Raw genomic sequence first — 461,373 nt, 5'->3', positions numbered from 1 at the left:
AATGGTTATTCACACATTACTTTTATTATAATTCCATTACTAATCAGAGTAACGAACATCCTTCACCGTTACAGATTCAGTATTTTTCATGTAAACAGGATGCGGACATCCCGAAATATCATTGTTGATGATCCGAACACTCTTCGCGTCTTCAACCGATATAGCATGTTCATTTACCGCTTCAATAATATTATTCCGAATAAGAATATTATTGTTTAAAAAACCCGTCTTCTCTCTTATACCGGATACAGATATACTGATTCCGGATGAAGCTCCCTGAGTTCCTTGTGCATAACCACAACCGGAAATCCAGTTATTTTCAATCAACACATTCTCCACCGGACCACTTTCACGCCAACCAGCCTCAGCTCCTAATTGAATAGCCGTTCCAGTACTATTCTGTACTACATTTTTATTGATAAGAACATTCCTGCTTTTTATCAAAAATGCCCTTGCCAAGTGACTCTTCACTGTATTATTCGTAATCCGAACAGAGGGACGACGTGTAATATTTGTCATATAATAAAGATCCGGAGAACCGATAAGCCAGTCTTTATTCAATGTCACACTCACCCTCCAGTCTACAGTAGACGTATCTACCTGCTCCACTATAAAATGTTCTTTCTCCATCAAATTACTCCTATTCACAACCAACAAAGTATCACCAACGTCCGGATAATCCAATGATAAAGCATGAAGGTCTGCATTTTGTATTTTTATTTCTACAGATCTTTTTGTTTGGGGAACAATTGTATAATAATAATTATGAATATTTGTGCAATCGTCTCCCTGCCCTCCAAATTTACAATTTTCTATCACAATTTCTCCTTTACAACTAGTAAAATGTGTTGCATCCGTATTAGTTGAAATAATCATACCAGCTTCCGGAATCACTTGCAGATTCTCTAAAGTTATATTTTCCGACAGATGTCCGACAACTCCCATACCCGGCTGACTATGAATCTTAACTCCTTCAATATAAATATCAGACGATTCCTTTATCATAATTGCAGGACGATAATGCCCGGAATGACGCAATACACAGAAATCACCTGTAGAAGGTCTGAAATCAGTATAAATCCGGATCATGTCTTTCGAAAGCAACTCTTTTCCGGAAACTCTGCCACCAGTATATAATCTCTCTCTCATAGCATCCACATAATGAACTCTGCCTGTTACATCTTTATCCAAATAAAAATACCGTTCAGGATCGATCTGCATATCAAAGCTACCTTCATTCAATTTAGTTATCTTCCCCACCGTATTAGGCGGCCTCCGATAAACAATACTCAAACCTTTTATTGTTACCTCCCGGGCCTTATCTATCGAAACAACTTCATACCATCCCTCCAATAATAATATAGCACCTTCCGCTTCCACAACCAGATTCTCCGCTCCAAACAAATCCAATGCTTTCACATAAGGGGCATCCGGTTTAAATAAGCGACCTTGTACATTCTCTCCATATACTCCGCTTATAGCCTCTCGCTCAATCTGTAATGCCAGTGAATCCCTGAAATTATACAGACCTGGCGGAAAAAACAAGACGGTAGATTTATTATCCCTACAATATTCACAAGCTTTACGAATATTCTCCGAATCATCAAGCCCATCATCCGGTATTGCTCCAAAATCCAATACACTGATCCGTTGTCCTGACTCTGCATAACAATACAACCAAGAATGGAATAAGATGATAAATAAATATATTAATCTCTTCATTTTAACTCAATTTCTATTCTGTCAAATCATATTATAGATACAAAAAAGCACTCTTAAAGAATAATCGCTTAGCTTTATTCCAAAAGAGTGCTTCTTACATATGGTTACAGCTACTTAGTAAAACTTGTAATCACCAATCTCCATTGCTTTTTATTCTTATTATCGGCCGCAGTCACCTCATAGACCATATCTGATTGAGAAAAATCTCCAACTTTCCCCAATACCGGAGCAGAACCTACAGGCGCAATCGATGCTGCAGTTGAAATAGTTGCATATCCTATTAATTTGGATAAGGAAACCTGATTTCTTACTTCTTCCGTAAATGTTCCGGAAACTTTAGGCACTGTAATAGCACATTCAATAAGTCCTTCTGCCTGATTGATTTTCGTCTGTGCAGTCAATGTTTTTACTTGTAACTTCTCGCTAATACCCTCCTGTATAGTCCAGCGATATTCAAAATTGAATGCCGTTACTTCCGCCTCTGTATAAACAGGCAGATCATCATCTAATCCTGCCGTCAGACACGATGACAAACAGATACACAAGAAAGAGAGCAATACGTACTTAATTAATATCAGTTGTTTCATATTCAATAAATTCTAATATATTCATAATTATTCCCAACCCAGATTCTGATCATCCGACAACTTTTCATTCAGAATTGTTTCATTTTTGGGTATCGGTAAAAAGTATCTTCTGGTTGTAAATTTTCTATCATTAGACGGACCTACAACCGGAACCGGTATGATCTCAAAACTTTTGCCATCAGCCGCAATCTCTATTGCTGTCGGAGGTGTATTAAGTTCTTCAATTTCATCCAATCCGTCTTCTTTTCCCCAACGGAGTAAAGACCAATATCTATCTTCTTCCTGCACCAGTTCAACACGGCGTTCCTGTTTATAATATTTCCAGGCTTGATCAAAGGAAAGAGCTGTCGACAAAGCTGGTAACTTTCCATGAGTCATTCTAACCTTATTTATATATTCAATTGCTGTAGTTGTTTCCCCCAGTCTCAACAAAGCTTCCGCATAGTCTAGATACGAACGTCCCAGACGCAAATGAATCAAATGCCAGTCTGTCGGCACGCCAGCAATGACCGATTTATCCTGATAGAGGTTCTTAATATATAAATAACCTGTTTTTGTCATATGACGGTCTTTCTCCTTATTATTCAAATAATACAAGTTTCCACCAACACGTGTTGTAATGATTGAATTAAAATATTTGACTGAGTCGTAAGCTATCGTTGAATAAAAGCGGGCATCGCGGTTCCTATAGATTGCATTACTTACATAATCGACATTCGGTTTGAAATTCTTATAGTAAGATGTTTCATCCCATGTTTTAGCATTCCCGTCGGCATCAACCACCTCATAAGCGTCAACCAAATCCTGAGACGGAGATTTATCATGCCACCCCTCAAAGTTTTCCACAGGCCATACAGCAGCCACCTCTTCCGGTATTTTTCCAGCTCCCTGGTTAGGGACAATAGATTGCATCCATGTTCCTGACATCTTTGTCGTCTCTGATAAATAATAAGTGGCCAGAATCACCTCTTTCGAACTTAACCCGGTAGAATAATCATTGAACAGTTTTCCATAATCGCTTTCCAAAGAATAAATACCCAATGCAAACAAGTCTTCACACGCTTTTTTTGCTTGCTGATAATAGTCCCTTTTCTCATTAGAATCTGTTAAAAAAGCTGCTCCCTGCAAACAAACAGCTGCTTTTAAAGCATACGCTGCACCTTTTGTCAAAGCACCAGCAGATGCAGTCACCGGCAATCCTTCCGCAGCTTCAGTCAGATCATTAATAATAAAATCATAAGTTTCTTTTATCGTTTTCGAACGAGGAAACATAAGGTCGTCATCCGGAGTCAGTACGCGATCAACGATCATCAAGCGTCCAAACAATCTGGCACGAGTATAATAAACAATACTACGGAGCATTTTAGCCTGTGCGATCAGAGGTTCCTTATCCGCTTCTTTTATATCTTCGGAAGCAGTAACCTTCTCTATAATCAGATTGCACCGGCGGATTTCACCGAATTTGTTCCAACCATAATCATTGGCATTCGTCATCAACTCGCGAACTGTTCTGACAGCAGCGCTCATCTCTGTGTTGACAACTGAATTATCACTCCAGTCATCTGCATTCTCCGTCAGCAACTTGGATACATATAAAGTCCCGTTAATAAAAGTCTGTGCTCCTTCTGCAGATCTCCACACCTTATCTTCTGAAAATTTATCCAATGGAGATTTATCCAGATCATCTGCACATGAGGCAAACAAAAGAATAAAAGTCGATAAAATTGCTATATATTTCATATTTGTTTCTTTTTAAAATCCAACATTTAATGCAACTGAGAATGTCTGTTGAACAGGATATCCCTGTCCGCTACCATCCACAACTTCAGGATCGAAATAATCTTTCACACCAGAGATAGTAAAGAGATTGGTCCCCATTACCGATAATTTCAATTTACTAATCGCATTCACATTCCTCAACAATATATTCTTGAAATCGTATCCGAACTGCAGACTCTTCAAACGGAAATAACTTGCATTTTTAATCCAGAAATCAGAAGACTGCGTATTGTTCGAACTATTAATATTCTGATAAGAAGAAGCACGGGGATAAGCCGCATCCGCATTTTCCGGAGTCCAGAAATCCAGCTGATACTTATAATTCATCTCCATAGTATTACCACCTTTCATCAAACCGCTTAATTCAACATAACGCGGTCCTGTACCCTGAAATAGTCCATACAAGAAAAAGCCTTTGTAATCCAAATTGAAATCAAAGCCATAGTTAAATGACGGGAAGAACGGTTTACCGATTCTCACTTGGTCTTCCGAATCAATTTTACCATCACCATTTACATCAATATAAGCCAGATCACCCGGTTTCAATTCCGTAGCACTCAGGAAACGAGGATTATCAAGGACATCTGCTGCACTTTGATAGATACCACTTGACTGATACGCATTTCCATAATAATTCTTTTGATGGGTTGAACGCTTTTTAGGGTTTTTCAAAGTGGCTTCCGATTCACTTTCATTTACTTCCCACAACTCATCATAAGTCGTAAAATTGAAACCCAGATCATAATTCAAATGACCGACTTTATTCTTATATCTTACCATTGCTTCATAACCAGCCCGCCGATGGATACTATTCGATTTTACTTGTGGAAGATCTTTTCCCAATGTAGTTGTATAACGATTCTGAGGAGAGATCAAGTATCCTTTCGTCTTATAATAATAATAATCGAAAGTAAAATTCAAATGATTGTTCAGGAACGCCATATCAAAACCAATATCAAATACATCTTTTGTATACCAACTCAAAGCATTCGACACCAGATTCCCTTCTGTAAAACCTGGAACAAACTCACCTCCTACAACGGCAGATTGAGAGTTATATGAATAAGTAGGAATATAACCAAAACGAGCAACTCCGGTTTCCAACCCCACTTGTCCATAAGAAGCTCTGATTTTAAAGAAATCAATAATCTGCTTATCCTTCAATGTCTTCATAAAGCCTTCTTCCGAAACAACCCATGCAACAGCACCTGATGGGAAAAATCCCCAACGCTGATCTCTTGCGAAATTATCAGAACCATCATAACGGAAGTTTCCCTCCAACAGGTACTTATCAGCATAATTATATCTCAAACGTCCCACATACCCAATACGTGCTCCCTCCTGAGCCGTTCCGGTGTTCTGCTGTGTAGATGCGTCTCCGGCAAACAACTGGTCGAAATCATTTGAAATAAAGCCATTTCTCGATGCACTGAATTCTTCATTTGTCGTATTATAATAGCTATACACTCCCTGGACTTCGAGGAAGTGTCGATCAAAAGCACGACTATATTCCACACTAGCCTCCAATGTATTATTACGCCACCAGCTATTTGTCAGTGACATTTCAGATGGGGCAGCCTCCTTCAATACCCCGGAAGGAGAATATTGGGGAGCACTGGATTTAAAATACTTTTCATTATAATTAGAATAGCGGGAGTTAGCCAAAATTTTAAACTTTAACCCTTTATCCCAAGGTAACGTCCAGGTTGCATAAAGTTGTGTGTTTAATATATTATCCGAAACCCGGTCATATCCCGATTCTTTATCCAGCCAGGCCAATGGATGAACAGAGAAAGCACTGTAAGTCCCGTCAGGATTGTAAGCCACGTCTATTGGTTTGTTATACGCCAATAAGTTTCTCCAAATCTGTGACTGACCATATGGATTCGGATTTCTCTTTTCCAAAATTGCATCCAGATTCAGCCCCACTTCCAAACCGATATTATCAAAAGAGGAAGAAACATTACTTCTGATATTATAGCGTTTAAAAGTATTGTTATGGGACTGCTTAAATAAAGATTCCTGATTTAAATAACCCAGAGAAGTATAATATTTCACACCATTTTTAGATTTACCCGACATAGACAGGTTATGCCGCATCTGAGGTGCAAAATTATTGATTGCCATTTTCAGCCAGTCATTATCCGGATAATTAGCCGGATCAGAATGGTTCAACACTTTATTGACCACATCTTCCGAGTACATGGCATAAGCTCCACGACCATCATATTCAGCCGCTTTATTGGCTGCCGTTACATATTCAACAGCATTGACCCGGTCCGGAATAATGGTCGGTCTGCTCCAATCAAAACCTGCAGTATAATCAATATTGATCTTTTCACTATTTCCTCTCTTAGTAGTGACAAGAACGATACCGTTACCAGCCTGAGCACCATATACAGCTGTTGCACTCGCATCTTTCAATACTGATATTGATTCAATATCAGAAGAAGTCAAAGCATTAAAGTCCAATGGTTCACGAATAATACCATCAATGATATAAAGAGGAGTACCACCACCGCGGATAGAAATTGTAGGAACTGTTCCACCAGGTTCTCCTCCTGTTTGCTGAACAATTACACCGGCAGCACGTCCCTGCAACGCAGCAGATGTACTTGTATATGGCAGTTCGTCTATCTTATCTGTTTTTACACTAGTTACTGAACTTACCGTTTTTCTGGTTGATGTCGAGCCATAACCAACAACGATCACTTCATCCAATTGACTGTGGCTTTCTTTTAAAACGACCTGTATTGCAGATTGATTAGTCACAGCTATTTCTTTGGATTCATATCCTATATAAGAAATAACCAATGTTGCCTTTTCAGGAACTGTTATACTAAATTTACCATTGACATCAGTAATCCCTCCTAGTGTCGGATCATTCTTTACTATAATATTAGCACCAATGATTGGTTCTCCATTCTCATCAGTCACTATCCCGGTCACAATCCGTTCATTACTAACCAAAGCGAATAATCCACTTTTACTTAATACAATCTGACGATCGCTAATAGTATAATGTATATCTGTATTTTTCAGTATATTATTCAGAATATCCGAAATGCTACTTTCATTAACAGAAACATTCACTATTTGTCCCACGTTTACAACGTCTTTATTATACAAAAAGCGGAATTCTGTTTTTTCCTCTATCTTATTCAATACATCTTCAATAGAAACATTTTTCATTTTGAGCGTCAATGAAGTTGATTGAGAATAAGATACCGAGGCAAAAACTTGCGTTAGACTTAAAGCTATAAATAACAAGCATAATCTCATAACTCGAAAAATTTTAATGGCAAAACTTAGCCTTTCGATTTTTTTATCCGAAATGGAATTCATACATTTGTTTGTTTAGTTAGAAAAATAAGGTTGACTAAAAACTTTTTAACAGCTAAACAATCAAAGGAAAGGTCTCGCACACCTTTCCTTTTTATTTAAAGCTGCTTACTCATTGATCTTAATAATTGACTACTTCATAGGCATCAGATTTTTATAGTGAACAAATAATAATTATCTTTTCATACATAACTAAGACGTCTCAGCTGTTTTTTACCACAACTGAAAAGTCATTTTTTTTATTTAAAATCAGATTTTCTTTATTCGGAAGATAAAAAGGTGATATTTTTCATCACCTTTTTCTTTTATACACTTCTATTGTTTGCTTCTCATATGCATTATTCCGGTCCTTCACCCTCTTATTCTGCTTGAAATGCAGAGGAGCACTCATTTCAAGTAAACGCAATATTTCATCCAACGATTCATATTCAAAAGTAGCACGATAAGGTGCATTAGCTAAAGAAGGATCTTTTAATTCTATATTCACATTAAAAGTTAATCCCAGGCGCTTAAAGACATACGATAATGGGTCATCCCTGAATATCATCAGTCCGTCTCTCCAGGCATACCACTTATAAGGATCAGTCTTTGCAATAAGACATTGTTTCGTGAGATTATTAAAGGAAGCTCGTTCTCCCGGAACCATAGCAACAGGTGAAGAGTTTCCGAAAGCGACATCGATCTTTCCGTTAACCATAGTAACAGCAGTAATAGAATCACTTCCATAGGCCTCCACATTAAAAGCCGTACCGGTAGCCCGGAGAGTTATCTGATCGGTTTTTACGATAAAAGGATTTTCTTTATCCGAATGCACTTCAAAATATCCTTCGCCACTCAAGAAAACATCCCGCTCGCCTTTCCGGAAAGTTAAGGGATATTTCAGGGTACTTCCACCATTCAGCCAAACATTCGTTCCATCCGGCAGACGGACTTCAGAGAAAGTACCGTGAGGTGATTTCACTTCCTGATACTCTATCGCATCATACACCCCATTATCCTTCTCTAAAAATAAATAAGTACAGATGATCAACAAAGGGATGACAAGGACAGCAGCCATACGTTGCCAATAGATAATTAATGTACGGGCGATATTCCTCCTTGTGGTTGCGATATTTGCTAAAACTTTTTTCTCGGCTTCAAATACATTAATCTCAGAGGGGGTAAAAGCGGGGTGCATCACCTGCCATATATTACGCATTTCCTGATAATATCGGTCATTATCAGGAGATTGCTTCACCCAATCATCCAGTTTACGGCGTTCTTCTGCCGTTGCTTTACCGGATAGATAAGCTGTGATAATAGGTTGTATTTGATCTTTGTCTGTCATTTTTTCTCTTTTATAGTATTTAAGACGTCCGGGGAATCATTTCCCACATGGCTTATAACTTTTTTTAGGGAATACCTATTGAAAGCAATAGCATGAAGAACTCTTTCAAATGTTTCCGTAATAATTCCAAAGTCTTACTGACACGGACTTCAACTGTCCGCTCCGATACATTCAGTTTTTCTGCTATTTCCTTGTATTTCAACCCTTCAAAGCGATTCAACACAAAAGCTTCCCTATACAACTCCGGCACCTGTTCCAAGGCATGACGCAAATGGTCATGCAAATCTGAATACAAGACATAATTTTCCGTATCGTAAGAATCAAGTACTGTATTTTCATACTCCGTCTCATACTGACGGACAATTTCAAGATGACGAAATTCATCAAAACAACTGTTACGGACAGCCTTCAACAAATAAGATTTCAAAGAAGTTTCAATCTGTATGTTTTTCCTCTCGTTCCAGAGTTTTAAAAAGATTGATTGAACAATGTCTTCACAAGAATCTTTGTCTTTTATAAAATTCCCGCAGAACAATACAAGATCGGTATAATAGGTCTGAAACAATAATGAGAAAGCCTCTTTGCTGTCTTGCTTCAAAGCAGACAAAACAAAGTACTCTTGTTGTTTATCCAGTTTTCCCATATTGATTTCAAGCATTAACACTATTTCCTGGCAGCTAAATTAATTACATTTTTTCATTTTCAACCTATTTTATCATGCAAAACAACTGCAACCAACAAAGCCCCTACGACACAAGATCGCAGAGGCTGTTTTTTCTGTATTCCTTCCTCACGGGAGAAATTACAGTAAGAACTTTATTTTATTACTTAATATTAATAACCACTTGTTCGCCTGTCACAGGATAATTGATGGATAGTCTAGGCGTTGCATGCAACACCTAGACTCCAACTCGTGGAAATTTTAGAATTTATTTTTGATTATAAATTATCTTATTTTACGATTGCCTTAACAGCAGCTTCACCTTCAACAGCTACTACAACTACACCTGCAGGAACAGAGATTGTAGCTTCGCTAGAAGTGATTACAGTGCTAGCAATTGTCTGACCAAGAACATTGCTGATAGCAACAGTCTTACCTTCAGCACCCTTAATGATAACGGCACCGTTAGTTGCAACTACTGATACTTCAGAAGCGCTGATGCTTTCATTGTCTGTTGCCATATCGTCAGCAGCACCCTTTTCGATGTTGAAGATCAAAGCAGCATCACCACCAGTCTTAGCATCATCGAAAGAAGCATCCATAGCAGACAATACCAAGCAGTTATTCTGGTTCTTGATCCATGCTGCATTCTTCGGAGCTATAGGAGCTACAGCATTTGATTCGATCAAGAATGCGCGATCTTCTTCTACTTCGTTAGCAGCCTTAGTCGGGTCGATATAACGGAATGACCAAGTGTAGTTGTGATGTTTGTCTTCCTTAACAGTAGCTTTCATGTTAATAGAAGAGATCTTCTTAGCTTCAAGAGCTTTCTTAACATCATCCATGCTCAGATCTTTAGTTGCAACAGTTGCAAATGTATTGCCCAAGATATAGATTACGCTATCCTGTTCTACAGCATCTACAAAACCTACACGAACATATTTACCGAACTTGTAAAGTTGTTTTTCTGTAACAACTTGTGTATCTGTAGAGTCAGCGAAGCTAACCAACAGTTTGTAACGGTTGAAGCCTTCTACAGCCGGAGTTGCGTGGATACAATCTTCCGGTCCACATTCTTCGCCATCAGCATTCATGTGTTTGTGGTTAGTTGCATCACAAGGAATGTTTTCAGAACCTTCGTTTACAGTTTCGCTTACATAGATTAAGTATTGCGGTTTGATATTATACTGTGCAGATTTACCAATGTTGTACGGACGAACATTGAATGACAGACCAGCTTCAGCAATATTAGCAGCACCGATACCTAAGTAGCTCATACCTTCACGCTTGAAGTTTACGTTAGTTTCGTCCATCAAGTAGTCGTTTACGTATGCTTCTTTGAACTTCAAGAGCTTAGTTGCATCTTCATTACCTTCTACAGCGCCATCCAATTTAACATTGTTGAAACGACGATACAGAGGTTGGTCAGTTAAACCGATAGAGAAAGCAGATGTTCTAACTTCATTGATAACCTGCTGTTGCAACAGGGCAGTCAAACTCTGGTCAGCAACACCGGCTTTGAAGTTGAATGAACCATCTGCGTTCACATCTTCAGCATCTACAAATGCATAATAGCAAGTAGCATCCAATTGGTTGTTTTCTTTGAAGAAGAATTCGCTTGCAGCAACTTTATCTGTGATCACGAAGTTATTTTCTTCACCTAATGCGATAACAGCTTTTTTAGTGTGGATTGTATAAGACTCTCTCTTCAACTGAGCCAAACCTTTAATTCTCTTCTTAACGTCTGCTGTTACTTTATAACCATAATCAGCTGCTACGTTACCATTAACCGGTTTGATTTCGAAATAAGTAGGAGTATCCTGCAATACATTCAATTTGTTGCTACCAGCCACCTGAGCAATGTATTTTTCCATTGTGTAAGGGTTGAAGTAGTTGAATGCATAGTTAGTAATCATCAACTCATCCTCAGTCAGATATTTGTAACCAAGATGTTCATCTCCTAAGATATTTGCATCTGTAATCTTAGTAATAACTAAAGAGTCAGCAGCAAGATCTGCACAGAAATATTTAGAAGAACCGATAGCCTGAGTAAACTGATAAGTTCCATTCAAGCTTGCATATTCACGGTTTGCAACTTCCACCGGAGAAGTAGCAGCGAAATATTCAGATGTTTTAGTTTTCAGAACAACCCACTGGTAAGCCGGCATGTGGTCAACATTCTGTTCGTCAGCGTCAACGCTCACCCATTCTTCTTTTGCGCCATCGATATGAATCGGAGATGCGTAATATTTATTAGTCTTAGCATTGCGGATGAAATATACACCGTCTTCCAAAGATACTCTGTCTGTATCGCTTTCTTTACAAGAAGTGAAACCTAATACGATATCAGTTTCTTTCTTTTCACCAATTGTTACGACACGAATTTGATCTGCTTTTACCAAATCCTGAACTGTTACATAGTTGAAATCATCATCATTATCAGTGATAGATGTAGCAGCCGTAGCAGCCCAGCTACCAGCAGTCGGTTCTTTAATGATACTCTTTACCTGAATAACCAAAGAGTCATTTGTCGGGAAATAAGTGAACAAGAACTGACCATGTCCTTCCAAATCGCTATCTTTCAACTCATCCAGATCCTCCATATAATTAAATGCAAGGAACATAGAACCTGTTGTGTTGATGAAAGCAGTATCTACGAATAAAGCTTTATCATCAGCTTTTCTTGTAATATAAACAAAACCGTCTTCTGCATCAGCAGCTAAGAAAGATTCCTGGCTAAACGGATTTTTCAAACTTGTTTTGTTTGCATCCGGAGTAAATTTTAGCGTAACGCCAGCATCTGCCTTCTGGATACCCAGCTTAGTATTGATCTGAGTTGCATTCAAAGTTACAGAATCAGCTTCAACCAAAGAGAAAGAAGTAAAAGTTCCATCAACTACTTTACTTGCTAACTCCTTCTTTAAAGTTACTGTATTATCAGCACCAACGACAAAACCAACAACAGAGTCTGTTGTAAAATAAGAATACAAAGACTTGTTAGATTGCAATGTTTCATAAGTAGAAGAAAATGCCCAGCCACTGATTTCACCACCAACTTCAGGAGCAACAGTTGTTACTGTGGCACCAACTGCAAATTCTTCCATTGTAATGGCCAGCAACGCTTCAGCACCTTTGTTTACAAAGTCAAAATAAGGTGCTTTTCCCTTATTTTCTTCTGTAACAGTAACACACCACAAAGTACTCGCTACATTGTCTGCTTCAATAGAAGGAACAGCGACCAACTTTCCGTCAGCATTAACCGACAAAAACTGATCACGAGCAGTACCATCACCTACAACCAATTGATACAAACCACTATTGGTTCCTTCAACTAAAGAAGTAACGTTGTCTGCTGCAAAAACAGATGTTGCACCTAACAATGCTACACCTGCCAAAAGAGTAGAAAACTTTTTGTTCATAATTTAAAATTTAATATTAATACTAAAGTGTAATAAGTTCAATTCACAATTGAAACGCCTCGCTTTCTTAATAAATGGCGAGTTTAAACGTTCCTTTTTTCTCGTCAACAAAAGTAAGAATTAGTTTCATACCAACCATTCTTTTTAAGATATTTTTTATCTGTCTATATGCTTTCTTATCAATCGAATAGCAAACAATGTACAAAACAGGGCCTTTCACAAACGAAAGGAAAGCCCCCCAAAAAAAATGGCGAGATTAAAGGAACGTTTTATTTCGCCACGGCTTTTTCTCAATCGCCACTTTATTAATCAACCAATTACACTCTATTTTTTCACACATTTTTTACTCAATAATATTAATGTACGGGCGTACATTAATATATAACTATATAGCTTTTCTTTCAGCACTTTACAACACATACCCAATAATCCTACTAGAACTAAGAAAAAGTACCGAATAATTAATTCTTTATATCAGGAGATTTATTACCTTTGGTACGGACTTTTAAATACGGAAGGAACACATTACAGAAAAGTAAAGCATTCCTTACATATTTGTATTCCTAACCTTACATTTATGAAAAGAAATTGTTTCATAAATAAGATTAGGGAGAAAAATCCTTAATAGTCATGACGTTAAACCTTAAATATCAGGAGGAATATGAGTATTGAATACGACTTATTTGCCAATCCCCCCAGAAATGGGGAAGAGAAGCCCACGTTACATGCCAGAGCTATCAATATCCAGACCGTCAATACCAACGAACTGGCGCGGATGATCGAGAGCATGAGCACTTTCACGACAGCCGATATCAAAGGGGCAATCAAGGCAATCAGCGATCGGTTGTACTTCTGTCTCAGTAATAGCCAGAGCGTACATCTGGAAGGGATCGGCACGTTTTCAGTGACGCTGAGATGCAAGCAGCAGGTGGAAAACAAAAAAGATATACGCTCGGCATCCATTGAGTTTAAGAACGTGGAGTTTCGTGCTGATCCGGAGTTGAAGAAACGTTTCCGGGGCGTTCGTATCGAACGGCGGGAAGGGACCAGCGAGAAAAAAAACTACAATGCCGATATCCGGCAGAAACGTATCCTGTGGTATATAAAAAACTATGGGACAATCAACCTGACGGTTGCTGCCAGCCTGAACCAATGCACGCGGCAAAAGACTAAAAAAGATCTGGAACAGCTGCTTGAAGACAATCAGATACAAAAGAGCTGGTGCGGAAAACGAGCTTTCTACACCAGGCGTTCGCCCCAACAACCAACAGCCGGCCCGTTACCTAACGACCCTACGGAATAATATGGAACTATACACCACTATCAAAATACCCAAGCCTCCTTTCCGGTTTTCCTGGCAGGAACGCATCTTACTGCTCGGTTCCTGTTTTGCGGAAAATATCGGGGCGAAGCTGGCTGAGAACAAGTTCAATGTCGATATTAATCCGTTCGGAACACTGTATAATCCGGCATCCATCGCTGCCGCATTGCGAATGCTGCTGCATCCGGAGCGGTTTACAGCAAATGATTTATTCCGGCACGAAGGCGTATATCATAGTTTTACGCACCACAGCCGTTTCTCTTCCACCTCGGAAACAGAGTGCCTGGAAAAGATTAACGACAGATTGTTTGCCTCGGCACAAGAAATCAGGAAAACCGGATATATGGTGATCACACTGGGGACTGCCTATGTCTACCGGTTGAAAAGTTCCGGCCAGGTGATAGTAAACTGCCATAAGCTACCGGAGAAAATGTTTGACCGCTCGATGCTATCCGTGGCGGAGATTGTGTCGGAATGGAAGGAGTTGTTGCTCTCCTTATGGGAGCAATGCCCGGACCTGAAGATACTTTTCACCGTCAGTCCGATACGCCACTGGAAGGACGGGGCACATGGCAATCAACTCAGTAAGGCCACTTTGCTACTGGCAGCCGATACGCTCCAGATGGCCTATCCGGAACGGATCGCTTACTTCCCCGCCTACGAAATCATGATGGATGAGCTGCGCGATTACCGCTTCTATGCAACCGACATGCTGCATCCTTCGGAACTCGCTGTTGATTATATTTGGCAACGTTTTACAGAAAATTTCTTATCCGATGAAACGAAAGGCTTTCTTAAAGAATGGGCAGAGATCCAAAAGGCTATTAATCATCGCCCGTTTCAACCCGAAAGTGAAGCCTATAAACGCTTCATCTCGCAAACTTTGTTAAAGATGGAACGAATTAACGAGAAATTTCCTTCCTTTGATAGTACAAAAGAGATGGAAATAATAAAGTCTAAACTAATGTAAAGAATGGAATACTCAATAAAAGAAATCGTCAGAATTATCGGTGCGCAGGCAAATAACTTGCAGGATAGCACCATCAGCATTTTGCTGACTGACAGTCGCCGGCTTTCTTTTCCGGAACAAAGTCTCTTCTTTGCCCTTAAGACAAAGACCAACGACGGACACAGATATATAAAGGAACTCTACAAACTACGCGTCCGCAATTTTGTAGTGAGCGAAATGCTTCCGGAGTTCGAATCGCTCGGAGAAGCAAATTTCCTGGTGGTAAAAGATACGTTGAAAGCTCTTCAGAAACTGGCTACCCATCACCGGAAACAGTTCAATATCCCGGTGATCGGCATTACAGGCAGTAACGGGAAAACGATTGTAAAGGAGTTCCTTTATCAACTATTGCACAAGGAATTCAACATTGTCCGCTCGCCGCGCAGTTACAATTCACAGTTGGGCGTGCCGCTGTCCGTCTGGCAAATAAGCGACAAGAATACGCTGGGAATCTTTGAAGCCGGCATTTCCCAACCGGATGAGATGGAAAACCTGCGCCCGATCATTTCACCGACTATCGGTGTTATTACCAATATCGGAGAAGCACATCAGGAAAATTTCATTTCTACCACGCAGAAATGCCTGGAGAAACTGACTTTGTTCAATGAATGCGAAGCCATTATATATGACGGGGATGATGCGTTTATATCCAACTGTATCGAATCGGCCTGCCTTTCACATAAGGCGATTGCCTGGAGCCGGACAGACTCGGATGCACCGCTTTATATCGAAAAGATCGAAAAGAAAGAGAAAGAAACAGTCATCCTTTGCACACTGCTCGGGCTGACTCAGAAATACGTCATTCCTTTCACCGACGATGCTTCCATCGAAAATGTGATCCATTGCCTGGCAGTAATGCTTTATCTGAAGCCGACCAGCGTAAATGATGCAAATAAATTTGCCCGGTTGGAGCCTGTCGCCATGCGTCTGGACGTGAAGCAAGGCATCAACAATTGCATGCTGATCAACGACACATACAACTCTGATATCAACTCGCTGGATATCGCCCTCGACTTCCAGCAGAGCCGCCATGTGGACAAGAACCTGAAATGTACATTGATCCTCTCCGACATCCTGCAATCAGGTACGTTGCCCAAGTCGCTTTACAAAAAAGTTGCCGACCTAGTTCGCCGTAAAAACATCGACCGGATTATCGGTATCGGACGGGATCTGAAAGAATATGGCAGTGTATTCGATATCGAAAAGGAATTCTACCTCAGCACGGATGAGTTCCTCAAATCACCGACATTCAAGAAGTTCAAAGACGAACTGATCCTGATAAAAGGCTCACGCCACTTCCACTTCGAACGTATCTCCGAGTTACTGGAAAAGAAAGTGCATGAAACGATCCTCGAAGTAAACCTGGACGCGGTTGTGCACAACTTCAACTATTACCGTTCGAAGCTGAAACCGGAAACCAAGATGGTTTGTATGGTAAAAGCGTTCGGATACGGGGCAGGTTCATACGAACTGGCTAAAACGTTACAGGAACATCGTTGCGATTACCTGGCCGTTGCCGTTGCCGATGAAGGGGCGGAACTCCGTAAAGAGGGCATCTCAATCCCTATTATCGTAATGAATCCGGAATTCAGCAGTTTCAATGTCTTGTTTGAAAACAACCTGGAGCCGGAGATATATAGCTTCCGCCTGCTGGATGCCATGATAAAGGAAACGGAACGCCGGGGGATCACCTCCTACCCGATCCATATCAAGATAGACACAGGAATGCACCGTCTGGGATTCCAACCGGATGACGTCCCGGCGATCTGTGAACGGTTGAAAGAACAAAGCGGCGTAACAGCACGTTCTGTATTCTCCCATCTGGTGGGAAGCGACTCATCCATCTTCGATGATTTCACAAAGAAACAACTGGATACATTTACTCAGGCGGCTGCCGAACTGGAAAACGGCCTGGAATATAAAGTCATCAAACATATCCTGAACTCTGCCGGCATCGAACGTTTCACGGACTATCAGATGGATATGGTCCGTCTGGGAATCGGACTATACGGTGTAAGTGCTTCCGGCATAAAAGGCCTGCGCAATGTCAGCACCCTGCGCACCACCATCCTTCAGATACAACATGTCCCGGCTGGCGACTCCATCGGTTACAGCCGCCGTACTTATGTGGACCGTGATTCGCGCATCGCCATTATCCCGATCGGTTATGCCGACGGCCTGGACCGTCATTTCAGTAACCGGGGAGGCGAAGTCTCCATCAGTGGAAAACGCTGTCCGATCGTCGGAAATATCTGTATGGATGCCTGCATGATCGACGTGACCGACACAGACGCCCAGGAAGGCGACCCGGTCATCGTCTTCGGCGAAGAACTTCCAGTAAGCGAACTATCCGACAAACTGAAAACTATACCTTACGAGATACTGACCTCAGTTTCTCCACGGGTAAAAAGAGTTTATTACAGGGAATAATTTTCCGACAAATAACAGGAGGCCCGGATGCAGAAATATGCGTCCGGGCTTTTTCTTTTAAGGGTAGTTCTCCATAAGTTATGCAGCAAAGCCGGACATAAATTGTTTATCTTGCACATTTTATGTACTTTTGTGCCGTAAATAAATTAAATAAAGGTATGAGTCATAATTTATTGAAAGGTAAAAGAGGCATTATCTTCGGTGCGCTGAACGAAATGTCGATTGCCTGGAAAGTGGCAGAAAAGGCTGTGGAAGAAGGGGCAACTATTACATTAAGTAATACGCCGGTTGCCGTACGTATGGGTGAAGTCGACGCCCTGGCTAAAAAGCTGAACGCAGAAGTGCTGCCGGCAGATGCCACTAGTGTGGAAGATCTGGAAATGGTATTCTCAAAATCAGTAGAAATACTGGGAGGAAAAATAGATTTCGTATTGCACTCTATCGGCATGAGTCCGAACGTGCGCAAAAAACGTACATACGATGACCTGGATTACGATATGCTGGGAAAGACATTGGATATATCCGCCGTCTCTTTCCACAAGATGCTCCAGGTAGCCAAAAAGCAGGATGCTATCGCCGATTGCGGTTCGGTACTTGCTTTGTCGTATGTGGCAGCACAGCGTACTTTCTTCGGTTACAACGACATGGCGGATGCCAAGAGCCTGCTGGAATCGATTGCACGCAGCTTCGGTTATATTTACGGACGCGAAAAGGGAGTACGTATCAATACGATCTCTCAGTCGCCGACCCTGACAACAGCCGGTAGCGGAGTGAAAGGTATGGATCATCTGATGGATTTCTCCAATAAGATGAGTCCGCTGGGTAATGCATCGGCCGAAGAATGTGCAAACTATTGCATCGTAATGTTCTCTGACCTGACCCGCAAGGTTACTATGCAGAACCTTTTCCACGATGGTGGCTTCTCAAGCATGGGCATGAGCCTTCGCGCCATGAACCAGTACAGCAAAGGATTAGAAGAGTTTACCGACGAGAACGGAAATATTATTTACGGCTAACCAGCCGTAAATAGCTGACAGTTATGCTAATAAAAATATACCCCGAAAATCCCAATCCGAGGGAAATAGACAAGGTTATCGACGTCCTTCGCGACGGAGGCCTGGTCATTTACCCGACCGACACAGTATATGCGATCGGCTGTGATGCACTGAATGTCCGTGCAGTTGAAAAGATCTGCCAGATGAAAGGTATCAATCCTCAAAAGAGCAACCTTTCCATCATCTGTTACGATCTTTCCAATTTGAGCGAATATGCCAAAGTAAGCAACACGGCATTTAAGCTGATGAAGAAGAACCTGCCCGGTCCTTTCACCTTCATCCTGCCGACAAGCAGCGAATTGCCGAAAATATACAAAAACAGGAAAGAAGTCGGTATCCGTGTACCGGATAACAATATTATCCGGACCTTGGTAAAGGAGCTGGGAAACCCTATTCTGACCATGTCTGTCCATGATGACGATGACGTGATCGAATATTCGACCGATCCGGAGCTGATCCATGAAAAGTATGAAAATACGGTGGACATCGTTATCGACGGTGGCTACGGTGGTTTCGAAGCCTCAACGGTTGTAGATTGTACCACGGATGAGTTTGAGATTGTACGCCAAGGGAAAGGTATATTAGAATAAAGCAAAAAGGCTTCCTGCATTGAAACAGGAAGCCTTTTTCTATTTTAGCTATCTAACAGAATCTGCAATTTAGAAGTTCCCCACATTTGCTTTATCCCACCAGACACGAGTACCACCAATATCGCCGGTAAATTTTCCACTTGAGTTTTCCTGATTCAACAGATCAATACCTTTCTGTAATTCTGCATTATTTGTATTGATTTCAATTTCAGAATAAATCAGACGGCGAATTTGTTCATCCGTATCAATTGTTCCGTTACTGCTGTTAACACGAACCGGGAACAGTTTAGGATAACCTGTACGGCGATATTCAGCCCAGGCTTCTGTAGACAACGGGAAGTTTGCCAGCCATTTTTGCGTAATGATACGCTGCAGCTTTTCTTCATTGCTTGCACCATCATTCCATTTAACCGGCACTGTATTCATTGCTTTATAACTATTTTTAGAGTCAATCGGATCTACGAAGTCAATCTGCGTTGTAGTACCATTGATGTAATTCTCGATATCTTGTTCAGATATATCAACCGTTCCATTCACATAAGCCTTTTTGTATTTCAACTCATTATTAATAGAGATACGGATACCTTCTTCATACAGATCCTTGGCATTACCACCCATACTCCAACCACGCAAAGCTCCTTCTGCACGCAGGAAATAAGCTTCTGCCACCTTCATTACCGGGAACGGAGTAGCATAAGAACAAACGACACTTGAGAAACCACCCCATTTATTCGGCTTCGAAGGTAATTCACAACCCGCACGTATGCCCAGATACTTAGTATCTACAGCTATTTTAGATCCGTCTTCGGCAGCAATTTCCTGAGTATTCTTCGTTATATACAACGGTGTACGAGGGTCCTTATAACCTTCCATAATAGTTACCAAAGATGCATTGACACCACAATCTCCCCATTCGAACATACGGGTCAATTCATTACTTAAACCCTGATCAATCAGAATATCTTTATCGGCAGAGGTCAGAACGCCACCCTGATACGCTTCTTCCGCTTTCTGTTTTGCCAACGTCGGATTCGCTTTTACAATACGCATCGCAATACGCAGTTTGAACTGGTTAGCAACCTTTATCCATAAAGAGCGGTCACCTTTGCACCAATAATCAAACTGTTGCATGTCTGCTGCGGCTGAAGTTCCATTTTTGAAACCTTCTATTGCTTCATCCAGCAAAGTGAACATACTATTATAAACACTTTCCTGTGTATCATAAGCAAAAGCCACATCATTGCCATCCAATACAGACTGATAGGCAATAGGTCCGTAGGCATCTGTCGTCATCAGCATACCGTAAACCTGGACAACACGCATAACGGCAGCATAATCTTTGATACCCTTTTCATCACAGGCATTGATCAGACGGCGGGTATTATTGAAGATATGCAGATAAAAATTCTCATACATACCGCCACAGAAACCGCGGTTCAATTTATAATCGGCATTCCCGTTACCTCCAAAGTTGTGAGGGGTCATGAAATAACCGCCAAACAGATCAACACTCAGGTTTGTCCAAAACTGGAACATATTTTGCTGCGGAGCATATACATAAGTAATCGGTTCTATGAACTGAGCCTCAAACGGCATGTTATCCGGATCGACTTCATATTTATTGGTATTCAGTTCCTCAAAATTATCAGTACAACCGACAATCATCGTGCCGCAGGCAATAGTCAGGCCCAAAGCGGCTGCATATTTGAATAATATATTTAATTTCATAGATAATCAAGATTAGAAGTTTAATTTCAGATTAAGACCAACACTACGGGAAGAAGGCAACGCAAACATATCAACCCCTTGCCAACCGTTTCCGGTACCGGCAGATACATCCGGATCCATCGGAGCATCTTTGTAGAAGAAGAACAGGTTACGGGCAATCAAAGACGCATTCAGATTCTTTCCGATACCGAAAAGGTTACGGAACGTATATCCGAAAGACAACTCACGCAAACGGACATTCGTTGCATCGTAAACATACAACTCATTAGCATACTGCGAATTGAAGTTTGTTGCACCTACTACGGAATAGAATTTCTGAGGATCAAAAGTTACTCCTTCAAACACAACACTACCATTATCGCGGGCAGCACCAGAGCGTTCGGAAACACCCCAACCATCTAATGTTGCTTCGGTCATGGACATTACTTTACCACCCACCTTTGCATCGATCAGGAATGACAAAGTGAAATCTTTATAGTGGAATGTATTGGTCCAACCCATATTTACTTTAGCATTCATATCACCGACATATTTCAGATCCTGAATACCGTCACCACCCAACTGGGGAGCACCGTTTTCAGAAACAACAGGTTTACCGTTGTCATCTCTCTTGATCTGACGAACATACAAGTCACCATAATGGCCGCCTTCCTTCAGGATCACTTTTGCTCCGCCATAATCAGCCAGAGTCAAACCGTCAGGTAGTTCATCTACTAATTCCTTAATCTCATTCTCGTTATAAGCAAAGTTGAAGTTTGTACTCCAGCTAAAATGATCGGTAAACTGATTATGCCAACCCAAGCCAATTTCAAAACCCTGGTTCTGCACATTACCGGCATTTACATAACGGTTTCTCAGACCTGTTTCCCACGGAGCTGAGATTGAGAAGAACTGGTTCTTTGTATTTGTCTTATAATATGTAAGATTCACATCCAGGCGATTCTGAAAAAATGTTCCGTCAAAACCAACTTCCAGAGAATTTGTCTTTTCAGGTTTCAATGTTTTGAACGGTGCATTTTCGGGAGGCGTCAAAGCACCCTGGTCACCCAACTCATAACGCAGATTCGTCATAAAAATAGGAACGTCATTACCAACCATTGAGTAAGAAGCACGCAACTTAAACATATTAACATTCTTGCCAAAGTCAATAAACTTATCCAGTAAAGCACTGGCACCTACTGACGGATAGAAGAAAGAAACACCATCCGTATATGCCAAAGCAGAAGACCAGTCATTACGAGCAGTTACATCCAGGAACAAACCTTCCTTATAACCGAACTGAGCAGTCGCGAATACAGAATTCAAACGTTTTTCTTTCAATGATTCAGTCGTAGTCATCCGGTAATAGTTAGCCGGAGAGAAGATATTCGGATAATAAGCACTACCGGTCGGTTTGCCATCTACAACCGAGAACTTGGAGTCACCCCAACCGATCAAATCAACACTGGAACCAGTTGTTTTCGTAAAACTGCTACCAGCCGTTACTGATAAGGTATAAGTATCTTCCCAACTTTTATTATAGCTTGCCAGAATATCCCCATACATCTGTTCACTGAAAATACGGGAATCCTTCATGGTACCCATCTGGTTACGTCCGCCTGTACTGGAAGCATATTCATTATATATCCATTTCTCATCACCACGTTCGTAACGCAAACGGCCGGTAACGGAAAGACCTTCCATAATATCATATTTAACACTACCTCCGAATTCATAACGGTTACGGTTTGAAGTCGGTTTCTGACGGTTCACCATCCAGTAAGGGTTGGAGAATTGTTCCTGGGCAACATTCGTCCAGTTCTGGACATTTGCGTTCAAAGAAGGTTTATACACCTCGTAATTATTTTTGTAATGATCCCAGTCTTCTCCTCTCGGGAACAAATAAGCACCGGTAACCGGATTACCCAGAAAACCGGCTGCTGCCTGGTTTTCAATATCCTGATTATTATAGCGGGCACTTACATCAATATGAACTTTCTTCCATAGGTGGAAACCGACTTTAGCCAACAGGTTATGACTCATATAGGTATTTTTCGGTGTTACACCGTGAGAAGCTACATTCGCATAAGAAAAATAAGAAGAGATGTGTTCATTACCACCACTCAAAGCAATTGAATTGTTGGTAGTGAAACCAGTCTGATAGAAATCTTTCGCATAATTTGGAGCAGTAGTCGACAATTTGTCCCCCCAACTGAATGTACCCTCATTGCTCATTCCGTAAGAATTCTGGAACTTAGGCAACGAAGCAACTGTTTCCACTGTTGTATTGCTCGATACATCGATCGACACTTTACCCGACGATGCCGATTTAGTAGTAATCATAATTGCACCGTTGGCAGCCACAGCACCATACAAAGCCGCCGCAGAAGCACCTTTCAGTAAAGTTATCTGAGCAATATCGTCCGGATTGATCGTAGACATGGCATCACCACCATCACGACCTCCACCATAATTACTGTTTACCTGTGAATCAGACACATTCATCATCAAAGGTACCCCGTCTACCACAATCAACGGTTGGTTGCTACCATTAATAGATTTGTTACCACGAAACAGGATCTTGGAAGCACCACCCGCACCGGTAGAGTTCGGAGTGATCTGCAAACCGGCACTCTTACCCTGTAAAGAGTTGATCATGTTTACGTTCTTAATTTCATTCAAGTCTTTGCCGCCAACAGTCTGGGCTGCATATGACAACGTTTTCGATTCGCGTTTGATACCCATGGCAGTTACAACAACTTCGCCCAATTGTTCAGAATCGGAAACCATAGAAACATTAACAACAGAACGTCCGTTAACCGGTTCTTCCACTGTTTTCATACTCAAATAAGAAAATACCAGAATTGCATTTTCACCAACTTCCAGAGAATACTTTCCATCGAAATCAGTTACGGTTCCAATAGTCGTACCCTTTTGTAGAACATTTACGCCAGCAAGAGGCTCATTCAGTTCTTTGTCCATCACAACACCGCTTACTTTTCCTTGTGCCCACAGCACATTTGTACATATCCCAATGCAGAATAGTACCAACATAACAAAGCTCTTCCTCATAAAGTCAGATTGTTTAGGTGAATTAATAATGAAAATTTCCATAACACTTTATCCTAAAGTTAAATAACAGGTTTAACATTTACATACATACAGCCAAAACAAGAACTAAGTCCTACCAGAACTTATATAGCATTGCGTTTATCCGGTTGTAAATCTATTAAATTATAACCGAAATAAGCAATAATTGTTTGAATAAAGATTATTATTTTTGTTTATATTAACACAATAATGTCGCGTTTCCCAGCACACTCGCATCAGCATTAACATTTGTTTGTAGCAAATAGACAGAGTTCTGGTAGAACTCCGTAATAAAATATTTATTTGAAACCTTCATATTCCTATTGTCTTCCAAAATGCCTACCTTTGTAATTATTACATTATTAATATAGCAATATGAACTGGACCCAATTATTATCAGGTAAACGTTTCGGAATGGAAGAATATCATGAACGTAAACATGAACGTACGGACTTCCAGCGGGATTATGACCGTTTGATCTTCTCCTCCCCCTTCCGCAGATTACAGAACAAGACGCAGGTATTTCCTTTGCCGGGCAGTATCTTTGTCCACAATCGTCTGACACATAGCCTGGAAGTTTCCTGTGTAGGTCGTTCGTTAGGTAATAATGTAGCAAAGGGATTGATGCAAAAATATCCCGACGGAAGTATTAACTTTCCGGAAATAGGTTCCATTGTTTCCGCAGCCTGCTTGGCTCACGACATGGGTAACCCGCCATTCGGACATTCCGGAGAGAGAGCTATTTCCGCTTACTTCCTGGAAGGGAACGGCAGTTATCTGGAAGATGAAATTCGTTCTGCTGGTGGCCGTTGGGAAGACTTTCTTCATTTTGAAGGCAATGCCAATGCCATGCGCCTGCTTACCCATCAGTTTATCGGCCGGAGAAAAGGCGGATTTGCTTTAACTTACAGCACATTGGCCTCTATCGTCAAATATCCTTATGCATCGGTTCATTCAGGCAAAAAAGGGAAGTTCGGTTTTTTCCAGTCGGAAGAAGAAACCTATATGCGCATAGCTACCGAATTGGGAATAAACCACAATCCTGAAGACAAGAATAAATTTGTCCGTTACCCGCTGGTTTATCTGGTAGAAGCAGCCGACGATATCTGTTATCAGATCATGGATATAGAAGATGCCTGCAAACTACATATCCTTACGACAGAAGAAGCCATTCAACTATTGCTCAACTTTTTTGAAGGAGAACGACTGGACCATATCATCCGTGTCATGAAAATGGTGGACGATACGAACGAACAGATCGCCTATCTACGCTCCTGCATCATCGGACTACTGGTAGATGAATGTTCGCGTGTCTTCCTTGAAAATGAAGACGGAATACTTGACGGAACCTATAATACTCCTTTGATAGAGCAGATAGGAGAACAAGCCAAACAAGCCTATGCCACCTGTTCAAAAACGGCTTACAAAAAGATTTACCGCGCCAAAGAAGTACTCGACATAGAACTGGCCGGTTACCATATTTTCAGCCACCTGATCGACAGCCTGACAGAAGCTGTCATGAATCAGAGCCATGCATACAGTAAATTATTGTTACAGCGCATCCCGGAACAATATGACACGAATGCACCAACCACTTATGGCAAAATACAATGTGTACTTGATTATATCTCAGGAATGACGGATGTTTATGCACTCGACCTATACCGCAAGATCACAGGAATGAGCCTTCCGGCCGTTTAATACTCTTCCCTATATTTGCTTTCTTCTTTATCTTCCAGGATACTGAGATAGCTCTTATAGCGGGACTCGCTGATATAGTGATCTTCAAGCGCTTGCAAAACAGCACACCCCGGTTCATGACGATGGCTACAGTTATTGAACCGGCAATCTTCGGAGAATTTGAATATCTCCGGAAAATAGTGGGAGATTTCAGCAGTCTCCATCTCTATGGTACCAAACCCTTTGATTCCAGGGGTATCAATCAGGTAGCCTCCTTCCGGCAGCGGGATCATTTCAGAGAAAGTTGTCGTATGCATCCCTTTATTATGATATTCGGAGATATCGCCGGTCCGGAGATTAACGCCGGGAACTAACTTATTGATAATCGTTGATTTCCCAACTCCCGAATGACCGGATAAAAGAGTTATCTTATCTTTCAGTTCCGCTTTAAGCGCATCGAGACCTTCTTCCGTTTTAGCACATAGGGTAGAACAGGGATAACCGATCGTTGTGTACAAATTAATCAGGGCGTCGAGATATTCCTTATCTTCCCCTTTATAACGGTCGATTTTATTGAAAACCAACTTTACCGGCACACCATAAGCCTCAGCTGTGGCCAGAAAACGATCGATAAAAACAGTTGTAGTAATCGGATAATTGACAGTTACGATCAGCATGGCCTGATCGAGATTGGCCGCAATAATATGCGACTGTTTAGATAAGTTGGAAGCCCGCCGGATAATATAGTTCTTACGGTCTTCTATCCTGGTAATAAACGCCGTACCTTCATTATTGATATCGATATCAACCCGGTCACCGACAGAGACAGGATTTGTGCTGCGTATCTCCTTTAAACGGAAATTTCCTTTTACCTTACTTTCCACATCACGCCCGTCATCGGTACGTACGGTATACCAGCTACCTGTATTCTTTATTACCAGTCCCTTCATATTAATTAAAAATTAAAAATTGAAAATTGAGAATTGAACAAACTACCGGACGATACGCGTCAAAGTAATTTTCAATTCTCAATTCTCAATTTTCAATTATTTATACTGTCATTATTTCTTTTTCTTTAGCAGCGTAGAGGTCATCTACTTTCTTTATAAATTTATCGTGCACCTTCTGAACTTCCGCTTCCGCATCTTTTGCCACATCTTCAGGAGTTCCGTCGGCTTTCACACTTTTCTTTATTGCCTCGATCGCATCGCGACGCGCATTACGAACACTGATTTTTGCCGTTTCGGCTTCCTGTTTGGATTGTTTAGCCAACGTGCGACGGCGTTCTTCTGTCAGAGGAGGAATCCCCAGACGGATTATTTCACCGTTATTTTCAGGAGTGATACCTACTTCCGAGTTCATGATTGCCTTTTCAATCTCTTTGATAAGCGGCTTTTCCCACGGAGTAATGATAATCGTTTTTGCATCCGGTGTATTTACCGAAGCCACGTTAGTCAGAGGAACAAGACCTCCGTAATAAGGAACCTTCACTCCGTCAAGGATCTTCGGATTAGCCTTTCCGGCACGGATATGAGCCAACTGTTCGTCAAGATAATCGATTGCGAACGTCATTTTCTCTTCTGCTGACTTTACATACTGCTTGATATCTGCCATAACTGATTGATATTTTGTTTTCTGTTTTTTTCGATAAACAAAAGTAGTAAAGTTTTTGAACCTAGCAAACAAATTACTTTTTTAGCACTATAATTCAACTGAAAGCGTAGCATAAACTTGCGGCTCCGAAGAAATCGACAAAGCAATCCAGAAAGAAAATTTGTATCATATATTATGATACTAAGATATCATATATTATAAAAATAAAATATCATATATTATGATACAGTTATATTACAATATATGATATTCTCATTACCTCATAAGAGATGCTTTATCACTTAAGCTTCGGACAAAGTAACATCAGATAGAGAACGCCCACACTCAGCACAATCACCGCCCCCAACTGCGAAGCCATTGCATCCGACAGGAAGCCCATGAAAAGGGGAAAGACAGTACCTCCGAACAGCCCCATAATCATCAGCCCGGATATCTCGTTCTTACGCTGGGGCATGGACTGGATTGCCTGCGAAAAGATGATCGAGAACACGTTCGAATTTCCGAATCCAATCAACCCTATACATATATATATGATCTCTTTGCCGTGGAACAAAGACAATCCGACCATTGCCAGCGCCATCATTGCAACGCTGATGCCAAAGAATATCTTGGCCGACATGCGACTCAGAATAAAAGCACCCAGGAAACAACCGGCCGTACGGAAGATAAAATAAAGACTGGTGGCAAACGATGCATCATGTAATCCCATTCCCAAACGCTCCATCAGGATTTTCGGAGCTGTTGTATTCGTTCCGACATCAATGCCGACATGGCACATGATGCCGATAAAACACAACAGAATAAAAGGCTTACCCAGCAAGGCAAAGCATTCTCCGAATGTCGAAGGTTTCCCTTCCGGCTTCTCTTCGTCTATCTGCGTTGCTCCCAACAAAAGGATTGTAATAACTGCAACAACCATATAAACCGGGAAAAGTATCCGCCAGCCCAGGCCGAAAGAAGGAATCGCAGCCGTTGCTCCCCACATCGCGATATAAGGAGCCAGGAAAGAAGCGATAGCCTTTACAAACTGCCCAAAAGTCAGACTGCTGGCCAACTTATCCCCACTGATGATATTCGAGAGTAACGGATTCAAAGAAGTCTGCATCAAGGCATTACCGATACCCAGCAGAGAAAAGGAAATAAGCATCAGCATATAACCATCGCCAAAGATTGGGAGCAGCAAAGAGAAAAATGTAACGAACAGGCTGAGTAATACAGTCTTCTTCCGTCCGATCCGGTTCATCAGCATTCCGGTTGGAACAGAGAAAATCAGAAACCAGAAGAATACAAGTGACGGAAAGATATTCGCCTCCGAATCTGTCAGATTCAAATCGGCCTTCACATAGTTGGAAGCAATCCCCACCAGATCCACAAATCCCATAGCGAAAAACGCCAGCATGACCGGGATCAACTTTATATATAAACCTTTTTCTTTCATGATCATTCTTTATTCGGATAAGGAGGCCATGCCCCTTCCTGTGTACAAACGAAAGCGGCCGTTTCGACAGCAAGCTGATGGGCTTCACGCAGGGATTTCCCTGTTAATATAGAATAGACAAACGCCCCGGAAAAAGAATCGCCTGCTCCTACCGTATCGACAACCTGTACTTTAGGAGTCGGGATAGTGGACTGCTCATCCGGCGAATAAATCGAACTGAAAGCGCTTCCAGCTGTCAGAATCACATATCTGAGGTTATATTTCCTCAACATCTTACGGCACACTTCCTCGTCCGTACCTTCCAGATCACACATGCTGCGAAGCAATACCAGTTCCTCGTCATTCACCTTAAAGACATTTGCTTTATGCAACAACGTTTCAATCAGCTCTTTAGAGTAATACGATTGCCGGATATTGATATCGAAGAAGCGCAACGCATCTTCACGTGCATACGACAATAAAGACAGGATCGTTTCTCTTGACGCCTGCGAACGCAAAGCCAATGTGCCATAACAAATGGCATCCGCCCTCTTTACCAGGTCGATAGATTCCTGGGTTAGAGGAATATGGTCCCAGGCAACGCCTTCAATGATTGTGTAGGTCGGAATACCATCCTTCAGTTCCACCATCACACTTCCGGTCGGATATTCTACTGTTCCCAAGCTATTGGAGATATGGTTCTTTTCCAATTCCTGAACGATTTCCGTTCCCGACAAATCATTTCCTACTGCACTGACGGCATATCCCTCAGCTCCCATTTGTGTGGCGTGATATACAAAGTTGATCGGGGCACCTCCGGCACGCTTTCCGGTTGGCAGGACATCCCAAAGGAGTTCGCCGATACCGACTACTACAGGTTTATTCTTTTCCATGATATTTCAATTTTTAAAGTGCTAATTTATAAATATTCAACGAATTTACCCGGCAGGAACCATCCTTACTGTAAAAGTTCAGACAGTTGTAAGGTTCGTTCGGGAAAACAAGATTGGTCATAGCCACCTTTCCGCCATCGAGGAAGACTTCGACAGAACATTTATCTACAAAAATCCGAAGCGTATGTTCCTGTGCCGGAGATAACGGTCCCCAGGTCGCCAAAGCAAAATCGTCCACATAATTAATGGAGTTGGCGATACGGTTATCGTGCGCTTCCTTTTCATGCGGAACGCTATTCTTTCCAAAGTCCACGATACCGCTATGCACCCTGTCCATAACCAGCTTCTTCGCATTCTGGTCCAGATAAATATCCACATACTCACCTATCCCGTTCACCAGCTGAAAGCCTGCGATACTCGATTTACCGGTTGCTACATTCATATTTATCTCGAATGCGCCATCATTTCCGGCAAACAGCGTATCTATGCTGACAGCTTTATTCGCCTCAACCGTGAAAGCAGGAATCTCGCGTGTCTCTTTCCGGAGCGATTCCAGTTCCCTGACCGGATTCACTGCCATATACACCTCTTTCCCTTCGGAATACATAGTCAATTCGCGAGGCAAAGCATTGGCACTACGATACTGCTGCGTAGGAATAATATTCGCATACTGCCAATTGCTCATCCAGGGCACGGCAATGACACGGTCGCCGGTATTGGAAAAGCAGACTGTCGCATAATGGTCTTTTCCCCAGTCCATCCATTTGACTACTTCCGGTTTCGTATCGCAGACAAACTTTGTCCCGTCGAAATCCCCGATAAAATACTGCGTAGCCGACCCTCCGAACAAACAACCCGGATTGATATTGACAATCAGCGCCCATTTCTTGATATTCAAATCCCCGTTTACCGGCAGTTGCACCATATCCGGGCATTCGAACTGACTCGGCTGCACACCGTACCCGTCACCGAAAGCACTCATATACGTCCAGTCTTTTAAATCCCTGGAAGAATAAAACCGCATTTCCTTATCGGCCGACACAATCATCACCCACTTCTTTTCCGGAGCATACCAGAACACTTTCGGATCACGGAAATCTTTCAGGCCGTCGAACGGGGTAAGGACAGGGTTCTTTTCGTATTTGGTAAACGTACGCCCGTTATCGCTACTGTGAGCCATACATTGTATCTGTCCGTTCTTATCGCTGGCGGAAGTATAGAAGGAGACGATCGAACCGGCACCGTAACCGGCCGTATTATCCTTGTCCACAACGGAACTGCCGGAAAAGATATGCCCCATCGTATCACGGGCCAAAGCAACCGGAAGATGTTCCCAATGAACCAGGTCACGGCTTACGGAATGCCCCCAATGCATATTTCCCCATACCGAACCGTAAGGATTATACTGAAAGTAAAGATGATATTCGCCATCCTTATAAACCAGTCCGTTCGCATCATTCATCCAACCATACAACGGAGTATGGTGATAAAGAGGACGGAATTTATCACGGTTGGTCGTATCGAACGTGTCGGAGAGTTTCATCTCTTTCCAGCATACGGCATCCTTCGGCGTTTTGCGGATACGGACAACCGCCTCTTTTGCTCCGGCAGGCAGTTCGAAAGGGACGAAATAATCCGTTTCCTTTTTAGCCAGACGGATATCCATATCCGTATCCGCCGGATTCCCCGTCACAAGACACACCTGCCCTTCACCGGTATGTTCTTCCACCGGCAACAAGAGGTATTTGGCCGGATTCGTAATATGGACAAACGTTAGTGTATCGCCCTGCTGCTCCAAAGTAAATCCTTCTTTAGAGGCGGACTGGCAAGCGACCAGGCTTACTGATACGGCACAGCCCATCAGAAAATTCTTACTGTTATTCAAAATCGTTGCTTTCATATGATAATAGATTAATTGTTAAAATGTAATGTTTGCACTAAATTCTACGGTGAAGGGACGGATATAGCTGCCGGCCATCCACTGCCCGTTATGCTTGGAGGCATCCTCCTTCTTATCCAGTTCGGCTCCCGAAATACTGCCGCGTGCTCCGGTCTGGTTCAGGATATTCACGACTGTCGCTCCCAGGCTAAGATACTTATTTACTTTGTAATTAACACCTCCGAATGTTTCCCAACGACCATTAAAATAATAGGCATTGTTGATATTGGCATACGTCTTGCTGAAATAACGGGCGCTCAACCAAACCCGAAAGTCTTTATAGGTGTAACTCGGATCAATCTCCAGCAGGACTTTCGGTATTTCCGTCACGATATTGCCGGTAGCATTGATACCGGCATAGCTGCCGTCCGAAAAATTCACACCTGTTTCATACTTCTTATAGGTCGGATTCTGGTAAGTAAACAGGAAGTGCAGGTCGAAACCTCTGAACAACTTGGCAATCAGGTCAGTCGTCCACCCGATAGTTTTAATATCGTAGCTGAGCGGGGCTGCGTTGATATCTTTCGAGTTATTCGGATTAATCAGGTTCAGGGTAGAGTTGTTGTTCGTCTTTCCGATATAAGAGAACAAAGACGTCAGGCTCAACCAGTTATTATTATAATAGATACCGGCACGTCCCAACGGAATGGATACTTTCTCCACATTCGGCAATTCGGACGGGGCAAAACTGGAGATGGCAGGATGCTGCGTATTATAAGTGAAATCGCCTGTAAAACCAAACTGCCCGGTCAGCTTGTAAGTCAGGGCAAACGTATAGACCTGATTGAACCAGTTATAATCGAAATCCTGCGGAGCGACGGTTCCGGTCTGTCCGTTCTTATTATAAGCCGCACCCAAATGATAGTTAGGGAAACGTCCCAATACGCTGTCATTCCTCAGATAGACCGCTGCATTCTGGCCGTGCATCTTCTGATATTCGAAGCGGGCACCGTAGTAGACATTGATTTTGTCGTTGATATCCCAATCGTGGGTAAAATAAAGGGCCAGTTTATTTTCATACCCTTTGTAATATTCGGAAGCATTCTTGTTGAAGTCGTAGTAAACGCCATCGGTATAACCTTCTTTCATCAGCCGGCTCGGATATTCTTCCACTGTATGGTCGTACATGGTGGTATTGGAGGCATAATCAATCTTATAATGCCACTGGTTCAACCCGATACGCCAGGTTCCGTTTTTATATTCGCGCGACAGTTCGGAAGTCAGGAAGGTTTCATCTATATTACCGCGATTCAGACAAGACATGCGGCTTTGCACATAGCCTTCATAAGGAGTCAGATTGCCTTCCAGGTCTTTCAGGGAATAGCCGTCTTCCGAAGTCTTCTTTTCCAGCGACATCGGCGTCTGATAGACATAAGAGCCGAGCGCATGGTCGTATTTGGCATTCACAATCCATTTCAGTCCGTTGTCCCATTTATAAGCATGATGCAGGCTAATCTGGTTGCCTTTATTCAGGGAGGCATCATAGAGGTTAGTCTTCTTCAATTCACCGGAACGCATATCCATATAAACCATCTCGCCCGTTGTCGGCAGGTAAGAACTTGTGCCCAGTTTAAAACCGGGAATCTCCTTCACACTTCCGTCGCCCACATACATAAAAGGGGCATTGGTCGCGGCATTCGAGGGCCAGCGGCTGTTGCTGTAATGATAAATGACCGACAACTCACCGCGGTCCTGATGATAACGTTTGGTGATAGCAGCTTTATAAATCTGTGTACGGTCCTGATTGGAAGCAAAACGCAGCTTGAAAGTTCCCGGGTCGAAATCCTGATAAATACTTCCGCTGTAAAACCAACCTTTTCCGGCATTACCGCTGATATTCAGGTCGATTTGCTGCTTTCCGAAATGATTCGTATTATAATTCAGTCTGCCCCGGAACTTTTCCGTCCCGAGCTGGGTATGAGAGTTTACTGCATATCCGACAGTACCGGTTGTGATAGCCGTTTCCGAAATCTTCAATAACCCGACATGCCCCAGGCTACCGTCACCACGCCAATGGGTATTTACATTATGAGGATTGGAATTGTAGACGACTGGCAAACCATTTTCGAGGACATTAACATCACCACCGGGCAGTCCGATGGATATCTCGCGGGGACCATTCGCACTGGAGGCATTCAGCATCACATTGCGGCTGTTCGTTTCATTTGATTTTTCCTTATTCACCTGAACGGTATCTTTTACCGCTTCCTGTGCATATGTTGCGGCTGACAAAGTACAGCCGGCAATTAATAAAAGGAAAGACTTCTTCATGGTAATCATGGCAACTGTTTTCATATAGAATGTTTTAATGTTGTTCTTGCTAACAAGTTTTCGGGAGCAAATGTAGAGGCACTGAAAACAATCGGATATAACAAAACGAGCCAATCCTGTCACATTCGTCACATACCCTGAAATTCATTCCAATAGTATAATATCCGTCAGATAAATGCGACAAATGTGATAGGAAAAAGAAGTTGTTTTTTTGAGGTCTCCTCAAAGCCTCCTTTGAGAGCTCGTTGAAGCAGGCTTTGAGGGACTGTTAAAGCAGGCTTTGAGACGTCCTCACAGCCTCTTGTGACCGGCACTCACAAAATGTTGCCTATTCTGATGTATTCTGATACTCTTTCGGGGTTTGGTTATAAACGGCCTTAAAGCATTTGGCAAAATAGGCGGGAGACGAAAAGCCTGTGCGGTAAGCAATCTCGTTGATATTGTATTGCTTTTGTTTCAGAAGAACGGCAGCCTTCTTTAAACGGTAGTTACGGAGAAAATCGACCGGGCTGGTTCCGGTCAGGTCTTTTATCTTACGGTGGAGATGGCCGCGCGACAAACCGAGCGTATCACTCAACTTCTCCACATTAAATTCAGAATCGGTATATATCTCTTCAATCTGTGTCAGGAACCGGCGAAGGAACAGGTCATCCATATTCTCCACCTTCTCCGGTTGCGCCATCAGCATATTACTGCTTTGCAGCTTTTTCAGAAATGCTTCGCGCAACTTTTTTTGTTCATCGAGGATACGGATTATACGGAGTTTTACAAAGTTCACATGGAAAGGCTTCTGGATATAACCGTCCGCCCCGCCCGATATGCCATACATACGCTGACGTTCATCCGACAAGGCCGTCAACAGGATAACGGGAATATGGCTGATGGCGATATCCGTTTTTATATTGCGGCAAAGTTCGAAGCCATTCATTTCCGGCATCATCACATCGGATAAGACAAGCGATATTTCATTTTCCTCCTGAAGAAGATTCAAAGCGACCTTTCCATTGGTAGCGGTAAATACGCGGAAGTTCTCCGATAATTCCTTTTCCAGGAACGCACGGACCTCATCATCGTCTTCAACAACCAAAACGGAATAAGGATATGTCTGTGCCAACAACGTTTTCTCTTCGGAATCATCCAGGTTCGAAGCATCATACGCCAAATGGGAAACAGGCAGTTCCGTGATATATTCGCCGTTCAGCTGCGTCTTATCTTTCCGAAGGCAAACGGAGAAAACGGTTCGCTGTCCGGGGACACTTTCCACTGTTACCTCTCCGTTATGCATCTTTACATATTCATGGACCAGATGCAAACCGATACCTGTCCCCACCCGGCTGTTCTCCGAATAGAAACGGTTGAAGAGATAAGGCAGATTCTCCGGTTGGATACCCGAACCATTGTCTTCGACATGTATCGTCACCCATTCGTCCGACTCTTCCAGCGCTACCCCAATCTTTCCCCCTTCGGCCGTAAACTTAAATGCATTGGATAACAAATTCACCAACACCTTCTCAATCATATCCGCATCCATCCAGATACGGCAGTTCTTCATGTCCGAGGCAAAAGTATAGGTAATATTGCGCACCTTCGCCATACTATTGAAATATGACTTCACCTCACTGCTGAACGAAACGATTTCCGTCTCACGTATCTTCAGTTTCTCCTGCTTATTCTCCACCTTCCGGAAATCCAATAGTTGATTGATGACGCGGAGTAAACGCCCCGCATTCTTATGAATCAACTCCAGGTCTGAAAGGTAGGGGGAATCGTGCAATAAGTTAAGCAACCTGTCCAACGGCCCCAATATCAGTGTTAACGGAGTACGTACTTCGTGGGATATATTGGTAAAGAACTGGAGTTTGGAGGCTGTCACCTCTTCTATCTCCGCATTCAGGGATATCAGTTTACGGCGCTGTTCTTCCTCTTTCTTATTAATCTCACGCAGTTCGCGGTTTTTAAGCCGTATCTTACGGTTAATATAGAATACATAGACCGACAAAGAAATGAAGCCAACCATCAAAAGCGTGATAACACTCAATGAATCCCGGAGAAAATTAAAACGGTTCAGCAGTTCATCCATACGGCTCCGCTGTGTCTCGATACGTTGTTGATAATTGCTCAACCGTTCAGATTGAAGCAACAAGGTCTGGGCAGCCGATTTATCAACCAAACCGCTCAACAAAGGAATATATTTATCCACCTTCTCCCCTCTAAGCAACTGCATGGCGGTCCGTATCACCTGTTCACCGCCCGTTGGATAAAGGAAAGAGACATTAATCCGTCCATCCGCCACCGCTTCCAGTCCGGCATTGGCCACGGCATCCATCCCTATAATATGTAATTCCTTACCGCGCACCGGGTCTATTGCCTGAAAATGTTCACGGGCGGCAATAGCCATCATATCGTTATGAGCATAGACAAAGTCGATGGGTTGTGAAAAGTCTATCTCTTTCAGGCGTTTGGCTGCGACATCATACCGCCAGTCGCCTTCCACGGGGCGAAAGGTTAAATCCGTCCGTTCCTGCAAGGCATCCCGAAAACCATTGTGACGTTCCTGAGCGGGAGAAGAACCCATCATTCCCCAAATTTCAAGAATAGTGGCATGAGGCGGTAAATGTTTGGCAGCATATGTTCCGGCGGCAAAACCCAGATCATAATTATTCGCTCCGACAAAGGTGGTATACTGGTTCGTGTTTACTTTGCGGTCGGTGATAATCGTTGGGATGCCTGCACGGAATGCTTCTTCGGCCACATCTGTTATCGGCGCTGACTCGAAAGGTGAAATAATCAGGACATCGACCTTTTGTGCAATCAGTTCGCGTATCTGTTCGATTTGTCGGTCGTTATCATTATCGGCATCCTTAATAAGGACTTTAATACTATCATAATTGGATGCCTCAATCCCCACCTCCCGAATCATTTGCTGCCGCCAGGCATCATCCAGCATACATTGGGAAATTCCTATCACATATTTCTTTTCCCTATCGGCACGGTCGCAACCGGCAAGCAACAGGCATAAAAGGAATAATATGGATAGGAAGTGTTTCACATTTTTCTAATTATGTACCAACGTCCCAATATTCTCGCCGCTCATCACCTTCTTCAGATTCCCGTTGGTATCCATATCAAAGACAATGATAGGCAGATTGTTTTCTTTACACATGGTAGTCGCTGTCAGGTCCATCACTTTCAGGCCACGAGTGTATATTTCATCATAAGTAATATCTGAGAACTTAGTCGCAGTCGGGTCTTTTTCCGGATCGGCTGTGTAGATGCCATCCACACGTGTACCTTTCAGCATCACATCGGCTTCAATCTCGATACCTCTTAAAGAAGAACCTGTATCGGTTGTAAAGAACGGATTACCTGTTCCGCCGGACATAATCACCACATTACCCTGTTCCAGCAATTCGATGGCACGCCATTTATTATAAAACTCACCGATCGGCTCCATCCGGATAGCAGTCAACACCTTTGCCTTTACTCCCTGTGCAACCAGCGCAGAACTCAAGGCCAAACTATTGATTACCGTTGCCAGCATCCCCATCTGATCACCTTTCACCCGATCGAACCCTTTAGACGCCCCACTCAGACCACGGAAGATATTACCTCCGCCTATGACAATGCCGATTTGGACACCCATCTCTGCAATCTCCTTGATCTGTGCTGCATACTCATTCAAACGAACTTCGTCGATACCATATTGTTTACCTCCCATCAGCGACTCACCGCTTAACTTCAGGAGAATTCTCTTGTATTGTGCCATCTTTCTGTTTTTTGATTTTTAATTGTTCTTCTGCAAAAATACAGTATTTCGATTAGCAAACAATATCGGAAGTCAATTAATCCGGTTTTATTTAATAAAACTGTATAGCCTATGTAGCAACTCTGTAATGCCGTCCCCCTACTTTTGCTACCGAAATGAAACACACTTTATTCCTTATTTTGAAAAACACTAAGAAAACAACCAAACCTTCTTCCTAACTTTAGCATTCCCCTCCCCTTTCAGCGGAAAGAGACAGGGGAATGTTACTTTACAATTTCATATATCTTTTTCACTTTTAAAGCCTGAACAATACAGCCTGACGCACTGTTTCATAAACAAAGAGACATTAAACAAAAAGAATCATTTAAAAATTAAGCAGTTATGAAAAATGTATTGATTGGTATTGCTGCCGGTATCGCTATCGGCTATGTGCTTCGCAAAATGGAAGACGACGGTAAATTCAAATGTATCCACGACGACATGAGCGAACTGGCCGACAGAGCAAAAAAGAAAATCAAAGATGTAGTCGACAAAGGTGTTAACGAAGCCGAATATATCGGTGACCGTGTCGAACATATCACCGACAAAGTCAAGAAAGGGGCAACAAATTAATAGCTATTCAAGGATTATCGCTACAATATGTCACCAATTCTGTCAAACATAGCTTAAACAAGTGACAAAAAGACAGAATTAGGCATTAAATCCAACTGGCACAAAGTTTGCTTATTGATAGCTGAACGAAGGGTTCGGAAAGAGCCCGGAGTTCAGTAAATTATTGAATGTGTAACTTAAAAATAGGAGATTTAATTATGATGCCGATCAGAAAAAATCAAAATTGGTTACCGAGTATCTTCAATGATTTCTTCGATAACGACTGGATGGAAAAAGCTAATTCAACAGCACCTGCTATCAATGTAATTGAAAGCGAAAAAGATTATAAGATTGAATTGGCTGCCCCGGGAATGACAAAGGAAGATTTCAATGTCCGTATCGACGATGACAACTGCCTGGTTGTTTCAATGGAAAAGAAAAACGAGAATAAAGACGAAAAGCATAACGGACGTTATCTACGTCGCGAATTCTCATATTCTAAATTCCAGCAGACAATGATATTGCCGGATGATGTTGACAAAGAAAAGATCAGCGCTAAAGTAGAACATGGCGTATTGACCGTAGATGTTCCTAAAAAAGCGCCTGTAGAAACGGCCAAATTACAGAGAAACATTGAGATTAAATAAGTAACCTCATCATTAAATAATGATATCCCCCGACGGAATTTCCATCGGGGGATATTTTTTATCTGGCTTCTCTCTTCGCAGGGATACTGACAGATGAACTTTATTTTATTACTTTAGTATTAATACTACCACTTGTTCGCCCGTCGCAGGTTAATTGGCAAGTAGAGGTTGTGTCAAAACGCTGGCACAACCTTTTTTTATGCACAAAGCCCAGACTTTCACAAGCCCGGGCTTTGTTATTACCCAAAGTTTTTGTATCTTTAGGCATAAAGTTTTTCATTATGGCAAAGTTACATTTTCGTCCTTACATTCCCAACCAAACAGTTCTTTTTCCCGGAAGAATTGATGAAAACATAGCAGCGAACGATCCGGTTCGCATAGTTAATACTGTTGTTGATAATCTCAATCTTGACAATTTCAAGAAGCTTTATAAAGCAACCGGTCGTTGTCCTTATCATCCTAAAATGATGCTTAAGGTGATTATCTACGCCTACATGAACAATATCTATTCGTGCCGCAAAATAGAGAAGCTTCTCCTACGTGACATTCATTATATCTGGCTTTCCGGTAATGAACATCCGGATTTTATAACCATCAACCGTTTCCGTAATCGTGTAAAAGAAGAGATAAATAATGTATTCACGCAGTTGGTTCTTGTCCTTGTCGACAAAGGTTTCATCAGCCTTGACGTAGAGTATATTGACGGTACCAAGATTGAGTCCAGAGCCAACAAATATACTTTTGTCTGGCGCAAGACAGTCGAAAAGAACCGTACAAAGCTGATGGATAAGATCCGCATTCTCCTGGAGCAGGTGGATGAAGCCATAGCCCAAGAGAACTCCGCCAAAGACACACCCGTAGAGTTCACTCCCGCCATGCTCTCAGATATAGTGAATGAACTTAAAGAGGTGCTGGAACACCAGCCTGTAACAAAGGACAAGGAACAAAAGAAAGTCATCCGGGAAAAGAAGAAACAGGTCCGGGAACTTGAGGAGTACCGTGACAAGTTGATGGAATACGACAACCATCTTGACACTCTTGGAGAACGCAACTCCTATTCCAAGACCGATCCTGATGCCACCTTCATGCGCATGAAAGAGGACGCCATGAGAAACGGACAGACCAAGCCCGGATATAATCTGCAAATAGGTACCCAGAACCAATTCCTCATAGACTTCCGACTGTTTCCCAACCCAACCGATACACTGACCCTCATACCTTTCTTCCACTCCTTTGAGCAACGCTATAACCGCTTACCGACTGTCGGTGTGGCAGACTCCGGTTACGGCTCGGAAGAAAATTACCGGTTCATGCAAGATAATGGGATAGGAGCCTTTGTTAAGTACAACTACTTCCATAAAGAACAGCGTCCCCGTTATACCCCCAATCCATTCCATGCGGAGAGTCTCTATTACAATGCGGAAGAGGATTATTACGTTTGTCCTATGGGGCAGCACATGAACCGTATAGGAACCAGGCGTGACAAAACAGCTAGCGGATACATCACCGAAAGTGCCCGGTATAAAGCACAAAGATGTGAAGGGTGTCCTTTACGTGGCAGTTGCTTTAAAGCCCGGGGGAACCGTATTATAGAAGTCAACCACCGGTTAAACCAATACAAACGGCAGGCACGGGAAAGGTTACTCTCGAAAGAAGGCATCAGGCATAGGGGAAGGCGATGTATAGAACCGGAAGCAGTTTTTGGACAAATGAAACACAACATGGCATACAAAAGGTTCCGGCATGTGGGAGAAGACAAGGTTACAATGGACTTTGCCTTCTTTGCTATAGCTTTTAATATCAAAAAGATGTGTACAAAACTACTAAAAGCAGGAAAGAGAAGGAGTACACACACTATATTTATCTTTATCAGACCACGTGTGGCTCAACATACGACGAATATTAAGCCTTATTACCTAATTACTGAAAAAATAGTCGCATAGACAAAAAAAGAGGAACGACTATTTTTAAGATAAAAAAGGAGATGTGCCTTAGTTTTGACACATTTACCCGACCGCATGGTGGTAATTTTAGAATTATCTATTATTTTACGATTGCTTTTACAGCAGCTTCGCCTTCAACAGCCACAGTCACATAACCTGCCGGAGCAGAGATAGTAGCTTCACTGGAAGTGATTACTGTATTAGCAATAGTCTGTCCAAGAACATTGCTGATAACAACTTTCTTACCTTCAGCGCCTTTAACGATTACGGCTCCGTTAGTTGCAACTACTGATACTGTTGATGTAGCAATTGTTTCGTTATCTGTTGCCATATCATCTTCTGAACCTATCTCGATATTGAATACCAATGCATTATCACCACCGGTTCTTGCATTTTCAAATGTAGATGATTTTGAATCCGACAGAACCAAACAACCGTTCTGGCTCTTCAACCAAGCACCATTGATAGGAGCAACATCCAAATCGCTTGCTTCCTTGTCTGATTCAATCAGGAATGCAACATCCAAGTTTTCTACTGTTGCAGCAGCTGCCTTATCCGGATTGATGTAACGGAATGACCAAGTATAATTCTTGTGAGCATCTTTCTTCAATTCAGATTTCAAATCAATGATATAGTCAGCGTCAATTTTAGCAGCTTTGTAAGCAGCCTTAATTTTTGCCGTATCCAAATCAGCATTAGCCAGTTCTTCAAAACCATTTGTCAAAACATACAAGCTATCACCAATATGCATAGCATCCACAAAACCGACACGAGTATAGTCACCAAACTGATACAACTTATCTGCATCTTTAGCCTTCAGAGAATCTGCGAAACTTACCAGATATTTAGCTCTTGTAAAGCCAGGTTTTGCAGGAATAGCGTGAGGACAAGTCCATTCTGTAATACCGTTCAGGTGTTCGTGATCCAGTTCACAAGGTTTAGCCGGTTCTGCAATTTTTTCACTCTGACTCACATAGATGAAATACTGCGGTTTGATCTTTCCATTAGGAGCATTATCAATTGTCGCTGTATCAACCACAAATGACAAACCAGCTTTCGGATTAACTTTATCTTCTCTTTCGATACCCAAATAGCAAACTCCTTCATTTTTGAATTTCTCATTGTTTTCATCCATCAGATATTCACCACGATAATATTCTTTGAACTTCAGAAGCTTAGCTGCATCTTCCTGGCCTTCTACAGCACCATCTAATGCAGTATTGAAACGACGATACAGAGGAGCGTTATTTTCTACAATTGCAAATGCAGAAGTTCTTGTTTCTTCCAGCACATTATCTTTCAAGATTACGCTCAGATCTTCGTCAGCCGAACCAATCTTCGTTGAATCAGTTGCTGCGACATTGATGAATGCATAGTAAGGACGAGCTGCTTCTACAGATTCAGCTTTATAGAAATTATTTTCTTTCAGATAGAACTTCTTAGCTTTAGCTTCATCAGAAGTCATTTTGTATCTGCCCTCGCTATCTAATGTAATATAAAGATTACCCTTAGAAGTCTTCACATACGGAGTGTACATAACACGTTTCAACTGTTTCAAACCTGAAATTTTAGCTTTCAATGCATTATCCACAGTAATACCATAAGGAACTTCAGCTGTTTCTTTATTCATAAAGAATGACAATTCAGCATCTTTCACATACAGGATAGAATCCCCGTTCATACCGATGAATTTATCATCAGCATATGAATGCAGATAATTGAACTTGTAAGACATTACATCCAACACCTTGTTATCCAAGTTCAAATAACCTAATTTTTCATTACCTAATGCAGCAGCTGTTACAGGCTTGATATCCAGGGAGTCAATATTATGCAGACCACCTGCAACAAACTTGTAAGCACCACCTTCTTCCTGACGTAACTGAATGCTTTGTTTTACACCGGCAAATTCACGGTTAATAAGTGTTACAGTTGACAGCTCGGCAATTTCCGAAGTTTCTTCATGATCTTTTAAGATAACCCACTGGTAAGCCGGCATGTTCATCACTTCCTGCTCAGAAGCTTTTACAGTAACCCATTTCGGAGCATTAGCCCAAGCATTTACTCCATTATCTTTCTTCGTATTATAGATAGGAACAGCCAAATACTGGTCTTTATCATTCTTGATTACATAAACACCGTTATTTTCTGATGTACGGTTTGTTGTACCTTCACCCAAGAAAAAACGAACGTTTGCAGGAGATGTACCCAAAGTAATCTCATTAGAAGCTGTTAATTTATTCAAGATAACAGTTTTATCAGACTGTGACTGATCCCAAAGAGTAGCCTTGCCGTTCACAGTTGTTGCTGTAGCACCTGTTGAACCATTTTTCTTGTTATAACCTAATACTTCAATAGCAATACTATCTTGTGTCGGATAATAAGTAAATTTAAATTTGGAAGATGCGGCCAGACGACCAGGTTGAACATTCTTTATATATTTATTACCCTGCCATGTATCAGTGACCATCTTATCTGTTCCAAACTTAACAAAATCCTGATTGTTTACAGACAAACCATCGATATAAAAAGTATCTGCCAACAGATAAGTATCTTTATAAGGATCTGCATCATTGGCATCATCAATAACCTGTAACAAAAGTCCCCCCTCAGATACATTAAAATTACCATTCTCTACATACATCTTGAAATTATCTTCATCTGTAGCAGCAGCCTGAATATCCCATGCTCGGAAAGTATTATCTGTAAATTGATTACCTAATGTGCTATTTACTCCTTTTTTCAGTTCCGGAGTTGATCCTAACTTGAAAGAATCTCCTTCCGGATCGGTAGCTAATTTGGTATTCAAGTCTTTTGCACTCAGAGTTACAGCACCTGCAGTAATAGGAGCCAGTCTCAAATGACGACCTTCCCATTTATCTCTGCTGGCATGAGCTTTTACCAAATAAACATCTTCTGAACTAGTATAACCATTGCCAGTTGCATTAGGAGTAGCAGTTGCGCCTGTTACCAAAGTAACAACAGAGTCTTTTGCAAAATAAGAAATTAAACCGCTTGTTCCGAACGGAGAAGACTGAGTTTCTGTTGAACTTTTCCATTTCCAGGAAGAAGCAGCTCCGTTCATTTTCACAAAACCATCTGCTGCTGCATAAGTTTTAGTAGCATCATACAAAGGAGCATCACCAGGATTAACCATCAAAGGTATACCTGTTCCTTTATTTACAAATGTAAAATCAGGACCAGTAGCATTGTTGCTATAAGAATACTGAATAGACCACAGTGTTGAGTTTACATCTGTTACAGCAGTAACATCTTTCAGTTTCAGTGTGTAACCATTACCATCCGGTACCATAACAAGTACTTTGCCTGCAGTAGCGTCACCTAATTGATAAAACTTGTTAGTTTCAATCTTCGTTACATCCCTTGTACCTTGGCTGATTGTTGCAGCCTGAGTAGAAGAGAACAAAGTCGAAGCCATACAAGCAATCGCCAAAGTAGAAAACTTTTTGTTCATAATCTAAATTTTAATATTAATAATAATGTTAATGAAATAGTTCTTATCCAACCTTTTACGTCCTTAGTCAAAGTATAATGACTAGAAAAAACGATCCTTTAATCTAGCCAGTATTTATAGACTATTTGATATTCGTAATCGAAAGCATTAATTTTGTACATACTTTGTTATTCTCTTGATAAGAAAGGAGATAGTTATGCAAAATTTATTTGGAAAAGAGTTGTGGTTTCAAAAGTTATAATTAATTTTGTTGACGTATTTAAAGGATCGTTTTTTTTAGTCACTACTTATTTTATATATAATTCTTATATTTCAACAGCTGAACCATATGTATATTATATTTCTTTCATAAAGAAAGTATATTATATTAATGTACACATGTACATTAATATATAGTTTTCACCGATTCAGTGTCAAAACAAAGAAAAAGTTAATATAACACTATATATCAATATATTACAAGTGACGCTGAAATATTATTCGGCATCACCTATTTTTACATAGCAAAAATAAAGCTACTCTCTAATCTATCTCCTTTATACCGGCCTACAACAGTTAACCCATTATACTATAAGAACTAAGCCCTATTGTAGTAGACTTTAACCATCTTCTTTACTAGTATTAAATATGTAAGCATATAAGTACATAAATGTAAGATCATATCTACATATATGTAAGGCTTACCTTTCTTTTTAGAAAAGCATATATTTCATATTTAGAATAAGTATGAAAAGGGCTTAATTGTACTATACTATATCCTTAAATATAATAGTGTGGCGACTTAAGCATCAATGGAGCAATAAGTGACGCTATAAAACAACAATGGTGACGCTGAATAACACCTCAGCATCACCATCATAATTCACTCTTTTATACTGAATAAGCATCCGTAATATAGCCAGTGACGCCACATTTCCGGAAACTTTATTTGTAACTACTCTTTGGGTATGAACATACTGATCCCTATCGGATAATGATCGGAAAGATAATCGTTGTCCGGACCGTTATAAATCTGCGCATCTACACAATCAGGACGCAGGCTGTCGGTTACAAATATGAAATCGATTCGCTCCTGCTGGCGGCGTAAAGCCTCTCCTTTCGGTGAACTGGTCAATATACGGGTAGGATAAGAATAACGTTGGTTATCAGGGGTGAACATATAACAAATGTCATGCAATGAAGCTGCCATAAAAGTAGAAATCACAGCATAATTCTCCAGATGTTCATCCGTCCAGGAGGCATCGAAAGGGGAATGGGCATTCATGTCACCCATCAGCAGGCAATTGGTTAACTGATTTTTATTGATGTAATCGATAATATTATCGGCTTCCTTTTTGCGTTTTAACCGATCATGAGGATTCAGATGCGTCACCAGAAAATCCATATTCAGAACTTTGCAATGTAACAGGCCGTGGCCGTAACCGTCCATCTTTCTGTCGACAACCTTGATAGGCGTTTTCGAAGTGAGTCCGACCGGATAACCGTTTTCCTTTACAATTGCGGCATAAGGGTGACCGTAAGAAGCTGCCAGTTCTTTCAGTTTGGCCTCAGTGAAGCCGCAAAGTTCGTTCAAAGCCAGTACATCGGGGGATTGTTCTTTTACCCAGGCGGTAAAACGGGCGATACGATCCTTATCCGAACCGTTGCTGAAACCATCCATGATATTGTAGGAAATGATCTTTATCTTTTGACGGTCGGTGCGCCAGTCACGTTCATAGGAACTTGAAGTCTGAGCATTCAGACCGGAAATAAAGAATAATGCAAAAAAGAAAAGAATACATTTGTTATTAGATAACTGCTTCATTGTTATTTCTGATATTAGATTAATACTATGTTATTTAGAGAAGTGCCCCCCAAAGCGCTATTTTTAAGTGTTTACCACCGACACTTCCTTGAATGCATAGAGCCTCACTTCTCCGTTATCTGTTTTCAGAATCAGGTGTCCTGTGGGTTCTATTCCCAGGATACAAGCCTGGAAGACGCCTTGTTCATCCCGGTAAGGATGAAAGCCGTTACCGCGATACAGGGCTGCCATATAAGCACTCCGAATCTCTTCCTCCTTTTCCTGAAGCAGACTGAGATAGCGGTCGTAAAGACGTTTCAGGAAACTGTTCAGGATTTCCTCCCGGTCATATTCCCGACCCGTTATCTGTACCAGTGAAACAGGGTTCAAAGCATCACTCAGAAACTCCCGCTGGTTTATATTAATACCGATGCCTATCACGGAACAATACAGGGAATGCCCCGTCAAGTCGTTCTCAATCAGCATGCCGCATATCTTCTTGTCGCGCCAGTAAATGTCGTTCGGCCACTTCACCGTTATACCGTCCACATAAGCATCAAGCGTTTCCTTTACACTCAGTGCAGCTATCTGGGAGATTAAGAACTGGCGGTTGGCCGGAAGGAAATCCGGATACAGGATAATGCTAAACATCAGATTCTTTCCCGGTTCCGACTCCCAGGTGTTTCCGACCTGGCCTCGTCCGGCTGTCTGATATTCTGTAACAACGATACTCCCTTCCGGTAAGGGTTCTTTCCCTACCAGTCCGCGGAGATAATTATTTGTAGAGGTTGTTTCTTCGAGCCGGATAATACGCGGCTGTTCATTTTCTTCATTCATCGTATGCTTCTCTTATTTTCTTCGGTAGTTTGGCTATTACCTCACGATAGGAATGACGAATCCAGTGGCGGATATCGTCGTCGGACATGTCGCGTTCCAGATAAACTCCGTTCCAGTATTTCTTATTGAAATGATAAGCTCCTTCGACTGCTGCATAACGGTCGCGCAACTCTTCCGTATAATCCGGATTACATTTCAGAGCCAAATACGGTTCCTCTCCATCCAGAGGCAAAAGGGCAAACATCTTGTTCTCCACTTTAAAGACGAGTGAGACATCATCGAAAGGAAAACATTCGGTAACGTTTTTCAACGACAAACAATATTCACGGGCTTCTTCTATATTCATACGTTTTCTCAGTTTTCTATTTTATCGGGACGGAGCGTAGAAAGCATCGTCTATATGCTCGATCCGGAAACCATCCTTCTCTTTTACCAGGGTGATGATGTCGAAACGGACCGGCAAATCCAGGTTAAAATAACGGACATAGGCATCTGCCGCCGCTACAATACGCCTGATCTTTTTATTATCGACAGCTTCTTCGGGCGAAAGGAGATAATCTTCCGAGCGGGTTTTCACCTCTACGACAACCAGATCCTTCTCCTTGACGGCAACAATATCCAGTTCGTAATGATGCCATCTCCAGTTGGTATGCAAAATCGTGTAGCCCTGACGGATCAGATAATCGCGTGCCCTTGCTTCACCATCCCTGCCTAAATCGTTTTGTTCAGCCATCTTATTAATTTGCACAAATATACTGTTTTTCTTTTTTATTTGGGCTTCCACTTGTACATTTGCACAATATGGCATTAAAACGGAAATATTCACCACCCCAACCCAATCGCCCGAGGGTGCATAAGGTTACTTTTATGCTCAACGATGAAGAGCAGAAGGCTGTTGACCGCTATCTTGCCAGATATAATATCGAAAACAAATCCCGCTGGTACCGGGAAACAATCCTTTCACATATACTCAAGACACTGGAAGAGGATTATCCTACCCTCTTCAAAGAAACAGAAATGAGAAGATGAATCCATTTAACGACGAATATTTTATGAAACAGGCGTTGGTGGAAGCACGTGCTGCCGCCGACGAAGGAGAAGTGCCCGTAGGGGCCGTTGTTGTATGTAACAATCAGATTATTGCCCGAGCCCATAACCAGACGGAGCGGCTGAACGACCCGACCGCCCATGCGGAAATGCTAGCCATAACGGCAGCCGTAGGCGTACTGGGTGCCAAGTATCTGACTAATTGCAGTCTTTATGTAACGGTAGAACCCTGTATCATGTGTGCCGGCGCCATCGGATGGTCCCAACTCAGCACCATCGTATATGGGGCAAGCGACGAGAAAAGAGGCTTTCAGCAATATGCGCCGAAGGCTTTCCATCCCAAAGCGATAGTAAAAAAGGGAGTAATGGAGAAAGAGTGTGCGGAAGAGATGCAGAAATTCTTTAAGTCACGCAGATAACGGGCAGTTATTCATCCTCTTCGTAATAATACGAATAATCAATGCCTTTCATAAATAGTTCACGGTCATTAATCTTATCAGTCAAGGCGTTCTTCAGCAGATTCTTTAGCTTTACACTGTTTGTAGAACTTTGTACCATTGCGTTCAGATAATCCTTTTTATTGATCTGACTCCAGTCAACACACTTCTTCAATCGTTTTTTAAAGATCAAATCCAGCCAGATCCGAGTACTTCGGCCGTTACCTTCCATGAATGGATGGGCAATATTCATCTCAACATATTTATCGACAATTTCTTCAAACGTATTTTCGGGCATTTCTTCAATTTGCCTTAATGTATTCCCTAAGAAATGCGATACAGCGAACTGAAAACCGCCTTTCGAAATGTTCTTTTGTCTGATTTGCCCGGCAAAATCATATAACCCGCCAAAGAGATACGCATGAATTTGCTGTAAACTTTTCGTTGTTCCGATTTCTGCTTCGCTAATAAGATTGCTTTCAAAGAATGCATACGCTTTTTTCTTACTCTGTCCGTCAATACTGTTGTCGCTATAAGTAAACCAATCGAGAAACTTTACAGCTTTGTTATTGGGAAAATGTTTCGCTAAAGCAATAATACCGTCGTAATCAAGTACGTTTGAAAGTCGCATTTTGCCATCAGGTGACTTCAACTTCAACTGGGTAGTGTCACTACCCAGTTCATTACCTTCTTTCTTTAACTTGGCCTTAAGGTATTTCCAATAATTTCGTGTTTTAGTGTAGTCATCTTGACTCGTAAGAACTGCAACAATATCCAATACGGAAAACCACCATTTGTTGTTTTCTTCGTCCCAGATTGCACGGACCTCACGATCGTCAAAAAAACGGATTGATATTTTCGTGTTATTGATCAATAACTTCTTATTTTACTTCTTCGAAATCGACATATTCGCCTTCGTCCTTAGTAAAGATCTTTTTGCGATTGGCGGCCGCATAATCTTCCTCAGCGGTATTATGCGACTGACGTTGTCCACCGGAGTAACTACTTGTCTGACGACGCTGTTCCCCTTTCTTTGCATTGCTGCTTCCGCTACCAAACAACATATTCTTAAATGTACGCAGGATAGAGAAACCCATCAGGAAGACTAACAGGATGAAGAAGAAAAACATTACAAACAAAAACTTAAACATAATATTATTCGTTACTTAGTTGGTTTATAAGAGAAACACATAGACCAGACCTCTTGTTTACTGCCTTTTGTTAAAAATAGACAAGAGGATATAGAGAAGAATTGTTCCCGCTATACCAAGCATACCGAAAAAGGCAACGAACAGGACTGCGCAACCCACTAATATATAGCGTCTTTCATTACCTTTCCATGCAACCGTCTTGATCTTTAACGAGAACATAGGGATCTCAGACACAAGCAATAAGGAAGTAGCCAACGCCACCACCAGCGTAACCACTATAAATAAGACATTATTCGCCTGGCTCAAAGGAGACAATGAATATCCGACCGAAGCCCAGAATAACGCATGTGCCGGAACCGGCATTCCGATAAATGAAGTTGTCTGCCGCTCATCAATATTGAATTTGGCAAGACGCAAACCGGAGAAAGCAGGAATCACAAAAGCCAGATAAGGAATATAACGTCCTATCTCGCCTAAAGGAAGGCTTGCCTGTCCCAGCATCGAGAATACGATCATACCGGGTGCCACTCCGAAACTCACCATATCCGACAATGAGTCCAACTCTTTTCCCATCGGAGAATAAGCCTTCAGCAAACGGGCGGCAAAGCCGTCGAAAAAATCGAACACGGCAGCAATGATGATCCATATGGCAGCCCACAAATAATTATCCTGCAAAGCCATCACAGTGGCGATGCATCCTGATACAAGACTCAAACAAGTGATTGTATTGGGGATATGCTTTCTTATATTCATTCTTTCGTATATTTTCCGGATTCTATTCGCACGGGCATTTGCTTAACCGTGCAATCGGTGTCTGATTACCGGTCACCTTCTGATCCATCTCAATCAAGACTTCGGTTCCCACCGGCAAATAAACATCTACACGCGACCCGAATTTGATAAAACCCATCTGTTCATCCACGTGACATTTTTCTCCGACCTTGGCATACGTAACAATACGCCGGGCAAGTGCTCCCGCAATCTGGCGTGCCAGTACATCCACCCCGTTCTTGGTCGTGATAACAACGGCCGAACGTTCGTTTTCAGTACTGCTCTTCGGCAAATAGGCCGCCATGAACCGTCCGTTATTATGAGAGACATGTTTCACGGTGCCGTTTACCGGAAACCAGTTGGCATGTACGTTAAACACGGACATAAAGATAGATATCTGCAAACATTTCCGGTGAAGGATCTCGTTTTCCATCACTTCCTCGATTGCTACGATCGTACCGTCGGCAGGTGCAATCACCAGACCTTCAGAGTCGTAAGGAAAACGACGAAACGGACTGCGGAAGAAATTCAGGATCAGCAGGAAAAGAATAGTCGAAACTGTCGCAACGGAATAGAACAGCACTCCCTTACCTACGGTATGGTATAATGCGACATTTACGACAAATAAAACCGTAAATAACGTAAGTAGCAGGCCTGTTCCTTCTTTATGTACTTTCATCCTTCTTCTTAAACTGCGTTTTTATTACAATTTGCAAAAGTATTCATTTTTACGGAATAACAAAACAAATAAGATGACAAATCGGTTGACATATCCCCTGATCCCATGCCTGACACAGGATCGCAGAGACACCGACCGTATCCTCTATTTAGATTTGCCGGTTCTTCAGCGACCCCGTGTCAAGCACGGGGACAGGCTACAGCCTCTATTTCTCCCAGTTCCACATACCACAGGTAACCCTCTACCATTTCATATCCCATCTGCCGGATCAGTTTCATATAATTCTTCACCTGGTTATGATATCTCTTATCCTGAATTTCACCGAATTTATAGTCGATCACCACGACTTTATCTTCCGATATCATAACCCGGTCGGGACGTTTGGACAGTCCTTTTCCGAAAAGGATATCGACTTCATTCAGCACACGGGCCGTCCCGTCATACCAAGGATGCACTTCCGGCATTTCCAGCAATTCTTCCAGCCGGACAATCAGCGACTCTGCTTCATCCTTATTAATGACACCGGCCAAACGATAACTTTCGACGGCCGCGGAGATATCTTTTTGTGTCCGTATCTGGCTGAGCACCTCGTGCATCAGGGCACCGTGCTTACGGCGGGCATTATCAAAGAAAAAGCCTTTGCCATGCAGACGAAGCTGTAAACGGTCGTCGGGGGAAATAGAGTTAATACGAGCCATCGCGATCTCCTCGGGACTGTGTCCATCCTGCTTGGCTGCTGCGGGATGCCACCAACTACCCAGTTCAAAGATCCCTTCTTTCGTATCAAAAGAAGAAGGCAATGAAACAAGCGTGTCTCCTTCCCGGGTATCCTTCACTTCCAGATACAAGCCTGCCCATAAAGCATCGGCCATGGAAGATATCTTTTCGACTTCGCCGGTCTCTTCCTTTATCTTTTTCGGACGGGGAGCAAAAACGATCAGTTCGTCTTTGGAGCGGGTGAAAGCGACATATAATGTATTCAGATTATCAATGAAAGCATGCAACCGCTCACGGAAATAGTCTTCCGCAAAAATGGTATTTCCCAGCGACTGGCTATAGCGGACAGGAACCAGATGCAGCCGGTTGAACGGTTTGGTTTCCGGTTTACACCACAGGATAACCGGTTTGCTGGGCTTATGGTCTATTTCCCAGTCACCGAACGGAATAATGACGACCTTGAATCCGAGTCCTTTCGACTTATGGACGGTAAGGATACGGATAGCATTCTGCGCATCCGGGGTAGCGATTGTTTTACGATATCCTGTCTCATCCCACCATTTCAGGAAGCGGGTCAGATCGGCACTTTCTTTTTGGGTATACTCCGATACCATATCGAGAAACGCCTGAACGAAGACCTGTTCGTTATTCTGAAATTCTCCGGAGAAAAGACGGAAAAGTCCTTCTGATATTTCATACAGTGACTGGCGGGAAAGAGTCTGCAACTCCGATGCAATCTCCGGCGGAAAAGTCAGGCCGGAAACGGTTACGGAATATGCCTCCGAGAGATTCTCGTCCTTCGTCGCTCCCTGTAAAATCCGGTAAGAGTACAAGGCTGTCTGTTCATTGATTTTATCTTCCGGATTTCTCAGATACCGCAACAGGGCAACCATAAAACGAACAGCCGGCGATCCGCTGACAAACAGGGCGTCGTCGGAGATTATGTCGTAATGATAACGGTCGGAAGGGTTTGCCTCCTTATAGGAAAGCAGCTTTTCAGCCACCATCGCCCCTTCCATATTGGTACGGACCAAAATGGCGATATCCTTCAGGGCATAACCGTTATCCTGTAATTGTTCCACCACACCGGGCAGACGGTCCAGGGCTTCTTCTTTCCAGTCTTTCTCTTCATCACCGGCAAAAAATTCTATTTTGACATGGCCGTCTTTCTGTTTGAACGGCGGCGGAACCTGTTGATAACTTTTCGTATAAGCCGACATGATCTTTGTCAGATAGGCGGCACGCTGTTCTTCACTCAGCGAAGAGGTCAGCAGGCTTTCGTTATATACGCTTTGCAAGACACCGGGGATAGCGGTAAAGAACGTATTATTAAATTCAACGATATTCCGGCAGCTGCGCCAGTTTTCCTTCAATGTTTCTTCCCGAACTTCTTCCTGCGAGAAATCGGCTTGCACCTGTTCATCCAGCAATTTCCAGTCGGAGTTGCGGAAGCGGTAGATACTTTGTTTTACGTCTCCCACAATCAGATTGGCCCGGTCGTGTGCCAGGCTTTCTTCGATCAGCGGACGGAAGTTGTTCCATTGCATGCCGCTGGTGTCCTGAAATTCATCAATCATATAATGATCGACGTGCGTACCGGTCTTTTCATAGATGAACGGGGCATCGCTGCCTCCGATCACTTTATTCAGCAGCTCGGTCGTATCGGCAATCAGCATGACATTCTTTTCCTCCCGATAGGAGGCGATCTGGCGGGAAACGTCGGTCAGGATACCCAGCGTATAATAATAACGTACGATTTCACGAGCCGTATTATAAGCGGTCAGATTAGAGAACAGGGCGATGATACGTTTGATACAATCATTCAGACCGTCTTCAAAAACACAACCGATGACCTGACGCATTCCTATCGGAGTTGTTTTGGTAAAACAGCCTTCCAGATTATCGGCTAGGCCGATAAAGGTGGCTGTCGGCTCTTTCATCTCACCTTTCGCCAGACGGTCCAGCAGGGTAAGCGGAGAACGGCTTCCTCCCTTAAAATCGGTTGTACGGATGGCATATTTATTGAGTAAGGCAAGACCGCTCTCGCCCAATCGCTTCGCTTCGGCTTCTACCGAACGGATAATACCAAAGAGTTCATTTTTATAGTTTTCGAGTGCTTCCTTATCCTCGATATCTTTGGCCACTTCTTCACTGGATGCCTTGTAGCTTTCCTTAAAAACTTCACGGCTCAGGGACATGATATCTTTACGGAGGTTCCATTCGCCTCCATTCTCTATCTTATCTTCGGCGAAACGAATCAGCCAGCCTAACAGTTCCTTGCTTTCCGGCTTTTCAAGGTCAGCCAGCAGGTTATCGACAGCTGAAGTGAGCACCAGCTCCTGGTCCATTTCAATGCCATAGCCACCCTGCAAACCTATTTCACGGGTAAAAGCACGCATAGTCTGCTGGAAGAAACGGTCGATGGTACTGATATTGAATGCAGAATAATCGTGTAGGATATCGGTTAATATCTTTTTTGCCTGTTTACGGACTTGTTCCTCGGTCAGTGCATAGGTAGCCCGCAAAGATTCCACATAATCAGACTTACGACCGGAAGAGAGGTTGTAAAGTTCCTCCACAATACGGCTTTTCATCTCATCGGTAGCCTTATTGGTAAACGTCACCGCCAAAATACGGCGATAGGCTCCCGTCCCGCCAAACAGCAAGGTCAGGTATTCACCGGTCAGCTTATGGGTTTTTCCGGCTCCCGCCGAAGCTCTGTAAACAGTCAGCATAGTTTTAATTATTAATGAGAGGTTTTAATATTGAATCTCCTCAAATAATCCGGCTCTTTACATAGCCTTCCTTTTGGAGGATTTCGAGTACTTTCTGACGCAAATCGCCCTGTACGATGATTTCTCCGTCCTTAGCGGAACCGCCTACCCCGCATTTTACCTTCAGGAATTTACCTAAAGCCTCCATATCCTCTGTCGTACCACGGAATCCGGTCACCAATGTAACGGCTTTACCACCCCGGTTCCGCTTGTCCAGCGAGATACGCAATTGTTGTTTCTCTTTGGGAAGTGTATCTTCTTCTTCCTCATCCCCTGTATTATATTGAAAATCCGGATTGGTGGAATACATCACCCCTAAACGGTCTTTCCAGTCATTATTCTTCATAATTCATTACATTTTATTTGGTTCAAAACTACAAATTAACAGCGGGATAAGCAAAAGAACGGAGAATAATACATATCTTTGCTTGAAACAGACTGATTTTCATAACTATTTTAACTATCACACTAGTTCGTATGAAAAGACTTTTTTTCATATTATCCCTTATACTACTGATTGATCGTTCCATGTATGCCCTGCCGGACGATAAGGACGGTTATATTTTAGTTATCCATTCCATCAACTTTAACGAAGTATGGACGCAAGGTATTTACGAAGCAATCAATAAGACTTTTACCCAGGAACATATAACAGTGCTTGGCGAGGAGTTATCTATCCCTGCTATAAAAGATACGACAGATGTAAATGAGAAACTGGAAATATTACGTAATAAATACCCCACCCCTCCCAAAGTCGTTGTTTGCATAGGCGATCCGGCCTGGTTGCTGTGCCGTCCCCTTTTCGATAATGAATGGAAAAATGTACCTTCCATCATCTGCCATTCGCAGGAACTGGTCCCGATAAAAATAGAATATTTACTGAAAAGAGACCTGGAAACTATCGAACATATGGCTCTTACGGAAGATGAGATAAAAGGATACAATACAACCAGACTGATCCAGCCCCTTTTCGTAAAAGAGACCATTGAAACAATAAAGAAGCTACAGCCTGAACTGAAAAAAATAATCTTTATTTGCGACAACCGCTACATTAGTTTATATACCAAACAGGAGCTTTCAAAAACAATACAGGCAAATTATCCCGAGTTAAAACTGGAAGTGTTGTCCACTCCAGCCCTCTCTACCGAAAATCTGTTGGACAGCTTAAGTATATATGACCAGAAAGCAGGTATCATCTATTACTCCTGGTTTGTCTTCAAGAGTTCCAAAGAGAATCATTACCTGATCGATAACATGCAAAAGATGACCAACAGTTTTTCCCTGCCACCAGTCTATCTTCTGGCAGACCTGAACATCGAGAACGGCAATTTTGCCGGGGGACATTATATCTCGGAAAATGATTTCAGCGAATCTGTTATTACCACCGTCCGGTTAATATGGCAAGGAACTGCAGCCCGGGATATCCAAACCCATATCGGAGGGGAACCGCACACCTATCTCAATTACCAGCATCTGCTCAATCACGGCATCGAACCGTCCCGCTTTCCACCCAACGCCATTTATTACCAGCAGCCACCGACATTCTTTCAGAAATATAAAATACATCTGTTCAGTGCATTTGCAATCATTATCCTGCTGGCAACAATTGCCGTCCTGCGCTTCCGGCTTTATATCCAAAAACTGAAACAGGAAGACGAACGTCGCGAAAAGGAAAAAGCGGAAGAGGCTAACCGGCTGAAATCTGCGTTTCTGGCAAACATGAGCCACGAAATACGCACTCCGCTCAATGCCATCGTCGGCTTCTCCAACCTGATCGCCCATTCGGAAAGTCCAGAAGACACTGCCGAATTCTGTAATATCATCGAAACCAATAACGAGCTATTGCTCCAACTGGTCAACGACATACTGGATTTATCAAAGATAGAGGCCGGTCAATTGGATTTTACCTTCTCCAACATCAATGTTTCTTCGTTATTCACCACACTGGCACAGACATTCAAAAGCCGGACAAAAGAAGAAGTAACACTGGAATGTTCAACCCCCGTACATCCCTGTTTTATCTATTCGGAAAAGACACGCCTGACACAGGTCATAACCAATTTTCTGACCAATGCCTGCAAATTCACTTTCAGAGGAACTATAAGAATGGGATATGAAGAAATAGAAGGCGGCCTGCGTTTCTATGTTTCCGACACCGGCAAAGGTATTTCCAAAGAAAACCTTCCGCACGTGTTCGAACGTTTTGCCAAATTTGACAATTTCATACAAGGTACAGGACTGGGATTATCTATCTGCCTGACAATTGTAAAACGTCTGAACGGAGAGATCGGAGTCGAATCGGAAGAGGGGAAAGGAAGTACCTTCTGGTTCACCATCCCCTGCGAAGTTCATCATAAAGACATTGTCATTTCTGAATCAAGACAGTAGCATAAGCGGCTATCCCTTCCTGGCGTCCGGTGAAACCCAGCTTTTCTGTGGTAGTCGCTTTGATGGATATATCCTCTGCATCTACTCCCATCACTTCGGCCAATGTCTGCTTCATCGCCGGGATATGCGGATTCAATTTCGGTTTTTCAGCTGCGATCGTTGCATCTATATTACCCAACGTATAGCCGGCATCACGAAGCAACTCCATTGTTTCATAGAGTAAAACTTTACTGTCAATACCTTCATACTCTTCAGCCGTATCAGGGAAATGATAACCGATATCACGCATATTGGCAGCCCCCAGCAAAGCATCACAAATGGCATGTATCAACACATCCGCATCGCTATGCCCTTGCAACCCCATTGAATGTTCGATTCGAATCCCTCCTAACCATAACTCACGGTCAGCGACAAACGCATGCACATCATAGCCGAAACCAACCCGTATCTTCATAATTTTCAGTTCTTAATATTCAATCTTCAATTATCTGAACAGGTTCTTTATCCCGTCCATATCAAACGACAGTGTGAAACGGAGTGTCTGGTCCAACGGGTTACTCTGAACGGTACTTACCAGATAGGCTGCATCCAACTGGAATACACTCATGCGGAAACCGGCTCCGACTGAGAAATACTGACGGTTACCCTTATTGGCATTCTCATAAAAATAACCTCCACGAAGAAAAAACTGCTCGTTATAACTATACTCGGCACCGATCGAGACCATCACTTCCTGCAATTCACCTTTGAAACCGTCAGGCGAATCACCGAAAGATTTGAAGATACCGGAGATACCGGATACATTATTATATTCTTCTTTTTTCTTATCGTATTCGGCTTTCTCTTCATCCGTATACCCTTCCTGCAAATAAGGCAGACTCGGAACCAGATACTTACTCAAATCCAGATACAAACCGATCCGGTTATAATCATCGATCGGATACAGCAAACCGGTACCCAGACGAAGTGTTGTCGGAATAAATTCATTATGCTCTCCCCCGTCATAAGAGATTTTAGTACCAATATTAGACACATTGAAACCGAAACTCCACAAACATTCACTGTTACCCAGAATCACATATTTCTCCAGATAACCCGCAATATCCGCAGCAAAGGCATTACCGGGCACGCGGCTTTCATCAGCCGGGTCGGTTCCCATATCCGAACGGATATAACGCATGGCCACAGCCATCGAAAAAGATTCAGACAATTTACGGCTATAACTTACATCGAAAGCCATTTCATACGGACTAACGGAATAATTACCTGTCGACTCTCCGGTAATAGGATTATAGGGTACATCTCCCAACGAGAAATAACGCAAGGAAGCACCGACAGCCTGCAAATCGCTATCTCCGATTTTATAGTAACCGGACAGATTCGCCAAAGCCACGTCGTTTACCAACTTACGCAACCAGGGAGTATATGATAAAGAAACGCCTGCCTTACTATACATAAACGCATATTTAGCAGGGTTCCAATATTGAGAGTTTATATCGGGAGTAGTCGACGCCCCGTTATCACCCATACCACCACCACGTGCATCAGGTGCAATTGATAGCGAAGGCACTGCAGTATTAACCGGAGCAAACTTAGCCTTATCACCTTCGGCGTGCAATGCCGTAAAAGTTGCCAAAAGGCTAATTACAACTATAAGTGTACTGATTTTTAATTCTTTTATCATACTATATCTGTTAAAAACGCGGTAAATAAAATTTACCCTACCAACATATAAACTGATTTTATATTACTTTATTGTGCGAGGATTATTAATTTCTTTGCGTCTGTTGCCTCTTTGGAGCCACCCGAGCTGATCGCCGCACGATAAATATACACCCCGGGACGAAGGCGTCCTCCCCGGTTATTCGTCAGATCCCAGGTTACCGTATAGGACTTGAACAGTTCGGAAGCGCCGGTCTCCTGATGCTTCCATTGCAGACGTCCCATCATATCGTACACCATGATACCGACTGTCAGCTGGCTTTCCGGACGATTATGGAACAAATGGAACTCCACCTGTTCACGTGCCGGACTGGGCGATGCCGTCAACTCCAACAGATAAGGCTTCAATCCCTCGACTACCTCAAATTCAAATTCATATGTCGTCGAATTGTTCTGTATATCCCAGACTTTAAACTCTGCGATATGGATTCCCGGCGTTAAGGCAGGGATCAGGTATTTCGCGATCCCTTCTCCGTCACTTCCCGGAATCAGTTCATAATAACTGTTCAGATTAAAGCTGAACGAAGGATCGCCGTCGATAATCAGCATCATATCATGACCGATGCTGCTACCCGTTATATTCACGCCACTCTTATCCCAAAGACGCGCCACAAAGAACGGGGTTGTATTGACCTGGTCGCCACTGACGAATGTCGAATCGTTCAGGTATAAAGCACGGATTTCAGGACCATCATAATCGTCTTCCGCGTTATCATCGGTTCCCCCGACCCGATAATTCAGATAAGCACCCTGTGCCTCCAGATTATTGGTCTCATCCGATGCGTAGAGATTCATCTTACCGAACTCATTCGAATAAGAAATATCCTTCGGCACAGTAAACGTGAAACTGAACTTTCCGGCACGAACTGAATCATTGCCGATAAAAAGTATATTCGAATAATCTGTATATTTGAATTTCGTTCCGGTCTTATTATTATCCAATGTCTCATAAGATAGGCGGCTGTCCATGACGGTCGGGTTCAGCAGACCATTAAAGCCAGTTGCAATATTTCCTCCCGGATCCAATACTTCGCCTTCCACCGTTATCTTCTGCAATGCTTTAAAATCGACCGGTTCGTCCGTTACCGGATTCCCGTTTATAGCAGTCACCCGCATCCGGTACTCCGGATAAGCCAGCTTTAATGCGGGATCGCCGATCAAAGCGAACCCCAACTTATAACGGCTGGAACCCAATGCCTGTTTGGTCGCTTTCATCACCTCACCCAACGTTAGCCGACGTCCGTTCTTTTTCTCGAACAAGTTACGGATCAAGTTGTCATTAATAGAAAAGTTAGGACTGGAATAAGCCACACGAGTCGTAGTAAACAAACCGATACCACCACTTACCTTATTCAGAAACACCTGCTCGCCGGCGGAAGTAACCGGAGCATCAAAACGGCAGAAGTCACAAGTCGCCGTAATCCACACAGGCAGACGGGTATAAGTTGATTTCGTTATATCACTTTCTGTCAATACCTTTTCATCACTCCAGGATACGGTATTACCATGACCTGTATAATTGATCAGCAACAATCCGTTCTTAAGCTGTTTCTGAAGATTCGTCTTTACATCGGGATAGGTACTTAAACCTCCGGAAAAGTCCTTTTTATAAGAATCAAAATAAATCTTATTTACCATGAACTCCGGATGACTGGTATTTATATATTCGCCCAGATCATCAGCCTGTTGAGCATGCTGTATCATGTAACCGTCCGCATTACTTCCGTCATCTGCGACAAAGCAGACGTTATTCTTCCACGATCCGGTCTCTTTATTATCCATATAGTTGATAACCTTATCCACCATATCGGTCGCCTCGGTCAATGTCCGGACAGGGAAACGTCCGATACCGATATCCACTCTGGCTGACACTAACCCCTTTCCGTTATTGCTGTCATCCAGAAAACCGAAATAGTCATCTACCACATATGATTTATCATCCAAAGATTCCTCAGTCTGATAAGTCAGCAGCATATTGTTCTTTGCCACATTCTGCCAACTTGAAGTAATGAAGCGATTGTCAAATGCCCCGTCACCGAAAAGAAGCAGATATTTGGGAGCATCGGCCTCCGAAGTCTGCCGGTCATAAAACATCTTCATAAAACGACGGTAGGCTGTCGCATCCGGGGTTCCACTGGAAAATTCATTATAAATAGCATCCGGAGAAACGACCTGGACAGTCAACCCGTCGCGGGTACGATGTGCTTCGGCCAGACGTTCTGCCTGCGAAGCCAAACCTGACTGGACGATAATAACCATATCTGTCTGCGGCAAAGCATGCAAATCCTGATTCGCCACATCGCCTATCACTTCGGGGGACGGCAATGTCTGGTTTCGCTGCACCAGGGCAAATTCCCTCAACGTTCCTGCCGGAATAGAGAAAGACAATTCGCTTCCGCTCAATTCCGTTTCCATCCGTTTCGGGTTCAACTTATCGGTCACATCAAAGACCAACGTATTCGCATTCGCATTCTGAATAACGAAACGGGAAGCGTTATTTACCGAAGCCAGGCTACGGAAAAAAGTACAGGCGCCATAGGGTTGCAGTTCACGTTTCATCTGCAAACGGATAAAGTCCAGATGTACGTTCTTATGCCCTAATTGTCCGTATCTTACATTTACTTTTACATTTGTACTTTTGTCACCTTTCCAATCGACGACCTCATATACCGAACGTGCCATAGTATACGTTTCACTACCACCCGTACTGCTATAAGAGATACTCCTTTCCAACACTTTGTTTCCATCCACGCTCATGGTCACACTTCCGTTACCACTTGTCGGCTTGGCGATAAAACGCAACGTTACCTTACCGTCATCATTGGTTATACCGGTTATACCGTTAAATGAAAAATCCCTTGAAAGGGTCATATCCATCGCTTCTCCAAAAAGCTCACGTCCTGAATTATTGACGGAAACAAGGTCTTTTTCATGCAGAAGATAATCATCATAAGTTGTCACTTTCAAAGAAGCACCGGCAGCAGACGCCACAGATTCCATTTCTTTTGTACCCGTCGCATCCGTCAGGAAGTAATAACCGTAATTGGAATAGGGATTATTGGTATGAATAAAACTTCCCGTACTTTTATCATAATCCCATTTGATAACCCCGCAACCATAGAAAAGAAAGAAATCGTCGCCACGCCAGACCGGCACGGCAGGAACATCATCAATATAAGGAGTCGAGAAATCTTCATCCAACATACAACCACCATACCCATGTACGGAAACCTTGGCAGGATCAGAGAACCCCATTCCACGCAGGTCGGCATATGTCAGTTTATAAAATCCTCTGTCTTCAACCTGTACCTTCACCCATTTGCCGGACGACAATGCGGAACTGGCTGCATATTTGCTACCATCCGCCCAGGCAGAAGTAAAAAAGCAGATACTTATTATTAATGTATATAGTATTCGTAGCATAGTCATTCATTTCCCGTTATCTCACGTGGAAATCCAAAAGCTTCCGCTCGCCGATATAGCCCTGCAAATGATCATCGATCTTAACCGGCCCTACACCCACCGGCGTACCTGTAAAAATCAAATCTCCTATCTTCAGGGTAAAGAAACGGCTCACATAAGCGATAATCTTGTCTACCGGAAAAAGCATATCCGAGGTATTTCCCTCCTGTACTTTCTGACCGTTTATATCCAGATGGAACGGGATACGGTTGATATCCCCTACTCTGTCCAATGGCACAAACGCCCCGATAACAGCCGAATTATCAAATGCTTTACTGATCTCCCAGGGTGATCCTTTCGCACGCAACTCTCTTTGCAGATCACGGGCGGTAAAATCGATACCGACTGTTACTTCATTATAGTAACGATGCGCAAAACGTTCGGCGATGTTCTTACCCAGCCGGTCTATCTTCACGACAATCTCCGTTTCATAATGTATCTCCGATGAAAAATCGGGAATGAAAAACGGTTTTCCATCCTTCAACAGGGAGGAATCGGATTTCATAAAGATAGTAGGCTCCGATAATTCTAACGAATGATGCAGCTCTTTATTGTGTTCTGCATAATTCATTCCTACTGCTATAATCTTCATTTCAGTGATTAATTGAGTTCAAGCGATTAAACATGACAGCCAGATGGGCATACATGGAAGTGTTCTGTACCACAATATGTTCCGGGACACGGATACGGAACGGGGTAAAATTCCATAAGGCTTTGATTCCTCCGGCAATGATCTGTTCGGTCACCTCCTGCGCTTTATCGACAGGCACGGTAATAACACCGATCGTCGCCCCGAATTCTTTCTGCTTGGCAGGAAAATCATCCAAATGAAATACAGGAATGCCATTGACTACCGTTCCGGCCAGTTCCTTGCGGACATCAAATCCGGCAACGATCTCCAGACCGTACTGATTCAACCCGGTGTCCTGCAATAAAGCAGCTCCCAGGCTACCAACACCAAATAAAAAGGCCTTGTGCTGCGCGGTAAAACCTAAAAAATCCTCCAACACATCCACAAGGGCACAAATATCATAGCCTACCCTGGTTTTCCCCGAAATATTTACAAACGAAAGATCTTTCGCCACCTGGCTGGGATCTACATTAATTTCTTTAGCAATCTGGGTAGATGATACAAACGTCTCTCCCTTACCTTTCATCAGTTTCAGAAAAGCAAGATACCAGGGCAATCTCCGAAGCGTCGGCTCCGGAATTTTCCAGGCTTGTTTCAAGTCATCATTAGCCATTATTTTGTACTTTATTAATGTAGCTCACAAAAGTACAATTTTTTTCTTTCCTTTTTAGTTTATAGCCGATTTTATATGTTTGGACATTACCGCATCCAATGAGCCTACATAATAAAAAGGAACATTGATCAAACGAATTGATTTTCAGACACAAATATACTGATTTGTTTCAAAACATAGGCAAAGGCACTCGCTTTTTGTTTCAAAACATAGGCAAAACACTTCACTTTTTGTTCCAAAATATAGGCAAAAAGGCTGCATACTCCAAAACGGGAATGCAGCCTTTCGTATAAAGGGTAGATTTTCGTACTTAGATTCTTTCCAACGTAGCGACAATGAAGTCCCACACTTTTTGCACTGTCGCGATGTTCACCCTTTCATCCGGTGAGTGTGGGTGCTCCAGATCCGGACCGATAGAAATCATATCCATTGTAGGATAAGATTCCTGGATGATGCCGCATTCCAGTCCGGCATGCATGACCTTTACCGAAGGTTTCTTTCCGAACAATTCCTCGTATGTCTGCTGCATTACGTTCAGAATCGGAGAATTGATGTTCGGCTGCCATCCGCCATAAGAACCGCCGTATTCCACCTTAGCTCCTGCCAAAGCAAATATACTTTCCAGGCTTGAACAAACAGAGGCCTTACGGCTCTCCGATGAACTGCGGACCAATATCTTTATTTCAATCAATTCATTGGATGATTTGACGATGGCCAGGTTGGAAGAAGATTCCACCGTTCCGGGGAAATCACTCAACATGCTGATCACACCATTCTGGCAACCTTCGATCGCATTGATAATATCATCCTGAATCTCTTCCGGAATCAGTGTGCCGGGCAGATCAGTCATATCGGCAACAAAGCTGATATTATTCTCAATGCCTTTATATTCCTCCCGGAACATATCCTGATAATCGCTCACCAGCTCCCATAAAGCCTCCACATTATCACCGGGAATGGTAACAACGGCAAATGCCTCACGCGGAATCGCATTACGCAACGAACCGCCTTCGATAGACGACAGGCGAGCCCCATAGTCGCAAACGGCCTCTTTCAGGAAACGGAACATTAATTTATTGGCATTGGCACGTCCCAAATGGATATCCACACCCGAGTGACCGCCTTTCAATCCTGTCAGGCTCAGCTTTACAGCCACATCACCTTCAGGAATATAAGTATCTTCTTTAAACTGAATCGAAATATTCAGGTCTGCACCGCCGGCACAACCGACAAACAATTCGCCTTCTTCTTCCGAATCGCAGTTAATCAATGTTTCTCCTTTCAGGAAACCGGGCTTCAAACCGAAAGCGCCATCCATTCCTTCTTCTTCATCGATCGTGAAAAGAGCTTCTATCGGTCCGTGCTTGATAGTCGTATCAGAAAGCACTGCCATAGCCAACGAAGCACCGATGCCATTGTCGGCACCCAATGTCGTTTCACGGGCTGTTACCCAGTCGCCATCTATATAAGCATCAATCGGGTCAGTCAGAAAATCATGTTTCACAGAAGAATTTTTCTGGGGAACCATATCCAGGTGAGATTGCAGGATTACAGTTTTGCGGCCTTCCATTCCGGGAGTGGCCGGTTTACGGATCAGAACGTTTCCTGCTCCATCCCGCAAAGTTTCCAATCCCAATCCTTTTCCAAAAGCTTCTACAAAACGAGTGACTGCTTCCATGTGTCCTGTCGGACGGGGGATTTGTGTGAGGTCATAGAAATAACCCCAGACATGCTGCGGGGAAAGATTCTTGATTTCTGCTGACATAGACTTAATGTTTAATTTTAAAAACTCTTATTTTATACATATAGTATCTATTCTGAAACAACGGCGGGTGTCTCTTTGTTCGTAAGCGGCAGAGCCACAATGCCGAACAGACCGCACAACACCGTCCATACCGTCTGCACCGTATGAACCACCAGGGCAAAAGCGGCAGCATCATTTTCGTTGACACCAAAGCAGACCAGCGTAGCGATCACCATGAAATGCCAGGCACCTATTCCCGCCTGTACAGGGACGGCAACCCCGATGCTACTCATGGTAAAAGCAATCAGTCCGACCGTTATTCCCAGATCACGGGTAAAGTCGAATGCATAGAACGTTATATAGAAATAACAGAAATAGCCACCCCATATCATCAATGTCTGTGCCACGAAACGTCCTTTCTGCTTCAGCAGCCAGATGCTCTTCATTCCGTCCCATACATTCAGCAACAACGCCTTTGCTTTCTGCACCAGCGTAAAGTTACTCATATATTTGAAAACAAACCAAATTCCGACCACTAAAATTACTGCACCGACGTAAATCCATATCGAATCGAACATTTTCTGAAAGCCTTCCAGCAATGCAGGGTTCTTCGCAAAGAAGCTGACAAAGAAGTCGAAATTGAAAATAAAAATCAACAAAGTAATCGATCCCACTACAATTGTATCGCTCACACGGTCGATCAGCAAGGTTCCCAGCAACTTGGTAAACGGGATCTTATCATACTTGGTGATAATACCGCAACGCCAGACTTCGCCGACACGCGGCAGCACCATATTCACGGCATAGTTTCCCAGCACGGCATAAATGATATTACTCATTTTAAAGCGCTCGCCCAATGAGGAAATCAACAACCCCCAACGCAATCCGCGAACCACATTGGCAAACAGGCCGAACAGTAAAGAAACCAATATGATATCATATCTTACCCCCTCACGGATGACACGCCATATCTCGGTGACATCCATATGACTATATAAAAACCAAAGCAGCAAACAGCCAAAAGCTAAGGGTAAAAATATCTTGACAAACGTTTGTAGGATACTCTTAAAATTCATTCTACGTAGGATACTTTAAATTATTTGTTGTATTTTTGTGCACCCGCAAAGATAAGCATTATATTTTAATACGAACATTTTACACCAAAGAACTGGATGAGATTAGTTAAGCCAAAGAAAGCATTAGGACAGCATTTCCTGAAGGATTTACAAATCGCTCAGCGTATTGCCGATACGTTGTCGGACTACAAAGATTTACCGGTTCTGGAGATCGGTCCCGGCATGGGGGTGCTTACCCAATACCTGCTGGAAGCGGGCCATGACCTGACCGTGGTGGAACTGGATATGGAATCGGTAGATTACCTGGAACAAAACTTTCCGGCGCTCGAAGGGCGTATCCTGGCAGAAGATTTCCTGCGGCTGGACCTTTCCAAACTTTTCCCCGGCCAGTTCTGTGTGATCGGGAATTATCCTTATAATATTTCCAGCCAGATATTCTTTAAAGTCCTCGACTTTAAGGAACACGTGCCCTGCTGTTCGGGGATGATCCAGAAAGAAGTGGCCGAACGTCTGGCAGCCGGACCGGGCAGCAAGACCTACGGTATCCTCAGCGTCCTGTTGCAAGCCTGGTATACGGTAGAATATCTCTTTACTGTCAGTGAATTCGTATTCGACCCGCCTCCAAAAGTGAAAAGCGCAGTCATCCGCATGGTACGGAACGACCGGAAAGAGCTGGGATGCGACGAGAAATTATTCAAAACGGTAGTCAAGACCTCTTTCAACCAACGTCGTAAGACACTCCGGAACTCGATGAAACCACTGCTGGGAAAGGATTGTCCGGACTACGCGCTGCCGGTTTTCGACAAACGGCCCGAGCAGCTCTCGGTTGAACAGTTCGTCGAACTGACACTAATTGCAGACCGGTGGCTGAAGCAGACGGGGACTATACAGAAGGAATAAAAACGGGGTTACAAACAACATGACCTATGATTGAACTGACGAAAGACTATATCGACAACCTGAAAAGTATCATCGCAGAAAAAGATGATGCCAAAGCACAGGCTTTACTTCACGATTTATATCCGGCAGATATTGCCGAACTATACCAGGAGTTGAATCTTGGGGAAGCAATCTATCTGTATTTGCTGATGGACGGCGACAAAGCCGCCGATGTCCTGATGGAACTGGATGAAGAGGACCGCCATAAATTACTGAAAGAACTACCCAACGAACTGATCGCCAAACGCTTCGTCGACAATATGGAAACCGACGACGCGGTAGACCTCATGCGTGAGTTGGACGAAGATACACAGGAAGAGATCCTTTCGCACATTGAAGACGTCGAACAGGCCGGCGACATCGTCGACCTGCTGAAATATGATGAAGATACCGCCGGTGGTTTGATGGGTACGGAAATGATCGTGGTCAACGAGAACTGGAGTATGCCTCAATGTATCGATGAAATGCGCAAACAGGCGGAAGATATGGACGAAATCTATTATGTATATGTCATAGACGACGACGAACGGCTGAAAGGCGTACTTCCCCTACAGCGACTGATCACCAACCCGTCCGTCTCGAAGATCAAGCATGTCATGAAGAAAGAGCCGATCTCGGTCCGCGAAAGCGACAGTATCGAAGAGGTTGCCGAAACGATCGAAAAATATGACCTGGTAGCCTTGCCGGTAGTAGACAGTATCGGTCGTCTGGTCGGCCGCATCACCATCGACGACGTAATGGATGAAGTCCGCGAACAGCACGAACGTGATTACCAGTTGGCATCCGGTATCTCGCAGGACGTGGAAACTTCGGATAATGTATTTACACAGACGGCCGCCCGCCTCCCCTGGTTGCTGATCGGTATGATCGGCGGACTGGCAAACTCAGTTATCCTCGGGGGGTTCGAAGGTAATCTGGCGAGTAATCCCAAAATGGCCTTGTTTATTCCCCTGATCGGCGGAACGGGGGGGAATGTCGGCATACAGTCGTCCGCCATCGTGGTACAGGGTCTGGCCAACAACTCATTGAAACAGGATAACATTCTTCCGCAGATATTAAAGGAAGGGATTGTTTCGTTGATCAATGCCAGCATCATCAGTCTGGTCGTATTCGTATATAACTTCTTTATGCTGGGCGACAAAGGGATAACGGCTTCCGTCTCTCTGAGCTTGTTTGCCGTCGTTATGTTCGCCAGTATCTTCGGTACGCTTGTCCCGATGACGCTCGACCGCCTGAAGATCGATCCGGCATTGGCAACCGGACCATTTATCACCATCACGAACGACATTATCGGGATGATGATTTATATGTTCATCTCTTCCGCATTGACATAAGGGGCGGTTCGGTAAGGGCGGTTCGCGAACCGCCCCTACGGGGATCATCCTTGTTTCTTTCTTCCCAACAGGAACCCCAGCAGATCCATAATAAATTGCAGGATCGTTTTCACCTTGTTTGTCTTCTCGCTCATACACTGTCATTATTAAGATTATACACTATGGGAACCAGCGACTGTGCAATGCTCTCCAACATCTTGCAATAGGCCGCCCGGTTATCCCCGTTCACTTCACTGATATACCTGCTGTAAGCAATCTCACGGGCATACGCCCGGGGATAATGACTCACAGCTGCCGCCTGCTTATAGACCGTCGCTATCAGGCGGGCAAAATCCAGGAAACTGTTTTCAGGACTGTCGTAACGGCGAAACAGCAGACCGTCCGGTTTATCCAGATCAGTCTTGCCGCCATGCCAGTAAGCATTGGCTACACCATACCCCGTTAGTCCGAAAAAGTTATTGTAGCAGGTAGCCAGGGAACTCTCTCCCCAGCCGGTTTCGATAGCAGACTGAGCCAGGATCACTACCGGGTTCAATCCGTACAACTCACCCGCCATACGTGCGGCGGGGAGGTACTTACGGGTAAATGAATACTTATCCATACACAAAGGTTACAGAGATCATTCAATTTCAGGACGATCACTTCCACCGTCCGGTGTGGCAGGTTTCGATTCTTCGAGCTTGAAACGCTCGCTCTTGGCCGTCAGGATCAACTCACGCAACTTAGGACCGGGACGGAAGCGAAGGCGGGCGCGATACAACATATTCGAAGAGAACTCCTCAGCAGTCACACTCCCCGAACTGGTCTGCAACAGCTGGAAGGTACCCAGCTCGCCACACTGCACTACCTCCCCGCGGGCCAGGAACAGGAGCAGGAATTTGATCACACGGTCTATCACCACCTTCACATCACCGCTCGAAGCAGTGGAACTCTCTGCCACGATTTCGCACAACTCATCGAAGGAACACGTCCCCGTCGCCCGGGTCTGCGCATAGTAGAGTTTCTCTTTCCCCACCTCTACATTTTTACTAAGGTTCTTCCTCTGAACCAAATGAAACTGTAATGCCATACTTTATTCTTTTTAGTTGATTATTAATTACATATCAAAGATACGGCAAGCACCTACCCACTTTGTAGACAGCGGTGATGTGGTGTGACGAAACGACATTTTATTTCCGATAAATATTGTAGAACCGCATTGAAATAATTTGGCAAATCCATTGATTATTCGTATCTTAGATAGCACAAAAGCAATCTAACAATGAAACAAACAACCTTCGAAATACGAGCCTACGGAGTAGGTGAGCTGGCAGAGCTTTACAGCCCTCAAATGAGTCACAGAGGAGCGATTATGCAACTTTGGCGGTGGATCAATTATCATGGCGTACTGAAAGCGAAACTGCTTGAACTGGGCTTCCGTCCCGGCATACGAAGCTTTACGCCCCGCCAGGTAAAATGTATTGTCGAACATCTGGGAGAGCCTTGAAGAAAAAGATAAGTGCCGCAGCTGTTTTTACCGGCTGCCGCACCCATTTCCGGTGGCTGCCGCAGTAAAATAAAATAGCTGCGGCAGCCAATCTGTCCGGGGGGGCGGATGGGGGCAGCAAAAAGAGGGTTTTGAAAACTTTATAATAAGACGTTCCTTGTTCCTTCTACGATCAGATCGTAGAAGGAACAAGGAACACACTATACAGAAGTTTCCCAAAATGCCTTTTTGCCGCCCCCATCCGCCCCCGATCCTTAAAACGGAAGTGTTGGCTCAGGAGGTTCTTCCCCGTTATTATCCTCTCCGTCAGGCTGTTCCTCTCCATCTACCGGATCATACCCGAATCCCTTACGGCGGGCTTCTATCTGGTCATTCGTCAGTTCAATGACGGCAAAAAGACGCTTCCCATGTCTCTTTTGCGACTCAAAACCGGCACCTTTTAACACTTTTCCCAGTTGATTTACGCTCATTGTGGTCACGGAATAGCGTGTTCGTTCCGCTATTTTGGACATGATTTCACTGGTGGAGAGCAAAATATACGCCTCGAAACGCACCGGTTTACGAAAATACGTGAAAAGCAATTCCGCTTCGGGACTCGATTGCTGGAAAGGTTCGTTGTTCTCGTTTATCTCCGTAATATCCTGGTCGGCAAACCAATAACGGAACCCCTGTTTATAAAGCGCCAGCGCCTGAGCATAAATGGCGGTATGGTCTATCCCGGAAGTATAATCGATGCGGAGCGTTTCAAAACAAAGGAAACGGCGCGAACCGGTACGGTCGGTCAGTATCTGGCTGTCGTTCACCGTAGCGGCAAACGAAGCACGGCGCACGAACGTCTCCGCATTGCGGGCATACGGGCGGCGTTCAAGGATAGAGTCTTTCGTGATCAACGCCTTCAACTGGTTCAACTCCACGCGGCTCTGTCCCGACAGCTCATCGAGGATGATCAGGAAACAATCGCTCATCAGCAACGACGAGTCTTTTGCCGTAGGATCGAGATTGCCCGAATAGACATAGTTTCTAAGTGCGGGAGGCACCAGGTTACGCAACCAGGTAGTCTTGCCCAATCCCTGCGCTCCGCTCAGCAACAAGACCGTATGGTTTGCCTTTTGCTCGTTGATGGCACAGGCCACAACGGCCACCAGCCATTTCTTCAGGCACTTCCCCCAATATTCGGGGCAGGTGGTGTCGACAGTGGCGGCCAACTGCCCGATAGCGTCCGTCTTCCCGTCCCAGGCAGGCAGGTTTTCGAAGTAAGACCGGAATGGATTGTATTCGGGACTGAAATCGGAATGGATCACCGAACGCAGGTCAGACACACGGCAAAACACATCCGCTTTCTGCAAGGCACACCAGACTGAGTTTTCCCAATAATCGGTGACAGGCTGATAAGCATCGTGTTTCGTCAGGCTCCGATACTCCACTATACGCCGGACGATATTGCGGCGAAGCTTGAAACTTTTGTTTAGAAACTCCTGTATCTGAACGACAAAACTATCCCCACGATGCGAACGAAGCGCCGTTTTCCCCGCACCATGCTCCTCCGTATGCATATAAGCGCTATCCACAGCTTGCAGGCACTCTTCAGCCGGCAGGTCGGTAAAGGTTTTACAGGCATACTTCACAACTTCTTCTTTGGCCACTCCCAGACGGTTGCAGTTGGCGGCAAAGAGATGGACGTAATTGTTGCGATTGCCCTCGGCATAAGCATACTTTCGGGTTGTCTGCTTACGGGCGGAAGAAATCAGTTGCATGACATCTTTTCCGATAACGGCTTCTATCGCCGGCAGATCGCCGGGCAAAGTGCCCTCTCCTCTCAGCCAGGGTTCGAAACGGGGGGAGAGATAAAGTTGCGGATCGTACGAAACAATACAGAGACGCCCGGCATCGCTTCCCGAAGTATCGGCTTTAGTACCCAGCAGACGTTGATACCAGTCTTTCACCCGCTTGTAGATAGCCGGATGATTCTGAGGCACCAGTTCAAGTCCGACCACCGGGTAAACAATGACTTTGATGCCATGCCCGCGCGGACTGATCCAGCAGGCCACCGTATAGACAGCCTCACGCACCAGAGCGAGCAGGTGGGGTAAATCCTCTTTTTTCAAGTCATCAAAATCGAGGATAATCAATGGATTGTAGGCAGTCATATATTCTACAAGGCGTTGCCCGCGATAGGTCGCGGAAATTGTTATAGCCGGCAATGCTTTTTTCAGCATATCGGCCGCTTCGAGATCCCCCTTGTCCATACAGGCACGGATACGGTTAATAGACGTGGCATATTTGCCATTCCGGATATCAGAAAGGACGTCTATCAGGTTGACGTCGCCCATACAGGTTTTAAACCGGGCAAACACAGTTACTTTTATCATACCAGTTCGTTTAAAATTGAGGTTATTATTACTGCTTTCAAGGTCGGCAATTCTTTACAAAGGGGCCCGTTATTTTCTCTTTTATTATGATAAACACGGGCCCTGTAAATTCAAGCACTTATCCGGGGAGATCGTCATCCCGGTGATTGTCGAGATATTCCTGTACGACATTCGTCAGTCTGCCCAACGCCAGGTAGTCTTTCTCCGGATCATAGCGTATATGAAAGACCGAGTCGAGCGAACGGAGGAAGGGTTGCACATCGTGCCGTCCGTTCACCGTCCATTTGCGGCTCATCAGCAAAGGGCCGATCAGTTCCACGAAATCGGCCGTCAGTCCGTTGAAGACGATAGGTTCTTCCGCTATCATATCTTCTTCCCAAACGGCATGTTCCAGCAAGTGTGCCAGTTTGTTACATTGTTTTTTCACTTCCCGAAGTTCACCTTCGAGCTGCTCGCAGCGGAGCCTCAATTCTTGTGCCGCCTCTGTCAAAAGGCCGGCTTCCAGTTTTTTTTCATTTGGATTGTTTTTTTATTAGTGATTGACTGGTTGTTGGTTCAGAGTTTATCAGATTTGAACTATTTGTGTCTCTTTAATGGGGCTTTGCCCCATGCCGCAGGCTCTCTTTTGCCGTCAGTTTCAACTGACGGATAGATAATCTTTCCGGTTTTTCCGGATTCCTCTGTGGGTTTCAACCCCTTTCCGGATATTATATTATGAAAGGGGATAAATCCCACAGAAGAAGAGGCTTTGCCTCTTGTATTTAAAACCGTTGGTTGAAACCAACGGCAAAAGAGAGCCTGCGGCACGAGGCGAGCCTCGTTGAAAGTCGATACAATCTGTCCCCTTGCGATCCCGTGTCAAGCACGGGAACGGGATAGTTCAATTATTTCTAACAACGAAGCCCCGGAGGAAATCCCCCGGGGCTTGTTTTTGTCTGCCTTCGCTCTTCACAGAGATCGAACAGAAGAACTTTATTTCATTACTTTAGTATTAATATTGACCACTCGTTCGCCCTCACGGGGTAATTATCATTGTCCGAAAACAAGACACGCAGTCAAAATCTATTGATTATAAATAGTTTCTTATTTTACGATTGCTTTAACAGCAGCTTCGCCTTCGATAGCTACAGTTACATAACCTGCAGGAGCAGTGATTGTAACTTCGTCGGAAGTAAGAACTGTGTTGGCAATTGTCTGACCAAGTACGTTGCTGATAGTAACTTTCTTGCCCTGTGCACCCTTAACAATTACAGCACCATTAGTTGCTACTACGCTGATTGCAGAAGTACCGATAGTTTCGTTCTCTGTCGGAGTTGTAGCATTTTCAAAGTCAAATGTGAACGGAGTAGCCTGGTTGATACCTTCGTTGATTGCATCATCAGAACCTTCATGGTTACCGTTCTTGTTTGCTTTCTGAGCTAATACGGCAACACCGTCTTCTTCCTTCAACCAAGCAGCTGTTTCACCCTTGAATGCACCATAACCTGTTGCAGCTGTTTCGATATAGAACTGATTTTCTACAGCTGAACCGTCACCTTCGAAACCAACTCTTCTCAAAGCAAATGCAGCTTTGTTAGCATCGTCAGCCTTAGTTACATCAATTACAGCCAGGAATACTTCGTTATCCTTGAAATATTTCGGATTGATATATTTGTGACCATCCTGTTCGATAGCGATAACAGTCTTGCTGTCTTTCTTTTCCCATGCTTTCAAACCTAATGTATAGTCAGATTTCAGGATATACAGCTTATCTCCTTTATGGATTGCTTCTACAAATGCCAAACGAGTTTTGTTGTTATGTTTGAAGATGCTGGCATTCTGGAGCTTATTGATGTTTTCATACAGGTCAACTGAATCCTGCAAGTTGATCATGAAACGACCAGCCAGGTAACCATCATAAGATTCTTCGTGTCCGCAAGAAGGATTCAATCCGTGAGGAGCTTCGATATTACCGTCTTTACAGAATGTGTAAGCAGGTACGCTATCCGGATCAACAACAAACATATACAACGGTCTGTAATCATCTTTCTTTGCAAGGTCGATATATACAGACGGAGCTTCCGGAGTTACATTCTTCGGCTGAACACCTACGAAATTCATACCTTTACCTGCTGAGTAAACAGAACCAGCATCTTCATACAAGAATGCCTGATACGGTTCTTTCTGGATATTAGCAGGAACATAAACCTGTTCGTCAGCCAACTGTACATAGATATGACTCTTAACCGGTTTGATATCGAAGATTGTAGTAGTCGTTGTACCCATTGATGTGCACAGATCATCCACTTTCATTTCATTGCTGATCGGTTGACGACGTAATACCTGCAGAGCTTCACCTTTTGCATTTGTGAGGATCATTGCATAATAATGAGCGCCATTTGCATGTGCATCTTCTTTGAATGCAAACCAAGCCATTGTCAAAGAAGGATCGCTTGTAACATCTTCTTCGTATTTAGCTACAAACTTATGATTCTGATCCAATGCGATATACTTGTAATCGTTATCGATCTGGTTAGCATCTTTAATCTTCAGTCTGTAGATAGTCTTCGTCCAACCGTTTGCCGTAACAGATGTTGCGTTATCCAACTGGAATTCCAATTGTTCTTTAGCAATTGTCAATGTGTCATTTACATCTGCTGTCAGGAACATTTCATTGTTCAAACCATCAATCAGGTTGAATACGTAAGTTGTATCGGTAACTTGTTTGCCGCTCAGGTCCAGATAACCTCTTGTAGCATCTTTTACGTCATCGAAATAGATTGTATCGCCACAGTTCAGGAAGTTATAAGCTGCACCATGCTGGCTCAGACCTTCCAGATAATTTACATTAGCATCTTTTGTATGATCGATAAAGTAATATTTACCGGCAACAACATTACCTTCAGCATCTTTCACATTGTAAAGCTGACCTGTAAATGCTACATTTGCAAATTCGCGGTTAGTAATGCTTACGCGCGGAGTTTCATTGTCTTGAGGAGCAGTTCTGTTATCACATCCCAGTTGTTTAACCACCCACTGAGTTGCAGGCATATGATTGAAGTCCTGTTCGTTTTCTTTTACATCATAATACATATGTCCGGCAAAATCGGAAACGATATATGAACCGTCTACTCTCTTTTCACCCTGGCTAGCTGCTTTTGCTGTAGACAAACGAACAAAGTAAGTACCGTCCACTTTTGAAGCACGAGCCAAATAAGAGTAATCGTGATCGAAACCGATACGGATCAGCATATCAGCCTGCTTGTTAGTTACATAAGCCTTACCATTTCCTTTTGAATTAATAGCCAGACCAGCATTAGCGAATGCACCTCCCTGATAAGTACGGGCACGGCCAACTGTAGGAACGACAGAACCATCAGACAAATAAGCGATTGTGATTGCAACCGGTTCGTTTTCGGCTTTCTTTACACCTGTATTATCTGCAGCTGTCATAGCACCTGTACCGCGGGCTTTACCTTCGTTTACAGAGTTATAGAACTGCTTAGTTGTAGCACTTGCCAATGATGTTGCAGTCCATGCAGTACCTGCCTGGTATTCAGCTACAGACATAGAAGAAGCATTCCACGGTTCGATAACCAAGCTATCCTGAGTCGGGAAATAAGTGAACTTAAAGATAGAACGAGCATTATATGCAGTCAGTTTTGTATAATCAGGAGCCGGAGCATTCACCAATTTCAGGTTGGGGCTCTTTTCCGGATTCAACTTATTTGCTTCATAAGCTTCTGTTGATACCATCAATACAGAATCAGGTTCAGTAATTGCAGCCTTCTTTACTCGCAATGCGATATTGAAACCTGCATAATCGGAGATATTTACATTACCTTCCAATCCGGAATAATCATGTTCTTCCGCAACATATCCTTTTTCTCTTACGAAATAATCATAATCAGCAGCAAGTTCCACTTCGTCTTTTGTTCCTGAATTGAATACATCAAAGATTGCCTTATTCCAATTATCTCCGGCAACACTATTACCGTATTCCCATGAACCATCAGCATCGATCATGCTATTGATATCATTAGCAGAAAGAACTTTAGCACCAGCTACAACCGGTGTCAAAGCAATTACATTCTGGTCTGCCATGTTTACACCGGCATCTGCATCTGAATATTCAACAGCAACAACGTCACCAGATGCATTCTGAGCTAAAGCAATTACTTTTTTAGAATTCGTATCATGTACAAAAGCCCATAATTTCTGTGCATCAAATGTACCAGTTGTTTTTTCTGCGATATTATACCAAGTCCATCTGTCGATACAACCGTCTACTAATGTTTTCTCTACAGCACCTGAGATCTTTGAATCAGCAGTAAGAGTTCCTCCTGCAACAGCATTCTTATGATCAAATGTCAGAGGATAGCCTGTTTCTTTATTGATGAATCTGAAGTTAACACCGTTAGAAGCATCTTCCTGCACATCGATTTTCCACAATGAAGAGGTTAATTTTGCGCCTATTTCTTGTGTTTCGTCAATGCTTACTACCTTTAAATACAATTTACCAGTTTTATAATCTCTAGCCTGCACAAGAACCTTCGGAGTTCTGATATACGCATTTTCGCCAAGTACATCAGTCTCTGCATTTTCATTTACCACCAATTGGTAGTACTTGTTTGAATCAAATTTATTGATTTTAGTAACAGCAATCTGATCCAAGCTTGCTGCAGTTACATCTTGGGTGCGAAACGGTACTTCCCAATCACTCTTATTCGCATGCTGAGCACTTGCGACAGTAATTGATCCTACCAATAACGCTCCCGTCATCAAAGTAGAAAACTTTTTGTTCATAATCTTTCGTTTAATATTAATAATAGTGTTATTTAAAAAGTCTTTTAACCTCAGATCAGGAACGTTTCTAAGAGCAGATGACTAGAGAAAACGTTCCTTTTTTCTAGTCATTGTTTTTTGCCCATTTTGTCTTTGTGGTCAAAAGGATGATTTTCGTACTAGTTTTGCTATTCTGTTGATAAGAAAGGATATAGGAAAGGAAAAAATATTTTGAAAAAGATTGGAGGATTAAAAGAATGTAGTAACTTTGCTGGCGAGAAAAAAGGAACGTTAAAATTAGTCATTCACTTTTTATAATCCATCCCTTATTATTCAACAGTTTATCTATTATTTTCTCCTCTCTTCATATACATAAATATGTACCCACGCGCATTTCATAATACACTGTGTTCCAACACCTACTTTTTCAGTTTTTTGCCGAGAATTGTTAAAAGATAGGATTTAGCCTGTTTTAGGGGGAATAAGCGGGGGATTTTCATTCATACAAAAAAGGCTATCGTTTGAAACGACAGCCCCATCATTATTTTTAGAAAGGTTTTTACAGATTATTGATTTCTTCTCCAGGTTTATTCATATTCTTTTGATCCAAAGGCTACAGTATAAACATTTCTTCCAATACATCAATCAGGCTTTCTCTTTCATCTTCGTTCAATACACCTGCTTGCTTTCCTATCCTCAATTTATCGACAGTCCGAATCTGGTCGGTGGCTATCATACCCTCTTTTCCGTCTAAAGTACACTTCACCCGCCAAGGATAAGGAGTGAGTGTCGATGTCAAGGGAATAATTATAACCGTATTCAAATGGCGGTTCAACTCATCCGGTGATACGACAACTGCCGGCCTAATTTTATTAATCTCACTTCCTTTTGTCGGGTTAAAGTCGACCCAATAGATACCAAATCTTTCTACCATTCCAGTCCCTCCATCTTCTCATCCTCTAATATATCCGGCATAATCAGGTTATCATCTCCGGCTGCATGCATCTGTGATGCGGCAGCTTCCCAATTCCTACGTGGGACAGGCTTGATAATAATACTGTTGTTCCTATGTGTGATTGTTACCGGATCTTTAGCCGACAAATTCAAGCGCTTTAGAATACTAGCCGGTAATATAACGCCCATACTGTTTCCGATTTGTACGATATTTCTTTCCATACTACCACATGTTATAACATTTATACTACACAAATATAGTAATAAAGATATCTAGTTATAACATAACCCTGTTAAAGGTTGTTATCTAGCAGCCTCATTCAACAAGTATTTATGTTAAATTGCTATGTTGTAGAACACATTTCCTGCAAAGCTGTTATCTTTGCAGTGTCTATTTAAACAGTAAAGAGATATGCTAAAACAAGCATTTTACATTCTGTTCTTCTATTTTACCGGAGAGTTTATCAGCTCCTTTATCGACGGTTTCATTCCGGGAAGCGTGATCGGTATGATATTGTTATTCCTGGCATTGGTCTTTAAGCTGGTAAAGCCTGCCAACGTAAAAAAACTATCCACGATCCTCACTGAAAACATGGGGTTGTTCTTCCTTCCCGCAGGCGTCGGGCTTATGACGTCGCTGGGAGTCATATCACAATATTGGGCAGTTATTCTTACTGCCTCCGTGGTCAGTACAATCCTGGTGATAGCGAGTGTCGCACTTATCCAACAAAAACTCGGCAAGGAGGTCGGAAGCAATGAATAACCTCGCGCAATCGGAAGTATTTTCACTCACATTGGTGATCGGTACTTATATGGCGGCATTAGCTTTGTATAAGAAAACCCGTATCAGCCTGCTGCACCCGCTGTTGACATCTATCCTCGTTATTATTGCCGTACTGAAAATGATGGGAATCGAATATGAGTCTTTCCAGCGGGGAAGCCATCTGATCCATTTCTTGCTGGGACCATCGGTTGTCGCATTAGGATTTGTCTTATACGAACAGATGCAATACCTGAAAGGAAATGTGATCTCTATCCTCACCTCCGTATTCGTCGGAGCCATTATCGGCATCGTGAGCGTGATCGTGATCGGCGACCTGATGGGAGCCGACCAGGCATTGATCGCCACCCTCCAACCGAAATCCGTTACAACTCCTATCGCTATGGGTATTGCCGAAAAGGCCGGAGGAATGCCTTCGTTAACAGCCGTTATCGTTGTAGCAGTAGGTATATTCGGCAGTATTGTCGGCCCGTTCGTGATGAAAGTATTAGGTATTGAAAGCCGGATCGCCAAAGGGCTGGCATTGGGCGCATCATCACATGGACTGGGAACTTCCGTTGCCATACAGATCGGAGCTGTCGAAGGTGCACTGAGCGGACTGGCTATCGGCTTAATGGGAATTATGACCGCCATTCTGGTCCCGGTAATCAGTTTTATCATTTCCCTGTTTTAGGATAACACCTTCTTCTGTGCCTTCTGAAATCATATCAGACTGATTTGCAACCTATTTCTGAATAAAAACATAGGCATATATTGGTACTTTAAGAGGAAAACACTACTTTTGTACCCGAAAATGACCGAAGACAATTCAAAAAAACATTATAAATAAAAATATTCATATGATTAATTCACAAGACATTAAAAAAGGGACTTGTATACGTTTGGACGGTAAACTCTATTTCTGTGTAGACTTTCTTCACGTAAAACCGGGAAAAGGTAACACAATTATGCGTACTACATTGAAAGACGTAGTAAAAGGAGGCCAGATCGAACGCCGCTTCAATATCGGTGAAAAACTGGAAGATGTACGTGTAGAACGTCGTCCTTACCAATATACTTATGCAGAAGGCGAACATTACCACTTCATGAATCAGGAAACATTCGATGACGTAATCATCGACAAAGACTTGATTAACGGAGTAGATTTCATGATCGAAGGTCAGATTGTGGAAGTTGTTTCCGATGCATCTACAGATACTGTTCTTTTTGCTGACATGCCTACCAAAGTACAGTTGAAAGTAACTTATACCGAACCGGGTGTAAAAGGCGATACTGCTACAAACACATTGAAACCGGCTACCGTGGAATCTGGTGCAGAAGTTCGTGTTCCGTTATTCATCAATGAAGGCGAAATCATCGAAATCAACACAACAGACGGTTCTTACGTAGGACGTATCCGTGAATAATATTTATATATTGTAAGGGCGGTTTTATGAACTGCCCTTCTATTTTTTCTTATCCAAAACATATTGCTATGAAAATAAAAGAATGGGCAGCAGAAGACCGCCCGCGCGAAAAAATGTTACTCAAAGGTGTCGCCTCTCTCAGTGATGCCGAACTTTTAGCCATCCTCATTAGTTCGGGTAACAGCAATGAAACAGCCGTACAATTGTCGCAGCGTATCCTCAACACGGCAGACAATAATCTGAATGCATTGGCAAAACTGACAATCCGGGAACTGATCTCCGGCTTCAAAGGTATTGGTGAAGCGAAAGCGATCACAATATGCGCTGCACTCGAGCTCGGCAAACGCCGCAACCTGTCCGATCCGGTCCTGAGCCAGTCGATCCGAAGTAGCCACGACGCCTACTCTTTGTTTCACCCCTTGCTCTGCGATTTACCTCACGAAGAATTATGGATTGCCCTGACAAACCGGGCCGGAAAAGTGACCGGCAAAACCCGGATCAGCCAGGGAGGAACGGCCGAAACCTCCGCCGACCTGCGTATCATACTGAAAACGGCTATCAATGCACTGGCTGCCGGTATTATTCTCTGCCATAATCATCCTTCGGGAAACACTCACCCGAGTTCGCAGGATGACTCCCTGACCAAACGCCTGCATAAGGCCGCCGAATTACTTGAAATAAACTTATTAGACCATATTATCCTTGCCGACGGCAGCTACTTCAGCTATGCAGACGAAGGACGACTGGGGTTGTAAACATTTTATCTTTTCTATGGTTTACTATATAGAAGATATTAATGTATATTTGCATTCAAATTAAAAGAAGATGAACAACGAATTCCTCCAAACAGAAGAAGCGATTGTCGCCATGCTGAAAACGGTATATGATCCGGAAATACCGGTCAACGTATTCGATCTCGGCCTGATTTACAAAGTAGATATAGACGACGAAAAGAACGTCCGCATAGATATGACCCTGACGGCTCCGAATTGCCCGGCCGCCGATTTTATTCTGGAAGATGTCCGCATGAAAGTGGAATCGGTAGATGGGGTGAACAACGTGGAAGTCAACCTCGTATTCGAACCGGAATGGGATAAGGATATGATGTCGGAAGAAGCGAAACTCGAACTAGGTTTCCTATGAATACATCCCGGAAGAAAATATATTTTGCCTCGGACGCCCATCTGGGCGCCCGTTTTCATAAAGACCCGCTGGCCGTTGAGAAAAAGTTGGTGCGTTGGCTCGACAGCATCAAAGACGAAGCTATGGCAATCTATTTTCTGGGAGATATGTTCGACTACTGGTACGAATATAAATATGTAGTACCCAAAGGATTTACCCGTTTCCTCGGCAAGCTGGCCGAATTATCGGACAGCGGCATCGAAATCCATATTTTTATCGGTAACCACGACATCTGGATGTTCGATTACCTGCCCAATGAAATCGGTGCAGTGATCCATCGGGACGTATTGACGACCGATCTGCTGGGCAAGCGTTTCTTTCTTGGCCATGGCGACGAAGTGGACTACCGCAGCAAAGCCTTCCGCTTTATCCGTGCCCTTTTCCGTAACAAATTCTGCCAGTGGCTTTATGCCGGCATTCATCCCCGCTGGACTTTCGGTTTTGCCCTCGGTTGGTCACTGAGTAGCCGTAAAAGCGGACTGGAAAAAGAAAATGCACTCGAATATAAAGGTGAGTCAGCTGAATATCTGGTTCTATTCGCTAAAGACTATCTGAAAACACATCCGGATATCAATTTCTTTATTTTCGGCCATCGTCATATCATGCTCGACCTGATGCTTTCACGCTCCTCCCGCCTGCTGATCGCCGGCGACTGGATGACACTCTTTTCTTATATCGTATGGGATGGCGAGAATCTGTTCCTTGAACAGTTCGAAATAATTGAAGATTAAAAAAACTGCCCCAACCGGTGTCAGAGCAGTCTAAACACTAATCCTGTGTTTTGTAAGCTGTGAGGATTAGTTATTATTAACCGGATGCAAGTTACACAGTTTTCTCTAATTATAGACAAAAACAAGAGGATTATTTTTCCGAAGTCTTACCGGATAGCACAAAATCGCGTATCAGGCCAATGATTACCAACAAATAAAAAATAGTCATCGGTACTCCCAGATAATGAATCAATGTCTCGTTGAGCGAAGTACAAAGTGCATAAGAAAAGAAAGAGACAATAGGAATCCCCACTGCATAATAGAATTTCCGGGGGAAATACAACATATAAACAACAGCCAGCAAATCACCCGCATACATATATCGTTCATGCATTCCTGGCAAAATAAAAGGAAAAATCACAGCCGAAAGCAATGCCAACCGGACCAAATACTCGTTCGTCAAATTAACCGGACGTTTCCAGGCCAGATATCCACCTCCTATTAACGCGAACAAAAAAGTAAACAGTATTCCTATCCATTTTACCGGTTCGTAGTAATCATTGCTGATCCACATATAAATATTGGGAAACTGTAAAGAAAGTTCCTCATAATGCGAAGACTGTTTTATAAACACAGACAACAAATCCACCAACGGCCGACCGGCTATATAAGAAGGAAGAACCGATACCAGATAAACAGCAGGAATCAACAAAAAATAATACCATTTAATCCTGTTCCTCAGTAACAAAACAAAGAAAAAAGGAAAGAGAAGTACAGCCTGTAATTTAAAGGAAAAAGAAATCCCCAGAAACAAAACGGAAAGAAGCGAGCGCTTCTTCATCACAAAATAAATACTCCCCAACAGGAAAGAGACATAAATAGAGTCGCATTGAGCCCAGTAAGAACTATTAATCAGGACTGTCGGAAGAAGCGGCACCACGGCAAACGCACACCATCTCACCCAATTTTCCTTATATTTCTGATAAGCAATCGCTCCCACAAACCAGGCAGCCACATATTCAAAAAGAACAGACAACAATTTAATCCCCACTAAAGGAGCTACCCCAAGCTTAGCTATCAGTAATAAAAAATACAGATAAGCCGGTGTGTAATTAGCAAACGGATAACGGAAAGCCTCAAAATAACCGTTCGACTTGATAAATTCCACCCACGGCAGAAGGAAAAAAGTATAATCCCCCGGTTGAGGGTAAAAAGGAAGCATACATAATTTTACTACTATGCCGAACAAAATCAACAAAGCCAGAAACTTTTTGTTTCTGAAAAGAGAAAACAAAAAAGAGATAATTTTCTGCATAATAGTAGTCTTTAATGAAAAGACCGGAGAAAAGCTTTTACACCCTTCCTCGGTCTTTATCAATTACCAATATTTATTTACCTAATATATCCATTGTATCGGAAGCAATCATATACTCTTCGTCAGTCGGCACAACGATAATTGTTACCTTACTGTCCGGAGTGCTGATCACCATTTCTTCACCACGCATACCTTCGTTCTTTTCAACGTCGATCTTCATGCCCATGAATTCCATGTTTTCACATACAACACGACGAGTAGCCCATTGGTTTTCACCTACACCACCAGTCCATACCAGGATATCGCAACCACCCATAGCAGCAGCATATGCACCGATATATTTCTTGATGCGGTAGTTATAGATGTTCAATGCCATGATAGCGCGTTTATCTCCTTCGGCAACAGCAGCTTCGATTTCACGCATATCGGAAGAAATACCGGAAAGTCCCTGTACACCGCTCTGTTTGTTGATCAGATCGGACAAACCTTTGGCATCCAGTTTTTCCTTATCCATGATGAATGTAAGTGCGCCGGCATCTACATCACCACAACGGGTTCCCATCAGCAAACCTTCTACCGGAGTCAGTCCCATAGAAGAATCTATACTCTTACCGTTTTTAACAGCTGCGATAGAACCACCGTTACCTACGTGAGCCGTAATGATACGCTGTTCTTCATAAGGAACACCCAGGATATCGCAAGCACGTTTTGATACATAGCGATGACTGGTTCCGTGGAAGCCATAACGACGGATACCATATTTCTTATACAGAGAATAAGGCAGACCGTACATATAAGCATAATCCGGCATTGTCTGATGGAAAGCAGTGTCGAACACACCCACCTGACGGATTCCCGGGATCAATGCGCTCATGGCACGGATACCTTTCAGGTTTGGCGGGTTATGAAGCGGTGCCAGATCAATACACTCAACCATTTTACCGATCACTTCCGGAGTAATTTCCACACTACTGCTGAATGCTTCACCACCGTGTACCACACGATGACCTACAGCATCAATTTCGTTAAACGACTTGATACAGCCGTATTTATCGTCAGTCAGCACACTCAGGATGAACTCGATAGCTGCATTGTGTTCAGGCATTTCTTTTTCGAGAATCACTTTCTTGCCATCCGGCTGAGTGAATTTCAGGAAAGAACCCGGCAAACCCAGTTTCTCTACGCCGCCCTGTGCCAGTACTTCGTGTGTGTCCATATTGAACAGCTTGTACTTAACAGACGAGCTTCCGCAATTTAATACTAATATCTTCATATCTTTCTTGTTGTGTCTTTTTATTTTTTAGCAGCTTTTAAGCCGATAGACTGGTTGCTGGCGATAGCAACCATCTTATAAATATCATCTACTGAACAACCGCGTGACAGGTCGTTAACAGGAGCAGCCATACCCTGAAGGATCGGGCCTACAGCTTCTGCGTCACCCAGACGCTGAACCAGTTTATAAGCAATATTACCTACTTCCAGTGTCGGAAATACCAGTACGTTAGCCTTTCCTGCCACTTCGCTGCCCGGAGCCTTCAATGAAGCAACCGATTCTACCAAAGCTGCATCCGACTGCAATTCGCCGTCGATCTTCAGTTCCGGAGCCATTTCTTTCGCCAGACGGGTAGCCTCAACTACTTTGTCTACCATTTCGTGAGAAGCACTGCCTTTCGTAGAGAAGCTCAACATAGCCACACGCGGTTCAACACCTACGATATCGCGGGCTGTTGCTGCTGTTGCTACAGCGATACTTGCCAGTTCCGGAGCAGTAGGATTCGGCATTACGGCACAGTCGGCAAAAACCAAAAGACCTTCTTTACCGTATTCCGGTTTCTTTGTAAACATAAGGAATGCACCTGATACGCAACTCATGCCCGGAGCAGTCTTGATGATCTGCAAAGCAGGACGAAGCACGTTACCTGTCGTATTCTGCGCACCGGCAATTTCACCGTCGGCATCACCGGCCTTGATCATCAGGCAGGCAAGGAATAAAGGATCTTCTACCATAACGGCTGCCTTTTCAGGAGTCATACCTTTTTTCTGGCGCAATTGGAAAAGCAGGTCGGCGTAAGCGGCTTTCTTTTCATGATTTTTGGGGTCAACAATAGTAGCCTGTCCGATGTGGTTCAGACCGTAGTTTGCTGCCAAAGAAGAAATCTCGGCAGGATTTCCGATCAAAATGATGTCAGCAACTCCATCGGCCAATAAACGGTCGGCGGCTTTTAATGTTCTTTCTTCTGTTCCTTCGGGAAGAACAATGCGCTGCTTGTCAGCTTTAGCGCGTGCAATAATCTCTTGCATTAAATCCATAGCGGAAGATATTTTTATAGAATTTAGTAATTGCTACTGTTTGCGGGTACAAAAGTAGACAAAATGCAACATAGAGTTTGCAAAAAGTGCAAAAGAATTGCATCCCGACCTGCCACTTTCAGAACATTTAACAGTAATTCACTACTTCACGCTCTCCGGAAAGGATTTGCTGGAGTTCTTCGGCTGAGATATTGATCGCCAACTTGCCGTTATGAGCCACAGATATCTTGCCGCGTTCTTCCGATACGATAATAATCAAAGCATCCGTATCCAGCGACATTCCCAGTGCCGAACGATGACGCAAACCCAGGTCTTTCGGCAGATTGGCGTTCTGCGCAACCGGCAGGATACAGCCGGCCGCCTTGATCCTTCCGTCTGCTATGATCATGGCACCATCATGCAAAGGACTATTCTTAAAAAAGATATTTTCAATCAGACGGGCATTCACATCAGCATTGAACATTTCGCCGGTATGTTCATAAACCGACAGGTCCACATCTTGTTGGATAACGATCAGGGCACCGGTCTTTTTACGCGCCATATTCATACAGGCCAGAACCACCGGAGCGACAAACTTACCTTCACTCTCCTTATCCGCTCCTCTTTTTGAAAACAGTTTCCCCAGAAACTTCCAGCCGCGGTGCGAACCGAGGGCCAGCAGGAAACGCCTGATTTCATCCTGAAACAAAATAACCAGTACGACAAAACCGACACTGATAAACTTATCCAGTATGGCGCCCATCAAACGCATTTCCAACACCTGCGAAACCAGGATCCATACAACAATAAACGAAACGACCCCGCTAAAGATTGCCAGCGTGCCCGAACTTTTCATCAGTTTGTATGTCTGATAAAGGAAGAAGGCTACCAGCAGTACATCGATCAGGTCTTTTATTCCGAAATGCATCCACATAATTTAATTGAAAATTGAAAATTGAGAATTGAAAATTACGGATGAACGTGATCTTCGACTTTCAATTTGGTTATTATTTTAACTGTTTCTACAGCAGCTTTCACATCATGAACGCGGAGAATATCAGTGCCGTTCATTAGGGCAAAAGCATTCAGCACCGTAGTTCCGTTCAGGCTGTCGGCAGGCGTTCCTCCCAGGAAACGGTAGATCATACTTTTGCGGGATATACCGACTAAAAGGGGAAGATCGAACACGCCGAACTCCTGTAAACGATTCATCAAAAGGTAATTCTGATCGACCGTTTTACTGAAACCGAACCCTGGGTCAAGGATAATATCGTTTACCCCCAGCAAACGAAGTTCACGTACTTTCGATGCGAAATACAGCATGATCTCTTCCATCATATCCGTATAATCGGTATGCTGCTGCATTGTCTGGGGAGTTCCGCGCATATGCATCATAATATAAGGAACATTCAGTCCGGCAACAGTACCGAACATAGCCGGATCCAATTCGCCGCCCGATATATCGTTTATGATGGCAACACCATAATCCTCCACACATTTACGGGCCACATCAGCGCGAAATGTATCGACCGATACGACAGCCTCCGGATAATGTGCGTTCAATATCTTTAAGGCAAAAGCCAGCCGTTCCATCTCTTCTTCCGGCGAAACCTCCTCTGCATCGGAACGGGACGAATATCCGCCGATATCGATGATCTGACCGCCTTCCGACAATATAGCCTGTATGCGTTCTTCAATATCTGCTTCCGTTTGTTTACGGCTTCCGGCATAAAAAGAATCGGGGGTAACATTCAGAATCCCCATCACTACCGGGGTAGAGAGCGACATGAGTGTTCCCTTAATATTGAGCGTTTTATCTGACATTCCAATTTTATATTTCCAGCAAAGATACACGATTCTCACTGAAATCTTCCCTCTTCATTCCTCATTCTTCATTTAATTACTACTTTTGCTCTCCAATAATCAGCAAACGAAAGAAAGCTATGAGTATTTCAGAACTGTATGAATTATTTATACACCATCCGAAAATAACGACAGACAGTCGCAATTGTCCGCGTGGTTCTATCTTTTTCGCCCTGAAAGGGGAAAGATTTGACGGAAACCAATACGCAGAAAAAGCACTGGCTACAGGTTGCTCTTATGCCGTGATCGATAACCCGGACTATGTCACAGGCGAACGCACCATCCTGGTCGACAATGTATTGACAGCCTTACAACAGTTGGCTCACCGCCATCGTAAAGTATTAGGTATTCCCATTATCGGTATTACCGGAACAAATGGGAAAACGACCACCAAAGAATTACTGGCGGCCGTATTATCCACCAAGTTCAACCTGCTTTATACCGAAGGCAACCTGAACAATCATATCGGTGTTCCCCTGACCCTGCTTCGACTGACACACGATCATGAGATGGCAGTTATCGAAATGGGTGCCAGTCATCCGGGCGATATCAAAAAACTGGTAGAAATCGTTTTGCCGAACTACGGAATCATTACCAACGTCGGACGCGCCCACCTGGAAGGTTTCGGTTCCTTTGAGGGTGTAATAAAAACAAAAGGGGAATTGTATGACTATATCCGCCGCACAAAGGGAAAGATATTTATAAAGAAAGAAAATAAAGACCTCCAGGGGATCGCTAAAGGGATCGAACAAATCACTTACGGGGCAGACGATACTTCGTTCGCTTCAGGTCATGTGATCAGCTGTAGCCCGTTCCTCACTTTCGACTGGAAACAACAGGGGAAAATTCATACTGTAGATACGCATCTGATCGGGGCATATAATCTGGATAATGTGCTTGCCGCCGTCGCCATAGGCCGTTACTTTAAAATTCCGGCAGAACGCATCAGCCGCGCCATTGCCGCTTACGAGCCGACAAACAACCGGTCGCAGTTAAAAGAGACAGCAAGCAACACCTTACTGATCGATGCTTACAACGCAAACCCCAGCAGCATGAAAGTCGCGTTAGAGAACTTTACAGCCATGCCGGTATCCCCTAAAGCCGTCATTTTGGGTGACATGCGTGAACTGGGGCCGGCTAGCGACGAATTGCATGCCGAAGCGATAGAAGAAATCAAAGCCGGAAAATTCGATAAAGTATTCCTCTGCGGAGAACATTTCCAAAAAGCAGGCAAAGACTTTGACACCTATGCCACAACAGAGGAATTGATCGACGCATTAAAAGCCAACCCGTTAAAAGGATACCATATCCTGATCAAAGGTTCACACGGGATGGCATTGGAAAAGACAATAGAAGTTCTGTAATAACTGTCTGTCCTGTTTGCTTGCCGACAATTGTCGGCAGGCCTGCTCACAATTATCGACAGGTTTGCTCATAATTGTCGACAAGCCTGTCCATAATTATCGGTAGCCAATATGATCAAGTAGTTCCTTCCTCCTGATTATCCATAAACAATACCTTCTTCAGCTTCTGATACAGGAAAGACAATACGAGCAGGATAACTCCCAGCATGATAAATACAATGATCTTACCAACCGTCGGTAGTAACCACAGATCGACAACAGGAAAATCAATAAGATAATCTTAATTTAATGAACGCAACTAAGATACGGATTAATTTAAATTACAGGCTATCCATAATCCTTCTTTGTTTCTCAAAAAACAAAATACGCTGTTGTTCACCACTGACCGATATCATGGTAGAGGCTTTCAGCAATGACTGAAGCCAGTTACGGACAATCTCATAGGCCTTTTCGTCCTGCGAAACAACCGTATTCAAAATAAATGCCCGAATGATGCTGATCCGGAAATTCTGTGAATCCAAATAACTATAACTGGCATCAAAATTAATATTCGAAATATAAAACAAAACCGGATTACCAGTCTCATTATATACCCCACGGGTTGCCATTAATTCCATATTATCGAGGAAACGGAGTAAATCCTGTTTTAAAAGACGGACATTTTCAGTATCTATCAGATGGATACTGCGGCAATATAATATATCATTCACTATGTATTGAAAAATCAACGGATCCCAGATATAAGTAGTCTTCCCAATATGTTTCGATTCCGCCGCAGTTATCCGCTGAACCTCCAACAGTTTCTCCGAAGGTTCTATATCGCAGAAATGAACCGCCCTATCCGAATGGCCATACTGATTATACCATTTACAGAGATAAAAACGGGTTATATAATCGTAATCAAGTAAGAAAGTGGTAGGAAGCACGTTCATACACTCCACCCCGCAGGAAGACGGATCGGTGCCAGCTTCCCGCAACCGTTCGTTATACATTTCCCACATTTTAAAATCATCCTCTATCGGTTCCACATACTCCACCAGACTCAGCTGATAAGGACGACTCTTTGCCGCACATCCTCCGACCAGATTATCCAACGAGACCCCAAACTTATTGCAGATCGCAGCTATCTCTGCAAAAGAAAAAGCCACATCGCCCCTCATACGGCGGTACACAGCTTCTCTTTCTATACACAGTAAATCAACCAAAGCATTGGTCAGGGTCGCTTTATGTGGCATTTTCTCTCTGATCGCGCTGATAAACTTTTCGTAAATCAGGTCTTTACTCATAATAACAATTTTAATGATTGCCAGTAGACAAAAATAATAAAAATAAAGAACCATTCCTACCAATACTCATTTTTGACTACTTTTGTATATTTATAAACAATATAATAATATGCACGATCTTTGTTGTATAGGTCATATCACACTGGATAAAATTGTGACCCCTAAAAATACAGTACACATGGCGGGAGGAACCGCTTTTTACTTCTCCCATGCAATCAAACATTTCAACGACATCGATTATTCGTTGATCACGGCTTTAGCCGAATCGGAGATGAAAGAGGTTGATAAGTTACGATCGGAAGGAATCGATGTGGCGGTTATGCCCAGCAAACATTCCGTTTATTTCGAGAACATCTACGGAGAGAACCAGGATAACCGCACGCAGCGGGTTCTGGCGAAAGCAGACCCGTTCACAGTCGATTATCTGAAAGATATACAGGCCAAGATCATTCATCTGGGAAGTCTGCTAGCCGACGATTTCTCACTGGATGTCGTGAAGTACATGGCTGAAAAAGGACTCGTATCCGCCGACTCTCAAGGTTATCTGCGCGAAGTCCGTGATAAGAAAGTCTACGCTGTGGACTGGACAGAAAAGGAAGAAGCATTAAAATATATCCATTTCCTGAAAGCGAACGAGCACGAAATGGAAGTGCTCACAGGCCACGACGATGTTGTCGGTGCTGCATTGAAAATGTATGAATGGGGAGTAAAAGAAGTACTGATCACGTTGGGCAGCCTGGGCTCTGTTATATACGATGGAAAGACATTCCATAAAATACCGGCCTACAAACCCAGAGAAGTGGTTGATGCCACCGGCTGCGGCGACACTTATATGACCGGTTACCTGTATCAGCGTGCCAAAGGTGCTTCCATAGATGAAGCTGGCCGCTTTGCCGCCGCCATGTCCACCATCAAGATCGAAGCCTCCGGTCCCTTCAGCGGAAGCAAAGAAGATGTCATCCATTGCATGGAGACGGCGGAACAGAAGTTTCCGGAAATTTAGACGAGCCTGTAAAATTCCCCATATTTTTTTATTGTGTGGGGAATTTTCCCCAACTAGAAAGGGGAATAATCCCCATTGCAATGGGGAAAATAGAATTATCTAAACGCCTTGCTGAACGTGGTCATCAACAGAATACAAAGTCCCAGCAAGCCGACCACCATATAAGCATATTCCATATTGAAAGCCTGCGAGATAGCTCCGATCAGTAATGGTGCGACAAGCGAACCGATAAAACTGATACTTGATAGAATGGTAAGCGCAATCCCTACCGGTGTTTTTGACTTTGCCCCGACAAGGCTATAAATAGTTGGAACCATACTCGAAATTCCCAGTCCGACCAACATGAATCCGAATGAGTTGACAATCACCTTCAAGGCCATCGAATCAACTGTACTGCCCAATAAGGCAGAAGTAAAGAACCCGATAAAAATAAAAGCACCGGACAACTGCAACACCCGCTGCTTTCCCCATATCCGGTACGCATAATTAGCCAGGAAGCGACCGACAGTCATCATCACCATAAACACCAGAAAGCCTATCTGCAAAGATTTAGGTACCTGCAAAACCGATTCAAAATAGATACCGCTCCAGTCAAACATCGCACTCTCAACCACCAAAGCGAACAAACCGACCAGCCCCAACTTAATCAGCAACATCTCCGGTCTCTTTATATATTGCCATTTCTCCGACTTATCTTCTACAGCTTCCTCCTTCACTTCCGCTGTAGATACATCATCCTGTAAATACCTGCGGCTCACCATGGTAAGCAACAGTATCAATGCAGCGATCAACGTAAAATGCCAAAACGGAGTAACATCCGAAACGATCATGATAAAACCGATCAACGCCCCCAGACAGGCAGCCAGACTCCATCCCCCATGAAAAGAAGCCATGATCGTCCGCCCGTAAAGCCGCTCTATCCCGATCCCCTGTATATTCAACGATATATCACACAGATTCCAGAACACACCGAAACAAAACAGAAACACCCCAAGCATATAAATATTCAATGCCGTCCCAATCGCAAATAGAGAAAGGGCATATCCCATAATACTGATCTGCACCATAATACGACTTCCCAGCTTCGACACCAGATAACCCGCCAGCGGAATCGCCACAAACTTCCCCACCGGAATCATAAACAGCACAATCCCCCAATACAGGGCATCATTCACCGTAAAGATCTCCTTAATATCAGGAATACGACTTGCCCAACTTGAAAAGCAAAGCCCCTGAGCAAGAAAAAAGGAAAGAACCGCAAAACGTATATGTTCTTTCGAATAAGCTACATGGTTATTAGAATCCATTTCATCAGATATTTATTGAACAGACAAATATACTCATAAGAACAGGAAATAACAGAAAAAAAGGTATGTTTGTACAAAATCCGAAAGACATGAAAACCAGAATGCTAATTATTTTCCTGTTGTTTTTCTGCAAAACTTTACTTTCAGGACAAACTATTGCAGAACGAATAATGCCTCCCGAAGGATATGTCCGAACAGAGGTAGCAGCAAATTCTTTTGCTTCATATCTCCGTCGGCTACCTCTGCAACCGGAAGGAAGCAAAGTTTTGCTTTATAATGGAGAGACAAAGCGTAATCAGCTGCCTGCTTATGCCGTCGTCGACCTGGATATCGGGAAACGTGACCTTCAGCAGTGTGCCGATGCCGTTATCCGGTTGAGGGCAGAATATCTTTACGGACAGAAACAGTATGCAGCCATCCACTTCAATTTCACAAACGGATTCAATGCCGAATATACCAAATGGGCAAAAGGCAACCGTATCCGTGTGAACGGCAATACAGTGTCATGGTATCCATCCAAAGGCGAAGATTATTCCTATAAAACATTCCGTTCCTATCTGGATATGGTATTTTCCTATGCAGGAACAGCCTCCCTATCGAAAGAACTGGCTCCGGTCAACTACCTGGAGATGAAGATAGGTGACGTATTTATCCAGGGCGGTCACCCGGGGCATGCCGTTATTGTCGTCGATATGGCCGTTCACCCAAAGACAAAAAAGAAAGTATTCCTGCTGGCACAAAGTTATATGCCTGCCCAGCATATCCATATACTGACCAATCCGGTAAACAGGAAGAAATCCCCCTGGTACGAACTGAGCGACTCGGATGATGGAAAGGTCTACACCCCGGAATGGATCTTCAATAAAAAAGATCTGAAACAATTCAAATAAAAAAACGTTTCAAAAGTTACTACATATCAACGCCTTACATTTAAATATATTATTTTTCTCATTTATTATTCAATAAAGATGCAGCCTTTTTACAACTTCTACCATCTTATTAGTCGTACATAATTTATTAACACTAAAATAAAAGAAAAATGAAGAAGACGTTGAAATGGTCGCTTATGATGATGTTAGCAGTAGTTGGTTTAACTTTTGCTTCTTGCAGTGATGATGATGACACTCCAACAGTAGGAACTGTAGAAGATGTTAACGGCGAATTTACAGGGAAGATGACTTATGCAGAATCTAAGGCAGAGGCAGAAGCTGATCCTACTGCTACAGAATTAGAACTGAAAGTAGCAAATGATTCTATTCAGTTTGAGAAATTCCCTTATCAAGCATTAGTAGTAGCAATCTTGGGTAGTGAAGAAGCTGCAAAACCTATTATTACAGAGATTGGCGATTCTCTGAATTACAAAATAAACTATACAGCAACAATGAATACTGCAAAAGATTCAGTTGTCATGACATTAGATCCGAAGCCATTGAAAATCTCTATCGAAAAATTGAATATGGAAGTTGAAGTAATCATTGAAGCACCCAACAAGGCTTCTTATGCAATCAAAGATAAAAATCTGAAATTCGACATAAAAGCAGCCAACGTAAAAGTAGGTGGAACAGACTTCCCTGGTTGGACTCCGATGGACTTGTCTTTCGATATGAAGAAGAAATAAGACTAATTCTATCCAATATAAACGGAGGATGTTTCATTGAAAGCATTCTCCGTTTTTGTATTCCAACAACAGGTCCTATATAATATATGTATAGCGCGTCAAACTTTTCTCACCTTCTTTCCGCAACAGATTACTATCAACCGCCTCTTTTAAGTCCCTGCTGGCCGTAGCTGTTGATAACTCTTTAAAATATCTCAGATAGTCTTTACGGGTAAAAGAAGCATCTGCTATATAATCCTTAAACAAAGCAATTCTGTCACGCCCCGTAAGTGTTACATTCTGCGATTGCAGTAATTCTTCGAGCGACTCTTCTACTATTCTCAGCATAAATTCAACAAAGATAGTAGACTCCCCTTGTCTGTCAGCAACAGCCAAAATCCGATAATACTCTTCCTGATTTTCTTTAATGAGAGACTCTACCGGCAAATATTCAAACACCGGATTATACTTCATCAAAATAACACTTTGCCACAAACGTCCCATTCTTCCGTTTCCATCAAGAAACGGATGGATAAATTCAAACTCATAATGGAAAACACAACTCTTGACAAGCAATATTTCATCATCATTCTCCAAATAACCAAACAAGTCATTCAACAGCGATTTAACAAGAGTCCCTGAGGGAGCGACATGTGCCAGCTGTTTTCCTTTCATGATGCCAACTGATTTATTCCTCAGCCTCCCAGCGTTTTCTACCAGACCATCCATCAATATCCGGTGTGCCTCACATAAGGATTCTATGCTAAAAGGATCAAAAAGGCCAATATTTTCATAAACACGAATTGCATTTTTCACTTCGGTTATATCTTTTAATGGAGCTATTACACGTTTCTTTTCCAATAAAGCCGTAACCTGATCGAAAGTTAACGTATTTCCTTCAATAACAAGAGAAGAATGAATTGTGCGTATCCTGTTCCTTTTTCTTAGTTCAGTAGGAGGCCTATGCAAACGGGCAGCTTTAATTTCACCCAGTTTTTCTGAAATTGAAGCGACTTTAGCCAATATATAAGGTGTTATTTTATAAAGAGGTTTCATTGTGATAGTATCATTTGATAGTATCAAAGATAAGAAATATATTTATATAAACATAAAAAATCTCCTTCCGGTATGCGAATTAACATGTAACCGGAAGGAGATTCTTATATTCAACAATCTTTTCAGGATTGGTCTGCTACAATTTCTCTTTCAAATAATGCCCTGTATAAGACTCCGGGCACAAGGCCACCTCTTCCGGCGTTCCGGCACAAACCAGATAACCGCCGGCGTTACCTCCTTCCGGTCCTAAATCAATCAGGTAGTCAGCACATTTGATCACGTCCATGTTATGTTCAATGATCACTACCGTATGCCCTTTATCGATCAATGCATTAAATGCTTTCAGCAGGGTCTTTATATCATGGAAGTGCAAACCCGTAGTCGGTTCGTCGAATACGAACAAAGTCGGCTGCTGCTTTTCCTGCCCCAGGTAATAGGCCAACTTCACACGTTGGTTCTCACCGCCGGACAAAGTCGAAGAAGTCTGTCCCAGTTTGATATAACCCAGGCCGACATCCTGCAACGGCTTCAACCTTTTGACGATCTTCTTTTCCTGCGAACCGGTATGTGCTTCGAAGAACTCGATTGCCTGGTTGACAGTCATTTCCAGCATATCATAGATATTCACACCATGATATTCCACATCCAGCACATCCTGTTTGAAACGCTTTCCATGGCAGCTTTCGCATTCCAACGTGATATCCGCCATAAACTGCATTTCCACCGTGATACGGCCGTCCCCTTTACATTCTTCACAGCGTCCGCCTTCCTTATTAAAAGAGAAATAGGCAGACGTATATCCCAGCTGTTTCGCCAGTGGCTGTTCACCGAACAGTTTACGGATCTCGTCGTAAGCACCGATATAAGTCACCGGATTCGAACGCGAACTCTTACCGATCGAGTTCTGGTCGACAAACTCGATACCCTGTATCATCTTCATATCACCTTCCAGGCCGGAACAATCCACCATCAGCCGGGCCGCATCATCCAGATAATGCTTTACCCCTTCATAAAAGATATCCCGCACCAGCGAACTCTTTCCCGAACCGCTGACACCGGTAACAACCGTCATCACGTTCAACGGAAATTTCACATCTACCCCTTTCAGGTTATTCTTACGGGCCCCTTTCACCTCTATATAATTATTCCACAGGCGCCGGAAAGCGGGGACTTCAATCTTATCTTCACCGGTCAGATAACGGACCGTATAACTGTCGCTGCTGGTTTGCAGGTTATTCACATCCCCCTGGTAGACCACTTCGCCACCCAAACGTCCTGCCTTCGGACCTATATCTATAATATAATCGGCTGAACGGATAATATCCTCGTCATGTTCCACCACAACCACCGTATTACCCAACGCCTGTAACTGGCGCAACACCTTTATCAGCAAATCGGTATCTCGCGAATGCAACCCGATACTCGGCTCATCCAATATATATAAGGAACCGACCAGGCTGCTGCCCAACGAAGTCGCCAGGTTGATACGCTGGCTTTCACCACCCGACAACGAAGCCGAAAGACGGTCGAGCGTCAGATACCCCAACCCGACATCCAACAGGAACTGCAAGCGGTTCATAATCTCCGTCAACAAACGTTTTGCCACGGCCGCATCCGTTTCGTCCAGCACCAGGTTGTCAAAAAAGGCTTTTGCTTCCGTGATAGGCAATGCCACCAGTTCAGCTATATTCTTACCGCCTACTTTCACATAGAGCGCTTCCGGTTTCAGGCGGGCCCCTTTACAGGAAGGACAGGTCGTCTTTCCCCGATAGCGAGCCTGCATGACACGGTATTGTATTTTATAAAGATTCTCTTCCACAAACTTGAAAAAGTCGTCGATGCCGTGCAAGCCGCGGGCACCATGCCACAACAGGTCTTTTTCCTTCTGCGTCAGGTCGTAATACGGACGATGTATCGGGAAGTTGTATTTCTCGCTCTTGGCGATAAACTCCTTCAACCACTCTCCCATCACTTCGCCTTTCCAGCAGACTACCGCCCCCTGAAAGACCGACAAGCTCTTATCCGGCACCACCAGGTTCTCATCAATACCCAGCACTTTTCCGAATCCTTCACAGACCGGACAGGCTCCCAGCGGATTGTTAAAGCTGAACATCATATCGGTCGGTTCGATAAACGTGATACCGTCCGCTTCAAATTTCTTGGAATATTCTTTTACCACCGTCCCTTCGGCAGCATAGATACGGATAATACAGGTATCATGCCCTTCAAAGAACGCCGTTTCCGCCGAATCGGCCAGACGGCTTTTCAATGTCTTATCGTCCGAAACCGTCAAACGGTCGACCAGCAATTCAATAGTGGGAGAACCGAGCAATGCCTCATCCGCCAACACTTCCTGGATACGGTAAGCCGTGTCGTTGATTGACAAACGGGTATATCCTTCTTTCTGTAAAATCTCCAGCTGCTCCTTCATGCCGCGGCCTTCCGGTAGAACTACCGGGGCAAACACGGCAAAGCGGGTACCGGCCGGATATGCCAGAACCTCCTTCACGATGTCTTTCACCTGATGCTTTTTCACTTCCATCCCCGACACAGGCGAAATCGTCTTGCCTATCCGGGCATAAAGCAGCCGCAGGTATTCATATATTTCGGTAGATGTACCCACTGTCGAACGCGGATTGCGGGTATTCACCTTCTGCTCGATCGCAATAGCGGGCGGAATGCCTTTAATATAGTCGCACTCCGGCTTGCTCATACGCCCCAAAAACTGGCGGGCATAAGAAGAAAGACTCTCCACATAGCGGCGCTGTCCTTCGGCATATAACGTATCGAAAGCAAGGGAGGATTTTCCGCTGCCGGATAATCCGGTTATCACGACCAGTTTGTCGCGCGGGATCTCTACATCAATATTCTTCAGGTTATTAACACGAGCCCCTTTGATAAATATAGCATTATTTTCAGACATAAATCTTTTCCTAATAAGGATACAAAAATAGCAAAAAGAAACGAGAACCTGAATTTAGTACAGAGGTATTCGGGTTTGTTATTATTTATTATCTATTATCTTTGAACCGGATAAGAGACTTTCGCATATCTATCTGAATTACATTTTTTAATCTACGGAAACAGGATCGTTTTTTACCATTTTTTTAGCTCGGAAATAACTTCGATAATTACTGAATCCAGCATGAATAACAATCTCCATCAAAGATATTTTTTGCTTTCTTTGTACAGCCTCCGCCTGTAATCTTTCAACTTCCTTCAATCGGTAATTATTAATAAAACGATTGAAATTCATCTCATACTCTCTATTTATAAATGCTGATATATAAGTTCTGTTGGAGAAAAGATCCTTGGCCATGTCGGTTATTTTGAATTCCGGGTTTAGATAAGGTTTCTTATCCTCTAAATACTTCTCGACTCGCTCCCGCCCCAATTGCGCATAATTCCCCAACGCAGTCATTTCCTTTTCTTTGGCAGTAACAGGTTCGATAATCACATAATTCTCCGAAAGAATATTCAGGCACAGCACAATATGAGTAAAAACTGCCGGCAACGTTGTAAATATCCAAATAAACCCCAACTTATTGAATAGCCCGATACCCAATATCAATCCGGCTATCGGCAAGGTTTGCAGCAGGACCCTGAAAATAATGATAAAGGATAGCCAATCCAGCGACATCCGGTAAATATCAGCGGAATAATCAGTTACCTGACGTTTATAGGATTTTATGCGAAGCAAGCTCAATACAGAATATAAAATACTCAGCAAAATACAGACGATAAACGTAATGTCGACAATCGCGCTTGTCAGGCTTACTTCATTATCATAAATAGCAGTCCATCGTTGCTGGAACGGCACTATAAAGGCAATCACACAAATAGTTACAGTCAAACACGACGGAAGGATGAAATGGTATACTGGAAAACGCCTCTGCTCGCCTATTCCCGTAATAATATAGGTAATCAGGTACAGAAATATGGGAATAAAACTGAACGAGGAAAAGAAAACAGGTTGGTATGTTATAAAAGCGTCGCGGGCGACAGAATGCATAACCAGTCCACTCCAGTACAACATTATCAAACAGTATACAGTGATTATGCTGTAATGTATTTTCCGATTGATTGTATTGGAAGAACGAGTTATGTCGAGCGAAATCATGATTAAGCCGACCGCAGCGCTTACCACAGGTATTGAAAAAACTATTGCACGTCCGATATCTTGATTCATCCTTTTTTATTTATTGGTGATTCCTTGTCAGTCTGTTCTTTATATGTATTTTCCAATTGAATCGCACGCTGGAAATGCCTAGAGTCTTTGAACCCCGCCATGGTCATTACCTGATACGGATTTTTTTGTTCATTCGAAGGATGCGCTATCAGAGTCTGGTATTCCCTAATCCGACATTGGTTCAGGTAACGCCTGAAATTCACCCCATAAGTTTGATTGACAAAATTGGACATCACGGTACGGTTCACCCCCATCGCCTCGGCCATGTCAGTCAATTTGAAATCAGGATCGAGGAATGGTTTTTGTTGAGACAAATAGTTTTCGAACGCCGTCCTGTTCAATTGTCCGCGGGTGTCATCCGGCACAGGGTACTGTTTGGCGATCAAACCGTTGTTCCCGGTCTCATTTTCATTGCCTGAAAACAAATCAAAGGTCTTGTAAGAGAGATATTGCCTACGGATAACCTGATATGTAAGCAAGATTTCCTGAGCCATAATGCATAACGCGTTCAACCGAATAAGCCATTGACTTGCCCCGACCAACGAAGGCAAAAAAGCAATTAGAAATATAACGATGGAAAGTATAGAAAGCATGAAAAACATAATGAGCCAACGCGATGATTTAATACTGACATATTTTCGATCCGTATCGGCCATTTGAAGTACCGTCTGCCTATAATACCGCAGCAATAACAGGCCAGTCGGAACAATATAAGCTATTGCAGTGATAAACCGCAGTAAAGAACTGGATATAAAAAGCTCCGTATAGCGCTCAAATAACGACAGTCTGGTAAAAAGTCCTCCCTCGGGAGGTGACATCCAAGCTGTCGTTATCAGGATAATTGCCAATGTGGGTACCGGCCAAATGTAATTCAGTACGGGAAAGTTTCTCTTTTTCCCTAAATAGGCCAAGTAATAAACGATATTGTAAAACAATATGGGAATATAAATATACGACAGGGCAAAAGGAATATCGACCGGAAGGAATATCGGATCGTCAGAGAGCACATGCCATAAAGCAGATGACCACCATACGGCTATCAGGATACAATAAATGCTTACAACCCGCCTTAATTTCCTTTCGGCAAGATTGCGATAATTCCATATCAATAATAAAGTAAAGACCGAACATATGGCCGAACAAAATATCGGTAAAATATAGGTCATCAAGTTGCTGTATGTGACAAATGCTCCCATGTCAATCGAATTCAAATTATTTTTCTCGAGTGTGTGTTTCTGCTGGCTTTTTCCGATGCACTTAAATTGCTTAGGCAGACAGTCATAAACTCACTGACATTACGGTATACAAAGATAGCCTTTTTTACTGCACTTATTTGTATTACAACTGTTAATAATGACTCCGCGCACTTCTAAAATGAGTCAGACTTTGATGATTTGACATGCCCGTTACAAAATTGCAGCTTGTGTAAAATGGTCATTACGATTTTGCCGATATGATTTATACGTTTTGACACTATGCGATAACAAATACGCCGTTCCTTTGTGCAAAACAAAAATAAAGAAAGCGAGGTCACCGAAACTGACCTCTTGAGACTGTCTATGCAAGAACAGACTATAAAATTTACAACGGAATAATTAACTATAGCCATAAAATATGTACAATGGAATTATAAAACGAATATTGGTCCTGCTGGTAGTTGCCACCGCCGGCATGATGCAGGATACCAAAGCCCAGAACGTGGCTGTCAAGAGTAATGTTCTGGCAGATGCTTTCCTGAATCCGAATTTGGGAATAGAGATCAGACTCGCACCTAAATGGACTTTGGACGCTACGGGACAGTTCAACGCATGGACACTCTCGCACAACCGGCGCTGGAAACACTGGGCCGTTCAACCTGAGGTCAGATACTGGTTCTGCGACCACTTCTCAGGGCACTTCGTAGGTGCTCACATCCATGGCGGACAGTATAACATCGGAGGTTTTGACGGAAAAATCAACTTTCTCGGAACGGATGCCCGCAAGCTGAAAGATACCCGTTATCAGGGCTGGTTCGTCGGCGCAGGTATCGCTTACGGTTATACGTGGATACTGGGGCGGCATTGGAACCTTGAGGCGGAAATAGGCTTTGGTTATTCCTATACACGCTATGACCGCTTCCAGTGTGCCGGGTGCGGCAGAAAGTTAGAAACGGACAAGCCGCACCACTATGTGGGGCCGACGAAAGCGGCAATCAACCTTGTTTATGTATTTTAATCGTGTGCAAAGATGAAAAAGACAATATATATCCTATCAGCCCTTTTGGGCATGGTTACGGTAACGGAAGCACAAACTGCAATCGACTTGCGGAAACAGGACATCGTGGACGGTGTTTCCGTGGAGAATCTAAAAATAGAACGCAACGGCGGGTACATCGCCATAGACATGCTTTGGGATTTGTCAGGGCTTGACGTAGACGATAATCGTGCCGTACTTCTTACACCATGGCTAGTCAATGGCAACGACTCGCTCGACCTGCAACCGATAGGGGTTTACGGCAGGCGCCGTTACTACTTCTATGTACGCAATGGCGAAAGCATGCTATCGGGCAAGAATGAAAAGAGCTATAAGGCCTCGGAAAAACCCGATACCCTCAAATACCACCATATGGTACCATACGCCGAATGGATGAACGGAGCCGTGCTGTCGCTTCGTCGTGACGACTACGGGTGTTGCAACACGTTGTTGGCAGAGCGGAATGACACGCTCGGACGACACACCGAAGCGTTTTTCCCCGAACTGGTATATATACGTCCGCAAGGGCAGATCGAAAAACAGGATTCACTCGAAGGTTCGGCGTTCATCGACTTCCCGGTGAATCAAACAGTGATTTATCCGGATTATCGACACAACACCGCCGAACTTGGGAAAATACAGTCATCGATAGACTCCGTGCAAGGCGACATGGACATAACCATTACTTCGGTATGGCTGAAAGGTTACGCTTCACCCGAAAGTCCTTATGCACATAACAAAGAGTTGGCTATCGGACGTACGGCAGCATTGAAGAAATTCATACAACAACTCTACCAGTTTGAAGACGAGGTAATAACGACTGACTACGAACCGGAGGATTGGGTAGGATTGCGCCACTACGTGGAACAGTCAGACCTTGAACATCGCACAGAAATGATTGCTTTGATAGACGGCAATTTGGAACCGGATGCCAAAGAGCTGAAAATAAAACAGACCTATCCGGCGGAATATCGCTTCCTGTTACAGAACTGTTATCCGGCGTTGCGCCACACTGACTACCGCATAGTCTACACTATCCGCAGTTACAGCGACGTGGAGGATATAAGGCGAATCATACGTGAACGGCCGCAGAAACTGAACCTGAATGAGTTCTACCTCGTCGCACAGGAGTATGAACCCGGTACGGATGAGTTCACTGAAGTGTTCGAGACAGCGGTACGCATGTTCCCGGATGACACCATCGCCAACCTGAACGCCGCCAACGCTGCCATGCGCCGTGGCGACCTCACGGCCGCAAAGCGTTACCTTGCCAAAACGGACAATTCGCCCGAGGCTGTTTATGCCCGAGGTGCACTGGCCATCCGGCAAAAAGATTACAACAGTGCCCGACGTTACTTGAACGAGGCGAAATCTCTCGGATCAGAACAGGCCGGCATCACGCTTGAACAGCTTGAAAAAGGGAAACATTAAGGATAAACGAGATAATATATTATTAACAAAATTAGATTACAAACATTTATGAAGATGAATAAATTATTTTTAGGTATGTTCGTATGCATCGCATTGTGTGCATGCTCGAACGACGAATCAGGAATTATTCCGGATGATACACCGAATGCCTTCACAGGAGACGAGGCGTACATCAATATCCGCCTCGCTGATGCAGGTTCACTTACAAAGGCGCAAGAAGGTGGCTTTGAGTACGGAATAAACGAACAGTCTGTAAAAAACGCCTACTTCTACTTTTACGATGCAGACGGTGTATTCGTGACACAAGGTAATGCTTGGGGAGGTGGCAACGCCTCAACGACTGCCCCTGCCGGAAACATTGAATTTGTGAGCAACAACGTCGTTGTACTGAAAGGACTGGACAAAAAGACTATCCTAAATATATGGTAACAGTGCTCAACAAACCGACCAACTTCGTGTATGGAAAAACACTCGACGAAATGCAAACAGTGCTTGCAGACAATAACGCGGAAGGTATTTATTATCCGGAAACGACCAATAACGTCACAACCAATTACTTTACCATGAGCACTACGAGCTACACCGAAACCAATCGGACAAAATATTTCGTGACGGAAGTTAAAGAGGAAAATTTCTCTCTTGAACCGATAACAGATGTGAGTGCCATTAGCAATGCAGTGACTGTATATGTGGAGCGTCTGGCTGCCAAAGTAACCTTGAATGTATCCGATGAACTTCCAAAGGATGTAAATGGGCGTTATCCGATAAAAGTCACTGTAGCAGGCGAAGACAACCCAGCCGGAAGCGGTAATATCGCTTCGGAAGAGCTTTATGTGGAATTGCTTGGATGGAAATTGAACGCCACAGCGAAGAAATCGTACATGATTAAGAACATAGATGCAACTTGGACGGATAATGACTTGGGCTTTACATGGAACAGATGGACCGATCACCGCAGCCATTGGGGTAAGTCGTTCAACTACGGTTTGTCCGGCTATCCTGAAAATGCGGCGGGAGTTCCCGCCAATTCCACATATCTGAATTATGTCGATTTGGAAAGCGACTTAACCGCATTGGGAACCCCTGCCTATTGCGCCGAGAACACCAACACAAACACCATCGTGACTGGCAACTTTCCTTCTACCGTTACGAGTGTCCTGTTGAAAGCCAATATATGCGATGCAAGCGGCAATGCACTCGACCTCGTACGTTACAATGGTGTACTTTTCAAACAAGACTCCTTCCTCGAATATGTGCTCAACGTACTGAAGACGAAAAACCAACTGAACATGTGGTATGAAGACGGTCAAGACGATGGAGGTAATACAAAATATACACAGATTGGTAAAGAGTATGTGAAATTGGAGAATATGGGCGACGGAAAAGTAAAAGTGGTATTTACGAATGAGAATGAAACCTCATTATATACAGAGGACGGCGCCAACAGTTCGGATCAAATCATCGCCGCTCTTAACGAAAATCTGGCCGCTGCTTCAGCAGATGCCATCGCTTACAACGGTGGATCGATGTACTACAATATACCTATCGAACACCTCAACAATGGCGATGTCGCAAACGGGACTATTCCGGAAGCCAAATACGGTGTGGTGCGCAATCACCACTATGTAGTCACCATTGACAAATTGGAAAATATAGGCAAGGGGATTTTTGACGAAGACGAAAAAATCGTTCCCGGCGAAGATCCGGACGGTGACACTTATTACGTTGGCGCGAAAATCAATATCCTTTCCTGGAAGATTGTCAGCCAAAATGTGGAACTTTAATTTTTCTTGAAACAATCTTTATCTTATAAAACAACCATTCCATGAGGAATAAACCCCACATGGAATGGCTTTAGAAAAGCGCTTCCGCTCCGGCGCAAAGAGAGGACGGAACCGGAAAGGGCGCATCTGCCATTTCCCACCGAAAATGAAAATCCCCTGCGGTATTTTCCGCAGCATACATATATAAAATAAATAATATAAATCAAATGAATATACGATCTTACATAAGAAAAATAAACGTCAAGTCGATGGCGGTCATCGCTTGCACCTCGATGCTATATGCCTGCGACAGCTTAATCTATGACGATGAGGGCGACTGCTCGGTAAACTACCGTGTGAAATTCCGCTACGATTACAACATGAAGTTTGCCGACGCCTTTGCCCACGAAGTGAACGTAGTGACACTTTACCTGCTCGATGTCGACGGCAAGGTGGTTTGGCAACGTACCGAACAGGGAGAATCCCTTGCGGCTGATGATTATGCCATGACCATAGATGTAGAACCAGGCGAATACGAGCTGCTCGCTTGGTGTGGCACAACTGACAAAGGTTCTTTCTCAAGACCTGCAACAACCGTCGGCAGAGAACTGACCTGCACGCTTGACAGGCAATACGATGCCGGAAACAAGGCATTCGTCAACGAAGATCTCGACCGCTTATTCCATGGGCGACTGCCGGAACAGACGTTCGGTGAAACCGAAGGTACGTACACTTATACCGTACCATTGGTGAAAAACACCAACAACGTCCGAGTGGTGTTACAACACCTCTCGGGAGAGGCTGTGGACAAAGATAAGTTCGTCTTCACCATCACCGATACTAACGGAAGCATGGACTGGGACAACACATTGCTACCCGACGAGCCGGTGACTTTCTTCGCATGGCATACCGACGCCGGGGAAGCAGGCATAGACTCCCAGTCCGAAGAAATACAGACTGTGTCTCGCGCCATTTTCAGCGCAGCCATAGCCGAACTGACCATACCACGTCTTGTAAAAGGACAGAAAACACAGCTCACCGTGACCAACAAGGAAACAGGAAAACCAGTTTTCTCCATTCCTCTTATCGACTATGCCTTGCTTGTGAAAGGTTTCTATAACCGGGATATGGACGACCAGGAATATCTCGATAGGCAGGACGTATACGACATGGTGTTCTTCCTCGATAAAGGTGACCGTTGGCTCGATGCCTACATTTACATCAACTCTTGGAAGGTGGTGCTGCAAAACAGCGAATTATAATAAAAGGAATGCGAATGAAAAATGTGGTAAAACATATCATCACGGGGACTCTGATGCTCCTTGCGTTGTGGAGTACCTCGTGTAGCCATGAAACGGAAGTTTTCGGCATATCCGAAAAAGAAACAGCTCTCAGCATCGGCTTCAGATTGCCCACAAGAAGCCTGGAGACCGGTGAAGGCTATGAAGTTGGCGAAACCTATGAAAACTACATAGACATAGAGAACAACAACTACAGGATTTATTTCTTCACCTTCAACAATAAGCTCATCGCTCGTTTTGAGCCGGACGGTTTCGTAGTAACTGAAAAAAGCGATTACAGGGATTATAGTGTACTTGGCAAAGCACCCGCCGCTTTGGCCAATCACAAAAACTTCAAAATGGTCGTGCTTGCCAACTGGCCGCAATATGGCGACGATACGATGAAGACCGGAGAAACGTTGCTTTCGGATATCTGCAATGCCGATTGGGGGCAGTTCGATAGTTTTTCTTCTTTCGAGTTGAAACCGGAACGACTGATTCCTTTCTATGGTGTCCATGAATACAACAATATAGAGTTCAAGTCAGGAGAGGTTACATTGTTACCTGAGCCTGTCACTCTACTCCGTGCCGTGGCAAAGGTGGAGATAATCCTCAAGACAGATGACTATTTTGACTTATCGATCAGTGAGGTAAAGGTTCGCCGCTATAATAAAAAAGGATATTGTGCCCCCAAAGATATTTTTTCACAGGACGACTACGACCACGGTGGTGAGTGGAGCAGCGATTACGTTAGCGGCTTGCACCTCGTGAGAAATAGCAACGATACGGAAGAAAAAATACAAAATTTCCGCTTTGCAAGCCGGTGGGTTGGTACTGACGGAAATAAATATGAGAAATGGATTGCCTACCTGACCGAATACCAAAATATTGACGCAGGCGACAAATACGCGTGCATTGAAGTAAGGCTCGATGCCCAGACCGGTGAGGACGAACCGTATAAAGTCTATTTCGCAAATTACGATGAGAGTGGAAAGACAGATAATAAGGACAATACCAAGCGTTTCGACATCAACCGAAACATCCTCTACCGTTTCACCATCACCGTCCGCGACAACAGGCTCACCGTGAACGTGCAAGAATGGAAATATACTTATGATAATGAATATACTTTTGACTGATATGAAACATTACTTTTTAATCATACTTCTATTGGTAACCATCGTAATGGGAGGTTGCACAGAAGAACTGCAACTGGAGACAAGTGGAACAAACGGGGCAGGTCTTGATGAAGGTGAACTGACGGAAGCCGTATTGAATTTGTCCGTCAATACATTTGCCGTTGAAGCACAAGCAAAAACAAGGGCGTCTCTACCAAGCGACACACCAGAAAAAGAGACTTCGGAAGAAAAAGAGATACATAACATCTGGGTGTTCCAGTACGATGCGACAACCAAAGAACTGCTGATAAAGCCGCGTTACTATACCATCGCCGATCAGGCAATGTTACAAGACCTACCCGTATATCTGAAAGCCGGAGTTCCGTCCATTGTATATGTCGTAACCAACACGAGCTATGACAACTGGGCCAACGATGGCACGGATGCTTCATGGCAAAAGTTCAAAAAATTGGAACAACTGAAGAAACAGACCCTCCCTACCGCTTTCCCTTTACGATCGATAGATAAGGTATCGATACCAATGGACGAAGCAAGCGAAGATGTGGAAGTAACGACAGGTATTAAGGTCACAGTACCGGTTACACGTATGTATGCCAAACTCAAAGTAAAGGTAGAGATGCTGAAAGCAGAAATGAAACTCAACAACGTCAACGTAAGGCAAATTCCGAATATTTGCCGGGTAGAGACATTGGCCGGCGACGGAAATGGAGAGCCAATGGATGCGGTTCCATTTCCTGTCGGAACGACATTCAGTTCTATAGCCTTTGCCGCCTCGGATTTGGAAAAGAACGAAGATAAAGAATGGGCTGTTTTCTATCTCCCGGAAAACCTGCAAGGAGAAATAGATACCCAAGGCGGTAACAAGTCTGATGCAGCTCCTTCCAATGCACTAGTAGTAGATGTCACCACCGAAATCGGTGGTGAAAGGTATCTCTATGCAGCTTATCCCGGAGGAAACTCATTCAATAATTTTAATATACAACGTAATCAAGTTTACCGTATGACGGTGACTGTCACGGGAGAGAAAGGTCAAAACAATCCATCATCCAACTGTTTTGTTATAAAACCAAACGATTTCCTCTCTTTTGAGCCTTATTACCGTGTAGAGACAGGAGGCGGGTATAATTTTGCAGACTATTTAAACCCTCATGACGAAAATCTGAAAATAGCCCGTGTCGGCATTATCTGGCAAACCAAAGACTGCATCGGTGATAATACGAATGGAACGTTGGTACAACTCGGTGAGAACACAGGCGACATTCATCAGAAAATCTATGTTAGAACGCAAAAGAAAGGTAATGCCTTAATCGGTGCTTACAATAGCAAGGGAGACATTATATGGTCTTGGCACATCTGGGTTACAGACCATGAACCGGACAATCTCGGTAAAGCTGTCACTTATTACACATACGACTGGGACAATAATGGTATACATCCTGAGAAACCGCGTATTCAAGGCTATGCTGTCATGTCATGCAACCTCGGTGCATTGGCAGAGGATCAGAAAGGTATAGGAAGTGGTCTTCATAGGTATCCGGATGAAATGACGCAAGCCTTCGGCATGCTGTATCAATGGGGACGAAAGGACCCGTTCCCACCTTTACGCTATATTACAAATACACATCAGGATTATAACGACGAGCACACAGATCTGCATTATGACAACTCCAACCAAATTGAAGTACATAAGACATCCCTTACCGATGAAAACAAGCTGTTCCATTCGGTAATCGGAAGCACTCTGACCGGGGCTGTCAGACACGCCATCGCCAATCCTACTGTTTTTATCTGTGGAACGAACGATGCTTACCGAGGCGAAAGTTATACACAAACAAAGAGTAACTATTTTAATGATGGAGACTGGTGTCCAACAGGAGAAAGCGACAACAAACTTTGGGGTGGACTGGAACCCGCCTCCGATGGAATGAAGGCCTACACAATTAACCAGAATAATAATGTACATATATACGATAATTACGGAACAGAAAAATCCATTTTCGATCCCTGTCCCACAGGCTGGAGAGTAGCTTCGGGTGAATTGTGGCTCGAATTTACAAATACAGGACTTAATCCGGAATCTATGAGCGGTATCAATTATGACAACAAATATCCGAACGGATATGGAATAAACATGTATATGCAAAAATGGAAAGATGGTCCGACATCTTATTTCCCGACACAAGGGACACGTGTGGGCGATGGAGGAGGTTTTCGTACAAACAGTTGCGGGAACTACCATAATGCAACCACGGACACGGACAACCGAGTGAACATTTTACATATCCATATGGATTATAACCTGTTCCATATATTCGAATACCAATTCTATTTTTATTATGTAAAGTCAGTCGCAGGACCAATCCGTTGTGTACGCGATTCGAAATGAAACAGCCCTCTTCTACCTCCTGCGCTCAGTCTCACTTTTATTTATTATCTTTGCCGCAGGAAATGAAGAAAGTGTTACAATAATCTCAAACCAGACAATATTCATGAACAATCAGTATATCCGCCTGCTTCTGGCAGTGGTCCTTTGTGTAGTTACCTCCTGTTCGACTACACGCCAACTCCCTGTCCGCGAGACAGAAGGAAAAGACAAACGGGAATTCAGGGGAGCCTGGATACAGACAGCTTTTCAGGGAGAATATAAGGATATGACTCCCGCCCAGCTACGGAAAGATTTCGTGCGTAAGTTGAATTACCTGCAATCCTGCGGTATCAACGCCATCATCTTCCAGGTCCGTCCCGAAGCCGACGCTTTCTATAAATCGGACATCGAACCCTGGAGCCGTTTCTATACCGGACAACAGGGCGTCGCTCCGGCAGGCAATTTCGACGTGATGGAATTTCTGATCGACGAATGCCACAAACGGAATATGGAGTTCCATGCCTGGCTGAACCCTTACCGCGCCAGCACGGCAGGCAACACCCGTTTTGCCGATTCACATATTTATAACAAACATCCGGAATGGTTCGTTACCTATAATAAACAGATTCTGTTCGACCCGGGACTGCCCGAAAGCCGCCAGTTCATTAATAAGGTAGTACGCGACATTGTCAGCCGTTACGATGTGGACGCCATCCATATGGACGACTATTTCTACCCCTATCCGGCAGCCGGCATGCCTTTCCCCGACGATAAGAGTTTCCAGAAATACGGACTGAACAAAGGATACACCAATGCACAGCGCAGTGACTGGCGCCGGGAAAACGTGAACACGCTGATCCGCGAACTGAAACGGACCATCCTGCTCACCAAACCCTGGGTGCGCTTCGGCATCAGCCCGTTCGGTATCTACCGTAACAAGAAAAGCACACCCGACGGTTCCGGCAGCGACACCAACGGCCTGCAAAACTACGACGACCTCTATGCCGACATCCTCCACTGGGTGAAAGAAGGCTGGATAGATTACAACATGCCTCAGATATATTGGGAAATAGACCATCCGGCAGCCGACTATATCACCCTGATCCAATGGTGGAATAAGAACGCAACCCTCGAAGGTCCCCATCTCTATATCGGTCAGGACGTGGCACGCACCATGAAAGCCAGCCAACTGACCCGCAAAATGCGTTACGAACGCGCCCTGTCGAAAGTCAAAGGCAACTGCTTCTGGCCCGCCAACGAACTGCTATGGAATAATAAAGGTGTAGCCGACAGCCTGAAAAGGAACTACCACCGTTATCCGGCACTGATCCCGGCCTATACTCATATGCACAACCGGGCACCGCAGGAGGTGAAAAAACTGAAAAAAGAATGGACCGCCGACGGTTATATGCTGCACTGGAAGGCCGAACAAAGCCCGACAAACCCGGAGTTAGCCTCTTACTTTGTCGTTTACCGCTTCGAAGATAAAGAACCGATCGACCTCAGTAATCCGGCTAAAATCGTAAAAATCACCCGTAACACAAGATATTTAATGCCTTATGATAACGGAAAGAAAAAATATCGCTATATTGTGACCGCCGTAGACCGTTTTCATAACGAGAATACGGGAAAAAGTATAAAGGTAAAATTATAATGACCGTCTATGTTCTCTCCGGACCTTAGATACAGTAAATTTACGGATTGTGGCTCCTGTTCCGAATACAGGAGAAACATCTTTAAATATCGTTCCTATCCCAAAGGACTTATCATCCCACGGGAACGTTGTTTGCAGAATACATTGTATTTTCTGCTGAAAGGTTCCGTGCAGGTCAATAGCGAAGAACATCCCAATACCATTTTCAGTGCAGGGCAGTTCATCCTGCAACCGATCGGCTCGAAGGTCGAATTCAAGATCCTCGAAACCGCCGAATGTATCCTGTACCTGTTTGAACGCCCGATCAATATCTGCAACGAACGTTTCAACAAAGGGGCCAGCATAGCAGAGACCTCCCGTATCGAACCGATTGTAATGAATATGTGTCCGCCGTTGCAGTATTTCGTGGAAGGGGTACGGATGTACCTGAACGACGACCTACTGTGCGCCAGTTTCCTGAATGCCAAACGGACGGAGCTGGTCTACCTTCTCAATTGCTACTATACATTAAAGGAACTCGCCGCTTTCTACTCGCCGATCTACCGGTACAGCAAAAGTTTCCGTTACTTCGTCATGCAGAATTATATGAAGGCGAAAGATGTGGAAGCCTTCGCCCAGATGGGAGGCTACAGCACACCTACTTTCCGCCGCCTGTTTAAAGAGACATTCGGCGAACCCGCTTACCAGTGGATGCTGAAAAAGAAATGTGAAGACATCCAGAACGACTTAACCACTACCGAAATGTCTATTTCAGAGATCAGCTACAAATACGGTTTCGAATCGCTTTCCAACTTTTCCCACTTCTGTCGGACCAATTTCGGCATGTCTCCCCGTGCACTTCGCAATAAGAAAGACGAATAACCAGTAAAAATCAACAACTTTCGCAGTTTTTACAACTTATTGAATAGAAAAAGCAATTTTACGTCTGCTTTTTCCCGATACATTTGCGTCAGAAACAAGAAGAATTGACTTTCAACGCATATTAAATGATGATAAGAAGTGAACTAGGTTGCTCGTGCGGAATCGCAGTCTGTATATTAATGATCATTACATGTTTCATTAAATGCAGTTCGGAAGAAAAGCCAGAGCAGTCTTCCTACGGTTTCATCTGGTATTCGTTGAAATGGGAACAGGCCATAAGCGGCTATGAGAGTCCGAAGAAAGTTCGTTATTGCTTTTATCCTTTGGAAAAGGGTGCAATGATACAGATCGAGAGTGACACAAGCGGTCTGAAGTTCACACTGCCACCGGATACATACCGTTTACTGGTTTTCAATTGCGATGCCGACAACATCCAGTTCCGCAATATGAATTCATTTGAGACGGCAGAAGCATTTATCCCGGAGACGAAAGCGGCCGGGGGCACGACATCGGGACGCATTCCTTTATATGGAATAGCCATCAACAACCTGGAAGTGGAAGCCAACGACGGAGCAAATAATAAACGTGAGTTCAGTCCGGCTTCATTGATCCGCGAAGTAACGCTCGACATAAAAGTCGAGGGTATGGAGTATATAAAAGAATGCAAAGGGCAGCTGACAGGCGTACCTGCCGCTTTCAACCTGAGCAAACAAGAGATCGTACCGGACAAAACAACAACAGTTAACTTTGAAACAACAACTTCAGCGGAAGGTATAAAAACAAATGTATTGATATTAGGCACTCCCCCCAAACAAGGAACACCCCCACCTGCCCTCCCTAAAAACGAAGTACAGCTGGATTTCACCCTCAATGACGGAAGTACCACCACTTCCACCCTCGACCTGGGCAACTCGATCGGAGAAACGGAAGGAAACAAAGTAAATGTAGACGTATCCGTAACGGTAGAAAAAGACGCCTCCTTCACTGTCACAATCAACAAGTGGGAAGTCTCTGCCGGCGATGACATGATCATCGAATGAATTGAATGATAAGTAATAAGCAACGAATAAAACAACAACAATTAAATTTTTATAATTATGAAAACATTAGTATTAAGTATGATTTCAATTGCTGCAACAGTTGCAGCAATGACCGCTTGTACAAGCGAAGGTGACCCAATAGATAATATTGATAATGGACAACCGGTGGAGATACAGTTGAATGCAGGGATTGGGAGTATTACGACAAAAACTCCTATAACCAGCGATGATCAAGGTAAATTGTCCAGCGCTTTACCAGGTATCCAATTCGTAAAAGCAGCAGACATTGCAGAATCTCCTGCATGGGGAGATGTAAGTAAAGTTGCATCTACTGCAGAAATAAAAGCCGATGATATCTCAACAGGTAAAATCTCATTCAATACACCACTCTACTACAATGTCGATCCTACTCTCAAATCATGGTTAATTGGCTACTATCCAGTAGCGGAAGTAGAACCTGATGCTTCGACAAACAAAGGTAAATTACAATGGACAATAACAGGGAAAGAAGATATTTTATTATCAGCAGAAGTTTCAGGCAATAAAAGTAAAGACGAACAAATTAAATCCATAACATTCAATCACCAATTGCTCCAGATGCAATTTAAATTTGTTGCAGAGGATCCAGCAGCTATTGACACTTGGGGAAATGCCATTAGAAGCATTGCTATTAAAACAAAAGCTTCAGGTACACTTGCTAATTTACCATCCACTATAACATGTACATTATCATCTACTCCTTCATTAGCTTGGAGTAACCCAGCAGAACTAACAGCTTATGCAGTCACAGATGGAACATATAGCGACAATAAAATCACAGAAGCAAGTCCTATAACTCTAACTGAAACTGAAACTTTAGGTGGATACATAATGGTGCAACCTCTAACAGCAACAACTGATTATACTCTTGCAATTACGACAAACAAATCAACGGCAGAGGTTCCTATTACTTTAGGAGCTGCCCCTGCTGCAGGAAAAGCATATGAAATCATACTTACATTTAAAGCGAGTACTATAGCTACTACTGCAACCATTACAAAATGGGAAACAGTTACAGGAGGAACAGGAACGGTTCAATAATAGTAATATATACTGAAGACAAAATTAGAGTGTTTAAAAATATTTATATTGCATTACAAAACAATTATTACTTTTTTAAACACTCTCACTCTCTATTAATTTACTATCGTAGTATTACATGAAAAATTCATCTTCATACCTTTTGGCCCTCATTCTCATCCTAACCGGATGCAGCAATGAAATCGGGATAGAAGAGGAACCTCATCCGATAAACGAAGTTCCTGTTCCCATCCTGATTATGCCAAAAGGGATTGATGCTACAACTAAGGCATTAGTAGATGTATTCACAAATGATAATATTAATGAAATAGGTATTTACGGAACAAGTAGTACAAAAGTTATTTACAACGGAATCTCTCCCAGCCAGATAGGGAGCAATCAGGAATTAATCTTTACGAATCCATCATTGGTTTATCCGACAGATGGAAATTCAATCACTTTAGCCGGATATTATCCGCGCCAATCAAAAGGTACAGCCTATACAATCAATAATAACTCTTTAGAGTTCACATTGACCGGTGAAGAAGATTTAATGCATGCCGCTCCAATCAATGCCGGAAACAAAAAAACGCCGGAAGCTGTCAACCTAAACTTCACCCACAAACTAACTAATGTAAAATTCAACCTGGTAAACGGAACAGAAAATATATTGCCTGACGGAAATATATCCATTACAACCGATGCCCCCAATAGCGGAAGTCTGGATCTGTCGAATGGCATAGTAACAATCGACCAAACTTCCACAACAACATTCACATTATCGACCGACATCAATGCAAACACAATGGCTAGCAAAGAGACAATATCCGTAAACGGAAATCTATTGCTATTCCCTGAACTAGCCTACACCTTCAAACTAAAGATTGGCGATCAATCTTATAATATACAGATAGACACAACCAACTCACCAGCATGGGAAGAAGGCATTTCCTATCTGTTGACAATCACAATCAAGAAATTAAACACTCTAAAATCATTCACTAAATCGGACAACAAAGCCGAATCGTCATCCGATTCTTTCGTTCAAGGCAATATCATACAAATAAAATAATGACAAAATGAAAAATATAAAGTTATTACTCTCTGTTCTATTCTTTGCGACTTTCAGTTGCAACAATGATGGCGATGTTATAAAATCAACCGATGGTCAAGGGAGTATTATACGCTTTGGAGGTAATATTATTATGACGAAAGCAATTGTCGACAATACAGCTTTTCCCGACAACTCCCAGGTCGGGATATTGGGTTGGGGATATAATAAAAACAATTCCGGAGGAAATATGACTCTCCGCAAGGACCTCAACAACTCTCCCTACACCAAAACCACCGGTAGCAATGAATTTACCTGCGATACCCATGCCCATTACCCCATCAACCCCGACACCTTACTAAACTTTTACGCTTATTACCCTTACACCGAAGCAGCGACAGCCGCTCCGTTAAGTATCCCCTTTGACCTGAAGAAACAAGACGACATCATGTGGGCAACTCCCGTACTGGACCGAGATAAAACAACAAGTAATGAACCCGTCAACCTCTCTTTCAACCATATCCTTTCCGCCATTACGCTTAAATTCAAGAAAGCGGATGATATTAAGGAAGAGATGATCCTGCAAAGCATTTCGATGGAGGACTATCCGTCAACCATACAACTGAACATACAAACCGGCAAGCTAAGTGCCGCTCCCTCAACTACGCCTTATACACTTATCGACAACCTGAATAAAGAAATAACTCCGAATGAAGAGACAATCGTTACCAACTATCTTCTTTACCCGGTAGAGAAACCTGTTTTCATTGTCCGGATGAGTAACAAAGATTACCGCATCGAATCGACAAAAGCATTCGAAGGAGGAAAAAAACAAACCTACTCTTTCACCATACAAGCCCAGGACATCAGCATCTCAGGCAGTATCAATCCTTGGCTGGACGGTGGCACCAGCGATGAAACAGTTTATTTCTAAGCATCATTTTTTACACACTCCAGAGTCACCCAACAATAAAACTCCTGGAGTCCATGTATTTATCAGATATGAGCTATCCGATTATCGACCGGTTGTACCTGGCTCCCCTCTGGAGAGGGGGAAGGGGGTGAATTCTAAGTCCTCTCCAAACAATATCTATAAAATCTTACCCAAGTTTACGAACATTAACGTATCCTTGGGTAAGTTCGTATATAGACATAATTACTCTTCAGAAGTGTATAGCTACTTCCTAAACCTAAGATGTTTTCGAAATTAAGGGCCTTTTTATTATACGACTAATGTTACAAATGGAGTCTGTCTTCGTATCACAGCAAAAGACCTTGCTATGATTTTGGCTCTTACAGCATTGATTACAGATGCTTTATGTTTCCCCTCCGCTATTTTCCTTTTATAATATGCTTTCATCTGCGGATCCCAAGAGATGGCAGTAATAGCTGCCCGGGTAAGGTACACTTTTACTTCTTTGTTAGCCAATGGAGAAGTCTGCGTTTTTCCCCGTATGGAAATACCTGAAGTATGTTCAAAGGGAGCAACCCCGCAATAACAAGCAAACTTCCTTGGGTTGTCAAATCTTTGAAAATTGTTAGTAACACACAGTAATACAATGGCATTGATTATCCCTACACCTTTTATACTTCTTAATAACAAGTAGTTTGTGCAAAGAGAACAACTAGCGGCTATTAGTTGCTCCATAGCCTCTTCCACCTGCAGGATCTTTTCTTTTATCGACTTGAGCTGCTCTTCCAAAAAAGAAATGGAGTCTGTCACATCAGCCAACTTGGCCATCTGGGAGAATGTTTCCAATAACTTTATGCTTGATACTTTTTGCTTGACCAAATTGTCACGTATAATAATCCATCCCCGCAGTCTCACCAAGTCTTTGTCAGGCAATTTGTATAACTCTAGTTTTCGATAGTGTAATACCGCATAGTTCGCTATTCTTTTAGCGTCAATGCGGTCATTTTTGCCTCGTTGCAAGCCTATGGACTTCTTGATGGTCAACGGGCAAACCAAAGCTAGGGAAAAACCCATAGAGGCACTGGAAACAGATAACTCTGTGACATAACTTCCCATGTTTTCAGCACAGAACAAGAGTTTGGATAAAGAGAGATGATAACCTGCTATCCAATCTAATAAAGATTGGATCCCTTCTGAAGTGTTATCAAAAGACTTGTGAGACAACTCTTTTTCGTCCGCAGACATTAAGGATGCATCGAAAGTTTTTTTCCCTACATCAAGACCTACAAAATGAGAATAATTCATAACTTTGTATTTACAGTATTAAACATGAAGGAGAAACAGCTAATACATTTATTAGGTCGTGAGCCTACAATTCTAACTGGCTAGGTTCTCCAATTAAGAGAGTTGCAGTCTGATTCAGCCCATAGTCATTTAAGACTAGTGTCAAAGTTAGTTCACTGCAACTCTTCTTTTCAAATATACACTTATATTTTTATTGGGATATTTAATACTGCAAATGTAAATGTGTCATATCCTCACCTATAGAACTTGCCTTATCACAGCCATTTAGCCATTTCAGGTTTATTTGCCGTCTGCTTCAGCTGACGGTTTACAAGTTGTTTCTCTCTTTTGGCTTCAGCCACATTTCTCTTAGATAGAGACCTGTAAAAAATGTGACTAAAGTCCAGAGAAATAGATTATTTACCAATCCGTCAGCTAAAGCAGACGGCAAATAAACCTATAACAAAGTCTGTTTTTATTGACTGGCTTTAACACACCCCCTGCCCCCTCTCCAGAGGGGAGCCAGTTACAACCAGTCGCCATAACAACAAACTAAATAGCTCAATTATTTCTATATTGGAATTTCATAATAATGTTTCGTCAAATCCACTATCATACTATCACATTTTCACATAATACACATATAATCAATGTATTATTCTATGATAGTTCCCATTTTTAACTATCATAATACTGTCATAAAACTATCATTCGGACTATATTTTAACTAAACATACATTGTTCTAGGACCTAAAAGAGACTTTATAAATAGGGTATATCGCACTTATATATCGCTTTTCCTCCTATATGTTTTGGTAAAACATATAGACTAATCTCACAGGAATACATACTTTTTGTTCTCAAGATGCCCTTTTCAGCCTGTTTTACACCCGGATATTGACTATGCCCAGACCCGGGTCTCAATATTGTCTACACCCGGGTCTCGAACAACATAAGTAACTACTTCTCTGAAAATAAGTCATATACTTCAGTAAAATAAGAAGCATGTATTGGGTTTCAGGACAAGATAATGATAGTTGCATGATAGGTAAATGACAGTTGAAAACAGGAACTATCATAGAATAACATATTGATTATATGCATATTATATAAAATATGATAGTATGATAGTTCTTTTATATCTGTGATGGTTCTGAGAAACGCCTTGCATCTATTTAATAGCTGTGTTCATAAGTATCTGAGTCTATCCTCTCAAGATCTTCATTAAAACCCTGATGAATACAAAGATAAAAGGCCTCACCCGGAGAGTGAAGCCTTATTTCGTAAAACTTTTTCAGGAAAAACTATTTTTCCTGCCCCTGACGAATATACAAACGATCGGTCAAAACATTCGTATAAGTCTGAACCGGGATATCATCGTAATCTGTCAGTTCGCCGAGAAGGATCAACTCTGCATTCTCCATCCACGGACGGAAAGAAATCTCTTTTTTATAGTTTACCTCCTGCAACAAAGTAGGAGCACTATTCAATACAACATAAGCATCTCCGTCGGCCACCTGTTTACCTTGAAAAGCAATCGTGCGCTCATACATTTTATGTTTATTCGCCCCGTTGATACGGATGGGTGACAAACGAAGCAGGTAATTGTCCTTGCGCAAAACGGGAGTCAGTATCAATGTCTGATAACGTCCGACAGACAGGCCGCTCAATAAAATATCCATATCCAGTTTTAAAAGGTTACCTTCTACCTCTGCCTTATTCTGTTTGATATTAATCAGGCCGTTATAAGTAGTAGCCGGAGCTTCCGTCTGTGACTGTGCCTGAACCGGGAACAGCAGTGCGACCAGCAGAAAAATAAATATATAGACCGGAGTTTTCATCGTTCACTTATTTAATTATATATACAATACTGACACCGAGTTTAGTCGGTCCGAAATAGTTATTACGGTATTTATAAGCCGGTTCCTTATCCGCAGGGTAAGCCGACTTGTCATACTCAAAATGCAGGAAGCCGACTCCCGCCGAAAACTCGATGTTCCAATGCGGAGAAAGATACAACTGATATCCGTAAGAGATACCGCCGCCATAGGCATTGCCGTCGTAAGCAAAATCCTTTTTCATTACCGACATGAAATTCACATGAGACATATCGTAGTCCATATAAACGCCATGAACTCCGAAATAATGGCCGTTAAACTTTTCATGCAGCCAGTAACGGGCCTCGGGTTGCACCATCCAATGCTTCCACGACTTGTCGCTCGCAACATCCCAGCCATTATAATTGCCGGAGATATCCAGCGACCAGTGTCGGTTGAAAGCAACTTCGGCACCCAGGTTCACCGTTGCAGTTGCATCATACAAAATATTAGACTTGACTGCCACAGTCTGCGCTTTCGCTCCCCACCCGATACCGCACAACAACAGTGCGATGAATAATACTTTTTTCATATCAGTGTCTTTTCTCTACATGCTTTAAAATCTATTAGCACACAAAGATAGAAAAAAGAAATATAAAACATTAGAGACAACCAAATTATACGTAACTTTGTAATTTAAATAATAAGGCATGAGAATCAAATATATTATATATAGCGTTTTGTTCGCGCTATTACTGGGAAGTTGCAGTAAAGAAGACATCGAGATAAAAGGACCAGCCAAACGAACAGTACTTGCTTATATGATTGCCAGTACCAATCTTGGTAGCGATATACGTGCCAATATCAGACAAATGATGACAGTAGCCTCCAACAAAGCACTCAACGGAGGAAATCTGGTTGTATACTATTCGGAAAGCAAAAGCAGATCTTATTTGTTCCAGATAAAAGAAGACAAGAAAGGGAATATAGTAACAGACACCGTCCGTTTTTACGAAAACCAAAGTGCTATCCTGCCGGAAACCATGCACAAGATGATCAAGGAAACAACAGAATTGTTTCCAGCAGAAAGTTATGGTCTGGTATTATCCAGCCACGGCACATCGTGGTTGCCGGGTAATTTCAGTTCTTTACGTTCTTTCGGGGAAGAAGACGGCCAATATATGGAAATAACTGAAATGAACGAGGCGCTGGAAGGCTTTCATTTCGACTTCATGTTGTTTGATGCTTGTTATATGAGCGGCATTGAATGTGCTTATGAGTTGAAAGACAAAACGGATTATCTCCTGGGATCGCCGACCGAAGTCCTTGCCCGTGGATTTCCTTATGAAGATTTCCTGCCTGCCTTGTTTAAAGACAAAGCCGATCTGGAAGCTGTTACCAAAAGTTTTTATGAATACTACAGCAATAACGATTATGCTCCATACGGCACAGTATCTCTGATAAAGACAAGCGAATTGAACGAATTGGCACAAATTGTCAATGAGATATTAAAAGACAAAACAGAAGAGGATATTTATGCTCTTCCTTTGTCGAATATGCAGATTTTGGAATACCTGACTTACAGCAGTCCTCATATGCTTTATGATTTCGATGATTTTATCAAATATTTAGCAAGCGACGAACAGTATCAACGTTTTATCGCTTGTATGGAAAAAGCGGTCATCAGCAAATATGCAACACCTTATTCATACTATGCGGCATTATTGGGGGCAAGAAAAATCGAGCATTTCTCCGGCCTGTCGGTCTTCGTGCCCCAACCCTCTCTGACGAAGTTGTCAGACTGGTACAAGCAGCTTGCCTGGTATAAGGCGGTTTATTAACTAAAAAATAAAAGTAGCTGTGAAGGGACTATGGTTAAAGTCTCCTCATAGCTACTTTCATCATATTAGAGACTCGCAATATTATTCAACTTTTTGCGTATATCTTCCCAGGTTACCTTATTCTGCTTTTTCGAAGCTTCGATCATCTTCTTTTCATAAGCTAGTTTAGGTATTTCAACTTTGGCAAATTCGATCAACAACTCAGTACCTTTCACCACATTATTCCAATCTTCTTCACGCTCTTCCGGCGACATTGCTTCTATTCGCTTTTTATCTTCTTCTGAAAAAAGACGACGTTCTTCTTCATCCATATCCATAAAGCGCACGAAATCATCATACATTTTCTGTGTTGGAAACAAGTTCCGATATTCCGGATGTGAATTCAAATATTCTATATTATCCATAGATTATTCCTCCTTTTGTTTTAGTAAAGTATTATACCAATCTAAAATGACATCGATATTTTTCATAACCATGTCTTTCTCCTGACCTGAACGATTATTTATCAAGCTGGAATACCTCATAAATAGTCCTTTCAAAAGTTCTTTCTTTGCTTCAAATTCATCTTCTTTCATAGGCATTACATTATTTTGATTAATACTCTATGCCCATTGGAGATATTACAAAGGTAAAGCATCCAAACATCTTCAACAAACATAAAGCGATTTATTAATAAACTACTTATCCACATTCTTTTACCGGACAAGGAATACCTGTTTATATCTTTTTACTGTGCCGCTGGTATGATACAATTCGGCATAGAAGATATAAACACCTGTCTGTAGTTGCTTCCCGGACAGGGCATAACCGTCCCAAGTTAATTTTCCAGTCAAACCCAGCAATTCGTGATTAGCAATTTGTGCGACACGCTGACCGGCAATATTGAAGACAAAAGCACGGCAGTTATATCCCGGCTGGTCCAGATAATAGGATATAGTATAATGGCCGGCACTTTCATCCCACTGCGGTGTCTTGATGCCGGTCGGTTCATCCGGAGTATCCGGATCATCGGGCAGGGAAATATCCGATTGTGAATTAGGATAACCGGGAGTACCATAACCCACTGTAGCAGATGCAGAAGTCCAGTTCGAAGGCGATTGCGTTCCCGCATCGGGATCGATCCGTTCCAGAGAGACACCTTTCTGATCCTTTATTGAAGAGGCATGCCATTTGGAGGTATAGGAAACTTCATCTATCACCGTTCCGTCTTTGCTCCGGAACAGGACAAGCGTAGAAGAAGTATTCGCCAATATTGGAAGTTTAGGGACTTCAAACAGTGAAGACGGGGACTGGATTGTGTAAAAATCGGTAACGCCCTCCAGGTTCTTCGTCAACAACACATAACCATCCGCCTCGATTGTTGCAGTAACGGAGGATAACGGGTAACGGGTATTCAATGTTCCATCGGCTTTCCTGACCGCGACCGATAAACCTGATACCGGCAAGGCACGATCGGAACGGTTGTACAACTCGATATATTCGCTACCACCGGCAAAAGGGTTGGGAAGAAGTTCGTTAAAAACAAACTCTCCCGGTTCGACGGTAATATCCGGAAGAGACGGATCGTCGGGGGTATCCGGCTCGTCGGGGTCGTCAGGTGTAACAGGTTTATCCGGTTCATTGGGTTTTTCCTCACCTTTACCGGACGAGTTAACAGAGCCGGGAGTTCCGCCACGCGGATCGGAAGAGAGGTGCCAACCGGACGAAGAACGTTCCCAGGATTTGGCAGAGGTGGCTTTTTCATAAGTTACTTCATCGATGATAACACCGGATGGAGTCTTCAAGGCTAAATGTTGCCCGGCATCATTTAAAGCATAAAATTTTTCGATTGGTATAGCGACACCATCACCGCTGTAATCTATATTACTATTATATAACAAGGCATATTCATGAGGTGGTAATACAACATCAGGTAATATTTTACGTTTATTCCCATTCCAAAGTTCTAATTCGTTTAATGAAAATATACGATCTGTCAGATTATATAGTTCTACATATTCGAAGAAGGGACCGTCGCCAGGTTTAGCCATAATTTCATTAATGACAATTGCTTTTGAACCAGAAGGCTCCTCATCCCCCTCTCCTTCTTCCTCCACTGTTACTTTCTCTGAATAACCGCCAAGTGTATTTCCATTCTCATCCATTACGCCGGAATAGGAAATTGTATAAATCTCTCCTGTCTTCATTTCTGCCGGATAATGAGTATTTACAATCTTCCGACTTTCATCAGCATATACAATATGGTCAGCATTCCCTATGTTGGAAACAGAAAATGTAGCCTGCTCCGTTTTAACCGGAAGATCAAACACAAATTGCAAATCAGAGAGAGTCAAAGGTTCAATTGACAACAGTTTAGGCAAAGTGATATCGGGTTTTGAAGGATCGTCAGGTTCTTCAGCCGGATGCAAAGGCGTTTCCGTCAGCTCATGACGGACCAAAATATTATCAAAATAGAAAAACATGTTTTTAAGGGACTTAGCCTTGCAATAACAAATGATATTAAGACTACCGGAATCACGGATATCCTTCAAATTTTTATCATCCAACTCTCCTTCTTTTATATAATAATCTTCATCAGACATTCGAGTATAAAGAGTCCAACGGTTACATTCTTCCAAAACCAGCTTAATATGAACCATTCTCCCATCCATCCGACGAGAACCTTTAATCAATCGCTGCGCATTCCCTTTTGGAGGCCATTTATAAAAAGATACATTATCATCATTACTTCCAACTTGAATATAATACAATAAATCACTTGGTTTATCAGTTCTATATAAATAAATACATGCTTTATTAAAATTAGACGGTTTAAATGCTAATGTAATATCCATCTCCCACTCCATTGTCCGACCAAAAAGAATTGGTGTATGAAACGGATAATTACCGGTCAGACCAGAGCCGTCGAACGCCAATTGTCTCTCCTCATTAATTACATATCTACTAGAATCATCAATCCACGGATTATTCGAATCGATCTCCGGACCATCAAATGTTTCTGTAAACTGTGCGAATGCACAAACAGGAAGCAATACAAGGATAAAAAGAATAAATTGTTTCATAGTTATATAGTTTTGTTATAAAATTATCTATCTTTGCACGCTAATAGCTTACAACTATTATTGTGTTCGATTTTGGATGCGGTAAAGTTATAACAATTTTTTTATATTACAATTTAATTAGTGCTCAAAATGAAAGTAGCAATTGTTGGCGTGAGTGGTGCTGTAGGACAAGAGTTCCTGCGCGTGCTCGACGAAAGAAACTTCCCAATGGATGAGCTGGTGCTTTTTGGCTCATCTCGTAGTGCCGGACGTGTTTATACCTTCCGTGGTAAACAGTACACCGTTAAGGAGCTTAAGCATAACGACGACTTTAAGGGAATCGATGTTGCTTTTGTTTCGGCCGGTGGCGGTACATCTATCGAATTTGCAGAAACCATTACCAAACACGGTACTGTAATGATCGATAACTCCAGCGCATTCCGTATGGATAACGATGTGCCTTTGGTAGTTCCTGAAGTGAACCCGGAAGATGCACTGAATCGTCCGCGCGGTATCATTGCCAATCCGAACTGTACTACCATCCAGATGGTCGTTGCATTGAAGGCAATCGAAAAGGTATCGCACATTAAACGTGCACATGTATCAACTTATCAGGCAGCCAGCGGTGCGGGTGCAACAGCTATGGCCGAACTGATCAAGCAGTACGAACAACTGTTGAAGGGCGAAGAACCTACTGTAGAAAAATTCGCTTATCAGCTGGCCTACAACGTGATTCCTCATGTTGATGTGTTCACTGAAAACGGTTATACAAAAGAAGAAATGAAGATGTATAACGAAACACGCAAGATCATGCACTCCGATATCGAAGTAAGTGCTACTTGTGTTCGTGTTCCGGTTATGCGTGCCCATAGCGAAGCAACCTGGATTGAAACAGAACGTCCTATCAGCGTAGAAGAAGCACGCAAGGCTTTTGCTGAAGGCGAAGGAATCATCCTGCAGGACGATCCGGCAAACAAGGACTATCCGATGCCACTATTCGTTGCAGATAAAGAACCGGTTTACGTTGGCCGTATCCGCAAGGATATCAGCAACCCGAACGGTCTGACATTCTGGACTGTAAGCGACCAGATCAAGAAAGGCGCTGCCCTGAACGCTGTTCAGATTGCCGAATACCTGATCAAGGTGAAGAATATAGGATAATAATCTTACAATCTTTCTATATAGAAAGGGACGGTCTGTTGGAGATCGTCCCTTTCGTTTTTTATCATGTTTATCTTTCATGAACGATAAAACAAATGCTATTTTATCTTTTATAATCGACAAAATAGGACTACATTTGTCTTGTACAAAAGATAAAATAGCATGGAAAAGAATGTAATAAAGTCTCTAATCATTGAATATCAGCAATTCGTTGAGAAAATAACACTGATTGAACGAGATATTCATTTATCAGATCAGCTAAACTATGTATTTGTTGGTCTTCGTCGTGCAGGTAAATCTTATCTGATGTATCAACAAATACAACATTTGTTGAGAGAAGGACACTCAATAGAAGAAATTCTTTATTTCAATTTTGAAGATGATCGCCTGATAAACCTAAGCGTTGAAGATCTCGATCTTATAAAAGTTTGTTATGAAGAGCTTTATGCACATCGTCCTATCTTCTTTCTGGATGAAGTTCAGATTGTGACGCATTGGGAGAAGTTTGCCCGTCGGCTAACAGATCTGAAATATCGGGTGTATATTACCGGAAGCAACGCCAAAATGTTAAGCAGTGAGATTGCAACAACACTTGGCGGCAGGTTTATTATACAGAATGTATATCCTTTTTCATTTCGGGAATATCTAAAAGCCAATGACATAACTGTTGAACCAGCCTGGTATTTCAAAAACCGCACGGAAATAGTTCGTTCATTCTCTGATTATTTTTATTTTGGCGGATTACCGGAATTAGAATTGATAGAAGAGATAGAAAAGCGCCAATGGTTAAGCAATTTATTCAATAAGATATTTTTTGGTGATTTGATAACACGCTATTCTATCCGAAACGATTTAGCCATGAAAGTCCTGATCCGTAAGTTGGCGGAAAGCGTAAAACAACCCTCTTCATTCAACCGGTTGTCAAACATCGTTTCATCCACAGGAGTCAAAGTCACCACAGATACCGTTATCGATTATCTGGAGTTTTTGCAAGCAACATGGTTGATATTTTCTATTGAGAATTATGCCAGTAAATTAGTAGAGAAAGTATCCAATCAGAAATACTATTTCATCGACAATGGCCTGTTGAATCTATTTCTGATAGACCCGGAAACCTCACTGCTAGAAAATTTGGTAGCTATCAGCCTAAAAAAGAAATACGAAGAAGAACTTTACTTTTATCATCAGAACATTGAAGTCGACTTTTATATACCGACAAAGAATCTGGCTGTACAGGTATCATATAGCCTGAAAGAAGAGGCAACACGCAAACGCGAAATAACAGCGTTATTAAAAATAGCCAAAGTCATGGATGTTGACAAACTACTCATCATTACTCACGATGAAGAAGAAATGATTGTGGAAGACGGAAAAGAGATCGCTGTTGTTCCGATTTGGAAATGGCTACTTGAACAGGACAGTCTGTTGGAAAACAGGTAATGCCGACAGACGCCCGGAAGGAATGGATTAGCCTCCTGAACGAACCGACGAAGCCAAATGTAGAGTCAGCAAAATGCCAAAGTTTATTCATATCACATCTGTGATACAAAAGAAACTCAACTGTGATACAAACGGAATCCATCTGTGATATGAAAGGAACACAGATGTGATATGCATTAATCTGTGTTCCCAAAGTAGTTATCCGTATCTGTTCACCCCATTTTCCAGGTTTCCGTCACATTCCTTCAGCATAATAGCTTTCAGTTCTTCCGCTTTCTCCGGATATTTATCAATCACGTTCTTGCGCTCCTGCGGATCGTCAGACAAGTTGTACAACTCATAAACGCCTTGTTTCCTGTAATAACGGAGTTTCCAGCCATCGTTCATAACAATGCCCGGTCCGAGATTGGAGCCATATACGACATACCGTTTCGGATCTGTTTGCTTCCCATTCAGCAAAGTAGGCAGGAAAGAGATACCGTCTTTCTTTACCGGGAGCGAAACGTTTAGCAGATCAGCCATCGTAGACAGGAAGTCGTAATTGGAAACCAATTCCTTGCTTTTCACGCCGGCCGGTATCAATCCTTCACCGTAAAAGATCAGCGGGATATGTACGCCGCCATCCAGATTACTCCGTTTCAGTCCGGCCATACCGGCATTCCCGTTAAAAATATCGCCTGCCAGGTCGCTGTAATATTTATCTGTATAGTCATCAAACAATTGACCGGTTCGCAGGTTCTTATAAGGTTTTTCGCATCTTCCTTTCTGCGAATAATAAATCTCATGCCCGTTATCGGCAGCAAAGACTATAATCGTATTCTTATCCAACCCGAGATCACGAAGCTCATTCATAATTATCCCCACATGATCATCCAGCAACTTAATCATAGAAGCATATTCTTTTTCTATTGGTGTTAACTCAGGGTTGGCCGCCAACTCCGGATGAACGGCCGGAATAGCTACCGGACCATGCGGCAACTGGGTCGGATGAAACAGGAAAAAAGGTTTATCCTTATTCTCACGGATAAAAGACAGCATCTTATCCAGAAAAAGGTCCTGCGAATAAACAGCTTTACCATTTCTTTCCCATCGCTCCCGCAAAGTCTCATCTGTTTCATTTTCCGTACTCTTTCCACAGTTCGGATGAGTATTCCCGTCAATCGTTACAATCTCACCGTTGTCAAACAGAAACGGCGGATAAAAACCATGGCAACGTACATGATCGAGATAACCGTAATAATAATCCCACCCATGTTCCTTCATCTGTTTGCGGGTAGCCGTAAAACCCCATTCCAGCTTTCCGATCTCGGCGGTTACATAACCGGCTTTCTTAAATACCTGCGGAAGATAATAGTCGCCTTCCCCTAGAAGAATATCCCCATCGTCTATCTCTTTCTCAAGAGCCGGAATCAATGAGAGGTTATCAGTCGGAGGAATAAACTGCCCTCCCTTCGATATCATCCATTTATCCGGATGGCAATCGTGATAACCGGTCAGCAGAGAGGCTCTTGCCGGAGCCGACAACATACAACCGTATGCATTATCGAAAGAAGTCCCCCGGGTAACCATTGCATCAATATGAGGTGTCGTAAAATGCCGCTGACCATAAGCCGACAGCATACCTTTTCCCATATCGTCGGCATAGATATAGATAACATTAGGTTTAACCGGCTGCTGCGCCTGTACATAATCGGATATGGAAACGCCTGCCAGAGACAAAACCGCTACAAATGAAGAGGAGAGAGTTTTATTCATAAATCGATCTTTAAAGCTATAGTATTGCGCCAAAGATACAAATTTACCTGTTAACTTTCACTTCATAAGGCATATCAACCGAAGTTTTCCCTGCCAACAGATAAAGCTGTTTTCCGAGAGTAAACCGTATAATAACCGTGATTTTCCTGTTCTATTATTTAAGGTAAACAGAATGGATAAGAATTCTTTCATCAGAAATCTTACCCATTTCATATGCAATCAATGATGGAACAAACGTACCCCTGTAAACGCCATCGTTATGCCATATTTATCACAAGTATCGATCACATGGTCGTCACGGACGGAACCGCCTGCTTGTGCGATATATTCGACACCGCTTTTGTGAGCACGTTCGATGTTGTCACCGAAGGGGAAGAAAGCATCTGAGCCCAATGCTACCCCTTTCAGGGTGTCCAGCCAGGCACGTTTCTCTTCGCGAGTCAGCACTTCCGTTTTTTCGGTGAAGAACTGTTGCCAGATACCGTCAGCCAAAACATCTTCGTGGTCATCGCTGATATATACGTCGATTGTATTATCGCGGTCGGCACGACGGATCTTTTCGATCCAGGGCAGGTTCATTACTTTCGGATGCTGGCGGAGATACCAGATGTCGGCTTTGTTTCCGGCCAAACGGGTACAATGGATACGGCTCTGCTGACCGGCACCGATACCGATAGCCTGTCCGTCTTTTGTATAGCAGACAGAATTACTCTGCGTATATTTTAATGTAATAAGGGCAATGATAAGATCGCGTTTGGCAGCTTCGGAAAATTCCTTATTCTGAGTCGGGATATTTGTCAGCAGGCTTTCGTCTAGTTTAATCTCGTTACGTCCCTGTTCGAAAGTGATACCGAACACATCTTTATGTTCGATCGGAGCCGGCTTATAAGACGGATCGATCTTAATCACGTTATACGTTCCTTTTCGTTTGTTCTTCAGAATTTCTAAGGCTTCCGGGGTATAACCGGGAGCGATGATACCGTCGGAAACTTCACGGTTGATCAGGCGGGCAGTAGCTTCGTCGCAAGTATCGCTCAAAGCGATAAAATCGCCGTAAGAAGACATGCGGTCTGCACCACGGGCACGGGCATAAGCGGTTGCCAAAGGAGTAAGAGGCAGGTCGTCTACAAAATAAATTTTCTTCAGGGTATCGCTCATCTCGATTCCCACAGCGGCACCCGCCGGACTGACATGCTTAAAAGATGCGGCAGCCGGTAGTCCGGTAGCCTCTTTTAGTTCTTTCACCAATTGCCAGCTATTGAAAGCGTCCATGAAATTGATATATCCGGGACGGCCGTTCAATACCTCTATAGGCAATTCCCCCTGCTGCATAAAAATGCGCGACGGCTTCTGGTTGGGGTTACAGCCGTACTTCAGTTCTAAAGAGTTTTTGTTTTCTGTGCTCATATTGCTTGTTATATATGATTCTATCTCATCTCTGCCATTCCTTCTTCAAGGGTATGAGGAGTATAGCCTAATTCACGTTTTGCTTTTTCGATGCTCAGTCCGCTGAAACGGGGACGCGGAGTCGCTTCGTTCATTTCTTCGGTGGTGACCGGGATAATCAATGAACGGTCCAGCTTGAAATAATCGGCAACACGGTAAGCGATATCGGCTATCGAAAGGCATTCACCTCCACAAATATGCCAGGTACCGTTTAGAGAAACATGCATCAGTTTTTCTACTCCGATAGCGATATCCTCTACCCAAGTCGGTGTACGGTACTGATCGGAAACGACCCGTATCTGCTGACCAGCTTCCAGGCGGTTCTTTACCAGTTGCAAAATATTGCCATGTTGCCCCGGCAATGCTTTTCCGTAGACAACGACCACGCGGACATTCGCATAATTACTGCAATTGGCAGCCACGGCCAATTCTCCCTGATATTTCGACAGGCCATAATAATTCACCGGAGCCGGAATATCTTCCTCGATGTATAAAGAACGATTCTTTCCGTCAAAGACAAAATCGGTCGACAGATGAATAAAACGGCTACCTTCCTGTTCACAGCAACGCGCCATATTTTCAACGGCAAGTACATTGGCGGCATGCGCCTCTTCATGATGGGACTCACAATAATCGGGTACGGAAAGTGCGGAAGCATTTATCACGACATCAGGACGCATCTCCCCGATCAATCGCCCGATGGCCGGATGATCGTTGATATCCGCCTGAACGAAACGGGTATTACTCTCCGGCTGAATATCTTTATGCAGGGAGCATCCTGTCAGTTCATACCCACCACACAGGGACAGATGTTGCAAGATGCGTCTGCCTGTAAAGCCGTTTGCTCCAATTATCAGCGTTTTCATCAGAATGAATATATTAATACACCTAATATACGGTGATTGGTTACTGAATGGGTATCACGAATACGTCCGTCGGCAAGTGTACGGTCGCCATACCAGGCCAGAGACGGGCTGTACTCCACTCCTAGTTTCCAGTGAGGCAACACATACGACAGTTGCAAATTAGTGGTAAAGACCTGATCCACATCGAGTCCCACTCCATAAGTCGGTCCGACAATATCCTTGCCTGCCCCCAGGTTTTTCAAATACCCTACAAACAATCCGGGTTGCCATTTCTTGCCATACACCACGTTCAACCAGGTCATTGAATGACGGTAAGACGTATACTCCTGTTCGCCGGTACGTTTGTCTATACTGCTGACGCCATAACCACCCAGCATACAGAGATGAGCCAGATTCTCTCCCATAATCGTCTTTGCCGAAATCTTCCAGTTATCATCCGTATAACGGGCATGCGCCTCGACAGAAACGGAGGTAACACGCTCTTTTACCTTATAAGTCTTATCACCGACTTCGGATTTTATACGTGGTGCCAACGAAATAAGATCGGCACCAATACCCACCATCCAATTGTTGGTTTTATAATCGACACCGGCATAAAATTCCGGTACACAACTATTCTTTATATATTCCTCGCTCTTTCCGTTCGGTCCGGTAGACAGATACTGCAACTGCCAGATAGCCGCCCCCGTCAGGCTCCACCCCTGATTGGTATAACGATAGCGAAGCATCGGGTTACGGCTGAACGGCTGGAAAGGTGCTCCGGTGGAAAGGTTCAACATTTGTGGAAAGATATCACCGAATAATGGGTGCCAGGTCTGTCCGATCAGGACAGCCGATTTTCCCCAATCCAGATTTACATAGGCATGCCGCACACGAATCATGGCAAAGTTACTTCCCGAACCACGGAAATCCACTTCCAATTTAGCGGTTGTCTTAGCTTTGCCAACACTCGGTCCTGCCACATCAATCCCCAAGCGGGAATACAACAGGTAAAAGCTACCGTTTGCCGTAGCATTCAAATCATTACCATCTGCATCCGGAGAGATATCTTTCGGATAGAGATGAAACAAACCGTCTACTATCTCGGAATTGGCCCGGGAATTATAGAACAAGTCACCACGAACCTGTCCGTAAAACTTATACGAAAAATTCTTCTTCTGTGCATAACCGGACGTTACAGCTAACAATCCGGCCAATAAAAACATACCTAGTCTCGTTCTCATTTAAAAGCGTTCAAAGTTAGAAATAATACATAACCAATCCCAATATGCGGTGATTGGTTATGGCGTGAGTGTTTCCCACTTTACCGTTCTTCTGGTCGATCGTTCCATACCAGGCCGTTGCCGGAGAATATTCCAGTCCGATCTGCCAGTGAGGCAGATTATAAGAAAAATTCATATTTACCGTCAGCAACTGATCGATATCCAGTCCCATTCCGTAAACTGTTTTCGAGGCTGTCAGCTCATCATCCGTCCCCAGGTTCTTGGTGTATCCCAGGAATAGTCCCGTTTTCCATTTCGTGCCATAGGTGAAATTCGCCCAGGTTGTCGAATGACGGAAAGGAGTATATTCCTGCTCGCCGGTCTTCGGATCGACAGAACTAATGCCATAGCCGCCGATCAGGGCCGTCTGGTCCAGACAGGAAGCCATCAGGCTTTTGGCTGCAAAGGTATAATTACGGCCGGTATATTTCAAGTGAGCTTCGTATGAATATGTCGTCATACGCTCATTTACTTTATATACTTTGTCATTTATCTCAGAAGTCGTACGGGGTTTTAAAGAAATAAGGTGAATACCGGCTCCTGCCAGCCAGCCATTGCCGGACGTATAATCGGCTCCTACATAAAACTCCGGCACACAACTATTCTTTATATAATCTTCGCTCATCCCTTTCGGACCGCTCGACGTGTATTGCAACTGCCATATAGCCGAAGCGGTTAGTTTTACATTACCTGCCTTGTATTGATAACGAATCTGCGGACTGCGGTTGAAAGGTTGGAAAGGTGCGCCTGTCGACAGATTCAACATATCCGGAAATACGGAACCGAATAACGGATGCCAGGTATGACCGATCAATACATTACTCTTATCCCAATCCAACGCTACCCATGCCTGGCGGATACGCAACATAGTCGTACTTCCCGAAAAGCCGCCGAAGTCAGTCTCCAGACAAGCTGAAGTACGAGCCGAGCCGACATTCGGGCCGGTCACACTCAATCCCAGGCGGGAAGTGAACGTATAAAAACTACCGTTGGGAGTCGCATTCAAGTCTTTCCCGTCAGCATCCGGTTTTTCATCCAAAGGGAAAAGGTAGAAGTTTCCGTCTACCGGAGCCATATTTGCACGGGTGTTGTAGAACAGGTCACCACGTACAAAACCATAAAACTTGTAAGTGAAGTTTTTCTTCTGGGCAGTTGCGGAAAACAAAGTCAGCATACTTACCAATAGCAGAGCCAGCTTTTTCATCGTTGTCGTTTGTTATCTATTTGTCTAGTTTGAAGGCGCAAAGGTATATATTTTTGTTTATTCAATTTGAAGAACGAAATATTATTTGTTACTTTGCTTCCAAGTTGTAAGCCTGAAAGGCCAAAATGATTAATAATGTAAACTACATAAAGAATTATGAGTACTAAAAAGTTTTTATTGGAGGAGAAAGACATACCTACAGCCTGGTATAACATTGTGGCTGACATGAAGAACAAACCACTTCCTATTTTAAATCCGCAGACAAAGCAACCGTTGAAGGAAGAAGACTTGTATCCTTTATTTTCCAAAGGTGCTTCACACCAGGAAATGAACACGACAGATGCATGGATTGAAATACCGGAAGAAGTTCGCGAATTATATAAGGTATGGCGTCCGACTCCGCTGGTTCGTGCTTACGGACTGGAGAAGATGCTGGATACTCCTGCACATATCTACTTTAAGAACGAAAGCGTCAGCCCGATCGGTTCGCATAAACTGAACTCGGCTATCGCACAGGCTTACTACTGCAAACAGGAGGGTATTACCAATATCACTACGGAAACAGGTGCCGGACAATGGGGTGCCGCCCTATCCTATGCCGCCAAGGCTTTCGGCCTGGAACTGGCTGTATATATGGTAAAGGTCAGCTATCATCAGAAACCTTATCGCCGCTCTATCATGCAGACATTCGGTGCACAAGTGATCGCCTCTCCGAGTATGAGTACGAAAGCGGGACGTAAGATTCTGACCGACCATCCCAACTATCAGGGTAGCCTGGGTACAGCTATTTCGGAAGCGGTAGAACTGGCAATGCAAACTCCGAACTGCAAATATACATTAGGTAGCGTATTGAACCACGTCATGCTGCATCAGACTGTAATCGGCCTGGAAGCAGAAAAGCAGATGGAAATGGCCGGCGAATATCCGGACGTTGTAATCGGTTGCTTCGGTGGCGGTTCAAACTTCTCCGGTATTACATTCCCCTTCCTGCGCCATAAACTGACAGAAGGAAAAGATGTACGTGTTATTGCCGCCGAACCAGCTTCCTGCCCGAAATTGACACGCGGACAGTTCCAGTATGACTTCGGTGACGAAGCCGGCTACACACCGCTCATCCCGATGTTCACGTTAGGACATAATTTTGCCCCGGCAAATATCCACGCAGGTGGTCTACGTTACCACGGCGCCGGTTCTATTGTCAGCCAGTTGATGAAAGATGGTTTAATGAGCGCATACGATGTAAAACAGTTGGATACATTCCAGGCAGCCACCCTATTTGCCCAGGCGGAAGGTATCATTCCGGCTCCGGAATCATCACACGCTATTGCCGTTGCTATCCGCGAAGCATTGGAAGCGAAAGAAGAAGGTAAAGCCCGTACGATCCTGTTCAACCTGTCCGGTCACGGATTGATCGACATGGCTGCTTACGACCAGTATCTGGCCGGCGACCTGACAAACTACGAAGTAACAGATGAGGAAGTTGCTAACAATTTGTCAGAATTGGAAAAGATCATCAAATAAGAGGACTATTTACCAAAATAAAAGTGGCGCTAATAACAGGGACTCACGTCTTTTGTTATTCGCGCCACTTTCGTGTGTGTCTATGAATGTTTTAAAATAGGTATTATGAGAAAATTTCCTCATAATTGGTTGCCGGAACAAGCATTTTCTGTGTGTTCAGGCTATAATCTTTCTTCTTTTTGTCCCACATTCCGTATTCGGAAGTGATATTTCCGTCTTCATTATACTGATATGTAATCAGATAATAAGGATCCCATGTCTCTTTTGCCTGATTCCAGCGGTACGCTTTTTTCTCAGCGACTTTGCCGTTATCATTGTAGGCGAATTCATATTTCACCTGTTTGTTCAAAAGCCCTTTTTCCTGTAGGAATATTACTTTTGAAACGATCTTTCCGTTCTCTTCCTTCGTATCATACAGATAGTTTCTGGGAGAAGCGGCACTCATTGCCAGACCGCAAACGAACAAAACAACAAATGACAAAATTTCTTTTCTTAAAATTGAAGCTTTCATAAATATATTACTTATAAGATTTACTTTCAAATTGCGTGCAAATGAACACAGTTTTCGGGTAATAACCAAATATATTCTGACATATTGATAGCATAATAGCCTTATTTAACTATTTCAAACCACAACCCAACACATACAAAACAGCACAAAGCTTACAATTTATAAGAAAAACGATTTACAACATCAAAATAACATTGTTTTCAGTCTCTATTTTCTTAATAAGCCAAAAGAAAAAGCCAACTTACTTACGAATTGACACTAATAGTTTTTCTCATCATCAGCTGCATTATTCAGAACTAAATATACACTCACGATTGTTATTTAGAAATAAAAGAAGGATATTAGCATCCAAATTAAATCGGTATATCATGGAGAGAAATATTTTTAAACTGGAAAATGACCAATTGAAAGAGATTGCTCTTTCATTGCGACAGAAAGTAGAAGAAGGTCTGGCAAAAGACGGCCAGGAGATACAATGTATCCCGACATTCATCACCCCTAAAAGTACAAACATAAACGGTAAAGCCCTCGTTCTCGACCTGGGCGGTACGAATTACCGGGTGGCAACAGTCAACTTTAATAACGACAAACCGACTATCCATCCTGAAAACGGCTGGAAAAAAGATCTGTCAGTAATGAAAACTCCCGGCTTCACCCGTAACGAACTGTTCAAGGAACTGGCTGACCCTATCGGAGAGATCAAGCGGGAACAGGAAATGCCGATCGGTTATTGCTTCTCGTACGCAGCCGAATCGCTTCCCGACGGGGATGCCCGGTTGTTGCACTGGACAAAGGGAGTGCATATCAAAGAAATGCTCGGACAGCCGGTAGGGAAACCTCTGCTCGACTATCTGAATGACAGAAATACCCCCGGGTTTACAAGTATAAAGGTTCTTAATGATACAGTAGCCAGCCTGTTCGCCGGACTTACCGACAGTAGTTATGACGCCTATATCGGACTTATAGTCGGAACGGGAACCAATATGGCGACCTTTATTCCTGCCGAAAAGATTACAAAATTACCCTCTTCCGTACAGGCACACGGGCTAATCCCTGTCAATCTGGAATCAGGAAACTTCCATCCCCCTTATCTGACAACTGTCGACGACACGGTCGATGCCTGCTCCGACAGCCATGGCATGCAACGTTTTGAGAAAGCCGTCTCCGGCATGTATTTGGGAGAGATATTGAAATCGACCTTTCCGCTGGATGAATTCGAAGAAAAGTTTGATGCGCAGAAGCTGACGACTATCATGAATTATCCGGATATTCATAAAGATAAATATGTACAGGTTGCCCACTGGATATATAACCGTTCTGCACAATTGGTAGCTGCTTCGCTCGCAGGACTGGTCTCTTTATTAGTTTCTTATAATAAAGATATCAAAAAAGTATGCCTGGTAGCCGAAGGAAGTATGTTCTGGAGTATTAACAGGAAAGATAAAGATTACAATGTGCTCGTAATGGAAGAACTGGAAAAGTTACTGAATGAGCTTGGAATAGGCGATGTGAAAGTTCATGTGAACAAAATGAATAATGCGAATCTGATAGGGACGGCTATTGCGGCATTGTCTTGATAAGAAAACGAGGGTATATCAATCAGTTGAAATACCCTCGCTATTCTTTATACTCTTCCTAAAAATTCATCCACCGTATAATTCAGGAAATTATTAAACGGCAGTAACTCCTCGAATCGCTTTAAGGTCTGATCCATCCAGTCGTCCGCCATAAAGAACTCGTCCGGCAAGTTGGCCGCAAAACAGAAATCTTTATGCTTCATAATCTCGTCATATTTGAAATCGGTCGGATAACCGGCCGGCATACGCTTCAGAACCTCCCCTTCCATCACCGGGAAGGCTTCCTTAAAGGATGGCTTTTCAATGATACCGACAAACTCGTCGATGTGATCGTAAATATCCTGGCGAAGCATTTTCAATAATTTAGGCGGAGGACACCATACGCCACCGGACAGCATACAGGCACCCGGTTCGAGATGGATATAATATCCGCCCCGCTCGCTGGCACGTCCGCCCTGGGCCATATAAGCTGCAAAATGAACCTTATAAGGTGTCTTGTCCGGCGAGAAACGCAGATCGCGGTAGATGCGAAACTGGCAATCCTTCGATTCCAGGCCTGCTACCTGCGGATCGAACAGGGCAATCCGGTTGATTACTTCCTGCACTTCGTCGATAAATCCTTTGTGCAGGACATCGAAGCGGTCCTTGTTTGCCTGAAACCACTCCCGGTTGTTGTTTACGCTTAATTCCTTCAGGAATTGTATAATCTCTTTATTCATATTGTCTGTCTGTTTTACCCACAAAGATAGAGAATAATATCATTCATTCTTCCAGTTTCTGTCGGTACGGAAAGGAGCGACCGGCAAACCTTCCCTGCTGAACAGGTTGCCGATGGTCGCATCATCGAAACAATAGTGCACCACGACAGGCTTCTTCACTTTGGAAGAGGTTACAACGACCGTATTATCTTTGATCCGGACTTTGGCAGGCACAAAGACACCATCTTCGCCGGCTATCATGAACCCGGTAATTTCCTTATCTTTACACATCAAACCGTTACCGGCATGCAGGAAAGAGATGACAACTTTGTTCTTATCGATGGTCATACTTTCAAACAGAGGGCTTTCATATCCGGAATCGAGCCGGCCGTATATCTTGCCCAATGCCATATTCGCCAGACGTTGTCCTACACTTTGCTTATCGGTCGGATGGATATTCTTTACATCTGCCACACAATCTGAAACAGCGACCATCCCGGCCCCCGGAACCGTACGGGCCACCCATTCCTGATGCTCGCGAACCAAAGCAGCGCCATTATCGCCGGCATTATAGGTAAACGGTGCGATCTGCACCAGATAGAACGGAAAGTCTTTTTTGAAACTCTTACGCCAGCTCTCGACCATCGTTTTCAGCAGGATTCCATACGAATCCGGATGATCGCGGTTGGATTCGCCCTGATACCAGATAGCGCCGGCAAGGGCATAAGGCACGACCGGACTAATCATCTGATTATACAGTACACCCGGCTCTACGGGCCACCAGGGATATGTTTTATCGGGCATTACATCACGTATCCGGGGATTGTTCATTACCTGTTCTTCGGGGACCCATACCTCGGCCGGAGTACCTCCCCAGGCAGATACGATCAGGCCGACAGGGACATTCAGGTCTTTTTGCAAGTCACGTCCAAAGAAGTAAGCTATAGCGCTGGTACTCTTCATTCTGTCAGGGGTACAGGGTGCCCACGATGCTTCGCAATTATTCTGCGGGGTTGCAGCCCCGCGTTTGGGAATATGGAAGAAACGGATATTCGTATAATTGGCGGCGGCGACCTCTTCTTCGCTGTTGTCGATACCGTGCATCGGAGTCCATTCCATATTGGACTGGCCGCTACACAGCCATACTTCGCCCAGCATGACATCTTTCAGTTCGCGGGTACCATCGCCCAGGACCGATAAGGTATAAGGACCGCCCGCCCCGATCGTTTTCAGGGTGGTATCCCAGGTTCCGTCCGAACGGACGACAGTCGTTGCCGTATCCTGCGGAGCCCAGCTTCCGACAACTTTGATTGTAGCACTTGCAGATCCCCAGCCCCACACGGGCACTTCACTTTTCTGCTGTAACACCATATGGTCGGTAAAAACAGCCGGCAGACTAACCTGTGCCTGCATACCGACAATCAGAAGGGACAGACCGGCGGCTATCCCTGTAATTCGTGTAAGTTTCATGTATCTCTTTGTATTTGATTGATTAACGGATAACAAATGTACAACAAAAACTAGAACGAGAATCCCAGATTCAAATAAAATTGAAGGCTGGTGTTTTGATTGGACATGCTGAAAGTCGCGCTTAGCGGTCCCGCAATGCTGTTATACGCATATCCGAGACTTCCGCCCCACACGTTTTTCCCTTTCAGCAGGTGGAAGAAGTCATCATGATGAATCGCATAATTACCGATCAGGGAAATATAGTTATTCCCTGCAATACGCTGACGAAAATGCAAGCGGGCAACGGCTACTGAGTTGTCGAAGATCTCCATCCGGTTGATTCCGGCAAACGGCAGCTGCTGGGGCACATACCGTCCTTCCACCTCGCCCCCGACTGCATTCAGGAAAGGATAAGCCAGATTACCACCGATCAGTACGCGGCCATACAGAGAAGGCAGGATACTGAAATGGGAAGTAACAGGTATGACAGAAGTGAAATTCAGACCGACCGCAGAGAACGGTGCATGCCCGTTATAACTGACGAAATTGTCCGTATAAAAAGAATAGTCCGCTTTCAGGGAAACGCCTTTGGTCGGGAAATACCGCTTATCGAACGTCTCCAGATGTGCCATAGCGAAATAACTGATAAAACCTTCCGGCTTTACCTCGTATTGGTTATTATCACCGGTATAGAGAAAGGAATTATAATCATAATATTCATAACGCAATCCCAGCTTGAACTTAAAATTCAGCCAGTTCATATCCGAATAGCCGAACTCGGCAAAATGATGGGTATAGCTGGTATTGAATGTTTTATCGCCTTTCTTGTAGATATCCAGATCCTGGTAAGTGAACTGGTAGGCCAGGTTCAGGTTGCGCAAAGGATTCCTTTCGATGGCATAATCCAGGCGGGCAAACGAAGTCTTCCCCCCGACACGCCCGGTAAATCCCAGCTTCGAATGGTTGCGGGCCCGGTGATCGAAAGTGGCATTCACCAAGACGCCGATGACCTCTTCCGAATCGAAACGCACACCCAGGTTCACAGAGCTGACTGATTTTTTTTGTGCCGTCAGCACCAAATTCTGCTGTTGCTCGCCGGTCAGCATATAATCTACATTCGAATAGGCATTGGAGCCGATCAGCACAGACATGGCATGATGGAGTTCGTGCAACGTGATCCGGCTGTTTTCCCGCAAACCACTGATCTTCATCAACCACTTTTCGTCCCTCGGATCGGTACCGACAAAGGAGATCGTCCGGATATAGAAACTGTCGGTAGGCAGCGCGGGGTAAGATTTCCGGACATGTCCATGCTCTTCCGGACAGGAATCTTCCGCTATTCCTATTTTCTCTTTCAGTGCAATGATCTCATCCCAATGGGCATAGGCTTCCTGCTCTCCGCGACGGATCAGCGTATCGAGTGCAACCGTACTAAAGCTGGCGGCATTATAAGAGGTCATATTCGGGCGGAGCAACAGGTCGGTCTGCTCCTTATTACGTGCATATTTATCATGTCCGTGTAAGGCGATAATCTGCCCGATCACATCACCGGGACTGTTCAGCTTGTCAAGCGTCTTCAAATCACTGGTACCCAGGTCTACACCGATAATCACGTCGGCGCCCATCTCCCGGGCGACATCTACCGGGAAGTTATCGTTCAACCCGCCGTCTATCAGCACCATACTATCCAGTCGGACAGGGGTAAACACTGCCGGAATCGCCATACTGGCACGCATCGCCAGCGGCAGGCTGCCTTTACGGAACACATAATCCTTCCCATCGACTGCATCCACAGCGACACAGGCAAAAGGTATATTGAAGTTTCTGAAATCTACGGAATCATGATAACCGATCGTCAGGTTGGAAAAGAGGTTCATCAGGTTCTGTCCTTTTATCATCCCCTGGATGACACGGTCTTTCTTATCTTTCCCAAAAGGCAGGGAAAGAATGTATCGTTCGGAGTTTTCCTTTTCCGGAAAGGTAAGGCTGCTTCGTTTGATCCGGTCGCTGAGCAGCATGGTCCAGTCTTGCTCCAACACCATCGTATCTATTTCCGCCGGCGTATACCCGATGGCATATAAACCACCGACAATGGCGCCCATACTCGTACCCGCCACATAATCAATCGGAATACCGGCTTCCTCCAATACTTTCAACACCCCAATATGAGCTACACCTTTTGCACCCCCGCCGCCTAATACAACTCCAACCTTCTTCCGTTGAGCTGTCAGGGAAGGCAAAGCGACCAGTAACATCAGCAAAAAGCAAAGTAACTTTTTCATCTGCACACTATTTACGGCAAATGTAGTTCGTTTACGCTAAAGATGCAAACGAATCGGAGTTTACTGCATTTACTATACCAGATTCATAATTTATCATACGGGAGGAAACGCAATGAGATAAATAAAACACGAAGTAAGCAACAGACTCTCCGATAAATGTATTAAATTTGAAGCCTATTTCTCACCTTAAGAAGAAAAACTCATATGCAAAAATCAGCATTCTGTCTATTACTATGCTGCTTGACATTTCAAAGCTATGCGACAGTAGATTTACTGAAAGGCTATCAGTATGCCTCAGAACAAGCGCCGAAAGGGAACGAGTGGGAATCACCCGAGAACCTTGCGCTGAACAAAGAACAACCCCGTGCCTGGTTCTTCTCCTTCCAGAATCTGGAGAGTGCCCGGAAAGTATTACCGGAAAACAGTGCCTACTGGCAATCTCTGAACAGAGATTGGAAATTCAATTGGGCCCGTACGCCCGAAGAACGTCCGAAGGATTTCTATCAACCCTCCTTCGATGTATCAGGCTGGGACAATATCCCCGTGCCATCCAGTTGGAACATTGTCGGTCTTCAGAAAGACGGGACACAGAAGTATGGTACCCCTATTTACGTGAACCAACCGGTTATCTTCCAGCACAAAGTGGCTGTCGACGACTGGCGGGGAGGCGTGATGCGTACCCCACCGGAAAACTGGACGACCTTTAAAGACCGTAACGAAGTCGGCTCTTACCGTCGTGAGTTCACCATCCCGGAAGACTGGGACGGACGCAATGTATTTATCAGTTTCGACGGAGTAGATTCCTTTTTCTACTTATGGATTAACGGCCATTATGTAGGTTTTTCCAAAAACTCCCGTAATGCAGCCAATTTCAACATTACTCCTTATCTTCAAAAAGGAAAGAACATTGTGGCAGCCGAAGTGTATCGCAGTTCCGACGGCTCGTTCCTCGAAGCACAGGATATGTTCCGTCTACCGGGTATCTTCCGGACCGTTGCGCTCTATTCGACACCGAAAGTGCATTTCCGCGATTTGGTGGTGACACCCGATCTGGATGCAACATATACCGACGGTTCGCTGACCGTCAAGGCAGACATTCGTAACCTCGATAAAAAAGCAATCAAGAATTATAAAGTGTATTATTCGCTTTATGCCAATAAACTCTATTCAGACGAAAATACACTTGTCGATGGATTCTTATCGCCTGTCATCGAACGGATCAACCCGGATGAAACAACGGAGAACCTGATGACCATCAAAGTGAAAGCGCCCAATAAATGGTCGGCCGAACAGCCCTACCGCTATACACTGGTTGCCGAACTGAAAGATAAAAAGAATAAAACGATTGATATGGTTTCCACCACTGTAGGTTTCCGCAAGGTAGAAATCAAGGATACACCGGCATCTGAAGACGAGTTCGGACTGGCCGGACGTTACTATTACGTAAACGGCAAGACTGTCAAACTAAAAGGTGTGAACCGTCACGAAAGTAATCCGTCCGTAGGCCATGCCATCACACGCAAAATGATGGAAGACGAAGTGATGCTGATGAAACGCGCCAATATAAACCACGTTCGTAACTCACATTATCCGGATGATCCGTACTGGTATTACCTGTGTAACAAATATGGTCTTTATCTGGAAGATGAAGCCAATATCGAATCGCACGAATATTACTATGGCCAGGCCTCCCTGTCCCACCCGAAAGAATGGCGGGATGCACATGTGGCACGTGTCATGGAAATGGTAAACGCCCATATCAACCATCCGTCTATCGTGATCTGGTCGTTGGGGAATGAAGCCGGTCCGGGACACAACTTCGTAGAGGCCTACGATGCTTTAAAGAAAGCAGACCTGTCACGTCCCGTTCAGTACGAGCGCAACAATAAAATCGTAGATATGGGTTCCAACCAGTATCCGTCTATCTCTTGGGTGCGCGGTGCCGTGAAAGGCGATTATGACATCAAGTATCCGTTCCATATCTCAGAATATGCCCATTCGATGGGGAATGCCTGCGGTAACCTGGTTGATTACTGGGATGCAATGGAGTCGACCAACTTCTTCTGTGGTGGCGCCATCTGGGACTGGGTGGACCAGTCTCTTTACAACTATACCTCCGACGGCAAACGCTACCTGGCTTATGGCGGTGACTTCGGCGATACGCCCAACGACGGTCAATTCGTAATGAACGGTATCGTGTTCGGCGACCTGGAACCGAAACCGCAGTATTATGAAGTGAAAAAGGTATACCAGCATATCGGCGTCACAGAAGTCGATGCACAGAAAGGCCTTTTCGAGCTATTCAATAAATACTATTTCAACGATCTGTCCGATTACGATGTGAAATGGTCGCTTTATGAAAACGGCAAAGAAGTGGAAAGCGGCTCCCTGAATCCGGGTAAGGTTTCACCACGTAAACGTGTGCAGGTAGCCATTCCTTATACGTACAGCCAACTGAAAGCGGACAACGAATATTTCGTTAAAGTTCAGTTTCTGCTGAAAGAGGATAAACCCTGGGCCCCCAAAGGTTATGTAATGGCAGAAGAACAACTTCCAGTCAAAGCATCTGTGGGCAAACCTGCCATCAACGAAGTGGCAAATGCCTCAGCAGGAGAACTGTCTCTCAAAAAACAGTCGGACGCACGCTTCTCTACGATCAAAGGAGATAACTTCAATGTCACATTCGACAATGAAAGCGGTACGATCTATAATCTGAATTATGGTGGCGAAACAATCATTGCCGACGGTAACGGTCCGAAACTGGATGCTTTCCGTGCCTTCACGAACAACGATAACTGGTTCTACGGAAGCTGGTTCGAAAACGGCTTGCATAATCTGAAACATAAAGCTACCGCGTCCAAAGTGATCAAGCGGAAAGACGGTTCCATGGTATTGTTCTACACCGTAGAATCGCAGGCTCCCAATGCAGCCAAGATACTGGGCGGAACATCCAGCGGCAAGAACAAAGTGGAAGAACTGACCGATAAAGCCTTCGGCGAAGACGACTTCAAGTTCACGACCGACCAGGCATGGACCATCTACCGTGACGGTTCCATCGAACTGCAAGCCAGCATCACCTCCAACAATTCAAGTCTGGTACTGCCACGTTTAGGCTACCGGATGATCGTTCCTCAGCGTTATAAAAACTATACATACTACGGACGTGGTCCGGTTGAAAACTATGCCGATCGTAAAGCCGGACAGTTTATCGAACAATATAAATCGACCGTAGCCGACCAGTTCGTGAACTTCCCGAAACCGCAGGATATGGGTAATCACGAAGATGTGCGCTGGTGTGCACTGACCGACAAGGCCGGCAAGGGAGCTCTCTTTGTGGCAACCAACCGCCTTTCTACTTCTGCTTTGCAATATTCCGCACTCGATATGACATTGGCCGGACATCCTTATCAGTTACCGAAGGCCGGTGACACTTATCTGCATCTTGATCTTGCCGTTACAGGTTTGGGAGGTAACAGTTGCGGACAAGGTGGCCCATTGATTCATGACCGTGTATTTGCCGGACAGAACAATATCGGCTTTATCATCCGCCCGGCCACACAAGACCTGTCGGCTGCCGCACAGGTATCGGCCGCCGGTGAGATTCCTTTCTCCATCACCCGTTCCCGTGTAGGTATGGTTGAATTATCATCTATTGATAAGGATGCTGTCTTCTGCTACACGATCGGCAAAGAGAAAAAAGCGAAAGAATATACCGGAGCTATCCCGATGCGCGAAGGCGGAACAATCACTGCCTGGTTAAAGAACAATCCGGAGATCAAGTCGACAAAGACTTTCAATAAGTTGGAAAGCATCCAGACAGAGGTTATCTACGCCAGCAGCGAAGAGGTTGGCGAAGGCGATGCCAAACACCTGGTAGACGGCGATCCGAATACGATCTGGCACAGTATGTATTCTGTCACAGTAGCCAAATATCCACACTGGGTAGATCTGGATGCCGGCGAAGAGAAAGCATTCAAAGGCTTTATCTATATGCCTCGCAAAGACAGCAACAATGGTAATATCAAAGAATATTCCATCCAGGTCAGCTCCGATGGCAAGAATTGGGGTGAGCCTGTCTGCAAAGGCCAGTTCGCGAATAATCGGGACGAAAAGAAAGTCCTCTTCGACAAACCGGTAAAAGGACGTTACATCCGTTTCACCGCACTGAGTTCACAGAACGGACAGGATTTCGCAACGGGAGCGGAACTGACTATTTTAAGTGAATAAGAGATTTGTATCTTAGGATGTCTCTATAAGGGCGGGCTTTTGCCCGCCTTTTTTAATAATTGCCCTAGCAGCAATCAGCCTTACTGAATAAAGATTTGCCTCTATTTGGAAAATCAGGAAAAATCCTGTTTCTTTGTAAAAAGGTTATATCAATGAGTAACATAAGAGACAAAGTGGAATTTATAGCGGCTATGATTGATGCGTTTGCACAACGGAATAGCTTAAATAAGCAGCAAGCTTACCGTTATATCCGCCGTTTTCACGGGATTGACTTCCTGGAGCAGCACTATGAGGCTATCCATACGCTCGATTTTAAAGAAGCTCTTTCTTATCTGACACTTTATTGCCAACGCCAGGGAGGGGCTATCGCATGATACTTTACCATGGTTCCAATGTCATTATAGAAAATATAGATTTAACTCGCTCTAAACCTAACAAGGATTTTGGGAAAGGTTTCTATTTGTCTTCGGATGAAGAACAAGCTTTTCATATGGCCGCTCTTAAATCTGCTATTTTAGGTGGAGAACCGATAGTGACTCGTTACGAGTTTGATGAAACCTATCTTCACGGAACTGATCTATCAGTGAAAATATTCAGTTCATATACAGAGGAATGGGCGCAGTTTGTGTTTGCAAATAGAAATAGTAAAAATGGAAATGCCGTATTTCAATATGATATCGTTTATGGACCGATAGCAAATGATAAGGTTGGTTTACAGATCAAGAAATTAGAAGATAAATCTATTGATATACAAGAAATTCTCCATCGATTAAAATATATGAAAGGAATTACTTTCCAGTATTATTTCGGAACTGAAAAATCAATTCATTTACTAAGAAGATTATGACAGACTTTGATTATATGGTTGAATCGGTTACGGCAGACTTAGTTGTCTTACTGATGGAACGTTTGGGGATGGATTTACAAACCGCATTGGATACGGTTTATACATCGGATACCTTCGCTAAATTGTCCAACCCGGCTACGGAGTTGTATTATCAAAGTCCATATTATATTTACTCTTATCTCGAAACCGAAATAAGAACAGGCGTGATGGGATAAGGTATTATCTCGTCATAGTGAAGCCGGACAGGGGTCGGCTGTTCACTTAAACAAGTTATTAGTAGCGGAACAATAATAGTAATCAGTATTATTTTTTCATTGTAACGATTATCAAAACAGGGTTATCATCTTCTTTCAGGTTCTGTAAAGCTTTATGTTCCAACAAAGCAGGATCTTTTTTTGCCAGTTCCAGAATATCCGTTGCCTCCCACAGATTAATAACCACATCGTCCGTTGTCTGGATATTCGGATAAAAAGGTAACCGGCTATTCATATCATTTTTTATGTATCCGCCTTTTACATTATAACTACTTTTCCCTTTTTTATCGTATACGACCAGCTTGCGTCCTTTGATACGATCTTCAAATTTCCAGGGAGAATAAGGAACGAAAACCGAACGGGTGGTTTCCACCATATTAGGACGCCAGTAAGGAGCTGAGACTTCATTAAAGCGCTCCCAGTTTCCATCCAATACTTCAAACCGGTACTTATCGGGCAATCTATACTTTCCCATGTCAAGGATATAACGCGGTATAAGCTTATCCTTCTTTACAGTAAAAACGGTATCATTATAAAACTATTTCAGACAGGTGTTTCCGGCAAACTGATACAAGTATCTGTCATAAGGGTCTGTATTATAAAACGTCATTCCGCTCGGGACAGTAAACTGATCGTATTGCGGGAAAGTATTTATCTGTTCTCCTTTCATATTAGACAAAACAATCTTCTCTCTTTTCTTTCCGTTACCATTATATACATAAGAAACATACGTATCTTGCCCCAACAGTTCTAATTGCCACACCATCGGGAACCGGGCTTCCCTCAAAGATTTACCTTCCGACGAGAAAACCAGTACTTTTCCATTAGTTAATAAATGGATTTGCTTCTGTACTCTATCAACAGCGACATAGCGGATATTTGCATATTCACCGGGACCTTGCCCTTTACGGGAAACAGAGCAAACAAATTTACCGTCATCGGAAAATTGAAGCAGTCCCATATCACAAGGAATATAAATATCATGTCCGATCATCTGTATAGCACCTGCTTTCACTTTTGAGAGTAAACAATTCTTCGTTGTTTCCAACGGTACTATTTTCACATCCGCTGCAATCTGGCTCAAGACTAGTTCTTTCGTTGTATTTAAAGCTGTTTCAAACGGTATTTTAACAGGGGATACATCTTGTGCATCCATATCATAGTAACTACTTAAAAGCAGCAACATAAACAAAAATAAGTTTTTCTTTTTCATAATGCCCTTGATTTAAAGTCGTGATTCAATCTCTCTTCAAATAAACAATCATCAATACCGGATTATCATCCTCTTTGAGATTTTTCAGTTGTTCATATTCCAGGATAGAAGGATCATCTTCCGCCAACTCCATCACCTCGGGTGCTTCAAGATAATAAAGCAATACATCATCCGAAATGCGGGTCTCCGGATAGAAAGGTAAACTACCCTGCATATCATTTATGATACGATTGTTTTTCACCTTATAGCAAGCGCCTTTCTTCTTATCGTACATGGCCAGACGGGGTAACTCATCTTTGTTGGTAACATCCCAGGAGGTATAAGGGAGAAATACCCATTGAGACGTTTCATGGAAATCCGGTCGCAGATAGGCTTGTGCCGGTTCTGAATAGGCTTGCCAATTTCCTTCCAGAACTTCAAAACGCCTTTCTTTCGGTATCTTATACTTTCCCAAATCCAGGATATAGCGGGGTTCAAGCCGTTCCGGGGTAACCGTAAAGACCGTATCATTATAATACTCTTTACAACAGGCTTCTTCCCTGAAAGAATAGAGATAACGGTCGTAATACCCCCACAAATAATAATTCAACCCATTGGCAATCGTAAACTGATCATATTGAGGAAAAGTATTCAGTGTCTCTCCCTGCCGGTCAACCAGGACAAGCCGGTCTTTCTTCTGGCCGGTATTGTTATAAATGTAGCCGACGTATGCACTATCTCCCAACAAAGTAAACTGCCAACAGAAAGGTATTTTAGACTCTCCTACATAGTCACCGCCTATTGTATAGGTAAGAATCCTTCCGTTATCCATTATATAAATTTGTTTCAGCCTGTCGTTAGCCGCTATAAACCGGATTATGCTGTATTCTCCCGGTCCTTGTCCCCGCTTGACTACCGAACGGACAAACTTTCCGTCATCTGTAAACTGCAATAACCCTTCGCTACATGGAATAAACAGGTTATGATCTACCATCTGTATCATACCCTGAGATACTTTGGCAACCAGACATTCGGGCTTTGTTTCCAACGGCACGACCTTTACTTCCCTGGCAATTTCACTCAACCGGACTTCCTGTTCCGTATCAATGCCCTTGGCAAAGGAGATTGTTATCGGATATTCAGGCACTTCCGATATATTTTCAACCGGCTGATCACCGGACTTCTTTCCTCCGCATGAGAGCAACAAAAGGGAAAATCCCCCTAAAAGCAAGTGTTTGATAGTTTTCATATTTGTGTATTTTGTTATTTATCTTTCAATAGAATGACCTGTATTACTTGATTATCGTCTTCTCGCAGGTTCGTCAAGAGATCTTTCAGAGAACCTTTGGCATTTTCAGGCTTTACTTTCTCCAAAAGAACAGAAGCAGAGACAACACCGATCATCTTATTGTTTTTGACAAAACGTGGAAAGATAGGACAACCACCTTCCATATCATCGGTAAAACCATCCCATTCGGCTTTCGGGGAACGGACACGGCAAACAGTTTCTTTCCCTTTGTCATACCAGGCTAAACAGCGACCTTGTCCCTGTGCATACTCCACACCTATCGCATGGGTTATCTCAAAGACATTGAAGAAACTGAATTTCTTTTCAGCGGCTTTATTGGGAAGGTTGGTTCCCGTATTCGTTTTCTTGTCTATAGCGATGATAGCATCATCTTCACCCGATAATTTTTCATATTGCGAAAGATCCAGTTTATATGCCGGAATTCTTTTTTTCCCTTCCAAGCGAAAGATTGTCGTTTCTAAAGGATTTTTATAATAGGTATTTTCCTGATAATCATAAAGAATACCATAACTGAAGATAATCCCCGGATAACGGACTCCTTGTTCCGGTCTGAAATGGTAGCTATACAATTCCTTTCCTTTAGTATTGTACACGAACAATTCTTTGCCTCTTTTGTCCTTCGTATACAGGTACTCATTGGTTATCCCAAACAGATTTCCGGTTTTATCTCTATAAGTAGTCATCGATCCACGTTGAGTATTGATGTCATACAAATATTTACCCTCAAAAGAATAGACCAGCACCTTGCCTTTTCTAAAATCAGATATAAAAATCTGTTTTGCATCTTCATCATAAGTAACAGCCAGAATAGATTTCGCATATTCCCCCGGCCCCTCTCCTGCCTTTCCTATCTTACGAATAAATTTACCTTCCGGCGTAAACTGGAACAGATTAACAAAATCACAGACAAACAGATAGTCACCGGCAAAAGTCACATTCAAAATATCTTTATCCAGCAACGATTCCGCTGTCGTTTCCAACGGAATATATTTCACTCCGGAAGCGACCTCACTTAACTTTATTTCTTTCTGTTCATCTACTCCTTCGGCAAAAGCAATCTTCTTTTGCGCCATAGCCGGACAAAAAAACAAAGCAAGTAATAATATTCCTATAATTCTGACGTGTTTTCCCATATCTATTTTAGTTTAAAGGTTATATTTCATTTTCTGTCATTGGCATCCTCTATCGGCCGGTTTTTCCTTCGATATGGATGCCATTTGCCGAATCCCTTGCTGCTATCTCTTTTTTCTTATTTTTCTTTTCATATTCCTTCATGGCAGCTTTCATATCTTCACGACGTTTCCGTTCGAGGTCTGAAGGCTCTGGAAGTTGGTTGATAACGTTTTGTAAATCGGTCATGGTTAGTTTACTCTTTTTACCATCGGGAGCCAGCATTGTGAGTTCAGTAATATTACGGAAGAAAGCCTCCTGATATAAGTCTTCAAAGAAATAACGAAAGCCAAACAAGTTCTCTTTAGATTCTTTCCGCTTCATCATTTCAGTCATGTAAGTGTATTTACTGAAAAGGGTTTTCTGTAACAACTTCCTCATCCTTAAACATTTCCGACTCCCTTAGCCAGTAGTGCTTATTGATTTCATATAGTAAATTCAACTGTGTCGGATCTTTCTTCCATGCTTCATAATAGACTTTCTCCGCTTCATTGAAACGACCGTCCCGTTCGAGTGTACTTCCTCTGAAAGAGGCCAATAGATTGACATAAAACTTCTTTGGTTTCATACACTCTTCTGCCTGGTCAAATAATTGATAGGCACGTTTGCGGTCATAGGTTTTACCCAATGTAGCTCCGTACAACAAGACTGTTTCCACGTCTGTCGAATCTATTTCGTAAGCCAGCTCCAACGGTTCCACGGCATCTATTGCATGGCCGGACATATAGCGGGAGGCACCTGCATATTTCAGATTGATAAAAGACGAATCACCTTCCGCTAACAGGCCGCTGTAAACGGTATCCGCTTTCAAATAATTTTTAGTCATATACAAAGCCATTCCCTGGCTTTGCCGAATCGGCCGGTTATCGGGATTATAGTACAAGGCGGTATCACAGACCTGTAAAGCAGTTTTTCCATCTCCTTTCCATAATAATGAATTAATCAGGGAAGAGGCCACACGGATATTCTCCGGATTGATTTCCATAGCACGGGTATACAGTTCCAAAGCAATCAGCATATTCATACCGCCTTTTTTCATATGGCAATCCGCCAAACCGGCCAGAATAGTCGGATTATCACTCTCGTAGGATGCTAAAGTCCGGTAATGATCCATCGATTTATCATAATCACCCAACTGATAATAAAGACGTGCCAACTGATTATTGGCGTAAAAATTCAGACTATCCGATTCCAGCACTTTTCCATAGCAACGTTTGGCTTCCGTAATCTTACCATAATTAATTGCAGCACGGGCAAGTGCATTCAAAGCATCCACATTCGTTGTATCCATTGACAAACAATATTGAAAACAGGTATAGGCTTCCTTATACCGGAACATTCCCTCATAAGCCTGACCGATAGCCGACATAGTCGTATAACTGGCCGAATCGGCTGCCGTAAGACTGTCCGCCCGAGCCAACACTTCCGGGAATTGTTTTCTGTTCACCAACTCCTGTAAAGAAAGGTTTTGCGCCTGTGCAACAAAAGAAAGAATACTGAAAAAAAGGACAATAGTATATTTCATCATAAACTCTTTTAATTTTCCTATTTAGCTCTACTTAAAATGAACGACCATCAGGACCGGGTTGTCATCTTCTTTCAATCCTTTCAACTGCGGATGTTCCAGAATAGAGGAATCTTTATCAGCCTGTTCTAATATATCCGAAGGAGTCCATATACTTAACAACAAATTATCACCTATTGAAGTATAAGGTATAAAAGGTAATTTCCCTTCCAGATCATTCTTGATTATATTGCCGGCGACTTTAAAGCAAGCCTGAGTATTCTTCTCATATATAAGTATTTCTTCCAAGCGGCTTTTTTCTCCTGCCCAATGGCTATAAGGCATAAAAAGGAAAGAGTCCGTTTCCATCACATTGACGCGAAGATAAGAAGAGGCTATCTTTGTAAATTTATTTTGATCGCCTCTTTGATTTTCCCACCGGGCTTCCAGCGGCATGGCATATTTGCCCAACTGAATAACGTATCTGGGCTGTAATTCATTCTCCGTAACAGTATATAAGGTATCACAATAATAATCTTTAAAACATAAATGATTATCATAATGAAACAGATAGCGGTCATTACTTCCCATCATCATATATGTAACCCCTTTTTCTATTGTAAACAGATCATGTCGGGGAAAAACTTTTACCTTATCGCCGGCTTGATTGAACAAGAGAATGCGGTCCTTCATTTGTCCGGAACTATTATAGATGAATGAAGCCAAAATACTGTCATTCAATATCGCTGCATATCTCACTTCGGGTAGAGGTATACTCTTTAAGTAATCACCGGTTAATGAGTATACGTTCACTTTTCCATTATCCAACAAATAAATCAGTTCATTCTCGCGGTCAACATCTAAAGATAAGACAAGGCTATATTCACCGGGACCTTGTCCTTGACGACCGATTCGACGGACAAATTTACCCTTACCATCAAACATATAAACGCCCCGGCTACATGGAATAATATAATTACCGGCTATATATTGAATATACCCTCTATAATTGGATAACAAACAATCAGCTTTTGTTTCAAGCGGAATATACTCGACTTTTTCTGCTATCTGGCTTAGAGAAACTTCACGCTCATTCTCTATCCCCATCTCAAAAGGGACAGTTATCGGAAATTCGGTTCCATGTTGTTCTTCCTCTAAAACAACTGTCTTTTCAGTCGACTGCTTTCCTCCGCATGCGCCCAATAACATACAGGTTATGACTAAATTATAGATACTCCATTTATTCATAATCGGATTATTTTAAAGTTATTACCTGTATAACGGAATTGATATAATTAGTCTATCCGTACTTATTTAGTTATTCCGACTTTTGCTCTTCTTTCTTTTGACTGTCAAGATACTTTTGAGCAGCTTTCATTCCTGCTTTAAACGCTTCCGAGTTCTCGTCAAGAGGCTCCGATTTTGTACTTCCGACTCCGTTTTCTTTCCTCTTTTTAAACACTTCTTCCATCTGTTGATAATGTTTTCTTTCTACCTCCGGAAGTTGCGAGATATCCGGCAACCGGTCTATTATAGACTTTAAGTCTTCAGCCGATATCTTACTTTTCTTATTGTCCGGGGCAATCATCACCAGTTCTGTCTTATTCGTAAAGAAAGCATCTTCATACAGATATTGCAGTATAGAACGATAGCGCTGGAATCCCTGCATTTTCTTTCCGGTCAGAAAATATTCTCTCAGGAATGTAACCTTGGCAAACAAAGCCCTGCCCAAATCTTCTGCCGATTTATACTCCGGTCCCCAGTTGGAATACTCCCGTTCAATACGGAACAATAAGTCCAGCCGGTCCTTATTGGCAAGCCAGGCTTTATAAAGCAACCCTTCAGCTTCACGCTGACGCCCATCTTTGAACAAAGTCTCTGAACGGGAAGTCAACAACATATTCACCAATGCTTCATTCGGCTGCATCAACTTTTCTGCCTGATCGAACAACAGGAAGGCCCGTTTACGGTCATATGTTTTACCTAAAGCAGCACCCAACAACAGGTTCGTTTCTACATCCGTCGTATCTTTCCCATACGCCCATTCCAGCAGATCGATCGCATCCATGGCACGTCCGGCCAGATAACGCGAAGCACCCCCATATTTTAATGTAAGGAAAGAGGTATCGCCTTCTGCAAACAATTCTCCATATAACGTATCAGCCTGGGCATACTGTTTATTCATATAAAATCCCATAGCCTTACTGCGACGCAACGCATGATTTCCAGGATTATAAAACAACGCCGTATCACAAATGGATAATCCGTCCTGTATATTCGGACCTCCCATCCGGTATAGGCAATTCACCAAAGCACTGGCCAATCCGGCATTTTCACGGTTAACATTATAAGCCTGAAAATAGCAGATCGTAGCTGCCGGGATGGCATTCATTTTCATATAGCAATCAGCTATATTCCGGTAAATAACAGGATTTACCTTTGTCGTATCCTGATCGCGCAACACATTGAACTGCAACACGGCATTCTCATAATCGCCAATCTGGGAATACAGGCGGGCTAATTGATAATTAGCATAGAAATCGGTACTGTCGCTTTCGAGTACTTTCCGAAAACAATCCTGGGCTACGGAAGCTTTTCCCAGGTTCATAGCTACCCGGGCAACGGAACTTAAGGCATCGACATTCGTCGTATCCATTTGCAGACAATGCTGATAACACCGGTAAGCCTCATTATATTCCAATACACCTTCGTAAGCCTGGCCGATAGCCGACATAGTAACATAATCAGCAGAATCTGCCGGAGTAAGACTATCGGCCAGGGCGATCACTTCTGTGAACTTCTTTTTATTGAGTAGTTCCTGAAATGAAAGACTCTGTGCCTGCCCCATAAGGGACAGGACACTGAGAAGAAGCAAAACAGTATATTTGTGCATCATCTGCTCTATGTTTTAGTGATTACTGCAATGTGAAAGTAACAGGCATAGTATATTTTACACGAACCGCTTTTCCCCGTTGCGTACCGGGAGTCCATTTAGGCATTGCACTAACGATACGCAGCGCTTCCCTATCCAGAGAAGGATCAACACCACTAATCACTTCAGCATCTGTGACCGAACCATCCTGATTTATAATAAATGAACAAACGACCTTTCCCTGGATACCATTTTCCTGTGCAATGACCGGATATTGCAACGTCTTTGAAATAAATTCATTGATTGCTTTTTCACCGCCCGGGAACTGTGGCATCTTTTCCACTATTGCAAATACCTGGCCGGAAGTATCGGCTGATTTCTGTTCGCCATATCCTACAACAGTGATTCCATTATCACTCTCTCCAGCAGGAAGAGGTGTTGGTTTATTGTCCTCTTTTCCTTGCAAACGGAAAGTCACCGGCACCGTATACTTCACACTGACCTCTTTCCCCTTTTGCATACCCGGTTTCCATTTAGGCATCATGGATATTACCCTGGTAGCCTCCAGGTCCAGCAACGGATCAACCCCGCGAATGACCTCGATATTCCGGATTACTCCATCTTTACCCACCACAAACGAACAGGTTACACGTCCCTGAATACCATTTTGCTGAGCGATTACCGGATATTTAATACTCTTTGCCAAAAATTGCAGTAAGGCACCTTGTCCGCCCGGAAATTCAGGCATCACTTCCACGACTGTGAAAACCAGATCCGAGGGGTCTGTAGATATCTGAGGTGACATAGGAGGAGGGGGAGGAGCAGACTGCGATCCCTGTGCACTTCCATCCGAGTACAACTGTACTTTCAACTTACCCTGCACATCCTTCACTGCGACTTCTTTCGCCTTCATACCCGGGAAAGAGAAGCGGAGAACAGCATTCTTTGTCGTTTCCAGCACAAAATAACCTTCCGTATCCGTAATGGTACCAACATTAGTACCCTTTACAATCACATTCGCGCCGATAACCGGCCCGTTAAAATCGTCAATTACCTGACCTGACACTTTCACATCATCCTCCGAAAGCACACTTATTTCAGTCGCTTCCTTTACCCCGGCAACAGCTTCAGCTGCGATTTCTCCCGTGATACGGGCAACCGCCTCAATGTTGCTCAACAGCATCAAAAATGCTGCTAGAGGGATGAATATCAGATATTTTGTTCTTCCGATCCCGTGGGATCTCTTTTTGTTCATCATACTGATTCTGTTTTTTAGATGTAATACGTTAAAACTATTATATAATGTTGCTGCAGCCTGATAATGGTGGGCAAGGCCTAACAGATGGTACTGATAGCTCTTGCAGTCGTATCCGGATTGGATAACGGTATTGTCTGCCAGGTATTCCAGGTTATGACGCACTTCGCGTTTCAAAAGCCACGCAAAGGGATTCACCCAACATATGACGGTAATCAGCTCGCAAATCATCACATCTACCGAATGCCACTGGAAAACATGGGTACATTCGTGTGTAAGTATCTCATCTATTTCTTTCTCCGAATGGCTTTCCGGATGTATGAAGATCATTTTGAAGAATGAAAAAGGTCCGGCAGGCTTATCCAGCCGGTAGACTGGTACGCCGTGTATAACAGTCCGTCTACTCCGGTAAGCCAGCAGCAGGATACTGCTTAACTGAATAAAAAAACGGACAAATAAAAGAGCCATGACACCCCAGTACATATATGAACTTGCCGAAAGCAGGATTCCTTTCCAGTCTGTTTTAACAACGACCTCTGGGGTTACTGTCATCTCCGGCAATATAGCCGAGTAAATCTGTATCACCTCCGTCATCGGCTCCTGTTCCTTCACCCAGTCCTGAATATTCAACAATGGGTAAAGCAACGCCAAACCAAAGAAAGCAAGGAGGGAAGCCCTGCGCAACTTAAAGAATGTGTCCTTATAAAAGAGCAGACGGTAGAAGGCGTAAAAGAGTACAAAGGCTACATTCACCTTCAGAAAGTAGGCAAATTCCGGTGTCATGGTAATAAGGTGTTAAAAGGTTTATTCTTTTCCTTTTTCTATCAAATCGATGATGTCTTTCAAATCTTCTGCCGAAATCTTCTGATCTTTGGCAAAGAAAGAAACCATTTCTTTGTATGAATCTTCAAAGTAGTTACGAACAACACCGCTCATAAAGGTACGTTTATATTCACTCTCCGGGATCAGCGGAGTGTATTCATACGTATTTCCATAGCGTTTGTTCTTCACGTACTTCTTACGTTCCAGATTTTTTACAATAGAAGCAAGTGTTGTATAAGGCGGCCTCGGATCGTCATACTTAGCCAGTATATCTTTAACGAAACAAGGCCCAATCTGCCAAATCAAGCGCATTACTTCTTCTTCCTGCATTGTTAATTTTTCCATGATCCCTATTTATTTACGATTATATCGCAAATCTACGAAATTATCGTATATCTGCAAATAGAAACAAGTTAAGAAGTATTAAAGATTAATACAAACGATTTCCTTTCGGTTCCAATCAATGTATCCGATAAATCTCGTTTAAAACGAATCCTACACCCGTTTTAAACAAGATTTCGCCCGTTTTAAACGAAATATATCCTATTTTTCTGTTGAATGCCGATTCTCTTCTTTCCATTTATCCCGCATCTTCATCCGCTTAATTTGCAGATAGCGCAGCAGAAGAATGACGAAGAAGGATACTCCCATTACCGAGAAATACTGTACCCAGTCCGGATCGGGCTGTTTTCCGGGCCATCCCCATACACTCATCACAATCAGATAGATCACCAGAACGCCAGTTGTAATATTAATCTTCTTCATACGGCTTTTTTATTGTTTTGAACAGACAAAGATACAAGATAGTTTATTCTTTCATTGGGTCAGAACGCATTTGTGTTGGGCATGATAATGACCTGCCTCCACATTTATTATATAGAATCCTGCCGGTAAAGAAAGTGGAAGGGTTGAAGAACCCGGTGATACCGAATGGACAGACACCACACGTCCGGTAAAATCAGATACCCGCACAGTTCCAGTCGACGGCAAATCTGACAGATAAAGTATCTTTCCTTTCAAATAGCATTTCTTCTCTGTTCCTGAAAATGCAGAATTATGAACAGCCACTTCTTCCGGCTCTATAGCCGCTACAGAAAAAGGAAAACCTGTTTTCAGACGAACTGCATTTGTTGACAATGCAGCAGCCGTCAATTTAATCTCCGTATCTGCCGATGCTTTGACAAAGAAAGCCGAGAAAGGAGGAAGTACATACTCGCTGCCTATCGGATAGGACTCGTAGGTATTTCCATCATATATATAAATATTTCCATCCAGCGCCGGATTTGCTGATATCTGCGACAATGAGATAGGAGAAGGCAATGGATTTCCACAAAGATACCAACCCTCATGCGCTTTGTCCGTATTTCCGGCAGATGCCGCATAGACCGGAACAGATGCCGTTTTACCAAAACTTTCAGGAATATCGTTCCCTGCGGTTGAAAAGGTCAACGTATTATCGGATGCAGCTGCATCCAAAGCGACCAGATAACCTTTTCCTTTTTCAAAGACAAGACCATCGGATAGTTCCTCCGGGGAAAGCACCGTCCAGTTACCCGTCGCGTCATTGCTTTGGGCACGCTTCTTCCCGTCATAAACTTGCACGTACAGAAAATCACCTTTACCGGAAAAGGTTTTATCTTTCAACTGAAAACGTTTATCTATATCATTCAGATAGACATCAAAGGGGAAAGAGAGGAAATACCATTTACCTTTTTCCGGAAATGTATAACGGACTTCCAATTGCTTGTTAACCGTCAGTTTACCAGCCACTGTTAGTAAATTGTCAGTAGTTGTCAGCGCTCTGTCAGTGTTTGTCAGTGGATTGTCAGTGCTATAGAGAACAAGCTTATCCACGATGAAATGGCCTTTTTCTGTAATATGCAGACTACCGTTACCCAACAGGGCCTGCTCACACTGCACGGTAGAATTAATTTTTGCCTCACCACTGATCAGGGCACTTCGATGACGCAAGGGAGGAAGGTGAGACCAACGAACGGAATCATTCCAGTTGCCATTTCCGGAAAAAAGGGAATATTGGCGGATTGAGCCATAACTATACGCACTATCAATTTGAAAATACCCGTTTTTAGAACCATTGACAGGATCTGAAGCAGTCAGAGCTAAATAATAAGCATCATATCCTAACCTTCTGGAAAAATGTGACTGATTGGGATATTTGGGATCAGGACATAAAACACCTTTTCGCTTTGCTCCTAAAGTATTACTATATACGGCATATAAAGTATCCCCAGGGACTAAAGAATGAACCGTAATTCCCACAACTATATATACATTCTTATAACATGACAATAAATTTTTCTCAAAAATGACAGAGGAAGACAAGGGCATTTTCAACGTTTTCTGATCATTAGAAATGATAGCACCACCACCTAGAGTATAACTCCAATTATCATGCTCCGATGATGTGAACAACTGCCAGCGGAACGTATCCACCACCGACGGATTCGCACCACTTTCTACAAAACTGCTCCACGTTTCGGGATTTGTTACCTGTGCCTGAACAGACACCATACTTGTTAGAACCATAGTTCCGGCAAGAATATGCCGAAACATACGTAAATGTTTCTTTTTCATAGCTAAACTATTTTAGTCGTTATTGTGTTTGCAAATATAAAGAAATAATTGAAATGATTATCTTTGCCGCATGAAAGAATTTATTATATCAGAAGCACTGACAGAAAAAGCGGTGCTCGTTGGTTTGATTACCCCCGAGCAAAACGAACAGAAAGTTAAAGAATATCTGGACGAACTGGCATTTCTTGCCGATACGGCCGGAGCCGAAGCCGTCAAAAAGTTTTATCAGAAACTGGACTACCCGAATCCCGTCACATTCGTCGGTACCGGTAAATTACAGGAGATAAAAGAGTACGTGATCGAAAATGAAATCGGACTGGTTATTTTCGATGACGAACTCTCGCCTAAACAGCTTCGCAATATCGAAAAAGAACTTCAGGTGAAGATACTCGACCGCACCAGCCTGATCCTCGATATATTTGCCAGCCGTGCACAGACTGCCAACGCAAAGACACAGGTCGAACTGGCACAATACAAATATATGTTGCCTCGCCTGACTCGCCTGTGGACTCACCTGGAACGTCAGCGTGGTGGTGTCGGCATGCGTGGCCCGGGTGAAACCCAGCTGGAAACCGATAAGCGTATCATTCTGGATAAAATAGCCAAGTTGAAACGTGACCTGGTGGATATCGACAAGCAAAAGAGCGTGCAACGGAAAAACCGTGGCAAGATGGTCCGCGTCGCCCTGGTCGGATACACCAATGTCGGTAAATCAACATTGATGAACCAACTGAGCAAAAGCGATGTGTTTGCCGAAAACAAGCTGTTCGCCACACTCGACACGACAGTAAGAAAGGTAATCGTTGAAAACCTACCGTTCCTGTTGTCAGACACTGTTGGTTTTATCCGCAAATTGCCCACCGAACTGGTCGAATCGTTCAAGTCAACCCTCGACGAAGTGCGCGAAGCCGACCTGCTGGTTCATGTGGTAGATATCTCCCACCCGACTTTCGAAGAACAGATCGAAGTGGTGAACAAGACTCTGGCTGAAATCGACAAGACCGAAAAGCCGATGATCATGGTCTTCAACAAAATCGACGCATTCACCTTCGTCCCGAAAGACGAAGACGACCTGACTCCGCGGAAACGGGAAAATATCGACCTGGACGAGCTGAAACGCACCTGGATGAATAAGTTGCAGGATAACTGCATCTTTATCTCCGCCAAGGAACGTACCAACATAGATGCGTTGAAAGCATTATTATATGAACGGGTAAAACAGATACATATCACCCGTTTCCCATACAATGACTTTCTCTTCCAGCAATACGACGAAGAATAAAGCAATAGAAATACAAACAAGTTGACCAATGGAAAAAATCAGAAACCTACAACCCGAAGAGATTGCGGTATTGCAATCTCAGGGTTGTTATGCCGAAAACTGGGGACAGGTGCTAGTCCCTTTATCCTTCGAGACCAGATATATCCATCATGTACATTTCTCAGGCACAGTTATTTTAGGACATTTCGAGAAAGAGTTTACCCTCCCCGGCGGAATAAGAAAACATAGCGGACTCAGAAATACAACACTGCATAATTGCATGCTGGGCGATAATATCCTGATCGAGAACACCCACAATTACATTGCCAACTACCGTATCAAAGACAACTGTTATATAGAAAATGTCAACGTGATGGTCATGGAAGGAGAAAGTACGTTCGGCAACAACGTACAGGTTTCAGTGCTGAACGAGACCGGAGGCCGCGAAGTCCCCATCTACAATCAGCTTTCCGCCCCATTGGCTTATGTAATCGCACTTTACCGCCACCGTCCGATACTGATCGAACGGCTACAGGAAATGATTGCAGATTATACCAAAAGCATCACCTCCGACTACGGGACGATCGGAGAGAACGTAAAGATAATCAATGCCGGGACAATCCGCAATGTAAACATAGGCCAACATGCTACCATCGAAAACTGTACACGCCTGGAAAACGGGACTGTGAACAGTAATGAAGAAGCCCCTGTATATATCGGTGACAGCGTGATCGCCCAGGATTTTATCATCTCTTCAGGTGCGGTAATAGCCGATGCGGCAAAGATCATCCGTTGCTTCATCGGACAGGCCTGCCACGTGACACATAATTTTTCGGCACACGACTCCCTGCTGTTCAGCAACTGTTCTTTTGAAAACGGGGAGGCCTGTGCCATCTTCGCCGGACCGTTCACGGTATCCATGCACAAGAGCAGCCTCCTGATTGCCGGCATGTATTCGTTCCTGAACGCCGGAAGCGGTTCGAACCAAAGCAATCATATGTATAAGTTAGGCCCGATTCACCAAGGCATTGTCGAAAGAGGTTCCAAGACGACCAGCGACTCTTATATACTTTGGCCGGCACGTATCGGTGCTTTTTCATTAATCATGGGCCGACATCACCATCACAGTGACACGTCCGATATGCCTTTCTCCTATTTGATTGAAAAAGACGACGAGACTTATCTGGTGCCGGGCATCAATCTGCGAAGTGTCGGTACCATCCGTGACGCTCAGAAATGGCCGAGACGTGATAAACGAACCGACACGAACAAACTGGATATGATCAACTACAATCTGTTGAGTCCCTACACCATCCAGAAAATGATAAAAGCGGTCGGTATTCTAAAGAATCTACAAAGCCTTGTCGGCGAAACTTCCGAAATATATTACTATCAGAATGCCCGTATTAAAGGCTCTTCCTTACAGAATGCACTGAAACTATACGGAATGGCAATTAATAAATTTCTCGGTAATTCTCTGATAAAAAGACTGGAAGGCACACAGTTCCAGAACATAGAAGAAGTCCGCAAACAACTGACCCCAACCGCCCAAGAAGGAACCGGCGAATGGGTTGACCTGTCCGGACTGATCCTTCCGAAAGATCAATTAAACGGTTTGATAGAAGATATCGAGAGCCACCGGATAAATTCTTTGGAAAAGATTAATGCCTTCTTCCAATACCAACATAATTCATATTATGAAATAGAATGGACATGGGCTTATCAGAAAATAGAAGAATACTACGGAATCAAGCTAGGTGAGATCACCCCCGAAAAGATCATCGAACTGGTTGAAATCTGGAAATCGTCCGTCATCGGACTGGACGAAATGCTGTACAAAGATGCCCGCAAAGAGTTCTCCCTTACCTCAATGACAGGCTTCGGCGTAGACGGCACACGCAAAGAAAAAGAAGAGGACTTCGAAGTCGTACGCGGTGCTTTCGAACAAAACCCGTTCGTCACAGCCGTAAAAGAACATATCAGCACCAAACGGGCACTGGGAGATGAACTGATCGGAAGGATAGAAAAGCTAATATAATAGTAGTAAAAGTTCGTATCATATATTATGAGAATATAATCTCACATATTATGCGAATCAAATATCATATATTATACGAATCTATTCTCATAATATATGATACATCTCATTCCCGCCGACGGCTCCGGGGATGGTGTTCCAGTATTTCCTTCCTGAGAAACTGCCGGTCGATATGTGTATAAATCTCGGTAGTCGTTATCTTCTCATGTCCCAGCATCTCCTGGATGGCCCGCAGGTTGGCACCGCCTTCCAGCAAATGGGTCGCAAAAGAATGCCGGAACGTATGCGGACTGACATTTTTATGAACGCCTGCCATCTCCGTCTGCTGCTTGATAATATGAAAAACCATGATACGGGAAAGAGCCGTACCCCGGCGACTCAGGAATAAGATATCTTCGAATCCTTTTTTCACCACCATCAGATTACGATCCAGCAGATAATTCTTTATCTCCCGGATAGCCGTCTCAGAAATCGGAACCAGGCGTTGCTTGCTTCCTTTACCTTCCACCCTGATAAAACCTTCATCAAAATAAACATCCGAATAACGCAAAGAGATCAACTCGGAAACACGCAGGCCGCAGCTATACAACACCTCCAGCATAGCCCGATTGCGCTGCCCTTCCGGCAAAGAAAGGTCTATCGTATCCAATATATCATTTATCTCATTGACCGTCAACACTTCGGGTAGCTTCAATCCGATCTTGGGCGATTCCAACAATTCTGTCGGGTCGGCTGTTATATACTCGTCGAGTAAAAGAAAGCGGTAGAACGATTTTATACCGGATATGATGCGGGCCTGCGAACGCGGATGGATTCCTATATCACGTAACTGGGCTACGAACTGCTGTAAATCCTGATAAGAGATCGTTGCAAAGTCTTTCCCTTCACTTTCCACGAAGCGAATGAGTTTGTCCAGGTCAGTCAGGTAAGCTTCTATCGAATTGGCAGATAGAGACTTTTCCAGCCGGAGCCAGGTCTTATATTTGTCGATTATATTATTTCCTTGTTGCATTGTACACAGGCAATTATGTATGTATCAAATAAAATCATTACCTTTGCCGGATATTTTCAGCCCGTACCAGGTGGTGCAAAGGTAATAAAGTTACAGCAAATGAAGAAGATTCAGATTATTAACGGTCCTAATCTTAACCTGTTGGGCAAACGCGAGCCAACAGTATATGGTAATGCTTCTTTCGAAGGTTATCTGGACGAATTACGCGCCCGGTATCCCCAATGCGAAATTGCTTACTTTCAGAGTAATATAGAAGGCGAAATGATTGACAAAATCCATGAAACGGGTTTTGAATACGATGGGATTATAATGAATGCGGGAGCATATACACATACATCCATCGCATTGCACGACGCCATAAAAGCAGTGACTACCCCGGTTATAGAAGTACATATTTCAAATGTACATGCACGCGAATCATTCCGTCATGTATCGATGATCTCTGCTGCCTGCAAAGGGGTTATACTGGGATTCGGTCTGGATTCATACCGGCTGGCGCTCGAAGCGCTTATGCAGCAGCCAACTGCCAACGACTAAAAAGTAAATAATAGGTTATAATATTTAAGGTATATGTTAAAGCATACGAAGATTGTTGCTACAATTTCTGATCAACGTTGTGATGTGGAATTTGTCCGCTCACTGTACAATGCAGGAATGAATGTTGTGCGCCTGAATACGGCCCACATGATGGAAGAAGGTTTAAACCGTGTTGTTACAAATGTACGCGAAGTATCCGACCGCATCGGTATATTGATGGATACCAAAGGCCCGGAAGTACGTACCACTACGGCAAAAGAGCCAATACCTTTTACAACCGGCGACACCGTTAAGATAATCGGTGATCCGGAAAAAGAGACAACCCGTGATTGCATTTATGTTTCATACAAAAACTTTGTCGGCGACCTGACCATCGGCAGCGATGTCCTGATCGACGACGGCGACCTGGAACTGAAAGTCATCGAGAAACAGGATGATTATCTGCTCTGTGAAGTGCAGAACGACGCTACATTAGGAAGCCGCAAAAGCGTGAACGTCCCCGGTGTACGCATCAACCTCCCTTCACTGACAGAGAAAGACCGTAAAAATATTCTTTGGGCGATTGAAAACGAACTGGATTTCATTGCTCACTCTTTCGTAAGAAACAAACAGGATGTATTGGATATACAACAGATCCTGGACGAACATAAAAGTCCGATCAAGATCATTGCCAAGATCGAAAACCAGGAAGGTGTCGACAATATCGATGAAATCCTGGAAGTAGCTTACGGTATCATGATCGCCCGCGGTGACCTGGGTATCGAAGTTCCGGCCGAAAAGATTCCGGGAATCCAGCGTGTACTGATCCGCAAATGCGTGGAAGTGAAAAAGCCGGTGATCGTTGCGACCCAGATGCTTCACTCCATGATCAAGAATCCGCGCCCTACCCGTGCGGAAGTAACCGATATCGCCAACGCAATCTACTATCGTACAGACGCATTGATGCTTAGCGGTGAAACAGCTTACGGTAAATATCCGTTGGAAGCAGTCCAGACAATGACCAAAGTTGCCCGCGAAGCTGAAAAGACCAAGCTAGCTGCCAACGACATCCGCGTACCTATCGAAGGTAACGACCTGGACGTCACTTCATTCCTGGCAAAACAAGCGGTAAAATCCTCCAACAAACTACATGTAAAGGCAATCATCACCGACAGCCACACCGGCCGCACGGCCCGTTACCTGGCCGCTTTCCGTGGTACATCAACGGTATTTGCCATCTGCTATAACCCGCGTGTAACCCGCATGCTTTCTCTGTCATATGGCGTATGGGCCGTATATCAGCCGTGGGACGACAGCCGTCGCGGTTATTTCTACAGCGCACTGAACGAATTGATTAAGAGCGGACGTATCACCCGTAACGACATGGTTGCTTACCTGAGCGGTAGCTTCGGTGAAGGTGGCGGCACGACATTCCTCGAAATCAACAACGTTGGAAAAGTGTTGGATGCCGGAAGTAAATATTCACTCCCGACCTTTAAGGAATAAATAAAATAAAACAGGAAAAGGTGTCGCAAAAGTCGGTAAAACGCTTTTGCTACATCTTTTTTCGTATATTTGATGTAGTCTGAAGGTATTTAATTGACTACAAATAGATTAAAAGAAACTCGCATGAGAATGGGCAACGGATAAGAAATTGGTAAAGTGCTTTGATACACTATATTTCTCATGCTGTCAAACAACTCTTATTTGTTTGCAAATATAATATTATTGCAGGTAATAATCAAAAATAACGAGGTTTATTTTCATTTTTACCTGCTGATATTTGTTCCGGATTATCAGATGCGATATATTTGTAATTAGGATTCGTACCGTGTTCCAAGCGGTTCATAAGTAACGACTTGCGGAGTTTTGGCAACAAGGGGATGCGGCTCCGTTTTATAGAAATGACTTATGCAAACCGACTTATCCATTTACAACAGTCTTCGCCCTTCCTTTATAGAAGGCGTTCACGCCGTGAAGTTCAATGCTTTGTCGGCGGTCATATCGCGTTACCGGGATTATGCCCGCAGTTCCGAACAAATAAAAGCGTACTCGGGAGATTCTCTGCTGATGCGGGACATCGCCTCCTTGCTTGACGAAGCACCCCGTCCCATAACGAGGGAATACCAGGATTTCACCCCGTTCCTGCTTCTTCTGATGCTTTCGGAGGAATTTCATGTCGTCCATTACGTCGAGCGTCTTGTAACGTGGTATTTCGGCTACTGTTGTGTCGATGAACTGCGGACGGTTTGCACCATTCTGTCCGAGTGTTCCTACCCGCATCACGACACGCTGCGGCTGCGGTTCAAGAATTACCTGCGTGAAGCCCGTAAGACATTGGGTATGCCCGTTGAATGTAACGCTGCTGTCATGCTGAAAATGCTCGACGCCTCTTATGAACATCTCACTCCCGCCGATGTCGGGGAGTTCGAGGAGCTGTTGCACCTGGGGGACGATTACGAGTTCATCTCCCGTGTCAAATCGAATTATCTTGCCTCGGATAACGTCACGGAACTCGCCGGGGTTTGCGGGTATTCCAGCACGATTACCTTCCGCCGGCGTTTCCAGCGGGTTTTCGGCTGCTCGGCCTCCTCGTGGTTACGTCAGCGCCGTATCGAACGTATCGGGGAGTTGTTGCGGACGACACACTACACGTTGCAGGAAATAGCCTACATGTGCGGTTTCTCCGCCCAATCCCACTTTACGGACTTTTGCAAGCGGAATATGGGGAGCAATCCCACTTCCATCCGCCAGGAAGGTCGGATCTGACATTAAAATCGGCTCCGTGATAAAAAAACGAAGAGAAAGATAAAAATCGTAATCCGCCGGTTTTTCGATTCGCTAACTTTATACGCGAAAGTAACAAGACGGATTATGATTGCATTTATAGAAAAATTAAACAGCGAAGTCCTGCGGAGTATCGAACGTATCGAATCGCGGGATACCGACGTGTTGAAAAAGTCGCTTGAAGCGTCACGTGTCCTGGGAGAAGCGTTCGACCGTTTGAAACAATATATCATCGGCTACCGTTTTCAAAACGATGACGAGGAAATAAAGTTCTTCAAAGAAATCAAACCCCGTCTTTTTTGCCGTCTGATCTATTACCGCAAGCTCTACAATATCGAGATGAACCGTCCGGTAGGAAGTATCGAGGCACAACGGGAGTACCTGGACGCCCATGTTCGGGCCATCAACGCGTACACGCAGAAACGCCTCGACTTTATCCGCTATTTCCGCAGCGGCGCTACACACCTGGACAGCCTCTATTTCCTGCGCGGGCAGACCGACACGGAGCAATACCTGGAAACCTTCTACTATGAACTCGACCCGCAGTTTTCGACAAACGCGGATTTCAAGGTGGCGAAAATCCTGGCCAACGATATGTTGTCGGTTTATCTTATGGGCGAATTGGAATCACTGGAGAGCACGAACCTCCGGAACATGGTTCTGCCATTGCCTGACGTGCGTCCGACATGGCAGGACTCGAAGACGGATCTGACGGAACTTATTTACCTGCTCGACAGTAAAGGCTGTTTCGGCAATGTGCCACTCACGCAACTTGCCAGCTACATTTCCAACGCTTTCAACGTACACCTCGACATGAACCTTTCGAGGACATTCTGCGATATGAAAATCCGAAACAACCCGACACCGTGGCTTGACAAGGCGAAAGAGGCCCTGCTTAAACGTATGCAGACGTGGAAGCGAAACAAGAAAAACGGCAATTCCGAGTAGAACATGAACCGGTAAAGCACTCTATTTCTTATAGAAGCACTGATAATCAGCGTTGTATATAACAAAAGAACCGAGGTCGGTTTTCCCCCGTAACTCTCGAAAGGAACTTTCCCGAACGCCCGTATTTGCACCCGTATAAGGAGCCGATACGGGTGTTCCGTTGTAGCCCCGTCCGGATTAGAACACCGTTAAGCGTTGAATCACAGTATGCTATCGCATTTCTGCCAATAAAAATACCGAGTACGGGCCGCGGATTTCGGTAAAAAACACTGCCTTCTTCACCGCATGAACCGTTGAGAATCAGTTCACTGCAAATTATCAAAAAAAAGTCGTACCGACCTCGTTTTAAGCTGTCCATATAAGCCCGACCTTTGTAACAGACTAAAAAACAAAGGAGTATGAAAATCATAGTGATCGGTTCGCGAGCCTATAACGAGCTTGTCGGGCGTATAGAGAAAATAGAGGCTGCAATCGCCTCTCTCCCTGAAAAGGGGCGTGCATGGAATAAGGAGTATATAAACGACGAATGGATGGACGGCGAGCAGGTCTGCCGTTACCTGGGCATCAGCGGGCGTACCCTTCAACGCCTCCGCTCGGATCACGTGATCACCTATTCGGCCATCAACCGGAAGCTGTATTATTCCCTCACGGAAATCCGCCGTGTGCTGAAGGAGCGTTCCGTGCGGCGCAAAAACCGACCAAAGGAGTAGGCCATGTTTCTGGATAAGGAATATTTCGACGGATGGATGCAGCGGCTCTCGGAACGGCTGGAACGTATTGAGAAGCTGTGCGCGGGGGATGTGGAGCAACCGCTTTCCATCCTGCCTGACGGGGAGCGTCTTCTGGACAATTACGACCTGTGCCGTATGCTCAATATCAGCAAGCGCACACTCCAGCGTTACCGCACCTCGGGAGAGCTGCCTTACGAGATGATCTATCACAAGACCTTCTACCGGGAATCGGACGTCCTGCGGTTCATCGAGCGTAACTTCAGTAATTTCCGCAAGCTGAAAAAGGATCGTCCTGCCGGTTCCGGTTAGGCCCTGTCCCGAGAGTCCGGCGTCATGGAAAAACGCGGAGATACATGGAATAAGGCACGACAAGGCGGTACAACCGTTCGATATTTGCCGTAAAATCAGTATGTTTGCACTTGGAAGCCTATATAATAATGAACAATGAAAGAAACAGATAAAATATATCCTGCCGACAAAGGGGAGGAAGAGCTACTGCATAACGTGCGCCATATCTTGCAGGAAGCGCGCGCGAAGGTGATACATCATGTCAATTCGACCCTCGTGAGGGCTTACTGGCAGGTAGGGAAATATATAGTGGAGTACGAGCAGCAGGGAACCGGCCGTGCCGGATATGGCAAGGCTGTCATCAACACCCTTTCCAGGCGGCTCGTGGCGGAGTTCGGAAACGGGTTCACGGCCACCAACCTGCGGTACATGAGGCAGTTTTACCAGTGCTACCCGAAATATCACACGCTGTGTGATAAATTGAGCTGGTCGCATTGCCGCACGCTTCTCAAGGTGTCGGGCGATGCCGCCCGTGATTTTTACCTGCACGAGTGCGTCAAGGAAAACTGGAGTGTCCGGCAGCTCGACCGCCAAATCAACACGCTTTTCTATGACCGCCTGCTGGCCAGCCGAGACAAGAAAGCCGTGAAAGAGGAGATTTCCCGTACCGAACCCGGGCGTGTCGAACCCAAAGAGATCATCCGCGACCCGTATATCCTGGAGTTTCTCGGTATCCCCCAGGGAGAGCATTTTCTGGAAACCGATCTGGAGCAACTGCTCATCAGCCGCTTGCAGCGCTTGATGCTCGAACTCGGGAAAGGCTTCGCCTTCGTCGCGCGACAGAAGCGTATCTCCTTCGACGACAAGCATTTCTACATCGACCTGGTCTTTTACAATTACCTGGCCCGCTGTTTCGTTTTAATAGACCTTAAATCCGGGGAGCTGACCCATCAGGATTTGGGGCAGATGCAGATGTATGTCAATTACTACACCCGTGAGTTGATGAATCCCGGGGATAACCCTCCGGTGGGTATCGTCCTCTGCGCGGAGAAAAACGACGCGGTCGTCCGTTATACGCTGCCCGAAGATGAAAAGCAGGTCTTCGCCGCCCAGTACATGACCTATCTTCCCACGCAGGAGGAGCTGCAAACACTCTTGCAGGAAGTGTGACAACAACGCTCATGGGCATATGAAAAAAGCCGACGGAAATCTGTACTTCCGTCGGCTTTTCGCTTACATCTTAATCCCTTTCTTTGCGGGGCCGTTCTCCGGCGGGCTGCCCACGCCCGCGATCACGATGCGCCCCCCGGAGGCGTCGGCAATCTGCCGCAGCCGGGAAGGAATACGGGCCGCCGTGTTGTCTTCCTTCGGGAGCTCTTCCGCCGTGTCATGCCGTTCCCGGCACACGTCGTTATCCTCCTCCGCCTCCTTTCCCTCGCTCTCTTCTATCGGTTTGAGGCTTTGCTGTATCCTGCGGTCTATTTCCGTCAGGTCAGTTTTCAGGGCCGTCAGTTCGGGCTCCTTGCGCCAGGAACTTTCCACCACTTCCCGCAGGACGGGAATATCTTTCTCCAGTTCCTCGTTCTTTTTCCGGAATTTTTCCAGTGTCGGCTCGATGGTCGCGAGCGCGTGGATGAAGTTCATCGCCGCCAGTCGCGGGTCGGAGGCGATATTCCCGTAGTTATACTGGTATAGATAATCCCCTTCACCCCGGACATAAAAACGGTTCTGCACCAGGTCGAGCCCGTCTTTCCCGGTCGTTTCGCTCTGGACGAGCAGTTCGAACCCGTAGAGGCTCCCGATGGGTTCGAGCCTGTCGAGCGTGCGTGCCGTTTCGGCGATACGGTTGAGCTGTTTCCCGATGAGCTTGGGGTCGGAGGTTTCCAGCCCGTTCAGTTTCACGGGATTGCGGTACGAGCCGTCCTCGTTGAACTCGACGCGGGCCTTGAAGTGTTCCAGATCCTTGCCGATACGCCGTATCAGGTCGTTGTTCTTCTCTATCTTCTCCGTGATCTGCTCCAGCTTGTAGCGGCTCGATGATTTGCCGCGCACGAATGCCTGGCGTTCGCTTTCGAGCGTGGCGATCTTCTTCTCCAGGCGGGCCTTGTCCAGCAGGTCTGTATTTCCCGAGAGGACGGCTACATACTCGGAAAAATTCATGCCGCTTTTCTCGTCGATGGCCCCCTCGTCGATGGTACGGCTTCCCATGTTGTTGGTCTTGAGCTGGCGGATGAACAGTTGCTTGTTGTGCAACAGCCCGAACTTGTAGGCGTCGAGCGACTTCTCGACGGCGTATAATATCACGTCCACCTTGTTGTCGGCATGGAGTTTGGCGATCTCGTTCCCGGTGCGTATTCCCCGCCCGTCGCGCTGCTCCAGGTCGCTGGGACGCCAGGGGCAGTCCAGGTGGTGTATCGCCACGCAGCGTTTCTGCGCGTTCACTCCCGTCCCGAGCATCTCGGTCGATCCGAAGAGTACGCGGATTTTTCCGGCGTTCATACCGGCGATCATCTCCTTGCGCGCTTTTTCCGAGGTCGCCTCCTGGATGAACCGCACCTCGCTTTGGGGTATGCCGTAATCCTCCGCGAGTTTACGCCGTATCTCGGAATAGACGTTCCACCCCGCTCCGGGTTTGTAGGTTCCCAGGTCGGAGAATACGAACTGCGTACCTTTGTACGCCTCGAAACGGCGGTAGTAACCGGCAATCATACGGGCGCAGTGGCTCGCCTTGTTGTCCACGTGGTCGCTGTATAGTTCGGGGTCTATCATACGCATATCGAGCGACATCTTGCGGGCGTAGTCTGTGGCAATGAGCATTTTCGCCTTTTCCTCCCGCTCCGAGAGCGGTAGGCGGCCCAGGAGCGTGGCATCGCCCGATTTGGCGAACTGCACCAGCCGTTCTATGAACTCCGTCTGCTGGGGTGTCGGCGGGATATTGTGCAATATCTCGTTCTTTTGCGGTCGGTCGATCCCTATATCCTCCGCCGAGCGGTAATCTGTAATCTCGGAGTAGAACATGGCCAGTTCGGGAACCTTGATGAAATATCGGAACCGTTCTTTCTGCACGACCTCGTTGGTCACGGAAAACTCGTAGTCGATGGTTTTCTTGGCAAATATGGCCGCCCAGGCATCGAAGGTGCGGATATTCTGACGCTCCAGTTCCTTCGGGCGCAGGTACTTGAAAAGCAGGTACAGTTCCGTGAGCGAGTTGGAGATGGTCGTTCCCGAGAGGAACGTCGCCCCCAGGTCGCGGCCCGTGCGCTGCTGTATGGTACGCAGCGCGAAAAGCATGTTGAGCGCCCGCTGCGACCCCTCGGGATTTCCGAGGCCCGCCACCCGGTCATGCCGGGTCGTGAAAGTCAGGTTCTTGAATTTGTGGCTCTCGTCCACGTAGAGGTGGTCGATACCCATGAGGCGGAAGTCCACGGCGTCGTCCTTGCGTGTTTCCAGCGCGTGCGCCACCTTCTGCAACTTGGCTTCCAGGTTGGCCTTGCGTTTCTGACACCCTTTCATCATGGCGCGGGAAACGTCCCTGCCTTGTGCTTTGAGCACTTCGAGGTTCTCCTCCACACAGTCCAGCTCGGCCTGCAATATCTCCTGCTGTATCTCCGGGGACTGGGGTATCATGCCGAACTGTTCGTGCGAGAGGATCACGACGTCCCAGTCGTTGTTGCGTATCTCCCGGAAGATGCGCTCACGCTTCCGGGGCGTGAAATCCTCCTTGCCCGGGTAGAGGACTTTGGCCATCGGGTAAGCGGTGCAGAACGTCCGGGCTATTTCATGGATGTTGGCTTTCAGCCCGATAATCATGGGTTTATTGGCCAGCCCGAGGCGTTTCTTCTCGTAGGCCCCGCAGCACATGATAAGGGTCTTTCCGCCGCCCACCTCGTGGTCGATTATCCCGCCGCCGAGCAGTTTGTCCATCCATATCGCGTCCTTCTGGCTGTCATACAGTTTGTCGATTCCCAGCCCCTTGAGGTCGAGGTCGGGGAATTCCTGGTGCGTCCCGTCGTACTTCGGGCGCACGTAACAGTTGAAAGTACGGTTATAGAGGTCTGTCAGGCGGTCTTTGAAGTCGGACGACTGCTCGCGCAGCCATTCGGGGAAAGCACCCCGGATCTCGTCTATCTTGCTGTTGGCGAGCTGTATGGCCTCCCCGTCACGCACTTTGACCTCCCGCCGTTCTCCGTCCACCCATTTGAGGACGGTCTTGGTGATGTCGGGCGAAGTGTTTTGCAGGGCGTGTTTCAAAAGGTGCAGGCCGTTGTACTTACGGGTCTGCGCGCTGACGGCATACTGCTCCGTGATCTTCACGTTCGTCGCTTCCGCCTTCACGCCGTACTCGTCTAGGTTGGAGGCGAAGGTGATCTTCACCTCCGTATCGAAGAGCGAGGAGGCGAAACGCTCGTAAACACCTTTTGGAATCCACCGTTCGCCCAGGTTGAAATCCAGGTCGTCGAAAGCGATGGGTTTGGGCGTCGCCTCGCGCAGAGCCTCCAGCGATTCCCGGGCCGGGGCGTGGTCGGGATTCTCCCGCAGGAACGCCTCGATCCGTTCGGCTTTCCCGATGACATTGCCGGCGATGAACTTGTCGGCAACCTCGTAGCCGTCCGTTTCCGGGTTGTAATAGATACGTCCTTTCAGTTCCCCGAGTATTCCCTCCACGGTAGTTCCCGTGAGCGAGGCCATGTAGTGCGGTTCCACCCGGCCGTACTTGTTCAGGCTGGCCACAAGGGCCTCCGAAGCGTCGTCGGCGTGCGTGATCTCATCGGGATTGAAGGCCACGGGACGCTCGAAGATGTCGGCTTTGCGTGCCTTGCCGTCGATGTAACGCTCCAGCGACAGAATCTCCGTCCCCCGCGCGTCCATCTTGATCAGGTCGAGGTTGCGTTTGTCATTGAGCCGTCCGAAGCGTTCGGTGAAATTGTCGTAAAGCCGGTTGAGCATCTCCCGCAGGGCGGGGTTCGCCGTCAGCGTTTCCGCCTCGTTGTTATAAAGGTGGTAATAGGCATCGCGTATCTCGATATACATGGAGGCTTTCGTCCGTTGTGCAGGCGTGAGTTCCAGCGGGTGGAACATGGGTTGCAGGGATTCAGTCTCCCGCAGGTAGCCGACCCGGTTTTGTCCGTCCGTGACGAGTGTTCCCTCGCGGAAATAGGGGGCGACCTCCCCCTCGAACGGTCGGGGTTTCATATCCGCCTCCCGTATCTGCGGCATTTCTTTACCGGGTTCTTCCTCCTCTGGATTGTCCGGCGTGTCGAACAGGCCGCCCGTTCTCGGCGTACCGGCGGCTTGTTTCCGTTTGCCTTTCGGGGCTTCCGTCGGGGGGCGTACCGCCTGCCGTTCCCGCTGTTCCGGGGTTTCCTGCTGCCGGGCGCTTTGTCGGCGCAATTCCGCCCTCCGTTCCGGGGTAAGCGACATCATCATCTCGTAAAAGCCGTTGATCGGCGGGTTGTCCTCCCAGTTCAGGGAGGCATACAAGTCTTCGGGATCACGCTCCGGTGGCGTCGTTTTCGGCATTTCGCTCTTCTGTTCCTCCGGAGAGGAGGCCGGGGCGAATAATGAGGGTTGTCGGGGCGTCTTCCGCTTTGCTCCCCGGCGGCTGTTCCTTTTCTTGGATATACCGAGTTCTGCCTGCCGCCGCTCCTCGGCGCTGAAGCCGAACAGATCGTAGAGCGTCAGCAACGGTTCCTGCTGCACATTTACCGGTTCGGCAGCTTGGGTGGCAGGTACGGGAGCCGCCGTTTCCACCGTGTCGAAAAGCGACCCGGCGAAGCCCTCCCGCGGTTTCGGTTCCGTTATTCCGCCCACGTGCTGCACGGGAGTATCTGCCATGCCGAAATCTTCGGGTTTCGGCGGGTGCTGCTCCCACAAGCGATTCTCCCGCTCTTTCGACCAGGCCCCGAAGTCGGCCAGATCCTCCCCGGTCGGTTCTCCGGCGGGTGTGGCAGCAGAATCCGGTAACACTTGTCCGGGTTTGTTTTCGATTCGGGTAATCTCCCCGGTTTCGGTATCGACATGGTAGCCCTGTGCCGCCATTTCGGCGACGACGCGGCGTTTTTCCTCCTCTTCCCGCTGCTGCTGAAGGTTACGGGCATCGGCGATAATCTCCTTGACGATTTCTCCGGCAAGGCGGGGCTCGTGTCTTTCGGCACGCTGGCGTTCCGCCTGACGGGGACGGGACAATTCCCGCTCCGGTGTACCGGGTGTCTGTTCCGGAGCATGTTCCAGGCAATAACTCTCGTTGAAATGCCGGTTGAAATCCTCCGAGAGCATACGCCGCATCTCCCGGTCGATGCCGTCCACGCCCTCCGCGTGGGTGAACTCCATCGCCGGTTTGCCGTAGGGGTCTTTGCCTACTTTGGCCTCGGTATGGATCACCCTGTCGAACGACTGGAAAAGGTTGTTTATCCGGATGCCGTTCGACAGCTTGCGGGATTCGATGAAATCCCGCTGCCGTTCGGACAGTTCCCCCGTGGCGGCTTTCTTTTGCAGGATAACCAGGTCGCTGCCGACCTCCGTCCCCGCGTGTTCTGTAAAGAGGTTGTTCGGCAGCCGGATGGCCGATACGGGCTCGCAGCGGTTCATCAGCCACTCGCGCACGGGGCGTCCCTGCTCGGCGTTCAATACTCCCTGCGAGGTGATGAATGCCACCAGGCCGCCCTCGCGTACCATATCGACGGACTTCATGAAAAAATAGTTGTGCAGCGCCCGTGTGCCTTGCCGCCGCACGGGGTCGGTATGGGTGGAGAAGAACGGGTCGAAGAGCGCCACGTCCCCGAAAGGGATGTTGCTCACGGCCACGTCGTAGTAACCGGCGTATTTGGGTTCGATGCGCTCGAATCCCTGTACCCGCACCCGTTTTTCGGGGTGCAGGTGCTTCAGGATCAACCCCGTGGCGGGGTCTTTCTCGAAGCAGGTGATCTCCGCATAGGGGGCGTGGAAATCCACGGCACTGACGAAAACCCCCGTTCCCGCACTGGGGTCAAGAATACGTTTGGGGACGATCCGCGTGTCCCATATCGCCTCCACGATGGCGTCTGCCACTTTCGGGGGCGTGTAAAAAGCCGTCAGGACGGAGTTCTTGATCCCGTCCATGTAGCGCTTGTATTCCCGTTCGTCGGGGGTGTTCGCCCTGATGACCTCGTGCAACTCGGCCACGAGCGTTGCCATGCCGTCCTTGTCCGGTTTCCCGGTGGGGTTTTCCAGCACTTCCTTGATGGCGCCGAAGCCGCTGTATGCGCCGAGTGTCCTTTCTTCTTCGGGAGTCGGCGCCCGCCGTTCCCTGTCGAGCGTGAAGGCCGTCTTCAGCGCGTCGATATTCTGGCGGAGGTGGGTTTTCTTATTGAATGCCATCTTCGAGAAGTATTTGGACGGTTCCCGTCAGTTCGGTATAGAACAGTTCGTAGTCGGGCGTGTCGGCGAAGTCGTCCGTGAGGTCGTACTTCTCCAGCACCCCGCGGCAGAGGGGCAGCAGGCGTAGAGCCGCCTGCCGGGCGGTATCCTCGGGAATCTCCGCCTCGAATTCCCTCCAGAGGATGTTTACCAGCGTGTTGTAGGGTGAAAAGTGCAGTCCGCGGCAGAGTTCCTCGCGGGCAATTTCTTCGGCCTCGATGTGGTTGCAGCCCGAACGGATCGCCTCGCTGTACGCTTGGGCGGCGCTGTCGGCCCGCTCGGCGATGAACTCACTTTCGGCGATGAGTTCCGGGTGGCTGTCCTTGAGGTAGGATAGTAACGAAAGTCCGTAATAGGACAATTCCCCCGTGGGGGTATGGTGTTGCTTGTCTGGCATGATAAGAATTTTTAGTGGTCGTTGATAATCGGGGAAGAGAAAGGCGCCCCGGGTTCCCACCCGAAGCGCCGACCACTGAAAAAATCCTTATCAAACAAGCGTATCTCGTTATGACAGGTCTTTTCCAGTGGCAAAGGTAACGATTATTTCCGTTTGTTCCTCTTTCCCTGCCTGGGAGTATCGCGCGGTTCGAAAACGAACGAGGTCTTGAACTGGTCATCGAGCGTGAGGGCCGCGTCGAACGTTCCGCCGCCGTTTTTGACGAATCCCCGGATCGTGCCGGTTTTGCCTTTGGTCAGCAGTTCCGCGAGCTGCTTGTCGGTCAGCTCCTTGCGGCCCACGGTTCTCCATACGGTCAGGCCGCAATCGGGATTCTGACACTTGGCGAGTTTGGGATAGAACACCACGGGCCTGCCGCAACGCGGGCAGGCTGTGTCACTCTCCGCGCCGTCGATTCTTGCTTCCAGCAGTTCTTTGGCGATTTGCGAGGTGAAGACCTCGATACCGCGATGGAACGTCGGGGCGTCCATCTCCCCGGTGGCGATCTTCGAGAGGGCCAGTTCCCAGCCGCCCGTCATGGCGACATCGGCAATCTTCTTGTCCCTGACCACGGCATACACGGCCAGTCCCTTGTCCGTGGGTACAAGCGACTTTTTCTCTCGCCTGACATACTCGCGGGCAAAGAGCGTTTCGATGATGGCGGCACGGGTGGCGGGCGTGCCGATGCCGGCATCTTTCATCGCCTCGCGTTCGGCCTCGTCGGACAGTTCGCGTCCGGCGGTTTCCATCGCCGCCAGCAGGCTCGATTCCGTGTGAAGGGGGCGCGGCCGGGTCTGTTTCTGTTCCGTGCCGCATCCTTTGACGGGCAGCTCGTCGCCTTGCACGATGTCGGGAAGGAGGGTCATGTCCTCCTCTTTCTCTTCGACAGGTTCATTCAGGACGGCCCGCCAGCCCGTCTCGACCATGATACTGCCGCGGGCCGTGAAATCATGTCCCGCGCTTTGCAGGGTAAGGAAAGTGTTTTCTTTCACGCAGGCCCCGGAAAAGGTTTCGAGCATCCGCCCCGCGACCATCTCATAGACGATGCGGTGGTCGGCATCCAGTTCGGAGGGGAGGTTCTCGGTGGGAAGCAGCGCGTGGTGGTCGGCGATCTTTTCGTTGTCCACGCTTCGGCGGGAGAGAGATGCGGTATCCATCCTGCCCGCGTATTCCGCGAAACGGGGATAGCGTGTCATGTTCCCGATGAGTGCCGGAATCTCCTCGGCCACATCTTCCGATATATAGCGTGAGCCGGTACGGGGATAAGTGATGAACTTCTTCTCGTAAAGCGACTGGGCGATGTCGAGCGTTTTTTCTGCCGAAAAACCATACCGGCTGTTGGCCTCTTTTTGGAGTGTCGTCAGGTCGTACAAGAGAGGCGGCTGTTCCCTGGCCTCCTTGCGCTCCACGTTCACGACGCGTACCGTTCGGACGCCGATAACCTCGGCGCGGGCTGCTTCCGCCTTCTCCCTGCCGTCGAATTTCTCCGTGGAGAGGACGGTGAACTCCGTGCCCTCCTTTGCCGTGGAGAGCTTCAGCCGGAAATAGGTGGCGGGCTTGAACGCCTTGTTCTCCAGGTAACGGGAGCAGATGATCGCCAGCGTGGGGGTCTGCACCCGTCCGAGCGACCAGACGCCCCGCCCGGCAGCCACGGCAAGCGCTTGCGAGGCGTTGATACCGACGATCCAGTCGGCTTCGCTGCGGGCTTTGGCCGAGAGGTAAAGGTTGTCGTATTCGTTGCCGGGGCGGAGGTGTTGTAACCCCTCGCGGATGGCCCGGTCGGTCAGGCTGCTGATCCATAACCGCACGAAAGGGGTGCGGCATTCCAGGTAAGAGTAGATGTAGCGGAAGATCAGCTCCCCTTCACGCCCCGCGTCGGTCGCGACGATGATGCGCTCGGCCATGCCGAACAATTCCCGGAGAATACCGAGCTGCTTCACGACACCCGGGTCGGCCTTATACTCTTTACCCTCCCGAACCTGCCGGGGCAGGAGGATGAACGATGATGGCAGGATAGGCAGGTTTTCCCGGCGGAAACCCGCGATGCCGTACTGTTGGGGCATTGCCAGCCCGACCAGGTGGCCGAAGGCCCAGGTTACGGCGTAGCCGTTTCCCTCGATAAAACCGTCTTTACGGTTCGTGGCTCCCACGATGGCGGCGATCTCACGCGCCACCGAGGGCTTTTCTGCGATAATTACTTGCATGATGATTCGGATTTTTCAGTGGTTGTTTTCTTGTAGTTCTTCTTCTTTCTCTTTTTCCGGACGGGCGATCAGCCGGCGGTCGTAATAGACATGGTTGCCGTTCCCGTCGTAATACTGCCGTCCGTCGTCCGCCTCCTCCGGGGGGCTGCGTTTACCCGGCCGGAGGTACAAGGCGGCCAGCGCCGCGATCAGGAGCGGCATGGCTCCGGCCTGCATGTAGAACCATTTCATACGTTATACCTTGACACCTTTGGAGTTGCTCTTTTTGCTGCTGCGGTAATTTTTCTTCTGCGTCGGGGTGGCTTCCTGCTGTCCCTGCTTGAGCGGCTCTTTCACACCTTTGACCGCTTCGACGGTCTTGCCCTCGGAATTGACGGCGACCTGGGTACGGCTTTCAACGGCGGGTTTGACCTCCGCTCCCTGCCGTTTCGCACGGTCGGGATTCCAGCGGAAGAAGTCCATCTTGTTACGCTCGAAGTTGGGCTTGACCCAGGCGTTGAACGGCTCACCCTGCCCGTCCTTGACCATGCCCTTGATGTAGAAAGCCTTGACATCCGCCCGCTTGGAGGGATCATTCACCGCTTCCGTCCACTGGTCATAAGCCTCTTTGGGCACGGAGGCTTTGAGGATTGTCCGGTGAATCGTGAGCGTGGGCTGTCGTTCGGAGGCCGTAGTTTCCTGCCGTCCGTTTTTCTCGGCGGCCTTCTGACGGTAAATCTCCTTGTTCTCCTGGGCGTAGCGGTTGCGATCCAAACCGTCGTAGGTAAAGGAATAGTTACGTTCGGCCGCGTCGATTTGGATATAGGCATCCCGCTTATAACCCGCGCGGGTGGTATATCCTTCGAGCAACACCTTGCCGCCGCCGTAGAAATCCATCTGCTTGCCTTCCGAGAGGTCGGCCTCCTTGATGCGGGCACGTTTTTCGAGTAACGAAACGGGCATGGGTTCCAGCGTGTTCGTCCATTTGTCTATCGACACGTAGCAGGGCGTGAGCTTGCCCGGCTCCAGCTCCAGGTCGATCACTTTCCCGGCGTGGCGGGTGTTCATCAGGTTCGTTTTCGCCTCCTCGTCGAGCAGCACCCCGTGGAAGGGGGCGTCGAGGTCGGGTCGTTCCTGCCAGTAATGCGGCACGACGCGCAGCGAGCCGTCCGCCTGCTCTTCGAGCGACACGCGCCCTTTGGTGGAAACACGCATCCCGTTCTCCAGTTCGGGGTTCATCTCCACCAGCCCGTTGGATTTATGTCCGTAAGACATGGCTTTCAGGTGCGGCTCGATGTCCTCCATGCGGATACCTTTCTTCTCCATATCCGCCAGGTCTATCTTCGTGACGTCCAGCGGCTCGAACTGCCGCTGCTCCTGCGTCTGGAGCCGTTCGGAGGGGTCGATACGGTAATTTTCCAGAATCTCCGGGTCGAAGTCGATGCGGATAAGTTTGTTCAGGGCATTCTCCGTCATGACGAAGATACCCGTGTGGACGGGGTTCTGGGCCTGTTCCATGAACTTTTTGAAGAAGGCTTCGAGGGCTGAATCCTGCGTGTTCACGTTCAGCAGGCTCGCCACGTTCTGATCCGTGGGGTCGGCGGTCTGGATATTGCCGTCCTGATCCACGCCGGTAACGGCTTGTAGTCGTCCGTCGTCGGCATTCTGAACGAGCATGACTTGTTTAGCGTCGTTCTTTACGTTTTCGTCCATAATTACGAGTGTTTTTAGTTAGCACCAATAGCGATGCGGGAACGAAAGTAAGGGGAACCGGCTGAACGTAAAAGAGTTGGAAAGGCTATGGAAGCATCGGGCACAGAAGTGGCCGCTTGTGGCGCAGGGCAGAGGAAATCGGAGAAACGGAGTGCCGGGAAGGACGGATTTGGCAGAGGGTATTTTCGTGGCTCCTCACCTTATTTGTCAGGTAGTCGGGATCTATTGTTAAATGTCAATAAAGCGCATGGATAACCCGTGTTTTTTTATAAATTTGCGAAAACGGGTTTCAATATCCGACAAAACGTGAGGCATGGAAATATATACCCCAAAAACCAAGATCAAACTTTCTCCGGTGATAAGAAACGGGAGAGAATTTGTCGAAGTGACTTTCGGTAATGACAATGACATCCGCTTGTCGCTGTCGAAGGAAGAAAACGTACTGCTTGTCGGCGGCAGGGCTTATCTGCCGGCAGAAGATTTCGTGCTTGCCGAGTTCTTCGACCGCTATGTAAAAATGGCGTTTATAGACTATTCTGCCATCAAGGAAACCGCACCCCGTAAAGAGGAAGACAAACGGCCGCCACTGCCGGAAGGCTATCTGGAAAAACTTCAGCAAGTGCGTTACAGTGACCATACCGTAAGGGTATATACCTCCTATTTCCGCGATTTCCAACAGCATTTCGAGGGGCGTAAGATTGAAACGGTTACTCCCGGCGAGATAAACGACTACCTGCTGTATCTCATCCACGAGAAAAACATATCCTCCTGCCAGCAAAACCAGCGTATCAACGCCATCAAGTTCTATTACGAGAAAGTTCTCGGTCAGGAACGGCGGTGTTACAAGGTGAACCGTGCCAAACGGGAGAAGACGCTGCCCGACGTGTTGAGCAAGGAGGAAATAAAGAAAATACTCGACGTGACGGTGACAGACCTGCGTTTCTTCTGTATGTTCTCCATACTCTATTCCGCAGGGTTGCGCATCAGCGAACTGCTGGAACTGAAACCCGGCGACATCAACGAATCCCGCTCCCTGATACGGGTGCGGCAGGGTAAAGGGAAAAAAGACCGCTACACCCTGCTGTCAAGACCGTTGATGAAAAAGCTGACGGAATATAACAGACTATACAAACCGAAAGTGTGGCTTTTTGAACACAGACCGGGAGAACCTTTCACCGAGAGTATCGTGTCGAAACGGCTGAAGGCAGCGGCCCGGGAAGCGGGAATCACGAAACGGATTTATCCGCACCTGCTGCGCCATTCGTTCGCCACTCACCTGCTGGAGCAGGGAACCGACATCAAGATAGTGAAAGAGCTTATGGGACATAACAATATCAAGACGACAGAAAGGTATGTCCACATAGCCGACACTTTCAAAAGCAATATCAAAAGCCCGTTGGACGATCTGTTGATGGAGGAAGACGAGGTCTGATACTTAAAGAAAATAACAGCCAAATCGGCTGATAGTATAACATTATTCTTCAAAAGAATTGGATATGAATAAAGGAAATACCATAGAAGATTTTTTTTGTAAGCAATTCATTAAGTCTGGTTATCAAGACCGTTTCTTTTTTGAACTGTCATCAAACAAAAAAAGAGTAAAAGCTATTAGTCGAATTTGTCATAATATGATGGATATTATAAATGAGAATAAGATTGTCGAGGTCTATAATTCTACGGATTTAATCCATTTGACAGATAGACTTCGTGAATTATCTAAAGAGAAAGAAGGATATTGCATCGGTTTTTTTGAGCTGGATCAAAAATGGGCAGATATATCAGAGGCTATAAATGCAGGAATACAGTCGAATTTTGGCTTTGCCATAATATTGTCTGATGGAATTGCTTGTATATGTGAAGAAACCGGTATAACCAATAGAAGAGCTGTAATATTACACTCCATATCCAAATTGAAAGAATAACAAGCGGCTCAACCTCCCCTTAAAGGTCGGTTAGCTGCCAAACATTATAATAAATAAAAATCAAAGCATTATGGCAAAATATGAGTTGGGGGCAATTTATAAAATTAATGGTCGAAATGGTGAATTATATTATGTAAGACTTTTGACAAACGAATGTTATGGCGTTTTTTCATCATTAGAAGGCGAACTGAATGAAGAGACATTTGCCCAAACCCATTATCGTCTCTATTTTAGCTGTAACTCTTTTCCTATAAAACGAGGTATATGGGGAAAAGTCGTATCATCTCCAGACAGTACAGATATTGCACGGTGGCAACGCCCTCAATATTTAGCTAATTTTGCTAATTTCAACATGAAATTATTTCTTGATCAATGCAGAGTTTTTCATGAAGATGGGAACCTTTATCAATGTGAAAGTAAAGAGGAGTTTATTAGATTAGTAAAATCTGGTAAGATTTTATTTTGTTTTAATACTTATAAAATTATACCAGACTTTCTAATGAGGTATTACAAGGATTTCCCCAATAGCTATATTGTAAATAAAGATTTTATCCATAGTGGAACTTTAGAATACCAAAAAGAACAAACAAATGTATTAAAAGAATTAGGCTTTGATATTGGAAACTTATTATAACAAGCGGCTGAACATTCCTATAAAGGTTAGTTAGCCACCAAACATTATTCTTCAAAAGAATTGGATATGAATAAAGGAAATACCATAGAAGATTTTTTTTGTAAGCAATTCATTAAGTCTGGTTATCAAGACCGTTTCTTTTTTGAACTGTCATCAAACAAAAAAAGAGTAAAAGCTATTAGTCGAATTTGTCATAATATGATGGATATTATAAATGAGAATAAGATTGTCGAGGTCTATAATTCTACGGATTTAATCCATTTGACAGATAGACTTCGTGAATTATCTAAAGAGAAAGAAGGATATTGCATCGGTTTTTTTGAGCTGGATCAAAAATGGGCAGATATATCAGAGGCTATAAATGCAGGAATACAGTCGAATTTTGGCTTTGCCATAATATTGTCTGATGGAATTGCTTGTATATGTGAAGAAACCGGTATAACCAATAGAAGAGCTGTAATATTACACTCCATATCCAAATTGAAAGAATAACAAGCGGCTCAACCTCCCCTTAAAGGTCGGTTAGCTGCCAAACATTACCCACAAAAGAATAAAGAAAATGGAAACAGGAAAAGAATTGTTTGAATCAATAATGAACTCTTGCCCCAGAAAGAAGGTGGTGAGTTTGTGTAAGAAATTAATAAAGAAATGTTCTTTTAATAGTGGCGAGGATGCCCGAAATTTATGCAGCCTTGGCTATCGTCTTTTCATATATGGACATATTGATGAAGCTCTCGCAGTTTCTCGCTATACGCATAATGTTCCTTTTCCGGGTAGAGGAGTGTTTAACGTCTGGACTTTTATACTATGCCTATGGGGACTTGAGGTGTTTATCCTAAAAGCGCAAGGAAAATATGAAGAAGCTGATGTAAGAATAAAATCAATCGATCATATTCATGCACAACCGCTTGCTGACGAAAGCGCAGAAAAAAGTAGAAAAGACGCAGACGAATTGTATCTTACGTTTACTTATCCTGATGTATTGCGCCGTAAGAATATTGAAGAAGATTCACATTACGCTAATGAATGTCGTTTTACAGCCCTTTTCAAAATGATAGGATATGGCGCAACAGGGTTATATCCAAATCTATCAGCACATTGGGAAGAATTACAGCAGGACATAAATAACTATGTTTCCATTCTCTCAAAAGAAAAATGAATTACGAACTATATTAAAAAATGCGGAAAAAGAGTAATAATATCGGAGAATGGTTCCTACTAAGGTCTGTTGGAGACGAATCCGTCGATATACTCTTTATCGTGCGCGACAACAGCAAAAGCCTGCCTGATGAGCTTGTTTGCGACAGCGATCATAGCGAGTTTTCCCGATTTTCCGTTTTGCCTGAGCCTCGTATAGGTCTCTTTGCATTGGGCATTGAACCTACTGGCAGGCCAAGCGGCGATATAGAGAAGTCCTCTAGTGTATGCGTCTCCGTTTCGGTTGATATGCCCTTTGATGTTTACCGAAGTTCCGGACTGTTCGTAAGTGGGACAAATTCCGAGATACCGGGACACCTGCTTGGCATTTTGGAAGTAGGTAAAGCCTCCAGTAGTGATGATGAGCGCCGTGGCAAGCGTTATGCCTATCCCTTTGATGGTCGTCAGCAGCGCGAGTTGTCGGCTGAACTCCACTTCGACAAGATCCGTGAGTTCCGCCTGGAGCCTGTCACGCTTCTTTTCAAGGAACTTGATAGTTTCGTCTACGGTATGAGTTGCACCTTTGTCCGGGACAGGCAGACATGCAAGAGAGCCACGAAGGTTCGACATGGCGGTAATCTGCTTAGTAAGTTGGCGAATGACGGTTCTTTTCTGTCGGAGCCGCAGGATGGCCTCTCCCTGTACCTTGAAAGGACGCGGGTTCATCTTCTCTCCGTACAAGGTAATGAGTCGTGCATCGCTCTTATCGGTCTTGACCGTAGAGAGCAAGGCTTTGGCGAAGTTCTTTACCTTCAGCGGATTCTCCATGCTGACAGTAATTCCGGCGACATTGAGCATATACAGCAGCAAGGCGCTGTAATTCCCTGTCGCCTCCATAACACAGTGGATACTGCCGTCTTTGGGGAGAGTCCCGATAAACTGTCTGATACCAGCGGTCGTGTTGTTAAAAGTACGGATCTCCCCGCCTTTGTCGGAGGAGTAAGCTACCACGAATGTAGCCTTGCTCACGTCGATTCCAATGTACCTCATGGCCGTTCATTTTTTGGTTTTAACGACATCGCTTACATCTTGGTCCTTCATTGCGAATACGGGCTCAGACACCTTACGAACTATCCGGATTCTGATGTAAAGAGTATGGGGTCAGAACATAATTCCCGGTTTAGAAAACCAATGAGAGATCGGACTTATTCCATACTCTGATGTCTTAACTATTCAAATTTAATTAACTATTTGAATCAGTAGTTGAAAATAAGGTATAAAAATGCGATGGCTACCTTTCCCATCGTATGAATTAGCAGTCCGCAAGTAGAGCGGCACTTTGAAGCTCTTTGAATATTTGTTTTTTCGTTCAGCCAACTGAATAGCGCTTCAATGGGTTCCCTGACAGATGAAACGGCTTGAGAATAAATGTCATCAGCGGCCTTGCTTCTCTGCTTCTCTTCTTCAGGAGCCCCTTTGATTGACTTGACGGGAGCGTAGAACTCATTGGCCTTATCGCGTCTTTCCTGCTCCCAGTAGTCATTGCTTCGGTATATCTTGTCAGCGAAGATCTTCTTGTTGAAAAGATCCGGCATGCATTCGCTCTGGAAGACCTTCAGGTCATTCTCGGAGGCAGGAGAGAGCGCTATCTGGCACGGATGAGGAAGATGCCCTTTCCTGCGATATCCTACCATGTGAAGCTTTAGTCCATGATAGTACAGGTTCTTGGTGGAACAGTATCCTTTGTCAGCGATATCTCTGGCGACCTTGCCTGTACGGTTTCTTCCGCAGCATGTGATTATCGGCATCGAGTCAACAATCACGGTATCATCCTGACAGTCAGAAGGCCTGAACATCCTTAATAACTGCGAGGACAGTTCCCTAACAGCACCGGCCATCCTGTTGAGACGGTAATTGAATGTCTGATAGGACACCAGGTTCGGGAACCAGTCGCGCAAGTACTCTTTAGCGAAGTTGTGAATATCCTTGATGAGGGTGTACTTCTGCTCATGACCGACAAAGAAATAAATCGTGAGGATTTCCTCGTCGGAGAACAACGGTTTCGAATTATTGCTGTATCTTTGGCAATGGTATTTGAGGCTTTGTTCGTACATATCGCAGATATACATATAGATTTTTATTAGTCTATACTCTTTGTCCTTGGGAATCATAACAAGCAAAAAATAGGGGTATTTTTTACTTTAAATTACTGATTTTCAAGGATTTTACAAGTATTTCCATCCCTTAATTTTCAAATATTTACAACTAATTCCGAGGCTTAAATGACCTCGGTTAAACTTATAAATCACAGCAGTTCAACTGCTGATTGGAATTAACTAATTACAAATATACAATGTGGGTAACAAGTGGCTTAACCTCCCCTGAAAAGGTCGGTTAGCCACCAAACATTAGCAACTTTACAAACTAAAAAGAATATGAGTGACCAAATAATTTTTGATGTTGACGGACTTATAGAAGCTCAAATCCGTCAGAGAGATAAAGACTACGCAAAAGTCTGTTGTCAGAACTTATTAAACTACGCATACGGAAAGGGGCTTTTGTGTGATAATCCATGTGATAATGAAGGAAACCTAATCATGCCTTCAATTATTAAGGAAAGTTCTTTAACAGAAATTGGTAAACATATTTTTGTTGAATTGCTATTTAAGTGGTTTGCATACACAGATAATGAAAGTGGAAAAATTGACAGAAAAAATAACATCAAAATGTTAGAGAAGTATTACAATCAACTTTTACAAAAGATTGATAGAAAATAGGTTGCTAACAAACAGATGAAACATTGAAGGCGGTTTATCTGCCGGACATTACTAACAAGGAAAAAATAATATGTGTCAATACAAATCAATATGCAATCCTATAATAGAGCTTACAACACTTTTACAGAGTTGTGGCTTCACAATAGAAAAACAAGAACTTAAAGATTGGCATTTCAATGAGTTTGAGATTGTGATGAAAGGAAAGAAATTACAACTTCCAATGATAGATATAGAAGGTATAGAACAACATAGCGACAATATATATTGTTGCAAATGTCATTGGTCTGTTGTAAAACTAATAATGAATTGACACAATAAAATGTTAGTAACAAGCGGCTTAACCTCCCCTGAAAGGTCGGTTAGCCACCAAACATTATCGTTTAATATGGTAAGTAGAAAAGAAACAGTAAAAAGTTGTTGTGTGAATATACTTGATGATGTAAAAAGAATATTAGCGCAACCTTTTGAATGTAGGAAGACTTCTCTTCCTGATGGTGCATTACATAATGTACAAAAAGAATTGGAAAATATGATTAATGCGATTGATAAAGATATTTACTCGTTTACACCAAGTTATGGCAAATATCTAATAGATTGTTGGCTTGGAGATGAATTAGTAGATAAACTTCTTGATGTTTCTTGTCAATATGAAAAACTAATTAAGTTGAAATAAACGATAGCATACGGATTAATCTTCCAAAGGTCGATTATCCAACAAACATTATCGGTCTAAAAATTAAAATATGGATAGTAAACTTCAATTATTCGCTAAAGTGTTATTAAAAGAACACTATGATGAATTTTTAGAAATGATTCAGTTGTTCAATATAGATAAGAGAACCTTTGTCCTTCAACATAGGAAAATGTTTGAAAAGGGATGGTACGATACAAGCTCTGAAGACAATGAATTTAGTGAAGTAGATATTATGCTTTGTTTTGCTATAGTTTCTCACAGAATGGCAGTTATTGATTGGAGTGGTGAAGAATATTCAGGGCAGGTTAAGCGTTCCATTACGATGATGTTAAAGAATTATGGGATAGAACGTTTCTTATGGAACACTAAAAAGTTTGAGGATTCTTTGGATTGGGACAAAATTCGCCGAGGTGACTATTTGCCTTTGTTGTTCCAAGCTATGAACAAGCAACTTAACAGAGGCGGTTATTCCATTGTGTTTTGTGATACAAAATCGGATTGTTTTCGTTATGCAATATTACCAACTGCCGAGTTTGTGCAATTTGAGAATACGGAATTAGATGATTATCTGACAATCATTAGTCCTAAGATTTACAATATATATCTTGCAGACAAGGGAAATGAATTGCCTAAAATTATGCTGTACTTAAAAAAGAAATTTTCTGTTCCACTAAGTGAAATCAAGGAATTTTGTTCAAGAGATAAAATTTTACTTGGAATAGGGAACTCTATAATTGTGGATGAATATCGAAAAGAAATTGAACAACTTGGAGGCAAGATTGAAACAGAAGAAATAGACCGATAACAAACAGCAAACCGATTGAATAAGCGGAACGCTGCCGAACATTAGCAACCCCAAAAAGATGAAAATGATTGGAGAAACTATAAGAACTGAATTTGAAGCATTGAAAAATGACTTTGAAACCATAAGGCAACAAATAGAAGACGATGTTGTCAGGACTGAGTTGTATAAGGGCGAGTTTTATGAACTTACTCCATATTCCTATCAGCGTAATGGTTGCAAACAAGGAAAACCTGTAAAGCGTCCTGATACAATAAAAAGCACCAAAAATCTTTGTATCTACGGATTTAATAACCAAAATCAAATCGTAGAAGTTAAGGTTGGTTGTTCTATTGAAAATCAGTTTTATCACACTTTCCTGTATTATACAGACAATCTTGTGAAAAGTATTCTATACGATAATGGAAAACATTTGATGAATGTATGCCATTACTTTTTTGAGGGCGGAAAGCTGAAACGGTCACAGTTATGTGGTAGGTATGGTTGCCGTGAAGAGAATTATATCTATAAAGAAAATGCTTTGACACATATTGAAGTCAAACAATATGATATTGAGGGTAATAGTGGTAATGATTTAATTCATATATTCCAATATCAAGACGATGGGGCTTTAGAAAGTATTACCAAATCATTTCCAAATGGATATTCTGAAATAATCTATAAAACGAAAAGAGGTTGCTAACAAGCGGCTTAACTACCCCTGAAAGGTCGGTTAGCCACCAAACATTAATATTAAAAGGAAACACTATGATACCTGATAAATTGAAAGATGATTTTAATTCATTGAGAAATATGTTTGATGAATTGAAAAGAGAAATTGATAAGAATGTTGTAAGGGAAGAGAATTACAAAGGTGAGTTCTACGAAATATCCCCTTATTCTTATCAAAGAAACAGGTTTAAGCAAGGGAAAATAGTTGGAAATGTAACTTCTCTCAAAACAACTAATAACCTATTTACTTATTATTTCGATGTAAAAAATCAAATTATAGAAATCCGAGAGGGCTTGGAACTTAAAAATCAATTCTATTACACCTTTTTCATTTATGAAAAGGAACTCATGAAAACTATTGCATATGATAATAGCAAACGTATTGTGAATGTCCGATATTATCTATATGGAAGTAATGGTAAAATAGAGAAAATGTATTCAAAGGGTTCTCGTGGAAGTAGAGAAGAAACATATTTTTATGAAAATGACCGCCTACAAAAAATAGTTATAAGACAATTTGATAGAAATGATATTGAACAGGATACGTTACAACATTCATTTGATTATAAGTCTAATGGAGAATTAAAATCTATTATTCTTTCGACAGAATTATATTCTGAAACAATCTATCAGGAAACATAAATTTAATATTAACAAGCCGGGATAACGGACTAACGCCGTTCCCCGTCAAACCATTATCAATTACAGTACGACAATATGAACTTTTACTTAATAGGTAGTTTAGAAGGATTTAACGATTTACGTTTTCCAAATGTGGAAGATTGGCAAAATTGTATGGGACATGCTGAAGGTTTACTAAAGCAGTGGAATCCTCCTGAGATGGAATATATATGGAAAAAAAGTAATAGACATAAACATTTTGATTTATCACAATTTTGTAATCCTCTATTAACTATTAGCGACAAAGCATTAAGTATTTTAGAAAATATTCTTATCAAAAATGGAGAAATTCTTGATATAAAGTCGCCAAAAGGTTTTTATTTTTTTCATTGTACCAATATAATAGATGCTTTGATTGAAAAAGAATCAGATATAGTGTGGTTAGATAAAGAAAGAGGATGGGTGAGTTGTATAAATAAATTTGTGTTGGATAAAAATAAAATCCAAGAGCAAACTATTTTCAGACTTCCGAATGTAAATTGTCGCTATACTTTTTATGGGGAGGAATTTAAGAACCTTGTATTGAAACATCATCTTCAAGGAATACATTTTGATAGATACGAAACTATTATTATAAAATGAATGATTGTTTTAAAGTTTGTAGTTAAAGTATTGATAACACGCACATCAATCACTTAAACAGTGATTATCTGCATCCTATTAAACATTAGAAAATGAGAACACCAATCATAATCCTGTTATTTGTAATCCTGCTTGCCGCAAGCTGCGGAGAGCCTCCCATGCCGCCGTCGGACGAGGAAATGATACGCCATTTCACCACGCACGAGGTGGCGTTCCGTAAGGTGTACGAAATCATGGCAGAGAGTTCAGAAGGTAGTTTTCACTACCCGCCGCTTTCTCCGGAAGAGGTCATTATACTTGATTCAACAGAACAAAGCGATACATTCCATAAAACGAATGACGAACAAGACATTCCGGTATATGGACTGTTGAAGCCGGAGCGAATCCTACTCGACTCCTTGTTATCAGAGATTGGATGCGGTTTTATCCTTGTTGATCGCAGGGAATGGGGAACGGCAGATTCGGTATATGTGAGCCTTGTTATGCCGTACTACTCCCACGGCATCGTGGATGCGGGAACGTCCAAGAGTTTCGTTTACGATCCCGGATTGAGAAGCCGTCGGAATATCCGTATCACCGAATATGGCGACCTGAACGAGATCTACCGCAGGACGTACAACGACACCACGCTTTACAAACCCATCAAGGGAAACTGGTACATCGAGTTAGACCATTCGATATAACGGCCCGGAGTTCGTATCAAAGCTTGTTTCACTTTTTGTCAAGAAGATACATCATAAAGCAGATAATGGCTATCGCAAGGAAAAATAACAGAACCGCAAGGAGTTCGTTAAACCTGCACTTGGCATAGTGAGACATCACTGCTTTGCCTCGCCATTTGTAAATCCTGCTGACGAGCGACATAACGGCAAATGTGACAATGCTAAAAACGACACATGGCAACAATGCCGACACACCTGGAAAAAGCCGGATAGTAACAGTCATCATAGGGAATATCAAAAGAGCGAAGATATAAATCGAGAGCATCATTTCGCCATCGACCCTGCCTGTTCGTCTTGCTTGTTCCAATTTCTCCCCCATCCACCAGAGGTAGTCCCAGAGATAGAACCGTTGCTTATTCTCCTGCCGTTTCATCATGCCCAATGTATAAATCCGAGGTGGAACATCAGCGCTACATTTGCCACGATCAGGGCGATAGCGATAAGAACTATTTTGGCGAGCTTCCTGCCGGGATGTTTCATCTTCCCGTAATGTTCACGGAGCGCTTCACGCCGTCCGGCTGTATAGCGTAGCTTGCAGAATAAATCGGGAAGAAAGCAGAGAGGAATCACTATGGCCAAACCAATCATCCAGCCGAAAAGGCGCAATATCGGCGGAACCCCAAGCGGTATGAGTAGGACGAAGAGCCAGCACCAAAACAGTAGCATACGTCCGTTGAGATTGGTACGCTCCCTTTCGTGCCATATCTCGGCTACATACCACATATAGTCGATGAAGCAGATCCGGTATTTGCGATTGTCCTTTTCCATACCGTTATCTCCATACAAAGAAACCAACCAATATAAGTATAATCAGAACGCTGACCAACACAATCTGAACCCTGCGGCGTGTTTCAGGCTTGCAATCGTCAAATAACCACAGTTTGCTGTTAAACTGCCAATGACACGCCCATTTCCAACGGAACAGCAACCCTGCAAGCCATAGGGCAAGCAACCCGACACCAAACAGCAACCCGTATTTCGGGTGAGCCTGCAACCACTCGAAAAACGCTTCCGCCTTGCTGTTCATTGCTTCGTATATATCGGTAACTGTCATACTTATAATTAAAAGGATTCCGAACACAAAAATAATGTTTTCTGTTCACATAATCACTACTTTATGCTCCAAAACACCGGCTGTGCGGTTATAAAACCAAGAAACAGCCCCCGTTAAGGTAACGGAGGGTGTTTGCGGGGGTGTTTGTGTTCATTTAGTTCTGTTCCGGCAGGAGCTTGCAAAGCACCGGGTCGTTCTTGATACGTTCCAGTTCCTCGGCGACGATGCGGCCGGCCTCTGCCTTGATACGTTCGTAGTTTTCCTGCACGACCTGTTTCATGTGATCCGTCCCGTTCTCGTCCGTGAAATCGGTAATTTGTGGTATCTTCTTGTACCGGGCCGTTTCCGCTTTCACTTTTTCGTTGTCCACGACAATCTCGCAGTGGAAAATCTTCTGCTCGATACGTTCGTCGAAATTGTCCGCCACGGCCCCGACGAACATTCCCTGCGTGAGCGTCGAGATCTTCGAGGCCGGGATCAGGCTGTCCAGCTGCGTGGATATGGATGTCGATTTGTCGCTGCGGCTCAACGTCATGCTCTGCCGCTTCTGCAATACCTTACCGAACCGTTCCGAGAGTGTCTTGGCCGTTTCACCTACGACCTGCCCGGAGAAGATGTTGCCCACCGTGTTCATCACGACGGCGGCCTCCTTGTCCCCGTAGTCCCTCTTCAACTGTGAAAAATCCTGGAAGCACAGCAGCACGGCGACCTTGTTGCTTCTGGCCGTGGCGATCAGGTTGTCGAGTCCCTTGAAGTAGATTGTCGGCAACTCGTCGATGATGATGCCCGATTTGAGCTGGCCTTTCTTATTTATGAGCTTGACAATCCGGGAATTATACAATCCCAAAGCCGCTCCGTAAATGTTTTGCCTGTCGGGATTGTTCCCCACGCAGAGTATCTTGGGATCGTCCGGGTTGTTGATGTCGAGCGTGAAATCGTCGCCCGACATGACCCAATATAGCTGGGGCGAAATCATGCGGGAAAGCGGAATTTTGGCCGATGCTATCTGGCCCTGGAGCTGGTCTTGAGCGCCTCCGAGCCAGGCATCCATAAAGGGGCTGAGGTAGTTTTCGAGTTCCGGGTAGGATGTCAGAATCGGGAAAATATCCTCGTACCGCTTGTTCAGGAACTCGATGGCGTGCGGGAAGGTACAATACCGCCCGTTGTCGTAGATGCGCAGGAACCAGATCACGGCCGCAAAAAGGATAATGGGGCTTTCCACAAAAAAATCGCCCTGCTTCTGCACCCAGCTTCGGTTCAGGTTGAGCATGATGGTATAGGCGCTCTCGTAGGCGTCCGAAATATCGGTCATGAAGTCCGGGTGAATGGGGTTACAGCGGTGCGAGCGGCGCGGGTCGTCGAAATTTATGACGTAGAAAGTCGGGATTTTCTTGTAACCTTTCTGGTGATTCAGCAGGTGGTTGTAAGCGATTTCCGAAAGATCGGGAAACTTGTAGTCATAGATGTATTGGGTATAGCCCTTTTCGATTTGCTGTTTAATGAACTGGTTTACAACACAATAACTCTTCCCGCTGCCCGGGCTTCCCATGCAGATGCAAGCCCTTTGCGGGTTTACGACATTGGCGAACCCGTTGTTCCACTGTTTGTTATAGTAAAATTTCGTCGGCAGATTTATGGAGTACTCGTTCTCGATCAGGCGTGTTTCCTGCTGGAATGATTCGTTCTCGTTGTTGAAAGGGTCATCCATGAGATTGTTCTTCAGCAGGCGGGACATCCACACGCCGCCCATCAAGAGGCAGATATACCCGGCCGATAGGGTCAGTATGTAGAAAGCCGCGTTCGCCATCGCCGTCAGCGGCAAGTCCAGCAGCCACCAGTTGAAGAAGAACAGCACGCCTCCCGTGGCCAGCGATGCCGTGATTTTCCGCCAGGTAATTTTCTCCTCTTTTACTCCTTTTGTCCCGAGGCATGAAAGGGCGAGGAACACGACGGCGAAAAGTTTCGTCCATAGTATATTCCGGAACAGCCCCGCGGTGCGGTCGAAGTTCAGCAGAATCCTATCGACCACGCCGATATTGATTCCCCATTCCCGTATCTGCCCGTAACAGAACCAGTAGATGTTGATAACCACGAACAAGATACTCAATGCCCGCATGAAATCCATTGTTTTTGCAAGACCCCGAAGGTCGTCTTCCTGTTGCATAACCGTAAAATTTAATAAATGAATGATAATTGAGATGTTATACTTTCCTCCGTCGTGAGGTATTCCGCTTCCGTTGCCCGTCCCGTCCGGCAGGCGCTTGTTTCGGGGACAAGTCCCTCGTGTTTTCCCCGGGATTCCGTTTCCCGCCGAAGCGCAGCTCGAAGGCGTTGGCCGAGTATGCCTTTCCCAGCCGTGATCCGTTCACGACCGTCCGTGTTTCGTGGTCAATGAACGTCACTCCCACGATGCGGCCGTTTTCGTTGCGTCGTATGTAGAGATCCACCCGGGCTCCCCGCAGGCGTTCGCGCAGTTCTTCCTCCGTGGGTTCTCCCCGAAGCGCTTTATCGACCCGGCCACGGATTTGCCTCCTCGTGTCGTCCTTCCCGAACCGTTCGGCGTTGCGCTCCATGTGCCGTTCCAGCCCGTCATACCCGACCTCTTTACCGAACAGTGAGGATTTGAGCGGCGCGGCCACTGCCTTGTCCCCGTTCTCGTCCAGCAGCGTGTAGAGCAATCCCCGGTAGGGGGTTCCGTTCCGCTCTCCCCGGACTTCCTCTATACCTATATTATATAAGGACAACAATGCCCGGAACTCGCCGAGGGTCTGGAAGCGGTATGTCGCCACGGCCGGTTTTATTACCGCTGCCACCTGGCGTTTCAGGTCGCCCCGCGTGTAATCGGCGGGGACGATCCCTTGCCCTTTCTCCCGCCTTCTCCCTTTGGCGGGATGCAGTCCGTACTCCCGTTCCAGTTCCTCGGTAACGGCCACGCTGCGTTCGTTGCGCCTGCTGTCGTTTATCTTGCGCCCGTCCTGGGCCACCTGCACCGACACGATATGGATATGCTCCCGTCCGATGTCGGTATGCTTGAATACGATATAAGGTTGTCCTCCCCAGCCCATGCGCTCCATGTAGGCCCCGGCTATCTCCGCGAGTTGCCCGTCGTCGAGGCGGTCTTCGGGAGCCGGGTTGAGCGACACGTGCACGACGGGTTTTTCCGTCCGGTAGTGCGAGGGCATCCAGCGCAGGAGGTCTTCTGCCGTCGCGGCCACGTTGAAGCGCCCATCCGCCGGCTCCCTCACGATGTGGGTCAGCAGCACCTTCCCGTCGCCCCGATCGACTTTCTCCTGGTTGTACGCCAGCGCGCCGTACACGTCTTTTCCGGTGGTGATATTGGCTACCATCGCTGTTTGAACTCTTCGGAGAGCGACACGACCTGCTGCCCGACGGCCGCCAGTTCACGTGTCGCTCTCTCCAGTTTATAGAGCAGCGCGAGTGTTTTCTTCTCGGAAAAATGCGCGTGCAGCTCCTTCACCACCTGGTTGTAATTCGTTCCCACGGCACGGAATTGGGCGTGGAAAGCGGTCAGCTTCGCCACGTATTCGAGCGTTCCCCGGTCGGTCTTTACCACCCGGAACGCCTCGTTGAACACTCTCGCTTTGATAAAAGCGGCTTTGGACAATAGCCCGGACTGCTCGTAAAGGTCGAGGAAACGGGCATGTTCCACGGCTGAAAAGTTTACCGAAAAGCGGTAAACGGCCGGGTCGTTTTTCGCGGGTCGTCCCCCTTTGCCCCCTCGGGGCTTTCTGTTCTTTTCCATCGCATCGAAATTTTAAGGAGAGGCCAGGGCCCCACCGGTTCCTGAAAATTCCGATCCCTTCGCGGCTTGCCGCCCTTCTGAAAAGCACCGACTCCGGAGGTGCTTTCTCCCCCTTGCGGGCAAGCTGTTTTCTGCTGCAAAACGAGAATCGTGCAGCAGAAAACACAGCTTGCTATTTGCCCTTTGCAAATACCTTCTGCCCGCTCGCGGACAGAACATTGAAAGAGCCGCCGTAAAACGGGGCAAGGACGGCTTCATTAGCGTCGGGATCGTTCACGAGGCAAAGATACCGACCTATTCAATCGCTTGTACTACAAGTGATTACGCCACTTGCGTCCACTTTGATGCCACACGCGGCCATAGCGGAAAAAGAGCATACAACCCGTGTTTTTAAGGGTTTACTTTGCACGTGAGAACGGATACGGGCAATGACACATCCTCCTGTCCGCACACGTGCGGACGGATGCAGAAAACACCGTGTGCAGAGGAAAAAGCGGGTCTTTGTCCGGATAAGCAAATGCGGTTGCGCATGAGTATAAAATCGGACACGCGCCCATGCACCGGCATACCGGCGTAACAGCCTGCCAGCGCACCAGCATATATGCGTGCCGGCATACCTGCATAAAATCTCATGCCGTCACTTGCCCGGATACGTGAAGAGATGAACGATTACCCGATTGTATAACTAAAAACGCATGGAACAATGAAAGAGAAAACGAAATTCGTGGCCTTCTCCACCCAGAAAGGCGGAGCGGGTAAAACCACCCTCACGGTGCTGGCAGCTTCTTACCTGCACTATGTAAAGGGTTTCAATGTCGCGGTCATCGACTGCGATTATCCCCAACACTCCATCGTGGAGATGCGGGAACGTGACCTGAAGCTTGCCCTCGAAGACGAACATTACAAGAGGTTAGCTTACGAACAATTCACCCGGCTTCAAAAGAAAGCCTATCCCGTCGTGGAAAGCAACACGAAAGAGGCGTTGGCCGATGCCGACTACCTCCTGCCGCAAGGTGATTTCGATTATGTGTTCTTCGACCTTCCCGGTACGATCAATAACGAGGATCTGATTCATTCCCTGGCCGGAATGGATTATCTCGTCGCCCCGATCAGTGCCGACCGGGTTGTCATGGAAAGCACCCTGAATTACGCGGTTGTGGTAAAAGAGCATATCATGGGCCGCGAGAAGTCCCGGATGAAAGGGCTGTATATGCTATGGAACATGGTGGACGGACGTGAAAAAACAGAGTTATATCAGGTTTACGAGGCGGTAATGAAAGAGCTGGATCTTCCTGTTCTGAAGACCTTCCTGCCTGACACCAAGCGTTTTCGTCGTGAGCAGAACGCCAGCCGTCGCTCTGTCTTCCGCTCCACGCTCTTCCCGGCAGACCGTTCTTTGATCCGGGGCAGCAACCTGGATAAACTCGTGGATGAATTGATCGAACTGTTAAAGTAGGATCTCATGAGCGGAAAAGAACATGACGACGGTTTGGACGCTTCCTTCATCATCAGCCAGGCCAAAAGCCGAAACCGGCCATTACATCCTTACACGCCGGAAAAAGAGGAGGAGGCATCGGCTCTATCGGAACCGTCCGGCGAGGCCGCCTCCTCGTCGGCTACGAAAGAGGAGGGACGCCGCCGAAGAGGGAAAGGCCAGGATTACGAGCGTCTTTTTATCCGGAACGCCCCCTCCAATACCCGAAGCGGCAAAACGGTGTATATCCGCAAGGAGTTTCACGAGCGTATAACCCGGATAGTGCAGGTTATCGGTAAGAACGAACTCTCGCTGTATAGCTACCTGGACAATGTGCTGGAGCAGCATTTCGCGACCTATCAGGAGGAAATTTCGGAACTCTACAAGAAACGGAACTCCGATATTTTTTAGTTATGAACCCAATATTTACAACCCATTAAAAACAATCCATCATGTCAGACAAAGCAATTATTTTATCTGTTATCCTGGCGGCCGTCCTTTGCGTCGCCGTGCCCTTCATCTTCCGCGTGTGCCGCTACCGGCGCAGGATGAAAACCCTTATCGTCCCCGACGGCCCTTCGGGGGAGGTCGCCGTGGGGACTGTCCCCACCCCCGAGGCCGAGTACCTGGCCCGTTACATCTGCCTGCTGCGGCTGCCTTTCGCCGGTAACAAGCACGTGAAGATACGTCCGTCGTATCACGAGCGTATCCGCGAGATCACCCGTGTCATCGGTCGTGGCGACGTGACGATCACGGCCTACGTGGACAAGGTTCTCAAGGCGCACCTGGACGATAACCGGGAAACCATCGAGCGGCTTTTCGAGGAGCGTGAGGCCGTGGCCTCCCGGCAACCCAAAGCGGAGGAGCGATGAACGGGGCGTTGTGGCTGCTGCCCCTCTTTGCCGTGGGGTATGCCTTGTGGGCGTTTTTCCGCCTGCGGCGGATGGAACGTAACGAACCGGCAGACGGGATCGTTGCCGAAGACACGCCCTGCCGGCAGGAGATCATCGGCAGGAGCCGCTTTGTCCTCGACTTGCGCCACTCCCGGCCACAAGCTGCCGTAGAATCTGAAACTGAAAAAGTTACGGAAAAAGCCGATATATTTGTGCCCACGAATGTACCCGAACACCCCCGGCAGATTCCGCCGGAAGACCTGGATGAAGTGTTCGGTGTCGCTCCCGAGGGGGAGCCTAACGAACCTCTGGAAATCGACTTTCCGCTGTACGATGAATCTTTCCCGGATGCGGACGCGGAGGAGCCGGATTATGACGAGGATGAAGACGACACCGAAGAGCTGCCCCTTTTGGGCCGCTCGCTTGCCCAGGGGGTTAGTTTTGAACAGATGGGCGAAGCCTACCGCCACGTGGTACACGATCCACCTTCAACAGACGAGCAAAGGGAGGAAACGGGACGTGTCCTCCTGGGCCTGAAACAGACCGACATGTTCGAGGTCATCGTTTCGGGCTGCCCCGACGGGAACGACAGGGTAAAATCCCTGATCGACACCTACCTCTCGGCTTTTCACCGGCGTATGTCCGAGAGGTCTGCGGAAAGCCCATCTCCGCAGGGTTCGGTTCCCACGGGTTTCGACGTCCGTGAGTTTGTTTAACCCCATAATGACATCACGATGAAAGAAAAAGACTACGGGTAGCGCGTGAGGCTATCCTCGAACCACTGAAAAAAAACGAATCAAGAAGTTTAACCCGGTGCGGGGCCTATCCATCCCCGCGCCACAATTCAAACATTATCGAGTTATGAGAAAGAACAAGATTCTTCTTCCGGCGGCATTTCTCTTTGCCGCCATCTCCTCCGCTTTCGCGCAGGGCAACGGCATCGCCGGCATTACGGAGGCTACCAACATGGTAACCAGCTACTTCGACCCCGGCACGAAACTCGTGTACGCTGTGGGGGCTGTGGTCGGCCTTATCGGGGGCATCAAGGTCTATAACAAGTTTTCGAGCGGCGACCCCGACACGTCGAAGACCGCCGCGAGCTGGTTCGGCGCGTGTATTTTCCTGATTGTCGCCGCGACGATCCTACGCTCTTTCTTCTTGTAGTCCAACCTGTCATGCAAATAATTATGGAATATGGAATCAACAAGGGAATCGGCAAGAGCGTGGAGTTCCGGGGCCTGAAGGCGCAGTACCTCTTCATCTTCGCGGGCGGCCTGCTGGCCGTCTTCGTGGTGTTCGTCATCCTCTACATGGCAGGGGTCGATCAGTGGGTATGTATCGCTTTCGGCGTTGCGGCGGCTTCGGTGCTGGTCTGGCTTACCTTCCGCCTGAACACCCGTTACGGGGAACACGGGCTGATGAAGCTGCTCGCCGCGCGCCGGCATCCCCGCTACCTGCTCAACCGCAAGTCCCTGCGCCGGTTGCTGAAAAGAAAGGGGGGCCGCGTATGAGAAACCTCTTGAAAGCCACCACGCTGGAAAGCAAGTTCCCGCTCCTGGCCGTGGAAGGCGGTTGTATCATCAGCAAGGACGCGGACATAACGGTCGTCTATCGGGTCGAACTCCCGGAGCTGTTCACCGTCACGTCCGCCGAGTACGAGGCGATCCACGCCGCCTGGTGCAAGGCCCTGAAGGTCTTGCCCGAATACAGCGTGGTACACAAGCAGGACTGGTTCATCCGCGAGCGTTACCGCCCGGCCACGGGCGAGGGGGACATGAGTTTCCTCTCCCGCAGTTACGAGCGGCATTTCAACGAGCGTCCGTTCCTGACCCACGCCTGCTTCCTCTACCTGACGAAAACGACGAGGGAGCGTATGCACATGCGTTCAGACTTCTCGACCCTCTGCCGGGGCAACATCATTCCCAAAGAGGTAAACCGGGAATCGGCGACAAAATTCCTGGAGGCGGCGGAACAGTTCGAGCGTATTCTGAACGATTCGGGTTTCTTGGCCCTTGTCCGCCTCACGGGGGACGAGATCACGGGTACGGCGGATTGTCCGGGCCTGCTGGAGCGGTACTTTTCCCTCTCGCTCTCGGAGACGACTTCTCTTCAGGACATCGAGCTGGGGGCCGAGGTTCTGCGCGTGGGCAACAAACGGGTGTGCCTGCACACGCTCTCGGACACGGAAGACCTGCCGGGGCGCGTGGGTACGGACACCCGTTACGAGCGTCTTTCCACCGACCGTTCGGACTGCCTGCTCTCGTTCGCGGCCCCCGTGGGGCTTCTGCTTTCCTGCGACCACCTTTACAACCAGTACGTGTTCCTGGAAGACAGCGACGAAAACCTGCGTATGTTCGAGAAACGTGCGCGTAACATGCAGTCCCTTTCCCGCTACTCCCGCGGGAACCAGATAAACAAGGAGTGGATCGACCAGTATCTCAACGAGGCGCACTCGTTCGGTCTTCAATCCGTCCGGGCCCATTTCAACGTGCTGGCCTGGTCGGACGACGTGCAGGAGCTCCGGCATATCCGCAATGATGTGGGCAGCCAGCTCGCTCTGATGGAGTGCCGCCCGCGCCACAACACCGTGGATGCCGCCACGCTCTACTGGGCGGGTATGCCGGGTAATGCGGGGGATTTCCCCGCCGAGGAATCGTTCTACACGTTCATCGAGCCCGCGGTCTGTTTCTTCACGGAGGAAACCAACTATAAATCCTCGTCCAGTCCTTTCGGCATCAAGCTGTGCGACCGCATAAGCGGCAGGCCCCTGCACCTGGACATCTCGGACGAACCGATGAAAAAAGGGATCATTACCAACAGGAATAAATTCGTGTTAGGCGGCTCGGGGTCAGGCAAGTCATTCTTTATGAATCATTTAGTCCGCCAATACTGGGAGCAGGGCACGCATGTCGTGCTGGTGGATACCGGTAACAGCTACCAGGGTCTTTGCGAGCTGATCCGGCGTAAGACCAAAGGTGAGGACGGCGTGTATTTTACCTATACCGAGGAACATCCCATCAGTTTCAACCCGTTCTACACCGACGACTACTATTTCGACGTGGAGAAGAAGGACAGCATCAAGACGCTGCTGCTGACACTCTGGAAAACCGAGGACGACAAGATCACGAAGACCGAGAGCGGCGAGCTGGGCAGTGCCGTGAACGCCTATATCGAGCGTATCCGCGCCGACCGGAATATCGTGCCGTGTTTTGACAGTTTCTACGAGTACCTGCGGGACGACTACCGCCGCGAGCTGGAGGAGCGGGAGATCCGGGTCAGCCGCGAGGATTTCAACATCGACAACATGCTCATCACCCTGCGGCAGTATTATAAGGGCGGACGCTACGACTTCCTTCTGAACTCCCGGGCCAACATCGACCTGCTCTCGAAGCGCTTCGTGGTCTTCGAGGTGGATTCCATCAAGGAAAACAAGGAGCTTTTTCCCGTGGTCACCATCATCATCATGGAGGCTTTCATAAACAAGATGAGACGGCTCAAGGGGGTACGCAAACAGCTCATCGTCGAGGAGGCCTGGAAGGCGCTCTCTACGGCCAATATGGCTGAATATCTGCGTTATATGTATAAAACCGTCCGCAAATACTACGGTGAGGCCATCGTTGTGACGCAGGAGGTCGAGGACATCATTTCCAGCCCGGTGGTCAAGGAGGCGATCATCAACAACTCGGACTGCAAGATCCTGCTCGACCAGCGCAAGTTCATGAACCGTTTCGACGCGATTCAGTCCTTGTTGGGGCTGACCGACAAGGAGAAGGCGCAGATTCTCTCGATCAACCAGTCCAACGACCCTTCCCGTAAATACAAGGAGGTCTGGATCGGTCTGGGCGGCGTTCAGTCGGCGGTCTATGCCACGGAGGTCAGCGTCCCGGAGTACCTGGCCTACACGACCGAGGAAACGGAGAAAGTGGAGGTACAGCGGCTTGCCGGGGAGCTGGGCGGTGATATGGAACTGGCGATCAGGCAGCTCGCCGAGGGCAAACGTTAAAGGGAGGGCAGGCCATGTATCGCAAGTGTATCGGATCAGACCCCACGGCGGCGCGTTTGGACTTCGCGCTGTACGAGGTGGCGGGCGAGTGGGAAAGCCGCTCGGGTTCTCCCCGGGTTCGCATCTACCGCAACCCGGGACGCCGGGGCGGCGGTTTTTACGTGGAGGTGTCCTACAAGGACGGGACACGCTTCTCCCGTCCCGTGAGGAAGTATTGGGGAGGTATCCGTTACTTCGACCTCTACGGGTATGTCGCCCTGGCCTACGATGCGGGGCGCGAGGTGCTCCAGCTCTCCGCCTACGGGGATTATTACCGGGCGTCGGAATGACCGCCCAAGTATTCACGAATTAAATAATGAAAAGGATGAAACGATTGATTTTAACGCTGTTCGTGGGGCTTCTTTGCTTCACGTACCAGGCAAAAGCGCAGTGGACGGTCATCGACCCGTCGAACCTCGTTCAGAACATCAAGAGCGCGGTTCAAAGCTCGACCACGGCGACCAACATGGTCAAGTCGCTGCAAGAGAGTATCAAGATTTATAACCAGAGCAAGGCTTACTACGACGCCCTCAAATCGGTGCATAACATCATCAAGGATGCCCGGAAGGTGAAGCTGACACTCGAAATGGTCAGCGAGATCACGGAAATCTACACCTCGGGATTCAACCGTATGGTTTCAGACCCGAACTTCACGGTGGACGAGCTGGCGGCGATCTCGGCGGGTTACGCCCGGCTGCTGGAGGAGGGCGGCGCGCTGGTGACGGAACTCAAGACGGTCATAACCGGCGGCAACGGCCTCTCGCTCTCGGACAAGGAGCGGATGGACGTGGTGGATCAGGTTTACACGAAGATGCTGGAGTACCGCAACCTCACGCGCTATTACACGCGCAAGACCATCTCCGTGTCCTTCATCCGCAGCCGCGAAAAGGGCGACGCGCACCGGGTGCTGGCACTTTACGGGAACCCGAACGACAGATATTGGTAACCTGAAAACGGAGGCAGTCATGGATTTCGACAATTTACACCAGGTTCTCCGGAACCTGTATCAGGAGATGATGCCGCTATGCGGCGACATGATCGGGGTGGCGAAAGGTATCGCCGGCCTGGGTGCGCTCTTTTACGTGGCTTACCGGGTATGGAAGGCACTGGCCAATGCGGAGCCTATCGACGTGTTCCCGCTCCTGCGGCCTTTCGCCATCGGCTTGTGCGTGATGTTCTTTCCCACCGTGGTTCTGGGGACGATCAACGCCGTGATGTCGCCCGTGGTGCAGGGCACGCACGCCATACTGGAGGGGCAGACATTGGATTTGCAGGCATACCAGCAACAGAAGGACGATTTGGAAGCCGAGGCCCGCAGGCGCGAGGGCAAGGCTTGGTTAGTGGACGACGAGGTGTATGAACAACGGCTTGCGGATATGGGTATCACGGATTTGGGCGAGATTATCAGCATGTGGGCCGAACGCACGTGGTACGACATCAAGGCCGGTTTCCGGCAGCTTGTCCGGGACTTCTTCGAGTTGTTGTTCAACGCCGCGGGGCTTACTATCGACACGCTGCGGACATTCTTTTTAGTCGTGCTGTCGATTCTGGGGCCCTTGTCGTTCGCCCTCTCCATTTACGACGGCTTTCACTCGACGCTCGCGAGCTGGATTTCCCGCTATATCAGCGTGTACCTTTGGCTTCCCATCGCCGACCTGTTCTCCGCGGTGCTGGCCAAGATCCAGACGTTGATGCTCCAGGCGGACGTCCTGGCCCTGCAAGACCCCAACTACATTCCCGACAGCGGCAGCGGTGTCTATATTATCTTTTTGATTATAGGTATCATAGGCTATTTCACGATCCCCACCGTTGCCGAGTGGGTGATCCAGTCGGGCGGAGCCGGCGGGGCTATGGGCGGTATCAACAAGGCCGGGGCATTCGCCACGGGTGTCGCTGGCGGTATCGCCGGCAACATGATCGGCCGCACGTTCGGGCGTCGCGGCGGTGGCGGTTCCTCCTCCGGTAACGGCGGCGTTGGCGGCCCGGCTTCGGGCAGTGCCCCCAACGGGCGCAACCTGGCAACACAAGGTAACAATAATCATTCATAACAATTTGGACAATGGAATTCAAGTCATTAAAAAACATCGAAACAAGTTTCAGGCAGATTCGGCTTTTCGGTATCGTGTTCCTCTGCCTGTGCGCGCTGGTATCCGTGTTCAGCGTGGTCGCGAGCTTCCGTTTCGCCGAAAAGCAGCGCGAGAAGATCTACGTCCTGGACGGGGGCAAGTCGCTGATGCTGGCGCTCTCGCAGGATTTGAGCCAGAACCGCCCCGTGGAGGCGCGCGAACATATCCGGCGTTTTCACGAGTTGTTCTTCACCCTCTCGCCCGACCGTGCGGCCATCGAGAGCAACATCAACCGCGCGCTGTTCCTGGTCGATAAGAGCGCCTTCGCCTATTACCAGGACATGCAGGAGAAAGGTTACTACAACCGTGTGGTGTCGGGGAACATCAGCCAGCGTATCGAGGTGGACTCCGTGGTGTGCGACTTCAACGCCTATCCCTACCGGGCCATGACCTATGCCCGGCAAATGATTGTCCGCGAGAGCAACATCACCGAGCGTTCGCTGGTCACGCGCTGCGAGCTGATCAACTCGGGGCGTTCGGACAATAACCCGCAGGGTTTCATCATGGAGAAATTCGAGATTCTGGAGAACCGCGATTTACGTACATTAAAAAGATAAGGTTATGGCAAAGAAGAGAATAAAGGCTTTCGGGGAGTGGGTCGAAGACCACCTGCGCCGCGCTTGCGGGGCGCTCTCGCCCGATAAGCGGATTATCGTGATCCTCACGCTGCTCTTGTTCTTTTCCGTCTTGTCGCTCTACTTTACCGTGTCTTCCATCTACCGCTTCGGCAAGGGAGCCGGGGAACGGATGCAGATACGGCATATCGAGCGGCTGGAGCTGGAATTAAGACAACGGCAGGAGGCCGACAGTGTAAAACATCTAAAAGATTTCAATTATGACGACGAACGAAAAACAGAATAAACAGCCGGAGGCGGGGAAAAAGGAACTCACGCCCCGGCAGATACAGATGCGGAAGAAGATGGTGGTCTTCCCGCTCTTTTTCCTGGCCTTTGCCGGGTGCATGTGGCTGATCTTCTCCCCCGGCGAAAAAGAACGGGAGGAGCCTTCGGCGGGTTTCAACACGGAGCTGCCGACCCCGGAATCGGAGGGTATCCTCTCGGACAAGCGTGATGCCTACGTGCAGGAGGAGATGCGGCGCAGGGAGCGGGAAAAGATGCGCTCCTTGCAGGATTTCGCGTTCGGGATGGAGGACGAGGAGGAAGAGCCCGTCATGCCCGCTGCCGTGCCGGATAAGTCTTCCGGCCCTGCCGGCGGTTCGTCGGGAGCTTTCCGGACTTCCCGTGCCGCCTATGCCGACATCAACCGCCAGTTAGGCAGTTTCTACGAGGACACCGCCGGTGAAACGGGGGAAGAGCGCGAGATGCAGGCCCGCATCGAGGAACTGGAACGCCGCCTGGAAGAACAGCAGGCGCAGAAAACGGCCCAGGAGGAGCAGGTGGCGCTGCTGGAGAAGTCCTACGAGATCGCCGCCCGCTACATGAATGGCGGTCAAGCCCCTGAAGCCCCGCGTCAGAAAGCCTCCGTTTCCGGCAAGGCTTCCGTGCAGCCCGTGCGCCAGGTGCGCCGTAACATCGTGTCGCTGCTCGCCGCCCCGCTGCCCGATTCGGTCTTCGCCCGTGAGTTCGTCAAGCCCCGGAACTGGGGTTTCAACACGGTGGGGAGCGACCTTCGCGAGCCCGAGCGCAACAGTATCCGTGCCGCCGTGCAGCAAACCGTGACGCTCACCGATGGCGGGGAGGTTACTTTCCGGCTGCTGGAACCGATGATGGCGGGAGAGCTGCTCATCCCCTCGGGTACGCCCGTAACGGGGGCGGCGAGGATCAACGGCGAACGGCTGACGGTCAAGGTCAGCGCTGTCCAGCACGGCGGGGCGGTCGTTCCGGTCGATCTGTCGGTCTATGACACGAACGGCAACGAGGGTATTCCCGTGCCGGGGTCGGAAGAACTCAATGCCGTGAAGGAGATCGCCGCCAATATGGGTGCGGGCATGGGCAGCAGTATCACGATCACGGACGATGCCGGTTCGCAACTGCTCTCCGACCTGGGGCGCAGCGCCATCCAGGGCGTGTCGCAATACGTGAGCAAGAAGATGCGCTCGGTCAAGGTCACGCTCAAGGCCGGTTACAGCGTCCTGCTGCTCCCGCCCCTTCAATAAGGGTACAAACGACGTACTTCCGTACACCACTGAAAAAATCCATTTTTATCAACAATCAAAAAATTATCGAGTATGAAAAAGATTCTTCTGGCACTCGCTTTTATCGGGTGCATGTTCGCTGCCCACGCGCAGGAAAAGCCCTCCACGGGCGATTTGTACGACGGTCTTACCCGTCCGCTGACCTTCAACCGGGTTATCCCGCCCTACGCGCTGGAGGTGACGTTCAGCAAGACCGTTCATGTGATTTTCCCCTCGGCCATCCGTTACGTCGATCTGGGGTCTTCGGATCTTCTGGCGGCGAAAGCCGACGGCACGGAAAACGTGCTGCGTGTAAAGGCGGCCCTGCGTGATTTCTCGCGCGAGAGCAACCTTTCGGTCATTACCGAGGACGGGGCCTATTACAGCTTCAATGTCAAGTATGCCGACGAGCCGGTGAAACTGTCGGTCGAGATGGCGGACTTCCTGCATGGCGGGGAGGCGGTAAACCGCCCCAATAATGCGCTGGACATCTATTTGCAGGAGTTGGGATGCGAATCTCCGCTGCTGGTCAAACTGATCATGCAGTCCATTTACAAGAATGACCGCCGCGAGATCAAGCATATCGGTTGCAAGCGTTTCGGGGTACAATACCTCCTCAAAGGTATCTACGTGCATAACGACCTGCTTTATTTCCACCTCCAACTGAAAAACTCCTCCAACGTGCCTTTCAACGTGGACTACCTGACGTTCAAGATTACGGACAAGAAGGTGGCCAAACGCACGGCCATCCAGGAGCAGGTCGTATGGCCCGTGCGGGCGTACAACAACGTGCAGGTCATCGGCGGCAAGCGTACCGAGCGCATGGTCTTCACGCTCCCGAAGTTCACGCTGGCCGACGACAAGCAGCTGGTCGTGGAACTGCACGAGCAGCAGGGCGGGCGACACCAGACTTTCACGGTGGAGAATGCCGACCTGGTGCGCGCACGTGTTATCAACGAGTTAAAGGTAAAGTGATATGAAACGGGCGATATTCATTCTCACGCTGGGGTTATGCCTCCTCCTTTCGGACGGGGCGCACGCCCAGCGTGCCCTGCCCGCCATGCGCGGGCTGGAAATACGGGGAGGCATGACCGACGGCTTCTATACCCGGGACAGCCGCAGCGAAACGGGCTACTGGTTCGGGCTGGCCATGAGCCGCTACGCGAAGAATGCCGACAAGTGGGTGTTCGGCGCGGAGTTCCTGAACCGTTATTACCCCTACAAGTCGGAACGTATCCCTGTGGCGCAGTTCACTGCCGAGGGCGGTTACTATTACAAGTTCCTCGCCGACCCGTCCAGGACTTTTTTCTTCTACCTCGGCGGCTCGGCGCTGGCCGGTTACGAGAGTGTGAACCGGGGCGAAAGGCGGCTCTATGACGGCTCTACGCTCCGCCACCGCGACCGTTTCCTCTATGGCGGGGCCGTCACGCTGGAGGTCGATGCGTACCTGACCGACAGGATTATCCTCTCGCTGACGGGGCGTGAGCGTATCCTATGGGGCACTACAACGGGACATTTCCACGCGCAGTTCGGCCTGGGCGTGAAATTCATAATCCATTAAACTTGCAAGCGACATGAAAAAGATGAAAAAGATATTGGCCCTGGCGGTCTGGATCGCCGCCCTGGGTCTTTTATGCGCATCCTGCGACAACGGGCTGGATATACAGCAGGCGTACACGTTCTCTCTGGAAACGATGCCCGTTCAGAAGCGAATCTCCGTTGGTGAAACCGCTGAAATCCGCTGCACGCTCGTGCGGGAGGGGAGATATGACGGCGCGCGTTACACGATCCGCTATTTCCAGCCCGACGGGCGCGGTGAGTTGAGGATGGACGACGGTACGGTGTTCCTGCCCAACGACCGCTATCCGCTCGACCGTGAGGTGTTCCGCCTCTATTACACATCGCGCAGCGATGACCAGCAGACCATCGACGTCTATGTCGAGGACAACACGGGTCAGGTCGTGAAGACCTCCTTCACGTTCCAGAGCGAGAACGGGACGGAGGAAACGGAACGATAACGGAATATGTCTAACCAAGAGAAGCGCCCGTCACCCGGGCGCTTTCCATAAATACTGAAAACCATGACAGAGCAAGAGAGAATAGATATAGCCTATCTCGATACGGGGGTGTACGAGAACCCGTGGCGCGAGAACCTTTTCGAGACGCTGCCCGAGGATCGGAAAACGGCGGAAGTCTGCCGTTTCGCCATCAAGAAATCGGCTTTCAACATCGAGTTCGTTCCCGAAGCGATGAAAACGCCGGAACTTTGTCTTGCCGCGGCCGGCCACCGGGGCGAAACACTGAAATTCGTCCCTGACCGTCTGAAGACACCGAAAATGTGCCGTGCCGCCGTCGATAGCAACAGCTACGCGCTGTATTACGTTCCGGAGGGGTTGAAGCCCCCCGAACTGTGCATGACGGCCGTGAAGCGCAACGGTCTGGTGCTGGAGGCCGTCCCCGGGGAATTGAGGACGCCGCAAATATGCCGTGCGGCGTTGAAAGCGGTGGACAGTGCCGATTACAAGATACTCCCTTACATTCCGTATCCCGATATATGCCTGGAAGGGCTGAAAAAATTCGGGATGTCGTTCGTGGACAAGTTCGAGATTTTCGCCTCCATTGCCCCGGAGGTCATGACCGGGGAACTGGCCCTTCACGGCGTGGGGATGGACGCGTCCTGCCTTTCGCTCGTGCCGGTGGAACTGCGCACGGAGGCAGTCTGCCTGCGTGCCGTCAGCGGGGACGGCATCCTGCTCCATGAAGTGCCGGAGGAATTACGCACGGAACGGGTCTGCGAGGCCGCCGTGTCCTCGAACTACCTGGCACTGGAGTACGTTCCGAAACATCTGAAAACCGACCGTCTGTGCGGGATGGCGCTGGAGCGCGATCCCCTGGCCATCCGCTTTTTCAACCCCGAACAGCTCACGCCGGAGGTCTGCAACCGGGCGTTGGCCCGTACCGACGACCTGCGTGTCCTCCGCTATATCCCCTTCGAGGAGATACACCTGAAAGTGTTGGGGTTCTATTGCACGAATTACGATAAGACCTTCGATTTTTTGGAGAACATGAACCCCTGGTTCCTCACGCCGAGGGTGGCCCGGGAAATTTTCGCCCTGGAGCCGGAGCTGTTCTACAACCTTCCCGACCACGCCAAGAACGAGGAGATGTGCCGCCGGGCCGTCTGGCACGACGGGAGCTACCTGCAATATGTCCCCGAGAAGTGGAAAACGCCGGAGTTGTGCATGGAGGCCATACGGCGCAGTCCCTATGCCATCGCCCACCTGCCCGAGAGCATGAAAAGCCCGGATCTATACATGAGCCTAGTGCGGGAGAACCCGCAAAACCTGAAAGGCGTCCCCCGCGAAGCCCGGACGCCGGAGATGAGCCGGGAGGCTTTCGAGCGTACCTACGGGAAGGACAAAACCGATTTCTCGGTTATCAGCGCGTTGAGCGACCCCGCCCTGGTCTTGCAGGTGTTCCGCGAGCAGGACGACCCGCAGCAGATACACCGGTTGATGAGTGTCCTGCACCTGAACCGCCGGCTTGTAACGGAGGAGGTGGCGTTGGAGGCCGTTCGCAAGGATGCGGGGGTGCTGTACGACATTCCCCAGAGGGCCATCACGCCGCTCGTGGCCGATACGGCCGTGCGGGGCGACCCGAGGATGATCCAGTGGGTTCCGAGGGAGCTTCGCACGGCGGATCTGTGCCTCTATGCCGAGGCCGCCCATCCCGAGTTGCGGGTTTACGTTCCCGACGAAATAGCAAAGGGACGTAATATCTACTCGTTCCACCGTCAGGTGGACGCGAAATTGCGGCAGCCGCTCGAATACGAACAATACAAGACCCTCTACTCGGGCGGCGCGGTGCGTGTGAACAACGTGTGGACGTCGGTTGCGGGTGAGATTGACTGCTGCGAGGTGCGTTACGACCGTAAGACGGAGAAACTCAAACTGCGGATCGTCGAACCGCCCAGGGAGAAGAAGGCGCAGCCGAAGGTCGCGCCCCGCAAACCCGCCCGGGGGCCGAAATTGTAGGACGGCGGGTAGTTCTTTGGCAGGAAGGTTGTTAAAAATCGCACGTGTTGTCGCCGATACCCGAATGAAATCGTTATATTTGCAATCGAATCCTCCGGCGGCGTGCCGCCGGGCGATTTACATACGGAAGGAACACATTATGGTGGGGCATTGAAAACAGCCAAATTTTAATCCGCTCGCAAAATAATGGGTAGTTCTCTTCTTCATCGTCGTGTCTATATGCGTCAAGCGTATGCGATAGCGGCGTGGGGAGAAATTATCTATCGAGTGGATGGGTGCTTGGCTGTACCTCAATGCCGGTATTTAACGTATTCTCACGCCTTTTTCGTATGGTATTTGTCTGAACCTAAAGAAAAGCGATATGGAAACGAAATCGACAAATGAGGTAAAGGGTGATTACGACCGGGTATCGGCGAGTGAATGCCTGGGGTCGCTAATCGAGTTGCACGGGATTGTCATGGAAGACGATCTGTTCGTCATTCCCGATGCGGATGGCACGGCAGTATTATACAATGACGGGAAGATACGTTTTGACGAGATCGCCGACATCGAGGTCGGCTCGGTGTTTGTGGGCATCCTGCTCCGCAACGGCTATCTGTTCTACCTTTCCCGTACCGAACCGCTCAAGACGTGCATATACACGCATGGCGGGTGGGGTTCAATCTCTGAAATTTCTCCCCGTGGCATTGCCGGACATATCGGGCGTGAACTGCACGGGAAGCTGGGCGACCATACGGCGGTCGATTGACGGGAAACAAAAAAATCGGACGGTTGTGTACTGCACCCCAAAAGTTGGACACTTTTGGGGTGTTTTTTATGAAATATAATTATGAGATTCGTTTAAAGGCCGTAAAACTGGTACTCGAAGGCGGACTTTCGGTTAGGGAAGCCGGATGTCACTTGGGCTGTGGCCGCTCGCAAGTTCACTTGTGGGTAACATTATTCGAGCGCCATGGCCTTGCCGGCCTTAAGCTGCGCCACGGTAGCTACAGTGCAGAATTTAAGTTGTCAGTTTTGAAGCATATGCACCAAAATCATCTATCTTTGCTGGAGACAGCAGTGCATTTCGGCATTCCGGGCCCTTTTGTTATTCGTCAATGGGAGCGGCTCTATCAAAACCAAGGTGCTGAAGGCCTGCGGCGTAAACCGCAAAGAAGGAGGCCGGCCATGAGTAAATCGAAGACTAAAAAAGTCAAACTCAAAACGACTCCGCACGAAGAGTTGCTTAAGGAACTGGAGTATCTTCGTGCCGAGAATGCTTACTTAAAAAAATTGCAGGCCTTAGTCGAGGAGCGCATTGTCCGCGAGAGCGGGAAAGAGCCCAAGCCATCGAAGGACTAAGGCCGCAGTGCCGGCTTTCAGTATTGCTCAAAGCCGCAGGGATGGCGCGAAGCACATTTTATTATCACTTCAGAAAATCAAAACAACCCGATAAATATGCTCGCGAAAAAGAGAGTATTATAAGGTTATATCACGAACATAAGGGGCGTTATGGTTATCGGCGCATTACCGTTGAAATGAATAAGATCGGATATGCGATAAATCACAAAACCGTACTTAAGCTGATGAATATTTGCGGGATAAAAAGTCAGGTCAGGCTCCGTAAATACTGTTCATACAAAGGACAGATCGGACGGATAGCGCCCAATCTTCTGCAACGCGACTTTGCAGCCGAAAAACCGAATCAGAAGTGGGTTACTGACCTTACGGAATTTTCGGTTTGCGGCGTAAAGTTATATCTATCGCCGATTATGGACTTATATAACCGGGAGATTATTAGCTATAAAATAGCTGAACGCCCTAACTTTATGCAGATCATGAAGATGCTGGACGATGCGTTTGCCAGAATACCGGATTCTCCGGGTATTGTCTTGCATTCCGACCAGGGCTGGCAGTATCAGATGAAGCAGTATCAGCTCCGTTTAAGACAGAAAGGTATTACACAGAGCATGTCGCGCAAGGGTAACTGTCTGGATAACGCTGCTATGGAAAGTTTCTTTGGATTATTGAAGTCCGAATTATTATATTTGCAAAAATTCTCATCCATAGACCATTTCCGAAAAGAATTGGAAGAATATATCGACTACTACAATAACAAGCGGATAAAGAAATACTTAAACAACATGAGCCCGGTACAATACCGAACTCATGCCATCTAAACAAATACTAATCCGTCCAATATTTGGGGTGCACTTCATTGTCGTCCGATTTTTTTCGCGTCGTATTTTCACGGCCGTTGCCTGCCGTGTTCCCGTTTCCGCCTTTGCAGGGCGAGCAGTTGCCGCAACATGTAGGCATGGTTTTCCCCCACGGTATGCCCCGAGGGCATCAGGTAGGGACTTGCGAGGCACTCCCGGCATTGGCGTACCGCCTCTTTTAAGTCGGTAACGGTTATTTCCGCTCCCGTGATGTCTTTAATCTTTGTTTCCATTCTTGTCCTGTTTTTTTGGTTCGTACCAACTGTCCCGGTAATTTTCTCCCACGAGCGAGAAAATTCCGCTCATGCCGCTTTCAGCGGCGAAATTTTTGGCTTCCCATATACCGGAAAACTCTCCCAGCAGCCGGTAGCCGATGAATAATTTGTACTTGCGCATGATTTTATCGTTTTTCCAGGTTGATAATCGGTGTGTTCTTTTGCAGCCATTCCTTCACGCTGTCCATGTTGTATTCGGATGTGATAACCGCCGTTCGGTCGTCGATTTCGGTGAAGCGCGTAGTTTCATACCCGTCGATCCACTGCTTCAGCGTGGCAACGCCCCACACCTGCGGGTCGTCGAACATGGTGTTGAGCCGCCCGATACCCTCGCCGAAGGTTACGAGCAGCGTTTCATAGGAGATTTCCTTGTTTACTTCATTCGTTTTCATATTCTCGCTTTTTACGGGCGGCTTTTGCCGCCCCGAAATTTTTTAATCAGACAAGTTCCACTCTAACCCTGCTCATGTTCGCCCAGAACACGCCGTTGCAGTAGTAGGCGTAGCCGTTATGCCAGTTGCTCCTGCGGCGTATCACGTCCTGCTCGGGTGGTCGTATCTCGATACTCGTGGTGTAGATGTTGTGTCCCACGGTAATGACGAGGTTGCACCTTCGCCATATCTCGGAATGGGTTTTGAACCCGTTTTTCCCCTCGACGAGCGCAAGGGCCGTCTTGACTGCTTCCCGAACTTCCCAATCCCACTCCCCGAAGGGTTTGAGCGGGCGTGCCATGTAGCTTTTATAGATGATTTTCATTGTTATATTTTTTTTTGTAGGGCGGCTTTCGCCGCCCCGATTTTATAATTCGACAATCCTTTCCACTCTGCCGTACAACATGGAGCGTATGCTCGTCTTGTCCACGCCCTTGTATTCCGTGTAATGCCCGTACTGCTTTACCACGAATGTTTTCAGTACATCGACAAAGTTGAAACGATACCCTAAAAGCGGAATGGAGTCCTTGAAATAGGTGTTATGGTTTACCTCACGGGTAATCCAGTCTTTCTCCTCACGGGTGAGCGTTCCCCCGTCATTGAGCCGTTTGCGTAATATGTACGCTTTTGAGCCTGCAAGGCTTTCGAGTGCGGGAACGTCCCACGACACGAATTTATATGCTATTTGGTTCATTCTATTTTGTTTTTGCGGGCGGCTTTCGCCGCCCCGATTTTTATGCTGTCATTCGTTTCCGTATAAGGGACATGTTCCCCTTCATCAGTTTCAGTATTTGCCCGTGGTATGGGGTATTCTTGTTACACACGCCACGGCTCTGCACGACCTCCATGCGTTTTAGGGACACCTCTATCGTTTCGATACGTTTGCCGTCGATTGTGGCCGAGAGTATGAGCGAGTCGGCTTTCAGATAGTATTCGTTGGTAAACACGCAATGGTGCATGGCCTCGCCCTCCTGCCGTATGGCTTCAACGCTGTCCAATACCTTGATGCAGATTTCCCCGTCGGAAAACTCCACTCCGAAAAACCGCCCTTTGGCTTCGACAAACGAGGCTTCCTGTTCCAACGCCTTGCGCCGTTCCTCCTGCCGCCGTTCCATTTGCATGTGCCGCCGTTTTTTTGCCATGTAGAGGTCATGCGCTGCGGGCAGGTCTGCGGGACACACGAAATGGGCGTTATGCAGGTCTTTCCCGAAAAATCGCAGCAGGTCGATGTAGTCGCACCATTCCGTCGGTTTCCCGATAGCGTACCCGTTACGGATGGCGATACGGATGGCCGGCCAATAGTCTGCGATATTGCGGGAGGAACGGGCGAAAAATCGCACGAGTGCCGTTTGTCCCGCTTTAAGCAGCGTTTCGGCCTTGTTCTCCGAGAGCAGCAGGTGGATAAGGTCGAAAGGGGTTACATCGGGGAGTTGTTTACCGTAGCCGCTTCGGCGCAGTTCGGGGATAAGCCGTTGTCGGGGATAGATGCGTGTGGGCGTGATGTTGTATTTCCCGTCGTTCTCCGCCCGCAGTTCCAATGCGCTCGACCAACTCCACCCGTGAACGAAGAAGCCCATCGGGCGCAGCCGTGCGAAGGTTGCGGAGCGTCCGTCGGGGGCAATCCACCGCTGTACGGCTTCGATATGGGTGTAAACGGGCGTCTGTCCCACTTTCGCCCAACACTCGATATAGACGAAGCGCAGGACTTGAAAACCCTTGCAGCGGGTTACGATGCACAAATACTCGTAATCGTTGAACTTGCGGCGCAGGGTGGTTTCCACTTTCAGCGGGGTGTGGCAGTGCGGACACTCGCACCCTAACAGATTGTCCGTGAGTTCTCCGTTTTCGCTCTGCCACGTGTGGCCGCACTCGGTGCAGGTGATAAGTCCTTTCGGCGTGCGGCGTCCGATATGCTCGATGCAGTTCTTGTACCCCCATTCGATTTGTGCGGGGGTAAGCGGCGGCAGGTGTTTACTTGCCGCCACAACGCTCTGTTGGAATTTTGTTCTCGGTTTCATAACTAAAATAGACTGGGCATTAGTTTGTTATCTTCGATTTTCTTGGGTTTGGACTTGGCTTTCGCCAACTTGGCGTAGGCTTCGCTCTCGGCCTTCCGTATGGCGTTCCGCCGTGCCTCGGCTTTTTCCTCCTCGGTCAGTTCAACGGTGTGATTGACCACTACCTTGCAACTGACGGGTTTGCCGATGTCGATGTCCTCCTCGTCGTAATAGTGGAGTGCCATAGAGTATATTTCCTCGTCGGCAAACCCGTTGCAACCGCTCTGCCGTACTTGGTTGATGATGAAAGTGCAGCAATCGTCAATGTTCTTTTTCGGGTTGGCGTATCGGGGTGCGAAAAGTTCGTCCTCCCGTGCCCGTGCGTCGAGATAGTTCTGTATCGTCAGTTTGAAATAATCTGTTCCTTGTGCCATGATTTTTTGGTATTGTGGGGCGGCGAGCCGCCCCGTGTTCAACATTTATTCGTCCTTTCCGAGAAGCCGCCGCACCTCGTCCTCTTTGGTCTTTTGGAAAATCCATCCCGCTCTCTTCTGCCCGTCATGCGTCAGCCGTGCGTTGAAGCGTCCCCCGAGTGCGTGAAGGGCGTCCTTGACGGGCTTGGTGTCCCCGAATACGGCTATCGCCTTCTCGGAATAGTCCACGATGATAAACCCGCCTTGCACGCTCGTTTCAGTGCGTTCCGCCCGTTTTTCGTCTTTCGGCTCGGGCAGACATATATTCTCCTCGTTTCCTGCGATATATGCCAGCCTGTCGATGTACCCTTCACGTGTGTAGTGGGTCAGTTTGCAGACACTCCACCCGTATTTCGGACTTTTGCCGAGCGTGAAAACGGGATAGCGGTGTTCGTTCTTGGGGTCGTATTCGGAGAGGTGCGCCGTTTGCGGGAAATTGGCCGCCGCCTTTCTCAACTCCCCGAAGCCGTTGCGGGAGGTGGCCGAAAAGCCGAGAATGACGGTACGCACGCTTCGGGTGGTCGAACACTCGTAAGAGGGGTCAGTGTATTCCGTTTCGTTGAGTTCGGCGATGATTACGCCCTGCACCCCTTCGGGCATGATGCGGCGTAACCTCTGCGCTCCTATTTCCGCTATGCGGTCATGCTCGGCTTTCTCTTTGGCGGCGGCGATGGCTTGCGCCGTGGCTTGCTCTTCCGCCTGCCCCACGAGCAAAGCCACCTCGAAAGCGTCCATGAACTCGGGGTTCACGTCGTCGTAGTACCTGCCGATACCGAATGTTTGCGAGAGGGGTCGCAGAATGTCCGTTTGGCTGATTTCCTTTGTTTCGGTATCGACCATGTGGTACACGTAGCCACGGGCGGTGTGTTCCACCTTGTAAACGACGTAACGCTTTCTGCTCGCACCCGCACCGATACCGATGATTACCTGGTTTTCCTTGACTACCTGCACCCGTGTGTCCGTGGTAGTCGCTCCGAATAATGAAATGTACTTTGTCATACCTGTAATAATTTAGAAGATGTGAGTGAATAGGAAATAGAAAAAGCCGGTTAGAGCCACGAGAGAAACAAGGCAGGAGAAAATGCCCCGCAGGATGTCATAACAGAACGTGAAGCCCAAAACGACCCAAATAAAGTCGATACCCCACACGTGGAAGCCCAAAGCCACCGCCCCGACCTTTACCGCCAACCCGACCTTTGCCTTTATGCCAAGTGGAAGGTTGGAGGATTTCTGTTTCCATTTATTTTTCTCTTCGTTTCTCATAACCTTTGACTTTTTTTTTATGCCGTAGCGGAGCCGGTATGGATGGAATCTGTTTCGGTAGCATCAAAAGGTGTCGGGGATAGCTGCTGCAAGATTTTGTCGGAAAATACGCTCGCCCGCAGGGAAAGAGGAAGATTTTGCGGCAAACCGCCCCGCGGCCCGATCTTGCAGCAGCGTGAGCCCCGTAACTACCTTTGCTACTGACAACAGATTTCCATACCGCGCTCCGCGGCATGAAAAAAAGAGAGGAAAAGGTTATGGGAGAGAAACGGGGAGAAAACGATATGCCGTGAACGCTCGCGAAAGTCGGTTCACGGCTCACCCTGCATGGAATGATAAATCGCCCGCGAACATTTCCTTTCACGGGCGATTGGCGTATCGGAGCGTGCCGATCCCGTATCGGCGGAGGATCGTTTCCGCCGGACGTGGCGCCACTCGCTGCCACTTTTAAGACGGATACGTCCATATACCACTGGCTGATAACAAGATACTGTTCATTTGTGTACTTTTGGGCATCCGGGAAACAAAAAATGAAACAGAACATGGAAATAATAAGTATGGACGTGAAGGCTTTCGACGCGCTGGCAGGGCACGTGGAAGCCATTGAAAGAAAAGCCGAGGCGTTATGCCGCAGGCAGGAGGACGTGAGTTTGAAAAAATGGCTGGACAACCAGGATGTCTGTGACGTGCTGGGGATATCGAAACGTACCCTGCAAACCTACCGGGAGAAAGGGTTGCTGCCTTTCAGCCGCATCCGTCACAAAATCTTCTACAAACCGGAAGATGTCGGGAAACTGCTGCAATCGTCGCACTATCCTAATACCGCCGCGTTATGAGCCATTATTTCATCGACAAGCACGATCCGCGTGTGGCGGATCTCTTCCGGCGTTTGGAAAAGGCCGGCAAGGCACTGGATAAACTGGAATCCTCCGGAGGCCGGACACTCAAGGGAGAGCGGTTCGTCACCGACGAGGAATTGTCCCGGCTGCTGAAAATCAGCAGGCGTACATTGCAGGAATACCGCACGGCGCGGATCATTCCCTATTATTTGATTCAGGGCAAGGTACTATACATGGAATCCGAGATACAGAAATTTCTGGAAGATTCCCGGAAGAAATGTATCGGGGGACAGGAATGGGTATAAAAGAAGAACGGCCATCACGGCCGTTCTTCTTTTTCAGTTCAATATCGTGTTCATGCCGGGGAGCTGCCAGACGACGGCGGTCGTCGTGGCCCTTCGGACAAGCCACCGTCGGAAGGCTTCGGCATTCCCGGATTTTAAGCGGAAAGCCAGCGCGGCGATCATTTCGAGCGAATACAGCTCGACAATACCGCCGTCACGGTTGCGCTCCCGGCGGTAAACCCGCTCCTCACGGAGTATGCCGCTTTTGAGTATGGAGCGGATGTTGCTCCCCACGGCAGGAACGAAGACTCCGAACAGGTCGGCAATCTGGTGGCGCGTGAGCCATACACGGTTCTCCGGCGTGTGGATTTCCACCCGCCCGTTTTCAATGCTGATAGGTTCTCTTGTCGTCATAGTCATACAAATTTATCAATTTTTGTTATACTGTTCAACCGTTTACCGTTATAATATCTGCCGTTTCCGGTTCGTCCTCCTCGTAGAGATTTATTTTCCGGCCTTTGGTCTGTTCTTTCAGACGTTTCATGTCCTCGTCCACCTTGCGGTCGGTCACTTTGGCGTAAATCTGCGTGGTGGAAATGCTCTTGTGTCCCATCATGCGGCTGACAGTTTCGATAGGCACACCCAGCGAGAGCGTGATATGTGTCCCGAAATTGTGCCTCGCCTTGTGAAAGGTCATGTCGAAGCCGTATGTCCGTCCCAGTTCTCTGGTGAGCTTGATGAGATACCCCCGGCAATAGAGGTTGAAAATCCTGTCGCTTTTACGCTCGTGGCGGTATTTCTCGATGATCTGCAACGGCACGTTCAGCAGGCGGATGGCCGAGGGCGTTTCGGTCTTCTGGCGCCGGATGTGTATCCAGTACGTTCCGTCGTCCGACTGCGTGATGTCTTTTTCGGACAAGCGTTTCAGGTCGGCGTAGGACAACCCCGTGAAGGTAGCGAAGAGAAACCAGTCCCGCACCCGCTGGAGGTTGGGTTTACCGACGGGAGTTTCCATCAGTTTTTTGAGGTCTTCGAGTTTCAAATGGCGGCTCTTGCGCCGGGGCAGTTCCGGGTGCAGCTTCCCGTAAGGGTCGCGCCGGAGTGTACCCTGACTGACAGCCCGCTTGGTCATTTTTTTCAACCGGTAAAGATGCTCGTGTACTGTCTTGGGTTTCATTTCACGATCTGTACGCAGGAATATTTCAAAATCATCGTAGAACTCCCGGTCAAGGCTCCGCAACGCTACATCCTCCTTTTCCTTCCTTTTTTTCACGAAGGAGGCTAAAATATTATAGGAGTTCTCGTAACTTTCATAAGTTTCTTCCTTGCGATCCACGCCGACACGCTTGCGGAACTCCTCGTTATGCTCGCGGAACAAGGCAAGGAGGGTGAACGGTTTCTGCCCGATTCCTTCCACGGCGTTTTTGACCAGCTCGGCCGTCACGAAACCGAGGCTTTTACGAATATGACGGTAATGTCCGGTGATTTTTTCGGTCAGTTTCTCTATTGCCTGGTTTACCGTTCGGGCGTTCTCGCTTCGTCCGTTCGCCCTTTTGGTTTCCGGATTCCAAAGCGATGGATCGACAAACGCGTTGATATTGATCGGGGCCGACTTGGCGTCGATGCTTACCTTGCATAACAATTTACATGTTCCGTCCTTGCGGACTTTCGTGCGGTTGATGTAGAACAGCAGGGAGAACGTGCTGCGGCGTTTTATCTCTTTATTATTCGTTTCCATAATCGTTGTGAATTTGATTGTCAATGATAGATTAAATAGCTACGGAGAAGCGGCCGGCAATCTTTTCCTCTAAAGACCGGGTATCCATGTCGATCTTGTCATCGGTCACTTTGGCGTAAATCTGCGTCGTGGAAATGCGGCTATGCCCCAGCATTTTACTGACGGTTTCAAGCGGGACACCATGCGAAAGCGTGATCTCGGTGGCGTAGGTATGGCGTCCGCAGTGAAAGACGAGTTTCCGTTCAATTCCACAAATGGCGGCAATACGTTTCAGTGTCCGGTTGAGTTCGTTGTTGCTGTACATCGGCAGCAGTTTTCCTTCCGGGGCCATATCCCGGTACTTGTCGAGGATGAGCAACGGTATGTCGAGCAACGGCACTTCATAGTCGATTTTCGTCTTCTTGCGGGCGGTCTTGATCCATACCTCACCGTCCTCGGCCACTTCCAGATCCTCCGTCGTCAGGCGGCACATGTCCCCGTAAGGGATACCCGTGTAGCAGGAGAAGAGGAACAGGTCGCGGATATGGTAGAGTTTCGGGTCGTGCAGGGGTGTGGTCATCAGCCGTTGTAACTCTGCGGCGGTAAGGTATTTCTGTTCCCGCTCGGGATGTTCGGCTTCATACCCCGCGAACGGGTCGGCAGTGATAATCCCTTCCGCGATGGCTTCCCCGACAATCGTGTTCAACCGTGTGACAAGCAACACGATAGTTCCCAGGGCAAAGCGGCGCTCCGTGCGTAGGTAGAGGTCATAGTTGTCGATGAATGAACGGTTCAGGGCCGTGAAAGGAACATCCGACAACTTGTATTTCTCCTGGATGAAAGCAGCCACACAGTTACAAGCATAGCGGTAAGATTGTGCTGTTCCCTTTTCCCGGTTCACGCCGACACGTTTTTCGAAATGTTCGATGAACGTCCGGAAATAACCCAACAGGGTTTCCTGCCCGAAAGCCGTCCCCAACAACAGATTCCTTATTTCTTCAGCCGTTACATTCTCACGGGTGGCTGACAGTTCGTCATAAATGGAAATGGCTGAAGCTCGCAAATCGTCCAGTTGCCGGTTGATTTCCCGCGCGGCGTTACTTTTACCCGTGGCACGTCCGGATGCCCACAGTGCAGCGGGTACGGACATTTTCGCACTAAAAGCCGCTTCTGAAAATTTGCCGACAACAAGTTTCGCCATGACCGGGCAATGTCCCTCGTCATTCATTTCGCTCTTTTTGAGGTAGAACGTAACCGTTACATCCGTCTGTTTCATAACTCTATTTTTTTATGTTGCAAAATTACTTGATATATAGCTATTTACAGTTATGAAAATTATAGCGGAACAAAGAATAAAACCCCGGATGCCGGTAACATAACCTGTATTTCCATGAAAAACGGAAAAAAACGGTTATCTTTACGGGCAAAATATAGGGTTCTTTGCATGGTGAACGGTAAAACCGCAGGTGGTCAAGCGTTATTTTGCCGGATTATCCGGGGCTAAAAAAGGCAACGGATAAGTAGCAAATCTTTCTCTTAACCTTTCATTATCCTGCATTTTAGCGATTTGGAAAGGTATAGAAGAATTTGGCTTAACTCTCCTCAATACCAAACACTTACTTTATTTATCCAAATTTTGCCGTTTTTTTGCGAGTTCTTCGTATATTTGAAGCATAAACATTCTTTACTTAAATGACATTAGACGAATACATTCTCGATCACAGCGACGAAGAAGGCGCATTGTTATCCGCGTTAAACCGCGATGCCAATGTCAATCTCTTGCGTCCCCGTATGCTGTCCGGTCATCTGCAAGGACGGATACTGAAAATGTTTTGTCGCATGCTTCGTCCCCGCCGTGTATTGGAAATAGGGACCTACACCGGTTACGCCACGCTCTGCCTGGCCGAAGGAACCGAAAACGATGCCTTGATCCATACACTCGAGATCAATGATGAAATGGAAGATTTCATCATGAAATATCTCTCACGCTCTCCCCTGAAAGATAAAATAAAGCTGCATATAGGCGATGCGATGAAAATCATACCGGAACTGGACGAAACATTCGACCTGGTATTTATCGATGCCGACAAACGCTTGTATTCCGACTATTACGATCTGGTATTTCCCAAAGTGCGTCCGGGAGGCCTGATTCTGGCCGATAACACCCTGTGGGATGGTAAAGTTTTGGAAAAACCTCACCCGTCAGATAAACAAACCATCGGGATACTTAGTTTTAATGATAAAATAAAAGAAGACCCCCGGGTGGAGAAAGTGATCCTTCCGCTTCGCGACGGTCTGACAATGATATGGAAAAAATAAATTGATAACGATATGGAAAGTACAAGACTGAACAAGATAGGTCGTCTGATCCAGAAAGAATTGGGCGATATTTTCCAGAAACAGACCCAGGGAATGCCGGGTATATTGATTTCTGTAAGTGCGGTACGCGTCAGCCCCGACCTGGGCGTTGCCAAAGCATACCTGAGCATCTTCCCTTCCGAAAAAGGGAAAGAGTTACTGGAATCGATCCGTGCAAATACCAAAGCGATCCGTTTCGATTTGGGCAAACGCATAGGAAAACAGGTCCGCATCATCCCGGAACTGAGTTTCTTCATTGACGATTCGCTGGATTATATTGAAAATATAGACAAACTGTTACAGAAATAAGAGAATCAAGCGTTGAACCTTTCGTTTTATATAGCCCGGCGGTACCTCTTTTCGAAGAAATCCCACAATGCCATCAATATTATTTCGATGGTATGTGTCTGCGGTGTAGTCATTGCTACCACCGCAGTTGTTTGTGCACTGTCGGTCTATAACGGGTTCAATGACCTGGTAGCAGATATGTTCAGCAGTTTCGACCCGGAGTTGAAGATTTCTCCCCGTACCGGGAAAGTATTCGACCCGACAACTGCCGAATTCCAACAGGTAAAACAATTACCTGATATAGCCTATTTCGGAGAAGTTCTTCAGGATAATGCATTGATACGCTATCACGACCGCCAGGACGTGGCAATAATCAAAGGGGTGGACGACAACTTCAGCCATCTGACCCAGATAGACAGCGTACTGATAGACGGCAGCTTCATCCTGAAAGACGAAGTAACCGATTATGCCATTCTCGGAGTCGGACTGTCATCCAAACTGGGAGCCAAACCAGGATTCGCTTCTCCGCTGGAGATTTATGTCCCCAAACGGAATGAAAAAGTCAACTTATCCAACCCGGCTTCTTCATTCAGTCAGGAATATGCCTATATAGGCGGAGTCTTTATGATTAACCAGCAGGTATACGACGAAGGATACATGATACTCCCCCTTTCACTGGTACGTGAGTTATATAAATACGACAAGGAAGTAACCTCCATCGAACTGAAAATTGCTGACGGAGCCAATATCTCTTCAGTCAAAAAACAGCTCAAATCCATCCTGGGTGACCGGTTTATCATACAAGACCGTTACGAACAACAGGAAGCGTCCTTCAAAATGATGCAAGTAGAAAAATGGATCACTTATCTGATACTTTCATTTATCCTGACAATCGCCTTGTTCAACGTAGTCGGTTCGCTGTCTATGCTGATGATAGAAAAGAAAGATGACGTACATACCCTTCGGAATATGGGGGCTGACAATAAACTTATCCGTCGTATCTTTCTATTTGAAGGCTGGATGATCTCCGGATTCGGAGCTCTGATAGGGGTTGTGATCGGTCTGGCATTGTGCTTTTTACAACGACAATTCGGATTGATTAAATTAGGACAAACAGCAGGTGCTTTTATTATCGACGCATATCCGGTGCGGGTGATGCTCACTGATGTCCTGATTGCATTTATTACGGTAGCGGCCATTGGATTCATGGCCGCCTGGTATCCCGTACATTATCTGGGAAAGAAATGGTTTAATTAAATTCTTTCCCGTATTTTATCTGTGCATCTGCCACAAACTGCTTGATACGCTGTTCGTCATCTTTTTTGCAGATAAGCAATACATTTCCCGATTCAGCCACGATGCAATCTTCAACGCCCTGAATCACAGCCAGTCTTTTTGAATTACCTACGGCAATTACATTTCCTGAACTTTCATAAAGCAATGCATTACTATTCTTCAATACAGCATTATTATTTTCATCTTTCGGAGCCAAATCAAACAAGGACCCCCAGGTACCCAAGTCTGCCCAACCGAAATCAGTACATAACATATACACATTATCCGCCTTCTCCATAATACCGTAGTCAATGGAAATCTTCAGGCAATAAGGGAAGTTCTCATGTATAAACTCACGTTCGTTTTCCGTATTGAACTTATCCTTACCCAGGTCAAACCGAACGGCAATATCCGGAAGATATTTGGCAAAAGCTTCCAGAATTGTATTTACGTTCCATACAAACAGACCTGAATTCCAGAAAAACTCACCGCTTTCATAAAAGACTTTTGCCAATTCCAGATTCGGTTTCTCCGTAAAAGTCTTCACCTTGGTAAATTCTCCCAGCATGGAATCGCTGCTCTGGATATAACCATAACCTGTTTCAGGACGACTCGGTTTGATACCCAACGTAACCAATGCATTATTGTTCTTTACAAAATCCAATCCTTTCTGAACGTCTTTCAGAAATATATCTTCTTTCAGGATCAGATGATCGGAAGGGGCAACAACAATATTGGCATTCGGATTACATGCTCTTATATGGTAAGCAGCGTAAGCAATACAAGGAGCTGTATTTCTACGTGCCGGTTCCAGCAGGATCTGGTCTTCTTTCAATTCGGGCAACTGTTCTTTAATCAAGTCGGCGTAAGCTTCGTTAGTAACGATAAAAATATTTTCTACCGGGATGATTTTGGAAAAACGATCGAAAGTCATTTGCAACAGGGAACGTCCGGTCCCGAAAAAATCTAAGAATTGTTTTGGATAACTTTCTCTGCTAAAAGGCCAGAAGCGACTGCCAATCCCTCCACCCATGATAACGCAATAATTATCTTTCATGATACACAGGTTGTTTTTTAATTATACTCTTACAAAGTTAACGAAATAATCCGGTATTTATTCTCCTATCTTATATTATTCCCCGAAAGCTATAGATAATTTGAAAAAAAATCGCTGAACGCTTGCACAAATAAAAAATATGCGTACCTTTGCAACGCATTAGCAAAAAAGCAAATGCCCAGATGGCGGAATTGGTAGACGCGCTGGTCTCAAACACCAGTGGATTCACTTCCATGCCGGTTCGATCCCGGCTCTGGGTACACTACTTTAAATTAAGTTCCTGATTATCTATAGATAGTCAGGACTTTTTATTTTAGTGCGGAATGAATTACGGAACGTTTGATACTTATTAACTTCGGTATAGAGCTAAATTGACTACATCACTTATCAAATGCTAATACGTATATCTGTTTTTCCGAATCATCGCCAAATGCTTCTTCTTCAAAACTCCCAAACTTATGGATAATCTCAAATCCAACCCCTTCCAGATAGGAGTCTAATTCTTGAGGAAAAAACAATCTCATATCCAGATTTTGAATTGAATGAAACTCACCATTTATATAGTAATGCCATTCTATGCGATTAATTTGAGTTGCGTTTTCATAACGCATTGTCTGCTTTATCAAGACTTCCCTCCCATCATCAGTTGTATATGCTGCAATTTCCTGTTGTTCCTTTTCACCTTCAACAATATATTGAATATTAGGGTTAAAGCAATCTAACAGAAATAAACCTCCGTCTTTAAGATGATTTTTAACGACATTAAATACCTCAAATAAATCTTCATTTTTATATAAATGATGAATTGAATTAAATGGAATAAAAATAAAGTCAAATTTTTCATGCAAATCTAACGTTCTAATATCCGCTTTAATGAAATTAATCTCTACTCCTGCTTCAGAAGCTTTTGCCTTTGCTTGTTCAAGCATGGATGAAGTGTAATCGACTCCACAAATATTGTATCCATCCTTTGCAATTGGAAGCGTAAGTCTGCCTGTTCCACAACAAAGTTCAAGTATTTTAGCATCCCTATTTTTCGGCAGCCACTTTTTGTAAAACTGCAAATCGGATAGGAAGGTATTTAATCCATCATAAATACTTGCGTCATAAATCAAATCGCCCACCTTGTAATCTGTATTCATTCTGTTCTTTAAATTATATTTTTTGTGTATGGCCTCAGGTTAGTCTGTTTCCAATAAGACAAAATTAATATCTTTTTCTCTTCATGACATTAACCTTGCAAGTAATAAGTTCCATAACAAATCACAGCAATATCAAAAAGATAAAAAATTCCAGTTATCTGATAGGTAGATTTGGAAAGTTCCCATGATTTTATTTGATTATCAAAATGATATTTTATGTATATGGAGGATAAGCTATACAGTGGGGTGGAATGTCGATTCATTTTTATGGAATTCTCGCGAGGTTTCCTCTGCTGTCTTTGTTCTGATTTATGTCATATTTTTAGCGTAATGATATGTATTGCTTATGTTTTTGGACAATATACTGCATGCATATCTATTATTATTGGTATTTTGACATTTATCGCTTACCTGGATAAATGGTTGTTCTGGAAACAAAAAGCGCTTTAAAACATATAATTTCCTCTCTTAAAAGTACCGATTGACATCTTGCACCACTATGAATTAACATATATTTGCAATAGATTTCTACTACAATAAAAAGACATCTCGTTTAAAATGAAAAAAATCTCGTTTTAAACGAAGTTCATATTTGTTTATAGCAAAATAAAAAGTTGATATAAAACGCCCATCACGTTAATAAATGTATATACACCTCTTCCAGAATGACTGATTGAAAAATAAGCACGTTCTTATTCAGTGACATTTTCTATCATAATGTTTGCATATATCTTATTCGTCTGTCTTTTTGTCGTTTCATAAAACAAATTACAATTATAGAAAACCATTCTCTTTTCTTTTAAAAAAGCTTTGACATCGATCGCACATAATACACTTATCAGCCGCTAAAAAAATATTAAAGACTTCTGTTGTGCTTCTTTCAGGCCAATATTGATATTTACACTTTATCACTTATTCATAGTGCTAAAAACATTTTGAACATCTTTTTGTGTCTATTCCAAGATATTTTCGGGAATTGCTGGTGTGGTATTAAGTATTCCCACTATCGTATAATTTGTATCATCTATCGTGGTTTTTAAAATTGGTTCTTCTATACCCACACTTCTGCTGAGAGTTTCATGTACAAGAGCTTTCCAATCCACACCTAAACAAACTTGTATCATATTGATGACAATATTGCTACTTGTTTCTCCGTCAAGAAGTTCAAATCTCAGACTGTGAGGAGTGTGTGCTATAGCTGCATCAGTAAAATTCCCATTTATGTCCGAAGCATAATTTAATGTTAAATAAGGTATACCATACGTATTTGATGAGTTACCTATACCATATTCTATCTTGACTGAGAATTCGTATGTTCCTTTTGCTATCAGAGTATTAGTGGCTCCTGTTCCAGAACCTGTGTTTCGGAAGAAATAACAATCTTTTGCTTCATTATTTATCAAATAGACTAATGTTCCCTGTGAAAGTGCCGGATGATTGCTATTTTTTATCGCATAAGCTAAATAAGAGTCTGTTACTTTTATTTTCAATCCAACCTCCTCATTAACAATATTGTCTTTTATGGTAACGGTGGTTTCTCCTTTTTGTTTCGGGATGATAACTAAATTTCCCATATCTATCGAACTTGACAAATCCACAGACACATCCAAGATCTCTGTTTTTTCAACAGTTACAGAATAATTCCTGTTGCCACCTCTAATGGATATAGATTGTTTTCCTAATAATGGAACCTCGTAATACTCTTTTTCAAACGATAGAGCGTATATTTCTTTTTTCTCATCATCATCACTTCCGCAACTACCAAATCCCATAGCCGAAAAAAATAGCAACAGTATTTTGAACAAAGTCTTTATATTCATGTTTTCTTTATGAATTTAGTCTATAGATTACAAATATACTTATTTCCTGAGATCTAGAAAGTAATATACTTTTTATTGAGAAGGATTTCAAGTGCTGTGCCCGGCAAAGCTGCTTTTTACTCATCCCTCAACGCTCTAACCGGGTTTCCGGAGGCTGCCTTGAAGCTATGCCAACTGACAGTTAATAACGTTATACCGACAACAATTAATAGAGACATAATATATGTCCAGACGCTAAAACTCGCCCGATAAACAAAGCTTTGCATCCATTGATTAAGCAACCACCAGGTCACAGGTACTGCAATTACAAAAGCTATCCCGATCCAAATAATAAACTGGCGGTCGAGTAACTTTATAATCTGCCACGTAGTTGATCCGTTCACCTTTCGGATTCCGATCTCTTTTGTACGTTGTTCGATAGCGTACAGCGTCATACCGAAAAGTCCGAAACACATAAGCAGGATACTGATAACCGAATACATCATCAACAAATCGGACAATTCGAAAAGTTTCTTGTTATTACCCAAAACTTTATCATACAAGCTCTCATGTTCAAGGTAATTCCCAGGATAAAGCTGATCCCATTCCTTATAAATTTGTTTGATAACCGAAGCATTTCCGGGAGCTATGCGGACTTTTAAATCAGTTCCATCCCTGGCAAAACCAATAATACCTTTATCGACAGGAGTTTCAAGGCTATTAGGAATATATAGCTTAAAATAATCTTCAACAACCCCGGCAATAACATGATCATCACCAAAAGGAGGACGGTCCTTCAACCGGGGTTCGTATTCTTTTATAAGACTCCCGACAGGCAGTTCTCCATCCGGAAACAGGCTCTGAGCCCAGGTACGGTTCAGATAAACCGGATGCGGATACCTTTCTATCGCTTCTTTCCAGGGCAGACCTTTCAATAGCTTATAGCCCATAACTTCCATTATTTCTTCATCACCATCCTCTGAAGTATAAGATTCATATGTACCATCCGGCGAAAACTCACCGAGAGGCCATTCATATATGGGATTACTTAATGCCACCGCCTGTATGCCCGAAAGAGAACCGATATTTTCTTTAAGTCGTAACATAGATGTCTTGTTATCTCCGACTGAAAAAATATAAATACCTTTATAATTTTCTGCTTTATCATATAAAAGTGAGATTTGCCGCCGTACGGAAATATTACCGATTATCAGAATAAATGAAATAACGAACTGAACGATAGCCAGCGAGGTAATGATACGCCCTTTTGCTTTTCCCCGGTAGAAATTGTTATACATGGAAATCGACATTTTCGGCAAACGCCGGCTCATATACAAAGCAGGAATACACGCCAATAAAAGAATAAACCCGAATGTAACCGGCAGCATCTGACTACTATACAGAAAATTAACCGGAACCTGAATAGACATGATACGATTCATTATCCCCAGCAGGTCGAATTGTATCAGTTGTGCAATCAGGAAACCGAAACCAACAGTCATAAATGTATCAGCAAATAATTGCATGCTCAATTGTCCGCTTCCTGCCCCCATCAGTTTCTGTATATGCAGGGAGTATAACTGTTTAAATACACGTGAAAAGCTTAGATTAACATAATTGAAACAAGCTATGACCAATATCAGAATAGCTGAAAAAAGAGCAATAAACAGTAATGTCGTATTTGGTTTCTTCAACGATGACGGGAGCGTTACCGTATCAAAACAAGCCTGTTGAATAGTGAGGAGTTCATTCTCAAAATCCTGACCATCACTTCTCTGAAGAGCCAAACGCCCTGTTTTAGCCTGTAAGTCGGGAACGGAGACATTCTTTTTCAGCAGAAAGAAGTTTAATCCGGAAGAGGGATCGCCAAAGAATAAAGCATCAAAGCCGAAAGCAGCCTGGCTATTATTTTTTACCACAGCAGAAACAGTAAAAGTCAATAACCCTTTTTCATCCCCGAAATCACCAGGGCCGAATAGTATCTGAACCGTTTGTCCTATCGGGTCACTCTCTCCGAACAAACGTTTAGAAAAAGATTCTGTCAGGACTATCCGATCCGGTCCCACCTGGGTATCCGCAAAACTCCCCCTTACAATTTCCTGAGGAAAGAATGAAAGAAAAGTACTATCCGACTCTATTACTTTTATCTCTTTGAAGAAATTCTCTCCGGCTTTACAATAGGTAACCATGAAATAAGGATGCACCCGGCACGCCTTATCCAATTCCGGGACACGTTCAAGTAACAAGGAAGTGATATCCCATGAGACCGTATTGAAAGCAGTCATTCCTGCCCCCGAAATCGTTTGTTTAACCACAACCATCCTATCCTTGTTCGGATTCTCCTGTTCTATATTATATTCATGGATAACAAAAGCAGCCAATAAGTTGGTACAGGCGATACCTACTGCCAAGCTGAGGATAGAGATTACAGTAAATGTTTTATTACGCAACCAACTCCGAAATATAAGTTTGAATGATATGTTCCCCATAATATTTCTATTTTGGGCCAAAACTAATCAGTCTCTGTCTGCCTGACAACAAAAATAGCATTCCTTTGTAACAACAAAATAAAATCGTCTAAATTTTAGACAATTCAGGGAAGTGGCTGCCCATAAATCAGAGGTTCAGTCGAAAGCTGAGTATTTTGAATGTATCGTGTTGGTTTAAATTGTACTTTTGCAATATAAGGATATCTTAAATTATTTTCATGAACTATAAAGCACAAATAGATACTGTCCTTCATTATATAAACTCACAAATACAGAAAGATTGGTCAGCAGAAGCGGACAATGCTTTCAATAATGCAACATCTATTGCCCAACTGGCAGATATTGCTTGTTTGTCTAAACGTAATTTTCAGTTGATGTTCAAATCTTATATGAAGGAAACAGTAAAACAATATGTGAATCGGCTTCGGACTGAATACGGATTGTATCTACTGAAGAAAAACGTCCTTTCCCAAAAAGAAATTGCCGAACACATCGGATGGGCAAACGAGACTGCTTTTTATAATGCATTCAAAAAGAAGTTTACACAATCTCCGGCAAAATATAAAGTCGAAAAGTTTGAGAAACTGCATACTACCGATATTGAGTGTTATCAAATAGATTATACTCTCATAGAACTACCCGAAACACCAATTATCTTTTTCCTTTATCAAGGAAGTTATGTTGATTATATTTCTGAACTCTTTGAAGAAGACAGCTGGAACAAACTCTATGAATATGCCGAACAGAATCATCTACTCCCCTCAAAAGAAGAGTATTGGGGTATCTGCTATGACGATTGTGACATAACAGCAGATGAAAAGTGTAGATTCTATGCCGGATTAACTGTTAACGATTTACCCCCAATAAAAATAACCGATGAGATAAAAACGATGTATTTACCTAAAACCAATTATGCCGTTTATACACATAAGGGCCCTTATGATAAACTTGAATCTTTCTATAACGCCATTTTACAGCAAATACCTAAAGGATATGATTTAAGCGAAGGTTTAATTTTAGAACGGTATCTAAACAGTATAGCAGAAACTTCGGTGGAGGAACTGCTAACCGAAGTTCTGCTACCAGTTATCCCAAACTTACTCTAATGAAAAATTCCACAAAAGATTATTTTTTTCTTCAAAGTCAGAAGTCACCTTATACCTTCGTTGCTTTTTTACCCCCAATTTTCTTTGCTCTATTATCTCTGCAGAAGTATTCTGTAAAACAATTTCATTAGCAGAATCGTCTTCTCCCACCATCTTATCATGATCCTCAGCTTTCAATCCCATTATCTTCAAGACAGTATTAGGGCTCCCGTTTTTTGCTCCAACAATATTGAAATCAGAATCCCACACACTTCTAATTAGAAAACTTACAGGAACACCTTCATGACCAACAACTATATCAAACCGAGTATATGTATCATCTACATTACTAGAACTTAAATAGATACGAAATCCTTTTTTGTTTTGAACTTCTGTTTGTTCCTTGTATTTAGATGTTTTATAAATAAAATTAGTTCTATACCAATCATGAGCATCATCTCCGATTCCACCATAATATATCTCCAACATTCTAATAATATACTTATGGTTTCGGATACATAAAGTTGAGCCTAACAGAGATTGAGCCAATGCTTCAACCGCCTGTATTGAAACTTTTTTAGCATTAACATCACCTATAAAGTTTCCATTCTCATCTATAAGATTTTTTATTTCATCAAAATAACAAGTCATAATTTCATTTTTTAGTTATTAATTCAAAGTACTAACAAAAATACCTCTTCACTAAGAGTTATGCCCAAATATACACATGTTGCTTTAGAAATCAACAATTTATTCAAAAAAAACTACACAATTATAATATCCTGTATCCTGAAAGATACCGAAGCTAACTTTCAGGATTATTCCTCCGCTTCATTTCTTTAAGTATCTTCTTTTGATTTTTAGTAATTTTACTTGTTCCATTTATCCAACGCTGAAGCTTTACTCCAATCCAGAATAAACCTACAAACACTAATATGAAAATAATTAACTCTTTCATGTCTTCACTTTTTACAAGGTTATACATTCGTTTTCACAGACTTTCATTTTTATATTCCACGTAATACAATTAAGTACCCCACCATCTAATGCAATTTCATTGGAATTTATGGGAATTACCTCACAATGAGGAAATAAATCTTTCGTATAATCAAGTGCTATTTCATCCATATTTAAACCAAATTGAGGGAACAGTATATAATCTTCAAGCTGCATAAAGTTGATATAAATTCCTTTAGCAGTACAATCTCCATCATCGTTCTTTTCATCTACGAATTCTGCAGGAAACGGGATAATATTTAAATTTGTATTTTCCAGTGCTTTATTCATCTTAGCTTGCCAACTCTTACTTTCACTGGAATAATCAGCAACCAATAAGTCTGTATCGTTCATAAATCAGACCATTCCATCTGCATGTCCTGTCATTTCATACGGAGCTTGAGGTATAAAATAAACATTCCCCACACCAAGTTCTTTTTTAATTATGTTTTTAATCGCATCTTTATTGAACTTTGGATTGTCTTTCAAGACCTTTTCTGTAAGAATAACACAAGTACCAGATTTCACAATATTACCTCCATCAATAACTAAATCAATCTTTTTAGCATTCATCTTCTGATTGACTCTAACTTCGGAGGGGATTGTCAATTTAGAGATATATTTTGGTGAAAGATAATAATCGGGAAAATAATCAAATTGAACAAAGTCATTTATATCCGTTTGAACGGGCATATAGTCCCTACACCAAATATCACGGGTATACTCTATGAAACTATATCCGTTTCTTTTATTAACGAACTGAAATATACAAAGTTGGTTTCTTTATCTGTAATCATATTATCTAGTTTTATAATACAAAATTAGACAGACCGAAAAAAGAAAAGCTACTCAAAAGTGCAAAAGCTAATCACTTCCCGTATCTTTAATATCGGTTTGATAGAAATCATCTAAACTTTAGACAATTCCGGAATGTGATTGCCAATAAACCATACGTTCAACTAAAACTTGAGTACTTTGCATTTACCTTGTCGGTTTAAATTGTACTTTTGTGACAAAGGATATGTTGAATCGCAGATTACATCGGATCATTATCGGAGGAATAACAGGAATCGTGTTATTCTCACTCATAGGTGCCTGGCTTTTAATCAGCCGGACTTCCCTATTCTTTGCTTTTATCTGCATCTGTATGATCATAGCTTTGGCTATTATGCTGATAAGGAAAATGGACAAGACAAACCGCCAGCTAGAAAGTTTCTTCAGCGCAATCAATAACAACGATTTCAACGCCCACTTCACAGAAAAAGGGGACGATAAATTCCTGAACGGGTTATTCCGGGTGATGAACCGGATTATCACACAATTTGAAAACAATCATACCGAATTAGAGGAACGGCGATTCTATTACGAGAGTATCATTCGGGTATTGACACATGAAATCAGAAACTCCATTACACCGATAGCCTCTTTGTCAGCCGACCTGATTAAATATAATAATGAATACGGAAAAGAAGGAACAATTGACGGACTGCAAACCATTAACCAGCAGGTGCAGCAGCTGAATATTTTCCTGAATGCCTATCACCGGTTAACACACCTGCCTGACCCGGTCAAAGCAAAAGTTCAAATCAGTTCTTTGTTCGACAAGCTTGAACGGTTATTGAGTTCGGAACAAGGCAGTGAGAATATCCGTTATATTTCACCGGAAAACATAGAAATCTTACTGGATCAAAACTTAATAACACTGGCACTCATTAATCTTATCCGCAACGCCTTACAGGCCACCGCAAATAACCCAGAGCCACAAATCAGGGTTGAGTCAGGAAAAGAAGCTACCTTTTCATTCATACAAGTAACTGATAACGGGGAAGGCATTCCGGAAAACCGACTGGAAGATATCTTCACTCCCTTTTATTCCACCAAAAAAGAAGGAAGCGGAATAGGACTGCCACTATCCCGCCGCATTATGCAACTCCACGGCGGAGAACTTATTGTGACCTCAGAGCCGGGAGAAGGAACAGTGTTCCGCATGACATTCCCCGGCTTTTGAGACCTGTCAAAATCATACTAAACCTTTAAATTGACTAAAAAGACCTAGTTACATTTGGATAGCAGAATGTTATTCGTAGTTTTGCGAACAACAAACAGTAAAGGAATAATGAAAACAAAACAATATACAAAAGAACAAGAGCAGATTGCCCGTTTTGCTAAAGCGATAGGACATCCGGCACGGATGGCTATTCTTAATTTTTTAGCCAAACAGGACAGTTGTTTTTTTGGGACATCCACGAAGAACTACCAATTGCTAAAGCTACTGTTTCACAACACTTAAAAGAATTAAAAGATGCCGGATTAATCCAGGGAGAAATAGAAACTCCTAAAGTCAGGTATTGTATCAACCGGGAAAATTGGGAACTTGCCCGCAATTTATTTGCTGCTTTATGGAATAATTGTAATTCTACGAATACATCGTGCTGTGAATAACAGCACCTTTTTTTGAGAATATTGTTCGTGTTTTTACGAACTAATACTAATAGATTTAATTTAACATAGAGAGAATATGAAAGAGAATCAGGATTTAAAAGAATTGGTAAAACAGCGTTATAACGAACTAGCATTAGATTCCGATACGCTAAAAGGTTGCTGCTGCGGCAAATCCCCGGCAACCCCATCAAAGAAAGTATTCACTATAATGAGTGAAGACTATAAAAACCTAAAGGGATATGAACCCGATGCTGACTTAGGAGTTGGATGTGGATTACCCACCCAATATGCCAACATCAAAAAGGGGGACACCGTTATCGATTTGGGTTCAGGAGCAGGAAATGATTGTTTTATAGCCCGCTCGGAGGTTGGTGAAAGCGGCAAAGTCATCGGCATTGATTTTGCTCCTCAAATGATAGCTAAAGCACGAGCCAATGCACTCAAGCGGGGATATACGAATATTGAATTTTTAGAAGGAGATATTGAAAATATGCCTTTACGGGACAATACAGCAGATGTGATTGTCAGCAACTGTGTATTAAACCTGCTTCCTCAAAAAAATATTATTTTCAAAGAAATCTACCGTGTATTAAAACCGGGCGGACATTTTTGCATCTCTGATGTCGTACTGAATGGGATATTCCCCAAAGAGTTTACCGACAATGCTGCTATGTATGCAGGCTGTATCGCTAGTGCCATTCAAAAAGAAGACTATTTAGCAGAGATAGAAAAAGTGAATTTCACAAATATCCGTGTGGAAAGGACTAAGACAGTAATTATCCCCGATGAAGTACTATATGAACATTTGGATGAAAATACAATTCAGAAATATAAATCAGGAAATGTCGGAATCTACTCAATTACGGTAACAGGAGAGAAACAATAGATAATCTAATAGTTTTAACCTTATATAGATAACGGTTATCAGAGTTAATCAAATCTCTCTCTAGCTGTTATCTACAAAGGTTAAAATGACCATTCTTAAATATAAATTGTAGTCATTCAACTCTCTTTATCTTCTGTTTTCTTCAACAAATAAAAGCAACTTGTACTAAAGAAGTTTCTCAGATACGGAATGGAAGAAAGAACTCTACCCAGCTTTCGCGGTGATAATCCGAACTTAACCTCATAATGCGGATTTATAAAAAATAATTGCTGGTCAACAATCTGATAACCCGCCTGTTTTACAAGATTCCGGAACATTTCAATGGTACATTTCGTTTCTTTAATACTCAGCAACTCCTTTATTGTATCTTCTTCTTCACCGCCTGTATCCAGTATCCATTTATATAAAACCCGTGGAAGCAAATGTATGAAAGGAAGATGCGAAACAACCCTGCCCCGTGCTATCTGCTGATGTCCGCCAAACGGCATCTGCCAGGCAGGGAAGGCGATAAAGATCACACCACCAGCCGACAGATAACGTTTCATACCGGACAGGAATTGAGATTTATCATTGATATGTTCAATCACATCGTGTATCAGGATAAGCGGAAAATGCTTTTCCAGGTCTTTTAATCGGAAAATATCAGATGCGATAAAGGTCCCTTTCTGATTTCTTCGGGCGAAGAATGTTCGAGCCTGCTCTATTCGTAAAGTGGCAATATCCACTCCGACTATTTCACAACCTGACTCGGCAAAAGGGAGCAGATTACCTCCTTCGCCACATCCTACTTCCAAAACTTTCTCCGGAAGGTCACCCACTATTTGCTTTATATATGGAATATAATATTTCCGAGTCGTTTGTGCCTGTTCTTCAAAATAACGGTCACGGTTGATATGTCGTTCCTGCATCTCTTTCCTGTTTTTAAATATCTATAAGTATGATATTCTTTCAGGCAAAAGACTGCGTGGTTAAATCATTTTATTGAAACTTATTGTTTTTCCCTACCAACTGAAACGTAAGCCGACAGGAACCGTGAATGTCACCGGGTGCTCTTTCCGGATAGTACGCAACCCGCTTCCGTCAGGAATATAATAATTGACAGTAGGCTCTATATAGAGACTGATGCGGGGAGTGAAATGATATTGTACACCTGTACTGGCATTAATCGACCATTGTAGAGGTACATTCAACGACTGACAGCCCATACTCATAGGTATGCTGTCCGTAATATGAGAAGTTTGAAGCGTCCCTTTTAACGGAATATCAAGTTGCATACCCACTGTCGAGTAAAGCGAGAAATTCCTGAAATTACCCCAGCGATAAGAGACACGGAAAGGGATTCCTAGATAATGGATTTTTTGTGTTTCCTGAATACGGAAATCATTACCTGTGGTAAAGTCGGATTTCAGGAAAGTATATTGCAAGCCCGTTTCAAGGCTCCAGCGTTCGTTTAATTTTTTATTTGCCGAAAGCCCAATGGTAACAGGGGAATAGTGGTGTTGACTTTCTACAATATCTCCCTGATTGTTTTTTGCGATATTCATTATCGTAACTGAATCGCCCAAAGTACCTTCCTGATAACGGGCATTCAGGTAAGTGTAATAATCCTCCCAGGTGCTTACCTGCTGAGGAAGATCAGCCCCTACTCCACTGTCAGAATGGGGAGTAGCAATCAGTTTGTATATATTCTGAGCTAGTTGCGGACCTAACGAACCTGCCAGCATAAACTTCCACGCTCCTGCTTTCTTTTTACGTTGCACGGAGACAAAACTTCCTTCCGGACACAAACCGGAGATAGTCGCACTTGGCAAATCAGAAATAAACAACGGCTTATCAACAGGTGGCACACTTATCGTAATATTCCCGGCAGGTAAGATAGGCGGAACTTTTCCTGCATCCGCCAGCGGTGGCGCACTAATCAGTTCTGGTAATTGTGAACGTTCTCCCGTACCGGAACGAACCTCCTGTTCCTGTGAATCGGTCTGCTTGTCTTCCTCCCTTTTTTCAGCTTTCGGTTGACGTACCGCTATCTTAGGCTGATGGCTTTGTTGTTTCTTTTTCCAGGGCAGATAATTGTAGAATAGCGGGATAAGAAGCAGCAGCAACATTATAATAACCAGGCGACAATCGACAATCATCTTTTTCAGCAACGCTTTCGCACGATGCAATTGCGAAGATGATGAGTGAGGAGCTATATGCAACAAGTCACCTATCTCTTTATGAGGCAACCCTTCAAGCACCGCCAGCTTGAACACCTTCGAATAACCTTCGGGAAGCCCTTCCACCAATTCCATCAACTGGTCATACGATACCAAATCAGCCATGAAAGGACTTTCCGCAGGTTCATCTTCTTCAGACACATCAGACAGAGGAATGGTATTAACCATATTGTTTTGACTGAGATAATGAAGTGCGATATTCTTCATCACGACTCCCATCCAGCTTTCCAGCCTCTCAGGATTACGCAATGAGCCGATGGAAGTAAAGATAACAATGAAACCGTCATGCAGCAGGTCTTGTGCAATTTGTCTGTCGGGCACATAACGAAGGCATATCTTCATCATCTTTCCCGAATAAGTTTTATAAAGCTGGTTTAATGCCTGCTCATCACCTTTTTTGCACAAATCTACGAAGTCCTCTCTGTCCATGTCCCACAACATCATATAACTATGATGCGCTAATATGGAAAAGACTGCATGGAGTCTATGCTTTTAACACTATAATTTTGATACCTTTGTACACTCTGACTAAAACAGCAGAGCCACAAGAAGATAATCATGAGAAAATTCATCACACTCATTATATCCGGATTAATCTTTATTTCCTGTTGTCCTATATCATACGGACAAGAAGTAAGTATTTCTGAAAACCTCAAAATAATAAAGTTAACAGAACATACTTACCTGCATACGAGCAAGGACAATAATGGTATTATATTTATTAATAAAGGAGAGGCTATCATTGTTTCCACACCGGAAACAGAGATAGAAACCAAAAATCTTATTAATTGGGTTAAAAACCAAAAACTAGAAATAATAGGATATGTTATAGACCGGTGGCATCCCGATGCTATGGGTGGAATCAATGCAGTAAATAGTTACGGCATAAAAACATTTGCAAATGAACTCACCCGAAAGATATGTAAAGAGAAAAATTTACCTGTTCCTCAAACAGGGTTCAATCCAAAGTTGGAGCTAACCGTTGGTGGAGAGAAAGTTATCGCACATTACCTGGGAGCAGCACATACTGAAGATGGCATTGTCGTATGGATCCCTAAAGATAAGGTCTTATTTGGGGGGAATGAAGTGAGAAGTATCGGAGGTTGGTATGGCAATATAGGTGATGCTAATCTAAAAGAATGGTCAAATACAATACTAAAAGTGAAAGAAAATTACGGAACCGCAAAGATCGTAATTCCCGGGCACGGAAAATATGGAGGTATCGAGTTACTTGATTATACAATTAATATATACAAACCTAGTAAATGGGGGCATATTTTAAAAACAAACCAAATACAAGCACAACCTGTATTCAATGATTATGATGATATATTTGAAGTTGCACAATCAGATTCCATCGTAGGGAATAAACGCTATTTAAAGAATGCCGTCGTTTTTGTCAATCACAGTAAAAAATACCTGAAAGTGACCTCTCCGGAGATTATACATAGTGTAGATGATAAAATGATTTTTTCAGATTCCGGTTACCTACAAATATTCAACAAAGAAACAAATGAGTTGATTGAAGAATTGTATTATAAGCAACTCTATGTAAATTTGAGAGAGGATGAAGTTGAATGGACAATTATAATAAAAGAAGCAATAAGATGAGAACAATATATTTACTCCTGATTTTTACTTTTTATATCTGCGGGTATATCAACTCACAGTCAAAGTCCAGAGCAGACTATGATTACCTGGTATACTTACCTAAAGATTATTCCAGGCAAACCAGAAATTATCCTCTTGTAATCTATCTTCATGGAGGATCGCATAAAGGGAATGATTTAAACAAATTGAAGGAGTACGGATTGCCTTATTTAGTGGATCAGGGTAATGATTTCGATTTTATTATTGTATCGCCCCAATGTCCCGATAATAAATATTGGTCTTCGGATAATTGGTTTGAACCGTTATATGAAAAAATAATAGCAAAATATAGGATCAATCCCGATAAAGTATACCTCACCGGAATAAGTATGGGAGGATACGGTACATATATCGTTGCAATGGATCATCCTGATAAGTTTGCAGCAATAGTACCCTTATGTGGAGGTTGTAATGACAGCGATACAACTCGTATATGTAATCTCAAAAATATTCCAATATGGGCGTTTCATGGAACTGCCGATAATTTGATACCTATCACAGAAACAGAACGAATTGTAAACACATTAGATAAATGTGAAGGAAAAATTAAGTTTACAAAATTAGAAGGTGAAGGACATGGCATACAGTATCTTTACGAAAAGCATCCTCAAATATATGAATGGATGCTTAAGCAAAGTCGATCCAATAATCCGCAAAAACAAACGTCAGGCGTTAACTAAAGATTCTGCTTGTAATTCCATTACAGCCTCCATCGCCTGCCCAGCTTTCTCCTTCTGAATAAATATATGGTCGTGATAATAAGCCGCTACAACATTAGCACTGATATCTTTTGATGCTAGTTTTGTGGCTATGGCAGCGGTTAATCCCACGGCATTGAGACTTGAATGAACTGTGAGTGATATTAATTTATAGACAGTATCAAAACGGATACCGTTCGATGACGCATCATCTGTTGTAATAATTAATGTCAATCCCTCTTTTTCCCGAAAAGTACCAATCAGGGTTAAATCCGTTATTGCCTCCATAGAGAGGGGATTATCAAACGTACAGAATACAAATTCCCTACTATCTAATTCCGGTTTCATAGAAGACAATAATATCTTCAAATCCTCAATTCCTGCCATAAGTTTATTCATTAGTTTATAGTATACTCACAACAAATATAATACTCTTACGGAAAGAAACATGAGAAAGATACTCAAATAGATGGATGTTAAAGCAAATTCGTTAAAGTAATACAAAAACGCGTTGAATACTATGTACCGAACAGACGAATATGTATTTTCGTACCCAAATTCAGCTGTACATTATTGCATGGCATTTACGCAACATACGATTTATACTGTCAAAGCACGGGCAATCTGTATCATCATGTTATTCCTGGTGTTACTCGATGTATTCGGATACGTTGTGCCCAATTATGATACACATACAGCAGACCAGACGGAAATTTCCAACCAAGCGGAAGATACCGATGAGCCGGGTAATACGGACGAACTGTTTTACCGCAACGGGAGCCGTCCCGTTCATCCCCTGATTCCGGTTTGTTCCGTACCGCTTCCCGACCTGTTCACACAGCTGGTTCATATCGATTACTATATACCCGTTAACAACAGGCCTGCCCCACGGCAGATACATTCCTTGTTCTGTACGTTCCTTATTTAGTACACAGCCATATTCTTTCACCGGACGAAAGCATAATATCATATATTATAAGACTGCTGTATCATATATTATGATACTCCGTTCGCATATATTATAATATTCTTGTATCATATATTATGATACTACCACCGTATGCAAACTCTCCGGCCCCGCCCATAAGACATTTAAATAATAAACTAAAACAGTATCATTTTCATGAACGAAATAATAATAATCATTTCACTTATCCTATTGAACGGCATATTTGCCATGTCTGAAATCGCATTAATCTCCGCCCGCAAATCGAGCCTGAACACTGACGCAAAGAAAGGCAGTAAAGCGGCCAAACTGGCCCTAAAACTGGCAAATGAGCCGGATCGTTTCCTCTCGACCATTCAAATCGGCATCACACTGATCGGTATCCTGACCGGTATCTATTCCGGTGCAGCTTTGACGGACGACTTCTCGGTTATCCTGAAGAATTGGGGAGTATCCCCTCTTTACGCATCCCTCATTGCCCAGGGGTTGATTGTTGTAGCCGTCACTTACCTGACCTTAATATTCGGCGAACTTGTTCCTAAAAGAATCGGTTTGAGTATTGCAGAAAAAGCTTCCAAAGTTGTTGCCCGCCCGATGTATATCTTATCGCTGGCAGCCGCCCCGTTTGTATGGCTGCTGTCGAAAAGCACTTCCTGCATGTTCAATCTGCTGGGCATAAAGGACTCGGATAATAAGGTGACGGAAGAAGAAATCAAATCGATCGTACAGGAAGGAAAGGAAGGCGGAGAAGTACAGGAAGTAGAGCAGGACATCGTCGAACGTGTTTTCATCCTGGGCGACCTGAAGGTCAGTTCCATTATGACACAGCGGAATGATATCATCTGGCTGGACCTGGATATGGATAAGAAGCAAGTGAAAAAGACTATCGAACAGGACTTATATGAAATGTATCCGGTGACCGGTAAGAAAAAGGGAGACGTGGAAGGGGTCATCTTTCTGAAAGACCTGGTTCTCCATCTGGATACACCTGATTTCAATCTGGAATGTATCGTCCGCCCGGCTTTCTATTTCCATGAGAACATGAGTGTATATAAAGTGCTTGAAGAAATGAAAGAACAGGGAATAAGCCGCGCTCTTATATGCGATGAATTCGGTATGTGCCAGGGAATTATAACACTCAGGGATATTCTGGAAGCCTTGTTAGGCACCATCAACGATACGCAGAAGGAACCGGAGATTATCCAACGGAGCAACAACGACGGCTGGTTGGTCGACGGACAGTGTTCTTTTTATGATTTCCTATCTTATTTCGATAAAGAAGATTTATATGAAAGATGTAACTATCATACGGTAGGAGGATTATTGCTGGAACAGTTGGGACATATCCCCCAATCCGGGGAACAAGCCGAATGGAACAACTTCCGCTTCGAAATTGTTGATATGGATGGAGCCAGAATAGATAAAATACTGGTTCAGGTACCCAACGATAATAATGCATAAAATACCCTATGGACTTTTCAGATCTGATCCAATGGTGCCTGGAACACCTCAGCTACTGGGTGATTTTAATCCTCATGATACTTGAAAACTCGCTGGTCCCGCTACCATCCGAGTTGATTGTCACACCTGCCGCCTACAAGGCGGCAAACGGTGAGATGAATATTTTCCTCGTGATACTTTTCACAACCTTGGGAGCGCTCATCGGGGCGTTAATCAATTACCATCTCGCCCTCTTCGTCGGCAGGCCCATCGTCTATAAATTTGCCGACAGCCGTTTCGGCCATCTGCTCGGCATAAACCGGCAAAAGATAGAGTATGTGGAGGCATTCTTCCTGAAACACGGCAAGATATCGACTTTCTTCGGAAGGTTAATACCGGCCGTGCGACAGTTCATTTCCATCCCTGCCGGACTGGCACGAATGCGGCTTCCCGCCTTCATCCTGTTCACAACACTCGGTTCGGCCATCTGGAACAGTATCCTGGTGCTGCTCGGATATTATCTGGCACAGATACTACCGGAAGACCGGTTGCTGGAAGAACTGGAGAGATACAGCAGGGAAATAAGCTATGTTTTTGTGGCATTGGTAACACTCGCCCTCATTACCTGGTATCTGAAAAGGAAACTAAAAGCATGTCGATAAAACCCTCGCTACACGTAAAGAAAAATATACGGCCGAAGCACGGGAGAACTTCTCCGGGAATATTTTCGTCCCTGAGGATATGGAGATAATCAAATTATAAAACCGGCAACGATCATTTATTCAAAAGTCCCGCCCTGTTCAGCCACTTACCGACTGACGGGGCTTCGTATTTTCTCATTTTATCCAGCAGGTCTTCTATATTGTCGCTGACCAGAAGCATTTCCCTGTTTTCTTTTCGGAGGAATCCTCTGTCGACCATTGTATCGACCAATGCCAGAAGGGCATCATAGAATCCGTCTACGTTCAAAAGAGCTACAGGTTTCCGGTGAAGACCTAACTGGGCCCAGGTCAGCATCTCAAAAAATTCTTCGAGTGTACCGAAACCTCCCGGAAGGGCAATGACACCATCAGAGAGTTCATTCATTTTCGCTTTCCTCTGATGCATGGTATCGACCATCACAAGTTCCGTCAGATTCAAATTGGCAATCTCCACTTTCTTCAAAAAAGCAGGTAAGACCCCGATGGCTTTGCCTCCATTTTCCATGACTCCGTTGGCAACAGTACCCATCAATCCCACATTGGCCCCGCCATAAACCAATTCAATGTTTTGAACGGCCAACGTCTTTCCCAATTCGTAAGCCTGTTCTTCAAATATCCGCTCTGTCCCACGGCTTGAACCGCAAAAGACGGCGATTCTCCTGATTACTTTCTTCTCTGCATCACTATTTTGTAACATACGTATATATTTCGTTTGTATCTGTTTATCCGGTCATCGAACAACTTACAAAGATAAACTTTTTCCGGCAGCCTTTTCTATAGTTAATGTAACCAGGAACTATTCCTCTGCTCTACAACTAAACGAAATACTATTAAGCGAATGATCCGTATAATCGGACAAACTGAATTCAACGGGATAAATACAGTCTTTCTCCTTTAAAATAGCCTCTTTATAGGCATTTACGACATCCAAACCACCTTTTTGGGTCTGTACATTCTTGTCTTTATCAAAATAGACATAGCAAACATCTACCGCAGAAAGGATATTCGTTTCTTCCTGAGACAGAGATTCACCGGCTATTACTTTATTTATCGCCAATCGGACATCACGCGAATCTATATCCGACTCTACGACCAACAATCCTATCCTACCATAACTCACAGAAGCGACATATGAAACGCCTCTCCCTTTATCAACCTCCTTCAACTCTTCTTTTATAAGTTTTTCAGGACGATCCATGTCCAGCGTGAAAAGGATTTGTTTGAATGAATAAATCAGTCCGTACTTTCTTGGCATTTCTTTCTCTAAAAAAGAAACACCCGACACAGCCTCATCCAGCTTTACTCCCAGATTAATCATACCTGCCATGTATAACTGTTTATGGCTATAGAAATCAAACGTCCCATTGTCTATCTCAAAAGAGACATTCTGATCAGACATATTTTCCATGATTTGCCGGGCAAATGTATCCTGCTCTTTCTGAGAAGGAACATAAGTCTTTACAACTTCTTCAACAGCAGCAGATGTCGAAATGGTTATGGGATTGAATGTATATCCGGTAAATTCAGGGATATTAATATTTGATTGGGCATTATGACTCACAAGATTACCCAAATAAATTTTATCCTGAATAGCGGGATTTATGAACATACTGTTAGTCCATGCATTGCACCAACTCAGATCGCCCGTAAATTCCAGTTGTTTAAAAGAAAAAATAGGCAATCCCGGGGATATAGCGATATCACGAAGACCTGACTGATTGACTTCCAAAACCCTTTGTCCGAACTCTCCTGAAAACACGACCTTAGCCTGTCTCCCGTCAGGGCTGCGATTCTCTGCTATGTTAATGGTTATTTCTGTTGATTCATCTCCGGAGGAAGGGGTAATGGAGATCCATTTAGGAACAATATATACTTCCCACGGTCTATTGGTGGTTAACTTTATAGTTTGTGTTCCTGCAAAACAACCCACATCCATGGGGTTTCTACTAAACTCAAGAAAAGGATCCACCTCCTTCAAACCCAATTGTTCCACTTCCAACGTCTCCGTTGCTTTTCCATGGGAAAATTGCAGAGAAGCCTTTCTTCGTTCAACCCCTTTATTTTCTGCCACCTTGATAGTTACCATGCCATAACCATCGCCCGATGTAGGACTGGCCGAGATCCAATCCGGAATATCCTGAATCTCCCACAGACCATTCGCCATAAGATCTATGCACTCTTCCCCTCCTTCCTGATTTATTAAGAGAGAAGTTGTATACAATTCGAGCGTATCTTTTTCTCTTTCCAGCTTACTACAGGAAATGGATATTGTCAGTAGGAAAAGATTGATTATTAAAAATAGAAACGGTCTGTTATTCATTGTTCCAAGAATTTATACATCACATAGATAAACAGGCGGCAAGTTATAAAAATATTTTGAGAAACATGATCTGACAGTAAAATATCAACAAATTATAACCTTTTCCATCAAAATCATAGAAAGGCCTCCCATTTTTTCTTTCGAAACGATATGGTAACCTACTTTTTCATACAAATGTAAGGTATTGGGCGTTTCCTCTCCGGTAAACAACACTAATTTACGGCAAGCCGGAAAATACTTTTCAATTTCATACATCAGGGCCTTACCGATTCCCTGATTCTGATATCCGGGATGCACAATCAATTTACCGACATGGCAAACATCATTGCTATCTACATACCCCCGGACCAATATTGCAATCCACGGGTATGGTCGTTGTGCCCATGGGACAAAGCGATTACAGAGACCTGTGCCAGGTCTATCCCCAACGCCTTTGCATTACGGATGTAAACATCCGAATAACCGGTATCGAGCAACAAACCGGTTTCACCGTCTTCTATATAATAACAGACTGCCGGCTCCCCCAGATAATACTGATCTATATATGTATTATTATCTACCAATACCGTTAGTTTCATAAATTTCTCAATTAAAAATTATAAAAGGCCTTATATCTCTCCCCGGCCTCTTCCAATGATTCTTTATTTAAATCCGGACATTCGATGAAGAAGGATGTTTCAAACGAAATTCCACCTTTCTTTTTTACTTTTTTCCAGTTACCGACAATCTGCCCGTTATATAAAATGACCGGATAAAATATTCCGAAATTATTAAAGGCCTTCGGATGGTGTTCTTTATCCATCGCAGCGGTACGATCTTTGTAACTGATAAGATATTCATCAAAAGGAGGCATAAAATGTAATACATTGCTAGCCCTGAACTTTTTGTCCCACAGCTGATGGAGAAACAATTCCTGCGAGGCAAATTTCTCTTTATTCAATTCACCGTCGATTGCAGCAATTGCCTGACGTGCCTCTGCCACAGGTAAGCCCGACCACCAGACAAAATCACTCAGGCTGGCCGGCGAATGGCTTCTGAAATATTTTCTCGCAAGCAAAGCCAATGCTTCCTCCTTATGTAATTCTTTAACCTTAGGAGCACGTTCTTCCAATAGAGCATAGGTCGCCTTTTCTTTTCTATCTGCTCCGCTGCATATAATACCTTCCTGTTCTGCCCGTGTGAAAAGATAACCTAATTTAGGAGAATCAGGCATAATACCAGCCTTCACAATCTCATCTTCCAATTCTTGTTTTGTAAGATGGTTATTACCCTCCAATACCTTTTGAAACAAATCATTCGCTTTGGTGTAGGTACTTTCAGGAATATCCACTCCGTTACCTTTAGCAAAGGAGTTGCACGCTGCTATGATCCGTTGCGACGATAACTTCAGCATCCAACGGATATCTTCCGCTGCTACCAGATGCCAGGTGGGACGCATCACATGAGTCCGCAGAATATTTCCCCGCTGATACGCATCGTTAATAGTCTGTAATGTAGCTGATTTCAGCCGTATTCCCAGCGCCCACTTAACCATTCTATACTCCTGTGCCTGGACAGCTCCCATCCAGGAAACCAAATCCTTGGGATCTTTAAATTCCGGACGAACTAATTGCTGACTTCGCAAACGGATATCGGTGAGCATCTTACTCATATTTTTTGAAGTTATACTTATTACGCAATAGCTGTTGCTCATCCGCATCCAACGATATGAAATAAGCTTTCCAACCCGGACAATAATCAATGTGCCAACGCCAGAAACGACCTAATAACGACCGTGGATTTTTTTCAAATTTCGCCCGTATCGGGCATTTGCTGCAATTGTGTCCCATGATATTTTATTGATTAATATTTCTACAAATATAATTATTGTTTTCAGAATTGCACTTTTAATCTGTTTATCCTGTTTGTTTTCCTAATTCTTTCTATTTTTGTGACCAGTATTCTTCGGGGCAGGGCGTAACTCCCTACCGGCGGTGACAGTCCGCGACTCCTCTGCAAAACAGAGGACTGACCTGGTGGAAATCCGGGACCGACAGTTAAAGTCTGGATGAGAGAAGAAGACAATAACGATAGTACGACAATTCTACCGGCATAGTCATTATGCAGGAAAAATGTTGTATATAGTATTCCCTCCTGCCCTGTAGCAATATGTTAACGATTTAACAACTACTTAAATTACAGGGTTTGAAAATGAAAACGATCAAAGATTTCGGTGTTGACTACAAAGAACGTGTAGAAAAGGCGATCAGCTGTTTACAGGCAGGAAAAGGTATTCTGCTGGTCGATGACGAGAACAGGGAAAACGAAGGAGATATTATCTATTCCGCAGAAAAGATGACAGTAAAAGACATGGCTTTGATGATCCGTGAATGCAGCGGCATCGTATGCCTGTGCCTCACTTCCGAAAAATGCAGATCACTCGGTTTGCATCAGATGGTAGACGACAACACCAGTAAGAACCAGACAGCATTCACCATCTCGATAGAAGCCAAAGAAGGGGTAACCACCGGAGTCTCGGCTGCCGACAGGATACAAACGATAAAAACGGCAATTGCCCTAGGTGCCAAACCGGAGGACTTATCCCATCCGGGACATGTTTTCCCCTTGCAAGCCAGAGATAACGGCGTTTTAGAACGAAGGGGCCACACCGAAGGAAGCGTAGACCTGGTGAAACTCGCCGGTCTGGGAGACACAGCCGTTTTATGCGAACTGACAAATGAAGACGGGACAATGGCACGCATGCCGGAAATCATTAATTTTGCAAAAAAACACGGGATGACAGTCGTCTCAGTCGACGACATATGCCGATTCAGGACAGAGGCTTAGTTTCGCAAAACAGCAAGGACCTTCACAAGCCCTTGCTGTCACCATCAATTATGTTGAATACCTCAATCTTCTGTAATAACAGAAAATTCAGCAATTCCAACACGTTTAGCATTATCCACTATTCGTGTTGCCTTAAAGATTAATTTTTGACCTTTCACAGGCTCGAAACGTATTTCCTGTTCTATCGGATTGTTTTTGATATTCGAAAATTCACCGGAAGCAACTATTTTACCATCTACCAGTAGCTGATAATTGGAGATATGACCACTCGCATCACGCCCTTGATTCGGAGTATAAACAAAACCTTTGATCACATGCGGTTCAGCCAGTTCAATCGCCAACTCATTTTTACCTTCCGGCAGATAATAAGTCGAATAACCGTTCCCGTCAAAGAGCAAAGACGTACGATCATCGACAGGGTTTACAACTTTATAATCAGTAGCCGGAAGATCGAAATATCGCATGCCGACCGGTCCCGTTTTACCCGATTGAGGATCGCAAGTAATGGCTTTTACGGTTCCTTTTGTATCCCATATAAACGGTGTCTCATATTTTGCAGATTGGGCAGTCGGTTCCGTTCCATCCGTCGTATAATAAATATCGGCACCTTCACTTTCTGTTCCGATGCGTACTTCGTTTTTGGCATTACGCATAATATAGGGTTGTTCTAACAATGGAGGGGCCAGGAAAGCCTCCACATTATTGATACACAACGGACCTTTCGATTCTGTAAAACTTATACAGAGGGCATCCGCCGGAGTTGTTTTAAAACGAACGATACGTTTATACCCGATCGTCGAAAGCGTATCGGCAGTTTCAACAGGCATCCATTTCCCGTCTTTCTCTACTTCCAACGTAAAAGCACAAACACGTTGCCCCAACGGGATATATTCCTGTATCAGCACCCGGTTCAGAGATGTTCCGGCAGGTAACGGGAATGTCAACGTCCCGGTTGTCACGCCATCAGAGGTAGCCCAATAAGAATCCCAGTTACCATCTGTTACATTGCCAGCTTTATACGTTCCACCACGGGTTTCACTGGCTCTCGGTTTGATATCTTTCAGTAAATTATCTTTCAAGTCTGCCGTGATGGTGTGAAACCAGTCGACAGCGCGTGCCGAATCGACCGGATGAATCTGTCCGCTCAAAGCGACCGGGAAATTCAACAGGAAATTGGCATTATGCCCGACACTGCGATAATAAAGATCCACCAGATTAGGAACGGTACGAACCTGATGGTCTTCGCGATGATGATAAAACCATCCCGGACGAATAGAGACATCGCATTCTCCCGGCAGCCATTTATCACCGTCTTTCATTCCCCACTGGGCCTGGCTGTAATGTTCTTCTTTATCGTATGAATAAGGAGCCCAGTTCGTTTCGCCCGCCCAGCCCGACTCATTACCGATCCAGCGGATATCCGGAACGGTTCCACCAAAGATCATGGCATCCGGATGCTTGGATTTAATCATTTCGCGGGCCGTCTCATAGCCGTAATATGCTTTCGGGTTAATAGAACGGCTTTCGTCGGCACCGCCGTACCATCCGTTTCCGCCATTCGCCCCATCGAACCAGAATTCGAACAGCGGACCATAATTGGAAATCAATTCGTTGATCTGTTCATGATAAGTTTTCTGATAACCTTCCCGTCCGTACTCGGCATTATGGCGATCCCAGGGAGAGAGATAAAGGCCGAATTTCAGCCCGTATTTCTTACAGGCATCCGACAGTTCACGGACCATATCGCCTTTTCCATCTTTATAGGGAGAATTTGAAATATTATAATCGACCGTTTTTGTAGGCCACAGACAGAAACCGTCATGATGTTTGGCCGTCAGTATCACCCCTTTCAGTCCGGCCGCCTTAATGACACGCACCCACTGTTCGCAATCCAGATCGGTCGGATTGAATGTTCCGGCAGGCGTATTCCCATATCCCCATTCCAGATCATTGAACGTATTCAGTCCGAAATGTACAAAAGCATAATTTTCCATTTTCTGCCAGGCAACTTGTTCCGGAGTCGGAACAGGCAAAATAGGAGCTGGTGGTTCCGCGTCTTTACAAGACAAGAATGTACAAGCACAAAGGCCAACAATTAATATATTACTTGCATTCATAGTATTTTCATGATTTAAAAGAGACAAAAAGGGACTGCATGATACAGCCCCTTTCACTATTATTTATCCCATCCCGGATTTTGAGGAAGCAAATTCGGATTTCGCTGTAGTTCTGCTGTAGGAATCGGACGTAAATATAAACGATCATCCCACGTACGGCTCTTTCCGGTTTCATAAGAATAATCTTCATTCGTATAATTAGGATATACGATTGCATATTTACCATCTTTTTCAGGTTGGCGCTTACCCACATACGTTTTTATGTTATCACAAATCTTTCGGCTTTCCACCGCATCAGGTCATCCCAACGACGTCCTTCACCGGCCAGTTCAACACGGCGTTCACGACGGATTTCCTGCAACAGCGGGGAAAGTTCGTATCCCCACTTGGTCCAGTTCGGATCGGTAAAACCAACATTTGTTGTCAAATGAGGCATACCAACACGGTCACGCAGCACATTAATCGTTTTATCAAGATCTGCCTGTGAGATTGTACCCAATTCAGCTTTAGCCTCAGCGTTTATCAACAAAGTTTCAGCATAACGATAAGCTATTCCATCGTACGTATTATTATTCGCTTCAAATGCTTTATCAGTCGGAATAAAATATTTGATAGACTTATAACCGGTATAACAATATTGATCGATAAACTTAGATTCCTCTGTTATAAACGTACTGTCATTTGTCAACACGGTTACACGAGTCGGGAAATCCCAAGTCAGAACAGTTTGTTTCAAACGGGGATCCCTGTCTGCCGTTTCGTTACGCATATTGTCATCTCCTTTATAATAAGAGCTTAACGAGATAGGCTTTCCATCCTTACACAAATAGCCTTCCATGAAATCCTTGGAAAAACCGGTATTAGCTTCCCATAAAGTACGGCTCATGCCATGTTTTCTTTTTCCATCCAGAAAAGTTACCGGAAGAATTGCTTCTTTAAGACTAGATTTATCTTCTATTACGAACATTTCATAATAATCTTTTTCCGGTTTTCCCGTATTATAAATTTCATACCGCCCGCTGTTAATAATTGCATCGGTTTCGTCGGCTGCTAACTTCAAAAGACGTTCAGCCTTGTCCTGCCATCCCAGCTCGGTATGATATCTGTAATAAGTAGCTTCATGCAAACAAGTCCTGGCTTTTAAATGACGGGCAACATCTTTACCGATACGCCCGGCAGCCGGTTTTTCGGGTAACCATTGAATGGCAAAATCAAAGTCTTCTATGATTTTATCCATTATCTCATACCGTTTGAGTTTCGCATCATACAATTCCGGAGAATCAGTGCCCAGTTCTTTATCAACCCAGGGAAGATCACCAAAAGTTCTCATCAATCCGGCATATTGCAGAGCCCTGAAAAATCGATTTTCACCCACATATTTATTTATATCCGCTTCAGAACCGACCACTGTCTTATAATGTGTCATAAAATAATTAGTCAGACGAATCGGTTCCCATGCACCTTTACTCCAGTTACACCAGGAAGATGCTTCAGGTGTAGGTGTGGTATACTGTCCCCAGAAATACTGGCTTATACCGTTAGGTACCTGGTCGTCACTTTCCCCATCAGCAATAGAGGTCACGCCACTAGGCAGCCAACTATAAAAATTGTTCACATAAGCTTCCAAGTCACTCGGTGTATTCCAGAACGTTTTATCATTGATACTCTGCGGAGAACGTTCCAGAAATGAGTCGTTACACGCCGTTAATGAGAGCACGGCTGCCACTCCGATATATACTATTATTTGTTTCATAATCCTTTATTTTTAGAAAGTTAGATTTAAACCGAAAGAGCAAGCGCGTTGCATCGGATACTTATAGGGGTCATCCAATTCCGGATCGAATCCTTCAGGAGTATTTGAAATGGTAAAGAGATTTTCTCCTGTAAAATAAACACGTAATTTTTCAATAGAAAACTTCGATGTAAATTCTTTCGGCAACGTATAACCGATACTCAAAGATTTCAAACGACAATAAGCTGCATTCAACAAATAACGAGTCTGGTTCTGCCCTATAGCCGAACCGCCATTAAAACGGGGAACGGGGAATAAAGCACCTGTATTGTCTTTTGACCAATAATCCGTATTATAACCGGAAGGAACATTCCATTCACTGGAATAACCATTACGGAAAGGTAATCCCGGCATCATTATATCGCGCTTAGCCACCCCTTGGAAGAATACGGAGAAGTCCACGCCTTTCCAGTCTGCTCCCAAGTTAATACCATAATGGAAACGTGGAGTCGAGTTACCGATTATCTTTTTATCACCCGGATTATCAACAGTGTTGTCACCCCAATCGATCACTCCGTTGCCATCCAGATCTGCAAAACGAATATCCCCCGGTATCAACTGAATACCACCGGATACTTTATCCTGAGTAGGTGCACCGGCTATTTCCTCCGGACTCTGGAACAATCCCGCTGTTTCATATCCCCAGATCTCACCTTGTTTTTGACCTACATAAGAGTTGCTGAGGCTCCTTTCTATATTGTCAAACTTTGTTACTTCACTCTGATAATCAGATAAGTTAAAACCAACATTATAATGTATGCCATTAGGTAACTGATCATTCCAGCTTATTTCGAATTCCCAACCTTTCGTCAGTGACTCTGCTGCATTTTCCAAAGGTTCGTTGGCACCTAGAACACCCGGTAAGATTTTTCCAGCCGAAAGAATATCAGACGTACGTCTCTGATAATAGTCGAACGCACCCTTCAAGCGGCTATTTACCATGTTGAAATCAAGACCGATATTCCATTGGGTAACGGTTTCCCAGGTAATAGACTGGCTCACCAGACCGCCCGGTCCAACAGCCTGCGGCTGGTTGCTCCCCATAATCCAACCGATCTGTCCGGTTCCATAATTGGATAAGTAAGCATACCATCCGTTATCCAATGCCTGGTTACCCAAACTACCATAGGAACCTCTTAACTTCAATTCATCAAAGAAACTATTGGTCATACTTTTAAACCAGGCTTCTTCCGACAATTTCCATCCCACAGAAAAAGAGGGATTAAAAGCGGAACGGTCATGTTTCGGGAATTTGGAAGAAAGGTCATAACGCCCGTTAAATTCCATCAAATAGCGATCGGCAAATGTATAGTTCACACGGAAGAAACCGCTACGGGTAGCCCAGGAATCCTCGCCATTACTCACATATTTTTCTCCGGTAGCAGCATTCATCGAAGGTATATCATTCGCAATCAGAGCTTCGCGACTGGCACTAAAACTACGTGTATGTTTACTTTCCTGGTTATAACCGAGCATCACTTTAAAATAATGCTGTCCCAGTGTCTTTTCATAATCTCCGAAGAAATTGAATGCATTATACGTATCATTCTTTTGCGATTCGGCTACAGAGTTCGGATTTGTCCAGGTAAATATCTGAAGGAATTGTCCGTCCGCACCGTATTCATTAAATGATTTCATATGGAATTTATTATGCTCGGCATAATAATTAAACGTATAATCCATATTCACATTCATACCTTCGATCGGCGTTAATTTCAATGCAACCGTATTCCAGAAGTCATTCTTATCCGTCTTACGGCCACCATTTGAAAGAACTGCCGGGAAATTGGTAAAATTACCCTGACCGGCCCAATTCCCATCCGGATGCTTCACCGGCATGATCGGACGCGTATCGCCTCCCATAAAGTTATCGCCATGCGTCTTGTCCTGATTCAACCCCGACAAACTCGTACGGTTATAAGTTGTCTTCATTGATAAATGCAACCAGTCATTAACATCATAATTAATGTTATTCATGATATTAAACTTCTTGAAATCTTCATTTCCGTATTTCAATAAAGAGCCTTGATTCAGATATCCCAGAGAGGTATAATAAGTAGCTTTTTTTGTACCGCCACTGATATTCACACCATAATTTTGTACCGGATAAGTCTTTTTATACATCTCTTCCATCCAGTCTGTATTACCACAATAGGAATAACGGGTACCGTTTTTACTTAAATTCGGATTTGAAGAAACATAAACAGGAGAATTATTGACAGGATCATTATAATATGCCTGAACATGTTCCATAAATTCTTCATCAAACTCTGAATAAAGCGCACGCCCGGAGGTGTTATATTCTGCCGTATTCATCCAGTTCACCCACTCCATAGAATTCATATAAGTAGGACGGGTAGTCGGACCGTTAAAAGAAACGGATGCATCAAAAGAAACCTGCGTTGGCTGATCTTTGCGGCCTCCTTTAGTCGTGATAAGTACAACACCGTAAGCGGCACGTGTACCGTAAATAGCAGCAGAAGCGGCATCCTTCAATACAGAAACTGATTTTACGTCCTGAGGATTAATCAAGTTCGGATCCATTTCCACACCATCCACCAAGACCAACGGGCTACTACCGCTTAATGCCGTCGTACCACGAATGTTGAAAGAAGAACCTGTACCCGGGCGGCCACTGGTCGTCACATTCAAATTAGGAATGGCCCCCTGCAAACCTTGTCCCAGGTTGACGATAGGACGATCTTCGAGGACCTTACTATCTATTGCAGACACGGCACCGGTCAAATTGGCTTTTTTCACAGTAGCATAACCAACCACCACCACTTCATCCAAGGCTTTGGAATCTTCTTTCAGTACAATCTTCAAGGCTGTTTGTCCCGTGTAGGTGATTTCCTGCGTAACAAACCCAATGTAGGAGACCTGAATGACATCACCCTTTTTCACATTTTCCAATGTAAAGTTACCATCCATATCGGTAACATTTCCATTTGTAGTTCCTTTCACTAGTACAGTAGCTCCGGTAATAGGACCTAAGGCATCTTCTACCACACCACTAACTTTCCCGCTTTGCTGGGAAACGCTAACACTTTGCTTTTCAGGTGCAATCTCAGCAAAAGCACCAACAGGAACAACTAAGGCCCCCGATAGCAAAATTAGACTTACTAACTTAGTTTTTTTCAGCATAAAGTTATAATTTAAAGAATACATCTTTTATAAAAAGAGCGACAGTCGTACAGGTAAGTAGAAATATTCACTCTCCGGCAATAGAACTGGACGCACTTTTCATAGTCATTTGCTTGTCATTATTTATATAAGTTCTGAAAGAACTCTGTCAGCCCATTCTCGTATTTCCATTCAAAAACTGGTTTTTATTTCAGTGAGTAAAAAATAGTAAGATGTAGTATGAAATTTCTTACTCTTTTATAGTGATTTTTACGCACACATCAATCTTATTTGTTAAAATTGAATTAGAATACAACATTTTTACATAATTATATCATGATTAAATAAATATTTCAATATATTTGCAAAGGAAAAACAGAGTTCTTTCAGAACTTAAATCATCTTACAACTATCACACCAATTCATATAAACAGAGATAATCAAGGTTTCTTCGCATAGGCCAACAGGTTACGCCAGATAAGGTCATTCTTCCCTCTAAAAATTTTCAATATATAAATTTCAAACATAATTAACGGTTACATATTATCTATTTCACTTTAATGCGATACGTTTTTTGAGAAAATATTAATAACAACAACGCTCGCAATAATCAATCCTACCCCCAGATTACCCTATGGTAGTTTCAAAAGATAATATAGATTGACTAGTAGATGTCAGTCATCATTCGGGATGTATTACGACAAGTATATAATAAATGAATCCCCATACCCTCTTTTTCAATTTGATGCATTTAGCATCAATAATCTATTATATTGATCCATTTATAAACATTTTCATATCAGCCACATTACGCAAGACAACCAAAGCAGAGGGACTTGCTATACAATATTTAACACTTAATTCATCAAAGCCAAATTCAAATCACCGTTTTAAATAAATTGCAAGTTCGTTTAAAACGAGATTTTTTTCATTTTAAATGAATTGGAGATTTATTTAAGAGAAAATTTTTGTTAAATTCGGTCGAAGAGACCTCTTTTCAGAGTCTTTTTACCCTCAAAACACATGTTTTACAGCAGATTATTTTTCCAGACGGAGACAAATATCGTATCAGATTCAAACAACACATTCACACAGATAGTTCATATTCAATATCAAAATCCAACAATATTAGCACAATGCAGACCAAAAGACAGGCGCAACAAACAAAAACCGACATAAAGATATACAAACATTGCTCATAAGAGCAATAAAAAAGGACATGCTTGAGTAAGGACACATACAGTCCACTGGCAACAGGGTTAATTTGACATTTTGACAAACAACATTTACCCTATAAATCAATAAACGGAAATTTACGGGCTTTCTCCATTAGCTCATATGAAAGTCGCCCGGCATCTTCTGTCTACGAATTCCATGCTTACTTCCCTCCGATTTTGATCTATGTGAAGAATGATTTTACTTTAATTCGTTACCTTTGCGGCAAATAACAGACTTTTACCATGATAAGCCCATTGACATCGCTCCGTTTTTTATTTGCATTAATGGTTTTCGGAGCACATATTTACACTATCGATCCCTATTTCGACCATTTGTTCTATAAAGAAGGATTTGTGGGTGTAAACTTCTTTTTTATTCTTAGCGGATTCATTATCGCTTATACCTATCGCGACAGGCTTCTTGAACAAAAGTCTACATTGCGGGAATTTTGGGTGGCTCGTATCGCACGCATCTATCCGCTCCATTTACTGACACTTGGCATATCGGTTTGTGTGGGTGGATATATATCGGGGGATCTTATTGACTGGATCAAACATTTTGTTGCCAATCTATTTCTTCTCCAACCGTTTATACCTGCTGCCGATTATTTCTTTTCATTCAACAGCCCGTCATGGAGTTTGGGATGCGAACAATTATTTTATTTCCTGTTTCCTTTTATTATCGGATGCCTGGGCAAAAAGAACCGGATTCTTTACCTTGTCGGGGTTCTGGTTATCGCAATCCCAATAGCTATGTACTTCACAATGGATCAAGATATAAAAGCGATATGGTATGTAAATCCGCTTACCCGTTTACCGGATTTTCTGATCGGAATGCTATTGTTCCACCTGTATGATAAATTCAAACAGAAAGAATGGACTTATAAACAGGCTTCGGTCTACGAAACAGCCGTTGTCCTGCTTTTCCTTCTTTTTTATCTGCCTGCGGGAGAATATATTCCCAAAGTATTTCGTTATTCCTGTTACTACTGGTTGCCTATCAGTCTGTTGCTGTATGTTTTTGCACATCAGAAAGGATATATATCACGTCTTTTATCCAATAAATATCTTGTTATTGGAGGTGAAATCAGTTTCAGTTTTTACCTGATACATCTCTTCATAATAGAAGGATATAACTGGATAATCCGTAGCTACGATCTCCATATCCCGTATCAACTGGGGATACCCGTCATATTAATTATCGTGACCGGACTAAGCCTGCTGTCATATTACTATTTTGAAAAGCCGGCAAACAAATTGGTAAAGAATTTATTAAACAAAAAATAATAATCGACATGCAACAAACTCCAACTTCCAAAATTCCCCGTATCGAGGTGGTAGATGCTTTACGAGGCTTTGCCGTTCTGGCAATTATTCTGGTTCATAACCTGGAACATTTTATCTTTCCGGTATATCCGGATGCGGCCAGCCAACCAGAATGGCTGAACATTCTGAATGAAGGCGTCTTCAGCGTCACCTTCTCGCTGTTTGCCGGGAAAGCATACGCTATTTTTGCTTTATTATTCGGCTTTACATTTTATATCCAATATACCAACCAACAGAAAAAAGGGAAAGACTTCGGTTACCGTTTCCTCTGGCGATTGCTTCTGCTGGTAGGTTTTGCCACATTGAATGCCGCCTTCTTCCCGGCAGGTGATGTGTTACTGTTGTTCTGCGTAGTGGGAATATTCCTTTTTCTGGTACGTAAATGGAGTGATAAAGCGGTCCTTATCACGGCAATCATTCTTTTATTGCAGCCTGTCGAATGGTTCCATTATATCGCCAGCCTGTTCAATCCTGAATATACGCTGCCGAATCTGGGCGTCGGAGAGATGTACGGCGAAGTAGCCGCTTACACCAAAGAAGGTGATTTTTGGAAATTCATCCTCGGCAACGTGACACTCGGACAAAAGGCCAGCCTGTTCTGGGCAATCGGTGCCGGTCGCTTCCTGCAAACAGCCGGCCTGTTCATGCTCGGATTGCTTATCGGCAGAAAACAATTATTTGTTACTTCCGACACGAATACCCGCTTCTGGGTAAAAGCCCTGATCATTTCTGCGATTGTATTCGGTCCGCTCTACCAGTTGAAGGTCATGTTATACGATAACAGTGATGCGGATATGATCAAAAATACGGTAGGTGTAATTCTGGATATGTGGCAAAAGTTTGCCTTCACAGTTGTACTGGTTGCCTCTTTCGTTTTATTATATCAGAAAGATTCATTCAAGAAACTGACTACCTCATTACGTTTCTACGGAAAGATGAGTTTGACAAACTATATCTCCCAATCCATAATGGGAGCAATCATCTATTTCCCGTTCGGTTTATACCTGGCTCCTTATTGCGGATATACCGTCAGTCTGCTGATCGGTTTCATCCTGTTCCTGTTGCAGGTAAGTTTCTGTAAATGGTGGCTGAAAGGACATAAACAAGGCCCGCTGGAAAGCCTATGGCACAAACTGACCTGGATCAATTCAAAATAAACGAAACCGAGATCAGTTTTAACTAAGATTTAAAAATAAATACTTTCAAAGAACCAAAATAATATAAAGGGAGGTCGGAGCAGATAGCCGGTCTCCCATTGGGATAGGATTAAAGGTAACAAAAGAAGAAGCATTTCTATTGAATAAATCTGGCAAGTAAAGATAGGAAAGTCGGATTTATGTATATCTTTATCGTCGATATAACCATATATGAAAAGCGAATCTGAGATATATTCTTTTAATCAGTTGTATGCTGATTACAAAAGTCGTTTTGTCCATTTTGCCAATACATACGTCAGTGATAGTATGATAGCAGAAGATATTGCGATCGAAAGCTTGATGTATTATTGGGAAAATAGAAGAAATCTTGCACCCGATTCAAATATACAAGCTTACATCCTGACCACTATCAAACATAAATGTCTGAATTATTTACAGCGCTTACGTATGCAGGAAGAAATAGTCGAATATCTAAAGGATTGCGATACCTGGGAATTAAACCTACGTATTGCTACTCTGGAAGCCTGTGATCCGGAAAAACTGTTTTCCGACGAATTGCAAACTCTTGTAGACAAAGCATTAGAAACATTACCGGAACAGACACGCGATATCTTTATCCGTAGCCGTTACAACAACCAAAGCCATAAGGATATTGCAGAAGCCCTGGGTGTTTCGACAAAAACTGTAGAATTTCATATAACCAAGGCCCTTAAAGTCCTGCGCGTCGCCTTAAAGGACTATTTCCCATTATTGGCATTCATTCCTAAATTATTTTATTGATTATTTACCAGCCCTTTTACGAGTCCATTTTTTAACCCTGAAATTTTTTTTCAAAAAAGTCACATTTTTCGTTAGGGATATTCCTGGCTTATTTGCTTTATAGATAGAAACGAAAAAAATGGAAAAAGATACATTATACAAATTCTTTGACGGCAAAGCTTCTCAAGAAGAGAAAAAAGCAGTCCGTGCCTGGTTGGAAGCCACTCCACAAAACGAGAAAAGGCTTTTCAGGGAACGCGAATTTTTCGATGCGATGATCCTGTCAGGCAAAACGCGGACAGCCACCTCAAAGAAAAAATCCCGCCCATTCTATCTGGCTATTATGCAGGAAGCCATGAAGGTTGTTGCTATCTTTGCCATTGTCATTACTTGCGGAATCTATTTCTATCAATCGGAAATCAGGAAGATTAGCCAAAGTATAAGTACAATCACCGTACCAGCTGGCCAACGTGTAAACCTGGCTTTGCCGGATGGCACAAGCGTTTGGTTAAATGCTCGTTCCAAAATGAGTTATCCTGCTGCTTTTACAGGTGATAAGCGAGAAATAACTCTGGATGGGGAAGCCTATTTTGAGGTTAGCCATAATACAGAAAAACCGTTTGTTGTACAGACTTCAAAATGTAATGTGGAAGTGTTGGGCACGAAATTCAATGTCGAGGCATATAGCGATTCGGAAGACTTCAATGCTGCGTTGATGGAAGGATCGGTGAAGGTTATAAATAATAAAAATCCATCGGGAACAGTCCTGCTGTCTCCTAATTATATGGCTTCTTTAAAGAATGGCAAATTGTCTGCTTCCCCAATATCGGACTTTGATATCTTTCGTTGGAAAGAAGGACTAATCTGCTTTCGTAATATGAATTTTGAACAACTGATGTTACGTTTTGAGAAATGTTATGGAATACGGATCGTTGTAGAGAACAAGAACCTTATTAAATATGTATGTAGTGGTAAATTTCGTATTTCAGATGGGATAGATAACGCGTTACGTATTTTGCAGAAAGATGCGAAATATTCTTTTGAACGGAACAAAGACGAGTCCGTCATTTATATTAAATGATGTCTAACTTTAAATAGATTGCCTATGATAGCTTAGTTAACCTTTTCATAAAAATGCCGACCAGTGTCCCCACACTCATCGGCATTCTACTAACACAATTATTTAAACTGTATTAATAATTTTGATATACAAAGATATGAATAAAGAATCTTTGCCGGATATTCTTTTGATTAAAAGATTCCGACGTAAACAATTTTTTAGAATCATGAAAATAACCACTCTATTATTATTCATGTTCATCTTTTGTCTTCATGCAGAAAATTCTAACTCACAGAATATCAGTGTGACGATTCAAGAGAATGATGCCAGACTTGAAAATGTCTTAAATGAAATCGAGAAACAAACTGACTACTTATTCATATATAATAAGTACGTGAACGTTAATCGGAAAGTATCAATAGATCTTAACAAATCTTCTTTGGAAGAAGCTCTCAAAAACTTGTTTGACGGAACAAATGTAAAATATTCGTTTGATGGTTCGTACATATTACTTACCCCAAAAAATGATGCGCCAAACAAGACTATATTATCGAACGCACAGCAAAAGGATCTTATTTCAGGTAAGGTTACAGATAATCACGGCGAAACAATTGTAGGAGCAAATGTTGTTGTCAAAGGAAGTACATCCGTAGGGACCATTACCGATATCAATGGGAATTTTTCCATACAAGTACCTGATAAAGCAGTTTTGATAGTATCGTATATCGGCTATTTATCGCAGGAGGTAGAAATAAAGGGCCAACGTCCTATACGTGTTGTTTTAACAGAAGACACACAAGCCTTGGAAGAAGTGGTCGTAATTGGTTATGGGACGGCAAAACGCCGTGACTTAACAGGTGCCATAGCAAGCGTAAAAGCAGAAAAAATGGAAGTGGAAGCACCTCGTGATATTACCGACCTTATGCGTGGAACAGCTGCAGGTTTGAATGTCGGAATGTCTACTTCGGCAAAAGGCGACTTAACACCTCAAATCCGTGGTGTAAATACATTAACTGCCGGATCAAGTCCAACGATTGTTGTGGACGGAGTTATTTATTATGGTTCTTTGTCCGACATAAATACAAATGATGTTGTGAGCATTGATGTTTTGAAAGATGCAAGTTCTGCTGCCGTGTATGGTTCACAGGCAGCTAATGGCGTTATTGTTATCACAACTAAAAAAGGCAAAGGAAAATCTGATGGCTCCGCTACTGTTACATTCAATGCTAATGTAGGGTTTGTCCAATCTGCAAATCAAATGCCAATATTGGATGGCAAAAAATATTTAAAGTACAGACAGGATTATCAAATGGGAAATAGTTCAAGTGATTACCTGACGAAATTTCCAGAGATTTATACTAATCCTTTCGAGTTGAATGGTACAGGTGTCAATCCTTTGGATTGGTATAATTATAATCAAAAAACACCGGTGTCTTCTGTCTCAGATGAGGATCTGACACGCGCATGGCTTTCCAGGTTGCAACTTTACACTCCTGAAATAGATAATTATTTAGCAGGAATAGAGACAAACTGGGCAGATCTTGTTCTTCACAAAGGTTTGCAACAAGATTATACAGTCAGTGTTTCCAACCGGACGGATAAAGTAAATTATCACTGGTCACTGGGCTATGTGGACCGGGATGGTATCATCGTAGGAGACAATTATAAGAATCTTCGCACCCGCTTGAATCTTGATTCTAAAATAACAAACTTTTTAACAATAGGGATGAATGCGAATTTTGCTATCCGGGATGAAAGTTCACAGCCTGCAGACTGGAAAGCAATGGCAAAAAATTCACCCTACGCATCCAACAATTTAGATGATCCCGAAAGTTTGTATCGCTATTATGTAGCAGGAGATAATTCAACTACGAATCCTTTGTATGCACGTGAATACAGAGACCAAAGTCAAAAGTATTATTCATTGAATGCCAACTTATATGCAAAGGTTCAATTACCTTTTGGCATCGAATATCAGTTGAATTATACACCTTATTTACAATGGTATCATAAATTCTACCATCAGTACGCGGACAGCGAGGTGGAAACTAAAGGGGGAACCTCCGAACGTCAGCATGATATTAAGTCCCATTGGACCGTTGATAATATTTTGCGATGGAAAAAAGAATTCAATAAGACACACAATTTAGAATTAACATTGTTGGCTAATGCAGAGAAAAAGGAAACCTGGTCAACGATTGCTGCAACATATGGTTTTAACCCAAGCGATGTTTTAGGATATCATAATTTATCATCAGGATTAAACCCTACAAACCAAAGCTCCGATACCTATTGGACCGGAGATGCCCTAATGGCACGTGTTTTTTATTCTTTTCAAAATAAATATATGCTGACGGCTTCAGTCCGTCGAGACGGTTATTCTGCATTCGGCATCAATAATAAGCGAGCTACTTTCCCCTCTGTTGCATTAGGCTATGTCTTTACATCAGAGAAATTTATGGAAAATACAAATCATTGGCTAAATTATGGTAAACTGCGTTTTTCCTGGGGGCAAAATGGCAATCGTGATATTGGACAATATGCCGCATTATCAAATATGAAGACAAACCCTCTGACTTATATCGGACCGGACGGAACCGTTTATACTTCCACGTATATTTACGTGAATACAATGGCTAATAACAATTTGCGCTGGGAACGGACTGAATCCTACAATTTAGGGTTGGATTTTTCTTTATTCAATGATATTATCGGTGGTTCATTGGAAGTTTACTCCGGTACAACAAAAGATTTGCTTGTAGAACGTTCTTTGCCTAGCATTACAGGTTTCTCAAATGTTACTGCAAATCTGGGAAAATTGAGAAATAAAGGATTAGAACTGACCTTGAATGCAAATATTTTCAGAGAGGCTAATTTTGAATGGTCTGCATCTTCTACATTTTCTATGAACAGAAGAAAGATTGTTGCACTTTATGGAGATAAAGAGAATGTATCGGACGAAAATGGCAATATAATTGGCCAAAAAGAATCGGATGACCCGACAAACGGATGGTTTATCGGTCAGGATCCCGACCGTATATGGGCGTATGACCGTATAGGAGTATGGCAATTAGGAGAAGAAGAAGCTGCTGCTGTTTATGGCTGTAAACCGGGTGACTTTAAATACAAAGATCAAAATGGAGATGGCGTTATGAACACGGAAGATAAGGTTTTCCAAGGATATAAGACACCTCGCTATCGTTGGTCAATGAGAAATGATTTTACAATACGTAAAAATTTTACAGTATCTTTTACGATGTACTCTTATTTTGGTCATTATGGCGCTTTCGATGAAGCCGCAAATTATAACAGTGGTGCACCTTACAAATTCTCATCTTATGATATGCCACGTTGGACAAAAGACAACCCGACTAATGATTACGCAAGAATCAGTTCTTATAATGCAGGAACAAACTGGGTGAAAAAATCTTTTTTGCGTTTGGACAATATTTCTGTTTCGTATAATGTTCCTAAGACTTTCTTACAGAAGTTTGCCATTCAAAACATGAGATTTACCGTCACTGCCCGTAACGTTGCAGTTTGGTCTCCTCATTGGACATTCTGGGATCCGGAAAATGGCAGTTTGTCTCCGAGATCGTTCAATTTAGGTATAAACTTTACTTTATAACTTCAAATATAACACATCATGAAAATTAATAGATATAAAACAAGGCTCTTGGTTTGTGCCATGATTTCCTTTTTGGGATGCAATGACGGTTGGTTGGAAACAAAACCGTTATCAATTTATACACCGGAAAATTCATATATTGATGCTGCTGGTTTTGAATCTGCTTTAGGAGCATGTATGCGGAATATTGTCAGTGAATTTTATGGTGACGGAGCACCTATTGTAACTGAAATGATACAATCAGATATCTGTGTAGACGGAACAACGAATAAGACCGGACCACAACAAGACATGGACCAGGCTCTTCTTCCCAGTGCAAAATTGACAGGAATAGACTATACGCAGGTCGGATGGTTTTGGACTTACACTTACAATGTCGTTAAATACTGTAATACTGTAATTTCGCGCATAGATGATATTGAATGGCAAAAACCGGAAGACCGTAATCATGTGTTAGGTTCTGCTTTTTTTCACCGGGCTTATCGTTACTACAGAGCTGTACACCAATTTGGGGATGTTCCTTTCTTAGAAGAAGAACTTACAGAACCTAAAACGGATTTTTATTCGAGTGACAGATGGAGTATTTTAGAACGCTTATATTCGGATATGGAGTTCGCTTATAAATGGGTACGGACCGGAGCAGAACGGGGAAAAGTAAATAAAGATGCCTGCGGCGTTCTACTGATGAAAATATGTATGAGTCTAGGGAAATTTGACCGGGCCATTGAAATCGGTAATGAGATTACTGCCAATCATCCGCTAATGACAGAACGTTTTACATCGAACAAGAATAAGGCACGAACTAACTTAATGCATGATTTGCATAGCGTAGAAGCCAAATTAGACATGAGTAATACGGAAGGGATCTTTTATACGTCTTCTTATCCGGATATAGATGGTTCTGTCCGTATTTATACGATGAGATGCGGAGTTCCTTCCTGGAATACGGGAGGTCAGGGAACTGTAACTCCGGATGGAAAAACTGGTACAGCTTGGAATGTGTCGACTATAGCAGATGATGTACGGGAAGATCCGGATCTGGATATTAATCGTGTGTACGGACGTGGTACAGGAAAAGCGAGACCGACCAATTATTTCCAATATGAAATTTGGGGTGAAAAAGAAAAAAATGATTTAAGAGGAGTTTATAATCGCGATAGCTGGAGGCGAACAGAAGATTTGAAATACAACAATCCGGATTTAAAAAAATCAGGAAACTCCTGGTACAGGAAAAATTTACAGAAAAATGCGAATATCAGTGTAAACGATTCCATCATGTGTTGGTTTCAATGGCCTCACTATAAATTGTTTGTTCCGGAAAAGGAAACGGTTACACAGTGGTATGGAGGTGAGACTCCCTGGTATATCTATCGATCTGCAGAAGTATATTTAATGCTGGGAGAATGCTATTACTGGAAAGACCAAAAGGCTCAGGCAGCAAATATGTTAAACATAGTACGTGCTCGTGCTGGTGCCGAGCCATTGACGGCTGCCGATATTAATATAGGAGAAATATTGAACGAACGTGCCAGAGAGTTGTATTATGAAGAATTACGCCATGTCGAGTTAGTGCGCATAGCATATACTTATGCAAAATTTGGTAAAACATGCGAAGTTTTTAACCGTACATATTCATTGGAAAATCTTTCTGGCCCCGGAGGAATAGGTGCTAATATAAAGGAATCAGGAGTTAATTTCTGGTGGGACTGGGTTATGGCTAAAAATAATTTTTACAGAGAACGTGTAACCACTTCATGGTACACATATCAAATAAGCGTTCATCATATTTTATGGCCAATTCCTGAAGAAGCGATCGTGTCGAATGTAAACGGAGTGATCAATCAGAATATTGGATATCCCGGAGCAGAGAAAAATGTCGCTTTGTTAACCGTCGATCCTGTATCCCCTCAAACAGAAGGTTATTAATAATCCGGTATAGAGATGAAGATCAAATACATATTACTAATCGTAAATCTACTAAGCTTTTGTTTTAATAGTTTAGGGCAACAGTTTGTGAATTTGGATGCGAAAGCTACCGAAGCAACCTTTATTTACACAAAAGCGAACGGATATAAAGGGATATGGTATAGGAATCAGCTTTCCAATAACGAGTATATATATAAATACAGTGGAGGAATGGCTGTATATCCTGCTAATCACAGACCTTTTGCGATATATTCTCTAGAAGCAGAAAAAAGTTTTTTCTGCTTCGGAGGAACTGATAGGGATAATATTTCTTTGTTACATAATGTGTCGTATTTTGATCACAAAACAAAAATGCTGGCAAATCCGACAACAATATTAAACAAAGAGACAACGGACGCTCACGATAATCCGGTCATTTCAATGGATGAACAGGGATATATCTGGATATTTTCAACCTCTCACGGCGTTACCAGACCATCGTATATCCATAAAAGCAGAAAACCTTATGACATAGAAACCTTCGATTTAATCCAGGCTACGGAAAAGGTGAATGGCAAAGATGTTCCATTTAATAACTTTTCATATATGCAGATATGGTATATAAAAGGGAAAGGCTTTTTAGGATTGTTCACAAAATATAAAGGCGGGGTTGGTGATCGTGTGATCGGATATAATACAAGTCGGGATGGTATAAAATGGAATGAATGGAAAGTTATTGCCCATATAGATAAAGGGCACTATCAAATATCAGCAGAAAAAGACGGAAAAATAGGAGTAGCATTCGATTTTCATCCCGCAGGAAAAGGATTGAATTATAGAACAAATCTATACTATATAGAGACTGATGATTTTGGTAAGAGTTGGCATTTGGCAAATGGGGAAAAAATTCAGTTACCATTTGATCAGATTCAAAATCCAGCTTTGATAAAAGACTATACAATTCTGAAGAAAAACTGTTATATCCTTGATATAGCATTTGATAAACGAAATCGCCCGATGGTTCTCACTATTTCCAGTAAGGGATACCAACCCGGTCCGGAAAATGATCCTCGAAGCTGGGAGTTTTTCCATTATGACGGAAATAAATGGAATAACACGGAACTTACAACATCTGATAGTAATTACGATATGGGATCTGTCTATTCAGATAATGACTTGATCCGGATAATTGCACCGACAGAAAAAGGACCTCAGGTATATAATCCAGGAGGAGAAATAGCTGTTTGGGAAAGTGATGATAACGGGATCAGTTGGAAATTGAAACGGCAATTGACAGTTGGAAGCACGAAAAACCATACTTACGTAAGAAGTCCTAAAAACTGCCATCCGGATTTCTATGCTATCTGGGCAGACGGGCATGGAAGGCAGCCTTCCCAATCAGATCTTCACTTCTGTGATAAGAATGGGCGTGTTTTTAAGATGCCACGCGATTTTAATACAAATGCTATCAACCCTATAGAAGTAAATATAGACTTAACCTCTTTTCCAGAAGGGTTTTCTCCTCAGGAAGTAGGTAACAAGTTGAGCAAACATTTTATTTCCAGCCCACATTTTCTTCATGGCAAAAAATGGATTCATTATGCTGAAGTATGTACCTGGTTAGGGGCATTACGTTATGCACAAGTGGCCGCAGACAATGAATTGCTCAATATGTTGAAAAAACGTTTCGACCGTTTACTTTCAACAGAGAAATTCTACCTACCCCCTAAAAACCATGTAGATTTGAACATGTTTGGGTGTTTACCTCTGGAATTCTACCGAGTTACTGATAATAAGGATTATTACGATCTCGGACTATCTTATGCTGATACACAATGGGAGCTGCCTCCGGAAGCGAAAGACGAAGAAAAAGCCTGGACACAAAAAGGATATTCCTGGCAAACTCGTCTTTGGATCGACGATATGTTTATGATCACTATTTTGCAAAATCAGGCATATCGCGTAACCGGTGACGAAAAATATATAAATCGTGCTGCAAAAGAGATGGTCTATTATCTGAATGAATTACAGCGTACTAATGGTCTGTTCTATCATGCTCCTGATATCCCGTATTTTTGGTCACGCGGAAATGGATGGGTAGCAGCCGGCATGACCGAGCTACTAAAAGTTTTACCGGAAAATAATCCGGATAGAAAACGGATATTTGACGGATACGTAAATATGATGAGTACTTTGAAAAAATATCAAAGAAGAGACGGAATGTGGAATCAGTTGATCGACCAGGCCGATTGCTGGGCTGAGACTTCCGGATCAGCGATGTTCATTTATGCAATTATTACAGGCATTAAAAAAGGATGGTTGGATCGAACCGAATATACACCGATCGCCCGCAAAGCATGGTTAGCGCTAGTTCCTTACATTAATGGCGAAGGAGATGTTACGGAAGTTTGTGTGGGAACTAATAAGAAAAATGATAAACAGTATTATTATGATCGTCCCCGTGCAATTGGTGATTATCATGGCCAGGCTCCTTATTTATGGTGTGCCGCTGCTCTTCTGGAAAAATAACTGTTTTCAGTATTTAATTAAACATATTAATACATTATTAAGATGAAAAAGATATTATTGTTTCTCTTTTTATTCGTTTTTTATTCTCTTTCTGCACAGAAGAAAGGTGAATATAATAACTATAAAATAGACGGATATCGACCCATATGGTTCGATTTAGGGCAAAAGTCCGAATATGGTTCTAAATACTCCGGTGGTTTGGGAACCTACACAGTCAAACATAATCCTATGGCAATATATTCTCCTGAGACAAACAAAACATTTTTTGTTTTCGGAGGAACGATCGATAAAAAAGAAAGATATTTGCTTTGCATGATAGGTTGTTATGATCATACAACCGGGAAAGTGTGTAAGCCAACGGTCGTATATGATAAGCAGGGAGTAGATGACCCACACGACAATCCTGCCCTTTTGATTGATAAGGAAGGGTATTTGTGGGTCTATATCGCCGGCAGGGGAAACCATCGTCCCGGATTTATATATAAAAGTCTGAAGCCTTACGACGTTTCTAAATTCGAATCGACCGGCTTTGAAGACATAATGGCTTATCCCCAACCCCGACTGGTTGAAAATAAAGGACATTTCATGTTTTGTACCCGTTATGACGGCGTACGAAGATTGTTCTACAGGACTTCACCGGATGGATTAAACTGGAGTGACTACCATCAGATCGCATCCATTATTCCGGAAGGTGAAAGCAAGTCCGGCCATTATCAGATTACAGGTCAATATGGGAACAAGTTAGTAACGACCTTTAATCGTCATAAAAACGGAGATTGCGATACCCGTACAAATATGTATTATTTAGAAACTACAGATTTCGGAAAGACCTGGACTTTAGCAGATGGTACACCAATTAAATTGCCGATAGTAGATAAAGATAGTCCTTGCCGGGTTATAGATGCCGAATCAAAGGGGCAAAATCTTTATATTAAAGATGTCAATTTTGATAAGAAAGGAAATGCAATTGTATTATACCTGACCAGTTATGGTCATTTGCCCGGTCCTAAGCATGGTCCCCGTGAATGGTTTGTCGCTCACTGGACCGGGAAAGAATGGGTACAATATCCAATCACAACATCAACCCATAATTATGATTCCGGAAGTCTTTACGTAGAAGGAAATCTTTGGAGAGTCATTGCTCCGACCGCAGCAGGCCCTCAACACTGGGGTACAGGGGGAGAAGTAGAATCCTGGATAAGTACAAATGCAGGGAAAACCTGGAAAAAGGAACATATATATACGAAAAACAGCCCGCGTAATCATTCTTATATGCGTCGTCCGGTAAATGCAACAGACCCGTTCTATACATATTGGGCAGATGGGAATCCTGATTGTCTGAGTATATCGAATTTTTATTTCGCCGATTCAAAAGGAAATGTTTTTCGTTTACCTTACAATATGAAAGAGGAATGGGAAAGACCTGAACATGTCGATTATACCTCTAATCTCTCGCCACAGGATTTTCAAAACTATGCGTATCTTTTTGAAAATAATTATATCAAGAAGATGATGGTCAAAACAACAGACTGGCAATTGGCACACCCCCGGCACGGACAAACGGACTGGACAAACGGTGCTTTTTATGCAGGGGTATATGCAGCATGGGAAACAACAGGCTCTAAAAAAATATATAATGCAATGATGGCAGTGGGAAATGATTCTACTCACTGGAAACCAGGTAAACGTTGGTTCCATGCCGATGATATCGCAATCAGCCAAATGTACATTGATTTATATCGCAAGGAAAAACGTCCTGAAATGTTAAATGCGACTATTGAGGCACTGGATCGTTTCTTAAAAGAACCTTATCCTACTTCCGGGAAAAAAGATATCATAAAATGGTGGTGGTGCGATGCATTATTTATGGCACCTCCTACTTTAATTAAATTGGGAATTGTCACGAATAATAACTCATATCTGGAATATAATGATAAATGCTTCAAAGAATGTTATGACCTACTGTACAATAAGAAAGAACATCTCTTTGCTCGTGATCTGGGATATGTCGTAAAAGGAAATAAAGAAGACAGAGTTGAAGCCAATGGCAAATTAATATTTTGGGGACGCGGTAATGGCTGGGTTATGGGAGGTCTGGTCCGGATTTTACAGGAATTACCGGCCAATTACCCGCAGAGAAGTTTTTATGAACAATTATTTAAGGAAATGGCAATTCGTATTGTCTCCTTACAACAGGCTGACGGTTTATGGAGGGCAAGCCTTCTTGATCCGGAATCTTATCCGGGAGGAGAGGTCAGCGGTTCCGGATTTTTGTGCTATGCTTTGGCGTGGGGTGTTAATAATGGTCTGTTAAAAGAAGAGTTGTACATAAATGCCGCTAAAAAAGCATGGATTGGACTGAATAAATGTGTAAATGAAGAAGGACGGGTTGGCTGGGTACAACCTATCGGTGCAGACCCCAGGAAAAACTTTTCAGCGGATAGCTGGGAAGTCTATGGCACAGGAGCTTTCTTATTGGCAGGAAGTGAAGTAATACATTTACCTAAATAAAGAATTTCACTTCTTAGCAGAAATGAGCTATCCTGTCGTCAACCTCACTTGGTTATTACAGGCTCATTTGTGGAATACAATAATTCTATTAAACTAAAGGAAAAAAGTTGTTTTTGAGGTTGTGTCAAAACGCTGGCACAACCTTTTTTTATGCACAAAGCCCAGACTTTCACAAGCCCGGGCTTTGTTATTACCCAAAGTTTTTGTATCTTTAGGCATAAAGTTTTTCATTATGGCAAAGTTACATTTTCGTCCTTACATTCCCAACCAAACAGTTCTTTTTCCCGGAAGAATTGATGAAAACATAGCAGCGAACGATCCGGTTCGCATAGTTAATACTGTTGTTGATAATCTCAATCTTGACAATTTCAAGAAGCTTTATAAAGCAACCGGTCGTTGTCCTTATCATCCTAAAATGATGCTTAAGGTGATTATCTACGCCTACATGAACAATATCTATTCGTGCCGCAAAATAGAGAAGCTTCTCCTACGTGACATTCATTATATCTGGCTTTCCGGTAATGAACATCCGGATTTTATAACCATCAACCGTTTCCGTAATCGTGTAAAAGAAGAGATAAATAATGTATTCACGCAGTTGGTTCTTGTCCTTGTCGACAAAGGTTTCATCAGCCTTGACGTAGAGTATATTGACGGTACCAAGATTGAGTCCAGAGCCAACAAATATACTTTTGTCTGGCGCAAGACAGTCGAAAAGAACCGTACAAAGCTGATGGATAAGATCCGCATTCTCCTGGAGCAGGTGGATGAAGCCATAGCCCAAGAGAACTCCGCCAAAGACACACCCGTAGAGTTCACTCCCGCCATGCTCTCAGATATAGTGAATGAACTTAAAGAGGTGCTGGAACACCAGCCTGTAACAAAGGACAAGGAACAAAAGAAAGTCATCCGGGAAAAGAAGAAACAGGTCCGGGAACTTGAGGAGTACCGTGACAAGTTGATGGAATACGACAACCATCTTGACACTCTTGGAGAACGCAACTCCTATTCCAAGACCGATCCTGATGCCACCTTCATGCGCATGAAAGAGGACGCCATGAGAAACGGACAGACCAAGCCCGGATATAATCTGCAAATAGGTACCCAGAACCAATTCCTCATAGACTTCCGACTGTTTCCCAACCCAACCGATACACTGACCCTCATACCTTTCTTCCACTCCTTTGAGCAACGCTATAACCGCTTACCGACTGTCGGTGTGGCAGACTCCGGTTACGGCTCGGAAGAAAATTACCGGTTCATGCAAGATAATGGGATAGGAGCCTTTGTTAAGTACAACTACTTCCATAAAGAACAGCGTCCCCGTTATACCCCCAATCCATTCCATGCGGAGAGTCTCTATTACAATGCGGAAGAGGATTATTACGTTTGTCCTATGGGGCAGCACATGAACCGTATAGGAACCAGGCGTGACAAAACAGCTAGCGGATACATCACCGAAAGTGCCCGGTATAAAGCACAAAGATGTGAAGGGTGTCCTTTACGTGGCAGTTGCTTTAAAGCCCGGGGGAACCGTATTATAGAAGTCAACCACCGGTTAAACCAATACAAACGGCAGGCACGGGAAAGGTTACTCTCGAAAGAAGGCATCAGGCATAGGGGAAGGCGATGTATAGAACCGGAAGCAGTTTTTGGACAAATGAAACACAACATGGCATACAAAAGGTTCCGGCATGTGGGAGAAGACAAGGTTACAATGGACTTTGCCTTCTTTGCTATAGCTTTTAATATCAAAAAGATGTGTACAAAACTACTAAAAGCAGGAAAGAGAAGGAGTACACACACTATATTTATCTTTATCAGACCACGTGTGGCTCAACATACGACGAATATTAAGCCTTATTACCTAATTACTGAAAAAATAGTCGCATAGACAAAAAAAGAGGAACGACTATTTTTAAGATAAAAAAGGAGATGTGCCTTAGTTTTGACACATTTACAAAAATATTTATGAGGGCCTCGAAAACATTTATGACGCCCTCGTGAACAAAAATCTACCTGTTCATCTCATACAATAATTCAATTATTTCTTTTCATTCAATAACTTTTCCAGTAAAGCAACCTTTTCTTTTTCATTACCCATCATCCGTTCATATAAGGATGTATTCTCTTTGGTCAGTTCGATGATTTTTTCAACAGGATGAATTATTCTGTTATCATTACTCAAATCCGAAATCGATTAATGATTGACAACATAAACAAGATATACCCGTTTTTATTCCATTTTATACAAATGTTTTCGCACACACATATTAGGAAATTAAATATAAACTACTACTTTTGCACTGGAATATAAAAGTTTATGCCATGGATAAAAAAGTAATCACCTTTGGAGAGATAATGCTCAGACTGGCCACACCAGATTATCTCCGTTTCAATCAGACAAATCAATTGAATGCTACCTTCGGAGGTGGCGAAGCTAACGTTGCCGTATCGCTGGCAAATTATGGGATCGACACAGAGTTCGTAACCCGTTTGCCGAAAAATGATATTGCTCGTGCCTGTGTTATGGATTTACGTAAATATGATGTCGGAACCTCCCACATCGTTTACGGAGGCGACCGTCTGGGTATCTACTTCCTGGAAACAGGAGCCGTAGCCCGTGCCAGCAAAGTTGTTTACGACCGTGCCCATTCTTCTATTGCTGAAATAGAAGCAGGAATGATCAACTGGGAAGAAGTGCTGAAAGATGCCTCCTGGTTCCACTGGACCGGTATCACTCCGGCTATCTCACAAGGTGCTGCCGACGCTTGTCTGGAAGCTATCCAGGCTGCCAATAAACTGGGTGTACCTGTATCCTGCGACCTGAATTATCGTAAAAACCTCTGGAAATACGGCAAAAAGGCTTCTGAAGTAATGCCTGAACTGGTTGCCGGTTGCGATGTGATTCTGGGAAATGAAGAAGATGCAGAGAAAGTATTCGGTATCAAACCGGAGGGCTTCGACGTTGCACAGACTGAAGGCCAGGTAAATGCAGCTGAATTCGAATCGGTTTGCACACAATTGATGGAAAAATTCCCACGTGCAAAGAAAGTAATCATCACTTTGCGTGGTTCTATCAATGCCAATCATAATACATGGGGCGGTGTTCTGTATGCCGACGGTAAATTATATCAGTCACGCCGTTACGATATTACTCATATCGTCGACCGCGTTGGTGGCGGCGACTCTTTCATGGGGGGCCTGATCTACGGTTTGCTGACTTATACTACAGACGACCAGAAAGCACTCGACTTCGCTGTCGCTGCTTCCTGCCTGAAGCACACCATCTACGGTGACTTCAACCAGGTAACTGTCGACGAAGTGGAAAAACTGATGGAAGGCGACGGATCGGGAAGAGTGTCGAGGTAATTGAAAATTGAGAATTGAAAATTAAAGAGAAAGATGGCTAGATTTAGTAAAATGCAGGTATTGGATGCGATGATCAGCACCGGGATGGTACCTGTTTATTATAATAAAGATATAGAAACGGCTAAACAAGTATTAAAGGCTTGTTATGATGGCGGAGTACGTGCATTTGAATTTACCAATCGCGGAGACTTCGCCCATGAAGTATTTGCCGAACTGGTAAAATATGCTGCGGTAGAATGTCCTGAAATGGTTTTAGGTATCGGTTCTATCGTCGATCCGGCTACGGCTGCCCTGTTCCTGCAACTGGGTGCCAACTTCGTTGTCGGCCCGTTGTTCAATCCGGAAATTGCGAAGGTATGTAACCGCCGCCTGGTTCCTTACACACCGGGATGCGGATCTGTTTCGGAAATAGGATTTGCACAGGAAGTGGGATGTGATTTGTGTAAAGTATTCCCGGCCGGGAATGTGGGTGGTCCTTCTTTTGTCAAGAATATCAAAGCACCGATGCCATGGTCTATGATTATGGCTACAGGAGCGGTCGAACCGACAGAAGAGAACTTGTCGGCCTGGTTCAAGGCTGGCGTTACTTGTGTAGGAATGGGTTCCAACCTGTTCCCTAAAGAAGCCATTGCAGCCAAAGACTGGAATGCCATCACTGCTCTTTGCAGCAACGCATTAAGCATCATCAAAAAATACCGTTGATATATGAAACCTTTTCTTGATTCAGATTTCCTGCTACAGACAGAGACAGCCCAAAAACTGTATCACGAACATGCAGCAAAGATGCCGATCATTGACTATCATTGTCACCTGATCCCGCAGCAGATAGCCGACAACTACCAGTTTGCCGACCTGACAGAGATTTGGTTGGGCGGAGACCATTACAAATGGCGTGCCATGCGTGCAAACGGTGTTCCCGAAGAGTATATCACCGGCGACAAACCGACATTCGAGAAATTCCAGAAATGGGCGGATACCTTGCAACATGCTATGCGCAACCCGCTTTACCACTGGACTCACCTGGAACTGAGCCGCATATTCGGTGTCGACAAGGTGTTGAATCCTTCAACTGCACGTGAAATATACGACGAATGTACCGCCAAACTGCAAACCCCGGAATTTCGTGCGCAGGCCATCATGGAACGCATGAATGTGGAAGTTGTTTGTACGACTGACGATCCGGTCGATTCATTGGAATACCATAAAGCGATCCGTAACACATCGTTGAAGACGAAAGTTCTTCCTACCTGGCGTCCGGACAAGGCGATGGCTATCGAAAATGTAGCTGTTTACAATGAATACCTGACCAAGCTGGAAGCTGCTTCCGGCATGTCGATCCTTTCATTCAAAGACTTGTTAGCGGCTTTACAGAAACGTCATGACTTCTTTGAATCTGTCGGTTGCCGCGTATCGGATCATGGTTTGAGTACATTCTACGCAACTCCTTATACCAATGCCGAGATAGAAGCTATCTTCATGAAAGCCCGAATGAATAAGGCATTGACCGGCGAAGAGATCGACAAGTTCCGCTCTGCCATGTTGTATGAACTGGCTGTTATGGATGCCCGCAGCAACTGGGCACAACAATTCCATATCGGTCCGACACGTAACAACAATGCCCGCATGTTCAAAAAGCTGGGTCCGGATACCGGATACGATGCTATCGGCGACCTGGAAGTGGCAGAACCGATGGTTCGTTTCCTCAGCCGTCTGGAAGAAGAAGGAGCATTAACTAAAACGATATTCTACAACCTGAACCCGAAAGACAGTGCCGTAATGATGACTACGGCTTACAGCTTCAACGACGGTTCGCTGCCGGGCAAAATGCAGTATGGCGCCGGCTGGTGGTTCCTGGATCAGATCCATGGCATGGAAGACCAGATGAACACGCTGTCCGATCTGGGCCTGCTGAGCCGTTTTGTCGGAATGCTGACCGATTCACGCAGTTTCCTGTCTTATCCGCGTCACGAATACTTCCGCCGTATCCTTTGCAATATGCTGGGTAAAGAAGTGGAAAACGGCGAATTGCCTGTTTCTGAAATTCCTTTCATCGGTAAGATGGTAGAGGATATCAGTTATAAGAATGCGAAAGAATATTTTGGATTTTAATAAAAAAGAAGTACGCCAATCGAATTTTCTTTTGGCGTACTTCACTAATCTAGTACTATGAAAAACGATCACTTGCCATAAATATACACTTCTGCAATGTTAGTAAAAGGTTCACGGTTACTATCCGGCAAGAGAATCTTCATGTAACGGCCCCGGTTTGTATCTATTGATGCGGGAACAGGCAATTCCAAACTATCACCATCACCGAACACTCCAGTTACCAACTGAATCCAATCTGTAGCGTTGGCATCCGGACTATTTCCTATATAAATTTCAACACTTTTCGTATCGGTGGTACCAGGACGGCGATAAACTTCTATTTTCGACATTTCTTTCGATGATTCCATATCTATCACAGCCCAATGCGGCAGAGGTGTATTTCCATCCGTATAATTGGAATGCCACCAGGTATCCAGTTTGTCATCAATGATCGCATCTTTCCCACCGCCGTCACTAGCAGTTTCGTCGGAAACGGTTACCGTCCATCCGCTACGATCGAACTTGTATTCGGCAGGGAAAGCCTCATCATACTTACTCCATGCCGTATAAAAAGTATCGATTGACTCTTCTTCCGGAATAAATAAAGAACGGAACTCAAACTCTTCACCCGCCTTGGCATCCGGACAGAATGTCGTATATTCTGCCGACGACATCCGGATAATACTTTCCGTACCATCATTTTTTACGTATCTGACTTCATTGGCTAATAAGCCTTCTGCAGCAGAATACCATTCCACCGAACCGCCTTTGTCCGTAAGTGAAATATCCTTTATACGACGGTCCATTAGGGAAACCTGATAATTCTCACCATAGGAAGTTCCAAAATCTGTTACAGACAAAGAACGATGGTCGAAATTATCCACCAGTTGTACTGTGAATGTATATGACTTCTCTTCCATGTTATCCAATACGACCTCGATGCTGTCATAGCTTGAATTAAAGGATACCGGAATAAGCAATGAATCCAATCCGTCGTTCCAATACAGATTTACCGATTTCACATTTGGAGAATTATATGTCCTGCAAAAAAACAGAATACGCTCTTTTCCCGCAATAAACGCAATTGAATCCGGTTTAGGAGCATAAATGATCTCTCCGCCTTCAATATACTCTTTATGCACATCCATAAAATCTTCACAGGAAGTAATCAGGAGAGTGCATGCTATAAATACTAATAAACTATATATTCTTTTCATGGTTTATATATTCTTTTTTAATTTATACTATTCAACCACTTCCCCATACAGATCCACCTCTGCCGGATGAGTAAAGGCAGAACCACCCCAGGTACTCAATATCTTAAGACGGATATAGCGTATCGGTTCCTGTGACAATTCAAAAGCAAATTCATATCCTTCTTCAGCAGCCGTAATATCTTCATCCGTCACTGTTCCGCTCGGAGATCCGGAAGGTTTGACAACCAGACAATCCATCACTTTTTCCCATTCACTCCAGTCACCGCTCTGCGAAGGTGTTCCCGTCCCTTTGAACACATACACCTCGAAATCCAACGGATTTCCCCAGTTATAATACGAATCGGAATATTTACGCTGGAACATCACAACACGGCTGGGTTTCGCAATACATCCCAGATCGATGGTAAATGCGGCAGGCATGGAATTGGATGCCGAATGGCCGAAAGTATCATGGTCGTCGTCGATCAGATAGCTGTCCATCCCCTCCCAATTGGTAAAGCTGGCATCAGAACCCAATTTCATAACGACCATTTTCTTTTTATTCAGTTTTTCTTCGAAAAGCGGTGTTATCTGACCTTCCGAAGGGAAAATAGTATCGGAAGCGTTGTCAAAGTTATCCCGCATGATCATCCCGAAATAACGAGGCTCGGCTTTATAGCCGCGCAAACTATAACGGTTCGAATCAGCTTCCGAAGTCATAATACGCATAGTCTGCATTTGCCCCAGCGAATCCTGTGCAAGAAACTCCATCGTCAAGGGAGCTTTGTCTTCATTCCGCCAGTTATATTGGGCACCGCCAAAATCCTGTACGATCGATATTGTCTTGATGGCTTTACTCAAAGAAGACTCCAATGGAGTAAAAGTCACTTCCACAGGATCCGACAATTCCTGAGCACGATTGATCACATAAATATTCGCTTTATTCGGGATAGTATCGTTATATCCTTCTATTTTGATCTTGTTCTCATAAAAAGAAGCAACTCTTTCCGTCTCTTTTCCATTCGTAAGCGTATAAACGGCTTTTACAGCCAGGATATCTTCCGAATTGGGAATGCGGTAGGAAACGACGGCACCACCGGCTATCGGTTCCACATTTACATCGGTCACCACTCCGGGTTTTCCCAGACTTCCGGTTATAGGTTCCAGTGTCTTTTCCGAACAAGAGCAAAGCAATAGAACCGAAGTCAGTATACTGAAATAATATTTCGTTTTCATAATTCTGTATTACATTATTAATTACCACCCCGGATTCTGTACCAATTGCGGATTATTCACAATATCAGACTCTGGTATCGGGGCAAAATAGTTTTTATAAGTAAATGACTGCGTATAGACCGTAGTCAAAGTATAATAATCCACGACCTCTTTGGCATTGACATTCCAACCCTGTATCAGACGGTTCTGCTCTTTCTGGGCTGTTTTCCAGCGGCGGCTGTCCCAATAATAAACACCTTCACAAGCCAGTTCGATTTTACGCTCACGCTGAATGATCTCACGCATGCCGACTTTCGTAGACGGTTTATTAGCCTGATTCGAATATTTCTGCCAGCTTTCCACCACTCCTTTCAAACCGGCACGTTCACGTACCATGTCCACATACTTATAAACTTCCGCGTCGGGAGCATCTTTCGATTCATTCAAAGCTTCGGCGCATAGTAAGAGAAGGTCGGCAAAACGCATATCCGGAAAAGCATAGTTTTCCCAGCTGATATCATTGGCATTACGGAAACTGGAATTGATCGAAACCAACTTTTTGGGCCAATAACCTGTCGCATTATAATTACCCGGATTGGCTACCGAAGAAAATTCACCGAACCGATTTTTGGGATATAGACATTCCGCATCGTCATCCGGTACGTTCTTATATGAGTTCCCATACCATTTACCACGGTCAAAACCTAATGTCGAATAAAAACGAGGCTCACGGTCAAAATTCATAGCGGCAGTCTGCTCACCTTTCTGAATATAATATTTATGATCCTCGTCTCCGGTCCGCACATTGAAGCGATTCGAATAATCATATTCTTTGTCTTCCTCAATAGGAACACCATTTTTAGAATAAAACTGTTCGACCGTCGCCATCGACACACTCATACGTGTTCCATAGTTTAAAGAGGTTGCCTGCTCCAGATAACAGATGCATTCTCCCTGCAAACCACTATTTACCGGATAAGAAGAATTTCCCCATACCAACTCACAATTCCAGCGGTCACTTACAGAACCACGCAATGTCTGTACCAATTGAGTTTCATCCGAAAGAGTTTTAGTAGCAATATAATCGGAAATCTGGTACAGACGGATACCAGCACTCTCACAAATATCGACAGCCTCTTTACAAGCCTCCGCAGCCTTTTGCCAACGTGTTTCATCATACGTCTGATTAAAGAACGGTTCCCCGTTATAATTACGGAAACTGTTATAATCCGTATTCCCGTTAAACAACGGGCTGGCCCAATAGACTAAAACTTTTGCTTTCAACATATAAGCTGCCGGACGGGCAAAACGGCCTAATTCACTAGTCTGGTTTTCAATCACCAAAGGAAGCGGATCGCCTTCTATTACTTCATCCAATAATTCCAGGATATAGGCAAAGCAATCATCGACTTTTTCACGATATACCCTGACACCTTGTGTTGATTCGTTCACCGGTATATTTTCACGCAAAGGACAGATAGGGCCGTAATAGGTCAGCAAGTAAAAGTGCATATAGGCTTTAATCAGTTTAACTTCTGCAATCATACGCTTAATTTCGTACTGGTTCAGATCTTTTACACCAACAATTCCTTCCATAAAAGTATTACACTCACGAATACCTGCATACAAAGAACGGATCATGCTACCTGTACCACCCCAATAATTGATCAAAGCACTGGTAGGACTATCGGTTCCCAGCCCGAATTTCATACCACCGGAAGTACTCCCTTCTTTATTAAAGATCATCTCTAACGATCCGAATATCCCCGGATTCTCATTCCATCCGGCCGACTTTGGCATTCCCCAATAACAGGTAGCCAGATATTGTTCAGCTGTATACCGGTCTGAAAAGGCATTATCCAATGTCGGAACATTGTCCGGAACAACATCCAGATAATTACAGGAGGCTATTGAAAAAGCCGTACATATATATATTAAATATTGATATATCGATTTCATATTTTCCGTTTTATTAAATTAGAATCCTAAATTAAGTCCCACATTGATCACACGTTGAACAGGATAACCTAATCCGTTACCTGCCATTTCAGGATCCCATAGTTTAAATTTGCTCCAACAAAGCAAATTAGTTCCACTCACATAAAAACGTAAGTTCTGAACCTTGAACTTCTTCACCAAATTTTTGGGTACAGTATAACCTATTTCCACAGATTTCAATCGAAGAAAAGTAGCATCCTGCATAAACCAGGTACTTGTCTGATTGTTATTTTCAACTGACTGATTTGCCAAACGAGGCCAGAAAGCATAAGGATTCCTGTTATTTTCCGACCAATAGCTATTAGCTATCACATCCAGCACTGCATTTTGTCCCAGCAAACCATCTTCACCATTCTCTCCGGCATCTCCATCTAAAAACGGAGTGATCTTTTTAAGATCCAGCCAGAAAGACTGGCGCCCCGATCCCTGAAAAAAGAAAGAGGCATCGAGTCCTTTGTAACCTACTGACAGACCGAAACCATAATTAATCTCCGGGGTTGTCGGATAACCGATAGGAACTTTATCCAATTCCGAAATTTTACCGTCACCGTTTACATCACGATATTTAATATCACCCGCCATATATTCACCGAATTGGGTAGGAGAATTTTTTACTTCTTCTTCATCAACAAACAAACGTTCTGCTATATATCCCCATGTCTGTCCCAACGATTTGCCAACTTTCGACAACCAAGGAGTTTCACTGTAATCCGGTTCTTCCCATTCCACAGCCTCGCTCGTTGCATACGTAAACGTTCCGCGTCCTGTGATCCATAAATCTTTATTGAAACTCTTCTCATAGTTCAGTTCCATATCCACACCTTTACCTTTCGCCTTTCCTAAATTAGCCTTTACATCAGGAATGATCCCCATTGTATTCGGGATTATACGGTTCAGCAAAATATTTTCCCGCCGTTCTGTGAAATATTCAACATTGGCTGAAAGCCCAAATACCGTACGCATTTCTGCTCCCACATTCAATTTATAGGATTTTTCCCATCCAATCTCATCATTGGCATAACGGTCTACAATAATTCCCCCCGGATTGTAATTCAATTGAGTACCCCAATTCACATTCCGGTCACTGCTATTCAATGTTACTTGCGACAGATAATAGAACCGGTCATTACCATCTCCAATCTGATCCTGGCCTGTCAAACCGTAAGAGGCCTTAAACTTAAACTGGTCAAACACTGTCGTCAGAGGTTCGAAAAAGCTTTCTTTTGAGAGCATCCAGCCACCGGCTACAGAAGGAAAGAATCCCCAACGATTATTTTTGGAAAAACGTTCCGAACCATTATATCCAAAAACGAACTCACCGAAATAACGCCCGTCATAATTATAGGCTGCACGTCCGGCTAACCCCATATTACGCCCGGGTAAAGACAATTGAAGATTATCGGCTATACCCGTCTTTTTACTTTGCATTGTATAAACTAACAAAGCATTTACCCCATGTTTGTCAAAATTACGGGTGTATTCTGCTGCTCCTTCCAGATAAAAATTCGTATTTACATATCTATTTCCCGGATTATAATTAATCCATTCCGTACCGGTAGCCGGATTCAAACGATTCAGTTTATAAGTATTATTCTGAAGATTATAAGATGATATATTATAAAAGAAAGGAGAATAAGCACGGTCTACCGAATATTCAGAATAACGGTCTATATTGATCTTTGCACGGATAGCAAGTCCTTCGGTCAACATATCCAACTTCTGCTTACCTTCGAATTGAACCAGCATCGTATTCTTACTATAATCATTATACCCCTTCAATGCCTGTGCATACGGGTTTACATAATTACCGGCACCATAGTTACCGAATAAGATATGCTTGGAATATGCGTACTGTTCATCCGGTTCATAATAAGGTTTGAATAATACGGGATTGGCCATCATCACTTCCTTGTACATAAAAGAACCGCCGCCGATAGGTCCTGTATATTCATCAAACGTTCCGCTCATACGCAATACCAACTCCGTTGTTTTTGTCAGGTTGATATTGATATTCGAACGGATCGAATATTTCATCAGGCTGATATTAGAATTAAAATTATTTCTTTTATCGACTTTCATGTTACCATTGTCTTTCGAGACATTGGCAGCCACATAATAACGGGCAACCGTTCCACCACCGCTAAGGCTCAGATTGGCACGCTGGTTGGAGATCACATCGTTGAACATGGTATCATACCAGTCCGTTGTCGGGAAAATATTCGGATATAATCCACGTTCGGTCATCGTTATTTTTTCTTCCGAATACAAAGCCAATCCCAGTGGGTCACGGGTTTTAATCGCTTCATTCTGCATCCGCATATAAGTAACAGGATCGGTCTGGCTGATTTTTTTGGTCGGAGATGAGAAAGAGTTTTCCACACGGGCGTTAATGGTTACTTTTCCTTCTCTACCTTCTTTCGTTGTAACAGAGATTACGCCATTCGCTCCGCGTGCACCGTATAATGCCGTAGCCGTAGCATCTTTCATGATCGAAAAACTGGCAATATCATCTGTATTCAAACGTGCCAGGTCATCCGTACTCAATTCAATACCGTCGATCAGGATAAGCGGATCTTTCTTTGCCTCAGCACCAAAAGTCGTAATACCACGGATAAAGAAACTGGCGTTATCCTGTCCCGGCTCACCACTTGTTTGATAAGAGATCAATCCGGCAACACGACCGGCAAAAGCCGTTGTCAGGTTACTGCTCGGGATTTTTAACTCCGTCGGTTTCACAGTCGTAATGGCGGATACCACACTTTCTTTTTTCTGTTTGGCGAAAGCGACTACGGTTACTTCTTCCAACTCATCCGTTTTTGCTTCCATTACAATATTCAGGAATTTCTGTCCGGTATACTTTATTTCCTTAGTTTCCATACCGATATACGAAACAACCAGGGTACTATCATCAAACTCAAAGTTACCATCCATATCGGCAATAACCCCTTTCGTACTACCTTTTATCTGCACCGTAGCACCAGGTAAAGGATCTCCTCCCGTATCCGAGATTTTACCTTTGAATTTCGACGATTGTTGAACTTTGGCTACCACGGGAAATACTTCAGCCCGAAGGTCTCGACAGGGTAGTCCCACAACTGTTAATAAAAATGCCGGTAATATCCATCCATATGAATATTTTCCAGGCTTCGTGCTTTGAATCTTCTGAGGCTGACAGCATTGACCGCTACACCTCTTTCGCAATCTAATCATTACACTTGCTAATTTAAGGTTAATAAACAAAAACAGGTCTAAGAATTATTTAATATGAACAGTCATTTTATCATCATAGTTCTTGGAGAACTATGGCTATACGATAAGTTGCTATGTATTACATACATAGGCAAATTAATTGATAAATAAGGACACTAATAGAAAAGATTGATAAATTACAAGAAGACTCAAATTGGTTAAATATAGTTATATTACCATCTTAGGTTTTGTATTTATTTCCATTTTTATATAATTTTGTTTTCACAATGTGATATAGTCTTTAAATGAAATAGTTCTCCAAGAACTAATATCCGGAAAAATATTCTTTACCTTACCAATATCCTCTCCAATAGTAACTAGATAAGAACAAAAGAAGATCATTTCTATCCGATATTTACAATAAATCTATTCAGCATTCACCGAAAGACCATCTACTGTCTACCAAAAGTACGAAATCATCCGACAAATATGCTCTAATGGGTATGTAAAACAATTTCTGAATCTTTCCATACGAAATCGAACACGCCATAATGAACATAAAAAATAGATTTGCAGCAGATAAAAACGTAAATTAATAAACAACAAACATTATGAACAGAATACAATTTCAACAAAGATTACTCGGATTACAGGATCACATGATGAATTTCGCTATCAAGCTAACAGCAAACAGGGATGACGCTCTGGATCTGTTGCAAGATACTACACTGAAAGTGTTGGACAATCAGGAAAAATTTGTAGACAATGTTAATTTTACAGGTTGGGTTATGACCGTAATGCGCAATCTTTTCATTAATAACTATCATAAGATTGTACGTGAACAGACTGTAGTAGATCAAAATACTGATTTGTACAACTTAAACATAACCAATGACTCCATCTCAGGTTCTCCAGACAAGGTTTATCAAATTCAGGAGATCACAAAAGCTGTTGCAGAATTGAACGATGAAGTAAAAATCCCATTTTCCTTATTTTTAAATGGATATAAATATCATGAAATTGCAGAACAACTAAATCTCCCTTTGGGGACAGTAAAAAGCCGTATTTTTTTCGCACGCAAAGAATTACAGCAAAAGCTGAAAGACTACCAATATGCATAAGAAAAACTGTTTTGTCATGGCAGACTCGAGCCATGACAAAGCTCATCACCTCTTACGTGCTGCCGCCTCTTTCGCTTTTTGCGCTTCGCGGCGGGCTTTTTCTTTTGCTTTCAGTGTTTCTTTATACTTTTTTTCCTTCTGTTTGCGCTCTTTTTCCTTTTGTTTGAGCCTTTCCTTGTATTCGCGCTCTTTTTGTTTGCGAAGTTCTTCACGGGCTTTCTGCTTCGCTTTACGGTCGGCTTCGGCCTGTTTCAACTTGTTCTTACGATCCTGTTCAAGTTGCTTTTCACGGTCGGCTTTCGCTTTCAGAAGGGCTTTCTCTTCTTCTTCCTGTTTCTTCAACAGGTCAGCACGTTCCTTGGCTTTCTGCTCCTGCAATTCTTTCTCGGCTTTCTGTTGTGCTTCGAATGCCTTGCGGTCAGCTTCCTTACGGGCTTCTTCGGCTGCGGCTTCGCGTTTGCGGATTGCTTCTATTTCTTTTAATGTAAGCTCTTTCCGTTCTTCCGGTGCCTGCACGGCAGGGACAGTATCCTGAGGAGAAGCAACCGCAACAGTATCAGAAACAGCCGGCTGTACGGAAACCGTATCGACAGGAGCTTCAATTGCCGGAACATTGGCAACAGTATCCGGGACAGATATCTCCGGAATGACAGTATCTTTCGGAGCAACCTGTTCTACTGGTTTTTCAGCTTCTTCTTTCTTTTCTTCCTCGGCTTCTTTTCTACGTACCGACTTGATTTCTTTTGCCGGGGATTCATCTTCCGGTTGAACTGCTTCGCCCGGTTGATCTTCGCCCGGAAGTTCTGCTTCAGTTTCAGCTTCGGCTTCTTTCACTTTTTCTTCTTCCACCAGCATACGATTCTTCCAACGTGTTGCCAATTCCGGGGCTTTACCGCCAAAGTTTTCTTCAAAGAAGTTGATATATTCTTCCAGTGTCTTACCTCGCATCAATGTCTCGTAATTGTCCTCGGAGATCGGAAGGATAGCAACATTTTTATCCAGAGCCTGAGCGTAACCATCTTTACCATAAATCATTTTATAGTATTGCAGGATTTCTTCAATACCTGTAAAGCCGATGATGTTCAGCATTGACATCGGGCCTGCTTCTTCAAAAGCCAAATCAAACTCCTTCACCATAAAGTTGGCAAAGTTGTAAGCTGCCACGGCAAACAGCAACTGGTTTTTATCCACACTTCCGGTCGGATACATCAGGATCATACGGTAAGGAGTATTCGGCTCGGCAGTAAATGTACGAGCAGAGTCGGCTGCCGACAAAGAACCGTCTTCACCCAGACCAAAACGCAGGTTCCAGGTCATACCGGTCACGCTGCCTTGCATCAAGGTACGGCCGCGAAGGATACCTTTCAGCATCTCACCTGCCAGTTCCGTCACATCGGCTGTCGGATATTTCTCTACTAACGCTTTCAGGGCCGTTTTGAAACCTTCGGCATCACCGGCTTGTACATAAGTCAACGCATCCAGGAACATAAATTTCGGCATCAGGGTTGCCAACGGATATTTAACACTGACATCGCGGAAATTCCGACGCACGGTAACGGTATCGCTTGCCAGATAACTATTATAGGTCTGTTGATAGATCGAATCCTGTACGGAATCCATCATACGTATATTATATTCATAATTCGGGTCAGAGATGGCAATCGTATAATCCTCATTCGGGAAGGCATTGATCATCTTCGTCTTGTACTCGGCAGCCAAAGAGGTATTACCCGTACGGAGCGCCATCAGATAGACCTGGTAATAACTCTCCAAGCGGTGCGAATTATCCGGAAAACGACGTTCCAGTTCTTCAAAAGCCTCGATCGACAAAGGCAAATCCTCCAGTTTATCTTTATAGATCATCGCCATATTATACAATCCGTCCTCAATAATTATATTCGAGGCATCCACATCTTCCTGCGTGAAAGGTAACTGCTGCAAATAATATTCGCGTGATTTCGGGTCATCGGCAGCAACCTCCGGCAAACCGGCCTCCAGCGAATCGGCCGGCAAAGGCTGACCGTCCGGTCCGACGGCTCCGGCTGTTGTCTCCGCCAGTTCACCCTCTTCCAGAGCATCTTCGTTGAAGGTCGACATTTCTTTTTTACGCCGACGCCAGTTATCTTCCAGTGTACGACGTCCCCACTTGCGTTGGAACTGTGCCTTACCCTGCGATACGGTCGAAGGATTATAGAAGTAAAAAGAAGTCCCACCCGATGCAGTCGGGAGAACGATACCGCCAGTTTCCGTTCCGGGACGGTTTATACCCGTTCCTTTGGCAGCCTGGTCAGCCAGATAAGCCTCTTTCTCAGCCAAAGCCTTGGCCTCTTCTTCTTCTTTCTTTACCTGTTCTATGATCTTGTCGATGACAGCCAAACGTTCCGTCTCCGGCATTTTTGCCAGGGTCTGTAAGCTATCCTGCAAATGGACAGCTTCCACATGTACGACCAGCTCGTCCAGGACTGCCGAAAGTTTCGACACACGCTTAAAGTCTTTGTATTCTTTCTGGATACCGGACAATGCGCCACTGAAACAGGGCTGAGCCTTTACATAATCACGCATGGTGAAATAGATATCGCCCAGTTTGATCTGGCAGATAGCTTTCTCCAGTCCGTTCTGTGTGCTCTTTTCGATACCCAATTCATAATTCTTTATGGCATTTGCCGTATCTTCCCGGTTCAGGTAAACATTTCCGAGGGCATAATAAACCTGATCCAGATAATCCTTATTCTTATCGCTCTTCGCCATGCGTTGAAGCATCTTGACTACCTTCTGATAGTTAGCGCCTGAGAACACTTCCGTCTGACGGATACGGGCTGCAAATTCAAGTTCATAGGGAGGACTGGCTTTGGCTACTTCGTTGAACATTTTATAGGCAAGGCCGTCCTGTTCCTGCGCAGCATAGATTTGCCCCAGCAGGTATTTCATACGGGTACGCTGAAGTTTGCTTTTTTCCGATTTGATTGCCGTCTTAAAATAAGGGATAGCTTCTTCATACTGTTTGCTCTTGACCAGATAATCGGCATAAACAGCGGCATACTGATTCAGGTTCTTGCGGGGTATTCCATTAGTATTCAGCTTACCCAAAATATCTTCGGACTCATAGAACCAATCCATTTCCGAATAACAACGGGCCTGCCACAAACGGGCTTCGGCCACTACTTCCTCGTCATGGGAATAATGGCGGGCAATATAAGAAAAAGTGGCAGAGGCTTGCAAGAAATCAGCATTATAGAACTGTCCCTGCCCGATCAGCAGCCAACATTTCTTCAGGAAAGGGTTATATTCTTCCTGTTCCTGCAAAGCACGTTGTTTGGGATCGTTACGCCAACCCGGTTTCTTTGCCGGCTTGGCTTTGATGGAATGAAGTTTTATGGCTTTATTGCCTTTCTCGATGGCGCGGTCGAAGGGACCGCCGGTTTCCTTTTTATCTTTCGGCTGTGCACTGATCGGATACATGTGGATCATTTCGGAATAACTTTCCTTGTAGCCTGTCTCCATAGATTTCAGGGCTTCATCAAAAGAAGTCTTTCCGTTATAATAGATATTGTATCTGGATGTAAAGGAATGGTAGAACCGGCTTGCTTTGGTGTTTTTCTTCGTACTGCACGACCAAAGCAAGAGAACTACGAATATCGAAATTATATAGTAAAAACCTTTCTTCACGTATTATGTGCACTCTTTATCATATAATAAACTGAGAAGAGCCTGTTTTATTGCCTCTTCGTAAAGAATAATACTCCTTTCAGGATCAAAAAGACCAGCACCAGCACCAGGATGATAAAAGCTCCCGACGGTACATTCAGGAAATAAGACAGAACCAGCCCCACCACACAACTTAGAAAGCCAAGGACAATACTCCCCCAAATGATCTTCTTAAAGTCGGAAGTGAACAGATTCACTGTAATTTGCGGCAAAGTCAGCAAACTCATCAGCAACATAATACCGACCAGGCGTATGGAAAGGACAATAGTCAGGGCAATAAAGAACATCATCATATATTCGATCCACTTTACATGGATATGCTGCGTCTTGGCAAAGTCGCTATCGAAAGCGACATAGACTATCTCCCGCAGATAGAGGGAAAAGACTGCGATCAGTACCACCGCTAAAGCAGCTATCCAGATAATATCGGACAAGGAGATCGTCAGGATATTACCGAACAAATAGGCAGACAGATTGGGAGCATAACCGGGAGTAAGAAATATGAAAATCACTCCGAGCGCCATTCCAAGCGCCCAAACACCGGCAATTGCCGAATCTTCACGCACATCCTGTGTCTTACTCGCCCATTCCACCCCGAAAGCGGAAAGAACGGAAAAGACCATTGCCATCAAGATCGGGTTTGTACCCAGATAAAAGCCAAGCCCCAAACCACCGAAAGAGGCATGAGTTATACCGCCACTGATAAACACCAGACGGCGTGCGACAACGTATGTCCCGACAATACCACAGGTGATGGCTGTTAACAAGCTGCCCAGCAAAGCATGTTGAAAAAAAGTATATTGTAATAGATCCATATTCATTCCATATGATGGTTCGTCTTATTTGTGCAATCTTATCCTTATATCCGATACGAGGTACAGAAAGTTTCACTATAAAGAAACAACTGTTTCACCATATAGAAACAAGTGTTTCATTAGGTAGAAACAATCTTTATGTCAAACACTGGTTGACGTTCTCTACCGTTTAATGTATTCTTCTCTCACCGACAATAAGAAATGCTTCATCCTTCAGTGCATCCGGCAGGTTCACGCCACGAAGTTGCAGGCTACGGAGCCACCCGGCCACCTCTTCCGACTGCAGGGTATAAAGTACCTCGCGGAACTCATCGACGGCATCCTCTTCATACTCATCTCCCTCCAGCCCCCGGAAACGATCCAGTTCCTCGTCATCATAATATTCAATCTTTTTGCTGACGGCAGCCAACAGACTGTCACGCTCACAAGTCTCATGCTGGCCACAGCATTCTTCGGGAATTTCACGCGCTTCAGGTATCTCGCTGATCTCCCCGCGTTCCAGCATCTGCTGTAATTTTTTATTCCTGAAATAACCGGCTATGGCAGCAATAACGCCAAGCACGATAATACCAATGATAATGTACCACATGTTAATTTTCAATTAAAGCAAATCCTGCTTTGCGCAAGTCTTCCCAATAGGCAGGATAACTCTTTGTCACCACTTCTGGATCAGCCACTTTAAGACCTTTCGGCAATACCAGCGCAGCCGGGGCAAATGCCATTGCCATCCGATGGTCTTCATATGTGGCAATAATCGGATCAGCTTCCGGTTCGCAACGTTCCCCATTCCATTCCAGAATACTGTCGTTGCTGTCGGTCAACAGATAGCCGAGTTTACGAAGTTCCGTTTTCAAAGCTTCGATACGGTCGGTTTCTTTTATCTTCAGCGATTGCAATCCGGTGAAGCGGAAGGGGATATTTAGTAACACGCAGGTGACAACAAATGTTTGCGCCAAATCGGGTTCGTTGACAAAATTGTAGATCAACTTTTTTGTCACATTTCCGTTATATTTCAGCACGACGCCCCGGTCTGTAAAGGCCGTACCAACACCCAGTTGAGCAAATAGTTTTGCTCCGGCGGCATCTCCTTGCAGGCTGTTCTTAAAAAGGCCCAGCAGTTCTATTTCGGCATTTTTCGACAAAGCCATGATTGCATACCAGTAAGAAGCGGCACTCCAATCCGACTCCACGGTAAAACGGATCGGTTTATATTCCTGGGGAAGAATCTTGATGGTTTGTCCGTTCCAGGTAGCTTTCACCCCAAACTGTTCCATCAATTGTAACGTCAGATTGATATAAGGACGGGAGATGATATTTCCTTCCAGATGTAATGTCAATCCCTTTTCCATCAAAGGAGCGATCATTAACAAAGCTGAAATATATTGTGAACTGACACCTCCTGCCAGAGAGATCTCGCCTCCTTGCAACGCACTTCCAAAGATACGCAAAGGGGGATAACCTTCCTTCTCCATATATTCGATACGGGCGCCCAACGAGTTCAATGCATCGACCAGCAGTTTGATCGGGCGATTCTTCATCCGCTCCGTTCCGGTGATCGTCCATTCACCGATAATCTTGGAAAGGAATGCCGTCAGGAAGCGCATCGCCGTCCCAGCAGCTTTTATATCGAAATCACAGCTGTTAGAATTTAATGCCTTAACCATCACTTCCGTATCATCGCAGTCGGAAAGGTTCTGTATATCATACGGACTATAACTTAGTGCATTCAATATCAAAGCACGGTTACTAATGCTCTTGGAAGCAGGAAGTTGCACAGAAGCCCGAAGTCTTTCTTTCGGGGCCTTTATCAGATATTTCATTGCTTTTGTCTGTTCGTTTTAAACTGATGACAAAAGTACGGAAATTTCCGGATAGTTAGGTGGTATTTTCATGAATAGGATTATTCACTTATTATACATTTGACTCCGCCCCCCAAAAAGAAAGTGTTGCAAACCCTTCTCCCATCCCGACGGACAAGGCAGTTATTTTGCAACACTTTCATCATACATTCAGAGAAAGATCACTCGATCTCCGGACGGTCTTCACCGCCTCCTTCTTCAGGAGTTGTCTCGGGTGCGCCATTCAATTCCATCCAAAAGATGTTGTCGCTGATAAGCGAGCGGTTCATCGTCTTACTACCGCTGTTTTTCGTGGCTTCAGGAATGAAACGGACACGAACGCCAGCTATTTGCGAAACACTCACCTTGTCTGCCGATTCGACCCCGTTACCTCCCGCAGTAAGGGTGTAATAGAAAGTGCCCAGCCCGTCAAGCTTTACGGTACGTCCTTGTGACATGTAATCAGCCAGCACGCCTGCCAGTTCCATGAGAACAGCATAGGTGTCGGCACGGCTCACAGTCGATATCTGTGCCAAACGGTCAGATACCTCTTTTGTTGTCACGGGTTTACCGACAGTAACGGACTTCGGATACCACTTCCCATTAATCTTCTGTTGAATTTTTTTGAAAAAAGCCATACAGTTCAGATTTAAGTTATTTCTGATGCCTCCCCAAAAGGGAAAATGACTGGTGACGGACCTGGCATGGTCTAGTGACGGACCTGACGCCCTCAGGTGACGGACCTAACATAGCTCGATGCCGGACATTTGTTATTTCCCTCCGGAAAGTATCAAAGTAATTCCATATGTCGGAGTTCCCGCGCCATCTCCGGCTTAGCGTGTCGTGTTAGGATGAAGGATGACCTTTCCTTTTAATTCTAACGACGAATATGAATCGTCATTTCACAGAGTTCTGTACAAGTTTACCTTTGATTCCAAAGTCATCTATGACTAACATACCATTTCCCTGTTTAACAATGACAATATAAAAATCTGTACAGTCCGGTGTTGTAAAACAAACATTACACTTCCCAGTCCGATTCAAGTCATAAGAGAATATTTGTTCTCCTGTTAATAATGATTTACCAACCACTTTATAAACATTCCTATTATCGACTTTATAATTAAACTCAATTTCATAATTTTGTTTCGGAGCAAAACAAATCATTGCAGGAGACGTACGATACACTTCTCCGTTTTTTTCACGCCACGTAATTAGTGACCACTCTCCATGAATCGTATTATCCGTATAAACATCATGTCTCTGTGACAAATGCGTTGTAAAAGCACCTGGTTGACAAGGAATAAAAGGTCCCCATCCTTCATCAACATGTTCGAAGTCTTCAAAATAGTTAAATCCAGCCTTTTCAGCATGTAAGCACTCAACCAAACGGACATCATCAAACCAAACAGCGACTGTATCGTTAGCTGCCATTCCCCCCTTCAAAGACAAAATAATATCATTTCTATTCGCCGGTAAACGGAATGGCACCTTCAATCGTTGCCAGGTTGTCCTAAATCGATCCGTATTATCCGTATAATTTTTAACTTTACTTTCTGAAATAGGAACTTGTTCATTTAGCTCTTTGCCGCTCTGTACCACCAGTATAGCATTTTTTTCACCAATAACATTCACCCAAACAGAAGCAATATACTCTTTTCCTGGTGTAAGTCCGTTTATTATCTGGCTTACACCAGCAGGTTCTTTCCCTTTTATTTCAAGATAGGCCTGCCCATAATCCGTTTCTTTAACTGCAAGTAACGCACTATCTCCCTGCACTTTCCAATTTTCAAAAGACCGGCTGTCAAAACCTGTATCTTTCACTAGACCACCTTCACTCCAAAGCATTTCAGGCAACTGTTTCATTTCCTGTTTATAAAGAACGTACCCTTTGTCTGGTTGAGCCTCTATTTCAACGAGTCCTCCACGAACAGTCAGCGATTCTATAAATCTACGCCCCTTACCACCCAACTCATACAAGTAAACAGTACTTTGCTCCTTCCATGAAAATGGTAATTGCCAGATTGTTTTTCCACCACGCACATTATAATGATAAATCTTTTCTTCCGTAACAGGGTTCCAGGGGATAAATACACAATCTCCCGACATAATTGTCAGTTCTCCTCTTTTGATAACAGTACCTGTCTTTTTATCACCGACAGCGACCAGGTTGCCTTCCAGGACTGCCCGAGCCGTATCCAGTTGTAGTACCGGATAATGCATCAGATAACGATAGGGTAATTGTTTGATAAAAAAATTACGAATTACGCCATTAAAGTCTCGTCCTTTCTGCCACCCCATAAAACCGATTTCCGCCCCCCGGCTGTATCCGCCAAGCAAAGCCGGATGAGCAGCATAACCGTCCCGATACTGGTGATGGATAAAACGGTGTATCAGGCTTTTCGAGCTTGGGTTATAATGAATCCAAGTTGCTTCTTTGTCGAATACATCCGGGTCTTCTGTCCAGGTTGCCCAACCGTTGCGGGTGAATAAACGGGCTGTCTCGTGTGCCAACCAACGATGTTCGCGGTAGGTATCGATATAAATAAAGACAGATCGGGTATATCTTCTTTCAATTGGTTTAAGCGTTGTTCGAATGTCCCGGCAAGCACATCCGCTTCTTTATTGATAAAATAAGACTGGTCGAGCCAGCTCCAGGCAGGCATATCCGTTACGATCCGGTCATTGAAAGCCTTTGCTTCGGGATAGGATTCGCTGTGGTTGATGTGAACGCCGATATGTGCGTTATATTTCCGGGCTTCTTTTGCCAGAAAGGCCAAATCCTTTTTCCCTCCTGCCCGCTCGTTATAATTGCCGGCATAATCGGGATGAGCACTGTCGTGTCCTTCGCTCTGATATCCTTTCAGTTCGAGCATTTGCCCGAACCCGTCGGTTGCCAGATAGAACTTTTTAATGTTATCCAGCTGACGCAGGAAAGGATATTGGGCACAACTGGCAAAATTCATTGTAATGGTGGCATACGAATTATGAAGCATATCGACGCCGAATGGTTTAGGATATATCTCCTGAAGTGCAATCGCTCCGTCTTGCCAGTCGACTCTGTTATCCAAGTTACGGTCATTGGCCAGTATCACTTTGATGTAAGGTAAGGGCAGTATTTTTCCGTCATATCCGCGGTAAATCCATTCGTTTCCCCATATCCCTGTGACGATCGAATCGGCGATTTGTACGGATCGGTACAGAAACTGGCGGTTGTTATAGATAGAATTGCTTTCAAGCGTGGCTGCCAGCTTATCGGTGTTTAATAATAATATGGAGCCGTATTGCGAAGTACTGTCGGCAGCCTTGTCTTTTAAAGGATAAAATGTGTCGGAACGGACATTGTTGGCAATCGACAAGCAACCATCCGGAGATGCGTTGGATATAGATACTAAATTGTGGTCGGGAAAAGCCAACGTTCTAACCTTAAAGTCACCCTTTTCTTTTATATCTGTTACGGATAATTGCAGGACATTGTCTTTTACTTCGCAACAGACTTGAAGGTCTACTGCTATTTCTTTAATCTTCAAGGTATAAAGAACCCGGTTTGCTTCCGTCTTTCCAGTCACAGAAGGCCGGTAAGTATCGCCATTGATTGTTATCGTTTTTACGTCGAACGGCTGTCCGCCCAATTGCGAATGATCTTTTTTCCAGATATAGGACCGAACAGAAGGAAAGTCTTTATTCAACAGGACATCCATGCAGGAGGAAGATAATGTATAGTAGCTTTTCTTCTTAGCTGGAACGTTTGCGACTTCCTCTACCGTGCGACAAACCACATTCGATATCTGAACGTTTCCTTTATCGTGCACCCGGAAACCGATCTGTCCGGCAGACAAAGAAAGCTCAGGTATATATTGATGGACGATCTGTTCTCCATCTACATAGACTGTCAGGGTGCGGCCTATGCAATTAACTTTAATATGCCGCCGGTGGTGTGCATACAATTTGGATATATCGTGAGCGATCTCTTTCTTGCCTTTCGGTGTGCCTATGTACCAACGGGCAAAACCCAGATTGTCAGTAGCTTTGTCGCATCCAACATACACCCAATCGTTTTCATTTACATAACGGAACAACATTCCGACTTGTGCGTATGAGTTCTGAGGGATCAGATCAAACTCTACCGTGCTGTTGACAGCGGAAAAATCTTTTATCAATACCAGACTATCCGTTTTTGCGTTCAGCCGATAGACATGCGAAGAAGCTCTCTCCTCACTGCCGGAAGACGAAGATGCTAAAGAAACTGCGGAGATGAGACATACAGCCGCGATCGTAATAATTTTATTCATTGACAATAAGTTTTATATTCAATTATACCTAGTACAAATCATTTATTGACATCAGGAATCAGCCGGCACTCGGCATGAACGGGGGAGCCGGTGTAACGACCCGTCCTGACCTTCATGCGAAGCTGATAACAGTTGTTTGACAACTTATTTACATTATTCCCTTCTAAAGGAATAGATGTTTCTATCAGAATCTCCTGAAGCTCAGTGTTCATTAACCCGTCGGTAACGGATACAGATACCCTATCATCTATATACTCAACCAGCAGAGCACAGGGAGACGACACTTTCAAATATCCCCTGGAGCTTTTTATTCTTGCTCCTTCTTTATAAAAGACGGCACCTATCTTATTTCCGTTATAGCTTTCTGCTGCCTGAACCTGTCGGGTATTTGATAATACGCGTGGCATTTGATCGGCAGCGGCCTCATTGCATGCTACGGTATAAGCGTAAGATGCATCTTTCGGACTTCTTCCATGATTGATATATATATGGAATATATCTTCCTCCGTTTCTGGCAACTTGTTGGCAACACTCATCGATTGCCAATGTGTCTTCTTCTTTTCATGTTTTATGAGGACTTCTCCTTTAGTATGTTTTTCCAATACTTTATAATAAAATCCGTTATTCAGTACAGTACTTCCTTTTCTAAAATCGGATGCCAGCTCTGTTTGATCTATTGTTGTAACAATATCACCTTCTTGCTCCGGCATTTTATTTTCTATGCCACATCCCATTGCCAGGAAGAGGTCGTCGAACATAAAATAGCTTTTATAGGCTTTGATACCAAATGCCGAGGGGTTAGGATCGCTATAGGGTGAGATCGTATCGTGCGGCCAACCTACATCTCTCTTCTCGAATATAAAGCCTCCGGCAAAAGAATTACCTCCGCTGGTTGCTCCGGCGGCAAACGGATGCTTACTGTTGTAGCCTTTCCAGTTTTCTATCGGCACTAAGGGTTTCGGTGAGAGGCGGGATGTTGTTCCTGGCCAGGCACGCAAATTGAAGGCGCCCATTACTCTTCGATGTTCATAGCCGTCTCTGGAAAAGAGGGTGGTTCCGTCGCAGGTAAAGATATTGAATGCAGCCGCCATTGTGTTGGCACTTTCGAGGCCACTTACACGGTTGGATGCCATGTTAACCAGCATATAGTATTGGTCAGTCTTCTTTATTATATCGTCATTGTTGAAGAAATAGCGGGAGCCGGAATAGTATTGGTTCCATTTCCCGGGCATGTCGATCCGGAAACGCCGGGCATTGTCGAGAAATAGGCTAAACTCTTCTTTTACTTCGGGCGTTAAGAGGTCGGGATATTGTTCTAACAGCATCTCTATTATCCTGGCAGAAGGAATCAGACGGCGGTAATCGGCAGACCGACCGTTCTTTTGTGCGGTAAAGGGATGGACCAGCCGGTTCATATTACCTCGGTCCACTACCGGGGGGACATATCCTTTATAATAGTAATAGGATGATCCGCGTAGATAATCTTTCAGTACGTCTATCTGTTCCTGTTTTACTTCGAGTGGCAGCGGGTAGCGGCACTCTTTCATTATTTTGAGGATACGAAGCGATCCTCTTGTCCCGTCGATCGGGTATCCCCATACGAGGCATTGCCTTCCATGCCCCCAGCCAGCTCCGTCGGCGGTGATTCCTTCCTGCCAGAAATCATCCTGAATAGTTGCCTGCGATACGGAGGACAGAGATCTGACTGCGATCTCTCCCACTACATCTGCCATTTCGGGTGATGATAGCTGCGCTGCCGTTTCCAGCAACGGGCGATAATCCGTTGCATTTCCTCCGACCCACCAGACATGTTTCCTGAAACGCTCCACGTCTATTACATCTTTGTCGGTTTCATCCATGCGTGCAGGTACGGTCCAGCATTGCAGGGATAGTTTGCCCAGTATTTTATTTCCTTCGATGAACAAGGAGTCCCGGACTTGTCCGTTTTCAATACAGGTCATCAGATTAAATAAGGAATAGTAGGTTTGATAGGATATAGTAGGTATCGCGAAACAAGAGGCATGCCACCTGGAGGCAACGTTCAGCCGATCTGTCTCCAATTTCCCGTAATGCCGTATCGCTTCAAAGAGGGTTCGCACCTGCGTGTCGGAGGCAGACATTTCTTTATTTCCATAACACGCGGCAATCGCCCTGATACGCCCCAGGGCCTGAAGGGTCAGGGATGATATGAAAGGTTGTTTATCTTCTTGAGCGGCATAACGGTTTTGCGTAATTGTTTTTTCTTTGGGTATCAGGTCGGTAAATTGTCCCTTTTCATTCAGAAGAGCGGTATACTTTTTTACTGAATCTTCCAATATGCGTGTCTCCTTATTCCGCTTTTCGGCATAAAAGAGGCAGATATTGTGCAGAGCTTCCTGCTTGGTGGCGGGTTGTGCTCCTGCTAAAAAACAACTCAGAAAGAGTAATCCTACTATATATATTTTCATTATTATCCTGTATATGTTATATAACTCAATCAATTAAATAGGCCGGTATGCCTTAGATGCTACAAGGGTGTGACGAAAGCCGCTTCTCCTCATGGCTAGCATGGGAGGGGTAGTTTCGGCACACCCTATTTGTACGTTCCAGAGAATCACTTTATCGAAATAAAGAGATCATCGGGTAAGAAAGTGCGATCACTCGATTACCGGGTGGTCGCCTTCATCAGGACCAGGAGTTTCTTCGACTTTGCCGTTCCACTCCATCCAGAAGATGTTGTCGCTGACAAGTGTGCGGTTCATCGACCGGCTACCACTATTCTTCGTAGCTTCGGGGATGAAACGAACGCGAACGCCGGTGATCTGCGATGCATTCACCTTGTCGGCCGAGTCGACTCCGTTGCCACTTGCTGTGATAGTGTAGTAGAAGGTACCTAAACTATCGATCTTTACACTGCGCCCTTGTGCCATATAGTCGGCTAATACGCCAGCCAGATCCATAAGAACAGCGTAGACATCGGCACGGCTCACGGTAGATATCTGTGCCAAACGATCGGCGACCTCTTTCGTAGTCACGGGTTTGCCAACGGTAACTGCCGCGGATACCACTTGTTACTCATCCTCTTGAAAAATCGCTTAAAAAATGCCATACTAGTGTTTTTTTAAGTATATCCATTATATCCTGTCTGAAAATGTAGTTCAGAGATACCGACCTCACCTACCTAGTAGGTCGTCTTTATCTCCATAAATCAAATACATTTAGATCCAGAAAACATCAGATTTATTATTACCGGAGTTCCCGCACCATCTCCTGCTTATCGTGTCGTGTTTAGAATAAAGGATGACCTTTCCTTTTGCTTGTATTCATTCCAGTAGATATGATCTGTTCAATAGCCAGTTATTAGCTATATCATTTTAAAGTCAGAAGAAGATAATTCTACTCTCTTATTAGAAGAAAAATCAATCACCTTTACTGCATCTTTATACCGTATTGATACTGAGCCTTTCCCTTTAACAGAGCGAATCACAGCTTTAGTCAGCTTTCCATCGGTCCACTGCATGTCAACTTCATATCCTCCCCGGGCACGGAGGCCGGTTACTTTACCTTTCGGGTAAACGGCTGGCAAGGCTGGCAACAGACTGATTTCACCGGCATGGCTTTGCAATAACATTTCGGCAATAGTAGCCGTAATCCCGAGGTTACCGTCTATTTCCCAAAACTTAGTAAACTTGCAGGTAAAATTAGGATAGAGCGCCATAGCAAAATGACGGTTGATTACTTTCATCGCACTGTCTCCCTCTTCAAAACGAGCCCAATACATAGAAGGGAACACTCCTGTCCAACTGCCGCTATTATACGACATTCCCGGTTGCCTGTTTATAATTGTTTTCTTGAATGCCTCAGCCAATTCGGGAGTACCTCGCAGAGTGATCAAATTGCCGGCAGCGAATCCCCAGCCGTGCCCCACCTGTCCGTTATGGGGGTAAGCCGGTTTCCAGTCATCATTCCATTCCTGTAATTCTCCCGTGCTCGGACTAATCCGCATAGGCGGCAGCTTTGTATATACTTCTTTTATCTCTGCAATAGCTGGATCATTAGAGTCGATAATTTCGGCCGCCTTCATGGTGTTTTGCATGAGCGAACGGATAATCTGCATATCCTGTGCCGATCCCATGCAAGCCCAGCCTTTAAAACCGGCAGGATCGATATAACTGTTTTCAAACGATTCCGAAGGATTAGTTACTAAATAACCATCTTTATCCGGTTGTAGGCAATCTACATAAAATAGAGAAGCATCCCTCAAAAGGTCAAAGTTTTCATTCAGAAAATCCTTATCTTGCGTAAATTGATAATGTTCCCAGATATGATGACATAGCCACGCACCACCAATCTGAAATATAGCCCATAGCCCTGAGCCGCCTACCGGCCAGGTTGTACGCCAGAGATCAATATTATGATGGGCCATCCAGCCACGTGAATTGTATAGGTTACGAGCCGTTTTAGCCCCATCGATAGACGATTCGCGTATCAGGTCAAACAGCGGCTGATGTAATTCCGAAAGGTTTACTACCTCTGCCGGCCAGTAATTGATTTGTGTATTGCAATTAATGGTCCAATTGGAGCTCCATCCCGGTTGTAAAGCATCGTTCCAAATGCCCTGCAAGTTAGCCGGCTGTGATCCTGGACGCGACGACGAGATCAGCAGATAACGCCCGAACTGGAAATACAGCCCTGCAAACGAGAAGTCTTGTTGTTTAGCATAGTTCCGAATCCTTTCATTGATCGGCGAAGATGCTTGTTCTTCATATCCCAAATCTATACTCACCCGCCCGAATAAGGCGGAATAATCGTTAACATGAGCTTTCAGTAATTTGGAGAATGATTTTCCCTTTATCTTTTTCGTATAATCCCGGCATAGCCTCTTTTCATCTTTCCCCTCTTTATAAGGGTCTTTGTCGAAGCCGTTAAAGCTGGTTGCTGCAACAAAACAAATTGTTACTTCATCGGCACCGGAAACCTTCAGCTTATTATCTGCCGCTCCAACCTTTCCTCCTTTGTTATCAACCACCAACCGGCCTTGAAATCTCATGCCATGTCCTTCTTGATAGGTAGGTAGGGAAAACCCGTTATACTCGGGATTCACATTTTGAGGGGCTTGTCCATCAATAATGACCTGCTGAGCGGCTTCATCTATCCTTACCGTATGATTAACCTTACTGCTTAATGTTGCATCAAAGGTTATACTCCTGGGCTTCTCTGATTTAATGCGCATCACAATCGTCTGGTCAGGATAAGAAGCAAATATTTCCCTGACAAAACCAACTCCTCCTTGTCTGTAGGAAACAGTGACTATTCCACGGTTCATATCCAGTTCCCGGTGATAGTCTGTAAAATCGCCTGACGGAAAATCCAATACAATGTCGGTCAATGGCATATAACTTTGATTGTTAGGTCCCAGCATCTTCGAGTTTATCAGCTTTTGCGCTTCGCTATGTTTTTGATCTATAAGCAACTGGCGAATCTCGGGAAGATATTGGGCTGCCCCGGGGTTTTGCACATTACGCGGTTCTCCCGACCAGAACGTATCGTCATTCGTCTGTATCCGTTCCTGTTTTATTCCACCCCATACCATACCTCCTAACCGGCCATTACCGATTGGAATGGCTTCGTTCCAGTTTTCAGCTGGCTTATTCATGTGGAAGATCGATGTATGAGGAACAGTTTTCGGCTTTCCTGAAAAAGCTACAGCAGAAGAGGTAAACATCAACAATAGGATACCGCCAATAAGTTTATTCATATTCAATGTTTATATTTATTTTCGTCATTACAAATAATAATATAAAGGAAGAGAATGATTAAAAGAGTTTTTTGTAACACTCTCTTCCTTCATCATTTAGAAAGCTGATAGATTATAAACTATCTCCCAAAAGCATAAACTTCAGAAATAGCTACATAAGGAGGATTATAACTTTCTTCCATTATCATTTTTATATATCTGGCCTTTTGTGGTTTTGTGAAATCAAAAATTGAACTCTTATCTGTTTTCAGACAATGCATCGTTCCTATTTCAACAAAAGACTCATCATCCTCATTCGTTTCAGCAACCAAAATTCGGGCAGATTTAAACGTCATACGAGCAGGATCTTGAAATACCTGTAACTGGTATAAATCAAATTCCTCTGCCATATCGATTACGATAGTATGAGGGAAAGGAGCTGGGGGTGAAGGAGTCCATTTACTATGCCAAAGAGAGTTAACATTTCCATCTAGAATATTCGTTATAGGATAAGTATCTTCTTTCTGAGATGAAACAAAAGGAATTGTCCAGTTTCCCCTGTTTATCTTTTCTACTAATGGGAATCGGCCTTTGTCTTCAACTTCAAAAATATCAATCGCGTTCTCTTCTGGTTTATAGTAACTCTTTATAGTAAAATCTCCTCCAAAAGTATAATTATCTATTGTTATAGATGTAACATCAGGTTCTACTCTTACAGTATTATCTTTTCCATTATTATCAGTATATAGCACTTCTGAATAATAACAGTTATCTACAGAACCGATAGTCAATGTAGCAACATTGTTTTCAATATCGACACTACGTGCCGAACGTGGTATTAATGATGAAATGTATTTATCACCATATACTTTTCCGATTACCTCCTGTGGAATGGAAGGAAATCCCTTTTCCCCCATTTGAATCAGATCAAAAACATATTCCCCTTCATTTTCAAAAGGTAACTCTACACTTGCATATCCATTAATCAAACTTTCTTTATCTATCGGATAAATAAGAGAATCTGCCCCCATATTCCAGAAGATCTTACAACTTTCAATGCGAACATCCTTACCGACTTTCCAGGTCAGTTTTACACGGTACAACCCACCGTCACATGTTACCGAATCAGGTCTCCCGATATAATTAATTTCACCTCTATCGAGATATTCTTCGATTATATCATTCATTCCAGAACAAGACGCTAAGGTTACAAATGAAACCAGCATTATAATGTTAACAATATATTTCATAACCATTTATTGATTTTATATTTACTTTTTATCGCTTCCCCAGAAAGTGATTTCACGGTAATTAACTTCCAGACCACCGCTCCATGTTTCATACTGTTCAAACCGCAGATAACGTACAGGAGGAAGTCCCAAATCAAACACAAACTCATGTCCGGCAAGCGCTACTTCCTTATCCTCGTTAGTAATTTGATCTCCAATTCCAGAGGGTTTGATTATTTCAAATTCGCCCATTAAAACCCAATCTTTATGATAATTATCTCCATCAAAATAGTCAAGAGTCATATTGGCCGGATCAATATGATCTGTTCCATAGATTTTCCACTTTTTAGGACTATAATGTCTATATTCATAATCGAGTCGCTGATAAACCTTATATCGACTTAACTTAGATGAAGCCCCCAAATCTATTGTATATCTGATAGGAGCCGGTTTTCCTGCGTTACCACCTATTGTAGACCATCCAAGATTATCTAATTTATCATCAAATAAACGCCTAAAAGCCCAACTATCATTTATTTCAGAGACGTTATCGCCAGGCAGTTTCCCTTGTTTGAATTTCGTTTTATCTAATTGTATTTCATATAATGGAGTAAATTTCGCAAGTACTGTATCAGAATAGTTATCCCATTTATCACGAAAACAAACCCCAAACGTCCTTTCAGTATCATCAAAACCTCTTAATGAATAGAGCCCGTTTTCCTGTTTAGTATAGAGAATTTCTGCTGTCTCCATTTCTCCCGTAAGAAAGTCCTCTGCAAGCAAATAAACCGCAAGTTCTGTACCCGATTCGTTTTCCCATTTTAATTGTACACCACCGAAATCTTCTCTCATAGACACACTTTCGGTTACTGCAATAACTGGTGGTGTTAATGGGGTGAACGATACTTTTATTGGGGCCGATTTCACAAAACTTCGAGTCACCGTATACAGATCGACTGTTTGTAACTCTGTATTACCGAATCCTTCTAATTTCAATTCATTCGAATAAATTGACACTTCGGTATTTACGGGCTTGCCGTTCAAAGTATACTCGGCTCTTACACTCAGCAAATCCGCATCATCCGGCAAATCATAAGAAATGATCGCACCACCGGGAATCGGAACTATCGTTGGATTTTTTATACTTTGAGGTTGATTATCATTTGTAGGAGGTTGTCCGACAAATGACTCGCTACAACTTATCATAATCAGTTGTAACAACAATAAATAAACTATCTTTTTCATAATATATCCATTATTTATATACAAATGTTTTACCATCCATAGTTTTGAATCAGGTTACTATTCACATTAAGCGACGATTTTTTTATCGGGAAGAAGTAATCCTTTGTTGCGAAAATCGGATAAGCAAGAACCGTTTCTTTATAATACTCATCTTCTGTTTCCCCATTGACATTCCAGCCCCTGATCGGGCGATTGCGATAATCATCAGCCTCACACCAGCGAAGGATATCCCAGTGGGTTTCCCCTTCAAATGCAAGTTCTATCAAACGTTCCTGATGAATGATCGCCCGACGCCCTTGCTGAGTGTTGATTTTTCCTGAATTAGTTGAATATTTACTCCAACTAGCTTCTACTCCTTCCAAACCGGAACGTTCTCTAACAGGGTCAATCCACTGGAAAATTTCTGATTTTTCAGCACCAGCCTCATTCAATGCTTCTGCATACATCAGATAAATATCTGCCAAACGTATAATCGGAAAAGAATAACGTTTCCTGGAAAAAGAGCTATTACTAACCACAGATTCCGGATTAACTAACTTCTTTGGTGTATATCCGGTAAGAGAATAACAATCTGTACCTAACTGACCACCGATTTGCTTCCGTTTCATTTGACCATAGGTAATTGAAGAACTATTATCGTCGACAACACCATTACCCCAAATGATACAACCGTCAAAAATAAGCGAAGCATAATAGCGATATTCACGATCAATATTCAATTTTGCAGTAGTATAACCTTCCTTTAATAAATACTTTTCGCTATCTCCAGCAACTTCCGTTTTATAACGATTATCATACCGTCCATTTTCCAGCCATTGTTTATCTTCTGAAATCGGAACTCCCCGCCGGGTATAAAAACGTTCTACAACATCTAAAGTTGGAGCAATTGTTGCAATAACTGTATTATTACTAGCCTCACTACTTCTGGTTCTAATCATACACGCTCCTTGTATAGGACTGTCACTTATGGTCGTTCCCCATATTATTTCAGGATTCCATTTTTCCGTTATAGCATAACGCAAATTCAACTTATAACGAGTTATATCAGATACCGGAAGAAAACCTTGATAAGTATAGAGTTTATGACCAGCTTCATGCGCACAGTCAATTGCATCCTTACAAGCTTTAGCAGCTTCATCCCAACGATTTTCATCATATTCCGGGAACAGACAAACTCCACGATTGTCTACTAAATTCTTATAGCGGTCATTTCCATTGAATAACGGACTTGCCATCGTCATCTTTACCTTTGCTTTCAGAGCCAAAGCCATCGGTTTAGTAATCCGTCCCATTTCCTCAATTTCATTTGTAATGACTTCCGGTAAATCTCCAGATGCTTCGTCAAGCAATTCACAGATATAATCAGCGACTTCATTTACGGGCTCCCGATATACTTTCACTTGTTCTGGAGTTGACGAAACAGGAAGATTGGTTTTAATAACAGGAATCGGTCCATACATGCGAAATAAAAAGAAATGATAAAAAGCTTTCAAGAACTTAGCTTCTGCTGTCCAACGACGGTTTTCATACTCTTCCAGATCAACTACTTTATGTATATTTTCCAGAAAAATATTACAGTCACGTATAGCAATAAATAAGTTTTTTCCACCTTTGTCTCCATCCCAATAATTCAGTAGAGGTGTGTTTGAGTTCTGTAATCCGCGAGCAACATCGAAAGCCGTATGATCTTTCCCAAACCAATAATTATCCCCAGACAATACCATCCAGGATTCGCCACTCATCAGGGAGACATTGTTACCACGCGATAACTGATCTACCGGCATATAAGAATAACAGGTAAAAAGATAAGTTTCTGCACTATTCCGATCACTGAAAGCATGATCTATAGTTGGCATATTATCAGGAATAACATCCAAATAGTCACTACATGCCGTCAATAGTAGGAATAAACTACAAACAATTACATTATATATTGATTTCATCTTATTATAAATTAGAGGTTTATATTTATACCAATATTAAATACCCGTTGAATAGGATAACCTAATCCATTTCCAGCCATTTCAATATCCCACATCTTGAAGCTACTCAGGCAAAATAAATTCGTACCACTTAAATAAAGCCGTAAGACATCCAACCCGACTTTATCTGTCCATTTCTTTGGCAATGTGTATCCTAATTCTACCGATTTGAGACGCAAAAAAGAACCGTCACGCATAAACCAGGTACTCGTCTGCGTATTATTGTCAATTATTCTGTCCGATAAACGAGGCCAAAACGCATGGGCATTTCTATTACTTTCCGACCAATAACTATCAGCTATTGCCTGAAGCAAAGCCGTTTGACCACCTTTATCATCAACAACAAACGGAGAAATTGTTTTTGGATCAATCCAAAATGACGATCGGGCAGACCCTTGAAAAAAGGCAGAAAAGTCCAAACCTTTATAGCCTAAAGAAAAACCAAATCCATATATGATTTCGGGATTAGTAGGATAACCTATAGGAACTTCATCATCCTCATCTATAATCCCGTCTTGATTGATATCCTTGTATTTAATATCACCAGCCATATACTCTCCAAACTGTTGTTTTGGCGAATTTCGTACATCTTCTTCATCAACAAATAATCGCTCGGCAATATATCCGTATTTCTGAGATATTTTATTGCCAGTCCATTTACGCCAGGGAGTATTTGTATAATCCGGTTCTTCATAAAGATCTAGTTTACTCGTTGCATAAGTAAAATTTCCGCGCACTGACAACCAAAAATCTTTATTGAATGACTGAGAATAATCCACTGACATATCATATCCCATAGCCGAACTTTTACCTACATTAGAACTTGGACTTGCCTGCAATCCCATAGTAGAAGGAATAAAGACTCGTTCCTGCAAAATATTTTTACGTTTCTCTCTAAAGAAATCACCTTGAATCTCCAACTTGTCAAATAGGCTAATTTCAAAACCATAATTCTGTTTGTAAGCAGTTTCCCAAGTGATAAAAGGATCTTCATAACGTGATATCGACACTCCCGGACGGTTGTATCCGAAATCAGTACCAAAATTATATCCTCTGCCGCTATCATTCAACTTGACATTTGATAAGAAGAAGAAGCGGTCTTCCTCTTTTCCTATCTCATCGTTACCAACCATACCATACGTCGCTTTCAACTTAAGTTTAGTGATATATTTTTTCAACGGTTCAAAAAAACTTTCATTGGAAATCATATACCCAACTCCTCCCGACGGGAAAAAACCATAACGTTCTTTCTTACTAAAACGTTCCGAACCGTTATAACCGAAATTAAATTCTGCAAAATACTTGCTGTCGTATGCATAAGTAGCACGGCCAGCTAATCCAACATTCCTATAGGGCAACGAAGCCTGAAGTGACCCGGCATTACTAATACGCGATTCACGGGTCGTAAACACCATTAAACCACTAACATTATGAACATCAGAAAATTCGTTATTATATTGAAGGGCACCTTCAAAGTAAGTTGTACTACTGATCTTTTTCGTTCCTTCACTATAAGAAAGCCATTCTGAACCTTTTAGCGGATTCAATGTTTGAAGTATGTATTCATCCTTTGCTTGATCATAACCGGCAAGTTCATAATAGAAGGGATTATAAGAACGTGACAATTCAGATGTGGAATAGCGCGAAGTATTAAACAAAACCCTGGCTGACAATCCTTTAATCAAGAAACTAAAATCTTGTTTCAATTCTAACTGAGCAAGAATCTGGGTAGTGGAATTTTCCTTGTACCCTTTGACCATATCAGCATACGGGTTAATATATTTTCCACCATCAGCATTACCAAAAAGGATGTGTTGAGTGAATATATTTCCTTTATCCGGAGTATAAAATGCAGGAAATAACACTGGGTTTGTTTTCATAATTTTATTATATACTCCTGATCCACCTTCAAGCGGACCGGAATAATCATCAAATGTTCCATGCATGCGCACAATCATTTCTGTAGTTTTAGTCAAATCAATATTTACATTTGAACGTAACAGGTATTTTTTCAAATCAATATTATTGTTGAAATTATTACGTTTATCCATTCGTAAATTACCATTATCCTGGCTGAAAGAAGCAGCAACATAGTATCTAGCCACTTTTCCTCCACCACTAATATTGATATTTGCACGATGATTTATCGTATTATCTTTCATCAACAAATTATACCAATCTGTTGCGGGATAAACATTAGGATTACCAATCCCTGTCATGGCAATTTTCTTGTTAGAGTAAGGTAATACCCCCAAGGGATCTCGCGTTCTTACCGCTTCATTATGTAAAAGCATGTAATCCAATGGATTTACCAACTCCACTCTCTCGGCGGGAGTAGACAATGAAGTTTCATAGCGGAATGAAAGTTTAGCCTTACCTTCTTTACCTTCTTTTGTTGTAACTAAAATAACACCATTTGCACCTCGAGCACCATACAGAGCTGTGGCATTTGCATCTTTCATAATAGAAAAACTGGCAATATCATCAACATTCAACCGAGCTAAATCCTGTGAGGTAAATTCTACTCCATCAATCAGAATAAGAGGATCTGCTTTCCCAGTCCCAAAGGTTGTCACCCCGCGCACAAAAAAGTCTGCATTATCCTGACCTGGTTCTCCACTTCGTTGATAAGAGATGATTCCGGACATTCTTCCAGCCAAAGCTGTTGTCAAATTACTACTAGGCACTTTCAGATCTGAAGGTTTTACCGTTGTAATAGAAGCTAATACACTTTCCTTTTTCTGCTTAGCAAACGCAACAACAGTCACTTCCTCTAATTCGTCTGTTTTCTCTTTTAATGTAATAAACAACTGCTTTTTATTAGCTACCGCTACTTCTTGGTCTTGCATGCCCAGATAAGTAAATATCAATATATCAGCATCTTTAACATCGATGGAGAAAGTTCCATCGATGTCAGTTGTTACACCACGTGGCGTACCTTTCACCTGGATAGCAACGCCTGGCAAAGGTTCCCCTAGTTCATCCATTACTTTACCGGTGATCTTTTTTTGCTGCTGAGCAGCAGAAAGTGTGATAGCTGTTTTTTCTTCTCCGCTCTTTTTAGTTATATAGATCTGCTTATCAACAATATTATAAGTATTGTCGGTTCCTTCAAACAGTTTGTCTAATATTTTATCGACTGTTTGTTGCTTTACATTGATTTTAACTCGTTTGTTAGCATCTACCACTCCTTCATAATAGAAAATGACGAATTCACTGTTTCGTTCAATCTCTTTGAAGACTTCTTTCAGAGTTTTATTGGTAAGATTTAAGGAAATCTGAGTCTTTTGTGAATAGGCTGGTTTTGCTGAAAAATCAACTGCCCAACAAGATGCCGCCATCAGACATGCGACTATAACACATTTTAATCTTCTGAATTCACGTATTCTAACGTTATTTATTCGTTTGTTTTCCATACATTTGTATTGATTTTTGATTTAACTGGAAAGAATTCTGCTAAAATTCTTTCTTTTAAATTTACGACCGGATAATACCCACTATTATCCGGTTTTGTTTTTCAATGCTTATTTATGTCATAATCTTTTATTTTTTTAAGGTTTAACATTAACTGATATATACTCACTCTCTATTGTAAAATTGACCGGCATGGTCGACTCAAGCCCTGTCAATACTTTTACCATATCGTCACCCAGATTCAGCGAGCCGGAGCAACGTAATGCTCCTACTTCGGGATCATAGGTAATTATTTTGCCATAATAATTGGACAGCTTATCCAGAACAATGGAGAATTGTTCATTATCAAATGTGTAATATCCGTCTTTCCAGGAAATATAGTTTTCTACATTTACTTTCTTTATATCGGTAGTTCCTTTTTCGTAAGTCAGCCGATCGGAAGGCTTCAAAACGGATTCGACACGGTTGTCTGTGCGTACATTTACTTTTCCTGAAACAAGAACCACAGAAACATCCTGACCGGCTTCATAAGCCGAAACATTAAATTTCGTTCCTAATACGCGGATATCCATTTTCTTGGATTTAACGGTAAACGGACGTTTCTTATTCGGGCTAACTTCAATATAGATTTCGCCATCTACATATATTTCGCGTTTCGTATCTTCAAAAGTAACCGGATAGACAACCCGGGTGTTTGCATTCACCCATATTCGTGAACCGTCGGCCAATTCCAAGAAGGAACGTTTCGCGACCGGTACGATGAGTTGGTTGTAAATGGGGTCATTTTTTTTATTCACTGTAGCGGTATTTTGGGAAGTTTCCACCTTTTGTGTGTTAATATGTAATTCGCCTTGCTTGCTATATTGCAAACGTGGATCTTCTTCCTCTATAGTCACTTTTTTCTCATCGGCTAGAATCAACTGGACAGTTTCTACCGGATGTGCGGGTTTTTGTACTTTCTCGATTGCAGTCAGGTTGTCATTCGCATAAAAACCGGTATAATAATATCCTCCCACTGCTAATAACAAAGCTGCCACAGCCGCCACTGAGGAATACCAATATCTGAAGAATCGTTTTTTATTATTAGTCTGGCAAATCTCTTTCCAAAGCAAGTCTTTGTCATCAGACGAGAAAGCCCGCTTACGATAAGGAATGGAAAGGAGGATGCCACTCGCAATCATAACTTCTTTAGCAAGAGCTTCATTTTCTTTCTTCAGTTCTTCCCAAAAAGATTGCGATTCAGGTGTAGGACTGGAAAATGATTTCAGAAAGAAGTCATCTTCCAAAAGCTCTTCTGCGGAATAATTTGTATAATCTTTTTCTTGCATTCAAATTGTATTAAATAGGTTTCCCTATAATGAATACAATCGAGCAGAAAAATTATACTCAACAAAAACATTCTTTTTTACACAAAAAGAAAAAAATAATAATTAATGGCAATGACTCCCTTATTCTTTTTAGAGAGCGCTGGATAGTATTTTGCACCGACTGGTAATTCATTCCCGTAAGAACAGCTATTTCTTCTATGGACAATTCTTCTATGTAGCTATAATAGATTATTTCCCGTTGCCGATCGGTCAGCAGGCTAAGCACTGTGCGTATAGTTTTCTGCATTTCGTCCTGATTTAACGCTGTTGTCACTTGGTCTTCGGCACCAGGGTCAATGTATTCATTATCCTCCAGGTCGATTTTATCAAAAAAGAGTTCTCTCTTTAATAGATTGTACAAACGATTTTTCAGGCAAGTAAACAAATAGAATTTGATATTGGCTTCTGCCTTCAAATGTTGTCTATCACTATGCAATTTCACAAAAACATCATGGATCGCATCCTTAACAAGATTCCCATCTGTGGTGAACTGAATACCATACCGAAACAATACATCTGCATATTTCCTGTATATAATCTCGAAACAGGCATCATTACCGTTTATGAAATTCATCCAAAGATCATTATCCGATGTTTTATGATTTTCTAATAGCATATTTTCTTTTCTCCTCTTTCTTCTTCTCTAAATGAGTTCTTAATTGTATAAAAACTTTTGAATCCAATAATCCCCTGACTGGATAATAAATAAAAAGAGGCGTGAGGACTGTTGATATATCTAACATTGAGGCCTTCGACTGCCCTAACCATTGATATAAACAACAGCTCACACCCTTTTATTTTGAATATTCCTATATGTAAAAACACAGGGATACAACAAAAACAAGCATGTGAGCGTTCGCTGTCTACTATCCAAGGTTATGAAAGTGTCGAAGTTCCAATGTTAGGATAATATCATAAAAACGCTTCTCGTAATTAATCCAATCATTTTATGACAGAATTTTACCAAAGATTGGATTACAAAAGTAGATAGAAGACTTTGGTTTCACAAATTATAATATACTTTTTTTCACCTATTACAATGAAGATGAAAGTCAATGTATCTGATTCCGATCAAAAAAAGAAAGTGTTGCAAGCACTTCTCCCGTCCCAACGGACAAAGCAGTTACTTTGCAACACTTTCATCATACATTCAAGGAAAGATCACTCGATCTCCGGACGGTCTTCACCGCCTCCTTCTTCAGGAGTTGTCTCGGGTGCGCCGTTCAATTCCATCCAAAAGATGTTGTTGCTGATAAGCGAACGGTTCATCGTCTTACTACCGCTGTTTTTCGTGGCTTCAGGAATGAAACGAACACGTACACCGGTGATCTGCGATGCATTCACCTTATCTGCCGAGTCAGCTCCATTGCCGTTAGAGGTACAGGTGTAGTAGAAAGTACCCAGACCATCGATCTTCACGCTGCGTCCCTGTGCCATATAATCGGCCAAAACGCCTGCCAGATCCGTCAAGACAGCATAGACGTCAGCACGACTCACGGTAGAAATCTGCGACAGGCAATCGGCTACCTCTTTCGTCGTTACGGGTTTGCCCACGGTAACTGCCTGCGGATGCCACTTGCCACCCATTTTTTTAAGAACCTTTTTAAAGAATGCCATAATTGAACATTTTTAAAAGCCTCCCCTTACTCTCTGCACATACAACAAGTCTGAGGATCGGTATAGCGACCTATAAGAAGTCACCATGTCACCTATAAGAAGTCACGATGCCACCTAAGATTAGTGGCATTACCGCCCTACAGAACTGTTCCAATACATCAAGTAACGGGATAAATCTGATTACCGGAGTTCCCACGCCATCTCCGACTTAGCGTGTCGTGTTTAAATTCAGTCATTTTGTATTTCGTATTTACTTTTTATTACAGGAGCTTCCATAACTGCTTTCCGAAGGTTATAGGGATTAATATTTACTTTTCCTTTTACCAATTCGGGAACATTATAAGAAGTCAGACAATAAATATAAAAGTCTGGGTTCTCCTGAGGCAAAAGAAACGGTTTGGAAGCCTTCCCGGCATCATTGATTTGTGTAAACCAAGGGTACGTATAATATCCGTCATTCCGACGACTACTAAATACCACCCATCCACCCACAGACGACCAGGAATGAAAACTATCCACATCCTCCGAGTTTATCTCGTCTAGCGTCCTATGTGTCTTATTTTTTAAATCATATAAAGCCAAATCAGATGATTTATGATAATTGGAAAACGAACCGTATTCCACCTCCGTATAAAGCAAAAAACGTCCGCAGGGAGAGACTCTCGGATGTAACATACTTTTATTAATCCGGGAAGCTGACACTAATGTATCCACCGTTTCCCCAAATTCCATTTTATCCGCATCAAAACGAATCGCACAAAGAGATAATTTTAAATCACTCTTATATTTAGGAACCTGAACAGCTTTACCCCCGCAATAAATCAAGGTTCTACCATCGGGCGTAAACACAGGATAATTATTATGCAATGAATCTGCAAATAGTTCCGGAATTGTATAACTTTTCTTGTCTTTCAAATCATATACTATCACATCCGACCCCAAGTCAAAGACCTCTATGGGAGTCTTCCCTTCATAAAAAATTTGTCGCGTCTGACTAACAGAAAAAGCAATGTAGTTGCCCGACGGATGCCAAAAAGGATATCCGGCGGCCTGTGACATTTCTCCCGCCTGAGTATTCACTTTCTCTATTTCTCCATGTCGGATAAAATAAGTCCCCGGATTTTTCTGACGTGAATGAAACAGCATCTGATCCGGATCATTCTGACAAAAAGAATGGCAGTTTATACAGCCGGTTTCCGATTTCATATTATCGATTAAAACTTCATCATTAAAGTTTGTCAAATTCCGCTGGTTAATCGACATAGTATTAGTAGTTGTATACCCTGGTTCTATTTTTCGATAAACCAGTACCGGATCAATTGGAGCAATCGACACCTCCCAGTCAAACGGAACGTATTGATATGTCTTTCCATCCCATTCGGCTTTCAATGTCACCGATATATGACCTCCTTTAGCCTTTTCAAGCCATTGTTTCCACTTCTTTTCCGGGAAAATAATCTTTTCTTCTCCTGTAAGTACCCAACTCTCGTCAGAAAACCGCAACACAGCCTCAACTCGCTCAGGGCGACCAGTCACTTTAAAGTTCAACGGGGCAATATTGTAGGGTATGACAATATCGGTATAATCGGGAAACAACTGGGGTTTCTGCGACAGTTCCTCAGTTATATCCTTGGATACGGATTGACACGAAATGCATACCCATACCAATAAACAGAAATAACAATACCTATTTATGAACATCGACAGATTCATAAAAATAAAAGTAACTGGATTTATAATCATTATTCATTACCAAATAACCGGATATCGTATTTAGCGGACGTTTTCCCTGAGTACAATACTCTTTGAAACGCGCCAATACGCCTTCATCATAGTTTATCTTTAATTTCCGGTCTTCACTGATTTTATTCCCTCGCTCATAGATTAAAATTCCTTCCTGACACAGGATCGGGATTTCCGAGTTCGGAGAAAAATCCAATTTATAGCGGACCATCCTAGCCACCCAATCAACCTTTTTCTCCAGTAATGCCAAATTCCAAGCATATTCCAAAGCCAATGTTTCAAATGGTAATTGGATAGCTAGGTTTGTTATATTTTCTAATGGCCTGTTCATGCCTATTTGGAAACCATATGAAGGAAGCATCTTCCGGAAACGAATGATCCAATCGACCTGTTCCAGATCTGGATCATGTTTCATCCGGTTCAACAAATCGACAGCCCAGCGATTATACATCACCGTTTTTTTCAATATACGCAGAAGTTTTATTGCCAAATCATTTTCCCGATAAATCAAATGGATCATCGCCAAGCGTTTAAGATGATAAGGGTTCACCCCCGTATCCAACATCGACATGGCTTCAGTCGAGAACACCTGACTAGCCCGAAAACAACCTAAGTTCCAATAGATATCGCTCAAACGAGTTTTCGAAACATACGATTGCTCACCCGCTGAAACCAATGACTTCGAATAAGGGAATCCATCCCGAAACAAGGCATTACTCAATTGTCCGGTTTGTGCCAATGCCATATAATAATAATTCAAGGTTCTAGAGTTCAGTTTTTCGGCATCACATATACTACCCAGCAATTTATTCCAATCACCTTGTTGCATTAGGTAAAACAATTTCATCTCAAACTCCCTGGTACGGTCGGTATTCACATGACAAGCATATACGGCCAACAGAAGATAACCGGAGGCAACAAAGAGATAACCGCGTGAACAACGTAATAAAAAGATACAACCGACAAAAGAAGTCATATAAATCAGATACCAAGGATACCAATCCAATTCCCATTCAGCAACAAACACTTCTTCCATCGGGAAACAATATTGGAGCAATAAAGTCGTGAACAATGCTGAAAAGGCAAAAAGAGAACAAAGAGAGATCAGGTAAGAATAATTTCTCATTCCTTTCAGATACTCATAAACAAATATATACAAACAAGCTACAAACGCTGCTTCTTTACAAATATACCAAAGAATACAAGCAAGGCAATAACTGAACAAAACACGTATGCGCTTATCGGATAGTCCGATATAAAGACGGCAACAGATAAAAGAAATCAATAAAGTTAGATCTTTCGACAAGGGATAATCGGAGAAACTATGTAGAGACCAAACAAATGTCGTCGAATATAAAAAAGATAAAAGAATGCGGTAACGAGATTCTGTAAAAGGTTTTAACAACATATTTATCAGAAGTCCCAAGAGAAAAGCCAGACTTATCAAGACTCCGATTCCGAAATACCTAATCACATAAAATTGTACCAGAAAAGAGGCTAGATAATCTACAATTCCTTGTATCCGAGGAAGAAAAGAGGTGAAAAAATCAGTTGTTGCTAAAAAATAACCAACCTGTCCAGATAAAATAATCCGGTAAGATTGGGTATAAAAGAGATATGTTACCATACCTACGAATAGAAACAGGACAAATAATATGTCCACAACCTTCCTGTTCATAATGAATTCACTTTAGAAGAAAGGAGGGTATGTTGTACCCCAACACACCTCTCCTTACATTCAACATGTTTATCTACAAGTTATAAAGACTACTTATTCAGGAAAATCCCTTGAATCTTCTTTCGTATTAAAGCTATCCGGTGAATTAGCCGCCGGCTTATATATTGTATAATACGTAAATGAAGATCCGCTTTGGACATTCTGAATGATATCTTCCAAGACCGTAGCCAATACCTCACGAACCTGCTGCTGACCGGTTGCATCGGTATAAGTCAACACACATTTCTCCGCACCATCATTTGCCGCGCCCCAGGTTATCAATATATTACCATCTTCCGTCTTCGAAATGTTTTCAATATGACGGTTAGGTAAGGTATTCCGATAATCTTCACCGCAAGCTCTACCTGTTGCTTCAAACGGAAGTGAACGATTTCCATATTTATCAAAACTGACGATTTGGAACAAGTATTCCCGTTCCGGCAGATTTTCAATCATAAGAGAGAATTCACCAACTTGTCCGCCGACATTGAAATCAATGGAATCCGTATAAGCATTCCAATAAATACGAAGCTTCTCAATACGTTGGGCATTAATAAATAATTCCATCTTAACACGACCGTTACCCGGACCGACAGATGCACTATCCACTTTCGCCGCATAAATAGTTTCGCCTTCTTCCAGAAAACCAATATGTAAAGCGTCCATATCATCACAAGACGTAGAAAATACCCCAACACAAAAAATCAGGAGGGGAATAATATATTTTACTATCATATTTCTATACATTTAATAATAACCTTACTTATCCTCACCAACCTGTCCATAGACCTCTATTTCAGACATATGGAAAAAGTCACCATTAGACCAAGTTTGCAAAGCATGCAAACGGAGATAACGAACCTTAGGTTTACTTGGGTCACAAACGAACTCTTCACCCGCTTCGGCCCATTGCCTGTCTTCATCGGATATCTGCCCTAATGGTAATCCGGAAGGCTTAGTACTCTTACAATCCATCATCAAAGTCCAGACCGAAGGATCATTCAAATTTTCAGCATCTGAGGTTCCCCAGATTTCAAAATGTTCCAAATTTCCATGTTTATAAATCCAGTCACCCAAACGTTGCCATACTTTGATACGGCTGATCTTCCCAGTCACACCTAAATCGAATGTAATCCATTGCGGCCAAACACCTGACCCATTAGCTGTATGAAATCCGTTACCGTCACTTTTCGTCCCATCAAACAAGTTTGCGAGAACCCATCCCCAAGCCGAAGGTTGGTCGCCTTCAATAGACATACCTGTGATTTTTGTTCGATCAAATTGTTCCTCAAACAGAGGTGAGATGGTCGTTTCCAAAGCTTCACTTACATTTCCCCAACGATCCTGTATATAAATCTTAAAATCTTTCGGATCAGTATCCATTCCACGAGTCGCGGCACTACCTTCTACCACCGTACTATAGTAAGCATCGATCCGGTTGAACTCATTGTTATTATCTTTTTGTTCCAAAATAACAGAAATTTCAGATCGCCCGGGATTATCCCAATAGGCATGTACACCACCAAAGTCGGCAATCAACTTTAAAGTACGTCCGATCGTAACAACAGGAGCCTCCAGTGGCTTCACGGTCACTTTTACAGGTGACGATTCATTCAGACTACGATCTATTGCTACCAGTTCCACGATACGTTCATCTTCCGTGCCGAAACCCTCGATCTTAAGAGTATCCACAAATAAGGAAGCTTTCACTTCACTTGAAACACCTGATTTCAATTCATAATTAGCTTTTACACAAAGCAGATCTTCATCGTCCGGCAAAGTATATTTCAAAATAGCACCACCCGGAATATTAGTAACTTCTACATTGCTGACAGGTTGCGGAGCGACAGAATCTGTTTTAACAAACGTACGTTCCTCTTCCGAACATGCAATCAGAAGCAAAACGGAAAGTATATATAATAAATTCTTTTTCATTGTCCCATTTATTATGATTACTAATTACCAACTTACCAATCAAAATTCTGAACCAGATTCGAATTTATCGAAATCTCTTTTTCATTGATCGGCCAGAAATAATCTCTTACTGAAAACTCAACAGGAGTCTGGGCCACTGAAGTCACTGTGTAGAAGAGATCTTGAGTATCTCCCTGAATGACATTCCATCCTTTTGGCTGTTCATTAAGATCCTGAATTCTCTTCCAGCGTCTGAGATCCCAGAAATGTTGTCCCTCAAAAACCAATTCGATTTCACGTTCATGCTGTATAATTTCCCGTAAGCCTTCTTTGGTTGCAACTTTAGAAAGAGAAATGGAATATTTAGTCCAGGAAGCCTGAACTCCTTCCAAACCGGCGCGTTCACGAATCATATCTACATATTTATATACTTCACCGCTCGGACCGCTATATTCATTCAGTGCTTCAGCATACAACAAATACAGATCTGCCATACGCATGATCGGGAATGGATAATACTCTATACTATAATCGTTCGCCGTCATAGCATCTTTAAAACTATGCATTTTCTTAGCTCCGTATCCTGTAACAGAGAATGCCTCGGAAGCAGAAGCAACTCCTGAATATTCTTTCGCACAAAATTCGCAATGTTTTACATTGTCCGGAAACTTATTATAACCGTTACCGAAATAGATACCTCGGTCAAAACCTATATTTGCATAGAATCGGGGTTCACGATTATAATGTAGATTAACAGTCTTCTGCCCCTCCTTTACATAATACTTTTCAGCACCGGAAGAGACTTCCGGACGAATTTCGTAACGTTGGCTATACCAGTTGTTCTGTACCCAGTCTCTATCTTCATTGATAGGTACGCCATGGGATGAATAGAATTTTTCAACCGTATTCAATGTTGGGGCCCACTCGGTACGAACTACTGTTCCCATTTCTGCACCAACACGCAAAACACGGGATTGACATCGTTGAACAAATGAATATTGGTCATTATTAGTACTCCCCCAAATCAGTTCACAATTCCAACGATCACAAATAGCCTGACGTAAAGTGGTTTGCAATTTGAAGGTATCGTTCTGCGTACTCAACAGTGGATCTACACTCGTATAAAGCCGTTTATTCTGTGCATGAGCCATATCAATCGCCTCCAAACAAGCATCTGCTGCTTTTTTCCATTTTTCAGGATCATACGTTTGAGGGAATAATTGTACTCCGCGATTATCGACCAAAGAGGCATAATCCGTATTTCCATTAAACAATGGACTTGCAGCATATGCCAGAACTCTAGCTTTCATTGCTTTAGCCACCAGATTATATACTCGTCCGGCTTCAGTGCCTTCCACCAAGTCGTCATTAGAAGGAAGACCTGCAGCCGCTTCATCCAGCAGATTTACTATATAATCAACAACATTATCTACCGGTTCACGATATACTTTTACCTCTTCCGGAGTAGCCGATACCGGCAGATTGACATCCATAATAGGTATAGGACCATACATTCGGAACAAATAAAAATGATAATAGGCTTTCAGGAATTTTACTTCTGCTATCCAACGGTCACGTTCATACGAAGGTAAATCTGTTACTTTATCCACATTCTCAAGAAATATATTACAGTCACGAATACCATCCCACAAAGCCGGAATGACAAAGGAATCCCCTGATTTAGCTCCGCTCCAGAAGTTCATATAAGGATCATTCACTTTCTGCATGCCACGAGCTATATAACGCCCGGCAGAATTAATATAAGAATGGCACCAAACTTCATCTGTAGCAGCAATCGCCGGGTCCCACGAGAAATCGCCATGCCTCGGGCGATAGCTATAACAAGTATATAAATACTTTTCACATGCTGTACGATTACGGAATGCATAATCAATTGTCGCCATATTATCCGGAACAATATCCAAATAATTACAAGAGATACATTCCAGTAATACGATACAGAACAGTAAGCTTTTTAATAATATATTTTTCATCATCTTATTTACATTTTAGAATGACAACTGAACTCCGGCATTAAATACTCTCTGGATAGGATATCCCAAACCATTTCCACCCATTTCCGGATCCCACAATTTAAATTTAGAGAAAGTCAGCAAGTTGGTTCCGCTTAAATAGAAACGTAAATCACTTATATGGGCTTTATCAATAATATGCTTCGGAATACGATAACCGAATTCCAATGATTTCAATCGCAAAAATCCGCCATTCTGCATAAACCATGTAGATTTCTTATTGTTATTTTCAACTACGGATGTAGACAGACGCGGCCACAATGCTTGTGTATTACGATCAGCTTCCGACCAATGGCTATCGGCATACGCTTGCAACAATGCACTTTGGTTTCCAATAAATGGGGAAGTTTTTTCTACATCAATCCAAAACGATTCCCTTGCCAATCCTTGGAAGAAACAAGAAAGGTCAAAATCTTTATATCCCATAGAAAAACCAAAACCGTACACAATTTCAGGACTGGTAGGATAACCGATAGCTGCCTGATCTAAATCCGTTATTTTCCCGTCACCGTTCAAATCCTTATATTTAATATCTCCAGCCATATAATTACCAAACTGAACCGGAGAGTTGCGGATATCTTCTTCATCAATGAATAAGCGTTCAGCAACATAGCCATATTCTTGAGCCAACGAATGACCGATACGTGATTTCCAAGGCGTACTACTATAATCTGGTTCTTCATATACTAAAAACTCACTAGTTGCATACGTGAAATTAGCACGCCCCGTAATCCATAAATCTTTATTGATCGAGTGATTATAATCAAGCGACATATCAATACCATGGCTCTTTGCTTCTCCAACATTTGCTCTCAAACTACTTTGAAGCCCCATCGTCTCCGGTATGGCAGCACGATCCATCAAAATATTCCAACGCTTTTCCGTGAAATAATCTGCCTGGATTTCAATTTTGTCAAATAAGCCTAATTCAATACCATAATTGGCCTTACGTGCAATTTCCCAAGTGATGTCTTCATTCGGATAACGACTAATGGAAATTCCGCTCAACCCACGCCCCCCTCTATTACCTAACGTACCGAAAGATGAGCCCAGATATGAGTTATTCATATTCACATTAGATAAATAGAAGAAGCGGTCGTCTTCACTACCGATTGCATCATTACCAACTAAACCATAAGTTGCTTTCAATTTTAACTTGGTCACTGTCTTTTTCAAAGCCTCAGGGAAAAAATTTTCATTGGAAATGAACCAACCTAAACCTCCGGAAGGAAAGAAACCAAAACGTTCTTTTTTTGCAAAACGTTCAGAACCGTTATACCCAAAGTTAAATTCAGCGAAATAACGTCCGTCGTAAGCATAAGTATAACGTCCTGCCAAACTGATATTTCGTGAAGGTAATGACTTTTGTAGGTCACTTTCATTTCCATTCTTCGATTCCCTCATCGTGAAAACCAACAAGCCGCCAACATTATGTTTTTCATGGAAAATACGATTCCAGTTCAATGCACTTTCAAAATAAAGAGCAGAATTAACCTTTTTTTCTCCCGGCACATAATTCAAATATTCCGTGCCGCTCTGTTCATTCAATATATTCAGTTTGTAAGTATCTGAGGCCTTGTCGTACATACCTGCTGAATAATAAAAAGGATTATAAGCACGTTTTACTTCAAAGTATGAATAACGACTCGTATTAAACAATCCCCTCAAAGAAAGACCTTCGGTTATGAAATCCAATTTTTGCTCCAATTCAAACTGGGCAAACATATTGGAAGTCGAATATTCTTTATACCCTTTTACCATCTCTGCATACGGATTCATATATTGTGCCTTATCTGCATTACCAAATAAAACATGTTGAGTATATTTATTCGCTTCATCAGGCAAATAATAGGGCGGAAACAACGCCGGATTGGCATTCATCACTTTCTTATACAAATCATCTCCGCCATCCAACGGACCACTATAATCGTCAAAAGTACCCTGCAAACGAACCTTTGCTGTTGTTGTAGGTGTTACTTTAATATTTACGTTGGAACGTAAAATATAACGATTCAAATTGACATTATTATTAAAGTTACTTACACCGTCTACTTTCTGATTTCCTTTATCTGAGTTATAAGTTCCTGTGATATAATAACTTGCAACTTTACCACCACCACTTAAGTTGAAATTCAAGCGACGACTATGAGCCTGTTTTTTAAACATAATATCATACCAATCATTAGCCGGGTAAACATACGGATTTCCTCCGGCAATCGTATTATCGATTTTCTGTTGTGAATACATAGTTGCTCCCAGTGGGTCACGTGTTTTAATGGCCTCATTGTGCAGCTTCATATATGTTACCGCATCTGCCAAATCAACCATACTTGTAGGGGTTGTGATAGACTCTTCATAACGGACATTCAGTCTGGCTTTTCCTTCAACACCTTCTTTCGTTGTAACCAAAATAACGCCATTTGCTCCACGCGAACCATACAGGGCTGTTGCTGCAGCATCTTTCATAATATTAAAACTGGCAATGTCATCTGGCTGGATTTTTGACAAATCTGAAGAAGATATTTCATTATTATCCAACAATACCAATGGATCTTTTTTATAACCGAATGTTGTTACACCGCGAACGAAGAATTCTGCATTGTCTTGTCCAGGTTCTCCACTTCTCTGATAAGCAATCAAGCCGGAAATACGACCAGCCAAAGATGTTGTCAAGTTACTACTGGGAACTTTTAAATCAGTAGGTTTAACGGAAGTAATAGAAGAAATAACCGATTCTTTTTTCTGCTTGGCAAAAGCAACAACAGTAACCTCTTCCAATTCGTCAACTTTAGGTTTCAATGTAACATTCAGTTCTTTTTTACCTATAACAGGAATTGTTTGCGTTTCCATTCCTAAATAAGTAAAGACCAATTTGTCTGATTCTTTTACTTCTATAGAATATGTCCCATCAACATCGGTAGTTACCCCCCTCGGCGTTCCTACAACCTGAATAGCAACTCCAGGCAAAGGTTCACCTAAATCATCTGTCACTACTCCACTGATTTTTTTCTGTTGTTGCATTGGAGCAGGAATAAGAGCCATTCCTGCTTTTTTGACTTTATTATCTGTAATAGTAGATTTTTCATCAGCTCCAGTGGCAAAAGCCGAATCTGCCAAAACAAATAAAAATGTCGTAAAAACGAATATAGGAAGGGATCTTTTAGCTACCATCCCTATTTCAATTCTTTTTTTATTCATAATAATTACTTAGTTTAAGAGTTTTAACCAGTTTTACATTTGGTTTAATCTTACGTGAACCGAATAATTGTGTAAACATTATCCGTTTTTAGCATACTGTCCTTTTCTTTATATCATAGGCATTAAATTTAGGTTTACAAATTCTTTTATATTCATTAATACTATAGCTATATCTCATCCACCTTCAATTCGTATTGAGATTAGAGATAAGGTCAAACAAAAGTTAATCCAAATATCAAACGACTATTCATAAGTCTAAACCATAAAAATCATCACCTTTGCAATCTATTATTGCATACTTATAAAAAAAGTCTCTGAACCATAGTCTTTGTAGAACTATGGTTCAGAGACAATAATTATTTCGAGATAATCAGTAAATTGCGTCAAAAATATGCAGACAAAACTCAACAAACGTTTTGTTAAAGGTTAAAACTTCACCTTTTACCCCTCTATTATTAGTTTAATATCGGATTTTGCAAAAAAAAGAACGGATTTTTTAAACGATTTTATCGGATGTTTTTCTATTTTTGCAAAAAGATACGTAGTTCTACAAAAACTATGATCATTATTTAACTAATCATCAATCCCTGCCTATATATATTGAATCACATTTTATTCTTTAACAGACGGAGGAAACAGTGCTTTCGTTATTTTCCGACGTACAAGTCAAACAGAAAGTACACCCCCAAAAAGCATTGTTTTTTTTTATATTTTCACATCATCAACTTCATTTATTATTAAACTCTTTCACCGCATCAAACATCGCGATAATATTCTCCGGCGGAACATCCGGAAGTATATTGTGCACGGTATTAAAGACAAAACCACTTCCGGACGACATGATCTCCAGACGCTCCAGGACTTGTTCACGAACTTGAGCCGGTGTGCCGTTGTTCAGTGTGCCGACGGTTTCTACACCACCGCCCCAGAAAGTACAATCCTGTCCGAACTCTTTTTTCAGAAATTCGGGAGACATATCTACGGCATTGGTTTGTACCGGGTTGAAAACTTCAATTCCTGCCTCGATCATATGGGGCATCAATGAAGAGATAGAACCGCAGGAATGGATAAAGGTATGCATCTGACTATGAGATTTTACATAATCACATAACTGTTTATGACGGGGTTTGAAAAGGGTTTTATAAGTATCCGGATCCATGAACGGACCGGTTGTCATCCCGAGATCATCCCCGAAGCGGATAATGTCAACTATATCGCCGACCGAAGCACAGACCTTTTCAAGTGTTGCCAGGTGACGTTCCAGTAACTCATCCAATACACGTTCCACCTGATCCGGATCACAAAGCAGGTCCATCAAGAAATTATCCATCCGGCGCAGGAATGTTCCCCATTCAAAAAGATTGCAACCGCAAACGATCATCAACGCTTTATCCGTTGTCTCCCGCAAATGCAAGGCATTTGTTCTCAACTGTTCCCAAAAACCGTCATCAGCAGCATGATCCCAGGGACTGTGCACATAACGCGACCACAGGACACGTCCCATCTCTTCATCCAGACCGTCGTAACTATCAGGATAGCCATCCACGTAAGGGAAATAGGACTGGTCGAAGAATGTGGCACCTTTCGGCATCATTGCTAACAGGCGTTTACCATCGGTATCATAACAATGCCAGGAACCGTTGGGTTGTTCTACAGGATTAAACCAGGCGGGATACAGGGCTTTATCGCCATTAGCCAGTATTGTCTCCTGCCAGTCGGACGGACTCACATTAAACGTACGGCCGATATCGAGGACATCAATACCGAACTGATCGATAATCGACAGATCCGGCTGTGCCAGTTGCTGTACCACATCGTAAATCTGAACCGGGAGGTCGGTACGCCCCAGATATTTTAATAAATTGGAATAGGCAATTGCCGAAATACCCGAACTGGGAGTTGCTCCCATATCGACCGGAACACGGTCAGGCTCTTTATGAGCTATAGCTGATAAAACACGTTCTCTTGAAGTCATAATTTTCAATTCTCAATTTTCAATTTTCAATCATCCTCACTCTCCGCCACTCATTCCTATAATGAAAGAGGCAGCAACCAATACGACCAGTCCGGCATACATCCATGCTTTTGTCTTTGTATCCGTAGCCTTCCATTCGCCCCGGTACAATCCCCAAAGGGTAGCAAAGACAATGGTCAGCGACATCAATATCCCCCAGGCCGTAAACGAAAACTCTCCCATCCGGCTTTTCCCCATACCGTAAAAGATAAAGTTGACAAACCAAAGAAAACCCGCCAATCCGCAATACAGATAGTTGCTTGAAACAGCGATATCCTTTGTCTTTACAAAGACTTTCAGGTTATTATTCTTTTTCGACAGGAACAAGCACCAAATCGCAGTCGCCCAAAAAGAACCACCGAACAATACGAAAAAGACAGGTAACGTCTGGAATAGCGGATCGATACCCGAAGCGACCAAAGCAGATGAAATCCCCGTACCCTGTTCTATACCCAGGGCTTGCGAAGCACCGGTTATTCCGACAAAGAAAACCAGCACCAGTCCTTTTCCGAAATTAAGTTCCGGGTTCGCTTCCGGTCCGGCACCTTTATCTTTCCGGTAACCGGCATATCCACTCAAAGCAATACCGACTGCGGCAATCAGCAAACCGGCTATCAACATAGTCCCCCCGGATTGTTGCAAGAGAATATTCAAACGCCCGTCGATAGCCGGAGGAATGATCGTTCCCAGTATCATCATCAATCCCAAAGAAAGCGAGAAGCCTAACGAAAGCCCCAGATAACGCAGGGAAAGTCCGAAGGTAAGATTACAAATACCGTAGATGATCCCCAGTAAAAAGATCCATCCCAACGTCTGTGCCGGGACACCGGACAGCACATTCATAAAGCCCGGACAAAAAACATAGCATGCCACCAACGGCACGATCACATAAGCAAACAAACTATATATCAGCCAATAGTTTTCCCACGCCCAGTTACGGGCCTTTCCAAAAGGGATCGAGAAACTTCCCGACGAAAATGCTCCGATAGCTATCAGCCCAATTCCGAATAATAATTCAAATGTCATAACTCTTAATGTTTTTTTCTTCTAATATTCCGATACGCACAAGAGGCACTGTTACAGATATCACAGCCATAAGGTCGCTTTCTGACCTCATCCCCTATTCCTATAATTCCGCTAACCGATTTGATCGGCTGCATCAGACAAGATTCATTGATAGTAATCCCGGTCGGGTGGTCGCCGATATAGGCAAACAGATCGCGCTGCCCTGACAGTGCCCATTCGCAATAGCCCGGACTGTAACGGTTCGTGATCTTCTTTCCCTGTTCTGTCATATCTTCTTCCAAATACTGCTGCACTTTATCCATTGCATTTTCAACGGTCGCCGAGCCGATCGACTCGACAACGAATGCCTCCAGAAAATCACCGTTCTGCTGATAAGCTTGTGACAACCCGGTAAAAATTTTCCCTGCCGTACAAAGAAATAAAGCTATCCGGCCGGATCCTTTCATATAACCGCTAATCTTACGCCCTGTATGCAAATACCCTGCAGAACAAGCGACTATTCCTTCTCTCATATTTACTTCCGGACAATCCAGTACGCGGTATCCGCCGATAATCTCTTTCGAATCTTTCAATTCGTCAAAGGTTTTCTCCACAATCTCCGAGACGAGTGCATAACTCTCTGAATCCGGGATTTGGAGGTACTCCATCAATACCGGTATTTCCGGACGAACCTCTTCAAACGAAAATGTGTATGACCGGAACATCATTTCCCTGTATTAAAATCGGCTATTGCCTGATAGAAGGCTTTGATATTTGCATCCGGGACCAAAGGCGGCATATCACAACCGGAAGAGATAACAAAGTTTTTATACTGCGATGTCTTTGACAACAAATCAGCAGTAATCCGGTACACCTCTTCCGATGTGGCCTGTTTCAGAATGCCGACAGGGTCGATGTTTCCCATCACGATGAGGTCTGACGGGCATTGTTCCAGCGTCTCAACCATATTTACGGCATTTCCGAAATGTAAAGCTGCAGCGCCGGAATCAATCATTGCCTGGGTACATTGTCCTTTATTTCCGCAATTATGTAAGATCACAGCAAAGTTCTCATCCTGTACCGCCTCCACTATCTGCCGGACATAAACGGTCGAATATTCCTGACAGTCTTCATTGGAAAGTAATCCGGCAGCCGGTTCGGCCATGATCACACCTGTTGCGCCGATCGCTTTCAGCTCCCGGCAATAAGCTGTAATATAAGCTGTACATTTATCCAACAGCGTTTTTACCACATCCGGTTCGATATAAATACCGACCATAATCTCAGACATATCATAGAGTCTTCCCGCTAATGAGAAAGGACCGATACAGCCGGACAGGACAGGTTTGTCTTTTATGTTTTCCACTGCCAGGCGGTTCGCTTTCAGATATTCCGGCATCCGGCCTGCAGACAAAGAAGGGACCTGCAGGCTATTCACGGTTTCTTCGTCATACACCAGACGCCCGGTAACACTGGGTACCTCGTGTTCCGGCATACTGATCGCACAACCAAAAGCCTCCGCCTCGACAGTCAAATCCATAATGACGGTACAAGCCGTTGTAGGATAGGTTTCCGTCACCTGTTTGATTGCCTGATAATGAACCTCGCCGTCCGTAACGGCATCGATCACTTTTTTCCCGATCGCTTCAATTCCGGGATGGGTCATGATAGGGATAGCGATCCGCTTGTCGCTATCCTGTAATTGCTCGATAAACTTATTCATACGCTATCAGGCTACGATTGATTCCAACCAGTTGATATTATCCTGCGGATCACGGGCATAAGCATCCGCCCCGATCTTTTGAGCAAATTCCGCATTCAACGGTGCGCCACCGACAACCACTTTAGTTTCGGGATATTTTGCACGTATAGTGGCGATCATCGGTTGCATATTACTCATGGTAGTAGTCAGCAAGGCAGACATACCGCAGACAGCTCCGGGATGTTCGTCCAATGCCTGGATATATTTCTCGGCCGGCACATCCGTCCCCAGGTCGATCACTTCCCAACCGGAGCCTTCCACCATCATGCCTGTCAGGTTCTTGCCGATATCGTGCAAGTCCCCCATAACGGTACCGATAACAAATACACCTTTCCGTTTGATCTCGCCATTCTGAAAAAAAGGTTTCAGGTGCTTCATGGCACTGTTCATCGCTTTAGCCGATAACAACATTTGAGGTACGAATATCTTCCCTTCCGTAAACTTATTGCCAACCCGGTTCATTGCCGGGATCAGGGCGTCATTCAGTACGGATTGAGGAGATAAGCCGTTCTCCAATGCTGCCCGGGTCAATTCGTCAGCACCCGGTTGTCCTTTCATTGCCGGTGGATAGGGCGATGCAAGACTGATCTTGCCGAATTCCACGCATTCGCCAAGTTTAATAATAATGTCGTTCATGTTCAATAATATTTAAAGCCTATTCTATTTATATGCTATTCAGTCTGTATGGAAAACCTCTTCCATAGCAGCCCACCATTCGCCGGGAGCACGGTTCTCTACCGGTTGCTGGCAAGGGTCGGTGAGCTTCCACCATTCCTGTGTGGTCGGATCGGCAGCCATTCGCTGCATATCCTTTTCATAATCATTTCCGATATATTCATAATAACTATACAGCATTCCGTCTTTGTAATAAATGGAGTAATTGCGGATATTACACTCACTGATCATAGCCAGCACCGCCGGCCATACAGCAGCATGCAATTTCTTATATTCCTCCAGTTTTTCAGGCTTTACGCCGATAACACTTCCATAACGTTTCATATTTTTCTGTTTATTAGATTAAGTATGAGCAAAAATAGCAGAAGTAAAAGAGTTGAAGTTTTCATTTTGCGTGGTTCTTTTGACTGTTTCCGAGATTTGAAGAATTACTTAGTTCATAAAGGACTAAGTCACTTTATATCTAACAGAGAAATTATATGGAAGACGGACGATCTGAATTGGTCATAAAATATCTGCAAGGGCAACTGGATACACAGGATATAAATGATTTTTACACCTGGGTGAATGAGAATGTCGAAAATAAAAAGGTATTCTTTGAAATCAAAGCGGTCTATGATGCCTGCTATACCAATAGAATGCAGAATGATATGGAAGGAAGTTGGGATCGCCTTCTGAAGAAGAGAAAGGTGTTTTATCCACGTAAGAAAAGCAGATGGCTGCAATTGGGTAATTATGCAGCAGTCTCTTTTATAACAGTATGTCTTACCTCTTTATTTCTGACTTTCAATAAGGATGAAGACAAAATAGCGACCCGATATATCGGTGGGGACGGTTTGGATGCTGATGTCGTCGAATTACCGGATGGAACACAGGTTTGTCTGGGATCGAAGACTGTCTTTCATTATGAAAATGATTATGGTCGAAAAGAGAGAACCGTCTACCTGGAAGGTGAAGCTTATTTTGAAGTAGCAAAAGATAAAGACAAACCCTTTATCGTAAAGACAAAGGAACAGAATATCGAAGCCCTGGGAACAAAATTCAATGTTACAGCTTACGCTTCCGACTCACTGCTCACTACAACCCTGCTGGAAGGAGCCGTTCGTCTGAAGACAGAGAATATTCTACATCAAACCATACTGAAACCTAATCAGCAGTTTATTTACAACCGGAATACACATGCTGGTGATGTCAGGAATGTGGATGCCAAACAGTTCACATCCTGGACTACCGGTTATTATTATTTTCCGGAACAAAGCCTGGAAGCCATACTTTACCGGCTAAGTCATGTTTATGGAGTACAATTTACCGTCACGTCCGAAGCTCTGAACAAACGAACTTTTACCGGAACTTTTTACCGGGGACAAAGTATAAAAGATATCATGGAAATCGTCAATCTTTCTATTCCAATCAAATATAGGATTGACGACCGTCATATAACCGTTTCTGAAATATAAATAATAGCTAATCTTAAAAATGTATTAATATGAGCGAGTAAAGAGGTAAAAAAGAAAAGAAGAGAAAATCTTGCCGGATTCTCTCTTCTAAAACGTGTGATTCAATTAAACTCCCATTGCCGTGGGATTATGTTTAATCTTAAAACATTCAAAAGTATGAATAATCAACGTATAGTTGTTTCTGTAAATCTGAAAAGAACTATAAAAATTATGAAATTAACCGTGTTAATGCTAACCGTTTGCTTGTCGCAAATGGTCGCCGCAACTTATGCGCAAACAACAAAACTAAATGTTTCCGCCAAAGAGGAGACATTAGAAAATGTGTTAAAACAAATAGAAAAACAATCAGAGTTCTTGTTTTTCTATAATCTGGAAGAGGTCAATAAAAATGAAAAGATCTCGATCAGAAAAAAGAATGCCAATATCCAGGACGTTTTGGATGCCATTGCCACCAAAACAGGCCTGAGATATACGATCAAAGACCGTCACATTGTGCTGACTACAGAACATGTTTCAAATGCTGCTATTTCACAACAATCACAGAAGGTAACAGGTGTTGTCAGTGATCTTATGGGACCGGTTGCCGGAGCCAATGTGATTCAGAAAGGAACAACCAATGGCACGACTACCGATCTCGACGGTAAATTCTCTATCGAAGTACCAGCCAATGCAACATTGCAGATTTCTTTTATCGGCTATATTTCACAGGATATTGCCGTAAAAGGACAGAGTGTTATTAATGTAACATTGAAAGAAGATTCACAGGCGCTGGAAGAAGTTGTCGTTGTCGGTTACGGTACGATGAAGAAGAAAGACCTGACTGGCGCTGTTGCTTCTGTTAAAATGGACGATGCCCCCGTCGGTACGGTTTCAACCATCAGTCATGCGCTAGCTGGTAAGGCTGCCGGTTTGCAGGTAAGTACGATCAGTGCACAGCCGGGAGGTCAGTCTACTTTCCGTATCCGCGGTGCTGCCTCTTCAGACAAGGCTGGGAATGATCCGCTGATCATTATCGATGGTTTTCCAGTGAGCGATCCGGGATCATTGGACAGCGGAAACCAATATAAGGATGGAAATAAGGATAATATCCTGTCTTCAATTAACCCGAACGATATAGAATCTATCGAAGTACTGAAGGATGCAAGTTCTACTGCTATTTATGGTGCACGTGCCGGTAACGGTGTGATTATCGTAACGACGAAACGAGGTAAAAGTGGTGCGGCAAAAGTACAGTATTCCGGTTCTGCATCTGTTCAGGATATTTCAAAGTCTTATGAAATGTTGGATGCTTCAGGCTTTATGCAAGCGACAAACGATTACAGAAAAGAGCTTTGGCTGCGTACGAATGGCGTGGGCATTTATGGTGGTAAATCCGAATCAGAAGTGGCTTCACCTTTTGTTCCGGATTATACTGCTGAACAAATTGCCAATCCTGCATATAACACAAATTGGTTTGACGAAATCTCCCGATTGGGATTCCAAACTTCACATAATTTATCCATTACCGGCGGTAATGAGAATACGAAATATCTGGTTTCCGGTAACTATTTCAAACAAGACGGTGTAATTAAAAATAATGCCATGGAGCGTTATTCTGCACGTGTAAATCTGGATCAGAAACTGAGTAAATATGTAAAGATGGGAGTAAACCTGAATGTATCCCGTAACCAATATGATAATATTCCTCTGGGAAATGGGCAGAATGAAAATGCAGGTATCCTGGTTTCGGCCGCTCAGTTTAATCCAACATTGCCTGTACGCGATGAAAACGGTGAATACTCAATGAATCAGGACGCCTCTTTCCTTCCCAACCCAGTTTCTTTATTGGATATTACAGATAAGACAACTAAAGAAAGATTACTAGGTACGGTTTTCTTTGAAGTTCGTCCGATTCAGGATTTATTGTTGAAAGCTAATTTCGGTATCGACCGTAACTATCAGAAACGTAAACAATACATGCCTACAACAACGTTGTATGGAGCAAGAGAAAATGGTTCGGGTTATATAGCACAGGCTGATAACTCAGACTATCTGATGGAATTAACAGCTAACTATACTAAACAATTTGGTGATCATAATTTAAATGCATTGGTTGGTCATTCTTACCAGTTGTTTGATTATGAATTTCTGTCAGGAAAGAGCAATGACTTCATTACAGATGGTTTCTTATATAATAATCTGGGAGCAGGCAATGCAAAACGTCCGACTGTAGGTTCAAGTGCAACAAAATCACGCATGGCCTCATTTTTTGGTCGCGTGAACTATTCATTCAAAGATCGTTATTTATTGACTGCCACTCTTCGTGCGGATGGTTCCTCTAACTTTGCAGACGGAAACCGCTGGGGGTATTTTCCTTCTGTTGCTGCCGGATGGAGATTTACGGAAGAAGAATTCCTGAAGTCTTTGACAAATATCTTATCAAACGGTAAATTACGTTTGAGCTATGGTGAAACAGGTAATGCCAATGTGGGTGACAAAGCATATAGCTACTATAAAGTGGGTAATAATAATTTCTTTGGCGGTAGTGCAGTTAATGGTGTTTACCTGGATCAGATGGGTAACAATGAACTTACCTGGGAAACGACACGTGAATGGAACCTTGGTCTGGATTTAGGTTTTCTGAACGGTCGTATTAATGTAACAGCTGAATATTTCCACAAAGTAATATCAGACCTGTTAAACGAACGGACTCTGTTATCTTACAACGAAGTGAATAAAATTATAGCTAACGTAGGTAAAACTCAAAGCCAGGGTTTTGAATTTACACTCAATACTACCAATATCCGTAACAATAATTTTGAATGGACTTCCGATCTGACATTCTCTTTATACCGGGACAAATGGAAAGAACGCGATCCGAACTGGAAGCCGAGTGCATACAGCGAATACAACGGTTATATCCGTTCTTATGCCGGTTATCTGTCAGATGGCCTGGTACAACCGGGTGAAAAGATCGACCACATGCCAGGAGCTCTTCCCGGACAAGTAAAAATTAAAGATATCAACGGATATGTTTACAATGAAGACGGTTCGATTAAAGTTGATGAACACGGTATTCCAATGAAGACCGGTAAACCTGACGGCAAACTGGATGATGCTGATAAAGTGATTTATGGTTCTGCCGACCCTGGGTATCTGTTTGGTTTTAACAATACATTTCGTTATAAAAACTTTGATCTGAATGTTTATTTCTACGGACAATTTGATAAATTATCAGCCGGTAGCTATAAGAAAACCTGGATTAGTAATAACGTCAATGACTTACGCCGTGGTTACAACCAACCGGTTTCAGTAGGCGATATTTGGAGTTCAACGAATCCTAACGGCACATTGCCTGGTTATTTCCAAACTGAAAGCGCTTACGGAACGGGGGATTATTATTACGAAAAGACCTGGTTTATCCGTTGTCGCAATATTACGTTAGGCTATAATATACCGATCAAGACCAGCAAGCACATCTTATCTAATGTCCGCGTATATTTTGATGTGAACAACCCGTTTGTTATCACGCCGTATACAGGACTTGACCCGGAAACTGACATTTCAAGTTCAGAAAGTACTCCTTCAAGTCTGCAATGGGCTTATCCGAATGTCCGTACTTACAGCTTTGGTTTGGATATTACATTCTAATTTATTAATCAATAAAAGAAGATATAAGATCATGAAGAAATTATTATATACATTAATGTGCTGCTGCTGTACATTAATCTCATGTACTGATCTGGAGCCGGAAAGATATGATGCCATCAACCCCGGATTTTTCCCAAAAACAGAGAAAGATGCGGAAGCATTGATCACAGGCGGAGTTTACGCCCCTTTTCGTTGCGATAACTATAGTGGTATCTTCAACGTGGCAACCGGTGTACAGATTATCGGAGATATGTCGACCGATCTGGCTGTTTGTTGTTGGGTGAATGATGCATGGATTCCTTTGACCAGTCACAACTGGACACCCAATCACCAGTATTCGACAATAAACTACACCAATTATGCCAAATATCTGGGGACAATGACATTGACGCTTGAACGCATTTCCGGTGTGGAAATGGCAGATAATGTGAAAGCACGTATGAATGCCGAAATCCATATGGGACGTGGTTGGCTAGCCTTCCTCTTATATGATTTCTATGGTCCCATGCCAATACCTACACTTGAACAGCTAAATAACCCGTTGGCAGAAGAGATCATTCCCCGGGCAAGCCAGGAAGAAATGACAACATTTATCGAAACAGAATTAAAATCAGCACTGGAAGGCCTTCCTACCCGCGCTTCTGCATTCGGACGTTTTGATAAAGGTCTAGCATATACAGTCCTGATGAAATTCTACATGCACGAAAAGAACTGGGCAAAAGCTGTTGAATGTGGTCGTGAGTTGATGAAAGCCGACTACGGATACGGATTAATGGATTCCTACCAGTCTATTTTCACCCTGGAAAACGAACAGAATAAAGAAATCATCTTTGCCTGCACCGAAGAAAGAGGTACCCAACTGGAATTATGGCACGACCATTGCCTGCCGGGCAACTATCCCTGTAAGAACAATTCTATCCAGCGTTGGGACGGCTTCAAGGTTCCCTGGCCTTTCTATCGCACATTTGACAAGAACGATGATCGTCTATCCGTATTGGTTGGCGAATATATGGGTAACGACGGCGTATTATTCAATGAAGAATCTGATATTATAAAACATGGTAATACCTATTCAGGCGCGGTTCCTGTGAAATATGGCGAAGATCCGGAATCAACAGGTGATGGCAGCCAGATCGATTGGATCGTTTATCGCTACGCAGATGTGCTGACTTTGCTTTCAGAAGCAATCGTCCGCCAGGGAAATTCGGTAACACAAGAAGCTGTCGATTTGTTAAATCAAATACGTGTACGAGCTAAATTGTCTCCATATACTATGGGAGACATAAAAGGCGTCGATGATTTTCTGGATAAGATGCTTCAGGAACGCGGTCACGAATTTTGGTGGGAAGGAAATCGCCGTGCAGACCTGATTCGACATGGTAAATTCATCCAGAACGCGATCGACCGTGGTTCAACGACGACGAAACCCGAATTTGTTCTCTTCCCGTTGCCACAGGCTGTCATCAACGAGGGGAAAGGAATTATTATCCAGAACCCCGGATATTAATTCGTTCCTCCAAATAAAAAAACTATATTTGCATTTTTAAGAAAAGGCCGCTTTTAACTGCGGCCTTTTTTCTCTAATAAAACTAAATATCATGAAACACTTGTTTTACACATTTCTCTCCGGTTTACTTTTTATAAGTAATATACTACCTTCCAATGCTCAGGACTATCCTCCCAACCCGTTGGAAAAAGAAGGATACCGCTTAATTTTCCATGATGAATTTGATGGTAAAGAAATTAATACCGATAAATGGATTCCGGAGTATTTGCCGTCATGGCCTAAAGACAGATCCGTTTGTACCCCGACTTATGAAATGAAGAATGGTATTATCAGACTTATCATTGACAAGAACTCAAAGAATGAATTTGATAACGGTATGTATATTTCCGGTTTCATGAGTGCCAGTCGTACCGGGCTGCATCATTATGACCCAAAGAAAAAAGCACTTCACCAGATAAAAACCGAAGCAACTCAGATCAATCAGTACGGATATTACGAAATGCGTGCCAAGATGCAGGATGGCGGAGGTGTTCATTGTGCCTGGTGGCTCATCGGTTTCGAAGACGATCCGAATCAAAGTTGTGAAATCGATATATTCGAAATACTGGGAACTGATGTCAATCGCATTTGGGCAACAGTACATAGCTGGAAAGATTCTACCATTCAATATCATACGGAACATCCGTGGTTTGCCAATAAAAAATTGGCAGAAGAATTCCATATATATGGCTTCGACTGGACACCGGAAGGTGTCACTGTTTATGTCGATGGCATACAGGTTATGAAACATAAAGCAGCGATTACCTATCCGCTCATCCAAATCATTTCTTTTTATGATAACCGGAAAGCCAAAGATGGTTGGACAGGTACTTATGATCCAACCATTCCCTATCCTAAAAGTTTTGATATCGACTACATTCGTATGTACAAAAAAATACCGGAAGGATACAAGAGCATTCCGGAGAATGATTTGTGCATTACCTCTATCGAACCTGCCTGTTTACAAGTTGCCGAAGGGAAAGCTACTTTACGGAATATTGACGGGCACATTACCCGCGAATTGTTATATACACCTTCGTTTGTCAATGTACATTATAATGACGGTACTACAACTCAACAATTTGTGGAATGGGAACCTTTAAATAAGGAAGCCTTTGAAAAAGTTCAAAAAGAAGGAACTGTTATTGTAGATGGCCAGATCAAAGGATTACCGGAGTCATTATTGAAAGGGCAAAAAGCTACGTTAATCATCACTATCAAATAAGATTAATTCTATGAAAATAATTCATCTCTTATGTTTACTATTCATCGCGGTGATAGCCAAAGCTGCATCACCCGTCGAGGCTTTGTTGGAACGCATTGACAAAGGAGCTTCCGGTAAATTCATTATCGAACAGATCAAATCCCCGGTCGATTTTTTCGAACTGGATCAGAAAGGAAACAAAGTCGTCATCCGTGGAAATAACCCGGTAAATATAGCGGTAGGATTAAACTGGTATCTGAAATATCATGCCGGAATCCATCTTTCCTGGAATGGCATGCAAGCCAAGCTTCCGGAAGTTTTACCAGCTGTCGTCCGAAAGGAACGTCATGAAACAGATATGAAATATCGCTACGATTTCAATTATTGCACCTATTCATATACCATGGCTTTCTGGGATTGGGAACGTTGGGAAAAGGAAATCGACTGGATGGCTCTGCATGGAATCAACCTGCCGCTTGCCATGGTCGGGACGGACGGCGTCTGGTATAATGTACTTAAAAAGTTAGGATACAATAAAGACGAAATCAACGAGTTTATTGCCGGCCCCGGTTTTCAGGCCTGGTGGCTGATGAATAATCTGGAAGGCTGGGGTGGACCGAATCCCGACAGCTGGTACAAACAGCAGATCACCCTGCAACAGCGTATTGTAAAACGGATGCGCGAATACGGCATTGAACCCGTCTTCCCCGGTTATTCGGGAATGGTTCCTCACAATGCAAAAGAAAAACTGGGACTGAATGTTTCCGACCCCGGACTATGGTGTGGTTACCACCGCCCTGCATTCCTGCAACCGACAGATCCCCGCTTCCAGGAAATAGCCTCCCTGTATTATAAAGAGCTGAACAAACTCTACGGCAAAGCTAACTTCTACAGCATGGATCCCTTCCATGAAGGTGGAAGCGTAGCCGGAGTAGACTTGGATGCCGCGGGAAAAGCAATTATGCAGGCTATGAAGAAAAACAATCCGAAAGCCGTATGGGTGGCACAAGCTTGGCAGGCAAATCCACGCTCTCAAATGATTGAGAATCTGAAAGCCGACGATATGATTGTTCTCGACCTGTTTTCCGAAAGCCGCCCGCAATGGGGTGATCCCGAATCTACCTGGCATCGCAAAGACGGTTTCGGCCAGCACGACTGGATTTATTGCATGTTGCTGAACTACGGCGGCAATGTAGGTCTGCACGGCAAGATGGCGCACGTGATCGACGAATACTATAAAGCCAAAGAAAGCTCTTTCGGCAAAACATTGCGTGGTGTAGGAATGACAATGGAAGGAAGCGAAAATAATCCGGTCATGTTCGAACTGTTGACGGAACTCCCCTGGCGCCCGGTACATTTCGATAAAAATGAGTGGCTTAAAAACTACACGGTAGCCCGTTACGGAAAAGCGAACCCAACCGTGCAGGAGGCCTGGATTCTCCTAAGCAATTCCATTTATAATTGTCCGCCGGAAAATACGCAACAGGGTACTCACGAATCTATTTTCTGTGCCCGCCCTTCCGATCATCCTTATCTGGTATCGAGTTGGTCTGAAATGAGTGACTATTACAATCCGGATGACGTTATTCGTGCCGCAGCCATGATGGTTTCCGTAGCTGACCAGTTTACAGGTAATAATAATTTTGAATACGATCTGGTAGACATCGTCCGCCAGGCCATTGCCGAAAAAGGTCGTTTGGTGGAAAAAGTAGTGGAAGCCTCCTTTGCCTCCGGTGATAAACAGCTTTACAATACAGCTGCCAACCGTTTTCTGCAACTTCTCCTGTTACAGGATGAGTTGCTGGGAACCCGTCCAGAATTTAAAGTCGGAAATTGGATCGCCCGGGCCCGCTCTCTCGGAAATACCCCGGAAGAAAAAGACCTGTATGAATGGAATGCCCGTGTACAGATCACGACTTGGGGGAACCGCAATGCTGCCGATAAAGGCGGTTTGCGTGATTATGCCCATAAAGGATGGAACGGTATCCTGAAAGACTTCTATTACATGAGATGGAAAACATGGTTCGACTATCAGAACGAATTACTGGATGGCAAAAAGCCGACTGCAATCGATTTCTACGCATTGGAAGAACCCTGGACAAAATTGACGGATTCTTATTCATCCGAACCGGAGGGTGATTGTATTTCGACTGTAAAACGTATATTCAAAGAAGTATTTAACTAGAAATATATTTTGAGAAAAATCCCCGGGAACTATATTAATTCTCGGGGATCTGTTTTTATTTAATCTTTTCAAACCAGGGTAACCTTTCCAGCGGAACTTCTATCTCTATCGTTTTAGGGCCACGGAACTTTTTACCGGTATCGTCTTTCCATTGCCCTTTGGGCAACATTACTTTGCGTTTATGTCCTTTTGTCACGATGGGAGCTACTAAATATTTATCACCCAGCATGAACTGATCTTTGCAGTCGATAAATCCCTGATGTGGGAAAGCATATTCCATATGGCGGAGAATTGGTTCACCGGTCTCTGCAGAATGACGAGCCTGTTCCAAAATGTAACCACCCATTTTCTCATGCAAATGAGCGTAATCACGGCAAATAGCCAGGTGTTTTTCATCCAGGATACGCCAGGGCGCAACGGAGAACTGCATCATCGGCATCAGTGTATGTACCTGACAGGAACGAACAATCAACTCCTGGTCCAGCTTTGTCTGGTCTACTCCCAGGAAAGAACCGAACTGGCCTCCGCCGATCATGTCAGGGCAAGCATAAGCGTACCCTAATAATCCGGCAGCAATCATATCAGGAATCAGGAGTCCTACTGCATTCCAGGAATAATCCTTATCTCCCAGACGTTGTACTAAAGCCTGTCCACCCATTTTCCAACCGGCACGGTATTCATTGAACGGAAAGTCCAACCCGATTTTGGCCCAGTATTCACACATATCCACGGAGGTTGCAGCCTTGTCATAGAATTCTAAAGTCGGATCATTATAATGACCGATGTCACCGGCATCAAACTTAAATCCGTCTACTCCATATTGTTCCTGCATATTGCGCAATTGTTTTTTCAAATGCTCCGCGGCAGCAGGATTACTTAAATCATAACAAGCACTATAACCGTTCCACCAGGGGATAATTGCAGCTTGTTTAGTCCCTTTCTTTTTGATCAAATAGCCTTTTTGTTGTAATTCCCTGAACTCAGGACTGTCAGGGCTTACAAACGGACAAATCCATAGCATGATGCGGAATCCGTCTTTATGTAACCGATCGATCATTCCTTTCGGATCGGGGAAACGCTCCGGTTTGAAATCAAAATTACCGTAATATTTCTGCCAGTTGTCGTCTACCATGAAAACACCGACCGGAAAATTATTCTTCATTATGTTATCAGCATATTTCAATATATCTTCCTGATTCTGATTGTACATCAGTTCAATCCAGGTATTGTATTGAGGCATGGAAAAAAATAATGAATCCGGTAACTGTCCGGAAGGAGGAAAATGTTTTGTAGAGGCTGCCATATAAGCATCTTTCAACGTATTTCCAGCCAATATCGGTTCCAGGCTTTCATAATCTGAAAAGATTTGCAGATTTCCATTCTCTAGTTTGAAAGAGAAAGGCTTGTTACTCCAGATATATCTTCCTTCAGAAGATAAAAGAAGAGGAACATTCTGATTATTCAGATTTTCAGAAGCAAGATCGAATAAGCGGATATCGTCTTTAAAAGGCATCTGGGACCCGAGGGCAACTATGCCTCCCCACCATTTTTCACCTTTTAAGGATGTGATTTTTGATTCGTATTTACTTTCTGCCCAGCATGATAATGTAAAAAATGCTGCCAGAAAAAATAGAAGAAGTGTTTTCCTTGAATGCATAGCGTTATTATTAAAAGTTTTATTCGAATACTTCTACAAAGATACATTTTACGGTTGGAATATAGTCCTTTTCCGATTTTGCAGAATAAAAATTATTATGAAAGAATATTTGTGTATCATAACGAAAAAGAGAGGTATTCAGCGTATGTGAACAATATTTACTATGATAAAATAAAAAAATCTTTATGCAGTATTATTGATTTCTAACAATACTGCACAAAGATCTTATAGAATCAATAGTTACTGATAAGCGTACTATCAATAACCCGGATTCTGGATAACAGTACCCTTACTTTCATTAATAATGGACTGGGGTAACGGCATCAGGTTCATGTAATCCTGAGCGGTTACAGATCCTCTGTATTTACGGGCGTATTCAATGTATTTACCATGACGGATCAAGTCTGTACGGCGGGCACCTTCAAACCATAGTTCATGACCACGTTCTTCCAGTACTTTTTCCAGAAAATCATCGACACCTTTGATATCGGAGAGATTATAGGTAGAAATACCAGCACGCGAACGTACCATATTTAATAAGCTGACAGCTTCTTGCGTCACAGCATTACTATTACGGACAATAGCCTCCGATAATAAAGTAATTACATCTGCATAACGATATACGATCCAGTCTATCTGGCTTTCTTCACCGGTTGCTGCAGGGTCTTCTCCGTATTTAACCGGCATCGCTCCTGTTTGTAATACAGTACCCGGATTTTCTTTATTATAAAGTTTACCATCTGTCCCAACAAATTCACCGACCAACACTTCTAATCGTTTATCGTTTTTATCGAATGTTTCATAAAAGTCCCATAAAACGCGATAACCACCCCATTTCTGGATGCTTTCATTCTTTGTCGGATACTGACTGGAGAGAACATGAGCCTGCCAAAGTTGCTGATTTACACTGCTGCTACAGATCGCAGCCCAGATCGTTTCAATATTTCCTTCATTTTCCAAAGTGAAAATATCCTTGTAATTATTCATCAGTCCATATCCATATTCCGGTTTCATCAATTCCCGTCCGCATTCTTCTGCTTTTGCCCAGTTATTTTCATGCATATACAGTTTCATTAATACTGTATAAGCCAGACCTCTGGTAAAACGTCCGTAGTTGCTATCAGATGATTTGTAAGTTGCAGGTAACACCTCTATCGCTGCTTTCAGATCATTCTCAATGAATGCGACCATATCTTCTTTGGATACGCGGGATATAATTATTTCCCCTAACGGATTATTCAACTGTTCCAATGTCGGTATCTGAATGGGACCATAAAAATCGTATAATATATAAGCTAACCATCCCCGACCACAGAGGACTTCAGCCTCTAATCGTTTTTTAGCTTCATCTTTCATTTCGATATTTGATATACGATCTAGAGCTAATGTCATTTTCCCAATATAGTTGATATAATCTTTATAGATTTTTGTTGGGCAGTCGGATGATGGAGTAAAATTTACTTCCAATAAATCAGGCCAGTAAACATCATTCCACTGACAATAACCTATATCAGTCGTCATTTCTCCAATAACATGAATGCCACCGTTAGCTGCTGTGAAAAGACCGCTATACCAACTTGAACGAAAGGGGGCGTAAGCGGCAGCTGTAACTAATGCATTGGCATCATTTTCGTTAACGGGGAAGATATTCGGATTAATCACATCATACATTTCTGATTCCAGATTTGTACAAGAGGGTAAAAATGCGGTTGTTGTCAACGACAAGGATAATATATATAGTAACTTGTTCATATTATACTCAATTTAGATTTTAATTAAAATGTTATATCTAATCCAAGGCTGAAACTCCTAACGTTCGGATAAGCCCATACGGAATTGTCTGTTTCCAGGTCAAGCCCTTTGTAGGGAGTAATTGTGAACGGATTATTGATATCTGCATACACACGGATATTAGATAAAACTTTCTTTGACTGTTTCATCGGTATCGTATATCCTAAAGTAATGTTACGGCAACGGATGAACCAACTTTTTTCAAGATAGTAGTCACCAATCTTACCCGTACTTGTGCTTCCTGCAGAAACCGGACTCTTATCCTGAAAGTATCCCGGACGAGTTGCCGAAGTATTATCGTGAGACCATACATCTTTAGATGAAACAGGCATATTGTACCCCCGGTACATATTTACAATACCTGTCATACCATCAGCTCCGGTTAACCACAAGTCTTTATAAGAACCTATATTCCATAGGGCAAACTGTCCGTAGAAATAGATATTGAAATCAAAATTCTTATAACGTAACGTATTGTTGAATCCTATCATATATCCAGGATCTTTACTGCCATAAATAACCATATCTGCTTCATCAATCTTCCCATCAGGTTTACCACTTTTTACCGGAATACCGTATTTATCAACTTTTAGTGTACCGTCTTCATTATATACATAACCATCCAAATCCTTGATCTTTACCTGACCAGGTACTGAGCCTGCCATCCAGTCTACAGTTTCTCCTTCCTGGATTAAGCCATCGGACATGTATCCGAAATAGTAACGGATCGGTGCATCGTACTGTGAATAAGCTGCCGGTTTCCATGACGCATCACGAGTTTTCCATTTATCACGATAAAAAGAGAATGTAAAATCCGAATTCCAACTAAAATCTTTTGTATCAATATTCTTGGTATTAATTGTCAATTCAAATCCTTGACTTTGCGTTTCACCTATATTAGCGGCAATTTTGCTTACTTCATTATAAGATAATAATGTGCGTTCGCTCAGCAGATCTGATACGACTTTATGATAGTATTCAGCCGTTACATTCAAACGGTTATTGAAGAAACCTAAATCCAAACCGACATTCCATTCAGTAGTAGTTTCCCATTTCAGGTCAGGATTACCCATTTGGTCCAGATAAACACCGACTGACTCAGTTCCTCCAAATTCATTATTATTGCCGGTTTTGTAATAGGAAATCGCCTTATTACCAATATTGGAATTACCGGTCTGACCATAGCTCAGACGTAATTTACCATTCGATAGTACGTTTGTTAACGGACGCATAAATTCTTCTTCAGTAAATCTCCAACCTAAAGCAACAGATGGGAAATAACCCCAACGGTTATTTTGGGCAAAGTTGGAAGCCCCATCGGCACGTAATGTGGCTGTCAGTAAGTAACGATCTTTGAAAGAATAATTTACGCGACCGAAGAAAGACGCCATTTCATCTTTGGATGCAGAAGAACCAACACTAGGCTTCGGATAAGCTCCTGCTCCCAGATTATTGTATAAGAAACCGTCAATAAGAAACTGACTGTTTCCTGCTGATAAAGATTCATCAGTGAAACGCTGAAAAGAATAACCGACTAGTGCATTCAAATTGTGATTACCAAATTGTTTTGCATAGTTGGCAGTTAATTCTAACAGATAATCTGATTTATCATACTGGGCAATATCTGCTTGCCCGTCTTTTTTAGCTCCATAAAGAGTTGTTTTAGGCAAATACACCTTGTGTTTCTGATAATTACGATCAATGCCAAGATTCGCTTTTAAAGTCAAATCTTTGATAGGCTTTACTTCTATAAAAGAAGTAGCCAGTAATCTTTCCTTGGTCGTTTTGTCTGTTATGTCAAGTAATGAAACCGGATTCGGTAAAAATGCAGCTTCGTCATTTAAAATATATTCGCCGTTTTCATCTCTAATGCCTAGAATTGGATTAAACTGAGCTGCAGCCACCATGATACTGGCATTTTCATTTTGTCCGGAACCTAATGGGACATTGTTCATCTGATTTCTTGACAATGTCAGATTTACACCGACTTTTACATATTTGCTGATTACCTGTTCCAGATTCATGCGACCTGTATAACGTTCCATATCATTATTCTTCACTACTCCGTTTTGCTTGAAGAAGTTACCGGATATTAAATACTTTGTCATATCAGTTCCACCATTAATTGAAATATTATGTTGGGTCTGAAAACCTGTACGGGTAATTTCATCAAACCAATTTGTATCATTTGTTGGATTACTAATCTGAGCATCTGTATAACGTGGGGTATAAGTAGAAGAGGCTTCCGATTCATTTTTTCCTCCATAAATACCTATTTTATTATCCTTCATCCATTGTTCGTATTGATAGCAATTAGACTGGATCATAAAATCTTTTGCATCCAGCATATCGTAAGAATTAGCGAGGGTTTGAACACTGGCTGTTCCTGAATATGTAACAGTGGGAGCACCGGTCTTACCTTTTTTAGTAGTTATAATGATTACACCGTTACCTGCACGTGCACCATAAATAGCGGTAGAGCTTGCATCCTTCAATACTTCGATAGACTCGATATCATTCGGATTTATAGAAGCCAGGATATTATCGGTTGTTCCGCTTGAATATTTTCCTGTTTTGATTTTATCCTCATTAGGAGTACTTATGGGAAAACCATCGATAATAATCAACGGATCATTACTTGCATTAACAGAGGCAGCACCGCGAATACGGAAATTTGTACCTCCACTAGGTTGTGCACTTACAGCGCTCACCTGCAAACCGGCAGCTTTTCCGGCCAGGGCATGGCTGATAGTCGAAACAGTTCCCACCGGTGCGTCATCCATTTTGACAGAAGCAACAGCACCTGTCAGGTCTTTTTTCTTCATCGTGCCATAACCGACGACAACAACCTCCTCCAGTGCTTGTGTATCTTCTTTCAATAATACATCAATTATACTTTTACCCTTTACTGCTATATCTTGTTGGATATATCCTATAAAAGATATTTGCAATACGGCATTTTCCGGAACCTCGATCGAATAATTACCGTTTACATCGGTAGTTGTTCCGTTGGTTGTCCCTTTTTGGATAATGTTTGCTCCTGCAATCGGTCCAAAAGTATCATTCACTGTACCGGTTATTTTGCGGTTTTGTTGTATTATGCCTGTTACAGGTGATGATATTTCTGTCGTTAATACTATATGGCGATCTTTAATGGTATATTTCAAACCTGTTTTAGTGGCGATAGCATCCAGAACATCCTGGATATTTGCATTTTTCTTTGTAATAGAGATTTTCTCATTTTTGTTTATCTCTTCCAGATTATAGAAAAACAGGAATTCAGACTGTTTTTCTATTTGTTTCAGTACATATTCCAGTGTCTCATTTTTAATAGAAAGACTCAATTTGGTGGTTTGTGCATAAGTTGCTGCTACCATTTGTGATAGACAAACAATAAGCATTAACACGGTTAGCTTCATAATTTTAATAGTTCTTTTCAGGTTTACAGAAACAACTATACGTTGATAATTCATACTTTTGATTGTTTTAAGATTAAACACATTTTCCACGGCAATGGAAGTTTAATTGAATCACATACTTTAGAAAAGAATATCCGGCAAGATATTTTTTCCCTTCTTTTTTAATTACTTACGTTATCCACTCATACTATTGAATTTAAAAGTTAACTACTCTTATAACTTATCTTTCCGAAATCGTCACATGATGGTCGTCAATCTTATATTTGACCGGAATAGATAAATTTATTATTTCCATAATATCTTTAATACTCTGTCCCCGATAGAAAGTTCCGGTGAAAGTACGCTTATTCAATGTCTTAGAACTTACAGCAAACTCTACACCATAAACGTGACTAAGACGATCTAAAATTGCTTTTAGACTTTGTTCATGAAAATAATAATAACCGGAAGTCCACGATACAAATTGCCGGGCATCCACTTTTCGAAGGATAGCAGATTCTGTATTCCGGTTATATACAAACTGCTGGTTGGATTCCAATATCGTTTGTTTAGCAATATGCATTGTTGTCAGACGAACTGATCCTTCCAGCAACGTAGTGATTGTCATAGAATCCATTGGATAAGCCATTACATTGAACTTGGTTCCAAGGGCTTCGATATCCTGTTCTTTTGTCTTTACAATAAAAGGTTTATTCTTTTGTTTGGCGACTTCAAAATATGCCTCACCTTCCAGATATACAATACGTTTATCTTTTTCAAAATTCTTATCATAATGGAAAGTCGTTTTTGAGCCAAGACTAACATGTGTACCATCTGGTAACTCTATTACATCTGCCTCCAGGCCGTCACCTCCTATATACTTAGAATATAAAGTCTTGTCGTCATCACGGATAAATAAAAAGAAAACAGAACTAATCGCCACAGCTATCAGGGCCACCGCTGCATAGCTACTTATTTGGTACCAAAGATTGAACCGGCGAGTTTGTGAATTTTTCTTTTTATTAAGCAAACGCTGCCAGCTGGAAGCCGTATCCAGCGGTTTTCCTAAAAACAGACCGGCATCATACATTGCTTTGATTTCAAAGAATGTCTCTTTGTTGGAGGCACTCTCATTCACCCAATCGTAAAAAAGGTCTGTTTCTTCTTTGGAAAGATTACCTTGCAAGTAACCTATAACTAACTCTGTATAATCATGTTCCATACTATTCCCCTGTAATTCGTCGTCTTTAGTGACTTAGTCCTTTATGAACTTATAACGAATGGGACATGAAAAGTACTCACACGAAAACAAACTTTTTTTAAAATAAAAAAATGCCCCCTTTTAAATCAAGGTAAAAAGATAAAAGAATAAATGAGAACAGTGCTTACGGAGGTAAAGCAAGGAACGATACAATTGGTTCTCTACCGTACGGACAGATAAACCCAGCTGTTCAGCGATCTCAGCAGCTTTCATTCCTTTCAGATAAGAGAGACGGAATATTTCCTGGCTTCGTTCTGGTAATTCCGCCACTTTCTTCATTAGAAGCTCTAACAAATCTTTCCGCATGAAAAGTTCGTCGGACGATTCGAAATAATCCAATTCTTCCAATTTTAGCTGTACAGCACGGTGGTCAAGTATCTCCTGCTCCATGTTAGAACGACGCAGATGGTCGATGCAGGCATTACGCACAGCTACAAAAAGAATCCTTTTCAAATCGTCATCAGGAAGAAGGAAAACCTGCTTATCCCATAATTTCAGGAAAACATCATGCACAATATCCTCTGCAAAGAATCCGGAGACAAACTTGCCCGCAAAACGAAGCAACATAGGCGCATATTCCATATATATGCGCTGATAACAATTTGTCGTCTGATCTTTTACTTCCATTTTGCAAACTTATTAAAAATCTCGGAAAACGCCCTGTCCCAACTCTATTTTAACGCTATACCCTTTATAAAACACCTATATGCATCTGCCGAAAAAATTATTGAATCCTCCAATCTGTACACTAATCGGGGCAATAGCAACCATCCATCAAAATATTCAACTACAGGAATTAAAATTCAAAGGCAGCAAGCAACTAAAAGATAAAATATCTGTTAAAGCCCCCATAGTAAACAATAAAATAGGATAAAAACAGAATAATACCATACCCAAACAAGCTGTTTATAACTACTAAAACCTATCTTTAGCCTTATAAATTAACGAAAGGATAACATTTAAAACATTCCGATATGAAAAAACAAACAGTCATCCTATTCTTACTTCTGGGTCTCAGCCATACAGCATTCGCCCAACGCGTCATTGAAAACCCTGCTTATGAATTTAAAAGCACAGGTATCAATACAATCACTCAAATAGAGCGAAACAAAGAAAACACACGAGTACAAGTACATTGCGAATTTATTCCCCACTGGTGGATTTCTTTCGACAGTACTACTTATATCAAAGATGCGGATACCGGAAAGAAATATTTTCCGATCGGAATCGAAGGAACCGAGTTCGGTAAAAAAACATTTATGCCTGATTCCGGCGACTCCACATTTGTCCTGATCTTTCCTCCTTTCGATAAAAAAATGAAGAAATTCGATTATATCGAATCAGATACGGGAGAAGGTTCAATCTTCGGAATCTCACTGAAAAAAACAAAAGATCAGAAGAAGAAACCGGTGGAAGAAAGCATATACGGGACATGGGAAGATATGGAAAAGCAGCTGGCAGCAGAAGCTGATCCGTCGACCGGTTACGGAACCGACTTCTTCCGGAAAGACACAGCCCATTTACGCGGTTTTCTAAAAGGATACGATCCCAGAGCCGGCTTCAGTACCGGCATGATTTATACTGGTAACGAACTAACCCGCGAAGACTATCCGACTGTCATACAAATCCATCCTGACGGACGTTTCGAGGCTGACTTTCTTTTAAATCATCCCTGGGAAGGTTATATCTCTTTCAAAAGGACTTCCATTCCATTTTATATCGAACCGGGAGAAACCTTATTTATTTCTCTCGACTGGGAAGACTTCCTGATGGCAGACCGATATCGCGATCGCCGGTATGAGTTTAAAAACATAGATTTCAAAGGAGCCTCAGCCGGAATAAACAAAGAACTTAACAAGTTTAAAGTGAATACTTTCAATTATCGGAATTTCGAAAAGCAACTAAAAACCCTTGCCCCGGCGGAATTTAAACAACAGCAATTGAACGCTTTGAAAGAGGCTGATAACTCACTGGCAGAAAAGCTGAAACAAAATGCTGTTTCAATCAAAGGCCAGCAATTACTGAAAAATAAAATACTTCTATCATTTTACGGAGCTTTGTTTGACTATGTTATGACACGAAGGTATTACGCCTCTCAGGACTCTACCAATGAAATCCTGAAACAACCGATTCCGAATGATTATTATAACTTCCTTCCGAAGATAAATAGTAACGACAAAAGTTTACTTGTCTCGAATATGTTCAGTTCTTTCATCAACCGTTATGAATATATGGGACCTTTCAACAACGCAGATATGACATTCACCCCCGAGAATAAGCTTGAAATGTTTAGCAAGGGATGGTTACGCAAAGATTCTGTCTTACGGAATGAATTGCAAGTCACGCCCGGTCTGCTGTTTGAGATTGCAAAAACCCGTTCGCTGAATTATGCACTAGAGATGCTTACACCCAAAGAAGGACATTTGCTGGCTGAAGAAATAAACAACAGTATCTCAGAGCCTTTCCTGAAAGAAGAAACGATGCGTATGTATGCCAAGAAATTTCCGGAAGGAGAAAAACAAGCCTATAAACTTCCGGAAGGGAAGGCCACGGATATTTTCCGTAAAATGACAGACCCGCACAAAGGAAAATTCGTTTTAGTCGACTTTTGGGCTACTACCTGCGGACCTTGTATTTACGGCATTAAACATATGCAGCCACTAAGAGACAAATATAAAGGAAGTCCGGACCTCGCCTTTGTCTATATTACAGATACAGGCGGTTCTCCGGAAGAGTCTTACAATAAATTTATTTCGGAAAATGATATGGGTGACAACCTGTTCCGTTTGCCGGAAGATGAATACAACTATCTGCGTCAACTATTCAAATTCAATGGCATACCTCGTTATGTCATGCTGGATCGGGATGGGAATGTGGTCGACGATAATTTCCCCGGACACAACGCAGAGTATGAAATACAACAACTATTCCCAGATAAAAAGTAACCATCTCAAAAGAGTTCATCCTCATTGAATATACCTGTTAAGAGGGTTTATCAGAGGTACTATTTATCAGAGATAGATAATGCAAATCTTATCAGATATGAATTTGCCCTTTCCCCATGCCTATGGGGATTTTTCCCCACAAGCATGGGGAATACGCCCCACCAGTATGGGGAAAATTCCCCACGCTAATAAAAACGTGGGGAATTTCTTACAGGAAAAATAGAGGAGAATATTCTATTTTAAATCAACTTGACAGAGATACCTTATTTTTCAATATCCAACCGTAATCACATGAACAGAAGGACTATCCAGCACAACAGTGGTTGTCGTTCCTGTTTCTGCATTAAAACAACGGATTGTATCTTTCTCCGTATTCTGTACGGTTACTTTCCAACTGTTACCTTCTTTGTTTATGCTTAAAATATCCGTCGTATTACTACCGGGATTAATCGCTAAACCGTTAGCGCAATGAACAGTTTCGATATGATAACGTCTGACATCAACAGGGAATTTCTTTCCGTTATAAACGAAGGTTGCCGTATGTTGCTGTTCAGCACTTTGCCAGTCGGTGTTCAACAAATAAATTGTGCGATGGTCTTTGTTATCCCAAACTGTGAAACCTACAGACGGAGCAGATTCAATCCAACCGAAGGGAAGTTCCTTGTTCACGGTTTCCGTAGCTAACTCACGCATTGTTTCTTCATACTGGCTTCTCAAAGACGATTCTGCCGGATAAGCAGCCTGCGGGAAGTAGATGATCTTTCCTGATCCGAACGGGATAACGGTCTTTCCATTCAAAGACTTGTAGTTATCGCCCAACATTTCACGGATAACCGCATCGTTAGTCGGGAACTTTGCCGGCTGGTCAGGTTGAAATTCGGCATTCAGATGGGCGGCCGTCAGGACAAGCGTTCCGCCGTCAAATACATAGTTGCGGATGCGGAGGAAATCGCTTTCATCGAAACTGTTCCAGCCAAGGAATACCATTGCCTTATATTTATTCATCACATCTTGCGGAGCCTCGATAGGCAGAATGTCGATAGTCCCGTAAGGCGTAGAGGTGAACCAACCGTTAGGACCGCAACCATCCACGATATTATTGGGATAGAAGACTTTCAGGAGGTCAAAACTTTCCGTAGCCTTATTAAATTGCCATTTGTCGCCCTTCTGTGACCATAAGCTGCCGCGACCGAACGATTTCCAGGCATCATTCCTTCCCTGGATAACAGCAACGTTACTTTTCAATTCGCCGCGACGGGTATGTGTTTCTATGAAATCCAGCACACGATGCTGTGCATATAAATGCTCTTTGCCCGATTGGGAATAACGGTCGTTGGCATATTCATCCAGCCACAAGGCTTCTTCCGTATTCATATGGGAAGAACCGTGCATATAGGCTACGGCAAGCGACATATACAAACGTAAAGAATGTTTCGGGTCGGTAAAAGGTCCTGAACCCCATTGCATAGCATGCAACGTTCCGTAATCCCGTTTGCTGTAAGCACGTGAAGCACCGCGCAACGAAGACAGGATAATTTCTTCAGGGCCGTACATCTGCTCGGCTCCCAGCCAGTTATAGCCAGCCTGATACAAATAACGGAACAACGTGGAAGGACCTGTATGGCGGCTACTTTCTCCTTTTGAGTAACGGAAATTCTCAACCAGCTTGCGGGCACCGTCGGCCATATCCTTGACACCATACGGGTCATAATGGATAAAGGTTCCGTGGTCAGTATAAATCGGGCGATGTTTAGCAAAAATACCGCCGTAAGGACGGTTACGGGCAGCCATATCCGAGAAGACTCCTTGATACAGGAAATGTTGCCAGTAATAATAACCGCCGTCATTTTCGTGCGCCTGTTTTCCGCGGAACATCGGGGAAGCCAATGTTTCCAAATCCGGGTTGATACGTTTACCGGCCAATGTACGGCCTTCTACCTGCCAGGCATAAGGAACCCGAAGCTTATTCAGCAAACCGGTATAATGACGGATAACTTCGGGACGGGCAACGCGGAAACCGCTCCACTGATAGGAAGGACGGAACTGATACCAGTTTCCGACCCGCTGGGAGATATACCATTTAAAGAAATAATCATAAGGCGCATATTCCTTATCTATATAAATCTCATCCCCGGAAGAAATGTAAACCTCATCCGGTTCCTTTTCTATTATCTGACGAATTGTTACTTCCGCTTTACGGCTTCCGTCATCAAAAATCATCGGAACGGCGGAAGCATAATTGCCGGCACGGAACTCAATCACGTGCAAACCTGTTTCTTTTAATACCACTTCCTGAGACGCCGGGATAACAGAAGACGGAGCCTGTACCTTCAAACGGACATCCGGCTTATTCGTTTCTACCAGTACACCGAAAGCCGCTCCGACAGAAACATATTCAGGCACGGAAACAACTTCAAAATCACGGGCACTCTCTTCGATAATCTCCAGCGAACGGAGTTCATAAGAATACGCTGCACGGTTATCCTCTTTGAGCAAAGTCAGTTTCAAATCACCGTTACCCCGCACGGATGCAGGCAGAAGGATATAAAAGTCCGCTATATCAGAGGCTCTGTCGAAAATATTTCCTTCGTAAACAGTCGTACCGTTGAAATCCAGTTTCCAACGTGGCCAGCTGCGGGTAGAAAGGTTACAACCGGTCCAGTAGTTATAATCGTCTGTCTTATCGGCAAACTTAGCAAAAGGTATGGAGCAGACCTGTTTCTTGTTCTGCACCAATCTGGGTGCCTCCACCCAGCACTCGCCACTGAAATGAGTTCCCCCGATACGTAAAAAGGCACATGCGACGTTATCAGGAAGCACGAATGTTTGCGTTACTTGTTGATATTTGCCGGAGCCTGCGGGTACCGGGAAATAAAGCAACGAATCCGGGCAGTCGTAAATATCGTCTTTATAGCGTCCGGGCTTTTTATAAAACAATTCTATCTGTACACCAAAGTCACCACCCGCAGAAACGGACAGGTCCTGACGTTTCACAACCGGCAAGGTCACCGTCAGTTCACCGGGTTTCAGCAAGTCACCCGAAATACGGTAATAGGCATGCCGCTCGAAGTTATTATCTTCTCCTTTAAAATACAAGGAATACTTATCTTTCTTCACATGGACGGAATCCAGATTGTCGTCGATATAAAATTCCGACCGCCTGAACATTTCCTCTCCCCTTTTTTCAAAAGGAGCCGGCATTTTTACTCCGCCGACAACACGAAGGAGTCTACGTACAGGATAGGCTTCCTGTTTAAACGAAACTGTTTCGGAAACACTGCTTCCGGAAGTTAACAAATGAACCTTTTCACCACCGGAAGGTGTGAAAATCACCGTTCTGTTCTCAGTCTGCACACCATCGGCAAAGAGATAGGAGACGGATAAAAGCTGGCAAATCAGAAGATAAAAGACTTTTTTCATAACTAATACTCAGAGATGTCTGTTAATAAATCAGGTCAAATGTACGACTAATTTCCATTGGTTTTATGTACTTTTGCCTTTTCATTGAATGAATAGAAAGAAAATGATCGTTATCAGAGATACGGATTTATTAAAAGGGAAAAGACTGGTTGCTACTATCGGTTTCTTCGACGGAGTTCATCTGGGACATCGGTTCCTGATCAATGAACTGAAGGAAGTCGCGAAGACGAAAGGCCTGCCTTCGGCCGTTATTACCTTTCCGGAGCATCCGCGTGCCGTATTGCATTCGGATTATCAGCCCAAATTACTTAATTCATTTGAGGAAAAACTGGAACAACTGGCTACTACCGGCATAGATTACTGCATCGTTCTCGACTTCACGGTGGAGCTATCCCGCCTGACAGCACAGGAATTTATCAGTTCCATACTGGCGGAGAAATTACATATAGCCGCTTTACTGATCGGTTACGACCATCGTTTCGGCCATGACCGGAAAGACGGTTTTGAGCAATATGTTGTTTATGGCGGAGCCTGCGGGATGGAGGTAATCAAAGCATCGCCTTACGACGAAGGACGTACGGCTGTAAGTTCTTCCGAGATCAGGAAATTATTGACAGACGGTGATGTGGAAGATGCCGCCCGGTTACTCATCTACCCTTATCAGCTGCGGGGAACGATTGTAAACGGTTATAAAGTCGGCCGCAAACTGGGATTTCCAACAGCCAATATACAGGTGGACGAACCTTTTAAAATTGTACCGGGGATCGGGGTTTATGCAGTCTGGGTCTATCTGAAAGGAGAGAAATATAAAGGGATGCTCTACATCGGCGACCGTCCTACGCTTCAGAATGGCGACAATATTACACTGGAAGTGAATATACTGGACTTCTCCGGAGATATCTATAATAATGAAATAACTGTTGCGTTTATATATTATGTACGGGGGGATGTCAAATTTAATTCCCTGGAAGAACTGATAGAACAACTCGGACATGACAGGGAGACGGTGGACAGGCTATTGACGGAATGTAACACACCCCCTGCCCCCTCTCAAGAGGGGAGTTGAGATACAACGGGTAACTAAACTCAATACACTGAATAGATGGAACTTTACTACGAAGCAATAGATACTTTGAAAGGGATGATCAGCCGTCCCTCCTTCAGCCGGGATGAAGCGGCTGTAGCCGACTTCTTACAACAGACATGGCAAGCTGCGGGACATACGGTACACCGTAAAGGGAATAATCTATGGATTGTTTCTCCCGGTTTCGACCTGAATAAACCGACGCTGTTGCTGAACTCACATATCGACACCGTAAAACCGGCCTCCGGCTGGACGAAAGACCCTTTCAATCCCGAAGAGAGCGAAGATGAAAAGTTATACGGCCTGGGCAGCAATGACGCCGGGGCAAGCGTAGTCTCCCTGTATTCGGCTTTCACACTACTGACCGGAAAAGAACAGGCTTATAATCTGATTTTCCTGGCATCCTGCGAGGAAGAAGTATCAGGAAAGAACGGATTGGAAAGTGCACTGGCAGACCTCCCGCCCATCGCTTTTGCCATCGTCGGCGAACCGACCGGCATGCAGCCAGCCGTTGCCGAAAAAGGATTGATGGTACTTGATTGCGTAGCAATGGGAAAAGCCGGTCATGCTGCCCGTAATGAAGGAATCAATGCTATCACATTGGCAATAAAAGATATTGAATGGTTCAACACCTACCAGTTCCCTGAAAAGAGCGACTTCCTGGGACCGGTAAAAATGAGCGTTACAATTATCCATGCCGGCACACAACATAACGTTGTTCCCGACCGCTGCGAATTCACGGTCGATATACGTACAAATGAATTTTACCCCAATGAAAAACTGTTCGAGCTGATCAAAGAGCAAGTGAAATGTGAGGTAAAAGCACGCAGTTTCCGTTTGAACTCAACCCGTACGGAACTGGATCACCCATTTGTACAAAGAGCCATCATGATGGGAAAAGAACCGTTCGGTTCGCCTACGCTCAGCGACCAGGCACTCATGCCGTTCCCTTCCGTCAAGATAGGCCCGGGAAACTCCGCCCGTTCGCATGCGGCAGACGAGTATATCGGCCTGATGGAGATCAGGGAGGCGATAGATACGTATGTCCGTTTACTGGATGGATTGAAATTATAATCGTATGTTGAAAAAAATACTGGGGACAATTGGAACACGCTATCTGATTGCCTATCTTAATCTGATGCTCATTTTCATTAATGCCAAAGCATTGGGTGTGGAAGGGGTTGGCCTGGTGGGTATCATCCTGGCTTCAATAAATATAGCCGTTGTATTCAATGGGGTACTTTCAGGCAATACGATCGTATATTTTATGAACCGTTATTCCATACATACTATTTTGTTCCCGGCTTATGCATGGCCTCTGATAGGATCCGGATTAGCGTGCGCCTCCATGTTACTGTTCGGACTATTTCCAAAAGAGTACCTGACAGATATATATGTGCTGTCATTGATCTCCTCTTTTATTACAACCAACGCCCGCTTTCTGCTGGGCAAAGACAGGATTACAGGATTTAATCTGACTTATATGCTGCAAGGCGGATTATTGTTCTTCATCCTTTTATACTTTTATTATATAGCAGGAAAACAAGAAGTTTCATCCTATATTTACGGATTATACATCACTTACGGCATTGCTTTCATCGGCAGTCTGATATTACTTTTTCCCTTTCTGACCAAAAGAGAAAATAAGCCTACAAACAAACCGTTTATCGCAATCCTAAAAGAAATGTTTACCTATGGACTTTGGGGTAGTGCCGACAATATAGCCGAAGTACTGACCACCCGGCTAAACTATTTCCTGATCCAGCGGTTTGCCGGACTGGGTAGTGTCGGATTACTCGATGCCGGGACAAAAATATCGGAAAGCGTCTGGCACATCAGTCGGAGTGTCAGTTTCATCGAATACAGCAGCGTAGCACAAACGACCAATGCAGGAGAACAAAAAAGGACTACATTAAAACTATTCAAACTTACCTTCTGTGCAATTACATCTGCAACCATCTGTATTCTGTTTATACCGGAATGGGTTTACACCGATTACCTGTTCAGCCCCGAATTTACCGGCATGCGAAAAATTATATTCGGCTTGTCCATCGGAATTATTGCATTAGGGTGCAACAGCATACTCAGCCATTACTTCATTGGAAGCGGGAAAATACGTTATAGTGCAGTCAGTTCATGCGTCGGACTTACAACTTTATTCATAGCAGGTCACATACTGATACCTGTTTACGGTGTCGTCGGCTCAGCCATCAGTACCAGTATTGCGTTCTGTGCCATGTTGATATTCTCAGTTACAGTATTCTGCCGCCAAAACCAAACCAGGCTAAGCGAATTCATTCCCGATAAAGAAGATTTTCGGGAACTGATAAAACGGATACGGGAAAAACTCGAAACAAAATAAAAGGGCGGCATACAGATACTCTCTGCATACCACCCGCTTTTCTATTATAATTCAATCTGTTTTCTTAATACCGGAAACTTCCTCCCCCCAGGAACTCGCGTAAAAGCGAAGTGCCGGGCAGGCCGACGTCCGGAATATAATTAAAGTAACGGAGGAAACGCAACAGGCGGTAGGCTTCTGCGTTTTCCTCATCGCTCTCACGTACTTCGGCCAGGATCGGTTCGGCAAATTTGCGTAAAGCCGCCAACTCATACAGCATGGCGCTGTTAAACATAGCGTCCGCATTTTCCTGGTAAGGGAAAATCCATTTGTCCTCTCCCCGGCGCACACTCGGCCAGCGGGCAATCGTGTCTTTGGCCGAATAACCGCGGAAACGGTAATCACGGATGATACGACGCAACAGACGGTTATCGGTAGTCGGTATCCAGTTATGGTTATCCAAAGAGATGGATGTCAGAACGGAAACATACACCCGGTATTTATATTTATCCTCTATCATGGATGTCAGTTCCGGATTCAATGCATGGATACCTTCAATCACCAGGACTGAATTTTCACGCATCTTCAGTTTCTTACCTTTATAGATACGTTTACCCGAACCAAAATCAAAAGTAGGCACTTCTATTTCTTTCCCCGCCAACAAATCCTTCATCTCGCTGTTAAAATAAGGCAGATCGAGGGCATAAAGCGACTCGAAATCATAATCGCCCGTCTCGTCTTTCGGCGTATCTTCCCGGTTGAGGAAATAATCATCGAGCGAAATAGCCACAGGATGGATCAGATTCGTTATCAACTGGACTTCCAAACGCTTGCAGAAAGTTGTCTTTCCGGAAGACGAAGGTCCCGAGATCAGAACAATACGGACACCATCTTCATATCTCTTCGCAATCTCTTCCGCAATCTTAGCAACCTGTTTTTCCTGCATTGCTTCCGAAACCATTATAATTTCGGAAGTATGCCCCTTCTCGATAGCCCGGTTCAGGTCGCCCACATTATTCAAATCCAATGTGCGCTGCAAAGTCAGATGCTCTTTATAAGCCTCGAACATCTTATCCTGCGTGATAGCCGGCTCCAGTTCCAGCGGATTACTTCTCTTCGGTATCTGAAGCAACACCCCGTCGAAATACGGAACGATATCGAACAACTGGATATAACCGGTGGAAGGCGTCAGACAGCCATAAAAGAAATTGATATAGCCATCCAGTTCATAATACGAAGTGTAAGGCATCCCGGCAGTCTCGATCAGACGCGCCTTGTCATTCATTCCCCGTTCACGGAAAAGGACAGCCGCATCCACCGTCCGGACTGTTTTATGCAGGAAAGGCATATCGGCATCGATAATTTCACGCATACGCTTCTTGATCTTGTCGATTGTTTCAAGATCGATCTTTTTGCCATTATGGATTACACAGTAGTAACCTTTCGATATCGGATGTTCCAAATTTAATGTTGCGGAAGGCAACACATCATTGACCGCCTTTGAGAAAATATGACAAAGGGAACGGACATACGTACGCAACCCGGAAAGCTGAGTATAATCCACAAACTCAACATCTTTCGGATGCCAGCAATGGAAATTCAGGCCTTCCACCTTGTTATTCACTTTTGCATTCATCGGGCGGTAACGCAGAGGCGCCCCCATCATCGTATAAATATCCAATAAAGAGGAGCCGATTGGTACCTCTTTATAAGTATTGTTATTTTTGCAATAAATTGTGATTGTTTCAGACATATTATATCAGTTATTATTTGTAGTTTTGCTGCCTAAAGTTAGGAATATTAATCGGATATACTTCCAGGTATAACTATTTTTTGATGGATAATACAATTTTTACCGTACTTAAACTGCTCGGTTCGCTGGCTCTTTTGATGTATGGAATGAAAGTTATGAGTGAAGGTCTCCAGAAGTTAACAGGAGACCGTCTACGTAATATCCTGGGCGCCATGACTACAAATCGGTTTACCGGATTGCTCACGGGAGCATTCGTTACAGCCGCTGTCCAGTCATCCACCGCTACCACCGTTATGACCGTTAGTTTCGTAAACGCCGGTCTTCTTACCTTGACACAAGCTATATCCGTTATTATGGGAGCCAACATAGGGACGACAGTCACTGCGTGGATTATGTCTGTCTTCGGTTTCCAGTTTAATATGTCCAATGTCATTTATCCCCTGTTTGCATTATCCCTCCCCTTAATATTCTCTAAAAAAAGCGGACGCAAGTCATTCGGTGAATTCGTTTTCGGGTTCGCTTTTATGTTTTTAGGACTAACGACTTTGCGGGAGAATGCGATGCACATGGACCTGGAACACAACCAGGTACTCCTGTCTTTTATCGCATCCTGCAAGGAATGGGGAATGTTTTCCGTACTGTTGTTCCTGCTGATCGGAGGCATTATAACAATGGCGGTACAGTCGTCAGCGGCCGTTATGGCTATTACATTAATATTATGTTCAAGCGGCGTATTAGACCTGTATCTGGGTATTGCGCTGGTGATGGGAGAGAACATCGGAACGACGGTAACCTCCAATATCGCGGCTCTCACCGGTAATGCACAAGCACGAAGGGCGGCATTTGCCCATTTCATATTCAACTTTTTCGGGATTATCTGGGTGCTCTGCATCTTCCACCCGTTTATCGACGCCGTAACGAATCTTGTCAATTACCTTGCTCCCAATACGCCCAAAGACATTGCAATCACCTATATGTTGTCGGCATTCCATACCGCATTTAACATTTGCAACGTACTGATATTAATATGGTTCATTAAACCGATTGAACGATTGGTTTGTTTAGTGATCAAATCAAAGCCGGAAGACGAAGAGTACCGCCTGCGTTACATCACAGGAGGTTTGCTTTCTACCGCTGAATTGTCTATTCTGCAAGCGAATAAGGAGATATCCCTTTTTGCCGAACGGACAACACGCATGTTCAGCATGGTAAAAGATGTGTTTTACGAGAAGGACGAGGACACCTTCATGAAAACGTATAACCGGATTGAAAAATACGAGAACATCAGCGACCATATGGAGATAGAGATAGCCAACTATCTTACCCTCGTTGCAGAAGGCCGCCTGAGTTCGGAAAGTAAAGAAGAAATCCGTATCATGCTACGTGCCGTATCGGAAATAGAAAGTATTGCCGACTCCTGTAACAATCTGGCTCGTACCATCAAACACAGGAATGAAGGGAAGTCTGTCTTTACCGACAAACAGAACCACAGCATAGACAAGATTTTCGAACTGGTGACTAAATCGTTGTATCAAATGAACTCGATACTGAAAAAGCCGGAATTGTCGCACGACGACATCAACCCGTCTTACAATATCGAAAACGAAATAAACAATTATCGCAACCTGTTGAAACAACATAATGTAGAAGATATCAATAATAAGGAATACCAGTATCAGGACGGGGTATATTATATGGATATCGTCAGCGAAGCTGAAAAGCTGGGAGATTATGTCCTGAATGTTGTACAGGCTGTTATAGAGAAGAAAATATAAGTATGCATACATTCATTTTAATCGGATATTTATCCACTTAAATTTACATAAATGGACTATTCTTTTTTTGATTTTCTTACGCTTGTAGGAGCATTAGGTATGTTCCTATACGGAATGAAAGTAATGAGTGAAGGTCTGCAAAAAGTCGCAGGAGACAAGTTACGCAGCATTCTCTCGGTAATGACGACTAACCGATTTACAGGTGTTCTGACCGGGATTCTGATCACAGCACTCATTCAGTCATCAAGTGCCACTACCGTGATGGTTGTCAGTTTCGTTAATGCGGGACTTCTGACGCTAACCCAGTCAATCAGTGTCATCATGGGAGCCAACGTCGGTACGACGGTTACGGCATGGATCATCTCCCTCTTCGGATTTAAAGTCGACATCAGTGTCTTCTCCCTGCCGCTCATCGGATTATGTATTCCGCTGATATTTTCCGGCAAGAGTAAACGAAAATCATGGGGTGAATTTTTAATGGGTTTTGCTTTCCTCTTCATGGGGCTATCCTATCTGAAATCTTCAGTGCCCGACTTGCAAAGCAATCCTCAAATCCTTTCTTTCTTACAAGATTATACCTCTTTGGGATATCCTTCCCTCCTTATATTCCTCCTTTTAGGAACCATTCTTACAGTTATCGTTCAATCATCCAGTGCTACCGTTGCCATCACATTGATTATGTGTACGCAGGGATGGATTCCTTTCGAGATGGCGGCAGCCATGGTACTGGGAGAAAATATCGGAACAACCATTACAGCGAATATTGCGGCTATTTCGGCGAACGTTTCGGCCCGGCGTGCTGCAATCGCCCACCTGATGTTTAACGTATTCGGGGTATGTTGGGTGATGGCACTGTTCTATCCGTTCACCAGCATGATCACCTGGATCGTTACAAACTATGGCCCGGGCGACCCGAACGAGATGACACAGTTCCTGAGCACACTCGATCCGAAGACGATCTCCCTGATCACTTCCAGCGCGCAGATCACAGACCCGCACCTGCTCGCTTTGCAAAAGCAATTACTCACATTACAGGTATCCGTTTCCTACGGCCTTTCCCTGTTCCATACCGTATTCAATATAACAAACGTTTGTATCATGATCTGGTTCGTGAAGTTCTACGTATATGTTTGTTCAGCCCTGATCAAACCGAAGAACGTAAGCGACGAAGAAGAGTTCCAGTTGAAATATATTCCTTCCGGCATGCTCTCCACTTCCGAGTTATCATTGATGCAGGCAAAGAAAGAGATTGCCGTATTCGGAGAACGTACACAACGTATGTTCGGCATGGTTAAAGACCTGTTCTATGAGAAGAACGAAGACAACTTCCTGAAGATATACAGTCGCATCGAAAAGTACGAGAACATCAGTGACCGTATGGAAATCGAGATTGCCAACTATCTGACATTCGTTGCTGAAGGACGCCTGAGTTCTGAAGGTAAGGAAGAAATCCGTATCATGTTGCGTACCGTGACGGAAATAGAAAGTATCGCCGACTCGTGCAACAACCTGGCACGTGGTATCAGACGCCGCAACGAAGGCAAATCCGAGTTTACCGACGAGCAGAACCACAACATCGACCAGATGTTCGCCCTGCTTGAAAAGGCCCTGACCCGGATGAATGAAATCCTCCACATGCAGGAAGTCGTTCACGACGATATCAACCAGTCTTACAACATTGAAAACGAGATCAACAATTATCGCAATCAGTTGAAGATACACAATATGGAAGATGTCAACAATAAGAAATACCAGTATCAGGACGGTGTTTATTATATGGACCTTGTCGGTGAATCCGAAAAGCTGGGCGACTATGTATTAAATGTAGTACAGGCCGTTATCGAAAAGAAAATATAACCATAAACTTTTATGGTTACCAAGTAAAAGCTCTTTCCGTTTATCCGGAAAGGGCTTTTTCATTATCCGATAGTCCCGGAGAGAAAACTACCTTATTCTTCATAGTATCATATATTATGATACAACATTCTCATAATATATGCGATTATAATATCATAATATATGATACATCAAATTCCTTATAGAGTAATCCCATACAGGTCAGGAGAGAAGTAAACAGGGAGAGTGGCAAAGAGAAGGAAAGGTCTATAAACAATTAAAGCCTGTCTCACGACAAGCCCTAACCAACTTTGTTAACCTTAAATCTAATACTATTATGAAAAAACCACAATGCAAAGATAAGGCTGTAGCAAGCCTTTGTCAAGTCTTTTACAGACAATATATGTTAAGCTATCCGGGCATTGTAGCTAAAAATTGTTTTAGAACACAAAACTTTATACAATACAGACAAAAACTGCTAATTTTAACAGTTAAAAGGAGCATTTTCCACCCTTTTAGCACCCTGCAAAACTTATAGCATATCTACTATCCGCCGCTGCTCTTCAAAAAAGACGATACGGTCTTTCTCTCCGCTACGGGAGATCAGGGTAGAAGTACGGATCAGGGATTGCATCCACTGCTTCATCCGTTGGAATATAGCTTCGTCAGGAGATGTCGCGTCGTTCAGTGTGAAAGATTTAAGCATCGTCAGATGGCAATGTTGCGTTTCCACATAACTGTAACTGGTTTCAAAGTTAACACTGCTGACAAAAAAGTGGATATTCTTGCCTTCCTTCCAGAAACCTCTGGCAGCCAAAGTCTCCAGGTCATCAATAAAGATCATCAGTTCCTTCTTCAGGATATTTATCTCCTCCCGGGTAATCAGGTAGATGCTGGCAAAATATTTAATATCATTCACCAGGTACAGGAATGTCATGCTATCCATTATATGGTACGCATTGGCAGCCTGGCAAACCTCCGTTACAATCTCGCTGTTAATCAGTTGCAGCCGGACAGGCGGTTCAATCTGGCTGTACCGGGCAGGCATAACATTCCCACATTGATAAATCCATTTGAACAGGTAAAACCGATAAATATGCCTGTAGCCTAACACCAACGACTGAGGAAGAATATTCAACGCCCCGCCCACTTCTGAATTCGGATCATCCTTGAGATACCTCAACTCATTCACAAAGTTTTCGAGCATCTCATAATCTTCTTCGCTCGGATTCAGGAAGTTTACCTTTTTCATCTGGAACGGCCTGCTCTTACCCGAAGAACTGCCAATGATATGATCCAACGAAATATCCAGCTTGGCAGCAATGGTAGCAATTTCGAAGATGGTAAAAGGGACATCGCCTCTCAACCGACGATAAACGGCTTCCTTTTCCAGCATCAGAAGATCGGCCAACTTATTTGTCAGTACGCCTCGGCCCGGAAACTTGTCTTTAATAGCCGTTACAAGATTTTCATATAACAGGTCATTTTTCATACACAATCGTTTTTCAAATTTGGTCTTAGTTCCCGGCGTCTGTCCTAAAAAACACGTTCTGTTTCCGACAAATATATGCAAAAACTTTTGATTATGTAGCTCTTATACCTGTTTCCTTTCTTTCTTTTTTATTCACAAGGCAGTGTAAACCAGAACCTTGAACCCACACCAGGCGTTGAATCCACACCGATCTCACCGCGTAAGGCATTGACGATCGTTTTACAAATAGACAAGCCTAAACCAGTACCTTGCTTGAAAGAATCGACTTTGGTAAACCGTTCGAAAATCGTTTCGATATGCCTGGCTGAAATACCGATACCGGTGTCGCTGACTTCAAACAAGACATGATCCTCTTCCACACGATAGGAAAGAGTGATAGCTCCTTGTTCGGTAAACTTGATTGCATTCGACAGTAAGTTGGAGACCACTTGCGTAACTCGCTTGGGGTCGGTATGGAGTATTTTGTCCGGCAAAGCATTCAGGTCGCACCGCATGGAGACGCCTTCCTGAACTTTCAGGGAATGTACCTTATATTGTTCTGCACATATTTCCTTTATATTGACATCTGCCAGCGAATAATCCATCATTCCCGATTCGATCTTTGAGAAATCGAGGATATCGGTGACCAGACGAAGAAGCAGGTCGCAATTTGTATTGATAATCTTCACATATTCATCCTTTCCCTCTTCATCATCCATTTCAGCAATGATACCGGAGAAACCGACAATGGCATTCAAAGGCGTACGGATCTCATGGCTCATATTGGCCAGAAACGTAGATTTCAGCATATCTGCCTCACGGGCCTTTTGCATTTCCAGTTCATTCTTACGCGATTCGTCACGGGCCTGCTGCAAATTCTCTTCCAACTGTTTCTCTCCCGTTATGTCCGTTATATAACAAACAACTTTGCAGGGATGCCCGTCTTTATTGATTTTGTGTGCCTGGGCATTTATACGAATCCAGGTGGGAACTGTCCGGACAAACATTTTACATACAAAACTACAATTATCAGTCTCTCCGCGGATAACCTGCAAAAGAGGTCCCATATCATTCCCGGGGATAGAACTGAATTGCCCCAAATCCCACAACTCCTGAATAGACAGATAATTATGTGTCTTCAGATAATTGAACAAAGGATTTGAACTGGAATGGTCATTCAACACAGGGTCTATATACAGTTCATCCTCCTCCACACTATACTCACCGACTATTGAACGGCCGGACAACAGAACGGCTTTCAAAATAGCCAGGTTGTTACGGGTCTGTTCCGCTTTAAGTTGCATATCCGTGTTATCTGAAATGATTAGCAGGTATCCGACCAGCCCGAACTCCGGATCATTCAGTCCTATTCCCTTTATCTGAAGATATTTGACCTGGTCTACGAATGCCGATGGATAATAGCTGGTATTCTGTATGATACTAAAATCATAGACGAATGGAAAACTAAACGCCCGTCCGCTCTTTATCCCCTTCAGTATTTTCTCCGGAATAGCCGGGTTCCTGAAAAGATTAATGCCTAAAAGATCTTTGCGGGCAGAGCCGAAAATACGGGCATCAGCCTCATTGAGATCGATCAGGTAACCTTCGGAGTCATATAGTTCCACCCCGATAGGCAAATTATTGAAGAACTGTTTAAATTTGATGCTGAGTTCCGCCAAATGTTTCCTCGATTCTTCCAGGCTGGCTTGTGTCTCCCGACGTTCGATGATCAGGGAAAAGATACTTGCTATAATATGTAAGTCTTCGATTTCCGTAGCAGTCCAGAAACGTTGTACACGAACAGAATCAAAACCAATAAACCCCTGTATTTTATTATGGAAAGAAAGCGGAATAATAAGCATGGATTTCAGGTGCTGCAACTCAAACAGCTTTTTATCCGTTTCCGCTTCCGGAGGCAGGTCGCTCATGCTGCACATGACGATATCACGTCCGTCCTTCACTGTTTCCATGATCCAGGGGATAGTCTCGTCCGTCAGTTCCGAATGGTTCTCTTTGGGGACTTCCACCCATTCGCTCATCACTTCGTAAGGGAAATAGGCTGTCCGCCCGTCTTTTTCAAAAATAGCTACATATCCCCAGTCTGCATTGAAAAAGTTCAGGAGCAAACTCATGGCCTTCTCTATCGGCTGGCGTTCTTCATTAAACAGCAATACAAGTACCTCGGAAATAATACGCTTGATATTGGAAGCTTCAGCAAAAGAACTGCCGGTATCGGCCTTCCGTTCATTGTCACGTGCTTCTAATAATAGTATCAGTTCCTCTTTGGATAATCGGTTATATTTGTTCTTTGTTAGTGTTGACATCATATGGTAATTCTTTATAAACGCAAAAATATTGAATAGTTTTGATTTTTAAGGCATTTCAAGGAACTAATTCACGTCGAGACATGTTAATATTCACCGGAAATCGCCCGGAAGGCCGTTTCTTTAGAACAATTATGCTTTTAATCATAAGCGTGTTCAGCGTAAAAAGTTATATTTGCATGTTCTAATGTAGACGATTTTAAATATGTTGAAGCAACAGTTACAACAAAAGTTACAGCAAAAGCTATCTCCGCAGCAGATCCAGTTAATACGGCTTCTGGAACTTCCCGCTATCGAGCTGGAAGAACGAATCAAGCACGAACTGGAGGATAATCCTGCCCTGGAGGAAGGAAAGGATATTGCGGACGACTTTGAACGGACTGACGACGAGGGTGTTGATGATATAACTACAAACGAAACAGATACAGACCTCTCACTCGGAGACTATATGAGTGAAGACGATATCCCGGATTACAAGCTCCGCGAGATAAGCGAGAAAACCGACCGCAAGGAAGATATTCCTTTTTCCGTAAGCCAGTCATTGAACGAATATCTGCTGCAACAGCTCGGATTGCGTGACCTGCCGGAAAAGGAAATGAAGATTGCCGAATATATTATCGGAAATATAGACGACGACGGTTACTTGCGTCGCGAACTCTCCGCCATTGCCGACGACCTGGTTTTCCAGGCCGGACAAGACGTTAACGAGAAAGAAATAGAAGAGGTGCTCACCATCATACAGGATTTCGACCCCGCCGGAGTCGGAGCCCGCAACCTACAGGAATGTTTATTGCTCCAACTCGACCGTAAAGAGTCGACGCCCGGAGTAAAGATGGCTATCCATATCCTCACGGAATATTTCGAGGAATTTACCCGCAAGCACTACGACAAGATCATGCGCGGCCTCAACATCAGCGAAGGCACGCTGAAAAAGGCTATTCACGAAATAATCGCCCTCGATCCTAAACCTTGCAGCAGCTGGGGTGGTTCTATGGAAGCAGCCATGAGCCAGGTCATTCCGGATTTCCTGGTCGAGGCGGTGAACGGCGAATTGATCCTGAGTATGAACAACCGGGATATTCCGGATCTGAAGATCAGCCGTGAATATGCGGAAATGTTTCAGGACTACACCGGCAATAAGGCCAACCAGACTTCCAAAATGCGTGAAGCAGTGCAGTTCGTAAAACAAAAGCTGGATTCCGCACAATGGTTTATCGACGCTATCAAACAGCGCCAGGAAACATTACAGCGTACGATGGAAGCCATCATCCTCCTGCAACGGGACTTTTTCCTGACGGGAGACGATGCGACCCTGCGCCCGATGATACTGAAAGACGTGGCCGAACGTGCGGGATACGACATATCGACCATTTCGAGGGTTAGCAACAGTAAATACGTGCAAACCAATTTCGGCATCTACCCTCTGAAGTTCTTCTTCTCCGAATCGATGCAAACCGACAGCGGCGAGGAAATATCCACCCGTGAGGTGAAGAAGATAATGAAAGAACACATAGACAGCGAGGATAAACGCAAACCGCTCACAGACGAGGAACTCACCACGATCCTCAAAGAGAAAGGTTATGTGATCGCCCGCCGCACAGTGGCCAAATACCGGGAACAACTAGACATTCCGGTTGCAAGGCTCAGAAAAGAAATATAAATTTGAAGCGTTATGAGATTGTTTTCAAATATAATATCCGGCATGTTCCACCCGTTACTAATGATAACGTATGGAGTCATTCTGGCATTGTCATTCACATACCTGGCGATCTACCCGCCCACCATGAAGTTGTTTCTGGTTGGCGGAGCCTTCCTGTCGACAGCCGTCGTTCCGGGAATTTTCATCTTTCTGATGGTTAAGAACGGGGCCGCCGGCGACCTGGAACTGACAGACCGCAAAGAACGGGTAGTTCCCTACCTGATCATCATCACCTCCATCATGGTCTGTATATTTTATATGTACAAGATGATGATCCCGTTCTGGTTCCTCTCGTTGCTGATGGGGGCCTGCGTAGCATTGCTCTTTTCCCTGTGCATTAACTTCTTCTGGAAGATCAGTGCCCATGCGCTGGGCATCGGAGGACTTCTCGGAGGAATCATGGGTGTTGCGCGCATCCACCTGATAAATCCTTACTGGGGATTCATTATCATACTGCTGGCAGCCGGGCTGGTCGGTACTTCACGTATCTTTTTAAAACGGCATACTCCTATGCAGGTATATGCCGGCTTTTGTCTCGGTTTTATATGTACCTTTGTAGCCTCATTATTGAGTTATATCTATTTATTCATCTAATAAAAACACTAAAGTTATGAACTTTCCTGCTGATTTAAAGTACACAAAAGATCACGAATGGATTCGTGTAGACGGCGAAGTTGCCTATATCGGTATCACTGACTATGCTCAGAGCGAATTAGGCGAAATCGTTTTTGTAGACATCACCACTGAAGGCGAAGTCGTTGCCAAAGAAGAAGTTTTCGGTACAATCGAAGCTGTAAAAACTGTTTCCGACCTGTTCATGCCGGTTAGCGGAGAAGTGATCCAGGCAAACTCCGAACTGGAAGACAAACCTGAACTGGTAAACGAAGATGTTTACGGAAACGGATGGTTGATCAAGATTTCCATGTCTGACCCTTCTGAACTGGACGACCTGCTGTCGGCTGCCGAATACGAACAACTGATCGCAAAATAAATGACACCGGTAGTAAGTATTATCATGGGCAGCACTTCAGACCTGCCCGTAATGGAAAAAGCAGCCAAGTTGCTGGACGAAATGGAGATTCCTTTCGAAATGCACGCCTTGTCTGCCCACCGTACTCCGGCTGAAGTGGAAGCCTTTGCCAAAGGAGCCAAAGACCGTGGTATTAAAGTTATTATCGCCGCAGCCGGTATGGCTGCACACCTGTGTGGCGTGATTGCATCCATGACTACCGTTCCGGTAATCGGTGTGCCTATCAACTCTACACTCGACGGTATGGACGCCCTGCTGGCTATCGTACAGATGCCTCCGGGAATTCCTGTTGCCACTGTCGGTATCAACGGAGCATTAAACGCCGGAATCCTGGCAGTCCAGATGCTTGCCGTAGGAGACGAACAACTCCAGGGCAAGCTGGCCGATTACAAGGAAAATCTGAAGAAAAAGATCGTAAAAGCCAACGAAGAGTTAGCTCAGGTATCTTTTAAATACAAAACTAATTAATCAGATTGTTGGAACATAGCCTGTTTTTAGCGACTGAAAGGTAACTTTTCCCCTCTTGAGAGCGGGCAGGGGGTGTGTTAAAGCCAGTAAATAAGGCGAAAAGATAACACACCCCTTATCTCCTCTCAAGAGGGGAAACAGATACCACCGGACGCTCCGGCCATGTTCCCCAAAACAAACTAGTAAATGGATTATTTTAATTACAGTCGCCGTAAATCATCTGTTGTCAATATAGGAAACACCCCGTTGGGGGGCGAGAACCCGATACGTATCCAATCCATGGCCAATGTATCCACCATGGACACCGAAGCCTCTGTCCGCCAGGCCATCCGCATGATCGAAGCCGGAGCCGAATATGTGCGTTTCACCGCACAGGGAGAACGCGAAGCCCGCAACCTGGGAGAGATCCGGAAAGAACTGAATGCCCAGGGATATACCACCCCACTCGTTGCCGACATACATTTCAACCCCAGAGCGGCCGATGCCGCCGCCGAAGTGGTGGAAAAAGTACGTATCAACCCCGGTAACTATGTTGACAAAATAAAAACATTTGACCTTCTGGAATACACCGACGAAGAATATGCCGCCGAATTGCAGAAGATACGCGACCGTTTTGTCCCTTTCCTCGACATTTGTAAAAAACACGGAACCGCCATCCGCATTGGCGTAAATCATGGTTCACTGTCCGACCGTATCATGAGCCGGTATGGTGATACCCCTGAAGGAATGGTTGCCTCCTGCATGGAATTTCTGCGTATCTGCCGGGACGAGAATTTCGCGGACGTGGTAATCTCCATCAAAGCATCCAACACGGTTGTCATGGTCCGCACCGTACGTCTGCTCGTCCGTACCATGGAGGCAGAAGACATGCACTACCCGCTCCACCTGGGAGTGACCGAAGCCGGTGACGGTGAAGACGGCCGCATCAAAAGTGCTGTCGGTATCGGCGCCCTGCTGACCGACGGAATAGGCGATACCATCCGCGTATCCCTCAGCGAAGACCCGGAAGCAGAAATACCGGTTGCCCGCAAACTGGTAAACTACATACTGGAACTCCGGGAGCACAGGCCGATTACCGCCCAGGCAGTTCCCGGATACGACCCGGTAACAGTCACACGCCGCATCAGCCGGGTAACGGAAGGCATCGGAGGCAATTTCCCTCCCGTCGTCATCTCCGACCGTAGCAACGGCGACTTCGAATTCGATTACTCTTCCCTGCCCGATTACATATACATCGGCAAAGAAGACCCGGACAATCTTCCCGACAACTTTCGCATGCTGGTAGATGCCCATTTCTGGAAAGAACGTCCGAATGCCTACCCTTACTTCATCGCTTCCGAAATAGAGGAGATGAAAGAATACAACTCTCCGCTGAAATTCATCCGCCTGACATACAATGACCTGACGGACAAGACGCTGGAGATACTGAAACAGGATAAAACAGCCGTGGCAGTCCTGAGCACCCACCACCGCAACGGTGTCGGATCGCAACGTGCAGCCATGCACAAATTACTGGCAGCGGGCTGCGATATCCCCGTCATCCTTCACCGCGACTATCACGAACCGGACAAGGAAGCCCTGCAACTCAAAGCGGCAGCCGACTTCGGGACCTTGCTGCTCGATGGTTTCGGCGACGGTATCATGCTACATAATAACGATGAATGCGAAGCCCTGGTCACCGACAGTTACATGTTCGGCATCCTCCAGGCAACCCGTTCGCGCATCAGCAAAACAGAATATATCTCCTGCCCGAGTTGCGGACGTACGCTCTATGACCTGCAAACGACGATTGCCCGCATCAAAGAAGCCACTTCCCACCTGAAAGGATTGAAGATCGGCATCATGGGCTGTATCGTAAACGGTCCCGGCGAAATGGCTGATGCCGACTACGGTTATGTAGGTGCGGGACGCGGGCAGATCAGCCTCTACAAAGGCAAAGAATGCGTGCTGAAAAACATCCCCGAAGAAGATGCAGTAGAACGTTTAGTTCAGTTAATAAAAGAGAACGGTGACTGGCAGAACTGATATTTGTACTATCTTCGTCCCTCAAAATCAAGATATAATATGGAAGTAAAGATAATTAATAAATCACATCACCCGCTGCCTGCCTATGCAACAGAATTGTCGGCAGGTATGGATATCCGTGCAAACCTGACAGAACCCGTAGTGCTGAAACCATTGGAACGCAAGCTGATCCCGACCGGATTATATATTGCCCTGCCCGAAGGTTACGAAGCACAGATGCGCCCCCGCAGCGGCCTGGCATTGAAACACGGTATCACTCTGTTGAATACGCCGGGTACGATCGATGCGGATTACCGGGGTGAGATCGGAATCATTCTAGTCAACCTTTCTTCCGAACCGTTCACCGTGAACGACGGGGAGCGTATCTGCCAGATGGTAATCGCCACCTACAGCCAGATCGACTGGAAGCCGGTAGAGGTACTGGACGATACGGAACGGGGAGCCGGAGGTTTCGGACATACAGGCAAGAAATAGACCCTCCTTTTGACGGTGATCGTCAAAGGGCGTTGACGGAGGTCGTCACCCCTCGTTGACGGAAGCCGTCAGTTACCGTTGACGACTACCGTAACAAATCAGATTAAAATAAGAACATAGAATAAGATATATGTTGAAACAACTAATATACGGGATACTTTTTTCACTTCTCCTGCTGACGGGAACCAACCCCTTGCATGCAGAAGAGACCCGGAAAGACACTCCCACCAAGGCAAAAGAATTAAGTGAAGCCGAACAACGGAAATTCGACTATTTCTTCTTCGAAGGGCTGAACCTGAAAACAGCCGGAAAGTTCGATGCGGCTTTCGACGCTTTCAACCATTGCATGGCCATCGACTCGACGGCATCTCCTGTACTGTACGAACTTTCATCGTTCTATGTGCAGATGAACCGGCCGGAAAAGGCGGTCGAGATGTTACAGCGTGCCGTAGCCAACAGCACGGACAACTTCACCTACCGGATGGCACTGGCTACTATCAGCCGCAACCTGGGCATGTACGGAGAAGCAGCCGAGGAATATGAGAAACTGGTAAAAGCCTTTCCCGGAAAACCGGAACTGAACTATTACCTGGCAGAAGCACTGACACAGGAAGGCGAAACCGGCAAGGCTATCGACGCCTACAACGCCCTCGAATCGTCCATCGGCATGAACGAGGCACTCTCCATGCAGAAATACAAGCTCTACAACCAGCTGGAACAATCGGATGCCGCTTTCAACGAAATAGAAAAGCTGGCTATCAAATATCCGATGGAAGCCCGCTACCAAATCATCCTGGGTGACCTTCACCTGGAAAAGAACGACACGATAAAGGCGCGTGCCTACTACCAGAAAGCCCATGAGATCGACCCGGGTAACCCTTACTACATCGTCTCTATGGCCAACTACTACGAAGCGACCGGCAACAAGGATGCCGCCGAAACGCAGATACGCAACGCCCTGATCAATGAAAAACTGGACGTAGACACCAAAGTCGCTATCCTCTCCCGTTATATCCTGAAGTTGCAACAGACGAAGAAAGGGACAGACAGCGCCAACGCCTTGTTCCAGACATTGCTCGAACAACATCCGGAAGACACCGACCTGAAACAGATGTACGGCAGCCTGCTGATCGCCCAGGGGAAAACAGACGAGGCCCGTTTCCAGTTCCAGCTTATCACAGAGATGGAGCCCGAAAACGCTGCCGCCTGGCAACAACTGCTGAATATGTCGCTGAAAGCCGAAGATATTCCCGAAGTGATCCGTATCTGTACCAAATGCCAGGAACTGTTCCCGGATGCCCCCGAATATTATTTCTATCTGGGTATCGCTTATTACCAGCAGGAGAAATACCAGGAAGCCCTGAACACCTACTATGCAGGTATCAACATCATCCCGACGGATAATCCCCGGCTTAAATCCGATTTCTACGGACAGATCGGCGACATCTACTATCAGATGAAACAAATGGACCAGACATACAAGGCTTACGACGAAGCACTGAAATACAACGACAACAACATCGTTGTCCTCAACAACTACGCGTATTTCCTTTCCCTGGATAAAAAAGACCTGAAAAAGGCGGAACGCATGAGCGCCCAGTGCATCAAGCTCGAACCGGACAATGCGACCTATCTGGACACATACGCATGGATATTCTTCGTACAGGGCAACTACACCCTGGCCAAGATCTACATCGAAAGCGCCCTGGAGAAAGACACGACGAAAAGTTCGGAACTGGTAGACCATTACGGCGACATCCTGTATATGATAGGAGACAAGGACAAAGCCGTAGAACAATGGAAAAAGGCCCGCGAAATGGGTAAAGAAAGCGAAATACTCGACCGCAAGATCATAGAAGGCAAATATATCGAAGAGGAGGAAGCAAAATGAAAAGGATGACAACTCTTGTCCCCGCGATCCCGTGTCAGGCACGGGAACGGGTAAGTTTAGCTTTTATCTTATTGATCATCCTGTTCTTGTCCGGCTGTAAAACATCAAAGAAAGTCGGGACGGTAGCCTCCGGCAGCGCCAAGGCACACAACGAGTTTTTCGAATCCATGGAAGAACATTCTTTTCAGTTCAATACGATGACGGCACGCCTGAATGCAGAACTGAAAACGGCCAAAAACAACATGAGTTCGCGTGTCGACCTGAAGATGGTCAGGGACAGCGCCTTCCAGCTATCCGTACAGCCATTCCTGGGGATCGAAGTTTTCCGCGCCGAATTTACCGTCGACAGCATAAAGGTAGTAGACCGCATGAACAAACGGTATGTCGCCGAACGTTATGCCGACCTGAAAGGCCAGACACCGATCGAATTTAACTTTTATAACCTCCAGGCACTGTTCACCAACCATATCTTCCTGCCCGGCAAACAGGAGATAGACCCCAAACAGTACAAACGTTTCAAACTGAACCAGGAAGGTTCGACTGCCGAGATCAAGGTCAAAGACACGATGGGACTGCTTTACACCTTCTTTGCCGACGGCGAAGAGAAGTTGCTTTCCACCTATATCACCGACCCGTCCGAGCAATATGCCCTGCAATGGGACTATTCCGATTTCCGCGTGGCGGAAGGACAGCCTTTCCCGATGCTGATGGACGTACAGGTCCTGGCAAACGGTTCGTCGCAGGGAGGCATCGCTTTCCGTTTCTCCCGCATCCAGACGAATGTTCCGGTTAATCTGGACTTTTCCATTCCGGCTAAGTATAAACGTATTACCTTTGCACAAATCATAAAATCAATCAGTAACAGCCAGCAATAAAAATGAAGTACATTTGGTTTGTCATATTCACGTTATCTGCCCTGACCGCCTTCGGACAGAAGTCCGCCCGGGTGAGACAGCTTGAAGAACAGCGAAAAAAAGCGCTAGCCGAGGTCGAAATGACAAACCAATTACTGCAAGAGACAACGCAAACAGCCCAGAACACCCTCAACCGGCTGAATCTGCTCTCCCAGCAGATCCTTTCCCGTAAAAAGGTGATCAGCCTGCTCAACCAGGAACTAGGCGAACTGGATAACCAGATAACCGCTTCCCGCCGTGAGATCAATAAGCTGGAAAAAGAACTGGACGGTAAACGTGAGAACTACGGCAAGTCTATGCAAAGCATGTACAAACGCCGCAGTTCGCAGGATAAACTGCTCTTTATCCTCTCCGCCGATAATTTCGCACAATCCATGCGCCGTATGCGTTACCTGCGTGAATATGCCGACTGGCAGAAGCTCCAGGCCACCGAGATCATCGACAAACAAACCGAGATCACCCTCAAACAAAAAGAACTGGAAAAGACACGTTCCGAAAAGAACGCATTGCTGGGAACCCGCGAACAGGAGAGCCAAAAGCTCCAGACCGAGGAAAGCAGCCAGAAAGCCGAAGTGCAGCAACTCAACAAAAAACAAAAGCAACTGAAAGAAGAACTCCGGAAGAAGCAGCAGCAAGCCAATGCCCTGAACCGTCAGATCGAAAAGCAGATTGCCGAAGAGATAGCCCGTGCCGAAGCCGAAGCTAAGGCCGCCCGCGAACGTGAACGCCGTGCCCGCGAAAAAGCCAAAGCAGAAGGAAAAGAGCCAGTCAAAGAGCCCGTACAGGAAGAACGCGTAGCCGATACCAAAGGCGGTTATGCCATGACACGCGCCGAAAAGAAACTGTCCGACGACTTCGCCGGCAACCGTGGCCGCCTGCCCTTCCCGGTAGCCGGACGTTATACGATCGTCGGAACCTTCGGCGAACAACAGCATCAGGAACTGAAATACGTACGCACCAACAACAGCGGTATCGACATTCAGACAAATCCCGGAGCCGAAGCCCGTGCCGTCTTCAATGGCGAGGTAACCCGTGTATTCGTAGTGCCCGGCTACAATAACTCCGTCATCATACGTCATGGTAATTACCTGACCGTCTACAGCAACCTGAGCCAGGTATATGTAAAGGCAGGCGATAAAGTCAGCACCCGTCAGACTATCGGAAAGATATTCACCGATACGGAGAGTGGCAATGCCACCATCCTTCATTTCCAGCTTTGGAAAGAAAAGACCAAGCTGAACCCTACTCCGTGGCTGGACTGAGCAGTTGACTAAAAAAAGTTTCCTACCTTTGCCACTGACTTTAAAAAAAAATGACAATGTATTTGACACTCTTTCTTACTTTCCTGAAAATTGGTGTGGGAACGATAGGCGGTGGCTATGCAATGCTACCCTTGATACAACGGGAGGTAGTAGACCGCGGCTGGCTGTCGAAAGAAGATTTCATCGACCTTTTCTCCGTTGCCCAGTCGTTACCGGGTATCTTCGCTGTAAACATCTCCATCTTTGTCGGTTACAAGTTGAAAAAAAGTATGGGAAGTGTAGTTTGCGCACTCGGGACAATCCTGCCGTCTTTCCTGATTATCCTGCTGATCGCCACGTTTTTCACCCGCGTGCAGGACAATGAATGGGTTGAAAAGATATTCAAAGGCTTACGTCCCGCCGTCGTGGCGCTGATCGCCGTGCCTTGTATCACTACGGCACGTTCCATCAAACTGAGTTATCTCACGATGCTTATCCCCGTTGCAGCCGCGTTGCTGATCTGGATAGGAGGCGTTTCGCCGGTATGGATCATCCTGGTTGCCATTGCAGGCGGGTTGGTATATGGTTTAAAGATAAAGAAAAATTGATATGATCTGGTTACAGTTACTTTACGTTTACCTGAAGATCGGGATCTTCGGTTTCGGTGGCGGATATGCCATGCTCTCACTGATACAGGCAGATGTAGTAGACCGCTACAAATGGATATCTCTGCAAGAGTTCACGGACATTGTCGCAATCTCTCAGATGACACCCGGTCCGATCGGGATCAACAGTGCGACTTATATCGGCTATACGGCCATACATAATGCCGGATATTCGCCATTTATGGCAGTCCTCGGTTCCTGTCTGACCACATTTGCCGTATGTTTGCCGTCGTTCATACTGGTACTGGTCATCTCCTACTTTTTTGCCAAGTTCAAGAACAACAAATATGTCGTTGCCGCCTTTACGGGCTTACGTCCGGCCACAGTCGGACTGATCGCCGCCGCCGCACTCATGTTGATGAACAAAGAGAACTTCATCGACTACAAAAGTTTCCTGATCTTCGGTGCCGCCTTCATCCTTACCTGGAAGTTCAAGGTCCATCCGATACTGATGATTGCATTGGCCGGGGTTGCGGGGTTGATATTGTATTGGTAATTATGAGAAGTCCAATTGCATGGCCGTATGCTTTAATTTATCGGAGATATCGAGCAATGCAGACTTTAAAATATTAATTTCTTCCGGCTTCAAACTAACCCTGCGCCCACGAACCTTGTTTTCGTGCAATCTCTGTGAGAGCCATCCGCGCGACTTACCAAAATAAGTTTTAGATATCTCTGATAGGGAAATGAAAGGTGAAACATTTTGGACTTGTTTAAGAATAAAAAGTTCCTGCAATTCCTCTACTGCATTTTCACCTGCTTTAATTGCATCTTCAACACGTCGCTTATGGATATCTGCAGGTTCTTGCGCAAACTGTTCTTGCTTTTCAGCCATAAATTTATCCCGGTCTGCTTCATTTAATTTCTCATATGTCAGGAAATCTTCCTGCATCTCTTTGGTGGGAAATATTTTTTTGATCAAATCTTCATTCATATTATTATGATATTTACTCCGTAAAGGAGTGTCGTTTCACTTCTTTAAATTTCTCAGCCGGATTATTTCTTCCAGCAACATATCCAGTTTTATTTGTTGTTCTCTCTCCGAAAGTCCAAGAGCCTTATAATACTTCAGGAGATAAGGTATCAACTCTTCGTTTAGATATCGGATCTGTTCGTCAATTTCTTCATTTGTCATTGTATAATTTTTTATAGTTAATGTTTTGTTCTTTCAGACACTGCAAAGCTACATATACAATTGTATACGCAAATACTTTAGAACTTTTCTTCAGTGATCCTCCACTGTTTCCCTATTTCATACGAAAGCCCCGACAGGAAATTCTGCCGGGGCTTTGTTTTTTATCTATGTTCTCTCTTCGCAGGGGTACTGATAGATGAACTTTATTTTATTACTTTAGTATTAATACGGCTACTTGTTCGCCCGTCGCGGGGTAATTGGTTGGAGTATAGACGCTGCAAGCAACGCCTATACCTTACAACCGCGTAGCGGTAATTTTAGAATTAATTTCTTTATTTCTTATTTTACAATTGCTTTAACAGCAGCTTCGCCTTCGATAGCTACAGTTACATAACCTGCAGGAGCAGCGATTGTAGCTTCATCAGAAGAAAGAACTGTGCTGGCAATTGTCTGACCAAGAACGTTGCTGATAGTAACCTTCTTGCCCTGTGCACCCTTAACGATAACTTGACCTTCCACAGTTGTTACGCTTACAGAAGAAACTTCTACCTTTTCGTTATCGACAGCACCTCCGCCAACAGCGTTAGAGAATGTTTCACCTTCGCCGGCTTTTACCACAACAGGAATTGTGTTAATTACAGCCAGTTCACCCCAAGATGCGTTGTCAAAACGAGCTTCAATCTTATAACCATCTGCATAATCAGTATCTTCTATCTTCTTGAATGCGAAGTTGAAGTTATCCAACTGTGTTTTAGTAGCTTCTTTCTTATCAGCACCCAGTAACATTTTGTCGCCGATGTGGATAGCCGGAGTCATAGCTAAACGAGCAAAATCATTGTAAGAATACATTTTCTTACCTTCTTTCGTACCGTTCTTCAATGTATCAGTTGCAACATACAGGTAGTTAGCCTGGATAGAATCATCGGCCATTTCTACACGATTCTGGCTGATATAATAAGCCGGACGGAAATTGTTTTCACGATCAACAAAAGCAGTATCCAACTTGAATCCTACAGACAAAGTATCTTCTTTTGCTCCCAGTTCGTTCAGGTCGCGAGTTGCCAACATACCGTCTTTTACGCTCAACAGGATATTCTTCAATGCGCTTTCGAAGCTAATGCTAACGATAGGAACTTCATAACCATTTGCATCCTGCATGTTCCAATATTTAGGAGCATTTACGTTCATCAGGTTGAATGTATAGTTGTTAGGAGCATTCATCGGAGTAAGCAAGATGTAACCATCCTGGTTTACAGTGAATACTTTTACAGCAGCAGCGTCATTCTTTGCGATGTCATCCTTACCCCATACTACCATATACTGATCGGCAGATGTTGCTTTCAGTTCGATTGTGTTTGTTGTAACCTTGGTTGACAATACAATGCGATCATTCTTTTCAGTCAGGTACAGCGGAGTTTCGCCATCTGTATCCATGACAACCAACTGATAAGTTGTAGCAGACAAGCTATTGTCTGTCAGTTTGCGTTCTACGCCAGCTTTGCCATTCAAAGCAACCAGTTTCAATGCTTTTTCTGCATCAGTTGCATCAGCCATCAATACAGAGTCGGCATTCATATATACATAGAAGTCTGTCGGCTGGTTCAGGGCTTTCATCTTCAGAGAGAAAGTACCGATTTCCATTACTTCCGGAGTATAATGCTTGTAACCTACGTGAGCAGCATCGCCTGTAATAGTTACTTTTTCAACACGGATTGTATCCTTGCTTGTGTTTGTATACAGACCTTCCTGTCCTTCTACATCATACAGTTTGCAGATAACTGAATCTTTGTATTCGCGGTTTACTAATTTGTAAACGCCATTTTCTACAGTTACATTCCATTGAGTAGACGGAACAAAGTCTGATGCAGAACGAGCAACCATTGCACTTGCCAAAGATTTCTGACCTGCTCCACCTTGTTTGTAAGAAACAGCAGCCAAATCCTTTTTATTAAGATCAGTTGTTGCATTGAAGATCTTGTAAATACCAGCTTCCAATGTAGCAACAGCAGGTTCAGCAAAGACAATTGTAGCATTTTTGCGAAGAGTAGCATCGTCATCCATCTTTTCAGTCGTTTCAACCGATACTTCTTTGCGATAGTTACCGCTTGTTCCTAAAGTACGGATTACAACTTCAGCATAGGCTGTAGCAGGATCGATCGTTCCATCAGCGCTATTCCATGTATAACCGCCATCTTTATATTTTTCTGAATAAGCAGCCTTATCTGGATCATCAAATGCAAATGTTTTAATAATCAGCTCATCTGCTTTCGGATTATCCAATCTCTGAGACACTTTGAAAGAAGCAGTGTATGGGAAACCAAAGATCTTGCTTGCGTCTTTTTCCAGCTTATAACCCAGGTGTTTGTCAGCTTCAGCAATATAAGTTGTATCTACAGCGATATACTTGCCTTCAGCATTCTGAAGAGTTACATAATCGTCTGTGCTTTTCTCCGGAGCAGTGACAGTTACAGCAGCCAGCTTAGTTGCGAAGTCTGCGAAATTAGCCTGTACAGCAGTAGCACAAGTTGTTTTAACATCATCAATAGCTTTAGCAGCCTTATCTGCAGCTTTGTAAGCAGCTAAAGCCTTAAAGTCATCACCTGTTTTTTCCTGATTGACAACAACCAAACTAGCCAAATTAGCATTCAGCGTAGCTACATTTGTTTTAACAGAATACAATTGTGTATTAGTAGCAGCAGCCACACCTTCGAAAGCCTCATATAAAGCCTTAGAAGTAGGTTCTACTGTAGCATCGCCTTTCTTTGCTTTTACCATTGCTTCTGCTTTAGTAATCATAGCTTCGATATCTGTAGTTGCAGCAAGCAATACATTAGCAGCACCGGTAGCATCCTTGAACAATGCATCTTTTTTAGTTGTATAGTCTTTAGCAGCCGTTACTTTTTCACCATCTTCTCCTGCTTTTGCAGCGATCCAGCCATTTACAACAGCCAGATATTCATCGTATGCTTTCTTGTAAGCATCGATCTTTTCGATAGCCAGGTAAATTCCGGTAGCAGCAGTTTCAGGAGTTTTAACTGCAGCTTTACCGATTGCAGTTGATAAAGCTTCATAATTTTCAAACTTCGCACCTGTTTCCAAGATAGGACTAGCCTTAGCCGTCATCCAACTTGTAAACGGATTATCAAGTGTTGTTTCAATAGCAGCACCTTTAGCATCCAGGAAAGTCAACTTAAAGGCATCGTTTCCTAATGCATTCAAGTCTGCAACAGATAATGGAACTAAATCAGCAGCAGATGTCAATATAAATTCAGTTGCAGATGTATTAGCTTCATCTTTCTTTACACGAACAACATCTCCAGTACCAACAGCCAAATAATAAACAGAATCCTTTTTCGTAAGGTCTGCAGCAGGAATGTTTGAGAAAAGTTTTACCTTTTTATTTGCATCTACTGCAGAAGGAGCAAAAGTAGCATCGTCTACTTTCAAAGGAGTTGTTTTATCTGCGGCAAACGCAGCGATACCAGCACCCAGATAAGCTGCAGCATCTTTCTTGCCAGTTACACCGGTAGTAGAGATCGACAAAGTCGTGCCTAACACACGGTTTGTAAACACATAGTTTGTTCCTTCTGCCTTAACAGACCACAATGATTTTTTATAAGCGTCCAAATCTTTGTCAAGGTCAGCAGTTGCAACAACAACCAAAGAATCTTTTCCATCTTTACTTGCATAGGTCAACGCTTTGCTGCTATTAACCAGCTGATAATATCTCTCTCCGTTAGGCACCACATCTTTCGCCATAACAGAAGACGACATACTACCGACTACCAGTGCGGTAGCCAAAAGTGTAGAAATCTTTTTGTTCATAAATCTAAATTTTAATATTAATAATAATGTATATGAAATAGCTCTTCTTTCTATTCTATTACCTCTCGTCAAGCAAAATGACTAGAGAAAACGATCCTTTTTTCTAGTCATACTTTTGGAGCCATTTTGACTTCATGATAAAAAAGAAGGATTTCGTACTAATTTTGCTATTGAGTTGATAAGAAAGAATATAGGTGAGGAAAAAATAATCAGAAAAGAGTTGTTGGTTAAAAAGGAATTAGTAATTTTGCTGGCGAGAAAAAAGGATCGTTTTTTCTAGTCATACCAATTAGTTACTATCTTTTATATTTCAAAGCATACATAAATTTCACCTTTCAAGAATATCCCATCCGGTGCCTATCCGTCAAAAATGGCTGCCTACCCGTCAGAACCCCGATGCCTACTCGTTTTCAGGCCAGTTACTACCCGTTGGGAGAAAAGGGGGTTTTGGGAAAGTGATTGTTAACTACAGTTAATTGCGTCAAAAGCCTCAAAAATTCCCTAAGGTATTATCGGTACGGTAATCTCCCGGCCTTTGGTCGTTTTATGAAAATAACCGGCTCCTAATGAAATGATTAACCCGTTTTTCTCAGCCGAAGTCAATAAGCGGTCGACCGAAGATTTGCTAAGAAGGAGGACATGTCCCGCGTCACGAATCTCCGCACGCTTGAATTTTAGCGGCATCTCGGCAAAGATTTTCTGCGAAGTGAATGGCATTTTATAACGCAGCTCCTTTTTATTCCTCTTCAGGGAAGTGCTCACCACATAGGTGTGTTGTAAACAGATCGTACCGATATGGAAAGCCACTTCAAAATCATCGTCACGGATCACCCAATCTTTTTCCTCACTCAGTGCCTCCCCTTTGCGAATCGCCGTGAGCACCATACCAATACGAAAGATAGCCAACCGGTAACGCAACACGGCGGAAGCCACATCTTCATGTCCGAACACACGTACATTATTATATTCTTGTTTGAAATAACGGTTCAGCCGTTTACGCTGCGTATCACTGAAATGAACCCAGGTAGGATGCTTGTCCAGGTGCACGCCGATATCCAGTACCCGTTCCGCCAGGCTATCGAAATAATGGGCCGCCGCCGGAGTGTCATCTTCCGATGTAAGCGGACGGTATTCACCGTGCCCGGCAATCTTATAGACCATCAAACGGCTGAACAAACCGCTTTCCGCCGAAGGGACCAGGCGACGGAACATCTCCGGCGTACCCGTCAGCAACATGCTCAGCAACGGATAAGAAGCCAGCAGGGAACCGTTCGTCTTGGTGGAATTGCCGATCCGTTCGTGATGGGCCGCCTGGTTCAGCAGATAACCATAGTTACCATACTCCTGAAACAGTGTATTGGTCACCGCCTCCATCTCGGTTTCAAACAGGCAGGAAGCATAATGGCTGTTCGTTTCCAGTTGCTCGATCATCCGCGCCAGCGAGGTATAACCGGAGATATTCAGGTTCATCTGTTTCACCGGTTCCGGATTTTCGGGAGCCAGTCCGGCCGGTTTCTTTCCTCCCGAACGCAGCAGTAACTTCTGATACAATTCATACTCTTCCTTTTTCTTCAAATATTCTTTCACCTCGCAACGTGAATTGTCGTACACATAGCGTTGCCACGAAGCGATCAGCTTAAAAAGGGAGGCGACACAGCCCTTCCCGCTTCCGGATTCGCCGATCACTACTCCGTAAAAAGGAGCCTGATACTCTTTCCGCGCAAAGGAACCCTGCACATGGGGCGTTACGCTGCTCAACATGGCCAGCGACGACAACAAAAGGACGCTTCGCTCGGTATCATCGCGGGCATACGTCAGAATGTCCCGGATAAGGGACGGTAACGATTGGAAAAACTCTTCCCGGAAAGGAGGAAGAAGGGTTACATCCGGTTCTATATCAACGCCTTCGTTCTCAAATTCGTCCGTTTCTTCGCTATCGGGACGATCAGGTAAACTTTTGGGGCTTTTGAGTTTTTGATGCGGTTTCCGGTGCTCGGGAGGGCAATAAGGGTTGCTTCCGTGGGACGAACGATAACGGGTATAGATATCCGAAACGATACCGGCAACCTCTTTTTCCGTAAAACCCGGTTCCACGTAGCAGCTCAGGCATTCTCTTTTCACTTCGGACTCTTCGAATCCGGCAGCGTTCAAGGCCCCCGAAAGTTTCATGACAAACGTATGGCGATTGCCGGAAGAGAAAGAATTGTCGGTCTCAAACTTATCCATGTAATTGCCCAGCGCTCCGTCGGAAGACGGGATGGCTGAAGCCGTAACATGTTTCTGCGATGCCGGCGGAGCTTCCACCTTGACAGGAACGACTTCGGACTTTTCCTTATAAAAAGCAGTAGGGTCATAGCTGACAAAGCATCCCCTGTTAGGATCTTTCCCGCAGTAATCGACCATGATGCCGGGCAGGTCGTTTTCCAACTTGCGACAGACGGCTTCGAAAGCCGGCAAATGAAGATCGAGGTCACTGTCCACCAATACGAAAAGTTTATCGCCTTTGCCCGAAGCACTGATATGCCCGGCTTTGACATAAGGTAACCCCTCTGCCCGGCGGAGAATATCTTCTGCCGAAGTCGGCACTCCGTCGATATCGACAATGATACAACGGCTGTAGTGCACCAGGTGTTCGCGTTTTCGTCCCCCTTTCATGATTCCTCCGGCAACAAGCAGCGGAAGTTTCTTTTTACGCTTATCCCCTTCTTCCGTATGCCCGGCAAGATATTCGGCACGGAGGCGAGTGATAGCGGAGGCATACTTTTTACTTCTAATCTGGTCGATGTACTGGTCTAAAGTTGTTATTTGCAGATCGTTGACGTTGAATGCAGAAGCAAAGAAAGTACATTCAACGGTTTGGTTTAATTCCATGTTCATAATACTAAGTGTTTAGGGCGGACAGGATGCCGCGATGATTATTGGCAACAGATCGTAAAAGGTCTGTGCATTAAGGCTCTCCCAGATGGTCAATCAATACCGCCACTTGCTTGGGTGTGTAAAGTTTCTGGAATTTCACCCATCCGGCAGCTTCCAGTTTCGCTTTCAGCCCGCGCGAAGTGCGTATCCATTCCCACATACGTTGATAGGCAACCATCGGTGTACGACCCGGAAAATACAATTGGGCGAATTCGGTCACTCCATACACTCTTTTGTAATTTGTTTTTTCGCAATACATTTCTTTCATAAGTCTTAAATTTTAAGCGTTGTTCAATGGTATAAATATAGTAAATAATACAATAAGACGCAAGAAAAAAGAGATATTTATCACCACCGATTAAACCTTTTTTTATTCCGTTTGTCTATATCTCGATTGAGTTGTGTATATTTACATGCCTATTGATAAGTTTTAAAGTAGATACCATTGAAAATATGACGAAGAGAGTGAAGTGGGGCGTTACCGCCGCAATCTTCCTGATGATTGCAGGAATGATTGTTTATCCACAGGTTAAGAACCAGTTGACAGCATCAGGCAAGGATTCCGTTGTAGTTCCCGCACCAGGTACAGGCGTACGGAAGCAAGTGCTGAACATTAACGCCGAAGTGTTGAAATTCCAATCACTGACCGACAAAGTAATCAGTACTGGCAGTATCATTCCCGACGAAGAAGTAGACTTATCCTTCGAATCGTCCGGAAAAGTGGTGAACATCTATTTCAGCGAAGGAACGCATGTGAAAGCCGGCGACCTGCTGGCCAAGATCAACGATAAACCCTTACAGGCACAGCTCAGGAAGCTGGAGGCCCAGATCCCGTTGGCAAAAGACAGGGTATACCGCCAGCGCACCTTGCTGGAAAAAGATGCGGTCAGCCAGGAGGCCTACGAACAGGTAACGACTGAGTATGAAAAGCTGATGGCCGACATCGACCTGGTAAAAGCCAATATCCTGCAAACCGAACTGCGCGCTCCCTTCGACGGGATCATCGGTCTGCGCTCGGTCAGCGAAGGGGCCTATGTCTCTCCGACGACCGTCATTACCAAGCTGACTAAAATATCTCCGTTAAAGATTGAATTTTCCATTCCCGAAAGATATGCAAACGATGTGAAGAACGGAACGATGATCGTCTTCCGCCTGGAAGATTCGAACGGTATCATGCGCGACTACAACGCGAAAGTATATGCCGTCGAAAGTAAAATGGATATGACGACCCGTACCCTGAAGGTGCGCGCCACGTATCCCAATACGAACGAAAGCATTTTCCCCGGCCGTTACACTTCCGTAGAGATCACCAAGCGTGAGATCAAGGATGCGCTGGCTATCCCGAGCGAAGCGCTGATTCCGGAAATGGGCAAGAACGTTGTTTACCTGTATAAAGACGGAGTAGCCGAACCCGCTGAAATAGAGATCGGCCTGCGTACGGAAAGCCAGGTACAGGTACTTAAAGGCATACAGCCGGGCGACACCCTGATCACTTCGGGCGTGATGCAGCTACGCACCGGCATGCAAGTAACAATTGATAATCTGTATTAAATTCCCCTATGGCAAATATATCGGAAACCAGTATAAACAGGCCGGTACTTTCGACGGTAATGATGCTTGTCATCCTGCTGTTCGGTATGATCGGCTACAAGTTCCTGGGGGTTCGCGAGTTCCCCAGTGTGGACCAGCCCATTATCTCGGTCAACGTATCCTATCCGGGAGCGAATGCCGAGGTTATCATGAACCAGATCACGGAGCCGTTGGAGCAGAATATCAACGGTATACCGGGTATCCGTTCGCTGAGCAGTGTCAGTAGCCAGGGTAGCAGCCGTATCACCGTCGAATTTGAACTGTCGGTGGATATGGAAACGGCTGCCAACGACGTGCGCGACAAGGTGTCGCGTGCACAACGTTATCTGCCGCGCGACTGCGACCCTCCTACCGTATCGAAGGCCGACGCCGATGCTACCCCTATCATGCAGATCGGCGTACAGAGCAACAGGCGTTCGCTGATGGAACTGAGTGAAATCGCCGAACTGACGGTGAAAGAACGTTTGCAGACAATCTCCAATGTGAGTGGTGTGGATATCTGGGGACAAAAACGTTACTCCATGCGCCTGTGGCTCGACCCGATCAAGATGGCGGGTTACGGGGTCACTCCTTTGGACGTGAAAAACGCGGTAGATGCGGAAAACGTGGAGCTGCCCTCCGGTAGTATCGAAGGAAATACGATCGACCTGTCTATCCGTACACTGGGACTGATGCATACGGCAAAAGAGTTTGACGACTTGATTGTCAAGGAAGACGGAAACAATATCGTCCGCTTTAAAGATGTCGGGCGGGCGGAATTGGCACCGGAAGACTTACGCAGTATCCTGCGTAAGAACGGCGAACCGATGGTTATCTGCGTAATCGTTCCCCAGCCGGGAGCGAATCATATCGAGATAGCCGACGAGGCCTACAACCGTATCGAACAGTTAAAGAAAGACCTTCCCGAAGATGTGTCGATAGAAATGATCTACGACAATACCCGTTTTATCCGCGCCTCCATCTACGAGGTGGAAGAGACGATTTATGTGGCGCTGGCGCTGGTTGTGTTGATCATCTTCCTGTTCCTGCGCGACTGGCGTGTTACGCTGGTGCCCTGCGTGGTGATCCCGGTATCCTTGGTCGGTGCCTTCTTCGTGATGTATATCTCCGGCTTCTCCATCAACGTATTGACCATGTTGGCAGTCGTGCTCTCGGTCGGCCTGGTGGTAGACGACGCTATCGTGGTGGCCGAGAATATATATGTCCGCATCGAACAAGGGATGAATCCGAAAGAGGCGGGTATCGAAGGTTCGAAGGAAATCTTTTTTGCGGTAATCTCAACGACCGTTACGCTGGTATCCGTATTCCTTCCTATCGTATTTATGGAGGGGATGACCGGCCGGTTGTTCAAGGAGTTCAGTATTGTGATTGCCGGTTCTGTGACGATCTCTTCGTTTGTCGCCCTGACCTTCACGCCGATGCTTGCCACCAAATTACTGCGCAAGCGGGAAAAGAAAAACTGGCTGTATGTAAAGACCGAACCTTTCTTTGAAGGGTTGAATACTATTTATTCCCGGTCGCTCAATTATTTCCTGAGCCATAAATGGTGGGCTATCCCGATCGTGGTTGTCATGTTCGGTTCGATCGGATATTTCTGGAAAACGATCCGTTCCGAATTGTCACCGCTGGAAGACCGCTCTTCCATCTCCATCAATATGCGTGCCCAGGAGGGGGCCACCTTCGAGTTCATCCGCGATTATTCCGATCGGATAGCCGAACTGGCCGATTCCATAGCACCCGAACGCAAGTTCCTGACGAACCGTGCTTCCAGCAGTAATGCCAATATCAGTGTAATTCTGCCGGACATCAAAGAACGCGAACGCTCACAGATGGAAATAGCCGAAAAACTATCGGCTGCCGTGAGAAAAGAGACTCAGGCACGCGCATTCGTTCAACAGCAGTCCACCTTCGGAGGACGCCGCGGAGGCATGCCGGTGCAGTATGTACTACAAGCTCCCAGCCTGGAAAAACTGGCGGAACACTTGCCTACCTTCATGCAAAAGGTCAACGAAAGCCCTATATTCCAGATGGCGGACGTGAACCTGAAATTCACCAAGCCGGAAACGCGCATCGAGATCGACCGCGACAAGGCTTCTTCGCTGGGCGTCAGTACCCGCAACATAGCCCAGACATTGCAGTATGCACTGAGCGGGCAGCGCATGGGGTATTTCTATATGAACGGTAAACAATATCAGATATTAGGCGAAATCAACCGCCAGCAGCGTAACACGCCGCTCGACCTGAAGTCGATTTACGTACGCAGCGACAACGGTTCGATGATCCAGCTGGACAATATGGTGTCATTGCTTGAAGACGTGGCACCGCCCCAGCTATACCGTTATAACCGTTTCGTTTCGGCGACGGTATCCAGCGGTCTGAACAAAGGCTATACCATCGGTGACGGCCTGGACGAAATGGACCGTATTGCGGCTGAGACGCTCGACGGCAGTTTCCGTACCGCCCTTTCCGGCGAGTCGAAGGAATTCCGTGAGAGTTCTTCCAGTCTGATGTTCGCCATGATCCTGGCGTTGCTGATGATCTATCTGGTGCTCGCCGCCCAGTTCGAGAGTTTCAAAGATCCGCTGGTGGTGATGTTCACCGTGCCGCTGGCTATTGCAGGGGCCTTGATGTTTATGAGTTATTCGGGTATCACGATGAATATATTCAGCCAGATCGGTATCATCATGCTGATCGGTCTGGTGGCGAAGAACGGTATCCTGATCGTGGAGTTTGCCAACCAGCGTCAGGAGGCGGGATTGAGTATGGCCGAAGCGATCCGTTCGGCATCCACACAACGTCTGCGTCCGATCCTGATGACCAGTGTGTCTACGATCCTCGGATTGGTTCCGCTGGTATATGCCAGTGGCGAAGGGGCACAGGGACGTATTGCGATGGGTGTTGCCGTTGTCGGCGGTATGTTGGTTTCAACCTTCCTGACCTTGTTCATCGTCCCCGCCATGTATAGTTTTATATCAACAGACAGAGCAAAAAAGATATGAGAAGAATCCTGATAACGATACTGGCTGTTTCTGCGGCTTTAGGTGCAAAAGCGCAGGAGGTGTACAGCCTGAAACAATGCATCGAAACCGGATTGGAACGGAATTATTCCATCCGTATCATACGTAACGAGCAACTGATCAGCGATAATAACGCCACACAAGGCAACGCCGGTTATCTGCCTACAATAGATTTAAGCGGCGGATTCAGTGGTACGGTCAACAATAACCGTAACAAACTATCTGACGGTACGACCGAAAGGGAAAACGGTGTGAACAGTGAAACGGGGAATATCGGATTGAACGTAAACTGGACGGTATTCGACGGTTTCGGCATCCAGGCCGAATACGCCCGCCTGAAAGAACTGAAAAAAATGGGTGAACTGGATACCCGCCTGACGATAGAAGATTTTGTCGCTACGCTTTCCGGCGAATATTATAATATGATCCGCCAGTATATCCGTCTGCGCAACCTGCGTTCTTCCCTGGACCTTTCCCGTGAACGTGTCCGCATCGCAGAAGAACGCTACCATATCGGTTCCGGTTCGCGAATGGACCTGCAACAGGCGCAGGTCGACTTCAACGCCGATAGTTCAAACGTGCTGAACCAGTTGGAGGTCGTCCACACCTCCCGTATCCGGCTGAACGAGCTGATGGCATTGGATAATATCGACGAACAGATCGCCTTAAAAGATTCGGTGATACGCCCGAACATATTCCTGGACGAAGTAGATCTCTGGCAAAGCACGCTGGCTTCGAACGCCTCCCTGCTGATCGCCCAGAAGAATCAGACACTCTCCGAGCTGGATTACAAGAAAGTAAAAAGCCGCGATTACCCGTATGTGAAGCTGAATGCCGGCTATGGCTACACAGCCAACTGGTACGAAGTGGGAGCAACCGACCTGCAACAGCGCCTAGGATTAAATTACGGACTGACTGTCGGATTAAACCTGTTCGACGGTTTCAACCGCCGCCGCGAACGGCGCAACGCCCGCATCCAGATAGAAAACAGCCAGCTGAAAAAGCAGGAACTGGAACTGGGCCTCCGTGCCGATATGAGTAATCTGTGGATGGCTTACCGGAACAACCTCGACCTGTGGAGCCTGGAAAAGGAAAACGTAATTGTCGCCCTCGAAAACCATCGCATCGCAATAGACCGTTACAAACTGGGTGAGTTATCCGGCATCGAATTGCGTGAAGCCCAGATCAGCTTGCTGGAAGCCGAAGAACGGCAATCCATCGCCGAATATTCGACCAAACTCTGCGAAATCTCCCTCCTCCAACTGAGCGGCCAGATATTAACGTATGTGGCACCGGAACCGGAGAAAGCGAGTTTCTAAAAACAGCTAAGTTATGAAGCGTAATATTTGGCTACTGCTTTTAATCCACCTGTTTGCTGTTACCGCACTTCAGGCGCAAGAAGTCATTCGGCTAGGGATCATCGGGCTGGACACCTCTCATTCCGAAGCCTTTATCAAACTGATAAACGGAGAAGCTCCTGCCCCCGATTATGCCGGCTTTAAAATAGTAGCAGCTTATCCATATGGCTCCAAGACCATCGAAGCAAGCTATAACCGCATACCGAAGTACACGGAAACAGCCAAACAGCATGGAGTACAGATCACATCGTCCGTTGCAGAACTTCTAAAACAAACAGATTGCATATTATTGGAAACAAACGACGGCACCCTTCATCTCGAACAGGCTACAGAAGTCATAAAAAGCGGCAAGCCTCTCTTCATAGACAAACCGGTTGCAGCCAGGCTTTCCGATGTTCTGGCTATTTATAAACTGGCTGAAGAAAAAAAGGTGCCTCTATTTTCATCTTCGGCATTACGCTTCTCTTCCCGGAATCAGGAACTAAGGGCAGGCAAAGGTCCGGAAGGGAAAGTTCTCGGCGCCGACTGTTATTCTCCCTGTACAAACGAACCCTCACATGCAGGATTCTTTTGGTACGGCATTCATGGCGTAGAGATATTATACACTCTGATGGGAACAGGATGTCAATCGGTCTCCTGCACTTCTAATGATGATTCCGACCTGGCTGTCGGACTATGGGAAGACGGACGTATAGGGACCTTCCGCGGATTGAGAAATAGTGCCCATACATACGGTGGTACAGCCTTCTGCGAAAAGAATGTCGTACCCGCCGGAGGATATGAAGGTTACGAAGGATTATTGAAATCCATCCTTGCTTTCTTCCGGACAGGCATCACTCCTGTCAGCAAAGAAGAAACGATCGAAATATACACATTTATGGAATCAGCGAATGAAAGCATCCGTCAGGGAGGAAAACCTGTAAAAACAAAAGAGGTATATGAAAAGCATTCTATGGATGCTAAATATTGCCAATAAACAAGAATATCTTACTTTTGTGTGACAAATACAAAAGAGAAATGCAGATTATACCCAAAGCTAATACCCTACGGAAAAGTGTACTTTTATACCGGGGCATCCGTTATCGTAAAGGATACGGTGTCCATTCTCCGTTCGTCTTCAACCTGATCACCAAGGTTATAGAAGAACATTGCTCGTACTATAGCTTTTATGATATAGAACTGATCCGGAAACAGTTACTTTTCCGGGACAATATTATAACCTATCCGGACAGGCAGCAGAAAGGAAAGCTGCGTCGCCGTACGGTCGGTGAAATAGTGAAACGCGAAGCAATCAAGCCCAAGCATGGTGCCCTGCTCTTCCGCCTGGCGAACTATTTCAAGTCGCAAAACATTCTCCAGCTGGGACCGTCGATGGGGTTATCCACCCTGTATCTGACCTCCTACGCCCCCGGATTGAGATGTATTGCCCTCGAGAATATCCCGGAGTTCGCTTCCATCGCCCGAATCGCTTTCGAAAAGGCTGCCCGCAACCCGGTCGACCTGCGGACGGGAACCTATAAAGAACTGCTTCCACAGGCACTGGAAGAGATGAAGCAGGTGGATTTTGTATTTTTTAATACATTATATGAACAACAAAACAACGTTTGGTTGTTTAATGAATGCAGTAAACATGTTCACGACGGTTCAGTCTTTGTTTTTGAGGGAATCAAAGCAAGCCGTAAAATGAGAGAGTTTTGGAAGGAGATATGTTCGCATCCCGAAGTAACGGTGACTATCGACCTCTATTCGATGGGGATCGTATTCTTCAACAAGAAATTACATAAACGCGACTATATTGTCTACTTCTGACGGTGATGCTGTAAGGGCGGTACTGTAGGGGCGGTTCGCGAAGCGCCTACCAACGACACTATATTTAGAATATTGAATAAAAAAAGAAGTATATGAAGAAAAGCCTTATTTATACCGGTGGCGGCGACAAAGGGAAAACCTCCCTTGTAGGAGGCCAGCGGGTATCGAAAGCGCACCAGCGCATAGAAAGTTACGGAACCATCGATGAACTGAATTCATTCATCGGGCTGCTTATCACAGCCCTGGACGATCAGGCCGACATCGATTTCCTCTCTTTCATACAGCATAAACTGTTCACTATCGGTTCTTACCTGGCAACCGACCAGGAAACAACCGAACTGAAGATCGAGAGCAAGGTAACCCCCGAAAGCATCGAACGTATCGAACGGGAGATCGACCGCCTGGACAGCGAACTGCCGCAGATGAAAAACTTCATCCTGCCCGGAGGAAGCCGTTCCGCTTCGCTGGCGCATGTCTGCCGTACCGTCTGCCGCCGTGCAGAACGCCAGATATACCGTTTGGCCGAAACAAATCCCGTCGAAGAGCCTGTACTTATTTTCGTCAACAGATTGTCTGATTATCTGTTTGTTTTGGCCCGTAAGGAGTGTATTAGGAATAATGGTAAAGAAATTATTTGGGATTATACTTGCATCTAAGAAATATTGTTTTATTTTTGCGGGAAATTTGAGAACCTGACTGTCTTCGGGCAGTTGTTAATACTAGATAACTATGTATTGGACATTAGAGTTAGCTTCGAAGTTGGAAGACGCGCCCTGGCCTGCAACCAAGGATGAATTGATTGACTATGCACAACGTTCTGGTGCGCCGTTAGAAGTAATAGAGAATTTGCAGGAAATGGAAGATGAAGGTGAGATTTATGAATGCATGGAAGATATCTGGCCTGACTATCCAAGTAAAGAAGACTTCTTCTTCAATGAAGAGGAATATTGATGTGCTTTAAAATAAAGTATTGAAATAAAGGCGAGGTAGCGGGCTTGCAGAAGTCCCCTGCCTCGTTTGTTTTTTGCGGTCCATACAATTTATACCTGTTTGCCGCGTTATTGTAGGGGATGAAACATCTTTCACCCCGTTAGTTATAGTTTAGATGAAGAGAGTCTTCCTGTTTATTATCGCATTGATTACCTGCACGATGAGCGTGCGGGGTCAGATTGATATGCAGTTAAGCCAATACTTCCTGGGACTGGGATATTACAACCCCGCCTATGCCGGAACGACGGGAGATCTGAATATGCTCGGATTGTTCCGCCAACAGTGGATCGGCATGCCCGGAGCCAGTACCTCTTTCTTTGTTATCGCCGATATGCCCTTCAAATTAGGCAGTACGAACAATGGAGTCGGACTGGTTGTAAACACGGAAAGTATCGGATTATTCCAGTATACAAAAGTAGGGGCCCAGTATGCCTATAAGCAAAAATTATTCGGAGGAACTTTAAGTATCGGGTTGCAGGCAGGCATATTCAATGTCGGCTTTGACGGGACAAAGATATATATCCCGGCAGATAATGACTATCACACTCCTGTAGATTCAGACCCCGCTTTGCCCTCAACAGCTGTGCAGGCAATGGCGATCGACCTGAATGCCGGTATTTATTATTCCCACAAACATTTCTATGCCGGTTTCGGAGCCACTCACCTGACAGCGCCCGAAATGGCATTGGGTGAAACGACTAATTATTATATCCCTATGGGATTAAATTTAGTAGGCGGATACAATATTCAGCTCAGGAACCCGTTGTATGAATTACAGCCCTCTGTATTCCTGAAAACAGACATGCAGAGTTTCCAGGCGGACATTACCGCCCGAATGGTATATAATAAAATGTTTAACGGAGGTCTTTCCTGGCGTATAAACGAGTCGGTAGTAGTATTATTGGGAGCCACATTCGGCAGATTTCAGGTTGGATATGCTTACGATTTCCCTACCACGGCCATGTTAAAAGGGAGTTCCGGTAGCCACGAAGTGTTGGTGCGCTACCAGTTGAAGTTGAAGAAGACAAAAACAGGAAAGAACAGACACAAAAGTGTACGTATATTATAGTATATGAAAAAAGTATTATTAGTACTTATGGCAGTAGCCTTGCTTACCTCATGTGGTAAATCCCTTTCCGGAGCGGGAGGAGAAGTTACCGGGGTAAGATCTGTGGCTTTTAACGAACCTTCGCCCTACGGCATGGTTCTGATCAAAAGAGGTTCGTTCGAAATGGGACCGGCAGACAAAGACTCCTTATGGGGAATTAACCCTGAAACAAAGGGAGTTTCGTTTGACGCGTTCTGGATGGACGAAACGGAAATAACCAACGCCAAATACCGCCAGTTCGTTTACTGGGTGCGCGACTCCATTATCCGCGAACGCCTGGCCGACCCGGCTTACGGTGGCAACGACCTGTTTAAGATCACGGAAGACCGTTACGGCGAACCCGTCACCCCGCATCTGGACTGGAGCCGTCCGATTCCCTGGAAACGGGCGAACGAAGATGAGCTGCGTGCCATCGAAAGCGTTTACTATGTACACCCCATCACCGGCGAAAAACGTCTGGACGAAAAGCAGATGGTCTACAAATACGAATGGTATGACTACACCGGTGCCGCCCTGCGCAAAAACCGCCTGGATCCGAGCGAACGCGTACGTAACACCGATATACAGGTCGATATGAACGAGGTCGTTATGATCTCCAAGGATACCGCCTATATCGACGATGACGGCAACATCATCAACGAAACCCTTACCCGCCCGCTCAGCGGTCCGTGGGATTTCCTTCATACCCGCATCGTAAACGTTTATCCGGATGAAACCTGTTGGGTGAACGACTTCAATAATGCTTACAACGAGCCATACATGCGCATGTACTTCCAGCATCCGGGATATGACGATTATCCTGTCGTAGGTGTCTCCTGGGAACAGGCTACCGCATTCTGCGTATGGCGTACCGATATGTTCAAACAATCGTTGAACTTCCCGGCCGGACAAGCCATCGAGCCGTTCCGCCTGCCGACAGAAGGCGAATGGGAATATGCCGCCCGCTCCGGAAAGAACGAAAACAAATACCCCTGGTCGTCCGACGAACTTCAGAACGCCAAAGGTTGCTTCATGGCAAACTTCAAACCCGGAAAAGGGAACTATACCGAAGACGGTCACCTGATTCCATCCCGCGTAGGCTCTTTCGCCCCGAACCAGTTCGGTTTATATGACATGGCGGGTAACGTGGCTGAATGGACTTCTACCATGTATTCCGAATCGGGTCCGAGCCAGATGAGCGATATGAACCCCGACCTGCGCTACAACGCAGCCAAGGAAGACCCGTATGCGATGAAGAAGAAAGTCGTACGCGGCGGTTCATGGAAAGACGTGGCACAATTTATCCGTTCGGATATGCGCACCTTCGAATACCAGAACGAAACCCGTTCCTATATCGGTTTCCGTTGCGCACGTACACAGATCGGTTTCTCCCGTTCAAAAGGTAAAAAATAATATAAGAAACATACAACATTATGGGAAAATATAGAAGATATAAAAACAGAATTGAAATGTTCCTTTCCAGCGACATGGGAAAGAGAGTACTGAACTTCTGTTACAGCTGGGGAGCATCTATCGTAATCATAGGTGCCATGTTCAAGTTGCTTCACCTGCCGTATGGTAACCAGATCCTGTTTATCGCCATGACGGTGGAAGCGTTGGTATTTTTTATCTCCGCTTTTGAACACCCTTCAAACGAATATCATTGGGAAGAAGTATTCCCCGTGCTGAAATCGAAGAACCCGATGGACCGTCCCGACTTTGCCGGTACAGGCATGTCCAACCTGATCAACTCATCGGACAATATGGATGACGACAATACCTCAGGCGGCATAAACATCCATGTCGGCAACGGCAGAAAAGCAGGTGTCGCAGGCAACCTGGGCGGCACTTCCGTACTGAGCAACCTCGATGTCAGCGAAGAAGATACAAAGAACCTGTCGGAAAGCATCAAGAAACTGAGCGGCGCAGCCGAACAGATCTCCAAGATGGCGGAACTGACCGAAGCTACCCAGAAATACCTGGAACAGCTATCCGGCATGTCCGAAAATATGGAACGTTTCAGCCACGTCACCAACTCGCTGACCAACGTATCCGACACATTGCTTAACTCTTATAAGAGTATCACAGACAACTCTGACGGTATCAACCAGAACTCACGCGGCTACGTGCAGCAGATGGAAATGTTGAACCGCAACATCTCCGGTTTGAATACGATCTACGAAATACAGTTAAAGAGTATCAGTTCGCAGATCGAATCGATCGAACATATCAACGGCGGCCTGAACCGCATCCGCGAGATGTACGACGGTTCGGTAACCGACAGTTCGGTTTTCCGCAACGAAACGGAAAAGATGACTCGCCAGCTGGCCGAACTGAACCAGGTATACAGCCGTTTGCTACAGGCAATGACGGTCAATATGGGTCCGGCAACCGCTTACCAGCAGCCTGCCCCCCAGCCGCAACAGCCCAATTACCAGCAACAGCAGCCTAACTATCAGCAGCCCTACCAGCAACAACCGTACGGCTACCAGCAGCAGGCTCCGTATACAAACAATCCCGGACAGCAATCCGGCAGATAATAAACAAACGAAACTGAAAGAAGATGTCCGGAATAGCAAATAATCCCAACTCGCCCCGTCAGAAGATGATCAACCTGATGTATCTGGTGTTCATCGCAATGATGGCACTGAACGTGTCGTCGGAGGTTCTCGACGGTTTCGAGCTAGTGGAAGACAGTTTACGCACCTCCATCAGCAACTCGGCTCACCGAAACGAGATCGTGGCAGGCGAACTGGATACCTACTACCAATCCAACCCCGAAAAGGTGAAGGAATGGTACGATAAGGGTAAACAGGTAAAGTCCGCTTCCGACAGCCTGTACAACTACGTGCAGGACCTGAAGCAACGTATCGCGGTAATTGCCGATGGGAAAGATGCCAACGTAAACAAGATAGAGCATAAAGACGACCTCGAAGCCGCTTCACGCATCATGCTGGGCCCGGTTACCGGAGAAGGAAAGAAGCTACGCGAAGCCATCGACGCTTACCGCGTGATGATGGGCGAAATGGTACAGGACAGTGCCAAGACCCGCATCCTGGAAGCAAGCCTGAGTACCACACCGCCTCACAAGGCAGGGATCAATACCCGCACCTGGGAAGAAGCGTTGTTTGAAAATATGCCGGTTGCCGCAGCCGTAACATTACTGACGAAACTGCAAAGCGATATCCGCTACGCAGAAGGCGAAGTGCTGAACAACCTGTTGAACAGTGTCGACGTAGGCGACTACCGCGTGAACCAGATGACCGCACAGGTCATACCGGAGAGCCAGATCGTCATGCGCGGAAGCCAGTACAAGGCGAATATCGTCCTGTCTGCCGTCGATTCAACCAAACGTCCGGCCGTATTCGTAAACGGCAAGCAGTTGCCGGAAGACAGCCGCGGACAGTTCACCGCCATTGCCGGTGCCCCGGGTACTTACCCGATCAAAGGGTACATCGAGATGCCCAATAACGACGGCAGCATGATGCGTCAGAACTTCGAAAGCGAATACTTCGTAACAGAACCGAGTGCAACCGTTGCCCCGTTACTGATGAACGTATTATATGCCGGAATCGCCAACGAGATGCGTATCGCCGTACCGGGCGTACCGAGCGGGAACGTAACGGCCACCATGACAAACGGAACCCTGACACGCAAAGGCGATATCTGGGAAGCCCGCCCCTCAAAGGTCGGTACCGACGCTGTTATATCCGTCAATGCCCGCATGGCCGACGGTCGCAGCGTGGAAATGGCCAAGAATACCTTCCGCGTACGTGCCCTGCCCGACCCGATGCCTTACATCGAGTATAAGGACCAGAACGGCAATATGCGTAAGTTCCGCGGCGGAAACATGACCAAGCGTAATCTGATCGAGACGGAAGTGCTCCAGGCAGCTATCGACGATGAAATATTGAATATAAAGTTTGACGTACTACGTTTCGAACTGTTGTTCTTCGACTCCATGGGAAATGCAATACCTGAAGTTTCTCAGGGTCCCCGGTTCTCGGACAACCAGAAAGACAGGATACGTCGTCTGACAAGAGGAAAACGCTTTTTCATCAGAGGTGTAGTAGCCAAAGGGCCTGACGGCCTGGAACGTACCCTCACCCCGATCGAAGTCATTGTAAATTAAGTAGGGGCGGTTCGCGAACCGCCTTCAAACTAAGAATATAAAATATGAAACGTTTTTATTACATACTGGCAATTGCAAGCGCCCTGTTCTTCACAGCTACCTCCATACAGGCACAGGAAGAAACAGGAAACACCCAGCAACGGGCAAGAAGAAGCCCGCAGGCCACCCGCGGAGAACGGGCTAATGATAAGAAAGACACCGGTATACCCGAACTGACCGTGCGGGCACAGGATATGAACGAGCGTATGACACAGGAAGTGGGCAACGCCCGCTGGATGCGTGTCATGTACCGGCAGATAGACCTGATGAAAGAGAAGAATGCTCCTCTGTATTATCCGGTCACCCCGATGAACGGACAGATGAACCTTTTCTCCATCATCTTCAGTCTGATCAGCGAAGGTAAAATAGACGCATACCAGTATGAAGACGGTTACGAAGATTTCAGCGACAACAGCAAGATCAACCTGAAAGACATGCTCGACCGCTTCGGCATCTATTATGAGGAAGTACCCGGACAAGGTAACCAGGGAACCACTTTCGTGATCAACGAAAGCGATATTCCTTCCGAAACCGTCCGCTCTTATTATGTAAAGGAAGCCTGGTATTTCGACCAGAATAACTCCGTATTCGATGTAAAGACACTGGCCATCTGCCCGATCATGACCACTTCAGGTGATGTCGGCGAGTTAACCATGCCCATGTTCTGGATTCCTTACGAAAGCATCCGCCCGTATATCAATACGGCATTTATCATGACATCGAACATCAACAATGCCATGACCTTCACGCTCGACGACTATTTCCGCCGCCGTATGTTCGAAGGCGAGATCTATAAGACACAGAACCTGATGAACCAGCCGTTGATGGCTTACTGCCCGACTCCCGATTCCCTCAAGAAAGAACAGGACCGCATCGAAGGCCAGTTGGTTGCCTTCGAAAAGTCACTCTGGTTCCAGCCCGACACTACTCAGGTAGAAGACCCGAAAGCGGCTAAAAAAGCGAGAAAATCATCAGCCCGCGGACAAGGCGGAGCCACTACCGAAAAGGCTGTTAAAGAAACCAAAGAAAAAACAGTAAAGACAAAAGCGCCGAAAGCCGAGAAATCTCCTCCGGTTCGAAGCGTACGTCGCAGAAGATAAGAACATATAAACTCAAGAAAAAGTAAAGGCTATATCGTGATGACATAGCCTTTACTTTTTTTATCAAATTCTATCTAACAAACCATAGTTTTTACAGAACTATGGCCTTTTGTCCTATAAGAAAGTAGGAGATAAGTAAAACAGGGGGCATTTAGCGTGCAAAACACTCTTCTTTAAAGAAAGAACAGAGATTCTATAACTTATTTTTCACAATTTAATACCTAATAAGAAAAATATTATTATTTTTGACACGATAAGATATCATAGTTCTGTAAAGACTATGTCTCTCATCTAAATTACAAGTTTTCACTAGTATAATATTGCGACTTATTAACCTCTTAAATCACAGGCTTATGTTAACTCAACTAAAACTGACCAAAGTGTTGATTATCCTGTCAGTATTCAATTTGTTTGGGAATATTCACACAGAAGCGAATACTCTTTCCCGACAAGCTGCGGTAACTCAACAAAAAAACAAAGTGACCGGTATCGTAGAAGATGAAAACGGAACCGTTGTCGGAGCCTCCATTTTCATCAAAGACAGTTCCACCGGAACAATTACTGACTCAGAAGGAAGATTTACCCTGACCGATCTCAAAAAAGGCTCGACACTCGTATTCTCTTTCGTCGGTTTAAAAACCCAGGAAATAATCTGGAAAGGGGAAAGTATACTAAACGTCAAAATGGTCAGCGACACCCAGGATTTGGATGAAGTTATCGTAGTAGCCTATGGAACAGCCAAAAAATCAGCATTCACAGGTTCAGCCACAGTTATCAGTGCAGAAAAACTGACACAACGCTCAACCACCAATGTCGTACAATCATTACAAGGACAGGTTGCCGGATTACAAATGACAACTGGTTCCGGACAGCCTGGCGGAGGTTCTCCATCCCTTATCATACGAGGCATAGGTTCTATCAATGCTGATATCGACCCGTTGATTATTGTCGACGGCATGCCTTATGAAGGAGGTTGGAACAATATCAACCCTTCTGATGTAGAATCGGTTTCCGTATTGAAAGATGCCGCATCGAATGCTCTTTACGGAGCAAGAGGTGCCAATGGTGTTATTATTATCACCACGAAACAGGCGAAAGTGGGAGAAGCAAAAGTGACGGCTTCCGCCAAATGGGGCGTAAATACGCGTGGCACCATCGATTACGACTACATCAAAGACCCCGGAGAATACTACGAAGCTCATTATAAAGCATTATATAATCAACTAAGATACGTCAAAGGATTATCTGAAAATGACGCATATACGCAGGCGAATATCAATATGGTAGGCAATACCAAAGAAAACGGCGGCTTAACCTATAACGTATTCAACTATCCGGAAAACGAATACCTGATAGGAAAAGACGGAAGACTAAACCCCAACGCCAAATTAGGACGGGTAGTGAACGGATATACGTTATCTCCCGACGACTGGGTCGATGAAGCATATAGCAGCGCCTTCCGGCAGGAATATAACGTCAATATATCCGGAGGAACCAACAAAATGCAAATGTACGGCTCCTTTGGTTACCTGAACGACGAAGGTATTGTCCCCAATGCCGGATACGAACGCTATTCTGCCCGCTTCAAAGGTTCTTACCAGGCAAAGAGTTGGTTGAAATTCGGTGCTAACGTAAACTATACACACAGCGAAACATCGACCTTGTCAGAAGACTACAGCACAGATATGTCAAGTGTCGTAGAACAAGTTGCCCCTATCTACCCGGTCTATATCAGAGATGAGCATGGAAATATCATGACCGATGAAAACGGCAAACTGTATGACTACGGAACAACAAATACCGCGTTGGGATTAGCCCGCCCCGTTCTTCCGAACTCATCCATACAAAGCTCCATTCTCAATCTGTCGGAAACAAATGCAAATACGTTTAACGGTAACGGCTTTGTCGATATCACCTTCCTGAAAGACTTCAAATTCACGTTCAACGCAGGAACGACAGTACGCGAACAAAGATATTTCACAACCAGCAACCCGTTCTACGGTTTCGGGGCGGAGCAAAACGGTACCATATCCGTTTACCATTACCGCACAACCACACTAAACTTACAGCAGATCTTAAACTATAACCGCAGTTTCGGTAAACATAACGTATCGGCCATGTTGGGACATGAAAATTATAAATACAACTATGTCCAATTATCTGCCGGCAAAAAGAACATGTTCTCTTACTGGGAGAACCATGAATTGAACGGAGCCATCATTGACGCCGCTTCTGCCAACTCCTACGCAACGGATTACAATACGGAAGGATACTTCTTCCGCGGCCTCTACGATTACGACGGCAAGTATTTCTTCTCCGGTTCTTATCGCCGCGACGCTTCTTCACGCTTCCATCCGGATCATTGGTGGGGTAATTTCTATTCCATCGGAGCTGCTTATCTGATCTCAAAAGAAGACTGGTTCAAAACAAACTGGGTAGACTTGTTAAAAATCAAATTCTCTATCGGACAACAAGGTAACGACAATATCGGTAACTTCCGGTATATCGACACCTATACCATTAAAAACAACAATGACGAGTTATCGCTCGCCTTTGCCAGCAAAGGAAATAAAGATATCACCTGGGAAACAAATACGAACATGAACCTGGGAGTTGAATTTGAATTATTCAAACATAAACTGACCGGTAGCTTCGAATTCTTCAACCGCAAGACGACCGATCTGTTAAACTGGTTCACCGTTCCTCTGTCGTTGGGATATGCAGGTTATTATGACAATATCGGAGACATGAATAACAGAGGTGTCGAACTCGATTTGAGATATACCCCGTTCAATAAAAAGAACTTCTCATGGACGATCAACTTCAACATGACTCATTATAAAAACAAGATCACCTATCTGCCTGCCGAGAAAAAGACGACAGAGATGGAAGGCCACGGCGGTTATATGGACGGAAGCAGGTATTATGGAGAAGGATTACCCATCAATACATGGTATATGCGCCAGTATGCCGGTGTGTCGGAAGAAGGTCTGTCCATGTGGTATTACACCGACAAGGAAACAGGAGAAAAAAAGACCACAACCACCAACTCCAGCGCAGACTATTATCTGTGCGGCGACCCCAACCCGGACCTGTACGGAGGTTTCGGTACGACACTGAATGTCTATGGTTTCGACCTCTCTGCCCAATTCAGTTATACGATCGGAGGCAAAACCTACGATTACGGATATGCAGGCATCATGGCTAATCCGACAGCCTCGAGCGTCGGTAACCGCTGGCACAAAGACATCGCAGACGCATGGTCGCCCGAAAATACAGGGTCAAACATACCGCGCTGGTATTTCAACGACTTATACACCACCAGCATGTCGGATCGTTTCTTGATGGATGGTAGCTACCTCAGCTTGCAAAACGTACAGGTAGGATATACCATTCCTAAGAAATATACCTCTTATCTGGGCATAGACAATCTTCGTTTATACTTTGTATGCGATAATGTATATTACTGGTCAAAGAGAAAAGGATTGGATCCCAGACGCTCCTACACAGGAGTCGGTGCTTCGGGAAAAATATCCCCGCTCCGCACTTTCACCGGTGGCATCAGTTTACAATTCTAAAATCACACAAATTCCATAAAGCATAAAACAATGAAAAAGAAAAATATATTTAAAACAGTAATTGTTTCCAGCGTGTTTTTCCTGGGATTGGGCATGAATAGCTGTATCGAACAAACATTTCCCGAAAGTTCTACGGCCACAGCCGATCAGGTAGCCAACTCGCCAGCCGGTATGCAGGCTATGATGAGTGCAATCGTCGGATATATCAACACGTATAATTCCTATGGTCAAGGTTATAACTTCGACTTCGGCTATAGTGCGTTCGGCATAACAAGAGAGACGATGTGCGAAGATTTCTTCGTCTATAATTCAAATTACGATTACTTCAGTTCATTCGGAAAATGTCTGGCATTGGCGGAAAACAGTACAGTAAACAGTCTGTATTACTACTACTACAAATTCCTCAATAACACCAACAACCTGATACGCCTGATCGACCCGGAAACGGCCAGCGAAACAAACAGACAATATCTTGGAGTTGCCAAAACATTCCGGGCTTTAATCTATATGGATATCTCCCGTTTCTTCGAGTACAAGAAAACAGGCATAGCCAAACTGGACAACGAAGCCGAAGCGAATAAGATATACGGCCTGACCGTTCCCATCATCTACGAGAATATAACGGAAAGCGAAGCCCGCGACAACCCCAGGGTCCCTTTCTACACCATGTATGAATATATCCTGAACGATCTCGACGATGCCGAAGAATACCTGAAAGACTACACCCGGCCTGCCAAGAATATGCCGGACCAGACAATCATCTACGGGTTGAAAGCACGCCTATGGCTGGAAATGGGTACGCGTTTCGAAAAATACCCGAATGATTTGTCAGCCCTCACCCAGAACGTCGACCTCGGTGTCAACTCTGCCAAAGATTGTTATGCAAAAGCTGCTGAATATGCCCGCAAAGTCATCTCAAACAGTGGAGCACAACCGTTATCGGAATCGGAATGGTTCGGAGGCAAAAACTATACGGCCGGATTCAATACCATCCAAACCGGTGCCTGGTTATGGGGTTCGATCATGAACCAGGAAAATATCCACAGCACATGGTTGAACTATGCCGGAAATATATGTACCGAACAGACATTCGGTGTAGGCAACTCCACCTACTGGGCTATCCGCACAATCAGCAAGGCCTTATACGATCAAATACCGGATACGGACTGGCGTAAAATTACCTGGATAGCCCCGGATGATGCCGGAAAAGAACCGGGAAATAAATATCGTACCATATTATCCGATGTCAATTTCAAAAAGCTACCAGCTTACACGAACCTGAAGTTCAAACCGAAAGAAGGCAACATGATCGATGCCAACATAGGAGCAACGATCGATTATCTGATGATGCGTGTCGAAGAGATGTACTTCATCGAGGCCGAAGCATTAGCTGCAAGCCAGGGAGTAGCAGCCGGCGTAAATGCCCTCAATAGCTTTATGACTACCTATCGCTATCCGGAATATAATTGCCAGGCGACTACATTGGATGATTTCCGTAAAGAACTCATACTGCAAAAACGGATTGAATTCTGGGGAGAAGGAATCATTTTCTGGGACTACAAACGTTTGGAATTACCTGTTAAAAGAGGATATCCCGGAACCAACGCACCGATAGGCTACCGCATGAATTCTATTGAAGGGTATTGCGCCCCCTGGTTCAATATCTTCTTCAGTAAATTCGAGTCACTTAAAAACACAGCCATCGTTTTGAATCCGGACCCGTCGGCCGTTATTTCAGACTGGACCGAATAAAAGGGATGAAACGTTCTACTTTTGATTAACAGAAAAAATCGAACGCGGAAAACTCATATCGTCCGCGTTCGATTCTTTTTTTAGTCTGCCCCTCTACGTTATCCCCTCATCATCTTCACCAAACAACTCCCTACTGCACACAGCATCAGGGTATATCCGGCCGCGACGGTAAGCTGTTTCCGGAATCTTCCCCGGAATCGTTTCCGTACCCCGAGAGTGTCAACAGGGCCCCAATCGAGGCCAGGACGATTTCTGTACGGTCCGCCCACAAAGCCGTCATCCCCAGTATCACCAGGTAACACACGAGCCACCTCCGGCTGATTATCCGGCATAACCACTTTCTCTTTCTTCTCATCTTTCTCCTTCTTTTTCAGGTTCAACAAAAAGCCCAGCAGGGCTCTGATAAATTGCAGGATTTGTCTTAATTTGTTCATTATTTTAATGTTTATGTTGTTATCAAATGTGAACTATCTAATTATTGACTGGTTGTAACCGGCTCCCCTCTCGAGAGGGGGAAGGGGGTGTGTCATAGTTTCGCCCTATAACTAGCTTTAACACACCCCTTATCCCCTCTCGAGAGGGGAATTGGTTACTCCCGTCACTATAAACTGATAGCTCAATTATTTCTCTAATTGGCACATTGGCATATTATCCCATTAGCACATTATTTTGCCCTTCCCCGCATCCAATCATACATATCCTTTAATGTGATGATCTTCTCGGTTATGGCAATCAGGTTACGGCGGTATAAGTCGCGGTTATCGCCGTTCTGCTCGCTGATATAGGGGCTGTAGGCTATCTCTTTCGCATAGGCTTCGGGCTGGCGGCTGAAACTCCAGGCATGGCGGTAACCGGTGCGGATCAGACGGGCAAAATCGAGGAATGAGAACTCTACACCGGCATAATGACGGAAATAATGCACCCCGCCGGTCCCTTCCACCTTCGCCCGCTCGCCATGCCAATAGCCGTTGGATGCCCCGTACCCCATGATACCGAAATAGTTATGATGTTCCCTGGCCAAATGTGAAGTACCCCAACCGCTTTCGAGCGCACCCTGTGCCAGGATTACTACCAGGTTCATGTCATAGGTTCCACCCGCCTTCTCGGCTGCCGGCAGACATGTCTGCAAATACTGTATCTGTTTATCCATTTTATATGATATTAGTTATTGTTTTATTTGAATATGTACGTAATAATTCGTATCTTTATTGATATATAAACCTTAAAATACATGCCGTATGGAAAATTCATTCAATCAGAACAGAGTATGGGGATGGGGCGAGCTTGCCCTGCAATACTTTCCCAATATTTCACAGAAAAGTGCCACGATGCAATTGTTGAAATGGGTCCGCGTAAGCAGGACACTCGTCGACCAACTGGAAGAATCAGGCTGGCATCCGGGAAAGAAATACCTCACTCCCCGACAAAAGGACTATATCGTCCAGCACCTGGGTGAGCCGTAAAAACGGCCGGCAGGCTATTCGATCTCCGGGCGGTCTCCACCACCGCCTTCCTCCCCTTTTCCTTCCTCCGACGGATCAGGAATCTTTTCGAAACTGAAATTGGCCACCGCTTCACGCAACACCTTGCCGGGACGGAAAACGATCCGTTTACTTTTGATCAGCGACTGGTTGAATTCCTTTTTCGTAGCCGTCCCGCTACTGCCGAACTGCAACTGGAAATTTCCCAGTTCGCCCACCTGTACCACCTCGCCTTTACCCAGGCTGCGCTTCATCACCTCGATCAACGAATCGAGTATCAACCGCACGTCACCCGGCGAAGCGGTAGACGAAAGTGAAATCAGGTCGCACAACTCATACATGTCGCACGTTCCCGTCGCCTTTGCGTTGGCATAATACAACTTACTCCCTTCCACTGCATCTTTACGCAAGTCCTTGCGCAATACCAATGTGTACTTTGCTGGCATAATCTTCTTTGTTTTTAATTAAACACCTTGTTTATAATCACATAACAAAGATACAACCGCCCGACCCGGACGAACGGAAAGCCGAAGAAGGAGGGGGAAGGAATGGAAAGATAAAGAACAAAAGAGAGTTATAAAGAAAAAACTTCCGCACGAGGCATATACAAAGACAATTTAGAAACCGGCAACTTACTGCCTTGCCGCAATACATCTGCGATAAACCGATCGCACGCCTGTTCGGTCATCACTTTTCGATGGCAGGCCAGATACAATAAATCCATGGTTGAAAGATAAGTGATCCGGTTTTGTTCACAATAGCTTTTAATATCACGCAAATTACTACTAGCCAGGACATTCGGATGATACTTACAGTATACCATAGAAGCGCTTTCTCCCACTCCCAGTGTTTTAATCAGCATATTATATTCATAAATCATTTCATAATTCGGGTTCCAGCCAATCACTTCGATATTCTTAAGTATACGAATATGGTTGTTCAGCTGCGTACAAGTCTGCGGATGCCTCCTTAACTCCCTATCCAACACAATATCCAGAATGGCAAATTGATAAGCCGGCAGAATATCCGGCAACAACGACAAGCACCCCCCCTTTATAAAATGGATAACCACATCCGCATCTAATAATATTTTTACCTTCTCACTCTTCATCGCCTATCCCAAGATTTATACCAATCTTAGACAATAATTCACGATAATGCCCTTCGGAAATCTTCTCACCGTCAAAGAGTCTGCGGGCCTTATCCCCATAATCACCAATAAACAGATTTTCATTGCCCGGACGATAAAGGGCAAGATCCGAATAGCCATATTCGAGTGCAGAACGAAGCACCGGTATAACCTTCATTTTCTCATACTGCTCCGCGGACAACAGGGACAAAGCACGCAGCCTGACAAGCATGGCCGAACGCGAAACAGAAAAATAATGCTCCAGTTTCAGAACCGTGGAACACGATATTTGCTTATTCCACAATTCCTCTTCCGGTATCATCGCACGGATCCCCATCTCCGGCATCAACAAAACAGAAGCAAAATAATCAGCCTCCACCTCCCGGGGGTCTTTGTTTATACCCGGATTGCAAGCATGCACTTCATGGTTTTCCTGCACAAACAAATGATAAAACTCATGAGCAATAGTAAAATGCTGGCGGCCACGCGGATGATTGGAATTAACAAGAATAAATTTATACTTGTCCGTCTTCAAGCACATTCCCGAAAAATTATCCGACAGGGGCTGATACTGCGTCAAAATATTCAAACGGCGCAAGACCTGCTTGATATAGATCGGTTCCACCGGATCTAGTCCGTTTTCCCGACGGAATTCAAACGCGCGGTACTCTAACAGAGAAATTACGTCTTTCTTCATTTTTCCGCTTCAATTGTACACATTTTCAAATAACTTTTCACCACATCTTTAAAAGCCGAAACTGCCTTCAGATCCGCCACCGACAAATCCGCTATACGAAAAGCACACGCCAAAGATTCTTTTCGACGACTTTCATCTGTTTCAAAAAAGACATTGCCATCAACGCCATACAAGTCCGCCAGCTTTTCAAGCACATGATACGGTGCCTCCCGCGCCCCTAATTCATAATTAGACAAAGTACCTCTTTCTACACCTAAAAATTCAGCGACCTGAGCTTGTGTCAGCCTATTAGCTTCTCTGATTTCTTTTAGATTTCTTCCGACTATTTGTTTCATAATCTTTACATATTAACGTTGCAAATATCGATATAAATCATCTTAAAATCTAATTTTGCAACATGTTTAACATTATCTATCGACTCTATTTTTACCCTATACCCCGTCCCTCTCCCCCCTATATCCCGTCCCCCCTCTCCCTATACCTCATCGCACGACAGGGTATAGGGAAAAATGTTGTTTTTCAAAGGGAGATGTTTTCAAAAGGACAAAACGGCCAATTTGGCCACCGCCACAATTTGGACATGGAGGGAGACAGGTCAAGCAGCCGGAGGGGTGTTCTTGCGATAAACGCCGGGAGCGATACGGGTGACATAGTGCGGGTCAAGCCGTTTCAAATGACGACGGATACTACGTTCTTTGATGCCGACAGATTCGCCTTGCGTGTATAACTCCGACAGGGTGAACTCTTCCGGCAACTGCTCGAAAAGGCGGCGGAAATAATCGGGACAGGTCAGCTCCGGTATATCGGCAGAAGCAACCAGCTGCGTCATCAACAGGCGGCTATGCGCCAAGCAGACTTCGATGATGGCGAGAGCGGCATGAAAGTGGGCATCGCTGCAAAAAAGCTCGTCCACCCCGTAATCGAGCTTGGCCGCCTCTAAGGCAGTAAAGATCATGCAAAGGCGGTAGGCCATCAGACCGTGGCGCTTCACCGCCCCGAGAAACGACTCGCTGCCGAACAGGTAGGTTTCACGTAACAGCCGGCCGAAATGGTTGTTCAACTCACGCCACAGCTCACCGGTCAGCCGTACCCGCAAAGGCCGTTTACGCAACAATACTGCCATCTCCATCACCTGCTCCGACAAGGCATCGAGATGTTGCTCGTAACGGTCGGCCTCGCCTGCCGACGATACATCCTGCCAGACCGCCGCGCTACGGCAGGTATAGAGCAACAGGCGGCTCGCCAGCCCATTCTCGGCATCGGATATCAAGCGGGAGAACTGCCCCGGCGTACCCGCCAACAAGACTGCCAGACGCGGACGCGGGATACGGATCATCTCGTTGTCGGTCTTGCGCGACGAAGCAACCGGCTCATGGTGGAACGCCTTGCGCAGCAGGTCGTCGAACTGCCCGTAGTCCTGGCGTCCGGCGCTGATCAGCGTGTCGATCTCGCTATCGGCCATCAACCCACCTATCTCGCCATTGTCGGCCAGATGAACCAGCAGCTTAGCCTTGGTGATCTGTGTAGGAATGAAGAAGTAGCAGGTCGAAGCCTTCACCGGGGCATCAGCCACACAGACAACCTGTTTCTTCTGGCGGGCAGCCGCTTTCTTCACTTCCCATTCTTCCAGCTCCTGGCGGTATGCCTCTTCCTTACGTTTCGTTTCAGCTTCGATCAACAGGGCATAGCGGTCTGCCAATCGCCGCATGTCGTTGATGCAGCCTTTCCCATTGCCCGCCGGTGCCACTTCGACGGTGAACAGGTGCGGATATACTTTCTTTCGGTTGTAAACGCCCCATACTCCCGGCAGGCAGGCGCTGAGCACCGTGCAAGCTGCCAGAAGAGCCATGTCGCGTTCACGCGGATCGGTATAGAAACAGATGGCCTTTTCAAACAGCGGAGGCAGATTGGATAGGATCTCCAGAGGCAACAGCGGAGTGCGTTCGCGCAGCTCCTCGCCCGAAATTGTGTCGGTGGCCAAATTGGCCATTTTGTCCTTTTGCCCTTTCGGGCGGGTGGCATATTCTACCTTATTACCCTGATAGGCAGAAGATAACGCCTGACGGATCTCTTCGTCGGCGAAGTCGGGAGCGTGCATCAGGGGGATACAGAAAACGGCTGTTTCATCACACCCGAACCCTCTGCGATTCGCCTCACAGCCGAGGCGGTAGACAGTCTGGTTGCGGTTGCCCTCCACCGCCGGATGGGCACGCAACCAGTCGTGCACAAACAGTTGTGCGGGCAAGACGGAAGCCGTAGTGAACACTTCCGCCTTCGGATCATAGTACGCCTCCGGATCGTTGCTCACGTAGCAGCAACGACTGATATCCTTGCAAGCCCGGTCGCAGAAGATCCCCGCCAACTGCTCGTAGCAAGCAGCCACCGCTGCAAAAGCAGCGGCATGTGCTTCACGGGGGGTATCGACACGGACAAACACCTTCAATCCCTCCCCACCGGGACTGACGAAAAGGGCCAGTGTACAGGCTTGCTGACAGAACAGGGCAGCCAACCCTTTCGGGTTGGCCACATGATCGAAATCAAGCCCCACAATGCCGCTATACTGCTCCAACTGGTTGGCACGGTGCCCACCTCGGAACACACCCGAAGGGGTGAAACCGGGAAGCTGCCCTTTTTGTTTACGGGCTCCCCCTTATCGCCCGCTGCCAGGGAGGCACGATAGGCTGTGATAACAGCCTCCCAACGACGGGTGCGGATCAGGATGATTATTTCTTCCAATGTGCAGGGGACAGAGCCCGGCAGATACAATTTCTCGAAAAAGGAAAGAGTAGGTATTGCATTCATATGCTTTAGATTTTAAGGCCGCGAAGCCAATTAATAATAGCCAAAGGTACAGGCTTCCTTCCGAGAAAACAAGCCTATTAAACGACCGGCTACTTCTATTTACTAATCTTGATTATCAATAATTTAACAGCAAAATCAGAGAGAAATCACCCTTTTAACAGCAAAAAGCGGTCGTTTAATAGGGGGAAGGGGAAGAAATTTATTTTTTTACCCCATAGAACGTTACCGGTTTCCCTACAATAACTCCTGTTCCTCTTCCGAGATATAGTAGTTACGCTGGACGGTACCTAGGGAAACCCCGAAGTCTAAACAATTGCACATCAAGTGGAAGAAACAACCGTCGCGTTCAGCTCCCGAATGTTTTTTCAAGAAACGGTCAATGCGTTTCAATTCTTTCAGTACATCGGCATGGCTGCCTTTGGGAATTACCTGCCGGTCTTCGGGATAGATGACCGTCGCTCCGAGGCGTTCAGACAGGATGGATTTATACTTGGCCAGTTGCCGTTTGTTACTACGCGACAGTGTGCCGCACGATCCGTTCATGCTGCGCAGACGATCAATCTCATCGCAAAGAGCATCCAAGGTCAGCGATGCCATTAGGATTTCTTTTTTTTCATGCTGTTTACTGATATTAAATAACGAAAGCCCCGGCAGAAATAAATCCACCGGAGCTTTGTTTTTTTGCCTGCCGCCGTTCTTCGCAGAGAGACGGCAGAAAGAACTTTATTTCATTACTTTAGTATTAATATCGACCACTTTTTCACCTCTCACAGGTTAATTAGTAGAGACAGACGTATCAATCCGTCTCTACCTCGCAGTCAAAATCTATTGATTATAAATAATTTCTTATTTTACGATTGCTTTAACAGCTGCTTCGCCTTCGACGGCTACGACTACTACACCTGCAGGAGTAGAGATCTGAGCTTCGTCGGATGCAACTACTGTGTTGGCAACAGTCTGACCAAGTACATTCGTGATTACTACGTTCTTACCAGCTGCACCCTTAACAGTTACTACACCGTTACCAGCGATAACGCTGATTGAAGATGTTATAATATCTTCGTTGGCAGTAGCTTCTTCTTCTGTTTCACCCAAGTTGAAGATCTGAGCCTGATTTACCAACTGAGACAATGATGTAGTTCCGTCAATAGCCGTATGATCGCCATTAATATTCTTGCTCTGAGCTAATACAGGAACACCATCCATGATCTGTACCCAACTATTTTCGCTGAATCCGCCGATCTTAGACACTTTATTTTCATCATTGCCTTTAGATTCCAGTAATACATCCTGATGATCATCGTCTGTGTAACGCAAAGAGAATGCATAGTTCTGATGCTTACCATCTAATGTTTTACGATCAATCTTACCATCTGTGAATGCATCATTGAATTTCTTAGCATCGATCACTTTATAATCACCTACAGTAGTAATCAAATCTTTCAACTTCAAATCACCTTTCAAGATGAACAACCATTCTCCAGCAGGCTGAGCGAACGCTGTGTTAGCTTCTTCAGCTGTGATATTCATATGGATACCTTCTACAAATGCCAAACGAGTAAAGTTTCTATAACCGAACTTCTTAGCTTCATCCAACATGTTAATAGAAGTATGCAATTCTACGGAGTCATTCAAGTTAACCAATACGCGACCAGCTACATAACCATTATAGAAGATATGGTGAGTTGCATCTTCTTCATCAGCAACATCCTCAGATGGGAAGTAACCGTGTTTATTTGTATTACACCAGCGACCATCTTTTACGCTATCAGTATCTACCATGAACAAATATTGCGGCATACGAGGATTTGAGCTGATTACAGAATCCACATACAGAGCAGTAGTAAATTTTTCACCTAACGGTTTAACGCCTTCCGCTGTGATACCCAGATACTGGAAGCCCTTGATATAAGAACCTTCCGCAACATTGCTTTGGTTGTTACCATCCTCGAACAAATATTCAGTAGCCTGACTGATACCAGCATTACCTCTCTTACGGAAGATATTGATTACAGTATTCATTTCACCGTTAGTAATATCCAATCCGATAGGCATATACAACGGACGATTTGTCGGAACAAATACAAATGCATCATTTACTGTTTCAGGATCAGTATCCAATGTTACATAAGTCGATTTTGTAGTCTGAGACTTAACACCCAGCTGTTTGAAACCGTTGCCAATGTATAAACGTTCAGGATATTTAGCATAATCATATTCATTCACACTATTCAAAACACCAGTGAATGTAGCCCAACCTTCCTTCTTGAAATCAGCGGTCTTAGTCCAACCTGTTGCATCAACGAATACGTAAGAAGTATCACCGTCAGCAGTCAGCTGGTCTGCCTTGAAATAGAATGTACCCAGTTTAACGTTCTTTCCGTCTACATCTTTCAGATGAGCCATCTGATAATACGGGTTACCTTTTTCGTCATCTTTCACAACAATATATTTCCAGTTATTGTCGATCAAGTTGTTATCACGAACTTTCAAGGTATAAACTGTTCTGCTCAAAGCTGCAACACCTGCTTTTTCGCTACCATAGCCGAAGTTATTTTCAGCCAATACAGCCACTTCGAAATCTTTCCACTGACTATTTTCAACAACCAAATAACCGTCTTTTTCGTTTACATTCAGATATTTGTCATTGTTCAAGCCTTGGTATGTATCTGCTGTAGAATACTTAACGCCCCAAGTTTCATAAGCCAATGCTTCTTTTGTGAAGTTCTTGTAGCCTAATTTACCATTTTCTGTAACTGATTTATCGGTAATCTGATCGAATACCAAAGTATCGCCACAAGAGAATTTCATATCAGGGAACTTACCCACATTGTTAGACTTGATGTTATAATCCTTATGGTTAATGAAGTAATATGTATTTTCACCTGCTTTATACAACTGTCCATGGAAAGCGATATTGCTTTCAGATCCATATTCACGGTTGCGGATTGTCACATACGGAGTCTGGTCAGGACCTATTTCACAAACATCTTGTTCTACTACCCATTGAGTAGCCGGCATGTGTTTGTATTCCTGATAATCATCCTGCTTGTCATACATCAACTGGCCCCACAAGTTCATAACCAAATTCATACCATCTTTACGATAGTCTGTCTTATGAGCTGCATCAACTTTAACCTTGATGAAATACAAACCATTTTCAAGTGTTGCACGCTTCATAGGTGTATAGTCGTGTTTGAATCCCAACTTGATACCCATTTCTGCAATATTATTAGTCAAGACCGGACGACCATATTTCTCTTTTGCATAGTCTTCTTTTCCCACAGCCGTATTTTTAGACTGGCCTACTGTCAAAACAGACTTGTCATCAATACCGCTAGTTTGGTTCATGATCTTTAATGCAACAGGGATATAAGCGTCTTTGTTAAACGGAACGCTTGTCGTAGCAGAAGCTGCACCGGAAACATGAGCTGTAGCGGCATTAACCGTATTATAAAAATCCTTAACAACTGCATCTTTCAACGGAGTATCAGCCCACTTTTTATCGGCTTTCTTATCTTCGGCACCAATGAAAGAAGCATTCAGCGGTTCCAACACCAAGCTGTCAGGAGTCGGATAATAAGAAATCTTCCAATAATAACGAGCTTTCAAAGCTGTCATATTTCCTCCTAACAGAGCATTCAAGCCACCTGTAAAGTTTTTATCATGAACTTGCAATCCACCATGCAATGTCGGTTCCTGTACATTTTCATAAGTCATATCTTCATCTACCATGAAGAATTTGTCATCAGCTTTCTGCAAAACGATAGAATAACCGGCATATTTTTCTGTTGCATAGTTCTTGCTCTTGAATGCTTCAATAGTTGTGTTATGAGCCTTGTAGCTACCAGTAAACAAATCGTTTACAACTGCAGGTGCGCTTTTGAAAAAGACTCTATCTCTTTTTTCTCTATCAGCCGCATTCATCCAAGAGCCATCTGCGTCAATCATTGAATTGATGTCTTCAGCAGTCAAAACACGCACACCGGCATCACGGATTGTCAATGCCAAGAAATCGATGTTTGCCATACGGTCTGTAACCTTATCTTTGGCAATCTTTACAGAAACAATTTCGTCATTATCGTTTCTCACAAGACCCATCACTTCCTGGCCTTCATGGATGTAAGCATATAATTTTACAGATCCAAAACTTTCACCTGTTTTAGAAATATCATCATCGCTATACCACTGCCAAGCACTGATGTCACTCTTGATGATAGATTTTTCTTTATCGATCTTACCGCCAGTTACATCGCTCTTATCATTCAGCTTAACAGCAGCTTGCGGGTCGACTGTACGATCCGGGCAGTTATAAGATAGCATATACCCAGTTTCCTTATTTGTGAAAACATAAGTTTTACCTCTCTGATAACCACCTTTGTCTTGTACTTCGATTTTCCACAAAGAAGAAGTCAATGTCGGGTTTCCTTCCGGTTTTTTACCAGTCGTCAAACTCTTCTGAGGAACAACCTTCAAATACAACTCACCAGTCGTGTAATCGCGAAGCTGAACCAGCACTTCGTCTTCTTCACCGACTTGCAACTGGTACCACTTCTCACTTTCAATTTTGTTTACAGTCCATTTATTGTACTCATCTACGTTAGTATCGTCAGTGCCGAATTTATCAAAAACATCCGACAGGGTCAGTTGAGTACGATAAGCTGTCTCACCACCTACAGGTCCGCTCGGTGTCGCTGTATGGACAGTCCCATAACCGATCCCCTGAACCTGCGCATTCACGGAGAACGCACTTGTCAGCAAAAGGCTGACAGCCAAAGTAGAAAACTTTTTGTTCATAAATCTTTAATTTAATATTAATAATAGTGTTACTTAAAAAGCCTTTTAACCATAGATCCAGGAACGCATCCAAAAGCAAATGACTAGAAAAAACGTTCCTTTTTTCTAGTCATTGTTTTTTGCTCATTTTATCTTTGTGTTCAAAAGGGCGATTTTCGTACTTACTTTGCTATTCTGTTGATAAGAAAGGATATAGGAAAGAAAAAAATATTTTGAAAATGGTTGGAGGATTAAAAGAATGTGGTAACTTTGCTGGCGAGAAAAAAGGAACCTTTCTTTTAGTCATTACTATACATTCGTAATTACACTATAACACAATATATTATCTACTATTTTACATTATAATTATATGTATGGATTTAAACACGCGTACATATATTAATATGCTGATACACAGCATACCTCTTTGTAGGTATTTGGCATGTAAATGTTAAAAAGGTTATTTCAGGCCATTTCAGGCACAAAAAAAGGCCATCGTTAAAAACGATAGCCCTGACTCATTGATCCTATAAAAAGGACTCACAAGCTATTAATCTCTTCTTCGGAAAGGCCCGAAGCTGTTGCGATTTCTTTAATAGGTATTCCCCTTTCTTTCAACGTTAAAGCGAAACCTTTTTTACGACCTTGCTCATAAGCATAGTCAATAATATTCACACAGTCACGATAAAATTTCAATAACTCATCATATTCTAGCTTCTCTTCACGAGTTAAATAAGGACGCTGATCCATTTCCTGAATTCTTTGCAAAGCCCTTTTTTGGCCGGGAAATACTAGTTCTCTCATTTCTATTATAGATTACAAATTATTAATCGTTCCCCAATAGAGCTACAAAAGTATCTATATCAATTAATTCTACTTTGGGAAAATCTATATTCTTCAAAATATCAAAATGATGATCCTGACTGACGATATAAGATGCATTAGCTACAATAGCACAATCAACGAACTTATTATCATCAACATCTGATTGAATTAAATTAAAACGGAAGTGGGCATCAAACTTTAATGTATTCTTACGAGTTATAATCGCCTTAATAACATTTTGAGCTATAACAGGTCCCATCTTTAAAGTAAGTATTTCCTCATATTCTGTCAGTATCTCATTAGTATAACACAATGTATACTTTTCAGCAAAGAAATCTTTCCATACCTTATAATAGCAACCTCTCTTAGACAGAGAAATCAGCAGGCAGTTCGTATCTAAAACTACTCTATCCATTATTTGGTCTTATAAGGTGTACGCATATGCTCATGCTTCCATTCTTCTATTATGGTATTGTTGACTTGGCCATTATCCCATAGCTTATCGATTTCTCTCTCCGCTTTTTGAGCAAAATAATTCGACAACATATCTTTTATTTCGTTCAATGTATCCTCACTCTCAACATATGCCATCAAATCTAATATCTGTAGCTGAGCAGCATTGAAAACAGTTCTTTCCATAATGCCTCCTTTTTATTACTTAACTACAAATATAACAGTTTTTCCATGAAAATGGTGTAAAAGAAAAAATAAACCCCGGCAATCAGAAGGAAATTACTGATTGCTGGGGCTGAATATTTACTTTATAAATGTATTACAACTTATGTATCACCTTCATCAACTGTTCGCCCAAGCCGATGGTGTATCCCTGGGATACGAATACGACACGGTTGAAGGTATCGGCGATGATGAAGATCGGAAGCTGGCTGGCATTCTGTAACTTCATGGCCGATGCGATCTCTTTCTGGATATGACCATCGGCATCGATACCGTATGTGATTGTACCCGGCAGGTCGCCGAACTCTTTCGGATCGAAGTTTTTGTAACCTTTTTCATCCGGGAACAGAAGCACCATGCTACGGCCCCATTCTTCCAGATCTTTCTTCACGGCTGCGATATCGCGCATAGCGTGGTTGGTCGGTTCCTGACGGGCGCCCAGGATGGCTACTACGAAATAACCACGGCCGGTTGTTGCCAGTACGCTGGTTTCTTCACCGTTATCGGCACGTTTGAACTTGTTTTCCGAATTGAAGTTACCGATTACCTGTACTTCGTCGGTGTTCTCACGCATTTCCAGTTTAGTCTCTGTTGTCTTGTCCGGTTCTACGTTGAAGAAAGATACTTCGGCCAGGACGCTACCGTTTGCCATACGGGTTCCGGTTACCATCATATAGTTACCTTCGTCCATCGACAACGGTTTCTTCAACATACTGCTCCAGGTATCGCCAACGCCCATATCTACATTGCCGGTACGTTCGAAGTTCAATGTCTGCAACTTCGCATCCGGAAGAATCTTGGCAATCGTAAAGTGGCTGTAATATTTCGGATCCTGCAAAGCCTTGATCGGGCTGTAGGAAGCGACCACCTTACCTTGTTTGGCTGTAGTCTGAACGGCTGCTTCGAAGTCAACGTCCATCCAGTTGCCATCCTTCATATACTGTACCTTACGGGCTACCGGTTCGATACGTGCCGGGATACCCAGGCTACGGGCAACTGCGACAAAGAAGATATTACGTGAACCCTTATCGGCAATGCGGGCCTTGAACACACCCATCGGCATAACCGGAATACGCTGCGGATTCAATGCATCATTGATTGTGATATTCTTTTTCACCCACTCAACCAGAGCCTGCGGGTCCTCTTTTGCCTGTTTCGCCAGTGCTGCGTCTACATTTGCCTGGAAATAACTACGATACGGAGTAAGGAATTCGTTAGCTACGCGCGGGTTCAATATATAATTATTGAACTGTTCGCTCTTCACTTCTTCCGTATTATTCAGGTGATCTGCCAGAACGGAAGCCGGCGTATCACGGAGGTCTTTAGCCGAAATCACATCCAGTAACGCCATAGCAACCGGACGTTTATCAGCCGGAGTTTCACGCAGGAACTTTTCGATCTCCATCCAGTTACCGCGGCTACCGATCAGAAAGTCAGAAGTCTTCAGCGGGTCGATACCGAGTTCTTTAGCCAATGCTTCGGCTTTTTCTTCGGTATAGAAAGTTGCTACATATTTGTTACGGATAGCATCTTCTTCCAACAGGCGTTTGGCGTTGGCCTCTTTCTGTTCCGGAGTTACTTCGGCAGGGATAGAGCCTTCTACCGGAGGAATAATGTCAAGAGTAACTGCTCCGAGTGCATCCCCCGGTTTCTTATCCAGCTTGATCGTCGCGTCACCTTTTCCAAAAGATACTTTATCGAAACCGAATTTACCGTCTTTGGTTGCCCATACGAACATATCACCTTTACCAGCGGTCAGGAAAGTCTTTCCTTCGGCATCGGTTTTCTTATTGGCTACGGTATAGAACTCTGCATAGTTGTAGATTTTAAATTCCACGTTTGCATCGGGGACAGGGTTACCGTCGGTATCGACTACGGTCACGATGGCTTTGCCTGTCGGTGCGTAGTTGTCGATCACATTGATTTCTGTGTAACCGTCTGTTTCAAGCATTACTTCTTCCGGACCGTTATATTTGCCGAATACCTTCGTGTGCATCAGCATACCCCGGTAAGCCGGACCGTTAAACCATCCCAGATTCAGGACCGGTTCCGGTTCGCAGGCACCCAGGAAATACCATTTGCCGTTCACCCAGGCTTCTACCCAGGCATGATTGTCGTCGGTATGTGCCCAACGCGGGGTATATACCTGGCGTGCAGGGATACCTACCGAACGAAGCGCAGCCACCGTAAAGGTAGACTCCTCACCGCAACGGCCGTAAGCTGTCTTTACAGAAGCCAACGGGGAGCTGGTACGGGCATCGGAAGGCGTATAAATTACCTTTTCATGACACCAGTGGTTTACTTCCAGCACGGCATCGTATAAGGACATGCCTTTCACACGGTCTTTCAGTTCGTCGAAGAAGACCATACGGCTTTCGTCCAGGTTCTCATTGTTTACACGGATAGGAAGAACAAAATGACGGAAGATGTCTTCAGGGATACTGTCACCCCACGGCATTTCCTGCTTTGCCTGGAAAGAACTGCGGATATTATCCAGGTAAAGTTTTCCATCATAGTCGGTAATGTCGCCGATCGGCATATAGGCGTACAGGAATGTAAGTGCCTCTTTTTCTTCCGGCGTCATTTGTTGATTGAAAACTGCAAACAGATCTCCGTCAGGCAGGGCTGCCTGTTTGGCCTGGAAATCTTTCTCTACTTCGGCTCTGAATGCGTTGTCAGAGATGAAGTGCTTCTCTTTGTTACACGCCGTCCCTATCAGGAGAGCGAACAATAATACGAATAAATGTGTTTTATGCATAGTGTTTATTTTACGCCGGCAAATATACGTAATATATTCATTAATCAGTATATAAGCTTGTTTTTTCGGCATTCGAACCATTGTAGTTTCAGTTTTTTTTCGTTATTTTGAAAGATAATTTAGAGTAAACCGTTTCCGCTTATGTTCCACGACTTAGACATTTTACATAATGCGGAGGGAATCTTGTTGATTGCTTCCGTCATTCTTTTTTTCAGTATTTTCGCCGGTAAGGCAGGTTATCGTTTCGGACTCCCCGCCTTGTTATTATTCCTGGGAGTCGGTATGTTGTTCGGCAGTGACGGACTGGGTATCCAGTTCAGTAATCCCAATGCGGCACAGTTTATCGGTATGCTGGCTTTGAGTATCATCCTGTTCTCAGGTGGTATGGACACGAAGATATCAGAAGTAAAACCGATTGCTCCACAAGGGGTTATACTTGCGACGATCGGGGTATTGGCTACCACCTTTATAACGGGTGGTTTCATCTATTACTTGTCCAAACTGGTCACCGGCTACGAGACGCTGACACTTCCGGAGTCGCTGTTGATGGCGGCCGTCATGTCGTCAACCGATTCGGCTTCCGTATTCTCTATCCTGCGAAGCAAAGGGGTGTACCTGAAAGAACGGCTTCGTCCGACATTGGAGTTGGAAAGTGGTAGTAACGACCCGATGGCGTATATGCTGACTTTGTTACTGATCGCTTATATCCAGACGGCAGGGATGAACCTGGCTGATGCTGCCTTATCGCTGGTTATCCAGCTGTCAGTGGGTGCTATTGCCGGTTTTCTGTTAGGAAAGATAGCTGTATTTATCATTAACAAGATAGATATCGACAACGAATCGTTGTATCCGATCCTGCTGTTGGCTACTGCATTCTTTACTTTTGCCGCCACTACACTATGTAAAGGAAACGGCTACCTGGCCGTATATATAGCCGGCTTGGTGGTAGGAAATGCCAAGATTGTACATAAAAAGAGTATCGGTACGTTCTTCGACGGTTTTGCCTGGTTATGGCAGATCGTGATGTTCCTTACGCTCGGATTGCTTGTCAACCCGCACGAACTGCTGCCGGTGGCCCCCATCGGGTTAACGATCGGTATCTTCATGATTATCTTCGCCCGTCCGATCAGCGTGTTCCTTTGCCTGATTCCTTATAAAAACTTCTCCTTTAAAGGAAAGTTGTATATATCGTGGGTAGGTTTGCGCGGTGCCGTACCGATCATCTTCGCCACTTACCCGATGATTGCGGGAATAGAACACGCCGGACTGATATTCAATGTGGTATTCTTTATCACCATCCTTTCGTTGCTGATACAAGGCACTACCGTAACACAGGCTGCCAAATGGCTGGATATGATCGACGAACCGGAACGAAAAGATGTATTCGGTATCGAACTTCCGGAAGGCATCAAGAGTGCGATGAGTGAAATCGACATCACTCCGGAAGTGCTTACGCATGGGAATAAACTGATGGAACTCACCCTGCCCGACCATACGCTGGCGGTTATGGTGATGCGCGACGGACGTTATTTCATCCCTAAAGGGAATACAGTCCTTATGGAAAACGATAAGTTACTGATGATCTCCGATAATGACGAAGCGTTGCTCCAGGCTTATGAGGCACTGGGGATTACGGACTATACGCTGACAAAGAATTAATATTACTATAATCTGAATCTTCGTTTCTCCCGAGGAAACCCTTGTTTCTTGCGGGAGAAACTTTTGTTTCCCGCCAAAGAAACTTTTGTTTCACCTGGAGAAAATAGGTGAAACACCCGGAGAGGTATTGAACAACTTCCTGAAGACGTTTTCTCGTTCTCGAGTACTTTTTCAATGACACTAGTTCGATTTTAATAGCTCATCTATTGCTTGGGTTATTTCTTTCCCGGTATGTTCCAGATTATAACCTTTTATGATTCGTTTTATAACTCTGTTCTCATCCAGTATGAAGAAAAAAGGAACGCCTCGGTCGCCATTCAGATAAGTATTCACTATTTCATCGTTACCGGCAAGAAACAAGTAGTTTATATGTTGCCTATTTGCATAATTCTGAAGTGACGGCATTTTCCGATTCCAGATTTCAACGGCAAGAACCGTCAGTTGTTCTGCGCTGTATGTCTCTTTCAATTTATTCAGGAAAGGGATAGAAGCTGCGCAAGGGCCGTAACCGATTCCGGTAAATTCCATTACAATGACTTTGCTACTCAGGTCGAACAATGAGACTTGCAGATCTTTGGTATCCGTTAAAGTCCAATCGGGAGCTTTTTGACCAGTAATATTTACCTCTGGCTTGGTGTCATATTTCTTGCCATATTCTCTGACCTCGTAATCTGCCGGGATGTAGTCGGAGGCAGTAATTCCTTTAGCGCTCAGTGTATTAAACTGGCCTTCTATATAAGTATATTCAGTTATGTTATGTGACATTTCTCTTCTGACCTTGTAGGGTAAATTATCCGATTTACGGATGTGTACCTCATATATGGAAGTCGGGTCTTGGTAGAACGGCGGCTTGGGAAGATGGTAAGGTCGTCCGAAAAATTCAACTTGTACATCTTCGTTAATAACCAAACTAAGCAGATATTCATCTCCGCAATCTTTCATGTCCACGGAGATACTGTCCTGGGTTGTCAGCACATATTTAATAATATTCTTCGCATAGTTGAAATAAGGAGTTCCTACGCCTACCAGTCTGAAAGGCAGGTTTCTGCGAGTAAAATCATCAACCATAACTCCGTGTTTGTCATGGTAAAAGGATAGACGTACATACCCATCATAACAGGAACTTATTTGCTTTTTCTCAGCATCCGAATAGTCCGTATAACTGGCACCTACCGCAGTGTCTGCCGGATTATCATATTCTTCTACAAATGTATAGACAGAATAGCCCGGTATTGTGTCGCCCGGTTCCCAAGCTTCACTCTGCAAACGGTAAGTAGCCGTTTTTATCTTCTCCAAATTATCTAATACTTTTCTTAAGTATTCACTCCTGTCTTCCGTTCCGTTCCCCGTCATTACTGCTGACAAAAAGAGAACGATAAATAACAATTTTGTTCTCATGGTATAATTATTAATACTATATGTTCTCTACTACGATATGTACGCAAATATACGACAACATCGTATTTACATGATAAATAAACAATTAAATTATATTAAACAAGGAATATTACGTAGTTATCCATAACAAAAAAGCCTGTAACCAATAATACGGCTACAGACCCTTTCTTTAATTAACAGGCTGAATACTAACGGACTTCAATAGAAGTATCAGCCTTTATATCATGGGCAGAAGTAGCCAGGTTCAATATGAAAGTACCCGGCTCTACCACAAACTGTTTCTGTGCTTCACTATAAAATGCCAGAGAACTTATCGGGATATCGATCTCGACCTGCTTACTTTCACCAGCTTTCAGGAATACCTTTTTAAAGCCTTTCAATTCTTTTACCGGACGCATAACGGAACATTCCGGGTCGCTTACATAAAGCTGGGCAACCTCTGCCCCATCTCTTTTCCCGGTATTAGTCAGAGTGAAAGTTACTTTGACCGTTTCATCCGGTCCGTAGCTTTTCTTATCGGTAGATAAACCGGCAAAAGAAAAGTCCGTATAAGACAATCCATATCCGAAGGGATAAACAACCGGTAACTGTTTCGTGTCATACCAACGATAACCGACCAGGATATCTTCCTCATATTTTACTTTCAGGTCTCTTCCCGGGAAATTACCCAAAGCGACATCGGGTGACTGCTCTAATGTAACAGGTGTCGTAAACGGCATTTTGCCACTGGGATTTACCTTTCCGGTGATAGCATCTACCAAAGCGTTACCGCCTTCCATACCGTTATACCACGCCCACAAAATCGAAGGCGCACAAATATCCAATGCCGCCATATTGACCGGCGAGCCGGCAACAATCACCACAATCGTTCTGGGGTTGGCTTTCACGACCTCCTGAATCAGCTGGACCTGCCCGTAAGGAAGTTCCATATATTGGCGGTCAGATGATTCCGTGTCATAGTCATGATTCAAACCACCTATAACGATAGCTACATCACTATTGCGTGCAGTCTCCACCGCCTCTTTCAACAATTCTTCATTCAACTGGTTGCCATCGGTAAAGCTCCCGGCGTTTTGTCCGTTATTGCTTCCCTCGATAAAGGTGGAAAGTTTTTCATATCCTTGTGCGTAGTTGACCTTTACACGGTCGCCCAACTTTGTGCGGATTGCTTCCAGCGGAGTTATTTCATATAAAGCCTTGATCTCCGAACTCAATCCGCCGTTCGAATGTTTACGGGTGGCATTATCACCAATTACGGCAATGCTTTTAACAGAAGAGACGTCCAGCGGTAACAAATCTTCCTTGTTCTTTAACAATACAATGGCTTCGGCAGCAGCCTGATAAGCGGCCTGCTGGTGTTCCGGCGTATTGATGGAACCCTGGTTAAAACGTTTCTTCGGGTCCAGAATCTTTGTCTTGATCATTACACGAAGTACATTTCCGACCTTTTCATCTACCAGGCTTTCGGGTATCTCTCCCTTTTTAACCGCTTCGATCAAAGGATTGGCAAAATACCAGTCATCGTAGTTTTCGATATTGGTACCCATTTCCAGGTCGAGACCGGCAATTGCTGATTTGACCGTACTATGCGCAGCACCCCAGTCGGTAACATAAACGCCTTTAAATCCCCATTCGTCGCGAAGAATATCACGGGCCAGATATTTATTTTCAGCACACCAATCACCCAGATACTTATTATAGGCAGCCATCACAGTCAGAGCACCGCCTTCCTGTACAGCCGCTTTGAAGGCCGGCAAATAGATTTCACGAAGGGCACGCTCGCTACATTCTACCTCAACGGTCGTCCGGTTCGTTTCCTGGTTATTCAGGGCAAAATGTTTCACGCTGCAAGCGACATCACGGCTCTGCAATCCTTGAATATACTGAACAGCCAGAACCGAGTTCAGATAAGGATCTTCACTCATATATTCGAAGTTACGTCCGCACAACGGGCTACGGATGATATTTACACCGGGGCCGAGCAAGACGTCTTTCTTACGCCACCGGGCTTCTTCCCCCAACACTTCTCCCCGGTAATAGGCCAGTTCCGGATTCCAGGCGGCTGCAAAGGCAGTACCGGTTGGGAAATAGGTGGACGAGTCGGTCGTCCAGTTGGCATAGCCCCAGTCGTGCCGGTTGATTTCCGCGCGGACCCCGTGCGGACCGTCACTCAGGCTCCATTCGGGAATGCCCAGGCGTTTAATCTCCGAGACGTAGAATTTAGAGTTCCCGTGTAACAAACTAACCTTTTCTTCCAATGTCATCTTACGGACCAGCTTCTCAATCCGTTTCTCGATCTGCTGATCGTCTTTATCTGAGGGCTGTGCACCCGATACCGCAGCGGTCATACAAAAGGAAAGCACAGCCATAGTTATCAGTTTCTTCATGTTTACTAATTTATTGAACTTTAATCTCTGTTACGGCATCCGGCAATCCGTCGGCTGTCGCTTTTACACGGATAACGCCTTTCCTGCCTGTGTTCTGCACCACGACAAGGGCTTTTCCATAGAAAGCATTCCGCTCCGGTTTCTTCAAACTGTTCGGATCATTCTGGTCACCGTTATCAGTTCCTGCGATAAAACCGTCACCTTCTACGGAAAAACGGAGCAGGTTATTCGCACGGGGAACCAGGTTTCCTTCTTTATCCCTTACCTCAACGGTTATGAAGGAAAGGTCTGTGCCGTCCGCCTGTATAACGGAACGATCAGGAATCAATGTCAGCTGAGCCGCTTCGCCCGCAGTATGGATTTCCTGCGCCAGGACTTCCTGACCAGCTTTGCGGGATACGGCTTTCAGTGTACCCGGTGTGAACGGTACGCGCCAGGAGACATGGAACGTACTATCGTTTTTACTCCTTGCCCCCAGACTCTTTCCGTTCAGGAAGAGTTCCACTTCGTCCGCCTGGTTATAATAGGCCCAGATATCCACCATCTCCCCTTCCTTCCAGTTCCAGTGCGGGAACAGGTGCAAAGTCGGCTGGTCGGTCCATTCACTCCGGTACATATAATAGACATCTTTCGGGAACCCGGCCAGGTCTACAACGCCGAAGAAACTGCTGCGGCTCGGCCACCAGTAAGGAGTCGGTTCGCCCAAATAATCAAAACCAGTCCAGATAAACATACCGGAGGCATACGGCAAGCGTTTCACTTCGTACCAGGTCACTTCGTGCGTAGAGCCCCAAGGGACATGGCAGTTATCATACGAAGAACACAGGTGTTCCGGACGGTCGAAAGGTTTATCCCATGACTCAGGCCAGATATACATTTCGTCGGACGGCATCTGATAATAGCCGCGTGTCATCAATGCCGAAGTCGATTCACTGACGATCAGCTTCTTTCCGGGATAGACCTGCGGGAAAGGTGCAAAATCCTTTTCATGATAGTTGAACCCGTAGACATCGAGCGCCCCGGAACGGAACAGATGGTTGGTGGGATCTACACCGTTATTTCCGGCCGTTACCGGACGGGTAGTATCGAGCTTCCTGACAATATCGGCCAAAGCAATCGTAATCAGCGACTGTACACTCATCGTGCTGTCTTCCAACAAAGCCGGGTCGATCTTATGGCCGGCATTCAGTATCAGGTTCGCCTCCTGCAAGCTCAATGTATCGGCATCGGCATGCGACCACTGTTCGAGTACTTCATTACCAATACTCCACATAAAGACGGAAGCATGGTTACGGTCGCGTTTGATCTGGTCCGTCAGGTCACGTTCATGCCATTCGTCGAAATACTGCGCATAATCGTAAGGCGATTTACGTTTTCTCCACATGTCGAACGATTCATCCTGTACCAGCAACCCCATCTCGTCGCAAAGTTCGAGCAACTCAGGAGCAGGTGGGTTATGGCTTGTACGGATCGCATTGACACCCATCTCCTTCATGATCTGTAACTGGCGTTCGATTGCTCGTTTATTGACAGCTGTTCCCAGGCAGCCCAGATCATGATGCAGGCAAACGCCGAGCACTTTGGTCGGCTCCCCGTTCAGATAAAAGCCGGTCGCTTCATCCCAACGGAAAGTACGGATACCAAAGGTCGTTTCATACCAGTCGGTCAACTGACCGCCGGATCTTACTTCAGTGATTGCCGTATATAATGCCGGATTCCGGGTACCCCACAGTTCAGGATTCTTTACTTCAATTGTCTGGCTGAACGATTTAGTCCCGTCTTCCGGTAGTCCGGCAGGTTGCGTAACCTGGACTACGACGTTCCCGGAAGGGTCTTTCACGATTGTTGTATATTCGGCGGAAACGGGGGTGGCCTCATTATTCTTCAATGTCGTTTCAATCACCACTGTTGCCTTATCCTGAGTGACTTCCGGAGTTGTTATATTTGTCCCGTAATGATCCACATGGACCTGTCCGGTCTTCACCAGCCAGACATTACGGTAAATACCCGATCCTGAATACCAGCGGGAGTTGGGCTGTTGCGAATTATCCGCCTGCACAACCAGTACGTTTTCCTCCTGTCCGTATTTCAGATAGGGGGTCAGGTCGTAACGGAACGAAACGTATCCGTTCGGACGGAAACCCAGCAGATGACCGTTCAACCATACTTTACTGCAACGGTAAACACCGTCGAAATCAATATAAATCTTCTTCCCCCGGTCAGTCTCCGGCATGTTAAAATGCTTCCGGTACCATCCCATACCACCGGGCAAAGCCCCACCACCGGGTGTTGCCGGATTCTCTTTGGAAAAATCGGTTTCGATACTCCAGTCATGCGGTAGGTTCAGTGAGCGCCAGCCCGAATCATCTGCATCGGGAGCGGAGACATCTGCCTGGTTATCGGTCAGGGAGAACAACCAGTCATGATTGAAAGAAACTCTTTCCCGCCCCTGCGGGCCGGCCGAACAGGCCGCCAGCAACAGGCTCAGGAATACAATTCCTATTTGTTTCATACGCTATAGTTTATCAGGGTAACGAAATGGTTAACTGTTCACCTTTATAGACGGCAGAAGTTTCTTTTCCTGCCGGATATTCAGGTGTCACAAAGATAACCTTTATGTTCCGTTCTGCCGCCATTTCGGGGAAAGAACCGGAACGGTCACCGATCGTTAATTCCTTACCGGACTCTTTATAAGAAAGCGGTATGGTACTGTACTCTCCTTTCTCGTAAGCGTAGGTAATTCCATTATCCTCATACAAGGAGAAAGAAGCATCCGTCCCGGTATACACATACACCGTCAGGTCTTTCTGTTGCTCGGCTGTCGACTGTATCAACTTTCCAGTTGGAATGATAGAACCGCCACGCACAAACAATGGCATTTGTTCATAAGGCGCAGACACTGTGCCGGAAGTTCCTCCGGAAATGCTCTTGCCCGTATAATAGTCATACCAGGTTCCGGCAGGGAAATAGACTTCCCGGTCACGTTTCTTATACTGATGAACCGGACAAGCCATAAAAGCAGGACCGAACATAAACTGATCGTCGATATTATAGGTATTCTTATCATCTGCATAATCCATTACTAGAGCACGCATAATCGTGTAGTCGTTGAAATAAGTCATACCAGCCAGGCTGTAGATATAAGGCATCAGACGGTAACGCAGTTCGGTATAATATTTCATGGACTTATACGTCAGTGTTCCTTCGGGAGCTATATTGTATATTTCGCGGCACGGATACTGACCGTGACTGCGGAATAACGGGCAGAACGCTCCGAACTGATACCAACGGGTATTCAATTCGCGCCATTCGTTCAGGTCTTCACTGCCCTCTTTCGCATGTTCATACCGTTTTTCTACACAGAAACCACCGATATCCATCGTCCAGTAAGGAACACCCGACATGGCAAAGTTCAGTCCCGCACTGATCTGGGCTTTCATATCTTCCCAACGGGTACCGATATCGCCGCTCCAGGTTGCCGTCGAATAACGTTGCTGTCCGGCAAACCCCGAACGGGTCAGCAGGAAGACACGGTTATCCGGATTCACACCACGCTGTCCGTCGTAGATAGCTTCCGCATTCATCAGCGCATAAGCATTAAAATATTTGGTAGAAGGTCCCAGATAAGTCGGTCCGCACAGTTTCTTGCGATACTCCATATCCGTATTATCCTGTACGTTCGGTTCGGAAGCATCCATCCACCAGGCATCGACACCCAGGCTGTAGAGATGTTCGTTCATCTGATCCCAGAACAGTTTGCGGGCTTCCGGGTTATAGGCATCATAGAAAGAGCCGATATATCCCGGATAGATCCAATCGCGGATGCTGTCTTTAATCGCTTGCTGATACATCGCTCCGAGTTGGTCCAGTTCCTTATAATGCTCTGTCGTCGCATAGAATTTAGGCCATACGGAGATCATGAAACGGGCATCCTTATCGTGTATCTCCTTAATCATACCTGCCGGATCGGGGAAACGTTCCTTATCGAACTCATGGCTTCCCCAGGCATCCTCCGGCCAGTAGCTCCAGTCCTGAACGATCACGTCCAACGGAACCTGCCGCCGGCGGTATTCATCCAGTGCCGTGAGCAATTCTTCCTGTGTCTTATAACGTTCGCGGCTTAACCAATAGCCCATTGCCCATTTAGGCATGACCTGGCTTTTACCTGTCACGGTGCGGTAGCCGCTGATTACGTCATCCATGTTTTTACCGTTGATGAAGTAATAGTCGATCTGGTCGCCCATTTCGCTCCAGAAAGCCAAACGGTTCTGTTCGGCTTCGGGCAACGGACTCAGCACCTTCAATCCCAAATAAGAGACACCGCCATCCGGAAGCCATTCGATCCGGATCGGATAACGTTTCCCTTTTTCCAGACGGACTTTGGTTTTATAATCGTTCGGGTTCCAGGCTGTACGCCAGCGTTCGGCGACCACTTCTCTCCCATCGATAAAGACTTTCGTATATCCGGCATAATGTAGTTTGAAATGATGTACACCACTTTCTGTAGGTTCTATCTCTCCTTCCCAGGTGGCATAAGCCTCATTGGATGGAAATTTCTCCGGGAAATTCTTGATCGTTACCAGATCTTCATAATTGATTTTGTCCTCTTTTCGGATCAAAGGTTGTACCGAAGAGGTCCGATCCTTATAATAAGTTGCAGTCAATGCCCCCGCCTGTCCTTCCTTATCATACAGTTTAAAGACATCGGCCAGTTCCGCATAAGGGCGTTTATCCCCGAAACGACTCAGGGAATAATTATGCCAGAGTATTCCATACCCTTTGGTGGAAACGATAAAAGGAACGCTTACTTTCGTATTGTACTGGAACAGTTCTTCGTTTTTTCCTTTATAATTGAACTCGTCGCTCTGATGTTGCCCCAGACCGTACAATCCTTCCTCTTCGTCATTTTCAAAAACCTGACGGAACGAATAGCCATTGGTTCCTTCCACCCGTACCGGGGTGAATTCTTTCCCACCTCCATTCTGTTCACGGAGGATCAGGTTCCCTGCTTTATCCGTGAACCAGACTTCACCTGTTCTCTGTAATAGACGAGCCTGTAAAGTAGCTGTTCCAAGCGTGATGGTATCTCCGCTCCGGGTGATCTCAAACGTAGGGACAGGTAGCTGACGCGTATCTTTGATCAGATTTGCACTTTCTTCAAATATGCCTGTTGGCGATGCCATCACCCGGATTACATCGTCGGTAATCACTTCCAGCTTAACGGCTTTAGTCTCGCCGGAAGTAATCGGGACGATTATCCCGTTCTCTGTCTGTCGGACAGCATCCGAATGGCAGGCAGAGAACAACAGCGTTCCGAAAGTAAGACATACAATCGCTTGTTTCATATTCTTTCTTATTAGTCTGTCACTTTAAATTTCACTTTTCCTTCCAGGCCGTCGGCTTTCACCTGATGCCCCTTTACAGAGACAGTCAACGGATGAAGCTGATTGTCGGACGGCAGGCACACCAAACCGGTTGCTTCGGAAGCATCGGCGGCATATACCTTCAGTTCAATCTGGCTCCAATCCATTTCTCCGGTATTCTGCGCCAGTTTGATATGAGGAAGCACAGAGCCGTCGCGTACCAGAATAACCGCCTGTACCGTTCCGAACAGGATCGTATGCCAGCCACCTGTGTAGACTTTTCCGGTCTGGTAATCAATCCATTTCCCCTCCGGAAGATAGACATCGCGTTCCATACCGCTCTCCATCATCGGAGCAACCAGCATCTGACTACCGAACAGATATTCATCTTCAACCAACCATGCACCGGCATCATGCGGGTATTCCACAAAGAGAGCACGCATCATCGGAAGACCTTTCTCCGTACATTCTTTTGCCTGTGCATAGATATACGGCATCAGTTTATACTTCAATTCCGCATTCTGGCGGAAAGCTTTCAGGAAACCTTCATTATACAGCCAGGGTTCTGTAGGAGGTGCACCGTGTGCACGGGTGTGGGAGCATAGGAATCCCAGCGGCAACCAGCGGCGATAGAGTTCTTCCGGAGTAGATGTTACAAAACCTCCGATATCATGGCTCCAGAAAGAGAATCCGCTCAAACCGAACGACAGACCGCCACGCAATGTTCCCAGCATACCCATATCTGTATTCTCGGCATCACCGCCCCAATGCAACGGGTAACGCTGTGAGCCTGCCCAGGCACTACGCGCCCAGATAATATTTTCGCCATGTACTTCATTGATAATATCGGCAACAGCCTTGTTGTACCTCAACGGATAAAGATTATGCTCATAAAACCCGCTCTTACCGGAAGCATAGATGCCATTGAACGGAGCAGCTTCACCGAAATCGACCTTGATAGCACCTACCCCCATCTTGATCAGGTTGGCCAGTTTGTCCTGGTACCACTTAACCGTATTCGGATTGGAGAAATCCAATACAACATCTTCATAAGGAAGTTCTCCTTTACCATTCTTCACATACAGGTCCTTTTCAATCAGCTCGCTAAAGAAACGGTTCTTCGGCGTGAAATAAGGCAACTGCCACAAACAAGTATGGAAGCCTTTATTTTTCAGATCATCCAGCATCAGTTGCGGATCGGAGAAGCGGTTCGGAGCAAACTGGTAATCGCACTGCCAGTCGGTTTCAAACCAGCCGGTATCAAAGTGAATCACATCGGAGGGGATCTTATGCTTACGCAGGTTTTCTGCTACGTCGTATCCGTCTTTCTGGGAGAAATAAGTGATGCGGCTCATCCAGGTTCCGAACGACCACAGAGGCGGCATTCCCGGCTTACCCACAATCTCCGTATATTCATTCAGAATATCTTTCGGTTCTCCGAAGAAAACGAAAAAGTCCATTGTCTCATCCCCCATGAACAGCTTATTAACATTGATATTGGTCGCACCAAAGTCGCAGGTCACCGGGGCGGAGGTATGCATGAACATTCCATAGCCGCGGTTACTCATAAAGAAGGGGATAGGTTTATATTGCTGGTCGGTTTCAGGTCCCTGGGGGTCGGTTACAAACAGGTGTACTCTCTGTCCCACTTTATTCAGAGGGCCGAAAGACTCACCGCAACCGAAAATCTTTTCGTTCGGAGCCAGCGAGAATACAGGATTAATGCTCCGGCTATTATCCGACCCACGTTTGATAAAATTGAACGGGACAACCTTAGCCTGAGTCGAGTCGTTATCATGCAATGTACGGGTCTGCGTCATGACCTTGCCATTCGCATCACGCAAAACGATACGCCAGGGGTTCTTTTCGATGGTTATACTACCGTTGGCATTTGCATATGTCACGGCATTCCCCGTTTCTGTTCCCTTCCAGGAGCTGTCTTTGCCCGGTTCTTTGGCAAGCATCAGGGATGTTTCATCCTTCGGTTCCACCGGTGTCGTTAACATCCGGACGCGGACCGTGCGGGGAGAGACAAAGTCGATAGAAAATCTTAATTCGGGATCATTTACATAAGCTGTAAAAGGGAAATCCTGCATTTTCAGCGGTACAGGCAATACGGTATTTGTATTGAACGCCTGGCGGCTTTCCAGCGTGTACCGTTTCCATCGAACGGTACCGCTGGCTTTTGCCACATCAAATGATGACAATTCATCTGCAAAGAAAAAGATGTTGGTGAAGTCACCGAAATCGGTGCTCATATCTCTCGCCTGGTTCATCAGATACTGTGAACCCGAATTAATCTGAAGCTGTGCCTGCGACTGTCCGGAAAGTCCTCCCAGGGCAGCGAGGGTCAATGCTAGAAATAGATTCTTATTTTTCATATGTAAATAAATTGCGCTCCCTATCTCAAGAGAGCCGTTTAAACCATTAATAAATTGATTTTTTTAGAGTTCAGACAAAACAAAAGAGAGCACTTGTATAGATACAAATGCGGTTGGCTATTATCTTTGGGCATTTTATAATTTTACAACAGCTAAGAAAAAAAATTTCATACACGCGTTAAAGGACTCGCAGTCTTGACCGCTTAGCAGTTGAGATCAGTTTCATGAGCGACCTCTTGCTGTTTCTTACGACAACAAGCCAGTAAAAATCGACCTTCTCTATGTTTTTAACCTACTTCTGGGATTGGACCATCATCACGGCTGATTTTAACTTTATAGCCAAGTGCTTCCAGCTCTTTCTTCAAGTAATTTTTCCGTTTCTGCTCCATCCTTTGGTTGAGATATTCCGCACCGAGTTCCTTATACTCACAAGCCTCTTTCAGTACATGCCATACCGATTTCAGGATCGAGTGTCCTACTGCTACTAAAGCCCTCTTTTTCCCTCGACGGGCGGCTAAACGGTGATAACGTGCACTGTAAAAGGTGTTCTTGGTACGGGTGGCTGCCCACGCAGCCTCCGTGATTACGGCTTTCAACTGTTTGTTGCCATGGGTGGTTCTACCACTTTTTTTTTACCTGCGCTCTCGTTATTGCCAGGACAGACACCGGCCCACGAAGCCAGGTGCTTTTCGGTTGGAAAGGCTTCCATATCCACACCTATCTCTGCTATCAGGTCTTCAACCGTTTTCCGGCTAAGTCCGGGGATCTTCTGCAAGAGTTCCATCACATTCTCATAAGGAGATAAAACCTCTTTTATACGGCAGGTAAGGTCAGCTATGATGGCTTTCGTCTGTTCCATATCTTTACGGATGGTCTGCAACATATAGATGTGATGCGGTTCTATAAAGCCTTCACAAGCCTGATAAAGAAGTTCCGGACTGGCTTCAAGTTTTTTATGATAGATGCAAGTTATGTCATCCATTGTTACATGACCCTTATCGATCAACATATCTATCAGCTTGTTCGCCACGACTCCGTCCAGGCTGCACACCACGCTGGAAAGTTTGATGTTACAATCTTCCAGGATACGAACAATACGGTTTTTCTCAGAAGATACATGCTGGATCAACTTGTTACGGTAACGGGTTAAATCACGAAGCTCACGTTGTTCACGCTCCGGGATATAACTCGGTTTCAACAAACCTGCTAAAAGCAGTTTGCAAATCCAGGCACTATCCTTTTTATCCGTTTTGTGCCCGGGAACATACTTGATGTGCCGTGCGTTCACGATCCAGACTTTCATATCAGGACATTCAAGAATCTTATAGACCGGCTTCCAGTAAACACCGGTACTTTCCATGGCTACATGCGTAATGCCACTGGATAATAACCATTCTTTTAATTCTGTCAAAGAACTACTGAAGGTCTTGTAACTGCGGGTTTCAGTTTTGAGACCTTCGCCACTTATCGTAGCAACTACCATGTCCTTGTGGACATCTATTCCACAACCCCGGAGGATGACTTGTTCAAAAGGTACTGTTTTCATTGCATTCGTTTTTTCGAGTGAATGACACTAAAGTAAACAATACCCCCCTATTTACATGCTCTTGGACGAAATTTATTTCATGGATGTTTCATGATTTATCTTGTTTAATATTTAAATACACGGTATGAATGAGGCATAAGCGTCAGGCGGAAGGACTGGTTCTTTTCCTCTTTTTGGTAATGACGAACTCTCTTGGATGAAGTTTCTTCACTCACTGGAATCACAACGGAATCGTCGACGATATCAGTCAGTTGCTTTACTCCTTCATCTGTGATCACCCGGATTGTGACAGGCTCATCATTGAATGATTCTACAATGAATGTCCCGTTATCATAAAGAAACAGGCTCACTTTGGACGGTGCCTCGATATGTATAGGCAGATCCTGGCTCATTACCCGGCGGAATATATTCAGTACGCCTTCGGGAAGATCGTATAGATTTCCCATATCGTCCGGAATAGTGATCACATACAAACTACCTTTCGAATAAAGAGCCCGAAGTAACATCGGATATCCACTGACACCACCTTCGAGAGGACGTCCGGCACTTGCCAGCTCCCAGGCATCGTTTGTCTGGTAACGAACCTGAGGGATCAACAGGTCCCGACCGGATTTACCTAAAGGCCCGAAATCATTCACCAACGCTTTCAGATCCGAACAACGCAATTCTGCAATCTCGGCGATCTGTTCCGGTATAGCTTTCAACAGGCTGCTGGTAATCACTATATCTCCGCCTTTCTGCAACTGGGCTTTCATCTTCGGAAGCAGTGCCGGATCATATTTAGCCTGTTCAGTCAGCAAAACGACTTGCTGATCTGTCGGAAATTCGGGAAACATATCCATCGGCAAGCCGATCATTCCCAGATAATTCGGAAGAAAGTCATCCCCCAGCGAATGATAAGGTTTGTAAGACTTGATCCCGACCGGCTTCCCGAGTTTATGGACAAACTTGTCTATTTGTTCGAAAGTCATACCGGCTGCACGGGCGATCGTGGTTGGCTGCACCTGCTGTCCGTCGGCTAATCTGACCGGTTTCATCATGTCATCGTAACTGAAACAGGTTTCCTGTCCCTGCCAGGAAGTACGGTGTTCCGGCCTGATCTTTACATCCAACAGTTGGTTATAGGCGAAAAGGATCATTTCAGGAGCTTTGGCGAACATGGTCAGCCAAAGTTGTTCTGCATATCGGTCCATCCCCAGTTCGGAACCACCGGCATCCACCCAACCACCTCCGTTATGACCGGGGCGCAGATTCTCATAATACCGGATCACATTATAGCTCAGATAATTCTGCAAATGCTGTGCATTACCCGGATCACGGGTTTCCGTTCCGGTCCATACACCGTCAAACAATCGGGGACCGTTTTCAAGGTCGAAACCCAATCCTTGGAAATGATCGTACCAGTTCGGATATTTGATAATCACCTTTACATTCGGATTGACTTTCTTTGCCGGTTTCAGAACCAGGGTCTGACTGGCTTCAGTCATCAGTTTAGTGCGGTAGTCGCTCCAGTTCTGACTGCCTTTGGCCTTGATTTCGATATCCGATTTACAGCTGGTAAAGAAGAAATCATCCAGGATAAAGTCATCGAAATGCCGGGCTGTATGTTCGGCTATCTCCTGTACCATCTTCCGATGTTCGGGATCAGAATAACAGAAGGTCTCGAAGTTATTCGCTTCATTGATTGTATAGGTGATACCGCCACCCACTTCGATTCCCCGGTCGAGGAAATACTTCTTTGCCTGTTCCAGGGTTTCATCGGGAACGATCAACAGGTCACGGTGCGTCTCCAGATAGATTTTATCGACCTTTACCTGTTGAAAGATTACACGCCAGGTGGAATCCAACCACGCAAGATCCTTCATCTTTTCTACCTCATAAGCACGGGTGTAAACCGACACTTTGAAGCTCCGGTAATTACCGGCAAAAACAGAAGAGGAGATCAGCCATACTGACAGAAGATAATATATTCGTTTCATATCCTTTGAAATAAATGCGTTCTACAATATTATTTATCATTCAGTATCTTCCGGGCAGCCAATACCATGTACATAAAATAAGAAGCTTCGCCCCCCATACAATACTCACCTTCCTGCCAGATAAACGGATACGGCACCAGTTCCGGCAGGTCGGGGCGGATCAGGACTGTTCCCGGAATAACTCCACCCGGTATATAAGAGCCGTCGGCGCGATTCACCCCATAAGCCACTGTGGCCGAATTCGCTCCGATACCGGAAGCAAAAGAGACCGTGTTACTTCCCGGATGGCAGCCCAGGATAAAGTTGATTGCATTGAAAATATAGTCAGGCGTGAACAGATCAGGATAAGCATCCTGCAGGAAGCAGTAATAATAGCCCAGTGTCTGCACATCCCAGGAACCGGAACTCAGGTTTCCACGATCTTCGGGTACACCGTACGGAGTCTGCAACTTCATTTTCTCATACTGGTCACGAACGGTAACCAACGCTTTACGCATAGACTGCGAGAATTTCTTATCATTCACTGCTTTATCGAAACGGCCGATAAACCATCCGAGACGATCGATGTGCTGAACGATATACTCCTGTTCGGCCAGCACATATTCCTTATAGGAATTATCGCCGGTTGTCAGATACAGTTCGACTGCCGCATGTATTTTAGCCCCTTTGGTCCGCCCATCAGTCCGGGTGATCCGGTACAGTTCTTTCGCAGCATCCAATGCCTGTGTACTCAATGTATCGTTAAAGTTTTTCAAAACCCGGGAGATTGCTGACAACTGGGCAGCAGTCGTCAGTTCGCGATACGGGTTATCCTCTGTGAATACCCAACGATCGTCTTCATTTCCAGTCACATTGTCGGTGTGGGCACTGGCATCTCCCAAATGGACATACTGGCGGACACTGTTACAGATAATCCCGCGGTAAAGACGTCCGAGAGCACGATAACCTGCCACAACGGTCAATGCACCGTTCTCCACCTGCTGCAACAAGTCCGGTTTGCCGTCCGGCTGATGGATCTCGGTAACCCTTTTATGATGGTCGATCGTTGTCGCGTCGTAATCGATACCGAAATGTTCATACGCTAATGCCAGGATATAAGCCTCTCCTGCCTGTGACTCCACGCGGAGGTCATAGTCACCGGCATCATGCCAGCCGCCGATGGTCAGACCGGGTACGATATCACCCGGCTGGTATTGTGTCAGTGTAGACGGCCCTGAAGAATATCCGTCGATATGGCTCAGGTTCACAGGAGCCATACGGGCATCATCCATATGACAAAGGTCATGCCAGACACGATATTTTTCGTTTACCCGCATATGACACATCTGGATCGGCAGGAAGTACTCCAGTTCCGGCTGCCAGACGCCACGTTCATAAATGTCTTCAGCAATACGGAATACAGGAGAAACGGATTCACCGTAACGAACCTGATACAAACCTTCTTCCCGAATAGACGAAAAGTCGAAACGGAGATAGTTGTACCGCAAGAATTTACCCCATTCCTGTGCCGGTCTGTCCAGAATAAGTTCCTCACCCGCATCCGTAATTTTATAAAGAGCCGGTTCACCGATCTGCTTATCACGGCTATCCAGTTCGATCACAGCTATCTTCGGTTGATCTGGATGGTAACCAACCTGCGAGGTCTGTACTACAGGCGTATACAGCCAATCTTTTACTACATTCGGAGTGATTACCCACTTGATCGCGTTCCTGGATACACCCGCCGGTATCTCTGTCCGCAGAACAAACCAGCCGTTGTTATGATTCATACGTCCGTCATAAAGGATCAAGTCTCCGATTTCTGAACGGACCGTCACTTTGTTGTAAGGATCAGCCGGATTCATGGTGAATTTCTTACCACGGGCATAAGGGGCGGCTATAATATCGTCGGCAATCATCGGGTTGTAGGTTCCGTCGCCCAAAAGATGTTTCAGGTCGACCTTTCCTTCCGGGTTAAAGTTGCCGAGCCATTGGGTATTTGATTCGCAGGAGATTGTCGGACCATTCGCCTGTGGAGGGAAAATACCCGCCTTGTGATCCATGATCCAGGGTTTTCCCAGAAGGGAACCCGGGTAAAGCTCGAGGTTAAAACCTATTTTTCCTTCATATTTCTGAGGGACCGGGGTATCCAAGTCGACTGTTACGACGACATCGTCACCTTCTCCGGCTACACGGACCGTATACTGGAATACAAAATCCGGATAAAGGGTCGGGTTAAAACCTGTCATGTGTCTGGACGAATCGGGATAACTTAACGTAACGGTTATGCTGTTGTCCCCCTCATTCACCTGGCGGCTCCGCAGAACGGGAAGCGGTTGCCATTGGCCCTGTGAGGCCTCCAGGCGGATATCACCACTGGTGGCTACACGGTTGTTGTTCATAATAATGGTCACGCCGGTTTGTTTGCCCTCCGGATAGACATCGCTGAAAGCCATTACATCTACACCTTCATTACGAAGATAACCGGCCGGATCAAGTTTGAATTCCTGCGCCTGAAGAGGGTGGAACTGTATCAATGCCAATAAGCCGATGCTTGTCAATATGTTCTTCATGATATATATTCTTTTATATGTTGGTATCTGTTTGTTAGCTCTTATTTGTTTTCCAATAACTGACGGGCGGCGAGCACCAGGAACATATAGTGCGAGGAACCTCCTCCCATCACATATTCTGTCTGTTGCCAGAGGAAAGGAAAAGTCAATAGTTCAGGGAAGTCCGGACGGATCATGGCAGTCCCGGAGATCACACCACCGGGGATATAAGACCAGTCCGCACGGTTCAATCCATAGGCTACCGTTGCTGAATTGGCTCCCACACCCGAAGCGAAAGAGGCGGTATTGCTTCCCGGATGACAACCCAGCACAAAGTTGAGCGCGCTGTAAAGCAACTCCGACCCAAACAGGTCAGGGTAAGCCTGCACGAGAAAATACTGTTGATAGCCGAACGACTGGATATCCCAGCCTGCCCCCCAAATGCTCGGTTTATAAGGGACACCATACGGGGTTTCCTTTTTCTGTTCTTCCAGTTCGCGGCGGAAAACGGCGAGTGCCTTGCGTATGTTCTCTGCAAATTTTTTATCCTTGATGGCCTGATCGGCGCGTCCAATAAACCAGCCTGTACGGGCGATGTTATCAACGATCAGTTTCTGTTGGCCGAGGATATATTTTTTGTATCCATCCTCGTGAGTTGCCAGATAAAGTTCTACGGCAGCCTGTAACTTATTTATTTCCGAACGATCGGTCACACGAGTCCGATCAAACAATTCGCGGGCGGCCTGCAAAGATTGTACGCTCAAGGTGTCGTTAAAGCCTTTCAACACACGGGAGACGGCAGCCAGGGCGGCGGCAGTGCTTAATTCGCGGGAAGGGTTATCTTCGGTGAATACCCAGCGGTCGTCGGCATTACCGATCACATTGTCGGTCATGGCACCGGCATCGCCCAGCATGACATACTGGCGCAGGTCGTTGCAAATAATTCCACGATACAGGCGGCCCAGGGCACGATAGCCTCCCACTACGGTTAAGGCACCATTCTCGACCTGTTGTAACAGGTCCGGTTTACCATCCGGCTGATGGATCTCGGTGATCCGGTTATGATGATCGATGGAGGTGACATCATAATCCTCGCGAAAAGCCTCATAAGCCAATGCCAGGATATAAGATTCACCGGCTTGCGATTCTACGCGCAGGTCGAAATCACCCGCATCATGCCATCCGCCGATATTTAATCCCGGAACGATATCCCCCGGGGCATACTTTGTCAAAGTCGAAGCATTCTGCGTATATCCGTCGATATGATTCAGGGCGGGAGCCATACGGGCATCGTCCAAATGACAATAGTCGTGCCAGACCCGATATTTTTCGTTCACCCGCATGTGGCACATTTGTACCGGAAGAAAATATTCCAGGACCGGCTGCCATACGCCCCGTTCATAGATATTCCGGGCGATGCGGAAAACAGAAGAGACCGAGTTTCCGTAACGAATCCGGTAAAGTCCTTCCTCCTTCACGTCCGTGAAATCAAATTTAAGATAGTTGTAACGCAGGAAGTTTCCCCACGGCTGTGGGGCTACGGCATGGATTTTCTCCTCTCCTTTTGCCGTAAGACGGTATAATATAGCTTCAGGACGTGCGCTATCGCGGCTATCCAACTCGATTATCGCCTCTTTCGGCTGCGCCGGGTGGTAACCGACCTGTGAAGTCTGGATAACAGGCGTATACAGCCAATCTTTTACTACATTCGGAGTGATAGTCCAGCAGACAGCGCCTTTCGTCACTCCGGCAGGAATTTCGCTGCGGACGACAAACCAACCGTTATTATGGTTCATACGTCCGTCGTATAGTTTTAATTCTGTGTTTTCCGATAAGATGGTAAATTTGTTGTAAGCATCGTCAGGGCGGACGGTGAAACAATGTCCAACCGCATAAGGTTCGGCTATCAGATCGTCGGCGACGATGGGATTATAAGACGAACCGTCTCTCGCCAGCTGTTTCCGGTCAGCCAAGAGGCCGCTTTCTTTTGTAAAAGAACAGTAATCACCGGTATGTTGATGATTGGAACGTACATTTAAAGTAGGTCCGTTAGGCTGTTGTGGGAAAATACCGTCCTGTTCATCCATGATCCAGGGTTTGCCGAAAAGATCGCCCGGAAAAAGTTCGAGATTAAAACCTACCTTACCTACGAAGTCTGCCGGGATGGGTCGATCGAGGTCGACCGTTACTACGATATCCCCGCCTTTCCCTTCTACACGGACCGTATAATTGAATTGGAGGTCAGGATAAATCATCGGATTGAAACCGGTCATATGGCGGGAAGAATCGGGATAGGAAAGCCGCGTGATGATCGTGTTGGAAGTATTATCTACAATGCGATCCTGTTGTTTTGGCACCGGCTGCCATTGTCCCGGTGTTGCTTCGAGACGGATATCACCGTTGGTAGCGATCCGGTTACCATGCATGATAAGGCTGACGCCCCCCTGATGGCCTTCGGGATAGAAATCGTTGAACGACATTACATCTACTCCCCCGTTGTTGAAGTATCCGGATGAATTGAGCTTGAACTCCTGAGCCGTCAAGGAGAAGACAGAAGCCAGTAAATATATGCCGATAAGTGTTCGTTTCATGTGAATAAGATTTAATAAAGACCTATCAATCCCAAATAGCATAATGAAATGCAACAAGTTATTTTACCGTCTTTTTGATACGTTAAAAAATATTACCCGGTGAGGTAATCTGAAATACATGGTATAGTAATCTGATTTACCCGATAGGGTAATGTCATTTTGATAGTAACGGTTTTCCTCCGCAAAAGGAAATAGAGGGGGTGTTATAGGTCTTTCCTACAACAGACTTTAACACCCCTGCCTCCTCTCCAAAGGGAAGAGTTACTACCAAACTACAATAAACACTTACAATCAATAACCTGGATTCTGATCTTCCGGTCCGATCTCCGCATTCGTTAAGATTTCCTGATAAGGAATCGGATAAAGCATCTTATCCTTGTTATAATCGAATGTACGATAGGTACGCCAGTCCTGATAAGCGGCATCCGATCCCGGAGCAGTACCTACTCCCTTCGGATATTCCAGGTTGATAAACTCTTCGACCATTCCGGTACGCTTCAAATCATAGAACAGGCTGAATTCAGCGTTGAACTCATGACGGCGTTCCATATTGACGGCAACCATCCAGACATCGGAAGAGTAACCTTTTTCCGCTTTGTATTTCGTGTAATAGGTTTTAGCGTCAGGCACTGCCACAGTTTCAGTCTGCATCGGAATCGGATATTCTGCGTCGCTCAAACTGACTTCATGGTTACCCCAGGCACGTTCGCGTATCTGGCGGATCGCATCCCAACCACTTGTTTCGTCGCCGGTCTGGAAACTGCATTCTGCATAATTCAGCAAGATGGCGGCATAACGCAGCAGGTGCAGGGTAAACGGCTGGTTGATCGTCGTCCAATAGTCGCAGTTGGCACGCCAGTATTTCAAACTGGAGATGTTCGGCATATATTCAGAACCTGTCTTCACATTCGGGGCACCGTTTGCACCGATCGTCTGCCCGGTCCAGGGGTTTGTTTCTCCCAAAGCCACCATAGAGGCGGCACGGCGGCGGTCGCCTTCCTCAAACGAGTTGTAACATTCCCAGGAAATAAACAAGGACCCCCAACCGTTATACTCCATCGAAGCGGCACAATAGCAGGCTGTCATGTAATGATCTTCGGTTGGTGACCACCCTTGCACACCCGACATGTTATTACCATTGTCCGTCCACATCACTGTGGCAAAGACGTCTTCTGTTTGCCATGCTTTTTCAGGATCGTACAGATAGCTGAAACATGGAACCAATGAATAGGTGTTACTGTCGATTATTTCTTTCAGCAAAGTCTTGGCTTCCGCATATTTTTCCTGATACATCAGGGCCTCGGCCTGATAACCTAAACAGAAACCTTTTGTTATACGTCCGTATTCGCCGTTGATCGGTGTCCAGTCGAGAACGGAAGCACCAAATGCAAGGTCGTCGATGATCACCTGCCATGTTTCATCTTCCGTATCCGGGCGCGGCTTGGAAGGTGTATTTACATACGTCTCGCCAGCCATCAGCATGGGCACACGTCCGAAGTTTTTCGCCAGAGCCAGGTAGTTGTAAGCACGGATAGCACGTGCCTGTGCCTCGATCTTCTTCTTGCCGGCCTCTCCTTCGCTGAAGAGATCGTTGCTCATGCCTTCCAGACCATCGAGCAAGGTGTTACAACGGGAAATCGCCTTATAACAGCCTACCCATAAAGAGAGGAACTCGGAACTGGAAGAGGTCCAGTCTTCCGTGCAATAGGCTTTATCCCAACCGCTAGCCTGTGTGTCGAGGGTCGGATGGTTTGACAGCATGTATTGTGGCTTAAAGCCCCACATAGAACCGTCGGCACCGGCCTCGTTGTCTTCTTTGGAGGGATAGAAGGTATCGTAACAACCGATCAGGCCACCTTCCACGTTTTCTTCACTCTGGAACATGAAGTCGCCAGGGAGAATATCGTAATGGTCTACTTCCAGATAATCCTTACAGCTGTTTGTCGTAAGCAAAAGGAGTAACGATAAGGCAGATATAACTATTTTTTTCATAAGACTCGAATTATAAGATTAAACAATTAGAATTGTACGCTCAAACCAAATGTGAATGTACGCGGATAGGGGTAACGGCCACCGTCGAAACCGGTTTGCAAGACTGCTGCATTACCGACTTCCGGATCGCCGAATTTATTATAGCCGGAGAAGCATGCGAGGTTCTCGACAGAGGCGAAGATGCGTGCATTGTCCATGCGGAGCGGCTGCAACCAACGTTTCGGGAAGGTATAACCGATCTGGATGTTCGCTATTTTCAGGAAATCGCCTTTCTTCACATAGGCATCGGATGCTTTCATGTTTGTATTGTTATCGACGATGGTCATGCGCGGATAAACGGCATTGGGATTCGATTCGCTCCAGGCGTTGTCGATGTATTCCTTCAATGTATTCTGGATACCGCCGCCGGTCTTATATAGCTGGGTCATTTTCATGGCGGCATACGAGTTGATCTTCATACCGGCAACACCGTACATATAGATCATTGCATCCCAGTTCTTCCAGTTGGCATTCAGGGTGAGGCCGTAATTTAGTTTCGGGAAACCGTTCCCCAATACTTTCTGGTCGTTACCGTCGATATGGCCGTCGCCGTTCAGGTCTTTGTATTTATAATCGCCCACGGTGGTGGCATTTACCTGGTAAGCGTCGTATCCGTTCTCCTTTGCCAGGGCATTCGCAGCATCTACTTCGGCTTGGTTCTTAAAGATGCCTTCCACTACATAACCGTAATAAGAACCTACTGCGTGACCTTCCATCGTTACGGAGTGGTTGGTCCAGTTATCGCCGTCGTCGGTGATCAAATCGCCGTTCGCATCGAGGTTGTTATAGATAGGGTCGCCCACTTCGATTACTTTGTTCTTCAACGTAGAGCCGGTCAGTGTAGCACCGAGGTTCCAGTCGCCGAAACGTTTGTTATAGGATACGCTAAACTCGAATCCTTTGTTCTGGATATGTCCGGCGTTGGTATAAACCTGTCCGTGTCCGGTAGACGGGCGCATGTTGCGATAAAGTAAAAGATTTTTGGAGTCACGGATGAAGTAATCCATCGTAATGTTCAGGTCGTTATTAAGCAGGCCCAGGTCCAGACCGATATTTGTCTGTGTATTCGTTTCCCATTTCAGGTTGGTGTCGATCTCTTTCAGCTGGGCGAAGCCGACTACCTTATTATAGTTGGAAGATGAACCGCCTAACTGTCCCCAGTCGTAAGCAATGCGGTTGGAAGAGAGTTGGGCAACGGAAAGACTGGTCGCACTACCTGCATTACCGGTTTGTCCCCAACCGAAACGCAGCTTCATGTTGCTGAATATATCCAGGTTCTTGATAAAATCTTCTTCAGACAAACGCCATGCCAAAGCGGCAGAAGGGAAAGTACCCCAACGGTTACCCGATCCGAAGTTGGACGAACCGTCGCGACGTACGGTAGCGGTAACGATATAACGGTCCATCAGGGTGTACATGGCACGGCCGTACCAGGAGATGTAACGCGTCTTCAGATTATAACCGCCGTCGCCGATGCGTGAAGTCTGGTCGCTGGTCAACGACATCTGGCGATAAGTGTCTGCCAGGAAATTGCTTGCATTGGAAGAGACCCAATGGCCCCAGTAATTGGTGACCGAATTACCTGCCATGACCGTCAGGTTATGGATATCGTTCTTCCAGTTATAGGTGAAATAGCTTTCGATCTCAATATTATTATCCTGCGACTGGTTCATCCAGAAAGAGTTGGTCTGTGCTGCGGTGATGGTTCGCGGATTTACGATGTTGAAACCGCTTCCGTCTACTGTCGAAAGCGTATAGGAGCCGATCGTACGGAATTGCAATCCCTTGAACAGATTCAGGTTCAGATAGGCACTGCCGACAAATTTGTTTTCATAGGTAGGGGTCTTATCTTCTTCCATCTTAGCGGCATAGGGGTTATCCTGGCCTTTCTGGATATCGCCTTCACCGCTGATCTGCATGAAAGCGTTGTAAGTTCCGTCTGCATTGGCGCGCCAGTCGTTGCTGATGAACTGGCCGGTGGTTTCATCCACATAATCCATAGTCGGAGTCAATGTCGCATAGCTGCGGAGGTTTCCGCCTCCCACCTTTTCAGAATGAACGAAAGCGACGTTACCGCCTACTTCGATAAAGTCTTTTACCTTGTGGGTTACATTGGCACGGGCCGTCAGACGGGAGAAGTTGGAATCCAGTATCACGCCGTCGTTATTCAGGTAACCGACCGAGAAAGTCGATTGTGTCTTATCGTTGCCACCGGAAACGGATAGCATGTAATTCTGCTGCAAAGCGGTACGGGTCATAACGTCCTGCCAGTCGATGGTGCGCAGGCGGCCTGCATAGTCTGCACCAAAGGCTTTGTTCTGGATAGAGGCGGCATCGTTGGCACGTCCCTGGCGAACAGAGTAGGCAAAAAGGTCGGCATCGGCTACGTCCAGCTTACCGGTCATGTTCTGGATACCGAAGTTAGCAGAGAAGTTGAGCTGGGTTGCACCTTTCACCCCTTTCTTCGTTGTGATCATAACGACACCGTTCGCACCACGGGCGCCGTAGATAGCGGTGGCGGAAGCGTCTTTCAGGACTTCGATGCTTTCCACATCGGCAGGGTTTACAAAATTAGCATTGCTGCCGACCTGTACTCCGTCGACTACATACAACGGATCGGCCGAGCCGTTCACCGTCGCAACACCACGGATACGGATTGTCGCCGTCCCTTCCGGGTCACCCGAGTTCTTGGAAACCATCACGCCGGCGGCAGAGCCCTGCAACCCTTGCGCGAGGTTCAGCGGATTACGTTTCATCATCTGTTCCTTGTCGACCGAAACAACGGAACCGGAAATGTCGCTTTTCTTGATCGTACCGTAACCGACAACGACTACTTCGTCGATCATCTCGGAGTCTTCTTTTAATACTATATTATAAGAAGTCTTCTGGGTTACTTTAAAACTTTGAGGATTATAACCGATATAGGAGACTTTCACCTCAGCGCCTTCCGGAACTTCCAGTTCGTACTTGCCATCCATATCACTGATTATACCGATCGTTGTACCTACTACAGCAATGTTCGCCCCGATAATTGGTTCGCCCTTCTCATCTGTAATGATACCAGAGATTTTTTTCGACTGCTGCATAGCAGTTGTACTTGCCGGATTCACATGACCGTTATCTACTGCCGCATGGGCGACAAGACCGGTACTAAATAAGAATGCAAATCCCAAAGACTTCAGCGTCAACAAAATTTTAACGTGTTTATTCATACTGAATTGATTTAAAGTAAAAAATAAATTTTTAACTGAAACAAAATTAGTTCATGCATCTCCAACATGAAGGAAATAATGTTTCACGATGCGGGTAAAACGGTAAATGAAGAGGGATAAATTGTGTCTTTTATGGGGGAATTTTGTTTATTCCCCCGTTTTTACATCCATCATTAATGAAAAAAACATAGATTTATCGATCTGATATATAGCTAATAAGGGTCGGCATAAACAATTCCGCGTCCATGCGAACCGACGTATACTCTCCCATATCTTTTCGGATCTCCGGAGATGTGCAGCACCAATCCGTATTGGTGGTCATCATCATTGATACGTACCCAGCCACGGGCCGCATCGTCGGAACGAAAAAAGCCCGATACCCCGTTCACGATCCCTGCCAGATATAACGACGGATAATCCGAACCGGGCGCGGCTTTTCCAAAACCGAAAGCGTAGATGCGACGCACCTTATCCAGGGATACGAATGCTTCTCCGGGAAGACCATGATATAGGCCGTCAAAAGCGGCAATCCATAAGTCGCCTTCCTTTCCCGGCGTAGCATACACACGGTCCTGTCCTCCCCGGCGATCACCACGGGCATTGCGTGCCTTACTGTCAAATGGGGCAAAAGGCAATCGGCGGGACTGGAAACTGACACCGGCATCCATACTCTCATATAAAACAGCGGCAGAAAGATCGAGAGCGTAAAAACGTTTCGGATTGACACGGTCGGCAATCACACGGAGATTCTCTGGGATTCCCTCTGCAGTCGACCAGGTTACCCCCCGGTCATTCGTATAATAGACAGGCATGCGGTCGGGTGTCCATATCCAGGTTCGTCCGTCAGAAGAGACAGCGATATATCCATTTTGTGCTTTTTCCTGAGGCAAAGAAACCGGCTCCAGCCAACTCTTTCCTCCATCCATCGAATAGGCTAGCGGCTTGCCTTCAGGGTGATGATGCGAAACAGTCCCCACACGGACAACCAGATCCGGTTGATCTTCTGCCCCGGTAATACCGGTCGTATTGGAATAATAAGGATCGGCATGGCTACCGGATGGAACGGGACGATCCAAATCAACATGGGTAAAGCCGCCATAATCACCTATCGCACAGATCAGTTGCGCACCCTGTTCCGGGCTATATAATTCCAAGGGAACAGTTTCCTCTATCCCCGTACTCATCACTTGCCACTGTGTCGGTTCATTTTTATCCATATTACCGAGATTGAATGTCTCCCAACCGCCATATCCGGTTGTAAACAGGGCATGATCGGGATCAAACGGGTCTATTTCAATATCGAACATCCAATGTAACGGGGTAAACTCCACATAAGGAGCTTTGCTGTAATCGAAGCGGGCACCTCCTGCAAAGACCGGTTTCCAGGTTTTACCTCCATTGGTAGTCCGGTAAATATCATCTTCCGCATACGAACCGGCGACCGGACGATTGAAGGTGCTGACAATAAGATGCTTCGGATTCTGCTGATCGACAGACACTGCGGCATATCCAAAAGCAGCCCCTTTATCCGGATCAGCCTTTACCGGAGAAATATCCTGCCATTTTTCACTGCGGGGATCATATTTCCAGACTGCCCCGTTATTCATCCGCATCGGACCGGGGTTACTGCCATACGTAATATACAGATAGCCGTCTTCTGAAAGGGCCGCCTGAGTGGGGCGGTATTGTACCGGCTGTCCCGCAAGCGGTTGCCAGCTTTCTCCATAATCATGGCTGACAAAGAAATTGTTGCGATCTTTTAGCGAAACACCGATATACAAAGTCGAACAACCTTTACCGACTGTGCCGCCCGATGGATCAAACAAAACTAAATTAATACCGCAACCACGATCCTGCATCCACGGATTACCTCCTTCGGGAATAACTTCCGTCACATCCGGAAACGAACGAACCTGTTGCCAGCTTTTTCCCCGGTCCGATGAACGCCAAAGACCATCCAGACGGGTACCCAGATAGATTATATCACTATTCAAAGGGTCTACCATCATGCGTTCGCCATTACCGCGGCCATTTTCATTTCCTCCCATGGTAAAAGGCATGTCGGTACGGGTAAAAGTCCGTCCTCCGTCATTTGAACAAAGGACAGCCCCGTTCGTACTGCGGGTATAGGTTCCGCATGAAAGATAAACGGTTTGAGGATCATTGGGATCGACCGCAATACTCTCCACACCGACCAGATTGTTATCGTCATAAGTGATCCAGTCAAGCATAGAAACCCACTGTTGCGTTTCCTTATCCCAACGATAGGCCCCCCCCATATCGGTACGGCAATAGCGTACGTCTTTTTCCTTCGGATGAAAAACAATCCCGTCTACAAATCCTCCGCCTACGATCTGAACACTTTTCCAGCGATAGTGTTCCACAGGAACGGAAGGGCGAAGCGATTGGGCAATAATTCCCTGGCCGCCCATTGACAAAAGAATCAGAAGTCCTGTAATGGTCATTGAAATGGCTTTCATGGTAATTGTATATTAATGGTTACTCTCTTTTCATGTAGTCGGACGGCAACGTCCCGAATTCATCTTTGAAATATTTACGGAATAATTTGATGTCGTTGAAACCAACTTCACTGGCAACCTCGTTGATACGCATCTGACTTTTCTCCAGCAATTGCGCTGCCCGTTTCATACGGATGGCACGAATCAATTCGACCGGTGTTTTACCCGTTATCGAAAGTGTTTTCTTATAAAAGTTCACACGGCTCATCCCCATCTCCCGGCTCAACCGCTCGACAGAAAGTTCCGGATTAGCTATTTGTTCTTCGATATAGGCTATCGCTTTCCGCATCAGCTGCTCATCCATCGAACTGATCGGGATATCGGCCAATTGAATACCTGTTTGCGATGATTGCATGAACTGCTTCTGCAACCGTTTCTTCATTTCTACCAGATGCTGTATCTTCAGAATCAACATATCCATATTGAACGGTTTGCCGATATAATCGTCGGCTCCTGCTTCCAGACCGGTCATTTTACTCTCTTCTGCCGATTTCGCCGTCAAAAGAATTACCGGAATATGAGATGTACGGATATCCTGTTTGATTCGTTTACACAAAACGATCCCATCCGTTACCGGCATCATCACATCGCTGACTACCATATCCGGAAGTTCTTCCAGGATAACTTTCCAGGCCTGTTCACCGTCGTCAGCCGTAAAGACATGGTATAAACCGCTCAAACTCAACTTCATGAATTCACGGAAATCTGCATTATCATCGACAATGAGTAAAGTCGGTTTATTCGGCTCCGTACGCATCTCCGTATTTTCTTGCTGTGTCTGTCCGAGTATTTCATTTTCTTCTGATATTCCTGTCCTTTCCCCGACTCCGGCCGTATCCGATTTATCCGGTGAAGAGATAATCTCCTGTATCTCCGGAAGTTCGATCGGAAGCGATACCGTAAACGTACTTCCTTTTCCAACCTGGCTCCTGACGGAGATCGTACCGTTATGCAACTTGACAAACTCACGGCATAAATGCAATCCGATGCCTGTTCCAACCACCGTTCCGGATTTATCTTCCGACGGTATCTGATAGAAACGATTGAAGATCAAATCATATTTATCTTCTTCAATCCCTATCCCCGTATCAATGACTTGGATTAACAGCATACTTTTTCCATCCTCATCCTGTTGCATGCTCAGGTTAACAGATATCTCCCCTCCTTCAGGTGTGAACTTGAAGGCGTTACTTAATAAATTGGATACGATCTTAAAAACCTTATCCGTATCGAATTTCATAACCAACGAAGGGAAGGAAGTCGTATACGAGAAACGAATATTCTTTTTCTCCGACAGTTCCTTAAATGAATAAGTAATATTCCTGACAAACAACACGATATCTCCGGAGGACAAAAGTAACTGGACACCCTGCACATCGATCTTCCTGAAATCGAGTAACTGGTTTACCAAACGTAACAACTGGTTCGCATTTTGGTAGATCAACTTCAGTATCATCTGATTCTCCGGGTTACTTTCGCTCTTCATCAGCTTCTCTATCGGTGTAATGATTAGGGACAAAGGCGTACGGAACTCATGGCTGACATTGGTGAAGAAGCGTAATTTCATCTCATCCATTTCATGAAGCTGGTTAACCCGTATCCGTTCCTGTTCTTTCTCGAATTTACGCTTCTGGATATGAAGAATACCCCGGATAATAGCGAACACGATAATGGCAGCCAGGATACAATATAAAAAGATCGCCCAGTTGGTCCCCCAGAAAGGAGGCATGATCGTTATCTTTAGTTTTATCGGCTCCTGCCCCCAAACACCGTCATTATTTTCTGCTTTCAACAGAAAGGTATAGGTTCCGGGAGAAAGATTGGTATAAGTAATGTTCCGGTTTACCGCATCAATGGTAGCCCATTTTTTGTCGAAGCCTTCCATTATATACGAAAAGCGGTTCTTCTCCGGAAGAAAATAGCTAAGAGCTGCGATATTCAAAGAAAAACTACGTTCATCGTATTGCAACGACAACTCGTTGCAATAGCTGATATCATCCTGCAAGATGATACGCCCGTTATATGGCTGTCCGGGCAAAATCTGATCATTCTGTACCAGGAAGCCCGTAACGGCAACTGTCGGAGGATAGAAATTATACTTTATCCGGGAAGGATTGAAAACAGTCAGTCCGTTCGTTCCTCCGAAGATCAGTTCTCCTGAAGCAGAGCGGCATACACTGTTCCGGTTAAAAACGCGGCCCTGTACACCCTCATTTTCATAATAAGTAATACAATTGAACTGATATGTTCCGTCTTTCTTATAATGCGGGGTTAGCTGAAGCAAACCGTTCTTCGTCCCAAGCCACAAAACATACGTATCATCTTCCCGGATAGACATAATATCGTTGTCAGGCAAACCATTCGTTTTATCCAGTTGATATAGTTTATCGTGGGAAGGGTCATAAACAGTCAGTCCGTTATTACTGCCAATCCACAACAGATTACGGCTATCCCGGTAAACTGTATTGATCGCTTTATCATTGAACACTTTCCCCCTGTTCATCTCCCCTTTAAAAGAAGATACACGCCCGCTTTTCGTATCAAGCATATTCACCCCCAACGAGGTGCCTATCAATAATTCATCCTTATTACCTTTGGATATGGAATAAATATAATCGGAGCCCAATGGATTCTCCGGGTCGCCCGAATGGAAATGTGACCATTCCCCCGTCTTGAGGTCCAGACAATCCATACCTCCTCCCAGTGTGCCGATCCAGAGATTGCCGGCCTCATCTGCATAAAGACTGTAGACACTGTTGTTCGACAACTCTTTCAAACTGTCGGTCTGAGGACGGTAATGTTTAAAACGGCTCCCGTCAAAACAATCCAGTCCACCGACATAAGTACCGATCCAGAGATTACCGCTGGCATCATTTTCCAAACAAACAACAATGTTACTGCTGATACTCGACGGATCAGCCGGATCATGGCGATACTTGCGGTATTGCCCGGTAGTCCGGTTGTAATATAACAATCCGTTCCCGTTAGTCCCGATCCACAAATTTCCGGAACGATCTTCCAGGACGCAATTACAGTCATTGATCTCCGCATCCTCAGCTTCCATAACCGGATAACGGAGCGAACGGAACTTAAAGATACTTTCATGATAATAATTGATACCGTTCTTATAAGTACCTGTCCAGATAATTCCCGTATCATCCTTATATAAACTGATCACACTGTTTTGGCTGATACTCCGCAGGTCGAACGGATTATTCTTCAGGTAACGGATCGTTTCCGTCTTCTTGTCCAGCAGATTCAGGCCACCATGATCGGCAGCAATCCAGATCACACCTTCCGAATCTTCCTCCACTCCCCGTATCAGTGAAGAATTCAGGGGAAGAGACGAAGAAGTATTATATTGTTTCCACCTGCCATTCCGCGGAGTGAAACGGTACAATCCCCCATAACTTTCCGGATCCGGATAAACCCAGATCTCGTTATCACTATCTATGAACAACATGAATCGTCTGGCTTTACACACTTTTTTCAGATGGCCGTTCTTCAAGATGGACTTTCCCTGCTGCAAATCGATCATCTCGATTACACCGGAGGTATGGATCACATATAGAATCTCCCCTTTCTGATAGACATCGCACACCTGCCCTTCCGACGGATCAACCGGATAAACGACCGCTTTCCTTGTGGAATAATCATAGGCGTACAATCGGTTATCTGAAGTACTGAAAATCAATTGCAGGTCTTTCCCTTGAAAGACACCTGATATATTAGCTGGCAAATCCAATTCTTTTCGGGCCTCATCCAACGTCAGAAATATATTTTTAACCGGATTATAGACCCCGACCTTTCCGTCTTCATAAGAGATCCACAGATTTCTGTCTGCTGTTTCCGTAATCTGGGTCACATAGGCTTCCGAAAACAACGCACCGTCCACTTCATGCCGGAAGGTGCGGAACTCATAGCCGTCGAAACGGCTCAGTCCTGAACTCGAACCAAACCACATAAATCCTTTCCGGTCTTTATAGATACAGGTCACTTCATTAGACGATAACCCGTTGTTCACATCCAGACGGTTAAACAGGATTTTATTCTCTACCCCTTGTACGAGAGTAATCGTACAGAGTAAACAAACAATAATATATATAAATCGTATTCTATTCATACAACAGTAATAGATTAATCGGTTTCATCTCCTTTATCCCTGATAACAGGTTTACAAACTTATCATTTTTTGTCTGTACAGACAGGGGATATTTGTAACTTTTTACGGGCTATTTTGTTATTGTAATCAGAATATCAGGGATAATAAGTATTATTATTCACCTATTATCATGATATTTACAAAATAAAACACAAGGATATAAAAGACCGTAAAAAAACAAGGGTCAATATACAAAACCGGAACAAGCATCGTTATTATGTAAACTATTCCGATTAAATTTGTAAGAAATAATTTAGGTAACATATGGCAGTAAAGAAAGACAGAGTACTTTGGGCAGATGATGAGATCGATTTGTTGAAACCTCACATTTTGTTTTTGCAGGATAAAGGGTATGAAGTGGTTCCGGTAATCAGCGGGCAGGATGCAATCGACTGTTGCAGGGAACAATCGTTCGATATTATTTTCCTGGACGAGAACATGCCGGGCCTGACTGGTCTGGAAACGCTTGCCCACATTAAGGAAATCAACCCTAACGTACCGGTCGTCATGGTTACTAAAAGCGAAGAGGAAAGCATTATGAACCAGGCAATCGGAAACAAGATTGCCGACTACCTGATCAAACCGGTCAACCCGAACCAGCTGCTCCTCTCCATTAAGAAGAACGTACATAAAAACGTCATCATATCGGAAACAACAACAGTAGGCTACCAGCAGGAATTCAACCGTATCGGCATGCAGATCAACGATTCGCTGACCACCGACGATTGGATGGAGTTATACAAGAAACTGGTTTACTGGGAACTGGAACTGGAAAGCAGCCAGGTACAAATGACCGATATGCTCCGGATGCAAAAAGAAGAGGCTAATAACGCTTTCGGTAAATTTGTAAAGAAGAATTACGTAAACTGGATACAGAACCCTGCGGAACGCCCTCTGATGAGCCCGGATCTGTTCAAGAAAAAAGTATTCCCGTTGCTGGACAACGATGAAAAGGTGTTCTTCATCCTGATCGATAATTTCCGTCTGGACCAGTGGCGTGTCGTCAAAGACCTGCTGGCTGAATATTTTACATTCGACGAAAGCCTGTATTACAGTATTCTTCCTACCGCCACACAGTATGCCCGCAACTCTATTTTTTCGGGCCTGATGCCTTTACAGATAGAAAAGATGTTTCCGGACTTATGGGTGGATGAAGAGAGTGAAGAAGGAAAAAACCTGAACGAAGAGCCTTTGATCCGGACACAGATCGACCGTTTCCGCAAGAAGTACACCTTCTCTTATAACAAAGTACACGACTCACAATACGGTGAAAAGCTGTTGAATATGATCTCTTCACTGACGCACAACCAGCTGAATGTCGTTGTCCTGAACTTTGTGGATATGTTATCGCATGCCCGTACGGAAATGAAGATGATCCGCGAACTGGCACAAAGCGAAGCTGCCTACCGCAGCCTGACCCGTTCCTGGTTTCAGCACTCGACCACCCTGGAGTTGTTCAGACGCATCTCCGATAAAGGGTATAAAGTGATCGTTACGACCGACCACGGAACAATCCGCGTCAATAACCCGATCAAAGTGATAGGAGACAGGAATACCAATACCAACCTCCGTTACAAAGTTGGTAAAAATCTGAATTACAACCCCAAAGAAGTATTGGAGATACGCGATCCGGAAAAGATAGGCCTGCCCTCTCCTAACCTGAGCAGCAAATATATATTTGCGATGAACGATGACTTCTTCGCTTATCCGAACAACTACAATTATTATGTTTCTTATTACAAGAATACATTCCAGCACGGAGGTATCTCGATGGAGGAAATGATGGTGCCGTTTATTACCATGATACCAAAATAATTGAAAATTGAGAATTGAAAATTGAAAATTAATATACCTTTGCAGGTAGATTACAAATGATCAATAATCAATAGACATCATGAGTATTATCAAGATTGAAAATTTAGATACCATCCGCCAGGCAGCCAAAGAATTCATTGCCGGAATGGATGACCGTACCGTCTTTGCCTTCTACGGAAACATGGGAGCCGGAAAAACAACTTTTATCAAAGCGATCTGCGAAGAGTTGGGCGTAGAAGATGTGATCAACAGCCCGACATTCGCCATTATCAACGAATATCGCAGCGATACGACCGGCGAGTTGATCTATCACTTTGATTTTTACCGCATCAATAAGATCAGTGAAGCAGAACAGATAGGAACCGAAGATTATTTTTACAGTGGCGCCCTCTGCTTTATCGAATGGCCGGAAAAGATCGAAGAGTTGCTGCCGGGAGACGTGGTAAACGTTACGATCAGCGAAAATCCCGACGGATCACGAACCGTAGAAGTGAAATAACAGATGGAACCTACCGATTATTTCATACTAGCCATCTTCATTGCCCTGGGAGCATTTTCCCTGGTCGCTGCCATCTTTAACTTCGACTGGTATTTCGAAACCAGCGGAGCAACAACTTTCGTAAACAAATTCGGAAGAAAAGGAGCACGTATATTTTATGCTTTATTAGGATTAGCGCTAATTGGCTGCGGCACACTCGGTTTGATTTACTGGTAAAAAAAATAATGCATCATAAACAAGGAACAGAAGTCTGTCTTAGGATTTCTATTCCTTGTTTTTCTTACCTTTGTACCCAACTAGTATTGCTATTGTATTTACCTGTCTAAATAAAAACTTATGAAGCGAATTAATTGTATCCATTACATCGTAGCATGTATGCTACTTATGTGTATTACTGCCTGTGATAAAGAGAACTCAACAATAGAAGATGAGATTCCCGCAGCAATCAAAAGCGACTTCTCCAAAAGATATCCATCTGCAGAGATCACTTCTTTCATGAATTATTCGGATGGCATCGACCAAATAAAATTTAAAGATCCGGAACAAAATGAGGCATTGATCTCGTATGTCAATGATAGCTGGAAAATGACCTATACAGAGATCAGCGATATCCAACAACTCCCCATTGAAGTTCAGACTGCTTTCCTGCAAGCCGGATATATTGGCGTACAGGACATTGAGATATTTAAAACAGAACGAGCAGGGATAACAAGGCCCCTTTACACATTACATTTCACGTATCCCTGGAAAAAATCCGACAACATGCAACATTATATTTATATCAATGACGACGGACTTTACTTGAGAACCCTTAGATGTACTCCAAACGATACACGCTGGTTTGTAAATCTGCCCGAAGACCATTTTAATTTTATACACGAAAAATATAAAGGGGCAGAGATAAGAGGATACATGAATGACGGAGAGCATGAATACTTCATCCTTCACAATGATACAATTAAACATGTTTTCTTTCATGGGGAAATAGCAACAGACAGAGGTTTCTGGAGAAGGACAGTGTATGAATTAAGCATGGATACTCCTATCCCGGACAATGTTGCCAAAGTATTAAAACATGACAACCCGGACTTTATCTATACAAACCTTTACTATATCGAATCTGAAGAAGGAAACTCATATCTTTTCCAGGATAAAAAACGGGATGACGAATTAGGATACACTATCGGCGAAAACCTCCAGCCTGTTGAAGAATAATACGACTTTATCACTTTCTATATAAAACAAAAAGAGACAACTGATGCATTAATGACCGGTTGTCTCTTTTTGTTTTATCCAATAATATCTTCTTTATTCCATCAACATAAAGTCAAGCTGCTTACGTTCCAGATTGGCATTTGCGATCTTCACCGTTACAGGATCACCCAGACGGAAGCGGCGTTTCTTACGACGACCGATCAGGCTGTATGTCTCTTCATCCATATCGTAGAAATCATCTCCTAAGTCACGGATAGGAACAAGGCCTTCGCACTTATTCTCATTCAGCTCAACATACAATCCCCATTCGGTAACACCGGAGATCACACCGTCGAACACCATGCCTAACTTATCCTGCATAAACTCAACCTGTTTATACTTGATAGACGCACGTTCTGCATTTGCCGCAACCTGCTCCATCGTAGAACAATGGTCGCATTTTTCTTCATACTTTGCCTTTACCACGCTGCGTCCGCCTTCAAGATAACGTTCCAGCAAACGGTGCACCATCATATCCGGATAACGGCGGATAGGAGAAGTAAAATGAGTGTAATATTCAAAAGCCAGACCATAATGGCCGATATTCTCTGTCGTATAACGTGCTTTCTGCATCGAGCGGATTGCCAATGTTTCAATCAGATTCTCTTCCGGTTTATCATGCACTTCATCCAGCAAACGGTTCAGGTTACGGGAGATATCGATCTTACTGCTGCCCTCCGTTTTCATCTTATAACCGAAGCGGCGGATAAAGGCGGCAAAATTCTCCAGTTTATCCGGATCGGGCAAATCGTGGATACGGTAGACAAACGTTTTCTTTGTCTTTCCTTTAGGCACTTTACCTACAAATTCTGCTACTGTACGATTCGCCAGCAACATAAATTCTTCAATCAGTTTGTTGGCATCTTTCGATTCCTTGATATAAGTACTGATCGGTTTTCCGGTTTCGTCAATTTCAAACCTTACTTCAAAGCGGTCGAAGTTAACGGCTCCGTTCTTAAAACGTTTTTCACGCAACTTCTTTGCTAATGCGTCCAGGATCAGTATTTCGTCTTTATAATCACCTTCGCCTGTTTCGATCACCAACTGCGCCTCTTCGTAAGTGAAGCGGCGGTCGCTCTTGATCACGGTACGTCCGATACGCGACTTCTTCACGTTGGCCTCTTCGTCCAGTTCAAAAATAGCGGAGAAGCATAACTTCTCTTCATCCGGACGCAAGGAACATATCTGGTTACATAACCGTTCGGGCAACATCGGAATCGTACGGTCCACCAAATAGACGGAAGTCGCACGGCTTTCCGCTTCACGGTCGATCAGACTTTCAGGTTTTACATAGTGAGTTACGTCGGCAATATGCACACCCACTTCCCAGTTCCCGTTATCCAGCTGGCGAGCCGAAAGGGCATCGTCAAAGTCCTTGGCATCTTTCGGGTCGATAGTAAAGGTCAGGACTTTACGGAAATCCTCACGCTTGGCAATTTCTTCTTCCGGAATAATCTCCGATATCTTATTTGCCGCCTTTTCCACATTTTCCGGATAAGTATACGGCAGGCCGAATTCTGCCAGTATCGCATGCATTTCGGCTGTATTCTGACCGGCCACACCCAGGATATCGACCACTTCACCCAGCGGGTTCTTGGCTTCGTCCGGCCATTCAACGATACGGACAATGGCTTTATCGCCATTCTTGCCGCCTTTCAGTTTTTCTTTCGGGATAAATATATCGTTTGCCAGCGTCTTGTTCTCGGTGATGAGGAAGGCAAAGCCTTTCGTTACCTGCAATTTACCGACAAATGTCTTTTTCTGGCTTTCCAGTACTTCGATCACTTCGGCTTCCGGTTCAGCGCCCTTGCGTTTGGCAAACAACTGCACCTTCACTTTATCACCGTCCATCGCATGTCCGGAATTCCGTTCCGCCACGAAAACCGGCGCACCACCATCTTCCGGTATAAACGAGTTTTTTCCGTTGCTCCGGCGTCCGAATGTACCGATCGCAGTGGTCCCCAGACCGTTATACCGATAACGTCCGCGGTCTATTTCTGTAATAAAATTTTCGGCAGAGAGATCATACAGCAGGTCTACAACCTGTAGCTTCTGCACCTGGCTCTCTACGCCAATCAGTTTGCTAATCTGTTTATAGTTAAATGGTTCCTTGGGAGAGGATTGAAATACGGACATAACGGAGTGGAGCATGGCTTCTTTCTTCATACGTTTAGCCTTGTTCTTCTTCGGTTTGTTTTCTCTATTATCCTTCTTCCCGGATTTGTTTTTCGTCATATATTTTTTGTAATTAAATGAGAGATAAATCATCTCTCTCACAAAATAAACAAATATAATCGATATACTGTTTACAAACAGGTTAAATTATATTGTTCACTTTGCCGGTTGTTTAAATTTGTAAGGCTCCGGCCCGCTTGCTCCGGGTTTACAAACAAAAAGACTACCGCTAAGGGGATATTCTTCCAGTTGTTGTTCCGAAAGTCCGGCCCGTGCCGTTGTAATGTAGAGCGTATCCATATCCTTGCCGCCGAATGCACAAGAGGCCACATTGGGAGCCGGAACTTCTACTTTTCCCAGTAACTCACCCGTATAAGGATTGTAGCAGTACACACCGAAACCGCCCCACTGAGCTACCCATAAATTATCGTTGCTATCGATCGTCATCCCGTCAGGAGCCCCTGAACCGGGAGGTAAGGTGACAGCAACGCCATCAAACAGGATTTCGCCTGTCTTTTCATCATACCGGTAACGAGCCACCTTACCGGTCGGAGTATCATTGTAATACATGTATTTCTTATTGGCCGACCAGACAATCCCGTTGGAGATGGTAACTTTCTCCAACTTGGTCTCCACCGTTCCGTCAGGCACAACCGTATATAATGTTCCGGCACCTTTAGGCGCCCCGAATCCCATCGTTCCGATCCATAAACGGCCTGCCGGATCACATTTTCCGTCATTACATCTTACTTTTCCTTCATAATCGGGAATAGGTGCCACAGATGACAAACTTCCGTCATTCAAGTTCACCCGTACAATCTCATCCTGAAGAGAGACAACCACCGTGCTGTCCGTCTCCGGCACCACCGTCGAAACCATACGGTCGAACTCCCACGTTTTACAGTCCTGCTTGTCCGGATAATATTCATACAAGGTTTTTCCTTCGATATCAACCCAGAATAGGGTATTTCTGTCCGGATGCCAGATAGAACCTTCACCGGTTGTTGCTTCTGCTTTAAATGCCAGATCCGACTGGATCATTTTAGGAGCCGAGGAACATGATGTTCCTGAAAGAAAAGGGACTGTTAACATAAGGGTCACTATTAAATTTTTCATGGTAAATAATCAATTTCGCTGCTCATTATATCAATGCAAATATAAAGTATTTTAATCATTCATAAAGAATAGGCAGGAATTTATTCCTAAAGAAAAAAAGTATTCGTCCCGCCCGGTAACCCGCAGGCAACAGTGTTTTTAACCTGCAATCAGATTGTTTCACTTATTACCTTCAGGAGAAACAGTTGTTTCATCATAGTGAAACAACTTGTTCCTAGTAATGAAACAACTGTTTCTACCTAATGAAACTATATACACATGCCTAGGTAATACTATTTTCCTCCTAAAACAGATCCGAACAGGCACAGGGTATCATGTTAAAAGTCCTAATCTTAAGTCT

The 461,373-nt window shown here is 44.4% G+C and carries 355 protein-coding genes, 1 tRNA gene, 6 pseudogenes and 1 riboswitch; of the genes and pseudogenes, 160 read left to right on the top strand and 202 right to left on the bottom strand.

The window, feature by feature from the left end; translation table 11 throughout:
- Nucleotides 1-39: 39 nt before the first annotated feature.
- The 7 genes from K6V26_RS25570 to K6V26_RS25540 form a co-directional block, all read right to left on the bottom strand.
- Nucleotides 40-1,722, bottom strand: a complete 1,683-nt coding sequence (locus K6V26_RS25570) for a right-handed parallel beta-helix repeat-containing protein (protein ID WP_046146130.1) — start codon at nucleotides 1,720-1,722, stop codon at nucleotides 40-42.
- 110 nt (nucleotides 1,723-1,832) lie between these two features.
- The gene (locus tag K6V26_RS25565; protein ID WP_009859922.1) at nucleotides 1,833-2,309 is read right to left on the bottom strand and encodes a DUF5018-related domain-containing protein; all 477 of its coding nucleotides are present in this window, start codon (nucleotides 2,307-2,309) and stop codon (nucleotides 1,833-1,835) included.
- 27 nt (nucleotides 2,310-2,336) lie between these two features.
- Nucleotides 2,337-4,049 (bottom strand): RagB/SusD family nutrient uptake outer membrane protein, encoded by a 1,713-nt coding sequence (locus K6V26_RS25560; protein ID WP_224264203.1) that lies wholly within the window; start codon nucleotides 4,047-4,049, stop codon nucleotides 2,337-2,339.
- 12 nt (nucleotides 4,050-4,061) lie between these two features.
- On the bottom strand, nucleotides 4,062-7,280 hold the full coding sequence (locus tag K6V26_RS25555; protein ID WP_224264202.1) for a TonB-dependent receptor: 3,219 nt from the start codon (nucleotides 7,278-7,280) through the stop codon (nucleotides 4,062-4,064).
- A gap of 442 nt (nucleotides 7,281-7,722) precedes the next feature.
- A complete protein-coding gene (locus K6V26_RS25550; protein ID WP_224264201.1) occupies nucleotides 7,723-8,757 on the bottom strand; it encodes a FecR family protein in 1,035 nt (344 codons plus the stop codon).
- Nucleotides 8,758-8,821: 64 nt separating this feature from the next.
- Nucleotides 8,822-9,400, bottom strand: a complete 579-nt coding sequence (locus K6V26_RS25545; RefSeq protein ID WP_224264200.1) for an RNA polymerase sigma-70 factor — start codon at nucleotides 9,398-9,400, stop codon at nucleotides 8,822-8,824.
- Between the two features lie 308 nt (nucleotides 9,401-9,708).
- Nucleotides 9,709-12,837, bottom strand: coding sequence for a DUF6383 domain-containing protein (locus tag K6V26_RS25540; RefSeq protein WP_224264199.1), 3,129 nt, complete (start codon nucleotides 12,835-12,837; stop codon nucleotides 9,709-9,711).
- Between the two features lie 661 nt (nucleotides 12,838-13,498).
- On the opposite strand from K6V26_RS25540, the gene K6V26_RS25535 reads away from it, so the two are divergent.
- The 5 genes from K6V26_RS25535 to K6V26_RS25515 all read left to right on the top strand — a co-directional run bounded on the left by K6V26_RS25535 (nucleotide 13,499) and on the right by K6V26_RS25515 (nucleotide 19,242).
- On the top strand, nucleotides 13,499-14,140 hold the full coding sequence (locus tag K6V26_RS25535; protein WP_009859928.1) for an HU family DNA-binding protein: 642 nt from the start codon (nucleotides 13,499-13,501) through the stop codon (nucleotides 14,138-14,140).
- A gap of 1 nt (nucleotide 14,141) precedes the next feature.
- Nucleotides 14,142-15,128, top strand: coding sequence for a GSCFA domain-containing protein (locus tag K6V26_RS25530; RefSeq protein ID WP_224264198.1), 987 nt, complete (start codon nucleotides 14,142-14,144; stop codon nucleotides 15,126-15,128).
- 3 nt (nucleotides 15,129-15,131) lie between these two features.
- Complete coding sequence (locus tag K6V26_RS25525) at nucleotides 15,132-17,597, top strand: bifunctional UDP-N-acetylmuramoyl-tripeptide:D-alanyl-D-alanine ligase/alanine racemase (protein WP_224264197.1); 2,466 nt, start codon at nucleotides 15,132-15,134, stop codon at nucleotides 17,595-17,597.
- A gap of 158 nt (nucleotides 17,598-17,755) precedes the next feature.
- The gene (locus K6V26_RS25520) at nucleotides 17,756-18,613 is read left to right on the top strand and encodes an enoyl-ACP reductase FabI (protein ID WP_009859931.1); all 858 of its coding nucleotides are present in this window, start codon (nucleotides 17,756-17,758) and stop codon (nucleotides 18,611-18,613) included.
- Between the two features lie 23 nt (nucleotides 18,614-18,636).
- On the top strand, nucleotides 18,637-19,242 hold the full coding sequence (locus K6V26_RS25515) for an L-threonylcarbamoyladenylate synthase (protein ID WP_048316542.1): 606 nt from the start codon (nucleotides 18,637-18,639) through the stop codon (nucleotides 19,240-19,242).
- Between the two features lie 69 nt (nucleotides 19,243-19,311).
- Here K6V26_RS25515 and K6V26_RS25510 read toward each other — a convergent pair whose 3' ends face one another.
- Both K6V26_RS25510 and K6V26_RS25505 read right to left on the bottom strand, forming a co-directional pair.
- Nucleotides 19,312-20,970, bottom strand: coding sequence for a SusD/RagB family nutrient-binding outer membrane lipoprotein (locus K6V26_RS25510; RefSeq protein ID WP_195585835.1), 1,659 nt, complete (start codon nucleotides 20,968-20,970; stop codon nucleotides 19,312-19,314).
- Between the two features lie 12 nt (nucleotides 20,971-20,982).
- On the bottom strand, nucleotides 20,983-24,021 hold the full coding sequence (locus tag K6V26_RS25505; protein ID WP_009859934.1) for a SusC/RagA family TonB-linked outer membrane protein: 3,039 nt from the start codon (nucleotides 24,019-24,021) through the stop codon (nucleotides 20,983-20,985).
- 393 nt (nucleotides 24,022-24,414) lie between these two features.
- On the opposite strand from K6V26_RS25505, the gene dgt reads away from it, so the two are divergent.
- Nucleotides 24,415-25,740: a dGTP triphosphohydrolase gene (gene dgt / locus K6V26_RS25500; protein WP_010800811.1), complete on the top strand. Its 1,326-nt coding sequence runs from the start codon at nucleotides 24,415-24,417 to the stop codon at nucleotides 25,738-25,740.
- On the opposite strand, the gene rsgA is transcribed toward dgt, so the two are convergent.
- From rsgA to pyrH, 8 genes are all read right to left on the bottom strand, one after another.
- Entirely contained in the window at nucleotides 25,737-26,669 is a 933-nt protein-coding gene (gene rsgA / locus K6V26_RS25495; protein ID WP_009859936.1) for a ribosome small subunit-dependent GTPase A, read from the bottom strand. The two genes, dgt and rsgA, sit on opposite strands and share 4 nt — an antisense overlap.
- A 100-nt stretch (nucleotides 26,670-26,769) precedes the next feature.
- On the bottom strand, nucleotides 26,770-27,333 hold the full coding sequence (frr, locus tag K6V26_RS25490) for a ribosome recycling factor (protein ID WP_009859937.1): 564 nt from the start codon (nucleotides 27,331-27,333) through the stop codon (nucleotides 26,770-26,772).
- 277 nt (nucleotides 27,334-27,610) lie between these two features.
- A complete protein-coding gene (locus K6V26_RS25485; protein ID WP_087880817.1) occupies nucleotides 27,611-28,777 on the bottom strand; it encodes an MFS transporter in 1,167 nt (388 codons plus the stop codon).
- On the bottom strand, nucleotides 28,774-29,643 hold the full coding sequence (locus tag K6V26_RS25480; protein ID WP_046146117.1) for a carbohydrate kinase family protein: 870 nt from the start codon (nucleotides 29,641-29,643) through the stop codon (nucleotides 28,774-28,776). Before K6V26_RS25480 ends, K6V26_RS25485 begins: the two co-directional genes overlap by 4 nt.
- Before the next feature lie 13 nt (nucleotides 29,644-29,656).
- Nucleotides 29,657-31,543 (bottom strand): DUF4980 domain-containing protein, encoded by a 1,887-nt coding sequence (locus K6V26_RS25475; RefSeq protein ID WP_224264196.1) that lies wholly within the window; start codon nucleotides 31,541-31,543, stop codon nucleotides 29,657-29,659.
- Nucleotides 31,544-31,561: 18 nt separating this feature from the next.
- The gene (locus tag K6V26_RS25470) at nucleotides 31,562-33,853 is read right to left on the bottom strand and encodes a TonB-dependent receptor (RefSeq protein ID WP_224265879.1); all 2,292 of its coding nucleotides are present in this window, start codon (nucleotides 33,851-33,853) and stop codon (nucleotides 31,562-31,564) included.
- 328 nt (nucleotides 33,854-34,181) lie between these two features.
- Nucleotides 34,182-36,902, bottom strand: coding sequence for a substrate-binding domain-containing protein (locus K6V26_RS25465; protein ID WP_224264195.1), 2,721 nt, complete (start codon nucleotides 36,900-36,902; stop codon nucleotides 34,182-34,184).
- A gap of 6 nt (nucleotides 36,903-36,908) precedes the next feature.
- Nucleotides 36,909-37,619 (bottom strand): UMP kinase, encoded by a 711-nt coding sequence (gene pyrH, locus K6V26_RS25460; RefSeq protein ID WP_005867363.1) that lies wholly within the window; start codon nucleotides 37,617-37,619, stop codon nucleotides 36,909-36,911.
- Between the two features lie 381 nt (nucleotides 37,620-38,000).
- Here pyrH and K6V26_RS25455 point away from each other — a divergent pair, with 381 nt between their 5' ends.
- From K6V26_RS25455 to K6V26_RS25445, 3 genes are all read left to right on the top strand, one after another.
- Nucleotides 38,001-38,231, top strand: a complete 231-nt coding sequence (locus K6V26_RS25455; RefSeq protein WP_009859943.1) for a hypothetical protein — start codon at nucleotides 38,001-38,003, stop codon at nucleotides 38,229-38,231.
- A 197-nt stretch (nucleotides 38,232-38,428) separates the two neighbouring features.
- Nucleotides 38,429-38,857 carry an Hsp20/alpha crystallin family protein gene (locus tag K6V26_RS25450; RefSeq protein ID WP_009859944.1) on the top strand — a complete coding sequence of 143 codons (429 nt, stop codon included), beginning with the start codon at nucleotides 38,429-38,431 and terminating at the stop codon, nucleotides 38,855-38,857.
- 281 nt (nucleotides 38,858-39,138) lie between these two features.
- Entirely contained in the window at nucleotides 39,139-40,800 is a 1,662-nt protein-coding gene (locus K6V26_RS25445; protein WP_224263243.1) for an IS1182 family transposase, read from the top strand.
- A gap of 100 nt (nucleotides 40,801-40,900) precedes the next feature.
- On the opposite strand, the gene K6V26_RS25440 is transcribed toward K6V26_RS25445, so the two are convergent.
- From K6V26_RS25440 to K6V26_RS25420, 5 genes are all read right to left on the bottom strand, one after another.
- Nucleotides 40,901-44,275, bottom strand: coding sequence for a DUF6383 domain-containing protein (locus K6V26_RS25440; protein WP_224264194.1), 3,375 nt, complete (start codon nucleotides 44,273-44,275; stop codon nucleotides 40,901-40,903).
- A gap of 934 nt (nucleotides 44,276-45,209) precedes the next feature.
- Nucleotides 45,210-46,079: an endonuclease/exonuclease/phosphatase family protein gene (locus K6V26_RS25435; RefSeq protein WP_224264193.1), complete on the bottom strand. Its 870-nt coding sequence runs from the start codon at nucleotides 46,077-46,079 to the stop codon at nucleotides 45,210-45,212.
- 63 nt (nucleotides 46,080-46,142) lie between these two features.
- Complete coding sequence (locus tag K6V26_RS25430) at nucleotides 46,143-46,895, bottom strand: biotin--[acetyl-CoA-carboxylase] ligase (RefSeq protein ID WP_224264192.1); 753 nt, start codon at nucleotides 46,893-46,895, stop codon at nucleotides 46,143-46,145.
- Nucleotides 46,888-47,241: an MmcQ/YjbR family DNA-binding protein gene (locus K6V26_RS25425; protein WP_009859948.1), complete on the bottom strand. Its 354-nt coding sequence runs from the start codon at nucleotides 47,239-47,241 to the stop codon at nucleotides 46,888-46,890. Before K6V26_RS25425 ends, K6V26_RS25430 begins: the two co-directional genes overlap by 8 nt.
- Nucleotides 47,242-47,262: 21 nt before the next feature.
- Entirely contained in the window at nucleotides 47,263-47,628 is a 366-nt protein-coding gene (locus K6V26_RS25420) for a YraN family protein (RefSeq protein WP_009859949.1), read from the bottom strand.
- A 68-nt stretch (nucleotides 47,629-47,696) separates the two neighbouring features.
- Between K6V26_RS25420 and K6V26_RS25415 the strand changes: the two genes are divergently transcribed.
- Both K6V26_RS25415 and K6V26_RS25410 read left to right on the top strand, forming a co-directional pair.
- Complete coding sequence (locus tag K6V26_RS25415; protein ID WP_009859950.1) at nucleotides 47,697-47,924, top strand: hypothetical protein; 228 nt, start codon at nucleotides 47,697-47,699, stop codon at nucleotides 47,922-47,924.
- Nucleotides 47,921-48,361 (top strand): nucleoside deaminase, encoded by a 441-nt coding sequence (locus K6V26_RS25410; protein WP_044215086.1) that lies wholly within the window; start codon nucleotides 47,921-47,923, stop codon nucleotides 48,359-48,361. The genes K6V26_RS25415 and K6V26_RS25410 overlap by 4 nt, the downstream gene beginning before the upstream one ends.
- Nucleotides 48,362-48,368: 7 nt before the next feature.
- On the opposite strand, the gene fic is transcribed toward K6V26_RS25410, so the two are convergent.
- From fic to K6V26_RS25380, 6 genes are all read right to left on the bottom strand, one after another.
- Nucleotides 48,369-49,253, bottom strand: a complete 885-nt coding sequence (fic, locus tag K6V26_RS25405) for a protein adenylyltransferase Fic (RefSeq protein WP_224264191.1) — start codon at nucleotides 49,251-49,253, stop codon at nucleotides 48,369-48,371.
- A 7-nt stretch (nucleotides 49,254-49,260) separates the two neighbouring features.
- Nucleotides 49,261-49,530 carry a DUF4834 family protein gene (locus K6V26_RS25400; RefSeq protein ID WP_009859952.1) on the bottom strand — a complete coding sequence of 90 codons (270 nt, stop codon included), beginning with the start codon at nucleotides 49,528-49,530 and terminating at the stop codon, nucleotides 49,261-49,263.
- Between the two features lie 57 nt (nucleotides 49,531-49,587).
- Complete coding sequence (gene pssA, locus K6V26_RS25395; RefSeq protein WP_224264190.1) at nucleotides 49,588-50,283, bottom strand: CDP-diacylglycerol--serine O-phosphatidyltransferase; 696 nt, start codon at nucleotides 50,281-50,283, stop codon at nucleotides 49,588-49,590.
- Nucleotides 50,284-50,305: 22 nt separating this feature from the next.
- Nucleotides 50,306-50,980, bottom strand: coding sequence for a phosphatidylserine decarboxylase family protein (locus K6V26_RS25390; RefSeq protein ID WP_009859954.1), 675 nt, complete (start codon nucleotides 50,978-50,980; stop codon nucleotides 50,306-50,308).
- 179 nt (nucleotides 50,981-51,159) lie between these two features.
- Entirely contained in the window at nucleotides 51,160-54,432 is a 3,273-nt protein-coding gene (locus K6V26_RS25385) for a UvrD-helicase domain-containing protein (RefSeq protein WP_224264189.1), read from the bottom strand.
- 40 nt (nucleotides 54,433-54,472) lie between these two features.
- Entirely contained in the window at nucleotides 54,473-54,817 is a 345-nt protein-coding gene (locus K6V26_RS25380; RefSeq protein ID WP_122326884.1) for a translation initiation factor, read from the bottom strand.
- Nucleotides 54,818-54,948: 131 nt separating this feature from the next.
- On the opposite strand from K6V26_RS25380, the gene K6V26_RS25375 reads away from it, so the two are divergent.
- Entirely contained in the window at nucleotides 54,949-56,859 is a 1,911-nt protein-coding gene (locus tag K6V26_RS25375) for a sensor histidine kinase (RefSeq protein WP_129696863.1), read from the top strand.
- Here K6V26_RS25375 and ispF read toward each other — a convergent pair.
- The 7 genes from ispF to K6V26_RS25340 form a co-directional block, all read right to left on the bottom strand.
- Nucleotides 56,837-57,313 carry a 2-C-methyl-D-erythritol 2,4-cyclodiphosphate synthase gene (gene ispF, locus K6V26_RS25370; protein ID WP_224264188.1) on the bottom strand — a complete coding sequence of 159 codons (477 nt, stop codon included), beginning with the start codon at nucleotides 57,311-57,313 and terminating at the stop codon, nucleotides 56,837-56,839. The genes K6V26_RS25375 and ispF overlap by 23 nt on opposite strands.
- Before the next feature lie 30 nt (nucleotides 57,314-57,343).
- The gene (porV, locus tag K6V26_RS25365; protein ID WP_195585845.1) at nucleotides 57,344-58,543 is read right to left on the bottom strand and encodes a type IX secretion system outer membrane channel protein PorV; all 1,200 of its coding nucleotides are present in this window, start codon (nucleotides 58,541-58,543) and stop codon (nucleotides 57,344-57,346) included.
- A gap of 68 nt (nucleotides 58,544-58,611) precedes the next feature.
- A complete protein-coding gene (gene porU, locus K6V26_RS25360; protein ID WP_224264187.1) occupies nucleotides 58,612-62,004 on the bottom strand; it encodes a type IX secretion system sortase PorU in 3,393 nt (1,130 codons plus the stop codon).
- A 16-nt stretch (nucleotides 62,005-62,020) separates the two neighbouring features.
- Nucleotides 62,021-62,635: a fumarylacetoacetate hydrolase family protein gene (locus tag K6V26_RS25355; protein WP_195585847.1), complete on the bottom strand. Its 615-nt coding sequence runs from the start codon at nucleotides 62,633-62,635 to the stop codon at nucleotides 62,021-62,023.
- Nucleotide 62,636: 1 nt separating this feature from the next.
- Nucleotides 62,637-63,287 carry a redox-sensing transcriptional repressor Rex gene (locus K6V26_RS25350; RefSeq protein ID WP_046146104.1) on the bottom strand — a complete coding sequence of 217 codons (651 nt, stop codon included), beginning with the start codon at nucleotides 63,285-63,287 and terminating at the stop codon, nucleotides 62,637-62,639.
- Nucleotides 63,288-63,597: 310 nt separating this feature from the next.
- Nucleotides 63,598-65,052 (bottom strand): aminoacyl-histidine dipeptidase, encoded by a 1,455-nt coding sequence (locus tag K6V26_RS25345; RefSeq protein WP_010800831.1) that lies wholly within the window; start codon nucleotides 65,050-65,052, stop codon nucleotides 63,598-63,600.
- A 47-nt stretch (nucleotides 65,053-65,099) separates the two neighbouring features.
- Nucleotides 65,100-66,107 carry a lysylphosphatidylglycerol synthase transmembrane domain-containing protein gene (locus K6V26_RS25340; protein WP_009859964.1) on the bottom strand — a complete coding sequence of 336 codons (1,008 nt, stop codon included), beginning with the start codon at nucleotides 66,105-66,107 and terminating at the stop codon, nucleotides 65,100-65,102.
- Between the two features lie 96 nt (nucleotides 66,108-66,203).
- Between K6V26_RS25340 and rsmA the strand changes: the two genes are divergently transcribed.
- Both rsmA and mgtE read left to right on the top strand, forming a co-directional pair.
- On the top strand, nucleotides 66,204-67,007 hold the full coding sequence (gene rsmA, locus K6V26_RS25335; protein WP_010800833.1) for a 16S rRNA (adenine(1518)-N(6)/adenine(1519)-N(6))-dimethyltransferase RsmA: 804 nt from the start codon (nucleotides 66,204-66,206) through the stop codon (nucleotides 67,005-67,007).
- A 26-nt stretch (nucleotides 67,008-67,033) separates the two neighbouring features.
- A complete protein-coding gene (gene mgtE / locus K6V26_RS25330) occupies nucleotides 67,034-68,380 on the top strand; it encodes a magnesium transporter (protein WP_009859966.1) in 1,347 nt (448 codons plus the stop codon).
- A 130-nt stretch (nucleotides 68,381-68,510) separates the two neighbouring features.
- Here the strand turns inward: mgtE and K6V26_RS25325 are convergent, their stop codons facing one another.
- Entirely contained in the window at nucleotides 68,511-68,981 is a 471-nt protein-coding gene (locus tag K6V26_RS25325) for a glucosaminidase domain-containing protein (protein ID WP_009859968.1), read from the bottom strand.
- An 18-nt stretch (nucleotides 68,982-68,999) separates the two neighbouring features.
- A complete protein-coding gene (locus tag K6V26_RS25320) occupies nucleotides 69,000-69,449 on the bottom strand; it encodes an HU family DNA-binding protein (RefSeq protein WP_009859969.1) in 450 nt (149 codons plus the stop codon).
- Nucleotides 69,450-69,641: 192 nt separating this feature from the next.
- Here K6V26_RS25320 and K6V26_RS25315 point away from each other — a divergent pair, with 192 nt between their 5' ends.
- On the top strand, nucleotides 69,642-69,866 hold the full coding sequence (locus tag K6V26_RS25315) for a DUF4248 domain-containing protein (protein WP_195585851.1): 225 nt from the start codon (nucleotides 69,642-69,644) through the stop codon (nucleotides 69,864-69,866).
- Between the two features lie 254 nt (nucleotides 69,867-70,120).
- Here the strand turns inward: K6V26_RS25315 and K6V26_RS25310 are convergent, their stop codons facing one another.
- The 5 genes from K6V26_RS25310 to K6V26_RS25290 all read right to left on the bottom strand — a co-directional run bounded on the left by K6V26_RS25310 (nucleotide 70,121) and on the right by K6V26_RS25290 (nucleotide 78,175).
- Nucleotides 70,121-72,235 (bottom strand): VapE domain-containing protein, encoded by a 2,115-nt coding sequence (locus K6V26_RS25310; RefSeq protein WP_195585852.1) that lies wholly within the window; start codon nucleotides 72,233-72,235, stop codon nucleotides 70,121-70,123.
- A 118-nt stretch (nucleotides 72,236-72,353) separates the two neighbouring features.
- A complete protein-coding gene (locus K6V26_RS25305; RefSeq protein WP_009859972.1) occupies nucleotides 72,354-72,725 on the bottom strand; it encodes a hypothetical protein in 372 nt (123 codons plus the stop codon).
- 593 nt (nucleotides 72,726-73,318) lie between these two features.
- Entirely contained in the window at nucleotides 73,319-77,020 is a 3,702-nt protein-coding gene (locus K6V26_RS25300) for a DUF6383 domain-containing protein (RefSeq protein ID WP_224264186.1), read from the bottom strand.
- Nucleotides 77,021-77,612: 592 nt separating this feature from the next.
- Nucleotides 77,613-77,933 (bottom strand): type II toxin-antitoxin system PemK/MazF family toxin, encoded by a 321-nt coding sequence (locus tag K6V26_RS25295; protein WP_009859974.1) that lies wholly within the window; start codon nucleotides 77,931-77,933, stop codon nucleotides 77,613-77,615.
- Nucleotides 77,927-78,175 (bottom strand): AbrB/MazE/SpoVT family DNA-binding domain-containing protein, encoded by a 249-nt coding sequence (locus tag K6V26_RS25290; RefSeq protein ID WP_009859975.1) that lies wholly within the window; start codon nucleotides 78,173-78,175, stop codon nucleotides 77,927-77,929. The genes K6V26_RS25295 and K6V26_RS25290 overlap by 7 nt, the downstream gene beginning before the upstream one ends.
- 190 nt (nucleotides 78,176-78,365) lie before the next feature.
- Here K6V26_RS25290 and K6V26_RS25285 point away from each other — a divergent pair, with 190 nt between their 5' ends.
- The 6 genes from K6V26_RS25285 to K6V26_RS25260 all read left to right on the top strand — a co-directional run bounded on the left by K6V26_RS25285 (nucleotide 78,366) and on the right by K6V26_RS25260 (nucleotide 82,053).
- Entirely contained in the window at nucleotides 78,366-78,716 is a 351-nt protein-coding gene (locus K6V26_RS25285) for a CidA/LrgA family protein (protein ID WP_009859976.1), read from the top strand.
- The gene (locus K6V26_RS25280; protein ID WP_009859977.1) at nucleotides 78,709-79,407 is read left to right on the top strand and encodes an LrgB family protein; all 699 of its coding nucleotides are present in this window, start codon (nucleotides 78,709-78,711) and stop codon (nucleotides 79,405-79,407) included. Before K6V26_RS25285 ends, K6V26_RS25280 begins: the two co-directional genes overlap by 8 nt.
- A 166-nt stretch (nucleotides 79,408-79,573) precedes the next feature.
- Nucleotides 79,574-80,140, top strand: coding sequence for an elongation factor P (efp, locus tag K6V26_RS25275; protein ID WP_009859978.1), 567 nt, complete (start codon nucleotides 79,574-79,576; stop codon nucleotides 80,138-80,140).
- Nucleotides 80,141-80,208: 68 nt separating this feature from the next.
- Nucleotides 80,209-80,895, top strand: coding sequence for a RadC family protein (gene radC, locus K6V26_RS25270; RefSeq protein WP_199722542.1), 687 nt, complete (start codon nucleotides 80,209-80,211; stop codon nucleotides 80,893-80,895).
- Between the two features lie 70 nt (nucleotides 80,896-80,965).
- Nucleotides 80,966-81,283 (top strand): SUF system Fe-S cluster assembly protein, encoded by a 318-nt coding sequence (locus K6V26_RS25265; RefSeq protein ID WP_009859980.1) that lies wholly within the window; start codon nucleotides 80,966-80,968, stop codon nucleotides 81,281-81,283.
- A complete protein-coding gene (locus tag K6V26_RS25260; protein WP_224264185.1) occupies nucleotides 81,280-82,053 on the top strand; it encodes a UDP-2,3-diacylglucosamine diphosphatase in 774 nt (257 codons plus the stop codon). The genes K6V26_RS25265 and K6V26_RS25260 overlap by 4 nt, the downstream gene beginning before the upstream one ends.
- A 130-nt stretch (nucleotides 82,054-82,183) precedes the next feature.
- Here the strand turns inward: K6V26_RS25260 and K6V26_RS25255 are convergent, their stop codons facing one another.
- From K6V26_RS25255 to folP, 5 genes are all read right to left on the bottom strand, one after another.
- Entirely contained in the window at nucleotides 82,184-83,347 is a 1,164-nt protein-coding gene (locus K6V26_RS25255) for a hypothetical protein (RefSeq protein ID WP_224264184.1), read from the bottom strand.
- Nucleotides 83,348-83,420: 73 nt separating this feature from the next.
- Nucleotides 83,421-84,620, bottom strand: coding sequence for an acetate/propionate family kinase (locus K6V26_RS25250; protein ID WP_224264183.1), 1,200 nt, complete (start codon nucleotides 84,618-84,620; stop codon nucleotides 83,421-83,423).
- A gap of 20 nt (nucleotides 84,621-84,640) precedes the next feature.
- Nucleotides 84,641-85,657 (bottom strand): phosphate acetyltransferase, encoded by a 1,017-nt coding sequence (gene pta, locus K6V26_RS25245; protein WP_009859984.1) that lies wholly within the window; start codon nucleotides 85,655-85,657, stop codon nucleotides 84,641-84,643.
- A 127-nt stretch (nucleotides 85,658-85,784) separates the two neighbouring features.
- A complete protein-coding gene (gene cdaA, locus K6V26_RS25240) occupies nucleotides 85,785-86,570 on the bottom strand; it encodes a diadenylate cyclase CdaA (RefSeq protein WP_044215084.1) in 786 nt (261 codons plus the stop codon).
- 35 nt (nucleotides 86,571-86,605) lie between these two features.
- The gene (gene folP / locus K6V26_RS25235; RefSeq protein WP_224264182.1) at nucleotides 86,606-87,460 is read right to left on the bottom strand and encodes a dihydropteroate synthase; all 855 of its coding nucleotides are present in this window, start codon (nucleotides 87,458-87,460) and stop codon (nucleotides 86,606-86,608) included.
- Between the two features lie 119 nt (nucleotides 87,461-87,579).
- Here folP and K6V26_RS25230 point away from each other — a divergent pair, with 119 nt between their 5' ends.
- Nucleotides 87,580-88,863 carry a UDP-N-acetylmuramoyl-tripeptide--D-alanyl-D-alanine ligase gene (locus K6V26_RS25230; RefSeq protein WP_224264181.1) on the top strand — a complete coding sequence of 428 codons (1,284 nt, stop codon included), beginning with the start codon at nucleotides 87,580-87,582 and terminating at the stop codon, nucleotides 88,861-88,863.
- A gap of 320 nt (nucleotides 88,864-89,183) precedes the next feature.
- On the opposite strand, the gene K6V26_RS25225 is transcribed toward K6V26_RS25230, so the two are convergent.
- Nucleotides 89,184-90,149 carry a helix-turn-helix domain-containing protein gene (locus K6V26_RS25225; RefSeq protein WP_224264180.1) on the bottom strand — a complete coding sequence of 322 codons (966 nt, stop codon included), beginning with the start codon at nucleotides 90,147-90,149 and terminating at the stop codon, nucleotides 89,184-89,186.
- Between the two features lie 109 nt (nucleotides 90,150-90,258).
- On the opposite strand from K6V26_RS25225, the gene K6V26_RS25220 reads away from it, so the two are divergent.
- A complete protein-coding gene (locus tag K6V26_RS25220; protein WP_009859989.1) occupies nucleotides 90,259-91,152 on the top strand; it encodes a PfkB family carbohydrate kinase in 894 nt (297 codons plus the stop codon).
- Nucleotides 91,153-91,247: 95 nt separating this feature from the next.
- On the opposite strand, the gene K6V26_RS25215 is transcribed toward K6V26_RS25220, so the two are convergent.
- The gene (locus K6V26_RS25215; RefSeq protein WP_224264179.1) at nucleotides 91,248-92,459 is read right to left on the bottom strand and encodes an MFS transporter; all 1,212 of its coding nucleotides are present in this window, start codon (nucleotides 92,457-92,459) and stop codon (nucleotides 91,248-91,250) included.
- 101 nt (nucleotides 92,460-92,560) lie between these two features.
- Between K6V26_RS25215 and K6V26_RS25210 the strand changes: the two genes are divergently transcribed.
- Both K6V26_RS25210 and K6V26_RS25205 read left to right on the top strand, forming a co-directional pair.
- Nucleotides 92,561-93,349 (top strand): DUF4846 domain-containing protein, encoded by a 789-nt coding sequence (locus K6V26_RS25210; RefSeq protein ID WP_394373161.1) that lies wholly within the window; start codon nucleotides 92,561-92,563, stop codon nucleotides 93,347-93,349.
- Between the two features lie 149 nt (nucleotides 93,350-93,498).
- Nucleotides 93,499-94,077 (top strand): DUF4840 domain-containing protein, encoded by a 579-nt coding sequence (locus K6V26_RS25205; RefSeq protein ID WP_224264178.1) that lies wholly within the window; start codon nucleotides 93,499-93,501, stop codon nucleotides 94,075-94,077.
- 75 nt (nucleotides 94,078-94,152) lie between these two features.
- On the opposite strand, the gene K6V26_RS25200 is transcribed toward K6V26_RS25205, so the two are convergent.
- The 4 genes from K6V26_RS25200 to K6V26_RS25185 form a co-directional block, all read right to left on the bottom strand.
- Nucleotides 94,153-95,079 carry a Fic family protein gene (locus K6V26_RS25200; protein ID WP_224264177.1) on the bottom strand — a complete coding sequence of 309 codons (927 nt, stop codon included), beginning with the start codon at nucleotides 95,077-95,079 and terminating at the stop codon, nucleotides 94,153-94,155.
- 169 nt (nucleotides 95,080-95,248) lie between these two features.
- A complete protein-coding gene (gene uvrA / locus K6V26_RS25195) occupies nucleotides 95,249-98,035 on the bottom strand; it encodes an excinuclease ABC subunit UvrA (RefSeq protein ID WP_224264176.1) in 2,787 nt (928 codons plus the stop codon).
- Nucleotides 98,036-98,182: 147 nt separating this feature from the next.
- Nucleotides 98,183-99,301, bottom strand: coding sequence for a helix-turn-helix domain-containing protein (locus K6V26_RS25190; protein ID WP_009859995.1), 1,119 nt, complete (start codon nucleotides 99,299-99,301; stop codon nucleotides 98,183-98,185).
- A complete protein-coding gene (locus K6V26_RS25185; RefSeq protein ID WP_046146092.1) occupies nucleotides 99,298-100,497 on the bottom strand; it encodes a helix-turn-helix domain-containing protein in 1,200 nt (399 codons plus the stop codon). The genes K6V26_RS25190 and K6V26_RS25185 overlap by 4 nt, the downstream gene beginning before the upstream one ends.
- A 418-nt stretch (nucleotides 100,498-100,915) precedes the next feature.
- Here K6V26_RS25185 and K6V26_RS25180 point away from each other — a divergent pair, with 418 nt between their 5' ends.
- The 13 genes from K6V26_RS25180 (at nucleotide 100,916) to K6V26_RS25120 (ending at nucleotide 116,110) form a co-directional block, all read left to right on the top strand.
- The gene (locus K6V26_RS25180; protein WP_224264174.1) at nucleotides 100,916-101,515 is read left to right on the top strand and encodes a DUF3575 domain-containing protein; all 600 of its coding nucleotides are present in this window, start codon (nucleotides 100,916-100,918) and stop codon (nucleotides 101,513-101,515) included.
- Nucleotides 101,516-101,527: 12 nt separating this feature from the next.
- Nucleotides 101,528-102,964 carry a DUF3868 domain-containing protein gene (locus tag K6V26_RS25175; protein ID WP_224264173.1) on the top strand — a complete coding sequence of 479 codons (1,437 nt, stop codon included), beginning with the start codon at nucleotides 101,528-101,530 and terminating at the stop codon, nucleotides 102,962-102,964.
- 54 nt (nucleotides 102,965-103,018) lie between these two features.
- Nucleotides 103,019-103,393 (top strand): hypothetical protein, encoded by a 375-nt coding sequence (locus tag K6V26_RS25170; protein WP_224264172.1) that lies wholly within the window; start codon nucleotides 103,019-103,021, stop codon nucleotides 103,391-103,393.
- On the top strand, nucleotides 103,387-104,748 hold the full coding sequence (locus K6V26_RS25165) for a fimbria major subunit (RefSeq protein ID WP_224264171.1): 1,362 nt from the start codon (nucleotides 103,387-103,389) through the stop codon (nucleotides 104,746-104,748). The genes K6V26_RS25170 and K6V26_RS25165 overlap by 7 nt, the downstream gene beginning before the upstream one ends.
- A gap of 206 nt (nucleotides 104,749-104,954) precedes the next feature.
- A complete protein-coding gene (locus K6V26_RS25160) occupies nucleotides 104,955-105,989 on the top strand; it encodes a FimB/Mfa2 family fimbrial subunit (RefSeq protein ID WP_044215082.1) in 1,035 nt (344 codons plus the stop codon).
- Between the two features lie 14 nt (nucleotides 105,990-106,003).
- Nucleotides 106,004-107,146: a hypothetical protein gene (locus K6V26_RS25155; RefSeq protein WP_224264170.1), complete on the top strand. Its 1,143-nt coding sequence runs from the start codon at nucleotides 106,004-106,006 to the stop codon at nucleotides 107,144-107,146.
- Between the two features lies 1 nt (nucleotide 107,147).
- The gene (locus tag K6V26_RS25150) at nucleotides 107,148-109,532 is read left to right on the top strand and encodes a DUF4906 domain-containing protein (RefSeq protein ID WP_224264169.1); all 2,385 of its coding nucleotides are present in this window, start codon (nucleotides 107,148-107,150) and stop codon (nucleotides 109,530-109,532) included.
- Between the two features lie 103 nt (nucleotides 109,533-109,635).
- Nucleotides 109,636-111,165 carry a glycoside hydrolase family 10 protein gene (locus tag K6V26_RS25145; RefSeq protein ID WP_009860003.1) on the top strand — a complete coding sequence of 510 codons (1,530 nt, stop codon included), beginning with the start codon at nucleotides 109,636-109,638 and terminating at the stop codon, nucleotides 111,163-111,165.
- A 9-nt stretch (nucleotides 111,166-111,174) separates the two neighbouring features.
- Entirely contained in the window at nucleotides 111,175-112,026 is an 852-nt protein-coding gene (locus K6V26_RS25140; RefSeq protein WP_224264168.1) for an AraC family transcriptional regulator, read from the top strand.
- Between the two features lie 125 nt (nucleotides 112,027-112,151).
- Nucleotides 112,152-113,066 carry a DUF5119 domain-containing protein gene (locus K6V26_RS25135; protein ID WP_224264167.1) on the top strand — a complete coding sequence of 305 codons (915 nt, stop codon included), beginning with the start codon at nucleotides 112,152-112,154 and terminating at the stop codon, nucleotides 113,064-113,066.
- Between the two features lie 57 nt (nucleotides 113,067-113,123).
- Nucleotides 113,124-114,146: a fimbrillin family protein gene (locus K6V26_RS25130; RefSeq protein ID WP_224264166.1), complete on the top strand. Its 1,023-nt coding sequence runs from the start codon at nucleotides 113,124-113,126 to the stop codon at nucleotides 114,144-114,146.
- Between the two features lie 118 nt (nucleotides 114,147-114,264).
- A complete protein-coding gene (locus K6V26_RS25125; protein WP_224264165.1) occupies nucleotides 114,265-115,197 on the top strand; it encodes a fimbrillin family protein in 933 nt (310 codons plus the stop codon).
- A gap of 7 nt (nucleotides 115,198-115,204) precedes the next feature.
- A complete protein-coding gene (locus K6V26_RS25120) occupies nucleotides 115,205-116,110 on the top strand; it encodes a fimbrillin family protein (RefSeq protein ID WP_224264164.1) in 906 nt (301 codons plus the stop codon).
- A gap of 288 nt (nucleotides 116,111-116,398) precedes the next feature.
- Here the strand turns inward: K6V26_RS25120 and K6V26_RS25115 are convergent, their stop codons facing one another.
- The 3 genes from K6V26_RS25115 to K6V26_RS25105 all read right to left on the bottom strand — a co-directional run bounded on the left by K6V26_RS25115 (nucleotide 116,399) and on the right by K6V26_RS25105 (nucleotide 119,782).
- Nucleotides 116,399-117,394, bottom strand: a complete 996-nt coding sequence (locus K6V26_RS25115; RefSeq protein ID WP_046145281.1) for an IS110 family RNA-guided transposase — start codon at nucleotides 117,392-117,394, stop codon at nucleotides 116,399-116,401.
- 1,283 nt (nucleotides 117,395-118,677) lie between these two features.
- Nucleotides 118,678-119,214, bottom strand: coding sequence for a DUF3868 domain-containing protein (locus K6V26_RS25110; protein WP_195585876.1), 537 nt, complete (start codon nucleotides 119,212-119,214; stop codon nucleotides 118,678-118,680).
- A 7-nt stretch (nucleotides 119,215-119,221) separates the two neighbouring features.
- On the bottom strand, nucleotides 119,222-119,782 hold the full coding sequence (locus tag K6V26_RS25105) for a DUF3575 domain-containing protein (protein ID WP_224264163.1): 561 nt from the start codon (nucleotides 119,780-119,782) through the stop codon (nucleotides 119,222-119,224).
- 118 nt (nucleotides 119,783-119,900) lie between these two features.
- Between K6V26_RS25105 and K6V26_RS25100 the strand changes: the two genes are divergently transcribed.
- Nucleotides 119,901-121,031, top strand: a complete 1,131-nt coding sequence (locus tag K6V26_RS25100; RefSeq protein WP_195585878.1) for a clostripain-related cysteine peptidase — start codon at nucleotides 119,901-119,903, stop codon at nucleotides 121,029-121,031.
- A 65-nt stretch (nucleotides 121,032-121,096) separates the two neighbouring features.
- Here the strand turns inward: K6V26_RS25100 and K6V26_RS25095 are convergent, their stop codons facing one another.
- The 3 genes from K6V26_RS25095 to K6V26_RS25085 form a co-directional block, all read right to left on the bottom strand.
- On the bottom strand, nucleotides 121,097-121,435 hold the full coding sequence (locus K6V26_RS25095; RefSeq protein WP_195585879.1) for a hypothetical protein: 339 nt from the start codon (nucleotides 121,433-121,435) through the stop codon (nucleotides 121,097-121,099).
- A gap of 3 nt (nucleotides 121,436-121,438) precedes the next feature.
- A complete protein-coding gene (locus tag K6V26_RS25090) occupies nucleotides 121,439-121,606 on the bottom strand; it encodes a hypothetical protein (protein ID WP_009860012.1) in 168 nt (55 codons plus the stop codon).
- 120 nt (nucleotides 121,607-121,726) lie between these two features.
- Nucleotides 121,727-124,093: a lamin tail domain-containing protein gene (locus K6V26_RS25085; protein ID WP_195585880.1), complete on the bottom strand. Its 2,367-nt coding sequence runs from the start codon at nucleotides 124,091-124,093 to the stop codon at nucleotides 121,727-121,729.
- Nucleotides 124,094-124,222: 129 nt separating this feature from the next.
- Between K6V26_RS25085 and K6V26_RS25080 the strand changes: the two genes are divergently transcribed.
- Both K6V26_RS25080 and K6V26_RS25075 read left to right on the top strand, forming a co-directional pair.
- On the top strand, nucleotides 124,223-125,233 hold the full coding sequence (locus tag K6V26_RS25080; protein ID WP_195585881.1) for an aspartate-semialdehyde dehydrogenase: 1,011 nt from the start codon (nucleotides 124,223-124,225) through the stop codon (nucleotides 125,231-125,233).
- A 162-nt stretch (nucleotides 125,234-125,395) separates the two neighbouring features.
- Nucleotides 125,396-126,673 carry an ATP-binding protein gene (locus tag K6V26_RS25075; protein WP_009860015.1) on the top strand — a complete coding sequence of 426 codons (1,278 nt, stop codon included), beginning with the start codon at nucleotides 125,396-125,398 and terminating at the stop codon, nucleotides 126,671-126,673.
- 198 nt (nucleotides 126,674-126,871) lie between these two features.
- Here the strand turns inward: K6V26_RS25075 and K6V26_RS25070 are convergent, their stop codons facing one another.
- The 5 genes from K6V26_RS25070 to K6V26_RS25050 form a co-directional block, all read right to left on the bottom strand.
- The gene (locus K6V26_RS25070) at nucleotides 126,872-128,428 is read right to left on the bottom strand and encodes a sulfatase-like hydrolase/transferase (RefSeq protein ID WP_195585882.1); all 1,557 of its coding nucleotides are present in this window, start codon (nucleotides 128,426-128,428) and stop codon (nucleotides 126,872-126,874) included.
- 219 nt (nucleotides 128,429-128,647) lie between these two features.
- Nucleotides 128,648-129,835, bottom strand: a complete 1,188-nt coding sequence (locus K6V26_RS25065) for a phosphoribosylaminoimidazolecarboxamide formyltransferase (RefSeq protein WP_224264162.1) — start codon at nucleotides 129,833-129,835, stop codon at nucleotides 128,648-128,650.
- A 20-nt stretch (nucleotides 129,836-129,855) separates the two neighbouring features.
- The gene (locus K6V26_RS25060) at nucleotides 129,856-130,743 is read right to left on the bottom strand and encodes an SDR family oxidoreductase (RefSeq protein WP_187386432.1); all 888 of its coding nucleotides are present in this window, start codon (nucleotides 130,741-130,743) and stop codon (nucleotides 129,856-129,858) included.
- A complete protein-coding gene (locus K6V26_RS25055) occupies nucleotides 130,740-131,963 on the bottom strand; it encodes a DcaP family trimeric outer membrane transporter (protein WP_009860019.1) in 1,224 nt (407 codons plus the stop codon). Before K6V26_RS25055 ends, K6V26_RS25060 begins: the two co-directional genes overlap by 4 nt.
- Nucleotides 131,964-131,979: 16 nt before the next feature.
- Nucleotides 131,980-133,206: a hypothetical protein gene (locus tag K6V26_RS25050; protein ID WP_010800869.1), complete on the bottom strand. Its 1,227-nt coding sequence runs from the start codon at nucleotides 133,204-133,206 to the stop codon at nucleotides 131,980-131,982.
- A gap of 156 nt (nucleotides 133,207-133,362) precedes the next feature.
- On the opposite strand from K6V26_RS25050, the gene K6V26_RS25045 reads away from it, so the two are divergent.
- A complete protein-coding gene (locus K6V26_RS25045; protein ID WP_009860021.1) occupies nucleotides 133,363-134,727 on the top strand; it encodes a TrpB-like pyridoxal phosphate-dependent enzyme in 1,365 nt (454 codons plus the stop codon).
- Nucleotides 134,728-134,830: 103 nt separating this feature from the next.
- On the opposite strand, the gene K6V26_RS25040 is transcribed toward K6V26_RS25045, so the two are convergent.
- Complete coding sequence (locus K6V26_RS25040; protein WP_224264161.1) at nucleotides 134,831-135,238, bottom strand: DUF3836 domain-containing protein; 408 nt, start codon at nucleotides 135,236-135,238, stop codon at nucleotides 134,831-134,833.
- A gap of 368 nt (nucleotides 135,239-135,606) precedes the next feature.
- Between K6V26_RS25040 and K6V26_RS25035 the strand changes: the two genes are divergently transcribed.
- The gene (locus K6V26_RS25035) at nucleotides 135,607-136,815 is read left to right on the top strand and encodes a hexokinase family protein (protein WP_224264160.1); all 1,209 of its coding nucleotides are present in this window, start codon (nucleotides 135,607-135,609) and stop codon (nucleotides 136,813-136,815) included.
- 47 nt (nucleotides 136,816-136,862) lie between these two features.
- Here the strand turns inward: K6V26_RS25035 and K6V26_RS25030 are convergent, their stop codons facing one another.
- Genes K6V26_RS25030 through K6V26_RS25020 form a run of 3 tightly spaced genes read right to left on the bottom strand, consistent with a single transcriptional unit; the run spans nucleotide 136,863 to nucleotide 141,244 of the window.
- Nucleotides 136,863-137,534: a DUF2461 domain-containing protein gene (locus K6V26_RS25030; RefSeq protein WP_009860024.1), complete on the bottom strand. Its 672-nt coding sequence runs from the start codon at nucleotides 137,532-137,534 to the stop codon at nucleotides 136,863-136,865.
- 39 nt (nucleotides 137,535-137,573) lie between these two features.
- Nucleotides 137,574-138,983 carry a sialate O-acetylesterase gene (locus K6V26_RS25025; RefSeq protein ID WP_224264159.1) on the bottom strand — a complete coding sequence of 470 codons (1,410 nt, stop codon included), beginning with the start codon at nucleotides 138,981-138,983 and terminating at the stop codon, nucleotides 137,574-137,576.
- A 50-nt stretch (nucleotides 138,984-139,033) separates the two neighbouring features.
- A complete protein-coding gene (locus K6V26_RS25020; protein WP_195585885.1) occupies nucleotides 139,034-141,244 on the bottom strand; it encodes a patatin-like phospholipase family protein in 2,211 nt (736 codons plus the stop codon).
- Nucleotides 141,245-141,448: 204 nt separating this feature from the next.
- Here K6V26_RS25020 and K6V26_RS25015 point away from each other — a divergent pair, with 204 nt between their 5' ends.
- The 4 genes from K6V26_RS25015 (at nucleotide 141,449) to K6V26_RS25000 (ending at nucleotide 146,533) form a co-directional block, all read left to right on the top strand.
- A complete protein-coding gene (locus K6V26_RS25015) occupies nucleotides 141,449-145,471 on the top strand; it encodes a glycoside hydrolase family 2 TIM barrel-domain containing protein (RefSeq protein ID WP_224264158.1) in 4,023 nt (1,340 codons plus the stop codon).
- A gap of 152 nt (nucleotides 145,472-145,623) precedes the next feature.
- The gene (locus K6V26_RS25010; protein ID WP_010800877.1) at nucleotides 145,624-145,845 is read left to right on the top strand and encodes a DUF3791 domain-containing protein; all 222 of its coding nucleotides are present in this window, start codon (nucleotides 145,624-145,626) and stop codon (nucleotides 145,843-145,845) included.
- Nucleotides 145,842-146,318, top strand: a complete 477-nt coding sequence (locus K6V26_RS25005) for a DUF3990 domain-containing protein (RefSeq protein ID WP_224264157.1) — start codon at nucleotides 145,842-145,844, stop codon at nucleotides 146,316-146,318. The genes K6V26_RS25010 and K6V26_RS25005 overlap by 4 nt, the downstream gene beginning before the upstream one ends.
- Nucleotides 146,315-146,533, top strand: coding sequence for a hypothetical protein (locus tag K6V26_RS25000; protein ID WP_010800879.1), 219 nt, complete (start codon nucleotides 146,315-146,317; stop codon nucleotides 146,531-146,533). Before K6V26_RS25005 ends, K6V26_RS25000 begins: the two co-directional genes overlap by 4 nt.
- Before the next feature lie 88 nt (nucleotides 146,534-146,621).
- Here the strand turns inward: K6V26_RS25000 and K6V26_RS24995 are convergent, their stop codons facing one another.
- From K6V26_RS24995 to K6V26_RS24940, 12 genes are all read right to left on the bottom strand, one after another.
- Nucleotides 146,622-147,047 carry a hypothetical protein gene (locus tag K6V26_RS24995; protein ID WP_224264156.1) on the bottom strand — a complete coding sequence of 142 codons (426 nt, stop codon included), beginning with the start codon at nucleotides 147,045-147,047 and terminating at the stop codon, nucleotides 146,622-146,624.
- Between the two features lie 63 nt (nucleotides 147,048-147,110).
- On the bottom strand, nucleotides 147,111-147,785 hold the full coding sequence (locus K6V26_RS24990) for a 6-bladed beta-propeller (RefSeq protein WP_224264155.1): 675 nt from the start codon (nucleotides 147,783-147,785) through the stop codon (nucleotides 147,111-147,113).
- 25 nt (nucleotides 147,786-147,810) lie between these two features.
- Nucleotides 147,811-149,013, bottom strand: coding sequence for a 6-bladed beta-propeller (locus K6V26_RS24985; RefSeq protein WP_224264154.1), 1,203 nt, complete (start codon nucleotides 149,011-149,013; stop codon nucleotides 147,811-147,813).
- Between the two features lie 14 nt (nucleotides 149,014-149,027).
- Nucleotides 149,028-150,206, bottom strand: a complete 1,179-nt coding sequence (locus K6V26_RS24980; protein WP_010800882.1) for a 6-bladed beta-propeller — start codon at nucleotides 150,204-150,206, stop codon at nucleotides 149,028-149,030.
- A gap of 49 nt (nucleotides 150,207-150,255) precedes the next feature.
- Nucleotides 150,256-150,579 (bottom strand): hypothetical protein, encoded by a 324-nt coding sequence (locus tag K6V26_RS24975; protein ID WP_224264153.1) that lies wholly within the window; start codon nucleotides 150,577-150,579, stop codon nucleotides 150,256-150,258.
- Between the two features lie 10 nt (nucleotides 150,580-150,589).
- Nucleotides 150,590-151,771: a tetratricopeptide repeat protein gene (locus K6V26_RS24970; protein ID WP_224264152.1), complete on the bottom strand. Its 1,182-nt coding sequence runs from the start codon at nucleotides 151,769-151,771 to the stop codon at nucleotides 150,590-150,592.
- Between the two features lie 27 nt (nucleotides 151,772-151,798).
- On the bottom strand, nucleotides 151,799-152,995 hold the full coding sequence (locus tag K6V26_RS24965; protein ID WP_224264151.1) for a 6-bladed beta-propeller: 1,197 nt from the start codon (nucleotides 152,993-152,995) through the stop codon (nucleotides 151,799-151,801).
- Between the two features lie 70 nt (nucleotides 152,996-153,065).
- Nucleotides 153,066-154,643 (bottom strand): tetratricopeptide repeat protein, encoded by a 1,578-nt coding sequence (locus tag K6V26_RS24960; protein ID WP_010800885.1) that lies wholly within the window; start codon nucleotides 154,641-154,643, stop codon nucleotides 153,066-153,068.
- A 19-nt stretch (nucleotides 154,644-154,662) separates the two neighbouring features.
- Nucleotides 154,663-156,657, bottom strand: a complete 1,995-nt coding sequence (locus K6V26_RS24955; protein ID WP_224264150.1) for a M56 family metallopeptidase — start codon at nucleotides 156,655-156,657, stop codon at nucleotides 154,663-154,665.
- A 21-nt stretch (nucleotides 156,658-156,678) separates the two neighbouring features.
- Complete coding sequence (locus tag K6V26_RS24950; protein WP_009860035.1) at nucleotides 156,679-157,041, bottom strand: BlaI/MecI/CopY family transcriptional regulator; 363 nt, start codon at nucleotides 157,039-157,041, stop codon at nucleotides 156,679-156,681.
- 198 nt (nucleotides 157,042-157,239) lie between these two features.
- Complete coding sequence (locus K6V26_RS24945) at nucleotides 157,240-157,461, bottom strand: hypothetical protein (protein ID WP_224264149.1); 222 nt, start codon at nucleotides 157,459-157,461, stop codon at nucleotides 157,240-157,242.
- A gap of 51 nt (nucleotides 157,462-157,512) precedes the next feature.
- Nucleotides 157,513-159,291: a T9SS type A sorting domain-containing protein gene (locus tag K6V26_RS24940; RefSeq protein WP_224264148.1), complete on the bottom strand. Its 1,779-nt coding sequence runs from the start codon at nucleotides 159,289-159,291 to the stop codon at nucleotides 157,513-157,515.
- Between the two features lie 70 nt (nucleotides 159,292-159,361).
- Between K6V26_RS24940 and hflX the strand changes: the two genes are divergently transcribed.
- Together hflX and K6V26_RS24930 are read left to right on the top strand one after the other, a co-directional pair.
- The gene (gene hflX / locus K6V26_RS24935) at nucleotides 159,362-160,573 is read left to right on the top strand and encodes a GTPase HflX (RefSeq protein ID WP_009860038.1); all 1,212 of its coding nucleotides are present in this window, start codon (nucleotides 159,362-159,364) and stop codon (nucleotides 160,571-160,573) included.
- A gap of 28 nt (nucleotides 160,574-160,601) precedes the next feature.
- The gene (locus K6V26_RS24930) at nucleotides 160,602-162,590 is read left to right on the top strand and encodes a DUF4954 family protein (RefSeq protein ID WP_224264147.1); all 1,989 of its coding nucleotides are present in this window, start codon (nucleotides 160,602-160,604) and stop codon (nucleotides 162,588-162,590) included.
- 106 nt (nucleotides 162,591-162,696) lie between these two features.
- Here K6V26_RS24930 and xerD read toward each other — a convergent pair whose 3' ends face one another.
- The gene (gene xerD / locus K6V26_RS24925) at nucleotides 162,697-163,602 is read right to left on the bottom strand and encodes a site-specific tyrosine recombinase XerD (RefSeq protein WP_046146068.1); all 906 of its coding nucleotides are present in this window, start codon (nucleotides 163,600-163,602) and stop codon (nucleotides 162,697-162,699) included.
- A 99-nt stretch (nucleotides 163,603-163,701) separates the two neighbouring features.
- Between xerD and aroQ the strand changes: the two genes are divergently transcribed.
- From aroQ to K6V26_RS24885, 7 genes are all read left to right on the top strand, one after another.
- On the top strand, nucleotides 163,702-164,139 hold the full coding sequence (aroQ, locus tag K6V26_RS24920) for a type II 3-dehydroquinate dehydratase (RefSeq protein ID WP_009860041.1): 438 nt from the start codon (nucleotides 163,702-163,704) through the stop codon (nucleotides 164,137-164,139).
- Between the two features lie 33 nt (nucleotides 164,140-164,172).
- Nucleotides 164,173-165,624, top strand: coding sequence for a pyruvate kinase (gene pyk / locus K6V26_RS24915; RefSeq protein ID WP_224264146.1), 1,452 nt, complete (start codon nucleotides 164,173-164,175; stop codon nucleotides 165,622-165,624).
- Between the two features lie 405 nt (nucleotides 165,625-166,029).
- Complete coding sequence (locus tag K6V26_RS28665; protein ID WP_004294809.1) at nucleotides 166,030-166,887, top strand: helix-turn-helix transcriptional regulator; 858 nt, start codon at nucleotides 166,030-166,032, stop codon at nucleotides 166,885-166,887.
- A gap of 105 nt (nucleotides 166,888-166,992) precedes the next feature.
- Nucleotides 166,993-167,853 (top strand): RteC domain-containing protein, encoded by an 861-nt coding sequence (locus K6V26_RS24900; protein WP_004295489.1) that lies wholly within the window; start codon nucleotides 166,993-166,995, stop codon nucleotides 167,851-167,853.
- A 398-nt stretch (nucleotides 167,854-168,251) separates the two neighbouring features.
- A complete protein-coding gene (locus K6V26_RS24895) occupies nucleotides 168,252-168,563 on the top strand; it encodes a helix-turn-helix domain-containing protein (RefSeq protein WP_004303820.1) in 312 nt (103 codons plus the stop codon).
- 3 nt (nucleotides 168,564-168,566) lie between these two features.
- On the top strand, nucleotides 168,567-168,893 hold the full coding sequence (locus K6V26_RS24890; protein WP_004295487.1) for a helix-turn-helix domain-containing protein: 327 nt from the start codon (nucleotides 168,567-168,569) through the stop codon (nucleotides 168,891-168,893).
- A gap of 135 nt (nucleotides 168,894-169,028) precedes the next feature.
- Nucleotides 169,029-170,042: a PDDEXK nuclease domain-containing protein gene (locus tag K6V26_RS24885; protein WP_004319206.1), complete on the top strand. Its 1,014-nt coding sequence runs from the start codon at nucleotides 169,029-169,031 to the stop codon at nucleotides 170,040-170,042.
- Between the two features lie 63 nt (nucleotides 170,043-170,105).
- On the opposite strand, the gene K6V26_RS24880 is transcribed toward K6V26_RS24885, so the two are convergent.
- The 5 genes from K6V26_RS24880 to K6V26_RS24860 all read right to left on the bottom strand — a co-directional run bounded on the left by K6V26_RS24880 (nucleotide 170,106) and on the right by K6V26_RS24860 (nucleotide 180,599).
- A complete protein-coding gene (locus tag K6V26_RS24880) occupies nucleotides 170,106-176,228 on the bottom strand; it encodes a helicase-related protein (protein WP_004319204.1) in 6,123 nt (2,040 codons plus the stop codon).
- Nucleotides 176,215-176,664: a DUF1896 family protein gene (locus tag K6V26_RS24875; protein WP_004295482.1), complete on the bottom strand. Its 450-nt coding sequence runs from the start codon at nucleotides 176,662-176,664 to the stop codon at nucleotides 176,215-176,217. The genes K6V26_RS24880 and K6V26_RS24875 overlap by 14 nt, the downstream gene beginning before the upstream one ends.
- A 143-nt stretch (nucleotides 176,665-176,807) precedes the next feature.
- Complete coding sequence (locus K6V26_RS24870; RefSeq protein ID WP_004319201.1) at nucleotides 176,808-178,907, bottom strand: type IA DNA topoisomerase; 2,100 nt, start codon at nucleotides 178,905-178,907, stop codon at nucleotides 176,808-176,810.
- Nucleotides 178,908-178,922: 15 nt separating this feature from the next.
- Nucleotides 178,923-179,138, bottom strand: a complete 216-nt coding sequence (locus K6V26_RS24865; protein WP_004319199.1) for a hypothetical protein — start codon at nucleotides 179,136-179,138, stop codon at nucleotides 178,923-178,925.
- Nucleotides 179,139-179,141: 3 nt separating this feature from the next.
- On the bottom strand, nucleotides 179,142-180,599 hold the full coding sequence (locus K6V26_RS24860; protein WP_004295478.1) for a DUF3945 domain-containing protein: 1,458 nt from the start codon (nucleotides 180,597-180,599) through the stop codon (nucleotides 179,142-179,144).
- A gap of 313 nt (nucleotides 180,600-180,912) precedes the next feature.
- On the opposite strand from K6V26_RS24860, the gene K6V26_RS24855 reads away from it, so the two are divergent.
- From K6V26_RS24855 to K6V26_RS24835, 5 genes are all read left to right on the top strand, one after another.
- Nucleotides 180,913-182,031 (top strand): tyrosine-type recombinase/integrase, encoded by a 1,119-nt coding sequence (locus K6V26_RS24855; RefSeq protein WP_004319196.1) that lies wholly within the window; start codon nucleotides 180,913-180,915, stop codon nucleotides 182,029-182,031.
- Nucleotides 182,032-182,095: 64 nt separating this feature from the next.
- Nucleotides 182,096-182,521, top strand: a complete 426-nt coding sequence (locus K6V26_RS24850) for a hypothetical protein (protein ID WP_005681360.1) — start codon at nucleotides 182,096-182,098, stop codon at nucleotides 182,519-182,521.
- A gap of 70 nt (nucleotides 182,522-182,591) precedes the next feature.
- Nucleotides 182,592-183,155: a hypothetical protein gene (locus K6V26_RS24845; protein WP_004319187.1), complete on the top strand. Its 564-nt coding sequence runs from the start codon at nucleotides 182,592-182,594 to the stop codon at nucleotides 183,153-183,155.
- 66 nt (nucleotides 183,156-183,221) lie between these two features.
- On the top strand, nucleotides 183,222-183,647 hold the full coding sequence (locus tag K6V26_RS24840) for a hypothetical protein (RefSeq protein WP_005681360.1): 426 nt from the start codon (nucleotides 183,222-183,224) through the stop codon (nucleotides 183,645-183,647).
- Nucleotides 183,648-183,714: 67 nt separating this feature from the next.
- Nucleotides 183,715-184,314: a DUF6707 family protein gene (locus K6V26_RS24835; protein ID WP_004319195.1), complete on the top strand. Its 600-nt coding sequence runs from the start codon at nucleotides 183,715-183,717 to the stop codon at nucleotides 184,312-184,314.
- Nucleotides 184,315-184,373: 59 nt separating this feature from the next.
- Here K6V26_RS24835 and K6V26_RS24830 read toward each other — a convergent pair whose 3' ends face one another.
- Nucleotides 184,374-185,342, bottom strand: coding sequence for an IS110 family RNA-guided transposase (locus K6V26_RS24830; protein WP_014774638.1), 969 nt, complete (start codon nucleotides 185,340-185,342; stop codon nucleotides 184,374-184,376).
- A gap of 206 nt (nucleotides 185,343-185,548) precedes the next feature.
- Nucleotides 185,549-186,421: a transposase gene (locus tag K6V26_RS24825; protein WP_118132253.1), complete on the bottom strand. Its 873-nt coding sequence runs from the start codon at nucleotides 186,419-186,421 to the stop codon at nucleotides 185,549-185,551.
- 306 nt (nucleotides 186,422-186,727) lie between these two features.
- Here K6V26_RS24825 and K6V26_RS24820 point away from each other — a divergent pair, with 306 nt between their 5' ends.
- From K6V26_RS24820 to K6V26_RS24790, 7 genes are all read left to right on the top strand, one after another.
- Nucleotides 186,728-187,069: a hypothetical protein gene (locus K6V26_RS24820; protein ID WP_004295473.1), complete on the top strand. Its 342-nt coding sequence runs from the start codon at nucleotides 186,728-186,730 to the stop codon at nucleotides 187,067-187,069.
- Nucleotides 187,070-187,490: 421 nt separating this feature from the next.
- Entirely contained in the window at nucleotides 187,491-187,742 is a 252-nt protein-coding gene (locus K6V26_RS24815; protein ID WP_004319180.1) for a hypothetical protein, read from the top strand.
- Nucleotides 187,743-187,812: 70 nt separating this feature from the next.
- Nucleotides 187,813-188,568 carry a DUF6630 family protein gene (locus tag K6V26_RS24810; protein ID WP_004295472.1) on the top strand — a complete coding sequence of 252 codons (756 nt, stop codon included), beginning with the start codon at nucleotides 187,813-187,815 and terminating at the stop codon, nucleotides 188,566-188,568.
- Nucleotides 188,569-188,626: 58 nt separating this feature from the next.
- The gene (locus tag K6V26_RS24805) at nucleotides 188,627-189,247 is read left to right on the top strand and encodes a hypothetical protein (protein WP_004295471.1); all 621 of its coding nucleotides are present in this window, start codon (nucleotides 188,627-188,629) and stop codon (nucleotides 189,245-189,247) included.
- Nucleotides 189,248-189,312: 65 nt separating this feature from the next.
- On the top strand, nucleotides 189,313-189,918 hold the full coding sequence (locus K6V26_RS24800) for a hypothetical protein (protein ID WP_004295470.1): 606 nt from the start codon (nucleotides 189,313-189,315) through the stop codon (nucleotides 189,916-189,918).
- A 75-nt stretch (nucleotides 189,919-189,993) separates the two neighbouring features.
- Nucleotides 189,994-190,539 carry an imm11 family protein gene (locus tag K6V26_RS24795; RefSeq protein ID WP_004295469.1) on the top strand — a complete coding sequence of 182 codons (546 nt, stop codon included), beginning with the start codon at nucleotides 189,994-189,996 and terminating at the stop codon, nucleotides 190,537-190,539.
- A gap of 92 nt (nucleotides 190,540-190,631) precedes the next feature.
- A complete protein-coding gene (locus tag K6V26_RS24790) occupies nucleotides 190,632-191,222 on the top strand; it encodes a DUF4948 family protein (RefSeq protein WP_004295468.1) in 591 nt (196 codons plus the stop codon).
- A 28-nt stretch (nucleotides 191,223-191,250) separates the two neighbouring features.
- Here the strand turns inward: K6V26_RS24790 and K6V26_RS24785 are convergent, their stop codons facing one another.
- The 6 genes from K6V26_RS24785 to mobA form a co-directional block, all read right to left on the bottom strand.
- Nucleotides 191,251-191,637, bottom strand: a complete 387-nt coding sequence (locus tag K6V26_RS24785; RefSeq protein WP_004295467.1) for a hypothetical protein — start codon at nucleotides 191,635-191,637, stop codon at nucleotides 191,251-191,253.
- Nucleotides 191,634-192,029 (bottom strand): hypothetical protein, encoded by a 396-nt coding sequence (locus tag K6V26_RS24780; protein ID WP_004295466.1) that lies wholly within the window; start codon nucleotides 192,027-192,029, stop codon nucleotides 191,634-191,636. The genes K6V26_RS24785 and K6V26_RS24780 overlap by 4 nt, the downstream gene beginning before the upstream one ends.
- Nucleotides 192,030-192,033: 4 nt before the next feature.
- A complete protein-coding gene (locus tag K6V26_RS24775; protein WP_004295465.1) occupies nucleotides 192,034-192,315 on the bottom strand; it encodes an Imm17 family immunity protein in 282 nt (93 codons plus the stop codon).
- Between the two features lie 154 nt (nucleotides 192,316-192,469).
- On the bottom strand, nucleotides 192,470-194,479 hold the full coding sequence (mobC, locus tag K6V26_RS24770) for a conjugal transfer protein MobC (protein ID WP_004319168.1): 2,010 nt from the start codon (nucleotides 194,477-194,479) through the stop codon (nucleotides 192,470-192,472).
- A gap of 37 nt (nucleotides 194,480-194,516) precedes the next feature.
- Nucleotides 194,517-195,662, bottom strand: a complete 1,146-nt coding sequence (gene mobB / locus K6V26_RS24765; RefSeq protein ID WP_004319166.1) for a conjugal transfer protein MobB — start codon at nucleotides 195,660-195,662, stop codon at nucleotides 194,517-194,519.
- Entirely contained in the window at nucleotides 195,656-196,078 is a 423-nt protein-coding gene (mobA, locus tag K6V26_RS24760; protein WP_004295462.1) for a conjugal transfer protein MobA, read from the bottom strand. Before mobA ends, mobB begins: the two co-directional genes overlap by 7 nt.
- A 703-nt stretch (nucleotides 196,079-196,781) precedes the next feature.
- On the opposite strand from mobA, the gene K6V26_RS24755 reads away from it, so the two are divergent.
- From K6V26_RS24755 to K6V26_RS24660, 20 genes are all read left to right on the top strand, one after another.
- Nucleotides 196,782-197,534 carry a ParA family protein gene (locus tag K6V26_RS24755; RefSeq protein ID WP_007559008.1) on the top strand — a complete coding sequence of 251 codons (753 nt, stop codon included), beginning with the start codon at nucleotides 196,782-196,784 and terminating at the stop codon, nucleotides 197,532-197,534.
- A gap of 6 nt (nucleotides 197,535-197,540) precedes the next feature.
- Nucleotides 197,541-197,963, top strand: a complete 423-nt coding sequence (locus tag K6V26_RS24750) for a DUF3408 domain-containing protein (RefSeq protein WP_004295459.1) — start codon at nucleotides 197,541-197,543, stop codon at nucleotides 197,961-197,963.
- Between the two features lie 41 nt (nucleotides 197,964-198,004).
- Complete coding sequence (locus K6V26_RS24745) at nucleotides 198,005-198,424, top strand: DUF3408 domain-containing protein (protein ID WP_004295458.1); 420 nt, start codon at nucleotides 198,005-198,007, stop codon at nucleotides 198,422-198,424.
- A complete protein-coding gene (locus K6V26_RS24740; protein ID WP_007559012.1) occupies nucleotides 198,421-199,161 on the top strand; it encodes a hypothetical protein in 741 nt (246 codons plus the stop codon). Before K6V26_RS24745 ends, K6V26_RS24740 begins: the two co-directional genes overlap by 4 nt.
- A 145-nt stretch (nucleotides 199,162-199,306) precedes the next feature.
- Nucleotides 199,307-199,609, top strand: a complete 303-nt coding sequence (locus tag K6V26_RS24735) for a DUF4134 domain-containing protein (RefSeq protein ID WP_004319158.1) — start codon at nucleotides 199,307-199,309, stop codon at nucleotides 199,607-199,609.
- Between the two features lie 20 nt (nucleotides 199,610-199,629).
- On the top strand, nucleotides 199,630-199,956 hold the full coding sequence (locus K6V26_RS24730) for a DUF4133 domain-containing protein (RefSeq protein WP_029429442.1): 327 nt from the start codon (nucleotides 199,630-199,632) through the stop codon (nucleotides 199,954-199,956).
- Complete coding sequence (locus tag K6V26_RS24725; RefSeq protein ID WP_007559015.1) at nucleotides 199,953-202,448, top strand: TraG family conjugative transposon ATPase; 2,496 nt, start codon at nucleotides 199,953-199,955, stop codon at nucleotides 202,446-202,448. Before K6V26_RS24730 ends, K6V26_RS24725 begins: the two co-directional genes overlap by 4 nt.
- 14 nt (nucleotides 202,449-202,462) lie before the next feature.
- A complete protein-coding gene (locus K6V26_RS24720) occupies nucleotides 202,463-202,777 on the top strand; it encodes a DUF3876 domain-containing protein (RefSeq protein ID WP_004303798.1) in 315 nt (104 codons plus the stop codon).
- 35 nt (nucleotides 202,778-202,812) lie between these two features.
- The gene (locus K6V26_RS24715; protein ID WP_007851777.1) at nucleotides 202,813-203,433 is read left to right on the top strand and encodes a DUF4141 domain-containing protein; all 621 of its coding nucleotides are present in this window, start codon (nucleotides 202,813-202,815) and stop codon (nucleotides 203,431-203,433) included.
- A 19-nt stretch (nucleotides 203,434-203,452) separates the two neighbouring features.
- Nucleotides 203,453-204,535, top strand: coding sequence for a conjugative transposon protein TraJ (gene traJ, locus K6V26_RS24710; protein ID WP_029429443.1), 1,083 nt, complete (start codon nucleotides 203,453-203,455; stop codon nucleotides 204,533-204,535).
- Nucleotides 204,536-204,546: 11 nt separating this feature from the next.
- Nucleotides 204,547-205,170 (top strand): conjugative transposon protein TraK, encoded by a 624-nt coding sequence (gene traK, locus K6V26_RS24705; protein WP_004295450.1) that lies wholly within the window; start codon nucleotides 204,547-204,549, stop codon nucleotides 205,168-205,170.
- Nucleotides 205,171-205,174: 4 nt separating this feature from the next.
- Complete coding sequence (locus K6V26_RS24700) at nucleotides 205,175-205,474, top strand: TraL conjugative transposon family protein (RefSeq protein WP_004295449.1); 300 nt, start codon at nucleotides 205,175-205,177, stop codon at nucleotides 205,472-205,474.
- Nucleotides 205,449-206,729: a conjugative transposon protein TraM gene (gene traM, locus K6V26_RS24695; RefSeq protein ID WP_017141464.1), complete on the top strand. Its 1,281-nt coding sequence runs from the start codon at nucleotides 205,449-205,451 to the stop codon at nucleotides 206,727-206,729. Before K6V26_RS24700 ends, traM begins: the two co-directional genes overlap by 26 nt.
- Before the next feature lie 72 nt (nucleotides 206,730-206,801).
- Nucleotides 206,802-207,722 carry a conjugative transposon protein TraN gene (gene traN / locus K6V26_RS24690; RefSeq protein WP_004295447.1) on the top strand — a complete coding sequence of 307 codons (921 nt, stop codon included), beginning with the start codon at nucleotides 206,802-206,804 and terminating at the stop codon, nucleotides 207,720-207,722.
- A 1-nt stretch (nucleotide 207,723) separates the two neighbouring features.
- Nucleotides 207,724-208,308 (top strand): conjugal transfer protein TraO, encoded by a 585-nt coding sequence (locus K6V26_RS24685; protein WP_004295446.1) that lies wholly within the window; start codon nucleotides 207,724-207,726, stop codon nucleotides 208,306-208,308.
- 13 nt (nucleotides 208,309-208,321) lie between these two features.
- Nucleotides 208,322-208,765, top strand: a complete 444-nt coding sequence (locus K6V26_RS24680) for a DUF3872 domain-containing protein (RefSeq protein WP_004295445.1) — start codon at nucleotides 208,322-208,324, stop codon at nucleotides 208,763-208,765.
- 63 nt (nucleotides 208,766-208,828) lie between these two features.
- A complete protein-coding gene (locus tag K6V26_RS24675) occupies nucleotides 208,829-210,781 on the top strand; it encodes a DUF4116 domain-containing protein (protein ID WP_017141466.1) in 1,953 nt (650 codons plus the stop codon).
- Nucleotides 210,782-211,142: 361 nt separating this feature from the next.
- Complete coding sequence (locus K6V26_RS24670; RefSeq protein ID WP_004295441.1) at nucleotides 211,143-211,529, top strand: hypothetical protein; 387 nt, start codon at nucleotides 211,143-211,145, stop codon at nucleotides 211,527-211,529.
- A 68-nt stretch (nucleotides 211,530-211,597) separates the two neighbouring features.
- The gene (locus K6V26_RS24665) at nucleotides 211,598-212,122 is read left to right on the top strand and encodes a helix-turn-helix domain-containing protein (protein ID WP_032558195.1); all 525 of its coding nucleotides are present in this window, start codon (nucleotides 211,598-211,600) and stop codon (nucleotides 212,120-212,122) included.
- Nucleotides 212,053-212,940 (top strand): IS3 family transposase, encoded by an 888-nt coding sequence (locus tag K6V26_RS24660; RefSeq protein ID WP_117615371.1) that lies wholly within the window; start codon nucleotides 212,053-212,055, stop codon nucleotides 212,938-212,940. Before K6V26_RS24665 ends, K6V26_RS24660 begins: the two co-directional genes overlap by 70 nt.
- 68 nt (nucleotides 212,941-213,008) lie before the next feature.
- Here K6V26_RS24660 and K6V26_RS24655 read toward each other — a convergent pair whose 3' ends face one another.
- The 9 genes from K6V26_RS24655 to K6V26_RS24615 are packed head-to-tail and all read right to left on the bottom strand — an operon-like array spanning nucleotide 213,009 to nucleotide 217,418.
- Nucleotides 213,009-213,212, bottom strand: coding sequence for a hypothetical protein (locus K6V26_RS24655; RefSeq protein ID WP_004295440.1), 204 nt, complete (start codon nucleotides 213,210-213,212; stop codon nucleotides 213,009-213,011).
- The gene (locus K6V26_RS24650) at nucleotides 213,196-213,375 is read right to left on the bottom strand and encodes a hypothetical protein (protein WP_004295439.1); all 180 of its coding nucleotides are present in this window, start codon (nucleotides 213,373-213,375) and stop codon (nucleotides 213,196-213,198) included. The genes K6V26_RS24655 and K6V26_RS24650 overlap by 17 nt, the downstream gene beginning before the upstream one ends.
- A gap of 4 nt (nucleotides 213,376-213,379) precedes the next feature.
- Nucleotides 213,380-213,646: a DUF6956 domain-containing protein gene (locus tag K6V26_RS24645; RefSeq protein ID WP_004295438.1), complete on the bottom strand. Its 267-nt coding sequence runs from the start codon at nucleotides 213,644-213,646 to the stop codon at nucleotides 213,380-213,382.
- Between the two features lie 46 nt (nucleotides 213,647-213,692).
- The gene (locus K6V26_RS24640; protein WP_004295436.1) at nucleotides 213,693-214,010 is read right to left on the bottom strand and encodes a hypothetical protein; all 318 of its coding nucleotides are present in this window, start codon (nucleotides 214,008-214,010) and stop codon (nucleotides 213,693-213,695) included.
- Between the two features lie 42 nt (nucleotides 214,011-214,052).
- Nucleotides 214,053-214,379: a hypothetical protein gene (locus K6V26_RS24635; RefSeq protein WP_004295437.1), complete on the bottom strand. Its 327-nt coding sequence runs from the start codon at nucleotides 214,377-214,379 to the stop codon at nucleotides 214,053-214,055.
- Between the two features lie 40 nt (nucleotides 214,380-214,419).
- Nucleotides 214,420-215,703, bottom strand: coding sequence for a PcfJ domain-containing protein (locus K6V26_RS24630; RefSeq protein WP_017141505.1), 1,284 nt, complete (start codon nucleotides 215,701-215,703; stop codon nucleotides 214,420-214,422).
- A gap of 2 nt (nucleotides 215,704-215,705) precedes the next feature.
- Nucleotides 215,706-216,116 carry a PcfK-like family protein gene (locus K6V26_RS24625; protein WP_009132163.1) on the bottom strand — a complete coding sequence of 137 codons (411 nt, stop codon included), beginning with the start codon at nucleotides 216,114-216,116 and terminating at the stop codon, nucleotides 215,706-215,708.
- A gap of 45 nt (nucleotides 216,117-216,161) precedes the next feature.
- Nucleotides 216,162-217,154: a hypothetical protein gene (locus K6V26_RS24620; protein ID WP_007559037.1), complete on the bottom strand. Its 993-nt coding sequence runs from the start codon at nucleotides 217,152-217,154 to the stop codon at nucleotides 216,162-216,164.
- 12 nt (nucleotides 217,155-217,166) lie between these two features.
- A complete protein-coding gene (locus tag K6V26_RS24615; protein ID WP_004303766.1) occupies nucleotides 217,167-217,418 on the bottom strand; it encodes a hypothetical protein in 252 nt (83 codons plus the stop codon).
- Nucleotides 217,419-217,960: 542 nt separating this feature from the next.
- Here K6V26_RS24615 and K6V26_RS24610 point away from each other — a divergent pair.
- Together K6V26_RS24610 and K6V26_RS24605 are read left to right on the top strand one after the other, a co-directional pair.
- Complete coding sequence (locus K6V26_RS24610) at nucleotides 217,961-218,254, top strand: helix-turn-helix domain-containing protein (protein WP_004319131.1); 294 nt, start codon at nucleotides 217,961-217,963, stop codon at nucleotides 218,252-218,254.
- Nucleotides 218,251-218,562 (top strand): helix-turn-helix domain-containing protein, encoded by a 312-nt coding sequence (locus tag K6V26_RS24605; RefSeq protein ID WP_004295430.1) that lies wholly within the window; start codon nucleotides 218,251-218,253, stop codon nucleotides 218,560-218,562. Before K6V26_RS24610 ends, K6V26_RS24605 begins: the two co-directional genes overlap by 4 nt.
- A 33-nt stretch (nucleotides 218,563-218,595) precedes the next feature.
- Here the strand turns inward: K6V26_RS24605 and K6V26_RS24600 are convergent, their stop codons facing one another.
- The 3 genes from K6V26_RS24600 to K6V26_RS24590 are packed head-to-tail and all read right to left on the bottom strand — an operon-like array spanning nucleotide 218,596 to nucleotide 221,534.
- A complete protein-coding gene (locus tag K6V26_RS24600) occupies nucleotides 218,596-218,961 on the bottom strand; it encodes a hypothetical protein (protein WP_007559043.1) in 366 nt (121 codons plus the stop codon).
- Between the two features lie 28 nt (nucleotides 218,962-218,989).
- The gene (locus tag K6V26_RS24595) at nucleotides 218,990-220,279 is read right to left on the bottom strand and encodes a site-specific integrase (protein ID WP_007568639.1); all 1,290 of its coding nucleotides are present in this window, start codon (nucleotides 220,277-220,279) and stop codon (nucleotides 218,990-218,992) included.
- A gap of 31 nt (nucleotides 220,280-220,310) precedes the next feature.
- Nucleotides 220,311-221,534 (bottom strand): site-specific integrase, encoded by a 1,224-nt coding sequence (locus K6V26_RS24590; RefSeq protein WP_004303751.1) that lies wholly within the window; start codon nucleotides 221,532-221,534, stop codon nucleotides 220,311-220,313.
- 416 nt (nucleotides 221,535-221,950) lie between these two features.
- On the opposite strand from K6V26_RS24590, the gene K6V26_RS24585 reads away from it, so the two are divergent.
- From K6V26_RS24585 to K6V26_RS24575, 3 genes are read left to right on the top strand one after another with little or no spacing between them, the layout of a single operon-like run.
- Nucleotides 221,951-222,577 carry an O-methyltransferase gene (locus K6V26_RS24585; protein ID WP_224264145.1) on the top strand — a complete coding sequence of 209 codons (627 nt, stop codon included), beginning with the start codon at nucleotides 221,951-221,953 and terminating at the stop codon, nucleotides 222,575-222,577.
- A 12-nt stretch (nucleotides 222,578-222,589) separates the two neighbouring features.
- The gene (gene rbfA / locus K6V26_RS24580) at nucleotides 222,590-222,925 is read left to right on the top strand and encodes a 30S ribosome-binding factor RbfA (RefSeq protein WP_010800893.1); all 336 of its coding nucleotides are present in this window, start codon (nucleotides 222,590-222,592) and stop codon (nucleotides 222,923-222,925) included.
- 12 nt (nucleotides 222,926-222,937) lie between these two features.
- Nucleotides 222,938-224,161, top strand: coding sequence for an ABC transporter permease (locus tag K6V26_RS24575; RefSeq protein ID WP_224264144.1), 1,224 nt, complete (start codon nucleotides 222,938-222,940; stop codon nucleotides 224,159-224,161).
- Here K6V26_RS24575 and K6V26_RS24570 read toward each other — a convergent pair.
- Nucleotides 224,154-225,236, bottom strand: coding sequence for a mannose-1-phosphate guanylyltransferase (locus K6V26_RS24570; protein WP_010800895.1), 1,083 nt, complete (start codon nucleotides 225,234-225,236; stop codon nucleotides 224,154-224,156). The genes K6V26_RS24575 and K6V26_RS24570 overlap by 8 nt on opposite strands.
- A gap of 176 nt (nucleotides 225,237-225,412) precedes the next feature.
- On the opposite strand from K6V26_RS24570, the gene K6V26_RS24565 reads away from it, so the two are divergent.
- Nucleotides 225,413-225,496 (top strand) — tRNA-Leu (locus K6V26_RS24565).
- Nucleotides 225,497-225,616: 120 nt separating this feature from the next.
- Here K6V26_RS24565 and K6V26_RS24560 read toward each other — a convergent pair.
- The 3 genes from K6V26_RS24560 to K6V26_RS24550 all read right to left on the bottom strand — a co-directional run bounded on the left by K6V26_RS24560 (nucleotide 225,617) and on the right by K6V26_RS24550 (nucleotide 230,666).
- The gene (locus tag K6V26_RS24560; RefSeq protein WP_224264143.1) at nucleotides 225,617-226,378 is read right to left on the bottom strand and encodes a class I SAM-dependent methyltransferase; all 762 of its coding nucleotides are present in this window, start codon (nucleotides 226,376-226,378) and stop codon (nucleotides 225,617-225,619) included.
- Between the two features lie 953 nt (nucleotides 226,379-227,331).
- Nucleotides 227,332-228,198: a hypothetical protein gene (locus K6V26_RS24555; RefSeq protein WP_224264142.1), complete on the bottom strand. Its 867-nt coding sequence runs from the start codon at nucleotides 228,196-228,198 to the stop codon at nucleotides 227,332-227,334.
- 116 nt (nucleotides 228,199-228,314) lie between these two features.
- Nucleotides 228,315-230,666 carry an ABC transporter permease gene (locus tag K6V26_RS24550; protein WP_224264141.1) on the bottom strand — a complete coding sequence of 784 codons (2,352 nt, stop codon included), beginning with the start codon at nucleotides 230,664-230,666 and terminating at the stop codon, nucleotides 228,315-228,317.
- A gap of 218 nt (nucleotides 230,667-230,884) precedes the next feature.
- Here K6V26_RS24550 and K6V26_RS24545 point away from each other — a divergent pair, with 218 nt between their 5' ends.
- The gene (locus K6V26_RS24545) at nucleotides 230,885-231,772 is read left to right on the top strand and encodes an AraC family transcriptional regulator (protein ID WP_224264140.1); all 888 of its coding nucleotides are present in this window, start codon (nucleotides 230,885-230,887) and stop codon (nucleotides 231,770-231,772) included.
- Here K6V26_RS24545 and K6V26_RS24540 read toward each other — a convergent pair.
- The 3 genes and pseudogenes from K6V26_RS24540 to K6V26_RS24530 form a co-directional block, all read right to left on the bottom strand.
- Entirely contained in the window at nucleotides 231,764-232,402 is a 639-nt protein-coding gene (locus K6V26_RS24540; RefSeq protein WP_224264139.1) for a hypothetical protein, read from the bottom strand. The two genes, K6V26_RS24545 and K6V26_RS24540, sit on opposite strands and share 9 nt — an antisense overlap.
- Before the next feature lie 154 nt (nucleotides 232,403-232,556).
- On the bottom strand, nucleotides 232,557-232,709 hold the full coding sequence (locus K6V26_RS24535) for a hypothetical protein (protein ID WP_224264138.1): 153 nt from the start codon (nucleotides 232,707-232,709) through the stop codon (nucleotides 232,557-232,559).
- A gap of 11 nt (nucleotides 232,710-232,720) precedes the next feature.
- Nucleotides 232,721-233,440 (bottom strand): annotated as a pseudogene (locus tag K6V26_RS24530) (agmatine deiminase family protein).
- Nucleotides 233,441-233,768: 328 nt separating this feature from the next.
- Between K6V26_RS24530 and K6V26_RS24525 the strand changes: the two are divergent.
- From K6V26_RS24525 to arsM, 3 genes and pseudogenes are all read left to right on the top strand, one after another.
- Nucleotides 233,769-234,755 (top strand): sensor histidine kinase, encoded by a 987-nt coding sequence (locus K6V26_RS24525; RefSeq protein ID WP_224264137.1) that lies wholly within the window; start codon nucleotides 233,769-233,771, stop codon nucleotides 234,753-234,755.
- A gap of 108 nt (nucleotides 234,756-234,863) precedes the next feature.
- A pseudogene (locus tag K6V26_RS24520) lies at nucleotides 234,864-235,189 on the top strand (ArsR/SmtB family transcription factor).
- Nucleotides 235,190-235,265: 76 nt separating this feature from the next.
- Complete coding sequence (gene arsM, locus K6V26_RS24515) at nucleotides 235,266-236,075, top strand: arsenite methyltransferase (RefSeq protein WP_009860065.1); 810 nt, start codon at nucleotides 235,266-235,268, stop codon at nucleotides 236,073-236,075.
- A gap of 116 nt (nucleotides 236,076-236,191) precedes the next feature.
- Here the strand turns inward: arsM and K6V26_RS24510 are convergent, their stop codons facing one another.
- Nucleotides 236,192-236,983, bottom strand: coding sequence for a class I SAM-dependent methyltransferase (locus K6V26_RS24510; RefSeq protein WP_224264136.1), 792 nt, complete (start codon nucleotides 236,981-236,983; stop codon nucleotides 236,192-236,194).
- Between the two features lie 93 nt (nucleotides 236,984-237,076).
- The gene (locus K6V26_RS24505) at nucleotides 237,077-238,723 is read right to left on the bottom strand and encodes a sigma-70 family RNA polymerase sigma factor (protein ID WP_224264135.1); all 1,647 of its coding nucleotides are present in this window, start codon (nucleotides 238,721-238,723) and stop codon (nucleotides 237,077-237,079) included.
- Between the two features lie 129 nt (nucleotides 238,724-238,852).
- Between K6V26_RS24505 and bla the strand changes: the two genes are divergently transcribed.
- Together bla and K6V26_RS24495 are read left to right on the top strand one after the other, a co-directional pair.
- Entirely contained in the window at nucleotides 238,853-239,905 is a 1,053-nt protein-coding gene (gene bla, locus K6V26_RS24500; protein ID WP_224264134.1) for a subclass B1 metallo-beta-lactamase, long type, read from the top strand.
- Complete coding sequence (locus K6V26_RS24495) at nucleotides 239,902-240,624, top strand: carboxylesterase family protein (protein ID WP_224264133.1); 723 nt, start codon at nucleotides 239,902-239,904, stop codon at nucleotides 240,622-240,624. The genes bla and K6V26_RS24495 overlap by 4 nt, the downstream gene beginning before the upstream one ends.
- Here the strand turns inward: K6V26_RS24495 and K6V26_RS24490 are convergent.
- Nucleotides 240,610-241,029, bottom strand: a complete 420-nt coding sequence (locus tag K6V26_RS24490) for an ACT domain-containing protein (protein WP_224264132.1) — start codon at nucleotides 241,027-241,029, stop codon at nucleotides 240,610-240,612. The genes K6V26_RS24495 and K6V26_RS24490 overlap by 15 nt on opposite strands.
- A gap of 190 nt (nucleotides 241,030-241,219) precedes the next feature.
- On the opposite strand from K6V26_RS24490, the gene K6V26_RS24485 reads away from it, so the two are divergent.
- The 3 genes from K6V26_RS24485 (at nucleotide 241,220) to K6V26_RS24475 (ending at nucleotide 243,690) form a co-directional block, all read left to right on the top strand.
- Nucleotides 241,220-241,570: a hypothetical protein gene (locus K6V26_RS24485; protein ID WP_224264131.1), complete on the top strand. Its 351-nt coding sequence runs from the start codon at nucleotides 241,220-241,222 to the stop codon at nucleotides 241,568-241,570.
- Nucleotides 241,571-241,765: 195 nt separating this feature from the next.
- Complete coding sequence (locus tag K6V26_RS24480; RefSeq protein WP_224264130.1) at nucleotides 241,766-243,049, top strand: hemolysin family protein; 1,284 nt, start codon at nucleotides 241,766-241,768, stop codon at nucleotides 243,047-243,049.
- Nucleotides 243,050-243,057: 8 nt separating this feature from the next.
- Entirely contained in the window at nucleotides 243,058-243,690 is a 633-nt protein-coding gene (locus K6V26_RS24475; protein ID WP_010800909.1) for a DedA family protein, read from the top strand.
- Nucleotides 243,691-243,802: 112 nt separating this feature from the next.
- Here the strand turns inward: K6V26_RS24475 and K6V26_RS24470 are convergent, their stop codons facing one another.
- From K6V26_RS24470 to K6V26_RS24445, 6 genes are all read right to left on the bottom strand, one after another.
- Nucleotides 243,803-244,426, bottom strand: coding sequence for an LOG family protein (locus K6V26_RS24470; protein ID WP_046146058.1), 624 nt, complete (start codon nucleotides 244,424-244,426; stop codon nucleotides 243,803-243,805).
- Between the two features lie 99 nt (nucleotides 244,427-244,525).
- Nucleotides 244,526-246,049, bottom strand: coding sequence for a BACON domain-containing protein (locus K6V26_RS24465; RefSeq protein ID WP_224264129.1), 1,524 nt, complete (start codon nucleotides 246,047-246,049; stop codon nucleotides 244,526-244,528).
- Nucleotides 246,050-246,133: 84 nt separating this feature from the next.
- Nucleotides 246,134-246,346, bottom strand: a complete 213-nt coding sequence (locus tag K6V26_RS24460; protein ID WP_262905189.1) for a GNAT family N-acetyltransferase — start codon at nucleotides 246,344-246,346, stop codon at nucleotides 246,134-246,136.
- Nucleotides 246,347-246,381: 35 nt separating this feature from the next.
- On the bottom strand, nucleotides 246,382-246,627 hold the full coding sequence (locus K6V26_RS24455; protein WP_224264127.1) for an MBL fold metallo-hydrolase: 246 nt from the start codon (nucleotides 246,625-246,627) through the stop codon (nucleotides 246,382-246,384).
- 11 nt (nucleotides 246,628-246,638) lie between these two features.
- Entirely contained in the window at nucleotides 246,639-247,691 is a 1,053-nt protein-coding gene (locus K6V26_RS24450; protein WP_224265877.1) for a winged helix DNA-binding domain-containing protein, read from the bottom strand.
- A gap of 1 nt (nucleotide 247,692) precedes the next feature.
- The gene (locus K6V26_RS24445; protein WP_224264126.1) at nucleotides 247,693-247,878 is read right to left on the bottom strand and encodes a hypothetical protein; all 186 of its coding nucleotides are present in this window, start codon (nucleotides 247,876-247,878) and stop codon (nucleotides 247,693-247,695) included.
- 107 nt (nucleotides 247,879-247,985) lie between these two features.
- A riboswitch (FMN riboswitch) is annotated at nucleotides 247,986-248,112 on the top strand.
- A gap of 127 nt (nucleotides 248,113-248,239) precedes the next feature.
- On the opposite strand from K6V26_RS24445, the gene ribB reads away from it, so the two are divergent.
- Entirely contained in the window at nucleotides 248,240-248,875 is a 636-nt protein-coding gene (gene ribB, locus K6V26_RS24440) for a 3,4-dihydroxy-2-butanone-4-phosphate synthase (RefSeq protein WP_224264125.1), read from the top strand.
- A 62-nt stretch (nucleotides 248,876-248,937) separates the two neighbouring features.
- Here ribB and K6V26_RS24435 read toward each other — a convergent pair whose 3' ends face one another.
- The 3 genes and pseudogenes from K6V26_RS24435 to K6V26_RS24425 all read right to left on the bottom strand — a co-directional run bounded on the left by K6V26_RS24435 (nucleotide 248,938) and on the right by K6V26_RS24425 (nucleotide 255,928).
- Complete coding sequence (locus K6V26_RS24435; RefSeq protein ID WP_224264124.1) at nucleotides 248,938-250,992, bottom strand: alpha-L-fucosidase; 2,055 nt, start codon at nucleotides 250,990-250,992, stop codon at nucleotides 248,938-248,940.
- Nucleotides 250,993-251,051: 59 nt separating this feature from the next.
- Nucleotides 251,052-252,745, bottom strand: a pseudogene (locus K6V26_RS24430) (RagB/SusD family nutrient uptake outer membrane protein).
- A 12-nt stretch (nucleotides 252,746-252,757) separates the two neighbouring features.
- Complete coding sequence (locus K6V26_RS24425) at nucleotides 252,758-255,928, bottom strand: SusC/RagA family TonB-linked outer membrane protein (protein ID WP_224264123.1); 3,171 nt, start codon at nucleotides 255,926-255,928, stop codon at nucleotides 252,758-252,760.
- Nucleotides 255,929-257,367: 1,439 nt separating this feature from the next.
- Here K6V26_RS24425 and K6V26_RS24420 point away from each other — a divergent pair.
- The 10 genes and pseudogenes from K6V26_RS24420 to K6V26_RS24375 all read left to right on the top strand — a co-directional run bounded on the left by K6V26_RS24420 (nucleotide 257,368) and on the right by K6V26_RS24375 (nucleotide 273,893).
- Complete coding sequence (locus tag K6V26_RS24420) at nucleotides 257,368-258,411, top strand: acyltransferase family protein (RefSeq protein WP_224264122.1); 1,044 nt, start codon at nucleotides 257,368-257,370, stop codon at nucleotides 258,409-258,411.
- Nucleotides 258,412-258,419: 8 nt separating this feature from the next.
- Nucleotides 258,420-259,607, top strand: coding sequence for a DUF418 domain-containing protein (locus tag K6V26_RS24415; RefSeq protein WP_224264121.1), 1,188 nt, complete (start codon nucleotides 258,420-258,422; stop codon nucleotides 259,605-259,607).
- Nucleotides 259,608-259,817: 210 nt separating this feature from the next.
- Nucleotides 259,818-260,387: an RNA polymerase sigma-70 factor gene (locus tag K6V26_RS24410; RefSeq protein ID WP_046146049.1), complete on the top strand. Its 570-nt coding sequence runs from the start codon at nucleotides 259,818-259,820 to the stop codon at nucleotides 260,385-260,387.
- 118 nt (nucleotides 260,388-260,505) lie between these two features.
- Nucleotides 260,506-261,447, top strand: coding sequence for a FecR family protein (locus K6V26_RS24405; protein WP_224264120.1), 942 nt, complete (start codon nucleotides 260,506-260,508; stop codon nucleotides 261,445-261,447).
- 136 nt (nucleotides 261,448-261,583) lie between these two features.
- On the top strand, nucleotides 261,584-265,054 hold the full coding sequence (locus K6V26_RS24400; protein ID WP_195437433.1) for a TonB-dependent receptor: 3,471 nt from the start codon (nucleotides 261,584-261,586) through the stop codon (nucleotides 265,052-265,054).
- Nucleotides 265,055-265,072: 18 nt separating this feature from the next.
- On the top strand, nucleotides 265,073-266,980 hold the full coding sequence (locus tag K6V26_RS24395; protein ID WP_048314185.1) for a RagB/SusD family nutrient uptake outer membrane protein: 1,908 nt from the start codon (nucleotides 265,073-265,075) through the stop codon (nucleotides 266,978-266,980).
- 15 nt (nucleotides 266,981-266,995) lie between these two features.
- Nucleotides 266,996-268,027, top strand: a pseudogene (locus tag K6V26_RS28660) (BNR-4 repeat-containing protein); the annotation flags it as partial.
- 372 nt (nucleotides 268,028-268,399) lie between these two features.
- Entirely contained in the window at nucleotides 268,400-269,488 is a 1,089-nt protein-coding gene (locus K6V26_RS24385; protein WP_187386431.1) for a glycoside hydrolase family 88/105 protein, read from the top strand.
- A 42-nt stretch (nucleotides 269,489-269,530) separates the two neighbouring features.
- Nucleotides 269,531-271,999: a glycoside hydrolase family 88 protein gene (locus tag K6V26_RS24380; RefSeq protein WP_224264119.1), complete on the top strand. Its 2,469-nt coding sequence runs from the start codon at nucleotides 269,531-269,533 to the stop codon at nucleotides 271,997-271,999.
- A gap of 232 nt (nucleotides 272,000-272,231) precedes the next feature.
- Nucleotides 272,232-273,893, top strand: a complete 1,662-nt coding sequence (locus tag K6V26_RS24375) for an IS1182 family transposase (protein WP_224263243.1) — start codon at nucleotides 272,232-272,234, stop codon at nucleotides 273,891-273,893.
- 150 nt (nucleotides 273,894-274,043) lie between these two features.
- On the opposite strand, the gene K6V26_RS24370 is transcribed toward K6V26_RS24375, so the two are convergent.
- Nucleotides 274,044-274,187, bottom strand: coding sequence for a hypothetical protein (locus K6V26_RS24370; RefSeq protein ID WP_154670871.1), 144 nt, complete (start codon nucleotides 274,185-274,187; stop codon nucleotides 274,044-274,046).
- A 140-nt stretch (nucleotides 274,188-274,327) separates the two neighbouring features.
- Here K6V26_RS24370 and K6V26_RS24365 point away from each other — a divergent pair, with 140 nt between their 5' ends.
- From K6V26_RS24365 to uxaC, 3 genes are read left to right on the top strand one after another with little or no spacing between them, the layout of a single operon-like run.
- The gene (locus K6V26_RS24365; protein WP_224264118.1) at nucleotides 274,328-275,371 is read left to right on the top strand and encodes a sugar kinase; all 1,044 of its coding nucleotides are present in this window, start codon (nucleotides 274,328-274,330) and stop codon (nucleotides 275,369-275,371) included.
- A gap of 33 nt (nucleotides 275,372-275,404) precedes the next feature.
- The gene (locus tag K6V26_RS24360; RefSeq protein WP_009860081.1) at nucleotides 275,405-276,073 is read left to right on the top strand and encodes a bifunctional 4-hydroxy-2-oxoglutarate aldolase/2-dehydro-3-deoxy-phosphogluconate aldolase; all 669 of its coding nucleotides are present in this window, start codon (nucleotides 275,405-275,407) and stop codon (nucleotides 276,071-276,073) included.
- Nucleotides 276,074-276,076: 3 nt separating this feature from the next.
- Nucleotides 276,077-277,480, top strand: coding sequence for a glucuronate isomerase (uxaC, locus tag K6V26_RS24355; protein WP_224264117.1), 1,404 nt, complete (start codon nucleotides 276,077-276,079; stop codon nucleotides 277,478-277,480).
- A 68-nt stretch (nucleotides 277,481-277,548) separates the two neighbouring features.
- Here the strand turns inward: uxaC and K6V26_RS24350 are convergent, their stop codons facing one another.
- From K6V26_RS24350 to K6V26_RS24335, 4 genes are read right to left on the bottom strand one after another with little or no spacing between them, the layout of a single operon-like run.
- Complete coding sequence (locus K6V26_RS24350) at nucleotides 277,549-278,676, bottom strand: DUF4998 domain-containing protein (protein WP_010800928.1); 1,128 nt, start codon at nucleotides 278,674-278,676, stop codon at nucleotides 277,549-277,551.
- Nucleotides 278,677-278,703: 27 nt separating this feature from the next.
- The gene (locus K6V26_RS24345; RefSeq protein ID WP_224264116.1) at nucleotides 278,704-279,891 is read right to left on the bottom strand and encodes a DUF5000 domain-containing lipoprotein; all 1,188 of its coding nucleotides are present in this window, start codon (nucleotides 279,889-279,891) and stop codon (nucleotides 278,704-278,706) included.
- 21 nt (nucleotides 279,892-279,912) lie between these two features.
- Nucleotides 279,913-281,829, bottom strand: coding sequence for a RagB/SusD family nutrient uptake outer membrane protein (locus tag K6V26_RS24340; protein WP_010800929.1), 1,917 nt, complete (start codon nucleotides 281,827-281,829; stop codon nucleotides 279,913-279,915).
- 18 nt (nucleotides 281,830-281,847) lie between these two features.
- Nucleotides 281,848-285,078 carry a SusC/RagA family TonB-linked outer membrane protein gene (locus K6V26_RS24335; RefSeq protein ID WP_394373108.1) on the bottom strand — a complete coding sequence of 1,077 codons (3,231 nt, stop codon included), beginning with the start codon at nucleotides 285,076-285,078 and terminating at the stop codon, nucleotides 281,848-281,850.
- A gap of 590 nt (nucleotides 285,079-285,668) precedes the next feature.
- On the opposite strand from K6V26_RS24335, the gene K6V26_RS24330 reads away from it, so the two are divergent.
- Complete coding sequence (locus K6V26_RS24330) at nucleotides 285,669-286,178, top strand: RNA polymerase sigma factor (RefSeq protein ID WP_010800931.1); 510 nt, start codon at nucleotides 285,669-285,671, stop codon at nucleotides 286,176-286,178.
- A 45-nt stretch (nucleotides 286,179-286,223) separates the two neighbouring features.
- Here K6V26_RS24330 and porW read toward each other — a convergent pair whose 3' ends face one another.
- From porW to K6V26_RS24185, 29 genes and pseudogenes are all read right to left on the bottom strand, one after another.
- On the bottom strand, nucleotides 286,224-289,844 hold the full coding sequence (gene porW / locus K6V26_RS24325) for a type IX secretion system periplasmic lipoprotein PorW/SprE (protein ID WP_224264114.1): 3,621 nt from the start codon (nucleotides 289,842-289,844) through the stop codon (nucleotides 286,224-286,226).
- Nucleotides 289,845-289,891: 47 nt separating this feature from the next.
- A complete protein-coding gene (locus K6V26_RS24320) occupies nucleotides 289,892-290,698 on the bottom strand; it encodes a metal ABC transporter permease (RefSeq protein ID WP_122327079.1) in 807 nt (268 codons plus the stop codon).
- A gap of 169 nt (nucleotides 290,699-290,867) precedes the next feature.
- Nucleotides 290,868-291,287, bottom strand: a complete 420-nt coding sequence (locus tag K6V26_RS24315; RefSeq protein ID WP_009860091.1) for a hypothetical protein — start codon at nucleotides 291,285-291,287, stop codon at nucleotides 290,868-290,870.
- Nucleotide 291,288: 1 nt separating this feature from the next.
- Complete coding sequence (locus K6V26_RS24310; RefSeq protein ID WP_224264113.1) at nucleotides 291,289-292,518, bottom strand: 3-phosphoshikimate 1-carboxyvinyltransferase; 1,230 nt, start codon at nucleotides 292,516-292,518, stop codon at nucleotides 291,289-291,291.
- A gap of 200 nt (nucleotides 292,519-292,718) precedes the next feature.
- On the bottom strand, nucleotides 292,719-293,174 hold the full coding sequence (locus K6V26_RS24305) for an HU family DNA-binding protein (protein ID WP_224264112.1): 456 nt from the start codon (nucleotides 293,172-293,174) through the stop codon (nucleotides 292,719-292,721).
- A 259-nt stretch (nucleotides 293,175-293,433) separates the two neighbouring features.
- Nucleotides 293,434-294,837, bottom strand: coding sequence for a glycoside hydrolase family 101 beta sandwich domain-containing protein (locus K6V26_RS28605; RefSeq protein ID WP_262905148.1), 1,404 nt, complete (start codon nucleotides 294,835-294,837; stop codon nucleotides 293,434-293,436).
- Nucleotides 294,838-294,861: 24 nt separating this feature from the next.
- Nucleotides 294,862-296,237 (bottom strand): annotated as a pseudogene (locus tag K6V26_RS28600) (endo-alpha-N-acetylgalactosaminidase family protein); the annotation flags it as partial.
- A gap of 629 nt (nucleotides 296,238-296,866) precedes the next feature.
- Entirely contained in the window at nucleotides 296,867-299,275 is a 2,409-nt protein-coding gene (locus K6V26_RS24290; protein WP_052716685.1) for a polysaccharide lyase family 8 super-sandwich domain-containing protein, read from the bottom strand.
- A 189-nt stretch (nucleotides 299,276-299,464) separates the two neighbouring features.
- A pseudogene (locus tag K6V26_RS24285) lies at nucleotides 299,465-299,916 on the bottom strand (HU family DNA-binding protein).
- 255 nt (nucleotides 299,917-300,171) lie between these two features.
- On the bottom strand, nucleotides 300,172-302,565 hold the full coding sequence (locus tag K6V26_RS24280; RefSeq protein ID WP_053078001.1) for a glycoside hydrolase family 95 protein: 2,394 nt from the start codon (nucleotides 302,563-302,565) through the stop codon (nucleotides 300,172-300,174).
- A 119-nt stretch (nucleotides 302,566-302,684) separates the two neighbouring features.
- Nucleotides 302,685-303,794, bottom strand: coding sequence for a DUF4998 domain-containing protein (locus K6V26_RS24275; RefSeq protein ID WP_161799494.1), 1,110 nt, complete (start codon nucleotides 303,792-303,794; stop codon nucleotides 302,685-302,687).
- A gap of 21 nt (nucleotides 303,795-303,815) precedes the next feature.
- The gene (locus K6V26_RS24270; protein ID WP_161799495.1) at nucleotides 303,816-305,018 is read right to left on the bottom strand and encodes a DUF5000 domain-containing lipoprotein; all 1,203 of its coding nucleotides are present in this window, start codon (nucleotides 305,016-305,018) and stop codon (nucleotides 303,816-303,818) included.
- Nucleotides 305,019-305,047: 29 nt separating this feature from the next.
- Nucleotides 305,048-306,961 (bottom strand): RagB/SusD family nutrient uptake outer membrane protein, encoded by a 1,914-nt coding sequence (locus K6V26_RS24265; protein ID WP_046146033.1) that lies wholly within the window; start codon nucleotides 306,959-306,961, stop codon nucleotides 305,048-305,050.
- An 11-nt stretch (nucleotides 306,962-306,972) separates the two neighbouring features.
- The gene (locus K6V26_RS24260; RefSeq protein ID WP_082150332.1) at nucleotides 306,973-310,416 is read right to left on the bottom strand and encodes a TonB-dependent receptor; all 3,444 of its coding nucleotides are present in this window, start codon (nucleotides 310,414-310,416) and stop codon (nucleotides 306,973-306,975) included.
- A 135-nt stretch (nucleotides 310,417-310,551) separates the two neighbouring features.
- Nucleotides 310,552-311,742 carry a FecR family protein gene (locus tag K6V26_RS24255; protein ID WP_046146032.1) on the bottom strand — a complete coding sequence of 397 codons (1,191 nt, stop codon included), beginning with the start codon at nucleotides 311,740-311,742 and terminating at the stop codon, nucleotides 310,552-310,554.
- A 58-nt stretch (nucleotides 311,743-311,800) separates the two neighbouring features.
- Nucleotides 311,801-312,355 (bottom strand): RNA polymerase sigma factor, encoded by a 555-nt coding sequence (locus K6V26_RS24250; RefSeq protein WP_161799496.1) that lies wholly within the window; start codon nucleotides 312,353-312,355, stop codon nucleotides 311,801-311,803.
- Between the two features lie 587 nt (nucleotides 312,356-312,942).
- Complete coding sequence (locus K6V26_RS24245) at nucleotides 312,943-313,398, bottom strand: HU family DNA-binding protein (RefSeq protein WP_046146030.1); 456 nt, start codon at nucleotides 313,396-313,398, stop codon at nucleotides 312,943-312,945.
- Nucleotides 313,399-313,626: 228 nt separating this feature from the next.
- On the bottom strand, nucleotides 313,627-315,099 hold the full coding sequence (locus tag K6V26_RS24240) for a TolB family protein (RefSeq protein WP_224264111.1): 1,473 nt from the start codon (nucleotides 315,097-315,099) through the stop codon (nucleotides 313,627-313,629).
- Nucleotides 315,086-316,768 (bottom strand): DUF6057 family protein, encoded by a 1,683-nt coding sequence (locus K6V26_RS24235; protein ID WP_262905188.1) that lies wholly within the window; start codon nucleotides 316,766-316,768, stop codon nucleotides 315,086-315,088. Before K6V26_RS24235 ends, K6V26_RS24240 begins: the two co-directional genes overlap by 14 nt.
- 144 nt (nucleotides 316,769-316,912) lie before the next feature.
- Nucleotides 316,913-317,593 (bottom strand): DUF4998 domain-containing protein, encoded by a 681-nt coding sequence (locus tag K6V26_RS24230; RefSeq protein ID WP_122326958.1) that lies wholly within the window; start codon nucleotides 317,591-317,593, stop codon nucleotides 316,913-316,915.
- A 24-nt stretch (nucleotides 317,594-317,617) separates the two neighbouring features.
- Nucleotides 317,618-318,793, bottom strand: a complete 1,176-nt coding sequence (locus K6V26_RS24225) for a DUF5000 domain-containing lipoprotein (RefSeq protein ID WP_009860099.1) — start codon at nucleotides 318,791-318,793, stop codon at nucleotides 317,618-317,620.
- A 32-nt stretch (nucleotides 318,794-318,825) separates the two neighbouring features.
- Nucleotides 318,826-320,769, bottom strand: a complete 1,944-nt coding sequence (locus tag K6V26_RS24220) for a RagB/SusD family nutrient uptake outer membrane protein (protein WP_224264109.1) — start codon at nucleotides 320,767-320,769, stop codon at nucleotides 318,826-318,828.
- 12 nt (nucleotides 320,770-320,781) lie between these two features.
- A complete protein-coding gene (locus K6V26_RS24215; RefSeq protein ID WP_224264108.1) occupies nucleotides 320,782-324,003 on the bottom strand; it encodes a SusC/RagA family TonB-linked outer membrane protein in 3,222 nt (1,073 codons plus the stop codon).
- Nucleotides 324,004-324,730: 727 nt separating this feature from the next.
- On the bottom strand, nucleotides 324,731-325,978 hold the full coding sequence (locus K6V26_RS24210; RefSeq protein WP_122326960.1) for a uroporphyrinogen decarboxylase family protein: 1,248 nt from the start codon (nucleotides 325,976-325,978) through the stop codon (nucleotides 324,731-324,733).
- 36 nt (nucleotides 325,979-326,014) lie between these two features.
- Nucleotides 326,015-327,043: an L-rhamnose/proton symporter RhaT gene (locus K6V26_RS24205; protein WP_224264107.1), complete on the bottom strand. Its 1,029-nt coding sequence runs from the start codon at nucleotides 327,041-327,043 to the stop codon at nucleotides 326,015-326,017.
- 5 nt (nucleotides 327,044-327,048) lie between these two features.
- On the bottom strand, nucleotides 327,049-327,750 hold the full coding sequence (locus K6V26_RS24200; protein WP_224264106.1) for a vitamin B12 dependent-methionine synthase activation domain-containing protein: 702 nt from the start codon (nucleotides 327,748-327,750) through the stop codon (nucleotides 327,049-327,051).
- The gene (locus tag K6V26_RS24195) at nucleotides 327,747-328,745 is read right to left on the bottom strand and encodes a methylcobamide--CoM methyltransferase (protein WP_048314215.1); all 999 of its coding nucleotides are present in this window, start codon (nucleotides 328,743-328,745) and stop codon (nucleotides 327,747-327,749) included. The genes K6V26_RS24200 and K6V26_RS24195 overlap by 4 nt, the downstream gene beginning before the upstream one ends.
- A 6-nt stretch (nucleotides 328,746-328,751) precedes the next feature.
- Nucleotides 328,752-329,420 (bottom strand): cobalamin B12-binding domain-containing protein, encoded by a 669-nt coding sequence (locus K6V26_RS24190; protein ID WP_224264105.1) that lies wholly within the window; start codon nucleotides 329,418-329,420, stop codon nucleotides 328,752-328,754.
- Nucleotides 329,421-329,459: 39 nt separating this feature from the next.
- Nucleotides 329,460-329,783: an L-rhamnose mutarotase gene (locus K6V26_RS24185; protein ID WP_009860107.1), complete on the bottom strand. Its 324-nt coding sequence runs from the start codon at nucleotides 329,781-329,783 to the stop codon at nucleotides 329,460-329,462.
- A gap of 155 nt (nucleotides 329,784-329,938) precedes the next feature.
- Here K6V26_RS24185 and K6V26_RS24180 point away from each other — a divergent pair, with 155 nt between their 5' ends.
- From K6V26_RS24180 to K6V26_RS24160, 5 genes are all read left to right on the top strand, one after another.
- Complete coding sequence (locus K6V26_RS24180; protein ID WP_195437415.1) at nucleotides 329,939-330,916, top strand: FecR family protein; 978 nt, start codon at nucleotides 329,939-329,941, stop codon at nucleotides 330,914-330,916.
- Between the two features lie 156 nt (nucleotides 330,917-331,072).
- Nucleotides 331,073-334,546, top strand: coding sequence for a TonB-dependent receptor (locus tag K6V26_RS24175; RefSeq protein ID WP_129698014.1), 3,474 nt, complete (start codon nucleotides 331,073-331,075; stop codon nucleotides 334,544-334,546).
- Between the two features lie 31 nt (nucleotides 334,547-334,577).
- Nucleotides 334,578-336,053: a RagB/SusD family nutrient uptake outer membrane protein gene (locus K6V26_RS24170; RefSeq protein ID WP_224264104.1), complete on the top strand. Its 1,476-nt coding sequence runs from the start codon at nucleotides 334,578-334,580 to the stop codon at nucleotides 336,051-336,053.
- 91 nt (nucleotides 336,054-336,144) lie between these two features.
- Nucleotides 336,145-337,317, top strand: coding sequence for a family 16 glycosylhydrolase (locus tag K6V26_RS24165; RefSeq protein WP_195584574.1), 1,173 nt, complete (start codon nucleotides 336,145-336,147; stop codon nucleotides 337,315-337,317).
- A 10-nt stretch (nucleotides 337,318-337,327) separates the two neighbouring features.
- Nucleotides 337,328-339,481 (top strand): alpha-N-acetylglucosaminidase, encoded by a 2,154-nt coding sequence (locus K6V26_RS24160; RefSeq protein WP_224264103.1) that lies wholly within the window; start codon nucleotides 337,328-337,330, stop codon nucleotides 339,479-339,481.
- A gap of 55 nt (nucleotides 339,482-339,536) precedes the next feature.
- On the opposite strand, the gene K6V26_RS24155 is transcribed toward K6V26_RS24160, so the two are convergent.
- The 5 genes from K6V26_RS24155 to K6V26_RS24135 form a co-directional block, all read right to left on the bottom strand.
- Nucleotides 339,537-341,138 (bottom strand): glycoside hydrolase family 31 protein, encoded by a 1,602-nt coding sequence (locus K6V26_RS24155; protein WP_010800951.1) that lies wholly within the window; start codon nucleotides 341,136-341,138, stop codon nucleotides 339,537-339,539.
- 258 nt (nucleotides 341,139-341,396) lie between these two features.
- Nucleotides 341,397-342,890 (bottom strand): RagB/SusD family nutrient uptake outer membrane protein, encoded by a 1,494-nt coding sequence (locus tag K6V26_RS24150; RefSeq protein ID WP_122326966.1) that lies wholly within the window; start codon nucleotides 342,888-342,890, stop codon nucleotides 341,397-341,399.
- Nucleotides 342,891-342,913: 23 nt separating this feature from the next.
- Nucleotides 342,914-346,402 (bottom strand): TonB-dependent receptor, encoded by a 3,489-nt coding sequence (locus tag K6V26_RS24145; protein WP_224264102.1) that lies wholly within the window; start codon nucleotides 346,400-346,402, stop codon nucleotides 342,914-342,916.
- 166 nt (nucleotides 346,403-346,568) lie between these two features.
- On the bottom strand, nucleotides 346,569-347,549 hold the full coding sequence (locus K6V26_RS24140; RefSeq protein ID WP_224264101.1) for a FecR family protein: 981 nt from the start codon (nucleotides 347,547-347,549) through the stop codon (nucleotides 346,569-346,571).
- A 120-nt stretch (nucleotides 347,550-347,669) separates the two neighbouring features.
- On the bottom strand, nucleotides 347,670-348,215 hold the full coding sequence (locus K6V26_RS24135; protein ID WP_009860118.1) for an RNA polymerase sigma-70 factor: 546 nt from the start codon (nucleotides 348,213-348,215) through the stop codon (nucleotides 347,670-347,672).
- A 347-nt stretch (nucleotides 348,216-348,562) separates the two neighbouring features.
- Here K6V26_RS24135 and K6V26_RS24130 point away from each other — a divergent pair, with 347 nt between their 5' ends.
- Complete coding sequence (locus K6V26_RS24130; RefSeq protein WP_224264100.1) at nucleotides 348,563-350,533, top strand: TlpA family protein disulfide reductase; 1,971 nt, start codon at nucleotides 348,563-348,565, stop codon at nucleotides 350,531-350,533.
- Nucleotides 350,534-350,803: 270 nt separating this feature from the next.
- Here K6V26_RS24130 and K6V26_RS24125 read toward each other — a convergent pair whose 3' ends face one another.
- Nucleotides 350,804-353,953: a hypothetical protein gene (locus tag K6V26_RS24125; protein WP_224264099.1), complete on the bottom strand. Its 3,150-nt coding sequence runs from the start codon at nucleotides 353,951-353,953 to the stop codon at nucleotides 350,804-350,806.
- A gap of 103 nt (nucleotides 353,954-354,056) precedes the next feature.
- Here K6V26_RS24125 and ribF point away from each other — a divergent pair, with 103 nt between their 5' ends.
- Genes ribF through K6V26_RS24110 form a run of 3 tightly spaced genes read left to right on the top strand, consistent with a single transcriptional unit; the run spans nucleotide 354,057 to nucleotide 357,399 of the window.
- Nucleotides 354,057-355,019: a riboflavin biosynthesis protein RibF gene (gene ribF / locus K6V26_RS24120; protein ID WP_224265875.1), complete on the top strand. Its 963-nt coding sequence runs from the start codon at nucleotides 354,057-354,059 to the stop codon at nucleotides 355,017-355,019.
- A 36-nt stretch (nucleotides 355,020-355,055) separates the two neighbouring features.
- Nucleotides 355,056-356,111, top strand: coding sequence for a M20 family metallo-hydrolase (locus K6V26_RS24115; protein ID WP_224264098.1), 1,056 nt, complete (start codon nucleotides 355,056-355,058; stop codon nucleotides 356,109-356,111).
- A gap of 4 nt (nucleotides 356,112-356,115) precedes the next feature.
- Nucleotides 356,116-357,399: a lipopolysaccharide biosynthesis protein gene (locus K6V26_RS24110; protein WP_224264097.1), complete on the top strand. Its 1,284-nt coding sequence runs from the start codon at nucleotides 356,116-356,118 to the stop codon at nucleotides 357,397-357,399.
- A 64-nt stretch (nucleotides 357,400-357,463) separates the two neighbouring features.
- Here K6V26_RS24110 and K6V26_RS24105 read toward each other — a convergent pair whose 3' ends face one another.
- Nucleotides 357,464-359,131: a nucleoside kinase gene (locus K6V26_RS24105; protein WP_224264096.1), complete on the bottom strand. Its 1,668-nt coding sequence runs from the start codon at nucleotides 359,129-359,131 to the stop codon at nucleotides 357,464-357,466.
- 83 nt (nucleotides 359,132-359,214) lie between these two features.
- Here K6V26_RS24105 and K6V26_RS24100 point away from each other — a divergent pair, with 83 nt between their 5' ends.
- A complete protein-coding gene (locus tag K6V26_RS24100; RefSeq protein WP_224264095.1) occupies nucleotides 359,215-360,906 on the top strand; it encodes a Na/Pi cotransporter family protein in 1,692 nt (563 codons plus the stop codon).
- A 51-nt stretch (nucleotides 360,907-360,957) separates the two neighbouring features.
- On the top strand, nucleotides 360,958-362,763 hold the full coding sequence (locus K6V26_RS24095; protein ID WP_009860126.1) for a Na/Pi cotransporter family protein: 1,806 nt from the start codon (nucleotides 360,958-360,960) through the stop codon (nucleotides 362,761-362,763).
- Between the two features lie 511 nt (nucleotides 362,764-363,274).
- Here K6V26_RS24095 and K6V26_RS24090 read toward each other — a convergent pair.
- Together K6V26_RS24090 and K6V26_RS24085 are read right to left on the bottom strand one after the other, a co-directional pair.
- A complete protein-coding gene (locus K6V26_RS24090) occupies nucleotides 363,275-364,234 on the bottom strand; it encodes a helix-turn-helix domain-containing protein (protein ID WP_224264094.1) in 960 nt (319 codons plus the stop codon).
- A gap of 128 nt (nucleotides 364,235-364,362) precedes the next feature.
- A complete protein-coding gene (locus tag K6V26_RS24085; protein WP_224264093.1) occupies nucleotides 364,363-366,540 on the bottom strand; it encodes a sensor histidine kinase in 2,178 nt (725 codons plus the stop codon).
- Between the two features lie 202 nt (nucleotides 366,541-366,742).
- Between K6V26_RS24085 and rpoN the strand changes: the two genes are divergently transcribed.
- The 11 genes from rpoN to K6V26_RS24030 all read left to right on the top strand — a co-directional run bounded on the left by rpoN (nucleotide 366,743) and on the right by K6V26_RS24030 (nucleotide 377,440).
- A complete protein-coding gene (rpoN, locus tag K6V26_RS24080; RefSeq protein ID WP_009860130.1) occupies nucleotides 366,743-368,197 on the top strand; it encodes an RNA polymerase factor sigma-54 in 1,455 nt (484 codons plus the stop codon).
- A gap of 12 nt (nucleotides 368,198-368,209) precedes the next feature.
- Nucleotides 368,210-368,830, top strand: coding sequence for a phosphatase PAP2 family protein (locus K6V26_RS24075; protein WP_009860131.1), 621 nt, complete (start codon nucleotides 368,210-368,212; stop codon nucleotides 368,828-368,830).
- Nucleotides 368,831-368,846: 16 nt separating this feature from the next.
- Nucleotides 368,847-369,227 carry a glycine cleavage system protein GcvH gene (gcvH, locus tag K6V26_RS24070; RefSeq protein WP_009860132.1) on the top strand — a complete coding sequence of 127 codons (381 nt, stop codon included), beginning with the start codon at nucleotides 368,847-368,849 and terminating at the stop codon, nucleotides 369,225-369,227.
- Entirely contained in the window at nucleotides 369,228-369,734 is a 507-nt protein-coding gene (gene purE, locus K6V26_RS24065; protein ID WP_009860133.1) for a 5-(carboxyamino)imidazole ribonucleotide mutase, read from the top strand. It begins immediately after the preceding gene.
- A gap of 186 nt (nucleotides 369,735-369,920) precedes the next feature.
- Nucleotides 369,921-371,759 carry a 4-hydroxy-3-methylbut-2-en-1-yl diphosphate synthase gene (locus K6V26_RS24060; protein WP_224264092.1) on the top strand — a complete coding sequence of 613 codons (1,839 nt, stop codon included), beginning with the start codon at nucleotides 369,921-369,923 and terminating at the stop codon, nucleotides 371,757-371,759.
- Nucleotides 371,760-371,798: 39 nt separating this feature from the next.
- Nucleotides 371,799-372,233, top strand: a complete 435-nt coding sequence (gene dut, locus K6V26_RS24055; protein WP_009860135.1) for a dUTP diphosphatase — start codon at nucleotides 371,799-371,801, stop codon at nucleotides 372,231-372,233.
- A gap of 130 nt (nucleotides 372,234-372,363) precedes the next feature.
- Entirely contained in the window at nucleotides 372,364-374,124 is a 1,761-nt protein-coding gene (locus K6V26_RS24050) for a tetratricopeptide repeat protein (protein WP_048317097.1), read from the top strand.
- The gene (locus K6V26_RS24045; RefSeq protein ID WP_224264091.1) at nucleotides 374,121-374,999 is read left to right on the top strand and encodes a DUF4292 domain-containing protein; all 879 of its coding nucleotides are present in this window, start codon (nucleotides 374,121-374,123) and stop codon (nucleotides 374,997-374,999) included. The genes K6V26_RS24050 and K6V26_RS24045 overlap by 4 nt, the downstream gene beginning before the upstream one ends.
- Before the next feature lie 2 nt (nucleotides 375,000-375,001).
- Nucleotides 375,002-376,300: a murein hydrolase activator EnvC family protein gene (locus K6V26_RS24040; protein ID WP_046146004.1), complete on the top strand. Its 1,299-nt coding sequence runs from the start codon at nucleotides 375,002-375,004 to the stop codon at nucleotides 376,298-376,300.
- Nucleotides 376,301-376,356: 56 nt separating this feature from the next.
- Entirely contained in the window at nucleotides 376,357-376,887 is a 531-nt protein-coding gene (locus K6V26_RS24035) for a chromate transporter (protein ID WP_122326983.1), read from the top strand.
- Nucleotide 376,888: 1 nt separating this feature from the next.
- The gene (locus tag K6V26_RS24030) at nucleotides 376,889-377,440 is read left to right on the top strand and encodes a chromate transporter (RefSeq protein ID WP_009860140.1); all 552 of its coding nucleotides are present in this window, start codon (nucleotides 376,889-376,891) and stop codon (nucleotides 377,438-377,440) included.
- Here the strand turns inward: K6V26_RS24030 and K6V26_RS24025 are convergent, their stop codons facing one another.
- From K6V26_RS24025 to K6V26_RS24005, 5 genes are all read right to left on the bottom strand, one after another.
- On the bottom strand, nucleotides 377,441-377,878 hold the full coding sequence (locus tag K6V26_RS24025; protein WP_224264090.1) for a DUF5053 domain-containing protein: 438 nt from the start codon (nucleotides 377,876-377,878) through the stop codon (nucleotides 377,441-377,443). It lies immediately after the preceding gene.
- A gap of 36 nt (nucleotides 377,879-377,914) precedes the next feature.
- Nucleotides 377,915-378,079 carry a hypothetical protein gene (locus K6V26_RS24020; protein WP_224264089.1) on the bottom strand — a complete coding sequence of 55 codons (165 nt, stop codon included), beginning with the start codon at nucleotides 378,077-378,079 and terminating at the stop codon, nucleotides 377,915-377,917.
- A 339-nt stretch (nucleotides 378,080-378,418) separates the two neighbouring features.
- Nucleotides 378,419-381,904 carry a DUF6383 domain-containing protein gene (locus K6V26_RS24015; RefSeq protein WP_224264088.1) on the bottom strand — a complete coding sequence of 1,162 codons (3,486 nt, stop codon included), beginning with the start codon at nucleotides 381,902-381,904 and terminating at the stop codon, nucleotides 378,419-378,421.
- Nucleotides 381,905-382,405: 501 nt separating this feature from the next.
- Complete coding sequence (locus K6V26_RS24010; protein WP_224264087.1) at nucleotides 382,406-384,781, bottom strand: DUF3987 domain-containing protein; 2,376 nt, start codon at nucleotides 384,779-384,781, stop codon at nucleotides 382,406-382,408.
- Nucleotides 384,782-384,851: 70 nt separating this feature from the next.
- Nucleotides 384,852-385,088: a DUF4248 domain-containing protein gene (locus K6V26_RS24005; RefSeq protein WP_224264086.1), complete on the bottom strand. Its 237-nt coding sequence runs from the start codon at nucleotides 385,086-385,088 to the stop codon at nucleotides 384,852-384,854.
- A 185-nt stretch (nucleotides 385,089-385,273) separates the two neighbouring features.
- On the opposite strand from K6V26_RS24005, the gene K6V26_RS24000 reads away from it, so the two are divergent.
- The 14 genes from K6V26_RS24000 to K6V26_RS23935 all read left to right on the top strand — a co-directional run bounded on the left by K6V26_RS24000 (nucleotide 385,274) and on the right by K6V26_RS23935 (nucleotide 405,272).
- Nucleotides 385,274-386,371 (top strand): efflux RND transporter periplasmic adaptor subunit, encoded by a 1,098-nt coding sequence (locus K6V26_RS24000; protein WP_010800974.1) that lies wholly within the window; start codon nucleotides 385,274-385,276, stop codon nucleotides 386,369-386,371.
- An 8-nt stretch (nucleotides 386,372-386,379) separates the two neighbouring features.
- On the top strand, nucleotides 386,380-389,409 hold the full coding sequence (locus K6V26_RS23995; RefSeq protein WP_010800975.1) for an efflux RND transporter permease subunit: 3,030 nt from the start codon (nucleotides 386,380-386,382) through the stop codon (nucleotides 389,407-389,409).
- The gene (locus K6V26_RS23990; protein WP_224264085.1) at nucleotides 389,406-390,746 is read left to right on the top strand and encodes a TolC family protein; all 1,341 of its coding nucleotides are present in this window, start codon (nucleotides 389,406-389,408) and stop codon (nucleotides 390,744-390,746) included. The genes K6V26_RS23995 and K6V26_RS23990 overlap by 4 nt, the downstream gene beginning before the upstream one ends.
- 13 nt (nucleotides 390,747-390,759) lie before the next feature.
- Complete coding sequence (locus K6V26_RS23985) at nucleotides 390,760-391,761, top strand: Gfo/Idh/MocA family protein (RefSeq protein WP_224264084.1); 1,002 nt, start codon at nucleotides 390,760-390,762, stop codon at nucleotides 391,759-391,761.
- A 41-nt stretch (nucleotides 391,762-391,802) separates the two neighbouring features.
- The gene (locus K6V26_RS23980) at nucleotides 391,803-392,594 is read left to right on the top strand and encodes an O-methyltransferase (protein ID WP_224264083.1); all 792 of its coding nucleotides are present in this window, start codon (nucleotides 391,803-391,805) and stop codon (nucleotides 392,592-392,594) included.
- 92 nt (nucleotides 392,595-392,686) lie between these two features.
- Nucleotides 392,687-393,250 carry a cob(I)yrinic acid a,c-diamide adenosyltransferase gene (locus tag K6V26_RS23975; RefSeq protein ID WP_009860151.1) on the top strand — a complete coding sequence of 188 codons (564 nt, stop codon included), beginning with the start codon at nucleotides 392,687-392,689 and terminating at the stop codon, nucleotides 393,248-393,250.
- Nucleotides 393,251-393,323: 73 nt separating this feature from the next.
- The gene (locus tag K6V26_RS23970; RefSeq protein ID WP_005633363.1) at nucleotides 393,324-393,545 is read left to right on the top strand and encodes a DUF2795 domain-containing protein; all 222 of its coding nucleotides are present in this window, start codon (nucleotides 393,324-393,326) and stop codon (nucleotides 393,543-393,545) included.
- 154 nt (nucleotides 393,546-393,699) lie between these two features.
- A complete protein-coding gene (locus tag K6V26_RS23965; protein WP_009860152.1) occupies nucleotides 393,700-394,653 on the top strand; it encodes a PorP/SprF family type IX secretion system membrane protein in 954 nt (317 codons plus the stop codon).
- A 3-nt stretch (nucleotides 394,654-394,656) separates the two neighbouring features.
- Nucleotides 394,657-396,084, top strand: a complete 1,428-nt coding sequence (porK, locus tag K6V26_RS23960; protein ID WP_195584519.1) for a T9SS ring complex lipoprotein PorK/GldK — start codon at nucleotides 394,657-394,659, stop codon at nucleotides 396,082-396,084.
- Nucleotides 396,085-396,104: 20 nt separating this feature from the next.
- A complete protein-coding gene (porL, locus tag K6V26_RS23955) occupies nucleotides 396,105-397,211 on the top strand; it encodes a type IX secretion system motor protein PorL/GldL (RefSeq protein WP_224264082.1) in 1,107 nt (368 codons plus the stop codon).
- A gap of 23 nt (nucleotides 397,212-397,234) precedes the next feature.
- Nucleotides 397,235-398,803, top strand: a complete 1,569-nt coding sequence (gene porM / locus K6V26_RS23950; RefSeq protein WP_010800989.1) for a type IX secretion system motor protein PorM/GldM — start codon at nucleotides 397,235-397,237, stop codon at nucleotides 398,801-398,803.
- A gap of 44 nt (nucleotides 398,804-398,847) precedes the next feature.
- A complete protein-coding gene (gene porN, locus K6V26_RS23945) occupies nucleotides 398,848-399,942 on the top strand; it encodes a type IX secretion system ring subunit PorN/GldN (protein ID WP_224264081.1) in 1,095 nt (364 codons plus the stop codon).
- Nucleotides 399,943-400,295: 353 nt separating this feature from the next.
- Entirely contained in the window at nucleotides 400,296-403,520 is a 3,225-nt protein-coding gene (locus tag K6V26_RS23940) for a SusC/RagA family TonB-linked outer membrane protein (protein ID WP_224264080.1), read from the top strand.
- Between the two features lie 30 nt (nucleotides 403,521-403,550).
- Entirely contained in the window at nucleotides 403,551-405,272 is a 1,722-nt protein-coding gene (locus K6V26_RS23935; RefSeq protein WP_224264079.1) for a RagB/SusD family nutrient uptake outer membrane protein, read from the top strand.
- A 98-nt stretch (nucleotides 405,273-405,370) separates the two neighbouring features.
- Here K6V26_RS23935 and K6V26_RS23930 read toward each other — a convergent pair whose 3' ends face one another.
- Together K6V26_RS23930 and K6V26_RS23925 are read right to left on the bottom strand one after the other, a co-directional pair.
- Entirely contained in the window at nucleotides 405,371-405,706 is a 336-nt protein-coding gene (locus K6V26_RS23930; RefSeq protein WP_224264078.1) for a hypothetical protein, read from the bottom strand.
- A gap of 230 nt (nucleotides 405,707-405,936) precedes the next feature.
- Complete coding sequence (locus K6V26_RS23925; RefSeq protein ID WP_224264077.1) at nucleotides 405,937-406,422, bottom strand: glucosaminidase domain-containing protein; 486 nt, start codon at nucleotides 406,420-406,422, stop codon at nucleotides 405,937-405,939.
- 88 nt (nucleotides 406,423-406,510) lie between these two features.
- Between K6V26_RS23925 and K6V26_RS23920 the strand changes: the two genes are divergently transcribed.
- Nucleotides 406,511-406,735, top strand: a complete 225-nt coding sequence (locus K6V26_RS23920; RefSeq protein ID WP_044245457.1) for a DUF4248 domain-containing protein — start codon at nucleotides 406,511-406,513, stop codon at nucleotides 406,733-406,735.
- 14 nt (nucleotides 406,736-406,749) lie between these two features.
- Here K6V26_RS23920 and K6V26_RS23915 read toward each other — a convergent pair whose 3' ends face one another.
- The 11 genes from K6V26_RS23915 to K6V26_RS23865 form a co-directional block, all read right to left on the bottom strand.
- Complete coding sequence (locus K6V26_RS23915) at nucleotides 406,750-407,199, bottom strand: HU family DNA-binding protein (RefSeq protein WP_009860162.1); 450 nt, start codon at nucleotides 407,197-407,199, stop codon at nucleotides 406,750-406,752.
- Nucleotides 407,200-407,327: 128 nt separating this feature from the next.
- Entirely contained in the window at nucleotides 407,328-407,864 is a 537-nt protein-coding gene (locus K6V26_RS23910) for a hypothetical protein (RefSeq protein WP_009860163.1), read from the bottom strand.
- Nucleotides 407,854-408,579 carry an ImmA/IrrE family metallo-endopeptidase gene (locus K6V26_RS23905; RefSeq protein ID WP_009860164.1) on the bottom strand — a complete coding sequence of 242 codons (726 nt, stop codon included), beginning with the start codon at nucleotides 408,577-408,579 and terminating at the stop codon, nucleotides 407,854-407,856. The genes K6V26_RS23910 and K6V26_RS23905 overlap by 11 nt, the downstream gene beginning before the upstream one ends.
- Nucleotides 408,576-408,914, bottom strand: a complete 339-nt coding sequence (locus tag K6V26_RS23900) for a helix-turn-helix domain-containing protein (RefSeq protein ID WP_009860165.1) — start codon at nucleotides 408,912-408,914, stop codon at nucleotides 408,576-408,578. Before K6V26_RS23900 ends, K6V26_RS23905 begins: the two co-directional genes overlap by 4 nt.
- A gap of 260 nt (nucleotides 408,915-409,174) precedes the next feature.
- The gene (locus K6V26_RS23895) at nucleotides 409,175-411,178 is read right to left on the bottom strand and encodes a DUF3987 domain-containing protein (protein ID WP_224264076.1); all 2,004 of its coding nucleotides are present in this window, start codon (nucleotides 411,176-411,178) and stop codon (nucleotides 409,175-409,177) included.
- Nucleotides 411,179-411,615: 437 nt separating this feature from the next.
- Nucleotides 411,616-411,978, bottom strand: coding sequence for a hypothetical protein (locus K6V26_RS23890; protein WP_009860168.1), 363 nt, complete (start codon nucleotides 411,976-411,978; stop codon nucleotides 411,616-411,618).
- Between the two features lie 249 nt (nucleotides 411,979-412,227).
- Entirely contained in the window at nucleotides 412,228-416,178 is a 3,951-nt protein-coding gene (locus tag K6V26_RS23885; RefSeq protein WP_195437397.1) for a DUF6383 domain-containing protein, read from the bottom strand.
- Nucleotides 416,179-416,697: 519 nt separating this feature from the next.
- Nucleotides 416,698-416,961: a hypothetical protein gene (locus K6V26_RS23880; protein ID WP_195437396.1), complete on the bottom strand. Its 264-nt coding sequence runs from the start codon at nucleotides 416,959-416,961 to the stop codon at nucleotides 416,698-416,700.
- Nucleotides 416,962-416,983: 22 nt separating this feature from the next.
- Nucleotides 416,984-417,397 carry a putative toxin-antitoxin system toxin component, PIN family gene (locus K6V26_RS23875; protein WP_009860171.1) on the bottom strand — a complete coding sequence of 138 codons (414 nt, stop codon included), beginning with the start codon at nucleotides 417,395-417,397 and terminating at the stop codon, nucleotides 416,984-416,986.
- Nucleotides 417,397-417,621, bottom strand: coding sequence for a hypothetical protein (locus K6V26_RS23870; protein ID WP_224264075.1), 225 nt, complete (start codon nucleotides 417,619-417,621; stop codon nucleotides 417,397-417,399). Before K6V26_RS23870 ends, K6V26_RS23875 begins: the two co-directional genes overlap by 1 nt.
- A 133-nt stretch (nucleotides 417,622-417,754) precedes the next feature.
- A complete protein-coding gene (locus K6V26_RS23865; RefSeq protein ID WP_224264074.1) occupies nucleotides 417,755-420,415 on the bottom strand; it encodes a transglutaminase-like domain-containing protein in 2,661 nt (886 codons plus the stop codon).
- 141 nt (nucleotides 420,416-420,556) lie between these two features.
- Here K6V26_RS23865 and K6V26_RS23860 point away from each other — a divergent pair, with 141 nt between their 5' ends.
- A complete protein-coding gene (locus K6V26_RS23860; RefSeq protein WP_009860174.1) occupies nucleotides 420,557-422,074 on the top strand; it encodes a potassium/proton antiporter in 1,518 nt (505 codons plus the stop codon).
- Between the two features lie 180 nt (nucleotides 422,075-422,254).
- Here K6V26_RS23860 and K6V26_RS23855 read toward each other — a convergent pair whose 3' ends face one another.
- From K6V26_RS23855 to K6V26_RS23790, 14 genes are all read right to left on the bottom strand, one after another.
- A complete protein-coding gene (locus tag K6V26_RS23855; protein ID WP_224264073.1) occupies nucleotides 422,255-423,472 on the bottom strand; it encodes a peroxiredoxin family protein in 1,218 nt (405 codons plus the stop codon).
- A 188-nt stretch (nucleotides 423,473-423,660) separates the two neighbouring features.
- Nucleotides 423,661-425,859 carry a glycoside hydrolase family 3 C-terminal domain-containing protein gene (locus K6V26_RS23850; protein WP_224264072.1) on the bottom strand — a complete coding sequence of 733 codons (2,199 nt, stop codon included), beginning with the start codon at nucleotides 425,857-425,859 and terminating at the stop codon, nucleotides 423,661-423,663.
- Between the two features lie 10 nt (nucleotides 425,860-425,869).
- Nucleotides 425,870-428,371: a sugar-binding domain-containing protein gene (locus K6V26_RS23845; protein ID WP_224264071.1), complete on the bottom strand. Its 2,502-nt coding sequence runs from the start codon at nucleotides 428,369-428,371 to the stop codon at nucleotides 425,870-425,872.
- 13 nt (nucleotides 428,372-428,384) lie between these two features.
- Complete coding sequence (locus K6V26_RS23840; protein WP_224264070.1) at nucleotides 428,385-431,204, bottom strand: TIM-barrel domain-containing protein; 2,820 nt, start codon at nucleotides 431,202-431,204, stop codon at nucleotides 428,385-428,387.
- 11 nt (nucleotides 431,205-431,215) lie between these two features.
- Complete coding sequence (locus K6V26_RS23835; RefSeq protein ID WP_394373106.1) at nucleotides 431,216-433,603, bottom strand: glycoside hydrolase family 31 protein; 2,388 nt, start codon at nucleotides 433,601-433,603, stop codon at nucleotides 431,216-431,218.
- Between the two features lie 287 nt (nucleotides 433,604-433,890).
- A complete protein-coding gene (locus K6V26_RS23830; RefSeq protein ID WP_007657317.1) occupies nucleotides 433,891-434,199 on the bottom strand; it encodes a hypothetical protein in 309 nt (102 codons plus the stop codon).
- Nucleotides 434,196-435,149, bottom strand: a complete 954-nt coding sequence (locus K6V26_RS23825) for an IS110 family RNA-guided transposase (protein ID WP_010800681.1) — start codon at nucleotides 435,147-435,149, stop codon at nucleotides 434,196-434,198. Before K6V26_RS23825 ends, K6V26_RS23830 begins: the two co-directional genes overlap by 4 nt.
- Before the next feature lie 104 nt (nucleotides 435,150-435,253).
- Nucleotides 435,254-437,128, bottom strand: coding sequence for a hypothetical protein (locus K6V26_RS23820; protein ID WP_224264069.1), 1,875 nt, complete (start codon nucleotides 437,126-437,128; stop codon nucleotides 435,254-435,256).
- 29 nt (nucleotides 437,129-437,157) lie between these two features.
- On the bottom strand, nucleotides 437,158-439,680 hold the full coding sequence (locus K6V26_RS23815; protein WP_224264068.1) for a glycoside hydrolase family 9 protein: 2,523 nt from the start codon (nucleotides 439,678-439,680) through the stop codon (nucleotides 437,158-437,160).
- 41 nt (nucleotides 439,681-439,721) lie between these two features.
- Nucleotides 439,722-442,250, bottom strand: a complete 2,529-nt coding sequence (locus K6V26_RS23810; protein ID WP_122327009.1) for a glycoside hydrolase family 9 protein — start codon at nucleotides 442,248-442,250, stop codon at nucleotides 439,722-439,724.
- A 291-nt stretch (nucleotides 442,251-442,541) separates the two neighbouring features.
- Nucleotides 442,542-444,242 carry a RagB/SusD family nutrient uptake outer membrane protein gene (locus tag K6V26_RS23805; protein WP_224264067.1) on the bottom strand — a complete coding sequence of 567 codons (1,701 nt, stop codon included), beginning with the start codon at nucleotides 444,240-444,242 and terminating at the stop codon, nucleotides 442,542-442,544.
- A 26-nt stretch (nucleotides 444,243-444,268) separates the two neighbouring features.
- Nucleotides 444,269-447,493: a SusC/RagA family TonB-linked outer membrane protein gene (locus tag K6V26_RS23800; protein ID WP_224264066.1), complete on the bottom strand. Its 3,225-nt coding sequence runs from the start codon at nucleotides 447,491-447,493 to the stop codon at nucleotides 444,269-444,271.
- Between the two features lie 212 nt (nucleotides 447,494-447,705).
- Nucleotides 447,706-449,973 (bottom strand): beta propeller repeat protein, encoded by a 2,268-nt coding sequence (locus tag K6V26_RS23795; protein WP_224264065.1) that lies wholly within the window; start codon nucleotides 449,971-449,973, stop codon nucleotides 447,706-447,708.
- 19 nt (nucleotides 449,974-449,992) lie between these two features.
- Nucleotides 449,993-454,135 carry a hybrid sensor histidine kinase/response regulator transcription factor gene (locus tag K6V26_RS23790; protein WP_224264064.1) on the bottom strand — a complete coding sequence of 1,381 codons (4,143 nt, stop codon included), beginning with the start codon at nucleotides 454,133-454,135 and terminating at the stop codon, nucleotides 449,993-449,995.
- A gap of 303 nt (nucleotides 454,136-454,438) precedes the next feature.
- Between K6V26_RS23790 and porX the strand changes: the two genes are divergently transcribed.
- The 4 genes from porX (at nucleotide 454,439) to K6V26_RS23770 (ending at nucleotide 457,703) form a co-directional block, all read left to right on the top strand.
- Nucleotides 454,439-455,989, top strand: coding sequence for a T9SS response regulator signal transducer PorX (gene porX / locus K6V26_RS23785; protein WP_129698054.1), 1,551 nt, complete (start codon nucleotides 454,439-454,441; stop codon nucleotides 455,987-455,989).
- A 79-nt stretch (nucleotides 455,990-456,068) separates the two neighbouring features.
- Nucleotides 456,069-456,488 (top strand): tRNA (adenosine(37)-N6)-threonylcarbamoyltransferase complex ATPase subunit type 1 TsaE, encoded by a 420-nt coding sequence (gene tsaE, locus K6V26_RS23780; protein ID WP_046145980.1) that lies wholly within the window; start codon nucleotides 456,069-456,071, stop codon nucleotides 456,486-456,488.
- Nucleotides 456,489-456,491: 3 nt separating this feature from the next.
- On the top strand, nucleotides 456,492-456,704 hold the full coding sequence (locus K6V26_RS23775) for an immunity 17 family protein (RefSeq protein WP_009860178.1): 213 nt from the start codon (nucleotides 456,492-456,494) through the stop codon (nucleotides 456,702-456,704).
- Nucleotides 456,705-456,824: 120 nt separating this feature from the next.
- Nucleotides 456,825-457,703 (top strand): hypothetical protein, encoded by an 879-nt coding sequence (locus K6V26_RS23770; RefSeq protein ID WP_048314336.1) that lies wholly within the window; start codon nucleotides 456,825-456,827, stop codon nucleotides 457,701-457,703.
- Between the two features lie 93 nt (nucleotides 457,704-457,796).
- Here K6V26_RS23770 and rnr read toward each other — a convergent pair whose 3' ends face one another.
- Both rnr and K6V26_RS23760 read right to left on the bottom strand, forming a co-directional pair.
- Nucleotides 457,797-459,977 carry a ribonuclease R gene (gene rnr / locus K6V26_RS23765; protein ID WP_195437386.1) on the bottom strand — a complete coding sequence of 727 codons (2,181 nt, stop codon included), beginning with the start codon at nucleotides 459,975-459,977 and terminating at the stop codon, nucleotides 457,797-457,799.
- A gap of 96 nt (nucleotides 459,978-460,073) precedes the next feature.
- On the bottom strand, nucleotides 460,074-461,009 hold the full coding sequence (locus K6V26_RS23760; protein ID WP_010801010.1) for an SMP-30/gluconolactonase/LRE family protein: 936 nt from the start codon (nucleotides 461,007-461,009) through the stop codon (nucleotides 460,074-460,076).
- Nucleotides 461,010-461,373 lie beyond the last annotated feature (364 nt).

This window comes from Parabacteroides goldsteinii (assembly GCF_020091425.1).
In the GTDB taxonomy this organism is placed as follows: domain Bacteria; phylum Bacteroidota; class Bacteroidia; order Bacteroidales; family Tannerellaceae; genus Parabacteroides; species Parabacteroides goldsteinii.
This window is presented reverse-complemented; position numbering and strand designations above follow the sequence as displayed.

Bases quoted from the DNA above. Each gene is read 5' to 3' on its own strand.
- aroQ (WP_009860041.1), top strand. From the start codon at position 163,702: ATGAAGAAGATTCAGATTATTAACGGTCCTAATCTTAACCTGTTGGGC.
- K6V26_RS25470 (WP_224265879.1), bottom strand. From the start codon at position 33,853: ATGAAGAAGTCTTTCCTTTTATTAATTGCCGGCTGTACTTTGTCAGCC.
- K6V26_RS24195 (WP_048314215.1), bottom strand. From the start codon at position 328,745: ATGAATAAGTTTATCGAGCAATTACAGGATAGCGACAAGCGGATCGCT.
- K6V26_RS24010 (WP_224264087.1), bottom strand. From the start codon at position 384,781: ATGAACATGGAATTAAACCAAACCGTTGAATGTACTTTCTTTGCTTCT.
- K6V26_RS25445 (WP_224263243.1), top strand. From the start codon at position 39,139: ATGGCAAAGTTACATTTTCGTCCTTACATTCCCAACCAAACAGTTCTT.
- K6V26_RS24670 (WP_004295441.1), top strand. From the start codon at position 211,143: ATGGAAACGAAATCGACAAATGAGGTAAAGGGTGATTACGACCGGGTA.
- K6V26_RS24715 (WP_007851777.1), top strand. From the start codon at position 202,813: ATGAAACGATTGATTTTAACGCTGTTCGTGGGGCTTCTTTGCTTCACG.
- cdaA (WP_044215084.1), bottom strand. From the start codon at position 86,570: ATGTGGATGCATTTCGGAATAAAAGACCTGATCGATGTACTGCTGGTA.
- K6V26_RS24825 (WP_118132253.1), bottom strand. From the start codon at position 186,421: ATGTATATCTGCGATATGTACGAACAAAGCCTCAAATACCATTGCCAA.
- K6V26_RS25535 (WP_009859928.1), top strand. From the start codon at position 13,499: ATGAGTATTGAATACGACTTATTTGCCAATCCCCCCAGAAATGGGGAA.
- K6V26_RS24045 (WP_224264091.1), top strand. From the start codon at position 374,121: ATGAAAAGGATGACAACTCTTGTCCCCGCGATCCCGTGTCAGGCACGG.
- K6V26_RS24175 (WP_129698014.1), top strand. From the start codon at position 331,073: ATGAATAATCAACGTATAGTTGTTTCTGTAAATCTGAAAAGAACTATA.
- K6V26_RS24560 (WP_224264143.1), bottom strand. From the start codon at position 226,378: ATGAATACAGATTACAAGGTGGGCGATTTGATTTATGACGCAAGTATT.
- rbfA (WP_010800893.1), top strand. From the start codon at position 222,590: ATGGAAAGTACAAGACTGAACAAGATAGGTCGTCTGATCCAGAAAGAA.
- porM (WP_010800989.1), top strand. From the start codon at position 397,235: ATGTCCGGAATAGCAAATAATCCCAACTCGCCCCGTCAGAAGATGATC.
- K6V26_RS24490 (WP_224264132.1), bottom strand. From the start codon at position 241,029: ATGGCAGGAATTGAGGATTTGAAGATATTATTGTCTTCTATGAAACCG.
- K6V26_RS25170 (WP_224264172.1), top strand. From the start codon at position 103,019: ATGAATAAATTATTTTTAGGTATGTTCGTATGCATCGCATTGTGTGCA.
- K6V26_RS24630 (WP_017141505.1), bottom strand. From the start codon at position 215,703: ATGAAACCGAGAACAAAATTCCAACAGAGCGTTGTGGCGGCAAGTAAA.
- K6V26_RS24785 (WP_004295467.1), bottom strand. From the start codon at position 191,637: ATGATGAAACGGCAGGAGAATAAGCAACGGTTCTATCTCTGGGACTAC.
- K6V26_RS25010 (WP_010800877.1), top strand. From the start codon at position 145,624: ATGAGTAACATAAGAGACAAAGTGGAATTTATAGCGGCTATGATTGAT.
- K6V26_RS24585 (WP_224264145.1), top strand. From the start codon at position 221,951: ATGACATTAGACGAATACATTCTCGATCACAGCGACGAAGAAGGCGCA.
- K6V26_RS25080 (WP_195585881.1), top strand. From the start codon at position 124,223: ATGAAAGTAGCAATTGTTGGCGTGAGTGGTGCTGTAGGACAAGAGTTC.
- K6V26_RS25320 (WP_009859969.1), bottom strand. From the start codon at position 69,449: ATGGCATTACAGTTTCATTTGGTTCAGAGGAAGAACCTTAGTAAAAAT.
- K6V26_RS24545 (WP_224264140.1), top strand. From the start codon at position 230,885: ATGAACTATAAAGCACAAATAGATACTGTCCTTCATTATATAAACTCA.
- K6V26_RS25070 (WP_195585882.1), bottom strand. From the start codon at position 128,428: ATGAATAAAACTCTCTCCTCTTCATTTGTAGCGGTTTTGTCTCTGGCA.
- K6V26_RS23865 (WP_224264074.1), bottom strand. From the start codon at position 420,415: ATGCATAAAACACATTTATTCGTATTATTGTTCGCTCTCCTGATAGGG.
- K6V26_RS25045 (WP_009860021.1), top strand. From the start codon at position 133,363: ATGAGTACTAAAAAGTTTTTATTGGAGGAGAAAGACATACCTACAGCC.
- K6V26_RS24485 (WP_224264131.1), top strand. From the start codon at position 241,220: ATGGCATTTACGCAACATACGATTTATACTGTCAAAGCACGGGCAATC.
- K6V26_RS25030 (WP_009860024.1), bottom strand. From the start codon at position 137,534: ATGAATAAAGAGATTATACAATTCCTGAAGGAATTAAGCGTAAACAAC.
- K6V26_RS25160 (WP_044215082.1), top strand. From the start codon at position 104,955: ATGAATATACGATCTTACATAAGAAAAATAAACGTCAAGTCGATGGCG.
- K6V26_RS25120 (WP_224264164.1), top strand. From the start codon at position 115,205: ATGAAAAATATAAAGTTATTACTCTCTGTTCTATTCTTTGCGACTTTC.
- K6V26_RS24310 (WP_224264113.1), bottom strand. From the start codon at position 292,518: ATGAAATATCTGATAAAGGCCCCGAAAGAAAGACTTCGGGCTTCTGTG.
- K6V26_RS25390 (WP_009859954.1), bottom strand. From the start codon at position 50,980: ATGAAAGTACATAAAGAAGGAACAGGCCTGCTACTTACGTTATTTACG.
- K6V26_RS23815 (WP_224264068.1), bottom strand. From the start codon at position 439,680: ATGAAGAACATATTGACAAGCATCGGCTTATTGGCATTGATACAGTTC.
- rpoN (WP_009860130.1), top strand. From the start codon at position 366,743: ATGTTGAAGCAACAGTTACAACAAAAGTTACAGCAAAAGCTATCTCCG.
- K6V26_RS24130 (WP_224264100.1), top strand. From the start codon at position 348,563: ATGAAAAAACAAACAGTCATCCTATTCTTACTTCTGGGTCTCAGCCAT.
- K6V26_RS23760 (WP_010801010.1), bottom strand. From the start codon at position 461,009: ATGTTAACAGTCCCTTTTCTTTCAGGAACATCATGTTCCTCGGCTCCT.
- K6V26_RS25525 (WP_224264197.1), top strand. From the start codon at position 15,132: ATGGAATACTCAATAAAAGAAATCGTCAGAATTATCGGTGCGCAGGCA.
- K6V26_RS24850 (WP_005681360.1), top strand. From the start codon at position 182,096: ATGAATAAAGGAAATACCATAGAAGATTTTTTTTGTAAGCAATTCATT.
- K6V26_RS23825 (WP_010800681.1), bottom strand. From the start codon at position 435,149: ATGAAAACAGTACCTTTTGAACAAGTCATCCTCCGGGGTTGTGGAATA.
- K6V26_RS24475 (WP_010800909.1), top strand. From the start codon at position 243,058: ATGGACTTTTCAGATCTGATCCAATGGTGCCTGGAACACCTCAGCTAC.
- rnr (WP_195437386.1), bottom strand. From the start codon at position 459,977: ATGACGAAAAACAAATCCGGGAAGAAGGATAATAGAGAAAACAAACCG.
- K6V26_RS25410 (WP_044215086.1), top strand. From the start codon at position 47,921: ATGAATCCATTTAACGACGAATATTTTATGAAACAGGCGTTGGTGGAA.
- K6V26_RS24315 (WP_009860091.1), bottom strand. From the start codon at position 291,287: ATGTGGTACATTATCATTGGTATTATCGTGCTTGGCGTTATTGCTGCC.
- K6V26_RS25285 (WP_009859976.1), top strand. From the start codon at position 78,366: ATGCTAAAACAAGCATTTTACATTCTGTTCTTCTATTTTACCGGAGAG.
- pyk (WP_224264146.1), top strand. From the start codon at position 164,173: ATGTTAAAGCATACGAAGATTGTTGCTACAATTTCTGATCAACGTTGT.
- K6V26_RS24445 (WP_224264126.1), bottom strand. From the start codon at position 247,878: ATGGGACACAATTGCAGCAAATGCCCGATACGGGCGAAATTTGAAAAA.
- K6V26_RS25260 (WP_224264185.1), top strand. From the start codon at position 81,280: ATGAATACATCCCGGAAGAAAATATATTTTGCCTCGGACGCCCATCTG.
- K6V26_RS24965 (WP_224264151.1), bottom strand. From the start codon at position 152,995: ATGAATAAATGGAGTATCTATAATTTAGTCATAACCTGTATGTTATTG.
- K6V26_RS25135 (WP_224264167.1), top strand. From the start codon at position 112,152: ATGATGATAAGAAGTGAACTAGGTTGCTCGTGCGGAATCGCAGTCTGT.
- K6V26_RS24085 (WP_224264093.1), bottom strand. From the start codon at position 366,540: ATGATGTCAACACTAACAAAGAACAAATATAACCGATTATCCAAAGAG.
- K6V26_RS24650 (WP_004295439.1), bottom strand. From the start codon at position 213,375: ATGCGCAAGTACAAATTATTCATCGGCTACCGGCTGCTGGGAGAGTTT.
- K6V26_RS23795 (WP_224264065.1), bottom strand. From the start codon at position 449,973: ATGAAAGCCATTTCAATGACCATTACAGGACTTCTGATTCTTTTGTCA.
- K6V26_RS24160 (WP_224264103.1), top strand. From the start codon at position 337,328: ATGAAAATAATTCATCTCTTATGTTTACTATTCATCGCGGTGATAGCC.
- traN (WP_004295447.1), top strand. From the start codon at position 206,802: ATGAAAAAGATTCTTCTGGCACTCGCTTTTATCGGGTGCATGTTCGCT.
- K6V26_RS24220 (WP_224264109.1), bottom strand. From the start codon at position 320,769: ATGATGAAAAATATATTATTAAAAAGCTTACTGTTCTGTATCGTATTA.
- K6V26_RS23820 (WP_224264069.1), bottom strand. From the start codon at position 437,128: ATGAAACGAATATATTATCTTCTGTCAGTATGGCTGATCTCCTCTTCT.
- K6V26_RS24425 (WP_224264123.1), bottom strand. From the start codon at position 255,928: ATGCTGAAAAAAACTAAGTTAGTAAGTCTAATTTTGCTATCGGGGGCC.
- K6V26_RS25050 (WP_010800869.1), bottom strand. From the start codon at position 133,206: ATGAAAAAGCTGGCTCTGCTATTGGTAAGTATGCTGACTTTGTTTTCC.
- K6V26_RS25530 (WP_224264198.1), top strand. From the start codon at position 14,142: ATGGAACTATACACCACTATCAAAATACCCAAGCCTCCTTTCCGGTTT.
- K6V26_RS24480 (WP_224264130.1), top strand. From the start codon at position 241,766: ATGAACGAAATAATAATAATCATTTCACTTATCCTATTGAACGGCATA.
- efp (WP_009859978.1), top strand. From the start codon at position 79,574: ATGATTAATTCACAAGACATTAAAAAAGGGACTTGTATACGTTTGGAC.
- K6V26_RS25290 (WP_009859975.1), bottom strand. From the start codon at position 78,175: ATGGAAAGAAATATCGTACAAATCGGAAACAGTATGGGCGTTATATTA.
- K6V26_RS25040 (WP_224264161.1), bottom strand. From the start codon at position 135,238: ATGAAAGCTTCAATTTTAAGAAAAGAAATTTTGTCATTTGTTGTTTTG.
- K6V26_RS25075 (WP_009860015.1), top strand. From the start codon at position 125,396: ATGGAAAAGAATGTAATAAAGTCTCTAATCATTGAATATCAGCAATTC.
- K6V26_RS24155 (WP_010800951.1), bottom strand. From the start codon at position 341,138: ATGCATTCAAGGAAAACACTTCTTCTATTTTTTCTGGCAGCATTTTTT.
- K6V26_RS24600 (WP_007559043.1), bottom strand. From the start codon at position 218,961: ATGACTATGACGACAAGAGAACCTATCAGCATTGAAAACGGGCGGGTG.
- dgt (WP_010800811.1), top strand. From the start codon at position 24,415: ATGAACTGGACCCAATTATTATCAGGTAAACGTTTCGGAATGGAAGAA.
- K6V26_RS23800 (WP_224264066.1), bottom strand. From the start codon at position 447,493: ATGAATAAACACGTTAAAATTTTGTTGACGCTGAAGTCTTTGGGATTT.
- K6V26_RS25155 (WP_224264170.1), top strand. From the start codon at position 106,004: ATGAAAAATGTGGTAAAACATATCATCACGGGGACTCTGATGCTCCTT.
- K6V26_RS24015 (WP_224264088.1), bottom strand. From the start codon at position 381,904: ATGAACAAAAAGATTTCTACACTTTTGGCTACCGCACTGGTAGTCGGT.
- K6V26_RS23880 (WP_195437396.1), bottom strand. From the start codon at position 416,961: ATGAGAGAACTAGTATTTCCCGGCCAAAAAAGGGCTTTGCAAAGAATT.
- K6V26_RS24775 (WP_004295465.1), bottom strand. From the start codon at position 192,315: ATGACAGTTACCGATATATACGAAGCAATGAACAGCAAGGCGGAAGCG.
- K6V26_RS25145 (WP_009860003.1), top strand. From the start codon at position 109,636: ATGAACAATCAGTATATCCGCCTGCTTCTGGCAGTGGTCCTTTGTGTA.
- K6V26_RS24340 (WP_010800929.1), bottom strand. From the start codon at position 281,829: ATGAAATCGATATATCAATATTTAATATATATATGTACGGCTTTTTCA.
- K6V26_RS23850 (WP_224264072.1), bottom strand. From the start codon at position 425,859: ATGAAGAAACTGATAACTATGGCTGTGCTTTCCTTTTGTATGACCGCT.
- K6V26_RS23790 (WP_224264064.1), bottom strand. From the start codon at position 454,135: ATGAATAGAATACGATTTATATATATTATTGTTTGTTTACTCTGTACG.
- K6V26_RS25035 (WP_224264160.1), top strand. From the start codon at position 135,607: ATGGAGAGAAATATTTTTAAACTGGAAAATGACCAATTGAAAGAGATT.
- K6V26_RS24105 (WP_224264096.1), bottom strand. From the start codon at position 359,131: ATGTCTGAAACAATCACAATTTATTGCAAAAATAACAATACTTATAAA.
- K6V26_RS25090 (WP_009860012.1), bottom strand. From the start codon at position 121,606: ATGAAAGAAGATGAATTTGAAGCAAAGAAAGAACTTTTGAAAGGACTA.
- K6V26_RS25350 (WP_046146104.1), bottom strand. From the start codon at position 63,287: ATGGCTAATGATGACTTGAAACAAGCCTGGAAAATTCCGGAGCCGACG.
- K6V26_RS24135 (WP_009860118.1), bottom strand. From the start codon at position 348,215: ATGGAAGTAAAAGATCAGACGACAAATTGTTATCAGCGCATATATATG.
- K6V26_RS25450 (WP_009859944.1), top strand. From the start codon at position 38,429: ATGATGCCGATCAGAAAAAATCAAAATTGGTTACCGAGTATCTTCAAT.
- K6V26_RS25280 (WP_009859977.1), top strand. From the start codon at position 78,709: ATGAATAACCTCGCGCAATCGGAAGTATTTTCACTCACATTGGTGATC.
- K6V26_RS25105 (WP_224264163.1), bottom strand. From the start codon at position 119,782: ATGAAAAAAGTATTATTCATCGCACTGTTGTTGTGCGGTATCGGGTGG.
- K6V26_RS25100 (WP_195585878.1), top strand. From the start codon at position 119,901: ATGAGAATCAAATATATTATATATAGCGTTTTGTTCGCGCTATTACTG.
- K6V26_RS24000 (WP_010800974.1), top strand. From the start codon at position 385,274: ATGACGAAGAGAGTGAAGTGGGGCGTTACCGCCGCAATCTTCCTGATG.
- K6V26_RS25420 (WP_009859949.1), bottom strand. From the start codon at position 47,628: ATGGCTGAACAAAACGATTTAGGCAGGGATGGTGAAGCAAGGGCACGC.
- K6V26_RS24415 (WP_224264121.1), top strand. From the start codon at position 258,420: ATGCAACAAACTCCAACTTCCAAAATTCCCCGTATCGAGGTGGTAGAT.
- K6V26_RS24095 (WP_009860126.1), top strand. From the start codon at position 360,958: ATGGACTATTCTTTTTTTGATTTTCTTACGCTTGTAGGAGCATTAGGT.
- K6V26_RS24865 (WP_004319199.1), bottom strand. From the start codon at position 179,138: ATGAAATGGTTCTACATGCAGGCCGGAGCCATGCCGCTCCTGATCGCG.
- K6V26_RS24615 (WP_004303766.1), bottom strand. From the start codon at position 217,418: ATGAGAAACGAAGAGAAAAATAAATGGAAACAGAAATCCTCCAACCTT.
- K6V26_RS25310 (WP_195585852.1), bottom strand. From the start codon at position 72,235: ATGATAAAAGTAACTGTGTTTGCCCGGTTTAAAACCTGTATGGGCGAC.
- K6V26_RS24645 (WP_004295438.1), bottom strand. From the start codon at position 213,646: ATGAAAACGAATGAAGTAAACAAGGAAATCTCCTATGAAACGCTGCTC.
- K6V26_RS25545 (WP_224264200.1), bottom strand. From the start codon at position 9,400: ATGGGAAAACTGGATAAACAACAAGAGTACTTTGTTTTGTCTGCTTTG.
- traK (WP_004295450.1), top strand. From the start codon at position 204,547: ATGGAATTCAAGTCATTAAAAAACATCGAAACAAGTTTCAGGCAGATT.
- K6V26_RS24755 (WP_007559008.1), top strand. From the start codon at position 196,782: ATGAAAGAGAAAACGAAATTCGTGGCCTTCTCCACCCAGAAAGGCGGA.
- frr (WP_009859937.1), bottom strand. From the start codon at position 27,333: ATGGCAGATATCAAGCAGTATGTAAAGTCAGCAGAAGAGAAAATGACG.
- K6V26_RS24270 (WP_161799495.1), bottom strand. From the start codon at position 305,018: ATGAAAAAGATAGTTTATTTATTGTTGTTACAACTGATTATGATAAGT.
- K6V26_RS25265 (WP_009859980.1), top strand. From the start codon at position 80,966: ATGAACAACGAATTCCTCCAAACAGAAGAAGCGATTGTCGCCATGCTG.
- K6V26_RS24790 (WP_004295468.1), top strand. From the start codon at position 190,632: ATGAGAACACCAATCATAATCCTGTTATTTGTAATCCTGCTTGCCGCA.
- K6V26_RS25025 (WP_224264159.1), bottom strand. From the start codon at position 138,983: ATGAAACTTACACGAATTACAGGGATAGCCGCCGGTCTGTCCCTTCTG.
- K6V26_RS24945 (WP_224264149.1), bottom strand. From the start codon at position 157,461: ATGAAGAAGATTAATATTACAACTGGCGTTCTGGTGATCTATCTGATT.
- K6V26_RS24005 (WP_224264086.1), bottom strand. From the start codon at position 385,088: ATGAAAGAAATGTATTGCGAAAAAACAAATTACAAAAGAGTGTATGGA.
- K6V26_RS23805 (WP_224264067.1), bottom strand. From the start codon at position 444,242: ATGAAAAAAATAGTTATATCTGCCTTATCGTTACTCCTTTTGCTTACG.
- K6V26_RS23970 (WP_005633363.1), top strand. From the start codon at position 393,324: ATGTATTGGACATTAGAGTTAGCTTCGAAGTTGGAAGACGCGCCCTGG.
- K6V26_RS23965 (WP_009860152.1), top strand. From the start codon at position 393,700: ATGAAGAGAGTCTTCCTGTTTATTATCGCATTGATTACCTGCACGATG.
- K6V26_RS25565 (WP_009859922.1), bottom strand. From the start codon at position 2,309: ATGAAACAACTGATATTAATTAAGTACGTATTGCTCTCTTTCTTGTGT.
- K6V26_RS24205 (WP_224264107.1), bottom strand. From the start codon at position 327,043: ATGACATTTGAATTATTATTCGGAATTGGGCTGATAGCTATCGGAGCA.
- K6V26_RS24060 (WP_224264092.1), top strand. From the start codon at position 369,921: ATGGATTATTTTAATTACAGTCGCCGTAAATCATCTGTTGTCAATATA.
- K6V26_RS25125 (WP_224264165.1), top strand. From the start codon at position 114,265: ATGAAAAATTCATCTTCATACCTTTTGGCCCTCATTCTCATCCTAACC.
- radC (WP_199722542.1), top strand. From the start codon at position 80,209: ATGAAAATAAAAGAATGGGCAGCAGAAGACCGCCCGCGCGAAAAAATG.
- K6V26_RS24335 (WP_394373108.1), bottom strand. From the start codon at position 285,078: ATGATTAGATTGCGAAAGAGGTGTAGCGGTCAATGCTGTCAGCCTCAG.
- K6V26_RS24185 (WP_009860107.1), bottom strand. From the start codon at position 329,783: ATGAAACGTTATGGAAGTGTTATCGGCGTAAAGCCTGAAAAACTGGAG.
- porK (WP_195584519.1), top strand. From the start codon at position 394,657: ATGAAAAAAGTATTATTAGTACTTATGGCAGTAGCCTTGCTTACCTCA.
- K6V26_RS23855 (WP_224264073.1), bottom strand. From the start codon at position 423,472: ATGAGAACAAAATTGTTATTTATCGTTCTCTTTTTGTCAGCAGTAATG.
- porU (WP_224264187.1), bottom strand. From the start codon at position 62,004: ATGCTACGAATACTATATACATTAATAATAAGTATCTGCTTTTTTACT.
- K6V26_RS24860 (WP_004295478.1), bottom strand. From the start codon at position 180,599: ATGGACGAAAACGTAAAGAACGACGCTAAACAAGTCATGCTCGTTCAG.
- K6V26_RS24590 (WP_004303751.1), bottom strand. From the start codon at position 221,534: ATGAAACAGACGGATGTAACGGTTACGTTCTACCTCAAAAAGAGCGAA.
- K6V26_RS23920 (WP_044245457.1), top strand. From the start codon at position 406,511: ATGGAAAATTCATTCAATCAGAACAGAGTATGGGGATGGGGCGAGCTT.
- K6V26_RS25185 (WP_046146092.1), bottom strand. From the start codon at position 100,497: ATGGGAGCATTTGTCACATACAGCAACTTGATGACCTATATTTTACCG.
- K6V26_RS25190 (WP_009859995.1), bottom strand. From the start codon at position 99,301: ATGAATCAAGATATCGGACGTGCAATAGTTTTTTCAATACCTGTGGTA.
- K6V26_RS24675 (WP_017141466.1), top strand. From the start codon at position 208,829: ATGACAGAGCAAGAGAGAATAGATATAGCCTATCTCGATACGGGGGTG.
- K6V26_RS23985 (WP_224264084.1), top strand. From the start codon at position 390,760: ATGAAGCGTAATATTTGGCTACTGCTTTTAATCCACCTGTTTGCTGTT.
- K6V26_RS23925 (WP_224264077.1), bottom strand. From the start codon at position 406,422: ATGGATAAACAGATACAGTATTTGCAGACATGTCTGCCGGCAGCCGAG.
- K6V26_RS24855 (WP_004319196.1), top strand. From the start codon at position 180,913: ATGGAAATATATACCCCAAAAACCAAGATCAAACTTTCTCCGGTGATA.
- K6V26_RS24800 (WP_004295470.1), top strand. From the start codon at position 189,313: ATGATACCTGATAAATTGAAAGATGATTTTAATTCATTGAGAAATATG.
- xerD (WP_046146068.1), bottom strand. From the start codon at position 163,602: ATGCAACAAGGAAATAATATAATCGACAAATATAAGACCTGGCTCCGG.
- K6V26_RS24255 (WP_046146032.1), bottom strand. From the start codon at position 311,742: ATGCAAGAAAAAGATTATACAAATTATTCCGCAGAAGAGCTTTTGGAA.
- K6V26_RS25165 (WP_224264171.1), top strand. From the start codon at position 103,387: ATGGTAACAGTGCTCAACAAACCGACCAACTTCGTGTATGGAAAAACA.
- K6V26_RS24025 (WP_224264090.1), bottom strand. From the start codon at position 377,878: ATGAATGAAGATTTGATCAAAAAAATATTTCCCACCAAAGAGATGCAG.
- K6V26_RS24610 (WP_004319131.1), top strand. From the start codon at position 217,961: ATGGAAATAATAAGTATGGACGTGAAGGCTTTCGACGCGCTGGCAGGG.
- K6V26_RS25475 (WP_224264196.1), bottom strand. From the start codon at position 31,543: ATGAAAGCAACGATTTTGAATAACAGTAAGAATTTTCTGATGGGCTGT.
- K6V26_RS25065 (WP_224264162.1), bottom strand. From the start codon at position 129,835: ATGAGCACAGAAAACAAAAACTCTTTAGAACTGAAGTACGGCTGTAAC.
- K6V26_RS24350 (WP_010800928.1), bottom strand. From the start codon at position 278,676: ATGAAAAGAATATATAGTTTATTAGTATTTATAGCATGCACTCTCCTG.
- K6V26_RS24280 (WP_053078001.1), bottom strand. From the start codon at position 302,565: ATGAATAAACTTATTGGCGGTATCCTATTGTTGATGTTTACCTCTTCT.
- K6V26_RS25480 (WP_046146117.1), bottom strand. From the start codon at position 29,643: ATGGAAAAGAATAAACCTGTAGTAGTCGGTATCGGCGAACTCCTTTGG.
- porN (WP_224264081.1), top strand. From the start codon at position 398,848: ATGAAACGTTTTTATTACATACTGGCAATTGCAAGCGCCCTGTTCTTC.
- K6V26_RS25130 (WP_224264166.1), top strand. From the start codon at position 113,124: ATGAAAACATTAGTATTAAGTATGATTTCAATTGCTGCAACAGTTGCA.
- K6V26_RS24595 (WP_007568639.1), bottom strand. From the start codon at position 220,279: ATGGAAACGAATAATAAAGAGATAAAACGCCGCAGCACGTTCTCCCTG.
- K6V26_RS24975 (WP_224264153.1), bottom strand. From the start codon at position 150,579: ATGACTGAAATGATGAAGCGGAAAGAATCTAAAGAGAACTTGTTTGGC.
- ribB (WP_224264125.1), top strand. From the start codon at position 248,240: ATGAAAACGATCAAAGATTTCGGTGTTGACTACAAAGAACGTGTAGAA.
- ispF (WP_224264188.1), bottom strand. From the start codon at position 57,313: ATGAAGATACGGGTTGGTTTCGGCTATGATGTGCATGCGTTTGTCGCT.
- K6V26_RS23890 (WP_009860168.1), bottom strand. From the start codon at position 411,978: ATGGCATCGCTGACCTTGGATGCTCTTTGCGATGAGATTGATCGTCTG.
- K6V26_RS25215 (WP_224264179.1), bottom strand. From the start codon at position 92,459: ATGGATTCTAATAACCATGTAGCTTATTCGAAAGAACATATACGTTTT.
- K6V26_RS25225 (WP_224264180.1), bottom strand. From the start codon at position 90,149: ATGAGTAAAGACCTGATTTACGAAAAGTTTATCAGCGCGATCAGAGAG.
- K6V26_RS24275 (WP_161799494.1), bottom strand. From the start codon at position 303,794: ATGAAATATATTGTTAACATTATAATGCTGGTTTCATTTGTAACCTTA.
- uvrA (WP_224264176.1), bottom strand. From the start codon at position 98,035: ATGTCTGAAAATAATGCTATATTTATCAAAGGGGCTCGTGTTAATAAC.
- K6V26_RS24740 (WP_007559012.1), top strand. From the start codon at position 198,421: ATGAACGGGGCGTTGTGGCTGCTGCCCCTCTTTGCCGTGGGGTATGCC.
- K6V26_RS24235 (WP_262905188.1), bottom strand. From the start codon at position 316,768: ATGGTAACATATCTCTTTTATACCCAATCTTACCGGATTATTTTATCT.
- K6V26_RS23940 (WP_224264080.1), top strand. From the start codon at position 400,296: ATGTTAACTCAACTAAAACTGACCAAAGTGTTGATTATCCTGTCAGTA.
- folP (WP_224264182.1), bottom strand. From the start codon at position 87,460: ATGTCAGATAAAACGCTCAATATTAAGGGAACACTCATGTCGCTCTCT.
- K6V26_RS24640 (WP_004295436.1), bottom strand. From the start codon at position 214,010: ATGAAAATCATCTATAAAAGCTACATGGCACGCCCGCTCAAACCCTTC.
- K6V26_RS24570 (WP_010800895.1), bottom strand. From the start codon at position 225,236: ATGAAAGATAATTATTGCGTTATCATGGGTGGAGGGATTGGCAGTCGC.
- K6V26_RS23845 (WP_224264071.1), bottom strand. From the start codon at position 428,371: ATGAAACAAATAGGAATTGTATTCCTGAGCCTGTTGCTGGCGGCCTGT.
- K6V26_RS24655 (WP_004295440.1), bottom strand. From the start codon at position 213,212: ATGGAAACAAAGATTAAAGACATCACGGGAGCGGAAATAACCGTTACC.
- K6V26_RS24550 (WP_224264141.1), bottom strand. From the start codon at position 230,666: ATGGGGAACATATCATTCAAACTTATATTTCGGAGTTGGTTGCGTAAT.
- K6V26_RS24290 (WP_052716685.1), bottom strand. From the start codon at position 299,275: ATGAAAATATATATAGTAGGATTACTCTTTCTGAGTTGTTTTTTAGCA.
- K6V26_RS25380 (WP_122326884.1), bottom strand. From the start codon at position 54,817: ATGAAGAATAATGACTGGAAAGACCGTTTAGGGGTGATGTATTCCACC.
- K6V26_RS24380 (WP_224264119.1), top strand. From the start codon at position 269,531: ATGAAAAAGATATTATTGTTTCTCTTTTTATTCGTTTTTTATTCTCTT.
- K6V26_RS24450 (WP_224265877.1), bottom strand. From the start codon at position 247,691: ATGCTCACCGATATCCGTTTGCGAAGTCAGCAATTAGTTCGTCCGGAA.
- K6V26_RS25435 (WP_224264193.1), bottom strand. From the start codon at position 46,079: ATGAAGCAGTTATCTAATAACAAATGTATTCTTTTCTTTTTTGCATTA.
- K6V26_RS24555 (WP_224264142.1), bottom strand. From the start codon at position 228,198: ATGAATATAAAGACTTTGTTCAAAATACTGTTGCTATTTTTTTCGGCT.
- K6V26_RS24050 (WP_048317097.1), top strand. From the start codon at position 372,364: ATGTTGAAACAACTAATATACGGGATACTTTTTTCACTTCTCCTGCTG.
- K6V26_RS25210 (WP_394373161.1), top strand. From the start codon at position 92,561: ATGCTAATTATTTTCCTGTTGTTTTTCTGCAAAACTTTACTTTCAGGA.
- K6V26_RS25550 (WP_224264201.1), bottom strand. From the start codon at position 8,757: ATGACAGACAAAGATCAAATACAACCTATTATCACAGCTTATCTATCC.
- K6V26_RS24140 (WP_224264101.1), bottom strand. From the start codon at position 347,549: ATGGAACATGATTATACAGAGTTAGTTATAGGTTACTTGCAAGGTAAT.
- rsmA (WP_010800833.1), top strand. From the start codon at position 66,204: ATGAGATTAGTTAAGCCAAAGAAAGCATTAGGACAGCATTTCCTGAAG.
- K6V26_RS23900 (WP_009860165.1), bottom strand. From the start codon at position 408,914: ATGAAACAAATAGTCGGAAGAAATCTAAAAGAAATCAGAGAAGCTAAT.
- K6V26_RS25315 (WP_195585851.1), top strand. From the start codon at position 69,642: ATGAAACAAACAACCTTCGAAATACGAGCCTACGGAGTAGGTGAGCTG.
- K6V26_RS24930 (WP_224264147.1), top strand. From the start codon at position 160,602: ATGGAAAAAATCAGAAACCTACAACCCGAAGAGATTGCGGTATTGCAA.
- porV (WP_195585845.1), bottom strand. From the start codon at position 58,543: ATGATAAAAGAATTAAAAATCAGTACACTTATAGTTGTAATTAGCCTT.
- K6V26_RS24950 (WP_009860035.1), bottom strand. From the start codon at position 157,041: ATGGAAAAATTAACAATGCAGGAAGAAGAAGTAATGCGCTTGATTTGG.
- K6V26_RS24330 (WP_010800931.1), top strand. From the start codon at position 285,669: ATGAACAGAATACAATTTCAACAAAGATTACTCGGATTACAGGATCAC.
- K6V26_RS24075 (WP_009860131.1), top strand. From the start codon at position 368,210: ATGAGATTGTTTTCAAATATAATATCCGGCATGTTCCACCCGTTACTA.
- K6V26_RS23915 (WP_009860162.1), bottom strand. From the start codon at position 407,199: ATGCCAGCAAAGTACACATTGGTATTGCGCAAGGACTTGCGTAAAGAT.
- K6V26_RS28665 (WP_004294809.1), top strand. From the start codon at position 166,030: ATGCAAACCGACTTATCCATTTACAACAGTCTTCGCCCTTCCTTTATA.
- K6V26_RS25230 (WP_224264181.1), top strand. From the start codon at position 87,580: ATGAGTATTTCAGAACTGTATGAATTATTTATACACCATCCGAAAATA.
- K6V26_RS24250 (WP_161799496.1), bottom strand. From the start codon at position 312,355: ATGAATTTCATAAACGGTAATGATGCCTGTTTCGAGATTATATACAGG.
- K6V26_RS25150 (WP_224264169.1), top strand. From the start codon at position 107,148: ATGAAACATTACTTTTTAATCATACTTCTATTGGTAACCATCGTAATG.
- K6V26_RS25440 (WP_224264194.1), bottom strand. From the start codon at position 44,275: ATGAACAAAAAGTTTTCTACTTTGGCGATTGCTTGTATGGCTTCGACT.
- K6V26_RS24405 (WP_224264120.1), top strand. From the start codon at position 260,506: ATGGAAAAAGATACATTATACAAATTCTTTGACGGCAAAGCTTCTCAA.
- K6V26_RS24955 (WP_224264150.1), bottom strand. From the start codon at position 156,657: ATGACACCGGAATTTGCCTACTTTCTGAAGGTGAATGTAGCCTTTGTA.
- K6V26_RS24435 (WP_224264124.1), bottom strand. From the start codon at position 250,992: ATGAATGCAAGTAATATATTAATTGTTGGCCTTTGTGCTTGTACATTC.
- K6V26_RS23770 (WP_048314336.1), top strand. From the start codon at position 456,825: ATGAAGCGAATTAATTGTATCCATTACATCGTAGCATGTATGCTACTT.
- K6V26_RS23870 (WP_224264075.1), bottom strand. From the start codon at position 417,621: ATGGAAAGAACTGTTTTCAATGCTGCTCAGCTACAGATATTAGATTTG.
- K6V26_RS25430 (WP_224264192.1), bottom strand. From the start codon at position 46,895: ATGAATGAAGAAAATGAACAGCCGCGTATTATCCGGCTCGAAGAAACA.
- ribF (WP_224265875.1), top strand. From the start codon at position 354,057: ATGATCGTTATCAGAGATACGGATTTATTAAAAGGGAAAAGACTGGTT.
- K6V26_RS24685 (WP_004295446.1), top strand. From the start codon at position 207,724: ATGAAACGGGCGATATTCATTCTCACGCTGGGGTTATGCCTCCTCCTT.
- K6V26_RS25505 (WP_009859934.1), bottom strand. From the start codon at position 24,021: ATGAGGAAGAGCTTTGTTATGTTGGTACTATTCTGCATTGGGATATGT.
- K6V26_RS25220 (WP_009859989.1), top strand. From the start codon at position 90,259: ATGCACGATCTTTGTTGTATAGGTCATATCACACTGGATAAAATTGTG.
- K6V26_RS24395 (WP_048314185.1), top strand. From the start codon at position 265,073: ATGAAAATTAATAGATATAAAACAAGGCTCTTGGTTTGTGCCATGATT.
- K6V26_RS24510 (WP_224264136.1), bottom strand. From the start codon at position 236,983: ATGCAGGAACGACATATCAACCGTGACCGTTATTTTGAAGAACAGGCA.
- bla (WP_224264134.1), top strand. From the start codon at position 238,853: ATGAGAAAATTCATCACACTCATTATATCCGGATTAATCTTTATTTCC.
- K6V26_RS24170 (WP_224264104.1), top strand. From the start codon at position 334,578: ATGAAGAAATTATTATATACATTAATGTGCTGCTGCTGTACATTAATC.
- K6V26_RS25295 (WP_009859974.1), bottom strand. From the start codon at position 77,933: ATGGTAGAAAGATTTGGTATCTATTGGGTCGACTTTAACCCGACAAAA.
- K6V26_RS24125 (WP_224264099.1), bottom strand. From the start codon at position 353,953: ATGAAAAAAGTCTTTTATCTTCTGATTTGCCAGCTTTTATCCGTCTCC.
- K6V26_RS24035 (WP_122326983.1), top strand. From the start codon at position 376,357: ATGTATTTGACACTCTTTCTTACTTTCCTGAAAATTGGTGTGGGAACG.
- K6V26_RS25005 (WP_224264157.1), top strand. From the start codon at position 145,842: ATGATACTTTACCATGGTTCCAATGTCATTATAGAAAATATAGATTTA.
- K6V26_RS25415 (WP_009859950.1), top strand. From the start codon at position 47,697: ATGGCATTAAAACGGAAATATTCACCACCCCAACCCAATCGCCCGAGG.
- K6V26_RS25345 (WP_010800831.1), bottom strand. From the start codon at position 65,052: ATGTCAGCAGAAATCAAGAATCTTTCCCCGCAGCATGTCTGGGGTTAT.
- K6V26_RS24605 (WP_004295430.1), top strand. From the start codon at position 218,251: ATGAGCCATTATTTCATCGACAAGCACGATCCGCGTGTGGCGGATCTC.
- K6V26_RS23935 (WP_224264079.1), top strand. From the start codon at position 403,551: ATGAAAAAGAAAAATATATTTAAAACAGTAATTGTTTCCAGCGTGTTT.
- K6V26_RS24980 (WP_010800882.1), bottom strand. From the start codon at position 150,206: ATGGGAAAACACGTCAGAATTATAGGAATATTATTACTTGCTTTGTTT.
- K6V26_RS24305 (WP_224264112.1), bottom strand. From the start codon at position 293,174: ATGGCTTTTTTCAAAAAAATTCAACAGAAGATTAATGGGAAGTGGTAT.
- K6V26_RS24410 (WP_046146049.1), top strand. From the start codon at position 259,818: ATGAAAAGCGAATCTGAGATATATTCTTTTAATCAGTTGTATGCTGAT.
- gcvH (WP_009860132.1), top strand. From the start codon at position 368,847: ATGAACTTTCCTGCTGATTTAAAGTACACAAAAGATCACGAATGGATT.
- K6V26_RS23775 (WP_009860178.1), top strand. From the start codon at position 456,492: ATGGAACCTACCGATTATTTCATACTAGCCATCTTCATTGCCCTGGGA.
- K6V26_RS25140 (WP_224264168.1), top strand. From the start codon at position 111,175: ATGTTCTCTCCGGACCTTAGATACAGTAAATTTACGGATTGTGGCTCC.
- K6V26_RS25095 (WP_195585879.1), bottom strand. From the start codon at position 121,435: ATGGATAATATAGAATATTTGAATTCACATCCGGAATATCGGAACTTG.
- K6V26_RS24210 (WP_122326960.1), bottom strand. From the start codon at position 325,978: ATGACTTCAAGAGAACGTGTTTTATCAGCTATAGCTCATAAAGAGCCT.
- K6V26_RS24870 (WP_004319201.1), bottom strand. From the start codon at position 178,907: ATGCAAGTAATTATCGCAGAAAAGCCCTCGGTGGCGCGTGAGATCGCC.
- K6V26_RS23840 (WP_224264070.1), bottom strand. From the start codon at position 431,204: ATGAAACAAGCGATTGTATGTCTTACTTTCGGAACGCTGTTGTTCTCT.
- rsgA (WP_009859936.1), bottom strand. From the start codon at position 26,669: ATGAAGGGACTGGTAATAAAGAATACAGGTAGCTGGTATACCGTACGT.
- K6V26_RS24725 (WP_007559015.1), top strand. From the start codon at position 199,953: ATGAGAAACCTCTTGAAAGCCACCACGCTGGAAAGCAAGTTCCCGCTC.
- K6V26_RS24230 (WP_122326958.1), bottom strand. From the start codon at position 317,593: ATGATAGTAAAATATATTATTCCCCTCCTGATTTTTTGTGTTGGGGTA.
- traJ (WP_029429443.1), top strand. From the start codon at position 203,453: ATGGATTTCGACAATTTACACCAGGTTCTCCGGAACCTGTATCAGGAG.
- K6V26_RS24900 (WP_004295489.1), top strand. From the start codon at position 166,993: ATGATTGCATTTATAGAAAAATTAAACAGCGAAGTCCTGCGGAGTATC.
- K6V26_RS24265 (WP_046146033.1), bottom strand. From the start codon at position 306,961: ATGAAATCAATATATAATGTAATTGTTTGTAGTTTATTCCTACTATTG.
- K6V26_RS23905 (WP_009860164.1), bottom strand. From the start codon at position 408,579: ATGAAGAAAGACGTAATTTCTCTGTTAGAGTACCGCGCGTTTGAATTC.
- K6V26_RS24700 (WP_004295449.1), top strand. From the start codon at position 205,175: ATGGCAAAGAAGAGAATAAAGGCTTTCGGGGAGTGGGTCGAAGACCAC.
- K6V26_RS24745 (WP_004295458.1), top strand. From the start codon at position 198,005: ATGTCAGACAAAGCAATTATTTTATCTGTTATCCTGGCGGCCGTCCTT.
- K6V26_RS25115 (WP_046145281.1), bottom strand. From the start codon at position 117,394: ATGAATTATTCTCATTTTGTAGGTCTTGATGTAGGGAAAAAAACTTTC.
- K6V26_RS23875 (WP_009860171.1), bottom strand. From the start codon at position 417,397: ATGGATAGAGTAGTTTTAGATACGAACTGCCTGCTGATTTCTCTGTCT.
- K6V26_RS24830 (WP_014774638.1), bottom strand. From the start codon at position 185,342: ATGAGGTACATTGGAATCGACGTGAGCAAGGCTACATTCGTGGTAGCT.
- K6V26_RS24795 (WP_004295469.1), top strand. From the start codon at position 189,994: ATGAACTTTTACTTAATAGGTAGTTTAGAAGGATTTAACGATTTACGT.
- K6V26_RS24940 (WP_224264148.1), bottom strand. From the start codon at position 159,291: ATGAAAAAGAAACATTTACGTATGTTTCGGCATATTCTTGCCGGAACT.
- K6V26_RS25255 (WP_224264184.1), bottom strand. From the start codon at position 83,347: ATGCAGAAAATTATCTCTTTTTTGTTTTCTCTTTTCAGAAACAAAAAG.
- pyrH (WP_005867363.1), bottom strand. From the start codon at position 37,619: ATGGCACAATACAAGAGAATTCTCCTGAAGTTAAGCGGTGAGTCGCTG.
- K6V26_RS24260 (WP_082150332.1), bottom strand. From the start codon at position 310,416: ATGGAAAACAAACGAATAAATAACGTTAGAATACGTGAATTCAGAAGA.
- K6V26_RS24535 (WP_224264138.1), bottom strand. From the start codon at position 232,709: ATGAAAGAGTTAATTATTTTCATATTAGTGTTTGTAGGTTTATTCTGG.
- K6V26_RS25560 (WP_224264203.1), bottom strand. From the start codon at position 4,049: ATGAAATATATAGCAATTTTATCGACTTTTATTCTTTTGTTTGCCTCA.
- K6V26_RS24040 (WP_046146004.1), top strand. From the start codon at position 375,002: ATGAAGTACATTTGGTTTGTCATATTCACGTTATCTGCCCTGACCGCC.
- K6V26_RS24100 (WP_224264095.1), top strand. From the start codon at position 359,215: ATGGATAATACAATTTTTACCGTACTTAAACTGCTCGGTTCGCTGGCT.
- uxaC (WP_224264117.1), top strand. From the start codon at position 276,077: ATGAAACCTTTTCTTGATTCAGATTTCCTGCTACAGACAGAGACAGCC.
- K6V26_RS24090 (WP_224264094.1), bottom strand. From the start codon at position 364,234: ATGAAAAATGACCTGTTATATGAAAATCTTGTAACGGCTATTAAAGAC.
- K6V26_RS24465 (WP_224264129.1), bottom strand. From the start codon at position 246,049: ATGAATAACAGACCGTTTCTATTTTTAATAATCAATCTTTTCCTACTG.
- K6V26_RS24345 (WP_224264116.1), bottom strand. From the start codon at position 279,891: ATGAAAACGAAATATTATTTCAGTATACTGACTTCGGTTCTATTGCTT.
- K6V26_RS25455 (WP_009859943.1), top strand. From the start codon at position 38,001: ATGAAAAATGTATTGATTGGTATTGCTGCCGGTATCGCTATCGGCTAT.
- K6V26_RS25385 (WP_224264189.1), bottom strand. From the start codon at position 54,432: ATGCTGACTGTTTACAGAGCTTCGGCGGGAGCCGGAAAAACCCATAAG.
- K6V26_RS24470 (WP_046146058.1), bottom strand. From the start codon at position 244,426: ATGTTACAAAATAGTGATGCAGAGAAGAAAGTAATCAGGAGAATCGCC.
- K6V26_RS25110 (WP_195585876.1), bottom strand. From the start codon at position 119,214: ATGAAAACTCCGGTCTATATATTTATTTTTCTGCTGGTCGCACTGCTG.
- K6V26_RS28605 (WP_262905148.1), bottom strand. From the start codon at position 294,837: ATGGGGTGGCAGAAAGGACGAGACTTTAATGGCGTAATTCGTAATTTT.
- K6V26_RS24735 (WP_004319158.1), top strand. From the start codon at position 199,307: ATGAGAAAGAACAAGATTCTTCTTCCGGCGGCATTTCTCTTTGCCGCC.
- K6V26_RS24890 (WP_004295487.1), top strand. From the start codon at position 168,567: ATGTTTCTGGATAAGGAATATTTCGACGGATGGATGCAGCGGCTCTCG.
- K6V26_RS24680 (WP_004295445.1), top strand. From the start codon at position 208,322: ATGAAAAAGATGAAAAAGATATTGGCCCTGGCGGTCTGGATCGCCGCC.
- K6V26_RS24375 (WP_224263243.1), top strand. From the start codon at position 272,232: ATGGCAAAGTTACATTTTCGTCCTTACATTCCCAACCAAACAGTTCTT.
- K6V26_RS25085 (WP_195585880.1), bottom strand. From the start codon at position 124,093: ATGAAACAATTTATTCTTTTTATCCTTGTATTGCTTCCTGTTTGTGCA.
- K6V26_RS23910 (WP_009860163.1), bottom strand. From the start codon at position 407,864: ATGAAGAGTGAGAAGGTAAAAATATTATTAGATGCGGATGTGGTTATC.
- K6V26_RS24385 (WP_187386431.1), top strand. From the start codon at position 268,400: ATGCCACGCGATTTTAATACAAATGCTATCAACCCTATAGAAGTAAAT.
- hflX (WP_009860038.1), top strand. From the start codon at position 159,362: ATGAAAGAATTTATTATATCAGAAGCACTGACAGAAAAAGCGGTGCTC.
- K6V26_RS24225 (WP_009860099.1), bottom strand. From the start codon at position 318,793: ATGAAAAAGAATTTATTATATATACTTTCCGTTTTGCTTCTGATTGCA.
- K6V26_RS24115 (WP_224264098.1), top strand. From the start codon at position 355,056: ATGGAACTTTACTACGAAGCAATAGATACTTTGAAAGGGATGATCAGC.
- K6V26_RS24805 (WP_004295471.1), top strand. From the start codon at position 188,627: ATGAAAATGATTGGAGAAACTATAAGAACTGAATTTGAAGCATTGAAA.
- K6V26_RS24995 (WP_224264156.1), bottom strand. From the start codon at position 147,047: ATGGGAAAGTATAGATTGCCCGATAAGTACCGGTTTGAAGTATTGGAT.
- K6V26_RS25180 (WP_224264174.1), top strand. From the start codon at position 100,916: ATGTACAATGGAATTATAAAACGAATATTGGTCCTGCTGGTAGTTGCC.
- K6V26_RS24985 (WP_224264154.1), bottom strand. From the start codon at position 149,013: ATGAAAACTATCAAACACTTGCTTTTAGGGGGATTTTCCCTTTTGTTG.
- K6V26_RS25510 (WP_195585835.1), bottom strand. From the start codon at position 20,970: ATGAAATTAAATATATTATTCAAATATGCAGCCGCTTTGGGCCTGACT.
- K6V26_RS24960 (WP_010800885.1), bottom strand. From the start codon at position 154,643: ATGATGCACAAATATACTGTTTTGCTTCTTCTCAGTGTCCTGTCCCTT.
- mgtE (WP_009859966.1), top strand. From the start codon at position 67,034: ATGATTGAACTGACGAAAGACTATATCGACAACCTGAAAAGTATCATC.
- traM (WP_017141464.1), top strand. From the start codon at position 205,449: ATGACGACGAACGAAAAACAGAATAAACAGCCGGAGGCGGGGAAAAAG.
- pssA (WP_224264190.1), bottom strand. From the start codon at position 50,283: ATGAATATAAGAAAGCATATCCCCAATACAATCACTTGTTTGAGTCTT.
- K6V26_RS25300 (WP_224264186.1), bottom strand. From the start codon at position 77,020: ATGAACAAAAAGTTTTCTACTTTGATGACGGGAGCGTTATTGGTAGGA.
- K6V26_RS25325 (WP_009859968.1), bottom strand. From the start codon at position 68,981: ATGGATAAGTATTCATTTACCCGTAAGTACCTCCCCGCCGCACGTATG.
- K6V26_RS24165 (WP_195584574.1), top strand. From the start codon at position 336,145: ATGAAACACTTGTTTTACACATTTCTCTCCGGTTTACTTTTTATAAGT.
- tsaE (WP_046145980.1), top strand. From the start codon at position 456,069: ATGAGTATTATCAAGATTGAAAATTTAGATACCATCCGCCAGGCAGCC.
- porX (WP_129698054.1), top strand. From the start codon at position 454,439: ATGGCAGTAAAGAAAGACAGAGTACTTTGGGCAGATGATGAGATCGAT.
- K6V26_RS24240 (WP_224264111.1), bottom strand. From the start codon at position 315,099: ATGTTCATAAATAGGTATTGTTATTTCTGTTTATTGGTATGGGTATGC.
- mobC (WP_004319168.1), bottom strand. From the start codon at position 194,479: ATGCAACAGGAAGACGACCTTCGGGGTCTTGCAAAAACAATGGATTTC.
- purE (WP_009860133.1), top strand. From the start codon at position 369,228: ATGACACCGGTAGTAAGTATTATCATGGGCAGCACTTCAGACCTGCCC.
- K6V26_RS24875 (WP_004295482.1), bottom strand. From the start codon at position 176,664: ATGCCAGACAAGCAACACCATACCCCCACGGGGGAATTGTCCTATTAC.
- K6V26_RS25000 (WP_010800879.1), top strand. From the start codon at position 146,315: ATGACAGACTTTGATTATATGGTTGAATCGGTTACGGCAGACTTAGTT.
- K6V26_RS23810 (WP_122327009.1), bottom strand. From the start codon at position 442,250: ATGAAACGAACACTTATCGGCATATATTTACTGGCTTCTGTCTTCTCC.
- K6V26_RS23835 (WP_394373106.1), bottom strand. From the start codon at position 433,603: ATGAAAAATAAGAATCTATTTCTAGCATTGACCCTCGCTGCCCTGGGA.
- K6V26_RS25175 (WP_224264173.1), top strand. From the start codon at position 101,528: ATGAAAAAGACAATATATATCCTATCAGCCCTTTTGGGCATGGTTACG.
- K6V26_RS24845 (WP_004319187.1), top strand. From the start codon at position 182,592: ATGGCAAAATATGAGTTGGGGGCAATTTATAAAATTAATGGTCGAAAT.
- K6V26_RS25400 (WP_009859952.1), bottom strand. From the start codon at position 49,530: ATGTTTAAGTTTTTGTTTGTAATGTTTTTCTTCTTCATCCTGTTAGTC.
- K6V26_RS24145 (WP_224264102.1), bottom strand. From the start codon at position 346,402: ATGAATTATCAACGTATAGTTGTTTCTGTAAACCTGAAAAGAACTATT.
- K6V26_RS25555 (WP_224264202.1), bottom strand. From the start codon at position 7,280: ATGAAAAATGTTTCTATTGAAGATGTATTGAATAAGATAGAGGAAAAA.
- K6V26_RS24030 (WP_009860140.1), top strand. From the start codon at position 376,889: ATGATCTGGTTACAGTTACTTTACGTTTACCTGAAGATCGGGATCTTC.
- K6V26_RS24505 (WP_224264135.1), bottom strand. From the start codon at position 238,723: ATGGACAGAGAGGACTTCGTAGATTTGTGCAAAAAAGGTGATGAGCAG.
- K6V26_RS24020 (WP_224264089.1), bottom strand. From the start codon at position 378,079: ATGACAAATGAAGAAATTGACGAACAGATCCGATATCTAAACGAAGAG.
- K6V26_RS24455 (WP_224264127.1), bottom strand. From the start codon at position 246,627: ATGAAACTAACGGTATTGGTAGATAATAATACATATATAGATCAGTAT.
- K6V26_RS25540 (WP_224264199.1), bottom strand. From the start codon at position 12,837: ATGAACAAAAAGTTTTCTACTCTTTTGGCAGGTGTAGCATTGTTAGGT.
- K6V26_RS23885 (WP_195437397.1), bottom strand. From the start codon at position 416,178: ATGAACAAAAAGTTTTCTACTTTGGCTGTCAGCCTTTTGCTGACAAGT.
- K6V26_RS24200 (WP_224264106.1), bottom strand. From the start codon at position 327,750: ATGATGTTCCGGTCATACACATTTTCGTTTGAAGAGGTTCGTCCGGAA.
- K6V26_RS24885 (WP_004319206.1), top strand. From the start codon at position 169,029: ATGAAAGAAACAGATAAAATATATCCTGCCGACAAAGGGGAGGAAGAG.
- K6V26_RS24720 (WP_004303798.1), top strand. From the start codon at position 202,463: ATGTATCGCAAGTGTATCGGATCAGACCCCACGGCGGCGCGTTTGGAC.
- K6V26_RS24215 (WP_224264108.1), bottom strand. From the start codon at position 324,003: ATGAATAAAAAAAGAATTGAAATAGGGATGGTAGCTAAAAGATCCCTT.
- K6V26_RS23995 (WP_010800975.1), top strand. From the start codon at position 386,380: ATGGCAAATATATCGGAAACCAGTATAAACAGGCCGGTACTTTCGACG.
- K6V26_RS24835 (WP_004319195.1), top strand. From the start codon at position 183,715: ATGGAAACAGGAAAAGAATTGTTTGAATCAATAATGAACTCTTGCCCC.
- K6V26_RS24540 (WP_224264139.1), bottom strand. From the start codon at position 232,402: ATGACTTGTTATTTTGATGAAATAAAAAATCTTATAGATGAGAATGGA.
- K6V26_RS24625 (WP_009132163.1), bottom strand. From the start codon at position 216,116: ATGGCACAAGGAACAGATTATTTCAAACTGACGATACAGAACTATCTC.
- K6V26_RS23990 (WP_224264085.1), top strand. From the start codon at position 389,406: ATGAGAAGAATCCTGATAACGATACTGGCTGTTTCTGCGGCTTTAGGT.
- K6V26_RS24750 (WP_004295459.1), top strand. From the start codon at position 197,541: ATGAGCGGAAAAGAACATGACGACGGTTTGGACGCTTCCTTCATCATC.
- K6V26_RS24245 (WP_046146030.1), bottom strand. From the start codon at position 313,398: ATGGCATTCTTTAAAAAGGTTCTTAAAAAAATGGGTGGCAAGTGGCAT.
- K6V26_RS24150 (WP_122326966.1), bottom strand. From the start codon at position 342,890: ATGAACAAGTTACTATATATATTATCCTTGTCGTTGACAACAACCGCA.
- mobB (WP_004319166.1), bottom strand. From the start codon at position 195,662: ATGGTAGCCAATATCACCACCGGAAAAGACGTGTACGGCGCGCTGGCG.
- K6V26_RS24990 (WP_224264155.1), bottom strand. From the start codon at position 147,785: ATGAAAAAGAAAAACTTATTTTTGTTTATGTTGCTGCTTTTAAGTAGT.
- K6V26_RS24665 (WP_032558195.1), top strand. From the start codon at position 211,598: ATGAAATATAATTATGAGATTCGTTTAAAGGCCGTAAAACTGGTACTC.
- K6V26_RS24495 (WP_224264133.1), top strand. From the start codon at position 239,902: ATGAGAACAATATATTTACTCCTGATTTTTACTTTTTATATCTGCGGG.
- K6V26_RS24320 (WP_122327079.1), bottom strand. From the start codon at position 290,698: ATGGATCTATTACAATATACTTTTTTTCAACATGCTTTGCTGGGCAGC.
- K6V26_RS24970 (WP_224264152.1), bottom strand. From the start codon at position 151,771: ATGATGAAATATACTATTGTCCTTTTTTTCAGTATTCTTTCTTTTGTT.
- arsM (WP_009860065.1), top strand. From the start codon at position 235,266: ATGAAAGAGAATCAGGATTTAAAAGAATTGGTAAAACAGCGTTATAAC.
- K6V26_RS24780 (WP_004295466.1), bottom strand. From the start codon at position 192,029: ATGGAAAAGGACAATCGCAAATACCGGATCTGCTTCATCGACTATATG.
- dut (WP_009860135.1), top strand. From the start codon at position 371,799: ATGGAAGTAAAGATAATTAATAAATCACATCACCCGCTGCCTGCCTAT.
- K6V26_RS24635 (WP_004295437.1), bottom strand. From the start codon at position 214,379: ATGAACCAAATAGCATATAAATTCGTGTCGTGGGACGTTCCCGCACTC.
- K6V26_RS24525 (WP_224264137.1), top strand. From the start codon at position 233,769: ATGTTGAATCGCAGATTACATCGGATCATTATCGGAGGAATAACAGGA.
- K6V26_RS25425 (WP_009859948.1), bottom strand. From the start codon at position 47,241: ATGAATATAGAAGAAGCCCGTGAATATTGTTTGTCGTTGAAAAACGTT.
- K6V26_RS23930 (WP_224264078.1), bottom strand. From the start codon at position 405,706: ATGAACAAATTAAGACAAATCCTGCAATTTATCAGAGCCCTGCTGGGC.
- K6V26_RS25375 (WP_129696863.1), top strand. From the start codon at position 54,949: ATGAAAAGACTTTTTTTCATATTATCCCTTATACTACTGATTGATCGT.
- K6V26_RS25015 (WP_224264158.1), top strand. From the start codon at position 141,449: ATGCAAAAATCAGCATTCTGTCTATTACTATGCTGCTTGACATTTCAA.
- K6V26_RS25515 (WP_048316542.1), top strand. From the start codon at position 18,637: ATGCTAATAAAAATATACCCCGAAAATCCCAATCCGAGGGAAATAGAC.
- K6V26_RS24620 (WP_007559037.1), bottom strand. From the start codon at position 217,154: ATGACAAAGTACATTTCATTATTCGGAGCGACTACCACGGACACACGG.
- K6V26_RS23980 (WP_224264083.1), top strand. From the start codon at position 391,803: ATGCAGATTATACCCAAAGCTAATACCCTACGGAAAAGTGTACTTTTA.
- K6V26_RS24180 (WP_195437415.1), top strand. From the start codon at position 329,939: ATGGAAGACGGACGATCTGAATTGGTCATAAAATATCTGCAAGGGCAA.
- K6V26_RS24820 (WP_004295473.1), top strand. From the start codon at position 186,728: ATGAGTGACCAAATAATTTTTGATGTTGACGGACTTATAGAAGCTCAA.
- K6V26_RS24190 (WP_224264105.1), bottom strand. From the start codon at position 329,420: ATGAACGACATTATTATTAAACTTGGCGAATGCGTGGAATTCGGCAAG.
- K6V26_RS25520 (WP_009859931.1), top strand. From the start codon at position 17,756: ATGAGTCATAATTTATTGAAAGGTAAAAGAGGCATTATCTTCGGTGCG.
- K6V26_RS24360 (WP_009860081.1), top strand. From the start codon at position 275,405: ATGGCTAGATTTAGTAAAATGCAGGTATTGGATGCGATGATCAGCACC.
- K6V26_RS25205 (WP_224264178.1), top strand. From the start codon at position 93,499: ATGAAGAAGACGTTGAAATGGTCGCTTATGATGATGTTAGCAGTAGTT.
- K6V26_RS24420 (WP_224264122.1), top strand. From the start codon at position 257,368: ATGATAAGCCCATTGACATCGCTCCGTTTTTTATTTGCATTAATGGTT.
- K6V26_RS24895 (WP_004303820.1), top strand. From the start codon at position 168,252: ATGAAAATCATAGTGATCGGTTCGCGAGCCTATAACGAGCTTGTCGGG.
- porL (WP_224264082.1), top strand. From the start codon at position 396,105: ATGGGAAAATATAGAAGATATAAAAACAGAATTGAAATGTTCCTTTCC.
- pta (WP_009859984.1), bottom strand. From the start codon at position 85,657: ATGGATTTAATGCAAGAGATTATTGCACGCGCTAAAGCTGACAAGCAG.
- K6V26_RS24400 (WP_195437433.1), top strand. From the start codon at position 261,584: ATGAATAAAGAATCTTTGCCGGATATTCTTTTGATTAAAAGATTCCGA.
- K6V26_RS24365 (WP_224264118.1), top strand. From the start codon at position 274,328: ATGGATAAAAAAGTAATCACCTTTGGAGAGATAATGCTCAGACTGGCC.
- K6V26_RS24880 (WP_004319204.1), bottom strand. From the start codon at position 176,228: ATGGCATTCAATAAGAAAACCCACCTCCGCCAGAATATCGACGCGCTG.
- K6V26_RS25340 (WP_009859964.1), bottom strand. From the start codon at position 66,107: ATGAATTTTAAGAGTATCCTACAAACGTTTGTCAAGATATTTTTACCC.
- mobA (WP_004295462.1), bottom strand. From the start codon at position 196,078: ATGGAAAAGAACAGAAAGCCCCGAGGGGGCAAAGGGGGACGACCCGCG.
- K6V26_RS24110 (WP_224264097.1), top strand. From the start codon at position 356,116: ATGTTGAAAAAAATACTGGGGACAATTGGAACACGCTATCTGATTGCC.
- K6V26_RS25485 (WP_087880817.1), bottom strand. From the start codon at position 28,777: ATGATCATGAAAGAAAAAGGTTTATATATAAAGTTGATCCCGGTCATG.
- K6V26_RS25570 (WP_046146130.1), bottom strand. From the start codon at position 1,722: ATGAAGAGATTAATATATTTATTTATCATCTTATTCCATTCTTGGTTG.
- K6V26_RS25355 (WP_195585847.1), bottom strand. From the start codon at position 62,635: ATGAAGATTATAGCAGTAGGAATGAATTATGCAGAACACAATAAAGAG.
- K6V26_RS25250 (WP_224264183.1), bottom strand. From the start codon at position 84,620: ATGAAGATATTAGTATTAAATTGCGGAAGCTCGTCTGTTAAGTACAAG.
- K6V26_RS23975 (WP_009860151.1), top strand. From the start codon at position 392,687: ATGAAGAAAAGCCTTATTTATACCGGTGGCGGCGACAAAGGGAAAACC.
- K6V26_RS24810 (WP_004295472.1), top strand. From the start codon at position 187,813: ATGGATAGTAAACTTCAATTATTCGCTAAAGTGTTATTAAAAGAACAC.
- K6V26_RS23860 (WP_009860174.1), top strand. From the start codon at position 420,557: ATGTTCCACGACTTAGACATTTTACATAATGCGGAGGGAATCTTGTTG.
- K6V26_RS25055 (WP_009860019.1), bottom strand. From the start codon at position 131,963: ATGAGAACGAGACTAGGTATGTTTTTATTGGCCGGATTGTTAGCTGTA.
- K6V26_RS24840 (WP_005681360.1), top strand. From the start codon at position 183,222: ATGAATAAAGGAAATACCATAGAAGATTTTTTTTGTAAGCAATTCATT.
- K6V26_RS25020 (WP_195585885.1), bottom strand. From the start codon at position 141,244: ATGAAAAAGTTACTTTGCTTTTTGCTGATGTTACTGGTCGCTTTGCCT.